The organism is Candidatus Pelagibacter sp. PS_40, assembly GCF_059417765.1.
Genome location: NZ_CM182064.1, coordinates 177672 through 639044 on the forward strand (window position 1 = coordinate 177672; position 461373 = coordinate 639044).

Here is a 461373-nt window from a genome sequence, read left to right on the forward strand (position 1 = left end):
TTCACCATCTGCGATACCTTGCACTTCAACCTCATGTAAATTACAGAACTTTGAAATTTGTTTGAAAGTAAGTGTTGTATTTTCTACTAACCAAACAGCAGTTGCCATTGGCATTAATGGTACGTTTGACATTTAATCTTTCTTTTCTGATCTGAAATTTTGGAATTTTTTATTGAATTTGCTCACACGACCCTTGTCCATCAATTTTTGTTTTCCACCTGTCCAAGCAGCATGAGATTTTGGATCGATTTCTAATTTTAAAACCTCTCCTTCTTTTCCCCAAGTTGATCTTGTCTCAAATTGAGTTCCATCAGTCATTTCTACTTTAATTGTGTGGTAGTCTGGGTGTATGTCTTTTTTCATATCGAGACTTATAGCAAAAGAATTTTATAAAACAATTAAAAGTTCTTTAATTTTTCAAGCATTTTGTCATTAATTGCCATACTAGAAGCTCTTATTTTGATGTTTTTATTTTGTGATAGGTCAATTTCATTAATTAAGCCACCTGCCTCTTTTACCAATATTATGCCAGCAGCTATATCCCACAAATTTAGATCATTTTGAAAATAACCATCGTACCTACCAGCTGCAACATAGGCAATATCAAGTGCTGCACTTCCAGATTTTCTTAAAGGCAAATCAACTTCATTTTTTGAAACACCACCTGTTGCAAACAAGCAGCTATTAAGTTCTCTTTTTTTGGATACTCTAATTCTTTGATTGTTAAAGAACGCTCCACTTTCTTTTTCAGCATAAAACATCTCATCTTTTATTGGGTCATAAATTAACCCCGAAACTATTTCATCACCAGATTTTAAAGCAATTGAAATTGCAAAGTGAGGAACGCCATGTAAAAAATTAGTAGTGCCGTCTATAGGATCTATTATCCATGTATGTTCTTTATCTTTATTAGTTTCAGAACCATCTTCTTCACTAATAATAGAATAGTAGGGTCTTGCTTTTTTTAATTCTTCTATAATTATTTTCTCAGCTTTTAAATCAGCATTTGATACAAAATCAGTAGGGCCTTTGATTGAAACTTGTAGTTTTTCTATTTCTCCAAAATCTCTAATTAAAGCTCTAGACGCTTTTTCTGCAGCCTTTATCATAACATTTAGATTGGCTGATATTGATTGCATATAATTTATATTTTTTTGACATATTCCATAGTTCTCGTATCGACTATGATTTTATCTCCGCTTTCAATAAATGGAGGGACTTGAATATTCACACCATTATCTAAAGTTGCGGGCTTATAAGAAGAAGAAACTGTTTGCCCCTTTAAAGCAACATCAGTTGTATCAACTGTGCATGTTACTTGATTAGGTAATTCAACTGATAAAGGTTTTTCATTATAAAAACTTATACTGACATCTAAGTTTTCAGTTAACATTTTACCTTTTTCTCCAATTGTTTCTTTTTTAATATTTATTTGTTCATAAGATTTTGGGTCCATGAAATAATAATCAGTTTCATCGCTATAAAGATAATTAAATTTTGTTTCATCTAATGAAGCTTTTTCAACAGACTCACTTGATCTAAATCTTTCATTTAATTTTGTATTTTTATTCACACTTTTCATCTCAACTTGGGCAAAAGCACCACCTTTGCCAGGTTTTACATGTTGTGTCTTTAAAACTTGCCAAAGATCATTCTTATATTCAATTAACATTCCAACTCTAATTTCACTTGCGTATAATTTCATTTTAATTTTCTAATAGCTTCTAATGGTTTGTATTTTTTATTATTCCAAATGTAGCCTGAAATAGCCAAAAAGTTAGCTTTATTCAATAAAAGTTTTTTATAATTACTAAGCTTTATACCTCCAATAGCTACAATTGGTAAGGAGGTTATTTTTTTAATAGATTTTAATACAGTTAAACTGGCTCTATATTTAACTGTTTTAGTTTTAGTTGCATAAAATGCACCAAAAGCTAAATAATCAGCACCATCATTAATTGCTTTTTTTGCTAGATTTATAGAATTATGACAGGTCACACCAATAATTTTGTTCTTTAATATTTTTCTAGCTTTTATTAAGTCCATATCTTTTTGACCTAAATGACAACCGTCTGCATTTAGTTTTTTAGCAAGTAGAGGGTCGTCGTTGATTAAAAATTTAACTTTGTACTTATTACAAATTTTCTTAATTTTTTTTCCAATAATTAGTTTATTTAAATTTGTTTCTTTTTTAAGTCTTAGCTGAAAGAAACTTATTTTTTTTGAACTAAATACTAGAGCTAAATCATCGTAAAAATTTATATTAGATATTTTATTTGGAGAAATAAGATAAATAAATTTCTTATTTATTTTATTCTGCTTCAAGTTCTTTTGACCATTTACCTTGAGCTGCAAGTGTACACATATTTGCTCTGTGGTTAAAGATTTTTTGAGTGCCACTAGTATTGTTAATATCTTTTGCCCAAAATTTAAGTGCACTTTGTTGTAAAGCTCTACCATATGAATAAGTCATAATAAAATTTGTGTCATTATACTTATTAATTAGGTTTAAATTTTCTGTTGCTTCTACTTCTGTTTGTCCACCAGATAGAAAAGCAATTCCTGGCACATCAGTTGGTACATTTTCTTTTAAGCATTTTAGGGTAAGCTTTGCAACTTCTTCACTTGATATTTTTTTGTCAGCAGTAGCTCCTGCTAAAATCATATTAGGCTTTAAAATTACTCCACTTAAATCTATTTTATTAATCATTAATTCTTCAAAGCATTTTTTAATAACTTCAGAAGTTTTATTAAAACAAGTTTCGGCAGAATGATCTCCATCCATTAAAACTTCAGGTTCTACAATTGGAACCATTCCACATTCTTGGACTAAAGCTGAATATCTTGCAAGTGCATGAGCATTGGAGTGCACGGATAATTTACTTGGATATTTATCTGAAATATTAAAAACACCTCTCCACTTTGTAAATCTTGCTCCAAGCTTGTAATAATCTTGTAGTCTTTCTCTTAAGCCATCCAAACCTTCTGTAATTTTTTCATCATGAGAGCCTGCTAGAATTTTTGCACCTGTATCAACTTTAATTCCTGGAACTGCCCCAGACTTAGAAATTAATTCTGGAATAGTTTGCTTAGAGCTGGATGTTTGGTTGATGGTTTCATCATATAAAATAACACCACCAATAAAATCTTTCATTCCAGTTGATGAAAAGAGAGTTTCTCTAAATAAAAGTCTATTTTCTGGGCTGGAGGGAACATTAACGGATTCTAATCTTTTAGTCATGGTTCCATTGCTTTCGTCTGCTGCAAGGACTCCCTTGCCATTAGACAATATTTTTAATGCAATTTTGTTAAGTTCTGACATGTTAATTAAGAGCCTTTATACCAGGAAGTTCTTTTCCTTCAAGATATTCTAAAAAAGCACCACCCGCAGTTGAAACAAAATTAAAATTTTTAGTTGCTCCAATACCATTTAAAAGAGAAACGGTATCACCACCACCTGCAACTGAGTAAATTGTATTACTCTTATTTTTTTCAATAATCTTTTTTGCTATTTCAATACTTCCTTTAGCAAAGTTGGGATTTTCAAAATAACCAGCTGGCCCATTCCATAAGATAGTACTACTTTCTTCAATTAATGAATTAATAGCTTTAATTGTCTTGGGACCAATATCTAAAATTAACTCGTCTTTAGAAATATTATTTAGTTCCTTTATTTCAGCTGATCCATCTAAGTTTTTCCCTACAGCAACATCTTCAGGGTAAATTATCTTACAGTTTTCTTTCTTTGATAAAGAAAATATTTCTTCAATAATTTTATCACAATTATCTTCTTGAATAGATTTTCCAATTTCATATCCTTTATATCTAAGTAAATTATTAGCCATCCCACCAACTATTATAATATTATCAAATTTAGCAATTAAATTCTTAATGATATTAATTTTAGAAGATATTTTAGAGCCACCTATGATGCATGTTATAGGTCTTTGAATTTCAGATGTAATTTTAGTTAGTGCATCAATTTCTAAATTTAATTGAAGACCAGCGTATGAAGGAATAAATTTAGTGATTTCAAAAATTGAAGCATGAGCTCTATGCGAACATGAGAAAGCATCATTAACATAAATATCAGCTAGACTTGCTAAATGCTTTGCAAAACTATTGTCATTTTTTTCTTCCTCTTCATAAAACCTAAGATTTTCAAGTATTACAATTTTTTCATCTTGTTCATTAAATAAACCAGTAGAATTAATTTCTTTTATATTTTTTGAAACTAATTTTATATTTTGGTTCAGTTTATTTTTTAGATCTTCACATATTGGTTTAAGGGAGAGTTCGCTTACCACTTTGCCCTTGGGTCTACCCACATGAGATAGTATAATTATCTTTGCTTCACTTTTTAATAAAAAATTAATAGTAGGTAAAATTTTATCTATTCGAGTGGTGTCAGTAATTTTTCCATTATCTAGTGGAACATTTAAATCCAACCTAAGTAATACTTTTTTTTGATTAAGATTAGTCTCGTCTTGAATATTTCTCATTAAGAGATTTGATGAAGATGTTCTGCTATGTCACACATTCTATTTGAAAAGCCCCATTCGTTATCATACCACGCTGAAATTTTTCCCATATTTTTACCAACCACATTAGTTAAAGACAAATCAACAATTGCTGAAGCTGAATTATGATTAAAATCGATTGAAACTAATTTTTCTAAAGTAACTTCTAAAACTTTCTTTGATTGTTCCTTAGAGGCGATAGTAAATGCCTCATTAATTGTCTCTTTGCTCATCTCTTTTTTTGTACAAAAAACTAGCTCTATAAGGGAAACATTAGGAGTTGGCACTCTCATTGCAATGCCTTCAAGTTTTCCTTTTAATGAAGGTATAATCTCACCGATTGCTTTTGAAGCACCCGTAGAAGTTGGTACAATCGATTGACTAGCAGATCTTGCTCTTCTAGGATCTTTATGGGAATTGTCCAAAATTCTTTGGTCACTTGTGAATGCATGAATAGTTGTCATAAACCCTTTTTCAATTTCAAAAGTTTCATTTAAAATGTTAGCCACAGGTGCAAGACAGTTAGTTGTACAAGAGGCTGCAGAAACAATTTGATCATCTTTTGTCAAAATATTTTCATTTACGCCATAGACAATTGTTTTATCTGCATTTTTGCATGGAGCTGAAACTATAACTTTTTTGGCGCCATTTTTTATATGAGCTAATAATTTTTCTTTTGAATTAAATTTTCCAGTACATTCAAAAACATAATCAACATCAAATTTTTTCCAGTTAATATCTTCAATATTAGATTCTTGTGAAAATGTTATTTTATTATTATTAATAATTAAATGTTTTTCATCATAATTTAAATCGGCATTAAATTTACCATGAATAGAATCGTATTTAATTAAAGAACAGCTGGCTTCAGAGTTTGATCGGTTATTGATGTGTTTGATTTCTATGTTTTTGTTTTGGCTTTCTATGATAGCTCTAATTACCATTCTACCAATTCTTCCCATTCCATTGATGCCAACTTTTATTGTCATATTTAACTCTTTATTAGTTTTTTTGCTTTTTGTGAAATATTTTGAACTGTTAATCCAAAATATTTATAAATTTCTTTATAGGGTGCACTTTTGCCGAATGTATCAATTCCAAAAGCTAAACCCTCAGTTCCAATATATTTTTTCCAGCAATCAGTTGAAGCTGCTTCAATAGATATTTTAAATTTTGCTTCATTAAGAATTTTTTTCTTATATGCTTTTGACTGCAAATCAAAAATATCCTGGCATGGTACTGATATAACTTTAGAATATATTTTATCTTTGGCTAATTTATGGCTAGTCTCAATTGCTAAATTAACCTCAGAACCACTAGCAAATATCGTTAAATTAATTTTTTTATTTGTTCTTGAAACCTCATAAGCACCTAAAGAGCATTTGTTCATATTTGAATATTTTTTTCTAATAGGTTCAAGATTTTGTCTAGTTAAAGATAACACACTTGGTGTCTTCGAGTTTTTTAATGCTAGCTCCCAACACTCGATAGTTTCCATTCTGTCTGCTGGTCTAAAAACATTTAAATTAGGAATAGATCTTAATCCAGAGAGTTGTTCTATAGGTTGGTGTGTTGGTCCATCTTCCCCTAAACCAATTGAATCGTGGGTCATCACATAAATAACTCGCTGTTGCATCAAAGCAGATAAACGAATGGAAGGTTTACAATAATCAGAAAATATTAAAAAAGTTCCCCCATATGGAATAAATTTACTATGAAGTGCTAAACCATTCATTATTCCTGCCATGGCGTGCTCCCTAACACCATAGTGAATATAATCACCATTAAAATTAACAGAATTAATAGCGTTATGATATTTGGTTTTAGTGTTATTAGATCCCGCTAAGTCAGCTGAACCACCAATTAACGTATTATTTTCTCTCGTAAGAGCATTAAGAGTTAACTCAGAAGCTTTTCTTGAGGCTAGACTTTTGTTTTCTCTAAGAGAATTTTGTTTTTCACTTTTTAAAGCTTTAGAGAAATTATTTTTAAAGACCTTATCTACTAAATTTTTTTTTCTTTTATAAATTTTATTCCATGCAGAATTAAGTTTTGCACCCTTATTACCAATTTTTCTCCATTCATTCAAAATACTTTTAGGAATTTCAAAAGGTTTGTGTTTCCAATCTAATACTTTTCTAACTAATTTGATTTCATCTAAACCAATTGGACTACCGTGCGAAGAGGCTTTACCAGATTTATTAGGTGAGCCATAACCAATTTTTGTTTTGCATGAAATAACAGTTGGTCTTTTAGCATTTTGAACTTTTTTTAATGCAGAAAAAATTTCTCTTTCGTTATGACCATTGATTAGTATGTAATCCCAACCATAACTTTCAAATCTCTTTTTGAAATTATCTGAAACTGCCAAGCTAGTTGGTCCATCAATTGATATCGAGTTATTGTCAAAAAGCATAACTAGATTTTTTAACTTTAAGTGTCCCGCTAAACTCATTGCTTCATGGCTAATGCCTTCCATTAAACATCCATCTCCAGCTAAAACATAAGTTTTATGGTTTATTATTTCTTTACCAAGTTTTTTCTTCAAAATTTCCTCTGCAATAGCAAAACCAACTGAATTAGCAATTCCTTGTCCAAGAGGACCTGTCGTAGTTTCAATACCAGTACCAGGGTGATATTCAGGATGACCTGCACAAATAGATTTTAATTGTCTAAAATTTTTAACATCATTCAAAGAAATACTTTTGTACCCAGTTAGATGTAATAAAGAGTAAAGAAGCATAGATCCATGACCAGCAGATAAAACAAATCTGTCTCTATTTATCCAGTTAGGATTTTTTGGATTAAATCTAAGAAAATTTTTAAACAAAACTGTTGCTACGTCTGCCATACCCATTGGCATTCCAGGATGACCCGAATTTGCCTTTTGCACAGCATCTATAGATAAAAACCTTATTGCGTTTGATAAATCTTTATGTAATTTGTTCAAAAATATCCTATCTAGACTTAGAAGACTCAATTTAATAATATAAATATATATATATGAAAACAGACAGTGAAAAAGAAAAAAAGCTTAGTTTTGCACTTAATAAATTGAAGAGTTTAAATTTACAAAACCCAACGCTAAAGTCTAATTTAGAAAACTTAAACATTCAAAAAAATCAATTAGAAATTGAAAAAAAACAAATAGAAGAAAAATATCAAAATTTAGAAAGTGAATACAAAGCTCTTAATCAAAAATTAGAAGATATTAACCAGCAAAAAATAGAAGAACAAAAAAAAGAGACAGAATTTTCAGAAAAAATAGATGAATTAAATCAAGAAACAGATACTTTATTAGAAGAAATAGACAAATGGCAAATGTAAATATTAAATTTAATGGCAAAGAGTTTCTACTATCTTGTGATGATGGACAGGAAGAGCACTTAGAAGAATTGTTAACTCATATTAATGAAAAATTTAGCAATTTAAAGAATGACCTTGGAAACATAGGGGAAAATAAACTTCTATTGATTACTTCAGTTCAAATAATGGATGAATATTTTGAAACTAAAAAAAAGGTAGAACAAAAAAAAACTGAATTACAGAATTTATCAAATAAATTTAGAGAATTGAAATCATTAGTTTATGATTACAGAGATAGAAAAGAAGAAGAGATGAAGGAACTTCAACAAGATCATGAAAATTTTAAAAAAGAAATAGAAAAAAATAAAGAAGATTATGAAAAAATAATCGAAGCTGCAGCAGATGAAATTGAAAATTTTGTTGAAAAAGCAAATTTAGAAAATCCAATTCAGTAGATTTGTGTTAAAATCTGAATTAAGAAAAAAAGTTCTTAAAGTAAGAAAAAAATTTAATACAAAAAATATTCAGCTCAACTTCAAGCAAATTATAAAAATTCTTAAAAAAGAAAAAGTAACCAATCAGATTACGATAGGTGGATACTACCCAGTAAACTTTGAGATAGACGACTTGACACTGTTAAGAAAATTTAAAAATAATAAATTTAATATTTCTTTGCCCATAATTAAGAAAAACTTTCAAATGGATTTTTATTCATGGTCATTTTCTGAGCCTTTAAAAATAAATAAATATGGAATACCTGAACCAGAAGCTAAAAATATAGTATTCCCTGACGTTTTATTAATTCCCTTGGTAGCATTTGATAAAAATTTAAACAGACTTGGATATGGTGGTGGATACTACGATAGATTAATTGAAAAATTATCAAAAAAAAAAAATCATAAAGATAGGTTTGGCTTTTTCAATTCAAGAAATTGATAAAGTGCCAACTAATATGTATGATAAAAAATTAGATTATATTGTAACAAATAAAAATATTATAAAATGAAAATACTCTTTTTAGGTGATGTAGTTGGTATTTCAGGACGGTCGATGGTTTTGAATAATTTACTATCAAAAATTAAAGATGAAAAAATCGATTTTGTAGTTGTTAATGGTGAGAATGCAGCTGACTCAGGTGTTGGTCTTACAGAGGAAATATGTAAAGATTTTTTTAACTGTGGTGTAGATGTTATTACAACGGGCAATCATGTGTGGGATCAGAAAGAAACAATGGCTCATATTGAAAAAGAAAATCGACTTCTTAGACCTAAAAATTTATTTGAACCATCTCCAGGAAAAGGCTTTGGAATATTTACTGCTAAAAATGAAATGAGAGTAGGAGTGCTTAATTTAATGGGAAATGTTTTTATGAAGAAATGTGAAGATGTGTTTGAAGCAGCTGAAAAATTTATGAAAAAATATAAGCTTAAAGAAGATTATGATTTTTTATTAGTCGATTTTCATGGTGAAATAACAAGTGAAAAGTCAGCTATGGGACATTTTTTTGATGGTAAAGCAACATTGGTTGTTGGAACTCACACGCATATTCCAACAAATGATACTAGAATATTAAAAGGGGGTACTGCTTATCAAACTGATGCAGGAATGTGTGGCGATTATGACTCAGTTATTGGAATGAATAAAGAAAATTCAATTAATAGATTTTTAAAAAAAAAGTCCACAAAGCACTTTCCAGCAATTGGTGAAGCTAGTTTGTGTGGTGTGATTGTTGAATGTGATGTAGAAACAGGGTTAGCAAAAACTGTAAAAAATTTTATACATGGAGGAGAATTAAAAAATTCTCAATAATTATTATGTCGGGTCATTCAAAATGGGCAAGTATAAAACACTCTAAAGGAAAAGCAGACAAACAAAGATCTAAAGTATTTTCAAAATTATCTAAAGAGATAAGTGTAGCAGCAAAACTAGGTGATAAAGATCCTGCGATGAACCCAAGACTTAGATCTGCAATTCAAGCCGCAAAATCAGCCAACATGCCAAAAGATAATATTGAAAGAGCTATTGCCAAATCTTCGGTTAATTCTGAAACGAATTATGAAAATTTAAGATATGAAGGATTTGGTCCAGATAAAATAGCCGTAATTGTGGAAGCATTAACTGACAATAAAAACAGAACAGCTTCCAATGTTAGATCTATATTTGTAAAAAGTGGTGGCAATTTAGGAACTCAGGGATCTGCTTCACATAATTTTAATCAGTTAGGGATTATTAAAATTGATAAAAAAGAAATCTCAGATGAACAAATTTTTGAACTAGCAATTGAATCTGGTGCAGATGAGTGTATCTCAAATGATGAATTTCATGAAATTCAATGTCCTATGAGTGAAATTTATAATGTAAAAAAAAATTTAGAAAAAACAATTGCAAATTTTATTTCAACGGAGATTGAATGGGTTCCTTTAAATAGTGTAGATGTTGAAAAGGATAAAGTGGAAGCTGCAATAGAATTTTTAGAAACATTAGAAGATGATGATGATGTTCAAAGTGTTTATTCAAATATAAATTTTAAGAATAATTAATGCTTATTATTGGAATAGACCCAGGCATAACAGGTTCTATTTGTTTTTTTCAAGATGGTAAAATAATTGATGTTATTGAAATGCCCAATATGCCTGAAGGAAAAAAAAATAAAAAACAAGTTAATGGTGCTCAAATTTATTACGAAATTTCTTCAAGAATTAAGGATATAAAAAAGGAAGATATCAAAGTTATAATTGAACAAGTATCAGCTATGCCAGGTCAAGGTGTTACTAGTATGTTTAATTTTGGACAATCGTTTGGTATTTTAAAAGGAATTTGTTCTGCAATGCAATTACCAATGTATTTTGTAAGACCGACAAAATGGAAAAAGTATTTTAACCTTATTAATTCAGAAAAAGACGCTAGTAGAACAAAAGCAATAGAGGTATTTCCTTATTTTTCATCAGAGTTATCAAGAAAAAAAGACTCAAATAAAGCTGATGCGATATTGATTGCTAGCTTTTATTACGAAACTTATAAACTAGAAGAATAAATAAAGACTTTAAAAGTCAAATTCATGACACATTTAAGTGTGAAACCTTCAATATGGAAGCTGATATTACATCTCAAGCAGTAGGCCTTGCCTCAAATACTGATTTTTCCTTGTGGAGTTTATTTTTAAGAGCAGATTTTATTGTAAAGTCAGTAATACTTATGTTGATTGGCTGCTCTATATATTCATGGGCCGTTATTATTGAAAAATTTAGACTGTTTAAAAAAATTAATTTAGAGTCTGAGGAATTTGAAGAAAAATTTTGGAAATCAAAATCAGCCGAAACTTTTTACAATAGTTTGCCAGCTGATGTAGAGAACCCTACGGCTTTATTGTTTAAAGATACAATGCAAAGTTTATTAAAAGCCAAAAGTAAAACTAACCTAAATGAAAGAATGGCAAGCATACTTGAGGTTAATATTGAAAAACAAATTTCAAAAATAGACAAAGGTTTTACTTTTTTAGCAACAGTTGGTTCAACTGCACCTTTTATAGGTTTGTTTGGAACTGTATGGGGAATAATGAACTCATTCCAATCTATAGCAATCTCAAGAAATACAAGTTTGGCAATTGTAGCGCCAGGAATAGCTGAAGCTTTATTTGCAACTGCTCTTGGATTATTAGCTGCAATACCTGCGGTTGTTGCATATAATAAATTTAATAACGACTCAAAAAAATATTCACAAAGATTAGAAAATTTTTCTAAAAGATTTTTATCAATAATATAAAATGGCCTTTAATCTCAAACGTTCATCAAAAGAGCCTATGAGTGAAATAAATGTTACTCCATTTGTTGATGTAATGTTGGTGTTATTAATTATATTTATGGTAACTGCACCATTATTAACAGTTGGAATACAAGTTGATCTACCCGAAAGCTCTGCTGACTCATTACCTGAAGAATTAGAACCATTAACATTATCTATAAACTCTAAAGGTGAAATATTTATTCAAGAATCTAAAGTTGAGTATGATAAAATTATTGCAAAGATTTTAGCTGTATCTAAAAACAGAACAGACACTAGAATTTATGTTAGAGGAGACAAATCGATAAACTATGGTAGAGTTTTAGAAATAATGGGAATGCTATCTGGCTCCGGCTTTACTAAAGTAGCATTAATTTCTGAGCCATATAAAGAGAGGTAACTAAAGTGAATAGAAATATTGTTATTTCTTTTGGGCTTCATATATTTCTTGTGGTAATCACAGCTATGAGCTTACCATTCCTTGCTAAAAAACCGATTGATCTTCCTCCGATTATATCGGTTGAGCTGATTCAAATCACAGACAAAACTAATATTCCTTTTGCACCAAAAGCAAAAAAAATAATAGAGAAAGTTAAAGAAAAAGAAAAAAAATTAGTTTCTGAACAGGCACCACCAAAAAAAATAAAAAAACAAAAGCCAGATGCTGTTCCATTGCCAGATGAAAAAATAGAAAAAATAAAGAAAATTAAAGATGAAACACAAAACCCTGAAAAAGAAGAAACAGAAATTAAACAAATTTCAGAGTTTGAAAAAAAAGAACTATTTGACACTAATAGTATTGCTGCATTAATTGATAAATCTAAGACTGAGAGTGCAGAAACAAATAAAAAATCCAATCAAGTTACCCAAGATCAGGATAAAGATATGGATTTTTCTGGATTAACTTTAAGCGAAGAAGATGCTCTAAAAGCTCAAATTTTTGGTTGTTGGAGTATTCCTCTAGGGTTACCGTTTAACGAAGATTTATTAGTTAGAATTAAGTTACAATTAAAGCCAGATGGCTCTATTATAAAAACAGAGATTCTTGATCATGCTAGAATGAATAGGCCTGGACAGGGATTTTATAAAGTATTAGCTGAAAGTGCATTAAGAGCTATAAAGCTTTGCCAACCTCTTAGAGTACCTAGTACAGGTTATGAAAGATGGAAAGATATGCAGCTAAACTTTGATGCTAGAGAAATGTTAGAAGGATAAAAATGTTATTAAGATATTTATTTATATTATTTATTATTATTCCCATTAAAGCTTTTGCTTTAATTGAAGTTGATATTACTAGAGGAAATTTAAATCCTTTGCCAGTTGCTGTATCCCCTTTATCAATAGATAATAAGTCAAAAGAAAATTTTAAAAAAATTTTAAAACAAGAAGATTTAGGATCAGAAATTTCAATAGTTGTTGAGAATAATTTAAGACAATCTGGTCTATTTAATCCACTAGACAAAAATGCATTTCTTCAAGAACCAGATGTGGCTAATTTAAAACCAAGGTTCGAAGATTGGAATTTAATTAAAGCACAAGCTCTAGTGACAGGCAAGGTTACATTTGTAGATGAAAAACTAAGAGTAGAATTTAGATTATGGGATGTTTTAGCTGGAAAAGAAATGATGGCTTTAGCATTTACTACTGTTCCTAGTAACTGGAGAAGAGTAGGTCACATTATTACAGATAAGGTGTATGAACGCTTAACTGGAGAAAAAGGTTATTTTGATACCAGAATAATATACGTTTCTGAAGAAGGCCCTAAAACTAAAAGAATAAAAAAATTAGCAATAATGGACCAAGATGGTTTTAATAATAAATATTTAACACTTGGAAATGAATTAGTTTTAACACCAAGATTTAGCCCAACAAATCAGATGGTCACATATCTTTCTTATTTTAGAAATTTACCTAGAGTATATTTATTAGATATTGAAACTGGAATGCAAGAAGTAGTTGGAGATTTTCCTGGAATGACATTTGCCCCAAGGTTTTCACCAGATGGAAAAAAAATTATAATGAGTTTTGCTAAAGATGGCAATTCTGATATTTATACTATGGATCTTGAAAACAGAATTGTTGAAAGAATTACCAATCATCCATCAATTGATACATCACCCTCTTACTCACCAGATGGAAAACGAATTACTTTTAACTCAGACAGAAGTGGCTACCAACAAATTTATGTAATGGATAGTAATGGAAAAAATGTTAAGAGAATCTCATTTGGGAATGGTTTGTATGGAACTCCAGTTTGGTCTCCAAGAGGTGATTTAATTGCATTTACAAAGCTTCATAAAGGAAAATTTTATATTGGAGTAATGAGAACAGATGGAACTGGTGAAAGACTGCTAACAGAGAACTTTTATCAAGAGGCCCCATCATGGTCACCAAATGGAAGGGTTCTTATCTTTTATAGAGAAACTAAGACTAACTCTGAAGGAGAAGGATTTTCAGCCAAATTATGGTCTATTGATTTAACAGGGTACAATGAAAAGATGGTTGAAACCAAAACTGATGCTTCTGACCCATCTTGGTCGTCTTTATTAAGCAATTAGTCTTAATTTTACTTGATTTTTAACTTGAAAGGTCTAATTAAATATGAAAAATATAAAGTATTACAAAACAAGGATCAAGGAGCAACAATGAACTTAAGCAAGATTTTAAAAAATGGATTTCTAATTATTTTAGCAAGTTTAGTATTAACTGCTTGTGCTACAAAAAAAACAACAACAGGACAAATGCAAGGTGATGTTTATACAGGAACAGATTCTGTAGAATATTTAGCTTCTGGTGTTCCAGATAGAGTTTTCTTTGCAACAAATGAAACTATACTTACAACAGCTTCAAGAGAAACTTTAAGAAAACAAGCTGCATGGTTAAGAAAAAATTCAGATATTAATGTTGTATTGGAAGGTCATGCTGATGAAAGAGGTACAAGAGAGTACAACTTAGCATTAGGTGAAAGAAGAGCTAATTCAGCAAAAGACTATTTAATGACGTATGGAATTTCTTCAGACAGAATTTCTGTATTAAGTTATGGTAAAGAAAGACCAGTAGATTCTGGATCCAACCCTTTAGCATGGTCTAAAAATAGAAGATCAGTTACTGTTAAAGCGAACTAATCAAATTAATAAATTATAAAAGGACCCTATCACATTTGTGAATAGGGTCTTTTTTTTGCCATCATTATAATTACTACTGAATTTATTATGTTTAATTATAAAAAAATAATTCGATTAAAATTAATATTAGTCTTTATATTTTTTCCAAATATTATTTTTGCTGATAATCATAATGTAAATGAAATTTTAGAGTTAATTCAAAAAGATTTAAAAACCCTAGAAAAAGCTGTTTACTCAGGGTCAATTAATTCAAATAGTCAAACAAACACAAACGAAAACTCTGAGGATGTTTTAACAAGACATCTTCTAAAATTGTCTGATGTTGAAAAACAATTTCAAGAACTGACTAATAAGTTTGAAGAAATTAATTTCAAGTTAGATAAATTATCAAATAGGCTTTCTAAGGTTCAAGCAGATAACCAAATTAGATTTCAAGATCTGGAAAATGCTTTATCATCTGGAGAAATTGAAAAAAAATTAACTTCGATACCAAAGGAACAAGTAGACAAAACTTTACCAGGTTCTTCACAACCTCAAGACTTGGGGTCTATTTCATATAAAGATACAGAAAATGTAGAAACTAGTCAGCAAATACAATCAGTAGAAACTACTGCATCAATAGTGACAGAAAACTTTGAATCAGAAAAAAATATACTTCCAAATGCTACTCCAGAAAAACAATATGAATTTGCAACTAGTTTTTTAAAGGTAGGTGATTACAGCACTGCAGAAAGAGCTTTTAGGGAATTTGTGATAAATAATTCAGACCATAAACTAGCAGGCAATGCTCAATATTGGTATGCTGAAACGTTTAGAATAAGACAACTTTATACAGATGCAGCTACTGCTTATCTTGAAGGATATCAAAAATATCCAAAAGGTGAGAAGGCTCCTATAAATTTATTAAAACTTGGTGTATCAATGGTTCAAATAGGAGAAAAAGAGCAAGGTTGTAAGATGATTGTGGGGGTTGAAGAGCAATATCCTAAAGCAAATCAATCTGTGCTTCAAAAAGCAAAATATGAATCAAAAAAGTTTGAGTGTTCAAAACAAAACTCATAAACAAATTCTTAGTTTTTTAAAAGATCAAAAAATTTCAAAAGTTTATAGTGAATTCTCTTCCTCTTTAAATTCTGGGGAAAATTTAGCAGTAGCAGTTTCGGGTGGACCCGATAGTTTGGCACTGGCTTACTTGGCTAAATGTTATTCAATAAAAAATAAAATAAAAGTTAAATTTTTTTTAGTTGATCATAGACTTAGAACTGAGTCGACAAAGGAAGCAACGATAGTAAAAAAAATTTTACAAAAAATTGGTATCACATGCAAAGTATTAATCTGGAAAGGTAAAAAACCTTCTAGAAATATTCAGTCTTTAGCAAGAGAAGCAAGATATTCTTTACTATCAAAAGAATGTAAAAAAAATAATATTAAGCACTTATTATTAGGACATCATTCAAATGATTTAGTTGAAAATTTTTTAATTAGAGTGGTTAGAGGGAGTGGACTAAATGGATTGGTATCTTTTAACAAAAGTGTAAAATATAAAGATGAAGATCTAAATATTTTAAGACCATTACTAAACTTAAAAAAAAATGATTTAATTAATATTTCTAAAATAGTATTTAAATTTTTTATTAAAGATCCATCTAATATTAACGAGATATATAAAAGAACAAGAATTAGAACTTTATTAGAATCTCTTGAAAGAGAGGGATTGGACTTAAAAAAACTAAAATTAACCATTGATAATTTAAGAGACTCAGACAAATCAATTAAGTTTTATGTTAACAAAAATTTGAAGGATAATTCTACACATATTAAAACAAAAGATACTTATATTTTAAGTCATAATTTTTTTGATCAATCGCATGAAGTTGTTTTTAGATCTTTGACATTTGTTATTCAAAAAATAGGAAAAAAATACTATCCTGTTAGAGGAAAAAGTATCAACGAACTGATTAACCGAATTATCCTAAAGACATTTTCAAAAATAACTTTAGGAGGTTGTTTTGTTGAAAGAGTTAATGAGACCATATTAATTTCAAGGGAAAACACTAATAAAGTTAAGGTTTTGTAACAATTTGACACTTGTTTAATTAATAATAATTATTATCTTATAAGTATGAATATGAAGAATTTAGCAATGTGGGCAGTAATTGTTTTTCTAACAATAGGCCTTTATAATATGTTTAAGAACCCTCAAGCTAATGTGGGCAAAGGTAATTCTATTATATTTTCAGAATTTTTATCAGAAGTTGATAATGGTGGAGTTATAAAAGTTGATATTCAAGGAAACAATATTAGAGGAGTATTAGCTAATGGAAATACTTTTTCTACTTATTCACCGAATTATCCAAATTTAATTGAGAAGCTATCTGAAAAAGGTGTGAGTATATCAGCTGCTCCTTTAGAAGATAAGATGCCGTCTTTGTTTGGTGTTTTATTGTCGTGGTTTCCGATGTTGTTACTAATCGCTGTTTGGATTTTCTTTATGAGACAGATGCAGGGTGGCAAAGGTGGAGCCATGGGTTTTGGAAAATCTAAGGCAAAGATGATGAATGAATTAAAAGGTAAAGTTACTTTTGATGATGTCGCTGGAGTAGAAGAGGCTAAAGAAGAAGTAGAAGAAGTTGTTCAATTTTTAAAAGATCCTAAAAAGTTTAGTAGACTTGGTGGAAAAATACCAAGAGGATGTTTATTAGTTGGCCAACCTGGAACAGGTAAAACTTTACTTGCTAGAGCTATAGCTGGGGAAGCAGGAGTTCCGTTCTTTACAATATCAGGATCAGATTTTGTTGAAATGTTTGTGGGTGTTGGAGCCTCAAGAGTTAGAGATATGTTTGAACAAGGTAAAAAAAATTCACCCTGTATTATTTTCATAGATGAGATAGATGCTGTTGGAAGAAGTAGAGGTGCTGGTCTTGGAGGAGGTAACGATGAAAGAGAGCAAACTTTAAACCAGTTATTAGTTGAAATGGACGGTTTTGACACGAATGAAGGTGTAATAATTATTGCCGCTACAAATAGACCTGATGTATTAGACCCAGCATTATTACGACCAGGTAGATTTGATAGACAGGTAGTTGTTGGACTTCCAGATATAATAGGAAGAGAAAAAGTATTAAAAGTTCATGTTAAAAAAATTAAAATGGCACCTGATGTAAATTTAAGAACAGTAGCTAGAGGAACCCCAGGTTTTTCAGGTGCAGATTTAGCAAATATAGTTAATGAAGCGGCATTACTTGCTGCAAGAAAAAATAAAAGACTAGTTACTCTAACTGAGTTTGAAGAAGCAAGAGATAAAGTGATGATGGGATCAGAAAGAAGATCCATGGTCATGACAGAAGAAGAAAAAACATTAACAGCTTACCACGAAGCTGGACATGCAATAGTAACTATTAATGAGGATGCAGCTCATCCAATTCATAAGGCAACAATCATTCCAAGAGGTCGTGCTTTAGGAATGGTTATGCAACTACCTGAGAGAGATCAGCTATCTCAAACAAGAGAACAGCTTCATGCTCAATTAGCTATAGCTATGGGTGGAAGAGTAGCAGAAGAAATCATATTTGGAGAAGATAAAGTTACAACTGGTGCATCTAGTGATATTGAACAAGCAACTCAAAGAGCTAGAGCTATGGTAATGCAAGCAGGCCTTAGTAAAGAGTTGGGACCAGTTTCCTATGGTTCGAATGAAGAAGAGGTATTTCTAGGAAGGTCTGTTGCGAGAACTCAAAATATGTCTGAAGAAACCTCAAAGAAAGTAGACTCAGAAATTAGAAAAATTGTAGATAAAGGTTATGAAAGAGCAAGAACAGTTTTAACTGAAAAAATTGACGATCTACACAAATTAGCTAAAGCTCTCCTAACGTATGAAACACTTACAGGTGAAGAAATAGAAAACCTGATAAATAAAAATATATATCCAAGCAATAAAGAGGATTTAAAAGTTGAAGATGAAGATAAAGGTTCAGCTTTAAGTTCAATGGGTCTTAAGCCGAAAATAGTTCATTAATACTAAATGAAAAAATATTACACAAGAGCGTGTAATTTTGCTTATGGTCAATTTTCAATTGATTTAGTTAGAAAAAAAAAATCTCCCACTAAATGGTAATAAGAAAATTTCTTTTGGACAAATTGAAATTCTTACACGAACTTCTATCAAAAAAATTGATCTTAAAGATATAAAAAAGTTACCCAAACTACTGAAAGAAAAAATTAATAAAGATCTCAAGATAATTGTTAAAAAAAATAAAAATTTTTCAAGTTTAAATTTTAATAAAATACCTAATATAATGGGTATATTAAATTTAACACCGGATAGTTTTTCTGATGGGGGTAAATTTAATAAAAAGAAAAAAGGAATATCTCATGCAAAGAATTTATTTAAATCCGGAGCAGATATTATTGATGTTGGTGGAGAATCAACAAGACCTGGATCTAAACCTGTAAGTAAAAAGGAAGAATGGAATAGAATAAAAGAAATATTAAAAGATGTTAATAAAAAAATTCCACTATCATTAGATACAAGAAAATCAGAAATTATGCTTAAAGGGATTAAGTTAGGAGTTAAACTTATAAATGATGTGTCAGGTCTAAGTTATGACCTTAAAACAGTTAAGGTATTGATAAAAAGCAAAACTCCATTTGTCATTCAACATTCACAAGGAACACCAGAAAAAATGCAAAAAAACCCTAAGTACAAAAATGAATTATTAGATATTTATGATTTTTTTGAACAAAAGATTAAATTTTTAAGATCCAAGGGTATAAAACATAATAATATTGTAATTGATCCAGGAATTGGTTTTGGAAAAAATTTGAAACATAATATGAATTTAATTAGAAGCGTTTCTATTTTTCATACTCTTGGTTTTCCTATATTACTTGGACTTTCTAGGAAAAAATTTATTAAGGATTTATCTGGAAAAAATGATAGCAAGGAAAGATTAGGTGGAACAGTAGCTTCTTCCATGTATGCAATAATGCAAGGAGTTCAAATTCTAAGAATTCATGATGTGAATGAATTAAGACAAAGTATAAAGGTGTTTAAAGAATTAATTAAAAACTAATGGCAAAAAAATATTTTGGAACAGATGGAATAAGAGGTGCCGTTAATAGTAAAAATATTAATGGAGACATGTTTTTTAAATTTGCTCTTGCAACAGGAACTTACTTCAAAACTCAAAAAAAAAAGAAACAAATAGCAATAATTGCTAAAGATACGAGACTCTCAGGGTATAGTTTGGAACCTGCGTTAGTATCAGGACTTACATCGGCTGGTATGCATGTTTATACATTAGGCCCACTTCCAACCAATGGCTTAGCAATGCTCACAAAAAGTATGAAAGCTAATATGGGAATTATGATTACAGCATCTCATAACCCATATCATGACAATGGGTTAAAATTATTTGGACCTGATGGGTTAAAACTGTCAAATAAAATTGAAAAGAAAATTGAAACTTTAATTGATCAAAAGATTGAAAAATCTTTATCAAAACCAAAAAAATTGGGTCGTGTAAAAAGGTTAGAAACTGCAAATAAAGATTATATAAAAATTTTAAAAAGTAATTTACCAAAAGATTTTAATCTAAGAGGTTTAAGAATAGTAATTGATTGCGCAAATGGGGCTGGATATAAGGCAGGACCTGAATTATTAAAATCTTTAGGTGCTAAAGTATTTTCAATTGGAATAAATCCTAATGGTCTTAATATTAATAAAAATTGCGGATCTACTTTTCCAAATAAAATCAGATTGGCAGTAAAGAAATATAAAGCACATTTAGGAATTTCACTTGATGGAGATGCCGACAGAATCATTATGTGTGATGAAAAAGGTATTGTAATTGATGGAGATCAAATAATTGCCGCAATAGCAATGAGATGGAAAAGAAAAAAAATGTTAAAAGGAGGTGTAGTTGGCACGTTAATGTCTAACTATGGATTAGAAAAGTTTTTTAAACTACATAATATAAAATTCTTAAGATCAAATGTAGGAGATCGCTTTGTAAAAGAGAAAATGCAAAAAAATAATTTTAATTTAGGTGGTGAGCAATCTGGGCATATTATTCTAGGCAAATTTGCAACCACTGGAGATGGCTTATTAGTTGCTTTAGAAGTTTTATTTTCATTAAGAAAAGGAAAAAAAGCTAGTAGTTTTTTTAATACCTTTAAGAAAACTCCACAAATATTAGAAAATATTGATGTTAAAGACAAAAATATAATTAAAAATATTGATATTAAAAATTCTATAAAATCAGCAGAAAAATTAATTAAAGGTCAAGGTAGAATATTAGTTAGAAGCTCAGGAACGGAGTCTAAAATCAGAGTAATGGGAGAGAGTGATAATATTAAATTGCTTCAAAAATGTTTGAAAATCATTTTAAGAAAAATTAAATAAATTGAAACCAAAATCTAAAATATTAGTTATTGCTGGATCAGATTCATCTGGTGGTGCTGGCATCCAAGCTGATATTAAAACTATCACAGCTTTAGGTTCGTATGCCATGACAGCAATAACAGCTGTCACAATTCAAAATACAACAGGTGTAAAATCAATAGTACCAATTGATCCAAAGGAAATTTCAAATCAAATAGAATTTACCTCAAAAGACATTAAACCTGATGCCATAAAAATTGGAATGTTGCATTCTACAAAAGTAATAAAATCAGTAATTCATTCATTAAATCTTATTAAAGTTAAAAAAATAATTTTAGATCCTGTTATGGTAGCTAAAGGTGGTGCAAAACTTATTGATGATAAGGCAATTCAGTTATTAAAAAATGAACTAATTAAAAAAGTTAGCCTAATTACTCCAAATATTCCAGAAGCTGAAATATTAACTAAAACTAAAATAAGAACAAAAGAAGATATGATTTTTGCTGCCAGCATACTAATAAAATTAGGAGCAAAAAATGTTTTTATAAAAGGTGGTCATTTAGAGTCTAAAATTGTCCAAGATATTTTTGTAAACAAAAATGAAATTTTCATTATAAAAAATAAAAGAATTACAACCAGGAATACACATGGCACAGGTTGCACCCTTTCTTCTGCTATTTCTACATTCTTTTCATGTGGAAAAACCTTAAAGAGATCTTGTGAGCTTGCAACTAAGTATGTACACAATTCAATAAATTCAAACCTTAAATTCGGTAAAGGTCATGGGCCTATCAACCATTTAAGTTCAGTAACAATAGAAAAAAAATTTAGATAATGAAAAATGTTGTAGTTGTTGGATCTCAATGGGGAGATGAAGGAAAAGGTAAAATAGTCGACTGGTTATCAGACCAAGCAGATGTTGTTATTCGTTTTCAAGGAGGACACAATGCTGGACACACATTAGTAATTGATGGAACAACTTATAAATTAAGATTACTACCTTCTGGAATTGTAAGAAAAAATAAAATTTCTATTATAGGAAATGGAGTTGTTGTTGACCCGTGGGCACTATTAGAGGAAATAGAAGAAATTAAATCTAAGGGTGTTGAGGTTAATGTGGATAATTTTATAATTTCAGAATCTGCAAATCTTATTTTACCATTTCATAGAGAGATGGATGAAATAAGAGAAGATGCTGCTGGAAAAGGAAAAATTGGAACAACAAGAAGAGGAATTGGGCCAGCCTATGAAGATAAAGTGGGAAGAAGATCAATCCGTGTTATGGATCTAAGATCTGAGACTAATCTAGACCATAGATTGGAAACAGTGCTTCTTCATCATAATGCAATTAGAAAAGGGTTAGGTAAAAAAATTTTTGAAAAAGATAATCTTAAAGAAGAACTCTTAAAAATTGCTCCAGAAATATTAAAGTTTTCTCAACCTGTTTGGCTTAGAATTGATGAATTTAAGAAACAAAAAAAAAGAATATTATTTGAAGGTGCACAAGGAATACTACTAGATGTGGATCATGGAACGTACCCTTTTGTAACATCATCCAATACTGTTGCATCTGCGGCTGCAACAGGAACTGGTTGTGGTCCTAATTCTATTCATTATGTTCTTGGAATAACAAAAGCTTACACCACCAGAGTTGGCGAAGGACCTTTTCCAACTGAGTTAACAAATGATATCGGAGAATTGCTTGGTTCAAGAGGAAAAGAATTTGGGACTGTCACTAGTAGAAAAAGAAGGTGTGGTTGGTTTGATGGTGTTTTGGTTAGACAAACAATTAAAATTTCAGGTATAGACGGAATAGCATTAACTAAATTAGATGTTTTAGATGAATTAGATGAAATTAAGATGTGTGTTGAGTATGAGCTTGATGGTAAAAAAATGGATTACTTACCAGCTGCAGTTGAGGATCAGCTAAAAATTAAACCAATTTATAAAACTTTTCCTGGATGGAAAAGTTCCACACAAGGAATAAAAAATATTGAAAATTTACCAGAAAATGCAAAAAATTATATTTACGCATTAGAAGATTTTATTGGAACAAAAGTTTCAAGTATTTCAACAAGCCCTGAACGAGAAGATACTATTCTTTTAGAAAATCCTTTTGAGGTTTAGTTCGCTGGAAGTAGATTTTTAGATTTAGCAGATAATAACATGTGTTTTTGAAGCTTCTCAAATGCTTTATTTTCAATTTGTCTAACTCTTTCTCTACTAATTTTGTATTTTTTACTTAAATCTTCAAGTGTTGTAGGTTCATCATTTAATCTTCTAGAGTATAAAATCTCTTTTTCTCTTTCATTAAGAATTTTTATAGAATCTTTAAGTAAGCTTTGTCTTTGTCCCATTTCTTCTTGATGTGCAAATTTCAGATCATGATCAAGCTCTTTATCTACCAACCAGTCTTGCCACTCATCACCATCTTCTCCAACTTGCGCATTTAAAGAAAATTCTTTGCCAGATAGTCTTCTGTTCATTGAAATTACTTCATCTTTGTTGACATCTAACTTGTTTGCAATTTCAGTTACATGCTCAGGTCTTAAATCACCTTCAGATTGAGGAGCGATTTGATTTTTAATTTTCTTTAAATTGAAAAATAATTTTTTTTGTGCAGTTGTTGTTCCTATTTTTACTAAGCTCCAAGATCTTAGAATATATTCTTGTATAGAAGCTCTAATCCACCACATTGCATAAGTTGCTAATCTAAATCCTTTCTCAGGTTCAAATTTTTTAACAGCTTGCATTAGCCCAACATTTCCTTCTGAAATCATTTCATTTACTGGAAGACCGTATCCCCTGTAACCCATCGCAATTTTTGCAACGAGTCTTAGATGACTAGTAACAAGTTTTTCTGCAGCTTTAACATTCCCTGTTGCCTTCCAATTTTTTGCAAGCATATATTCTTCTTCTGCTGCCAGCATAGGAAATTTTTTAATTTGTTCCAGATAAGCTGATAAACCACCTTCATTAGAAAGTGCAGGAAGATTACTATTCATTGTAGTACTCATAAGTTGTATTTATTTAATTGACTATAGTATTATTTCAAGGTTTTATTTGCCAGTATTTCTAAGCAATACTAAAATATTTTCAAGTTCTTGTGGCAAAATTGAGGTAAAAACCATTTCCTCATTAGTTCTTGGGTGAATAAACCCCAATGTTTGAGCATGCAAAAATTGTCTATCTAATTTATAAATTAAATTTTCTAAATTAGTATCGATATTTTTAAGTTTTTTATATTTTTTTTTATATTTTCCATCACCCATAATACTATTACCCATATGTGTCATGTGAACTCTTATTTGATGCGTTCTTCCAGTTTCCAATCTGCATTCCACTAAGCTTAATGTAGGAGTTTTATCATTTTCAAAAATCTCAATTGTTTTGTAATTAGTGATTGCTCTTTTGCCTTTAGAATTGCTAACTTCCATCATCTGTCTATTTTTTGAGCTTCTAGTTATAAACGTATCAATTTTTCCAGAGGATGGTCTAAGTTTCCCCCAAATTAAAAGCTGATAAACTCTCGTAATTGTGTGCTCACTAAATTGATGTGATAAGTTTTCGTGTGTTTCATTATTTTTAGCAATAACTATTAATCCTGAAGTATCCTTGTCAATCCTATGAACTATGCCAGGCCTTAGTTCATCACCTATTGTGGATAACGAGTCCTTGTTATAATGCATTAAGGCGTTAACAATTGTTTCATCATAATTTCCTGCACCTGGATGCATGATTATACCTGCCGGCTTGTTGATTATTAGCAAATCATCATCTTCATAAACAATTTGTAACTTAAAATTATATGGCTTTAATGATGCTTCTTTAGGTTCTGGAATTTGAAGATTTATCTCATCTCCACTCAGTACTTTTTTTGAGGGACTATTAATAATTTGATCATTTATTTTTAATTTTTCTTTAAGAATTAAATTCTTAATTCTGGATCTGCTAATTAAGTTTTCTCTTTTATTAATGAATACATCAAGCCTGAGATTATTCTCATCTTCACCAACTATTAAATTAATGTTTTTTTCCATAAAATGTAATATTAATACTATATGCGCTTGTAGCTCAACTGGATAGAGCGCCTGACTTCGGATCAGGAGGTTCTGGGTTCGACTCCTAGCAGGCGCACCATAACCAAACAAAATGTCTAATACTTTGATGCCCTCCGCAATCTATCATTTATAGCTTTACCAAGCCCTATATTAGGAATCTTTTCCACAGCAATCGATTTATAACCCTCATTTTTTATTTTTCTTAGACACGAATAAAGGTTTTTTGCTGCTTCATCTAAATTACTTTTCGAAGTTAAATAAAAATAATTTTTGGGTTTAGTTTTCTTTTTCTTAATTAATATGAAAGCTTCGTCATTTTTTGGTTTTGTGACGTTCATTCTTAAAGGAATACCAGGAGAGTAATGTAGCCGTGATTGACCAGGGGCTATTTTTTTCTTAGGATTGGTAGATATATTCATCTTGAAACCTAAAGCTGTTTGAATTTTTGAAATATCTAGACCTCCTAATCTCAGTATAGTTGGTCTAGCTGTAAGATTAACTATTGTAGACTCTATTCCAATAGCGCAAGTACCTCCGTCTAAAATATATTTAATTTTATTACCGAATTCTTCTTTAACATCTTTTGCATTAACAGCACTTACTTTAGTTGTAATATTAGCACTAGGTGCAGCTAATGGATAATCTAGCTGTTTTAGTAAATTTTTAAATATTGTGTGTTTTGGAAATCTTACTGCTAAACTTTTCTTATTATTAGTTACATATTTTGAAATCTTAGAGTTTTTTTTTAATTGTAATACGTATGTTATTGGGCCAGGTGAAAATTTTTTATAAAGTTTAATAAAATTATCATTTATCAAGCAATCTTTTTTAAGAGAATCGATATCGTGATAATGTACGATTAAAGGGTTGTTTTTTGGTCTCTTTTTTAAATTATAAATCTTATTTACTGCTGAATTCTTGTATGCATTCGCGGCTAGACCATAAACGGTTTCAGTAGGTACGCCAATACAGTAATTTTTATCAAGGTATTTTTTTGCTTTTTTGATATTTGATTGATTAGATTTCATGTATTAATAATTATTATTATATGAAAGATAAAAATTTACCACTTGATAATAACACACTGTCTCTTGAGGAGTTAACAAAAGAGGCAAATAATATTATTGAATCTTTAGAGTCGGAGAAAGACTTGCAGAATTCAATTGATTCATATCAGCAATTATTAAAATTAAATAATATTATTGAAAAAAAATTCTATAAAACTTCAAAAATGATCAATGAAGAAACAAAAAAAAAAATTAACAATATAAATTCAAAAAAAAATGCAAAATAAACTTGCTAGAATAGCAAAAGATACAAACTTATTTTTAAAGCGATTTATTAAAGGACAAAAAAGAACAGAATTAATAGCTGCTATGGAATATGGGTTATTTCCAGGTGGAAAAAAAATTAGATCAAAAATTTTAATTGATATAGGAGCTATATTTAAAATTAATTACAAAACACTAATTTCTATTGGTGCTGCAGTTGAATGTATTCATGCTTATTCATTAATACATGATGATTTACCTTGCATGGATGATGATAAAATAAGAAGAGGAAAAATTTCTACACATATTAAATTTGGAGAATCAACAGCGGTACTAGCAGGAAACTCACTTTTAACAATGGCTTTTGAAATCTTGGTTAGTTCGAGCTTAAAGTTAAATGAAAAAATAAAAGTAGATCTAATAAAAAAACTCTCAGAGACTTCTGGACATCTAGGAATAGCTGGTGGTCAATATTTAGATCTTAGTTTTGAAAAAAAAAAAGTTTCTAAAAGTAAAATTATAGACATGGAAATAAAAAAAACAGGCAAGCTCTTTAGCTTTTGTTGCGCTGTCCCAGTTATTATTAAGAGAAAAAGTAATACTCAAATAAAGTTTTTTGAAAATATAGGGTCAAATATTGGACTTTTATTTCAAATTGCTGACGATTTAATAGACTTTAAAGGCTCTACAGTTATTGCTGGTAAGTTAACAGGTAAGGATAAGAAAAAAGGTAAAGCCACTTTAATCAGTTTACTAGGATATCAAAATGCTATTAAATATGCTGATAAAATTAAGTCTGAAATAATTAAAGATTTAAATAAATATAGTTCAAACACTAACAGTTTAAATGAAACTCTAGACTACATTTTAAAAAGAAATAAATAATGCAAAACTATAAATTTCTCAAAGATATTAATTTTCCTTCTGACTTAAGAAAATTATCAGAGAACGATCTTCAAGAAGTTTCTAACGAAGTTAGAAAAGAGATGATTGATGCAGTATCTGAAACAGGAGGACACTTAGGTGCAGGTCTTGGGGTTGTTGAGCTAACCGTAGCTTTACATTACGTATTTGATACTCCAAATGACAGACTAATTTGGGATGTGGGTCATCAAACTTATCCACATAAAATTTTGACTGGAAGAAAATCAAAAATTAAAACATTGAGACAAGGTAATGGATTGTCTGGTTTTACAAAAAGATCTGAAAGTGAGTATGATCCATTTGGTGCTGCACATAGCTCAACATCAATATCATCAGCTCTAGGCATGGCGGAAGCAAATAAGTTATCAAATAAATTAAATAATATAATTGCAGTCATAGGAGATGGTGCAATTAGTGCGGGTATGGCATATGAGGCAATGAATAACGCAGGTGCTTCAAAAACTAAAATGATTGTTATTTTAAATGATAACGATATGTCGATTGCAAAACCAGTAGGTGCTATGAGAACTTATTTAGCTAAACTTCTAACAGGAAAAATTTATTTTAGTTTAAGGGAAACTTTTAAATTAATAGTTTCTGCTTTTTCTAAAAGATTTAGTGTGAAAGCTGGAAAAGCTGAGGATTTTTTAAGATCAGCTGTAACTGGTGGTACTCTTTTTAATTCTTTAGGTTTTTATTATGTTGGTCCAATAGATGGACATGATTTGTCTACACTCATACCGATTTTAAAAAATGCAAGAGACTCAAAGCATCAAGGTCCAATTATGATTCATATAAAAACTCAAAAAGGTAAAGGATATTCTTATGCTGAAAAAGCTAGTGATCATTATCACGGTGTTTCAAAATTTAATGTTGTAACTGGCGAACAGGTAAAAAGTGGAACAAATCTTCCAGCTTATACAAAGGTTTTTGCAAACACTTTAGTGAAACATGCAGAAAGAGACAGTAAAGTTGTAGGAGTTACTGCTGCTATGCCAGGTGGAACGGGTATGGATATTTTTGCCAAAGATTTTCCAAAAAGAATGTTTGATGTTGGAATTGCTGAGCAGCATGCTGTTACTTTTGCAGCAGGGTTAGCCACTGAAGGCTATAAGCCATATGTTGCAATCTATTCGACTTTTTTACAAAGAGCTTATGATCAAGTGGTTCATGATGTGGCTATTCAAAGTTTACCTGTGAGATTTATTATAGATAGAGCAGGTTTAGTAGGTGCTGATGGATCAACTCATGCTGGCTCATTCGATATTACTTATCTTTCTACTCTTCCTAATTTTATAGTAATGGCACCAAGTGATGAAGCAGAATTAGTTAAAATGATAAATACATCGATGACAATCAATAACAAACCTTGTGCTATTAGATACCCAAGAGGAAATGGCATAGGAGTGGAATTACCATCAATAGATGAGAACATAGAGATTGGAAAAGGAAGAGTTATTCAAGAAGGGAAACAGGTTTGTATTTTAAGTATAGGAACTAGATTGGAAGAATGTAAAATTGCAGCAGCAGAATTAAAAAATAAAGGAATTGAGTCAACGATAGTTGACGCTCGTTTTGCTAAACCCTTGGACCAAGAACTTATTTTAAAATGTGCGCGAGAACATGAGGCTATGATTACTGTAGAAGAGGGATCTATTGGAGGTTTTGGCTCTCACGTGGAAAATTTGTTATCAGAAAAAGGTATATTTGATAAAGGTTTAAAATTTAGAACCATGATATTGCCTGATATTTTCATCGAACAAGATAGTCCAAAAAAAATGTATGATGTTGCTGGTCTTAACGCATCTCAAATATCAAAAAAAATACTAGACATCTTATTTACAAAAGAGTCGATAAAAGTAGTTAAAAATTAAATTAAAAAAAATTAGCTACACTGAGCTTTGTTCATTAAGTAATGGTCTAACAAAACACAATTCATCATTGCTTCCCCTACAGGCACTGCACGAATACCAACACAAGGATCATGCCGACCTTTAACTGAAATAGTAGTATTTTTTCCAAACTTATTTATAGTTTTTCTAGTTGTTAAAATCGATGATGTTGGCTTAACAGCAAATGAAACAATAATTTCTTGTCCTGTTGAAATACCACCAAGAATTCCCCCTGCATTATTAGAATCAAATTTTAATTTTTTACCTTTTTGTGAAATTTCATCTGAGTTTTGTTCTCCACTTAATTGTGCAGAATTCATTCCAGAACCAATATTAACACCTTTAACAGCATTAATACTCATCATTGCAGAGGCAATATCCATATCTAATTTAGAATAAATTGGAGCACCTAAACCAACTGGAATTCCTCTGGCTCTTACTTCAATAACTGCTCCACAAGATGATCCAGACTTTCTTATATCTAACAAATATTTTTCCCAAAGTTTCAGCATATTCTTATCAGGACAAAAAAAGGGATTTTTGTTAATTGTTAGATCGTTCCATTTTCTAGTATCACATCCCAATATTCCTAATTGAGTAACAGCCCCTACAACTTTAAATTTTTTACCTAATTTATTCTCTAAAACTTTTTTAGCAATTGCACCCGCAGCAACTCTTGCAGCTGTTTCTCTTGCAGAGGATCTTCCACCGCCACGGTAATCTCTTATTCCATATTTCTTAAAGTACGTAAAATCAGCGTGTCCAGGTCTAAATTTATCTTTGATATCTCCATAATCTTTCGACCTCATATCTTGATTGTAAATAATTAAAGAAATAGGTGTTCCAGTCGTTTTGCCCTCAAATACACCAGATAAAATTTGCACTTTATCATCTTCTTTTCTCTGTGTTGTAAATTTTGATTGTCCTGGTTTTCTTTTATCTAGTTCAACTTGAATATCTTGCTCTTTCAAGTTTATATTTGGTGGACAACCATCAACGACACAGCCTAATGCTGGTCCATGAGATTCTCCCCATGTTGTGAAACGAAATTGCTTTCCAAAAGTATTAAATGACATTATCTATAGTATATAGATTATTTTGTTAAAATTATGAATCAAAAAAACTCATTAGGCCTTAATAAATGCTTTTTAGATAAAATTGATCCAATAGATTTATTTGAAGTTTGGATGAATGAAGCAAAAAAAACAGAGTTAAATGATCCAAATGCACTAGCTTTAGCCACATCAGATCAAAATAATTTTCCATCAATTAGAATGGTCTTATTAAAAGATTTTAACAAAGATGGATTTGTTTTTTATACCAATCTAAATAGTCAAAAGGGAAATGAATTAAAAAAAAATCCAAAAGCATCCATGTGTTTTCATTGGAAAAGCCTTCTAAGACAAGTAAGAATTAATGGAATGGTGCAAAAAGTTTCTAATGAAGTAGCAGATGAATATTATAATAGTAGAGGTTATGAGAGCAGAATTGGAGCATGGGCCTCAAAACAAAGCACTGTATTAAATAATAGAGATGAGCTTTTAAACTCAATAGAGGAATATAAAAAAAAATATAGTAATAAAAATGATGTACCAAGACCAGAGCATTGGTCAGGTTGGAATTTAATACCCATAAGTATAGAATTTTGGTTAGATGGAGATAGCAGAATTCATGAAAGACTTAAATATACTAAAGATACTGAGGGAAACTGGGTTAAATCTTTATTAAGCCCCTAAAAGGTTCTTTGTAGACTAAATGATGTAAGACTTTCTAAAATCTTTTTTTCATCACTATCCTTAAATACAGTTAAAGAATTTGATGCAAGGTTAATAAAATGTTCAGCTTTTTTGTAGCATTCATTGATTATGTTGTACTTCTTAATAAGCTCTAAGGTAAAATTTAAATCTTCATTTGATCTTGTTTCTTGTTTAAAAATATTTTTTAACTTATCTTTTTCTATTGACGATACATTCTGAAATAACAAAATAACAGGTAAAGTAATTTTACCTTCAAGAAAATCTTTACCAATTTTTTTACCAAAAAATTTTAGATCAGAATTGTAATCTAATGTGTCATCAGCAATTTGAAATGTTAAGCCTAAGTTTTTTCCATAAAACTCTAGTGCCTCTTTTTCTTTTATTTCTTTATTAGATAAAATTGCACCAACTTTAGTTGCAGCAGAAAAAAGTTCAGCTGTTTTTGCTGTAATAATCTTAAAATATGTTTCTTCTAACATGTCTACTTCACCTTTGTGTTGTAGTTGTAATACCTCTCCTTGAGCGATCTTTGACGAAGTTGAGGATAAAAGTTTTAAAACTTCTATATTCCCATCATCGACCATCATTTCAAAACATCTACTTAAAAGATAGTCACCAATTAATACAGAAGAGTGATTTCCCCAAATTGAATTTAATGTTTTTTTACCTCTTCTAATATTTCCAAGATCAATGACATCATCATGCATTAAAGTGGCCCCATGTATCATTTCTACACATGCTGCTAAATTAATATCTCGACCTCCTTTAGTGTAGCCACATAACTTAGCTGACCCAAGCGTTAGTAGGGCTCTTAATCTTTTTCCACCAGTGTCGATATGATATTCAGTCATTTTCTTAACCAGATCAACTTCACTCAAGAGTTTTGATTTAATCTTTTCTTCAACTAAAACTAATTTTTCATCAACAGAATCTTTTAGCTGATAATATGAATTATTTATTTGGTTTTTAAGTTGAACTACAGTTCCCATAAAAAATAAGTTAGTATAATTAAGTTATATTTATTACTTATCAATTGACGCACCTTAATCTTCAACTATAAGTAGGCTTTATATTAAATCAAAAATTCTATAAGGATTAACAATGTTCTCTTTTTTTAAAAAGAAAAAAATAATAGCTCATATCAAGCTAAATGGCGTAATTGGCAATGCTGGAAAGTTTAAACAGGGCATAGATTTTGCAGGACAAGAAGAGATTATAGAAAAGGCTTTTTCACTAAAAAAAGCAAAAGCAGTGGCAATTACTATAAATTCACCAGGTGGATCACCAGTCCAATCACATTTAATCTACAAATTTATTAGAGCTCAAGCTAAGAAAAACAAAATAAAAGTAATAGTGTTCGCAGAAGATGTTGCAGCTTCTGGTGGATACCTAATAGCTTGTGCAGGAGATGAGATATATGCAAATTCAAGTTCAATTATTGGATCAATAGGGGTTATTTATTCATCATTTGGATTTACAGAACTAATTAAAAAAATTGGTGTAGAAAGAAGAGTTCATACAGCTGGAAAAAATAAAAGCTCATTAGATCCTTTTCAAGAAGAGAAGTCAGAAGATATTGAGAGACTTAAGAATATTCAATTAGATTTACATAAAGATTTTATTAAAGTTGTAGAAGAAAGTAGAGGATCTAAACTTAAAAAGGATGGGATTGAATTGTTCTCAGGAGAGTTTTGGGCGGGTAGTAAATCAAAAGAACTTGGTCTTATTGATGGATTAGGTAATGCTAATGAAATTTTAAAAGAAAAATTTGGTGAAGATGTGATTATCAAAAAATTTGAAAAATCTAAGGGTTGGTTAAGTAAGAAATTATCTTCCTCTAGCAATCAAATAGATCAACTAGCAAATATTTTAGAGGAAAGATCTATCTGGCAAAGATATGGCTTCTAAGGAAAAAATTATAAAACCTAAATTTCAATCGTTTCAAGATACTATTTTGAATCTTCAAAAATATTGGAGCAAACAGGGATGTATTCTTCTACAGCCATATGACATAGAAGTTGGTGCAGGAACCTTTCATCCTGCTACAACTTTAAGATCATTAGGTCCTAAGCTATGGAAAGCAGCTTATGTTCAGCCATCAAGAAGACCCACTGATGGAAGATATGGAGAAAACCCAAATAGATTACAGCATTATTATCAATTCCAAGTTTTAATAAAACCCTCACCAGATAACATCAAAAAACTTTATTTAAATAGTTTGGCTGTAATCGGTATTAATCATAAAGAACATGATATTAGATTTGTTGAAGATGATTGGGAAAGTCCAACTTTAGGTGCGGCAGGTTTAGGATGGGAAGTTTGGTGTGATGGAATGGAAATTACTCAATTTACATACTTTCAACAAATGGCTGGATTTGAATGCAAACCTGTGTCAGTTGAAATCACGTATGGCCTCGAAAGAATTTGCATGTTTACTCAACAAATGAAAAATGTTTATGATTTACTATGGAATGATGAAGGTGTAAAATATGGGGATGTGTTTCTTCAAGCTGAAAAAGAGTTTTCAGCATATAATTTTGAACATGCCAATACAGAAAATCTATTCAAAATGTTTGATATGTTCGAGCTTGAAGCAAAAGCATTGGTAGATAAAAAAATTTCACTACCTGCATATGATCAATGTCTAAAAGCAAGCCATGCATTTAATATTTTAGATGCAAGAGGAGTTATAAGTGTTGCTCAAAGAGCGGGTTATATAGGGCGTATTAGAGACATTACAAAAGCAGTCGCCGAAAGTTGGTTAAGCAATCAAACAGATTAATGTCAGATTTTTTTATAGAGTTGTTTAGTGAGGAAATACCAGCTGGTTTACAGAGTAACTCACGTAATGTTTTATTAGAAAATTTTCAAAATTTATTTGAGGAAAAAAAAATTCTGTTCAAAAAAAGTTCTTCATTTTCAACACCAAATCGTCTTATAATTTTATTTGAAGGCCTATCTAAAGAAATAATACAAAAAGCTGAAGAAATAAAAGGACCAAATGTTAAAGCTCCAGAAAAAGCTATTGAGGGGTTTTTAAGGTCAAATCAAATAGAAAAAAAAGATCTTCTTAAAAAAACATTGGAAAAAGGAGAATTTTATTTTTTCAAGAAAGCATCAACTAAAATTAATACCATAGATTTACTTCAAGAATATACACCTATAATCCTTGATAAATTACAATGGAAAAAATCTATGACCTGGGGAAACTATAACCTTAGTTGGGCGAGACCATTAAAATCCATCCTAGCAGTTTTTGATGATAAAAGTTTAAATTTTAAATTTCATCATTTAATAGCCTCTAACACAACATTTATTGACAAAGAGTTTGAAGATAAAAAAAAAATATTTAAAAATTTTAAAAGTTACAAAGATTTCTTTAGTCAATCTGGCATAATTATAGATCACGTATTGAGAAAAGAATTTATTGTTAAAGAAATTGAAAAAATATCTAGAAAAAATAATTTCATTATCGAGCCTAATAATAAACTTTTAGATGAAGTTACAGATATAGTTGAGCAACCAAATATTTTGGTATGTAAATTTGATCAGAAATTTTTGAATATTCCAAAAGAAATTTTGATTATCACAATGCAACACCATCAAAAATATTTTCCAACATTTGATAAAAAAGGAAAAATTACTAATGAATTTTTAGTTGTGGCAAATAACAAAGATGAAAAAGGTTATATTAAGATGGGTAATGAAAGGGTTGTAGAAGCAAGATTAAGTGATGCTCAATTTTTTTGGGAAAAAAATAAATCTCAAAATTTAGTTAAACAAGTTTCAAAATTAAAAAATATGAATTATTTTAAAGGTCTTGGATCTTATTTTGACAAGATTCAAAGAATGAGAAAACTTGGAGGAATGATTTCTGATGAATTATTAATTAGTAAAGATCAAGTTGAACTATCAGCATCGATTTGCAAAGTTGATTTGGTTTCTGATATTGTTGGTGAATTTCCTGAGCTTCAAGGAATTATGGGCGGACATTTCGCTGAAGTGCAAGGTTTTGATAAAGAGATAGCGCTAGCAATAAGTGAACATTATCAACCAGTAGGTCTTGATAGCAAAACTCCAAAGAAACCGTTTAGTATTGCTTTAGCTTTAACTGACAAAATTGATACGTTAGTAGGTTTTTTTGGAATTAACCAAAAACCAACTAGCTCAAAAGACCCTTATGCGCTTAGAAGGTCTGCACTTGGTGTAATAAAGCTATTAATTGATAATAATAAAGAGTTTAAAATCAAAGATCTTATTAGTTATTCCACTTCACTACATAAAGACCAAGGGTTTATTTTTTCAAACGATTCATCTCAAAAAGAATTATCCGATTTTTTAATGGACAGATTAAAATACTACATGAAAGAGAAAAAGATTAGACCAGAGGTAATAGAAGCCAGTATGAAAGCACATGGATTAGATCATATGAACAAAATATATAAAAAAGCTTCAACACTTAGTGGGCTAATCAGCAAAGTTATAGGAGAGGACATTATTACAAGCTACAAAAGAGCTTACAGTATACTTGAAAGTGAGTTGAAAAATACAGATCTTGAACTGTCAAATACAACTGACCCTGGTATTTTTAAAAATGACTATGAAAAAAACCTATTTAAAAAAATTAATGAAATAAGAAAATATTTTACAAATATTGGCAAAGATGAAAACTACAGAGAAACACTTGAAATTCTTGCTGGCGCTAAAAAAACAACTTCAGAGTTTTTTGACAATGTTAAGGTCAATGATGATGATAAAAATATTAAAAAAAACAGATTGGAACTTTTACAAATGTTATGTAGAACATTTGATAATTACATAAATTTTTCAAATATAGAAATCAAACAGTGAATAAGCTAATTTTAAATTTTAAATCAAAAAATTCAAAAAAAATTAAAAATCCTAAAAATTTTTTAGGTGGAAAAGGGGCAAACCTTTCTGAAATGGGCAGAATGGGACTGCCAGTTCCTCCTGGATTTACAATTTCAACAAAAGTTTGTGAATTATTCTACAAAGATAAGAAAAAATTAAATTCAAAAATTGTTAATACTATAAAAAAGGAATTAAAAATTATTGAAAAAGAAGTAGGAAAAAAATTTGGTGATTTAAAAAATCCTTTATTATTATCTGTTAGATCTGGTGCAAGAGTTTCAATGCCTGGCATGATGGACACAATTTTGAATTTAGGATTAAACGATAAGACTGTTATTGCACTATCAAAAAAAACTTCTAATAGCAGATTTGCAAAAGATAGTTACCGAAGATTTATTCAGATGTATGGCAATGTTGTTATGGGTGTTGAGGGCTATCACTTTGAAGAATTAATTGAAAATTACAAATTAACCAAAGGTGTTCTTTTAGATACAGATCTTGATGCAGATGATTGGGAGGGATTAATTAATGATTTTAAAAAAGTTATTAAAGATCAAACCAAAAAAGAATTTCCCCAGAACGTATATGATCAATTATTGGGAGCTATTAGTTCGGTATTTCTATCTTGGGAAAGTAACAGAGCAAAAGTTTATAGAAAACTAAACCAAATTCCTGCTGAATGGGGAACTGCAGTTAACGTTCAATCAATGGTATTTGGCAATATGGGTAATGATTGTGCAACTGGTGTTGTTTTTACAAGAAATCCATCAGATGGGGTTAATGAAGTGTATGGTGAATACTTAATTAATGCTCAAGGAGAAGATGTGGTGGCAGGTACAAGAACTCCTCAGTATATAACAAAAAAAGCAAGAAAAGATGCAAAAGCAAAAGAAGCTTCGATGGAAGAAGCTATGCCAAAAGTATTTAAACAATTAGATAAGATTTTAAAAATTTTAGAAAAGCACTACAAAGATATGCAAGACGTCGAATTTACAGTTGAAAATAATAAATTGTGGATGCTACAAACAAGATCGGGAAAAAGAACTTCAAAGTCAGCTGTTAGAATTGCAGTTGATATGGTTAAAGAAAAATTGATTTCTAAAAAAGAAGCAGTAATGAGAATAGATCCAGCTTCTTTAGATACATTGTTACACCCTACATTAGACGAAAAAAGCACACTAAACGTTATAGCAAACGGTTTGCCAGCATCTCCAGGTGCTGCAAGTGGTAAGGTTGTTTTTACATCAGAGGAAGCAGAAAGATTAAACAATGTTATGCAGGATACTATTTTAGTACGTGTAGAAACTTCACCTGAAGATATTCATGGAATGCACGCTGCAAAAGGAATTTTAACAGCAAGGGGTGGGATGACTAGTCATGCTGCAGTGGTTGCAAGAGGAATGGGTAGACCATGTGTTTCTGGCTCTAGTGAGATTGATATTAATTATGAAGCGAAAACCTTTAAAACTTCTTCTATTGAAATTAAAGAGGGAGACATTATTACAATTGATGGTTCAACAGGAAGAATTATCCTAGGAGAAGTGCCAACGGTTAAACCAGAAATTTCAGGAGACTTTTCCAAATTAATGAGCTGGGCAGATAATTTTAGAAAACTAAAAGTAAGAACGAATTCAGAAACACCATTAGATACAAAAACTGCAAGAGACTTTGGAGCAGAAGGTATAGGACTTTGTAGAACCGAACATATGTTTTTTGATGAAGAGAGAATTTTATCTGTTAGAGAAATGATTTTATCAAAAACAGTAGAAGATAGAAACAGGGCGCTAGCAAAACTTTTACCACATCAAAAAAAAGATTTTGTACAAATATTCAAAATTATGAATGGTCTTCCTGTCACAGTGAGACTGTTAGATCCACCATTACATGAGTTTCTTCCAAAAACAGAAAAAGAAATTAATGATGTAGCAAAAGTCGTGGGGTTACCATTAAAAGAAATTGAGTCTCGAATTAACGAGTTACATGAACAAAACCCGATGCTTGGTCATAGAGGGTGTCGATTGGGAATTTCTTTTCCAGAAATTTATGAAATGCAATGTAGAGCAATCTTTGAGGCTTTATCTGAACTTAAGATAAAAAATATTAAGTCGGCATTTCCAGAAATTATGATCCCTTTAGTATCAACTGAAGCTGAGATTAGAATAATGAAAGATTTAGTAGTCAGAGTTGCAAAAGAAGTTCAAAAGGATAAAAAAATTAAAATAGATTATTTAGTTGGTACAATGATTGAATTACCAAGAGCAGCAATTAAAGCTGATGATATAGCTAAACACGCTGAGTTCTTTAGTTTTGGAACTAATGACTTAACTCAAACAACATTCGGTTTAAGTAGAGACGATAGTGGTAAATTTTTAAATGATTACCTTGAGAATAAGATTTTTTCTATAGATCCATTTATCTCTATTGATGACGGAGTAGGTGATTTAATAGAAATTGCAGTTGAAAAAGGAAGAAAAACTAATAAAAAAATTAAACTTGGAATTTGTGGAGAACATGGTGGAGACCCTAAAAGTATTCACTTTTGTGCTAATGCAGGTTTGGATTATGTTTCTTGCTCACCATATAGAGTTCCAGTAGCAAGATTAGCTGCTGCACAAGCTGAACTTTCTAAAAAAAATTAGATTTCAAATTTAAAATCTATAGCTGGTACACTATGAGTGATACTTCCAATTGAAATTCTATCGACACCCGTTGCTGCAATTTTTTTAATAGATTTCAAATTAACGTTCCCAGAAGCTTCTGTTTCATAATGTTTTTTAGCCATTCTAACACCTGCCTTGAGTGTTTTATTGTTCATATTATCAAACAAAACAGTATTAAATTTTAAACCCATTATTTTTTTGAGCTGATTTAAATTATCAACTTCTACTGTAATTTTTCTTCCTTTTTTATTTTTGATTGCAAGAGATACTAAAGTTTTAATATCAGAGCTTGCAATATGATTGTCTTTAATAAGAAATTCATCACTTAAATTAAACCTATGGTTTGTACCACCACCTAACGTAACGGCATATTTTTGTATTACTCTTAAGGTTGGAATTGTTTTTCTAGTACAGCAAATTTTAGTTTTTTTATTAGCTAATTTAACAAATTGATTAGTCTTAGTAGCAATTCCAGAGATATGACTTAAAAAATTTAAAGCAACCCTCTCACCAATTAAAATATTTTCAGCCCTACCTTCAATTGTTGCTACTACGTCGTTCTTTTTGACTATTGAACCTTCTTTTTTTTTAATAATAAATTTAATTTTATTATCAATTAATTTGAAGGTTTGTTTAACAAACTCTAAGCCAGCAATTACAGCTTGTTGGTTTGAAATTAATTTGATTTTTATAACTTTACTATTCTTAACTAAACTTGAAGTAATATCTCCATTTGGATAAAGATCCTCATTTAATGCAAGCTTAACTTTATTCCTGATATAATAGTTGCTTAATTTAATTTTAGGCACATTTATTATCTGCCAATAGCAGTCATTCTTTCAACGGGTATTCTTGCTTTGTTGATAGTTTCATTATCCATAATTATCTCACCAGTTTCATTTTCTAAACAGGCCAAAATTTTTGGTAGAGTAATTCTTTTCATATGAGGACATAGGTTGCATGGTTTAATAAATTCAACATTAGGATTTTCCACTTGAATATTATCACTCATAGAACATTCCGTAACCATCATTACCTTTTTAGGTTGATTGTCCTCTACATATTTGATCATTCCTGAAGTTGAACCAGCAAAGTCACTTGCCTTAATTACATCGGGTGGACATTCAGGATGTGCAATAATTTTTATTCCTGGATTATTTTTTCTTATATCGTGAATTTCTTTTTCATTAAATTGGTCATGAACAATGCAAATTCCTTTCCAAGCAATAATTTCAACATCTGTCTGAGAAGCTACATATTTAGCTAAATAATCATCGGGTAGAAATATAACTTTTTTAACACCAAGAGAATTAACAATCTTAACAGCATTAGCTGATGTGCAACAAATGTCAGTTTCAGCTTTAACATCTGCCGAAGTATTTACATAGGAAACAACAGGTACACCTGGATATTTTTCTTTTAATAATCTTACATCCTTACCTGTAATAGAGGACGACAAGGAACATCCTGCAAGCATATCAGGTAACAAAACTTTTTTTTGTGGACTCATTAATTTTGCTGTCTCTGCCATAAAGTGTACACCAGCCATTACAATAATGTCTGCTGAAGTTTTTGAAGCTTCTACTGCTAGAGCCAAAGAGTCAGCTGCAAAATCTGCTACACCATGATAAATTTCTGGTGTTTGATAATTATGCGCAAGAATAACCGCATTTTTTTCTTTTTTTAATTGATTAATTCTATGAATATAGGGAGCATGAACTGACCATTCAATCTCAGGTAAAACCTTAGAGATTTTTTGATAAATTGGATCGGTTGCTTTTTTTACTTCTTCAGTAAACTCCATATTAAAACCTATCAATTTGATACAATCTTGTCATGCATTTATTCTGACGCACTAATTAATCCAACTAGGAATTTTGATTTTTAACTTAGCGTTTTTGCTTTTAAACTCATTTTCTTGATTAAAATTATCATCCAAATATTTAATTAAAGCAAAAGGATATTTATTACTTATTAAAACTTTTCCTATCTCAAAATCACCATTATAGATTAAATCATCTTGATTTATTTCTCCTTCAATTAAATAAATAGGTAATAATCTTTTTGAAAGTTTATTTTTTAATTTAATTCTTGCAGTATTCTCTTGCCCAACATAACAGCCCTTTTTAAAGTCTATTCCATTCAATTCTTCAAAGTTACATTCAATTCCAAATAGCTTATTCTGTAATTCATTCATGTTTTTTTGAGGAATTCCTAATTGATGACTCAATTTATAATATTCAGCAATTGAGGAATCTTTTAGCTCTAATTTTTTTAAAGACAGATAAAGCTTTTCTAAATTGATGATAAGCCTTGCACCTAAATCTTTATTTCTTGGGTCTAACAAAATAGAATCTTCTCTATATTTAATTGTGTTCCCAGCAATATCTTTTGATCCTTCAAATTCTAAAAATTTTTCTTTATTAAACGCAGCTACAACAAATTCGTTACTAAGATTCATAATTTCAACTTTTGATCTAAGTTTATAGACATTAAGTTGTTTGAAAAGTGCTTCTGTTTGAGATTTTTCACAGTCAATGAAGTAGCCAGACTTGTGTTTTATGATAATAAAAGCAAAAAGAAATTTTCCTTGAGGAGTTAATAGTGATGCAAAACAACTACTGTCTTCACTTACTTTATTAATGTCATTACTAATCATATTCTGTAAAAATTCTTTAGCATCTGCACCGTTTATATACAGAATTCCTCTATCTTCTAAAATGTATACATTTTGATTATTCATAATTGATTGATGTCTTAATATAATATAATTACTTTTTTCATAAATGTTAGATCTAATAATTAAAAACGGTTCTTGCTACATAGATAAAGATCTTAAAGATCAAGATATAGCAATCAAAGATGGTAAAATCATAGAAATTGGTAAAATTGATAGTGAAGCAAAAGAAGTTTTTGATGCCAAGGGATTAACTGTTTTACCAGGATGTATTGATACTCAAACTCATTTTAGGGAACCCGGATCAACTGACACAGAAGATCTTCATTCTGGAAGTAAGGCAGCAATTGTTGGAGGAATAACGAGTGTTTTTGAAATGCCAAATACTAATCCACCAACTTCTAATAAAATTGAATTTCAAAAGAAATTAGATCTTGCAAAAAATAGAATGTATTGCAACTATGCTTTTTATTTTGGCGCAACACCAGACAACGCTGATGAGTTAGCAGACTTAAAAAACTTAGAAGGATGTTGTGGAATTAAGCTTTTTGCTGGTTCTTCGACAGGAAATCTATTGGTTCAATTTGAAGAAGATATTGAGAAAGTATTTAAAAGTAGCTCTAAAGTTGTTTCAGTTCACTCTGAAGATGAAGAAATTTTAAATAGGAATAAAAAATTAATTAAAGATGGAGATGTTCACTCACATCCAATTTGGAGAAGTGAAGAATGTGCAATTTCATCGACTAGAAGAATTGTAAGAATAGCTGAGCGATATAAAAAAAAAGCACACATCCTTCATGTAACAACAAAACAAGAAATTGATTTTTTATCGCAGCACAAAGGTAACATCACATTTGAGATAACACCTCAACATCTAACAATCTACGCCCCAGATTGTTATGATAAACTTGGAACATATGCTCAAATGAACCCACCAATAAGAGATAAGTCTCATTATGACAGGTTATGGTATGGAGTAAAAAATAATCTTAATGACACAATTGGGTCTGATCATGCTCCACATTTAAAAGAAAATAAAGAAAAAAAATATCCCAATTCACCATCTGGAATGCCAGGTGTTCAGACACTTTTACCAGTTATGTTAAACCATGTTAATGATGGAAAATTAAGTTTAGAACAATTAATGAATTCTATATGTGAAAATCCAGTAAAAATTTTTGGCATTCAAGATAAAGGTTTTATTAAAGAAGGATTTGATGCAGACTTTACAATTGTTGATATGAATAAAAAAATTACAATTAAAAATGAAAATATTGAAAGTAAATGTGCTTGGTCACCTTTTGATGGGTATGAATTTAAGGGAACTCCCGTGTCAACAATTATTGCTGGCCAAATCAAAATGAGAGATGGTAAGATATTGGGAGAACCTGACGGTAAGCCTTTAAAATTTTAAATAGTTTTTATAGTAAAGCTATTTACCAGAACAACACCAGTAACAATAAAGAATAACCCTAAAACAGCCTGCCATGATAGTGATTGTTTGAAGAAAATATATCCTAATATTGCAATTGTAAATATACCAAGGCCACTCCATGTTGCATAAACAATAGCGATAGGAAGTTTATCAACCACAAATGTTAAAAGGTAAAATGAAGATAGATACAAAATTGCAAGTGTTGTGGTTGGAATTATTTTGGTAAAATTTTGTGACACGGGTAATAACATTGTTCCACCTACCTCACAAAAAATTGCAATAGTTAAAAATAAATATGTCTTTATCATTATTTAAGAATATTATTTTTCATTAAGTCTTCTTTTATCTCAGTTAAAATTGCAGGATCATCAATAGTTGCTGGCATTTTATAATCTTCCCCATCAGCAATTTTTCTTATTGTTCCTCTTAATATTTTTCCAGATCTTGTTTTTGGCAATCTTTTAATAACAATTACAATCTTAAATGCAGCAACAGGACCAATTTTATCTCTAACCATCTGAATGCACTCTTTTGAAATTGTTGCGTGATCTTTTTCAACACCAGATTTAAGAACGACCAGACCAATTGGCAATTGTCCTTTTAGTTTATCCGCAACGCCTAATACTGCACACTCAGCAACTGATTGGTGTTCTGATAAAACTTCTTCAATTGCTCCAGTTGATAATCTGTGACCTGCAACATTAATAATGTCATCTGTTCTAGACATAATCCAAATGTAACCATCTTCATCTATATGACCCGCATCATAAGTTTCATAGTAACCATCATAGTTGGTCATGTAATTATCTTTGTATCTTTTATCTGCATTCCATAGTGTTGGAAAAGTCCCAGGAGGCAAAGGTAATTTTATAACTATATCTCCCATCTCATTAGGTTTTGCTAAAGTTTGATCTGGCTTCATAACTTGAACGTCATAACCAGGAACAGCCTTACAAGCGGAGCCATACTTTGTTTTCATCATTTCAATTCCTGTACAATTAGAACTAATTGCCCAACTAGTTTCAGTTTGCCACCAATGATCAATTACAGGAACTTTTAATAAATTTTCTGCCCACTTAATGGTATCTGGGTCCGCCCTTTCACCAGCTAAAAACAATGACTCAAATTTACTTAAATCATACTTAGAAAAAAACTTTCCCTCAGGGTCTTCTTTTTTAATAGCCCTAAAAGCAGTTGGTGCAGTAAAAAGTGATTTTACTTTATAATCAGAAATTATTTTCCAAAAAGCACCAGCATCTGGAGTGCCAACAGGTTTTCCTTCAAATAGTACTGTGGTGCAACCTTTAAACAAAGGAGCATAGACTATATAAGAATGACCAACTATCCAGCCAATATCACTTGCTGACCACCAGACATCATCCGCATCAATATTATAAATATTTTTCATAGTCCATTTTAGAGCAACTATATGACCACCAATATCTCTAACTATTCCTTTTGGAACACCCGTAGTTCCTGAGGTATATAAAATATAAGCTAAATCATTTGAATTCATTTCAACACAATCTACTTCTTTTGCATTTGAAAGAGCTTCATCCCAACTGATTTCTTTTGGAGCATTTATATTTGCTTCATTTCCAGATCTTTGAAATAGGATTAATTTTTCTATCTTATGTGATGCCATTTTTATGGCCTCCTCCACTAGAGGTTTGTACTCAACAGTTCTTCCAGGTTCAAAACCACACGAAGCTGTAACTAATATTTTTGCTTTACTATCATCGATTCTGCTTGCTAATTCACTAGATGCAAAACCACCAAATACTACTGAGTGAATTGCTCCAATTCTTCCACAAGCCAACATTGCAATAACTGCCTCTGGGATCATGGGCATATAAATTATAACTCTATCTCCCTTATTAACCCCTTGGTTTTTTAAAGCTCCTGCAAATTTTGAAACTTTTTCTTTTAATTCTTTATAGGTAAACTGCTTTTTGTTGTCAGTTATGGGACTGTCATAGATTAAAGCTAATTTTTCACCTCTACCTTCATCGATATGAAGGTCTAAAGCATTATAACAGGTGTTAGTCACCCCATCTTCAAACCATTTATAAAAAGGAGGATTAGATTTGTTTAGAATTTTTGTTGGTTTTTTAAACCAAAAAATATCGTTAGACACTTCTTGCCAAAAATCTTCAGGTTTTTTTATAGAGTTTTGATAAATTTCACTGAATTTTTTATTCATCACTAATGATTCTTTATTTTGATATTTTAAGACTTATTAAATTAAAAATTGTATTAAAATTCAAAAAGTAAGTAAAATCAATACAAATTAGAGGCAATTAAACCTTCTAAAAACTTAATTATTTTGATAGTTAATCCTCAACATGACTTAAGCATTTGTTTAAGTCTAGTTTATATAAACTAAAAAGTTAAAAACTAACGAAAGAGGGAGTTTTTTATGAAAAAACTAAAATTGTTTGCTCTTACAGCTATAGCCCTAATGGGTGTTTCAGGTGTAGCAAACGCAGAAACTACACTGTTAGCTTCTGATGACTTTGTTGGAATTTCATTCTGGCTTGTGTCAATGGCGTTATTAGCGTCAACGGCATTCTTTTTTATTGAAAGAGCATCGGTTCCAGCTGGCTGGAGAGTTTCAATCACTGTTGCAGGACTAGTTACTGGTATTGCATTTATTCACTACATGTACATGAGAGATGTGTGGGTTATGACTGGTGAGTCACCAACAGTATACAGATATATTGACTGGTTAATTACAGTTCCATTATTGATGTTAGAATTCTATTTTGTTCTTGCAGCAGTAAATAAAGCAAACTCTGGAATTTTCTGGAGATTGATGATTGGTACTTTAGTAATGTTAATCGGTGGATACTTAGGAGAAGCAGGATACATCAACACTACACTTGGTTTTGTAATCGGTATGGCTGGATGGTTCTACATTCTTTATGAAGTATTCTCAGGCGAAGCAGGAAAAAATGCAGCGAAAAGTGGAAACAAGGCTCTTGTTACTGCATTTGGTGCAATGAGAATGATCGTTACAGTTGGTTGGGCTATCTACCCATTAGGTTATGTATTTGGTTACATGACTGGTGGAATGGACGCAAGCTCACTAAACGTGATTTACAACGCAGCTGACTTTTTGAACAAGATCGCTTTTGGTCTAATCATTTGGGCAGCAGCAATGTCTCAACCTGGTAGAGCTAAGTAGTTTTACTCGTTAAATAATTAGAAGAAGGGCAGGTATGTTTTTACATACTTGCCCTTTTTTTTATCTCATTATATTTAGATATATGCCAAAGATTACATACTTAGAAGATAATGGAAAGTCTCATACCATAGAAGTTTCTAACGGGCTGAGTGTAATGGAGGGCGCTGTTCAAAACGACATTCCTGGAATTGATGCTGATTGTGGTGGTGGAATGGCTTGTGCTACTTGTCATGTTTATGTCAAAGAAGAATGGTTTGATAAACTTCCAAAAAAAGAAGACGGAGAAGAAGACATGTTAGATATGGCGTTTGAACCAAAACAAAACAGTAGATTGAGTTGTCAAATATTAGTTTCAGATGAATTAGATGGACTAACAGTTAGCATTCCATCAAAACAAGGTTAAATGATTAAAACAGATGCATTAATAATTGGCGCAGGTCCAACAGGATTATTTTGTGCTCATCAACTAGGTTTAATTGGATTGAATTGTGAGATAGTTGATAATTTAGATAAAATTGGAGGCCAATGTATTGAACTTTATCCAGACAAACCAATTTATGATATTCCAGCAGTTCCAGAATGTACTGGAGAGGAATTAACTAATAATTTAATCAAACAAATAAAGCCTTTTAATATTAAATTTCATCTTAATGAAAGAGTAGAAGAAGTTAATAAAGTTAATAATAAGTGGATTGTAAAAACAAATAAAAATAAAGAGTTTGAAACACCTAATATAATTATTGCTGGTGGTGTGGGATCGTTTGAGCCAAGAAAATTTTCGCCAAAAGAATGTGAAAAATATGAAAATCGATCTTTATTTTACTCAATTAAAGATAAAACAATTTTTCAGGATAAAACAATTTCAATATTTGGAGGAGGAGATTCAGCATTAGATTGGGCAATTGAATTATCAAAAAGCTCATATGTAAACTTAATACACAGAAGAGATGAATTTACAGGAGCTCAATTGAGTATAGATAAAATTAAAGAATTAGAAAAATCTGGAAAACTAAAAATTTATACTAAATACCAATTAAACTCAGTTAAGGGAGAACAAAATATTAAATCAATAGAAATAAAACATGACGACGAAAGTTTAAAAGAGTTAGAAACAAATTATGTTTTGGGCTTTTTTGGACTGATTATGAAGCTTGGTCCTATTGTAGACTGGGGTTTAAACTTAGATAAAAAAACAATTCCCGTTAACACAGAAAATTTTGAAACAAACCTAAATGGTATATTTGCAATCGGAGATATTTGTACCTATCCTGGAAAACTAAAATTAATACTTTCAGGATTTCATGAAGGAGCTTTAGCTGCTAGAGGATGTTTTAAATATGCTAGACCTGATGAAAAGTTAAGATTTGAATTTACTACCACATCAAAGGCAGCCCAAGAAAGACTTGGCGTTAAAAAGTGATAGAATTATTTACAGCAGATACTCCAAACGGAAAAAAAATTACAATAATGTTAGAGGAAATAGGTTGTGATTTTAAAATTACTAAAATTGATCTGTCAAAAGATGAACAATTTAAAACAGATTTTAAAAAGATAAGCCCGTTTGGAAAAATACCAGTAATTATAGATCACGAAAATGGACAGTCATTATTCGAGTCTGGAGCAATACTTATATATTTAGCAGAAAAATATAATAAATTTTATGAAACAAAAGATCGAAATGTTATAAATCAATGGTTGATGGCACAGATGGGAATTATTGGACCAATGATCGGGCAACATCATCAATTTCATCATTATAATCCTGGTAAAAGTGAATTTGGAGAAGAAAGATATTTTAAAATTACAAAAAGAATTTATAGCGAATTGGATGAAAGATTATCTTCATCAAAATACTTAGCAGGAAATGAATATACGATTGCAGATATTGCAACTTGGCCATGGATTGCAAGACATGAATGGCATGATATTGGTCTTAAAAATTATAACAACTTAACTAGATGGTATTTAGATATTGCAAAAAGAGAAGCTGTTATAAAAGGGTATGATCTTTATAAGATCGGTAGTCAAATTCCAAAAATATAAAATTTTATTTTTTTATCTCGATATAAACCTTAAAAAAAGTTTCTTTTGTAGAAGTGCCCCATATTTTTTTATTAATTTTTCCATTAAAATGATAATATTCAGATCGATCTTTACCATCCAAAATATCAAGCTTAATTGATCCATCTAATACCCCATCTTTATTTATTGATATCATGGCTGTTTTTAAAAATTCTTTTGGACCAGTTTTAAGCTTACTTTCTTTTACTAAAAAAAATAATTCTCCATCTTTTACTTCAAGTTTACCATTTCCAATTTTGGTTTTATTTTCTTCTGATGATCTATATAATTTAAATTTATACTTTCCATCAAATAGATTTGATTTTTTTTTAGTTTTTATTTCATTTTTAGAGAAGTGTTCAATTACTTTAGTATTACTTTTTTTATCCATCCAATTAGTGACTGCTTCTTGGAGACTAATATTAAAATAATTTTTTTTATAAGTTTTATCATCCCAAGCTAAGACATGCCCCCAATCTTCAAAACCTGATACTTTTCTTTCCTCAGCTTCAATACTGAATCCAGCGTTATAGAAATCTATATCTTTTTTAATAGCTATTTTAATTGCTTCTTTATCTTTTACACCTTTTGCGTATTTGTCACCTATATTCCAAATTAAAAATACATCATTGATATTATTTTTTTCAAAATTTTCTCGAGAAGGGAAACAAGATACCCAGCTATCATTGCACAACTTCATAGAACTTCTGTATAAAAAACTTCTGTCATGTTTTTTTTCAAAATCTTGATAAAATTTTTTAGTTTCATTATCGAACCAAAAACTATCAACAATTATTCGTACATTTTTAAATTCACTTATTTTTTTTGCATTAAATCCAATTCCAATTGCTCCTGCCGAATAACCTGCAAAAATAATCTCATCAGCTTTTTTTAATTTTGAATAAATCTGATCAATTACGCTCTCAAAAATGACACGACCTTTGAATGGAACTTCTTTATTATTAATCAAATTGATATGATTTCCTTGAAAAAGATCACTTGAGCAATATGGAATAAAAACCATATTGTAATCTCTTTTTTCAAGATCTTTTTCTATTCCTTGATTGAAAATATGGGCTTTTTGTTCTGGCTCTTTCATGTTTTGAGATCGATTAATATATTCATCATTATTTCTGGCCACTCCACCACCAGGTAAAATAATAACCCATTTATTTGAGTTACCTTTTTTAATTGTAAAAGTAGCTCGTTCCCCGTTATTACAAACTGCGTTATGATTGTTAATAAAATTCAACTCGCTTGCTTGTAGGAAATTTAATTTAAAGATTAATACCATTAATATAAAAATTATTTTTTTCATAAGATTAATAATCTCCTTCTTATTTCTTTTACTTTTTCCTTTGAAAAAATATTAATTGGAGACACAAATCCTTCATCTTCATATTGTTTAAGTTGATTTGGTGAAAGATAAGCCATATTATTTTTAAACTTTATATGAACGCAACAATTTCTTCAATAAATTACTGTCCAGTTAAATCTGTTTCATTTCAGATGATTGAAAGTTGTAAAATCAAAAAAAATATTGGAATTATTGGAGACAGAGTATTTGCATTTGCTAAAAATCTTGATTTGGAACAGGCAAAATTATTTGAAAAAAATCCAGATGAAAGAAAAGGTAAATGGAATAAAATTTTAACTCTTAAAAATTCACCTGCCTTGAATAAATATAATTTTTTATTTAAAGATCAAAAGTTAACATTGACATTTAAGGATCAAGAAATTTTAACTATAGACATCAATCAATTAAGTGAGAGAGAAGCACTTTCAAAAAAAATCATAGAATTAGAAAACTTCCTAGAACAACCAATAGTTTTGATGCAAAATAATCAATTTCCTTTTTTTGATACATCAATTTCAAATAAAGTAGATTTTGTTAATTCAATTTCACTTTTAAATGTTCAAAGCATCAATGATTTTGAGAAAAAAACTAATAAAAAGATTGAAGCCTCAATATTTAGGGGAAATATTTGTATTGATGGAATTAAGCCTTGGAAAGAACGTGAATGGATTGGTAAAATAATTAAAATTAATAACGTTTCTTTTAAAGTTGAAAAAAATATACCAAGATGTATAGCAATTAATTTAAAGCCACAAACTGATGATAGTTATTTTAATTTTCTTCAATCGTTAAAAAATTTTTATAATCACTTTGATATGGGGATATATTTAACAGCTTTAAATGATGGTAAGATAGAAGTTGGCAATAAACTAGAGTATTAATAAAAAGAGGTCTTAAGTATTAATTTTGAAGTTTTAGTCGTCAGCGTATACTTTTTCATCTTTTTCATGCTTTTCTTGAGCAGCAATACAAAGATGGGCAACTGGTCTTGCCATCAATCTTTTTAATCCAATTGGCTCAGCAGTTTCTGCACAAAATCCAAAAGTTTTATCTTTTATTCTCATTAAAGCTTGGTCAATTTTAGAAATTAATTTGATTTGTCTATTAATTGCTTTCATTTCTACAGTTTTATCTGTGTAAGAACTTGCTTGATCAACAATATCTGCTGAAACACTATTGTCATCCATTGACCCATTGTACAGAGCTTCATTATTTGCTTTTACCAATTCTTTTTTCCATTCAGTAAGTTTTATCTTAAAAAAAGATAAATGTTTATCGCACATATATTTTTCTGTTTCTTTTGGGATATATGTTTTTGAAATTTTAATTGGTGCCTTTACTTTGATTTCAGGTGTACTATTTTTTTTTATTACTTTAGTAGCTTTTTTGACTACAGCAGCAACTTTTTTTGTTTTAGCTATTGTCTTTTTAGTAGATGGTTTTGAGATTTTAGGCATATGTATAAATTTAGTGGCCGGAGTATATTCAGCAATTAATACGTGTCAAGCAAGCTTAATTCATATAAAATCAATGAAATGTTAATCAATAAAAACAATATAAATAAATTGTTTTATAGTTTTCTTATAATTCATTTAATTTTATGGACATTGATTCCAACATTAACAAATAATAATTTACCACTTGATACAATTGAAGCCTTGGCTTGGGGAAGTAATTTAGATTGGGGATTTAATAAACATCCACCAGGAAGTGCATTTTTTCCAGAAGTTATTTATCAAGCATTTGGTTCACAAGACTGGTTTTATTACTTGTTAAGTCAATTGTTTGTAGTAACTGCATTTATTATTGTTTTTAAATTTGCTGAAGAACTTTTTAAGAATAAAACTTTAAGCTTAATATCGATACTTCTTTTAGAGGGTATTTATTTCTATAATTTTACAACACCTGAATTTAATGTGAATGTTTGCCAATTACCTTTTTGGTCGTTGTGTGTTTATTATTCTTGGAAAATATTTGATAAAAAAGTAATAAACTTTAAACATTGTTTTTTACTTGGAGTTTTTGCAGCTATAGGTTTTTTATCAAAATATCTTTTTGTTTACCTTCTAATATCAATAGTCCTATTATTTTTTTATATAATCTTTGTAAAAAAATATCAAAAATTTGATTTTAAATATCTAATATCTTTAGAGGTCTTTATTGTTTTATTAATTCCTCATTTAATTTGGTTAACTAACAATGATTACATTACGATTACATATGGGCTAGCCAGAACAGGGCTTGAGAATTCAAGTTTATTAGATCATATAACTTACCCTTTAATATTTTTAGGTAAACAAATAGGAATACTAATTCCATTTTTTTTAATGTCGTTTTTTTTAATAAAAAAAATTAAGTTAAAAGTAACTTTAAAAGATAAGAAGCTATTGTTCTTAATATTTATTAATCTAATTCCAATTGGATTAATGTTCTTAACCTCCATGTTAACAGGGTCTAAAATAAGAACAATGTGGATGACCCCATTTTATTTATTTTTTGGTGTATTTATTATCTATATCTTTCAAGCACAAATAAATCTTAAAAAGTTAAATGGGTTTATATCAACATTTTTGATTTTATTTATTTTTTCACCTTTTGCTTATGCCTATATTTCAATTACTGAAACTGACAAAAGAACAGATTATTTAGGTAAAGAAATAGCGATTAAAACTGAATACTTATGGAAGCAAAATTATACATTGCCAATTAATGTTGTCCTTGGCGATGAATGGCATGCTGGAAATTTATCATATCACCTAAATTCTAGACCAGTTTGGGAAGGGCTTATTACAAAAGATAAGCTTAATTCATTGTCAAAATATATTTGCATCGATAATATTTGTGTAGGAAATAGATGAACAAAATAACAATTTTAATACCCATATTTAATGATTGGCAGTCAGTTTTTAAGCTTCTAAAAGATATTAACTTTCAAGTTTCAACATTAAGTGATGAGTTTTCAGTAATAATAATCAACGATGCCTCTATCGAAAATAAACCAGAGTTTCCAACAGATTTAAATAATTTAAAGTCTGTTCAAATTATTAATATGAAAGATAATAAGGGTCACGCTAGATGTATTGCTTCTGGGCTTAAATATATTTATGAAAAAAAAGAATTTGACTATGTGATACCAATGGATGGTGACGGAGAAGATAGACCTGAAGAAATTAAAAATTTTATAGAGCTTACAGATCAATCAAAGGATAAATCAATAGTGGGTGAGAGAATAAAAAGATCAGAAAGTTTATTCTTCAAGATTTGTTATCTATTTCATAAATTCTTAACATTTGCCTTTACTGGTCAGTCTATACGATTTGGTAATTTTACTTGCTTGTCAAAGATAACAGTTGAGAAAATGATCAATGAAAAAGCAACATGGAATAGTTTTTCTGGTTCTTTAAAAAAAGTAGAAAAAGATATGTTATCAATACCTTCAATTAGAGGTACTAGATATTTTGGACCATCAAAGATGAGTTTTTTTAATCTATTAAAACATTCTTTATCAATCATTAGTGTTTTTAGAAAAACTGTTTTAATTCGTTCAGCTTTGTTTATTATTTTTTATATTCTTCTTATAAAAAGCTATGCTTCAGTAATTACCTCTATACCTTTGGTGTTATTATTAATTATGATTTACTCAATTTCAACTCTTGCTTTAAGAGAAAACCTAGACGAATTTGACAAATCCCTAGAAAATATCAACAGTATTGATAAAATTAAATAATTAAAATGAAGAATTTTTTTAGAAAAGTAGCGTTTGGATTAAAACCTGATGAGAAAGCCCCATCAGATCCATTAGGCTGGGCTCAAAAACAAGTAGAAGCAATTTCTGATTTAAATTGGAAGGGAAAACATATTTATTCGGAAAAAGAAATGAGAAAATATTGGATTACCCAAAGAGTTGAAGAAAATACAACTTTAAGAAAAAAATTTAAAAATGATCCACAAGGTTTTGAAAGAGCAGAGAAACAGCTAGAGTATGATACAGGTGGAAAATATTGGCCTAACAATGAAATTTGTATAAGACATGCAGAAGGAGTAAGAAGCAATAACCCTGTACTTGCAAAACTTTGGTATTTTTGGACTAATCATTTCACAATAAGTCAAACACAAAGACTGCATCAATATTCAACTGGGGCTTATCAAAGAGAATTCATAAGAGCTAACATGGACAAAAATTTTGAAACAATGGTTACTGAAGCAACCATTGCTTGGCCAATGATAATGCATTTAGATAATAAAGATAATATTGGTCCCAAATCTGAGAGTGGTAGACAAGAGTGGAGAAGAAAAGAAAAAAAACCAGCGACGCTTAATGAAAATCATGCAAGAGAATTAATGGAGCTTCACACAATATCTCCTAAAGGAGGATACTCACAAGAGGATGTTCAAGAACTTGCAAAGATTATGACTGGGTGGAGGCCTAAATGGACAAAAAAATCTGATCATGGAACAGACATAAAATTTATGTCTGATCGCCATGAACCCGGAAAAAAAAAAGTTTTAGGAAGAGAATATAAAAAAGGAAGAAAAAGTTTAAAGATTGTAATTAAAGACCTAGTAAATCATCCCTCATGTAGAGAATTTATTGCAACAAAGCTTTGTAGATATTTGATTACTGATAATCCAACAAAAGACATGATTGTTCCAATTATAAAAGCATGGGAAAGGTCAGATGGATATTTACCTGAAGTTCATAAAGCTGCAATTAAAGTTGCCTTTGAATATAATGACAAATATCAAAAATTCCAAAATCCTGAAAATTGGTGGTTACAAGTAATTAATATGTCAGGCGCTGGATATGCTTATCCTGTTCCAGAAAAAATGATGGATAAATTTCAATTAGGCTATCCAGTTGCTCAAAATTTAAGAGAATCTGACTGGCGTTTAGAAGATATAGGATGTCATCCATACAGATCGCAACAACCCAACGGATACTCTGATATCTCAACTGATTGGTTGTCTACTGAATTAATAATCAGAAGATTGATGTATGCTAAAGAAGCTTTTTTTAAATATAAAATTAAAGATCAATTAGATGACAAGATTCATGAAAAAATTATACGAACAAATTTTGATAATCCAGATAAAATATTAAAGATAGTATCAAAAGCTAAGAGTAATGAAGAAAAACATATGATTTTGTTCAATCTACCAGAGGTATTAAGAGCATGAAGATATCAAGACGAGATTTTTTAAAAGGTTCTGCTACAACCTTATTTTTAGCAGGATTTAACCTTCCAGCTTTAGCAACTGTATCAAAGAAAAAAAACTTAGTAGTTATTATGTTGCGTGGAGGAATGGATGGTCTTTGTGCAGTTCCGGTAATTGGAGATAAAAATTTTGAAAAGAGAAGAAAAAATATTCTAATTGAAAATACAATTAAACTTAATTCTGATTTTGCATTACATCCACGATTAAAAGGATTTAATGAGTGTTGGAAAGAGAACACAGGGTCAATAGTCCATGCAACCAGTATTCCCTATACACAAAGATCACATTTTGAAGGTCAAAATTTAATGGAGACTGGAGGAAGAGTTGCTTATAAAGAAAAAACAGGATGGGTTGGTAGAGCCATGAAACTTGCAAAACTTCAAGGTGATGGACTAGCACTTTCACTACCAATGCCTTTGTTACTAAGAGGTGTACCAAAAAATAACAATTATTTTCCAGCTAGTGGAAGACTTCCACGAAAAGAAACTTTGGATCTTTTAAGATCAGTTTATGCTGAAAGTTCTGAAGATGAACTTTTAGAAATGATGAATTACATAAAAAAAAGAAAAGATGAGCAAATGATGGGTGGTTCCTCAGGTCATGGAAAAAGAAAAAATAAAAATCTTGCAAAACAAGCTGCGGTATATTTAAGAAAATCAGATGGTCCGAGAGTTGCTGTATTTGAAGTTAATGGCTTTGATACTCATGCTGCACAAGGTGGAGTAGATGGTACCCATACAAAATGTTTAGTTGAAATGGACGATATTATTAAGAATTTAAAAGAAAATCTTAAAGAAGCTTATAATGATACAGTTATTTTAACAGTGACTGAGTTTGGAAGAACAATAAAACAAAATGGTGGAAATGGAACAGAGCACGGTTATGGAACAGCAATATTTATGGCAGGGGGGTTATTAAAGAAAAGCCAAGTACATACTGATTGGCCAGGGCTAAAGAGAAAAGAAATGTATGATGGTAGAGATCTTAATGCAACAATTGATGCTAGATCAGTTTATGCATCAGCAATGTCGACAGTGTTTGACTTAGACTTTAAGCGTATCCAAAAAGATGTGTTTTGGGGTGAAGACTTACAAAATTTATCTGACAAGTTATTTAAAGCTTAATTAACAGTCATCTTTAATTAGCTCTAATCGTTGGTAGTGAATGAAAATCAGCTGTATCTATCTTGGAGGAGTGCTCTCTTTTCATATTCCACTTCTTGTTAACTCCAGCGCTAGCTAAACTCAATGTTGATCGTCCATACTTATAATTTGTGCTATCAATAGATCTCATTAAGCCTTTAATTTTCTCATCTTTTTCAGTGGAAAATAGATTTGTACTGCCACTTGAATTAACTAAACCAGTCAATGTTATTCCTGCTTTTTGATATCTGTATCCATTAATAAAGATTTCATTTAATGCAATCAAAGCAGTTTTAACTATTTCAATACTATTATTGGTAGCTATTGGAAAATCTATAGTTTTAGCATTTGAATAATACACCCCTCTATTTTGAAAAGGGCTTGTTCTAACAGACACAGTTATTGATTTTGCTATTAAAGATTCTGATCTAATTTTTTCTGAAGCATTTAAACAATAACTTGCAACTGCCTCTTCTAACTCTTGAAACTTTTCAACCCTTGTACCAAATGACCTTGACACTACACAACTTTTTCTTTTTGAAGTTTTAGTTTCTAGTGGGATACAAGGAATACCTCTAAGTTCTAAGGCAGTTCTGGAACTTAAAACGTTAGAACTTTTTTTAATCCAAGTATTTGACATATTTTTTAATTGTTTGGCATTATAAATTCCATTTTGATGATAAAATTTTGTCATCTGTTTACCAACTCCCCACACATCGTTGATATCTATTTTTTCTAATAGTGGATCAATATTTTCAATTCCTATCAAGTTTGTAACACCAGATTGTTTTTTCTTTGCTATATGATTTGCAATTTTGCTTAGTGTTTTTGTTTTAGCAATACCAATGCTAGTTGGAATTCCTGTCCATTGTAAAACAATGCTTCTAATTTCTTTCCCCACATCTTCTACTTCATCATCTGGATAATTACTCAAATCTAAAAAAGCCTCATCTACTGAATATATTTCTAATTCAGGATTAAATCTTTTTAAAGTTCTCATCACTCTTCTTGATAAATCTCCATACAAAGAATAATTTGAAGAAAATACATAAACTCTATTTTTAAGTATTATTTCTTTAGCTTTAAAGTAAGGCTCACCCATTTTAATACCAAGAAACTTTGCCTCATTTGATCTTGCAATAATGCAGCCATCATTATTCGACAATACGACAACTGGCTTATTTCTAATCTTAGGATTGAATAATCTTTCACAGGAAACATAAAATGAATTACAATCTACTAATGCTATTTTCTTAGTACGTTGAATGGATGACATAAGTCACAACTCCCCAAATAAACACTTCAGTTTCATCTCCAATAATTATTTTATCTTCAATATTTTTTGAACCTGATGTTAAAAATTGACCATCTTTTGATTTAACAAAACTTTTAACAACTAACTCATCATGAACATTTGCAACCACTGTTGAAAAATTTTTAGGTTTTAAGCTTCTATCAATAACTAATAAGTCACCATCATAAATACCAACATCAGTCATCGATTTTCCCTGAACTCTAATGATAAAAGTTGCAGGAACATTTTTGATTAAGTGAATATTAAGATCTACATCTTCTTCAATGTAATCTGTTGCAGGAGAGGGAAAGCCAGCTCCAGCTTTATGTAAGTAAAAGGGAATAGTTAATTTCATGTTCTTGTTTTGTTCTAATCTATAGACTAGTTATACAGTACACGCAATAGGTTGTATTTTGAGTCTGTAACTGAATCAAAGGTGAATCAAAACGTGAACATTGAAACTACATTTTGTGCTCTTGTGGATAACTTCAACCAGAGATAGTTTAAGCTTCATATTAAAATGAAAAAATTTCTATCAATTGTGTTTCTTGGCTTAATTATAACTTCTAACAGTATGTCATATGAAGAAGCAAACTATGAAGTAGTGAAAAAAAATGAAGTTTATGAAATCAGAAAATATTCTGATCGTTTAGCAATTGAAACAGATATATCAAATGAAGGCAACAGTTTTAGAAAATTATTTAACTACATATCAGGCAACAATGATAAAAATGAAGAGATTAAGATGACAACACCAGTCACCCAAATAGAAAAAAAAGGAAATATGACCATGCAATTTTATTTACCTTCAAAATTTAATAAAGAAAACATACCGAGCCCGTCTAATACAGATGTTAAAATATTAAATATTAAAGGTGGTTATTATGCGGTTATTAGATACTCAGGAAGGGCTTCTGATAAAAATTTTATTAAACATAAAAGCATTTTAGAAAATGAATTAAAAAAAGATAATATGATAATTTTGAGCCCACCTATTAAAGCAACTTACGATGGACCTTTCACACTACCCATGAACAGAAGAAATGAAGCAATGTTTGAAATAAATATAAAAAATAAAGGAGAAATATAAATGAAAAAACTAACATGTCACTGTGGAGAAGTAGAAGCAGAAATAAACGTGCCTGATAACTTAGAAAAAGTTTTAAAATGTAATTGTTCTATTTGTAAAAGAAAAGGAGCAATAATGTCTATGGTTAAGAACGAAGATTTTAAAATAATTAAAGGTGAAGATAAGTTAAAACTTTATCAATTTCATTCAAAAATTGCGAAACACTATTTTTGTTCGAACTGCGGAATTTACACACATCATAATCCAAGGGCCAATCCAGCTATGACAGGATTTAATCTTGGATGCGTAGATGAGATAAATACGTTTGAATTAGAAAATGTTGCAGTCAACGATGGGCAAAATCATCCTCTAGACAATAAGTAATTTTTTATGCAAGCAGTTAATGATTGTTTTAAAAAAGTAAAAAAAGATTGTTTTAAATTTATCTCTTCTCAAGAAACAAAGAAGGATAAATTTAAAAATAAAGATAAGATGATCAAATCTTTTTTAATACCTGTTAGTTTTTGGATAGCAAAAAAAGTTAATAAAAAAAAACCATTAATGATAGGTTTGGCTGGAGGACAAGGGTCAGGCAAAACAACTATCTCATCAATTTTAACTTTAATTTTAAAAAAATATTTTAAGTTAAATGTTTTTAAAGTTTCTATTGATGATTTTTATAAAACAAGAAAAGACAGAATATTATTGTCTAAAAATAAACACCCTTTATTAATGACAAGAGGAGTACCAGGAACTCACGATGTAGATTTAATGTTAAATTTTTTTAAACAGATTAAAGATAAAAACTTTAAAAGTTTACAAATCCCAACATTTAATAAAGCAATAGATGATAGGTGCCAAAAGAGTTTGTGGTATAAAATCAAAACAAAGCCTGATGTGGTCATTTTTGAAGGTTGGTGCGTTGGAGCAAGAGCCCAATCAAGTAGCCAGCTTAAAAAACCAATTAACTCACTTGAAAAAGTTTATGATCAAGGAACTAAATGGAGAACCCATGTTAACAATCAATTAAAAACTAAATACAAAACCTTATTCAAACAATTAGATGGATTACTGTATCTAAAGGCTAAAAACTTTAGCTTATTAAGAGAATGGAGATTAAAACAGGAGAGAAAGCTCTGGGTTCAAACAAAAAACAAGAAAAATCTAAAGATTATGAGCAGTGGAGATGTGATAAACTTTATGCAAACTTATCAAAGAATTACTCAACAAATGTTTAAAGATGCGATAAAAAGCTCATCAGTTATAATGAATTTAAATAGTAATCATCAGATTGAAAAAATAAAATTTAAAAAATAATGAAAAAAATAATATTAATATCTTTAGCTATTATTCTTTTTAATGGAAAAGCTTTTTCAGTACCTTTATCAAAAGCATTGTTACAAGCGTACAATGAAAACCCGGTATTAAATGCAGAACGTGAAAATATTCAAGTTTCTAGAGAAGATGTAAAAATATCAAGAAGTGAATTTTTACCAAGTGTAACACTGTCAGGTTCTAAGAGCCAAGAAAATACAGAAAAACTAACTGATGGAACAGGTGCTAATTCTTCTTTTACTGATGTCGATCCAAAAACTCAATCAATAAATATTGAGCAAAAATTATTCCAAGGATTTGCAGGTATAGCCAGCATGGAAAAAAGTAAAATTGGATTAACTTTAGCTGAGGCAAAACTTTTAAAAACCGAACAGGAGATTTTGTACCAAGCTATTGAAGCTTATTCAGGTTTAGTTTTTTCTGATGAAAAACTTAAGATTAATCAAGATAACGTTAACCTTTTAAAGAGGCAAGTTGAGACCAATCAAGCAAGATTAGAAAGAGGTCAAATTACTATATCTGATTTAGCACAATCTGAGTCTTCACTTGCAGGTGCACAAGCACAATTTTTACAAGCAAAAAATGAAACAATTACAGCTAAGCTAACCTATGAAAAAATTATAGGCCCAATTGTAAATACTAATACTTTGAGCAAGAATTCAGATTTAACTTTTGAATTACCAAAAGATTTAAATGAAGCAATTGAAATTTCAAAAACAACTAATCCAAATTTAATTATTTCAAGGTTAGAGTATGAACAATCTGAACAAGATGTAACTATAGCCAGATCTGATCTATCACCGTCTGCATCTTTATCCTTTAATAGTTCAAAATCAGACAATGTAAGTTCAAGTATTGGAGAGCGTGATAAAGAAATATTAAAAGCAACTATTTCATGGCCAATTTTTAATGGTGGAAAAAATACTGCCTCATTAAATAAAAGTAAAAATTTGAAAAATAGAAAAAAATTATTATTAGATAATACCTTAAAAACAAATGATGCAAATATTGCAAGTGCATGGTCAAGCTTTCAAGTATCAAAAAGTTTATTGAATTCAGTTACTGCGCAAGTTAAAGCTGCAGAAACGGCAAACGAAGGAATAACAGTTGAATATGAAACAGGTCTTGGAAGATCTACACTTGATGTTATTCAGTCAAACTCAATTTTATTAAACTCAAAAATAAGCCTAGCAAATTCTGAAAGAAATTATTTACTTTCACAATTTAAACTTCTTCAAGCCATTGGTTTGTTGAATAGCAATTACTTAAAAATACAGTAATTAAGCCATTTTATTATAAAAAAAATAACTATTGAAAATAAGAACAAAATGTGTACATTTAAAAGACGATTCGAACACTAATTATTTAATAAAAAAGGCATAAAATGACTAAAAACAACCTAAAAGTAGTTAAATCTACAAAAGCGCAACAATCAGAAGGCAACGAAAAAAACAAAGCTTTGGACGCGGCAATGAGCCAAATTATCGATAATTTTGGAAAAGGATCAGTAATGAAACTTGGCCAAAGAAGAGCGATGGACGTCGAGTCTATTTCAACTGGATCATTAAGTTTAGATGTAGCGCTTGGAATAGGTGGTTTACCAAAAGGAAGAGTTATTGAAGTCTATGGACCAGAATCATCTGGTAAAACAACTTTAGCATTGCAAGTATTAGCAGAAGCCCAAAAAGCTGGAGGAATTTGTGCGTTTATAGATGCAGAGCATGCCTTAGATCCAATTTATGCAAAAAAACTTGGTGTAGATACTGAAGAATTATTAATTTCACAACCTGATACTGGCGAACAAGCTCTAGAAATAGCTGATACTTTAGTTAAATCAGGATCGATTTCTGTTATCGTAATTGACTCTGTTGCAGCGCTAACACCTAGAGCTGAAATTGAAGGAGAAATGGGAGATCACCATGTAGGACTTCAATCAAGATTAATGAGTCAGGCTTTAAGAAAACTAACAGGCTCAATCTCAAGCACGAACACAATGATGATTTTTATTAACCAAATTAGAATGAAAATTGGAGTTATGTTTGGAAGTCCAGAGACTACATCTGGTGGAAATGCACTTAAGTTTTATTCATCTGTTAGAATGGATATTAGAAGAATTGGTGCCATTAAAAATGGAGATGAAATTATTGGTAACTCAACAAGAGTTAAAGTGGTTAAAAATAAAGTAGCACCACCATTTAAAGTTGTTGAATTTGACCTAATGTACGGCAAAGGTATTAGTAAAGTGGGTGAATTAGTTGACCTTGGTGCAAAAGCTGACATTGTTGAAAAAGCTGGAGCTTGGTATGCTTATAAAGGTGAAAAAATTGGCCAAGGAAGAGAAAATGCTAAAATTTATTTAGAGCAAAATCCTCAAATTGCTGCAGAAATTGAAATGGCAATTAGAGAAAAGGCTGGAGTGATAGCAAAAAAAATTGAAGGTAATCCACTAGATCCAGAAAAAGCAGCAAAAGATCAAATAGAGGAGCCTAAACTGGAAACAAAGGAAGAAGTAACACCTCCATCTAAAAAGAATTAGTTAAAGTCATCTTTAATTATTAAAAGGCGCTTAATTTAAGCGCCTTTTTTCCCTACACTTATCTAGACATCAAATAAAAAAGCTGTATTTTAATTATATGGCTGACAAAACACTAAATCAAATTAGAACAACTTTTTTAGATTATTTTGAAAAAAATGATCACAAGATTGTTGAATCTAGTAATTTAGTTCCAAATAATGATCCGACATTAATGTTTGCAAATTCAGGAATGGTACAATTTAAAAATGTATTCACTGGATTAGAAAAAAGAGACTATGTAAGAGCAACAACTTCGCAAAAATGTGTAAGGGCAGGTGGTAAGCACAACGACCTTGAAAATGTAGGCTATACACCAAGACACCATACATTTTTTGAAATGCTTGGAAATTTTTCATTTGGAGATTATTTTAAAGAAGAGGCAATTAGTTACGCATGGAATTTAATAACTAAAGAGTTCGGAATTGATAAAAATCGCCTGTATGTAACAGTTTATCATGACGATGAAGAAGCATTTAACTTTTGGAAGAAAATAGCTGGTTTTAGTGATGATAGAATAATCAAGATAGCAACGTCAGATAACTTTTGGTCAATGGGTGATACAGGGCCTTGTGGACCATGTTCTGAAATATTTTATGATCACGGTGATCATCTAGAGGGTGGTTTACCTGGTACTAAAAACGAAGATGGTAATAGGTTTATAGAAATATGGAATTTAGTATTCATGCAATATGAGCAAATTTCAAAAGATAAGAGAATAAATTTACCAAAACCATCTGTGGATACGGGTATGGGTCTTGAGAGAATAGCGGCACTATTACAGGGAACACACGATAACTACGAAACAGATCATTTTAAAAAACTAATACTATCTGCATCTGACACATTAAACGTTAAAGTAACTGATGACAATCAATCAAGCTTTAGAGTAATAGCAGATCATTTACGAGCAAGTTCATTTTTATTAGCAGAAGGAGTTTTACCTTCTAATGAAGGCAGAGGATATGTGCTTAGAAGAATTATGAGACGTGGAATGAGACACTCACATTTACTTGGTTCTAAAAAACCAGTTTTCTATAATATTTTTAAAACGCTTCTAGAAGAAATGTCTAATAATTATCCAGAACTTGAAAGAGCACAATCTTTAATAAAAGAAACATTAAAAACAGAAGAAGAAAAGTTTTTGGTTTTATTAGATAGAGGGATAAAAATATTAAATGAAGAGCTAGAGAAAGTAGAAAAGATATTGCCTGGTGAAGTGGCATTTAAGCTTTATGATACATTTGGTTTTCCATTAGATTTAACTGAAGATATTTTGAAAAATAAATCACTGACGGTAGATGGGGAGAAGTTTGATTTATTAATGAAAGAAAGCAAAGAATTAGCAAAAAAAAATTGGAAAGGATCAGGAGATAGTTCGGTAGACCAAATTTGGTTTGATATAAAAGATCGTTTAGGGGCAACTGATTTTTTAGGATATTCTACAGATAAAGCAGAAGGTGTAGTCACTTTAATTCTTAAAAATAATAAAGAGGTTCAAGATCTACAAAAAAACGATGAAGGCATTATAATAACAAATCAAACACCTTTTTATGGAGAGTCAGGAGGACAAGTTGCAGATACTGGAATAATCTCTAATGAGACTTTTGAATTTGAAGTGTCTGATGTTCAAAAAAAACTAGGGGATTTATTTGTTCATTACGGAAAAGTTAAAAAAGGTTCAGTTAAATTAAAAGACAGTGTTGAATTAAAAATAGATACACAGAGAAGAAATAATATTAGAGCTTACCATTCTGCCACTCATTTATTGCACGAAGCATTAAGAAGAGTTTTGGGTGAGCATGTAACCCAAAAAGGATCTTTAGTTCAATCTGATCGATTAAGATTTGATTTTAGTCATATGAAACCTATTTCAGACGAAGAGATTAGAAAAATTGAACATTATGTAAACTCAATAATTGAAAAAAAGTCAGAGGTGAAAACAAGAATAATGACACCTAAAGAAGCTGTTGAAAATGGCGCCCTAGCATTATTTGGGGAAAAATATGGTGATGAAGTTAGAGTTTTGTCTATGGGAGATGAAGAAGGTAAATTTTTCTCAACTGAATTATGTGGAGGAACTCACGTTGTAAACACAGCTGATATTGGAAAATTTAAGATTATTAGCCAATCTTCTATTGCTGCAGGCGTAAGAAGAGTTGAAGCATTAAGAGACGCACAGTTAATTGATTTTTTAAAGGAAAAAGAAAACCAATCCAATTTGTCGGATCAAAAAAATGAGGCAGTTATAAAAGAATTAGAGACAAAGATTATTAAATTAGGAGGAAAACCTAATCTTCAAAACAAGGATCAAGTAACTTTAATAAAAGACCTTAATAGACAATTTGATCAACTTTCAGTTATCTCAATATTAAAAGATAAAGATAAAAATAAAATCAACGATCAAACTATTAATGGATTTAAAGTTAGATTTCAAAATATTATGGATTTACCATTTAAGGATTTACGTAAGCTAATCGATGAAGGCAAAAAAGAAATTGGTGAAGGGTTAGTTATAATTTATGCAATCAATGATAATAAAGTTGGCTTAGCTGTAGGTGTTACCAAAACATTAGAAGAAAAGTTTGATGCTGTTAAAATTGTTAGAGCTGGTTCAGAAGTTATTGGGGGTAAAGGCGGTGGTGGCAGAGCTGACTTTGCACAAGCTGGAGGAACTTTGCCTGATAAAATTGAAGAGTCTTTTGAAAATATTAAAAAACTAATTAATTAAGCTTTTTCTTAAGCTGACCATCTAATTCATCTAAAAATTGATTAGTCGTTAGATAATTACTTGAGGGCCCAATTAAAATTGCCAAATCTTTTGTCATTGATCCATTTTCAACACAATCAATACAAACTTTTTCTAATGTAGTTGAAAATTTAATCAAATCTTCATTACCATCTAATTTTCCTCTATGTGCCAAACCTCTAGTCCAAGCAAAAATTGAAGCAATTGGATTTGTAGAAGTCTCTTTACCTTCTTGATGCATTCTGTAGTGTCTAGTTACAGTTCCGTGAGCTGCTTCTGCTTCCATAGTTTTTCCATCTGGTGCAAGAAGAACACTTGTCATTAGCCCTAATGATCCATAACCTTGAGCCACAGTATCAGATTGAACATCTCCATCATAATTTTTACAAGCCCAAATATATTTACCACTCCATTTCATAGCACAAGCAACCATGTCATCAATTAGTCTATGCTCATAAGTAATGTTAAGTTTATCAAAATCAGATTTAAACTCTTTATCAAAAATATCTTGGAAGATATCTTTGAACCTACCATCATAAATTTTTAAAATAGTATTTTTAGTAGAAAGATAAACGGGCCATTTTTTAATTATTCCATAGTTAAAGCAAGATCTTGCAAAGTCTTCTATAGATTTATCTAAATTGTACATCGATAAAGCAATTCCTGGTCCAGGAAAGTTAAAGACCTCATATTTAATTTCATCACTGCCATCTTCTGCAGTCCATTTTATTTCCATTTTACCTTTACCGGGTACTTTAAAATCTGTTGCTCTATATTGATCGCCAAAAGCATGTCTTCCAATAATTAAGGGGTCTGTCCAAGTTGGAACAAGTTTTGGAATATTTTTACAAATTATAGGCTCTCTAAAAACTGTGCCTCCAAGAATATTTCGTATCGTTCCGTTTGGAGATCTCCACATTTTTTTTAATTTAAACTCTTCAACTCGTGCTTCATCCGGAGTAATTGTTGCACATTTTATACCAACACTATGTTCTTTAATTGCGTTAGCAGAATCTATTGTTATTTGATCATCGGTATCGTCACGACTTTTCATACCAAGATCGTAGTATTTAATATCCAAATCTAAATAAGGCAAAATCAGTTTACTTTTGATGAATTCCCAAATGACTCTAGTCATCTCATCACCGTCTAGTTCAACAACTGGATTTTTAACCTTTATTTTAGCCATAAATGAATAATATATATTAGTAATTGTAATTTAGTGCTTTATATACATATTAATAAAAAATTATCAAATAGAAGCTTATGTTAGAGAAAATTTTCCCAAAAATTCATTCTGAAGGTTACAAATTTTTAGCGATAGCTATCATTGTAACAATATTTTTATATGTCCTGAGCACTTTTCTAGGATTAATTGGTCTAGTATTATCGATATGGGTTTATTATTTTTTTAGAGATCCAGAGCGAATTTCAATAAATGATGAAAACTATCTAACCAGTCCTGCTGACGGTGAAGTTTTGATGGTCCATGAAGTAGATGGTCCAAAAGAATTAGGTTTAGAAGATAGAAAATTTACTAAGATTAGTATCTTTATGAACGTATTTGATTGTCACGTAAATCGAACTCCTTGTGAAGGTAAAATTTCAGAAATACTTTATAAGCCTGGAAAATTTTTAAATGCATCACTTGATAAAGCAAGTGAAGACAATGAAAGAAACTATTACAAGATAACAAATACTCATGGCGAAGAAATAATAGTTGTTCAAATCGCCGGTTTAATTGCCAGAAGAATTGTTTGCGAATCTTCAAAGGATCAACAATTACAACAAGGTGAAAGAATTGGTATGATTAGATTTGGAAGTAGAGCTGACGTTTATTTTGAGAATTATGAATCGTTAGTTAAAGTTGGACAAAAAACAATTGCTGGTGAAACACTATTAGCTAAAAAGTAGCTTATGGAACAACCAAAAAATAATTTTAAAATAGTATCAGATAAAAAAGCTAGAATGCTTTTGCCTAATGCACTGACATTAATAAATGTGTGTATTGGATTAAGTTCCATTAAATTTGCATTAGATGAAAAGTTTGAATTATCTATTATAGCTATTATTTTTGCCGCAATTTTTGATGCATTAGATGGCAGAGTTGCAAGGATGTTAAAAGGAACTTCTTTAGTTGGAAAAGAATTAGACTCATTGGCGGATTTAATTAGCTTTGGAGTAGCTCCTGCTTTTATAATGTATTTTTGGTCTTTAAATAATTTAGGTAAATTTGGCTGGTTACTCACAATGATTTTTGTAGTTTGTGTTGCTCTTAGACTTGCAAGATTTAATGTAAGTTCAAACTCTGAGCCATCATGGAAAGACAATTACTTTGAGGGTGTGCCGTCACCTGCAGGTGGAATTTTGGTATTGATGCCTTTAATATTAAGTCTAAGCGAGATAAATTTAATCAAAATTAATTACGATATAGTAGTACCAATACTGTTTATTTTGATATCATTTTTATTGATCAGTAAAGTACCTACATTTTCATTTAAAAAAATTTCTATTCCTCGTCACTTGACAATTTTTGCATTGTTTGGTGTTGTTTTATTTTTTGGACTTTTGTTAATATACACATTTAAAGTTTTGGTCATTTGTGGATTAATCTATATTTGCTTAATTCCAGTTGGATATTTTAGTTATCAAAAAATTTATAAACAGAAAATTTTAAATGGTGAAAGTGACACTAAAGAAGACCTTGAAGACATTCTATAGATGAAAAAAAATGTAATTGTATCTCTGGCAGACTCAAATTACTTTGAATTACTTAATGAATTGGTCGATTCTATTAAAAGTTTTGAACAAAGCAAAGATACAGCAATTTGCATTCTAGATGCAGGTTTATCCGAGCAACAAAGAGATATATTATCTAAAAAAGTAGACGAAATTAAATCAGCCGAATGGGATATTGATGTTCCAGCATTTAAAGTTAAAGGAAGAGAATGGTTAAAGAGTCAAGTGTCTAGGGCTTTCTTACCAAAATATTTTCCTAGTTATGAAAAATTCTTATGGATAGATTGTGACGCTTGGGTAGGAGATTGGAATTCAATAGAGCTTTATTTTAAGGCCTGTGAAGATGGAAAATTAGGAATTACTCAAACCTTTACACCAGGATATAAAATAATGTCCAAAGTTAAATGGATATTTGGACAATTAGCAATAATTAAATCTCAAAATTTTAAACATGCAATAAAGTCAAAAATTGGAATAGATAAAGCGCGGAAGCTTGCTTTCGCCCCACATATTAATATTGGTGTTTTTTCTTTAGAAAAAAATTCAGTTGGCTGGACGACTTGGCAAAAAAATTTAGAACAAACACTTAAAGCTGGAAATATTTTTGGTTCAGAACAATTGGCTATTAACATGTCAGTTTACATTGACGATTTAGAAACAGAGTTCCTACCTCATAATTGCAATTGGTTAGTTAGTAATCTTTTACCAAAATTTAATGAAAAAGAAAAAAGCTTTGTGGAGCCTTACTTGCCCAATCATAAACTGGGTATAATACATCTTGCATCTGGGATTTGGGATGGAGATAAAGACATGAGATTACATAGAGAAGTAAAGATAGATATAAAAACTTTAGAGGGTAAAATTTTATCAAAAAGCTTAAGGTTTGGTCATTAATTGAAAAAAAATAGAATTTCTAAAAACTGGATTAATAAACAAAAAAGAGATATTTATGTTAGACAATCTCAGGTAGACGGGTATCGAGCCAGATCAGCATATAAATTAATAGAAATAGATGAAAAATTTAAGATATTTAAAAATGGAATATCTGTAATCGATTTAGGGGCATCACCTGGTAGCTGGTCTCAATATATTTCAAGAACAGTAAAAAGTGGAAGGTTGGTTTCAATCGACTTAAAAGGTATGGAAGAAATTGAGAATACAATCCAAATCAAAGGTGATTTTACTGATTTAGAATCTCAAGAAAAAATAAAAGCTTTATTCAAATCAAAAGTGGATGTTGTTGTCTCTGATATGGCTGTAAATACAACGGGTATAAAAGATATAGATGCAATTTATACTGGTGAACTTGCAATGGAGGCTATGAATTTTTCCAAAGAAATGTTGGTTAAAGAAGGACGATTTGTCTCTAAGATTTTTCTAGGCTCATCATTTAACGAAATTGTTGCTTTGGGCAAAAAATTATTTAAAGAAGTGAAGGTGTTTAAACCCAAGTCTAGCAGAAAAGAATCTAAGGAAAGTTTTATTATTTGTAAAATCTTAAGATAGGGACTTTTTTTTTGAGGGGAATCATATATAAATGATTATGGATCCTATAAAAGAAGCTCTCACTTTTGACGATGTTACAATGGCACCAAAATACTCAGAAGTTTTACCTTCTGAAGTTGATACCAGCACTAAATTATCATCCAATTTAACATTAAAAATACCTTTATTATCCTCTGCAATGGATACAGTTACTGAGAGTAAAATGGCAATAGCAATAGCTAAAGCTGGAGGCATTGGTGTAATTCACAGAAATTTGGATATTAAAAAGCAAGTTGAAGAAATTAAAAAAGTTAAAAAATTAAACTTATTAGTTGGTGCGGCAGTTGGAGCTGGTCCTTTAGAACTTAAAAGAGCAGAAGCAATTTTAAAAGAAAAAGTGGATTTAATTGTTGTGGATACAGCTCATGGACATAGCAAAAAAGTAGCTGAAATTATTAAAGCTATAAAAAAATTAAAAACAAACAAAACAACTCTATGTGCTGGAAATATTGCAACAGCTGAAGCAGCAAAATTTTTAATAAAATTAGGAGTAGATATTATTAAAGTTGGAATAGGGCCAGGATCAATTTGTACAACTAGGCTAGTCGCTGGCATTGGTGTACCACAATTAAGTGCGATCCTTGCAGTTAAAAAAGGTGTTAAAAACAATAAAGTAAAAATAATTTCAGATGGTGGAATTAAATATTCAGGTGATTTAGCTAAAGCATTGTCAGCAGGTGCCGATGCTATAATGATTGGATCTTTGTTTGCAGGAAGCTTAGAAACACCTGGAAAACTAATTAAAAAAAATGGTAAGTTATTTAAAAGTTTTAGAGGAATGGGATCAGTTGGTGCGATGAATAAAGGATCAGCTGATAGATATTTTCAAACCAAACAAAAAGATATATCTAAATATGTTCCAGAAGGAGTAGAAGGTTTTGTGAAATATAAAGGTGATGTGAAAAGTATAATTTATAAATTAATTGGAGGATTAAAATCATCTATGGGATATCTAGGTGCAAAAAAAGTACCAAACCTTAAAAATAAACCAAATTTTGTAAAAATAACTAAGGCTGGTTTTTATGAAAGTATGGTTCATAATGTTGATCAAGTTAAAAATGAGAGCAAGTATTAATGAGAACAATAAATAAATTAATAATTGTCCTATTTATAATTTTAAATTTTGGAAGTTCTTCTTTTGCAGAAAATAACTTTTTTGAAGAAGGAAAAAATAAATACGATGAACAAAAATATGAAGAATCTAAATTTTTATTTCAAAGAAGTATTGTTTTTAACCCTAAGGACAAAGATTCATATTTGTATTTAGCAAAAATTTATAATTTTGAAGAGAACAAAAGAGAAGAACAAAAAAATATAGATACAGTGTTATTACTTGATCCAAAAAATGAAGAAGCAAACTACATGCTTATGGAAATAGAGTTAAAAAGATCTAATTATTCCAAAGTAAAAGAACTAGCAGATAATTTTTCAAAAATTTGCAATAAATTGTGTGATAAGAAAAATTCTATTTTAGAATCCTTAAAGAATTTGGAACCTAAAAATGAGTCTTAGTAATAATTTAAGTAAAATCTTAATAATCGATTTTGGTTCTCAATTTACACAATTAATTGCAAGAAGAGTGAGGGAATTAGGGGTTTTTTCAGAAATTGTAAGTCATAAAAAAATAAAAATAGCTCAAATTACAAGAGATAATATTGCTGGAATAATACTGTCTGGTGGACCTCTTAATGTTTACGAAAATGATAAATTTAAATTTGATAAGAAGATATTAAAACTTGGAATTCCAGTCCTGGGTATATGTTTTGGACATCAGATATTGTCAAAACTATTAGGTGGCAAAGTTAAAAAATCAAAACATAGAGAATTTGGTTTAGCTACTATAAACAAAGTATCCAATAGTATTTTAACTAAGAATTTTTTTAATAAAAATAATAGAAGTGATGTTTGGATGAGCCATGCTGATCAAGTATCAAAAATGCCAAAAAATTTTAAAATTATAGCTTCTACAAAAAACTCTAAATTAACAATTATTGAAAATATTAAAGAAAATTTTTATGGTGTACAATTTCACCCTGAAGTAACACACACTAATAAAGGTAAAATTTTATTAAGAAATTTTGTCTTTCTTATTTGTAAAATTAAAAAAAACTGGTCATCAAAAGATCAAAAATTAAAATTAATTAATGAAATTAAAGAACAAGTAGGTGACAACAAAGTAATTTGTGGATTGTCGGGTGGTGTGGATAGTAGTGTGGTTGCACAATTATTAAGCAAAGCAATTGGAAAAAATTTAACTTGTATTTTTGTTAATAACGGTCTCTTAAGAAAAAATGAAGAAATACAAGTAGTTAATACTTTTAAGAAAAAATTAAAAATTAATTTGATTTATGTTAATGCAGAAAAAGAATTTATTAGAAAATTAACAAATGTATCTGATCCTGAAAAAAAACGAAAAATTATTGGTAATCTATTTATTAAAATATTTGAAAGATATGCTAATAGAATTAAGAATGTTAAATTTCTTGCTCAGGGCACTCTTTATCCAGACTTAATTGAAAGTAAATCTGTGACTGGCAGTCAAACTTCAAAAATAAAATCACATCATAATGTAGGGGGCCTTCCTAAAAGAATGAAATTAAAATTAGTAGAACCTCTTAAATTTTTATTTAAAGATGAAGTTAGAAAATTAGGATTAGAACTTAATTTATCTAATGACATAATCTCTAGACATCCATTTCCCGGTCCTGGTCTAGCTATTAGAATGCCCGGTATTATAACCAATGAAAAAATTAAAATTTTAAAAGAGGCTGATTTCTATTTTATAAAAGCTTTAAGAGAGCATGGGTTATATGATAAAATTTGGCAAGCATATGCTGCACTCCTACCAGTAAAAACTGTTGGTGTTATGGGTGATAATCGAACTTACGAACATATTTGTTTGTTAAGAGCAATTACCTCTGAAGATGGAATGACTGCTGATTTTTTTGATTTTCCTAAAGGTTTTATGCAATCAATCTCTAATCAAATTATTAATAATATTAGAGGTATAAACAGAGTTGTTTATGATGTTACTTCAAAACCACCTAGTACCATTGAATTAGAGTAATACTTTACTATAGAGTACATAATATTATGAAATATTTACACACCATGATCAGAATCTCAGACGTGGAAAAATCATTAGATTTCTACTGTAAGGGATTAGGTTTAATTGAAACTAGAAGAATGGAAAATGAACAAGGCAGATTTACTTTAATTTTTCTAGCAGCACCTGGCGATGAAAAAGCTGAACTAGAGCTAACCTACAATTGGGATGGTGATCAGTTAGGTGATGGATCTCGTAATTTTGGTCACTTAGCATACCGTGTTGAAAATATTTATCAAACTTGTGAGAGACTTCAAGATATGGGATATACAATTAATAGACCACCTAGAGATGGTCATATGGCATTTGTCAGATCTCCAGACAATATTTCTATAGAAATCTTACAAGAGGGTAATTTAGAGATTAAAGAACCTTGGGCCTCAATGAAAAATGAAGGTGTTTGGTAAAAAATGAGTCAAAAAATCTTAAACTTTATTAAAAAAAAAAATAAATCCAAAATTATAAGTCTTACTGCTTACTCTAAAAATATAGCATCAATAATAGATAGACACTGTGACCTTGTATTAGTAGGCGACTCCCTTGGCTCTGTACTTTATAGCTTTTCTTCTACAAAAAAAGTGACACTGGATATGATGATTGAACATTCTAAAAGCGTAAGAATGGGTGTTAAAAAAAGTTTAATGGTAGTAGACATGCCTCATAATACTTACCGTAACTCAAAAGAAGCCTTAAGTAATGCAAAAAAAATAATCTCTAAAACGAAGTGTGATGCAATCAAGCTTGAGGGGGGTAAAAAGGTAGTTCAAATAATTAAAACTTTAATTAAGAATAAAATTCCAGTGATGGGACATCTTGGTGTTCTGCCACAATCTGCAACAAATTTTAAATTTAAAGGAAAAGAAATAGCAGAAAGAAAAATTATTTTAAGAGATTCTAAACTTTTAGAAGATGCTGGTGTATTTTCAATAGTTTTAGAGTGTGTTGAAAGCTCATTAGCAAAAGAAATTACTAAAACTATTAAAGTTCCTACAATTGGAATTGGGGCATCAGTACATTGTGATGGTCAAGTTTTAGTTACTGACGACTTGATAGGTCTGAATAAAATTAAAGCTAGATTTGTGAAAAGGTATTCAAATATTGAAAAACAAATAAATGATGCTGCACTAAAGTTTAAGAAAGATGTAATAAGAAGTAAGTTTCCTACTAAAAAACATTCATACTAAATTAAAAATATTGTTTGAATGTTTCGTTAATTGATAAGACGCCATAATCATTTAAACCACCAATTATTAATTGAAGAGCTACAATTAAAATAAAACCTAACCCTACATAGGCTATCCATAAGTTTTTTTGAATATAATTAGCTAAATAAGTAGCTAATGCTCCAGTTAATACTACAGATAAAACAAGACCAAATATCATGAAGCCAAAATGACCTTTTGCAGCACCAACTACCCCGATAACGTTATCAAAACTTATTGTAATATCTGCAAATAAAACTTTATAAATACTTTTTACAAATGAAGGTTCTGTTGATTTTTTTACTGGTGATTTAATCTTATTCTTCATTTCAACTAAATCTTTCCTTAAATCATTAACAATCCAAATTAGAAGTAGTCCACCTAAAATTTTAATATAATAAAATTCAAATAAGTAAGTAGCAAAAAGAGCAAAAATAATTTTAAAAACTAAAGCTCCAGCTACACCCCAGAGAATTATTTGCTTTCTATTTTTTGGTACAAAGTTAGCAGCAATTAATCCAATAATAATAGCATTATCAGCTGCTAAGATGATATCAATAAAGATGATTTGGGTTAAAATTATGAATTCTTCGATCAAGATTTTTTTATAATATTAAATAATTATTTTAATTCAATGTTTTAATATTAATTCAATGTTTTAATATTTAGACTTCTTTGATCCGTCGATAATTTCTTTTAGTTCCTCATATTCTTCACAATTACAATTTTTTAAAACTTCTAACCTTTCTTTAGCCATATCTATTCGGTTTGTAACTACATAAAGCTCACCAAGGTACTCATTTATTCCATTATGATTGGGCTCAACTTGTAGACCTAGTAGGTAAAATTTCTCACCTTTTTCATAATCTCCGAGTTTTCTAGTTGTGAAACCTAAATAATTTAAAGTATCTGCCTGCAGCGGTTTTATCTCATTAGATTTTAAAAGTAGTTTCTGTGCTTTAGCATATCTTTCTTGTGCTTTGTCAATTTTTCCTTTTTTTTCATATTTTTTAGCAGCATTAATTAAATTTTTTGCTTTTGTGTAGTCTGAAGCTTTAGCAGTAGTATTACTATCACCAGCTGAAAATGAATTATTAGTAAGAGCTATAATTATTAGTAAAGTATAAATAAGTTTTTTCATATTTTAATTAAATTTATCCATTTTATTTAAAGGTTTTAGTTCTAAGCCATTATCAACTAAATTATCTCTGATAGATTTTGCAGTTGCCAATGAGCTTTCATTATCACCATGTATACAAACCGAGTCAATCTCACAAGGTATCTGTTTACCACTGAGACAATTTATTGCCTGATTTTTAACCATGCTCAACACATGTTTCTTTGCTAATTCAGGGTCAGTGATTAAAGCATTTGGTTTACTTCTAGAAATTAAGTTTCCATTATCTTCATAATTTCTGTCTGCAAAAATTTCACAAGCTATTCTCAAATTATTTTTCTTAGCAGCAACTTCCATTTGCGAACCGGTTGGTACAAGATAAATGATATCTTTATTAATCTCTTTTATTGCCACTGCAAGAGTTGTAGCTAATTCCAAGTCTTCACAAGCCATATTATTAAGAGCTCCATGAGGTTTAATATGAGTAACATTTTCATTATATTTTCGAGCAATTTTTTGTAATATTTCATATTGTTCAAAAATTAGTTTTTTTATTTCTAATGAACTTAAATTCATTCTTTTTCTTCCAAAGTTTTCAGGGTCATTAAAAGAAGGATGGGCACCCAAACTAACACCATTTTTTTTTGAAATTTGAATAACCATATCCATTGTTTGTTCATCTCCTGCATGGTAACCACATGCAATGTTGGCAGAATTTACAATATTGAGTAATTCTGGATCATTCTCGATAGAATGAAACTTAGATTTTTCTCCTAAATCACAATTGATATTAATTTCCATACTCTTTGCTCTCTAGTATAACATGGCATGGTTAAAAATATATCAAATCTTGGTGATGCGGCAGTATATTGTGATTTTGGCTCAGAGGTTAATGAAAAAATAAATGCAAATGTCATAGATTATTTTCACCATACATCAAAATTAATAAAAGATAAAAAAATTGAAGGAATAATTAATTTAACACCCTCTTATAATAAATTAATCATTAATTTTGATTTATCTATAACCAACTATAAAAAAATCAAAAATTTTATAGAAGGTTTAACTATTAGTAGAGATATTAAAGATAATAATCAAAAAATTAGAATACCAGTTTGTTGTGATGATGAGTATGGACTAGATTTTTTGAGGCTAACTAAAAAATTGAATATAGATAAAGATAAAATATTAGAACTATATTTTGGTAAAGAATATTTTTGCTACATGACAGGATTTATTGCTGGTATGCCTTTTCTAGGAGATATTAATAAAGGTATCAGATGCGATAGATTGGAAACACCAAGAGTAAAAGTTCCAAAAGGTTCTGTGGCCATAACCGAACAATTTACAAATATTTACACTTTTGAAAGCCCTGGTGGCTGGAATATTATTGGAAACACGCCAAAAAAGGTTTTTGATAAATCAAATTTATTAGATCCAACCTTAATTAAACCAGGTAACAAAGTGATCTTTTATCAAATTTCTAAGGAGGAGTATCTAGACTGGAATGAGTAATTCATATTTTGAAATTATAAGATCAGGAGTTAACACAACCATTCAGGATAGAGGAAGAAATCACATGTATTATGTGGGTATTACTGTAAGTGGGGCAATTGATCAAAGAAATTATAAACTAAGCAATAAGTTAGTTGGTAATAATTTAGATGAAGCTGTTATTGAATTTGCTTATCAGGGTCCACTTCTAAAATTAAAAAATGGGAAAATTAATCTTAGTGTTACTGGGGATGTGCTTTTCAAGATAATTAGAAAAAATTCAAACATTGAAAATGGTGTTTGTTATAAAAACTATATTTTAGAAGACGAAGATCAAATTGATTTAATATCAACAAAAAATACTGCTTATGGATATTTATCAATTAGTGGGGGTTTAGAATTGAACAAAACATGGAATAGTTATTCTATAAATACCAAGGCAAATGTTGGTCCAAATAATGGAAAAAAATATTCTATAAAAGATAAAATTTTTATAAAAAATTCAGATTTTAAAAAAATTGAAGAAACAGAAATTAATTATAAAGAAGTTCCAGATAATATAATTAGAGTTATTAAGGGTACTAATTTTGATTATTTTTCAACAGAGGCTCAAAATAATTTTTTTAACAAAGAATTTTCAGTTACTAAATTAGCAGATAGAATGGGTATTAGACTAAGTGGTCCCAAGTTAGAAAACATTGTTAGCTCTAATATAAAATCTGAAGGTCTTGTAAAAGGAGTAATACAAGTACCTGCTGATGGAAACCCTATTGTTATGTTGTCTGATCACGGAACTATAGGTGGATATCCCAAAATAGGTGTTGTTATTTCAGCAGACTTAGATCGAGTAGGTCAATTAACACCAGGCACTATTATAAATTTTAAGGAAGTAAGTCTTGAAGAAGCTCAGAATATATTTAAAGCATACACAGAAGATACAAATAAATATTTAAATGAATGTAATTAATAAAATTCCAGGTCCTATATTAGTTTTTATGGGAGCTTGCTGCTTAAGCTTTGGAGGCTTAATTGTTAAATCATTTGAAGGATCAACATTATGGCAAATATTATTTTGGAGATCTTTATTTTTTTCGCTTACAGTCTTACTTTTTTTAATAATTACTTATAAAAAAAAATTATTTAAAGCGTTTTACGATTCAGGTTTACCAGGACTTATTGGTGGAGTTATTTTATCATTTGGTTTTTGTGGGTACGTCTTTGCGATGTATAATACAACTGTTGCCAATACTAATTTTATTATTTCGACGCAAATACTCTTTTTAGCAATATTTGGTTATTTATTTTTAAAAGAAACAATTTCATCTATTACTTTAGCTTCAATTATTTTAGCAATTACGGGTGTCCTATTAATGGTAGGTAATTCTTTATCACCAGGAGAGATGTCTGGAAACTTAGCGGCTTTTAGCATGCCAATTACATTTGCAGTCTTAATTATAATTGTTAGAAAATTTCCTACAGTTGACATGGTGCCAGCTCAATTTATAGCTGGTGTGAGTTCATGCTTTATTGGATTTTTATTATCTGAGAAGCTTATGATTTCTTCACATGATATATTTTTAGGTTTTACAGCAGGTTTTTTCCAAGTAGGATTTGGTTTTATATTTATAACTATGGGTGCACGTAGTACACCATCTGCAATGGTTGGTATAATCATGTTATCCGAATCTGTGTTGGGGCCAATGTGGGCCTTTTTATTTGCAGCTGAACGACCTTCTTTATTTACTTTAATCGGAGGAGGAGTAATTCTTTTTGCAGTATTATTGCAATTTTACTCACTACTTTTTTCAAATAAAAAAGAAAAAATTATTAATTGACTCTGTTACATATCTGGTAGATTATTCTTATATACGGGAGAGACTACAAACAATCGTAGCGCCGAAGGAGCAACCACCCAGGAATCTCTCAGGCAAAAGGACCGTAACATATTAACTCTGGAAAGAGATTAAGTTCTCGCCGACGGAATAAAACTCTCAGGCAAACATACAGATGGGTACAGTGAGTTAATATGGAAATTTTAAAAACCGCACTTTACAATTTACATCAAAAGCATGGAGCTAAGTTTGTTCCATTTGCTGGGTATCAAATGCCAATTCAATATTCTAAAGGAATTATTGAGGAACACAAAAGTACAAGAGAAAATGCAGGTATTTTTGATGTGTCCCATATGGGTCAGTTATTCATCAAAGGAGATGATAAGTTGGCAAAAGATCTTGAAAAAATTTTTCCAGCTGAATTGAGTAAGGCTAAATTAAATCAATCCAAATATAGTTTTTTAATGAATGATGAAGCAGGAATTTATGATGATTTAATTATCACAAAAGTTGAAGGTGGTTTTAACATTGTATTAAATGCTGCTTGTAAGAATACAGATTTTAAACTTTTAACTAAATTGTTAGAAGATAAGTATGAAATGATTTTAAGTGAAGAGCTATCGCTTATAGCAATTCAAGGCCCTAAAGCAGTCCAAATACTAAAAAAGATAATCAATGGAGTATCAGATCTAAAATTTATGAATGGTGATACGTTTAATTATCTTAAAGAGGATATTTATATCACAAGATCAGGCTATACCGGTGAAGATGGATTTGAGATATCGATCAAAAATGAGAACGCAGAAGCGTTTGTGCAAAAACTCATAGATGAAGGGGCTAATTTAATTGGATTAGGTGCCAGAGATACCTTGAGACTAGAGGCGGGACTTTGTTTGTATGGTCATGACATGGATATTAATAAAAGCCCAGTAGAAGCAAATTTAAAATGGGCGATATCAAAAAATAGAATTCTTGAGGGTGGGTTTATTGGATGTGAAAAAATTAAATCTCAAATCGAGAAAGGAGTAAGCAAAATCCGCGTAGGTATTAAGCCAGAAGGAAGAATTATAGCCCGTGAAAAAACTTCAATATTTAGTGAGGATGATAAAAATATTGGGGAAATTACAAGTGGAACTTTTGGACCCAGCGTTCAGGCCCCAGTTGCAATGGGTTATGTAGAAAATTCATTTTCTAAAATTGATACTAAGGTTTTTTTAGAAGTGAGAGGAAAAAAATATCCGGCAATTATAAGTAATTTGCCATTTTATAAAAAAAGTTATGTGAAAGGAGCTAGTAAATGAGTGAAGTAAAATATTCTAAAGAACACGAGTGGATAAAGTTAGATGGAGACACTGCTGTTGTAGGAATTACACAACATGCAACCGAAATGCTAGGAGATATAGTTTTCGTAGAGTTACCAGAAATAGGATCTTCTGTAGTTAAAGATGGCAATGCTGGAGTTGTAGAATCTACAAAGGCTGCAAGTGATATTTATACTCCTGTATCTGGAGAAATTATCGAAAATAACCAAGCCATTGTTGACGATCCTGCAAAAGTTAATTCTGATCCAGAAAATGAAGCATGGTTTTTTAAATTAAAAATTACTGATAAGTCTGAAATGGACTCATTAATGAATAAAGAAGAATACGAAAAATTTTCAAAAGAAAGTGGTAGTTAAATGTTAAAAAATGCTCAAAAAGATTTTATACAAAGACATATAGGTCCATCTGTTGATGAACAAAACGTTATGCTTAAAGAGTTAGGCTATCAAAATCTTGATGATTTAATAAAAGATACTGTACCAGAAAAAATTCTTCTTAAAGATGATTTAGATATTGGCGATCCAAATTCTGAATATAAAGCACTTAGAAAATTAAAAGATATTTCTAAAAAAAATAAGATTTATTCTAGTTTTATAGGAATGGGTTATTATGGAACTTATACTCCCTATGTAATACTTAGAAACATTTTAGAAAATCCAGGATGGTATACTTCTTATACCCCTTATCAGCCAGAAGTAGCACAAGGCAGATTGGAAATGTTATTAAATTTTCAACAAATGATAATTGACTTTACTGGAATGGATATCGCTAATGCCTCTCTTTTAGATGAAGGAACAGCTGCAGCGGAAGCTATGGGATTGAGTTATAGAATATCCAAGTCTGAATCTAAAAAAGTTTTTGTTTCAAAAAATTGTCATCCTCAAACAATTGATGTGATTAAAACAAGAGCTGAACCTTTAGGCCTAGAAATAATAGTTGGTGACGAAGATAAAGATATTAAAGAAGATATTATATGCGGTATCATTCAATATCCAGGAACCCTTGGAGATATTAAAGACCCAAGTGAGGCTATTAGTAAAATACATAAATTTAATGGAAAAGCAGTTTTAGCATGTGATTTGTTAGCACTCGCTAAACTAAAAACACCTGCTGAGTTAGGTGCCGATATTGCTGTCGGTAGCTCACAACGTTTCGGAATTCCAATGGGTTATGGTGGTCCCCATGCAGCATTTTTTGCTACAAAAGATGAATATAAAAGATCAATGCCAGGCAGAATAGTAGGTGTATCAGTAGATAGACATGGGAAAAAAGCATATAGACTTGCCCTTCAAACAAGAGAACAACATATAAGAAGAGACAAAGCTACAAGTAATATTTGTACTGCACAGGCATTATTGGCAATAGTTTCTGCAGCTTATGCGGTCTATCATGGTCCACAAGGAATTAAAAAAATTGCAGAAAGTGTCTCTCAATTAACTAAAAATTTTGCAGATAAACTAAAGCAATCTGGTTATGAACTTTATTCAAATGAATTTTTTGATACGGTAACAATAAAAACTCTAGATAAAACAGAGAAGATATACAAAAATGCTTTAGATCAAGGAGTGAACATCAGAAAAGTGAATTCTGAAATGTTAGCAGTATCTTTTGATGAGAGAAAAAATCTTTATAGAGCAAATCAGTTACTAAAAATCTTTAATTGTTCAGAAACAATTAAAGAGTCTATGAATGAAAGTTTATCTAATATTCCAAAAAACCTATTAAGAACTTCAACTTATTTAGATCATCCAGTTTTTAATAGTTATCATTCGGAAACAGAAATGCTTAGATATTTAAAAAAATTAGAAGACTCTGACATTGCTTTAAATAAATCTATGATTGCCTTAGGCTCGTGCACTATGAAACTTAATGCAGTTGCAGAAATGATACCAGTTACCTGGAAAGAATTTTCACAGCCACATCCTTTTTCTCCTGTAGAGCAAATGGATGGTTATAGAGAATTATTTACAGATTTGAAAAACTGGTTGAGATCAATTACTGGATTTTCTGGAGTTTCATTGCAACCAAATGCTGGTGCTCAAGGAGAGTTTGCTGGTCTAATGGTAATACGTAAATTTCATGAAAAAAATGGTGAAACGAATCGTAATGTTTGTTTAATTCCAAGTTCAGCGCATGGCACAAACCCGGCTAGTGCTCAAATGGTTGGTATGAAAGTAGTTGTTGTTAAATGTGATCAATATGGAAACGTAGACTATGAAGATTTAAAAAATAAAGCTGAAGAACATTCAGAAAATTTAGCTGCCCTTATGGTCACTTATCCATCAACACATGGTGTATTTGAAGAGAAAATAACTGACATATGTGAGTTAATTCATAATCATGGTGGGCAAGTTTACATGGATGGAGCTAACTTAAATGCATTAGTAGGTATTGCTAAACCAGGAAATTTTGGACCAGATGTTTGTCATATAAATTTGCATAAAACATTTTGTATACCTCATGGCGGTGGTGGACCTGGTATGGGACCAATAGCGTGTAAAAAACATTTAGAAATATTTTTGCCAAAACATTCTGTGATAAAAGATTGTGGTCCAGTGACTGGAATGGGAGCGGTATCTGCAGCTCCTTGGGGTAGCTCAAGTATCTTATCGATTTCATGGATGTATATAAAGATGATGGGTTCTGAAGGCTTAAGAAAAGCATCACAAGTTGCAATACTAAATGCAAATTATATTGCCCACAAATTAAAAGACTCTTTTCCAATTTTATATAAGGGTAAAAGTGGCAATGTAGCTCATGAATGTATCATTGATATTAGAACGATAAAAAGTGAAACAGGGATCACTGAAGAAGATATTGCAAAGCGATTGATTGATTTTGGCTACCATGCTCCAACAATGTCTTGGCCTGTTGCTGGTACAATGATGATTGAACCTACAGAAAGTGAAAGTTTGAGTGAAATTGATAAATTTTGTTCTACTCTTATAAAAATAAAACAAGAAATAGATAAAATTCAGTCGGGTGAATATGACAAGACTGACAACCCATTGAAGAATGCGCCACATACTCACGTTGAATTAACATCCAATAAGTGGGATCATAAGTATGAAAGAGAAGAGGCCGCTTATCCTTCAGAGTTTTTAAGAACAAATAAATATTGGCCTCCAGTTGGTAGAGTAGATAATGTTTATGGAGATAAAAACTTGTTTTGCACATGTCCATCTATGGAAGAGTACGAAGACACAGCTGCTTAGATATTTACTAAGATGAAAATTGCTGTAGTAGGTGCTGGTATATCAGGATTAAGTGCTGCTTATTACCTATCTAAAAAACATAAAGTTGATTTATTTGAAAAAGAAAATCAATTTGGGGGTCACGCAAATACAATAAAGGTTGCTTACAACCCTAACAAAGAAATTCCAATAGATATTGGATTTATGGTTTTTAATAAGCAAACATATCCAAATTTAATTAATTTTTTTTTAGAAAATAAAATAGAGATTGAAAAAAGTGATATGTCATTTTCTGTTACTGTAGAAAATAGTGGATTAGAATATTGTGGAAAAGGATTAGGTGGAATTTTTTCTAATAAAAAAAATTTATTTAATCCAAAATTCTTAAAAATGTTTTTTGAAATTTTAAGTTTTTATAAAAACTGTGAAAAAATAGAAATTAAAAAAATTAGTTCGATAACATTAGGGGAGTATTTAACAGAAATAAAAATTTCAGAATATTTTATTAATTATCATATTATACCAATGGTATCTGCTATATGGTCGATGCCTCCATATGAAGCAAAACAAATGCCATTATCTTTTTTTCTAAGCTTTTTCAAGAATCATGGACTGTTTAAAATTAAAGATAGACCTCAATGGTTTACGGTTACAAATCGAAGCAAAACTTATGTCGATAAGATAATAGGCCAAGTTAGTGGAGAACATTTTAAGAATTACAATATAAATAAAATCACTAGAAATGATTTAGGTGCTAAAATTTTTTATGGGGAGGAAAATGAGTTCTTTGAATATGATAAAGTTGTAATAGCAACTCATGCAGACGAAGCATTAAAGATAATTGATAATCCAACACTAGACGAGAAGTCAATATTAAGAAAATTTAAATATAGAGCAAACACTGCAGTAATACATTTTGATGAAAGTGTTATGCCTAAAAATAAAAAAGCATGGTGTGCTTGGAATTCTTCAATGGACTCAAATAATAATGAAAAGACAGCTGTAACATATTGGATAAATCAGTTACAAAATTTAAAGATAGATAGAAATATTTTTTTAACAATTAATCCATTTAAAGAAATTCCAAATGATAAGATATTTAAAAAAGTAGCATTTACTCACCCTTATTACGATACAGAAGCATTAACCAATCAAAGTAACCTGCATAAAATTCAAAATAAAAAACATATTTTATTTTGTGGTAGTTATTTTGGTTATGGTTTTCACGAGGATGGAATAAAGTCCTCTATTGATATGCTAAAAACACTTAATGATTAAAAATTCTTATATTTATACAGGAAATGTAATTCATAAAAGATTTAAGCCCAAAATTCATAGTTTTAATTACAATGTATTTTCACTTCTTATAGATTTATCGGAAATAGATTTACTACACAAAACTTTAAAGATATTTTCATACAATAAACTAAATATTATTAGTTTCTTTGATAAAGACCATGGAGCAAGAGATGGGAGCTCTCTTAAGGAATGGGTTTTAGATAATCTTAGAAAAAATAATATTGAAACTAACGATGTTCATATTAAACTTTTATGTTACCCAAGAATATTTGGATATGTATTTAATCCATTAAGTGTTTTTTATGTCTACGACAAAAATTTTGATCTAATATCTATTTTATATGAAGTAAAAAACACATTTGGCGAGCAACATGTTTATGTTTTTAAAACTAAAAAAGACCAAAATCTGATTCAACATATGTGTAAGAAGAAATTTCATGTATCTCCATTTATAGAAATGAATTGTATTTATTTTTTTAGACTATTGAAACCTGGTAATAAAATATCTGTAATAATTGATCTGAATGATCCAGTTGGCAAAGTATTATATGCTTCACAAGATGGTATTAAAAGTGAATTGACCAATAGAAACCTACTTAAATCTTATTTAAAACATCCATTAATGACATTCAAAATCATTATAGCGATACATTATGAGGCATTTAAATTATGGACAAAAGGAATTAAATTTATAAAAAAAAAATTAAATATTAAGAATAATATTACTATCGAAAACTAATGTTAATTTACAAAATTTCAGATTTGATTGTGTTTAGTGCATTAAAAAATATTAAGCATGGTTTTCTTGAAATTAAAAAAGTAAATGGTGAAGTTTTAAAGTTTGGCAACCCTGATGAAAATTTAAAAGTTTTTTTAGAAATTAAAGATGAAAGCCTAAATTATAATTTGATTAAAAGTGGAAGTATTGGTTTGGGAGAGTCTTATATGAAAGATCTTTTTATAACAAATAATCTTTCTGATTTGATTGAGTTAACAGCAAAGAATATAAAAACTATTTATAAATTTTCTGGAATCTTCGATTTGCCTTTTATCAATTTTATTAAAAATAAAATTATAAAAAATACTAAAAATAGAAGTAAAGAAAATATTGCCAAACATTATGATTTAGGAAATGATTTTTTTTCATTATGGCTTGATAAAACTTTAACCTATTCCAGTGCTATATTTGAAAGCCCCAAACAAGAACTTTTTGAAGCTCAGAACAATAAATATCAAAAACTAATTGATCTTATAAGACCCTCAAGTGGTAATAAAATTTTAGAAATTGGTTGTGGTTGGGGTGGTTTTGCTGAGTATTTAGGTACTAATTATGATGTTAAATTAGATTGTATTACTATTTCCAAAAAACAATATGAATTTGCTAAAGAGAGAATTCATCGATGTGGACTTAATGAAAAAGTAAATATTCAAATTAAAGATTATAGAGATTTAAAGGATAAATATGATCATATTGCATCAATAGAAATGATTGAGGCTGTAGGTCAAAACTATTTAGACAGTTATTTTAATACGATTAAAAATAATCTAACACCCTCGGGTACCGTGGGCATTCAAGCCATAACTATCGATGATAGTTTATTTAATAGATATAAAAATAAAAAAGATTTTATACAACAATATATTTTCCCAGGTGGTTTTTTACCCTCAAAAAGTGAACTACAAAATTATGTTGATAAAAATGGATTAAAATTTGGTGAGTATAATTCATATGCCAATCATTACTCCGAGACTTTGATTATTTGGAGAGAAATATTTAATAAAAAATGGGACTTAATTAAAAAACAAGGCTTTGATTTAAAATTTAAAAAAATGTGGGAATTTTACCTTTCATATTGTGAAGCTGGTTTTAAATCAAAAAACATAGACTTAATTCAATTTTCACTACAAAATAAATAACTATAGGAGCTACATGATAAACTTAAAGATAATTAGATTAACAGTATTAATATTTGCTTTATTCTTTACAGCAAGTTGTATAAACAATAACTCTATGAAACCGACAGATTTTAAAAACACTGAACCAACTATGACTATAGAGCAATATTTTAATGGTCCGGTTAAAGCATGGGGTCTACTACAAGACCGTAGTGGTAAAGTTACTAGACAGTTTAAAGCTGATATGACAGGTAGTTTTGAGGGAGATATTTTAACTCTTAAAGAAGATTTTTATTGGACAGACGGAGAAAAACAAAATCGTATATGGAAAATCAAAAAGATTGATCAAAATTATTACGAAGGAACGGCACCCGATGTCGTGGGTACAGCTAAAGGTTATCAATATGGATCAGCTTTTAAATTTGAGTACGATTTAATGGTCCCATTTAAAGGAAAGAATATTAAAGTTTCTTTTGATGATTGGATTTTTAAACAGGATGAAGATGTTGCAATTAATCGAGCTACACTTACAAAGTTTGGATTTAAAGTTGGTGAATTGACAGTTTTCTTTAAAAAAAATTAATAATCAATCTTCTTCATACCTCTAGCAACTAGTTTAAAATATAAACTACTAGGTAGCATTTGAAGGAATTTTAAAAAATAGGTAAAGGCTTTTGGGAAATGTATTTCAAAACTTTTTTTGATTACTAATCCTTTATAAATTTCATCTGCAGCAAATTCTGGAGTTTTGATCATGGGCATTGGAAAATCATTTTGATCAGTCATAGGCGTTTTTATGAAACCAGGGCTGATTAACGAAACACGCACATTCTTCATTCTCATATCAAAGTTTAAGCTTTCAGCAAAGCTAGTAAGTGCAGATTTTGAAGCACAATATGCACCAGCTGCAGGTAATCCTCTATAGCCCGCAACTGAAGAAATTATAGATATTTGGCCATTTTTTTTCTCAGAAAAATAATCATAGATTGAATTAATTGAATTCATGGTTCCAAAATAATTAACTTCCATTATTTCTCTTATCTTGTCTAAATTAAATTTTTTCTCGGATTTTGGATCATGCATGCCAGTACCGAACACACAGATATCAATATTATTAAATTGTTTGATTATGTCTTTTGCGACCAATTTACATGCATCGACTTCAGTAACATCCAAAGGAAAAGGAAATATATTTTGATTAATTTTTTTAAGTTCATTTAATAAATTTTCACGTCTTGCAGATGCAGCAACCATCCACCCATTTTCTGCAAATTTGATTGCAAGAGCCTTACCAATTCCACTACTTGCACCCGTTATCCAAATAACTTTTTTATCATCCATATTCTATTGTATAATAGAAATATGTTAAAAAACAAATTCTTATCTTTTTTATTGTTTGCTCTTGTAACTTTTTCTGCATCTGCAATAGGAGGTTTAGCTACTGTAGGTTTTAAAGAGCCTTGGTATTCTTTAATCATCAAACCTTCATTTAATCCACCAGATTGGATTTTTGCACCAGTTTGGACAACACTCTATTTTTTTATGACAATTGCTATCTGGAAATTTTGGCATAGTAAAAATAGAGACATGAACACTATTTACCTTTATTTCATTCATTTAATTTTTAATACAACTTGGAGTATAGTTTTTTTTGTTTTTCATAAAATAATTTTAGCTATGATTGTATTAGTAATTTTAATCTTATTGATAATTATTCTCATAATTAGATTTAAGCGTGTCAACTTGTATAGTTATTATTTAATGATTCCTTATTTACTTTGGTGTCTCTTTGCTTTACTTCTTAATATAAGTTTAATCATATTAAATTAAAATAAATTATGGATGATGTAGTAATAGTAGGTGGTGGAATAATTGGAACTGCTACAGCTTATTTTTTATCTAAAGAAGGTAGAAAGGTAAAAGTTATAGAAAGAGACCCAACTTATAAAACAGCTTCATTTCCATTATCACTTGGTGGATTTAGAAGACAGTTTTTTCAAAAAGAAAACATATTACTTGGAAAGTTTGCTAGAGAATTTATTTTTCAAATACCAGAATTACTTAAAACTGAAAAAAATCCAAACCCTACAGCAAGCATGGTTACAAATGGCTACTTATTAATGTTTGGTCCTGAGCATGCTGAGGAACAATATGAAGCCTTAAAAAATCATGAAGCTTGTGAAGCTGGAACTAAAAATATCAAAGGTTCTGAACTATCAAAAATATTTCCTTATATAAATAGTGAAGGTATTGAAACAGCAACTTATACTGACAACCAAAGTGAGGGATGGATTGATCCTTTCATGTTTCATAGCGCCTTAAAAAGTAAGGCGATTGAATTAGGTGCTGAATTTATTAAAGGCGAAGTAAAAAATATTTCAGATATCAAAGCTAAAACAATTATATCGGCAGCTGGATGTTGGACTAAAGAATTACTAAAAGATATCCCGGTAGTTCCACAAAAACACACAGTTTTTAGAGTTAAATGCCCTAAATATATTAAAGAAATGCCATTAACAGGAGATTTAACAACGGGCGTTTACTGGAGACCTGAGGGTGGAGAGTATTTAGCAGGTTCACCTAATTCAGTATTTGATGCTACTGATTTAGAACCAGCTTGGAATGATTTTGAAGAATTAGTATGGCCTGCACTAGCACAAAGAATTCCTGCTTTTGAAGAATTAAAATTAACTGGTGGATGGGCTGGTTATTATGATTGCAATAAATTAGATAACAATGCCGTAGTTGGCAAACACCCTAAATATGAAAATGTATATATGGCTTCAGGATTTACCGGTAGAGGATTAATGCAAGCCCCTGGAATAGGAAGAGCATTAACTGAATTAATTTCTACAGGATCTTATCAAACGATTGATATTAGTGATTTTTCTGTTGAAAGAGTTCTTGATAATAATGCTAGACCAGAGCCTTACGTTTTATAAAAAATTAAGTTCCACAAAAAGTTTGATACTTCACATGACCATGTGGAGCAGGAGACATAAATTCTAAATCATCTTTATTAACCTGATATGGATTTTGTAATATTTTTGTTAATTTATTAAACAAGGTTAAATCACCATTATTAGCTAACATTAAAGCTTCTTCAACTTTATGATTACGAGGTATTATCATTGGATTAGATGAATTCATTAATTCCATAGATTTATCATGAGTGTTACCAAACATTACTAATCTTTTCATCCATTTAGTTTTCCACAAATCAAAGTCCGCATTATCATAAACTTCAGAATTTTTAATTGTTTTATCCATCAAAAAAATAAAAGTATTTGTATAATCTGCTTTATTTTCATACATCCAATTTAATAATTCCATAATTAAATTTTTATCTTCTTTATCTTCACCATATAATCCAAGTTTATCTCTCATCATATTTAACCATTTTGTTTCATAATTTTGTTCAAATTTATCTAAAGCTTCTGTAGCTAATTTAATCGCTTCATCTTCGTTTTTACTAATAAGAGGAATGAGACATTCAGCAAACCTTGTTAAATTCCATTTGGTAATTTTTGGTTGATTATCATAAGCATATCTACCTAATTGATCTATTGAACTAAAAACTGTTTTAGGATCATAAGTATCCATAAATGCACAAGGACCATAATCTATTGTTTCACCAGAGATAGACATATTGTCAGTATTCATAACTCCATGAATAAAACCGACACGCATCCAGTCAATTACAAGTTGGGTTTGTTTTTCGATTAAAACATTTAATAAGTCTAATGTTTTATTCTTTGATGATTTTATATTGGGGTAGTACTTTTCAATTGTGTAATTAATCAAAATTTCTAAATCATTAATATTTTGTTTTGCAGCAATGTATTGAAATGTTCCAACTCTTAGATGACCTAAGGCCACCCTTGTAAGAATTGCACCTTGTGAAATTTGTTCCCTAACCACATCTTCACCAGTTTTAACAACCGCTAAACTTCTAGTAGTAGGTATTTTTAAAAAATGCATTGCTTCACTTATTATATATTCTCTCAACATTGGCCCTAAAACAGCCCTACCGTCACCACTTCGTGAGAATGGAGTTCTACCAGAACCTTTGAATTGTATATCAAATCGTTCATTATTTTTGGTCAGGTGTTCGCCGATTAAAACAGCTCTTCCATCACCAAGCATTGTAAAATGACCAAATTGGTGACCAGCATAAGCTTGTGCTATAGAGTTAGATCCTTCAGGTAATATATTTCCTGAAAAAATTTTTGATAAATCATCATCATTAATATTTGAAAAATCTAGATCTAATTTATTTGCCAGATCTTTATTTAATATTAATATTTCTGGTGCATTTACTGCAACAGGGTTGATATTTTCTTTGAATGTTTTTGGTAATCTTGAATAACTATTGTCGAAATGCCAACCAATTGTCATTTTATCGATTAGTTAACTTCTGCTTGATTTTCTTTTGGTTTGATTTCAGTTTTAAATTGGTTTGAGATTTTTTGAACTTCAACTGCTGAAACTTTGTATTCTGCACACATTGTTTCTTCATCTTTACCATGACCGGTTACCATATTGACCATATGTTCTGGAAAATGGAATGTTGTGAATACTATGCCTTCTTTAACTTTATCTGTAACCTCTACTTTTAGAGCAACTTCTCCTCGTCCAGAATAAAGTCTTCCTATGTCACCTGTATTTAACTCTCTTTTGTTAGCATCATTTGGGTGAACTAATAATAAGTCTTCAGAAACTATATTGATGTTACTTGTACGTCTTGTCATCGTCGCAGCATTGTAATGTTGCAGAACTCTACTAGTTGTTAAAATTAATGGATATTCTTTTTTATTAGTTTCAATTTCTGTAGACTCTTTCCAATCAAAGTTTTTAAGACGTCCTTTTCCAAGTTTGAAAGTTTCTTGGTGTAAAATTTGAGTGTCTGTTCCATCTTCTTGAACTGGCCACTGTAATCCCATTTTACCAAGTCTTTCTCTTGTTACACCTTTAAAGAATGGAACAACATCTGCTATTTCTGCTAGAACTTGATCAGCGTCATATTCAGGTTGGTCAAAGCCTAATTTTTGCATCATGTCTGTTACAATTGTTCCATCAGTTTTAGTACCAGGTAATGGAGGAACAGCTCGATTAACTCTTTGAATTCTTCTTTCGGTATTAGTAAAGGTTCCATTTTTTTCTAAGAAAGTTGTTCCAGGTAATACTACTGTTGCAAGTTTTGCTGTTTCACTCATAAAAATTTCTTGAACAACTAATAATTCTAACGAGTTCATTGCCTGAACCACATGTGCACTATTTGGATCTGTTTGAACAATATCTTCTCCAATAATCCAGACTGCTTTAACTTCTTTATTAATAGCACCATCAAACATTTCTGGAATTTTTAATCCTGCTTTGGTTGGGTGAACCACCCCATATTTTTCAGTGTAGAAATTTTGAACTTTTTCATCAGCTACTTCAAAATAACCTGCACCTTGATGAGGTTGACAACCCATGTCAGCTGCACCTTGGACATTATTTTGTCCTCTTAATGGGTTAACTCCAACACCTTTTCTACCAATATTTCCAGTAATCATTGCAAGATCAGCAATTAACATCACCGTCTTAGACCCTTGTTCTTGTTCAGTAACTCCTAAACCATGGAATTCCATAGAGTTTTTAGCTGTCGCATAAGCAATTGCTGCTTCTTTAACTAACTGTTTATCAACACCAGCGACTTTCGCTAGATGATTCATATCTTGTCTCTCAATTTCTTTAATGAAATTCGCAAAACCTTCAGTTCTATCTCTAACAAAATCTTTATCATAAAGGTTTGCTTTTAATATAAAATGTAACATCATATTTAAAACAGCCACATTTGTTCCTGGTCTAAGTTTAATATGATAATCAGCAAGTTTAGCAAGCTCAGTAGTAATTGGATCTAAAACTATTAGTTTTTTTCCTTTCATTACTTGTTGTTTAATTTTTGCTCCGGTAACTGGGTGAGCATTTGTAGGATTTGCTCCTATAACCATAAATAAATCTGCGTGATAAATATCTTCTGTAGAATTAGTTGCAGCACCAGTTCCAAAAGTTTGTTGCATTCCCCAAGCTGTTGGTGAGTGACAAATTCTTGCACAACAATCAATATTATTAGTTCCAATTGCAGCTCTAATCATTTTTTGAAATACATAATTTTCTTCATTAGTACATCTTGCAGAAGAAATTCCAGCTACAGCATCAGGACCACTTTCTTTTGTAATTCTATTTAATTCTTTTTTAATAAAGTCATATGCTTCATCCCATGATGCTTCTTCAAATTTTCCATTTCTTTTAATTAGAGGAGTTTTTAACCTATCTGGATGATCGTAAAATCCAAATGCATATCTTCCTTTAATACAAGTGTGACCTGCATTAACTTCAGATTCTTTAGGCGTAGATATTGCAACAACTTTATTATCTTTAATTGATGCTTCTAAATTACATCCAACACCACAGTAAGAGCAAGTTGTTCTAACTTTTTTATCTACTGCAACAGATTTTGATTGGTAAACATCAGAGATAGCATCTGTTGGACATGTGTGTGCACAAGCACCACAAGATACGCAAGACGAATCTCCAAACAATGCATCGTTGTCAGTTGTGATTTTAGATTCAAATCCTCTACCACTCATTGTTAAAACAAAAGATCCTTGAATTTCGTCACAAGCACGAACACATCTTCCACAGTTAATACAGTTATCTAAATTCATTCTCATATAATCGTGAGATGTATCTTTAGTAATGCCCTTGTGTTGCTTTGGACTGTTATATCTATGATCTGATATGCCTAAATCATTTGCAACATCTTGTAGTTCACAATTATTATTTACTTCACAAGTTCCACATTCCATTGGGTGGTCAGTTAAAACTAGTTCGACAATATTTTTTCTTAAAGCCGTTAAATTTTCATTATTTGTAAAAATGTATTGGTTTTCACCAACTGGTGTATGGCATGATGCTACAACTTTAGTTGGACCATCTTTTACAAGAGCCACCTCTACAGAACAAACTCTACAAGCACCATAAGGGGCTAAATTTGGATCATCACAAAGAGTTGGAACTTTTTTTTCACCCAAATAACTTTTTACAAAATTTAAAACAGACGTATGGTTTGGACCAATTTCATATGGTTTTCCATCTATGTAGGCGATTTTTCTTTTTTCTGAGCTCATTAATTATCTTTCACCATATCATCCTTCATTTCATCACCAAAATATTTTAATATATTCATGATGGGAGTAGGAATTGCTCCACACAAAGCGCATAAACAGCCTTTTTGCATAGTTACAAGCAGCTCATTTAGTAATTTTAATGGAATCTTAGCAGTTTTATTCTTTGCTTGATCAAACATTTCTTTACCCCTGTAAGAACCAAGTCTACCAGGAAAGCATTTTCCACATGACTCTTCGGCAGAAAACTCAAATAAATGATGAATATATTCAATCATAGGAAAGTCTTTTGGAATACTTACTATACTTGCGTGTCCTAACATAAAACCTGCAGCAGTAAATTCTTGAAAATCTAAATTTAATTTTTCAATCTCGGTAATAGGAATTACACCTCCTAATGGACCTCCAATTTGTAATGCTTTAATGGGCTCTTTAAAACCACCACCAATATCATTTAAAACTTTTTTCATTGGTGTTCCCATTTCAACTTCATAAACACCTGGATTATTGAAAAAACTATCAAAGCAAACTAATTTGGTTCCAGCAGATTTTTTATTTCCAATTGCAGAAAACTTATCAGCTCCATTAATAAGTATACCCGTAGCTGCAGCTAATGTTTCAACATTATTTACAACTGTTGGTTTCTTATAAAGACCTTCAGTGACAGGGAAGGGAGGTCTGACATCTACTTCAGCTCTTCTACCTTCAATTGATGCAATTAATGCTGTTTCTTCTCCACAAATATAAGCACCTTGTCCAATACAAATATTTAAATCAAAAGAAAATTTAGTTCCTAAAATATTTTCTCCAAGCAAGCCTGCTTTTTTTAAAGAATTAATTGCTCCATTAATTGCTTCTATAGATTTTGGGTACTCTCCTCTTATATATAAAACACCTTCATCACTACCAATAACATAACCACAAATAACCATTCCAAATAAAACTTTTAATGGTTGATCTTCTAATAAATATCTATCAGAGAAAGCACCTGAGTCACCTTCATCGGCATTACATATAACATATTTTTTTTCAGAAGGAGCTTTTCTACAAAAATCCCATTTCATACCAGTAGGAAAACCAGCACCACCTCTGCCAGTTAAATTAGAGTCTAGAAGGGATTTAGTTATCTCTTGTTTGTCAGTTGCAATAAATTTTTTTAACAGTTCCTTAAATTGATCTAAATTAGAAAGTTTGTCATCCATTAAAAAACTAGTTGAGGCATAACTTTTAGAAAAGAATTTTTCTTGAACTATATCTTCACCTTTAATTATTTGATCAATCTTATTGATATCATTTCCGGCATAATTCTCGCCATCATAATGAAAAGCATTATTTTCATAGCAGTGACCAAGGCAAAACATTTCACCAACTTTATCGTCACCTAATTTTTCTTGTAATTTTTTTTTAAGCGGCTCTTGAGTACCAGCACACATGCAAGCACTTCCATTGCAAACAAAAGCTTTTTTTTCTCTATGAGAGGGTCTTAAAAATTCATAAAAACTTTCTGCACCATGAATAGTTGAGACACCCATGTTATATTCTTTTGCAATTTCCTTAATACCATCAGCATTATTTGATTTTAAAGATCGTTCAGATATTTTTTCAAACAGATTATTCTTTAAACCTATTCTGCCGGATAAATTACTTATATTTTTTGACACTTATTAACCTTTAATTATCACTCTGTCTTCGTTACTATAAATATTAAAACTATCTTCTTTTACAAAACCTATCAATGTAATGTCAAACTTATTAGCTAAATCGATCGCTAGACTTGTTGGCGCACCAACTCCAATTAGAATACCAATATTGGTCATTAAAACCTTTTGAACTAGCTCAAAATTTAGTCTTCCAGAGCACGTTATAAATTGTGATGAGGGGGTTAATAATCCCTTATTTAATGAATAGCCAATTAATTTATCAAGAGCATTATGTCGACCAACATCCTCTTTTATACACACTATTCCACCATCGCTTGTAAATAGACCGCTAGCATGAATGCCACCTGTCTTAGAAAACTCTGATTGATTATCCCTTAGCACAGAAGGAGATTTGATAATTATTTCTTTAGAGATTTTAGGTAAAGATTTTAAGACCTTATCTTTTTTGATAATCTCTAATGAATCTAAAGAGGTTTTACCACAAACACCACAAGATGAATTTGTTAAAAAATTTCTTTTAATCTTATCAATATCAATGTTTTCAGAATTGTTTAATGTGACAACAATTTTATTTTGAAGTTTATATTCACCTACATATTCTCCAACACTCTCAATTTTCTCAATATATTCATTTTTTTCAATAATCTTTTCATTAAAAAGAAAACCTCTAACTAGGTCTTCATCATTACCTGGTGTTCTCATTGTTATAGAGATTATATTTTGTATCCAAGTTTCTTTAGTTTTAAATTTAATTGAAATTTCTAAAGGCTCTTCAATAGAGATTAAATCTTCTACATTATTTAAATTATTAGACTTATATTTTTGTATTTTATATTTTGAATTCATTTAATTAACTTAAGGGGTAGTTCTTTTTTAAAAGAAATTTATTTAAGATTATTCCAAAAATTAAAATTATTAGACAACCAAAAATAATAGGATTTATTAAATATTCAAATGAAACACCTCCAATGATGACCATAATAGGGTTTCCACCTGCTGGTGGATGAACAACATCTAACACAATCATAAAAAAAATACCGAAACCAACTGCTAAGGCAATATTTATAAATATTGGTAAATCAACATAGTTTACAAACAAAATTCCTATTAGTGCAGTTAAGAAATGACCAAAGAATATATTTTTAGGTTGAGCGAATGGGCTTTCAGGAAATCCGTATAGTAATACCATTGAAGAACCAAAAGAGGCTGCCAAAAATAACCCCATTGTAGTTTTATATGTAAGCAGTGTAAGAAACCCAATAGTAATAGTTGATAAAACTCCTGCGATAGATGCTTTTAAAAGTTTTTCTTTAGTAATGTTAATCATGATTAAAACTTCAATGCCTTCGATATTGTTTTAAACGGTAATAAAAGACATTCTTTTCTTGAGATATTATCTTTATTCATAATTTCTTTGAAATCATTCCATTTTTTTTCAATTTTAATATCTGTTTCATTAAACAAACCTTCAATTGAAATAATAAGAGACTTAATATCACTTATATTTTGATCAATAATTTTTTGAGACAGCATACTAACCGATGCCTGACAATACACACATGAACGACACTGGTAACCCATATCCTTAATTTTATCATTTTTCACAATTAATCTGATTTCCATTTCATCACCACACAAGGGGTTTTTATTTTTTGAGTGATGGGTATGATTTTTAACTATTTTGTGATTTGCCGTATTAGATGCAATTTCGAGAATTCTTAGGTCCATTATAATTCTTTAATTAAGAGATTAATGTTTTATATTTTGATTTATGAATGATAACAATATTTTAGCTGTTGTACTAGCAGGTGGAAAATCAAAAAGATTTGGGCAAGATAAAAATTGCGTAAAACTTGGATCCAAAACATTGCTAGAGCATGTTTTGTTCAAAATTAGCAATAAATTTGAAGAAATATTGATTGTCTCAAGTAATCCATTGAAGATAGAACAGCAAAAAAACACCACAGTAATTCCAGATTGTTTTAATGATCTAGGACCTTTAGCAGGGGTGCTAAGTTCCATGAAGTGGGTAAAAGAAAATAAAAAATCATACAAATGGATTGCAACTTTTCCGTCTGATACTCCATTTTTTGATCCAATTATTATTGAAGAATACAAAACAAGAATTGAACAAAGTAAAAGCAGTTTATATTTTGTTAAATCTAACGAAAAAAGACATAATATTTTTGGTTTATGGTCAATTGATTTAATGGAAAAATTAGAAGAAGATTTAATAATAAATAATTATCGAAAAGTTGAGGAATGGGCTAATAAAGTTGGTGTGAGTACAATTGATATTAAAATAAAAAATTACGATCCTTTTTTTAATATAAATACCAAAGAAGACCTTGAAGTTGCTCAAACTATTTTAAATCTTGATAAAAATGATTGATTACAAAAAAGCAAAAAATATTTTAATAAAATCAAAAATAAACATTAAAGATGAAGTTATAAACACATCAAAATCATTAAATAGAATTAATGTTCAAGATATTTATTGTCCTGTGAATTATCCTGCAGGAACTAATGCTGCATTTGACGGTTTTGCCATTAATTCTAAAGACACATCTACGATTAATAAAAAAAATCCTAAAGAATTTAAAATTTTAAAATCAATATCAGCAGGTGATAATCCTAAATTAAATAAGGTAAAAAAATTTCAAGCAGTTGAAGTGATGACGGGTGCTCTAATTCCTAAATATTTTGACACCATTATTCCCATAGAAAAAATTGTGTTTACTAACAATAAAAAGTCTATCGTAATAAATGAAAAGATTAAAACTAATCAACATATAAGACATGCGGGATCTGATTATAAAAAAAAGGAATTAATTATTAATAAAGGAACTATTATTCAGCCATCACATATCTTAGCCTTTAAAACATTGGGTATTAAAAGTATTAAAGTTAAAAAGAAGCTTAATGTTTTATTTTTTTCCACAGGAAATGAAATTTCAAATAATGTAGATATTGCTGATTGGAAGGTTAGAAATTCAAATAGTCATTATATAAAATCTTTATCTAATAATTTTTTGTTTAATTATATAGAAGGTGGAATTTTGAGAGATAAAGATGAACAGTTTTTTAAAAAACAAATTGATAAAAATCTTAGATCAAAAATAGATATCATAATTACCTCAGGTGCTGTTTCAGCAGGTAAACATGATTTTATCCCCTCTGTAGTAAAAAAATTTAATTTATCAAATTTTTTCAAAGGGGTGGCTATTAGACCGGGTAAACCAATTTTATTTGCTAAATTTAAAGGAAGTGAAAAGGTTTTCTTTGGGCTTCCAGGTAATCCTATTTCTTCTTCCGCCTGCTTTAGATTTTTTGTATATCCCTATATTTTAAATATCCTTGGAGTTAAGGAGGAAAAACCTTTTAAAGCTAAGTTAAAAAATTCTTTCTTTAAGAAAAAAAATTTTACTAGATTTATAAAAGCAAGGCTTACTACAACTCATAATGGAAATTTAGAAATCAAGGTACTCAAAGGTCAGGAATCTTTTAGAATAAAATCTTTTGTAGAGTCTAATATTTGGGGCCTATTTAAACATGGTCAGTCAAATTTTAAAAAGAGCGAACTTATTGATTGCTATTCTCCAATTGGTTCAAATATTAATATTTTTAAATAGATCTCATTTTTATTGTAGTGCCAATTAATAAGCATTAAGTATCGAATTATGATTGAGCTAAAAAATGAAAAAATTGCAATTCCAGTAGTTTTATTAGCAGGTCTTATATGGTCCTTTGGACCTTTGGTTGTAAGATACATGGATCAACCCAATTTAGTTCCATGGCAATATATTTTTGCAAGAGGCTTAACAATTTTTTTGATTTTAAATCTTTATCTTTTTTTTGAAGAAGGAAAAGATTTTTATAAGAATTATTTAAAAATTGGAATGTCGGGTGTTATTGGTGGAACTGGACTAGGTATTGCAATGATTACCTTTATTTATTCAATAACAAATACTAGTGCGGCTGTTACTTTACTTTGTTTAGCTGCAATGCCATTTTTTACAGCTTTATTAGGTTTCTTATTTTTAAAAGAAAAAATTTCACTTAATGTTTGGATAGCTATATTTATTGCAACAGTTGGAATAATAATTATAGCCATTGGTAATACTGAAAAAAATTCTTTATTAGGGCTTATTTTTGGGATGACTTCTTCAATTGGGTTTTCTGTTTTTTCAGTGACTTTGAGATGGAAAAAAGAAACACCAAAATTTACAACAGTAGCTTTTGCAGGTTTATTTTGCTTTGTAGTTGCTGCAATAGTTATTTTATCTAATGATATGGTTTTCTTGTCTTCAAGTTATAACGGAGCATTATTTTCTATACATGGAACGTTAGTTTGTATGGGTTTAATTTTATATTCTATTGGATCAAAAGCAATCCCTGCTGCAGAACTTACTTTATTGTCACTAACTGAAGTTATAGGAGGAATTTTTTGGGTATGGATTCCAATTTTAGGAATTAATGAGATCCCATCGACTAATACGATAATAGGTGGCTTCTTTCTTTTTATGTCTATCATTTATTATAGTCTTACAATTAAAACTAATAGACGGTTTATTGCTCTTAATTAATTATAATGGAAAGACCAAATTTTTTTACTCTAAAGAATGGTGAAAAGGCTAAACTACCTTTTACAGATCAAGAATATCAAAGTCGATTAACTAAATTAAGAACCACAATGAGTAAAAATAATCTTGATATGATTATTTTAACTTCAATGCACAACATTGCTTACTATACAGGATTTATTTATTGTTCTTTTGGTAGACCTTATGGCTGTGTAGTAACTGCTAATAAAATTTCAACAATTTCAGCAAACATTGATGCTAGTCAACCTTGGCGTAGATCTCATAGTGATAATGTTATTTATACTGATTGGAAAAGAGATAATTTTTTAAAAGCAATTGTTTCAATTATTGGAAGAGATGAACCTCCTAAGAATATTGGTATTGAAAATGATCATGTAACCTTAGATGTTAAAGAAAAGCTTACGTCTATTTTTACTTTTTCAGTTTTCAGTGATGTTTCAAAAGATTTAATGCAACTTAGAATGATTAAATCTGCCGAAGAAATAGAAATTATTAAAAATGGTGCAAGAATTGCTGATCTTGGGGGCGAAGAGATTGTCAAAAATATTAAGGTTGGAGAAAGCGAACTTGAAATTGCAATAGCCGGTAGAGATAGAATGGAACGTGAAATTGCAAAAACGTATCCGGATGCTGAATATATGGATACCTGGGTTTGGTTTCAGTCAGGACTTAATACGGATGGTGCTCATAACCCAAAAACCAATAGAAAATTAAAATCAGGAGATATTCTTTCTTTAAATACTTTCCCCATGATCTCAGGGTACTACACAGCTTTAGAGAGAACTCTTTTTTTAGATAAAATTGATGATGCATCCTTAAAAGCATGGGAAGCAAATGTTAAAGTTCATAAAAGAGGACTAGAGTTAATTAAACCAGGTGTAAAATGTTCTGATATTTGTCATGAGTTGAATGAACTATTTGCTGAGCTTGGTTATCTTCATTATCGAACATTTGGTTACGGCCATTCATTTGGTGTCTTATCTCATTTCTATGGAAGAGAAGCAGGATTAGAATTACGTGAAGATATAGATACTGTATTAGAGGAAAACATGGTGGTTTCTATGGAACCGATGATCATGATACCAGAGGGTAAACCAGGAGCTGGTGGATATAGAGAGCATGATATCTTGGTTATAGGAAAAGATAATGCTGAAAACATTACTAAGTTCCCTTTTGGTCCAGAACATAATATTATTAAATCATAAATTATGAGTGAAAAAACTGTAGTTAATAGTTGGAATGAATGGGATCCTTTAAAACATGTAATTGTTGGCAAAGCTGATGGCACTTGTATTCCAGCACCAGAACCAGCTTTAGATGCAAAAGTTCCAGAGGACAGTGATATGCGTGGTCAGTTTGGACCAAGAACAAAAGATACAGTTGATAAGGCAAATGAACTTTTAGACAATTTTTCAAACATGCTTGAAAAAAGAGGTATCAAGGTAGATAGACCAGACCCAATAGATTTTAGCCAAAAAACATCTACACCTGACTGGGAAGCGGAAACAATGTTTGGCTGCATGCCACCAAGAGATGTGTTGTTAACTGTGGGTAGTGAAATTTTAGAGGCGACAATGAGTTATAGATGTAGATGGTTCGAGTACCTTTGTTACCGACCATTATTACAGAAATATTATAATGATGACCCTAATATGAGACACGAGTCTGCGCCAAAACCAAGGTTAACTGATGCAGATTATAGGAAAGATTATTTATCAGATAAAATTGGTATTCAAAAAAGATTAGAGTGGACTGAAGACAAGTTCTTTGTAACAACTGAAGAAGAACCATTATTTGATGCAGCAGATGTTTTAAGATTTGGAAAAGATTTAGTAGTTCAGCATGGATTTACTACTAATCTTAAAGGAATTGATTGGCTTAAAAGACATTTTAAAGATCATAGAGTTCATGCTGTTAATTTTCCAGGTGACCCTTATCCAATTCATATCGATGCAACCTTTACTCCTATTAAAGAAGGATTAATCATTAATAATCCTCAAAGAAGATTGCCAAAAGAACAAAGAAAATTATTTGAAAATAATGGATGGGAAATTATTGATAGCGCACAACCCGCACATAATGAGCCACCACCATTATGTTATTCTTCAACTTGGTTATCAATGAACGTCCTAGTATTGGATCCAAAAACTGTTTGTGTTGAAAAAAGTGAGGTATATCAGGCAGAACAATTAGATAAATTAGGAATGGAAGTAATCCCTGTTGAATTAAGAGATGCTTATGCATTTGGTGGAGGTCTTCATTGTTGTACAGCAGATGTTTACCGTGAAGGTGAATTAAAAGATTATTTTCCAAAACAATAAATATGGCAACAGTTAAAACAAAAAGAGAGCGAATAAAATTTGCTTCTGACAATGTAGCGGGTGCTTGTCCTGAGGTATTAGATGCAGTATTGAAAGCTAATGATGGTGACAGCACGCCATACGGTAATGACCAAATATCAGCTGAATTACAAAAGAAGTTTTCAGAACTATTTGAAAAAGATGTAATTGTTTTTCCAACTGCATCAGGAACAGCTGCTAATGCTTTAGCTTTAGCAACAATGACACCGTCATATGGTAATATTTATTGTCATAAACTTTCTCATATTAATACAGATGAATGTGGGGCACCTGAGTTTTATACAGGGGGTGGAAAATTAGTTACTTTAAATGGGATTAATGGAAAAATAACACCCGAAGAATTAGATAAAGCTATTACTGGTAAAGGCATTGTGCATCATACTCAACCTGCTTCAGTAAGCATTACTCAAGTTTGTGAAACAGGAGAAGTATACCAATTAGATGAGATTAAAAAGATTTCTGAAATTACACATAAGCATAACTTAAATATGCATATGGATGGAGCAAGGTTTGCAAACGCTTTAACTGCATTAAATTGTACTCCTGCTGAGATGACTTGGAAATCAGGCATTGATGTTTTATCATTTGGAGCAACCAAAAATGGTTGTCTTGCAGCAGAGGCAATTATTTTTTTTAATAAAGATCTAGTTGGTAATATTGCTTTTTTAATGAAAAGAGCAGGGCATTTATTATCTAAGATGCGTTTTGTATCTGCTCAGCTTGATGCGTATATTTCAAATGATGTCTGGTTAAGGAATGCAAGACATGCTAATAAGATGGGAAAAAAATTAAGTGAAGGATTAGCAAAACATAATAGTATTAAACTAGCATACCCAACAGAAGCGAATGAAGTTTTTGCAAAATTTCCAAGAAATATGATTGAGCATTTAAATTCTGAAGGCTACAAAATGAATGAAGATGAGCTTGATGGACAAGCAGTAAGATTAGTTGCTGCCTGGAATACTCAAGAGAGTGATGTGGATCAATTATTAGAGAACTTAAAAAAATCTAACTAGGATTTTGTTTTAAAAATTCAATATATTTAACAACTTCATCAAATTGTTCGTCAGGTATATCTTTATAAGAGTTCTCAAAGTTCTCTTTGACACATAGAGCAACATGGGCGTAGGGATTTCTTCCTTTAGGATGATTTGGATGGCTTGGTAACTGACCTACCAAATAATCGCCAGCTTCCTGAATAATTTTCCAGAGTTTCTGCGCTTTTTCTGGCGACATAGCTACTCAAATCCTGATTTATCTCTTTTGTTTCGAGTTTGACATCGAGTTTTTTAATTAAATTGATTAGTCTTTAATCAATTATATTAGCTTAATCTACCGTAATCCAAGGGTGATTTTTAACTAACGGCCACCTTGTTTTTTGGGCAACACGAGTAAATTCATTGTCATGTATTTCTTCTATTGTAGGACGTGGAATTAAATTGTTAAGTAAATCTTTTCTTACAAAAAATACATTAAAACCATGTTTGTGACTTCCTACCAAAGTATAACCCTTTTTTTCAGAAAGTTTAACCATCGCTAGCAATGAGGCTGACCTGAATTCTATTTCAATTTCACTTTTGTCCATAGCATAGAAATCATCTTGATAGGGTATTGTGATAGCTAAATTAGAAGGTATGATGTTGTGCGTTTCAAATACGCATATCCTAGGATTAATAACACTAATTGCCTCCCAAATATGATAATCATTACCATCAATATCTAAACTTAAAACATCTACCTCACCCTCAGCACCAGCATCAATTAATATATCGTTAATATTATTTTTTGTGATCCATATTTTTTTAATTGTTGGCTCAAAAAGCAAGCAATCTTTTTGAGATTTAAAAAAAGAAGTCGCCGCATTTATATTTTTTTCGTCTCCATCAAATAAGAAGCCTTTATACCCATGATTTATTATCAAATTTGCAGCCATACATTCGCTACCGGATCCACTGCATATTTCAACAACTGATCGAGTTTTCTTTCCAACACAAGATAATAAATAGAGAATGATACCATCTTCCTCAAATTGACTGTAACATCGAAAACCTGCATCTTGGATTTTGTCAAAAATTTTCACATTATTTTTAATCATGTATAGCCATTGAGACTCAATATTTTTTTGAATTTGCCCCTGTATAGATGCTAAATCAATTTTTTTATTATTGTTGATTAATAGTTCCTTTAAAAAATTAATAAATCTTGATTTTCTGGCTAAAGATTTAAGAAATAATATAAGTGAATTCATTTAATTTAAAAGATACTGTAACTAAATTTATTTAATACACTATAAAAAATTTTTTATAAATAAATTTTTTACTTTATTGTTTAATTATGTTTTCTTTATTCATACTAACCCATTTTCTGTTTTATTTCTTTTGTTTCGAGTTTGACATCGAGTTTTTTAATTAAATTGATGAGTTTTTAAGCGATTTATTTTAAGCTAACTTTTTAGTATCCGCATAAGTACTGTAGTTTAATGTATGATAGTGTGGAAAAGGTTGAACCTCTATTCCCCCAAATAAGGGTTAACTACCATTTTTTTTATTGATATTTCTTTTAAATGTTCTTTAGTTGTTCTGTTGACTTTTAATCTCTGTTTGTTAAAAAAAAATTCTTAGCATTTTGCTAAGCGCCCCGAATAAATTTTATTCACAGAGGCAGTGCTTAAACATTATCTTATCTCACAAATAAGACCCATAAATTTTGGAGTAAATATATGGCGTCAGCTAAGCAAATTCTTTCGAATAAAAAAAATGCAAGAAGGTCTACTGGACCTAAAACGAAGTTAGGTAAAGAAAAAGTATCAATCAATGCAATGAAGCTTGGCATTTATGCAGAACACCATGTGATGGTGGGAGAAGATACCGAGCAACATAAAAACTACATTGATTTTATGCTTAAAACCTTTGAGATTTTTGATGCAATCAGTGGGTCTATAGTTCAACAAATCATCAGCATTGGGTGGAGGCTACAACGAATACCCCAAATAGAATGTGGGGTTTTTGGTATTGAAATGTCTGAACATAGCAGGAGTTATACCAGTCCTAACTTTATTAAGATTAAACATAAAGAATTTCATCAAACCATTAAAAAAAATCTAGATCGTCGAAGTGAATTGATGGCCGTAGCTTATGTTAAAGATTGTAATGGGGGTGATCGGATGATGAAATTAAATACAATGGAGGGAAGATTGTTAAGCAGGCAATCAAACCTAATTAATCAGTATTTAAAGTACAAAAAATCTAAAGGAAAAGAGGTCTAATGGTAAAACGTAATATACCTGATTGGCAAAGATCAGCATTTGATAAAGATAATAATTCTTGTGTCAAAACAAAGCCATTTGGTAAAAGGATAAAAGAGTTGGAAGTGGCTTATGCAAAAGTTGAAGAGACAAAGGCAAAAGTTGAAGATATTGATATGTCTGTTTTTTTACCAAAAAAAGAGCCAATAACAAAAGAGGAGAGCAACAAAGATAATGAGCTTGAAGAATATCTACAAAAAAAAGAACTTGAAAGAGCAGAGGAACTTAAGAGATCAAGAGAGGAAGATCAGACAGTAAAATTTACTTCTGTAAAACCTCCAAGACAAGATCCCAATCGAGGAATGAGATTTGTACGCTGTACTGAGCCTATAAATAAAGGGAAACTTGGTTCTTCTAAATCGTTTATTAAAAAAAAGGATAAGGAATATTATTAGAAATTAGTCTCTAAAGTTTACAAATTCTACGGGAAGACCAATATCAATAGCAGTTATTGCTGACATTGCTTCTTGAAGGTCATCTCTTTTTTTTCCTTCAGCTCGCAATTCTTCTCCTTGAATTTTAATCTGAATTTTAAGTTTTAGTTTTTTTATTTCAGCAATAATTTTTTTTGCATTTTCTTGGCTAATACCTTCTTCTAGTTCACTAACTTGTCTGATTGATGAACCAGCAGCATTTTCTGAGTTTTTAATTGCTAATACTCTTGGATCTACTTTTCGTCGTATAAGATGGACTTGTAATAATTCATTTACTTGTTTTAACTTTAATGCATCGGGTGCTAATGTGGTGATAATCTTATCTTTTCTTTCAATTGAAATATCAAGTCCTTTAAAGTCAAATCGATTACCAATTTCTCTAAGGCAGTTTGCAAGAGCGTTATCAAACTCAGGGTAACTAACTTTACTGATTACATCAAATGAAGGCATAATTTTTTATTATATAATGAATTGACCTTAACAAAAATTTTCATAATTGACTATTTGATTTATTTTGAAACTCTTTTAAGTTGCAATTATATGGAAGATTTAGTTAAAAAATTAGAAGAACAGATCAGCTTTCTTCAAAATGAAATATCGCAAATGAGTGATGAAATGTATTCTCAACAAAAAGAAGTATCAGTTTTAAAAAAACAAGTTTCAAATCTTGAAAAAAGAATTAACGAATTAGAGAGCAGTGATGAAGCGGGTATGGTTATGATTGATAAAAAACCCCCACATTATTAAACTTTATTATTAATCCATGACAGAACAATTTGATGTTATTGTAGTAGGTGCGGGTGCCGCAGGCATGATGAGTGCAATAGAAGCTGGTAAACGTGGACGCAAAGTACTTTTAGTTGATCATGCAAAAAAGATAGGAGAAAAAATTAGAATATCGGGTGGTGGAAGATGTAATTTTACAAACATACACACACACCCTAGTAAGTTTATTTCAAACAATCCAAAATTTGTAATATCAGCTTTAAAACAATACACGCAAAATAACTTCATAGATTTAATAAAGAAACATAATATTAAATTTCATGAAAAAAAATTAGGACAACTCTTTTGTGATGAAAGTGCTCAACAAATTATAGATATGCTACTTTTAGAGTGTGAGATGGCAAAAGTAGTTTTAAAAAAAGATACAACTATTAATGATATAGACAAACAAGATGATAAATATTTTATAGTTGTAGGAAGTGATAAATATTTCTGCCAGTCATTAATTGTTGCAACAGGTGGTCTGTCTATTCCAAAAATTGGAGCAAGTAAATTTGGTTATGATATTGCTCAAAAATTTAATTTAAAAGTTATTGAAACATTACCTGCACTAGTTCCTTTAACTTTTAGTGAAAAAATACTTGCAATTTGTAAGGAGCTTACCGGCTTATCTGTTGAAGCAGTTGTTTCATTTAAAAAAACTTTTTTTGAGGAAGGGATGTTATTTACTCACAGAGGTTTGAGCGGACCTTCTATATTGCAGATCTCTTCTTATTGGAAATTAGGAGATAATATCAAAGTTAATTTATCACCAAAACTTGATGTAGATAAATTTCTAAATGATAGAAAGATCTCTAGTCCTAAACAAGATATAGGCATTATAGTTTCTGAAATTCTCCCTAAACGGTTAGCTCATATAATTTGTAATGAAAATAATGTTAATGGAAATATATGTGAATTATCCAACAAAGTATTAACTAGTTTGAGTAATTCTATAAACGCGTGGGTGATAAATCCAATAGGAACCGAAGGTTATAGAACTGCTGAAGTAACTTTGGGTGGTATTGATACTGAAGAAATTTCTTCTAAAACAATGATGTCCAATAAACACCCTGGATTATTTTTTATCGGAGAAGTTGTAGATGTTACTGGTCATTTAGGTGGTTATAATTTTCAATGGGCTTGGTCTTCTGGATATGTGGCAGGTCAATATGCTTAAAGACTAGTTATTGGTGGAATTATCTCAGTTTTTTTTATATTCAACACCTTTTCTATCCAGTATTTCTTTTACTTTATCAGAATAAGGTTCATCAATATGTTCGGTAGTAGGATTTAATTCGATTCCGGCTGGCGTGATAGTAGATGGCATAGCAACGAACTGAGAATCAGGATTTTCAACTGTTTCTCTAACCCTCATTCTGTAGATACCAAACACACCTATTAAAGCATGAAAGAAAAGTAAAAATACAAAAAAACCATTAGAGCCAACAATATTCATAAATATTGAACAAAGGAATGGACCACTCATAGCACCCAAGCCAAATGTAAATTGTATACCAGCTCCAGCTGCTACAAATTTTTCTTTTGGTATATAGTCATTAGTGTGCGCACAAATCAAAGAGAACATTGGTAAGCTACAAATTGAAAATAAAATTAAAAAAATAAAAAACCATACTTTACTTGTGGCAAGTTCACCAGGTAAGTACATCTGACCTGATGATAGAATAGCAAGTAAAGCAAATAAAGATGCACCAAATGTTGAAATTATTATTACTTTTCTCCTATCATATTTATCAGAAAGTTTTCCAATAGGATATTGAGAGATAGCACCAGAAATTGCTAAAAGAAAAGTCACAAGTGATATTTGAAAAATAGTAAAATTCATTGAGGCCGCATATACTGCTAACAATGTAAATAGTGCAGACTGGATTGTTCCATAAAAAAGAGCACTTACCATTCCAAATGGTGAAGTTTCATAAAGTTCTTTTAAAGGCATACCTTGAATTTTTTTAAATGTAGGTGGTTTTTTTTTAGTTAAGAGAATAGGTATAAGGGCAAGAGACGTAATAATTGAAACCAATATAAAGGGTTGATAATTTTCAGGTCTACTAAAGTTCAATAAAAACATTCCTATACCCATTGATCCATATAAAATAACCATATAAATCGATAAAATACTTCCTCTATTTTTATTGCTTGATCTGTCATTCAACCAACTTTCAGCAACAGTATAAATACAAACCATACTTATTCCTGTTAAAACTCTTAGAATAAACCATACATAAGGATTAATAAATATTGAGTGAACCAAGATAACCAAAGATGCTAAAGACGCAAAAGCTGCAAAAACTCTAATATGACCTACTTTGGAAATAAGATTAGAAATTGTCATTGCACCTATAAAGTACCCAACAAAATAACCTGACATCATAAACCCAGTTGCCGTTAGACTAAATTGTTCTTGAACAGCCCTTACACCTAATAGGGACCCTTGAAATCCATAGGCCATCATTAAGAACCCAATACCTAAAAACAATGCCCAAGAGTTCTTTAAAACTTTATTCATAAAATTGACCGTACATATTTCTCATCTACTTTCAAATCAAGTCTTTATTATGATTAAACTATGAATTCTTTAGCTTAATAAAAGAGTGAATAGCAATTGCTGTGATGATAACTACACCACCTTGGATAGTCTCAAGACTGGGTTGTTCTTTAATAATTAACCATACCCAAACAGGACCAATTATAGTCTCTAGTAAGAAGAATAGGTTTACTTCAGCTGCAGGTATGAACCTTGGAGCTATAGTCACTAGTACAAAAGGTATAGCAACACACATAACACACATTAAAGGAACAATAATTAGATCACTATCAACTAGTGCAAAACTTTCAATGAACAGAAGTGCAAACATTGCTACAATTAATTTTCCAACAACAGCTGCTGGGATTAAGTTTTTGTCCTTTGCGGATCTAATAGTAACTGCTCCAACAGCCAAACCTAAAGCAGTTATTAAGCCCAATATATCTCCAAAAAAGTTACCTAATTGTATTGAATCGTAGAATATATAAATAGCAGCAGTAAAAGTTACAAATATTGTAATCCATGTTTTTCTATCAGGTAATTCTTTTAAAAATATTGCACCAAGCACTGCAGATAACATAGGAGCCATTGCAATCATAACTAATGTGTTTGCAACATTGGTATTTTGTATTGAAACAACAAAGGTAATATTGGTTACAGAGAAAGTACCAATATAAAGTAAGCCATGATAGCCACTTGAAAAAAGCATTTTAAAGAAATTTAATTTATAAATTAATAACATTCCTAAAAATACAGTGATGAAAGGAATAAGGCCTCGATAAAAAACAAGCCCCCAAGTATCAACATTAGAAAGTCTTATAAATAAACTATCGGGAGTAATAAACATTACTGCAACAAATGCGAGTAAAGATCCTTTTTGCTGGTCGGATAATTTGTTCAAGCTTTTAATCCTTTCCAAAATGTTTTTGCAAGATTAATGCTTGTAAGATCATAAAAAGATTTTAATCCTGTAGGAGAGGTTACATTAATATCTCCATTTAATTTTTGGTCGATAAAATCAATACCAGAAAAATAGATGTCATTTTTTTTAAGATCTTTACCAATTATATTTGAAATTTTATTTTCTAATTTTGTTAATTTAGCTGAGATAGGTATCGCTCCTTTACTCATGTTGCTTAAGAAAGATCCTTTTTTTGGAACTCTAGAGATCGCACCACAAACTTTACCATCAATTATAAAAACTCTTTTATCTCCAAACTTAATTTTAGGTAAAAACTTTTGACACATAATATGTCCATGTTTTTTTATGAAATTTTTAATCAATTTCGTATTTATTTTATTTTGAAATAAGTGAATATCATTGCCACTAAAACTATGAATAGGTTTTATAATCATTTTTTTATTTTTAGAAAAAAACTTATTAATTTCATTTATATCTTTTGTGAAAATTGTATCTGGCATATATTTTTGAAAAGATGTTGAGTATAATTTTTCAGAGATATTTCTAATAGAGGTTGGATTATTAATAATTTTAACTTTATTTTTTATTTTATCTAAAATGTAAGTTGTTGAAATATATTCTAAATTGAAAGGAGGATCTTGCCGTATCAAAATATACTTACATTGTGTAAGTTCTAGTTTTTGTTGGTTTAATATTTTAAAAAAACGCTTATTTGAATAATTAAACTCTACGTAAAATCCATTCGCTACGACCTTATTGTTAATTATTGAGAGGTCTTTAGGTTCATAATAAAAAATTTTGTATTTTAACCTTTGTGCTTCAATGGCTAGAAATATACTAGTATCCGTTAGAGGCCTTAGTTTTGAAGGGTGATCACCTTGAATTGCAACTATCTTATTTGTCATATAAATCGTTTAAATTTTCATTCTTAGAAAATTTATCTATCATATGATCTGCGTTTGTTGTCTTATTATCAATCAGTTTATCTAAGTGATTTAAAAACTTAGTCTCATTATCATTAGATTTACTCAAAATGTCTCTGTTTAATAATCCTTTTCTAGAAATCCCAAGGAGTAAGGATGACCAATATAATAGATCTTTTCCCATCAACTCAGTGTTAAACCCTTTTTTAGGTGCCTCTAGGTAGGCATTAATTATTTTATTCTTATCCCACTTAGAAACCAATTCGTAAGCCTCATCTAAATTTCCATATAATATTCCAGTATTAAAAGCAGGTCCAGAACACAAACAGTCCCAACCACAAGTGTCCATTGATCTTAACTCTATATATTTCTTAAGTCTATTTTCTGTAAAAATTGTACTTAGGTGAGTGGTTAAATCGTCTTCAGTTGGAAGTCGGTTGTTAATTTCATTAATTTTTCCATTCATGAAATCTGAAAATGAATAATTGCTTCCTGATAAATATTCTTTTTTGTTTTGAATAAATAATAAAGGAAAGTTTATTGAAAAATCTGCATATTTTTCAAAATCCATATTATCAAAAAAAACTTCAGGTAAACCTCCTCTCGATGTTTCTTGCCAAACTTTAGAACGATAAGAACTGAAACTACTATTTTTTTTTTCAACTATTGAAGAATTTGCAAAAAGGGCAATAGATATTGGTACTATAGAGTTAACTATTTTAAACTTCTTAATAAAATCTTTTTCAGAATCGTAATCCAAGTTAAGTTGTGTACCACAAGTTCTATACATCATATCTAAGCTTAAAGAACCACCATTGGGCATATCCTTAGTCATTACTTTATATCTTTGTTTTGGATTATTAGGAACTTCACTAAGGGTTGAAATTGGATCAAAACCAGCACTAACAATTTTTAAATTTAATTTTTTTGTTACTTGCTGTAACTCAAATAAATAATCATGAGATTCAGCGCAAGCTTCATGGATATTATTTAGTTTATCACCTGATAACTCAATTTGATTTCCAGGCTCAAGAGTAATACTTTTTCCTTGTTTCTGTAATCCAATAATATTTTCTTTTTCCATTATTGGCTTCCAGCCAAATTCACTTAGCAGTGAAAACATTTTTAGGACAGTAGGGTAATCTACTCTTTTGTTTGTTTTTTCATCAAATAAAAATTTTTCATGTTCAATGCCAATTTTAAAATTTTTAACATCTTTAATTCCAGATTCAAAATATTTGATTATATGTTCTTTATGAGTGATCATTGATTTATATATAAGGATTTAAAGTTCATTTTAAAGTCTTTATGTTTAACTCTTCTGTTTGAAAATTTTGTATTGGTTGCTTTAGTTGTTTGAAGCGGTGCTTAGTAATGATAATTGAGTAATTTTATCATCCCCTAATTCATCTATAGGTTTAACAGGATATTCACCTGTAAAATAATGATCTGTTAATTGAGGATAATTATTATCTCTTTTGTTAAAACCCATTGCTCTATAAACACCTTCTAAAGATAAAAAATCTAATGATTTAGCACCAATATATTCACAAATTTCATCATTAGTTTTATTTGCAGCAAGTAACTCTTTTTTAGTAGGAGTATCCACACCATAAAAATCAGGAAACCTAATTTCCGGACAGGCAATTTTTACATGAACTTCTTTGGCTCCTGCATCATATAACATTTTCACAATTTTATGAGAAGTAGTCCCTCTTACAAGCGAGTCATCTATTAAAATAATTATTTTATCTTTAATAGTTGATTGATTTGCATTTAATTTTAATTTCACACCAAGACTTCTAATTTTTTGACTGGGTTCAATAAAGGTTCGACCAACATAATGATTTCTAATTAAACCTAATTCAAAGTTAATTCCTAAATGCTGAGCAAAACCAAGGGCTGCTGCATTACCAGAGTCTGGTACAGGAACTACAATATCTGCTTTGATTTTGTTTTCTTTTGCAAGTTCAATTCCAAATTGCTTTCTATGCTCATAAGCAGATTTACCATTTAGTAAACTGTCTGGTCTTGCAAAATAAATATACTCAAAAACACACGGACGAACTTCTCTAGCGGGGAAGGGTTTAATGCTTCTTAGTTCATTATTTTCTATATAAACAACCTCACCATTTTCTACATCTCGAATATATTTTGCACCAATTATATCTAGCGCACATGTTTCAGAAGCAAAGACATAACTATCTTTGATTTTCCCAATCACTAATGGTCTGATTCCATGAGGATCTCTTACACCAATTAAAGTATTTTGTGTTAGCATGACAAGAGCGTAACCACCTTGTATTTGGAATATGGCATCTATAACTTTATCAATTGTTTTGTTTCTTTTTGATTTAGCAATTAATTGAACAATTGTTTCTGTGTCAGATGTAGTATGAAATATTGCACCATCTTGAACCAATCTATTTCGAAGAGTTATTGAATTAGTTAAATTTCCATTATGAGCTACACCGATACCTCCAGCATTTGTATCTGCAAAAAAAGGCTGTATATTTCTTAAAGTGTTTTCACCAGTTGTACTATATCTGTTATGACCAATAGCATAATCACCAGGCAAACTATTTAACACTTTCTCTTTATTAAAATTATCTCCAACTAAGCCAAATCTTTTTTCAGAGTAATATTTTTTTCCATCAAATGTAACTATTCCACAACCTTCTTGACCTCTATGTTGTAGAGCATGTAATCCTAAAGCGGTTAGTGCGGCTGAATCTTTATTGTTACTTACGCCAAAGACACCACATTCTTCTTTTAATTTGGGATTATAAATCTTGAATTTTTTCTTTGGAATCTTGATAGTTTTTTTCATTTGGAAACTCTTTCAACAAATAATTACTACCTTTTTCAATATATGGGAAGGCGTATGATTTATCAGTATTAATTGGCCATTTACTATAATTATACACAATATCTATAGCTGAAAATAAACAAATACAGATTACATAACTTCGGATAAATCCAAAAAATAACCCAAATAAGGAATCAAGTCTTCCAAGACCAACAAATTTTACCGTCTTACTAATGGCTTTATTTGTAATAAGAATAACAAAGATCACTAAAATAAAGATAGTTATGCCGAGCGCAATATCTAAAACATATTCACTATCAATTATATTTTTAAAATAAGGCTTAGCTTTTGGAAAAAGAAGTAAAGTTACAACATAAGCTAACACCCATTTTGAAGCTGACAATAAACTTAAAACAAAACCTTTACTATAACACTTGATAACTGAAAAAATTGTAATGATTAGAAATATTAGATCTATTAAAGACACCGCTTGATAAAAATCTTTTAAAGCATCAAGCATAATAATATTATTTTCCGAATGGTTTACTTATTAAAATAAGAGAGGGCAGTAAAGTTAATACTGAAATCATTGCAAGTAACATTGCTAAACCAGTAAACACACCAAAATAAATTGTGGGTATAAATTTAGAGAAAACCAAAATTGAAAACCCAAAGACAATGGTTATTGAAGTATTTAGGATTGCAACACCCACTGTTGAATGACAAACTTTTAGTGTTTTGTTATAGTCTTTAATTTTTAAAAACTCTTCTTTAAACCTATAAATGTAGTGAATACTATTGTCTACTGCTATTCCTATTGTGATTGCAGCAATAGTAATAGTCATCATATCAAGGGGTATTCCAAGCAGGCCAATAATTCCTAAAATAAAGAAAGCTGCAATAAAATTAGGAACAACACCAATAAGAGATAGTTTAAAATTTCTAAATAAAATCATAAACATTGCAAAAATTCCAACCATTACTAAACCCAATGTGAGTATTTGAGATTTAAAAAGGCTTTGGAGTAAATTATTAAACAAAATTAAAACACCAGCTAGTTTAAACTCTTCTTTGCTAAGCTTTAATTCATTTTCAAGGTCATAATTTATTTGGTTTATTAAATCATTTCTTCTCAAACCATCCTGTGAGTCAATAATTCTAATGCTTATCCTAGCCTCATTATCTTTTATGGATATATAAGGATCTATAATATCTTTTTTTATAGTTTCTGGAATTTTTGAATAAAGCACTCCCATTTCTAAGGTTCCAAGGGGCTTGTTATTATTTAACTGTGTAGCAACTTCAATAATTGAACTAAATGATAAAACCTTTCCAACTGCAGGAAGATTATCTAAATAATTATGAACATTTTGAATTTTTTCAATTTTGTCTTTTGTAAACCAGTATTTTTCATCATCTTTACTGCCTTCATCATCCCAGCTTTCAAATTCGTCATCTTCGGTAGTCTCTACTATGATATTTTCAGGAAATTTTAATATAACTTCTAAAGGTGTCGTGCCACCTAGTTTTTCATCAATAAGTTTCATACCTTTATAAATCTCAGTATTTTTATTAAAATAATTTATAAAACTATTTTCAACTTCAAGCTTACTTATTCCAACAACACTTAAGACGATAACCAAACCTGTTACTAAAAAAATTATACTTTTATTATTAATAGAAATTTTACCAAAAAAAGAAGTAATTTTAGAATCAGCATCTTCTTTAATTTTTACTGTATTGCTAGATATAAAGCTCAATAGAGTAGGGAGTAAAGTAAATGTGATTATAAAAGAAGTTATTAATCCTAAAGTCATCATCCACCCAAAATCAATAATAGGTTTGATGCCACTAAATACTAAAGATAGAAAAGCACATATAGTTGTAAGAACTGTATAAATAATAGGCCAAAACATCTTACTAGTTGTCATTATAATAATTTTTAAATTATCTAAATTTGGAAAATCTTCTCTTAATTGTAGAAACCGGGTGCTCATATGAATATTCATTGCCATAGTTAGAATTAACATTAAAGCAATAAAGTTTGATGATATAACGGTAACCTTCCAGCCTAAAAGACCAAGCAGACCCGTCATAATTAAAACTGAAAAAAAGCAGCTACTAATTGGAACAATAATCCATATTAGTTTTCTAAATATAAACCACAGAGTAGCAATAATAAATAAAAGAACTCCTAGACCAAAAACAATAATATCACTTTTAATAAATGACATCATGTCATCCGTGATCATTGGAATACCTCCTAAGTATATTTTTCCAACATCTCCATAGGACTTAATAACCTCTCTTATTTGGGTGATATTTTCATGATTTTTCTTTTTTAAAGTATCTTTATATTCTTCAATTTCTTGAGCTGATTTACTTTCAATATCTTTTAGTTCATCTTTTTTTATATAAACAATTATGCCACTTGTTTTACCATCTTCACTTATTACAAAATTTCTAAAAACTGGACTATTTAATATTTCTTTAAACCCTCTTTCAGTATCAACACCTTCATCTTTTAAAGTTTTAAAACTTTCTAGTCTTTCTTGAAGAGGTGCTTCTGAATTATTTAATAAAGGGATATCAAGTAGTGTAATAACGCTGTGAACCCAATCTAGACTTTGAATTTTATATTTTAAACTTAAAAGATTATTAATAGAAGATTCAGTAACCATTCCCTCATTGGGAGAATAAGTTAGGATTAAAAACTCTTTAGAACCATATCTTTCAGTAACTTCTTTTAAGTATTCAAGATCAGGGTCCCCTTCAATTAACAAAGTATCAGATGAGGCATCTAGTCTAAAATCTTTAGAAAAATACCCAAAACTTAAGAGAGTAATTAACAATAATATAAAAATTGATTTAGGATTTTTTAAAACAATATTTTGATAAAATAGAGACAGCATTCACAGCTAATATATTGGATATTAGTTAATTTGAGTATCTTTAAATTTGGTAAACATTGCTTCAAATTCTACCATAACATTACCCGTTGGGCCGTGTCTTTGCTTTCCAATAATAAGCTCTGCTAGATTTGACACTTCATTCATTTTTGCTTGCCATTCAGCATGCTCAACAGTTGCAGGTCTAGGTTCTTTTCTCTCTAAGTAATAGGCCTCTCTATATACAAACATTACAACGTCAGCATCTTGTTCAATTGATCCAGATTCTCTTAAATCTGATAACTGAGGTTTATGATCATCTCTTTGTTCTACCGCTCTTGATAGCTGTGATAGAGCTATCACTGGAAGTTTAAGTTCTTTTGCCATTGCCTTAAGGCCTTGTGTAATTTCAGAAATTTCTTGAACTCTACCATCTCTATTATTCCCTGATCCTCTCATCAATTGAATGTAATCTACAACAATCAAATCTAAACCAAATAATCTTTTAATACGTCTTGCTCTGTTGCTCATAGCAGCGATACTGATAGCTGGTGTTTCATCTATATATAAAGGAAGTTCAGAAATATTCTTTGAGGTCTCAATAAATTTATCAAATTGCTCATCAGAAATTCTTCCCCGTCTTATATCGTTTGATTTAATTCTAGATTGTTCTGCTAAAATTCTAGTTGATAATTGCTCAGAAGACATCTCCAGTGAGAAGAAAGCTACTGCAGATTTTTTTCCACTTTCTTGTAGTTTTTGAGCAGCATTAAAAGCTATATTTGTTGCTAAAGCAGTTTTACCCATTGAAGGTCTACCTGCAATAATAATTAAATCTGAATTATGAAGCCCACCCAGTCTATCATCTAAGTCTCTTAGACCAGTAGGAACACCAACGATCCCTTCATCATTTTGATAAGCAGCTGAAGCCATCTCAATAGTTTGTTTCATCGCTTCATCAAATTTAATAAGTGATGAATTGAAAGAACCTTTTTCAGCAAGATCAAATAATAACCTTTCTGAATTTTCAATTATATTTTGGCCATTAACATCAAGTGCATTTAGTTTTGCAGCATCAATAGTATTTTCAGATATCTTAATTAGTTCACGTCTTACAAACATATCATAAATAATTCTTGAATATTCTATTGCTTGTCTTGGAGGAGTAGAAAATTTTGTAACTTTTACTAAATACTCAGGAACATTTAATTCGTCTTTTTCATTTTCAAAATAATTTTTTAAAGTTATGGGGTTTGCAAGCATCCCTTTGTAAATTAGGCTTTCAATTGCTGAAAAAATACTTTGATGCATCGGGTCATAAAAGTTAACACTTGAAACGATAGTATTTATTTCATCAAACGTTTCATTTTGAACTAGTATTGATCCAATTACAGCCTGTTCTGCTTCAATATTGTTTGGAAGTTCTTTAAAAGTATCTTTAACTAGACTGAGGTTATTTTCCATGAAGAAATCTTATCTTAATTAAGATTTAAAAAAATAAAAAATATATGCTGGGGAAAAAATTGTATAATTATTGAATAGTATCAGCTGTAACTACATTAATAGTAATTTCAGAATCTACTTCAGAGTGTAGAATAATTTTAACCTTAAATTTACCAATTGATTTAATTTCAGTTATTGGTTGTATCATTGAAGGTTTAATATCTAGTTTGTCATTTTCTAATATCAGTTTTGAAATTTCAGTTGGTTTAACTGATCCATACAATTCTTTATTTTCAGTACTTAATTTTTTAATCTCATATTCTTTATTGTTAATTTGTTCAGAAATTTTTTGAGCTTCTTTTTTCTTTTCAGTATCTTTTTTACTTAGCTCAGATTTAATCTTTTCAACTTCTGCAATATTTTCTTTTGAGGCATAAAGAGCTTTTTTATTTGATATTAAGAAGTTTCTAGCAAACCCTCTTTTAACATCTATGATTTCTCCAATAGATCCAATTCTTCTTAAGTTTTCTAAAAGTATAACTTTCATTTAAATTAACGCTAAATTTCTAGCTCTCTTAATAGATAGAGAAAGCTCTCTTTGTTTTTTTTGTGAAACATTTGTAATTCTTGATGGTAAAATTTTACCATTTTCAGACATATATTTTTTTAACAATCTGATGTTTTTATAATCAACTTCTGGAGCACCCTTAGCAGATAAAGGACAAGTTTTCTTAAATTTGTATTTATTAGGTTGAAAAATACTTAGTTTTGCAAAATTACTTTGACTACCTTTTTTTTTATTTCCTGCTCTTTTTTTTGATGGCATAATTAATCTCTATTATATTCTTTTTTATATTCTTTTTTTTCGTATTCATCTTTCTTTGAAAAATATTTAGCCTCTAAATTAAACTTTTTAACTTTAACTGTCATATATCTTAGAAGATTTTTATCAATTGCTTCATTTTTTTCTAATTCATCAATAATTTTTCCAGGACCTTTAATCTTAAAGTGCATATAGATGCCTTTTTTATTCTTTTTAATAATGTAAGCTAAATTTAACAAACCCCAATCTTCAGTTTGTACTATTTCTCCTTCATTTTTTTCAACTATTTTGGAATATTTTTCAGTTAATTGCTTAACTTGCGCCGGGCTAGTATCTTGTCTAGCAACTATTGTATGTTCGTATAAATTCATAATTGTTCTTTAATAAAAAGTGAGGATATACTATTATAATTATTGAATTACAACACTTAAAACCATAATAAACTTTAGATATTTAAATGTTTTCTGTTATTTTTCCAGGTCAAGGCTCACAATTAGTAGGAATGGGTAAAGACCTACATGCCAAATATAGCTTAGTTCAAGATCTATTCAAGGAAGCAGATGATACTCTTGGTTTCTCACTATCAAATCTTATTTTAAATGGTCCTAAGGAAGAATTAGACTTAACTGAAAATACACAGCCAGCAATATTTTTGCTCAGTTATTCAATATTTAAGTTAATCAAAGAAGAGTTTAAAATCGATTTAGATAAAGCAAAATTTTATGCAGGACATTCTTTAGGAGAGTACTCTGCGTTAACCGCTGCTGGGTCATTGTCATTTTCAGATACTTTAAAAATATTAAAAATTAGAGGTAATGCGATGCAAAACTCTGTTCCAAAAGGCGTGGGTGGAATGGTTGCAGTTTTGGGCTCTGAAATTGAAATAATAAAAAAAATTATTGATGAGAATAAAGATGAATACGAATGCTTTATTGCAAATGACAATTCTGTAGGTCAGATCGTTTTAAGTGGAAAAATTGAAGACCTGGAGAAAATTATGGTTGATTTGAAAGCTTCAAATATTAAAAATATTAAATTACCAGTTAGTGCTCCGTTTCATTGTAAATTGATGAATAATGCAACACTTGTGATGAAAGAAGAAATAGCAAAATTAAATTTTAATGAACCTAAAAACATCCTTATTTCAAATGTAACAGGAAAAGAAATATCTAATTCGAATGAACTAAAAGAATTACTAGTTAAGCAAATTGAAAGTAGTGTTCGTTGGCGTGAGAGTGTTTTGTTAATGATTGAGAAGGGTGTTACAGAGTTTATTGAAATAGGACCAGGCAAAGTTTTATCTGGATTAATAAAGAGAATTGACAAAAATGTTAAAGTTAGTGCAATAAATTCAGAAGAGGATATAAAGTTAATTAATATCAATGAGTAGTTTAAAAGATAAAAATATTATAGTCACAGGTGCTTCAGGTGGAATTGGCAATTCAATAGTTGAGAAGTTAAACCAAAATGGTGCAAATATTTTAGCTACTGGTACAAGAATTGAAAAACTAGAAGAGTTAAAAGAAAAATTTAATAATATAAAAATACTTAAATTTGATATTTCTCAACATGATAAAATCGAAGAATTTATAGAAAATGCTACCAAAGAACTAGGTGGATCCTTAGATTGCATTGTTAATAATGCAGGCATTACAAAAGATAATTTAACTATTAGAATGAGCTTAGAAGAGTGGTCAAAAGTTATAAATATTAATTTAACCTCTACATTTCTAATGTGTAAATATTCAATTAAAAAAATGCTTAAAAATAAATCTGGAAAAATTATCAATATAACCTCTGTTGTTGGTCATACTGGTAATGTTGGACAAGCAAACTATACTGCATCTAAGGCAGGTATAGTTGCAATGTCAAAAAGCTTAGCAATTGAATATGCAAAAAAAAATATTAATGTTAATTGCATATCCCCAGGCTTTATTAGTACTGCTATGACAGATCAAATAGATGAAAAATTTAAAGAAACAATAATCGCTAAAATTCCATCTAATAGACTGGGTAAACCTGAAGATATTGCTAATGCAGTTAATTTCTTAAGCTCAGATCAGTCAGACTATATTAATGGAGAAACATTACATGTTAATGGAGGCATGTATTTGGGTTGACAAAACTACTTTTTGAACTAATAACGAAATATAACAAAAAGGAACATTATGTCAGAAGATATTTCAAGCAAAGTTAAAAAAATTGTAGCAGATCACTTAGGTATTGATGAAGCTAAAGTATTAGACGATTCAAGCTTCATAGACGATCTTGGAGCAGATAGTTTAGATACAGTTGAGTTAGTAATGGCTTTTGAAGAGGAATTTGGTTCAGAAATTTCAGATAGTGAAGCTGAAAAAATTCTTACTGTAGGTGACGCTGTTAACTTTATAGCAGGAAAAGCAAACTAGAAATTAAATGTCCATAAAAAAAGATGGGATAATGGTAATTTTATCATCCCCATCTGGGGCAGGTAAAACAACTTTAGTAAAACTGCTCTCTAAGAATAAAAATTTTCATATTTCTATTTCTCATACCACAAGAAAACCTAGACTAAACGAAATTGCAGACAAAGATTATTACTTTGTTGATCATGATAAATTCGAAAATTTAATAAAAAATGAAGAATTTTTAGAGTATGCAAAAGTATTTAATCACCTTTATGGAACAACTAGAACACCAGTAATTGAAAAATTAGAAAAAGGTGAAAATGTAATATTTGACATTGATTGGCAAGGAGCAGATCAAATCAAGAATAAAAAATTAAATTATAAATTAATCACTTTTTTTATTTTACCTCCTAGTAAAGAAATACTATTTGAAAGACTATCAAATAGAGACATGAAAGATAAACTGATAGTAGAAGAACGTATGAAAGAGTTTAGTAGAGATGTTTTGCATTGGATTAATTATGATTACGTAATTATTAATGACAATCTAGAAGAATGTTATTCTAAAATTAGCAGTTTAATTGATGCCGAAATTAACAATGGCTCGAAAGACTACGATAAAGATTTCATTAGAAAACATGTTGAAAAACTAACCTCTTAAGTCTTCATATTCTTTTACAAGTTTAAAATATACTTCTGGCTCAAGGTTTTGAGGTCTAAGATTAAGATCAATACCAAATTTTTCTGCAACTTCTTTTCCGTTATCAAAAACTTGGTTAAAGGGTTTTTTTAACATTTTTCTTCTTTGGCTGAAGAATATTCTAGTAATTTTTTCAAGGTTTTTAGGATCCTTTAATTTAAAAAAATTTTCTTTGGGAGTGAATAAAAGTAAAGAACTATCTATTTTTGGTCTTGGTGAAAAACTTTGTGGTTTAATGTCTAATATTTTTTTTACATTTAATTTCCAGCTAGATAAAATTGATAGTCTGCCATAATTAGAGTTATTAAATTTAGATATAATTCTATCAGCAACTTCTTTTTGGAACATTAAAACCAGACTATCGAACCAAAAATTTGAGCCAATATTAAGAATCCATTTAGATAAGATTTCTGTTGAAATGTTATAAGGTAAATTACCAAAGACAGATAGTTTTTGATCCGAGATAGTACTTTCAGATACTTTTAAGATGTCATCATTGATGATTTTAATTTCCGTATCAAACTTTTCCTTTAGTAATATGGCTAAATCATCATCTTTTTCTACAACATAGAGTTTCTTTGGTTTCTTTTTTAAAATATATGTCGTTAGATTTCCACTACCTGGTCCAATTTCTAAGACTTCCTTGTTAGTAATATCGGTTATAGATACAATTTTTTCAAGCACTTCTCTATCTATTAAGAAGTTTTGCCCAAGGCTTTTTTTTGCTTTTATGAACACCTATTTATCCAAAAACTTTAAAGCCTGAATTAAGCTTTTTGGATCAGATAAATTTTTACCCAGCATTGAATAATTTGGTCCATGATCTGGAGAAATACGAGTAAATGGTAGGCCTAAAGTAATATTAATTGCATCAAAACCAAATAAAGCCTTCATAGGAGAAAGTACTTGATCATGATACATACCAATAATTACATCATATTTCTTTAATAAAAATTTTGTAAAGATAGTATCAGCTGGAAATGGACCATTAATTTTATTATTTTTTAATCGTAATTTCTTAATAGCTGGAATTATAACTTTATCCTCTTCAGAATTTTGAAAATTACTTTCACAGTGGGGATTTAACCCAGTTATTGCAATCCTTGGTAGTTTATTAAATTTTGTTTTATAAAATTTATTAATCAGGTTAACTTGAGTAAATATTTTTTGTTTTGTTATTTTTTTATGAACATCTTTTAAAGCAAGATGGGTTGTAAGAGGACTAACAGATAAATTTTTATTAAATATTAACATTGCAACATCTTTTTTTTTGGTTTTCTTGGCAAGATATTCAGTGATACCTAAAGTTTTACCTTTTAAAAAAGACTTTTTGGAAACAGGACCATTGATAAATTTGGATAAATTATTTTGTTTCATAAAATTTAAAGCAACTTTAAAAGTTTCATCTATGTACTTATTTGACTTACTAGTAATTTTTTCAAAGCATTTTTTAAATTTATAATCAACATTAATTAAATTAATTTTTTTATTAGTTAGTTTGGAGAAATCTTTTAACTCCTTGTCAATATCATTTATTTTGAAATAAAAATCTAATTTTTTCATCTGTTCTTGAAGTAATTTTTTAGAAATAATGATTATTAAGGGTGACTTATAAATATTAGTTTTTAAACTTTTAAAAAAAATTTCTAAAAAAATACTGTTGGGCTCTCCACCCACTATTATTATTGGTTCCTTACCCATTAAAATCTAGATTCTTTTTGATCTTGTTATAATAAATTTTTGAATATTGATTCAACTGTCTGTTACGTTCATAGTTAATTGCTTTTTTTAATTCATTTTCAATATCAATAGTAGTTTCAGAACTTTTTATATTTATTAATTTTAATATTAATATACCGTTTGATAAAATTATAGGTTTTGTAAATTCTCCCACTTTTAAGCTGCTTATATTTTTTCTAATATTATTATTAAGTGAATTTTCATTGATCCAACCAATATCACCACCAATTTTAGCTGAATCAGAAAAACTATATGTTGCAGCACTATTTTCAAAACCTATTTCATTTATGCTTTTAACAACTTCTTTATATTTTTTTTCGATCTCTTCTTTGTTTTTAACTTCAAAGATAATTTCAGATAATTGATATTCTTTTGATTCAATTTTGTTATTTTTTAGAAGCTCTTCTTTTAATACAGCCTCATTAATTACAACTTTAGATGAATATTTTTTTATAATTAGTTCATTCCACAAAGCATCAATAGTAATTTTTTTTTCGATATCACTTATTTTTAAATCATAATCTTTTAAATAAATTTCAAATTCATTTATTGATTTTAGATTTAACCTTGAATAAATATTTTTTAGTAAAAGTTCAGAATAGTCTTCATTTAATTTTATTTCTTTAAAATTTTTTGATATTTCTATTTTTTTTATCTTCTCTCTTATTATTGATTCGTTAGAAATATTTAATATCTTTTCTTGATCTAACTCTTTTAAAGAATTATTTAGAGCCACAAGATATTTAAATTCATTTTTAATATCAATGTTAGTTATAATTTCGTCTTGAATATTATGAATTATTTTTGTTTCAATTGATTGAGCATGCACACACATTATGACAAATAAAAATATTAAAATTTTCTTTTTCATATAATCCTATTTTAAAGCCATTTTATCTGGTGAAAAAGTTCCAAGTGGAACAATAGTTATAGAGAAAAATAATTCTTCAACTGGTTTAATATCAGCATCGTTATAATAATTCTTTTTATATTTTACACCCGCAACCAAACAATCATTTTTATACTCATACACCAAATCATAGTACTCTGTTAAATCAAGCTTTCGATTTCTTCTTGTATTAAATGATATAGAATTTTGATTATCAAAGTTATATTTTGTTGTATTTTGAATTATATTGGTACTGCCAATAGCGCCTCTTTCCTCTAAATAATCAAACTGAGTAATAAAGTTTCCAAATTCCATTTTAGTTATTAAAGAATTGTATTCAAAAGTATTCAAATCATCCGTTAAAGAAAAATTGTAGCCTAACGAAATATTTCTAGTAGGTTTAAAATTCAATTCCCCAAATATATTGGAGTTTTTTTTATTTAAAGTACTACTTGTAGGTATATTCTTTTCTTCATCTAATCTAAAAACTGATGCAAGTTTAAAATCAATATATTCTTCAATTTTATCTATTTTATTATCAACGTTAACTTTTTCTTTTTTGAAGTTTAAGCCCAATGTAATAGACTCACCGGACTCAAATGAGTTTCCTAAACTTAATCGATTAGAAGAAAAAACATTACTAATATCAATTCTTCTAGACTCGTTTTTATTATTTTTCATTTCATGGGGGCTAAACCTTAAAGACAGCTTTGGTTCTAAAGTATCGAATGTTGTGGAATTTTTTTTAATTAGTGGCAATGAAGCATTGTATGTATATGCGCTCATTAATTCTGATTGTGGACTATTTTTATATGTAGGGTTATTTTTACCAACAGTATTGATATTTTTCAAAGCAATTTCAAAATTTGTTTTAATTCCATTATCAAAGAATTTACTTAAAGCAGAGTAAATTAAATCATTTGAAATTGTAGATCCAACAACATTCGTATCATTTAAAGTGTTATTTCCATATGAATTGAGATTAAAACTGCCATCAATATTATTAAAACTAAAATTTTTTGAAAAATTATAACTAGGTAGTACATATTGATATCTATCGCTATTGGAGCCATTTAAAGTTTCGTACATTTCAAATGAGGTTGATAGATCATAGCTTTCATGCTCTAGATCAAATTGAATTTTAGACTCAAGCACACTGTTGTCATCTAGTAGAAGAGGGGATTGTAAATCAAATAGCTTTAAATAGTTATCATTTGATACTTTTTGATAGTTAATTTGAAGCATACTTTTTTTGAAGTTGTCCAACGACAAATCTACTAACGTATTTGTGAAAAGATGAGACCTTGTACCTCCCTTGTCTTGAGAACTAGAGTCATGGCCATTAACAAAGCTAAAATCTGCTATTGTAAGTGAATTCTTTGTTTTTTGTCTATACTCATTTTGTAATAAAAATTTATTATCATCAAAGAGTCTTGGTTTTATTGTTAGGTCTTTATTATCAGATATGGCCAAAAAATACGGCACATAAACTGAGCTACCAAGATTATTTGAGCTACCAAATTCAGGCATTAAAAGACCAGATTGTCTTTTTACTGATGGGTCTGGATGAAAAAATTTAGGAAAGTAAACAACAGGAAAATCATATATTTCTAACCAAGCATTTTTATAATTAATCTGTTTTTTAATTTTATCATGGTGAATTTCATCTGATGTAATTTTCCAGGGGGGACATTTATCTGTTTTTTTACATGATGTAAAAACACCTTTTTTAAAGTAGGTATTAATCTTGTCTCCAAATCCTGAAACTGCACTTATTCTGGGATCATTCTCGTTATCCCCAAATAAATCTTTGTGGAACTTTGCAGTAATATCTTTTCCTAAAAATTCATTTTTTTTTAAGTCAAAAAAACCAGTTTTAAGAAAAAATTCATCACTTTTATTTTCTTTATCACTAGTTATAGCTACTATATTTTCACCCTTAAGAATTTCTTGATTAATAGAGTATTGAAACTGCTCAAGTTTATAAGTATTAGACTCATTATCGGTAATAATTGCATTTTTTTTAGATGATAAAATCATCTTATTTTTAAAAAGAATTAAATCAAAACCTTCAATATCGTATTTATTTGAAATTTTAATTAATGTTTTACCTACTGTGAAAATTTTTTCTTCATTCTTAAGATAAAAAATTTGTTGAGCGTTAATGGTTATGTTGTTATTTAAATCAAAAAGCTGAACATCACCATTTGCTTCCAGTCTATTGATTTCTTTTAAATACTCAAAGTTGTCTGATATTAATTTAAGCTGACTATCAGTTCTAATTGTACCTCTGTTATTGCCTTTATATATATTTCCATTTTCAGTAATTTCTAAATCAGAAATTTCAAAAATAAATTCTTCTCCAAGAACTCGACTAAAATTAGATATAGTAAATAAGATCACAAGAAAGAAAGCTATAAATTTATTTTTCATTTAACTTTATTATAGAGATGAAATTTATTATTGATAATATAATTAAAGGCAAAAAAATTGAAAGTGTTACAGGAATTTTTTCATTTGTGCCCAGGACACTTAAAAAATTATTAATATAGTAAATAATTACAGACAAAAAAATCCCTAATGTAATCTTATAAAAGGTATTTTTTTGGTAGCCAATGTTAAACATAATAATAGCAGAAAAAATTGTAATTAGAGTTAAGTAAACTGGATAAGAGACAATTTTCAATAAGTGAGAATTTATATCAGTTACAGAATAATTTAAAGACATATAACTTTTTCTTAATGTAATTAAATCAATTATACTTAAAGAAGAAAGGTTTGAAAATAAGCTATTTATTTTTTGTAAGTCAAAATTTGAATGTAATATCAATTCATTCAAAGTACTTTGTGAATTACCTTTTAGAGTTATTGGATTAAATATTTTCCATTTTTTTGATGTAATATCAACTCTTTCACTTTGTAATACTTCAACTAAATCAAAATCTTTATTGAACTTTGTTATGGAAACATTGAGTAAAAATTCATTGTTGACCTGGCGGGCATTAATTATGTTTATATTGTCATTTATTTCATCTTTGATCCAAAGACCATTTTCAGTGATAACAGCTAAATACTTATTATCATCTGAATAGTTATTTTTAATTAATAGATATGAGTTTTTTAAAATAGATGATCCGTTATAAAAAAAAATAACCATAATAATGCCAAGAATGAATGAATATAAACCTAAAATTTTTATGATTTTTATATTATTTAAACCAGAGTATTTAAAGACTTGTAGTTCGTTTTTGTCAATAAGATGAATAAAAAATACTTGAGTGCCCAACAAAAAAATAAAAGGAAGTATTTCAAATAAGACCGAAGGTGTATTTAATAGAGACAAAAAGAAAAGATAATAAAAACTTAAATCTATATTTTTAAAAAATTCAATTTGTTCAAGGATATTTGTAATTAAAATGATAATAAAAAAAGTAATAAAAATTTTTAATAATGAGATGTTAAAAAGATTAATTAAAAATTTAATATAGGTTTTCATACTTTATTAACTTTTAATTTTATTACAAAATAGAGATAAATAATTAATGTTAAGATCAATGGAAAAATTGAAAGAAATATGTTCTGCATTAAATTCATACTTATTAATTTTGAAGATGATTCTAAAAAAATAATAAAAAGAAAAGCAAATAAATAAATCTTAAATTTATTAATATTAAATGAATGGTCACTTTTAGATTTTAATATAAATAAAAGTGAAATTGAAATTAGAAAAGTTATATATAGAGGTTTTATCAATCTAACATATAATTCTTGATGAATATTTTTTAAGTTTTTAAGACCACAGTTTCTATCTAAAGAGTCTTCAGGAAAATTTATTTTATTTGTTGATTTGTGAAAAATCAGCACACATTTAATTAAATCTTTAGTTGCAGTTTCTTGATTTTTTTTTGTTAGCATACTTTTTGTAGAAAATTTTGAAATATTATAATCAGTTTTTGAGAATTTGAATTCTGAAATTTTCCCATTTACGACATTGATAGATTTGCCATCATATAATGTTAATACTTTTTTATTATTGTCTATATTTACTATTGCAGTTTTAGCAAAAGTAGTTTGTGAGTTATTAACATCTGTTTTTTCATTTAAGAATATATTTATTAATTCACCATTTTTATTTTTTTCATCAAAGTAGATTGTCAAATTTTCAACAACATCTATAAACTTTTTAGGTTTGAGAACACTTTCAAAAAAATCTAAGTTAGATGATCTTATAAAGGATCTAGCTTTATCTTGAGCAAAAGGAGTTATTACAGCATTTAAAAATAAACTAATAAGTACAAACCAGAGAGAAAATTTTATAAAAAAATTTATAAAATTAATTTTTTTAATTCCAAAATTCCAAAATATAACTAGCTCATTTTTATTCTCATATTTTAATAATATGTATGAAAATGCCAAAAATATAGCAAAGGGAAAAATTCTACTAATTATTTTAGGAAAGCTAAGTAATGTATATTTAAAATATACGAGAAAACCGTGGCCGTCCTCTATAACAAAATCGAGATAATTAACTGCCTGTAATACCCAAATAATTATACTGATGGTAAATACAACTAATAAGAAAAAATTTACACAATCTTTAGATAATTTTTTATAAACAATTTTTTTCATTGAAATACAGTAAATTAGCTCTTATATACCACTCAACTCGCATAGAGTGTATTTAAAATTTATGACTATTCAAATTAATTACAAAAAAATAAGTTCAAAAAAAGACTTAGCCAACCTTGTCTTATTTGTTGATGAAAAATTCAATATTAACAATTTAAAAAAATATCTATCAAATTTAGAATTTTCTTACATATCTGATTTATTAAAAAATAGTGATTTGAAAAAAGATTTACTTTCTTTTAAAATTAATTCAAAAAAGACAGTATTTTTAGTATCCATTAAGAAAGATATAAAAATATCAGATATAGAAAATCTAGGAGCTAAATTTCATAGTTATATTAATAATGATAAGAAAAAAGAATACTTTGTAAATTCAGATACAATTAATAATAAAATTAAAAATTTTGTTGGTTACTTTCTGCATGGACTTAAATTAAAATCATATGAATTTAATATTTATAAATCTAAAAAAAACAAAGAAACTGTTCTCATAAATGTTATAGGAAACAAAAATAAAATATCTACTCAAGATCATTTAAGATTTAAAGCTCTAGAAGAAGGAAGTTTTTTTGCAAGAGACCTTGTGTCTGAACCAGGAAATGTTTTACACCCTGATGAATATGCAAAAAGAATAAATACACTTAAAAAATTTGGATTGAAAATAAATATTTATGATGAAAAAAAATTAAAAAAACTTGGAATGAATGCGTTACTTGGTGTAGGGCAAGGTAGTATTAGAGGATCATATCTTGTAACAATGGAATGGAATGGAGCAAAAAATAATTCTAATCCTTTAGCTTTTGTTGGAAAAGGTGTTTGTTTTGACACTGGAGGTTACTCTTTAAAACCAGCAAAGTTTATGGAAGATATGACTTATGATATGGCAGGCTCAGCTACTGTGGTGGGTTTAATGAAAAATTTAGCAATAAGAAAAGCAAAAATAAATGCTGTTGGTGTTGTAGGGCTTGTTGAGAATATGGTTAGTGGAAACGCTCAAAGACCTGGTGACATTGTAAAATCATATAGTGGTAAAACAATAGAGGTGCTAAACACAGATGCTGAAGGTAGATTAGTTTTGGCTGATGCTTTAACTTTTACTGAGAAAAAATTTAAACCTAAGTTTATGGTTGATCTAGCAACATTAACAGGTGCTATTATAGTTTCATTAGGCTCTGAATATGCAGGTCTATTTTCAAACGATGATAAATTGTCAAAACAATTATTAGAAGCGGGTGATAAAGTTGAAGAAAAATTATGGAGAATGCCGTTGCATAAAAACTTTGACAAACTTATAGACTCAAAAAATGCAGATATGCAAAATATAAATTATGTAGGTGGTGCAGGATCCACAACTGCAGCACAATTTTTACAAAGATTTATTTTAAATAAAACACCTTGGGCTCATTTAGATATAGCTGGTATGGCATTTTCAAAATATGGTGGTGCTTTAAATTCAGGTGGTGCAACTAGCTATGGAGTAAGATTATTAAACCAACTAATAGAGGATAATTATGAGTAATATAGAACAAACACTATCAATCATTAAACCTGATGCTGTTGAAAGAAATTTAGATAATGAAATCAAAGAAATGTTTACTGATAAAGGTTTTAAAATTATTAAAGATAAAAAAATTCAGATAACAAAAGCAGAAGCAGAACAATTTTATAAAGTTCATGAAACTAAACCTTTTTATAATGATTTATGTGCTTATTTGTCTTCAGGCCCAATTGTCGTGATGATACTTGAAAAAGAAAATGCAGTTTTAGGAAACAGAGAATTAATGGGTGCAACTAAACCAGAGGAAGCTGCAGAAGGAACTATAAGAAAAAAATATGGAATTTCTATTGATAAAAACTCTGTACATGGCTCTGATAGTGTTGAAAATGCTAAAATTGAAATTAATTTTTTCTTTAAAGATTAATTAAATAATTTTTTTATAGCCGCTGGATAGAGCTTGTGCTCTTGTTTTAAAACTTTTTTAGCTAAAGAAATAGAATTATCTTTTTTTGAAATTTTAACTTTCTTTTGCAGAATTATTTTTCCTGAATCAAGTTTTGCTGTTACAAAATGAACAGTACAACCAGCTACCTCATCTTTATTTTGTATTGCTTTTAAATGAGTATCAAGCCCCTTATATTTTGGCAGTAAAGAAGGATGTATATTAACTATTTTTCCACTAAATTTTTTAATAAAATCTTTAGATAAAATTTTCATAAAACCTGCAAGGCAAATAAACTTTATATTTTCTTTCTTTAATAAATTTAATATTTTTGCTTCAGCTATTCTATAGTTTTTAAAGCTTGATACATATTTTTTTATATTAAATTGATTTGAAAATTTTAAACCTTTGGCTTTTGAAGTATTTGAAAAAATTAAATCTATGGATATAGGTGAATTTTTTATTTTAGAAAATTTTATTAAATTTTTTAAATTACTTCCAGTTCCAGATATAAATACTGCTGTTTTAATCTTTTTAGGACCAGTCAATTTTACCATTAAGTTTAACTTTATATTTTCCTGCAGTTATTTTTCCAATAATATAGGGTTTAAATTCTTTTGTAAAAAATTTAGTAATTTTATTTAAGTTTTTAGGATTAACTATTAAACAAAAACCAACTCCACAGTTGAATGTTTTTAACATTTCCTCATCATCAATGTTATTTTGCTTCAACCATTTAAAAATTTTTTTAGTTCTAACTTTATTTAAATCTATATCAGCGACTAATTTATCCGGAATAACTCTCTTAATATTATCTGCTAGGCCACCACCAGTAATATTTGCACATCCATTTAAAAGATTGTTATCAATTAAATTTAGAACTTCTTTGACATAAATTTTTGTAGGTCTTAGTAATTCTTTTTTTAAAAATGAATTATTTTTTAAATTAATCTTTTTTTTATTAAGCACATGTCTAACTAAAGAATAACCATTTGAGTGCACACCACTTGATGGTATAGCCAGCACTAAGTCATTTTTTTTTATATTCTTCTTTGATAGTATTTTCTTTTCATCAACCAAACCCACCGCAAAACCTGCTATATCAAATTTACCTTTTTCATAGGTACCTGGCATTTCTGCTGTTTCTCCACCAACCAATTCACAGTTTGAAATTTTACAGCCTTTTACTATTCCTTTAAGGATCGATTTTAATTTATTTAAATTAATTTTATTAATAGAAATATAATCCAAAAATAAAAGTGGTCTTGCTCCTTGAACAATTAGGTCGTTTACGCTCATAGCAACTAAATCAATACCAATTGTGTCATATTTATTGAGTAAATTGGCAATCTCTACTTTTGTACCAACACCATCTGTGCAAGCTACAATTTTAGGATTTTTCAGTTTTTTTGGAATATCAGTTATAGAGCCGAAGCCACCAATATTATTAAACTTTTTTTTGCCTTTTTTGTTTGATGATATTGACGATATAAATTTAACAAAATTATCAGCAGCATTTATGTTTACACCACTTTTTTCATAGGTAAATTTTTCTTTTTTCATTAGTATAATATATGCAAATAATTAATAAATTTTATAAATTACTTAATGTATATATTTATTTTATTTTATTCTCTCTATTAATAGTATTTTTTTCCACAACTTATTCAAATGCAAATGCGTTTAGAGTATCTAACATTGAAATATCCTCTCCATTTGAATTAAATTTTGAAAAAAATAACGTTATTGACAAAGGATTTCAAACTTCCTTTTCTGATTTGATTTCAATGATTACAGCCTCTGGTGATAGAAAAAAGATTAAAAATGTTTCTATAAAAGAAATTAAGGGCATGATTGATTCTTTCACCATTAGTGATGAAAAATTTATAAATAATAAGTATTTTGCAAATTTAGAAACAACATTTAATAAAAAAAAAATTCTTAAATTTTTAGAAAATAAAAATATTTTTCCATCAATACCCCAAAGAAATAAGGTCCTATTATTTCCTATCCTTATAGAAACTAAAAATAACAATATATATCTTTTTAATAACAATATTTTTTACGATAAATGGAATGAACAAAAAAACTCTTATGATTTGTTAGATTATTTATTACCAAGTGAAGATATTGAAGATTGGATAGAGTTACAAAAAATCTCAAAAGATATTGAAACTTATGATTTTTCAAATCTAATTAATAAATATGATATTAAAGATAATATAATTTTAATAATATATAAAGAAAGCAACAGAATAAGAACACTTTCAAAAATTAATTTAAATAACAGCTTGAAAATTCAAAATAAGAACTATCCCAAATTAGATATTTTTAATAATAATGACTTTTCTAATATTGTTGAAAATTTAAAACAGCTTTATGAGGATCAATGGAAAAAAAATAATGAAATTAATACTTCCATAAAACTTCCTATAACAATATCTATTAATTCCAAAAAAACTAAAAAAATTATAGAGTTGGAACAGGTGCTTTATAGTTTAGATCTAGTTTCTGACTTTAGTATTTTGAATTTTAATAGTGAGATTATTCAATATAAAATTACTTATAATGGCACACCCAATATATTTTTAAATGACATGAAAGAAAAGAACCTTGAATTAGAAATGAAGAATAATATGTGGATATTAAAATGAAAAATTTAAATCAATTATTATTAGATTTTAATTATGAACAAAACTTTAAAGATGATGATTTTTATGTTGGAAAGAGTAATTTTTATGCTTTTGAAATGATTAACAAATGGCCAAAGTGGGAAAAAAATTTTTTAAACATTAGTGGTGAAAAATTTTCAGGAAAAAGTCACCTAGTTAATATTTTTTTGAAAAAATTTAATGGCATTAGGATTGATGTTAATTCATTAAATGACGAAAACATTAAATCCATTAAACCTTACCAAAATATTGTTTTAGAGGATTTAAATTTAAATATAAATGAGAAGCTGATTTATTCACTTTTTAATATAATAGATCAAGATAATAAGTTTTTGATAGTCACATCAATGAAACCAATATCTGAGATCAATTTTAAACTTGAAGATCTTCGATCTAGAACAAAGAACTGTCTTTTTGCAAATATTCAAAACCCTGACGATGAGCTAATGTTTGCATTAATATTAAAAAATTTATCAGACAGACAAATTACTTTAGATAAAAAGCTGATTAACTTTATTATTAAAAGAATTGAGAGATCGTATGGCAAAATATTTGAATTCATATATAAAATTGACAAGATTAGTTTAAAAAAAAAGAAATCTATCGATTTTAAAATTATTAATGAAGCTCTTGAGGAATAAGTGAATAAATATAGAACACATACATGTAGTGAGTTAACAATAGATAGTAGCGGTAAAGATGTTGTTTTATCAGGCTGGATAAACAAAAAAAGAGATCATGGAAATTTACTATTCATAGATTTAAGAGACAATTATGGAATGACTCAATGTATCATAGATAAAAGTAACGAAAATTTTAATTCATTAGAAAAAATTCAATTAGAAAGCGTAATTAAGATAAATGGTAAGGTTGTAGAGAGAACAAAAGAAACTATTAACAGAGATCTTCAAACTGGAGAAATTGAGGTTAATATAAATTCATTTGAAGTGTTGGGTACTTGCAAGGAGTTACCAATGCCAGTTTTTAGTGATCAAGAGTATGCTGAAGAAATTAGACTCAAGTATAGATTCTTAGATCTAAGAAGAAAAAAAATTCATGATAATATTATCTTAAGGTCAAAAGTTATCTCTTTCATTAGAGGCGAGATGTCTAAACTTGGGTTTTTGGAATTCCAAACACCAATATTAACATCCTCTAGTCCCGAAGGTGCAAGAGATTTTTTAGTACCAAGTAGATTAAATCCTGGAAAATTTTATGCACTGCCACAAGCGCCACAACAATTTAAACAACTTATAATGGTTTCTGGTTTTGATAAATATTTTCAAATAGCTCCATGCTTTAGAGATGAAGATGCAAGGGCAGATAGAAGTCCAGGTGAATTTTATCAGCTTGATTTAGAAATGTCTTTTGTTGAACAAGAAGATGTCTTTCAAGTTGTTGAAAAACTAATAGTCAATGTTTTTAAAAAATTTTCTGAAAAAAAATTGATGTATGAAAAATTTCCAAGAATACCTTATGAGGAATCTATGCTTAAGTATGGATCAGATAAGCCAGATTTAAGAAACCCATTAATAATTTCAGATTTATCAAACATTTTTACACGTGATGATGTTACGTTTGAGATATTTAAAAAGCTTGTAAAATCTGGTTCTAAAGTGAGATGTATAGTAACAAAAAATACAAAAGATAAACCTAGAAGTTTTTTTGATAATATTGATAAGTGGGCAAAAGAACAAGGGGCATCTGGTCTGGCTTATTTTACAATTGAAAAAGAAGAAAATATTTCAGCAAAAGGACCGGTTGGAAAATTTTTTTCTAAAGAAGCATTAGAGGAAATTATGAAAATCACTGGAGCTGAAATAGGGGATAGTATATTTTTTGCTTGTGGAAAAATAAATGATGTTGAAAAAATAACCTCTTTAGCTAGAGATAAAATTGCTAAAGATTTAAAATTAATTGATGAAAATACTTTTGCATTTTGTTGGGTTGTTGATTATCCAATGTTTGAAAAAAATGAAGTAACTAATAAAATCGAATTTAGTCACAATCCATTTTCAATGCCTCAAGGAGACTTAAAAGACATTGATTTTGATAATCCTCTTAATATTAAAGCCTATCAGTACGATATTGTTTGCAATGGGATAGAGCTATCTTCTGGTGCAATTAGAAATCACGTGCCTGAATTGATGTATAAACTTTTCTCGATTGCTGGATATCAAAAAGAACAAGTTGATGAAAAATTTAGTGGAATGATCAATGCTTTAAGTTATGGAGCCCCACCTCATGGTGGTATAGCACCTGGTATCGATAGAATTGTAATGTTGTTAGCAAATGAAAAGAATATTAGAGAAGTTACAATGTTTCCAATGAATCAGAATGCTCAAGATTTAATGATGAACGCTCCATCAAACGTTAACGAAGAGCAACTTAAAGAGCTTGGTTTAGCTTTAAAACTGAAAAAATAATATTACTTTTTACCTTTTAAGCTTATCTTAACGTCAGATAAATCAACAAGATTTTTTTTGTAGTTATTTCTAACAAAACCTTTGCTAGTAACATCTTTTATAATTTTAAGTAATTGATTTTGATCCTCAGTATTTTCTTCCTCAGGTAAAGATCTATCTGATCCACCAATTGATGGAGTGTGAGCAAGATCTTCTCTATTTTGATATGAAATTGCTAATTCTCTAAAAATATAATCAAGTATTGAAGAAGCACTCATTATTCTGTCATTACCGTGTACTTTTCCAGATGGTTCAAATTTAGTATCAACATAAGCACTGATGAACTCATCTAAAGGAACGCCATATTGAAGACCAAGTGAAATTGCTATTGCAAAATTGTTCATCAAAGCTTTTACCAGTTCACCCTCTTTACTTGTGTCTATGAAAATTTCTCCAATTTTACCATCTTCATATTCACCAGTGTGGAGATAAACTTTATGGTCACCAATTGTCGCTTTTTGGATGTAGCCTTTTCTTCTATCAGGCATACTAAATCTTTTACTGACACCCTCGTTAATTTTTTTAACAAAATTAGTATTATTTTCTTTTGAAATGACCTTAGGTTTGCTTTGTTCAGTAATAATATCTATTTTTTTTGTTTCAGTTACTTTATTATTTGAATCTAAACTTTTTGTTTTTCTTGTATCAAGTTTAACGTCTAAAACTTCAAATTTTCCATCGTCCCGTTTTTCAAGATTTGCCAACTCTATTTCATTAATATCATCTAGATAATGATTAACTTTAAAGCTACAAGTATAATAAGTTTCTACTAAATATTTTGCCATTTTTCCTTTAATTAATTTTTTATTTTGAATCGTAAGATAATTAATTTATATACAAATCCTTACTTTAGTCTAATTTAAATAATACAATTTAGGATTGAAGAATAGAAAAATAATATGTTGACACTTTTAAAAAAAATTTTCATTTGGTGGAACCAAGAAACACTAGGTACAAAATTAAAAACTATTTTTTACGGAAAACTTGCTGGAAAAGATTCTAGTGGCAACAAATATTATGAAAGTAAATCTGGAAAACGATGGGTGATTTACAATGATGAAATTGATGCATCGAAAATCCCTAATGAATGGTACTCTTGGATGCATTTCACTAATAATAGAATTGAAAACAATCATGAATTGAAAAAATATGATTGGCAAAAACCGCATCAATCAAATCAAACGGGTACTGAGAATGCCTATCATCCTAATAAAAATAATGATCCTATTAAAAAAAAATATACAATCTGGAAAAGTTAGTTTCTTATTTCTTTTAATTTATTTTTTTTTAACAAGCATATCATCACCCCTAGTAGCTAATGAAAATAGTGAAGGAAAATTTGTTGAAATAAAGATTTTAGATAAAGTAAGTTCAAAGACTGATCTTTTAAAATTAAAGATAGGAGAGGAGCTAAGATTTAAAAGTTTATTAATAAAAAGTTTCAAATGCAAAAACTCTGAATTTGATGACAACCCAGAAATTACAGCTTATATTCAGGTTAAAGATACGATTAATAAAGATAACAACGAAGTGTTTATATTTAATGGGTGGACTTTTTCATCTAGTCCTGCAGTAAATCCTTTTGATCATCCAGTATATGATATTTGGTTAACAAGATGTTATTAGAATACTTTTTCATTATCTAGCCAGCTAACATTAAAGTCTGACTCAATAAATTTTTTATGATTTAGTAAAATTTTATGAAGAGGAATTGTTGTTGTTATTCCTTCAATGACAAATTCATCTAAAGATCGATTCATTCTTTGTATTGCTTCAGTTCTATTTCTGCCATGAGTGATGACTTTACAAATCATACTATCGTAAAATGGTGTAACTTTATAACCTTGAAAAATTGCACCATCTACTCTTGTTCTAAAACCTGATGGTTGGTGACACATTCCTATAGTTCCAGGTGAAGGTTGAAAATTTTTACTTGCATCCTCTGCATTAATTCTACATTCTATTGCATGCCCCCTAGGATTAATGTCACTTTGTTTTAAAGCTGTTTCACCAGTGTATGCTATCCAAATTTGCTCTTTAATAATATCAATACCAGTTACCATTTCAGTTACAGGATGCTCTACTTGAACTCGGGTATTCATTTCTAGAAAATAAAATTTTCCATCTTCATATATAAATTCAACAGTTCCAGCACCCTCATAACCAATTTTACTAACCATATTTACCGTTCTTTCAAAAAGATCTTTTCTGATCTGATCTGTTAAAACTGGACTAGGAGTTTCTTCTATTAATTTTTGATGTCTTCTTTGAACTGAGCAGTCTCTTTCATGTAAATGTACTGTTCTATTTTTTCCAGATAATACCTGAACTTCAATATGCCTTGGATTTTGGAAAAATTTCTCAATATAAATTTCATCATTGCCAAAATATTTTTGTGCTTCAGACTTTGCTGTTGAAAATAATGTTTCAAATTCTTCTTCTTTACGAACGATTTTCATTCCCTTGCCACCACCACCTGCGGATGCTTTAATCAGAACTGGAAAGCCTATTTTTTTACAAAGTTCTTTGGCTGCCTTTATGTCTGTTATTCCGCCTTCAGAACCTTCAATTACAGGTAGACCATGTTCTTTTGCAATTTTTTTTGCTTGAATTTTATCTCCCATCATCTCTATGAGTTTTGAAGAAGCACCAATAAATTTAATATTATTTTCCTCTAGTACTTTAGCAAAATTTGCATTTTCAGATAAAAAACCATATCCAGGATGAACCGCTTCTGCTTTTGTAAGTTCTATTGCTGACATCAATGCTGGGATATTTAAATAACTATTTGCAGGTTGGTGTGAGCCAATGCATACACTTTCATCCGCCAGTCTTACATGCATACTATCTTTATCAACATCAGAATGAACAGCGACAGTTGCTATACCCCATTCTTTGCAAGCTCTTATAACTCTGACTGCAATTTCCCCTCGGTTTGCAATTAGAATTTTTTTAAACATTACTCTACGATGATAATAGTTTGACCGTATTCAACAGGTTGGCCATCTTCTACACAGATTTCTTTTATAATTCCATCTGCTGTTGATGGAACATGGTTCATAGTTTTCATAGCCTCAACTATCATAACCGTTTCACCTTTTTTAATTTTTTTACCAACTTCTACAAATTTTTTACCACCAGGTTCTGCCGCAAGATAAGCTGTACCAATAATAGGAGATTTAACTTCAGTTCCAGACACAACAGTCGACTTAACCGTATCAAGGGCTGGTGTTGAAGCAGCAACACTTACAGTTTGATTTGAATTAGCTGGATTCGATTTTGATACTTTTATCTTAGTATCTTTATCAGTGTATTCAATTTCAGTTAAATTGAATTCATTTAAGTAGTCAGTTAATTCTTTAATGATATTTTTATCTATTTTCATTTCTGTAACATGTTTTGCATTGCAATTATGGCTAAAATATAACCATTATCACCTAAACCAAAAATTCCACCAGTAGCAATATCGCTGATTAAAGATTTGCGTCTAAATTCTTCCCTTTTATATATATTTGATATGTGAAGTTCAATAATTGGTTTTTTATAAATATCTAAAGCATCCCTGATAGCTACAGATGTATGTGTAAAACCTGCAGCATTAATAATTATACCATCAAATTTACTTTTAGCCTCTTGGATGGTTGTAACTATTTCACCTTCTATATTTGACTGGGAAAATTCTAAATTAATATTTAAATCATTAGCTTTATCTAAACAATTTTCTTTTAACTTATCAAACGTTATTGATCCATATTGCGATTGTTCTCTTTCACCTAATAGATTAAGATTAGGACCATTAATAATTATAATATTATTACTCATCAAACTCTTATACATTATGAAAAAAATAAAAAAAATAAAAATTAAATTAAATGGTAAATTTTCAACAATAAATGAAAATTTAAGCCTCTTAATTTTTTTAAAAGAACTAAAAATACCTCTTAAAAAAGTAGCAATTGAATTAAATCAAGAAATAATAGATAAAAATAATTTAAAAACTATAAAACTAAAAAATAATGACAAAATAGAAATTGTTCATTTTATTGGAGGTGGATAAAATTGGTTAACGATAAATTAATAATTGATAAAAAAAAATTTAATTCCAGATTAATAGTTGGAACTGGAAAATATAAAAGTATGGCAGAATGTGCAAAAGCTATTAAATTATCTGGAGCAGAAATTGTTACTGTTGCTGTGAGAAGAGTAAACATTTCTGATAAAAAAAAACCTTTATTGATGGACTACATTGATCCAAAAAAAATAACTTACTTACCAAACACTGCTGGCTGCTTTAATTCTGAAGAGGCTCTTAGAACATTACGTTTAGCAAGAGAAATTGGCGGATGGAAACTGGTAAAACTTGAGGTTTTAGGAGATAAAAAAAATTTATTTCCAGATATGATTGAAACATTAAAATCTACAGAAGTTTTAACTAGAGAAGGATTTAGAGTAATGGTTTACTGTAATGATGATCCTTTAATGGCTAAAAGATTAGAGAATGTAGGAGCTTGTGCAATTATGCCTCTCGCAGCACCCATAGGATCTGGACTTGGAATTCAAAATACAACAAACATAAAAATAATAAGAAGCCAAACAAAGCTTCCTTTGATAATTGATGCTGGCTTAGGACAAGCGTCAGACGCAGCTATTGCCATGGAGTTAGGTTGTGATGGAGTATTGGCTAATACTGCAATCGCTAAAGCTAAAAAACCATTTCAAATGGCATTGGCATTTAAAAATGGAGTAATTGCAGGAAGACAATCTTATTTAGCAGGTCGTATAGAAAAATCTATATATGGAAGCGCATCTTCTCCAAAAACTGGAATTATCTAGGCTACTGGTTTTTTAAAAAATTTCTTTTTAAAAAAAGGTTTTTTTTTATAAGGCTTTTTTTTAATAGGACTTTCAAAAGATTTAACTTCTTTTTTTTGCTCTTCTAGGTTTTTTAACTTTTCTATATGTTGAACTATTTCTATTGTTTTTTTAGTTTTGTTTTGAAGGTCAATTATGTATTCAGGAATAATAAGACTGTTATCTGCAATTATATCGATCTTAATTAAGTTTTTTTCTTCAAAATACTTTAAATCTTCAATAAAGTTTTCTTTCATAAAGTCCGATATCTTTTCGCAAATCTTAAGTTCTACAAATTTTGCTTTTGTTAAAACAGCTTTAACCTCGACTAATTTAAGAATCTTCATCGCAAAAGACTCATCTGTAAGTGTAACTTTCCATTTTACGGCACTTTCTCTTAATCTCTGTCTGGACATTTCTAAAAGTCCAAATGTACTAATTCTTCCAATTTGAATTCTTGCCCTATCAGTTCTGCATTGTTCTTTAAGTTTTCTCTCAACCAACCTTCTATTTCCAAAACTTAACATGTCAATAAAATCAATAATAATTAGACCAGACAAATCTCTTATTTTTATTTGTCGAGATATTTCTTCTGCTGCCTCAAGATTAGTGTCTAAAGCAGTACTTTCAACATTTTTTTGTTTAATAGAGCTTCCTGAATTTATATCAATTGAAACTAGCGCTTCAGTTGGATTTATAACTAGGTAACCTCCTGATTTTAGTTTTATTTCTGAGTCATAAATTTGATTTAATTTTTCTTCAATGTTCTCTTTAAAAAATAAAGGAACTTTTTCTCTATATTTTTTTATTTTTTTTACATGAGAGGGCATCATTAACTTCATAAAGTTTTGGGCTTTTTTGTAACCTTCATTACCTTCAATGATGATACTATTTGTGCTTTCATCATACATATCTCTCAAAGTTCTTTTTATAATATCACTTTCTTGATGGATTAATGATGGAGCTATAGAGTTTAATGCATTTTCTTTAATTTCATTCCAAGTTTTAATCAAAGTTTGAAGATCATGATCAATATCATTTTTTGTTTTGTTTGATCCTGCAGTTCTTACAATAAGCCCCATTTCTTTTGGAATAACTATATCGTTTAAAATAGTTCTAATTTTTTTTCTTTCTCCTGGGTTAAATATTTTACGAGATATGCCACCACCTTTTGGTGTATTGGGCATTAGTACAATATATTTACCTGCTATAGAAATAAAAGTACTCAACGCAGCACCTTTTTGTCCTCTTTCATCTTTTAAAACTTGTATTAAAATTACTTGGTTAGGTTTTATAACTTCTTGAATCTTATATCTTTTAGATCTAAATCTTGTTTCAGGCTTTCTACCATGTAGTACAGGCGAAGGTTGTTCTTTATCTTCATCTACTTGAGTGGTATCTGTAATTGGAGTATCACTCCCTTCTGTTATCTGATCATTTGTTTCAAATTCAGACTCAAGTTTTACTTCAACTGGATCATTAATATTAAGATTACCCTCGTTAATATTCTTTTGTTCTTCTAGCTCACTTTTTTTTAATAGTTCTTCTCTGGCTTTTTCTTCTTCTTCTTTTATTTTTGCTAAATCACTCTGAGGTATTTGATAATAGTCAGATTGAATATCGTTAAAGGATAGAAAACCGTGTCTATCTCTTCCAAAATCAATAAATGCAGCTTGTAAAGATGGCTCTACTCGGCTTACCTTGCCAAGGTAGATATTATTTTTTATTAAATTGTTTTTTAAGCCTTCGTACTCGTAGTCTTCAATGTTTTCACCTGACTTAAGTACAACTCTTGTTTCATTTGGATGCGAAGCATCAATGTATAAATTTTTTCCCATATATTTTTGATTAATTGTTTCATTTTATATTTAAATAATTTTAAATTTTGTTTGAATTCTGATGCCTTAACTTTAACAAATTCTTATATATATTAAACTAAAATGCATCGAATAATTAAAAATATATTTATAGTAGTTTTAAGTGTTGGTTTGTTATCTGCATTTTCTGTATTAGCTGTTTTGTGGGCTTTTTCTAACAATTTGCCAGATTATAAATTCCTCAAAAATTATAAACCATCAGTTTCTAGTAAAGTTTACTCAGGGAATGGTGAGTTGGTGAATGATTTTTCATCAGAAAAACGAATATTTGTACCCTATAAATCAATACCAGAAAAAGTGATTAATGCTTTCTTATCTGCAGAAGATAAAAATTTCTATTCGCATCCAGGAGTAGATGCCAAAGGAGTGTTAAGAGCAATAATTAATAACATTTCCAATGTGGTTGCATCAAGAAGATTGGAAGGTGCATCAACAATAACTCAACAAGTGGCAAAAAATTTTTTATTAACAAACGAAGTAAGTTTAAATAGAAAAATTAAAGAGGCAATTCTTGCCTTTAGAATAGAAAGAGCTCTTTCAAAAGAAAGAATATTAGAACTATACTTAAATCAAATATATCTAGGTGAAGGTACTTATGGCGTTGCATCTGCTAGCTTAGAATATTTTGACAAATCAATTAGTGAATTGAATTATGAAGAAGCAGCTTTATTAGCAGCTCTGCCAAAGGCTCCAAGTAGATATAACCCGTATAAAAATATAGAACTTGCAAAATTTAGAAGAGATTTAGTTATAAACAATTTGTTTGAAAATAATTATATAAGCAAACAAAATCAAAAAGAGCTTTCGTCGAAAAAAATAATATTAAAAAAAAGAAAAAAAATATTTACAGAAGATACTAGCTACTATGTAGAAGATATTAGAAAAGATGTAGTTGAAAAATTAGGATTTGATAAAGTTTACAAACAAGGATTAAATATAAGTACACCTATTAATATTAGCTTGCAAAAAATTGCAACTGACTCATTGAGACAAGGTCTTATTGAATACGATAAACGAAAAGGGTGGCGTGGTCCATTGACTAATGTTAAAAATTTAGAAAAATGGAATAAAGATTTAGATAAATTTAGATTAGAAAGATCAATTGATTGGGATTTAGCAATAGTTAAAAAGATAGATAAATTTTCAATAGAAATTGAAACGGAATATGAAAAAAAAGGAATTATTAAGTACGAAAACATCTCGTGGATAAAAAAAGATTTTGATGAAATATTGAAAATTGGGGATGTTATTTATACTGAAAAAATAAATAAAAATATATTTGCCTTAAGGCAACTGCCAGAAGTTAATGGAGGGATTGTTGTTATGGACCCTTTTACTGGACGGGTATTAGCTCTAAGCGGAGGATTTAGCTTTAAAAAAAGTGAATTTAATAGAGCCACACAAGCACTAAGGCAGCCAGGTTCTGCTTTCAAACCTTTTGTTTATGCTTTAGCTCTTGAGAATGGATACACACCATCAACTTTAATTCTAGATGCACCACTAGTTTTAGAGCAAGGATCTGATTTAAAAATGTGGAAACCTGAAAACTACGGTAAAAAATTTTATGGACCATCAACACTTAGAATGGGGTTAGAAAAATCTAGAAACTTGATGACTGTCAGAATTGCACAAGATCTTGGAGTTAAAAAAATTGTTAATTTTTCAAAAAAACTCGGTATTTATGAAAATCCTAGTGAGCTTTTATCAATTTCATTAGGCTCTGCAGAGACGACTTTATTGAAACTAACATCTGCATACTCTTCATTTATTAATGGAGGAAAATTAGTTAAACCAATAATGATAGATAGAATTCAAGACAGTGAAGGGATTACAATTTTTAATAATGAAATGAGAGAGTGTATAAATTGTGATCAAATATCTCACTTAAGTAACAATTATCCAAATATAAAGGACAGTTTTGAGCAAATATTTTCCCCAGAAACAGCATATCAAATGACCTCGATATTGGAGGGAACTGTTCAAAATGGGACAGGAAAAAATTTAAAAGATTTAAATTTGGATTTGGCCGGAAAAACAGGCACAACAAATGGAAATACAGATACATGGTTTATAGGATTTACTTCAAAATTAGTAATAGGAGTTTATGTAGGTTCAGATAATCCAAGATCACTTGGAAGGTATGAAACAGGAGCAAAAACAGCATTACCAATTTTTAAAAGTTTTGTAAAAAAAGCTGTAAAAAAAGAAGATGCAAGACCGTTTAAAGTTGCAAAAAATATTTTAATGAAAGTTATTGATCCTGTTACAGGAGAAAAAGCTGAAATTGGTACAAGAAGAACAATTATTGAAGCTTATAAAGAAGTGAAAGTAGAAAATTTATCAAATAAAGATATTAATAATAGATTAAAAAATAATAATATATTAAGGTTCTACTAATGGACAACGAATATTTAAATTACAAATCTGAAATAGAAAAAATCAATCAAAGAGTTAAGGAGTACCTTTGAAAAAAATGATATTCATAAAAAATTAGAAAAGAATAACCAAAAAATATTAGAAGCTAATTTTTGGCAAGATAAAGCAAATTCTCAGAAAGTTATTAAAGAAAAAAAATTATATGAAGAATTAATAAATTCATATGAAAATTCATCTAAATCAATAATTGATCTTGATGAATTGAACGAACTTGCTTTAGAAGAAAAAAATCAATCTGTCATAAACGAAGTTCTTGAGAGTATTAAAAATTTAAAAAAATTAGCTAAAAAAAATGAAACTAAATGTTTTTTGTCAAATGAAACTGACAGTTTAGATTGCTATATAGAAATTCATGCCGGTGCTGGTGGAACAGAGAGCCAGGATTGGGCAGAAATGTTAAGAAGAATGTATTTAAAATGGTCAGATATTAAGAATTTTAAATCAGAATTAATTAGTGAACATAAGGGAGAGGAAGCCGGCATAAAATCATCAACTATTAAAATTGAGGGTGATTATGTTTTCGGATGGTTAAAAGCCGAGTCTGGAATTCATAGGTTGGTTAGAATATCTCCTTTTGATTCTGGAGCTAGACGACATACCAGTTTTGCAAGTATCTGGATTTATCCAGTCGTAGATGAAAATATTGAAATAGAAATTAATGAAAAAGATTTACGTATTGACACCTATCGATCAAGTGGAGCAGGAGGGCAGCATGTGAATACTACAGATAGTGCGGTTAGAATAACTCATCTACCTTCTAAAATAGTAGTTCAATGTCAAAATGAAAGATCACAACATAAAAATAAAGATACCTGTATGAATATGCTTAAGGCAAGACTATATGATTTTGAATTAAAAAAAAAAGAACAAGAAAGCCAAACAGTAGAGTCTTCCAAGTCAGAAATTGGTTGGGGTCATCAAATTAGATCTTATGTACTTCACCCATACAGAATGGTAAAAGATAATAGAACTAACTTTGAAAGCTCAAATCCTGATAAAATCTTAGATGGTGAGATTGATGATTTTTTAGAAAGTTCGTTATATAAAGTGAAATAATGAAAAGAATACTTAAAATTCTTGTAATATTAATAATAACGCTTGCAACAATTGTTATTTACTTGAGCCTCTATGGAGTAAAAACTGACAAGTTTAATAAAGAAATTACAAAGAATGTTTCAAAAATTAATAAAAAAATTAACCTTTCATTAAATGAGGTTAATTATCTATTAAACCCACTGAATTTTAGTATTAATATTTCAACAAAAAACCCTAAAATATTATTGGAAGATAAAAGTCTAGATTTAAAAGACATTACTAGCAATATTTCATTAAAATCTTTTATAAGTAATCAGTTTTCTATTGATGATTTAAAAATTTCAACAAAAGAAATTAAAATCAAAGATTTAATCTCATTAACAAGAGCAGTTGAAGGATCACCACAACTTTTTGTTTTAGATAACATCACTAAAGAGGGATTAATTTCTACAGATATAAATCTTAAATTTGATTTAGATGGAGAAATAAAAAACAATTATCAAATAACCGGGACTGTCAAAAAAGCAAAATTTAATATTTTTAACAAGGTTGAAATTGATGATTTAAACCTTTTATTTAATATAAGCAACAATCAGCTAACATTAAAAATGATAGAAACAAATCTTAATAGTATAAAATTAAAATCGCCCTTAATCAAAATTGAAAAAAAGAAAGATATATTATTTGTTGATGGAGAGGTGGCAAATAAAGAACAAAATTTCGATATAAACAAATTAAAACCTATATTTGGAGACTTACTAAATAATATAGAGATAGAAAAAATTGACTTTAATTCTATAAATATTTTTTCTTTTAATGTTAACAGAAAATTAAAATTAAAAGATTTAAAACTAGAGACCAACTTAAACTTAGAAAATTTTCAAATAGTTAAAAATCCCCTTAATTTAAAAACTTTTTTACCTAATTATACAGAGCAAATTAAATTTAAGGATCATAAAATTAAAATTAAATTAATAAAAGGTATGTTGGATATTAAGGGAGGTGGAGATATCTATATTGGAGACGAGTCTGAACAATTATCTTACAGCGTTATTAAAGATGATAGAAAAATAACATTTGATACAAACCTTAATATTAAAAATAATCCATTAACAATAAATTTTTTAGATTATAAGAAGAAAAAAGGAAACAGTTCAGAAATTTTATTAAAAGGTATTTACAAAAAAAATAAAGAATTGATATTAAAAGATATTTCTATAACAGAAAAAAATAATCAAATTTTAATTAAAGATTTATTATTTAGTAAAAATTTTAAAATTAAAGATTTAAGTTACATTAAACTTAATTATAGAAATAAAAATGATCTTCTTAACAATTTAGAGCTAAAAAAAAATAAATCTAATTTTTCCATAAATGGTAAAAGTTTTGATGCAACACAGTTAATTAACAACAGCATGAGTGATGATGAAAGTACAGCAATTTTTGAAAATTTTAATTCTAAATTTGATATTAAAATAGGCACAGCTTATATAAATAAAAACGATTATACTAAAAACTTAGCTGGATACTTCACTTTTAAAAATAATAAATTAGATAAATTAAATCTAGCATCTACTTTTTCTAACAATAAAAAAATGAACTTATCTATTGAAACTAATAACCAAAATGAAACTATTACAAAATTCTTTTCAAACTATCCAAAACCTTTGATTAAAAGATATGATTTTATTAAAGGATTTGAAGAAGGTTATCTAAATTTTAATTCTATAAAAAAAGATGGTGTTTCTAATTCTGTATTAATTATTGATAACTTTAAAGTTAAAGAGGTACCTGTTTTTGCTAAGCTTTTAAGCCTAGCGTCACTTCAAGGTATTGCAGATCTTTTAACGGGTGAAGGAATAAGATTTACCGATTTTGAAATGAGATATTCAAGTCAAAAAGGTCTTACTAATATTGAAGAAATGTATGCAATTGGACCTGCTATTTCTATATTAATGGATGGTTATATTGAATCAAAGAAATTAGTTAGCTTGAGAGGAACATTGGTTCCTGCAACAACTATAAATAGATCTATAGCTTCAATTCCACTACTGGGTAAAATACTAATAGGAGAAAAAACTGGTGAAGGTGTTTTTGGTGTAAGTTTTAAAATAAAAGGACCTCCAAAAAATTTATCAACAACAGTTAATCCAATTAAAACACTAACACCTAGATTTATAACAAGAACTTTAGAAAAAATTAAAAAGAACTAAATTAACTCAACTTTAATATGTTTTTTCTTACCAAGTGAAAGTTTAATTAAATTACTCTTAAATAAATCCTCAGTAATTAAAAACTTTTCATCAGAAATAGCCTGACCATTTATTTTAATTCCATTCCCTTTAATTAATCTTCGAATTTCACTTTTAGAACTTTCTAATTTTGATAAAATTACCAAATCTAGAATACTTATATTATCATCTAACATTTTTTTATTAATTTGAGTGGTTGGTAGATTATCCCCTAACGAATTTTCAGAAAATGTTTGTTTGGCTGTTTCTTGGCATTTTCTTGCCTCATCTTCTCCATGCAACATAGAAGTAGCTTTGTTGGCAAGTAAAATTTTTAACTCATTAATATTATCATTTTTAATATTTTCAATTTCATCAACATTAATATCTGTAAAAATTTTTAAAAACTTTAAGACATCTCGATCATCAATATTTCTCCAAAATTGCCAGTAGTCATATGATGAAAGAAATTTTTTATCTAGCCAAACAGCTCCAGATTCAGTTTTACCCATTTTTGCACCTGATGCCAATGTAATAAGAGGTGTCGTTAAACCGTAAACATGATTATTTGAATATCTTTTTATAAGATCAACTCCATTAACAATATTACCCCATTGATCAGAGCCACCAATTTGAAGCATACATTTTTCTTTTTTGTTCAATTCTAAAAAATCGTATGCTTGTAAAATCATATAGTTAAATTCCATATAACTTAATGACTGCTCTCTCTCTAATCTAATTTTGACACTATCAAAACTCAACATTTTGTTAATTGTAAAATGTTTTCCAACATCTCTTAGAAAAGAAATATAATTTAAATTTTTAAGCCATGTGTAGTTATTAACAAATATAGGTTTTGTCTCTGGATCTTTATCATCTAAAAAATTTTTTAGAATTTTTTCAATATTATTTATATTTTTTTCTATTTCTTTTTCAGATAAAATTGTCCTAGTTTTATCTTTTCCGGATGGATCACCTATTCTAGTAGTACCCCCTCCTAATAAAACAATTGGTTGGTGGCCATGTTTTTGGAGCAATCTAAGACACATAATTTGAAGTAAGCTACCAACGTGAAGACTTTCAGCTGTACAATCAAAACCAATATAAGCTCTGATTTTTTCTTTATCTAATAATTGAGATAGATTTTCTTCACCTGTACACTGGTAAAAGAAACCACGATCTTTAAATTCTTTTAAAAATTTATTCATAAATATGCTATCTAGAATATACAATATTTACTTTAAAAATAAGAATGGAAAAATTTTATACTTCTTTAGGGTTAATGAGTGGCACATCTATGGATGGGGTTGATGCGTCAATTATTAGATCAGATGGTGAAAGTAACTATGAACCTATATTTGATAAATATTTTGAGTATGATGGAGTAATTTACTCAAACTTACTAAATCTCAGAGATAAAATAAATTCAATAAAAGATATAAAAGCTAATTCTTATCAAATTAACGAGCTCGAGAGAAAAATTACCTTATTTCATGCAAAAATTAGCAAAGAAATTATAAAGAATGCAGGAGTAGATGTAGATATAGTTGGGTTTCACGGTCAAACAATTTTTCACAATGCTCTGGAAAAAGTATCAAAACAAATAGGAGATGGCAATTTACTATCAAGTCTTTTAAAAAAAAATGTAGTTTATAACTTTAGAGAAAATGACATTCATAATGGAGGCCAAGGAGCTCCATTAGCTCCAATCTTTCACAACTTACTTGTAAACAAGAATAAAATAGAGAAGCCTGCTTGTGTGTTAAACATAGGAGGTATCGCAAATATTACTCTTGTTATCTCAAAAAATAATGAAGATTTAAAAAGTTTTGATGTAGGTCCTGGTAATTGTCTTTTAGATGAATGGGTTAGAAGACACACACAAATGAAATATGATGACAATGGAAAAGCATCAAATATAGGAAAAACAAGTGAAGTTATTCTAAATCAAGCGATTGATAATTTTGATAATATAAACAATCAAAAAAAACTTTCATTTGATATAAAAGATTTTGATTTAAGTTTTGTGAAAGGTCTCACATATGAGGATGGCTTATCTACATTAGTAGATTTCACAGCAATAATAATTTATCAATCAATTTTAAAATCAATCAACAGTGAAGAAAATAAAAAGTTATTAATAATAGTTTGTGGTGGTGGAAGAAAAAACCTTTCATTAATGGAGAGCATAAGAAAAAGACTACCAAAAAACATCTCTTTAAAAATAATTGATGATTATAAAATTGATGGTGATTTCATCGAATCACAAGCTTTTGCTTATCTTGCAATTAGGTCTTCACTTAAAAAAGTAATTTCATTCCCTAATACTACAAATGTAAAAAAACCGTCAATAGGTGGAGTTTTAGTTAAAAACTATTAAGATTAAAATAAAGCAGACTCTTTTTTGATATATTTGTCTAAACATTTTACCAATACGTCTTCTGTTTTAGTAAAAAAATGATTAGCATCATTTATAGCCTGAAAGTCAACTTTAATACCTTTTTGTGCACTTAATCTTTTATCTAGATCTGTAATATGTTCTAAGGGAACTAACTCATCCTTTTTTCCATAAATCATTAAACCTGAAGTAGGACATGGAGATAAGAATGAAAAGTCATAAACATTTGGTTGTGGCGAAATTGCAATAAATCTATTTATTTCTGGTCTTCTCATTAACAATTGCATTGCAATTAAAGACCCAAAAGAAAATCCTGAAACCCAACATTGTGAGTTATCAAAATTTTCACGCTCTAACCAATCTAGTGCTGCAGCAGCATCAGCCAGTTCACCTTGACCATTATCAAACTCACCATCACTTTTTCCAACACCTCTAAAATTTACTCTACATACAGAAAATCCATTTTCCATAAAAGTATGAAATGTATCAACTACAACTTTATTATTCATTGTTCCTCCATATTGAGGATGAGGTTGTAATACTAACGCTATTGGTGATGTAATTTTTTCACTTTTGTAATACTTGGCCTCCATTCTTCCAGCAGGCCCAGGTATAAAAACTTCAACTATTTTATTGTCCATAAATGATATTGATTATTATTCTCAAAAAAAAATACACATATCATAACTAAGCGACAATATGTTATCTTTTTTATGTATTGTATACTTGACTAATTTAGTCAGGTTTGTATAAAAAGCCCACTTAAATAAGGATAATATGAAATTAACTTCAAAGGGTAGATACGCAGTAATGGCTTTAGCTGATCTTGCTAAGTTCAATAGTGTTAATCCAGTATCTTTAAGAGATATATCGTTAAGACAAGGTATTTCCTTGGATTTTTTAGAACAAATTTTTTCTAAGTTAAAAAAATATAATATCGTAAAAAGTATTAGGGGTACTAATGGAGGTTATATCTTAAACAAAGAACCAGAAGAAATTAAATTAGCAAACATACTTAGTGCCGTAGATGAAGAAGTTAAAACTGTTCAATGCAAGAAGGAATCTAAAAAAGGATGCAATAGTAAGACTACGAAATGTATCACTCATAATTTATGGGACGAACTTGAAGTTCATATCAATCATTTTTTCGAACAAAAAAATTTAAAAGATCTTATAAGCAATTCTTCAGAAAGTAGAAATTAAAATGGATGCAAGAGAAAAAGAAATAGAAAAATTAAAAGATTATAAATATGGATTTTCAACTGATATTGAAAATACTAGAGCACCCAAGGGTTTAAATGAAGAAGTAATTAAGTTTATTTCAAATATTAAAAAAGAACCACAATGGATGCTTGATTGGAGATTGAAAGCCTTTGAAAGATTAAAGCAATTAAAAGAACCTAATTGGCAAAAACCTAAATATCCGAAAATAGATTATCAAGACCTTTATTATTATTCAGCACCAAAAAGCATGGATGACAAACCAAAAAGTTTAGACGAGTTAGATCCAAAATTATTAGAAACTTATAATAAACTTGGAATACCTCTTCAAGAACAAGCAAGACTTAATGGAATAGCAGTTGATGCTGTATTTGATTCAGTTTCTGTTGCAACAACATTCAAGGGTGAGTTAAATAAAAAAGGAATTATTTTTTGTTCTATGTCTGAAGCTATACAAGATCATCCAGAATTAGTAAAAAAATATTTAGGGTCTGTAATTCCAATATCAGATCATTATTTTGCAACACTTAATTCAGCTGTATTTACTGATGGGTCATTTGTATATATTCCTGAAGGTGTAAGATGCCCGATGGAACTCTCAACTTATTTTAGAATTAATGCTACAGAAACAGGTCAGTTTGAGAGAACTTTAATCATTGCAGATAAAGGAAGTTATGTAAGTTATTTAGAAGGGTGCACAGCACCAATGAGAGATGAAAATCAATTACATGCAGCAAATGTAGAATTAGTTGCACTAGATGATGCTGAAATAAAATATTCGACAGTTCAAAATTGGTATCCAGGAGACAAAGATGGAAAAGGAGGAATTTATAATTTTGTAACTAAAAGAGGTTTGTGCAAAGGAAAAAATTCAAAAATATCTTGGACGCAAGTTGAAACAGGTTCAGCAATTACATGGAAATATCCAAGTTGTATATTGATGGGTGATAATTCTGTAGGAGAATTTTACTCAATAGCAATAACAAATAATCATCAAAAAGCAGACACAGGTACTAAAATGATTCATTTGGGTAAAAATACAAAAAGCAAAATAATATCAAAAGGTATTTCAGCTGGATTTGCAGATAATACTTATAGAGGCTTAGTGGATATTGCAAAAAATGCTGACAATGCAAGGAATTTTACTCAATGCGACTCTCTTTTGATGGGTAACAAGTGCGGAGCGCATACAGTTCCATACATAAAGAATAAAAATTCTAGCTCAAATATTGAGCATGAAGCAACCACATCTAAAATTAGCGATGAACAATTGTTCTATTGTAATCAAAGAGGTTTAAATCAAGAAGAGGCTGTTAGTTTAATTGTTAACGGTTTTTGCAAAGAGGTTCTACAACAATTGCCAATGGAATTTGCTGTTGAAGCTCAAAAATTAGTAGGAATTAGTTTAGAAGGGAGTGTTGGTTAATGTTAACAATTAAAGATCTTAAAGCGAATATTGATAATAAAGAAATTTTAAAAGGTTTAAATTTAGAAATTAAACCAGGAGAGGTACATGCAATCATGGGGCCTAATGGATCTGGAAAAAGCACTCTATCAAATGTTCTTTCAGGGAAAAAAGGATACACTGTAACTGGCGAAGTAAAGTATTTTAATGAAAATCTTTTAGATTTAGAGATTGAAGAAAGAGCTCATAAAGGAATATTTTTAGCATTCCAATATCCATTAGAAATCCCAGGGGTTAACACCAATATATTCTTAAAAACATCTTTAAATGCAATTAAAAAAGCTAAAGGTGAAAAAGAATTAGATGCTATTGAATTCTTAAAGTTAGTTAAACAAAAAGCTGGAGAATTAAAATTTGATGAAAAAATATTAAGTAGACAATTAAATGTAGGTTTTTCTGGTGGAGAAAAGAAAAAAAATGAAATACTTCAAATGTCTATCCTAAATCCTAAGCTGTCTATTTTAGATGAAACTGATTCTGGGCTTGATATTGATGCTTTAAAAATAGTATCTGAGGGTGTGAATGCATTAAGAAGTAAAGATAGTTCTTTTTTAATTATTACCCACTACCAAAGATTACTTGATTATATTAAACCAGATTTTGTTCATGTTCTAATTAATGGTCAAATTGTTAAATCTGGAGGTTCAGAATTAGCAATGGAATTAGAAAGCAAAGGTTACGAAACTCTTAGTTAAATGATTGAACAATTAAAATCAGATTTCAATAAGATGACAGAAAATTTGAAATTTTCTGAAAATAATATCGAGTTTAGAAAAAAAAACTTAACAAATTTTATTGATAAAGGCTTTCCAAATAAAAGAATTGAAGATTGGAAATTTTCAGATTTAAATCAAATAATATCATCTAATATTAAAAATTTAAGTTTTTATAACGATAAAACTTACGAACCTAAAGATCAAGTATCTTTAATTAATAAGTTTGAACATAATAAGATAATTTTTATTAATGGAGCAATTTCAAAAATAGACATCAAATACGAGGATGACACTAAAGTTTTAATTAATAATGATTTAGATTTAAGCAACAATTCGAATGGAATTAATCCATTAGTATCCTTAAACCATGCTCTTGTTAGTGCACATATTGGTATTATCGTTAAAGAGAATTATTCATTAAATAAACCTTTAGTTTTATACAATATTACTACGGAGGACGTTAATTCAACAGCACTCAATTTAAGAACAGATATTAAGTTAGAAAAAAATAGTAGCTTGAAACTAGTTACTATATTCGATGATCAGTCTCAAAATAATTTCATTAATATAAATCAAAATTTTGATATTGCTCAAGATGCAATCCTTAAAAGCTACAAAATTGATCATAAAACCAATTCTAATATTAAATATTTTTATAATAATATTAACCTTGAAAAAAATAGCATCTCTGAAAATTTTATTTTTTCAACAGGATCTAAATTTATCAAAAATGAGGTAAATTGTAATTTAAATGATCAATACAGTTCAGCATTTATTAATGGTGTGATAAATTTAAAAAACTCACAACATCATGAAATTAAAACGAATATAAATCATTTAGCAGAAAATACAAAAAGCTATCAATTAATCAAAACGGTTTTAAATGACAATTCTAAAGGTATTTATCAAGGTAAAATTTTTGTTGATCAAAAAGCACAGAAAACAAATGGGTACCAACTAAGTAAAGCTTTACTTTTAAATGAAAATACAGAATTCGATGGTAAACCTGAACTTGAAATTTACGCCGATGATGTAAAATGCTCGCATGGATCAACTTCAGGTAACTTAGACGAAGACTCGATATTTTATCTAATGTCTCGAGGTATAAGTTATCAGCAATCAAAAGAATTATTGATTAATGGTTTTCTAATGGATGCAGTTGAAAAAATTACTGATTTAGAAATCAAAAATTTAATCAAAGAGATGATGGGAGTTGTAGAGTGAGTATAGAAAATATTAAAAAAGAATTTCCAATATTTAATAATAAAGTTCATAATAATGATCTTGTATATCTTGATAGTGCTAACTCATCTCAAAAACCACAATCTGTAATTGATAGAGTTAATGATTTTTATACAAATGAATTTTCAAACACAGGTAGAAGTGTTCATTACTTAGCGGTAGCTGCAACCAATCTTTATGAAAATACAAGATCTTCTGTTCAAAAATATATTAATGCTAAAGATAAAAATGAAATAGTATTCACTAAAGGTGCGACTGAGGCAATTAACCTTGTAGCTAATACCTATGGTCAAAAATTTTTAAAAGAAGGGGATGAAATACTTATAACAGAACTTGAACATCATTCTAATTACGTGCCCTGGCATTTTTTAAGACAATCTAAAGGTATAAAGATTGAGTTTGCAGAAATTAATGATGATGGAGAGATTACTTTAGAAAACATTGAAAAAAAAATTACATCAAAAACAAAATTAATTGCTATTACACACTTATCAAATGTAACGGGATCAGTTTTGCCAGTTAAAGAAATAACAGAACTTGCTCATTCAAAAGGTATTGCGGTTTTAGTAGATGGATGCCAAGGTGCTCCTCATTTAAAACTTGATATGCAAGACATAGACTGTGATTTTTATGCTATTTCTTGCCATAAAATGTACGGGCCAACAGGTCTTGGTGTTTTATATGCAAAGAAAAAGTGGCTAGAGGAATTACCACCCTATCAAGGTGGCGGTGGAATGATTCGAGATGTAAAAAAAGATAGCATTTCATATGGTGATTTACCCAACAAATATGAAGCCGGAACAATGGCTACAGCACAAGTTATAGCATTTGATCAATCTATAAAATTTTTAGAAAAAATCGGAATTGAAAACATGATTAAACATGAGCAAGAATTAATCGAATATGGTCAAGAAATTTTAAGAAAAAATAATTCAGTTAAATTAATTGGTAACCCAAAACATAGATCAGCAGTTTTGTCTTTTACTATAGAAGGTGTTCATCCACATGACATAGCTACAATATTGGATGAAGATGGCGTTGCAATTAGAGCAGGTCATCATTGTTGTCAAATCCTACATGACAAATTAGGAATACCTGCAAGTGCACGTGCTTCATTAGGTGTTTACAATACAAAAGATGATCTGGATCAACTTAATAATTCCATCAATAACTGTAAGAAAATTTTTAATATCTAATGAATATTAAAGAACTTTATCAAGAAATAATTTTAGAGCATGGTAAAAATCCACGCAACTTAAGAAAAACTGAAAATTTTAATAAAGACGCAATGGGTAAGAATCCATTATGTGGTGATAATGTACATGTATTTTTAAAACTTGATGAGAATAAAAAAGTAGAAGATATTTCATTTGAAGGTAGTGGCTGTGCAATTTCAATGGCCTCAGCATCAATTATGACTGATTTAATTAAAGGCAAAGAAGAAGTGGAAGTTAAAGAAATTGTAAATGACTTTTTAGGTATGATTAAAGAAAACCCTGAGCTAAAATCAAAAAACCTAGAAGAAGATGAAAAAACTAAATTAATGTGCTTGTCTGGAGTAAAACAATATCCAATGAGAGTAAAATGTGCGACTTTATCATGGCATACTTTAATTTCTGCAATTGACAATACTCAAGAAGAAATTAATACTGAAAAATTAGATTAAATTATGGATTTAAGAGAACAAGTAATAGCTGAAATTAGAAAAATTTATGACCCAGAAATACCCGTCAATATTTATGAATTAGGTTTAATTTATGATGTTAAGGTAAACGAGTCTAAAGCTAAAATTATAATGACCTTGACTACACCAAACTGTCCTGTTGCAGAAAGTTTACCTCAGGAAGTTAAGGATAGTGCAATGCAAGTAGAAGGCATTGAAGAGGTTGATCTAGATTTAGTTTTTGAACCACCTTGGGAAAAATCAATGATGTCTGAAGCTGCTAAATTGGAGTTAAATCTATAATGAACCCTATCATTAAATTAAGCAATAATGCAGCAAGTCGTATTAAAGAAATTATGTCTGGGGTTGAGTCGAATTCAATTGGAGTAAGAGTTGCAGTTAAGTCTGGTGGTTGTGCTGGCATGTCTTATGTAATGGAATATGCAAAAGAAATAAATCCTTCAGATGAAATAATTGAAGACAAGGGCGTTAAGGTTTTTGTTGATGCTGCAGCTGTTATGTACTTATTAGGCACTGAAATGGACTATAAAAAAGAAGAATTTTCATCATCATTTGTTTTCAATAACCCCAATGAATCTGAACGTTGTGGTTGTGGCGAGTCATTTAAAGTATAACATTACTTAAACGCATATCAGTATTGCAAATATCACATATCTATGGTATTAATTAGTCATGAATAAATTTGAATTTAAAAATCTTGTTAAATCTTTAGAAAAGTCACTGAAAGAAAGAACTTTTTTTAAGACTCTTAGAAAAGAAGTAAACACTGGTGCTAACGGCACACAGGATTACGTTGTCAAAAAAGGAATTAACAAAGATACAATCGCAACAACTAGACAGTAATTAGTCTTAACTGCTGTAATACATCTCAAACTCTACAGGATGAGGTGCGTGTTCAAATCTATGTATCTCTTCAAATTTTAATGCAATGTAAGCATCAATTTGATCATCAGTAAATACACCACCTTCAGTTAAAAATTCTCTATCTTTATCTAAACTTTCCATTGCTTCTCTTAATGATCCACAAACAGTCGGAATGTTTTTAACTTCTTCTGGAGGTAATTCATAAAGATCTTTATCAAAAGATTCGCCTGGATGTATTTTATTTTTAATTCCGTCTAAACCAGCCATAAGCATAGCAGCAAAAGTTAAATATGGATTTCCTGAAGCATCAGGAAATCTTATTTCACATCTTGCACCATTTTTACTTAATGAAATTGGTATACGACATGAAGCAGATCTATTTCTTGCAGAGTAAGCAAGCAGAACAGGGGCTTCAAAACCTGGAATTAATCTTTTGTAACTATTTGTTGTAGCATTTGAAAAAGCATTAATTGCTTTTGCATGTTTTAAAATTCCACCAATATAGTGAAGTGCTGTTTCAGATAACCCTGCATAAGCATCACCAGAAAAAACTGGTTTGTCGTCTTTCCAAATTGATTGATGAATGTGCATACCTGAACCGTTATCTCCTGCAATCGGCTTTGGCATAAAAGTTGCTGTTTTTCCAAATGAATGTGTAACCATTTGAACTACATATTTATATAATTGAACATTATCAGCTTGATCAACAAGAGTTCCAAAGTACATACCAAGTTCATGTTGACTTGGTGCTACTTCATGGTGATGTTTTTCAACTTTGATACCTACTTCTTTTAAACTTTTTAAGTATTCACCTCTCATATCTTGTTCACTATCAACTGGAGGGACTGGAAAGTAACCACCTTTTACTGGAGGTCTATGACCCATATTTCCATTTGCATACTCTGTTCCAGAATTATAAGGACCTTCTTTACTATCTATTTTAAAACCAGTGTTGTTTGGATCATTATTAATTCTAACATCATCAAAAACAAAAAATTCAGGTTCAGGACCAAAAAAAGCTTTATCACCAATGCCAGATTTTTTTAAATATGCTTCTGCCTTTTTAGCTGTTCCTCTTGGGTCTCTCTCATAAAGAGATCTTTTAACAGCATCTAAAATATCACAAAAAAGGATTAGAGTATTATGAGATGTAAAAGGGTCCATAATCATTCTAGAAGTATCAGGTATTAAAATCATGTCAGACTCGTTAATTGCCTTCCAACCAGCAATAGATGAACCATCAAAAAATACACCTTCATTTAACATTTCTTCATCAACGATAGTGTGATCCATTGTTAAATGTTGAAGTTTTCCTCGAGGGTCAGTAAATCTTAAATCAACAAATTCAACTTCTTTTTCCTTCATGAATTTTAGAACATTGGCAGCAGTCATAGTTTCTCCTTTTTTAAATTTTGTGGTCAATTAATAACAAATGTTTCTTTAATAATATTGCTTGAATAATAAATATCACCTATGCGTTTTTTACATATGAATTACAACATTATTTGTTAAATTATCAATCAATTATTAGTTGAAATATGAGCTTATTAGATAAAGAACCTGTTAAAAGAGCTGAAAAATTTCTTAAAAACTTTGACCAATCCTTAGAGGTAATAGTTTTAGAAAATTCAGCAAGAACAGCACAGGATGCAGCAACAGCTTTAGCTTGTGATGTAGGTGCAATTGTCAAAAGCTTATTATTTAAAGCGGAAAATACTTTTATATTATGCTTAGTAGCAGGCGATAAGAGGTGTTCATTAAATAAACTAAAAAAAGTTAAAGATAAAAAAGATATTTCAATGGCATCACCAGAAGAAGTTAAGACACAAACGGGCTATACAATAGGGGGTGTCTCACCTGTTGGGCATTTAGAGAGAATTGAAATTATAATAGACAATTCTTTAGAAAGGTTTAATGAATTGTTTGCTGCAGCAGGACATCCAAACTGTGTATTTAAAACAAACTATAACGATATTCAAAAGATTACGAATGGAAAAGTTGAAGATATAATTGAATGAGACAACCTAGATTAATTGATTATACATTATTAGTAGTTTTAGCTTTAATATGGGCATCAGCTTTTTTTAATATCAAAATTGCAACAGAATCTTTTGGACCAATTACAATTGCATTCTTGAGAGTTTTTTTTGGATCAATTCCAGTATTATTATTATGCTTTTATAAAAAAATTAAGATTGAAGCATTTTCCAAAGATTGGTATTGGTTTGCTATAATAGGATTTGTCAATTTGGTATTACCTTTTTTCTTAATAGCTTACGGTGTGAAATCTGTACAAAGTAATTTGGCAGCAATCTTAATGTCAACAACACCCTTGAGCTCAACAATATTGGGTCACTTTTATACAAAAAATGAAAAGTTCAATTTAGTTAAAACTTTTGGAATACTAATTGGTTTTTCAGGAATTATTTATTTGTTTTCAGATAATCTATTAATAAATGATAGTAATTTTATTTCTGCGTTATTAATATTACTTGGGTCAACTTGTTATGTTATTGGAGGAGTTTTAACTCTTAAAATTAGTAAGAAAAAGAATGAAAATGTAACAGGCTCTATATTAATTTGGGCTGTCCTAATCTTAATACCATTTGTTTATTTTATTGAAAAACCATGGAACTCGGTTCCAAGCGTTGAATCTACAATATCAGTAGTTTATCTAGGAATGGTTTCAACAGGTGTTGCTTGGTTGCTAAGATTTAAAATTCTAAAAGATAATGGTCTTATATTTCAATCACAAGTCTCTTACTTAATTCCAATATTCGGTACTATATTGAGTTATATTTTTTTAAAAGAAATAATAACACCTAAAATTTTATTATCTTTATTAGCAGTCGTTGTTGGAATTTACTTTGTTAAAAAAGCAGATCAAAAAAAGACTACTTAAACTGAACCATTTCTTTAATATGAGAAGGTCTCGTTTCGCAACATCCACCTAAAATAGTAGCACCAGCATTTTTAAATTTTTTAACAAAATTTGCCATCAATTCAGGTGTTAAATCTTTTCTTTGACCCAAAAATTCATTTGGGTTACCAGTTTTACTGACATTATAACTATTAGTATAACCATCTTTAGGATTAGTTGTCACAAAAGCATTAAGCTTAAATCCAAATGGAACACCTAAATTTTTTACTTCTTCTAAATTTTCATAAAAGTTTTCAGGAGAAACACAGGATAAAATTAATCCTAGTAAATTATTATGATTAATATTGTTAATAATATCTGATATTTTTTCACCACTTGGAAGATTTATTCCCTCAGAAATGTGAGCACCTATTAAGTATGGCTTATTAAATTCTTCAATTGCTTCAATTGCTAATTTAAACTCTTTTACACTAGATAAAACATCTAAGTAAAAAAAATCAATATAAGGATCTAATAATTTTGCTTGATCATAAAAGTTTTGCTTAATTTCATCATCTGGTCTTGTATCTTCTTCGTATGTTAAATATTGAGGTGGAAGACCGCCTGCAATTAACACATTAGGATATTGTTCTTTAGCTTTCTTAGCTATTTCACCAGCTTTTTTGTTTAAGTATTCAAACTTATCTTCAATTTTATTATCACGTAATCTTATTCGTCTTGTAGTAAAGGTTGCTGTAACAATAACTTCAGCACCCGCTTTAATAAAGTCTAAATGTGTGTCTAGTAAGAGTTGATGGTATTCTTCTTTTAAAACAGCATTTGCACTCCACAATGTGCCGTTTGGCTTCATACCACGAGCTAACAATTCTTGTCCCATACCACCATCTAAAATTCGTGTTGTTTTAAAAAAATTAATATCCATTTTTATTCCTTACTTTTTTAGTGCTTTAGCTCTATGCCAGGTGCACAATACAGTTCAACTACCTTTACCAATTATATAATGATTTCCTTTTTAGCAGTTAGTACCTGCAATATGGATCAAATCGGTAGAATATTTATATATCTATTAGACTGATTAGTAAATCACTTCTTGAATAATATTTTAGCATTAAATGAGAAGGATCTTCTCTCACCATCAACGTTAAATGGATAAGCTGTGTGCATTAAATAATTTGGAAAAATCAATAGGTCTCCTAATTTAGGGTTTAAATTATAGATACTTTTACTTAAAAAGTTTTTTTGACCATTAATAAAATCAATAGTTCCATTAGTTTTAATCTTTTTATTCTTAACTAATTTATTTTGATTCATATCTTTTGGGATTTTAAGATAGCCAACACCTGACAGTTTTCCTTCATGATAATGAATTGGGTTATATTCATTTTTTAATTGCCTAACTACCCATAGATTTATTATCTTAATTTCTTTAATTTTTTTAACGCCTGACTTATCAAGGTAAACTTTAATATTTTTTATTAATTCTTTAGACAAACTCTTATTAATTAATGTTTTAGGTATTTTAATTTCATTCTTAATTTGACTTGCAAGTTTAGAGCTATAATCATTTTTTTTAGATAATTGAGACTTATCAATGTGATTATTTAATATAGTAATAATTTTTTTGGATAACTTTGTTTTTCCTATAGTGGGTCCAAATGCTCTAAATGTTTTCATAATCTTTCTATAATAATTTAATACTTCTGTTATGCAAACAACTTCAGTCCCATTCGAATAGCGACAAATATGACAAGTCCTGATGTCACTAGAGCTAATATTCTTGCAGGAAAAATTTTAAGATTTAAATAGTTTCCAAGCTGGCCGCCTATTAAAACAAAAAAAAATAATGGCCAATAATCATAAATTCCATTTATTGTTGATGCCTTTGTAAATTGGCCAGCAAGTCCTGATAAAGAATTAATCAGTATGAATAATGATGCTGCTGTTGCAATGTTTTTTGCTTTATCTACTCTAATTAATAACAATATAGGGCTTAAGAAAATTCCACCACCAATTCCAACTACACCAGACACAAATCCAATAGATGCACCAATTAATATTGATAATATTTTTGGTATCTTTTTATAAACTTCAATTTTTTGATCAAAAGATTGAAATTTCATGAGAAGTAGAACTCCTGCTAGTGCTAAGACTAAAAAAAGTAAAATTTCAAAAATTTCTTTATCTACTGATAAAGATCCTCCTATGAATGCAAGTGGCACAGATGATATCAAATATGGGGTAAGGATCTTAAAATTGATATTTCCAGCTTTAATATAATTTATACAATTTCCTGATACGACAATAATATTACAAAAGAGAGCAATTACAGGAAAGATCAAGTAAGGAATATCCCAAATTAATAGAAGGGCTAGATAGGTAGAGCCACCACCAAAGCCAACACTTGAATATAAAGTTGCTGTTAGAAGAAATAAAAATGATAATATAATCATGAAAATTATTTTAAATTTATGATTGTAAATATAGCACTTTTAACTGTTACGGACACCAGAACTTTTGAGAACGATAAGTCTGGTGCGATCTTAGTAAAAAAAATAGAGGAGGCTAAACATAAATTAATAGATAGAAAAATTTGTAAAGATAACAAAGATGACATTATTAAAATCCTTAAAGATTGGATTAATCAATCTGAAATAGATGTTGTAATTACAACAGGGGGCACTGGGCTTACAGGTCGAGATATTACACCAGAGGCAGTAAACGAGATAGCTGACAAACATATACCAGGTTTTGGAGAGGTGTTTAGAACAATAAGTTTAAAAACAGTTGGTACATCGACCATTCAATCTAGGGCTTGTGCAGTACTAGCTAATGGCAAATATGTATTTGCTTTGCCAGGTTCTTCAGGGGGAGTAACGGATGCCTGGGATGGAATTTTAAAACATCAGTTAGATATAAATCATAAACCTTGTAATTTTGTAGAACTATTTCCAAGACTTAAGGAAAAATAATTATTTTTGATATTTTTCTTTCCACTCAGAATAAGGCATACCATAAACATGCTCACGTGCATCTAAGTCTGAAATTTCAATACCTTTTTTCTCTGCTTCTTCTCGATACCATTTTGATAAACAGTTTCTGCAAAAGCCAGCAAGGTTCATAATATCTATATTTTGAACATCTTTTCGTTTATCTAGATGTTTGAGCAATCTTTCAAATGTAGCAGACTGTAATTCTTTTTTTATATCATTATCCATAACTAAATTATTAGACACATTTCAATTAAGCACAAGATGTAGACTATATTCAATCTTAAGTAGAAAATAATAATATAATTAATGGATCTTCAGATCAATTTTTGTTTAGTTAATTAATGGCTACAAAAAAGAAAAAAACAGCCAAAAAATCTAAAAGTAAGACCAAAAAAAAAATTAAGAAAAACTTGGTCAAGCAATCACCTAAAAATACTAAAAAAGTTAAAAAGAAAAAAGGTGTGGCTAAAGAGAAGTTACTTAAGCCAATAAAAAAAAATAAGCTTAAGAATATTAATAAAAGAGAGAGGGTAAAAATGAGCACAGAAACAGTAAAAGGTGGACGATCTCCATTACTAGATACGTCTCACTTAAAAGTTAAATTTCCATTTAAAGAACAATATGGAAATTTTATAGGTGGCAAATTCGTTAAACCAAAATCAGGAAAATATTTTGATAACGTAAGTCCAATTAATAATGATGTTATATGTTCCGTTCCAAGATCAGATGCAAAAGATGTTGAGGCTGCATTAGATGCAGCACACGCTGCCTTTCCTACTTGGGGAGTTACATCAATAACTGAAAGATCTAACATACTACTTAAAATAGCTGATGTTATTGAAAAAAATCTTGAACTATTAGCTACTGCTGAATGTTTAGATAATGGAAAACCAATTAGAGAGTGTATGGCAGCTGACTTACCATTAGTTGTTGATCATTGGAGATATTTTGCTGGAGTAATCAGAGCAGAAGAAGGTTCGGTTTCAGAGATAAGTAATAGTGAATATTCTTATCATATACCTGAACCACTTGGTGTAGTTGGACAGATTATACCATGGAACTTTCCATTATTAATGGCAACATGGAAACTTGCACCAGCACTTGCTGCAGGTAACTGTGTAGTTTTAAAACCAGCTGAACAAACACCAGCATCAATCTTACTATTAATGGAACTTATTGGAGACTTATTGCCTCCAGGAGTTGTTAATGTTGTAAGCGGTTTTGGTCTTGAAGCAGGTAAACCATTAGCTTCATCTAAAAGAATTAGAAAGATTGCTTTTACAGGTGAGACTACAACTGGACGTTTGATCATGCAATATGCATCACAAAACTTAATTCCAATAACTTTAGAATTAGGTGGAAAATCTCCAAATGTTTTCTTTGAAGATGTTATGGATCAAGACGATGATTTCTTTGATAAATGTCTTGAAGGTTTTGCAATGTTTACCCTTAATCAGGGGGAGGTTTGTACTTGTCCTAGTAGAGTATTAATCCAAGAATCTATCTATGATAAATTTATGGAAAGAGCAGTTGCTAGAACGAAAGCAGTCAAGCAGGACAATCCTCTAAAAATGGAAACTATGATTGGTGCTCAAGTATCATTAGAACAAATGGAAAAAATAAAATCTTACTTAGATTTAGGTAAGAAAGAAGGTGCCAAAGTTCTATGTGGTGGTGAAGTTGCTAACTTAAACAGTGGTTTGGAAAAAGGAAATTATATCCAGCCTACTATTTTTGAAGGTAATAACTCTATGAGAGTTTTCCAAGAAGAAATTTTTGGACCAGTTGTATCTGTTACTAAATTTAAAGATGAAGCTCATGCATTAGAAATAGCTAATGATACTCTTTATGGTTTAGGAGCAGGTGTTTGGACTAGAAATGGGAATATTGCTTATAGAATGGGAAGAGGAATCCAGGCTGGTAGAGTTTGGACTAACTGTTACCATGCTTATCCAGCTCATGCTGCTTTTGGAGGTTATAAACAATCTGGAATCGGTAGAGAAACACATAAAATGATGCTTAATCATTATAGACAGGTGAAAAACTTACACGTGTCGTACAGTGAGAAAAAATTAGGCTTCTTTTAACAGATATATTATAATGGCCTGTATTAAACTACAGGCCATATAACTATGAAAGTTTCCGCAACCCCTTCAGCTTTAGAACTAATTGAAGATCTAAAGAAAGATCATGGTAAAGAATTGCTCTTTCACCAATCTGGTGGATGTTGTGATGGAAGTGCTCCAATGTGTTACCCTGTTAAAGAATTTTTAGTAAGTGATGATGATGTTTTAGTTGGAAAAATTGGTGGTATTCCTTTTTACATAAGTGAAACTCAACATGAAGCATGGAAAAATACAGATTTAATTATTGATTGCATTCAAGGTATGGGTGGAATGTTTTCTTTAGACAATGGAACTGGCAGAAGATTTTTAACAAGATCTGAGATTTGCGTTCCTGAAAAAAAATCAATTAATTAATTAATTAAATTTCATTTTAACTCTTAGTGTAAGTAAAATTACTATAATAATAAGATAAATCAAAGGTTCAACTGTAACTACTTTAACTAACCATAAGTAGTGAATAATTCCTAATAAAGAAATTATATAAACAAGCTTGTGTAGTTTTTTCCATTTATCTCTCAACAACCTTATCATTCGTTTAGATGAAGTAAGAGCAAGTGGCACTAATAAAAGCCAAGCTAAAAATCCAGCAAATATAAATTTCTTTTTTATAATATCATCACCAATACTAGACCAATCAAAACGATAATCTATGCCAACATATGTCATCATGTGTGCTGATGCATAAAAAAAAACAAACAACCCAAACATTCTCCTATAGCTAATCCAAAAATTTAATTTAGTAAATTTTTGTAAAGGAGTCATTGCAAGAGTTATTATGATAAAACGAAGTGTCCACTCACCAGTTACATGTGTTATTTTTTTCACAGGTTCTGGACCTAATTGATTAAAAATAATTTGATAAACAATGATTAATATTGGCAGTAAACAAAAAAAGAAAATTGGTATTTTTATATATTTCTGCATGTTTTATAAAACAAATTTATGTATCTAAAAGTTTTTCTTTAAATCCATACCTGAATATAAATGTGCAACTTCATCACCATACCCATTAAACATTTCAGTCTCAATTCTAGGAGTTAAAATTCCCTCACCTATGACACGTTCTGTGGCTTGTGACCACCTAGGATGTGATACGTTCGGATTAACATTTGAGTAAAACCCATATTCTCTTGGAGACGATCTCATCCAAGATGATGTGGGTATATTTTCAACTAATTTTATTTTAACAATTGCTTTTGCACTTTTAAAACCATACTTCCAAGGAACAAAAATTCTTAATGGAGCTCCATTTTGATTAGGCAATGTTTTTCCATAAACCCCTGTAACAACTGTTGTTATGGGATGCATCGCCTCATCAATTCTTAGACCTTCTCTATATGGCCAATTTAGAACAGGGTATCTTTGACCTTTCATTTGCTCAGGATCATAGACACTTTCAAACTCAACAAACTTTGCTGTATTCTTTATTGATACTTTATTAAGTAACTTACTTAGAGAAAATCCCATCCAAGGAATAACCATTGACCAACCCTCAACACACCTTAGTTTGTAGATTCTTTCTTCCGAAGGAAATAAAGAAATTATTTCTTCAGCTGAAATCGTAACTGGATTTTCTACTTCCCCTTCAATAGTTACACTCCAAGGTTTAGTAATAAATTCTTGTGAATTTCTATAAGGATCACTTTTACTGGTACCAAATTCATAATAATTGTTATACGTCGTAATATCTTCATATGATGTTAGCTTAGTTTTATTTTGTGAATAAGCATTGTTTAAGAATGGTATACTGCTCAAAGATATTGAACCAACACCAAGCCCAATTGATTTAATAAATTTTCTTCTTTTATTGTAAATTAATTCTGGTGTAATTTCTGAATGTTTATATTTTTTCATTTTTAATAGGATTACCTTTTAACCATTCACTTTCATCATTTTTATAATGTTCTTTTTTCCAAATAGGTGATCTTTTTTTGATTTCTTCAATTATAAACCTAGATAATACGTAAGCTTCATCTCTATGTTTGCAGGCAACTGCGATAATTATACTAGTTTCTCCAAGCGCCACATAGCCCTTTATATGCTCTATAAAGACTGCTTTATCTATAATTTTAAGTTTTTCTGTAGTCTCTTTATAAATTTCTTCAAAACTTTTTAGCACTAGTTCGTCATGACTATCATAAGTTATACCAGTAACTTCTTTATTTTCATTAATATTTCTTACATTTCCTGTAAAAATAATTGATGCACCATATGAGCAGGATTTTATAAATGCCTCTGCTTCAGAAGTTTTTATTTTATTTTTTTCAATATCTATAATTTTTGCATGTAACATCAGCCACCACCTATTGGAGGTATAATCCCAATTTTTTGATCTTTTGTAATTTTAAAATTATCATTAACAATATTATTATCTTCAGAGCAAAAAGCAGAGCTTTTAACTATTTTTATAAAATCTTCATTACCTTTAAAATTAATATCCAAGTAATTGATGATTTCTCTTCTTAAATCTTTGATTTCAATTTTTTCTTTAATATTAAATTCTAAGTAATCTTTATTGCTAAAATCTCTACTTGCTCCAAATAACTCAAGTTTAACTTTCATGTTTAAAAAATATCTTTTAAAAACTCTGGTAGTCCATCAGGATTGATCCATAGACCACTTTTTCCACCTTCTTTAATTAATAATTTCACATTATCAATTCTAAGATGTGGGTTTACAATTTTACTAAGATCATAGATTGTAATTAATGCAGCATTAACTCCCATAATAGCTTCCATTTCAACACCAGTTTTTGCAACAGCTGACACAACACAAAAAACCTCTAAAGAGCTATCATCTTCATGCATAATAATTTTTGTTGCAGTATGATCTATTGGAAGTGGGTGACATAATGGAATTAATTCACTAGTTTTTTTAACACCTAAAATTGCTGAAACTTCAGCTAAAGTGATCGGATCACCTTTAGGCATTTCTTTATTTCTAATTAGATTAAAAACTTCTTTTCCTACATAAATTCTCCCAGAAGCTAACGCTCTTCTAAATGTTTCTTTTTTCGACGAAACATCAATCATGTTAAATGAGTTTTTTTTAAAAATTTTCTTAGCCCAATCTTTTAATTTTTCTTCGTTTATCACTTTTAAGTTTGCCATTTATCCTCCAGTACTAGATAAATTTGGAGTAATTCCAGTATCTCCAAGTTCTAAATAATGTGACTCTTTTTTAAGATGCAATTGTTTTATGATAAGATCAACAAGCTCATCTTTTTGAGCATCATCTTGTAATAGATGTCTGATACTAATTCCAGTATTCCCAAATAAACATAATCTTAAATCTCCTCTAGAGGTAATTCTTAATCTATTACATGTTTGGCAAAAATCTTTAGTATAAGGAGCAATTAATCCAAATTTACCCTCATATTCAGGATGTATAAAATTTAAAGAAGGGCCTGCATCTTTCCCATAAGTTTGAGGGATCCAGTTATTTTTCTCTAAATAGTCTTTGAATATTTTTGAAGAAACATGGTTTTTCTTGAAATACTCCAAGTTATCACCAGTTTGCATCAATTCTATAAATCTAAAGTCAATTTTGTTTTTTTTTATAAAGTTTCCAAATTTTTCAAATTCTTCATAGGTATCATTAATACCTTTGAGTAAAACGGCATTAACTTTTATATTTTTAAAATCTAGTTTTTGTAAAATCTTTATGCCTTCTAAAATTTCATTAAGTCTGTCATGTCCTGTTAGTTTTTTAAAAGTTTCTCTATTTAAACTGTCAATACTAATATTTATTCCATCTAAACCAGCTTCAAATAATTGTTCTGCAATTTTGTCCAAACGATAACCATTAGTTGTCATTGTTACTTTGGGTATATTGGAATTTTGCTTCATATCTTTTAAGATATCAAAAAAGTCTTTTCTAACTGTTGGCTCTCCACCAGTTAATCTAATTTTACAAACACCTAATTCAGATAATGCTTTTGTTAATCTGGATATTTCTTCTGCAGACATAAAACTTCTCGTGTCACCAGGTGTCTTTTTATATCCTTGTGGCAAACAATAGGTACAACTGTAATTACATACATCTGTAATTGATAATCTTATGTAGGGGAATTTTCTTCCAAAAGTATCACTTAATGTTTTCATCTTATTTTTATTACATTATATTATAATAACAATATATGAGCAAAATTATTACCAAATCAGAACTGGATCTATTTAAAAAAGACGGAGCTGTCTTAATCAAGGGTAAATTTGATAACGCATGGATTGACAGGTTAAAAACAGGGATTAATAAAGCCAAAGAAAACCCTAGTCCGCGATTTGTAAATCATACTAAAGATCAAAATCAACCTGGATATTATGAGGATTTTTGGACTTGGGATTTACATGAAGAATTTAGAGATTTCGTGTTTAAATCTCCTACTGCAAAAATTGCGGCAGAACTTTTGGAAGCAAAAAAAATTAATTTAGTAATGGATAATTGGTTTTTTAGAGAAGCAGGGTCAAAATCATTACCCCCTTTTCATCACGATATATCATATTTTGATTTTGAAGGATCTATGTGTGTTTTGTGGATACCACTTGAACCAATAAAAAAAGAGGATGGTATAGCTTGGGTTAAAGGTTCTCATTTGTGGGATAAATTATTTCTAAGAACACGGTTTAATGACGGCCATGAAGTTGATGGTGAACCAGGGATTGTTAATGGAAAAAAATATGAATTAACTCCCGATATATTAAAAAATAAAAATGATTATGAGTTTTTGCAGTGGGATCTAGATATTGGGGATTGTATTTATTTCGATATTAGAACATTACATGGAGGATTAGATACTGTTATACCAAATAGAGATATACATCGTTACACATTAAGAATGGCAAAAGAAAATTCGCAGATTATTTATAGGGGAGAATGGGCAAGAGAGGAAAGGTCTATTATGGAAGCTAATGGCTATAAAAATGGTGATAAATTAGAAGGTATAATGTTTCCAAAACTTTGGTCTTTAGGATAAAAGTAGTAAAAATTTATAAATTATGTACGAAAAATTTGGACAATTTATTGATGGTAACTGGTCTCCTTCAGCAAACAAGGGAACTTATGAGGTTATCAATCCAGCAACAGAAGAAATTTTAGGTCATGCTTCTAAAGCAACATCTGTTGATGTTGATAAAGCATTAAAGTCAGCTGAAAAAGGATTACAAATCTGGAAAAAAACAACACCCTGGGACAGATCTTATATTCTTAGACGTATAGCAGATAAACTTCGAGAGAAAAAAGATTTATTAGCTAAATGGATGACTTTAGAAAATGGAAAACCTTTAGCAGAAGGTGTTGGTGAAACAAACGGAGCAGCAGACATTTTTGAATGGAATGCTGAAGAGACAAAAAGAATTTTTGGACAAACTATTGAAAGTAGATTTGAAGACACAAGAGTTCATGTTTATTATCAACCAGTTGGAGTTGTAGCAGCATTATCGCCTTGGAATTTTCCACTTATTTTAGCAGCTAGAAAAATATCTACTGCACTTGCTGCAGGGTGTTCGGTAATTATTAAACCTGATACAATTACACCTGGTGTAGTAATGGAGTTGGTTGATATTTGTAGAGAATGTGGGGTTCCACCAGGAGCAGTTAATCTTTTATCAGGCGATCCACCAAGCATAGCTTCTCAATTAATTCAATCAGATATAGTTAAAAAAATTTCAATTACTGGATCTTTAAGAGTTGGAAAATTAATTTTAAAACAAGCTGCAGATAAAGTTCAAAGAGTAACAATGGAGTTAAGTGGTCATTCTCCTTTTATAGTTTTTGATGATGCCGATGTTAAAAAAGCAGCTGACATGGCTATTGCTGCAAAATTTAGAAATAATGGACAAGTTTGTATTTCTCCTAATAGATTTTATATTCATGAATCAAAAAAAGAAGAATTTATTAATTTATTTATTGAGAGAACTAAAAAGTTAAAAATTGGAAATGGAATGGATCCAGACACTCAATTAGGTCCATTAACAACTCAAAAAAGATTAAATGAAGTCGAGGAATTAGTTGAAAAAACTAAACAAGAAGGTGCTAAAGTTTTATTAGGTGGAAAAAGACCAGCAGGCTTTAACAAAGGTTTTTATTACGAGCCAACAGTTTTTGATGATGTAAAAGATGATTTTACTATTATGAAACAAGAACCATTTGGACCATTAGTTCCAATGTTGTCATTTAAATCTTTTGATGAAGTCATTGAAAGAGCTAACGATAATGACCTTGGTTTATGTAGTTATGTTTGTACTAATTCAATGGAAACAGCTCATCTAGCATCAGAAAAATTAGAAACTGGATCTGTAGCAGTTAATACAGGAGTTGTTGCGGTTGCTGAGGCACCATTTGGTGGGATAAAACAGAGTGGATACGGAAGAGAAGGTGGATCAATGGCTATTAAAGATTATCTAAATGTTAAATATACTCACATGGGCATTAAAAGCTAAGTGAAATGCAGATAGGGTTTGATGTTGGTGCGACAAAGATTGAAAGTGTAGTTTTAGATAAAGAAGGCACTGAACACTTTAGAGAAAGAAGAGACTGTCCAAAAGATTATAACGAAATTATCAAATTAATAAAAAACACGTCTTTAGAATTAGAAAAAAAAATATCACAAACTCTTCAAGTGGGTGTTTGTCATCCAGGTGTTCATTCACCACAAAGTGGTCTTGTTAAAAATGCACCTAATTGTATATGGATTGAAAAAAAACCATTTCAAAAAGATTTACATGAAGCTTTAGGAAGAGAGGTTTTTTGTGAAAATGATGGTAATTGTTTTGCATTATCAGAAGCAATTGATGGTTCGGGAAAAAATTATAAAATTGTTTATGGTATTATTCTAGGATCAGGTGCTGGAGGAGGGCTTGTTATAGATAAACAAATTGTATCTGGACCAAATGGTATTGCAGGAGAATGGGGTCATAATCAACTACCATATATGGCTGCTAAAAAAGAAAACCTTGAAACATCAAACCTAAGAGAGTCTGAGATAGAAAGTTTTATTTCAGGGATAGGTTTAGCAAAAAAATATAATAAAAAATATAAAACAAATTTAAAAACTAAAGACATTTTTCAACTTAACTCTAGACATGATATAGATGCTGAAAAATTTATTGATCAATTTAAAATTAATTTAGCAATGTCATTAGCAACCATTATAAATATAATGGATCCTGATGCATTTGTTTTTGGTGGAGGTGTCTCTAACTCAATTGATTTTTTTCCAGAGGTTCAAAATCTAGTAAAAAAATATGTTATTGGAAGAGAGTACGAAGGAGTTTTTCTTAAACCTAAATATGGTGATGCTAGTGGTGTTAGAGGAGCTGCTAGATTGGGTAGAAAAAGTAATTATTAGTTAATTCTCGTGAAAAGTGATTTTCTGTTTTTTTATAATTAAATATTAACAATTAAATCAATATCAATTATTAAAAAGTGTTAAAACAATTATAAGTTGTGTGTTCAATTAGCACTTACTATTTAAAGGTTTTATTTGTACAAATTCTTATCAAATATTTAATTTATTTAAATTAACCAAAAGGAAAAATATGAAAATGAAAAAAGTATTAATTGCATTATTTGCAATTTCTTTAGTTCCAAATATTTCATTTGCTGGACCTAAAGCTGAAGTGCTTCACTGGTGGACATCTGGTGGAGAAGCAAAAGCATTGAGTGTTTTAAAAGCTGACTTTGCTGCAAAAGGTGGTGTTTGGACTGATATGCCTGTTGCAGGTGGTGGTGGAGATGCTGCTATGCAAACTTTAAAAGCTCGTATTGTTGCTGGTGACTCACCTGCAGCTGCACAAGTTAAAGGACCTGCAATTCAAGAATATGATGATCAAGGTGTTATTAAACCTTACAACATCGACTCTGTTGCAAAAGCTGAGGGTTGGGACAATTTAGTAAGCAAACAAGTTGCACAACATATGAAGTGTAATAATTTTACACAATATTGTGCTGCTCCAGTTAACATTCACAGAATTGATTGGTTTTGGGCTAACAAAAGTGTTTTAGATTCTAATGGAATTAAAATGCCTACTACTTGGAAGCAATTTAATGCTGCAGCAGATAAACTACAAGCTGCAGGTATAATTCCATTTGCTCATGGTGGTCAGCCTTGGCAAGATGCTACTGTTTTTGAGGCTGTTGCTTTAGGAATAGGTGGAAATGATTTCTATAAAAAAGCTTTTATAGATTTAGACCCAAAAGCTTTAAGTGGTTCAACTATGGTTAAGATATTTGACCAAATGAGAAAACTTAAAGGATACACTGATTCAGGTTCACCAGGAAGAGATTGGAACGTTGCAACTGGTATGGTTATGGATGGCAAAGCTGCTTTTCAAATTATGGGTGACTGGGCAAAAGGAGAATTTTCTGCAAAAGGTTTAACACCTGGAAAAGATTATCTTTGTTCACCAACACCATCTAATAATGGATACCTTTATAATGTAGATTCTTTTGTATTCTACAATGTTAAAGGAGCTGATAAATTAGAAGGTCAAAAGTTACTAGCAAGTTTGATCATGGGTAAAAACTTTCAAAAAGTTTTTAACATGTATAAAGGTTCAATACCTGCAAGATTAGACGTTTCAATGGCTGACTTTGATGATTGTGCAAAAAAATCAAATTCAGACTTGAATGCAGCTAGTAAAGCTGGTGGTTTAATGCCTAGTTATGCTCATGGAATGGCTCTAAAAGGAGCTCAGTCTGGTGCAATAACTGATGTTGTAACTGAACACTTTAACTCAAACATGTCTTCAAAAGATGCTGCAATGAAACTAGCAGCAGCTGTTAAAGCGTCTTTGTAATTTTAAAGTTAAAATAATTAAAATCTGTGTCACTAAGTTAGTGGCACAGATTATTTATTTATAATGTATTGGTTAAAAAAAAATTTACCTAAAATTGTAGTTGCACCATCTTTTGCAGTTATACTTTGGTTTGTATATGGTTTTATAGGGTGGACTTTCTATATATCACTTACTAAATCAAAACTATTACCTAATTATGAATTTTGGGGAATTCACCAATATGTTCGGTTATGGCAAATGCCACGTTGGCATATAGCTGTTGAAAATTTATTTATTTTTACAAGTTTGTTTATTATTTTATGTATTTTTATTGGTGTCATTCTTTCAATTTTTTTAGATCAAAAAATTAGATCAGAAGGAGTTATAAAAACTATTTATCTTTATCCAATGGCATTATCTTTTATTGTAACGGGCACTGCATGGAAATGGATTTTAAACCCTACAATGGGGATTGAAAAATTTGCACACCAAATTGGATTTGAAAACTTTCAATTTGATTGGTTGGTTACCCCAGGAATGTCTATTTACACAATTGTAATTGCAGGAGTTTGGCAATCATCAGGATTTATAATGGCTATTTTTTTAGCAGGCTTAAGATCTATAGATGACGAAGTTATAAAAGCTGCAAAAGTTGATGGTGCTAGCACTTTTTCAATTTATATAAAAATTGTTTTACCCATGATGCGACCAGTGTTTATGAGTGCAATTGTAATTTTAGTTCATTTATCAATTAAAAGTTATGACCTGGTAATTGCCTTAACTGCTGGTGGCCCAGGAATTTCTTCAGATATGCCAGCAGTATTTATGACAAAAATGGCTTTTGGAAGAAGTGAGGTTGGACTTGCATCTGCTAGTGCAATTATGATGTTTGCTACAGTTTCAGCAATAATTGTACCGTATCTTTATTCAGAATTAAGAAGGGAGCAAGATGCTAAATAAAAAAAAAGTATCTCGTATTTTTCTTTTTTTAGTTTTAGGAGTATTTGTCTTTTATTATATCACCCCTTTGTATGTAATGATTGTTACTTCATTAAAGACAATGAACGAAATAAGAGAAGGTAACTTATTTAGTTTGCCAAACAGCATTAATTTTGAATCTTGGAAAATTGCATGGGCTGGTAGAGGTGAAGGAACTAGTGATGTTTTTTTAAAACCATATTTTTTTAATTCACTTAAAATAGCTATACCTGCTCTAATAATTTCAACATTTCTAGGAGCTCTAAATGGATATGCTTTAACAAAATGGAAATTTAAAGGTGCAAATTTAATATTTTTACTATTTCTTTTTGGCACTTTTATTCCTTATCAAGCAATACTTCTTCCCATGGCTAGAACTTTGGGTTTTCTTGGAATATCAAATTCACCATTTGGTTTAATACTTGTCCACACTGTGTATGGCTTAGGGTTCACGACTTTATTTTTTAGAAATTACTATGTTTCAATATCAGATGAGATTATTAGAGCTGCTAAAGTTGATGGAGCAGGTTTTTTTAAAATTTTTTTTAAAATATTGTTACCTGTTTCATTACCAATCTTAGTAGTGACAATTATTTTTCAATTTACACAAATTTGGAATGATTTTTTATTTGGTGTGACTTTTTCCTTTGGTGAAAATGCACCGCTTCAAGTAGCGTTAAATAATATGGTATTAACATCGGCCTCTGTAAAATATTATAATGTTGATATGGCAGCAGCAATTATGGCTGCATTACCAACTTTAATAATATATGTCTTGGCAGGTAATTACTTTATTAAAGGACTAACAGCAGGGTCAGTGAAAGGATAACATGGCAACGTTAAATATTAATAATTTAGAAAAAAGATTTAAACAAACAGAGGTTTTAAAGGGAATAAATTTAAACGTTGAAGAAGGTGACTTTCTTGTATTATTGGGCCCATCTGGTTGTGGGAAATCTACGTTGTTAAATACTATTGCTGGTCTTGAAGAATCTAGTGCAGGAGAAATATTAATAGACAACCAAATAGTAAACAAAATGGAGCCTAGTGAGAGAGATATAGCTTTTGTGTTTCAGTCTTATGCTCTTTACCCAGCAATGAGCGTCAAAGATAATATTACATTTGGTTTAAAACAAAGAAAAATTTCCAAAGAAAAAATTAATCAATCATTAAACAAAATAGCAGAATTACTTAAGATTACTGAATTGTTAGATAGAAAACCAGCGCAACTTTCTGGAGGACAAAGGCAAAGAGTAGCCATGGGCAGAGCATTAGTTAGAGAGCCTAAAATCTTTTTGTTTGATGAGCCACTTTCAAATCTAGATGCAAAACTTAGGATCGAGATGCGCAGAGAAATTAAGAAACTACATAAGAATTTAAAAACGACTATGGTTTATGTTACGCATGATCAAACTGAAGCTATGAGCTTGGGAACAAGAATTGCAATAATGAATAATGGTAAAATTGAACAATTTGATACTCCAAAAAATATTTATAATAAACCTAGTAGTGTGTTTGTTGCTGACTTTGTAGGTTCTCCATCAATGAATTTTATTAAAGGTTCTTTGATATCAAATAATAAATTGATTTCATTCTTACCTGATAATGCTAGTGAAAATGAGACTATAAATTTTAATCACAATAAAGAATTACAAAATAATTCTGCAGTTTTATTCGGTATAAGACCAGAACATATTTTTTTAAAAAAAACTCATGCTGCTAGAGTGGCAAAAGATGAAAATTTTGCTGAAATTAAAGTTAAAACTGAATTACATGAATATATTGGTCATGAACAAATAATTACTTTTAGTTATTTGGGGCAGGAACTATTGGGTAAATTTGCATCTTCAATAGATGTTGAGATTGATAAAGAAATGACACTGTTTATTGATCTAAATAATATTTCTATTTTTGATAAAGATACCAAACAGAGAATATAAGTTATATAATCAATAAAATGAAAAGTATTGCGTTTATTGGAATTGGACTCATGGGTTTTCCCATGGCAAAAAACCTTCTTAAATCTGGTTACAATTTAAAAGCCTACAATAGATCTCAAGATAAAGCAGATAGACTAAAAGAATTTGGAGCAGAAATATCTGTATCCATTAAAGACGTTGTCACAAATTCTGACATAATTATCACTATGCTTACGGACGATAATGCTGTTGAAAAAGTAATGGGCAGTGATGAATTTATTTCCAATATAAAAGAAGGAGCTACTGTTATTGATATGAGTTCGGTTAATCCAGTTTTGACCATAAAATATTCAAAAAAACTAAAAGAAAAAAAAATAGATTATTTAGATGCTCCAGTTTCCGGTGGAACTATTGGGGCAGAAGAGGCAACTTTAGCTATAATGGTTGGTGGTGATGAAGAAACTTTTAAAAATTGCTATGAACTGTTAAAAAAAATGGGTAACCCAACATTAGTAGGCCCCGTGTCTTCTGGCCAAATTTCAAAACTAGCAAATCAAATTATTGTAGGTGTTACTATTGGAGCAGTTGCAGAAGCTGTTACATTATGTGAAAAGTCTGGAACCAATCCAAATAAAATGATTGAAGCTTTATCAGGAGGATGGGCTGATAGTAAAATATTACAAACACACGGAAAAAGAATGATTGATAAAGATTTTACACCAAAAGGAAAAACCACAACACAGTTAAAAGATATGACAAATATTATTAAAGCAGGAAAAGCAGTTGAAACTTATCTGCCTATTTCTAGTTTAATTAAAGAAATGTATAAAGATCTAGTAGCGGATGGTCATGGTAATACAGATCATAGCTCTTTATATAATGCGATTGAAAAAATAAATAAAAAATGAAATTTTTAAGAATTGGAAAAGAAGGTCAAGAAATTCCTGTAGTATTAGATAAGGATGGAAAATATAGAAATCTATCATCGATTATTAAAGACTTAAATCCTGAAAGTATTAATTTTGAAAATTTAGAAAAGATTAAAAACATGAATCTTGAGAGCTTGGAAGAAATAAATCAAAATGAAAGAATAGGATCTTGTATTTCTAAACCTGGAAACTTTTTTGCAATTGGTTTAAATTATGTGGAACATGCAAAAGAAACTGGTGCGAAAACACCTGAAAACCCAGTTCTATTTAATAAGTCTGTTCATTCTATAATTGGACCAAACGACAATGTAATCATCCCCAAGACTTCAAAAAAATTAGATCATGAAGTTGAAATTGCTTTTGTGATTGGAAAAAAAGCAAAAAGAGTTTTAGAAAAAGATGCACAAGATTATATTTTTGGATACTGTATTTGTAACGATATTAGCGAGCGTGAATGGCAAAAAGAAAAAGGAGGTCAGTGGGTAAAGGGTAAATCTGGTGATACATTTGGACCTTTAGGTCCATATTTAGTAACTAAAGATGAAATTCAAGACGTTAATAATTTGAATTTAATGCTAGATGTTAATGGTCACAGACGTCAAACAGGTAACACTAATCAGATGATTTTCAATTTTAACTTCTTGGTAGCTCATATTACAAGTTTTATAACGTTAATGCCTGGTGATATAGTTACAACAGGAACTCCCCCTGGAGTTGGTCTTGGCATGAGTCCTCCTGTTTTTTTAAAAGATGGTGATAACATGGAGCTATCAATTGATAATCTTGGAAAACAAAACCTAAAAGTGTTAGCTGAATAATATTTAATGTTAGAATTATTTATTGCATTTGGCGCAGGGTTAATTAGCTTTTTATCCCCATGCGTCTTACCACTAATTCCTGGTTATGTTTCATTTATTACTGGCAGTACATTAAATGAAATTTTAGAAAAAAAGAAAATAGATTTATTGCCGTTGATAGTTTTTTCATTAGGTTTTTCTTTTGTATTCATTGTCTTTGGTGCAACTGCTTCTTTCTTAGGACAAATTCTTTTACAAAATTCTCAAATTTTAAGAACTATTGCTGGAGTTATAATAATAATATTCTCTCTTCAATTAATTGGTGTTTTAAATATTAAATTTCTCAATGTTGAAAAGAAATTTTATACAAAAAAATCAAATAATATTTTCTTTGTATTTATTATTGGAATGGCATTTGGCTTTGGATGGACACCGTGTATTGGCCCTATTTTAGGATCAATTCTTGCTTTAGCTTCTACCGAAGAAACTATTTATAAAGCAATTTTACTGTTAAGTTTTTACTCACTTGGATTAGCGATACCTTTTGTTCTATCAGGTTATTTGATGCAAAAGTTTTTACTATTTTCGAAAAATTTCAAAAGAAATATTAATTTGGTTACAAAAGGCGGGGGTATAATACTTTTAATTACAGGAATTTTAATTTTAACAAACCAATTACAAGTTCTTGGCTATTATATTCTAAATTATTTACCATTTTTACAAAATTTCGGTTAGAAACTACTAAAGATAATTAATTCATGAAAATATATCAAATTGATACCAGTGCTAGAAAAGAAGGTTCTACCTCAAGAGCTTTAGCAAAAAAATTATTGGACAAAATTAAAAAGCCAGAAGATGAGGTTGTTTACCGAGACCTTAATGACGAAATGATCTTTATTTCTAATTTAACTGAGTCAGGAATGAAAATCCCTGATGGTGAGCAAACAGAGCAACATAAGAAAATGTTTGAAATGTCAGATAAACTAGTCATGGAGTTAAAAGAAAGTGACACAATTATAATTTCTGTACCAATTTATAATTTTGGCCCACCAGCAACACTAAAAGCCTGGGCGGATCTAGCAGCAAGAGTTAAAGAGACATTTAAATATAATGAAGACGGAAGCAGGGTAGGTTTGCTTGAAGACAAACAGGTTTATCTCATAATCACTTCTGGTGGCACAAAAATCAATAGTAAGGATGATTTTTTAACACCTTGGCTAACTCATGTTTTAAATTTTTTTGGTATAAAAAAAATAGATATTATTGCTGCAGATCAATTGGCTATAGATTATGAAAAATCAATTAAAGAAGCAGAAAGTCAAATTGAGAACATAATATAATGAGTTTATTAAGTGTGAAAGAGTACAAGCTATATTCGAACTTTTTAAATACTTTAGCAAAGAATTTAAATAAATTTTATTATTCAAAACTTAATAAAACTTTTGTGATATCTAATAAGCTTAAAGGTAAAGGATATGATCCTGTTACCACATCTGACAAAGCATTTGAAAAATTTATTAGGTTAAAAATTAAACAAAAATTTCCAAGTCATCAAGTTATAGGTGAAGAATTTGGCCACAAAAAATCAACTAGTGACTTTACATGGGTGATAGATCCAATTGATGGAACAAGATCATATGTAATAGGCAACCCTACATGGAGTAATTTAATATCTCTTAATTATAAAGGAAACCCTGTTGTAGGTTTAGCAAATTTTCCTGTTTTAAATAAATACTATTTAAATACTAATAATAAAAAAGCTTATGTATTTGAGAATAACAAGAGAAAAAAAATCTCAGTTTCAAAAGATATACTTTTTTCTAACATAAAAGTTTCTGGGGCTTTTCATGGAGCAGTTAGTCTTAAACAACAAATGAAGATCCCAAAAGTTTTAAAATTAATGCAATTTCCAACTGCAGATGCATTAAGTTATTCTCATCTATGTGAAGGAAAAATTGATGTTGTATTTCAGGCTACAAATAAAATTTGGGATATTCATCCACTAATGCCAATTATAAAAGCAGCAGGTGGAGTTGTAACTACTTGGGATAATAGAGATGCAGTTAACGCAGGAAATATTTTAGTATCTGCAAATCAGCTAATACATAATAAAATGCTTAAACTTTTAAAACCAGTTTCTAAATAAATGTCTGTAGTACCTACCAAGGCTCAAGAAATAATTGATTTCTGGTTTAAAGAAACTCCAATTGAAAAAAGATTTAAAAGAGATGAAAAACTTGATGCTTCTATTAAGAAATTTTTTTTAAAAGATTTTGAATTAGCAAGTACAAGTGAATATGATGATTGGCAAGACACTCCATTGGGAAGCTTAGCACTAGTTATTTTGTTTGATCAATTTTCAAGAAACATGTTTAGAGACGACTCAAAAGCTTTTAGTCAAGACCATAAAGCAAGATTAATAGTTAATGATTCTGTTTATGCTGGATTTTTAGATGACATGGATCAGGATCAACGATTATTTATGCTACTACCACTCATTCATAGTGAGGAGATAACTGATCATGATATGGCCTACTATTTACTCGATAAATATTTAAAAGATCATCCAGATTTAGTTTCTATAAAAAAATCTTGGAAATATCACACATTAGCAATTAAAAAATTTCATAGATATCCCCATCGAAACATAGTGTTAGATAGAAAATCTACTCCTGAGGAAATAGAGTTCCTAGGTCAACCAAACTCATCCTGGTAAATCGTTCACTAAGTGAACAGATAAAATAAAATATTCAATATTTACATTCTATTAGTGACAAATAGTCATTTTAATATTGAAATTTACTATCTATAAGGGGCTCATAAAATTAAAAAAAATTAACATTATCTTCTCTCTCTATTAGATAGTTAATATTAACTTCCCTCTTTTGAGGGAAGTTTCTTATTGTCAATATCCCTCCTGAATAATATAAATTTTTAATGAACTTTAAGTTTGTTTATAAAATATGCACCAAATCTGAGTGGCAAGAAGCTAAAAGTAAAGGTCAATTAACTGGTTCTAAAAAAGATTTAGAAGATGGTTACATTCATTTTTCAGGTGATGATCAAGTTGCTGGAACGCTTAAAAAATTTTACCAAAATCAAAAAGATTTAATTTTATTAAAGGTTGATACTTTAAAGTTAGATCATTTAGTTTGGGAACAAGCATCAGATGGAACTATGTTTCCACATTTATATTCGCCACTAGATATTTCTAATGTAGTTGATGAATTTGATATTATTTTAAATGATGATGGCAATCATGTGTTGCCGGATATTTTTTGACCGCTTTTTTAAGGGGGTCACCCTTTCGGTAAACTCCAAAAGAGTTCCCCTGTAAGTGAGCGGTATACGCTAAAATCTATAATAATAGATTCATATTTTATTGGTCTTATCTAGTCTTTGATTATTTAATCACACCAGTTATGTGTCAGGTGGTGATAAATTCATAATCATCCTCCTTTATTGATATTTATAGAGTAACATTTTTGAATATTGTATTCAAAATATTTATTTCACTTTATGTTAAATATATTTATTGAATGCAACCTAGCAAAACTGTAGGATTTCGATAATTTTAGAAACTCTCCAAACTAGCTTTATTTAAATAATTTTATTAATTATTCCCTAAAAGATTTACCATTAGTACACCCACAATAATAAAACATAAACCAACTATCGAATAAAGATTTGGAACTTGATTATATTTGATTATGCCAACACCTACAGTTGAGATAATCGCAAGACCCGCAAATGATGCGTAAGTAATTCCCATTGGAATATTTTTCATCACCATTGATAAGGCATACATGCATAAAACTATAGTAATTGCCGTAATAATACTTGGAACAAGTAGAGTAAAACCTTCAGCGCTTTTTGCAAAACTATTTGAAGCAACACCTAGTACTACTGCTAAAGCTAGAAATAAGTAGGAAGTTGTCATATTCATTAATTAGTTTTTCCCATTGTGTTTAGTAATATAACACCAATAATAATTAAAGATATTCCAAGAACAGCATAAAGGTTTGGTGTTTGATTATATTTTACAACACCAAAGATTGTTACAGCTGTAATAGTGAGCCCCCCGTAAGTAGCGTAAGTAAAGCCAACGGGTATAATGGTCATTGCCTTAGATAAACAAAAGATACATGCAACAATTGTAATAATGCAAAAAATAGTAGGATAAATATTTGTAAAGCCTTCTGTAGCTTTTAAGAAACCATTGGATGAAATACCAAGTATTATTGCTAACACTAGAAATATGTAGCCGCCAGTAAGATTCATCTAATTATCTTAAATGAAATATTGTTAGAGATATATAATTATTTAGATATTACCACCAACCCATTACACGGCCGTTACCAGCAATAATTAATAGGCAAGTTAACACATGAAGCGCTATCCAAAATGTTCTAAAAGCTAATGCTTTTTTAACATCGGTTTGTTTTATAGGTAAAAATTCAGGTTTATCTTTGTCATTAATACCTATTGGCATTCCAACAGTTCTTGCCCAAATTTTTAACCAACGTCTTTGACCAGTCATAATTTTATTTAAATTTAATCAATCCAATTAGGAAAAGGTAATCCTTTTTCTTCAAGAAAAGATTTGTTAAACATTTTAGTAGCGTACTTATCACTTTTATCACAAAGAATTGTTACAATAGTTTTTCCAGGACCAAGCTCTTTACCTAGTCTAATTGCACCAGCAATATTAATTCCACAACTAGTACCAAGGCTTAAACCTTCATTTTGAATTAGATCATAAAGTATTGGTAGTGCTTCATGGTCATCAATTGAATAAGCATCATCAATTTTAGCATTTTCAAAATTCTTTGTTACTCTACTTGAGCCAATTCCTTCAGTAATTGAACCACCTTCAGATTTTAATTCTCCATTTTTTATATAATTGTAAAGAGCAGAGCCTTTTGGATCAGATAAAAATATTTTTATATCTTTATTCTTTTCTTTAAGAGCGTTACTTACTCCTGAAATCGTTCCACCTGTTCCAGATGAACATACAAAGCCATCAACTTTACCTTCGGTTTGTTCCCAAATTTCTTGTCCTGTTCCTTCATAATGACCTTTAGCATTTGCAACATTGTCAAACTGATTAGCCCAAACAACTCCATTATTATTTGAAGGTCTTAATTCATCAGCAAGTTTTGCTGCAACCTTTACAAAATTAGCATCATCTTTATAAGGTTTAGCTGGAACCAGCCTTAAATCAGCACCAATATTTCTAAGAAGATCTTTTTTTTCTTGTGTTTGGTTGTCATTCATTACTATGATTGTTTTATAACCAAGTGAATTACCAAGTAGACATAAGCCAATACCAGTATTACCAGCAGTACCTTCAACAATTGTTCCACCTTTAGAGATTAATTTTTTGTCTTCAGCATCTCTAATTAAAGCAAGTGCTGCTCTGTCTTTTACAGAGCCACCTGGATTCATGAATTCAGCTTTACCATAAATATTACAACCAGTAATCTCTGATGCAGCTCTAAGTTTGATTAAAGGTGTATTACCAATTCCAGAAATAAAGTTGTCTTGAATATTTTTCATTAACTTGAAGTATTTTTATCTACCTCTTCTACCGCATAAGGTTTAAATTCTTCAGTTGCTGTACCAACATTTTTAGCAGGTATTCCAACCATTACTGCATTTTCGGGAACATCTTTTGTAACTACTGCATTAGCTCCAATTTTAGCATTAGCACCAATTATTACAGGGCCTAATATTTGTGCACCAGAACCAACGACAACACAATCAACTAATGTGGGGTGTCTTTTAACTTGTCTCTGTTCGTTTGAATTAATACTTGGTGCGATCCCACCTAATGTTGCCATATGATAAATGGTTACATTATTTCCAATTTCAGAAGTCTCACCGATTACAACACCCATACCATGGTCAATAAATAAATTTTTTCCAATCTTAGCACCTGGGTGAATTTCTATTCCAGTAAAAAACCTAGAGAGTTGAGAAATTATTCTTGCAACTAAATGAAATTTAGCGAGTTGAAAAAAATTAGCAATTCTATGAAAAAAAACTGCTTTAACACCAGGGTAAGTTAAAATTAAACTTAGTTTAGATTTTGCCGCAGGGTCTCTGTCAATTATAGATTGTAAAAAGTCATTCATTTTTTTTGCTAGTGTTGATTATAATTTTATATTGCTTTATATAAGCTTTAAATAAGCAATTTAAAGAGGAAAATCTATGTACAAAAACACCAACTGTTTTCATTTAGCAATACCTTGTGGCGATTTAGAGAAAGCAAAACATTTTTACAATGAAATATTGGGCTGTCGATTAGATAACTCGGCTCAAGAATGGGCAGATGTAGATTTTTGGGGAAATGAATTAACTCTTCATGCAAGCGAGCATAAGCTTGAAAGTGAAAGACACGATGTAGATATGGGTAACGTTTCTGTTCCTCATTTCGGTGTACATTTATCTAGAGAAAATTTTAATTCACTAAAAAAGAGATTAACAGACAACAATACAAAATATTATGATGAGCCTTATTTAAGGTTTAAAGGTACGAAGTATGAACAAGAAACATTCTTTGTTAAAGATCCTAATGAAAATATTTTAGAAATTAAAACACTGACTGCAAATCCAGAATAACATTATTGATAAAAATGAAAATTTTATTAATTCTTTTTTTTTCCTTACTTCTTAATACATCGCTAGTATCAGCAGACGAAAAACCAGGTAGATTTTTTGAAGACCAGCCAGATGTAACAGACGAACACCAAATTCACTTTATATATTTATTACCATCTGATGGTGAAGACAGAGAGCTAGATATAAATGGTAGCATGGAAGGTATTTTAGAAAAAGTAAACAATACAATGTTTGAAGCTACAAAAGCAAATAAGGGTTCAGGTGGGGTAGGTAAAAAATACAGATATGATTACAGAAAAGATGGAAAACTAGATATCACATTTATTAGAACCAGTAAAAACTGGAAAGAATTACAAGATAAAAGTGTTAACACTCAAATGGGTCATTATTTCAATCAAGTTGGTGGTTTTAACAATAAAAAGAAAACATATTTCCTATGGACCGATGTTGATAGAGGAAATCATGGTGGAGATGCTGGTGTTGGAATAGGTGGAATATTTGTTAAAAGTAATGGTAGATCTGGAGATGTAATGAAACATGAAAAAGATTTTTTAAATATTAACCTTCATGAGATTTTGCATACTCAATTAATGGGAATTAAATGTATTAAAGGCATGGGAAAAATTCATTACACAAATCAAAAAGATGATAAAAGTGGTCATCAGTTAAGTTATGGAACAAAGCTTAATAGAAATTTGTACACTCATAATATTGAAGGATGCCCTCAGCTTATAGATAGCGTTTATCTAACACCAACCTCAGAAGATCCATACAATCCTTATGAGATAATGTGTGAAAGAAATCTTGGAAAATACACTCACCCTAAGTTAGTTAAAATAATGCAAAAAGCTAAAAAATCTAACAAGTGGTATAAAAATAGAATTGCACCAACTTGCAATTGGAGAGACTGGACTGGAAAATTTGCAAAGTCTGGAGAAAAGTTTGGTTTCTTTGGTGAGATGAAATAAATCTTGCTTTAGCACACTTAAGATATTAGCTTTAAATCTTAAATGACAATCGACTATAAAAAAATTTCTAAAAATCTAAAATTTGAAGGTAGAGCTTTTATTAACGGTAAATATGTCGATGCCATTGATGGTGAAAAATTTGAAAATATAAACCCTGCAACGGGTGAAACTCTTTGTTCTGTTGCAAAATGTAATCATAAGGATGTAGACCTTGCGGTAAAAGTATCAAGAAAAGCTTTTAATAGTGGTGTTTGGTCTAGAACATCTCCAGAATTTAGAAAAGATGTCTTACTGAAATTTGCGGAACTACTAAGACAAACTGGAGAAGAAAATTCTGTTCTTGAATGTGTAGATACTGGAAAATTAATTGGAGACTGCATTAATGAGGTTGCAAATGATGCTCCAATGCATTTTCAATGGTACGGAGAATTAATAGATAAAGTATTTGGTAAAGTTGGACCAACAGAACCATCATTAACTAGTTTAATTGTTAAAGAACCAATAGGTGTTGTTGCAGGAGTTGTTCCTTGGAACTTTCCACTAATGATGGCAGTTTGGAAAATGGCACCAGCATTAGCCGCAGGATGTTCAGTTATAATTAAACCAGCAGAAGACACGCCTTTAACTGCAATTAGAGTTGCTCAAATTGCTAAAGAAGCTGGAATTCCAGATGGAGTTTTAAATATTGTTCCTGGTTTTGGAGATGTGGGTGAAGCACTTGGTAGACACAATGATGTTGATGCAGTTTCATTTACTGGTTCAACAGAAGTTGGTGGATTGTTTATGAAATATTCTGGTGAAAGTAATTTAAAGACAATAGGTTTGGAGATGGGTGGTAAAAGTCCGTTCATAGTTTTAGAAGATGCAAAGATTACAGATGATTTAATTGATAATGCAATTAATTCTGCATTTTGGAATGGTGGACAAAATTGCTCTGCGAACATGAGGCAAATAATTCACAGTAAAGTTAAAGATGAATTTTTAGATAAAGTTTCAAAAAAAGTTAAAGCTCTTAAAGCTGGAGATCCACTTGATCCAGAAAGTAATATGGGATCAATGATTTCTAAAAAACATCTAGCAACAGTTGATGGATATATTCAAAAAGGAATTGATGAAGGAGCTAAATTATTATTTGGAGGTGTTTCAAGTAGTGATCAAAAAGGATTTTTTGCAAAACCAACTCTTTTTGATGATTTAAAAGAAAATATGACAATTGCTCAAGAAGAAATTTTTGGTCCAGTACTTGGTGTTCTTACAATCAATAGTGATGAAGAAGCTTTAAAAATTGCAAGCAATTCAAAGTATGGATTGCATGCAAGTGTTTTCACTCAAGATATTGATAGAGCTTTTCATATGGCTAAAAGCCTTCCATGTGGAACTGTTTCAGTTAATACTTTTTCTGAAGGTGATATTAAAACACCTTTTGGTGGATATAGACAATCTGGATCTTTAAGTAGAGATCAAGGTACAGAAGCACTAGATCAATACCTTCAAACTAAGACTATTTGGATTAGTCACTCTTAAAACTTAATCATAGCAATCATAATAAGTAGCTAATTTTCTTTGACTTGTTCAAAAGTTATAAGTTATGCTTCGTTTTTAAATTAATCGAGAGGGATATAATGAAAATAATAAAAACTACACTTGTAGCTGGTTTAATTTCTTTATTTGCTACTTTTTCAACATTTGCTGAGAAAGTTAAAATAGGAGATCCAGGTTGGACAGGTGCAACGGCTATTGCAAATTTATTAGCAGCAGTTGTTAATGACAAAATGGGTGGAGAAGCAGAATTAGTTCCAGGAAACAACACTGCAATCTACGGTGCAATTGATAGAAGCAAAGGTGAAATAGAAGTTCACCCTGATATCTGGTTACCTAATCAACAGGCTTATACTAACGATCTAGTTCCTAAAGGAACTCTTAAGTTAAGTTCAAAACCTTACGAAGGAAACCAAGGATATTGTGTGTCTCAACAATTTGCTAAAAAAATGAATATTACAGCAATTGAAGACTTAGCTAGACCAGAAGTTGTGAAAGCAATGGACAGTGATGGAAATGGTAAAGGTGAGTTTTGGATTGGTGCTGATGGATGGGCTTCTGCAAATGTAAACCAAGTAAAACTTAGAGATTATGGTTTATATGATGCGGGTATCGAAGCAATCAGAACTGCTGAAGCTGTAAAAAATGCAAGAGTACTTGACTCAATTAAAAAAGGTGAAGGTTATGCGTTTTATTGTTACAAGCCACATGCAATTTGGGGAATGGCTGACGTAGTTATGTTGACAGAACCAAAACATGATCCAGCTAAATACAAAATGGTTCAGCCTAAAGAAGATGCTGACTGGTACAAAAAATCTTATGTTGCATCAAAAGATGCTCTTAAACAAATCCAAATTGGTTGGGGTACTTCTCTAGAAGCAAAATCTCCAGCTATTGTTGAGTTTTTTAAGAACTTCCAGTTAACAGGAGATGATGTGTCAGCTATGGCGTATGCAATTTCAGTTGAAAAAAAACAACCAGCTGATGTTGCTAGAACATGGATGAAAAACAATAAGTCTAAAGTTGATGGTTGGTTAGGACTTTAAATTAAATTAAATTTTTACCCGGCAACTTTATTTGTTGCCGGGTATTTCTCTTAAAAAAATTATTAAATTTTCGAACGGATCTGATGGACTCAGCTATTGAAATAAAAAATGTTTGGAAGATATTTGGTAATACTTCTGAAGAAGCATTAAATGCCATTCAAAATAATCGTATTTCAAAACAGGAAGCTTTAGAAAAATATAATTCAGTAATTGGTGTATCCGATGTCTCTTTTGACGTTAAAAAGGGTGAAATATTCTGTGTAATGGGGCTTTCAGGAAGTGGTAAATCCACTTTAGTGAGACATATTAATAGATTATTAGAACCTACCTCAGGACAAATTTTAATTAATAACGAAGATGTGATGAAATTTGATCCAAAAAGTTTGCAAGATTTAAGGAATAAAAAGATAGGCATGGTTTTCCAAAACTTTGCTTTAATGCCTCACAGATCAGTCTTAGACAATATAGCAATGCCACTTGAAATAAGAGGTATTAGTAAAAATGATAGATTGGATGTTGCTAATAAAATTCTAGATATCGTAGAGCTTCAGGGTTGGGGAAATAAATTTGCTCATGAACTATCAGGTGGAATGCAACAAAGGGTAGGATTAGCAAGAGCTTTAGCAGCAGATCCTGATGTTTTATTAATGGATGAACCATTTAGTGCATTAGATCCATTAATTAGAAGACAGCTTCAAGCAGAATTTATCAAGCTTTCAAAACAAATGAAAAAAACTACAGTGTTTATAACTCACGATCTAGATGAAGCTGTGAGAGTAGGGCATAGAATTGCTATCATGAGAGATGGAAAAGTTATTCAGATAGGAACACCAGAAGAAATAGTTATGAAGCCTGCAGACGATTATGTAGCTGATTTTGTAAAAGGAATATCTAGATTAAAAATTATTCAAGCAAAATCTATCATGCAGCCTGTTGAGAAATTTGAAAAAGAATTTGGATTAATATCAAAAAATTTAGAAAGCGTTCATGAAAATGATTTACTAAATAAGTTGATAGAAAAATCTTCTATTAAGGATGAGCCGATATTAGTAATTAATAATGAAAACAAAAATATTGGTATAATAACACAGGCAGACTTATTAAAAGCTGTTGTAGAGGGTAGTGATGGATAATAAAGCAAACAGAAACCCATCAAGAGATGAATTAATTACTGACTTTGTAAAAAGTAATCCAGACTATTATATTAAAGAGTTTAAAAAAATTGGTAGCAAGCCTACTTACTCATTTTCATTTAATTTATTTGCATTCATATTTGGACCAATTTGGTTTGGAATGCGTAATATTTGGAATTGGACTTTAGCTTTTTTAATTATTGAAACTTTTTCAGTAGTACAAATAATCAGAGGTTTATTTGGTAATATTACAGCAGAGGCCATTGCTAAAGTTGAACAAGTAAAAAGCACTATAGCCTTTAGAAATAAACAATTAGAAGCTGCGATAGAAAATAATCCAGACAAAATTGATGTCTTTGAAAGAAACATAAAATCCTTAGAGGATGCTATGCAAGGTTATTTAGATGAAATTACGAGAATAGAAGCTTCAGCAATTTGGATAGCAATTTTTGGTTTTATTTTATTGATAGGAGTTAAAATTGTTCAGGGTGTTTTGGCAAATTCAATTTTAGAAAAGAAATATTCTGAATGGTTATCCGATAAATCTATTCATCCAGGAATGCAGATGAAAAATTACATTTTAAGTGGTGTTTTTACCTCTGTTATAATGATTTTTACAGTTATCCATTACAGTTTTCCGGGCTTACTTCAGATAATGGATACGTTCCCAACACATCCTGAAATAAGATTATTTTCAATTAAATGGATAGAAATTGTTTTTGATTATGCCGTTGTTAAAGGAGATTTAATTTTTACAGCTATAACAATTGGTATTAGGTCCGTATTAGATTTCTTAGAATTATTGTTTGTTAAAACTCCTTGGATTGTAATTATAACTGCAATTGTAACTTTAACTGGGTTATCTGCAGGACCCAGGGCTGCAATTTATTCTACAGGATTTTTATGTTACATGGGTTTTTTAGGTTTCTGGGTTAAAGCAATGACTACACTTGCCTTATTAGGAACTGCTGCAGTTTTAAGTATAGCAATTGGAATTCCGCTTGGAATTTTCTGTGCAAGACGACAAAGATTTTATTCATTAATTAGACCGATAATGGATTTCATGCAAACAATGCCAGCTTTTGTATTTATGATTCCAGTAATAGCGTTTTTTGGAACTGGAAAGGTTGCAGCAGTAATTATTACAATGATTTTTGGTGGTACACCTGTTGTAAGACTTACAGTTTTAGGGTTACGTGGAGTGCCAGAAACAATTCGAGAAGCTGCTATCGCATACGGTGCAACTAAATGGTATTTGCTGAGAAAAGTAGATCTGCCACTAGCTACACCTTCAATTTTAGCAGGTGTGAACCAAACAGTAATGTTAAGTTTAGCCATGGTAGTTGTAGCATCCCTAATTGGTGCAAAAGGTTTAGGTCAAGATGTTCTTGAGGCATTGCAATATGCTAATGTTGGACAAGGTATACTTGCGGGTATAGCTATTTTATTTGTTGCATTAATACTTGATAGGGTTGTTCAGGGTAAAAAAAGAGTTTAATAAAACTTAATGGATTATTTAATATTAGGTTTTTTAACTGGGTTAAGTTTAATTCTTGCAATAGGTGCTCAAAATATATTTGTCATAGAACAAGGCTTAAAAAAACAATATATTTTTATTGTATGTTTAATTTGTTCAATTTCAGACTTTTTATTAATTTTTTTAGGAATTTTTTTATTTCAGTATCTGAATTATTTTTTTACTCCAATTATTGAGTTAGTTTTTAATATTTTACTTTTAATATTTTTATTACATTTTATTTGGGGAAAAATTAAAACTAAAGTTTCAGAAACTTCATTTGATGTGGATAGTAAAACTAATAATTTATCTAACATTGTAGTTAAAACTTTAGGTTTTACTTTTCTTAATCCACATGTTTATTCAGACACTGTGTTTTTCCTTGGAAACTTCTCTAAAAGCCTTAGTCAAGTGGATAAGTATTACTTTGGTGCTGGGGCAGCCATTTCTTCATTCCTATTTTTTTTTATAATAGGATATCTTTCAAAATATTTTTCTAAATATCTTAAAAGTGCAACAGTGTGGAAAAGAATAAATTATTTGATTATTCTTTTTATGTCTATTTTGGCTTTAACAGTGCTAATGGAAATTATATAATTTAACTAGAATAACCGTACTTTTTAAGCCTAACGTCGCCTGTTCTTGCATGTGCTTCCATTCCTTCATATCTAGAAATTCTTGCAGCTGCTGCACCAACTAATTCAGTAGATTCTTTTGTCATTCTTTGAAAACTTAAAGTTTTAACAAACTTACCAACGAATAATCCACCCGTATATCTTCCCGCACCTTTAGTTGGTAGTATATGATTAGTTCCTGAACATTTATCTCCATAAGCAACAGTTGTTTCTTCTCCAATAAATAAAGAACCATAGTTTGTAAGTCTTTTGTGAAACCACTCTAAATTTTCTGTCTGAACTTCTAAGTGTTCTGGAGCATACTCATCACTAATAGTTGCCATTTCTTCATCAGTATCACAAAGGATAACTTCACCATAATCTCTCCACGCTGCATCTGCGTTTGTTCTTGGAACTTCTGGTAGTTCAGCAATTAATTCTGGAACTCTTTTCATTACTTTTTCTGCAAGCTCTTTACTCGTTGTGTATAACCAACAAGGTGAATTATAACCATGCTCAGCTTGACCCACTAAATCTACAGCAACTATCTCAGGGTCAGCTTTAGCGTCAGCAATAATTCCAATCTCAGTAGGACCAGCAAACAAGTCAATACCCACTTTTCCAAATAAAATTCTTTTAGCTTCAGCAACAAATTGATTTCCAGGACCAACGATAATGTCTGCAGGAGGGTTATTAAATAAGCCATTAGTCATTGCTGCAATTGCAGGAACACCACCTAAATTTAAAATTACATCAGCACCACAAAGATCTGCGGTATAAATAATTGTTGGATGTGCACCCACTCCTTCTTTTGGAGGACTACAGGCAATAACGTTTTTTACACCAGCAACCTTTGCTGTTGTTACACTCATAACAGCTGATGCAATGTGTGCATAACGACCTCCTGGTACATAACATCCAGCAGTATTTACAGGTATTAATTTTTGACCAGCAAAAAGTCCATCAGAAAGCTCTACTTCAAAATCTTGACCATAATTTTTTAATTGAGCTTCAGCAAATTTTCTAACTCTTTCATATGAAAATTGAACATCATCTTTTGTTTTTTGATCTAATGTTTTTTTAATTTCTTCAATTCTTTCTTTAGAAACGATGATTTCTCCATCGTACTTATCAAATTTTTTTGTAAGATCGATACAACCTTGTTCTTTTGTAGTTTCGATATTTTTTAATAAATCCTGAACAATTCCAGTTGTTTTAGTATCGTCCGTTGAAGATGTTTTAGGTGATTTTTTTAAGTACGTTATAGCCATTGTTTCCCTCTCTAATTTTGAAGCTTTATTTAAAACATTAATGCCATTATTTCAATGAAGAATTAGTCTAAAGCAACAACAGCTGCAGCAATAGAGGCTAATCTAGCTTGTGCTTCATCAGATCTACTAGTAATTACTATTGGAACTTTACCACCTACTACTACACCAGCTGCACAAGCTCCCATAAAATAAATCATCATTTTAACCAAACTATTTCCGGTTTCAACACTTGGAACTAGCAATACATCTGCATTACCAGCTACAATATTTTTAACACCTTTTATAGCGGCAGATTTTTTTGAAATACTATTATCAAATGCCAAGGGACCAAAAACATCAGCATTTAAATTTTCTTCTTTTGCAAGTTTTGTAATTTCATCTGCATCGATAGAGCTTGGTACACTATCTAAAATTTCTTCTGTTGCTGATAGAATTGCAATTTTGGGCCTTTCAATTCCTATACGGTTTGAAAAATCAATTACATTTCTTAAAATATGCATTTTTGTTTTTACATTGGGCAAAACATTTAAAGCACCATCAGTGATTATAAGTGGCTTGTCATCTTTATTATTCGTCATATGCCAGATGTGACTAAGTCTAGTTTTACCAAGCAAATTATAATCTCTTTTTAAAATTTCTTTCATTAAGACATCCGTATGAATATGACCCTTAACAATAATTTTTACTTTACCTTGGCTAGCGAGTTTTGCAGCAATAGCAGCAGTATTATTCTCAACAGGTTCATCAATGATTTCAAATTTTGAAATATCCCATTTTAAATCTTCAGCACATTTAAGAATTTCTTTTTTATTCCCTATAAAGATAGGTGTTATTAAATTTTCATTAACAGCATCTTGAACTGAAAGCATTGGTAAAGGCAATCCTGCATTTACGATTGCAGCATTAACACCTTTTTTCTTATGTGCATGATCCAGAAGGTTATTAGGACAAACAATTTCTTTATTTGAAAGCATGAGGTATATTTAGTCTGAATTTTTAAAAAGTATATACTGTAAATTGATAATGATTAAGCCTTTTAAATTAGATATTCCCGATAAAGTACTTCAAGAAATATACACTAAAGTAAAAAATTACCCATGGCATGAAATGCCAGATGATGGTGGCTGGAAATATGGAAGTAATCTTGATTATATGAAAGAGATCTCAAATTATTGGATTAAAGATTTTGATTGGAGAAAACATGAGGCAGAAATAAATCAATTTCCAAATTTCACAACTATTGTAGATGATATCGAAATACATTTTATTCATGAAAAGGGAAGTGGGTCCAACCCAACACCTTTACTTCTTATGCATGGATGGCCTGGATCGGTAATTGAGTTTTTACATATTATAGAAAGACTTGCACACCCTGAAAAATTTGGTGGAAATATTGAAGATGCTTTTGATGTAGTGGTCCCATCATTACCTGGCTTTGGTTTTTCTGGGAGACCTTCAAGACCCATGGGACCAAGAAAAATAGCCAATACTTTAAATAAACTGATGACAAAAAACCTTGGTTATAAAAACTATTTAGCACAAGGAGGTGATTGGGGAGCAACTATTGCAAACTGGATTGGTTATGATTATTCAAAATCATGTAAGGCAATTCACATTAATTGTTTAACAATGCGCCACCCTGATGGTCCACAAACAAAACAAGAGAAAGAATGGCAACAAAGATTTAATCAAGATCAAATAATGCAAGATGGATATAGAACTCAACAAGCAACTAAACCTCAAACTTTAAGTTATGGAATGATGGACAGTCCTGTTGGAATTGCAGCATGGATTATTGAAAAAATGTACTCATGGTCTGATTTAAAAGATAACAATATTGAAAGTGTTTATTCAAAAGATACACTCTTAGCTAATATTATGGTTTATGTAGTTACAAAAACTTTCAACACAGCTACTTGGATTTATTACGGAAGAAGAGAAGAGGGTGGACGTTTTTTTCCTAAAGATTTTAAAAAAATAGAAATTCCAACAGCTGCAGCAATTTTTCCAGCAGAAATGTCTGAGTGGCCACCAAAATCTTATGTAGATAGAATGTTTAATATTACTCAATGGACAGAGATGCCGAGGGGTGGACATTTTGCAGCCCTTGAGGAACCTGAACTTCTTGTTAATGATCTTGTAAAGTTTTCAAGATCTGTACGATAGTTAGATACTTTGTAAATATTCCAAGTCTTTTAAAACAGCTTTTGAAATATTAATTTCTTTTTTAAGATTACTTTTAAACCTATTAAACTTACTTTGTCCTGGGTAAAGAATTTCTTTAACACCTTTTATCTTGGGAAGTCTTTTTATAGTTTTGATATTGTCTTTTATTCTTTTATTGAAAGAATTTCCGACAAATAAATTAGGCTTTAAAACAAAAAATAGGTGACCAATATTTTGTGGACCACTAAAATCGGTAAATGGATCTTTAACTCTACCTGCATGATTACCACCTGTTAATACACCACTTAAAATATCAACCATCCAAGCTAATCCAGAGCCCCTAAAACCAGCTATTGGTAATTGAACACCCTCTAATGCTTTTTTAGGATCCGTTGTTGGTTTACCAAATTTATCTAAAGCAACTCCTTCAGGAATTTTAGTTCCTTCTCTTGCTGCAACTCTAATTTTTCCTCTATTAATCATTGAGATTGAAGTATCTAAAATAAAAGGAACCTTTGATCCAGTGGGTGTTCCAAAACAAATAGGGTTTGTTCCAAATAAACTTTTTAAAGCTCCATGAGGTGCAACTGCTGGAGGTGCATTAGTAAATATCATTACCATTAAACCTTTTTTAACTGCTTGCTCTGCGTAATAACCAGATAAACCATAATGACCACTATTCTTAACTGCAACTAAGCCAATTCCAGTTTTTTTAGCATTGTTTATAGCAGTTTTAATAGCGGTATCTGCTGCAACAAAGCCAATACTATTGTTACCATCAACATGGGCAATGGATTGAGAAATTTTTTTAACTTTAATTTTAGCTTTTGGATTAATAACTTTTTTAGAAATACGGTCACAGTACATCTTAAGTCTAGATAAACCATGTGATGGAGCACCAACTAATTCTGCATTGATTAAGGCTTCAGCACAAATAGTGGCATGATCTTTGTTTAATTTATACTTAATAAAGATATCTTTAATAATTCTTTTTAATTTCGAAGATTTCATAGTTTAATAAAAGTTTGATTAACCTTTACCATGCCATGGAATTGTTTTGTCAATTATTTTTCTTAAAGCAACATCAAATAATAAACCTAACATACCCATTACAAAAATAGTGATCCAAATAACTTCATATTGGAAGTATTTTTTAGCAACGTTTTCAACAAATCCAATACCTGTAGTACCGGCTAAAAATTCAGCTGCAACCAAAGTTCCCCAACACATTCCAACAGCAACTCTAACCCCTGTTAAAATTTCTGGTAATGAGTTTGGAAATATTACATGTCTTAATATTTGCCATTTAGATGCACCAAGTGAGTGTGAAGCATGAATTTTAGACAACTGCGTACCAGCAGCTCCTGCTCTAGCAGAGATGATCATAATTGAAAATGAAACCATAAATAATAAGAAAACTTTCCCAACATTATCAATTCCAAATACAGTAATAACTAGAGGAGCCCAAGCTAATGGGGGTACCGGTCTATATAGTTCAATTAATGGATCAAAAAATCCTTTAGCAAATCTGTTTAAACCCATAAATAATCCTAGTGGTACACCAAAAATAATTCCAAGTACTAAACCTAGGAGAACTCTTAAAAAAGAATCCCAGATATGACCCATCGGAACTGGTATCTTAAATAATTTAAACTCACCTGTAACAACACTTAAGACTTTACTCTTAAAGTTTGGAGTAACAGTTCCATCAGCATTATGAATTGGATATGCCCCAGGCATAGCATCTGCAATCCAATCAGGTAATATAAAACCAACTATTTTACTTACATCCATCATTTCATACCAAATTAGAGGTACGTTTTTAAATCCAATACTGGGTTTAAGGAGTAGCACAAATTTATTAAAGGTATCAGACGGTTTTGGTAACCATCTTCCAGATCCTTGCTCAGAACAATTTGGTCCACTTGAAACAATTGTACCTGCAGGAAATAAAAAAATATCAACTAGTCTTAAAACACCTTGCTCTTTCTTTTGAACTTCATCAAACTCTATTATTGATTTTTGCATATCATCAAGAGTATTAGGTGGGAAAATACTTGCGTATTCGATTCTTCGAGCAATTTTTAAAACATCTTTTGCTAATGCAGAAGCTACTTCTTGGGTATTATCTAAACTAGATCGATAAGCTTTAATCTCATCCTTAATCTCTTTCATTAACTGTTTATATTTATAGTTATGATTTCTTATTTTGAAAAAGTCATTACTAATAAGAGTTAATTCTTTTGCAGCTGCATCAAATTTTAAACCCATTTTTGTTTCAGGAATAGTTGGTATTTCAACTGTATTTTCTACAGCGGTTGCAGAGGCTCCCCATTTCCCTTGTTTTTTTAAAGCTTCAATTCTTGCGTTCTCTTCTTCAATACTTTTAATTGGTGGATAGCTTATTTTTTGAAAATCTTCTGTTAACCAAGTAATTCTATTTGTTAAATCTCGAATTTGACTTTTTGTTTCTTCTTCTAAAAGGTCAATATTAGTTAACAATGGAATTGATTGTTGAGTTTTTGCAATAAATTTTAAAAGAGTAGTTTTGTCTTGCTCTCTTATATTGGGTGAATTTTTAATTTCATTAGCTAGTTTTTGTATATTTTTGTTTTCACCTTTGATTATTGAAGTACTCTTAAATTCACGTTCTTCAATTGGAAATAAATATTTTAACGAAAGTAAAGAGTCGTTTACTTTTGCAACCTGACAAAGTTCATTTGCAGACTGGGGATAAAATGATTTCGCCATATCCCAAGAATAGTAAAGCCAAGTTAATAGTAAAAAACTACTACCAACAATAACCCAATGAACTCCACCTTTAGCTCTTTCAGGGTTACCAAATACAGCATCTAATTTTTCAGTTTTTGCTAATTTTCTTCCATACAAAATAGATCCAATAACTGCAAAAATTACTACGAATGTTATAATACCTGTTAGCATACTAAATATCTTTACCCATAATTTCTTCTTCCATATTCCAAATCATAGTTAGAATTTCTTCTCTAGTGCTTACAAAGTCAGGTGTTTTTTTTATCTCTCTTAAATCACCATCAATACCCATTGATGCAAAAGGAAGATTATATTCTTTATGGATACGACCTGGTCTTGGTGCCATTACATATAATCTTTCACCTAGTAGTAAAGCTTCTTCAACTGAGTGGGTGATTAAGATAATTGTTTTTCCTGTTTCTTTCCAAATTTTTAAAACTAAAGACTGCATCTTCTCTCTGGTTAATGCATCTAATGCTCCTAACGGTTCATCCATTAAAATTAAATCAGGGTCATTAATTAAACATCTAGCAAGAGCAACTCTTTGCTGCATACCTCCAGATAATTGATAAGTAGGAGTGTTTCCAAAACCTTGTAGGCCTACTATATTTAACCATTCTTCAACTTTTTTTGCAGTTTTAACTGGGTCTTCTTTTTTCATTCTTAAACCAAAGTCAACATTCTCTGCAACCGTTAGCCATTCAAATAAAGCACCTTGTTGAAAAACCATTCCTCGTTCAACACCAGGACCATCTATTTCATTACCATTAAGAGCAATAGCGCCCGAAGTGGGTCTTAGAAAACCAGCGGTAATATTTAGTAGAGTTGTTTTTCCACATCCTGAAGGACCAAGAACAGTTAAAAGTTCACCTTTTTTAAGTGTAAAGTTTACATCTTTTAATGCATGAACTGTTTCTCCTTTAGGAGTTTTAAAGATCATGTTTAAATTCTGAGAAATTAAATCACTCATAAGACAATACTATATTAGAATTTTTTTAAAAAAATAGGCACCAATTTATTAAATTGGCGCCTATTTAAATTTATTTAACTCTCTAAATTAAAGAGGTAAAAAGCTTGTATCAACTGCTCCGTTAGGAGTACCCATTCCTTTTAAAAATCCACTTAGATTTCCAGAAGTCATAGATTTTTCAGTCTCTTCAGGTGTAAGAAATTTAAATCCGCTTAAAGTTTCTTTCATATCACCAAGCTTCATCTCAGCATCTTTAGCGATAACATTTAAATCACTTTTACCTGCTGCATATCTAGCATTTGCTTCATGAGTTACTTCTATGAAAGTTCTCAGCATACCTGGGTTCTCTTTCATAAATTTGTCAGTAACAGATGTAATGTCAATACCTAAGATACCAGCATCACGCGCTTCTTGAACTGTTAGTAATCTACTTCCAACTGCAGTTGCAGCTTTAATAGAATTTCCACCAAATAAACATGCCATTACAACATCACCAGAAACTAGTGCAGCAGCACCTTCTTCAGGATCCATTTGAATAACTGTCATTTTACTTTTATCAGCGCCAACAACTTTCATACTTTCATCAAAAACATACTCAGCCATTGTTCCTAGAGGAACAGCAACTTTTTTACCTTCTAATTCAGAAGCGTTAGCTTTTGTAATTCCAGAAGCATTAGATGTAACACAAGTTGTTCCACCCATTCCGTATTCCATAGCAATATCTACAAGTTTTAGCGGAGCTTTTGATTTAACAGCATTGATAAATGGCACTAAGCCTTGTGAGTAAGAAATATCAATATCTCCAGCTAACATAGCATCAGTCATTGCACCCCCGTTTGAAAAGTTAGTCCATTTAACTGGAACACCTAGAGCTTTATCAAACATCTTTTTAACTTTGTCTTCTTGGTTTGGAGTAGGCCATTCTAAAAAGAATGCAACTCTAACTTCTTTAGCAGCTGCATTTGCAACTGACATAGATAAGTTAAGAGCAACTACCGTTCCAAGAATAAAACTAATTATTTTTTTCATTATTATCCCTCTGTTGTTAATTTAATTAAATTATTAGCATTTAAATTGAAATTACACTGGATGTAAAACAAAAAACGAATATACATCTTCAGGTTGTGTAATTTAAAGTCACAGAAAAAAAAATAGTAAAAAATAAAATAAATCTAGAAAACCTTTTGATTTAGTCTAATAGTTAGAAATAAATTTATAACACCACATATATAGAGAGAGAATATTTATGAGCTCAGAAAATAGAACTTCAGTACCTAATTCATTAAATGAACATTGGATGCCATTTACATCTAATAAAGATTTCAAAGCAAACCCAAGGTTAATCACAGAAGCTAAAGGGGTTTACTTAAAAACTCATCATGGAAAAACACAAATAGATGCGAGCTCAGGTTTATTTTGTAATCCACTAGGTCACGGAAGAAGAGAAATTACAGAAGCTGTTACAAAGCAATTAGAAACTTTAGATTACGCACAACCATTTCAACAAGGTTTTGGTGGTTCATTTGAATTAGCTACAAAAATTTCAAAACACACACCAGGTGATTTAAATAAAATGTTTTTTACAATTTGTGGATCTACAGCTGTAGAAACTGCAATTAAAATTGCTGTTGCTTATCACAGAGCAAAAGGACATGCAGAAAGATTTAGATTTGTTGGACGTGAGCGTGGTTACCATGGAATGAACATTGGCTGTATTTCAGTGGGTGGAATGGTAAATAATGTTAAAACGTTTGCAAGCGTTTTAATGCCAGGTGTCCAACACATTAGACATACACATTTACCAGAACATAAGTTTGTGAGTGGTCAACCAGAAACTGGAGACTATTTAGCAAACGATTTAGAAACTATTTGTCAAAACTTTGGTGGTGAAAATATTGCTGCTTGTATTGTTGAACCGATTGCTGGATCAACAGGAACATTGGTACCACCCAAAGGTTATTTACAAAAATTAAGAGAGATCTGTGACAAGCATGGAATACTTTTAATTTTTGATGAAGTAATTACAGGATGGGGCAGAACAGGATCTAAATTCGCTGCAGATGAATTTGGAGTAACTCCAGACATTATGACAATGGCTAAAGCTACAACCAACGGTGTTGTTCCCATGGGTGTTGTTGCTTGTAGTGATTATATCTATGATGCGGTAATGGATGCTTCACCAACAGGTGCAGTTGAATTGTTTCATGGCTATACTTATTCAGGAATTCCAGTTGCAGTAGCAGCTGCTCTTGCGGTGCAAGACATTTTTGAAAAAGATGATATTTTTAATAGAGCAAAAAATTTAGCTCCTTATTTCCAAAAAGGATTATTCTCTCTTCAAGATCTAGAGTCTGTGGATAATATTAGAGGATATGGAATGATGGGTGGAATAGACATGAAGCTAAACACTAAACCTGGTAAAGCTGGCTATGAATGTTTTAAAGCATGTTATGAAGCTGGTGTTAACTTTAAAGCTACAGGAGATTGTTTAATTATAGCTCCTCAATTCATTTGTGAAGAAAAACACATTGATGAGATTATTGAAAAGTTAAGAACTGGTATTACTAACTATCAAAAAAATCAAAAAAACTAAAAACTTTAATAAAATTTAAAGTACTGAAAAGGGAGAGAGTGTTATGAAGATCGGCGTACCTAAAGAAATCAAACCACAAGAACATCGTATTGGACTAACTCCTGACAGTGTTAAGACTTTAATATCAGAGGGTCATGAGGTTTTAGTTGAGAATAATGGTGGATATGAAGCCGGCTTTGAAAACGAACAATATATAAGCGTTGGTGCTAAAATCATTGATAAAGCTGAAGATATTTTTAATGATGCAGATATTATTGTTAAAGTAAAAGAGCCTCAATCAGTTGAAGTTAAGATGATTAGAGAAAATCAGATCATCTACACTTATTTACACTTAGCGGCAGCTAAAGAGCTAACTGAAGGTTTAATTAAATCTAAAGGTGTTTGTATAGCTTATGAAACAGTAACAGATGACAATGGCAGATTACCATTACTTGCACCAATGAGTGCAGTTGCTGGACGTATGTCTGTTCAAGCAGGAGCACATTGCTTGGAAAAAAATCAAAATGGTAGAGGTCTTTTATTAGGAGGAGCTCCTGGAGTTGAAGGAGGAACAGTTGTTATTTTAGGTGGCGGTGTTGTTGGTGAAAACGCTGCAGTTATTGCAACTGGTATGAGGGCTAAAGTTCATATCGTTGATAAATCTGAAGCAAGATTAAAACAACTGGTTGAAATGTTTGGTGATAAAATTATCCCAGAACAAAGTGATAAAATTGATTTAAATAAATTAGTTGCAGAAGCTGATCTTTTAATTGGCGGTGTTTTAATTCCAGGTGCAGAAGCTCCAAAACTAATTACTAAACCAATGTTGAAATTAATGAAAAGAGGATCAGTAATTGTTGATGTTGCAATTGATCAAGGGGGTTGTGTTGAGACAAGTAAACCAACAACTCACGGTGATCCAACTTATATTATTGATGATGTTATTCATTACTGTGTAGCAAATATGCCAGGGGGAGTTCCAAGAACTTCAACGATTGCATTGAACAACGCAACACTTCCGTATCTAGTTAAAATCGCAAATGATGGTTACGCCAAAGCATTAAGTGATGACAAACATCTACTTGCTGGATTAAACGTTTGCAAAGGTCAAGTAACCTATAAAGCGGTTGCTGATGTTTTTGGACATGATTACGTTGATCCTTTAAGTACTCTATAATTTTTTTAAACTAATGTTATCGGATAAAATTAAAGATTATTTAAACGAATACATTAGTCAGGAAGTTTACGTTCAAGTAGCTGTTGCTAAAGGTAAAAATAAAATCTCAACTAATGCTGCAATTAGCAAATATTTTGAAAGCAATCATTTTACAGGTTTAGCAGAAGGTAAACCCTACAATACTTTTTTAGATGATCTTAAAGATAAGTGTTTAGGAAAATTAGTAAACTCCCCAATGAAAGATAGTAAAACGGAAGATGAAATTATTATTGAACTTCAAAGAAAGCTTAACACTTTAAAAATTGAAGAATTAAATGACACTTACTGGGAAGTAGAGACTGGTGAATATTTAAGTGGAATGGATATCAAAGAAATTGAACTTGAGAGAGATACTTTAATTAAATTTTTAACTTCTAAAGATGAAGCGCACGACACAGTAAGCACTCTTTGTAAAAACTATGAAAAATTATGTAAAGAAAAGTATCCAGAAGCTCCATTACCACTAGAAATATTAGATACTAAACACTAAGTTTCTCTTTAATAATCTAAATTATAGTCTATAAAAATTGTAAGGGGTGTCGTAACTGACTGAGAATAAACCCTAATAACCTGTCCGGTAATTCAGAAAGGGAGAACAATGGATAAAACATACTTTATAAGTCAATCAACATCATTAACACTCGTCATAACTATAAGCTTAATCTTTACAATTGTTGGATTAATTTACTCTAAAAAATATCAAGGAATTAACAATTATCTAACTGCGAATAGAAACATTGGTTTCTTTTCACTAACAACAAGCCTAATTGCATCAGCACTTGGAGCTTGGATTTTATTTGGTCCAGCATCTGCTGCAACATGGGGTGGAATAGGAGCTGTGATTGGTTACGCGTTAGGGACGGCATTTCCTATGATCTTTTTAATTTCACTTGGAAAAAAAATAAGAACTGACTTTCCAAAAGGTTCAACGTTAATTGAATTTTTAAGAAAAAGATTTGGAAAGAGTTTATTTAAACTTATTTTGCTTATGACAGTATTTTATATGTTCGTCTTTTTATGTGCTGAAGTTACTGCAGTTGCAATATTGATAAATTATATTTCAGGAACTGAACTTTGGGTCACCTCTTTAATTATTCTGATCGCAACGCTTGCTTACACCTTATACGGTGGATTAAGAGCTTCAATTTTTACAGATAATATTCAAATGATAGTAATTGTAGCTTTATTATTAATTTCAGTATTTTATCTGACATCATTTACAGGGGATCAGTTTTCTTTCTCATTTATTAAAGAAAGAAGTCCTCACTTACTAAGTGCGAGTTATATTCCAAACTATACTGCAGGATTAACGTTCTTTATCGCTGTTGCTGCAACCAATCTTTTTCACCAAGGAAATTGGCAAAGAGTTTATGCTGCAAAAAACAATGAAGTTTTAAAGAAAAGTTTAATTGTTGCATTTATTGTAATTATTCCAATTGTTTTTTTTATGGGTTTTAGTGGTTTAGTTGCAGTATCAGCTAATCCAAAAGTTATTCCTGATCTTGGTTTCTTTTCTCTATTGTTAAGTGAACAGACGGAATTTTTATCATTAATAATTGTAATTCTTGGTTTATCATTAACAATTAGTACAGTTGATACATTGGTCAATGCAATATCAAGCTTAATAGTAGTTGATGGTAAAGCAACTTTAAATTTAAATAAAAAAACTAATTATTTAACTCTTTCAAAATATTTTATAGTATTGCTTTCAATCATAGCTTTTGCAATCGCTTCCAAAGGATTTAGTGTTTTATACTTATTTTTGCTTGCCGATTTATTTTGTTGTGCGTTTGTACTTACTGTTTTTTATAGTTTCTATAATAAGAAGTTGAATGAAAAAACAGCATACATCTCAATTATTATTGGATTAATTGGAGGGTTTCTTTTATTTCCAGCTCCTGATTTTTCAAAGAGTTTGTTAGTTGGTATAATTTTACCAGCAGATACTTTTCCAGCTTTTGTCTCTCAATCATTGTTGTTTTTATCTTTTATAATCGCAACTTTTTTGCCTGTAATATTTTGGAAAATAAAAGGATCTAAAAAATAGACCTAATAATTTGTAAAAGGTGTATAAGTAACTATATACACCCTTACAAATGTCTGAGATTCAAATATCCATTAACAACTTATCAAAAGTTTATGATAATGGCTTTAAAGCCCTAAATAATGTTAGCCTTAAAGTAAAACAAGGTGAAATTCTTGCAATGCTTGGACCAAATGGTGCGGGCAAAACTAGTTTAATCAGTATTATTTGTGGAATAGTTAAACCTACTTCAGGAACTGTCACAATTGATAATTATGATATTATAAAAGATTATAGAGAGACAAGATCAAGAATAGGGCTTGTTCCTCAAGAATTAAATTTAGAATCTTTTGAGACTGTTTTTGATACCGTATCTTATTCAAGAGGGCTGTATGGAAAAGCACCTAAACCAGAACACATTGAAAAAATTTTAAAAGATTTAAGTTTGTGGGATAAAAAAGATCAAAGATTAAGACAATTATCAGGCGGAATGAAAAGAAGAGTTTTAATTGCAAAAGCTTTATCTCATGAACCTAAAATATTATTTCTTGATGAACCAACAGCCGGAGTTGATGTTGAGCTTAGAAGAGATATGTGGATGGTTGTTGATGACCTCAGAAAAAAAGGGGTTACAATTATTTTAACCACTCATTACATTGAAGAGGCTGAGGCTATAGCGGACCGTGTAGCTGTAATTAATCAAGGTGAAATTATTGTAGTTGAGGATAAAAAAGAATTAATTAAGAAAATGGGACACAAAAAACTAACCATTGAATTGCAAAAAAAAATTACAGAAATTCCAGAAGATTTATCTAAGTATAATCTTGAAATAAGTGAAGAGCAGATGTCATTAATTTATACTTATAATGTTCAGGCTGAAAAAACGGGTATTACTGATTTATTGCAAGATATAAAAGATACTGGCTTAAAGTTAAAAGATTTAAAAACAGAACAAAGTACATTAGAGAAAATATTTGTTGATTTAGTAAAGGAGAATAATGAAATTTAACTATTACGGCTTTAAAGCTATTTATGTTCATGAGATGAATAGATTTATAAGAACTATAGGTCAATCTCTTCTCTCACCTGTAATATCTACATCATTATACTTTGTTGTTTTTGGTTCAGTTATTGGAAATTATATTCAAAAAATTGATGGGGTTAGTTATGGGTCTTACATTGTACCAGGTTTATTAATGTTAACACTCCTTACTCAATCAATTAGTAACACTTCGTTTGGAATCTTTTTTCCAAAATTTAATGGAACTATTAATGAAATTTTAGCAGCACCCATTTCAACACTTGAAACCGTTCTAGCTTTTGTAGGGGCAGGAGCCACTAAAACTTTAGTCGTTGGTGCTGTAATTTATGCAACCGCCTCTTTTTTTGCTGATGTGAGTGTTATGCATCCAATGTTAATGATATTTTTATTAGTATTAGTTTCTTTTACTTTTGCTTTATTTGGATTTTTAATTGGTGTAGTTAGTAAAAACTTTGAGCAGATGTCGATTATTCCATCATTAGTCATTACTCCAATGGTATTCTTAGGGGGCAGTTTATACTCTCTTGATATGCTGCCACCATTTTGGCAAACAATTTCATATTTTAATCCAGTAGTTTATCTAATTGATGGCTTAAGATTTTCTTTCTACGGCGTCTCTGATTTTGATATTTGGATTAGTATTAGTTCGATGGTTTTCTTTTTAATTGTTTGTATTACCCTTGTGTCTATCTTGCTTAAAAAAGGCTATAATATTAAAAGTTAATTCGCTTTCATTTTAAGATTAATAACTACTAAAGTTTTATAATTGTTTGATTTAATTTCATGATATGAAATTCTAATCGAAGCTTAGGAAATTTTTTATTTAATAGTTGTTTTAGTTTTTGATAAGAAGTTTTGTGAATTTCATCTTCATCTAAATCTTTTTTACCTTCGGCAATTTTAATCGCCCCACAGTCTTCATGATTTATAACAATGAGTTTGCTTATTTTGTGAAGCTCAATTGAAGCTGATAAATTATCAATAAATGTTTGATGCCATTTTTTAAATTTATTATGAGTAACCCCGATAGCTCCACCTGCAATAGTAAATGAGCTATACTTTCCAGTTAAGTTCTTTTTTTTAGTAAATTTATAGACTAGGGATTGGAACCTTGGATCCATACAAGAAAGAACCATTGCTTTAAATTTTTTTTGCATAAAAATTAATTAATAAAATTTAAATACAAAATTTTTTTTTATTTGTCATTAATTTGTTTATTTTTTAAATGAATTGACTATTGAGAACAGCCTTAAAGTCAGTTAGAGTGTAATTATTATGCTATCTTATATATTGCCTTTTATTGCTTTAATTGTTGTGGTGGTATTTATCCATGAATATGGACATTATTATTTTGCTAAACGATACGGTGTAGGAGTTACTGATTTTTCAATTGGTTTTGGCAAAGAAATGTTTGGTTGGAATGATAAATCAGGAACTCGTTGGAAGGTTTGTGTCATACCTCTTGGGGGATATGTTAAGTTTTTTGGTGATAGAAATGTTTATAGCCAAGCTGATAATGACAAAATTATAAAAGAATATAGTAAAGAAGATCAGGATAAACTGTTTGTACTAAAGCCTTTATATCAACGAGCTTTAATTGTATTTGGTGGTCCTTTAGCTAACTTTTTATTAGCAATTCTGATATTTTTTTCAGTTTATACCTTTTTTGGAAAAGATTTTACACCAGCTGTAATTAACGAAGTTCAAAAGGATAGTCCTGCAATGGTAGCTGGTCTTAAAGACAATGATATTGTGGTCTCTATTGATGGCAACGAGGTTACAAGCATTATGGATGTTTCAAAATATATTATGATGTCTACTGATGAATTTATCAATTTTACAGTAAATAGATTTGATCAAGATTTAACCTTTAGAGTAAAACCGAATATTGTTGAAGGCGAAGATAATCTTGGAAACAAAATCAGCAAACGTATGGTTGGTATTAAACTTGGTGCTTATAACAATGAGGTAAATCACGTTAAACTCGGTCCTACCAAAGCGCTGTTTTATGCGGTTAATGAAGTTTATTATGTAAGCACTTCTTCTCTTAAATATATTGGAAGCATGCTCACTGGAAATGGTGATACTTCACAGTTGGGTGGGCCAATTCGAATAGCAAAAATTAGCGGACAAGTTGCAGAATTTGGAATTTTACCTTTTATAAGCCTTATGGCTTATATTTCTATTAGTTTAGGGTTAATAAACTTGTTCCCAATTCCAATGTTAGATGGTGGGCACTTAATGTTTTATGGAATTGAAAAGGTATTAGGGCGTCCATTATCACAAAAAACTCAAGAAGGTTTTTTTCGAATCGGAATGTTTTTATTGCTATCATTGATTTTTTTTACAACATTTAATGATCTAAAAGACGTTGGTTTATTTAAGTTTTTTAATAATTATATTTCTTAAATAATCCTTTAAAATCAACATTTATTTAACAAATCACTATATATTGAGGTTTTTATTTTAGTAGACACTAATAAAAAGCTTGATTTATGAGGTTTAATGTCAATTATGTGAAAATAACCAATAAAACCGGAGCTAAATAAATGAACAAAAAACAATTAATAGCACAACTTTCAGGTTCTTTAAACCTAAGTAAAGCTGATGCTGAGCGTACTTTTGATACTATTACAAACACTATTCTAGATGCTTTAAAAGGTGACGATACAGTGAAAATTGCTGGATTTGGAACTTACAAAGTAGCAAAAAGAAAAGCTAGAGTTGGAAGAAATCCTAGAACTGGAGAGCAAATCCAAATCGGTGCTTCTCAAAAAGTTAAGTTCTTACCAGCTAAGGCACTTAAAGAAATATTTAATAAGTAATTAAATAGTAAATTCATTAACAGCCTTTTACAGAAATGTAATAAGGCTGTTACTATATGCAATCACTGCATACCTAAATTTCCCAATCAACATTAGTTTTTAAGTTCATCCATAATATAAGTGAAAACTTAAACATGGAGGTCTTAATGATAAAAATAATAAAAAAAATATCAGTTCCACTTATTAGTTTATTTTTTTTAATAAACATGAGTAGTGCTGGAATAGCAGAAACAACTATTTCTGCTGAAGTAGGGTTTGTATTTAATACACTCCTATTTTTAATTTGTGGTTTTTTAGTAATGTTCATGGCGGCAGGCTTTGCAATGCTTGAGTCAGGAATGGTTACTTCTAAAAGTGTTTCTGTAATTTGTGCAAAAAATATTGGTTTGTATGCAATTTCAGGAATTATGTTTTGGTTAGTTGGTTACAACTTAGCATACGGTATACCAGAAGGCGGATATATAGGTACTTTTACACCTTGGTCAGACTCTAGTTCACTGGAGGCAGGTTACTCTGCTGGATCAGATTGGTTTTTCCAAATGGTATTTTGTGCAACAACAGTTTCAATTTGCTCAGGAGCAATGGCTGAAAGAATTAAGCTATGGCCATTCTTTTTATTTGCAGCAATTTTATCTGGTGTTATTTATCCTATAGTAATGGGATGGCAATGGGGTGGAGGCTGGTTAGCAACTATCGGATTTTCTGATTTTGCTGGATCAACTCTAGTTCACTCAACTGGGGGTGCTGCTGCACTTGCTGGTATTATAATACTTGGTCCAAGATTTGGAAGATTTGATAGCAAAGGTAATCCAAAGGCTATTCAACCATTTGCAGCATCATCAATTCCATTAGTAACTATTGGTGTGTTTGTATTATGGTTAGGTTGGTTTGGATTTAATGGTGGTTCTCAATTAGCATTAGGTTCATTTGCTGATGCAGTAGCTATTTCAACAATCTTTATTAATACTAATTTAGCAGCTTGTGGTGGTGTATTAGCTGCAGCCGTAGTTACAAGATTATTGTTTGGTAAAACTGATGTAATACAAATGTTAAACGGTGCAATTGGTGGGTTAGTTGCAATAACAGCTGAACCATTAGCACCATCTCCATTAGCAGCAATATTAATTGGTGCTGTTGGTGGTGTGATAGTTGTATTTGGAACTAAACTACTATTTTCATTTAAACTTGATGATGTAGTGGGTGCAATTCCAGCTCACATGTTTGCGGGTATTTTTGGAACTTTAATAGTACCGATCACAAATGCAGATGCAACATTCGGAGCACAGTTAATTGGTGTTTTATCAATTAATATTTTTGTTTTTGTAGTGGCTTACATAGTCTGGTCGATTATGAATAGTCTCTTTGGAATTAGATTGAGTAAAGAAGCTCAAGCCAAAGGTACAGATGTTACTGAAACAGGAGTAATTGCTTACGCAATCAGAGACTAATAAAAAACTATCTCTCTTATAGTTAGAAAATAGGCCCCTTAATTGGGGCCTTTTTAATTTATAGAGTTTTTTAGGGTATCAAACACTTCTTTAGCATGATCCTTAACTTTTACATTATCCCAAATTTTTACTATTTTACCATTTGGATCAATTAAGAAAGTTGTTCTCACTATTCCCATAAACTCTCTACCCATAAATTTCTTCTTAGCCCAAACTTTGTATTTTTTTAAAATATTAAGCTCTACATCAGATAAAAGATCAAATTTGATTTTAAATTTTTCTTTAAATTTGTGGTGGCTTTTTAGATCATCCTTAGAAATCCCAAATATTTTACAATTCAGTTTTTTAAATTTAGGTAATAATTTGTTAAAATCATTAGTCTCAATTGTGCATCCTGGAGTGTCATCTTTAGGGTAAAAATAAAGAACTACATATTTGCCAAGTGAATCTTTTAAAGAATAAATCTCACCATCTGTTGAGTTTAATTTAAACAAAGGTGCTTTAGAATTTATTTTAAACATTATTAATATTTATTTTTTTTCCAAACATCAAGCCAATCTACCATTGGTGATAATCCATAAGCAGAATTAACATTTGTCATATGCAGTGATAGAGAGGGTATTGGTGAAAAACATTGTGTTTTTTTATAAAGCAAATGAAGAGGTTTTTCATAAGGATCAAAATTATTTAAAAACATTTTTTCATAAGTCTTCCAATTTTTTTTAAGTATATTATGAGAAATTAAATACGTACAAAGAGATTCGTTTACTCTACGCCAATGTTTTTTATGACCAGCTAAAATATTTGTTTGCTCAAATTTATTGTATAAAAATGGATAATCAGCAGGACACATAATTATATCTTTTTTATAGATAGTTGAGAATTTCTCATAACTAAAAATCATTTCTTCAATAGCATCGTGATGATGCAAATAGTCGTCTTCAACAAAATATATTAAGTCATAATTTGAATTAAGAGCAAATTCTTTTGATTGGTAAATATGTGAATTATGAGCGAGCATTCTTTTATTATTTGAAAATCTCATTTTGTTTTTATATTTATTAATATCAAGATTAGATATTTCAAATAAAATACTGTTTTGAGTTGCAATTTTTTTCTGTAATTTAATTACGCTAGGTTTTGAGTTATCATCTATAATTTTTAAAAAAAATTTAATATTACTCATTTTTTTTTGAGCATTTTTAATATTAATACATATGGAATTTAAAGATCTTAAACTGTATTCTTTTTTTTGCTTTTCAAATAATCTTTTTTTATTTTGACTGAGCAGTGTATTTTCATTGGTAAAAGATCTGAATATAATCAAAAAGCTTTTAACTTTTCTTGTAATTTTAACTTCACCAAGTGGTAGAGTTATATTTCTTTTGTTTATTACACTGATATTATTATTTAAAGATGTATTGCTTGTAGGAATTGTGAAATTATTTTGATCGATAATTTCAAAACCTAGTTTTCTTGTAATTTTAATAAAATTTTTTTTAAAAAAATTAATTTTATTTTTATTTTTAAAATTTTTGATCACTATTTTTGTATTTTTTTATTTATTTATATATATTATTATTATCATATGAATATAAAATCATCTCACACTCTAGTAACTGAAGCCTTAAGAGAAATTAAAACTATAAGTCCTGAGCAGGCTTTAAAACTATCAAACGAGAACAAATGTAACTTAATTGATATTAGGGAAAAGGGTGAACTTGATAAATCAGGACGTGTTGAAAATTCTCACCATATACCAAGAGGAATGTTAGAGTTTTGGCTAGATCCTGAGAGTCCTTATTTTAAAAATGGTAAGCTGGATATGGAAAAAGAAATTGTCTTATTTTGTGCTGGTGGTTTAAGATCTGCACTTGCAGCTAAATCATTAAAAGAAATGGGTTTTGAAAATGTTTCGCACATTGATGGTGGCTTTGCAGCAATTAGCCAAAGTGATTTTAAAATAGTTTAATCTATTTTATTATACTCATCTAAGGCAAATTCCAATCGATCTTGTCCCCAAAATAATTTATTATTAACAATAAATGTGGGCGCTCCAAAAACTTCTTTTTCATGGGCATTTTTTGTGGCATCTTTTAACTTTTCTTTAATAGCAGGATCTTTAATTGTTTCAAAAAAAATATCTTTATCAATCTTACATTGTTCAAGTCGTGGTATTAAAATTTCTTCTTTAGAGATATCCAGATCATCTTTCCAATAAGCGTCAAACATTGTTTTAATATATTGATCTCTATTTAATGAATTAACACTTAAATAACCACGCATTATATTTAGTGAATTAATAGGAAATTTAGAGTTCCACCTAAAATCAAAATTATTTTTTTTTGCAATTAACAAACAATCATTAATCATATGTTTTAATTTAGGTTTAATAAACGCTGGTGCCGTTATACCTTCTAAGTTATGAAGACCACCTAATAAAATTGGTTTATAATTTATTCGAATATCTTTTGGTAACGATTGGATTTTTTTGTAAGCTAAATATGCGTAAGGACTAATAAAATCAAAATAGAAATCTATTTCTTTAATCATATAGATTAATTCTTTTTGCGTAAAAAATTCTTACAATCCAATAAAGAGTAAGTCCAATAGGACCAATAAAGTATGTTATTAATAGTGGAAAAGACATTATTATTTTATTGATACCAAATTTTTGTGAATCTTTAACAATCCATCCACCACAAAATAAATTAATAGATAGAAAATGAGTCCAAAATAAAATTAAGAAGGATTTATCCTTAAACAAATAACTAATTGAGTCTAAGCCTAAATATAGTTCAAAATTTCTAATAAAGTCATAGCCTTCGTTAAACAGCACATATGTTAAGTAACCGTAGGCGAAACTTAAAATAATAAAAGGAAAAATAGATGTAATAAAAACTCTACATATTTGTGATTGCGGAAAGAAGACTAATATTAACCAAAAAGGTAAGACACCTAGATTTAACCAAAGAAAAATCATTTCAATTGTAAAATATGTATAGATTTGATCGATCATTTTTTAGTGTATTATACAACAAGCTATTAAGATTCATATGAGAAATAGAAAAAAAACATTACAAGTGACGGTAGAGGAAATGAGAAATTTCTCATTTGCCTATATCGAAAGATACGCACCATCCAAACAACAGCTTAGAACCTATCTATTAAAGAAGTATCTAAAAGCTAATTTAGAAAATATTAAAAAACAAGATATTACAGATTTAATAGATGTTGTTTTGCAAGATCTTGAAAAAACTAAGTTTATTAATGATAAATTCTATTCTGAAAGTAAATCTAGAAGCTTAATCCAAAGAGGCAGTTCAGTTAATAAAATTAGAAACTATTTAATGACTAAAGGAATTAATGATCGCTACATTAAAGAAACAATAGATAAGATTAAAGAGGATAATTCTGACCAAGATTTTTTTTCTGGAATAAAAATATGTAAAAAAAAGAGAATTGGACCAGCAAGAGTAGAGGATAATAGAGCCCTATTTTATAAAAAGGATATTGCTTTACTAGCAAGAAATGGTTTTGATTTTGAAACCTCTAAAAGGATCATGGATATTGATCAAGCTGACTATATGAAAATAATTAGATTACTTTAATTTTTTTTCTTTTTCTTCCTGTTCAACAAGAGACTGAATTCTATTTCTAATAACATTTTTGACAAATACAAAAACTAATAAACCAAAGATAGAAACTGATACTATAATTATTAAAATTATTCTTAATTGCTCATCCATTATAATATGTTTTTACTTTTTAAAATTAAACTTGGATTTTTAAATTCAGTTTTTCCATAGAGTATTTCATTATAATTAAAGTCAGTCACTTTCCCTCCTGAGTGCTCAAGGATTGCATGACCAGCTGCAATATCCCACTCACAAGCTCTTGGTTCAGCAACATACATATCAAATTCACCTGCTGCAATAACACAAAATTTTAGTGAGCTTTTCATTTTTTGAAAAGAACTTATTTTATATTTTTTATGAATTTCTAAAATTTCAGGTTTAAGATCGTTAGAATAACTTACTGCTGTATGTCCAACATAGTTTTTCTCTTTATTCATTAATGAAATTTCTTGATTATTAATTAACTCATAACTGTGAGACAAACCGTAAGAATAAAAAACTCTTTTTTTTGCTGGAACTGTTATGATCCCAATAGCGGGTTTTTTATTCAATATTAATGCTGCATTTAAAGTAAATTCATCACGGTTATTAATATAATCTCTAGTGCCATCTATTGGATCGATTAACCAAAAAGTATTTAAATCATTATCCATCTTATGGTTTGCACTCTCTTCTGAAACAATAGGGATATTTGGAGTTATTTCTTGAATCTTGCTGGTTAAAATTTTATTAACTTCAATATCTCCGTTACTTACAGGAGTATTGTCTGACTTAATTTCTTTTTTTAAACCAGCCCCTCTTAAATCTAAGGCTACCTGACTTGCTTTATTAAAAGTTTCTATCAGTGAAAGTGTAATTTTCTTTTTTTCTTCAAGGTTCATTTATATAATTTTTCTAATTGAATTATTTTTGAATTAATAACTTTTTTTCCAACATTTTCAAAATTTACAGTAACTTTACCATTAATTATTGATTGAACTTGTCCTGTTCCCCAGTCTTTGTTGTTAGGATTGATAACTTTGTCACCTGGTTCAAAATCTAAAATCATTAATTTACTTATAGTTAATATACTAATAAATATCATTAAATATGACAAAATTGAATTCTATTGGAATAGCTAAAGATCCAAAAGACACCTTAGTTATTGTTGCAATGTCAGGTGGAGTAGATTCTTCAACAGTTGCAGCTATGATGAAAAATGAAGGTTACAATGTCATCGGTATTACTCTTAAACTTTATAATGACAGTAAAGAGACAGCTTCTTCAAAACAATGTTGTGCAGGTCAAGATATTATGGATGCAAAAAGAGTAGCTGATAAATTAAAGATCGAACATAAGATTTTATATTATCAAAATAAATTTAAAGAAGGAGTTATTGATAATTTTATTGATAGCTATTTAAATGGAGAAACACCTATTCCATGTGTGCAATGTAATAAGACAGTTAAATTTACAGATTTATTTGAAGAAGCCAAAAGACTTAACGCTGATGCTTTAGTAACAGGACACTACGTTAAAAGTATTACTGAAAAAGATAATACAGATATGTACAGAGGAATTGATTTAAATAGAGATCAAAGTTATTTTTTATTCAATACCACAAAAGATCAATTAAATTTTTTAAGATTTCCTTTAGGCAATCTTCTTAAAGATGAAACAAGAAATATTGCAAGAGAACTTGATCTTAATGTTGCAGACAAACCTGACAGTCAAGATATTTGTTTTGTTCCAAATGGAGACTATGCTTCAGTTATAGAAAAATTTAGACCAAACTCATTTAGTAAAGGTAATATTAAAAATATGAATGGTGAAGTGATAGGAGTTCATGACGGCATTATTAATTATACAATTGGTCAAAGAAAAGGAATTGGAGTTTCTGATAAGAACCCATTGTATGTAGTAAAGATTATTGCTGATAAAAATGAAATTATTGTTGGAGCCAAGGAACACCTTGTTAAAACAAAAATAAATTTAAAAGATTTGAATATTATTACAAACGATCAAAATGATTTTAAAAATGAATTGTTCGTAAAGGTAAGGTCTACTGGAAGATTAATTAAAGCCAAGATAGATATCAATGATACTAATGCAAACGTTAATTTATTGGAAGAGGAGCACGGTATTGCGCCTGGTCAAGCGTGTGTGTTTTATGCAAAAAACAATAATGGCTATAAGGTTCTTGGTGGTGGTTGGATAAAAAGTTAGGTATTATTGAGATATAAAAGTTAAGAGACTATTTTTTCTTATTTTTTCTTTTAGCTCTTCTTTTTTTAGAGCCCTGTTTTCTTCGACCTCTATGTTTTTTTGGGTAACCCATACTATCCTATTTATAATTTTATTGACGTTATTGGAGGGATATAGCATTCTCCCTTTAACTTATCAAATTTTTTATGACTAAATCATTCAAGACTTTTCTTAAACATACTGCAAAAGATTACCATAATCAGTCAGTTAACCCCCCTGTGGTAAGAGCGTCGACTATTATCTTCAAATCCATGCAAGATATTAGAAAAATGCAGGATAAGAGCAAAAAAGATCCAACAGGTGGACATTTTGATTATGGAAGACAAGGAACATCAACAACTCATGTTTTGTCACAAATACTTAAAGAAATGGAGGAGTGCTATCACGTATTTTTAACACCAACTGGATTTGGATCAGTTTTCTTATCTATATTTAGTATTGTTCGTCCTGGTGATGAGATTATTGTGGCAGATCCAACATATTCACCTACGAGAATTTTAACTCAAGATTTCTTAAAAGAATTTAATGTAAAATCTGTGTTTTATGACCCACATGATTTGAAAACTTTAGAAAAAGCAATTACAAAAAAAACAAAATTAATTTTTGTTGAAAATCCTGGAAGCAATACGTTTGATTTTCAAGATTTAGGTAAAATAGTATCAATTGCAAAAAGGAATAAAATTTTTTCTGTAATTGATAATACATGGGGAACTCCTTATTTTTTAAAACCAATTAAACTTGGTTTTGATATGTCAATTGTATCTGCTACCAAATATTATTCAGGTCACTCAGATGTTATGGGTGGAAGTTTAGCTGTTAATAAAAAAGTTTTTAAACAAGTTGATAAAGCGTATAAGATAACAGGTTTAAGACTTGGTCCTGATGATGCGTATTTAATAACAAGAGGACTTAGAACTTTAGATGTTAGATTAGACAAACATGAAAAAAGCTCAAAACAAGTAGCTGAGTTTTTATCTAATTATAAAAATATAAAACTATTATACCCGCATAAAAAAGATTCCTTTAATTTTAGAATGTGGAAAAAATATTATTCTGGTGCCTCAGGATTGATGGGTCTGAAAATTAAATCAAAAAACAAAAACTCTGTAATTAAATTTGTTAATTCTTTAAAATTATTTGGTTATGGATATAGTTGGGGTGGATTTGAAAGCCTTGCTTTATATCAAGATAAACGTGAACAAGGTAATAGAGAATATCTAAAATTAGCAAAAGATGAACATTTAGTAAGATTACATATTGGTTTAGAGGACCCAAAAGATCTCATTGATGATTTAAAAAAATCTCTTAAATATATAAAATGAGTTCAGAAAAATTTATTCAAAATAAAACAGCTTTAATAACGCTGATCGCAGCTTGTATTGTAGTTTTAATTTCTCTTGGTGTTAGACAAACTTTTGGTTTGTTTTTCATGGATTTTAAAAATGACCTAGATATTTCAATAACTCAATCTGGATTAGCAATAGGCATTCAAATGTTAATGTGGGGTTTAACAGGTCCTATATTTGGAGCCATTGCAGATAAATATGGTGGACACAAAGCAATTTGTTTAGCTTTTGTTTTTTATATTTTGGGAATTTACTTTTTGTATGCTGGTCCAAATACTGGAATTTTTTTTCAAATCGATTTAGGACTTTTAGTTGGAATTGGTTTAGGTGGAACTGCAATTAGTATTCCAATGTCAATTGTTGGAAAGCATTTTCCATTATCAAATAGAACAATAGCAATGAGCATTGTTACAGCTGTTGGTTCTTTGGGCTATTTTATCTCTCCACTTTATACGAGCTATTCATTAATTAAAAATGGATGGGTGGATACACTTTTTGTATTCACAATATTCTTATTTATCGGGCTTATAATAGCTTTTTTTGTAAGATCTCCATCTGCTGCTCAGTCTATTGAAAAACCAAACAACCAAAGCGCCATAGAGGCATTTAAGGAAGCTTTCAAAAACAAAAGTTATATACTTCTAGTCTCTGGATTTTTTGTATGTGGTTTTCATATAACTTTAGTTGGAACACACGTTCCAAAATACGTAATAGATAGAGGCTTAGAAAGCTGGACGGCTGCTGCAATATTGTCATTAATTGGATTATTTAATATATTTGGTTCTTTATTAAGTGGATACTTATCTACGAAAATTAGTAAAAAAATTATCTTAAGCTCTATTTACGCATTAAGAGGAATTTCAATTATCTTATTTATATTTTTACCCGCAAGTAACATTAATGCATTTATCTTTGGTGCAAGTTTTGGTTTTTTATGGCTATCAACAGTGCCTGCTACAAGTGGAATAGTTGCTCATATTTTTGGAACAAAATATCTTGGTATTCTTTATGGAATAGTTTTTTTAAGTCATCAAGTAGGCTCATTTTTTGGAGCATTTCTTGGAGGACTATTTCATGATTTATATGGCTCTTATGATTATGCTTGGTATTTAGCAATTGTTTTATCTATTTTTGCAGCAATAATACATCTACCAATTAAAGAAGAAGCAGTTCTAAGACTAAAAACAGAATAAAAATTGAATAAGAAAAACTACTTACTGGATTTAAATAATTCAAAGAAACCCTTTATAATCTATAAATCAGATAAAGGGTTTGATCTTTATACAGACTTTTCAAAAAAGATTATTTTAAACAATAATAATATTGAAAAATTTATTAACGAAAATAATAGGTTAAAACTTCCTTATAAAGAAACTGATCTGTTTATTGGTTTTTTTGGCTATGAAATATTAAATAATTTAATTGAAGTAAAAATAAAAAAACAAAAAACAATAAATTTCCCTAAAGGCATATTTTATAAACCTGAAACAAAAATAAAACTTCCAAACAACCTTGAGTATAAAAAAACAAGATCATTAAATTCTAATGATTTATTCAAAATAAATATTAATAAAAAATCCTATAAGGTAATATTTGATAAATTTAAAAAGAAAATAAAATCTGGAGAAACATATCAGATTAAAATTTGTACTAAATATAGCAATAAATCAGAAATAGATGCTTTAGATTTTTTTAGTAGACTTGTAAAAAGTAATATGGCGCCTGAAGCCTTTATGATTAAGGATAAAAATTATTCAATAATAAGTTGTTCACCTGAAAATTTGATAACAAAAAAAAATAATTTTATAACAACAAAACCAATTGCGGGCACTTTAAAGAAAACTAAAAAATTAAATAAAAATAAAGCCCTTACTTTTTTTAGAAAAAACTTAAAAGAATCCAAAGAACACAACATGATTGTTGATATGGAAAGAAATGACTTATCTAAAATTTGTAAACCAGGTTCAGTAAAAATTTTAAAAAAGAAGATAGTTGAAGAATATAAAGATCTATATCATTATGTGAGTTTAATTGGAGGACAACTCAAGAATAAAACTACCTCATTAGAGATTATAAAAGCAATGATGCCTGGAGGATCTGTAATAGGATGTCCTAAAATTAGTACATTAAATTTGCTAAACAAACAGGAAAAACAAAGTAGAAATATTTATACAGGTAGTTTTGGCTACTTAAAATTCAATGGAGATATGAGGTTTAATATCATTATTAGATCAATATTAAATTTTAAAGGTAAATCAGAAATTTCTGTGGCCTCTGGTGTTGTAATTGACAGTAATGCAGCTCATGAATTTAATGAAAATTATATTAAAGCCAAGTCATTAATGGATCTTTACAAATGATATACATTATCGATCATCATGACTCTTTTACTCAAAACGTAGTACATCAATTTCAAAATTTTGATGAAGTCGTTTGCACTAATTTTAATAAAATAGATCAAAATAAATTAAAAAAAGCAGATATTATTGTTTTTTCACCAGGTCCAGGTGCTCCAAAAGATTATCCAATTAGTTCTGAGATTTATAAAAAATTTAAAGGTAAAAAAAAAATTATTGGAATTTGTCTCGGGTTTCAACAAATTCTTCATTGTGAAAATGGAAAAATAGTTACACAAAAAAAGATTTACCATGGTTTCCAATCTAAAATAAAAGTAACTAGCAAAAATTCATTGTTTAAAAAAAATAGTCAATTTACTGTAGGCAGATATCACTCTCTAAAATTAAAAGAGCCGTTTGCTGCAAAAAATTTTGAAATTACAATGAGGTGTGTTATTTCAAATACAGCAATGACAATAGAAAATAATAAAGAAAAAATATATGGCTTTCAATTTCACCCTGAATCTTTTTTAACTGAAAATGGTAACTTACTTATTAAAAAAATCTTATCAGCATAAAACTTACAAAGAGATTAATTTTAAAGATCTTTGGGGGGATAATGGTGTATTCACTACGATGTGGATTTTTGGTAAACCTGCTAAAATACTTTTTTTTAAAAAACATATTAAAAATTTAATAAAATCTTTAGAAGTTTATAAATTAAATAATCCTAACCTTGAAAAAAATATTTTTAAATTAATCAAACTGAATATTGATAAAAAAAGATCTTATAATCATCTTCTTAGAGTTGCAGTAAATAAAAAGATGATATCAATTTCTTTGAGAGACAGAAAAACTCCTAAATTAAATTTTAATTTAAAGCTTATCCGTCACAAACGATTTGACCCTAAATTCAAAAATCTTAAATATAACTTTATATTAAAATATTTATCTAAAATGGATAATACCAATTCAGATGTTGGTCTTTGTTACAAGAATACGATTTTAGAAAGTGGAACTTCAAATATACTGTTTATAAAAGATGATAAAGTATACTCTCCAATAAATAATATTTATAAGGGCATTACCTATAAATTTTTTAATAAAAAATTAGGTAAAATTATTAACAAAGATATATTGATAAAAACTTTATCCGAATTTAGTGAAATTCTTCTCATTGGCTCTGGTAAAGGTGTTGCTTCAATAAAAAATATTAATGAAATCAAGTGGAAGAGAAAAAGTTTTAAATTTTATAAAAAACTATCTAATTTTTATAAAAATGAAGTTAATAAATGTTCTATCTATAGATAAAATTATGTTTGACCCAAATAATCCTTGTTTATTCTGTAACTCCAAACAAAGTGGGCTAGCTGCTGAAAATGATTTGGCTTATGCTAGTTATGACACATATCCCGTGTCTAAATTCCATTGTTTAATTATTCCAAAACGGCATGTTATGGATTATTTTGATTTAAATGACGATGAAGTGATTGCTTGCAATAACTTAATCAAACAAATTAAAGAGGAAATATTGTTAAAAGATCCTGTAGTTAAAGGGTTTAATATTGGAACAAATGCTGGAGTTATTGCTGGACAATCAATCTTGCATTGTCATATTCATTTAATTCCTCGTAGAGAAGGCGATGTTGATAACCCACAAGGAGGAGTTCGGTCGGTTATACCAAAGAAACAGCACTACAAGCGTAAGGTGTAAAACCTTATATGATAAAATAACCCATACAAAACGGTTGATCTATTATTTCAACTGTACTAAATAATCACAATCAACATAGATTCTAAATAAAGGTATTACTAATTATGATGTCAATTAACCCTTTTTCAGTTTTAGCTGAAACTATATCTCCTGCAGCCATACAATTTTTTGTTTTAGCTATGATTGCTTTAATTATTATTGGAACAATAGTTCAGATGATCCATCATAAAAATGTAACTTACTTTTTTAATAACGCAAAAAAAGCAAAATTAGCAGCTGAAAGAGAACTAGGAGTTGGAGAAAAAACATCAATTATTTTAAAAACTGTAGCTCATGATATCGCAACTACGGCAGAGCTTGGAGCTGGTAAAAGAAGAGTTGCACACGTTATGGGAATGTATGGAACTATTTTATTTTGGGTTGCATCAGTCGTATTAATTTTTGGTTACACTGGAACAGGAACTACTGCACCAACAATTTGGCCTATGATTTGGCATGTTGGAGCAATTATGACTTGTGTGGGTGGATACTGGTTTTGGTTATTTTTAAGAGTGGATGTGTTAGCCGAAGCTCATCCATGGTATAGAATTATTAAAGCTGACTTATTTGTACTAGCACTCCTTGCATGCGCTACTACTGGACTAGCTTGGTCATACTTTCAATCTTCAGGATCAGCTGGATTAGGATATTTATTTTTAATTTTATTTATTACCTCAAACATTGTTTTATTTGGGGGAGTTTATTGGTCAAAATTTGCACATATGTTTTATAAACCTGGTGCAGCAATCCAAAAAAACTTAGCAGAAGCAGACGGATCAAGAGACAATCTTCCTCCACTTGCAGATGCACCAAAACAATTTGGACTAGGAATTAAAAGAGAACAACCAAAACATTATTAAAAAGAGAGAGGTAAAATAATATGTCAACTTTTGTATACATGACGAGATGTGACGGATGTGGTCACTGTGTGGATATTTGTCCATCAGATATAATGCACATCGATGAAAATATTAGAAGAGCAGTAAATATTGAACCAAATTTTTGTTGGGAATGTTATTCTTGTGTAAAAGCTTGTCCTAATCATGCAATTGACGTTCGTGGTTATGCTGACTTTGCTCCTATGGGTCACAGTGTAAGAGTTAGACGTGAAGAAGAAAAAGGAACTATTTCTTGGAAAATTAAATTTAGAAATGGAACTACAAAAGATTTTGTATCTCCAATTACAACAAAACCTTGGGGAAAATTTATTCCTAAATTAGCAGAAGGTGAAAAACCTAATCAAGGTGAGATCAATTCTCAAATGCTTTACACTGAGCCTAATGGTTTAAATATTGATGGTAAATTACCAGTAGTGCCAAAAGATTCATTTAAAAAAGGGGTTTACTACTAATGGCTAAGCATAAAACACATTTTGAAGATTGCGATGTTCTAGTTGTTGGTGGCGGTATGGCTGGAACTGGTGCTACTTTTGAAGCTAGACACTGGGGAAGAGACATGAAAATTATTTGTGTTGAAAAAGCTAATATCGATAGAAGCGGAGCGGTTGCTCAAGGTTTATACGCTATTAACTGTTACATGGGTATGCAGTGGGGTGAAAACCAACCTGAAGATCACGTAAGATATGCTCGAAATGATCTAATGGGAATGGTTAGAGAAGATTTAGGTTATGACATGGCTCGTCACGTTGATTCAACGGTTCATATGTTTGATGAATGGGGCTTACCAATGATGAAAAATGAAAAAACAGGTCGTTACCTTAGAGAAGGTAAATGGCAGATCATGATTCATGGTGAAAGTTATAAGCCAATCGTTGCAGAGGCTGCAAAAAAATCAGCTGATAAAATTTACAATAGAATAATGATTACTCATCTTTTAATGGATGAGGCTCAAGAAAATAGAGTAGGTGGAGCTGTTGGTTTTAATATGAGAACTGGTGATTTCCATGTATTTAGAGCAAAAACTGTAATCGTTGCAGCAGGTGGAGCATCTCACATTTTCAAACCAAGAGCAGTTGGTGAGGGAATGGGAAGAACTTGGTATGCACCATGGAGTAATGGTTCAGCTTATGCATTACCTATCGCTGTTGGAGCTAAAATGACACAAATGGAAAACAGAATTGTGTTATGTAGATTTAAAGATGGTTATGGTCCAGTTGGAGCATATTTCTTGCACCTTAAAACATATACTCAAAATGCAAATGGAGAGAATTATGAAAAGAAATGGTATGACCAAACTAAAGAATTAGTTGGTGAGTATATTGATCACCATCCAACACCAACATGTTTAAGAAACCATGCATTTATACAAGAAACTATTGCAGGCGGTGGACCTATTCATATGGTGACTACTGAAGCCTTTCAAGATCCACATTTAGAAACAGTTGGTTGGGAAAACTTTTTAGGTATGACCGTTGGTCAAGCTGTTGTTTGGGCATCTCAAAACATAGATCCTAAATACACAAATCCAGAATTAACTACATCTGAGCCATATGTTATGGGTTCTCATGCAACATGCTCTGGAGCTTGGGTTAGTGGACCTGAAGATTTATCTCCACCAGAATATTTCTGGGGTTATAACAGAATGTTAACAATTGATGGTCTTTTTGGTGCAGGTGATACTGTAGGTGGAAGTGCCCATAAGTTTTCTTCTGGATCGTTTACCGAAGGTCGTTTAGCTGCAAAAGCTGCTGTTAAATATATTCAAGATAAAAAAGCAGAAGGTATTAAAGTTACTGATAAACAATGTGAAGACTTTAAAACTGCTGTATTCAAACCTTTAGAGACATACCAAGTAGCTCAAAATGAGATCACAGGTGGAACAGTTTCACCAAGTTATATTTCTCCTATTCAAGGTCTTCAACGTTTACAAAGAATTATGGACGAATATGTTGGTGGTATTGCAACTAACTACATGACAAATGGTAATATGCTTAAAAGAGGCCTAGAATTACTTGCTTGGTTAGAGGAAGATTTAGAAAAAGTAGGAGCTGAAGATTTGCACCAACTTATGAGAGCTTGGGAATTAAAACACAGAGCTTTAACTTCTCAATGTGTAACTGAACACACTATGTTTAGAGAAGAAACACGTTGGCCTGGTTACTATTACAGAGGTGACCATATGAAACTTGATGATGATAATTGGCATTGTTTAACAGTTTCTAGACGTGATCCTGAAACTGGTAAATTCTCTCTTGAGAAAGTGCCGGTTTACCACATAGTTGACGAGAACGAGAAGAAAAAAGCTTCTTAAAACAGTTAAACTTAAATTATGAATCTTTTAGAGAAATCTGATGATGAGATTATAGCAATTGCTAATCCTATTTGGGATAATCTTGTTAAAACTTCTAATATGAAAGATTATGGCGGTTTTACTAAAGATTTTGGAACTCAAATGTTATTTGGAGCAAATGAAGTAGAGCTTGGTAAACAGTGGGCTAATAATAAACTTTTAACAAGCCTAAAAGAAGACTACCAAGCATTTGGTTGTTTAAGACGAGGTCAAAACATCACCGTTCTATTTAAACAAAGAAGTAAAGAGATTGAAGGTGAGTTCTTAGGAAGATTGGTTCTTGGTATCGAGGGTGATGATGTTAAGGTTTTTGGAGCAACAATCTACTAATAAAAAAAATCACTTTATATTAAATATTTATTTGACAAATAATTAACTGGGTGTATTGACGGTTGTAATGTCAATTTCCAACATAAAAATATTAAAAAGAATTTTAGATTTTAAGGCAACTATTATCAAAACAGGTATCTTTGTTAGCTTAGCTGCTTATTGGGGTGTTATTTTAGTTGGAACTTTTATCACATTTAATTAGTTTGTTTTTTAACAACTAATAATTTTTTATGGATGTATTTTTACCAATAGCTCAAGTATTTGTTAACCCGATTGAAATACTTTTATTGAGTGCAATCGTTGGAGTACTTTCTGGTTTATTTGGTGTTGGTGGTGGTTTTTTAATGACGCCATTCTTAATTTTTTTAGGCGTGCCCCCTGCATATGCAGTTGCAAATGAAGCTAACAATATTCTTGCAACATCAGTATCAGGATCAACAACTCATTATTTAAAAAATACTTTAGATTACAAAATGGGTCTTATGATTGTAATTGGTGGATCAATTGGAACAGCTTTAGGTATTTATACTTTTACATATTTTAAAGGTATTGGAAAAATTGATACGGTTATTTCTTTAGCCTACATGTATATACTTGCAATTATTGGTACATTAATGTTGGTTGAAAGTCTTAGAGAAATAGACAGAGCAAAAAGAAATCTTGTAGTTAAAAAAAAATTACATGTTCATTATTGGATACATGGTCTTCCATTAAGAATGAGGTTTCCAAAATCAAAATTATACGAAAGTATTTTTACTCCAATTATAATTGGTTTAGTTGTAGGATTTATTGCCGCTATAATGGGGATAGGAGGTGCTTTTATATTAGTACCCGCAATGATTTATATAATTAAAATGCCAACAAAATTAGTTCCAGGAACTTCTTTGTTTGTGACAATTTTTGTCAGTGTCATAGTTACTTTTTTGCATTCAATTAATTTTGGTTCTATAGATTTAATGTTGGTATTTATGTTAGTTATTGGATCAATTGTAGGGGTTCAAGCGGGACAGAAACTTGGTGAAAAAATTGATAGTTCAGGTTTAAAAGCATTACTGGCAATTTTATTATTGATAGTTGGAATAGCTATTGCCTATGAAACTTTTTTTGCAGAACAAACTGAAAAAGAAATAATACAAGTTTTAAATGCAGATTTGAATTTTTTCTCATTATTTATTTTAGAATTTTCAGAAGACATGCCATTCTTTTATGGATTATTTTCAATTATGTTTGCAATTCTATTGGGTGTAGGTGCTGCTCTTATTAGACGTATTTTCTCTAATTTCAAAAAAAAGATGTTACTGAAGAAGTCTTAGTTTAAAAAGTTAATATAGAATTCTATACTCAAAATACTTACCAAACCTACTGTCGCCATCCCTATAAATCCGACTAAAAAAGGTTTGTAACCCATGCTTTTAAGATCTCTCAGATTTGTAGATAAACCAATAGCAGCCATTGCCATTGTTAAAAATACTTTTGAAGATGATTTGATAATGTCAACTGTCTCTAGCCATAAATTATTATATGAGTTTAAAAAAAATTGATCTCCAATATTTCTTAAAATTATCATTGCCACAAAACCTATTACAAAATAAGGGAAAATAGCCAATATTGAGTAATTTTTTTTAACAACATTGTTTCTATTATAAAGAAATGCAAATAATGGAATCATTATTACTAAAAAAGTATTTCTTATTAATTTTGTGACTGTTGCAATATTTAATGTTTCTGGGCTGTTAAACTGTTGATCGTAAATAAGTCCAGCTGCAGCAACTTGTGATGTTTCATGAATTGATGTACCTAAAAATAAACCAACAAACATTGGTTCAGCATCAAAGTAATAATTAGCAAAATAAGGATATATAAGCATCGATAAAATTCCAAACAAAGTGATGTTAGCAATTGCATATGATACTTCATTTTTTTTTGCACCAATTACTGGAGCAGTTGCCATAATTGCTGTTGTCCCACAAACTGTGCTGCCAATAGATATTAAGTAAGCCATTCTTGTTGGGATTTTAAGTTTTTTAATTAACAGTTTTATAACTATTAGTACTGTTACAATACAAATTATGATTAAAGGTATTGCCACAGCTCCAAATTCTAAAAACTCAAAAGGTTTTAATTGAATTCCTAAACAAATTATTCCAAGTTTGAGAATATATGATTGAGTAAAGTCCAAACCTTTTACAAAGTTGTCTCTCATTTTGAATATATTTCCAAAAAGCATTCCAAGTAAAATAGCAATCATGGCTGTCGATATTGGGCTTTTATCGTAACCTAATAATTCAATACCAATAATGTTATTAAATCCTTGAGATAAACTGTAGAGAACAAATGCTAAAACAATACCTGGTAAAATGACCAGATATTTTTTAAATAACATTACTTTATAGATAAATTTTTAAGCACTTCTGTAAAGTTTAGTCATAACAAACTCTTTATGACCTAAAGCTTCAGCACAAGTTAATCTACCGTTAGCAACTCTAATCATTGATTTGATTAATTCATCACCAGCTTGTGATAAATTCATTTCACGAGATAGAATTTTCGATACATCACAATCAATATGCTCACCCATACCTTTTACAGTTAATGGGTTGGCAGTTAACTTAACAACAGGTTCAATTGGATTACCTACTATATTTCCTTGACCTGTTGGGAATAAGTGAATGTTAAATCCAGCAGCTGCTTGAAGTGTAATACACTCTGCTGCAGCAGATGAAGTATCCATAAAGTATAATCCTTTTCCTTTAGTAGGCTCTTCAGCTGGTTCTAAAACATCAATAAATTTACAATTTCCAATTTTTTGGAAATTTCCAAATGCTTTTTCTTCAATTGTAGTTAATCCACCTGCAATATTTCCCGCAGTTGGTTGACTTTCAGAAAGATCATCTGTTGCTTCTTTTAAAATAAAGTCGTTGTAATCACTCCAAGTTTTCATGAATTTTTCTGAAGCTTCTGGAGTGGCACCACGTGTAGCACAAACTTTTTCAGCACCAGTTAACTCTGAGGTTTCACCAAAACATAAATGAACTCCCAATGGCTCTAATTTATCCATTAAGTTTCCAACTGTTGGGTTAGCAGCAAGACCTGATGTTGTATCAGATTCACCACATTTAACCGAAATCCATAAATCGCTTAAAGGACACTCTTCTCTTTGTTTTTCAGAAGCCCACATTGCAAATTCTTGCGCTTTTTTAGAAGCTTTCATGATTGTTCCAATATCACCAGTTCTTTCAATGTGAAATCCTTCAACAGGTTTTCCAGTTTTAGCAATTTCATCAACAATTCTTTTTGTCCATTTAGGTTCAATTCCAATAACAATTACAGCGGCAACGTTAGGGTTTTTTCCAGTCCCAATCATTGTTCTAAAGTGTAGATCTAAATCAGCACCAAATTGAAGTCTTCCATAAGAGTGAGGAAGGGCAATCGTACCTTTAATATTATTTGCTACAGCTTCAGCACAAGCATTAGAGATATCATCTACAGGTAAGATGATTACGTGATTTCTAGTACCAACTCTGCCATTTTCTCTTTTATAACCTAAAAAACTTTTTGGAATTTCCATATTTTTTACCACTTCTTCGTTTTTACATTGTGAACATGAACATGCTCACCTTTTTTGATTGATTTAACTACTTTTCCAATATCATGACCATATTTCAAAATAGTATCACCTTCATTAAGGTCAACCATTGCAATTTTATGTCCTAATTGAATTTCATCTACTGATTGAATTTGAACTGTTTTATCATTCTCCATAATCCAACATGCGCAATCTTGTTTTGGAATAATTTTATCAATAACAACTACTCCTACGTTGTCTTTTTCGTCGTGTATAATAATATCTGTAGCCATAATTGTGTCGATTTGTTTGTTTGAAATTTTTTAAATCTTATATATTAATCTTAAAAATTAACAAATTATTTATAGATTTTTTTAACAACTTAAGCAGGAAGGCCTAATTATTATGACTAAAATGACAACAGAAGAAGCTTTTGTAAAAGTTTTACAAATGCATGGAATTGAACACGCATTCGGAATTATCGGTTCAGCTTTTATGCCTATTTCAGATATCTTTCCTGACGCTGGAATTACTTTTTGGGATGTTGCTCATGAAACAAACGGTGGATTAATTGCTGATGGTTACACAAGATCTACTGGTAAAATGTCTATGGTTATTGCTCAAAATGGTCCTGGAATTACAGGTCTTGTAACACCAATTAAAACTGCATACTGGAACCACACACCATTGTTATTAGTAACACCGCAAGCTGCTAACAAAACTATGGGTCAAGGTGGTTTCCAAGAAGTAGAACAAATGAATTTATTTAAAGATATGGTTTGCTATCAAGAAGAAGTTAGAGACCCTTCAAGAATGGCAGAAGTATTAAATAGAGTAATTGAAAAAGCGATCAGAGGATCAGCTCCAGCACAAATAAATGTTCCAAGAGATTATTGGACACAAGTAATTGATATAGATCTTCCTCCAATTGTTAGACTTGAAAGGCAAGCAGGTGGAGTTGATGCAATTAAAAAAGCAGCTGACTTATTGTCAAACGCTAAGTTTCCAGTAATACTATCTGGTGCAGGTGTTGTAATTGGTGGAGCAATAGAAGATTGTAAAAAATTAGCTGAGAAATTAGATGCTCCAGTTTGTTCAGGGTATCAACATAATGATAGTTTTCCAGGAAGTCACCCATTAGCAGCTGGACCTTTAGGATATAATGGATCAAAAGCTGGAATGGAATTAATTAAGAAAGCTGATGTTGTTCTTGCACTTGGTACAAGATTAAATCCTTTCTCAACATTACCAGGTTATGGAATGGATTACTGGCCTAAAGATGCAAGTATCATTCAAGTTGATATGAATTCAGATAGAATTGGTTTAACTAAAAAAGTCACAGTTGGTATTTGTGGGGATGCAAAATTAGTATCACAACAAATTTTAGCTCAACTTTCTCCAACAGCAGGAGATACAAATAGAGAAGAGAGAAAAAATACAATTCACCAAACTAAATCTGCTTGGTTACAAGAGTTATCAAGTTTAGATCACGAAGATGATGATGAAGGTACAGTTTGGAATGCAGAAGCTAGAAAAAGAGATGCAGATAGAATGTCTCCTAGAGAAGCATGGAGAGCAATTCAAGCAGGTATGCCTGACGATGTAATTATCTCAAGTGATATTGGTAATAACTGTGCAATTGGAAATGCTTATCCAACATTTGAAAAAGGTAGAAAATATTTAGCACCAGGATTATTTGGTCCTTGTGGTTATGGTTTTCCAGCAATTCTTGGAGCAAAAATTGGATGTCCTGATACACCAGTAATTGGTTTTGCAGGTGACGGTGCATTTGGTATTAGCATGAACGAAATGAGCTCATGTGCTAGACCAGAATGGCCAGCAATTTCAATGGTAATCTTTAGAAATTACCAATGGGGTGCTGAAAAAAGAAATACTACTTTATGGTTTGATGATAACTTCGTTGGAACAGAGCTTGATCCAGAATTAAGTTATGCAAAAGTTGCTGATGCTTGTGGATTAAAAGGTGTCACTGTTAGAACCATGGAAGAGACTACTGCTGCTATCAAGCAATCATGTGAAGATCAAAAGAAAGGGATTACAACATTTATTGAAGTAATTCTTAACCAAGAACTGGGAGAGCCTTTCAGAAGAGATGCTATGAAAAGACCAGTTAAAGTTGCAGGGATCAAAAAAGAAGACATGATCAAGCAACCTTCTTTGGTATCTTAAGATCTTTCAAAAATATCTTATCTGTCATAATCTAACTACATGAAAGTAGTTAATGATACTAGCTGTAGTTGGATTAATGACCTTGATAGAAGATCTAATATAAAATTTTTAGATAAAGAAAAATCCTGTGACTGGCTAATTATAGGTGCTGGTTATACAGGCTTGTCTGCTGCTAGAAAATTATCAGAACTACACCCAAATCAAAAAATTATTATTGTTGATGCTCAATTAGCAGGTGAGGGTGCAAGTGGAAGGAACTCAGGATATTTAGTCGATACTACCCTTAATGATGGTTTCACCTCAAATAAAGAACTTTCTAATTATAAAAAGAAAACTGACATTTATAAATTAGGAATTGATGTTGTGAAAAAGTTTATTAAAGAGCATCAGGTAGATTGTGATTGGAATGAATGTGGGAAATATTTTGCCTCATCAAATGAAAAAGATAGAAAGATACTAGATAATTTTAGCAAAACTTTATTAAAATTAAATTTTGAACATAATATTTTTGATAAAGATAATTTAGGTAAAAGATTAGGCACGAACTTTTATAACTTAGCACTTTATACTAAGGGTGGAATTTTATTACATCCAGGAAAACTTGTTAGAGCTATGATTGATACTTTGCCAGATAATATTGAGCTATTAGAAAATACTCAATTAAATGAATGGTCAAAAAATAAAGATACAATTATTTCTAAATTTAATAATCATAAAATAATTACTAAAAAAATTATTTTTTGCACAAATGGATTTTTAAAATCGCTTGGTATTAAAAATAATTATAATTTCCCCTTAACCTTAACTGCAAGCATGACCAGACCATTAAATGATACAGAGTATAAGTCTATTGGTGAGCCTAGAGAGTGGGGTGTGCTACCTGTTAGACCAATGGGAGCAACTATTAGAATGACAAAAGATAAAAGAATTTTAATTAGAAATACTGCCGAAGTTCATAGCCCTTTTAAAATGTCTAAACCAGAGTTGGATAAAAGATCTTTAAATCAAAAACTTGGTATCAAAAAAAGGTTTCCAAGTTTAGCAGATGATATTATCCAATCTAGTTGGTCTGGGGTTGTATCTAGAACTAGAAATAGTTCACAAATTTTTGAAAAAGTAGAAGATAATGTTTTTGTGGCAGGTTGCTATAATGGTTCTGGTATTGGAGTTGGAACTTTATTTGGTGAACAGATAGCAATTAAAGCAAGTAATGAAAATAGTGATGAAATTAATATAATAGAATCTAGAACTAAACCTACTTGGCTTCCACCTCAGCCCTTTTTAAATATTGGAGTTAAAACAAGATTGATGTTTGAGAGGTTTAGATCTCGATCTGATGTGTAGTTATTGATTTCTTATAAGTGGATAAACTTTAGGGCTTAAATACTTAAAATTAGTAATCATAATTAAGATTAATGTAGCTAGTCCAATTCCAATAGTTACCTGCAAAAATATTATTAAATCAAACTTCCAAGTGATTTGAAAAATATTTTCAATGATAAATTGTGAACCTATGACCGCAAAAAAGAGAGCTATTAGAATTATGGATGTGAATATTATAAAAAACTCAATAATTGAAGAAAGTATAACCTCAACTTTGGAAAAACCTAAAATTTTGAATATTAAATTTTGAAATTCTTTAATTTTACCCTGAACTATAATTGCACTTGAGATGACAATTAAACCAATGACTATAGTTATTGCAGAGATAACGGTTACAGCAATAAACACTTTGTTTAAAAGATCTGTTACTTTCTCCAAGTAATCAGTAATTTTTATAATAGAAAGACTAGGCATTTTATCTAGTAAAGCAGTTTCGTTAAAATTCTCTAAACTTTTAAACTTTGAAGTAGCCAAATATTCGTGAGGTATATTTTTTGCAAATTGAGGATTTAATAACATTGCAAAGTTAATAGTAAAATCTCTGTAGTCTACTAATCTAAAATTTACTATTTCACCTTCAATTTCACGTCCATAAATATTAAGAGTAAAAATATCACCAATTTTAATATCAAAATCTTTAGCAATTTTACTATCAAGTGAAATTTGAAGTTTATCAGGTCTATCTAGATCCCACCATTTGCCTTCTACAATTGGGTTATCTTTTAAAACTTTATCAGCCCAAGAAGACCTTCTGTCATTTCTGATCACCCAGTGGCTATCATTACTTGAATCGATATAAGTATTTGGATCTATTCCATTTATTTTTACAATACCTGTTGAAACCATTGGAACAATTTCAAGGTTAGCTTCTTTATCCATTTTAAAAATCAAATCTTCAAATATTTGTCTTTCATCACTTTGAATACCAATGAAAAAATAATCAGGCGCAAGTTCTGGTATAGATTTAGCAATTTCTCTTTTAAAATTTGAACCTACAAAAGCTAAAGTTAATAGTAAAGTGACCCCTAAACCTAAAGACATAATAGTTATAGGGGTAATACTTTTAGTTTGAGTAATATTTTTAACTGATACTTTAATTGAAATATTTGGATGCTCTTTAAGTCCTTTAAACAATTTAATGATTAAGTTTGATAATAAGTAGAAGACTAATAAACAAACAAAGAAAGCTCCAAAATAACCCAAACTATAAACAGGTCGAGCAGAACCGATGGTAAATAAAGAAATTAAAATTGATAATAGTAACAGACTTAAAAGAATTGATTTTTTTGAATAATAAAATTGAAGGTTTTGAAATACATTTCTAAATAAGTTTGATGCCTTGACTTGATCAATTGCATTAATAGTTGGTATAGAAAATATTATTAATACTAATAAACCTACTGAAAAAACTTTGAAATAATTAAGAATAGAAAAACTACCTTCAATATTTAACCCAAGACCAGCTGATAAATAAACATCTACAATAGGGACTAGAAAGAAACTAAAAGAGTAGGCGGCAGTGGATATTAAGAATAATAGAATGAGTAATTGTAGATAGTAGACTATTTTAATATCTTTTGAGAAAAAGCCTAAAGACTTCTTAACTGCTATAGACATATTATTCTGATTAATGAATGAAAGTAGAGTGTTAGCAATTCCAATTCCTGCAATTAGCATTGCACTAATTGATACAAGAGACAAAAATTGAGAGAAATTATCAATTATTCGCTTTAAAGGACCGTCAGATTTTTCGTGATATCTAAGTCTAACCTTCTTTTCATCTTTGAATAACTGTTCAATTTTTTTAGATAAAGTATTTGGATTATCTCCCTCATTAAATTTTACTTTATACTCATAATTTAAAAAGCTCCCCAGATTATTAAGTTTTAATAATTCTAATGTTTGTTTGCCAGCTAAAGCAAAATCACCAAATACAAAAGCACCCCCAATATCAGGTACTGATTTTACTATACCAATTACAGTAAACAACTGATCTTGAACTTTGATTTTATCATTAATTTTTAAATTGAGATTTTTGAAAATATTTTCATTAACAAGGATTGTATTCTCTATAGTTTGTAATTTTTCAAATGCACCACTTGGCTCATAACCTACCTTGCCAAATAATGGGTAATTTTGATCTACTGTTTTAATTCTAGAAAATATTGATTTATTTTTAAATTGATTGGTAGTTGAGATCATGGTGCTAAACTCAACCATTTGTGAAACAGTAGCAAATTCTTTAACTTGGTTAATTAATTCTAAGTTGCCAACATTACGATTATAGTCAATTTCAATATCTCCACCTAAAAGTGCTCTTGAATTATTATTTAATTCTTTATTCAAACTATCTTCAATGGTGAAAATTGAACTTAGGATAAATAGACTGATAAAAAGTGTTAAAATGATACTAGAAATTTTTTTATAATTTCTACTCAAGTCTCTTAAGGCATATATCAAAGTTAACTTGTACTCTGAAAGCTTAGACAATTTTTCCATCTTTGATTTTAATTTTTCTTTTTGCTTTATTTGCAAGTTTTGGGTCATGGGTGACCATAATTAAAGATGATTTTTCTTCTTTAATATATTTGAATAAAATATCTGCAATCATTTGTGAATTTTCACTATCTAAATTTCCCGTAGGTTCATCTGCCAAAATTAGTTTAGGTTTCATGGCTATAGCTCTAGCAATTGCCACACGTTGCTGTTCACCACCTGAAAGTTGACTGGGTAAATTATTAAATCTATTTTTTAGTCCAAATCGATCCAACAACTCTTTGGCTCGTTCAGTAGGGTTTTTTAAATTATTTAACTCTAAGGTTAGAGCAACATTTTCAACAGCTGTATAATTTGGAATAAGATAGAAAGATTGAAAAACAATACCAATATTTTTTCTTCTAATTTTAGAAACTTCATCTTCACTCATTTTAGATATTTCTTGATCTTCAAAAAATATCTTACCAGAGGTTGCTTTCTCTAGTCCACCAGCAAGCATGATTAAGCTAGTTTTTCCAGATCCACTTTCACCCACTATTGAAATAGACTCATTTTTTTTAGTTTCTAAATTAACATTCTTTAAAACCTTAATAGTATCATTACCAGTTTGGTATTTAAGATTAACGTTTTTTAGCTTAAGAAGACTATCCATGATTAAAAGATTTATTATTAAAATTATTGCCGTCTGTCTAGTGAGCATAAACGTGAATGCTCTAGAAAACGTTATCTTATTTGGTGATAGCTTAATGGCAGGCTATGGTCTTCCACAGGAAAAACATTTAGCCATTGTCCTTCAAAATAATCTTAATGATAGTGGTTATAATCTTGGGATTATTGATGGAAGTGTATCTGGAAGCACATCTGCTGGAGGATTAAATCGAGTTGAATGGTCTTTATCTCAACCGAATATTGACTTAATGATCTTAGGATTGGGTGCTAACGACATGTTAAGAGGAATAAGCCCAATCGAGACTGAAAAAAATTTAGAAAAAATTATTCAAACTGCAAAATTAAAAAATATAGAAATAATTTTAGCAGGAATGATTGCTCCAACAACTCATGGAATTAGTTATAAAAAAAAATTTGATAATATTTATCCAAGTTTAGCTAAAAAATATAAACTAAATTTAATCCCTTTCCTATTAGAGGGTGTTGCTTTAAAACCTGAACTTAATCAAGATGACGGTATGCACCCAAATGAAAAAGGAACTATAATTATAAGTGATACAGTTACAAAAAGTATCATCAATTTTATAAAAAAATAGTATATCGTGATCAAATGTTTTTAAATACTAAACTACAATCCAGAAAAAAACCGATAAAAGTTGCATTCATTGGCTGTGGAAAATTTGTAAGCATGTTTCTTGCTCAATACAATCAATTACAAAAAATTACTATTGATACTATCGTTGATATTAATATTGATAACGCCAAAAAAAACTGTCTTAAGAGCGGTTTAACTACAGAGACAGTTAATAAAATAAATTTTGTAACTACTTTAGATGAGGCAATTGATAGAGATGTTGAAGTTTTTATAGAAGCCACTGGAAATCCAATTATAGGAACAGTTCATGCTGTAAAGATTATTAAAAACAAAAAACACATCATATTAGTAAATGTTGAAGCTGATGTTACTTGTGGGAAATACCTTGCTGATCTTGCAAAAGAAAACAATGTTATTTGTTCAATGGCATATGGTGATCAACCTTCATTAATTATGGAACAGATTGAATGGGCTAAGTTAAACGGTTTTTTTGTAGTTTGTGCAGGAAAAGGAACGAAGTACCACCCAGATTTTGAATATTCAACACCAGACACGGTTTGGGGTCACTACGGTTTAAGTAAAGAACGTGCTGAAATTGAATCTGGTATGAATCCTAAAATGTTTAATAGTTTTTTATGTGGAGATAAATCTGCAATTGAAATGTGTGCAGTCAGTAATGCATCAAATTTAAAATGTCCAAGTAATGGATTAACTTTTCCACCTGTTGGGGTTTATGACATTGCTAAAAAATTAATTCCAAAAGTGGAAGGAGGATTAATTGATTATGAAGGTCAAGTAGAGGTGATATCTAGCATTGATTTAAATCAAAAAGATATTCCAAATGATCTTAGATGGGGTGTTTACATAGTAATTAAAGCTCAAAATCAATATGTCAAAAATTGCTTTAAAGATTATGGAATGGTGACCGATTTGTCTGGCAGTTATTCAGCTATATGGAGGCCATATCATTATATTGGTTTAGAACTTGCTCAATCGATATATGCAATTGCACTTGATCAAAAAGCAACAGGTCAAACTATAAATTATAATGCAGATGTTGCAGCTTATGCTAAAAAAGATTTAAAAATTGGTGAGCGATTAGACGGTGAGGGTGGTTTTTGTGCTAGAGGGAAATTAATTACTTCTAAAAAATCAAAAGATGAAAAAATTTTACCTCTTGGTTTAACTGATGGAGCAATTGTTAAGAAGGATATTAATAAAGATCAATCTATAAGATTAGATGATGTGGAGTTAAGTCTTCCAGAAGATGTTGTTAAAGCTAGACAGTATCAATATGATTTAATTTAAAGAACAACCAAATCCAACTTTTGCTTACCTAATCTCTCATTACCATTCTCGGTTACAAGATAGGTCTCACCTAAATTCATAGCAAGTTTACTATCTGAATCCATTAAGATCATATGCATAAAGAAGACATTACCAGGAGTTATTACATAAGGATTACCTGTGTATAGCATTGGCCAGTCCATCCAATTGGGTGAGAAGGTTGTCCCTAATGAATAGCCACAAGCATTCATTCTTGATTTATTGTACCCAAGATCATCAAAAGTTTTAGCATGTATATCAAATACATCTCCTGCGGTTTTTCCTGGTATTAGAGTTTTTGCACAATTAGTCAAAGCCTCAAGACAAGCCTCATGCATCTTAATATGCTTTGGATCAGCTTTACCAATAGGAATAGTTCTAAACATTGCAGAGTGATAATGTTTATAAGTCCCAGCCCATTCAATAGTTAACTGATCGGTATCTGACAAAATTCTTTTCTCAGATTGATATCTACATAATAATGCATTGTGTCCAGAGCCTATAATATATTCATTTGCTGGATAATCACCGCCACCTTCTAAAACAACTCTTTGCATTTCAGCTAAAATTTTTGCTTCACCAACACCAGCTTTTGCATATTTCCAAGCCTCATCAAGTGCTTGATCTGCAAGTTCTGCAGCTTTTTTTACATAAACAATTTCTTCAGTAGATTTAACAACCCTATGTTTGGTGATTAATTCTGATTGATCTTCTACCTCACAATAACCTTCTAGCGATTTATTAAGTCTTAAAGCATTACGACCTGTCATACCGTAAGCTTCGTATTCAACTCCGATTTTTTTATCTTTTAGATTTAATTCATTTAAAATTATTTTAAGATCATCTGTAGGGTTAGACTGGTCTTTATCTACCCAAATTCTTATGTCTTCAATGTTTGATGTGTTTTGTGCTTGTCTTAAATCTGGAGCCCTTGTTAAAAGAATAATATCTCCTTTATTGTCAAGTATTAATGTTTGAAAGAAAACATAACCAAAGGTATCGTAGCCTGTAAGCCAAAACATAGACTCTTGACGAAACATTAAAAGAGCATCAAGATTATGCTCTTTCATTGATTTTAATGTAGCCAGTTTTCTTTTCTCAAATTCTTGTTTGCTAAAATGAAGTGCCATAATAAAAACTATAACTTTTAAAAATATTAATCACAAGTAGCCATAAATTAAGATTTTTTTTGGTAAAACGAACCCAAATTATTGTTAAATATTAAGGTTTTTTTTATGATAATCTAAAATTAATGAATAATAGCTTTAGCTGAACCTAGTTGATCAACTTTTCCAGTATAAAGACCTTTACCTAGGATTGGAACAACACCAACAGTCGATCCTGTAAATACATAAAAATCTTTATCAAGAGTGACTTTATCTTTTTTTAACTCATTCAAAACAAATCTAAGTGAGTTTAATGGGTTTATATAAACGGTATTTGTATTTCCATTAACGCTTTGTCCAATTTTTTTATTAGCAATATTTGTCTTTAAATTTCCAATATTAATTTTTTTATATTTTTTCTTTTGCCCAATTAAAAACTTAACATTAGCACCAAAGTCACTACATAAATCTCCAAAACTAGTAATGCCTTTTTTCTTTTGCCTGTAACCAATAACCTCAATACAAGCTGCCATGTGAGAAATATGTTTTGTTATATTTTTCGTTGTAATTAATCCCTTTGATGAGAAAAAGTTTTTCTTAATTAGGTAACAAACCTCAAGTTCTATCCCTAAAGTTGATTTATTAATTTTTACTTTTTTTCCACTTTTTATAAAATTCTTTTTAAAGATTGCAGCATAGAAAGGTTTTTTTTCTTTAAGTTTTTTCATGACAGGTATACCTGTCCCTGCAGCTTTAAATCCTATTATTGGATCTTTAACTTTACTCTCACATAATTTTCTTAGCTTTTGAGCTTCACTTAATGTTTTTGTAAATTTTATTGGGAGTGGTGCAATAATTTTATTGTTAACAAATGCATTAACTAATTTATCTGCTGTTTTTTCTAATATGGTTTTTTTCATTATTGAATGTTTAATATAGTTGCAGGATCTAGTCTAGTACCAAACCAATTAAGTCTTACATCAAGATGAGGTCCTGTTGATCTACCAGAGGAACCAACTGTAGCAATGATATCTCCTTTTTTAACATGATCACCTACATTTACAAAAATTTCATCCATATGCATGTAAAGAGTTGAAATACCATGACCATGGTCAAATATTAAAGTTGCTCCAGTATAAAATAAGTCCTTTTCAGCTAGAGTAACAACACCGTTATTCATTGCTTTAACTGGTGTGCCTTTTTTTTGAGCAAAATCTAAACCGTAATGAGGCCATTTGGGTATGCCATTTAAAATTCTTTGACTACCATAAACACCAGTAATTATTGCATCATCAACTGGGATAATAAACTTTTCTTTAAAAAACTGTAAGTCACTTTCAATTTCTCTTGCATCAGCTATTAATTTGTTTTCCTTTTTTATTCTTGCATAAAATTCTTCAGGTGGTGTAACTTTTTTTTTAGGTAAGCCTTCAATTTTTTGAATATTATATTTTCTTTTTTTAATTTTTTTTATAATTTTGTTATTATTTTCAGTAATTGTAATGTCAAATTTTCTATCTTTTTCAATTCCAAATGCAAAATAACCATCTTTTGTGACTTTAACTTTTTTTTTATCTACAAAAATTGATGAACCAGGCTCAGTTTTTCCAATAATGTAATGTCCTTGAATGAATTTTCCCTGAAACTCTACTGCAAAAGATTGAGTTGAAAAAAATAACGCTACTAATGAAAGTAATCTATATATTACTTTGCTGTCCATCCACCGTCTACTAGGATTGATGTGGCTGTAATCATCGATGAAGCGGATGAAGCTAAAAAACAAACGCTTGTTGCAACATCACTTTCTGTTGCTAATTTTCCCATAGGAATATTCCCTAAAGCTAGTTTTTTAAATTCTTTATTTTTAAAAAATCTTTTAACCATCGGTGTTGCTACAAAAGTAGGAGCCACTGTATTTACTCTAATATTGTTTTTTGCAAGCTCAACACCCATACCCTTAGTCAAACCTTCAATACCAAATTTTGTCATATTGTAAACATTTCTACCAGACATTCCAACATGACCAAGTTGAGATGACATATTAATAATAGATCCACCTCTTTTTTTATTCTTTAACATTTTTTTAACAACTAATTGAGCAACATTAAAAGCAGCTTTAAGGTTTAAATCTACTAAGTAGTTCATACTTTCTTGTTTAATTTTTTCAAAAGGTTCTGGAATATTTGTCCCAGCATTATTAACCAAAATATCTATAATCTTAATCTTATCTAGTTTTTCTTTAAGATCTTCGTAATTCATTACATCACAATTAACTTTAATAACTTTTCCTTTTATCTTTTTTATTTCTTTTTCAAGTTTATCAAGATCTGATTGGGTTCTACTTAAAGCAATGATTGTAGCTCCAGCTTCAGCAAGAGCAATTGAGCAGGCTCTTCCTAATCCTTTACCTGCACCAGTAACTAATGCATATTTATTTTTAAGATTTATTTTTTGTAAGTACATTTAAATAAATAACTTTAAATCAGTATAAATTAATTCGATAGCAACAACCAGTATAGCAATTAAACCAATCCAGGCTATCCATTTATATTCATTAATCCATCTTGAAATTACAGTAGCAGCTGTTGCCATAAGAATTATTGATAAAGCTAAACCAAATATTAATAATACATAGTGATCACCAGCAGCACCAGCTACACCTAAAACATTATCCAAACTCATCGTAAAATCAGCAAGTAAAACTGTCCATATAGCTTTCATAAAGCTTGAATTATCTACTTTAATATCTTCTTCACCTGACTGACCTTTAATTACATCTGTGTAGAGTTTGTAGACTATATAAAGAAGAAGCAATCCTCCTATTAATCTTAATCCTGTTATTTGTAATAAATAAGCAGTTAACATGGTTAAGATAATTCTTAAGATTACTGCACCACCTATTCCCCAAAAGATTACTTTTTTTCTTTGTTCGGGTGGAAATTTAGAGGCAACCATTCCAATAATAATGGCATTATCACCAGCTAATACTAAATCGATAAATATAATTTGGCCTAAAATTATAAGTTGTTCAGGCCCGAATAATTCTGCAAACATCAGCTGCTTAGTATCATATCAGCACCTTTTTCTGCAATCATTATTGTGGGTGCGTTAGTGTTTCCAGAGGTGATATTGGGCATGATTGATGCATCTATTACCCTTAAATTTTTAATTCCATGAACTTTTAGCTGATCATCAACAACGGCCATATCATCTTGACCCATTTTACATGTTCCAACAGGATGAAAAATAGTTTGAGCATAATCTGCTGCTGCTTTCAAAATATCCTCATCATCTGTTAAATGAATTCCAGGTCGGTATTCTTCTGGGTTAAATTTTTTAAATGTCTCAGATTCTAAAACAATTTTTCTTGTTAATTTAAGACCAGCTGATGCAATTCTTCTATCTTCATCTGTCGACAAATAATTCATTTTTATTTTTGCGTAAGTTCGTGAATCTTTATCTGTTATACTAATATGACCTCTACTAGTTGGTCTAATTTGTGAAACCGTTGGAGTGAAACCATGAAAATCGTGGTTTTTGGTTGCACCCAATGTATCCATACTCATAGGTTGAACATGCCATTGTAAATCTGGTAACTCTAAAGAGGGGTCACTTTTTGCAAACATACCTAGTTGGCTTGCACCTATAGTCATAGGACCACTTCTATTAAAGACATACTCTAATCCAATTAACAAGTTACCAAATAGGCTGTTAATTTTTTTATTTAAGGATTTGATATTTTGAATTTTATAAATTGGTCTAAACATTAAATGGTCTTGTAAATTTTCACCCACACCTTTTAATTCGTGAATCATATCAATACCAAGATTTTTTAATTTATCTGAATTACCTATTCCTGAAACTTGTAAAAGTTGTGGTGATCCTATTGCACCAGATGATAAAATTATTTCTTTATTCGCACTTACAGTAAATAATTCGTTTTCAATCCAATATTCAACTTCTTTAGCAACTTTATTTTCAAAGTTAATTTTCTTAACATGAGCTTTTATAATTATTTTTAAATTAGGTCTCTTTTTAACAGGGTTTAAATAACCAACAGCAGTGCTACATCTAAATCCATTTTTTTCTGTTACTTGATAATACCCACAACCATGATTATCACCTGTATTAAAATCTTTTGTTTTTGGTATGCCAAATTCTTGAGCAGCATTTTGAAATTCGTTTAATAGTGGAAGACTCATTCTTTGATTTTCTATTGAAAGAGGTCCACCAACACCATGGAATTCATTTTCTCCTCGTTCTTGATTTTCAGCTTTGATGAAATAAGGTAAGACATTCTCCCAGCCCCAACCCTTATTTCCTAATTGCTTCCAAATATCATAATCTCTATGTTGACCTCTTATATAAAGTAATCCATTTATTGATGAGCTACCTCCAAGAGTTTTTCCTCTAGGATACCTTATGGACCTATTGTTCATAGTTTCATCCGGTTCTGTATTATAACACCAATCAACATTGGGGTTATGCATAGTTTTGAAATATCCTACTGGTATATGGATCCATGGGTAATTATCTTTGCCACCAGCTTCAATTAAAAGAACTTTGTTTTTTGGACTTTCAGACAGTCTATTTGCAAGAACACAACCTGCTGATCCAGCCCCTAAAATAATATAATCAAAATTTTCCATCAATTTAGAATGTTTATAATAGTAAAAATTAAAATTCTAGTACTACCAATGCTTATAATTAGTATTTTTCTAATATTAAGACTTGTTTTATTTTTTTATTTTTGAAAAAGTAGTTTTTTTATAAAAAAACACAACACACAACAAGAGGAAATATAAATATGAAAAAAATCATATCTTTGTTTGTTGGATCGCTTCTACTTACTGTAATGACAGTAACGGGTGCATCTGCACAAACTCTTAAGTGTCAAACAGTAATTAGTTCAAAAGCTGATGAAGTGGTAATGTTGAAAGACTTCACTGATACAGTAACAGAATTAACTGGTGGATCGCTTAAGTTCGAAATTATGCCAGCTGGATCTGTAGTAGGTGTAAAAGAAACTTTAGATGCAGTTGATAAAGGATTAATCGATTGTGGTTTTGCTTGGACTCACTATTGGTCAGGCGATCACCCAGCAGCTATGTTATTTGGTTCGCCAGTAGCAGGTGCAGGTGTTGGTATCGATAACATCGCTTTTTTATCTTGGTTCCAATATGGTGGTGGTAAAGAACTTTACGACCAACTATGGTCTGAGATGGGAAGAGACATCAAAGGATTTATGTTACAACCAGTAGGACCTGAAGCTTTAGGTTGGTTCAAAGAGCCAATTAATAGCATGGCCGACTTTAGAAAGTACAAGTTTAGAACTCCTCCGGGAATTCCTGGCCAAACTTATAAAGACATTGGTGTAGCTTCTGTTGCAATGGGTGGTGGAGATATTTTACCAGCACTTGAAGCAGGAACAATTGATGCTGCTGAATGGTGTTGTCCTAAGCCAGACATGACATTCGGTTTCCAGAAAGTTCTAAAACATTACTATCTACAAGGTCTTCACCAAGTAGTAGTAAATGCTGATTTCTACATTACAGGATCTAAGTATAAAAAGATGTCTGCTTTAGAGAAAAAAGCTTTAGAAGTTGCTGCGAATGCATCTCTATCAAAATCTATGAGTTACAGAATATATGAAAACGGAAAAGCTCTTGCTGAGTTGACTGGAAAACACGGTGTGATTTTACATGATACTCCAGCAGATTATTTCCCAGCATATATGGCTGCTGCAAAAGCAAGTCTAGAAAAAAATGCTAATGAGAACAAATTCTTTAAAGAAGTTTGGGACTCTCAAAAAGCGTTTGCTGATATTGCAGTTCCTTTCTGGTCTGGATCTCAAATGTCTAATGCTAAGCTAGGAATGGCTCACGCAGCTACTTTAAAGTAGTATTTAGATAAAAAATAAATATAACTAGAGCGGATTTTACGATCCGCTTTAGTTTTTTTTTAAATATTTATGCCAAGAAACCACAAATCTAAAAAACCTCTTAAATCTATAAAGCCTATGAAACTAGATATTTCAGATGAAATGATTGCTGAAAGAAGAGGTGGTTCAGGTAAAATGCCAAGAAATATGCCTAAGTGGATGGCATTAGCAATTACAAAAATTGATTTATTTAATAAATGGGTTGGCAACACAGTTTGCTGGATTACTATACCGTTAATATTTGCAATGGTTTATGAAGTTTTAGCCAGAAAACTTTTCAATGCACCGACTATGTGGGCTTATGACATGAGTAGATTTATGTATGGAGCCTTATTTATGTTGGGAGCTGGTTATGCACTTTCAAAAGGTGTTCATATTAGAGCAGACTTTTTATACAGAAATTTTAAAACCAAAAATCAAGGAAGAATAGATTTTTGGCTTTACCTAATATTTTATTTTCCAGGACTAAGTGTATTTCTTTACATGTCAACTGGCTTTCTTCAAGAGTCTATCATGAGAGGTGAAAAGGGTATGGACACAGCATGGATGCCTTATATGTGGCCAATTAAAGCTTGTTTGTTTGTCGGAATTATTCTTTTGATTGTTCAAGGGATATCGGAATTATTTAAAAGTTATTGGGCAGCTACTAAAGGTAAGTGGCCTGGAGAGGAGAAATAATGTTAGCTGAATTTATGGATCCTGCTTTATTAGGATTTATTCTTATAGGAGTAATGCTTTTTTCAATTTTTGTAGGTTTTCCAATTTCATTTACCTTAATTTTCTTAGGTTTTGTATTTGGTTATTTGGGATTTGGTAAATTAGTATTCTATTTAATGACCTTGCAGTTTTCTATGGTCATGACAGAGCAAACACTTGCTGCAGTTCCCCTCTTTGTCTTTATGGGAATTATGATGGAGCAAGCTGGATTAATGGAAAGATTATTCTCAGCTTTCCAACTCATGTTAGCTAAAGTAAGAGGCTCACTTTATTATGCTGTGCTTTTCGTTTCTGTAGTTTTTGCTGCAGCAACCGGAATTGTTGGTGCATCCGTTACCATTCTTGGGATCATGGCTGCAAAATCAATGAATAAGTCAGGATATAATGTGAGATTAGCAGCTGGAACTATTACTGCTGGTGGTACACTTGGAATTTTAATCCCACCTAGCATTATGCTTGTTGTGATGGGTCCAATAATGGAAATTCCTGTAACAGATTTGTTCGCTGCAGCAATAATACCAGGTGTATTGCTTGCAACTCTTTATGCGGCATACACAACAATTAGATGTTGGATAGATCCAAGTTTAGGACCCGTATTACCAAAAGAATTAAGAGCAACAAGTATGAAAGAAGTTTGGGTTGAATTTTTCTTAGGATTAGTTCCACCTGCAGCATTAGTATTTGCTGCTCTTGGAAGTATCTTGTTTGGATTTGCAACACCAACAGAGGCTGCAGGGTGTGGAGCTATGGGATCTTTACTTTTAGCTTTAGCTTATAGAAAATTAACTTTCAAAAAATTACAAGACTCTCTTGTTAAAACATTAGAAATAGCAGCATTAATTATGGTTTTAGTTGCTGCATCTAACTTCTTTGGAGCTGTATTTTCAAGACTTGGAACACCCATGCTTCTAACGGAATTTTTACTTGGTCTAGAGATGAACAGATACTTAATTCTTGCAATGATTATGGTTATAATTTTTCTTTTAGGTTGGCCTCTAGAATGGGTACCAATCGTAATGATAATAGTTCCAATCATATTGCCCTTAGTAGAAGCACTTGGTTTTAATTTAACTTGGTTTGCAATACTTGTTGCAGTCAATCTCCAGACAGCCTGGCTCTCACCACCAGTCGCCTTATCAGCATATTTTCTTAAAGGTGTTGTTCCAGAGTGGGATCTTAAAGATATTTACTACGGCATGATGCAATTTATGGTAATTCAAATTATAGGATTGATTTTAATAATAATCTTCCCACAAATAGCTTTATGGTTACCAACCTATCTATATGGACAGTAGAACTTATTAGTTTATTATAGTTTTAGTGAATCAGATCAAATCAAAAAATACTCTAATTAACTGGGAATTAGTTGCAGTTAATCCAAATGATAAAAATTGGAATTGGAAAGATCTGTTTTATTTTTGGGCAAATAATATACAAAGTTTGATTGCTTTTTCTTTAATTGCCTCACTTTATTTAGTTTATGAATTAAATGTTTTTGTAGTTTTAACTGGAAGTTTAATTGCTTCAGTATTTGTTTATTTCTTTGCAAATTTAATTGGTAAACCATCTCAAAAATATGGACTTCCTTTTCCAGTAATTTTAAGAACCTCGATTGGAATAAAAGGAGCTAAATATTTTGCTCTATTAAGAGGATTGGTTGGAATTTTCATGTTTGGAATTCAAACATATTTTTTATCAAAACTTTTTAGCTACTTAATTAGAATAACCTTATATTCTATTGATAGTTCACTTTTAGATCAGGATATTTTTTTAGTATTTGTTTTTGGTTTAAATTTAATTGATTGGATAGCATTTGTTTTTGCAATTTTATTACAAGCTTTTTTATTTAGTAAAAGCCATCAGTTTAATAGACTTATAATAAAAGTTTCTGCGATTACCGTTTATTCAGGAATGCTTATATTTTTTTTAACAGTTTTTCTTTATGATGTTAAGGTTACTTCTGCTGCATTTGTTGATATTTTTTCGATACAAAACATTTTAAATAGTAGCAATGTTGCTCCATTGATTACTGTGGCAGCAACTTTATTTGCTTATTTTTCAGTAGTTATTGTCAACTATGGTGACTTTAGTAGATATGTAAAGAATGAGAGTGAATTAAAAAAAGGAAACTTAAGCTTAATATTAAATTTGATAATTTTTTCTTTCTTTGCAGTTTTTATAGTCATTGGATCGGATATTTTTCTAAACAAAAATTTAGAACTCATGGAAAGAATTTTAACAAATCCTACAGATATCATTGGTAAAATTGACAATTCTCAGTTAACTGTGATTGTCTTATTTTTTATTGTTTTTGCATCTGCATCAACAAATTTAATAGCAAATTATGTTCCAGCTCAAAATTCATTACTGAATTTTTTTCCTCAAACTCTTGATTTAAAAAAATCTGCTATTGTTATTACTGTTATTGGTTTTATTATTGGTATGCTTTGGTTACCATTATTAAGTCAGATTGGAATATTAGCATTTGTAGATACCCTTGGTTCTTTTTTTGGCCCATTATTTGGTGTTATGGTTGTTGATTATTATCTATTAAAAAAAACTAACTTAAATAACAATGAGATTTTTTCTTTAGACGACAAGGGCATGTATTTTTATTCTAATGGCTGGCATTTGAAAGCTATCTACTCTTTAGTTTTAGGTTTTATTTTTGCAGCCTCAACTATCTGGAATGAAAGTTTAATGAGTTTTCACTCTTATTCTTGGATCATTGGAGCATTTGTATCATCTTTGACTTATTATCTTTTAGCTAGTAAATAAACTAATGCATCAGTTTGATTTAAATAATAGAACAGCAATTATCACAGGTGGAGCTCAAGGTTTTGGTCTTGATATAGCAAAAAGATTTTTAAGCTCAGGTGTTAAAACTATTATTTGGGATATAGATGAAAATGAACTTAAAAAAGCTACTCAAGAACTAAACAACCCAAATCTGTCTTATAAAGTTGTTGATGTTTCTAATTATAAAAATGTTAAAGAAACTGTAGATGAAATAACAAAATCTACGAACATTGATATTTTAATTAATAATGCTGGTATTACAGGTTCGACATCCTCTCTATGGGATTATGATGTTGATGAGTGGAATAAAATAGTACAAATTAATTTAATGGGGACTTTTAATTGTTGCAAGTGTGTTGTGCCCAATATGATTAAAAATAATTATGGTAGAATCATCAATGTTGCATCTGTAGCTGGCAAGGATGGTAACGCTAATGCTAGTGCCTACAGTTCAGCTAAAGCAGGAGCTATTGGTTTAACTAAATCACTAGGTAAAGAACTGGCTGATAAAAATATAGCGGTAAACGCTGTTACCCCAGCTGGAGCAAAAACAAGAATTCTTGATCAAATGTCAAAAGAACATGTTGCCAGAATGCTTTCTAAGGTTCCTAGAGGTAGATTTTTAGAGATAGAAGAGTTTACTTCATTAATTTGTTGGCTAGCTTCAGAAGAAAACTCATTTTCAACAGCAGCTGTTTTTGATATTAGTGGTGGTCGCTCTACTTACTAACTAGCACTTTAGAATCAACATTAAGAGACTTACTTTCTTTAGAAATAACTGGTGCCAGTAGAATTATGGACCAATATATTAATAAAACAAATATAGAAATTAATTTCATCCTATTTATATAGTATCCAATATTGATAATTTAATGCTTAAAGTGTGTTCAAATATTGTTTTAAAATTAAATTTAGATATACCCTCAGACTGATGAAATTTTTTTTAATATTATTAGGATATTTATTTTTAATAACAAAACCTTTGTTAGCTGAAAATGTTTACGTTTTCGATTTTACTAACGATGAGCTAAATACATTAAAAGTTAAAAAAGTTAAAGGAGAGACCAGCTGGGCTGTTGGGTCTAACGAAAATGGTAACTTTATAAGAGCAGAGGCTGAAGGTGTTGGGTCAGGCTTGGGAAAAGAAATTAGAATTGATCTTAATAAAACTCCTATTATTAATATTACATGGAAAGTTGAGAAAGATTTATCTGGAATTATTGAAAATAGTAAAAAAGGGCACGATTATGCTGCTAGAGTTTTTGTAATAAAAAAAACAGGTTCTACACCATTATCTAACAGGGCAATTAATTATGTTTTTTCAAGTAATAATGATGTTGGAAAATATTGGCCAAGTCCATATACAAAAAAATCTATTGATTATGTTCTCTCAACTACAAAAAATAACAAAAATACATGGGTTACTGTTAAAGCAAATGTGCAAAAAGATTTTAAGAAACTTCATGAAATTGATGTTACAGAAATTTCAGGTATAGCTATAATGACTGACACTGATAATTCGAAATTAAAAGCTATCTCTTATTATCAAGATATTTATTTTTCAGCTGAATAAGATTATTTAAATATTTTTTTAAGACCAATACTTAAAAAAGATAAAAGTACTGCAACAATTACATCTTCAATGGGTGCAGCATTAGGGACCAAATAATTCCAAGCAATTACACCTAAAAGCCAAATAATATAAACTTTCATTGTTATATTATATCTTAGTTTGATGCTAAAAATATTTATTTTTGATAGTATAAATTCATGCACGAAAATTTTTTTCACAATATAAAGGTTTATTATGAAGACACTGATGCAGGTGGAGTTGTTTATTATGCAAACTATTTGAAGTTTCTTGAAAGAGCAAGAACAGAAGCATTGTTTACAATCGGATTTAATAATAAAAAAATTAAAGAAGATTATGGAGCCTTAATTGTTGTTAAATCTTGTAACATTGAGTACAAAAAACCCTCTTATCTTGAAGACGAGTTAAAAATTAGATCCTTTGTTAAATCTATTACAAAAACTTCTTTTTTTATGTCACAATTTATTTCTAGAGATGACGAATTAATTGTTGAGGCAAAAGTACATTTAGTTTTTGTAGATAAAAATGGAAAACCTATAAAAGTTCCAGAGGACATTTTTAAAGTTTTTAAACCTTATTTTTGCGATAGTATAAAAATTAAATAATTTTCTTAGCCTTCTTTAACAAGCTTACCATTTTTTGTGTATTAATTATTTTTCTATTAACATTTCTTGGACTAGGGTGATAACTAGGAATTAGAATTTTATTATCAGGTAATAAATATTTTACACCGTGAATGAAGATTAATTTTTTATCAAAATGATAATTTTTTTTATAAAATTCTATACAATTATCAAATGAAACTTTACCTAATGCTATAATAACTTTTAAATTTTTTAATAAGGTCAATTCATTTTTAAAAAATGTTGAACAGTTGGATAATTCATTTTTTAAAGGTTTATCTTCTGGAGGGACACATTTAAGAATATTTGTAATATAGGTTTTATTTAATTTTAAACCATCATCAATATGCGTAGAAGTTGATATATTCGATATGTTAGCTTTAAATAAACAGTTAAAAAGAAAATCTCCAGATTTATCTCCAGTGAACGCTCTGCCTGTTCTAGTACCCCCGTGAGCTGCAGGCGCCAGACCTACAATTAATAGTTTAGCTTTAATATCACCAAATCCCGTAACTGGTTTAGCCCAATAAGTATCTTTCATATTTTGTTTTCTTTTTTCTATAGAAATTTTTTTACTAAATGCAATTAACCTAGGACAACTTTTACATTTAACTATTGAATTATTTAATTTTTTGAATTTTATACTCATATATGAAACTTATAAAATTTTTTTTATTAATACTTTTATCTTTCAATATTTCAGTAAAAGCAAATTCAAATGATGAAATACAAAGTTTGTTAAAAGAAGGTAAAAAATTAATATTTATAAGACATGCAATTGCACCAGGTGGAGGTGATCCGTTAGATTTTGATATATTAAAATGTGAAACTCAACGAAATTTAAGTATAGAGGGTATTGAACAATCTAAAAACATTGGGAAGTTTTTTTCAGAAAATAATATTAAAATTGATAAGGTGTTATCAAGTGAGTGGTGTAGATGCAAACAAACAGCTCAACATGCTTTTGATAAATATGAAACAAAAAGTTTTTTAAATTCATTTTTCAGTGCAAAATTTGCAAGTAATAAAAATAAACAAATTTATGATTTAAAAAAATATATTAACGAATGGAACGGTGATAACAATTTAGTGTTAGTTACACATTATGTAACAATTCAAGAAGTACTAAACATTTCACCTTCTTCTGGAGAGATAATCATTTCAGATAAAAATTTTGATGTTCTTGCTCGACAAAATTTTTAAAAAATATAAACTAATAAAATGTCATCTAAAAAAGCCATGAAGTTAGCTCAAAAACAGGCTTATGCTAAACATAGAAGCAATATAACTAATAGTAGATTTGGTTCAAAAAAAATAAATTTTACAAGTAAAGTAAATAAGAAAAGTAAAAAATCTTAACTTTCTTTTACGAAAACTTCCACTTTATCACATGTTGAAATTTTTGAGATACCTTGCTCTCCATTTATGACTGTTTTGATTTTTATTAATGGTTTATTTTTTTCAAAGACTAGTTGGGTATAAAATTGTGGGTAACCAATTTTGTCTGTTAGTATTAAGTTCTCATCTTCATAGATAAATCTTTCAATTAAATTTTCTTGTTTAACACTAAGATCAGTAGATTTATATTTTTTAAAAGTTTTACTGTCATAAATATAATTTCTCTTCATTAAAGACTTTTCTAAATCTAAAATATATTCATTTTTAATAAAACCATCTTTTAAATTCTTACAGCCTGTTAAATACATAATTTCAGATAAAGCAAATGTCTGGAAGCTTACTAATAAGACTGAAAAGCTAACAAAAAAAATTATTTTTTTACTTTTTTTCATGTTTATCAGCGTAAAAAAGTGCAATTAATAAAATTGCTGTCCAAATTATCCCTATAAAAGCTTTGGGTCCAGTTTCTGCACTCCATATATTTAAAACCAATGCTCCAAAGATTAACCCTGCAACATAAATTAATATAGCTAAAGTAGATTTACTCATTATTTAAATTCTTTTTATAAAGTGAAATTCCATTTTCAATCTTATGATCATAAGATTCTTTAAAACTCTCTAATTGCCAGCCACTCAGACGTGTTTGAATGATTGTTAAGTTTGATTTTTTCCATTCTTCTGTAGTTTCTTGCTTTTTCCACATTTTTTTTTCCTCATTATTTCTTGCACATCCATAACAATATCCTGTTTGAGGATCTGTTTTACATATGCTTATACATGGAGAAATAATCATTTTTTTTAAATTACTAGTAAATATAATTGATTATTAATATATTTCATTATTATTGTCATTGGACAAATAGAAACTATCCTATATAAAGCCACAAGAATTGTGGGCGAATGGCGGAATTGGTAGACGCGCTGGTCTTAGGAACCAGTATCGCAAGATGTGAAGGTTCGAGTCCTTTTTCGCCTACCAACAAGCTTAAAAAATTATGAAAGTTACAGTAGAAAATAAAAAAGGTTTAAATAAAGACATTAAAGTTTTCATAGATAAAGAAACTATGAATTCTTATATGGATGAAAAATATGAAGAAATTAAAAAAACTGTTAACTTAAAAGGTTTTAGACCTGGCAAGGTGCCTAAAGAAGTTTTAAAAAGACAATTTGGCCAAGCAATTTTTAGTGAAGTGCTAGATAAAGTTCTTAAAGATACATCAGTTAAAGCTTTAGAAGATAATAAAATTAAGCCAGCTGGACAACCAAAGCTCGATCTTAAAACCTATGGTGAAGATAAAGATTTAGAATATGTAATGTCGATAACAGAACTTCCAAAGGTAGAATTAAAGTCTGTTGAAAATATTAAATTTGATGAATATTCAGTTAAAATTGACACAAACGAAACAGATAAAAGAATTAAAGAAATAGCCAAAAGTCAGAACAATTTTAAAGAAGTTGCAGCAGATGTTAAAGCAGTAGAGGAAAATTTAGTTATTTTTGACTACAAAGCAACTATTGATGGAAAAGATTTTACTGGTGGTGAAGGAAAAAATACTCAATTAATTCTAGGTAAGGACTTATTTATTAAAGGCTTTGATAAGCAGCTTATCGGCGTTAAAAAAAATGATGAAAAATCTGTTGACGTTACTCTGCCTGAAAATTATCCACAAAAAGAATACGCAAATAAGAAAGCTAATTTTATTTGTAAAATTACAGAAGTAAAAAAATCAGAGGAAGTAAAAATAGATGATGTTTTTGCTAAAAACTTAGGTGCAAAAGATCTTGCTGATTTAAAAGTATTAGTTAGTAAACAAATTAATGATGAATATAAAAATTCTCTAGATAAATTGGCAAAAACTCAAATCTTAAAAGAAATTGAAAATTTTAAAGTAGATGAAATTCCAGAAAACTTAATTGAAGAAGAAGTTAAGATTTTATCTCAAGGTATGACTGAAGAAGATTCTAAAAAAAGTAGAAAAAATTTTGAGGAAATCGCTAAAAAAAGAATTAAAGTTGGGTTGATATTAAATGAATTCGGTGAACAAAATAAAATCAAAGTAACCGAACAAGAAGTTCAAGCTGAAGTTCAAAAACAACTTAGAATGATGCCTGGCCAAGAAAAGATGGTTATGGAATTTTATCAAAAAAATCCATCAGCATTAGCTAGCTTAAGAGGAACCGTGTATGAAGAAAAAATTATCGATTTAATTAAAACTAAAGCAAAACCATCTAAAAAAGAAATTAGCAAAGAAGAAGCAGAAAAAATTTTAAAGGAACATCAAAAACAAGATCATAATCATGAACATGACCACAATCATGACCACGATCATCCTGAGGAAAAAAAAGCTTCAAAATCTACTAAAATTGAAAAAAAACCAAAACCCTCAGCATCTAAAAAACCTTCAACAAAAAAAGTTAGTAAAAAGTAATCACAAGTTGTATAAGTAAGAGAATCAACTTATGACAACAAATTTATTAGATCAAATGAATACTCTTGTACCTATGGTTGTTGAACAATCAAATAAAGGTGAGAGAGCTTATGATATTTATTCAAGACTTCTCAAAGAGAGAATTATTTTTTTGGTAGGACCAATAAATGATAACGTAGCATCTTTAGTTACAGCTCAACTTTTGTTTTTAGAGTCTGAGGATCCAAAAAAAGAAATCAATTTATATATCAATAGTCCTGGAGGACTAGTGACAGCAGGTCTTGGAATTTATGATACTATGCAATACATTAAACCAGATGTTTCAACATTATGTATTGGTCAAGCTGCATCAATGGGTTCATTTTTATTAGCTGCAGGTAAAAAAGGTAAAAGATTTTCTTTGCCAAATTCTAGAATTATGGTTCACCAACCTTCTGCTGGTTTTCAAGGACAAGCTACAGATATTGAAATTCATGCTAACGAAGTTTTAGCCTTGAAAAAAAGACTTAATGAGATTTATTCAAAACATACTGGAAAATCTGTTGATGATGTGAAGAAAGCACTAGAACGTGATAACTTTATGACTCCAGATACAGCAAAAGAGTTTGGTTTGATAGATGAAGTAGTTGAAAATAGATCTTAATACACAACATCTTGACACCCCTTTAAACTGATACTTGATTAGTATGAGTCTTCTATATTAAAGTAACTATACTGATTCGTTTATAAATTATATGACAACAAATAATAAAAATATTCTTTACTGTTCTTTTTGTGGAAAGAGCCAACATGAAGTTAGAAAACTTATTGCAGGTCCAACCGTATTTATATGTGATGAATGCGTTGAACTATGCATGGATATCATCAAAGAAGAAAGTAAAGACACATTTGTTAAACATCAAGATGGGTTACCACCGCCTAAAGAAATTTGTGCTGTATTAGATGATTATGTTATTGGGCAGCCTCACGCAAAAAAAGTTTTATCAGTTGCTGTTCATAATCATTATAAGAGACTTAATTATGAGACTAAAACCAGCAAAACAGTTGAACTTTCAAAATCAAATATTCTTTTAGTTGGTCCAACTGGTTGTGGAAAAACTTTATTAGCTCAAACTCTAGCAAGAATCCTTGACGTTCCTTTCACAATGGCAGATGCAACCACTTTAACAGAAGCAGGTTATGTTGGTGAGGATGTTGAAAATATAATTTTAAAATTATTACAAGCTGCTGATTACAACGTTGAAAAAGCACAACGTGGAATTGTATACATCGACGAAGTTGATAAGATTAGCAGAAAGTCAGAAAACCCCTCTATTACTAGAGACGTGTCTGGAGAAGGTGTGCAACAAGCTCTATTAAAAATTATGGAAGGGACAGTGGCCAGCGTTCCACCTCAAGGAGGTAGAAAGCATCCACAACAAGAATTTTTACAAGTAGACACGACAAACATTTTGTTTATTTGTGGTGGAGCATTCGCTGGCTTAGATAAAATAATATCTCAAAGAGATAAGGGTACATCAATAGGATTTGGTGCAAATGTAAAAAAAACAGATGATAAAAAAACAGGTGAGTGGATGAAAACTTTAGAACCTGAAGATCTTTTAAAATATGGCTTAATCCCAGAATTTATTGGAAGACTTCCAATGATAGCTACATTAGAAGATCTTGATGAAAAATCTCTAGTTAAAATACTACAAGAGCCAAAAAACTCACTAATTAAACAATACCAAGAATTATTTAAATTAGATGGAGCTAAGTTAAGTTTTAAAGAAAATGCGATCAAAGAGATTGCACAAAAAGCAATTAATAAGAAAACTGGGGCTAGAGGCCTTAGATCAATCTTAGAAAATATTTTATTAAAAACAATGTACGATCTTCCAAGTCAAGACAATGTGGAGGAAGTTATTGTAGACGCTAGTGCGGCCAAAGGACTATCTCAACCAATCATAGTTCATTCAAAAAATAGTAGCAAAACAAAGACTGACAAAACTTCTGCTGCCTAATTTCACGTTAATAAGTAATAAATAGCTATTGCAATATCATATTTAATATCCATATTTAGATGATGGATGTAAAAATTGAACGACCTTTATTACCGTTAAGAGATATTGTTGTATTTCCAAATATGGTAGTCCCATTATTTGTTGGCAGAGATAAATCTATTGCCGCTTTAAATGAAGTTATGAAAAAGGACAAAAAAATTGTTCTAGTTACTCAAAAAAATTCAGAAATAGATGACCCTAAAAAAACTGATGTTTTCATGTATGGTTGTGAAGGTAATATTCTTCAGTTATTAAAATTACCAGACGGTACAGTAAAAGTTTTAGTAGAAGGAAGTAAAAGAATAAAAATTTTAGATTTTAAAGATAATGAGAAATTTATTATTTGTGAATATGCTCATCACCATGATGTAGTGACTAAAGATGAAGACTTAATACCACTAGCAATGACTGCTGTAAGAAGATTAGAAAAACTAACTTCAATTAATAAAAAAGTATCAAGCGAAACGATTAATAATATTAAAAAATTAACTAATGCATCACACATCGCTGATAATATCGCATCTCACCTAACAGCTACAATTTCAGAGAAGCAACAAATATTTGAAACTATAGATGTTAAGAAAAGACTGAATTCTATAATTAAAATAATGGAGAATGAAACGAGTATTATTGGAGTAGAAAAAAGAATTAGAGGAAGAGTTAAAACTCAAATGGAGAAAACTCAAAGAGAATATTATTTAAATGAACAACTTAAAGCTATTCAAAAGGAATTAGGTGAAATTGAAGATGGAAAAGATGAAACTTCAAGTTTGAATAAATTAATTATTAAAGCAAAAATGCCAAAAGATGTTGAGAAGAAATGCATGGCTGAGCTTAAAAAATTAAAAAATATGAGCCCAATGTCTGCTGAGGCTACTGTTATCAGAAATTATCTTGATTGGATGACAGATCTACCTTGGTATAAAAAAAGCCAAGTTGATATTGATCTAAAAAAAGCACTTGCAGTTCTTGATGCAGATCATTTTGGTTTAGAAAAAGTTAAAGAAAGAATTATTGAATTTTTAGCAGTCCAAAAAAGAATGGAAAAAATTAAAGGTCCAATTTTATGTTTAGTTGGTCCTCCAGGTGTTGGTAAAACATCATTAGGAAAATCAATTGCAAAAGCTACTAATAGAGAATTTGTAAGAGTTTCTGTTGGTGGTATGAGAGATGAAGCGGAAATAAGAGGACACAGAAGAACTTATATAGGCTCTTTACCTGGTAAAATTATTCAAATGATGAAAAAAGCAGGTACAAAAAATCCACTTATTCTTCTTGATGAAATAGATAAAATTGGAAATGACCATAGAGGAGATCCATCTTCTGCTTTGTTAGAAGCATTAGATCCAGAACAAAACACAACATTTAATGATCATTATCTAGAAGTTGATTATGATTTATCTGACGTCATGTTTGTTACTACAGCTAACACTTTGAATATTTTACCACCGTTATTAGATAGAATGGAAGTCATTAGATTAGCTGGTTATACAGAAGATGAAAAAATTAATATTGCAAATAAGTATCTACTACCCAAACAAGTTAAAGATAATGGAGTTAAAGAAAATGAAATGACTTTATCTGAGGATATAATTAAAGAAATTATCCAAAGCTATACAAAAGAGTCTGGTGTAAGAAACCTAGAAAGAGAAATTTCAAAAGTAGCCAGAAAAGTTGTTAAGAAAGTAGTTTCTGGAGAAGAGAAAGAAGTTAAAATTGATTTAAAAAATTTACCAGACTATTTAGGAATTCAAAAATTTAAATTTGGCGAACTAGAAAGTAAAGACAAAATCGGAGTTGTTACTGGTTTAGCTTGGACTGAATACGGTGGGGAAATTCTTAAAATTGAAACTGTTATAATGCCAGGAAAAGGTAGAATGCAAATTACAGGAAAATTAGGTGAGGTTATGCAAGAATCTATCAAAGCTGCAAAATCTTTTATTAGATCAAAAAGTTTAGATTATGGAATCATTCCTCCTTTATTTGAAAAAAAGGATTTTCATATTCATGTTCCAGAAGGAGCTACTCCTAAAGATGGACCCTCAGCAGGTATAGGTATGGTTACTTCAATAGTTTCTGCAATCACAAATAACCCCGTCAGAAGAGATGTTGCAATGACAGGCGAGGTAACATTAACAGGTCAAGTATTGCCAATTGGTGGATTAAAAGAAAAACTATTAGCAGCACACAGAGCTGGGATAAAACAAGTTATAATTCCAAAGGAAAATGAAAAAGATCTTGTTGATATGCCTAAGAAAATTATTGATGATATAAAAATTATTCCTGTTGAACATGCTGACGAAGTATTAAAAATAGCTTTAACAAAAGAATTAAAAAGAGTTGAGTGGGTCGAGGTTGAGAAAATTTCTCAATCTAATGATAAATCTCAAGCCAGTATTCAGTAATTGTTTAATATTTTCTAATTTATTACAGAATTTAATTTTATTAAAAAGTACACTAAACTTTCTTTTACAATAACATTTTAAAACATAATATATTGAGCTAAGGTAAAATTCGAAATTACTTTTTATGTATCAAAATTGCTACTACTTGATAAGTTTTTACAACATCCTTCACTTCATTATTTTTAACAAGTAAAATATTTTTTTCAGTGCAGTATTTAAAAGTATTAGATGGATCATAACAAATTATCCAAAAATTTTTTTCATTTTTATTTTTCATAAATTTAATTTTTTTTTTAGCAATTGTATGAATAAGTAAATTTTCAACAATAGTATTAAAATAAGCATTTTGATGATCCTTAAAACTTGCAATATAATAATTACTTTTATTTATTTTATTTAAATTATTTAAAATTTTTGTAAATTCTGGTTTATCAATTTCTTTTTTTACGTTTTTTAATAATTGATTTGAAAAACTTAAAATTATTAAAAAATAAATAAAAATATATTTAATTTTTGAATTGTTGAACTGGCTTATAGAAAAAGAAATAAATAATATGAAAATTGGGACTGTATATATTATATATTTATCAATCAGAATTGGGGTAAATAAATAACCATATAAAATAGGTATCAAATATGAAAATAAAACTAATAAAATTAAAAAATTTAACATTTTATTAAGCAATTTTCTTTTAATTAAATAAATTATAGAAAATATAAAAAAAACAAAAAATATTAAACCCATTATTTTTGAACCAAAATAAACATTGAAAAAATAATTAAATAAGTAAAAATTGATATCTGGGTTATTAATAGATATTGCTTTAAAGTTTAAAACTTTTTGGTAAAAATCTAGGTTTAAATATAAAGAAATTATAATCGAAAAAAACATCAGGATATTTATTAAATTAAAACTTTTTGTATATCTTCTAAAAAAAAGCTCATAAAAAAAAATTGTTCCTATTATTAAAAAAGAAAATAAAAAAGTGTTAATTATTATGGTTGTAAAGAAAAAAAAACTAGTGATTCAAAAGAAGTAATGGAATTATTTTTGCCAATAATATCTAAATAAATCTTAATATAGATTAAAGATACCATACAGTAGAAAGAATAAACTCTCCCCTCATGTGAATAAGATATTAAAAACCAATTAAGTGAAAATAAAATTAAAGATAAAGAAATAAATTTTTTATCTTTAGAAATTTTAACTATAATTGAAAAAAAAACAATTAATGATATCACGTTAAAGATTATATTTGGTAACCTTAGTAGCTGATAGTTGTATCCAAATAACTTAAAAAAAAACTTAATTAAAAAAAAATATAATGGCGGTGTATTTTCTTCCTTTATTATCCTTTCGTAAGTTTCATGATGACCAAGATTAGGATCTGTGATCGAAAATGTTATCAATTCATCAAACCACAAATCTTCTAGATTAATTTGGTATGTAGAAAAAAAAATTATTAATAAAATTGAAATAATTAATGATGTAGAATAATTTAATGTATTTTTAATAAACATAATGTAATAAATATTGTTAACAGTATGATATATATTTTACTTCCTTGTTACAACGAATTAGAAAATTTAAAAAAAATAATTAAAAAGACAAACGATTTATCTTCTATTGGTTTAAATAAAATTAAAATAATTATTGTTAATGACGGTAGTTTTGATCAAACAAAAAATTATATTATTAAATTAAAAAAAATTTCAAAAAATAAAATTTTATATTTAGAGCATAAAAATAATATGGGTTTAAATGTAGCACTATATACTGGCTTAAATTTTTTTTTAAAGAATGCTCATAAAAAAGATATTTTAGTCAGTTTAGATAGTGATAATACTCACCCAATATCTCTAATACCAAGAATGATTTCTTTAATTAAAAATGATAATTATGATGTTGTGATTGCTTCAAGGTTTCAAAATGGATCTGATATTCAAGGTTTAAGTTATTTTAGAAAAATTTTAAGCGAAGGGGCGAGAATTTTATTTAAATTTTATTTCCCAATAAAAAATGTGGAGGACTACACATGCAATTTTAGAGCTTATAAATACTCAGTTCTTAAAAAAAGTGGTTTAATAAAAAAAAAATTTTTTCAATCAAAAGACTTTTCTATAATTGCAGACTTGTTAATTAATTTAGATAAAAAAGTCAAAACAATTAAAATAAATGAAGTACCTTTAAAACTTAGATATGATTTCAAAATCGGTGATAGTAAACTTAATATCTCCACAAATATTATAAAAACTTTTTTACTTATATTTAGAAATATATTTTATTAAACATATTTTCTAATTATTAATTACAAATCTTCTGCAAGAATATATTGACAGTTAGTAAATTTTTTTTTTAAATATTCATTTTTTAAATTTAAAATAATATGAAATTTGCATTTCTTAAATGCAACATCCGGAGATAGGAAATTTTTAAATTTGTTAGAATCTTTGTTTATTAAATAATAATAAGGATCAGAAATATAAAATTTATTAGTTTTTAATAGATTGATTATTTTTATAGCAGGACTCTCTCTTAAATCAGTTGACCCAGGTTTATAGCCTAAGCCCCATAAACATATATTAATTTTTTTTTTGGCTCTTATTAGTTTTTTTAATTTGGTTGCAATGCTACTTGTTCTCTTGTCATTTAATCTTCTTGACATTAAAATCATATTATCTTTATGAGCCTTAAAGTTTAAAAAATAAGGATCAATTGGTATGCAATGACCTCCAACCCCTATTGATGGATTTAAAAGATTAACTCTAGGATGTAAATTACAAATCTCACTAATTTTTTTAAAATTTAACTTTCTTTTTTTTAGTTCAGAGTCAAGATAGCTTGAAAAAGCTAATTGATTATCTCTAAAGCTATTTTCTATTAATTTTGAAGCTTCAGCTTCTTCTATTTTATAATTATAAATTTTATTTTTTGAAAATTTACTATAAATCCTCCTTACTAAGTTAAATGTTTTTTTGTTTGATCCAATTATTCTATAATTATTCTGCATTTCATTCAAAGTGTTACCAGGAATTGCTTTTTCTGGACTAAAACAAATATTAAAATTATCTTTTAAGTCAGGACGTAATTTACACATTAAAGAAAATAAATATGAGGTTGTTCCTATAGGAACGGTAGATTCAACAACTATTGTGTCATTTATTTTTATAACTTTGCTTATTTGCTTCAAACCATCAATCAAAAATGATAAATCACAATTTAAGCTTTTGTTAATAGGTGTTGGTAAACAAAGTATATAAAATTTAGAATTAAATAGTTTTGTTGAGTAACTTATATTATTCCTTGATAACTTGTATAATTTGTTGATATCTGCTTCTTCAGAGATAAATTTTCCTTTATTTAAAGTTTCTATTTTTTTTTTGTTAACATCAACTCCATTAACGCTAAAACCTTTCTTACTTAGTAATAACGCAAAAGGTAAACCAATATATCCAAGGCCTATTATTGAAATTTTAAATTTCATTTTATATTATTAAATTTACAATTTTGCTTGAAACTCTATTGCCATAAGGATGTTTTGTTAAAATAATTTTTTTTGAAGTAATTTTTTTAATTCTATTTATAACTTTTTTTTCATTTAACATACTTAAAAAATTTGCATCTATTTTTATTGTCTCTGGCCTTTCTGTATTGTTTCTAAATGTAATTAAATGTTTTTTTAATATGCATGCCTCCTCTTGAAGTCCGCCCGAGTCAGAAAAAACAACTGAACAAGATTTTAAGTATGATAAAAATTTATCATAATTCACAGGATTAATCATCTCAATATTTTTACCAATTTTTATTTTATATAATCTAATTTTACTTTGCGTGTTTGGGTGGCATGGAAAAATAACCTTTATATTATACTTATTAGAAATTTTTTTCATTATATTCAGAATTTTTGATAACCTGAATTTATTCATTACATTTTCAAATCTATGTATTGTTAATAGGAAGAATTTTTTTTTAATCGTTACAATTTTTCTGTTTTTTAAATTATCTACGATAGTACTTCCAACTACAAATATTGGCTTTTTAATTCCTTCCTTTAATAAAATTTTTTTTTGTATTTCTGTTGGAGGAAAAAGTAAATCAGATATATGATCAACAGTAATTCTATTTGACTCCTCGGGCATGCTTTTATCGTAACTTCTTAATCCTGCTTCAATATGAATAATTTTTGTTTTTATTTTATTCAAATTTTTGAGGTTTTTAGCGGCTAAGGCTGAAATTAAACATGTATTAGTATCACCTTGAACAATAAGACAATCCGGTTTTTCTTTTAACAATATTTCTTTAAATTTTTTACTAAAAGCTTTTACAAAGTTAGATGAATTATTTTTTAGTCCTAGTTTAAGATCATAATCTATTTTTTTAATATTAAAATATTCTAAAAATATACTGCTCATGTTTTCTGAATAGTGCTGTCCACTGTGAACTAATTTGAAATTAATTCTCTTTTTTTTAAGTATTTGTATAATTGGTGCCAATTTTATAATTTCTGGTCTAGTTCCAAAACTAAGAATTATTTTCTTTTTTTTTTCATTTTTTATTTTAAACTTATAAACTATTAACTTAAAAAATATATTTGAAATCAATTTTAATTACAGGCGGTGCAGGTTTTATAGGTCAAAACCTTGTAAAGTTTTTTCAGAACAAATATAATATAATTATTATAGATAATCTAAGTACAAAAGGTACGTTAAAAAATTTCTTATTTGACAAAGCTAATGTCACTTTTTTTAAAATTGATATTTCAAATTTTTCAAAAATTAAAGAAACATTAAAGGATATAAAAATTGACTATGTAATACACGCCGCCGCTCATTTTGCCAATGAAAATTCAATAATTAATCCCACTAAGGATTTAAAAACAAATATTTTAGGAACATTAAACATCCTAGAACTCTGTAAACAAAAAAAGGTTAAAAAATTTTTATATTTATCATCTTCTTGCGTTTATGGCGAAAGCTCTTTAGCCAAAGAAAACCTTTCTTTAAATCCGAACGAAACTCCATACGCTATTTCTAAATACTCTGCTGAACTTTATGTTCAATTTTATAAAAATTTTTATAAACTAAATTCTACGATTCTAAGAGTATTTAATACTTATGGTCCTGGTGAGGTAAATCATAAGTTTAGAAATGTTATTCCTAGATTTATTGACCATGCTTTAAAAAATAAAGTATTATCTATAACTGGAACAGGACATGAGACAAGAGATTTTACCTTTGTTAATGACCTAGTAAAAATAATCGCAATATTGATTAAATCAAAAAATATGCCAAATTTAATTAACTCATGTACAGGTAATAAAACTACGATTATTTCTCTTGCTAAAATGATAGTCAAATTAACTAATTCAAAATCTAATATAAACTATTCATCATTAAGAAAATGGGACAAAGTTCAAAATAGACTTGGATCTAATGTAAAAATTAAAAAGATCTTTGGTATTAACAAATTTACAAACTTAAGTACCGGTTTAAAAGAAACAATAAAATGGTACAAAAACAAATAATCTTTTCATCACAACATTAATAAAATATCCAGATATTATCCTAATACAAGTCAGGGATAGAATAGGAATAGTGCTTGTTCACAAATGTACCCAATATTGCCTTTCTTAAGTGTTTGCTTTCTCAAATAAGTTGTTATAAAAGGTGCGTATTTTGGTTTTGGGCGGTTAGCTCAGTTGGTAGAGCATCTCGTTTACACCGAGGGGGTCAAAGGTTCGAGTCCTTTACTGCCCACCAAAACAACTAAAGTGGGGGTGTAGCTCAGTTGGTTAGAGCGATCGCCTGTCACGCGATAGGTCGAGGGTTCGAGTCCCTTCACTCCCGCCACTTTTTCCCTATTAATTAACATTTATATTATTAAAAATGTGACGTAAGTACCCTTCAACAAGAGGTAAAAACTGCTATATAGACTCAAATGCTTTCAGAATTTTTAAAAGATTACTTACCAATTATTATATTTTTGATTATTGCACTTGGTCTGAGTTGTGTTTTTGTTGTTGTAAACTTAATATTATCACCAAAACATCCAGATCCAGAAAAATTATCTGCATATGAATGTGGTTTTGAACCCTTTGAAGATTCAAGAATGGAATTTGATGTAAGGTTTTATTTAGTGGCAATTCTATTTATAATCTTTGATTTAGAGATAGCTTTCCTTTTTCCTTGGGCAATATCATTGGGCAATATTGGAGGTCTTGGCTTTACTTCAATGATGATATTTTTATTCATTCTTACGGTTGGATTTATTTATGAATGGAAAAAAGGTGCACTAGACTGGGAATAAAATTTTAGATTATGAACTTAGAAAATAAAAATAAAGAAATTCCTGAAGAATTTAAAAAACTTGCTGAAGACTTTAGTAAAAATGGTTTTATCACAACTTCACTTGATAATTTAATAAACTGGTCAAGAGCTGGTTCATTACACTGGATGACTTTTGGTTTAGCTTGCTGTGCTGTTGAGATGATGCAAACAGCAATGCCAAGATATGATTTAGAAAGATTTGGTGCTGCACCAAGAGGGTCACCAAGACAATCTGATGTTATGATTGTAGCTGGAACTTTAACTAATAAAATGGCACCGGCATTAAGAAAAGTTTATGATCAAATGCCTGAACCGAGATATGTTATTTCGATGGGTAGTTGTGCAAATGGTGGTGGTTATTATCACTACTCTTATTCTGTAGTCCGTGGTTGTGATAAGATAGTACCTGTGGATATTTATGTGCCAGGATGCCCTCCATCAGCTGAAGCATTACTTTATGGAATTTTGCAATTACAAAAAAAAATTAGAAACAAAGGATCTTTTGAAAGGTAATTTATATGCAAAATTTAATAGATCTTGAAAAAAAAATTAACTCGGAACTTACAACTAAAATTAAAAAAACTGAGATTAGACATGAACAGTTATATATTAATATTGATAATGAAGATTTGATAGATGTAACGTTATTTATTAAAAGTAACGAGAATACAAAATTTAGACAGTTAATTGATATTACAGTTGTTGATTACCCTGAAAATGCTCAACGTTTTAAAGTTGTGTATTTGTTTTTAAGTCATGAATTTAATCAAAGAATTATATTAAGTTACCTAATAAGTGAAAATGAAGTTATTCCATCACTAACACCCATTTATCCTGCAGCAAATTGGATGGAGAGAGAAGTTTTTGATATGTATGGAGTTAAGTTTAAAGACCATCCAGATATGAGAAGAATACTTACTGATTATGGCTTTGAAGGACACCCCTTAAGAAAAGATTTTCCTTTAACTGGTCATACTGAAGTTAGATATAGCGAAGATCAAAAGAAAGTTATTAGTGAACCAGTTAAGTTAGAGCAAAATTATAGAAATTTTGATTACGAAAGCCCTTGGGAAGGAACAAAATATATTAAAGATCAAGCTGACCTTGAAAATGACAAAAAAAATTAAAACATTAAATCTAAATTTTGGACCTCAGCACCCTGCAGCTCATGGTGTGTTAAGATTAATTTTAGAATTAGATGGAGAGGTTGTTGAAAAAGCTGATCCACATATTGGTCTTCTACACCGGGGAACAGAAAAGTTAATAGAAAATAAAACGTATATGCAAGCAGTCCCTTATTTTGACAGACTTGATTATGTTGCTCCAATGAATCAGGAACATGCTTTTGCTTTAGCTATAGAAAAAATTTTAAAGATAAATGTTCCAATTAGAGCCCAATTAATCAGAGTAATGTTTTGTGAAATTGGAAGAATATTAAGTCATATATTAAATGTTACAACTCAAGCTCTTGATGTAGGCGCTTTAACTCCATCACTATGGGGTTTTGAAGAACGTGAAACATTAATGACATTTTATGAAAGAGCATCTGGTTCAAGACTACATGCCAATTACTTCAGGGCCGGTGGTGTTCATCAAGATTTACCGATGGGTCTTGAAGAGGATATAGGTAATTTTTGTGAGTCGTTCCCGAAGATAATAGATGATCTAGAAACATTATTGACTGACAACAGAATATTTAAACAGCGAAATGTTGATATAGGAATTGTAACCAAGGAAGATGCGTTAGATTATTCTTTTAGTGGTGTTATGATTAGAGGCTCTGGAGTTCCTTGGGATCTAAGAAAATCTCAACCTTATGACTGTTATGAACAACTAGAATTTAAAATTCCAGTAGGAAAAAATGGAGACTGTTTTGATAGATATTTATGTAGAATTGAAGAAATGAGAGAAAGTGTTTCAATAATCAAACAATGTTTAAGTAAAATGGAAAAAGGACCAATTAAATCATTAGATGGAAAAATTAGTCCTCCACCTAAAAAAGATATTAAACAATCAATGGAAGCTTTAATTCATCACTTTAAATTATTCACTGAAGGTTATCGTGTTGACAAAGATGAAATTTATACTGCTGTTGAAGCACCAAAGGGTGAATTTGGTGTTTATTTAATATCTGATGGAACCAGCAAACCTTACAAATGTAAAATTAGAGCTCCTGGCTTTTCTCACCTACAAGCAATGGATTATTTGATTAAAGGACATATGCTTGCTGATGTACCTGCTGTTTTAGGTTCGTTAGATATTGTTTTTGGAGAGGTTGATAGATAATGAGTTTAAGAAAACCCGCAAAAGAACAACCAGAAAAATTTGAATTCACAGCAGATAGTCTAGCCGCAGCAAAAGAAATGATTTCCAAATATCCAGAAGGAAAACAACAAAGCGCTGTAATGGCATTACTATATATCGCTCAAAAACAAAATGATAACTGGATACCACTTGCAGCAATGAAATATATCGGAAAGTTTTTAGATATGCCTTATATAAAAGTTTATGAGGTGGCCACTTTTTATACAATGTATAACCTATCACCAGTTGGAAAACACTTTATTCAAGTTTGCACAACTACACCATGCATGATCAGAGGAGCTTATAAACTTGTTGAAGCATGCAAAGAAAAAATTTCAGAAAATGAAAATGAATTATCTACTGATAAATCATGCTCATGGATGGAAGTTGAATGTTTGGGTGCATGCGTTAATGCCCCAATGATGCAAATTAATGATGACTATTATGAAGACCTAGATAAAGAAAAAACTTTAAAAATTTTAGATGAGATACTTGACGGTAAGACGCCAAAGCCAGGATCTTATAGAGGAAGAGTTAATAATGAACCTGAAAATAACAGAAAAACACTTTTGGATTTAAAAAATGCTTAACGATAAAGATAGAATATTTCAAAACCTATATAATGATAAAGGTTCAGATGTTGAGTCTTCAAAAAATAGAGGCGACTGGGTAGATACTGCTGAAATAATAAAAAAAGGTAGAGAATGGATTATAGAAGAAGTTAAATCATCGGAATTAAGAGGAAGAGGTGGTGCTGGATTTCCTACGGGTCTTAAATGGTCTTTTGCCCCAAAAGAACTTGGTTCTAGACCTCACTATCTAGTTATAAATGGTGATGAATCTGAACCTGGCACATGTAAGGATCGTGATATTTTAAGGTTTGAACCTCACAAATTAATAGAAGGATGTTTGATTGCTTCTTACGCAGTTCAGGCCCATGTTTGCTATATTTATATACGCGGCGAATATTTTATTGATGGACAAAAACTTCAAAAAGCAATCGATGAAGCTTATGAAAAAAAACTTATAGGAAAAAATGCCTCTGGTACTGGCTGGGACTTAGATATTTATATTCATTATGGAGCAGGCGCTTATATATGTGGTGAAGAAACAGCACTTCTAGAAAGCATCGAAGGTAAAAAAGGTCAGCCAAGATTAAAACCTCCTTTTCCAGCTTTAATAGGATTATACGGATGTCCAACAATAATTAATAATGTGGAAACTATAGCTGTTGTTCCGACGATTTTGAGAAAAGGTGGTAAATGGTTTGCGTCATTAGGAAAAGCGAAAAATACAGGAACTAAAATATTTTGTATATCTGGAAATGTTAATAAACCATGTAACGTTGAAGAGGAAATGAGTATATCTCTTAAAGAGTTAATAGAAGTACATGCTGGCGGAGTAATTGGTGGATGGGATAATCTACAAGCAGTAATACCAGGTGGATCTTCTATGCCTATTATACCAAAAAAAACATGTGAAACTTTAACAATGGATTTTGATTCACTTGTTGCTGAGAAAAGTGGTTTAGGAACCGCAGGTATTGTCGTTATAAATAATGATCAGGATATTATTAAATGTATGGCAAGAATTGCTAGATTTTATAAACATGAAAGTTGTGGACAGTGCACACCATGTAGAGAAGGTTCTGGATGGATGTGGAGAATGTTAGAAAGAATGGCTAAGGGAGAAGCGTCAAAAGATGAAGTAGAAATGCTTGGTGATGTTACAAATCAAATTGCTGGTCATACTATTTGTGCTTTTGGTGAAGGATCTTCATGGCCTGTCCAGGGTTTGTTAAGACATTTTAGAAAAGAAATTGAGAAACGAAACAATTTTGAACCAACAATAAAAAAAAATAATGAAGTTCCTTATTTAGTCGATCAACATTTATTGGATAAAAAAAATGCCTAAATTAAAAGTTAACAATATTGAAGTTGAAGTTGAAGATGGCTTAACAGTCTTACAAGCTTGTGAAAAAGCTGGAGTTGAAATTCCAAGATTTTGTTATCACGAAAAACTTTCAATTGCTGGAAATTGTAGAATGTGCCTAGTTGAAATGGAAAAATCTCCAAAACCAGTTGCATCATGTGCGATGCCTGCTGCTGAAGGTATGAATATTAAAACGAATACTGAATTTGTTGAAAAAGCAAGAAAAGGTGTGATGGAATTTTTACTTGCAAATCACCCATTAGATTGTCCTGTATGTGATCAAGGTGGCGAATGTGATCTTCAAGATCAATCAATGTTTTATGGGGTAGATAAATCTAGATTTAAAGAAAATAAAAGACAAGTTCCTGAAAAAAATATGGGTCCTTTAATTAAAACTCAAATGACAAGGTGCATCCATTGTACTAGATGTGTTAGGTTTGCAACAGAAATTGCTGGTGTACCAGAAATAGGAGCAATAGGACGTGGTGAAGATATGCAAATAACTACTTACCTTGAGCAATCAATGCAATCAGAATTATCTGCTAATGTTGTTGATTTGTGTCCTGTTGGAGCTTTAACATCTAAACCATATGTTTTTGAAGCAAGACCTTGGGAATTAAAAAAGACCGAATCTATTGATGTTATGGATGCTATTGGCTCTAATATAAGAGTTGATACCTATGGCTGGGAAGTTAAGAGAATTTTACCAAGAATAAACGAAGACATTAACGAGGAATGGATTTCTGATAAAACAAGACATGCTTGCGATGGTTTATCAAATCAAAGACTAGATACACCTTATATTAAGTATAATGGAAAATTTGAAAAAGCATCATGGTCTGAAGTTTTTAATATAATTAAATCTAAGTTTAAAAACACTGATAAAGAAAAAATCTGTGGGTTAACTGGTGATTTAGTCAATATGGAAACACTTTATATATTTAAAGAATTTTTTAATAAAACATTAGGTTCTCAAAATATAGAGTCTAGAGATAATTACAGTTATTTAAATCCAGGAAAGCGAGAAAATTATTTATTCAACTCATCAATTAATGGAATTGAAGAAGCTGATTTTATTTTCCTTTTAGGGACTAACCCTAGATTTGAAGCAACAATTTTAAATGCCCGAATTAGAAAATCCTATCTTCAAAACAAAACTAAAATTATTTCGCTAAATGAAGTAGGTGACCTTACATACCCTTACCAGTCTTTAGATGGAAACACTGAAACTGTTAAAAAAATTATCGAAGGTAAACATGAGGTATCTGATTTAATTAAACAAGCAAAGAAACCTATGATTATAATGGGTCAATCTGCACTAAAAAGTAAATCATCTAAATATATTTTTGAATCAATCAAGCAATTTTTAGATGAAAATAATAAACTTTCCAATGATTGGAATGCTTTAAATATAATTTCTGAAAATGCATCCACGGTAGGTGCGTTTGATCTTGGGGTATATAAAACAACTGATGGTGACAATGAAGTTTTGAAAGACTTGGAAGATCACAAGTTTGAAATTGTTTATCTTCTAGGTCTAGACACTATTAATTTTGAAAAAAAAAATGAGTTTATTATTTATCAAGGCTCTCATGGAGATAAAGGAGCGGAAATAGCAGACATTATTTTGCCAGGGGCTGCTTATACAGAACAAAATGGTTATTTTACAAATTTAGAAGGTAAATTACAAAAAGCCTACAAAGCATCATATCCACCAGAACTTGCAAAAGATGATTGGGTAATAATAAATGAACTTGCAGAGTCCATGAATCATAGAAAATTATTTAATGATAAAGATGAGCTGGATAGCAGTTTAATTAATCAAATAAATCTACATATTGAAAAAAATAACTCTTTAACTTCATCAAAAGTTAAGGAATTAATTTTTGAAAATGAATTGATTAAAATAGATAATGATTATTATTATTCAAATGTAATTGCTAGAGCTTCAAAAACTATGTCTGAGTGTAGACATTTAAAAGCAGATTTAAAGTCTACAGGAACAGAAGGTTAATTTATGGAATATCTTAATATTATTTTTTTACAAACTTACAAAATATTATTTTTATTAGTTCCTGTTTTAGTTTCTGTGGCTATGATTGTGTGGCTTGACCGGCGTATTTGGGCCTTTGTACAAAAAAGGCAAGGACCTAATGTTGTTGGACCTTTTGGTTTACTTCAATCATTAGCTGATGCATTAAAATATATTTTTAAAGAAGTTATAATTCCTTCAAGTTCAAATAAAGTAATCTTTATACTAGCACCAATTGTAACTATGACTTTGGCCTTAGTTTCGTGGGCTGTTATTCCATTCAGTGCAACCCAAGTATTGGCTGATATTAATGTAGGTGTCCTTTATCTATTCGCTGTTTCTTCTTTGGGTGTTTATGGAATTATTATGGGTGGTTGGGCTTCAAATTCAAAATATCCTTTTTTAGGTGCTATTAGATCTGCTGCACAAATGGTTTCCTACGAAGTATCAATTGGAGTTATTATTATAAATGTTTTGCTTTGTGTTGGTTCTTTAAATTTGAACGATATAATTATGGCTCAAGAAAATTTATGGTTTATAATTCCATTATTTCCAATGTTTGTGATTTTCTTTATTTCTGCATTAGCGGAGACAAACAGACCGCCATTTGATTTGCCTGAAGCAGAAGCAGAACTTGTTGCGGGTTATCAAACTGAATATTCAGGCATGATGTATGCAATGTTTTGGCTTGGAGAATATGCAAATATTCTTTTGATGTGCGCTATGGGGTCAATACTTTTTTTAGGTGGGTGGCTATCGCCCATTGATCTTTATCCATTTAACTTAATTCCAGGCGCAATTTGGATGATTTTTAAAATATTATTCTTATTTGTTTTGTTTGCCTTGGTTAAAGCTATTGTTCCAAGATATAGATACGATCAATTAATGAGACTAGGATGGAAGATATTTTTACCATTATCATTAACATGGGTAGTTCTAACAGCTAGCTATTTGTTTTACTTCAACTTATTACCGGTTAATTAATTATGAAAATTTCAAGAATATTTAAAACAATTTTTTTATTAGATTTTTTAGGCGGCTTAAATATTGCTATCAAAGAAATATTTAAATCTAAAAAAACAATAAATTACCCTTTTGAAAAAGGAAAAATAAGCCCAAGATTTAGAGGTGAGCATGCTTTAAGAAGATATCCTAACGGTGAAGAAAGATGTATTGCATGTAAGTTATGTGAAGCTGTGTGTCCAGCTCAAGCAATCACAATTGAATCCTCTGAAAGAGCTGATGGTAGCAGAAAAACTACTAGATATGATATTGATATGATGAAATGTATTTATTGTGGTCTTTGTGAAGAGTCTTGTCCAGTTGATGCTATTGTACAGGGGCCTAATTTTGAATTTTCAACTGAAACAAGAGAAGAGCTTTATTATAATAAAGAAAAATTACTCGATAATGGAGATAGATGGGAAAATGTTTTAGCAGCCAATATTAAAGCTGATAACTCTCACAGATAATTATGTTAGCGCACGCAATATTTTTTTATACGTTTTCTTTTATAGCAATTGTTTCTGCTATAATGGTAACAGTATCTAAAAACACTGTTCATTCTGTTTTCTTTTTAATTTTAGATTTCATAAGCATTTCATGCCTATTTATAATGATCGGCGCTGAATTTTTGGGAATGATCATGTTGATTGTTTATGTAGGTGCGGTTGCTGTTTTATTTTTATTTGTAGTTATGATGTTAAATGTAGCTCAACAAAAAAATCAGTGGTTTAGTGCACAGGAAAGTTCAAAACATATACCTATTGGACTAATAGTAAGTGTTATAATATTTTTCGAATTAATAATCGTAATTGGTGGATGGAAATATAAACCTGATCTTGTCTCGGCAATGTCTTTAACAATAGATAAAAATATAACCAATACTCATTCAATTGGTTACGTTCTGTATACAGATTACATTCATGTTTTTCAGTTAAGTGGAATGATTTTATTAGTTGCAATGATAGGTGCTATTGTTCTTACATTTAGACAAAGATCTGGAGTTAAAAGACAAAGTTATTTTAGTCAAATATCTCGTGAAAGATCAGATGGTGTTGAATTAATTGATGTTGAGAACAATAAAGGAGTTAAATCTGATGATTAGTATAGGTTTAGGTCACTATCTTACATTGGCTGCAATAATTTTTACTATCGGCATAGTCGGATTATTTTTAAATAGAAAAAATATTATAGTAATTTTAATGAGTATTGAGCTTATTTTATTAGCTGTAAATATTAATTTAGTTTCATTTTCAATATTTTTAAACGATATTTCTGGTCAAATATTCACTCTTTTTATATTAACTGTTGCAGCGGCAGAGGCGGCAATAGGTTTGGCAATTATTGTTGTCTATTATAGAAACTCATCAACAATTGATGTTGAGAAAATTGACAGTTTAAAAGGATAATATGGAATTAGCTTTAATATTTCTTCCATTATTAGCCTCAATAACTTCAGGTTTTTTTGGTAAATATTTAGGAGATAGGAATTCAGAAATTGTAACTAGTCTTTTTGTGTCAATTTCAGCGTTACTTTCAATTATATTATTCTATCAAGTAATTGTTAACGGATATGAAAGTAATGTAGTTGTAGCAACTTGGATTAACTCTGGAACTTTAGATGTTAATTGGTCTATTAAAGTTGATGCCTTATCATCTGTAATGCTTGTTGTTGTAACTTTAGTTTCAGCTTTAGTGCATATTTACTCAATTGGTTATATGTCTCATGATCCACATAAGCCAAGATTCATGGCTTATTTGTCACTTTTCACTTTTTCAATGCTAACATTGGTTACCTCTGATAATTTTCTTCAGCTATTTTTTGGATGGGAAGGTGTAGGGCTTTGTTCATATTTCTTGATTGGTTTTTGGTTTAAAAAAGAAACAGCAAATGCAGCTGCAATAAAAGCCTTTGTGGTAAATAGAGTAGGTGATTTTGGCTTTGCTTTAGGAATTTTTTTAATCTTTTATTTATTTGGCACTGTAAACTATGTAGAAGTTTTTAATCAAATTCCGCAAATTGTTGAAAAAAAACTTTTATTTTTAGGAATGAATGTTGGAGCAGTTGATTTAATTTGTATTCTTTTATTCATTGGAGCGATGGGTAAATCAGCGCAAATTTTCTTACACACTTGGTTGCCGGATGCCATGGAAGGCCCCACACCAGTTTCAGCTTTAATTCATGCGGCTACCATGGTTACAGCTGGTGTTTTTTTAGTTGTAAGATGTTCTCCAATTTTTGAATACTCACCTCTTACACTAAATATAATTACTGTTGTTGGAATGACTACAGCTTTTTTTGCTGCAACTGTAGCTTTAGTGCAAACTGATATAAAAAAAATAATTGCATACTCAACTTGTAGTCAGCTTGGTTATATGTTTTTTGCGGCAGGAGTAGGTGCTTATAATGTTGCTATGTTTCACTTATTTACTCATGCCTTTTTCAAAGCTTTACTTTTTTTAGGTTCTGGATCTGTAATTCACTCATTTAAAGATGAGCAAGATATTAATCAGATGGGAGGTGTTTATAAAAAACTTCCATACACCTATATATTTATGATTATTGGAACATTAGCTCTTACTGGTTTTCCATTCTTATCTGGTTTTTATTCAAAAGATGCAATTATAGAATTTGCGTATCTTAAAGGAAATACAACAGGATATTATGCGGCAGGTGTAGGGATTTTGACTGCTGTTTTAACATCAATTTATTCTTGGAGATTAATTTTTAAAACGTTTCATGGAGATTATAATAATAAAAAAATTAATATTAACGAAATGCACGAATCCCCATTAGTAATGCTTTTACCTTTATTTATTCTTGCTATTGGAGCTATTTTTGCTGGTTTTTTATTTAAGGATTTGTTCATTGGCAATAGTAGTGGAAATAGTTTTTGGGGAGATTCAATTAAATTTTTAAATCCATTAAGTACAGAACACCCTCCTTTATGGTTTCCTTTAACTACACCAGCACTTGTATTAACCTCCATTCCAATTTCTTATTATTTATTTGTTAAAGATAAAGATATTCCAAATCAAATTGCTCAATCCAATAAACCATTACATAACTTTTTAATAAACAAATGGTATTTCGATGAACTTTATGATGTTTTGTTTATTAAATTTTCAAAAAAATTAGGAATATTTTTTTGGAAGGTGGTTGATGTTAAAATTATTGATAAATTTGGACCAGATGGAGTTTCTTCATTGATTAATAGGCTATCTTTAAAAGCAAGTAAATTTCAAAGTGGATTTATCTATCAATATGCATTTATGATATTATTAGGATTTTCTGCGTTATTAACATTTTTAATTTTGAATTAATGAATTTTCCAATTTTATCATCTTTAATTTTACTTCCTGTAGTGGGTTCTTTGTTTCTATTATTTTCTAAAGATAAGAATTCTAATACAGGTAAATATGTTGCTTTATTTACATCGTTTGTTAACTTTTTAATTTCTTTATATCTTTGGTATCAGTTTGACCCAACCACTTCTGATTTTCAGTTTGTTGAAGATAGAGAATGGTTAAAGGGAATTATTAATTATAAGATAGGTATTGATGGAATATCAATCTTATTTATAGTTTTAACTGCGCTAATAACACCACTTTGTATAATCTCAGTTAACAATACTGTTAAAGACAGACTTAGAGACTTCCTGATTGCTATCTTAGTAATGGAAAGTTTAATGATTGGTGTTTTTTGCTCTCTTGATCTTGTTATATTTTATTTATTTTTTGAAGCTGGATTAATACCTATGTTTTTAATAATTGGAATATGGGGTGGAGCAAGAAGAGTATATTCAGCATTTAAATTTTTCTTATACACATTACTTGGTTCTGTTTTAATGCTAATTGCTATAATTTCGATCTACTGGATATCAGGAACCACAGATATAACTCAGCTTTATGAACTAGGTATAGACACCAAATATCAAAATTTATTATGGTTAGCTTTCTTTAGTTCTTTTGCCGTCAAAACTCCAATGTGGCCTGTACACACTTGGTTGCCAGATGCACACGTTGAAGCACCTACTGCTGGCTCTGTTTTGCTTGCAGCTATATTACTTAAAATGGCTGGTTATGGGTTTATTAGGTTTTCTTTAGGACTTTTCCCAGTAGCTTCTGATTTATTTACGCCTCTTGTTTATGCCTTGAGTTTAATTGCTATTGTATACACATCTCTTGTTGCCCTGATGCAAGAAGACATGAAAAAGTTAATAGCGTATTCTTCAGTTGCACACATGGGATTTGTTACATTAGGTATTTTTACAATTACCCAACAAGGTATTGAAGGAAGTATAGTTCAAATGATAAGTCATGGTTTGGTTTCAGCAGCATTGTTTTTATGTGTTGGGGTTGTTTATGATCGTATGCACTCCAGATTAATAGCAACTTACGGTGGCTTAGTTTCGGTTATGCCTAAATATTCTATATTATTTATGCTTTTTACTTTAGCTGCATTAGGCTTACCTGGTACTAGTGGTTTTATAGGTGAATTTTTAATACTAATGGGGGCATTTAAAGATAATTTCTTAGTAGCAGTTATAGCTAGTTTAGGTGTTATTTTTGGCGCCGCATATATGTTGTGGCTATATAGAAGAGTTGTATTTGGAGAGATTAAAAATAAAGAACTCTTAAAAATGCCTGACCTTAATAATTCAGAAAAATTTATTTTGTGGTGTTTAGCAATACCAGTTTTATTTTTTGGATTTTATCCAGAACCTCTTATTAATACGATTGAAATTTCTGTAAAAGATTTAATAGAGATGTACAATTTTAACTTAAATATGAATATAACAGAGGTACAAAATTAATGGATAATTTAAATTTTATACTACCTGAAATATTTATATCTTTGTCTATAATGTTTTTATTGCTTCTTGGAGTTTATAAAAAGAATAGCTCAAATATTGTTCATAATCTTGCAGTAGGTTCTTTACTTATTACGGGCATTTTAATTTTTAATAATCCGTTAGATCAAAATATTTCACTATTTAATGATGGTTACATTGTGGACAATCTTTCATCATTTATGAAAATACTCACTATTTTAGGAGGTGCATTTGTTTTATCGATTTCAACAAGATATCTCAAAATATTTAAGATTTTTTTAATAGAATATCCAGTTTTAATTCTTTCTTCAATTTTAGGCATGATGGTAATGATCAGTTCAAATGATCTTATGGTTTTTTATATAGGTCTTGAGTTGCAATCTTTAGCTTTATATGTGTTAGCATCATTTAATCGAGATCAATTAAAATCTTCAGAGTCTGGACTAAAATATTTTGTTTTGAGTGCTTTATCATCAGGATTATTGTTGTATGGATGTTCTTTGGTTTATGGGTTTTCTGGATCAACTAATTTTAATGTTATTGGTGATGTAATGAATTCATCTCATTATGGTTTAACATTTGGAATTGTTTTTATACTTGTTGGTTTGGCATTTAAGATATCAGCTGTACCATTTCACATGTGGGCACCAGATGTGTATGAAGGCTCTCCAACTGCTGTCACATTATTCTTTGCAATTGTACCAAAAGTTGCTGCTCTTACGGTATTCATAAGATTTTTATATATACCATTTGTTAATATGATCGATCAATGGCAACCTATATTAATATTTTTATCAATCGCTTCTATGATCTTTGGTGCTATTGCTGCAATTGGTCAAAATAATCTTAAAAGGTTGATTGCATATAGTTCAATTGGTCATATGGGTTATGCTCTAGCTGGTTTGTCCACAGGTTCAAACGAAGGCATTCAAAGCTCCATCGTATATATGTCGATATACTTAGTTATGAATCTTGCCTTTTTTAGTTGCCTATTGATGTTAAAGAGAAATGATGCGTACTATGAAACCATTGATGATTTATCAGGGCTATCAAAAAATCATCCAATTTTATCTTTATCATTACTAGCTATCCTTTTTTCATTAGCAGGTATTCCTCCACTAGCTGGTTTTTTTGCAAAATTTTATATTTTTAAAGCTGTCATAGAGCAGTCAATGTACTTCTTGGCTATTGTAGGTCTTTTATCAACGGTAATAGCTGCATTTTATTATCTCAAAATAATTAAGGTTATTTACTTTGATAAAGAAAAGGAAAGTTATGACACAGATCATAATATTTGGCTAAAAGGATCCCTGACTTTTTCAACATTATTAATTCTCTTATATTTTATTTTTCCAAGCAAATTAGTGGAAATTGTATCTAGAATTAATATTATTTAATGAAATTAAAAAAGTTCAATTTTAAAACTGTAAATAGTACTAACGATCTAGCTATACAAATAATTAAAAAAACCAATAACAAATCTGGAATTATAATTGCTGAAAAGCAAAAAAAGGGAAGGGGTCAATATGGAAAAAAATGGACTTCTTTTAAAGGAAATTTATTTGTTAGTATTTTTTTTAAAATTAACAAAGTCCAATTATCATTGAAAGATTTGACAAAAGTTAACTGTCTTTTAGTTAAAAAATTATTATCAAAATTTTATAATGGTAAAATTATAATTAAAAAACCAAATGATTTATTAATAAATAAAATGAAAATTTCAGGTATTTTACAAGAAATATTAATTAAATCTGGTGAAAAATTTATTGTTGTTGGAGTGGGTATAAATTTGACCAAGAGTCCAATTATAAAAAACTATTTAACTACAAATTTGTTTGACTTAACTGGCATTAAAATTACACCTAATTATGCTGCTTTAAGTTTAAAAAAAATTTATGAAACTTTTATTCCAATGTTTCCTAAATTTAATATAAAAAACTTAGATAGAAATTTAAAATGATTATTGTTGGCGATATAGGAAATACTGAAACTAAAATTTGTTTAGTAAACTCTAAAAACATTATTATTAAACGTGTTTCTTTATTAACAAAAAAAATAAATCACTCCTCACTTAATAAATCTTTACTTGGCCTAAATCTAAAAAATAAATCAATTAACAAATGTTTATTTTGCAGCGTCGTACCAAAAAAATTTAATGCAGTTAAAATCTTTTTTAAAAAAGTTTATAAAATTAAGTGTCACGAACTAAAAAAACTTAATTTAAATAAATTGATTAAGATTAAAGTTAATTATAAACAAATTGGTTCAGATAGATTAGCAAATGCAATTAGCATCATTAATAATAAGGATAATTTTATAATTTTAGACTTTGGAACTGCAACCACATTTGATGTTTTGATTAAAAATACTTATCATGGTGGCGTTATAGCACCTGGTGTTAAACTCTCATTGGATACATTAACCGATAAAGCATCACAAATTCCAAAGATCAATTTAAAAAAAACAAATAGAGTAATTGGTTTAAACACTATTAGTGCTGTTAGAGCAGGTTTTTTTTGGGGATATGAGGGTTTAATTGACAATATTGTTAATTTAATTAAGAAAGAGACTAAGATGTCCTTTAAAATTATTATTACTGGAGGATTTTCTGGTTTATTCAAAAATTCAATAAAAACGAAAGTTACATTAAATAAAGACATAACAATTAAAGGCCTAATCAGAGCCACTACCTTAATTAAATAAATATGAAAGATGAATTATTATTTTGCCCTCTAGGAGGGTCCGGAGAAATTGGTATGAATATGAACCTATTTGCCTATGGTAAACCTGGTGAGCATAAATGGATCATGGTTGATATTGGGGTTACATTTGCTGATGATACTTTACCCGGTATTGATCTTATTTACCCAGATCCTGGATTTATTGTTGATAAAAAAGATGACCTTTTAGGAATTATTTTAACTCATGCACATGAAGATCATATTGGTGCGATCGCACATCTTTGGCCTCAACTTAAATGTAAAATCTTTGCAACTCCATTTACAGCGGTTTTAATAAAAGAAAAATTTAAAGAAAAAAATATAGATGTAACTAAGTTTCTCAAAATAGTTCAATTAAATGGAACAGTAAATTTAGATCCATTTAAAATAGAATATATAACTCTAACTCACTCAATCCTTGAGCCCAATGGTCTTAGAATTGAAACTCCAGCAGGTGTAATATTGCATACTGGTGATTGGAAGATTGATCCTGAGCCACTTATTGGTGAAAAGATCAATTCAGATAGACTTAAAGAAATTGGTAATGAGGGTGTGCTTGCTATGATTTGTGATTCAACAAATGTATTTAGCATGGGTAAAGCTGGTTCAGAGTTAGATGTTAGAAAAAGCTTATTAAATATCATGGGTAGCCTTAAAAAGAGAATTGTAATGGCTTCTTTTGCTTCAAATGTTGCACGTATGGAAACAGCTTTTTATTGTGCAGAAAAAACTGGTAGACAAATATCTTTAGTAGGAAGGTCCATGCATAGAATATTTAAAGCAGCAAGACAATGTGGTTATTTAAAAAATGTTATAGAACCTGTCGATGCGCGTGATGCCAAAAAAATTGCTAGAGAAAAAATAGTTTATCTTTGTACAGGTAGCCAAGGGGAACCTATGGCAGCACTAATGAGAATTTCTAGTAATACTCACCCAGATGTATTCATTGAAAAAGATGATGCTGTTATTTTTTCTTCAAAAATTATTCCAGGTAATGAGAAAAAATTGTATAAATTACAAAATCAACTAGTTAAAGATGGCGTTGAAGTTATTTCAGAAGAAAGCGAATTTGTTCATGTTTCTGGACATCCCAATAGAGATGATCTTAGAGAGATGTACGATTGGGTAAAACCTCAATGTGCAGTTCCTGTTCATGGTGAACACAGACATATGATTGAGCATATGAAGTTTGCTAAAGAAATGAAAGTTCCACATCCTGTTCAAGTTGAAAATGGAGATATTGTAAAATTAGCACCTGGCAAACCACATGTTTTTGATAAAGCACCAAGTGGTAGACTTTATTTGGATGGTAATATGAGTGTAGAAGAAGATGCTCAATCAATTAAAGATAGAAAAAACATTAGTGCAAATGGTTATATGGAGGTTACTATTTTAATTACTGCAAAAGGTAATATCCACAAAAGACCCGTGTTAACTTTTAGAGGACTGCCTGTTTATGATGTCGATGAGTTTATATACGAATTAGAAGAAGCAATCGAAAAAACAACTAGAACTTTTTCTATAAAAAGTAAAAAGCAAGAATTTAATTTAATTGATGCTTTAAAAATAACATGTAGAAAATGTGCTAAAGATTTCACTGGTAAAAGACCATTTATCAATATCAACCTAGTAAGAATTTAAATGAGTGCAACAGGTCTTGCTATAATTTATATAATAATTTGGTGGATAGTTTTTTTTACAATCCTTCCAATTGATGTAAATAGACAAAAATCTATCAAAATTGATGGTGAAGACGCAGGTTCTCCTGAAAATCCTAAGATGCTAAAAAAATTCATTTATTGTACTGGTATAACAACAGTTATTTTCGTGATAATTTATTTATTGATAAAATATGAATATTTAAATTTAAGATATATAATTAATTAAAATGTACATTTCAAAGTCATTCATTCCAATATTAAAAAATAACCCATCAGAAGCAAAAATTAAATCACATCAGTTAATGCTAAGGGTTGGTATGATTAAACAATCCTCAGCAGGTATTTATTCATGGCTACCTTTAGGTTTTAAGGTGATGAAAAAAATTGAACAAATAGTAAGAGAAGAACAAAATAAAATTGGTGCCCAAGAAATACTTATGCCAACTATACAGCCCAGTGATATTTGGAAAGAAAGTGGTCGTTATGACGATTATGGTGATGAAATGCTTCGTATTAAAGACCGTCAAGGTAGAGAAATGCTTTATGGACCAACCAATGAAGAGTTGGTTACAGATATATTTAGATCAAGTGTAAAATCTTATAAGTCACTTCCTCAATTATTATATCATATACAATGGAAATTTAGAGATGAAGTTAGACCAAGATTTGGAATAATGAGAGGTAGGGAGTTTTATATGAAGGATGCATATTCGTTTGACGTTAATGACGAAGATGCAACATTCTCGTATAATAAATTCTTTTTCTCATATTTAAAAACATTTAAAAGATTAGAACTTTCAGCAATACCAATGGCAGCTGATACGGGACCAATTGGTGGAAATTTATCTCATGAATTTATTATTTTAGCAGATACAGGAGAAAGTAAAATTTTTACAGATAAAAGAGTTTTTGATTTAGGTAGTGAAGGAACTGTATTGGATAGACAATCCTTACAAGACTTAAGAAAAAAATATGAACAATATTACGCTGTAGCCGATGAAAAATTTAATAAAAATGAATTTGAAGAAAAGGTGTCAGAAGAAAATAGGTTAATTACAAAAGGTATAGAGGTAGGTCACATTTTTTATTTTGGAGATAAATATTCAAAAGCTTTAAATGCAGCTGTAGATCTCCCAGGTGGCAAAAAAGATTTTGTTAAAATGGGATCTTATGGAATTGGTGTATCAAGGCTAGTTGGAGCAATTATAGAAGCTAAATATGATCAAAAAGATGAAATAATGAAATGGCCATTTTCTGTAGCACCATACGAACTTGCAATAATACCTATGATTAACAAAAATGATACATCGGCATTAGATAAAGCGAATAAACTTTTTAAACATTTTGAAAGTAAAAATATTGATACAATTATTGATGATATGGATGAAAATCTTTCATCTAAAATTAAAAAATTTAATTTGATAGGTGTGCCTTATCAAATAATTTTAGGAAAAAATTCAGAAGATAATTTATTAGAGTTTAAAGAGATTGGAAAGGATCCTAAAAGTTTAACACTAGATCAAATAACTCAAATTTTAACTGAACAAAAATTAAAAAATTGATTTCTGCATTAGAAAAAGAAATTACACTTAGATATTTAAAAACCAGAAAAAAAGACGGTTTTTTAAATATAATATCCATTTTTTCATTTATTGGAATTAGCCTTGGTGTTGCAGTACTTATTATTGTGATGTCTGTTATGAATGGCTTTAGAAGTGAGTTAATTAATAAGATTGTAGGATTTAATGCTCATGTCACTGTTAAGCCATATGAAACTTCTATTAATTTAGAAAAACTAAATAGTGAAAATCTAAAATTAATTTCAAAAGAATTAATACTTAGTAATTCTGGTGAAGCAATTGTTATTAGTAAAAACTACACTAAAGGTTTAATTTTAAGAGGTTATAGTAGAGAAAACTTTCTAAAACTTGATGTTGTAAAAAAAGGAAACTTAATTGGTAAATCAAACCAATTAACAAAGAAATCGATATCAATAGGTAAAGAATTAAGTTTTAATTTAGATCTTAGTGTAGGAGATAAAGTATCAATAATGTCTCCAGTAGGCATTGAAACAATAATAGGAAGTCTACCCCGGCAAGAAACTTTTATTATTAGATCTATCTTTGATAGTGGTTTAGCGGATTTTGATGCAAATATTGCTTTTATAAATTTAGAAACATTGGAAAACTTCTTTAGTTTTAAAAAAGAAGACCGTAACCTAGAAATTTATTTGAACAAACCATCAAATATTGAAGAAGCAAAAAATAAAATTCAAGAAATATTCAAAAATGAATTTGTATATAGTTGGGCTGATATGAATAGCTCATTGTTTTCTGCATTAAAAGTTGAAAGAAATGTAATGTTTATAATCTTATCTTTGATTATTATAGTAGCTGCTTTTAACATTATTTCGGGTCTTACAATTTTAGTTAAAAATAAGACAAGAGATATAGCTATACTCAAGTCGATTGGTGTCATGAACAAGTCTATTGTTAAGATATTTTTCCTTGTTGGTGTTATTATTGGAACTACAGCAACACTTTTTGGAATCTTTTTAGGTGTAATATTTTCTCTATACATTGAAAACCTGAGAGAATTCTTAAGTAATACATTTAATATTAGCTTATTTCCTGAAGAGATTTATTTTTTGAGCACAATGCCCTCTGAAATAAACCCAACTTCAATTTTTATAATTTCTCTTTGTTCAATTTTTATAACTATTATCGTTTCAATTTTTCCAGCAATAAAAGCTTCAAAATTAGACCCTGTTAAAGGACTTAAGTATGAATAATTTGATATCATTAAAGAACATATCTAAATCTTTTTCTAACAATAAAAAAATAAATGTTTTAAAAAAAATTAATTATTCTTTTACAAAAGGTAAGATTTATTCTCTAGTTGGTCCATCTGGATCTGGAAAGTCTACATTATTAAATGTTTTGTCACTAATAGATAAACCTACCACTGGTTCATTGATAATTAATAAAACACCAGTAAACTTTAATGAAAATGCGAAAAATGATAAAATTAGATCAAGTAAAATTGGTATTATCTATCAACAAAATAATTTACTTCCAGATTTTACTGCATTAGAGAATGTTTATTTAGCTGGTTTAGCTTTAACAAATGATAAAAAAAATTCAATTGAAAGAGCAAAAGAAATTATAAAAACAATGGGTCTTTCATCACGTGAAGCTCATTTTCCATCTGAACTATCAGGAGGTGAAATGCAAAGAATTGCAATGGCTAGAGCACTAATTAATGAACCTGAAATTATATTAGCAGACGAGCCTACTGGCAGCTTAGATCATACTACTGCTAAAGAGGTTTTTAATGTTTTATATAAATTAAAAAATAAAAATAGATTAATAATTTATGCAACTCACAATAGATTTTTTGCTAATATGGCTGATTGCAAATTAGAAATGATTGATGGTAATATAAAAGCTATCAATGCCAGAATTAAATAATCAAAATTTTAATCACTTAAAAATTCATACACAGTATTCAATTTGTGAAGGTGCTATCAAAATTGATAACTTAAAAGATTTTTGTAAAGAAAAAAAAATACCTTGCTTAGGTATTTCAGACACATCTAATTTATGTGGTGCATTAGAGTTTGCTGAAAATATTTCTAAGGTTGGTACACAGCCAATTATTGGCACTCAAATCTATTTTAAATTTGAAGATACAACAGGGCTATTACCCCTAATAGCTCTTAACGAAAATGGATATAAGAGAATTATTGAACTTTCCTCAAGGTCTTACCTTGAAAATGATGCATTATCTGACCCTCATTTAGATGTAAAAGATCTTTTAATAGACACTGAGGGTGTGTCCTTACTTTCTGGAACTATTCAAGGGTTATTCGGTAAACTATTTGAAAAAGGTCGTTTAGATGAAATATCAAAACTATATAGAAGCTTATCATCAAAATTTAATGATAATTTTTACTTAGAAATCCAAAGACATGGTGATCAAAACGAAATTGCTTTTGAAAAATTCAATTTAGAACAATCTTCAAAAATTCAAATACCAATTATAGCTACAAATGAAGTTTATTACTTAACACCCGACATGCACGAAGCTCATGATGCTTTAACGTGCATTGGTTCTAAAACTTATGTTAATGAAAAAAATAGAATTAAATATAGCAACCAGCATTATTTTAAATCTAATGAAGAAATGTCAAAGCTATTTTCAGATCTTCCTGAAGCTTTAGAAAATAACTTCAATTTACCATTTAAATGTAATTTTAGACCACAGTTTTCAAAACCTGTACTTCCAAATATTAGTTCTGAAAAAGGAGGTAGTGCTGATGAAATACTTAAAAAAGATTCGCTAGACGGATTAAAAGAAAAATTTCAGAAAGTTTTTAAAATTGAAGAAAACAATTTAAAAACAGATGATAAATTCTTGAAATACAAAGACAGACTAGATCATGAGTTAAAAATCATAATTGAAATGAAATATCCAAGTTATTTTTTGATTGTATCTGATTATATTAAATGGGCTAAAAATAACGATATTCCAGTAGGACCTGGTAGAGGTTCTGGTGCTGGCTCACTGGTTGCTTGGTGTTTATCCATTACGGATGTTGATCCGATTAAATTTAATTTAATATTTGAAAGATTTTTAAACCCTGATCGAGTATCAATGCCTGACTTTGATATAGATTTTTGTGAGGAAAAAAGAGATCTTGTTTTTAAATATTTAACTACAAAATATAAAGATAGTGTTGCTCATATAATTACATTTGGAAAATTAAAAGCAAGAATGGTTATTAGAGATGTTGGTAGAGTATTAGGTCTACCATATGGTTTTGTTGACAGTATTTCAAAAATGATCCCTTTTGATCCTTCTAGACCTCAAAGTCTAACTGAGTGTATTAATAGTGAACCACGACTTCAAAAATTAGTTAATGAAGACCCACGTGTAAAAAAATTAACTGATCTTTCTTTAAAATTAGAAGGTTTAAATAGAAATGTAGCAACACATGCAGCAGGCGTTGTAATAGCTGATAGAAAATTAACAGAAGTTGTACCTTTATACAAAGATGCTGCAGCAGACTTGCTGTTACCATCAACACAATTTGACATGTATTCAGCAGAAAATGCTGGCTTAATCAAGTTTGATTTTTTAGGATTAAAAACTTTAACAGTTATTAATAGAACACAAAAATTGATTAATAAAAAAGTTAAAGATTTCAAAATTGAAGATATTGATTTTGATGATCAAAAAGTTTTTGAACTTTTATCTTCTGGTAACACTGTTGGATTATTTCAAGTTGAAAGTGCTGGTATGCGCGAAGCTTTGTTGCAAATGAAACCCAATCATATTGAAGATATTATTGCTCTTGTTGCTCTTTATCGTCCAGGACCTATGAGCAACATACCAATTTACAATGACTGTAAACACGGAAGACAAACACCTGATTATTTGCATCCATTACTTGAGGGTATTTTAAAACCTACTTATGGAGTTATTATTTATCAAGAACAAGTGATGCAAATAGCACAAAAACTCTCTGGTTTTACCGCTGGTGAGGCAGATATTTTAAGAAGAGCTATGGGTAAAAAAAAAAGAGCCGAATTAGAAAAGCAGAAACAGGGATTTATTGCTGGTGCTTTGAAAAATGGAATTAGCAAAGAAGTTGCAGCTAGTATATTTTTAAAAATTGAACCATTTGCTGAATATGGATTTAACAAAAGTCATGCTGCTGCTTATGCTATAATTTCCTATCAAACTGCTTTTTTAAAAACCTATTATCCTAAAGAATTTTTTGCAGCATCTATGACAATGGATATTTCAAATCAAAATAAATTGGGAGAATTCCATGAAGAACTAAAAAGAATTAATATTAAAGTTATACGACCTGATATTAATAAGTGCTTTGCAGATTTTCAATTCGATGACAATAATTTTTATTATGCTCTTGGTGGAATTAAAAGTGTTGGTTATGAAGCAATATCAAATGTTGTTAAAGAAAGAAATGAAAATGGAGATTTTAAATCTATAAATGATTTTTTAAATAGAGTTAATCCTAAAGATATAAATAAACTTCAATTAGAAGGTTTGGTTAAAGCAGGAGCTTTTGATAATATAGATAACAATCGACAAGCCTTATTTAATTCTATTCCAAATTTTATTTTAAAAACAAAAAATATTTATGAAAACAAAGCAGCAAATCAAATTGATCTTTTTGGCTTAGATGAAGAACAGGATAATGAAATAGTTCTAAATATTGATGATTGGAAGTTTGAGGATCGTTTATCAAGAGAATTTGAAGCTATTGGTTTTTTTATATCTGACCATCCTTTAAATCAATTTAAAGAAATTTTTGATGACTATAAAATTGTCGATTACGCACAATTTAATTTGGATGATACAATAAAAGAGGCAAATATTGCAGCTACACTTTTAAAAATCACTGAAAGAAAAACTGCAAAAGGTAATTCATACGGAGTTATTAAGTTCACTGATTTAACTAGTGTTTTTGAGCTGTTTATTTTTTCAGATATTTTAGAACTTAATAGAGAGGCTTTAGTGGAGGGTAGCTCCTTAATCATAACTTTGATCAAAACCATTTCTAACGATGAAAATAGATTTAAAAGAATAAATGTTCAAAAAATTGCATCTCTCAAGGATCTTTTTAATAAGCCTGTTAACGAAATTTTATTTAATATTAAATCAATTAAAGACATCGATAAAATATCTGATTTAGTGAATGAAGAGGGGACAACTGAGGTAAAAATTAATATAACTGATAAAAACAATGAAATTAGCTTTAAATTGAAAAACAAGCGTCTAATTGACAGGAAATCTATCAATATTATCAGAAATAAAGATATTTCGACAACTATTCATTAAAAAAGACTTGTTTGTTTTATAAATAATTTGTAAATAACTCTTAAATTAAATTAACACTCACACAGTTTGTGGTTTTATACCTCCGGTCCTTAAATGGAAATTACTGTGGTGGCTTAACCGGGAATAAATATGAAAATACCAAGTCTAACTATCCAACAACTATTAGAAGCAGGCGTTCATTTAGGTCATAAGACCTTAAGATGGAACCCAAAGATGAAAAAATACATTTTTGGAAAAAGAGATTCAATTCACATTATTGATTTAACTCAAACATTAGAACTAACCAATGTAGCTTTGGAAAAAGTTTACAATACGATAGCCAATAATGGCAAAATTCTTTTTGTATCTACTAAAAAACAAGCATCAGAAGCTATTGCTGAAGTTGCAAAAGAAACTGGACAATACTTTGTAAACTATAGATGGTTAGGTGGAATGCTAACCAACTGGGGAACAATCTCAGGATCAATTAAAAAGATGAAAAAATATGAGGCTGATCTTGTAGCTGAAAATAGAGGCTTTACAAAAAAAGAACTATTAAAGATGAGTGTTAAAAAAGATAAATTAGAAAGAGCATTAGGTGGAATTGCAGAAATGAAAAAGGTTCCCGATCTAGTTTTTATTATTGATACTAATTATGAATCTCTAGCTATTGCTGAAGCTTCTAAATTAGGTATTCCAATCTGTGCTATTCTTGACAGCAATTCTAATCCTGATGGTATTGATTACCCAATTCCTGGTAACGATGATGCTAGAAGAGCGATTGATTTGTATTGTAATTTAGTAAAAGAAACTATTGAAAATGCAAAAAAAGCTGCTCCATCTAAATCTGTGGAAAAACCAGATGTTGATGAAACAAAAACAAAAGAAACTTCATCAAAAACTATTCAGGAGATTGATAGAGAAAAGTTAGATGCTAAATTTTCAAAAAAAGATAAGGAAAAACTAAATTAACATGAGTGATATAGAAAAAGTAAAACAATTACGTGAAGCAACTGGTGCTGGATTTAAAGATTGTAATTTAGCAATCAAAGAATCTGAAGGTGACTTAGATAAAGCTGTTGAAATTTTAAGAGTAAAAGGAATTTCTAAAGCTTCAAAAAAAATGTCAAGAGATGCTAAAGAAGGTGTTATTGCGACTTCAGGTGATGAAAATAAAATATCAGTTATTGAAATTAATTGTGAAACAGATTTTGTTGCTAAAAATGATGACTTCGTATCCTTTGCAAAAGAATTAAGTGAGCTGAATAATCAAAATTCATCTGATTTAGAGAAACTCAATAAATCAAAAATGGCAAATGGAGAAACAGTTGAAGATAGCCTTGTTGCATTAATTGCAAAAATGGGAGAAAAGATAACACTTGGTAAAGCTAAAACATTTAGCCAACCAGGTTCTAAAAATTTTAATTATTTGCATACTGTAGTTAAAGATAATTTGTCTAAACTATCTGTCATAACTTCACTTGAGACCTCAAACGATAGTGAAGATGTTAAAGCTTTTGGTAAACAACTTTCAATGCATATTGCAGCTTCAAATCCTTTGGCACTAAGTTCAGATTTGATTGATAAAGATCTTCTTCAAAAAGAACAGGATCTTGTTGCAGAAGAGTTAAAAAACTCAGGAAAACCCGAGGAGATTGCACAAAAAATTAGTTTAGGTAAAATGAATAAATTTAAAGAAGAAAATGCTTTATTAACACAAGCCTGGGTTATGGAACCAAAAAAGAAAGTTCAAGATATCATAAAAGAACTAAACATACCCGATTTAAAGATTAACAATTTTCTAAGAATTAAAATAGGTGAATAAATGTTTAATGAAAAAACATATAGCCAGAAGATGGATAAAACCATTGAAGTTTTTCAGAAAGAGTTAACATCATTAAGAACTGGCAGAGCAAATGCCTCGATGTTAGATCTTGTTAAAGTTGATGTTTATGGTCAAGCAATGCCTTTAAATCAAGTATCAAGCATAACAACTCCAGATGCCAGAACAATTAACATCCAAGTTTGGGATCTTAATAATGTGCCACTTGTTGATACTGCAATTAAAAAATCAGAATTAGGTTTAAATCCTCAAATTGATGGTCAATTAATTAGGTTGCCAGTACCAGATTTAAATGAAGAACGAAGAACAGAGATTAAAAAATTAATCAAATCTATGGGTGAAAAGTGTAAAATCTCAATTAGAAATATTAGAAGAGAAGCCAATGATGATTTAAAAAACCTAGTTAAAGAAAAAATAATTAGTGAAGATGAAGAAAAGATTAATGAAAAATTAGTACAATCATTTACGGATGAGCATATTAAAATCATAGATACTAAAGTTGAAGCCAAAGAAAAAGAAATAATGACCATATGAACCCAATTAAACATGTTGCCATCATCATGGATGGAAACGGTAGATGGGGCGTTAAGCATAAACAATCAAGAAATGCAGGTCATAGAGCTGGCTTAAATACAGTTGATCTAATCATTAATCACTGCATCAAACATAAAATTAAGTTTTTAACTCTTTATACTTTCTCTTCTGAAAATTGGAAAAGACCCAAAAATGAAATCGTTTTTTTATTTAATTTATTAGAAAACTTTTTACAAAAAAAGATTAATAAAATTATCGAAAAAAATATTAAGCTTAAGTTCATTGGTGAATTAAATAAATTACCACCAAAACTTAAAAAATTAATTAAATTGTCAGAAAAAAAAACTTTTAATAAAAAAATGTTACAAGTTAATATTGCCTTAAACTACGGTTCGAAAATTGAATTAATTAATACCATAAAAAAGATTAAAAAAAAAAAATAACAATAAATGAAAAAAATATAGATAATAATTTATATACAAAACATCTTCCGAATCCTGATATTTTAATAAGGACAGGCAATACCCATAGACTAAGTAACTTTTTACTATGGCAACTATCTTACACTGAGATATTTTTTGAAAAGAAATTATGGCCTGACTTTACTGGTAAAGATTTTGATAAAATTATGAACAAATTTAAAAATATTAAAAGAAATTATGGATCAATTTAATGAACTTAAATATTAAAAAAAGAATTTTAACCTCAATACTTCTTATTGTCCTTTTAGTTGGAATGTTTTTTTACTCGTATATAATGATAATTTCTTTAATAATTATAGCAATAATTTCATGGATTGAATTTTATGCATTAATATCAAAAATTTTTAAAAAAAATATTTTAAAGGATAAATTTTTTAGATTCTCTTATAAAGCTTTATCTTTAATTTATTTATCAGGATTAGTTTATTTAATTTTTACTATAGAATCAGAGAATTCTAATCTTAAAATCTACCTTTTATATTCTGTTTTAGTTGCAATACTGTCAGACATAGGAGGGCTTGTTTGTGGAAAAATATTTAAAGGAAAAAAACTAACTAAAATTAGCCCCAATAAAACAATTTCTGGATCAATTGGTTCTTTCATGTTCTCTATATTGTTGATCCCCTTTTTTTATAAAGTTCAAATTGATCAATTATTAGTAAATCTTTTTTTAATAACAATCATTATATCCTTAACATCTCAATTAGGAGATCTATTCATTTCACTATTAAAGCGCAAAGCAAAAGTTAAAGATACAAGTGATTTACTACCTGGCCATGGAGGTGTTTTAGATAGAATAGATGGAATAATTTTTGCAATACCACTTGGAATTTTTTTGTTTATAATTATTTAGTATGAAAAAAATTGCAATTTTCGGATCTACAGGCTCTATTGGATCATCATTATTAAAGATTATTAATGATGATCAAAAAAACTTTAAAATTGAATTACTCACAGCAAATAAAGATTATAAGAAATTAATAAAACAAGTTAAATTGTTTAATGTTAAAAATGTAATTGTCACTGATTATAATTCTTTTTTAATTACAACCAAACTTTTGAAAAATGCTAAAGTTAAAGTTTTTAATAACTTTGATTCGTTAAATAAAATTTTTAGTACAAAAAATAAAATTGATTATTCAATGTGTGCAATTTCAGGGTTTGAGGGATTAAAACCAACTTTGGATATTATTAAATTTACTAAAACTATAGCGATAGCAAACAAAGAATCCATCATATGTGGATGGAATTTAATTAAAAAAGATTTAAAAAAATATAAAACATATTTTGTACCAGTTGATTCTGAACATTTTTCTATTTGGTCACTATTAGATAATAATAAAAAAAATAATTTTGAAAAAATTTACATAACAGCTTCTGGTGGCCCATTTAGAAATTTATCATTAAAAAAATTTAGAGATATTTCAGTTAAAGATGCATTAAAACATCCTAATTGGTCGATGGGAAAAAAAATTACAATCGACTCTGCTACAATGATGAATAAAGTTTTTGAAATTATAGAAGCAAAAAAGATCTTTAACCTAAATTATAAACAACTTGAAATATTAATTCATCCAAAGTCATACTTACATGCAATAGTAAAATTTAATAATGGTTTATCAAAACTTTTAGTTCATGATACTAATATGAAAATTCCAATATTCAATTCTATTTATTTTAATACAAACAAAAAACTTAAATCTAAGAATATCGATATTAAAACTTTAAATAATCTAAACCTTAAAAAAATCGAAAATATTAGATTCCCAGTAATTAAAATTCTTAATAATTTGAGTAATGAAGATTCTTTATTTGAGACTATAATTGTGAGTGCAAATGATAAATTAGTGAAACTTTTTTTAAATAATAAGATTAAATTTACCGATATATCAAATACATTGTTAAAAATTTGTAATACTCCTGAATTCAATAAATTTAAGTCAATGAAGCCCAGAAATATTGATGAAATTCAAAATTTAAGTGATTATGTAAGTTTAAAAATTAGCTCTATGAGTGTATAAACTCGCTATGTTTAGATTTTTTATTCAATTAATTTTACTCTCTATTTTTTTGACATTTTCGTCATACTCAAAAAATTATGAAAAAATCATTATTAATGGTAACGAGAGGATTTCAAATGAAACAATATTAGTTTTTTCAGAAATTCAAGATAACATACCTTTAAACGAAAATTCCATAAATGAAATTTTAAAAAAATTATATAAATCTGGTTTTTTTAAAGATGTTACAGTTAAAATTGAAAATAATAATCTAACTATAGATGTATTGGAAAATCCAATAATTCAAACAGTTTTAATAGAGGGAATTAAAAGAAAAAAAACTAAAGAATCTTTGTATGAAATTTTATCTTTAAAAAATAGGTCATCTTATAACTCAACTTTAATTAAAAAAGATGAAGCAGCTATATTAAGTTTTCTTAAAGATGATGGTTATTACTTTTCTAAAGTCACATCCTCCTATCAAGATTTAGGGGATAATAAAATTGATCTCCTTTACCAAATTGAACTTGGTGAAAAATCTAAAATTTCAAAAATTTCATTCATTGGGGATAAAAAATTTAAAGACAGTACATTAAAGAATATAATTATTAGTGAGGAATATAAATTTTGGAAGTTTCTTTCTGGCAAGAAATACTTGAATGAAAATTTAATTAATTATGATAAAAGATTGTTAGATAATTTTTATAAGAATAAAGGTTTTTTTAACGTTGTTATTGAGTCGTCATTTGCTAACTATCTTGGCAATGATGAGTTTGAAATAATTTATAATATTTCATCTGGTAATAAATTTTATTTTAATGAATTCAATCTTAATCTTCCATTAGATTATGATCGTGCTAATTTTCAACAATTAGATAATATTTTTAAAAAGCTTAAAGGAGAAAGTTATTCTCTCAATTCTATTGATAATATTTTAAAAGAAATTGATAAAATTGTTTTAAATGAACAATTTGAGTTTTTAAATTCTACAGTTAATGAAAGTATAAAAGACAATTTAATCAATCTTACATTTGATATAGAAGAGTCAGAAAAATTCTATGTTGATAAAATTAACATACTGGGAAATAATGTTACACGTGAAGAAGTAATTCGAAATAACCTTCTAGTTGATGAGGGGGATGCTTTTAATGAGTTACTTCAAACCAGAACATTAAATAATTTAAGAGGACTTAATTTTTTTAGTAAAGTTGAGTCTGAAATTCTAAATATTGATAATGAAAATAAAAAAATAATTAATATTACAGTCGAAGAAAAACCTACAGGTGAAATTATGGCTGGAGCTGGTGTTGGTACCAATGGTGGAACTGTTTCTTTTGGTGTTTCAGAAAATAATTTTCTTGGTAGAGGTATAGAGTTTGCATCTAATATTTCAGTTAGCGATGAAAGTCTTAAAGGAATTATTTCAATGAATAACCCTAACTATAAGGGCTCTAACAGATCATTAAGCACCTCATTGGAAAGCACGATCACAGATAGACTTAAAAATTTTGGTTATAAGTCAAATAAAACTGGATTTTCTGTTGGAAGTGGTTTCGAGTTTTATGATGACCTTTATTGGAATACAGGTGTTTCTTCGTATGTTGAGAAACTAGAAACCGATAACACAGCTTCTGCTAGTATGAAAAAACAAGAAGGATCATATTTTGATACTTTTTTTAATCAAACTGTTAGTTATGATAAGAGAGACCAAAGATACAAAACTTCAGATGGTTATATTAGTAGGTTTTCGCAAAATATTCCTTTAATAAGTGAAAGTTATACTTTAACTAATACATATGATTATAAAATCTACAATGAATGGCTAGATGAAAATGTTTTTTCGATTGGTTTTTTTGGTAAAACTGCAAATTCTTTAGCTGGTAAAGATATTAAACTTTCTGATAGATTGTTTTTACCGTCAAGCAAACTAAGAGGGTTTGAGTCAGGAAAAGTTGGTCCAAAAGATGGTGCGGATTTTATTGGTGGAAATTATGCAACCTCAATAAATATAGCAACAAGTCTATCTCAAATATTACCAAATTCACAGAATACTAATTTTTCTATTTTTTTTGATGCAGCAAATGTCTGGGGTATAGATTATAGTTCATCATTAAGTGATGAAAGTAAAATTAGATCATCAATAGGAATTGCTTTAGATTACCTCACGCCAATTGGTCCTCTAAGTTTTTCTTTATCTGAACCTATTACCAAAGGTAAAAATGATATAACTGAATCTTTCAGGTTTAATTTGGGTACGACTTTTTAATGAAAAAACTACTCTCATTATTTTTAGTTTTTTTTTTGTTTTATACTAACTCAGTTTATTCTGAACAAAAAATAGCATTCATAGATATGGATAAAGTTATTTCAACATCTAATGCAGGCTCTTCAATTTTAAAACAATTAACAGATCTTAATAAAAAAAATTTGAAATTTTTAAATGAGGAAGAAAAAAAATTCAAAGAAAAAGAAACAAAGTTGATTTCTCAAAAAAATATTATATCTGAAAATGATTTTAAAAATAAGGTTAATGAACTGAAATCTGAGATTAATAACTACAATCAAAATAGAAATAAAATGTTATCTGATTTTAATAAATTAAAAATAGATAATACCAACAATCTTTTAAAATTGATTAATCCGATTTTAGTTAAATTTTCAAATGACAAAGAAATAGCTATTATTTTACAAAAAAAGGATTTAGTTGTTGCTAAAACACAACTAGACATTACAGACGAAGTTATTAAAATTGTTAATTCCGAAGTTAAAGAATTTAAAATTAATGAGTAAATAAAATGCTAGATAAAAAACAAATTGCTAATTTGCTACCTCATAGGGAGCCAATGTTACTAATTGATGAGTTGCACGATATTGAAAAACTATCTTCTGCCACAGCTATTGTTTATGTTAAAAAAGATAGCTTTTTCGTTCAAGGTCATTTCCCTGATAACCCTGTTATGCCAGGCGTTTTAATTGTAGAAGCATTCGGTCAGGCTGCTGCAGCATTAACGGCTCATGGTTTAGATAAAGAAACATATGATAATAAGTTAGTTTTTTTAATGGGTATAGAAAAAGCAAGATTTAGAAATCCTGTAATACCTGATTGTAAACTAGAATTAAAAATTCAAGCGATCAGAACTCATGGTAGGGTTTGGAAATATAAAGGTGATGCCTTTGTTGATGGAAAAAAAATGGCTGATGCTCAATGGTCAGCTACTATTGTTGATAAGAAATAATCAGCAACAAATCTTGATAACACAGCTTAATTAGCTTTGGTAAAAAGGATTTGTGATTAATCCTTTTTTTAAAAATAATGGTCCCCTTAATATATCTGATATTTTACAATTAATAAACCTTGATGACCTTAATATTGATAATGATCAAGAAATTAATGATATTAAAGATCTACTTACATCAAAAAAAAATGACATTACTTTTTTTCATTCTAAAAAATATAAAAATTTTGCAAAAAATACCAAAGCCTCTTTTTGTTTAACAACTGAGATTTTAAAAGACGAATTACCAAAGAGCTGCACACCATTAATTGTTGAGAATGTTTTGGTTTCAACTTCTAAAGTTACATCAAAGTTTTATCCTACTTCAATTAATGATAACTTTGATTATACAGCTAGAAATATAACTGAAACAAAATTTAAAGATAAAGTAAAATGTGGAAATAATGTTTTAATTGGTGACAATGTTACCCTTGGATCTAATTGTTTAATTGGACATAATACTATTATTGAACAGAATGTTTCAATTGGTGATAATTGCTCAATAGGATCAAATGTTATTATAAGAAACACATTAATTGATAATAACGTTACAGTTTTAGATAATTGCGTTATTGGTAAACATGGGTTTGGTTTTTTTCCTGTTACTAAAAAAAATTTAAGATATCCACATATTGGAATTGTAATAATTGGTGAAAATTCTGAAATTGGTTGTGGTTGCACTATTGATAGAGGTTCTATGTCTAATACTGTTATTGGAAAAAATTCATTTTTAGATAATCAAATTCATATTGCTCATAATGTTAAAATTGGAGACAATTCAATTATAGCAGGTCAAGTAGGAATTGCTGGTAGCTCCATCATTGGCAACAACGTTCGAATTGGTGGACAAGCTGGGATTTCTGGTCATTTAACTATTGGCAATAATGTTGAAATAGCAGGTGGTAGTGGAGTGATAAAAAACATCAAGGATAATTCAAAAGTAATGGGATATCCTGCAAAAAATATTAGAGATTTTTTAAAAGAAAGTAAATGATACATAAAACAGCAATTATTGATCCAAAAGCTAAAATTAGTGCCAATGTTAGTATTGGAGCTTACGCTTTAATAGGTCCCAATGTTGAAATAGGAGAAAATTCCATAATACAATCACATGTAAGTATTGTTGGACATACCAAAATTGGAACTAATAATAAGATCTATTCATTTGCATCAATTGGAAATGATCCTCAAGATTTAAAATTTGCAGGTGAAGAAACGAAGCTTGAAATTGGTGACAACAATAAAATTAGAGAATATGTAACCATTAACCCCGGAACTGCTGGCGGTGGTGGAATAACTAAAGTAGGAAATAACTGTTTATTTATGGTTTCTTCACATATAGCACATGATTGTTTAGTCGAAGATAACGTTATTCTAGCTAACAACGTTCCTTTAGGAGGACATGCTCATATAGAAAGTAATGTCATAATAGGAGGTAATTCAGCTGTACAGCAGTTTACTAGAGTTGGAAGGTCAGCAATGATAGGAGGAATGTGTGGTGTTGTAAGAGACGTCATACCCTACGGAATTGCTCATGGTAATCGAAGTGTATTACAAGGATTAAATTTAATAGGTTTAAGAAGAAAGAATATTCCAAATAAAAAAATTTTAAATTTAAGTGATGCCTATAAAGAAATTTTTAAGGATGAGAATTTAACTCAAAATTTAATCAAACTAGATCAAGATTTTAAAAAGAACGAGCTTGTATTAGAGGTAGTGAATTTTTTAGAGAAAGATAAAAAAAGACCTATTTGTACACCATTTTCAAAATAAAATGATTGGACTATTTTTAGGAGATACAGATTTTTCAGAAGCTGTTCTTAAAAATATAAAAAAATTAAATAAAAGATATTTTATTATTGATTTTTCAAAAAATAATAAATTTAAAAACGATATAAACTCTAATCGAATAAGCATTGGTAAGTTTGGTAAAATAATAGATTTAATTAAAGAAAAAAAATCAAAAAAAGTTTTATTTGCAGGTAAAATTGCAAAACCAAAATTTTCAACATTAAGATTGGACCTTAAAGGTATTTATTATATGCCCAGTATCTTAAAAGCAGCAAAATTAGGTGATGCAGCAATTATTAAAGCTATAATAAAAATTTTAGATAATGAAAAAATAGAAGTTCTTAGTTCTGTCTTTTTTAACCCTGAACTAACGGTTAAAAGAGGAAATTATACTAAATTGAAAGCTAATAAGAGTGACATTAACTCTATTAAAAAAGGAATTGCTTACTTTAATAAACTAAAAAGTCTAGACCACGTTCAAGCAATCATTGTTAAAAATAATACTATTCTAGCTATTGAAGACCAGCAGGGAACAAAGAAAATGTTATCAAAATTAAAGAAAAAATCTGAGGGAATATTAATTAAGCTACCTAAAAAAAAACAGGATTTAAGAATGGATTTACCAACTATTGGCCTTCAAACTCTAAAGGATTGTAAAAAATATGGACTAAAAGGAATAGTGTTAAGATCTAAAAAAAATATATTTTTAGATAAAACTAAATGTATAGCATTTGCTAATAAAAATAAGATTTTTGTTAAGATTATATGAAAAAAATTTTTATTTTAACGGGCGAACCCTCTGGTGATAAATTAGCCTCAACAGTTATTTCTAAACTCAAAATTAATAATCCAAATATTGAATATTTGTCAGTAGGTGGAACACATATTAAAAAATTAGGAATTAAATCTATATTTGATCTCAAAGAGATTACATATCTTGGTTTTACTAGTGTGCTGTTTAATATCTTCAAAATTAGAAAAAAAATTAACAAAACTGTTGAGGAAATTATAAAATTTAATCCTGATATCTTATTTAGTGTTGATAGTCCTGATTTCACATTAAGAGTTGCTGAAAAAGTAAAGAATATCAATCACAACATAAAGATAATTCATTATGTTGCTCCTCAGGTATGGGTTTGGAGAAAAAATAGAGTTAAAAAAATTAAAAAATTTATTGATCACATACTTTTATTATTTAATTTTGAAAAAAAATATTTTGATGAAGAAAATATTAAAAATACTTTTGTTGGGCATCCCTTAATTGAAAAAAAAGACAATATAATCACATCATTAGATAATTTAATTTCTAAAGATAAAAAAATTATATCCTTATTCCCAGGTAGTAGAAAATCAGAAACAAGTGTTCTTTTACCAATTTTATTAAATTTTATTAAATTGATGAACAAAAAAAAACTTGATCATTTATTTGTTTTTCATGCAACAGACGAAAATAAAGAATTTATAATCAATAAAGTAAAAAAAACTAATTTAGATAATATAGATATAATTTCAGATGAAGATATTAAAGATCAGGTTTTATCTAATTCAATCTTTGCAGTCTCTAAATCAGGTACAATTTCACTTCAAATTTCTAGTGCAAATATTCCTTCAATAATTATTTATAAATTAGGTTTTATAAATTTTATGATATTTAAATTATTAGTTAATGTTAGATTCGCAAACATCATTAATATTATTAATGACAAGGAGGTGATACCTGAATTATTACAAAAAGAATGTAATGCTGAAGAGATATATAAAACTGTTACATATTTTCTTAAAAACCCAGAGTTAATTGAAAAACAATTAGTTGATTGTAAAAAAACTTTAGAGGGAATTAAGTCAAAATCTTCTTCATCAAGTGAAGCAGCTTTAATCTTAAATAATTATCTTGTTTCCTAATCTTCGTTCCACTTCTTCATTCCCCAAAGAAATAATTATATCATACAGGCCAGGACCAAATTTTGATCCTGTTAAAGCAATTCTTAGGGGCTGACCTACACCTTTAAAATTAGTTTCATATTTTTTTATTAAATCGTTAACTATGGGTTCAAGTGTTTCTTTATTTAATGTATTTATTGAAATTAGTTTTTCCTTAAACTCTTTTATGATACTTTTTGCTTTATCATCAATTAATTCTAAATCTTTATCTTCAAATTTCACATCATCAAAAATTATATATTTAGCATTATTAAATATATCTTCTAATGTTTTTGCTTTATTCTTAAGAAAGATTAATGAAGGTTTAATTTTTGTTTCTTTTTCAGGTTTAATTTTTTCTTTATAAATTTCACAATATTTTACAAGATGATCGTAAAGTTCATTTTCATTAATAGTTTTTATATAATGTTCATTCAATGATAATATTCTGCTCATATCTAGTTTTGATGGAGACTTACCAATTCCTTCTAAATTAAAGAGTTCAATGCTTTCTTTTAGTGTAAATATTTCTTTATCCTGATAAGACCAGCCTAATCTTAACAAGTAATTTCTTAAAGCATCAGGCATTATTCCTATTTTAGAGTAATCGTCCAATGTTGATGCATTGTCTCTTTTTGATAGTTTTTTTCCTTCAATAGTATGGATTAATGGAATATGTGCAAAATTAGGAAGATCCCAACTCATTGCTAAATATATTTGTATTTGTTTAAATGTATTAATTTTATGATCATCACCTCTAATTATATGTGTCATTTTCATTTGATGATCATCCACAGTAGCTGAAAGGTTGTATGTCGGCGTTCCATCATTTCTTAATATTATAAAATCCTCTATTGTAGTATTCTCAATTTCAACATCTCCTTGCACCAAATCTTTTAGTACTGAAGTTCCTTCAATTTTACTTTTAAATCTAATTACTGGTTTGATAATTGTAGGTGCATTAGTCTCTTGAAGATCTCTACATTTTCTATTGTAAACATAAGGAAGTTTTTTTTGTCTTGCTCGTTTTTTTTGCTCTTCTATTTCATCACTTGAACAATAACATTTATAAGCATGTCCATTTTTAAGCAGTTCATTAGCTACATTTACATGATCATTAATTTTAGTTGATTGAATGTATTCATCACCATCATGATCAATGCCAATCCATTTTAAAGACTTGATAATTTGAATTTTGTGTTCATCTTTAGATCTTTCCTTGTCTGTATCTTCAATTCTTAAATGAAAGGTCCCGTTTTTATTTTTAGAATATAGCCAATTGAATAAGGCAGTTCTTACACCACCAATATGAAGAGCTCCAGTAGGAGAGGGAGCAAATCTTGTTGCTACTTTTGACATCAATGATTTTTAGACTATTTTCTTAGAAGTTTCTATATAAAGATACAAGAACACCTTGAACTTTTACTCTATCTGGACCAAATATTTTGGTTTCATAGTTTCTATTAGCACTTTCAAGCGCTACAGTTTTTCCTTTTCTTCTAATTCTTTTCAACATTGCCTCGTGTTCATCTATTAAAGCTACTACAATTTTACCATTATCAGCAGTGTCAGATCTTTTTATGATAACAGTATCACCTTCATTAATACCAGCTTCAATCATTGAATCACCCTGAACTTTTAGACCAAAATATTGACCATTTTTTTCAAGATTGTTTGGCAGAGGTATACGAGAAACTTCATTTTGTATTGCCTCCACAGGTGTTCCTGCTGCTATACTACCTAATACAGGTATTTCCATTTCATTTAAGTTAGTATTTTCTGTATCTAGACCACCCTTGATAACACTAGGTGAAAAGCTATTGTAAATATCATTAGCAGAAGCTGTTTCAGGAAGTTTTATAACTTCTAAAGCTCTAGCTTTATGAGCCAACCTTCTAATAAAACCTCTTTCTTCTAAGGCACTTATTAATCTGTGTATTCCTGACTTAGACTTTAAATTTAAAGAGTCTTTCATTTCTTCGTATGAAGGAGATACACCTGAGGCTCTCAACTTTTTGTTGATGAATAAAAGCAGGTTTTTTTGTTTTTTAGTTAGCATAAGAACAAATAAAGTACAAAATCTGTTCTACAAGTGTTCTTTTAATTCTGCAATAGCTAAAAAATGTTTAAAATAAGGGCTTATTTTACTAAAGAACAGAAAAAATAGAATTTTTATTTAAATTTTTTAAAAGTGATTCACCAATTAAAAAAGTTTTTATTTCTGTTTTGTTCTCTAAAGAAAGAAGTTCTTCCTTTGTTTTAATGCCGCTTTCAGAAATTAAAGGGGAGGAGTGATTACTTAAGACGTTATAGATATCATAAGTTGTATTAAGATCTGTTTTTAAAGTTTTAAGATTTCTATTATTTATTCCAATTAATGCTTCTTTAAAGTTAAGAGCTTTTTCGGCTTCTCCAATTGTATGGACCTCAACAATTATTGACATATTAAGTCTCATTGCTTCTTCATATAATTCATTAGCAAGGTCGTCAGAGACACCAGCTAATATAATTAATATTGCATCCGCACCATAACTTTTTGCAAGAGGTACTTGAAATTTATCAATAAAAAAATCTTTACATAAAACAGGTAAATTTATTTTTTCTTTCACTTTACTAATGTCACTTAGGCTGCCCAAAAAGAAATCTTCTTCAGTAAGAATTGATAAACATGTTGCTTTATTGTTATTGTAGATTTTTGCTATTTCTATAGGGTTATAATCATCAATTATAATACCAGCAGATGGGCTTGCCTTTTTTATTTCTGCAATTAGAGAGATTTTATTATTATCAATGTTGTTTTGAATTTTATCTTTAAAGTTAATAAATGATTTATTTTGATCTATTTGTTCATTTAAAAAATTTAATGAAATTGATTTTTTTAATAAATCAACTTTTTCAATTTTTTTTTTAATAATTTCCTCTAGTACATCTTTAGACATTTTGAATTTCCTTTAAGTCATTGTATGTTTTTCCTGACAATATATGTGTTCTTGCTTCGTTATAAGCTTCAATAAAAATTGTATATTTTTCTGAAACGATAAGACCTGCTGCAGCATTTAAACAAACAGCCTTTGAAAAATCATTATCCTCACCTTTGAATATATCTAACATTTTATTTGCGTTAAATTTTGCATCATCACCAAGTAAATCTTCAAATTTATTTGCACCTATATTTAGTTTTATAGGATCAATTAATATTTCAGAAATTTTACCATCTTTTAATTGAACAACATTAGTTTTTGAATAGGGTGATATTTCATCTAATCCATCTTCACTATTTACAATCCAGGCAAATTTAATATCTAAATTATTCAAAGCATTAGCAAAAATTTTTAATAGTTTTTTATCAAAAACACCAATTACTTGCCTGTTAACTAGTGCAGGACTACTTAAGGGACCAATCATATTAAAAATTGTTCTTTTTCCTATTTTTTTTCGAGTAGGACCAACAAATCTCATTGCACTGTGATAGTTAGGTGCAAACATAAAACCAAAGTTATTTTTTTCAATTTGTTCCTCAATATCTTTAGGCTCTAAATCTATCTTTATATTTAAAGCTTCCAAAACATCTCCTGAACCACATTTAGAGGAAACAGCTTTATTGCCATGTTTTGCAACTTTTATCCCCATACTAGATAGAAGTAGTGCTGAAGCGGTTGAAATATTAAGTGTGTTCATACCGTCTCCACCCGTTCCACATGTATCAATACAGTCATTAACGTTAACTCTTTTAGATTTATCTCTTAAAACAAAAACCCCTCCAGCAATTTCATCTGAGCTCTCACCTTTAGATGAAAGTAGAGTTAAAAAATCAAATATCTCATCATCTGATGCTTTACCATCCATTAGTATTTCAAAAGCATTTTTGCTTTCATTGAACGATAAGTCTTGTTTATCTTTTAATTTATCTATGAAAACTTTCATTTACTTTTGTAATTAATAAAATTTTTTAATATTTTAATTCCAATGGTAGTTTTTATACTTTCAGGGTGAAATTGAACACCGTGAATATTATATTTTTTATGCATTATGCCCATGATAATTCCATCTTCAGTTTCTGCAGTAATTTCAAGATGATCAGATAACGTTTTTTTATCAACTATAAGACTGTGATACCTTGTAGCTTCAAATTTAGAGGGAAGATTTTTAAGTATACCTATTTTTTTTGATTTTATAAAACTAGTTTTCCCATGCATTAACTTTTTTGCTTGAATAATTTTTGAACCGAAAACTTGGCCAATAATTTGATGACCTAAACATACTCCAAGAATTGGTATTTTTCTATAAAGTGCTTTTACTATTTTAATACAATTTCCTGATTGATTTGGATTACCTGGTCCTGGTGATATAATAATTTTGTCATATTTAATTTTTAGTATTTGTGTATGGGTGATTTTATCATTTCTAACCACATCAACTTTAACGCCTAGTGATGATACATAGTGATATAAGTTAAATGTAAAACTATCATAGTTATCTATTAATAAAATTTTCATTATTTTAATGCATTCATTAAAGCTTTGGCTTTATTAACAGTTTCTTCGTATTCTTTAATTGGATTACTGTCAGCTACTATTCCTGCACCAGCTTGGACATAAAATTTTTTATTTTTTACAACAGCAGTTCTTAATGCAATGCATGTGTCAAACTCACCATTCGCAGAAAAATAACCTATACCCCCAGCATATACTTTTCTTTTAGTGGTTTCTAGCTCATCAATAATTTCCATAGCTCTAATTTTAGGTGCACCAGAAACAGTCCCTGCAGGAAATCCAGCAAGTAGTGATTTAAATTTTGAAATTTTATTATTATAAGCACCCATCACATTGGAAACTATATGCATTACATGAGAGTATTTCTCGATCATAAAACTATCTGTAACTTTAACAGTTCCTATTTTAGAAACTTTACCAGCATCATTTCTGCCCAAGTCAAGTAGCATCAAATGTTCAGAAAGTTCTTTTTTATCTTTAAGCAAATCTTTTGCAAAAAAGTTATCCTCTTTTAAATCTTTACCCCTAGGTCTAGTTCCAGCAATTGGTCTAACAGTAATCTTGTTATCTCTTAGTCTTACTAAAATTTCTGGACTAGCGCCTATAATTTGAAAATCATCAAAATTAAAAAAATACATAAATGGAGATGGGTTAGTAATTCTAAGTTTTTTATAAATTTCTAATGGTCTTTTAGACAATTTAGCTTCAAACCTTTGACTTAAGACGACTTGAAAAATATCTCCAATTTTTATGTATTTTTTAGCTTTGTTTACCATCTTTAAAAACTTATTTTTGGTTGTATTAGATTTAATTTTTATATTTTTGACAATGGCTTTATTAAAATCTTTTTTTTGGAGAGAAGCTTGAATTAATAATTCATTTATTTGTTTTTCAATTTCAAGGTATTTATTCTTATAGTTTGTAATTTTTTCATCCTTAAAGATATTAACAATATAAAAAATCTTTTTTTTCAAGTTATCGTGGACAACTAACACCCTTGGTCTTAAAAGCCTTACATCAGGTAGTTTTAAATCATCTCTACATTTGTTTGGAATTTTTTCTATGTATCTAATTGAATCATAAGAAAAATAACCAGAAATTAATGAACTAATAGGAGGAAGCCCTGATGGTATCTTAAATTTAAATTCTTCAATTATCTTTTCTATAATTTTTTCAGGTTTTCCTTTAATTCTTTTTTTAGTTTTGTTTGTAACTAAATATGAATTATTATTATTGAACTCCCAAATTTTATCAGGGTTTTTACCAAAAATAGTGTATCTACCTCTTATTTCCCCCTTTTCTACGGATTCAAAAACAAAACTATTTTTTTCTATAAGAAAATTATCTATTAGATTTAGGATTTCGTCATCATTTCTTATTTTCCTAGTGGTGTAGAGGATTTGATTTTTGTTTCTTTTATGTTGAAACTTAAAATCATTAAAGTTTCTGTTTAACATTATTTAAAATAATTTTTAACTCGCTCAAGTGTTTTTTCATTCACAACAACTTGGTATCTGTTATTTAAAAATAAATCATATGATTTTAAAATATTATTTTTACTTTGAGCTCCCTCTTCAGAAGATATTTTTCCAAAATTAGCAGAATTTTTGTTAATGTTTTTTTCTTCGTATTTTATAGTCTTTGCAATAAACACATCATTTTCATTGTTTGCAATTAATGTAAAAGAATTAATAGGAAGAGAATAGAGTATTTGAATTGAGTTTGTCTCAAATTTTTTAGTATCATTTATAGAATCTAGCTTAATTTCTTTTATATTGTTTTTACCAAACTCATCAAATGACACTTGATTGAATGTTTTTTTATTAATTTTTTCTAAAATATTTTTATTAAATTCTAACTTTTCTTTTTGAAATAGAAGATTTGTAATTTGTTCTTTAATTATAGGATTTTCAAGATCTGGCAATTTAGAGATTGAATTATTTATATTGTAAAAAATATAAGCACCATTATTTTCAAGAATTTCAATTTTATCTTCTCTTGAATTATAGATCATATTTTCTATTATTTTTTTATTATCAAGATTTATGTATGAGTTAACTTCGGTAGGGGAAATATTCAAATTTTTAACTATAGTTTTAAAGTCAATATTTTTTGATATTTGGTTTTCTATATCGTCAATTTTATCAAAAAATGCTTGATTAAAATCATCAATACCTAGTAAGTTTTTTGGGCTAATTTCAACAAAAGAGAAATCAATATAATCTTGTTTTAATTTTTCTGCATTTTCTTCAACGAAAAACTTAATATCGTTATCTGTAAACATTTCCTTTTTTTTATAAAAGGTACTTAGATCGATATATTCGATATCTAATTTTTTGTTATTTTCTTTATAAAATTTATTAATTAAAAATTCTGGTGATTTTGTTCCACCACTTATGTAGGTAAATAATTGTTTTTGAAGTTCATTATTTTTCAAGCGTATTTCAAACATGGCTGCAGAAGAATTATTTGTTAATAAAAATTTTTCATATAATGTTCTTTGAAATAATCCATTTTCATCATGGAAATTTTTATTATTTTTAATTTTTCTAATCAATACGTCTTCTGTGATTGAAAGATTAAGTTCTTCTATTTCAAGATCAAGAAGAGTCGTGGATACTAATGTAGATAAAAGTTCTTCTATAATATTTTTATCGATATTTTCTTTAATTACCTGTTGGCTTAATCCCGTTTCATTTAAATAATCCATAAAATCTTGTGTAGAAATATTAGTATTATTTATCTTAGCTATGTTGTTTTGATTGCCAGTGCTAAATCCTCCACCAAAACCACCAAAACCAAAAGCTACTATAATTACAAAAATTAGTAGTAGACCACCAATTTTCTTTTTAGAAAAATTTTTAAAAGGATTTATCATTACTTCATTAATTTATTGATCTTTAAAATACCAAGCTATAGATTAAATTTTTCATTATGACAAATAAATATATGTATTTTGTAGCTAATTGGAAAATGTATGGGAATTTATCTTCTTTAAATACATTGGATAAAGTTATTAGATTTTCAAAATCTAAAGAAATAAAGGGAGGTAGATTAATTTACTGCCCCCCAAATACTTTAATAAGTTCTTTTGCTAAAAAATTTAATAATTGTCAAATTGGTATTGGTGGACAAAATTGTCATGAAAGCAAAGATTATGGTGCTCACACTGGCCATGTTAATTCCCGTATGTTAAAAAACATTGGTGCGCATTTTGTAATTATTGGTCATTCTGAAAATAGAAAACAAGGTGAGAGTGATAAACTAATTAATCTAAAAATAAAAAGTGCTCTCGAAGCTAAATTAAAAGTTATTTTTTGTATTGGTGAAACTTTAAGTGAAAAAAGAAAAAAAAAGACACGTTCAATTTTATCTAAACAAATTAAAATTGGTCTAAAAAATATTAAAAATAAATCTAATATTTTTATTGCTTATGAGCCTGTTTGGGCTATTGGCAGTGGCATTATACCAAAATCATATGATCTTTTTAAAACTATAGAATTTATTAAAAGTAAATTTAGAGATAAATTGCCAAAAGTTTTATATGGAGGTTCAGTCAACCCTGAAAATATTACAAACTTAAAAAAAATTAATAATATTGATGGTTTTTTGATTGGTGGTGCATCTCAAAGTGCTAAAAAATTTATTGATATAGTCAAAAAAACGTATAGTTAAGCCACATGGAAAATATTTTATTAGTAGTCAACTTAGTGCTAGCAACAATACTTGTACTTTTGATACTTGTACAAAAATCAGAAGGTGGTGCTCTTGGCATAGGTGTCTCTCAGGATAATTTTATGCTTTCCAGATCTGCAGGTAATTTTATGGGGAAGGCTACTGCAGTAGTTGCAACTTTATTTATAATTTGTAGCTTAGCTTTAACAATTATATCTAGAGGTGAGTTAACACCTACTGAATCAGTTTTGGATATCATTGAAGAAAAGTCTAGTGATACACCTTCAATTCCTGAAAATAATTAAAAAATTAAAAAAAAGTTTAAGAAATAAATACTTTTTTCCCTTTAAAACCCCAAACTGGTCACTCAACCTTTATTAGAATATTTCTAATGATTTATAAAGAGTTCGTGTACCAAAAAATTATAAAAATTGTATTAATCTTAAGCCTTAGCTTGTTGGCTTCGTGCGCCAATAGAGGCCCATTGCCATTTTCTTTTGATTTTTTAAAGAAATCTGCTGATGAAGATATTGAAAAAATTTCAAAAATTAGAAAGCAAAATGAAATATTACAAAAAAACTTAGACATTGATTTATATACAGCGATCGCCCTTGCAATCGAAAATAACAAAGATTTAAAAGTAAAATTATTCGAAACCGCATTAGCGGACCGTCAATTGAAAGACGTAAAGTTTGACATGTTACCAACCATGTCAGCTAATGCAGGTTATTCTGGAAGTGACAATTATCAATCATCCACAAGTGCAACTGTTGGAAATAATGATATAGCAGCATCCAAAGGGTCTACATACTCTACATCACGAAATAGAGATGTTGTTGATCAAGATATAGGTTTTGCTTGGAACGCACTTGATTTTGGTTTGTCTTATATCAGAGCAGGGCAAACAAGCGATCGATTTTTAATTGCAAAAGAGATAGAAAAAAAATCAGCTAACAATATTGCAAAAGAAGTTATTCGATCTTATTGGAATGCTCTTTCTGCAGATAAGTTAATTCAAAAATACGATCCTTTAATTAAAAAAGTAAAAATAGCTTTAAGCGACTCTCAAAAAATAGAAGAGATGTTGCTACAAAAACCAATGGATGCACTTTTGTATCAAAAAGAATTGCTAGATATAAAGAGAGCTTTAATTACACAAAGACAAACTTTAATTAATTCTAAAATTGAATTAGGAACCTTAATGGGATTGTTACCCAATCAAAGCTATAAATTGGTAGCAACCAATCAGCCTATCAATATTTTAGACATGGATTTAAAAAACATGGAAAAACATGCTTTGGTTAGCAGAGCAGAGTTATTGGAAAATCGATATCAAGAAAGAATATCCGTTGCTGAAACCAAAGTTGGATTAAGATCATTGTTACCTAATTTTAATATTAACGCAGCTTTCACAAGTTCTTCAAATGATTATCTACAAAATAAATCAAATTTTGAATTTGGTTCTTCAGTTGGCGCAAACTTATTAAACGTCTTTAGAGCACCATCGATCAAGAAAATGAATGAGGCAAATACAGAAATTATTAAAGAACAACGTCTTGCTTTATCTATGGCTATTTTATCACAAGTTCATTTAGCAAATATTGATTTTCAAATGAGCATGGAAGAATATGATACGGCTGAACGTTATTTAAAAGTCTCAACAAAAATTGCCGACCAAGTTCGAAACGCACAAAAAATTGCAAGATTTGGTGAGTTAGAATTAATTAGAGAAGAAGCAGGTACTCTTGTTGCTGAACTAAGAAGAGATATTTCATTTTCTAAAATGCAACATTCAATTGCACAAGTTTATACCTCAGTTGGAATTGATATTACCACCAGAGACACCATAGTAGGGGGTACGGAATTATTTGCATATGAAATTAAGAATAAATTTAGTGGTTTAGGTAAAAAATACATTGCAAAAGTAACAGAACCTATTCAAAAACAAAATCCAGTTGCTAAACAATTTGATGAAAATTATAAAAAATTTGAATTTTCAGATAAAACGTTCAAACTTGAAGGTCAAGGTTCTGTACAATATTCAGCAAGATTAGCAAATGATCAACCATTACCTAGTTGGATAGATTTTTTACCAACGCAAAGAGCGTTTTTAATAGACTCGGTACTAAAAGGTGACATTCATGAAATAGATCTTATTGTTAATGCAAAAAATATCAATTCTACAGTTGATGATCAATTTACTTTGATAGTGGATCCAATTTTAAAGAGCCAAAAAGATTTAGCAAAAATAATAGGTACCACATTAAAAGAAAAAGCTGAAATAGTTAAAGCTTCAAAAATCCAATAAATTAAGGAGATCTAATGAAGAAAATTACAAAGAATATTAAGGTTAAAGTTGCCTCGAATAAAAAAAAAGTTTCAGGAAACATATTGAATGCACCTAAAACACATAAATTACCTCGTGTGGTTAAAGCAAGAGCAGGACAAACTATAACAGGTAAAATTGGAGGTATTAGAAAGACACCCAATAAATCAATTGCAAAACCAGGACAAACAATAACTGGTAAAATTAGACGAAGAACCAATTGACCCAAAAACCTAAAAAGAAACAGAAAATATTTATAGAAGCCCTTGAGCAGAGGATAATGCTCGATGGAGCAGGGGCCTCAACCTTTTTAGATTTAATTGATGAACGCAATCAAGAAGAGATAAAAAAAAACTCTAAAATAATCGATACCACTAAAGACAACAATGAAGTTCCTTTTGCAAACACTGCAAGAGACCAAAACAAAAAAAATGTAGTCTTTATTGATAGTGCTGTCTCTGATTATGAAACTATTATTAATTCATTTAAAGAAAACACTGAGTTTTATTTAATCAACTCCAATGAAGATGGATTTAAAAGAATTAGTGAAATTTTAAATGATCGAAAAGATATTGATGGTTTACACATCATCGGTCACGGTAGTGCTGGAGAAATTTTATTTGGTAATGCTTTTTTAAATAACGATACCATCACTAATTACCAATCAACTTTAGCATCCATCGGTCAATCGTTAACCACAAGTGGAGATATTTTATTTTATGGTTGTAATGTAGCTTCTACTGAACAAGGTGAAATTTTAATTAAAAAAATATCAGAGATTACTAAAGCAGATATTGCAGCATCAGATGACTTGACTGGTAAAGATGGTAACTGGGATTTGGAAAAAGAAGAAGGTTTTATTGATGTTAAAAAACTAAAAGTTAGACACTATGATCATTCTCTGGATACGTTAACCCAATCTGGGATTTTAGCAAATAGTAAAGTTACTGATATTTCAACTACAGTTGATATGCTTTTATCCACTGAAACAAAGATGGGCTTACATAATGATGGTATTTATTCTCACATTTCAGATCCAGATAGTAAATTTGCACTAGCTCTAGAGAATACAAATGTAAGTGTTGCGAGTGGAAAAATAATTTCCGATATAGACATTGATACAACAGATACAAGTTTGTCAGATCAAGGTTCTGGCTCAACGGCTTATATTAGTGGTGATGCAAACCAAACAGCTTCCGAAAATATGACAGTTAATTCATACTTAATGGCATTTGTTGGTAACGCATCAAGACTATCTAGTTCGGAATTTGGTTCTGTAGTTTTTGATGGTGAGATTGTTGGTATTTTCTTTGATCAAGCTGATACAAGAGGGGAAACTATTAATGGTGTTCAATATTATAGTAGCTCATTTTCTTATGATATGAGAAGCAATAATAGTGGTGGCAGCTCGCCGACACATTCAGGTAATTACTCAGATATTGATGGAGGTAGGGTTTTAGAAAATCCAAATTTTTATAACTATAATAAAACATCCGATAGTGTTGACTGGGTGTCTGTTGGAAATTATGGATCAGGTACTAATAATTATTTAAGCTTTGGTGCTGAAAATAATTCTTCAAAAACAGGAGATTATATTCGTGTTATAGTTAAAGTTAATGTGGATCCAAGTGCTGTTGCAGATACTGGATATATTCAAGAAGGCAAAACATTAACTGTTGCTAATAGTGGATCAGCAGTTGCTGGCACGACTACTGGAAGTAATACAGGTGATATAACTGATAATGATACAGATGCCAATAATGACAGTTTAACTGTCACACACATTCAACATAGTGGTGCAGGTTCTTCAACTTCTGTAACAAATGTTACTTATAATCATGGATCAGCAACTTCAGTAAATGGAACTTATGGAACCTTAACCATTGGTTCAGATGGTTCTTATCAATACGTTGCAAGTTCAGATATCAATAATTTAGATGCAGGTGAAGCAAATGTAACCGATGTCTTTACTTATACAGTATCAGATGGAAATGGTGGAACCGATACTGAAACATTAACTATAAATGTTATTCCAAGCCAAGATCTAACTGCAAGAAATGATACAGGTACTGTAAATGAAGATGCAACGTTAACTGTTGTAGATGGTGATAATGCTAACAGTATTACAACTGCTGCAACCTCATATAGTGCAGATGATGCTGAGAGTATTAGTGTTCAAGAAAATAAAGCTGCTGGACTTGCTTTTAGCAAAGATGGTTTAAAAATGTTTCATGCAGGAAATGATAATGATGATATTCATGAATACACTTTAACATCAGCATTTGATGTATCGTCAGCTTCTTATGTAGATTCTTTAGATGTCTCAGCAAGAGATGCCGAAATTTTTGGTATAACTTTTAATAATGATGGAACTAAGTTGTATTTCACTGGTGCTAACACAGCTGATGCAGTTTTTCAATATAGTTTAGGTACAGCTTACGATATTTCATCAGGAACATACGATAACGTTAGTTTATCTGTTGTAGACAATAGACCTTGTGGAATTCGTTTTAATAATGATGGAACAAAATTATTCGTAACTGGATTTGATAGTCAACGAATTGAAGAATATTCTCTATCAACAGCATTTGATATATCTTCATCTTCAGCTACGTATGCAGGTGATAGTGAAAGGTTAAATACATCGTCTTATGAAACTAATCCTAGAGACATTGAATTTAATAGCGACGGAACAAGATTATTTATTACCGGAGGTACGGGTGATGATATTACGGAATATGAATTATCTACTGCTTTTGATGTTTCTACAGCAACATATCATGGCGAATACGATACGTCATCACAAGACGTAGACACTTTTAGTTTAAGGTTTAATAACGATGGATCTAAAATGTTTATGTTGGGTTATAATTCAGATAAAGTTCATGAATATAATTTAGTTAGTCCTTATAATTTAATAGATATTTCAGGTGAACATTCAGGAGATGTCATTAATACAAGTTCAACTGCTAATTATGATACAGACCCTGACAGCGATACGTTAACTATTACAAGTATTATAGCCACAACAGCTGGTGGAAGTGCTCAAACAACTTTCTCAAGTAATACTGAAGCGGTTACAGGTTCTTATGGTATTTTAACGATTAATTCTAATGGTTCATATCAATATGCAGCAACTTTAGATGCAACGGATGCACTAGATGCAGGGGATGTGGTAACAGATGTCTTTACATATATTGTATCTGATGGACAGGGTGAAACGGATACTGCAACTATTACAATTACAGTAATTGGTGTGAATGATGCACCAAGTGCTCAAAATGATGTTGGAGTAATAGTTGAAGGTGGAACCTTAACAGTTGCAAATGGTGCTAATGCCAATTTATCAGGAAGTTATGATGCAACAGGTGAACATTCTGGTGATGTAATTGATACCAGTTCATCATCACATACAGATAGTGATGCCGATGCTAGTGCATCTCTAACAGTCACTGCTATTCGAAAAGGACAAGAAAGTGGAAGTGGTGATTCAGGAACTGTTGGAGCTGCACTCACTGGTACCTATGGTCAATTAACGATAGCTGCAGATGGATCTTATAGTTATGCTGCAAATCAAAGTGCTGCAAATGCTTTAGCAGCAGGTGAAAGTGCTAATGATTATTTTACCTATACGGTCTCAGATAGTACAGCAACAGATACTGCACAAATTACAATAACTGTACTTGGTTCAAATGATGCACCAAGTGCAACAGCAGATACAGGTTATATTCAAGAAGGAAAAACATTAACTGTTGCAGATGGAGCATCTGCTAATGATGCTGACAGTAGTTCAAACAATAATGATGCAACAGGAGATCACACAGGTGATATTCTTGGAAATGATACTGATCCCGATACAAATGATACATTAACTGTTACTACATACACACACACAAGTTCAGCAGGTCAAGGTGGAGCTGCTAGTGGAGCAAATGGAAATAGTGGTACTGCAGGAACGAACAATGTTGCTGGTGATTATGGTACGTTAGACTTAGAAGCAAATGGCTCTTATACTTATACAGCAAACTCAAACATTACTAATTTAGATGTAGATGATGAAACATTCACTGATGTTTTTACTTATACACTTTCAGACGGAACAACCACTACTACTGAAACCATCACCATCACCATTGAAGCATCAGGAGATGTAACAGCACGTAATGATACAGGAACTGTAAATGAAGATGCAACGTTAACTGTTGCTAATAGCGAAAATGCAAATAGTGTTACAGCACTCTCTTTAGTAAGAACAACAAGTATCAATTCTCAAGAATCGTATCCAAGAGATGTTACATTTAATAATGATGGAACAAAGATGTTTACTATTGGTGCTACTGGTGATGATATTGGATATTATACTTTGTCGACGGCATACGACACAAGTACAGCAACTCATCAAGCTGATTATTTAGGAGGTACTTATACTACAGCATGGAGCTTATCATTTAATAATGATGGGACTAAGTTATTTATAGTAAATGGAGACTCTAGTTATCGTATGTATGAATATTCACTTTCAACTGCTTACGATCTATCAACTTTGAGTTTGGAAAGCAATAGAGGACCTTTTAGTTTTAGTTCTTCTTACCCAACAGGACATTCTTTTAATAGTGATGGAACAAAACTATTTTTAGGAAATACAGATGGTGGAATTAGAGAATATTCTCTCTCTGTAGGTTTTGATCTTTCCAGTACTTTTACTCTGGTAGATACTTTAGATGTTTCATCAGACGTTGGTAACAATGTAAAGGGCATAGAATTTAATGATGATGGTACTAAGATGTTTGTAACAAATGAATCATCAAAAAAACTTTTTCAATATGATCTTTCAACTGGTTTTGATCTAACTGGCGCTACTTTAAAAAAAGAGTTACTTCATAATATAAATTATGTAAATGGTTTCGAATTTAAACCAGATGGTTCACAATTATTTTTAGCTAAATCTGCTAATGGAACCATATATACTTATAACGTAGAATCTCCGTATGAGTTAAAAGATGTTAATGATACTCACTCAGGAGATGTCATCGATACAAGCTCAGCATCAAATTCAGACAGTGATGCTGATAGTGATACATTAACTATTACAGCCATTAGAACAGGTTCATCAGAAGGAGGTGGCACAGCAGGATCTGTAGATGGAACAACAGATGGTACTTATGGTACTTTAACAATGAATTCTGATGGTTCTTATAGCTATGTTGCTGACAAAGCAGCAGCTGATGCATTGGATCCAGGTGATGTGGTAACTGACACTTTTAATTATACAGTTTCAGATGGAAATGGTGAAGATGATATTGCAGTTTTAACAATTACAGTTGTTGGTATTAATGATACACCTGTAGCAGACAATGAAACGGGAGCTGTTAATGAAGATGCAACATTAACTGTAACAGATGGAACGTCTGATGTTTTACACGGAGATACAGATGCAGATGATAGTGCATCTTTAACAGTTACAACTTATTCTCATACATTAGCTACAAACCAAAGTGGTGGAAGTGCATCATCTGGAAATGGAAATAGTGGAACTGCAGGATCAAGTGCCGTTGTAGGTTATTATGGTACATTAACTTTAGCAGCGGATGGAACGTATACTTATGCAGCTGATCAAAGTGCTGCTGATGATTTAGACGCTTCAGACACTGCAACAGATGTCTTTACCTATACACTATCAGATGGAACCGCAACGGATACTGCAACAATTACAATAACAGTGACAGGAGTTAATGATGTGCCAACTGCTGCAGATAAAACTGTAACTACAAACGAAGATACTCCTTACGTATTTTCAGCATCAGATTTTGGCTACACAGATGCAGATGACGATGATGCGTTAGTAAGTGTAAAAATTACAGGATTAGAAGATGCAGGTGCTTTACAATATAACAATGGATCAGCTTGGGTAGATGTAACTGAAAACCAAGTGATAACCGCAACAGACATTGCTGCTAATAAATTAAGATTTAACCCAGCTGCAAATGAAAATGGATCTTCTTACACTAGTTTTGATTTTACAGTAAATGATGGCGATGCAGATAGTGCCTCAGCTAATACAATTACAGTCAATGTAACAGCAGTTAACGATGCACCTGTTGCAGATGATGAAACGGGAGCTGTTAATGAAGATGCAACATTAACCGTTACCGATGGATCGTCAGATGTTTTGAGTGGAGACACTGATACTGAAAATGATGCATTAACCGTTACCCAAATTGCAGTAACAGGTGCATCTGCTTCATCAGTTGCAGGAAGTAGTACTTACAATAGTAACGGAACATCAAAAACAGGTACTTATGGCACTTTAGTAATTGGTGCGGATGGTACTTATACTTATACAGCAGATCAATCAGCTGCTGATGACCTTGATGCTGGAGATACCGCAACCGATAGTTTTACTTACACGGTTTCAGATGGAACGGCAACAGACACTGCAACAATAATCATTACAGTAACTGGTATCAATGATGTACCAACAGCTGCAGATAAAACTGTAACTACAAATGAGGATACAGCTTATGTATTTTCAGCGTCAGATTTTGGCTACACGGATGTAGATGATGATGATGCGTTAGTAAGTGTAAAAATTACAGGATTAGAAGATGCAGGTGCTTTACAATATAACAATGGATCAGCTTGGGTAGATGTAACTGAAAATCAAGTGATAACAGCAACGGATATCGGTAATAATAAATTGAGATTTAACCCAGCTGCAAATGAAAATGGATCTTCTTACACTAGTTTTGATTTTACAGTAAATGATGGCGATGCAGACAGTGCCTCAGCTAATACAATTACAGTCAATGTAACAGCAGTTAACGATGCACCTGTTGCAGATAACGAAACTAATTCAGTTAATGAAGATGCAACATTAACCGTTACCGATGGATCGTCAGATGTTTTGAGTGGAGACACTGATACTGAAAATGATGCATTAACCGTTACCCAAATTGCAGTAACAGGTGCATCTGCTTCATCAGTTGCAGGAAGTAGTACTTACAATAGTAACGGAACATCAAAAACAGGTACTTATGGCACTTTAGTAATTGGTGCGGATGGTACTTATACTTATACAGCAGATCAATCAGCTGCTGATGACCTTGATGCTGGAGATACCGCAACCGATAGTTTTACTTACACGGTTTCAGATGGAACGGCAACAGACACTGCAACAATAATCATTACAGTAACTGGTATCAATGATGTACCAACAGCTGCAGATAAAACTGTAACTACAAATGAGGATACAGCTTATGTATTTTCAGCGTCAGATTTTGGCTACACGGATGTAGATGATGATGATGCGTTAGTAAGTGTAAAAATTACAGGATTAGAAGATGCAGGTGCTTTACAATATAACAATGGATCAGCTTGGGTAGATGTAACTGAAAATCAAGTGATAACAGCAACGGATATCGGTAATAATAAATTGAGATTTAACCCAGCTGCAAATGAAAATGGATCTTCTTACACTAGTTTTGATTTTACAGTAAATGATGGCGATGCAGACAGTGCCTCAGCTAATACAATTACAGTCAATGTAACAGCAGTTAACGATGCACCAACTGCAAGAGGTGACACTGGTATTGTAAATGAAGATGTAACGTTAACAGTTTCTAATAGTAGTAATGCAACAACAAGTGTTACTGCAGCTTCATTTGTTAGATCTAAATCTTTAGGGGATGCAGGATATCAAAGTCAGGAAACAAAATTTAGTCCTGATGGAACAAAAATGTTTGTGCTTGATACTTATCAAAATACAAATGAAATTCATCAATATACATTAACAACCGCCTTTGATATTTCTAGTGCTTCATTTGATGGTGCAGATGAAACTTTTGACCTTAGTAATGAGAATTCTTCATCGAGTAATTTCACATTTAATAATGATGGAACCAAATTCTATTCAGCTTATTCGGGTAGATTATATGAATATGACGTATCAACTGCTTATGATATTTCCACAAGTTCTTATAATAATAATTTCTTTGATTTAATACTGGAGTACCCAAATACTCGTAATATGGGTAGTGGTGTAAACGTAGCATTTAATAGCGATGGAACCAAATTATTTGCGCTAGATGCACAACAACGTGAAGTGCATGAATACTCTCTTTCAACTGCCTTTGATGTAACTTCAGCATCTCGTACAAATAATTATGTAAGTGTTGGCACTCAAGAAGCAAGTCCATACGGTTTTGCATTTAGCAATGATGGAAAAAAAATGTTTATATCTGGATTGGGAAAGGATGTTAATGAATATACACTCTCAACTGGTTTTGACTTATCATCTACTTTTGAGTTTGTAGGTAGTTTTGATGTTTCATCTAAAGATTGGTATCCACTCGGTATTACATTTAACAATGATGGTACAAAAATGTTTATGACAGGCTCACAACAAGATAAACTTTTTGAATATTCGCTTACTACTCCTTTCAGCTTAATAGATGTATCAGGTGAACATTCAGGAGATGTCATTAACACAAGTTCAACAGATAATTATGATACAGACCCTGAAAGCGACGCACTAACGGTTACAACTTACTCTCATACATCAGCAACAGATCAAGATGGGGGTAGTATATCTTCAACAAGCAGTACTGGAACAGCTGGAACCAACAATGTTACAGGTTATTATGGAACATTGGATTTAGAAGGTAATGGTTCTTACACTTATACTGCAGATCTAACAGTAACTCAGGCCTTAGATTCAGGAGATACTGTAACAGATATATTTACTTATACTGTAGATGATGGAAATGGTGGAACTGATACAGCAACTATAACAATTACAGTAATTGGTATGAATGATGCTCCAGTTGCACAAAATGATGTTGGAGTTATTGTCGAAGATGGAACTTTAACAGTTTCAAATGGTGCTAATGCCAATGTTTCAGGTTCTTATGATGCAACAGGTGAACATTCTGGTGATGTAATTGATACTAGTTCAAGTTCTCATACAGATAGTGATGCCGATGCTAGTGCATCTCTAACAGTTTCAGCAATTAGAACAGGCTCAAGCGAAGGTTCAGGAACCGCTGGTTCAATTGGTTCAGCTTTAACGGGTACTTATGGTCAATTAACTATTGCAGCAGATGGTTCTTATTCTTATGTAGCTAATCAAGATGCAGCGGTAGGTGACTCAGTCACAGAATCATTTAATTACACATTATCAGATGGAACAGCAACAGACATTGGAGTAATTACAATTACAATTCTTGGAGTTAATGATGCAGGTTTCATTAAAGAAGGTGGAACTTTAACTGTTGCAAATAGTGCAGCCGCTAACTCTGGAGCAAGCACCGGTAATCATACTGGAGATATTACTGATAATGGTAGCAATATTACTAGTATCACTGCAACGACAGCAGGTGGAAATGCACAAACAACTTTTTCAAGTAACTCTGAAACAGTGACAGGTGAGTACGGTACTTTAACAATTAACTCTGATGGTTCTTACTCTTATGTTGCAAACTCAAATATATCAGGCCTTGATGCAGGAGATGCAAATATAAAGGATGTCTTCACTTATATCGTTTCAGATGGCTCCACTACATCTACTGCAACCCTTACAATGAATATTATTGCTAGCCAAGATCTAACTGCACGAGATGATAATGGTACTGTAAATGAAGATGCAACGTTAGAAGTTGATGATGGTGATAATTTAACAACTGTTGCACCAGCATCTTACGATGATAGCGATAGCTTTACTATTGCAGGTTCAAATTCAAATCCTGTTACTACTCAAAGTACTTTTAACGATTTACTTTTTAATCCTGATGGAACAAAAATGTACACATTAGGATCTGCTTCTGGTCTCTCTGGTAGAAGCCTTTTTCAATACACATTATCAATTCCTTTTGACGTATCAACTGCTTCAGTTTCAAGTAATGATAATGCTGATGTTGGAGGCTCATGGACTACAGACAACGAAGCTATGAGATTTAATAATGACGGAACAAAGCTTTTTGTTCTTTTTGATTCTCCTAATCAAAATACTTCAAGTTATATGTATCAATACACTTTAAGCACCCCTTACGATATTACCAGCACTGTAACAGCGGGTAATTCCCTCCGGTTAGGGAATCAGTATAAAAATTATAGAAAATTTCTTTTTAATGACGATGGTTCAGAGATGTTTATTAGTGAAGTTAGTGGTATATACAAATATACTTTAAGTACTTCTTTTGATACTTCAACTGCTTCAAAAACTTCTTCATATTTGTCTGCAAGTGTTACTGGTATGCAATATAATAACGATGGTACAAAGTTATTTACAGTTTATCAAACAACAACAATTGGTTCTACAGCAAAAATATCACAGTGGTCATTGTCAACTGCTTATGATCTTATGACTGCAAGTTCAAATAGCACCTATTTTGATACTGGTGAAGCTACTGGTTCTCTTGGTAATGGAGTCCCTACTCAATTTATCACTTTTAACAATGATGGATCAAAATTCTTTAGTTTTAATGGTAGTAGTGATCCAGCAAAAATTAAAGAATGGAATCTAGCTTCACCTTTTAATGTAGTAAATGTTAGCGGCGAACATTCAGGAGATGTCATTAACACAAGTTCAACTGCTAATTATGATACAGACCCTGATAGCGATACTCTTACAGTTACTGCGATTAGAACAGGATCAAGTGAGGGATCGGGTACCGTAGGATCTGTTGGTTCAGCTTTAACAGGAACATACGGTCAATTAACAATTGCTGCAAATGGATCATATACCTATGTAGCAAATCAAGATGCAGCGGATGCATTGGATCCAGGTGATGTGGTAACTGACACTTTTAATTATACAGTTTCAGATGGACAAGGTGAAACGGATATTGCAGTTTTAACTATTACTGTTAATGGAATTAATGATACACCTGTTGCAGATGCTGAAACAGGTTCAGTTGATACAACTCAAACTTTAACAGTCACTGATGGTACTTCAGATCTTTTACATGGGGATACGGATGCAGATGCTAGTGCTTCATTAAGTGTATCGAGTATTGTTGCAACCACAGCAAGTGGAAGCGCAACTGCTGTTAATCCAGGAACTGCTTATAATTCAGGTTACACATCAGTTACTGGCAGTAAGGGAACTTTGAGAGTTGGTGCAGACGGTACTTATCAATACATTGCAGGTTCAAGTACTGGTACCGATGTTTTTACTTACACATTATCAGATGGAACAGCAACACATACAGCTACTTTAACAATTACAGTTAATAGTAGTAACAATGCTCCTTCAGCTGTTGCAGATACTGATAGTGTTAATGAAGATGCAACAGTTACTCAAAGCTCAGGTTCAGGTTTATTAAATGCAGATGATTCAGATGCTGATGGTGATAGTTTAACGGTTACTCAAATTAAAAAAGATGGTGGAAGTAATTCATCCGTATCTGGAGGAAGCTCATATAATTCAAGCGGAACATCAGTCACAGGAACCTATGGAACATTAACGGTTGGAGCTGATGGAACTTATACATATGTTGCGGATCAAGCTGCAGCTGATGCTTTAGATGCAAGCGACACTGTTACAGATGTATTTACTTATACTATTTCAGACGGCAATGGTGGAACAGATACTGCAAATTTAACTATTACAGTCACAGGTGTTAATGATGCACCTTCAGCTACAAATGACACAGGGTCAGTTAATGAAGATGCAACTTTAACAGTTTCAACAGCATCAAGTGGTGTAACTCAAGATAATGATACAGATGCGGACGCCGATGATAGCGCATCATCATTGGTTATTACTCAAATTAAAAAAGATGGTGGATCAAATAGTTCAGTTAGTGGAGGAACCAATCATAGCAACGGAACTTCGGTTACAGGAACTTATGGGACATTAGTCATTGGTGCTAATGGAACTTATACTTATGTAGCTGATCAAGATGCAGCGGATGCATTAGATGCAAGCGACACTGTTACAGATGTATTTACTTATACAGTTTCAGATGGAAATGGTGGAACAGATACTGCCAATATTACAATTACTGTTACAGGAGTGAACGATGACCCAATTGGAGTTAATGATACAGATAGTGTTAACGAAGATGCAACTATAACTGAAAGCTCAGGATCAGAATTATTAGTTGCTGATGATACAGATGCAGATGATAGTTCATCTTTAACGGTGACACAAATTAAAGTCACAGGTGGATCAAATAGTTCTGTTGCTGGAAGTAGTACTTATAATAGTAATTTTACAACAGTTACTGGAACTTATGGAACATTAAAAGTTGGTGCTGATGGATCTTATACTTATGTTGCAGATCAAGCTGCAGCGGATGCACTAGATGTTGGTGATAATGTGACAGATAGTTTTACTTATACAGTCTCAGATGGAACAGCAACATCTACAGCAACATTAATAATTACAGTAACTGGTATCAATGATGTACCAGTTGCAGTTAATGATACAGATGCTGTAAATGAAGATGCAACTATAACTGAAAGCTCAGGATCAGAATTATTAGTTGCTGATGATACAGATGCAGATGATAGTTCATCTTTAACGGTGACACAAATTAAAGTCACAGGTGGATCAAATAGTTCTGTTGCTGGAAGTAGTACTTATAATAGTAATTTTACAACAGTTACTGGAACTTATGGAACATTAAAAGTTGGAGCTGATGGATCTTATACTTATGTTGCAGATCAAGCAGCAGCTGATGCGCTAGATGCAAGTGATACTGTGACAGATAGTTTTACTTATACCGTATCAGATAATACATGGTTTGATACAGCTACATTAATAATTACAGTAACTGGTATCAATGATGTACCAGAAGCTGCAGATAAAACTGTAACTACAAACGAAGATACTCCTTATGTATTTTCAGCAAATGATTTTGGCTACACAGATGCAGATGACGATGATGCGTTAGTAAGTGTAAAAATTACAGGATTAGAAGATGCAGGTGCTTTACAATATAATAATGGTAGTGCTTGGGTAGATGTAACTTTAAATCAGGTGATAACAGCAACGGATATCGGTAATGATAAATTGAGATTTAACCCAGCTGCAAATGAAAATGGATCTTCATACACTACTTTTAATTTTACAGTAAATGATGGCGATGCAGACAGTGCCTCAGCTAATACAATTACAGTCAATGTAACAGCAGTTAACGATGCACCTGTTGCAGATGATGAAACAGGAGCTGTTAATGAAGATGCAACATTAACTGTTACGGATGGAACCTCAGATGTTTTACACGGAGATACAGACGCAGATAGTGATACTTTAACAGTTACAACTTATTCTCATACATCAGCTACAAATCAAAGTGGTGGAAATGCATCATCTGCAAACGGAAACAGTGGAACAGCAGGAACAAATGCTGTCGTAGGTTATTATGGTACATTAACTTTAGCAGCGGATGGAACTTATACTTATGCAGCTGATCAAAGTGCTGCAGATGATTTAGATGCTTCAGACACTGCAACAGATGTCTTTACCTATACACTATCAGATGGAACCGCAACCGATACTGCAACAATTACAATAACAGTGACAGGAATTAACGATGCTCCAGTTGCAGTCAATGATACTGATGCTGTTAACGAAGATGCAACAGTTACCAGAACTTCAGGTGATAATTTATTAATGGCAGATGATAGTGATGCTGATGATGATGATAGTTTTACCGTTACACAAATTGCAGTAACAGGTGGATCAAATAATGCAGTTACTGCAAGCAGTACTTATAATTCTGGTTCACCAGAAACGGTAACAGGAACTTATGGTACACTTACTGTTGGTGCTAATGGAACATATACTTACGTTGCAGATCAATCAGCGTCTGATGATTTAGATGCTTCAGACACTGCAACAGATAGTTTCACTTATACAATATCGGATGGAACAACAACAGACACTGCAACATTAATCTTTACAGTAACTGGTGTTAATGATGTACCAACTGCTGCAGATAAAACTGTAACTACAAATGAGGATACAGCTTATGTATTTTCAGCATCAGATTTTGGCTACACAGATGCAGATGACGATGATGCGTTAGTAAGTGTAAAAATTACAGGATTAGAAGATGCAGGTGCTTTACAATATAATAATGGTAGTGCTTGGGTAGATGTAACTGAAAATCAAGTGATAACAGCAACTGACATTGCTGCTAATAAATTAAGATTTAACCCAGCTGCAAATGAAAATGGATCTTCTTACACTAGTTTTGATTTTACAGTAAATGATGGCGATGCAGATAGTGCCTCAGCTAATACAATTACAGTCAATGTAACAGCAGTTAACGATGCACCTGTTGCAGATGATGAAACTAATTCAGTCAATGAAGATGCAACATTAACCGTTACCGATGGATCGTCAGATGTTTTACATGGAGATACCGATGTTGATAGTGGCGATACTTTAACAGCTACAACTTATTCTCATACATCAGCTACAAATCAAAGTGGTGGAAATGCATCATCTGCAAACGGAAACAGTGGAACAGCAGGAACAAATGCTGTCGTAGGTTATTATGGTACATTAACTTTAGCAGCGGATGGAACTTATACTTATGCAGCTGATCAAAGTGCTGCAGATGATTTAGATGCTTCAGACACTGCAACAGATGTCTTTACCTATACACTATCAGATGGAACCGCAACGGATACTGCAACAATTACAATAACAGTGACAGGAATTAACGATGCTCCAGTTGCAGTCAACGATACTGATGCAGTTAACGAAGATGCAACAGTTACCAGAACTTCAGGTGATAATTTATTAATGGCAGATGATAGTGATGCTGATGATGATGATAGTTTTACCGTAACTCAAATTGCAGTAACAGGAGCTTCTAATTCTTCAGTTGCAAGCTCAAGTTCTTATAATAGCAATTTTACTTCAATTACTGGAACTTATGGAACATTAAAAGTGGGTGCTGATGGTACTTATACATATGTAGCCGATCAAAGTGCAGCTGATGATTTAGACTTAAATGATACTGCAACAGATAGTTTCACTTATACAGTTTCAGACGGAACAGCTACTGACACTGCAACATTAATCTTTACAGTGACAGGAATTAACGATGCTCCAGTTGCAGTTGATGATACTGATGCTGTTAACGAAGATGCGACAGTTACCAGAAGTTCAGGTTCAAGTTTATTAATGGATGATGATAGTGATGCTGATGATGATGATGCATTTACAGTTACACAAATAGCAGTAACAGGCGGATCAAATAACGCAGTTACTGCAAGCAGCACTTACAATTCTGGTTCACCAGAAACAGTAACAGGAACTTATGGTACACTTACTGTTGGTGCAAATGGAACATACACTTACGTTGCAGATCAATCAGCGTCAGACGATTTAGATGCTTCAGACACTGCAACAGATAGTTTCACATATACAATATCGGATGGAACAGCAACAGACACTGCAACATTAATCTTTACAGTAACCGGAATTAATGATGTGCCAACAGCTTCAGATAAAACAATTTCTACTGCAGAAGATACCCCTTATGTATTTTCAGCATCAGATTTTGGATACACAGATGCAGATGATGATGACGCATTAGTAAGTGTAAAAATTACAACTTTAGAAGATGCTGGTGCATTACAATATAATAATGGATCAAACTGGGTAGATGTAACTTTAAATCAAGTAATAACAGCAACAGACATTGCTGCTAATAAGTTGAGATTAAATCCAGCTACTAATGAAAATGGTTCGCCTTACACTACTTTTAATTTTACAGTAAATGATGGGGATGCAGATAGCGCAACTCCAAATACAATTACGGTAAATGTTACAAATGTAAATAACGCACCTGTTGCAGATAATGAAACTAATTCAGTTAATGAAGATGCAACAGTCACAGTCACAGATGGAACGTCTGATGTTTTACATGGAGATACGGATGCAGATAGTGGTGATACCTTAACAGTAACTCAAATTGCAGTAACAGGTGGATCAAATAGTTCAGTTGCTGGAAGCAGTGCTTATAACAGCAATTTTACTTCAGTTACTGGAACTTATGGAACATTAAAAATAGGTGCTAATGGAACATATACTTATGTAGCTGATCAATCAGCGTCTGATGATTTAGATGCTTCAGACACTGCAACAGATAGTTTCACTTACACAGTTTCAGATGGAACAGCGACAGACACTGCAACATTAATCTTTACAGTAACAGGAATTAACGATGCTCCAGTTGCAGTCAACGATACTGATGCAGTTAACGAAGATGCAACAGTTACCAGAACTTCAGGTGATAATTTATTAATGGCTGATGACAGCGATGCTGATGATGATGATAGTTTCACAGTAACTCAAATAGCAGTTACTGGTAGCTCTGATAACGCAGTTACTGCAAATAGTACTTATAATTCTGGTTCACCAGAAACAGTAACAGGAACTTATGGTACACTTACTGTTGGTGCTAATGGAACATATACATATGTAGCTGATCAAAATGCTGCTGATGATTTAGATTTAAACGACCAAGTAACAGATAGTTTCACATATACAATATCGGATGGAACAGCGACAGACACTGCAACATTAATCTTTACAGTAACAGGAATTAACGATGCTCCAGTTGCACAAAATGATGTAGGAGTTATTGTCGAAGATGGAACTTTAACAGTTTCAAATGGTGCTAATGCCAATTTATCAGGAAGTTATGATGCAACAGGTGAACACTCTGGTGATATTATTGATACTAGTTCAAGTTCTCATACAGATAGTGATGCTGATGATAGTGCATCTCTAACTGTTACTGCAATTAGAGTAGGCTCAAGTGAAGGTTCAGGAACAGCAGGATCCATTGGATCTGCTTTAACGGGAACGTATGGTCAATTAACCATTGCAGCAGATGGTTCTTATTCTTATGTAGCCAATCAAGATGCAGCGGATGCATTAGATGCAGGTGACTCAGTCACAGACTCATTTAATTATACATTATCAGATGGAACAGCAACAGATATTGGAGTAATTACAATTACAATTCTTGGAGCAAACGATGCTCCCGTTGCTAATAACGATACTGGTTCAGTAAATGAAGACGCAACCTTGACAGTTTCCTCAGCTTCAAGTGGAGTTACACAAGATAACGATACAGATGTAGATGGTGATGATACAGTTTCATCTTTAACAGTTACACAAATAGCTGTTACTGGAAGTTCAAACTCAAGTGTTACTTCAAGTACTACTTATTCTAATGGAACTTCTGTAACGGGAACTTATGGTACACTGGTTATTGGCGCAAATGGTACTTATACATATGTAGCCGATCAAAGTGCTGCAGATGATTTAGATTTAAATGATACTGCAACAGATAGTTTCACTTACACAGTTTCAGACGGAACAACAACAGACACTGCAACATTAATCTTTACAGTGACAGGTATCAATGATGCTCCAGTTGCAGTCAATGACACCGATGCATTAAATGAAGATGCAACAGTTACCAGAAGTTCAGGTGATAATTTATTAATGGCAGATGATAGTGATGCTGATGATGATGATAGTTTTACTGTTACACAAATTGCAGTAACAGGTGGATCAAATTCAAGTGTAAACTCAAGCACTACTTATTCTAATGGAACTTCAGTAACTGGAACATACGGTACTCTAGTTGTTGGAGCTGACGGATCATATACATATGAAGCAGATCAAAGTGCTGCTGATGATTTAGATTTAAACGACCAAGTAACAGATAGTTTTACATATACAATATCGGATGGAACGGCAACTGACACAGCAACATTAATCTTTACAGTGACAGGAATTAACGATGCTCCAGTTGCAGTCAACGATACTGATGCATTAAATGAAGATGCCACAGTAACCAGAAGTTCAGGCTCAAGTTTATTAATGGCAGATGATAGTGATGCTGATGATGATGATGCATTTACAGTAACTCAAATTGCAGTAACAGGTGGATCAAACAGTTCAGTTGCTGGAAGTAGTACTTATAACAATAATTTTACCTCAGTTACTGGAACTTATGGAACATTAAAAGTTGGTGCAGATGGAACATATACATATGTAGCCGATCAAAGTGCTGCTGATGATTTAGATGCTTCAGACACTGCAACAGATAGTTTCACTTATACAATATCGGATGGAACAACAACAGACACTGCAACATTAATCTTTACAGTAACTGGTGTTAATGATGTACCAACTGCTGCAGATAAAACTGTAACTACAAATGAGGATACAGCTTATGTATTTTCAGCATCAGATTTTGGCTACACAGATGCAGATGACGATGATGCGTTAGTAAGTGTAAAAATTACAGGATTAGAAGATGCAGGTGCTTTACAATATAATAATGGTAGTGCTTGGGTAGATGTAACTGAAAATCAAGTGATAACAGCAACTGACATTGCTGCTAATAAATTAAGATTTAACCCAGCTGCAAATGAAAATGGATCTTCTTACACTAGTTTTGATTTTACAGTAAATGATGGCGATGCAGATAGTGCCTCAGCTAATACAATTACAGTCAATGTAACAGCAGTTAACGATGCACCTGTTGCAGATGATGAAACTAATTCAGTCAATGAAGATGCAACAGTAACTGTGACTGATGGAACCTCAGATGTTTTACATGGAGATACTGATGTTGATAGTGGTGATACCTTAACAGTAACTCAAATTGCAGTAACAGGTGGATCAAATAGTTCAGTTGCAAGTTCAAGTTCATATAATTCTAATGGTAGATCAGTAACGGGTACATATGGTACTTTAACTATAGGTGCTGATGGAACATACACTTACGTTGCAGATCAAAGTGCTGCTGATGATTTAGATGCTTCAGATACTGCAACAGATAGTTTCACTTATACAGTTTCAGACGGAACAGCTACTGACACTGCAACATTAATCTTTACAGTGACAGGAATTAACGATGCTCCTGTAGCAGTTAACGATAGCGATGTAGTTAATGAGGACGCAACAGTAACACAAACTTCAGGCTCAAGTTTATTAATGGCAGATGATAGTGATGCTGATGATGATGATAGTTTTACTGTTACACAAATTGCACTAACAGGTGGATCAAACAGTTCAGTTGCAAGCTCAAGTTCTTATAATAGCAATTTTACTTCAATTACTGGAACTTATGGAACATTAAAAGTTGGTGCTGATGGTACTTATACTTACGTTGCAGATCAATCAGCGTCAGACGATTTAGATGCAAGTGATACTGCAACAGATAGTTTTACTTATACAGTTTCAGATGGAACAGCTACGGATACAGCTACTTTAATCTTTACAGTGACAGGTATCAATGATGCTCCAGTTGCAGTCAATGATACTGATGCTGTTAATGAAGATGCCACAGTAACCAGAAGTTCAGGCTCAAGTTTATTAATGGCAGATGATAGTGATGCTGATGATGATGATGCATTTACAGTTACACAAATAGCAGTAACAGGTGGATCCAATAGTTCAGTTGCAAGCTCAAGTTCTTATAATTCAAGTGGGACTCAAGTTACAGGTACATACGGTACACTTACTGTTGGTGCTGATGGTACTTATACATATGTAGCCGATCAAAGTGCAGCTGATGATTTAGATGCCTCAGATTCTGTAACAGATAGTTTCACTTACACAATTTCAGATGGTGATACTACTGACACTGCAACATTAATCTTTACAGTAACCGGAATTAATGATGTGCCAACTGCATCTGATAATGCAGTTACTACAAACGAAGATACCCCTTACGTATTTTCAGCATCAGATTTTGGATACACAGATGCAGATGATGATGATGCATTAGTAAGTATAAAAATTACAACTTTAGAAGATGCTGGTGCATTACAATATTATAATGGTAGCGCTTGGGTAGATGTAACTTTAAATCAGGTGATAACAGCAACAGACATTGCTGCTAATAAATTAAGATTAAATCCTACTGCAGATGAGAATGGATCTCCTTACACTACTTTTAATTTTACAGTAAATGATGGGGATGCAAGTAGTTCAACACCTAATACTATTACGGTAAATGTAACAGCAGTTAATGATACTCCAACAGCTACTGATGATACAGCTAGTGTTAATGAAGATGCTACTACAACCATTTCATCTGCATCAAGTGGAGTAATAGATGACAATGATACAGATCCAGATTCATCAGATACTTTAACTTTAACTAACGTTGCTCATACAAATGGAAACACAGAAAGCGTTACATCGAGCACCACTTATTTAAATGGTCAATCAATTACTGGAACTTATGGTGCTTTAACAGTGGGTGCTGATGGAACATATACATATGTAGCAGATCAAAGTGCTGCTGATGATTTAGATGCTTCAGATACTGCAACAGATGTCTTTACCTATACACTATCAGATGGAACAGCAACCGATACTGCAACAATTACAATTACTATTACTGGTGTTAACGATGCTCCCGTTGCAGTCAATGATACTGATGCTGTTAACGAAGATGCAACAGTTACCAGAACTTCAGGTGATAATTTATTAATGGCAGATGATAGTGATGCTGATGATGATGATAGTTTTACCGTAACTCAAATTGCAGTAACAGGAGCTTCTAATTCTTCAGTTGCAAGCTCAAGTTCTTATAATAGCAATTTTACTTCAATTACTGGAACTTATGGAACATTAAAAGTTGGTGCTGATGGAACATACACTTACGTTGCAGATCAAAGTGCTGCTGATGATTTAGATGCTTCAGATACTGCAACAGATAGTTTCACTTATACAGTTTCAGACGGAACAGCTACTGACACTGCAACATTAATCTTTACAGTGACAGGAATTAACGATGCTCCAGTTGCGGATAATGAAACAAATTCAGTAAATGAAGATGCAACACTTACAGTCACAGATGGAACTTCAGATGTTTTACATGGAGATACGGATGCAGATGACAGCGCATCTCTAACAGTTTCAGCAATTAGAACTGGAGCGGAAGGCGGAAGTGGAACTGCAGGCTCAATTGGTTCTGGTTTAACTGGTACTTATGGAACTTTAACTTTAGCAAGTGATGGAACATATACATATGTAGCCGATCAAAGTGCTTCAGATGATTTAGACGCTTCAGACACTGCAACAGATGTATTTACCTATACAGTTTCAGATGGAACCGCAACGGATACAGCAACAATTACAATTACTATTACTGGTGTTAACGATGCTCCAGTTGCAGTCAATGATACTGATGCTGTTAACGAAGATGCGACAGTTACAAGAAGTTCAGGATCAAGTTTATTAATGGATGATGATAGTGATGCTGATGATGATGATGCATTTACAGTTACACAAATAGCAGTAACAGGTAGCTCCAATAATGCAGTTACTGCAAGCAGTACTTATAATTCTGGTTCACCAGAAACGGTAACAGGAACTTATGGTACACTTACTGTTGGAGCTGATGGTACTTATACATATGTAGCTGATCAAAATGCTGCTGATGATTTAGATGCTTCAGACACTGCAACAGATAGTTTCACTTACACAGTTTCAGATGGAACAGCGACAGACACTGCAACATTAATCTTTACAGTAACTGGTGTTAATGATGTGCCAACAGCATCAAACAATACAGTTTCAACAGAAGAGGATACACCATATGTATTTTCAACTTCTGATTTTGGCTATACAGATGCAGATGATGACGATGCATTAGTAAGTGTAAAAATTACAACATTAGAAGACGCTGGTGCATTACAATATTATAATGGTAGCGCTTGGGTAGATGTAACCTTAAATCAAGTAATAACTGCAACCGATATCTCAAATAATTATTTAAGATTAAATCCTACTGAAAATGAAACAGGCTCACCCTATACAACAATTGGTTTTTCTGTAAATGATGGAGATGCGGACAGTTCATCTTCGTATACAATGACCGTTAATGTAATCAATACAAATGATGCTCCAGTAGCTGACAACGAAATTAATTCAGTGAATGAAGATGCAACGGTCACAGTCACCGATGGAACTTCAGATGTTTTACATGGAGATACGGATGCTGATAGTGACACTTTAACAGTAACTCAAATTGCAGTAACAGGTGGATCCAATAGTTCAGTTGCTGGAAGTAGTACTTATAACAATAATTTTACCTCAGTTACTGGAACTTATGGAACATTAAAAATAGGAGCTAACGGAACATACACTTACGTTGCAGATCAATCAGCATCAGACGATTTAGATGCCTCAGACACTGCAACAGATAGTTTCACTTACACAGTTTCAGATAGTAATGCGACAGACACTGCAACATTAATCTTTACAGTAACTGGTGTTAATGATGTGCCAACAGCATCAAACAATACAGTTTCAACAGAAGAGGATACACCATATGTATTTTCAACTTCTGATTTTGGCTATACAGATGCAGATGATGACGATGCATTAGTAAGTGTAAAAATTACAACATTAGAAGACGCTGGTGCGTTGCAGTATTACAATGGATCAAACTGGGTAGATGTAACCTTAAATCAAGTTATTACTGCAACAGATATCTCAAATAGTTATTTAAGATTAAATCCTACTGCAGATGAAAATGGATCTCCTTATACAACAATTGGTTTCTCTGTAAATGATGGCGATGCAGATAGTGCTTCAAGTTACACTATGACAATTAACGTAACCGCAACAAATGATAATCCGGTTGCTGATAATGAAACGAATACCGCAACAGAAGGCACTACTACAACAGTCACAGACGGGACTTCAGATATTCTCTATGGCGACACAGATACAGAGGGAGATACATTAGAAATATCAGGCATAAGAACAGGAACAGAGTCTGGCTCTGGAACATTTGGAGCAATAGCTACACCTTTAACTGGTACTTATGGATCTTTAACAATTAATTCAGATGGAACATATAGTTATACGCCTAATGATGTTTTAGGTAGTGGAGAAACTGGAATAGATTATTTTACATATACAGTTTCAGACGGTAATGGTGGAACAGATACAGGACAACTTACTATAACGGTTACAGGTGCTAATGATGCCCCAGTTGGTGTTAATGATAGTAATACAATTGATATAGCAGCAACTTCAACTTTAACAGTCACAAATGACTCTGAAAAAGATGTGTTAACTAACGATACTGATCCAGATTCAAATGATACATCAATAGTAACCGAGATAAGAACAGGATCAACTGAAGGCTCAGGTACTGCTGGAACATTAGGGGAGGCATTAATTGGAACTTATGGTTCTTTGATAATGAACTCAAATGGTAGTTACACATATATAGTTAATGAAGGTTTAAAAGATACATTGGATCCAGGTGAAATAGTTTATGAATATTTTAATTATACAGTTAGAGATGGTAGTGGTGTTACGGATACAAGTTCAATTGTATTAAAATTACAAAATGGTGGTGGTGTTGTTAAAGAAATTAGAGAAAAGAAAGCTGAAAGAATTATTATAAATCAAGCTAGAATGGAAGCAAGAGTTCAAGTTGAAAATACTTTCACAGAACTAAATCAATCAACAGAATTTGATTTAAATAATTTTGAATTTGAACAAACTGCAAGAAAAACAGATTATTCCCAAGGTCTTAAATTAGTTGATTTAGTTGCCGAAACAGACTCTCTTCAAATTTCTGAAGGAGAACTTTCAAACCTTAAAGTTAAAGACAAACAAGAAGGTTTAAAATTGAAATTTGGTGTCATGAATGAAGCCGACAATGAGATTGTTAAATTTGATGGAAAAATGAGTGATGGTTCTGCATTACCTGAGTGGATTAAAATTAATCCTAAAACAGGTCAAACAACCACAAATATTCCAGAAGGTGTAGATAAAGTTGAAATTATGATTATTGCAACGGATAAAAACAATGAAACTCGAGAAATTGCAGTTGAAATTGATCCTGAAAAAATAAAACAAGATAGAAAAATTATCAAACAAGCAAAAAGAACAAATTCTTCAATTACTGTTAATGAAGACGGTACGGTTAATATTGTAAAACAAAATGAAGATGGATTAGTTGAAAGATCATTTAACAAAACATTAAATTTTAACAATCAAGCAGATATCAATGAAATTATTGAAACGTTTAAACCAGAAACAATTTTTCAACTTAAACCTTTAAATATTGGAAATGATTTAATTATAGATTTACCCAATGAGCTAAAGGGTAATTTTAATAATACTAAACTTGTTCTTAAAGATGGAACCGAAGTACCTGACTGGCTTGAGTATGATCCTGTAACGGGTCAAATTATTGCAGAAAATCCACCTGAAGATGTTTCTCAATTAGAATTAAAACTTATTATTGAGCAGGATGGAAAAATTATTGTAAAAGATTTAGAAATTGATTTACAAGAGCAAAATGTATCCCAAAATTTTGATGGGGGTGAAAATAATAAATTTGTTACTTTAAGCGACCAATTAGATAAAGAATTTAATGATTGGGAAGATTATGGTAATGACCTTATTAATAGACTATAAAATAACTTAGCCTCATGAAACAATTACTATTTATATTATTCATTTATTTATCATCTTTAAACTCTGTTCATTCTGAAGAAAGGGAAGCTCGAGGTTTAGTGAGTGCAACGGAGAAAGTTTCCATTTCCAGTGAAATTGCCGCAAGAGTTCAAAGTATTAATTTTTTATTAGGAGATGCCTTTAAAGAAGGGGATGTGCTGATTAGTTTTGATTGTGAAATTTATAAAGCACAAAAAGATGTAATTAAAGCCGAACATGAGAGTGCAAGAATACAATTAGAAAATGATAAAGAGTTATTAGAACTAAGATCAATTGGTAAACTCCAATACCAATTAACAGTTTCAAATTATGAAAAGGCTAAAGCAGAATTGAGTATTGCAACTTTAAATGTGGATCGATGTGAAATCATTGCTCCTTATGATGGAAAAGTGATGGATGTTTATACAACTATTTTTACCAGTATAGAACAAAGACAACCCTTAATGGACATTGTTGGGGATGGATTATTAGAAGCTGAAATTGTTGCTCCAAGTAATTGGCTTAAATGGTTAAAAAAAGGACATAACGTAAAAATCATTATTGATGAAACTGGAGAAACGTTAGATGCAACCGTTATTAGTTTAGGAGCTACAGTGGATGCAATTAGTCAAACAATAGAATTAAAAGCACAGTTTAATGAAAAATACGATTCATTAATACCTGGAATGAGTGGGATCGTTAAATTTTGAGTGAAGATAAAAACATAAAAGTTGCTCGGTTATTTGGTTTAGAAAAAAAAGCAAGAGAAGCAAGATCTCAAGACGAACTACATTTTGTAATCGCAAATGAGACAAGACAAATTATCGATTATATCAGTGCGTTTTTATTATTAAAAACACCAGCGGATAAATTTAATATTAAAGCAACCTCTGATTTAGCTACAGTTGATAGAACCTCACCTTTACTTACTTTTATAGAAAACTTTGTAAACAACGATAAATCGTTAAGTGATAAAGAAATTCAAAATTTAGAATTAGACAAAATTGCTAAAAATATTAATTCTGAGAAACCAAAAAATTTACCCGAAAACATTTTATTTATTCCAATTATTTCACCTCAAAAAGGCCTACAAGGTTATTTATTATTAGTAAGAAGTGAAAAATTTTCTGAAAACGAAATTGAACTTGCCGGACATTTGTCTTCAACTTATGGTCATGCTTTTAATTCGTTCTTAAAAGATTTTTCAATTAAAAATCATTATAAAAAATATTTAACTGGAAAAAAATCATGGAAAATTTATGCAGCTATTTTTATAATTTTAATTTTACCTATTCGAATAACCAGTACGGCTCCAGTTGAGGTTATAGCAAAAAATCCAAGCTTAGTTACTTCACCATTTGATGGGGTGGTTAAAAATATTGTAGCAAGTAATAACGATAAAATTAAGCAAGGTGATTTATTGGTTTTATTAGAAGATATCGAACTTAAGAATAATTTAAATATTACAAACCAATCCCTTCAAGTAGCTCAAAAAGAACTTCTTCGAAGCAGACAATCATCCTTTACGAATAATGAGGAAAAAGCTCGATTAGCAGAATTAGTGGCACAAGTTGAATTAAAAAAAGTAGAAGTAGCATCAGCACAAGAAAAGCTAAAAAATACAAAATTATTTGCAAAACAAAAAGGAATTGCAATTGTAGATCAAAAAAATGATTGGCAAGGACGACCCGTTGCAGTGGGTGAAAAAATTATGACTGTTGCAAATCCTGATGAAGTTGAGTTTTTGATATGGTTGCCGGTTAAAGACTCGTTAGTGATTAAAGAAAATTCTAAAGTTAAAGTGTTTTTAGACATCAATCCAATTAGCTCGTTAAAAGGAAAACTTTTAAGATCTTCTTACGAACCTTCTTTGTCTCCTGAAGAAATATTATCTTATAAATTAGGAGCTAGTTTTGAGGGAAAAAAACCTCCAAGAATAGGATTGAGAGGAACGGCTAAAGTTTATGGTTCAAGAGTTTTTCTATTCTATTATGTTCTTAGAAAACCAATTACTTTTGTAAGACAATTAATAGGAATATGATCGTTCCTTATCTAAGACAAGATTTAGAAGTTTTTCGTGGTAATAGCCGTGAAGATGGTTCACCCGCATGGCTTTTATATGATGCAATTCGAAATAAATACTTCACACTTGGTTTAACGGCTTTTAAACTTATTAAAAACTGGAGTGGAGGTGAAGATATTAAAAACTTTGAAAAGAAAATTAATTCATCAGGAATTGAAACCAGTGAAGATGAAATAAAAAGTTTTATTAGTTTTCTTCACCAAAATAATTTAATTGTCCAACCTTCCGGTCAAAACGTTAGCTATTTACTACAACAAAAAAATAGCATGAAGAAGAGCTGGTTATTATATTTAATACACAGTTATCTATTTTTTAAAATTCCATTATTTAAACCAGACAATTGGCTTTCTAAAACTTTAAAATATGTAAAATATTTTGGTTCAAAACGATTTAGAAATATTACTTACTTCTTTGGTTTTGTTGGTTTATTTTTAGTCGCTCAACAATTTGAAACCTTTAAAAGCACTTTTCTTTATTTCTTTTCTTTTCAAGGGTTAATGCTTTATTTCTTAACTTTAGTTTTTGTAAAATGTCTTCATGAATTAGGACATGCTTATATTGCAAAACACTATGGCTGCAGAGTATCTGCGATTGGAATAGCTTTTTTAGTTTTTTTTCCATTTTTATATACCGATACAACTGATGCCTGGAGACTTAGAAATCACAAAGAAAGATTATTAATTAACTTTGGTGGTATACTTACAGAATTACATCTAGCGTTATTTGCAACTTTTATTTGGGGAATTTTACCTGAGGGTGGATTTAAAAGTGCAGCCTTTTTCATTGCAACAACATCATGGATTTCATCCTTAACGATTAATGTAAGTCCTTTCATGAGATTTGATGGCTACTATGTTTTTTCCGATTGGTTAAAAGCTGAAAATTTACAACCTCGTTCATTTGCTCTTGCAAGGTGGAAAATAAGGGAAACTTTATTTGGTCTTAATCATAGTCCTCCAGAAGAAATTAACCCCTCAAGAAGATGGACTTTTATCGTTTATGCTTGGGCGACATGGCTGTATCGATTTTTTCTATTTTTAGGTATTGCACTTTTAGTTTATCACCTAGCATTTAAATTTTTAGGAATCATACTGTTTGCGGTTGAAATTTATTGGTTCATTATGTTACCGGTAATTCGTGAAGTGAATAATTGGTACAAATTAAAATCTGAAATAAAATTTAACAAACAAACCAAAAGAACTTTAATCATTATTACTGCTTTATTAATGGTTTTATTCTTACCCTGGAAGTCATCTTTAAAAATACCTGCAGTATATATTTCTGAGCAGTATTTAAAAATTTACGCACCTTATCCTTCAATGATTAAAAGAATATTAGTTGAAAAAGATGATGAAGTTGAAAAAGGACAAAATCTAATTGAACTTTATTCGCCTGATTTAGAGAATCAAATTATTTCATTAAGAAGAAATATAAAACTAATCAAGACAAAGATTAATCGATTAAGTAATTCAGCAGGAAATATGGATCAATACTTAACGTTACAACAAAGATTAATTGCTCTACAAACAGAATTATCTGGTCTTACAAAAGTTCAAAATAAGCTTTTAATTAAAGCACCCATTAAAGGAAAGATAAAAGATTTTTATAATTTATCTGAAGATATGTGGGTTAGTAATTTAGATCAACTTTTAGGTATTGTTCAATTCGGTACTGGAAAGGTAAAAGGATTTATTAAAGAAGAACAAATAGATCGATTTTTAGAAAAAAACCCAGCTGTCTTTATTCCAAACGATGGAATTCATGATAAAGTTTATTTAGTTTCAAAATCACTAGATTTATCTGCTGTTAATAATCTTCCTTACATTTCATTAAGCTCAATTCATAATGGTCCAGTTGCTATAAGAAATTTTACAGGAGGAAAATTTCAATATCGTCCACAAACAGCACATTATATTGCAGACTTCAAACTTGCGAAACGTAGTAAAATTCAATTCGAATTACCTGGTTATGTTCATATTGAAGGGAGTCGATACAGCCCTTTTACAAAATTGTTTAAAAATATTATTGCTATTCTTGTAAGAGAAAGTGGTTTTTAAATATCATTAGTTTATTAAACCTAAAATGGACGTCTTTTGATATAAAAAGATACATCAAATCGATTATAAATTTTAAAAATGAAAGTTATAAATAATAAAAAAGGTTTTACCTTAATTGAATTATTAGTGGTAGTTGCCATCATTGGTATTTTATCATCTGTCGGGGTTGTTGCTTATAATGGGTATACAGCTGGGGCTAAAGAATCAGCTTGCAAAGGTAATTTTAGAACCATAGTTAAAGCTGTTTATGAAAATATAATGTGGTGTGAGCTTAACCCAACAATTAATTTTTTGTGGAGTTCACAACAATCTCGAGAATATGATTGTGGTAATTTGGAGGAAGAAAACTATAACAGAAACTTAAATGCAACTTCAGAAGAAATATTAGCCAAGCTTACTGTAAATCAACTTGGTAATATGGATAGAATTAGAGAGCTTGCCGCTGCAAGAGGGAAAGAGACAAAATTAGATTCAAGATCAACACTTAAAACGATGACTAATCCCTACACTGGTTATACTGTTCTTGATGCTGCTTCACCCAATGCATATTATTATGGAGATAAATATGATCAGAGAGGTAAAGTAACTCTTGGAAAAAAAGATAGTAGTGGAAATGAATTAGGCTTTGCAAATTGGAAGGCGGAGGAAGAGGGACAACTGTTTCTAATAACTAAATGTGGTGATAAAGTGATAGAATACGAATTTGATATCTATTGAAAATTTATATGTTTTCTTAAAATGAAAGTAATAAATAATAAAAAAGGTTTTACCTTAATTGAATTATTAGTGGTAGTTGCCATCATTGGTATTTTATCATCTGTCGGGGTTGTTGCTTATAATGGGTATACAGCTGGGGCTAAAGAATCAGCTTGCAAAGGTAATTTTAGAACCATAGTTAAATCTGTTTATGAAAATATAATGTGGTGTGAGCTTAACCCAACAATTAATTTTTTGTGGAATACCACACAATCTTTGGAATATGATTGTAATAATATGTTCGTTGGCGGCAGGGACACTGTGTATACGGAGTACACGAAAAATGAAAAAATAGCCAGGCTTACTATAGATCAAATTGCTATTCATGATTTATCGCTACCAGGTGACATAGCGCGGGGGAAAAAGACGAAATCAGGCTCAAGATCAACACTTACCTCGATGACTAATCCCTACGCGGGAAAAACTGGTTATGGTGTTTTTAATGCTAGCGGAACCAGGGAACTATATGAAGGAGATGAATATGATCTGAGAGGTCAAGTAACTCTTAGAAAACAAGATAGTAGTGGAAATGAAATAGCTGCGAATAAAGAGGGACAACTGTTTCTAATAACTAAATGTGGTGATAAGGTGATAGAACACGATTTTGATTTCTATTGAAAATTTATATGTTTTCTTCACGTAAATAAGAATGTAAGAATATAATAATATTAATAATTACAATTCTTATAATCTCATACGTATAGAATATATTAAAATCTCATTTGTATAGAATAATACGTTAAGACTACTAAAGTGAGAATAATAATTTTCTCAAATTATTATACGTATAGATAAGATAATGCGAGACTTCCGCCTTTTTTGAGCCCTTTTACAAAATTGTTTAAAAATATTATTGCTATTCTTGTAAGAGAAAGTGGTTTTTAAATATCATTAGTTTATTAAACCTAAAATGGACATCTTTTGATATAAAAAATAAATCAAATCAATTATAATTTTTAAAATGAAAGTAATAAATAATAAAAAAGGTTTTACCTTAATTGAATTATTAGTGGTAGTTGCCATCATTGGTATTTTATCATCTGTCGGGGTTGTTGCTTATAATGGGTATACAGCTGGGGCTAAAGAATCAGCTTGCAAAGGTAATTTTAGAACCATAGTTAAATCTGTTTATGAAAATATAATGTGGTGTGAGCTTAACCCAACAATTAATTTTTTGTGGAATCCTGAACAATCTTGGGAATATGATTGTAATACTATGTTCATTGGCGGCAGGGACGTTGTGTATCAGTATGGGTACACGAAAAATGAAAAATTAGCCAGGCTTACTATAAATGAAATTACTATTACAGATTTATCGAGAAAAGCAGACTCAAATATAGGTTCAAGAACAACACTTAACGGGATGGCCAATCCCTACAATCGTTATGGTGTTTTTCATCCTACCGGAACCAGGGAACTATATGAAGGAGATAAATATGATATGAGAGGTAATGTATCTCTTAGAAAAAGAGATAGTAGTGGAAATGAATTAAGCAATAATTGGCAGTCAGAGGGACAACTGTTTCTAATAACTAAATGTGGTGATAAGGTGATAGAACACGATTTTGATTTCTATTGAAAATTTATATGTTTTCTTAAAATGGATAAATAATTAACATAAAATACTTCTTTCCATTTTCATATTTAATGTCTATAAGATACTACCATGGCGCGATATATCTTTGTCACCGGCGGTGTGGTTTCTTCTCTTGGTAAAGGTCTCTCTTCAGCATCGTTAGCTTATCTATTACAATCAAGAGGTTACAAAGTTAGAATTAGAAAACTAGATCCGTATTTAAATGTGGATCCAGGAACTATGAGCCCATTTCAACATGGTGAAGTTTTTGTGACAAATGATGGTGCTGAAACAGATTTAGATTTGGGTCATTATGAAAGATTTTCAGGAATATCTGCAAAAAAATCTGACAATATCACAACAGGAAAAATTTATAGTGATGTAATTAAAAAAGAACGTAAAGGAGGGTATCTTGGAAAAACTGTTCAAGTTATTCCACATATAACTGACCGTATTAAAGAGTTTATAAAAAATGATACCTCAAAGGAAGATTTTGTAATTTGTGAAATTGGTGGAATAGTAGGAGATATAGAAAGCCTTCCATTTGTAGAAGCTATCAGACAATTTTCAAATGATGTGGGGAAAAAAAATGCTTTATTTGTTCATTTAACTTTAGTTCCTTACCTTAAAGCATCAGATGAAATTAAAACAAAACCTACACAACATTCTGTAAAAGAATTAAGAAGCCTTGGTATACAACCAGATATCATCATTTGTAGATCGGAAAGACCTATTCCATTAGATCATAGAAAAAAAATATCATTATTTTGTAATGTGGATATTAAAAATGTAATTCAAACTGTTGATGTTAAAACTATTTATGAAGCTCCAATTAGTTTCAATAGAGAAAACTTAGATAAACAGGTGCTTGAATATTTTAAAATTAAATCAAGGAAAAAAGTTAATTTAAATCCTTGGAAAAAGATTACAAAAATAGTTTTACAAACAAAAAAATCTATTAATATTGCAATAATTGGTAAATACGTTGACCTTAAGGATGCTTACAAATCCTTAGATGAAGCACTAACTCATGGTGGTATTGATAACAATTTAAAGGTTAACTTAGTCAGAATAGATTCTGAAAATTTAAAAATTTCTGAAATAAAAAATAAATTAAAGGGAGTTTCTGGAATTTTAATACCAGGAGGATTTGGCAAAAGAGGTACAGAGGGTAAAATTGAAGCAATTAAGTTTGCACGAGAAAAAAAGATACCTTTTTTTGGAATTTGTTTTGGAATGCAAATGGCTATTATTGAATTTGCTAGAAATAAGTTAAAAATTAAAAAAGCTACATCAAGTGAGTTTGGAAACACCGGTACTCCAATTATTGGTTTAATTACAGAATGGAATAGAGATGGAAAATTAATAAAAGGAACAGATAAAGATCTAGGTGGTACGATGAGACTTGGTCTTTATGAGGCTAAATTAAAAGAAAATTCATTAATTAAAAAAATCTATAAATCAAGATCAATCCAAGAAAGACACAGACATAGATACGAAGTTAATATAAGCTATAAAGACCAATTTGAAAAAAATGGCTTAATTTTTTCAGGGCTATCTCCAGATAAAAGACTGCCAGAGATTATTGAGTTAAAAAACCATCCTTGGTTTATAGCAGTTCAATTCCATCCTGAATTTAAATCTAGACCTTTAGCACCACATCCTTTATTCTCATCATTTATCAAGGCTGCAAAAAATTATAAATGAAAAATATTAAAGTAAATTGTGGAAATATTGAAATCGCAAATAATAATAAAATTTGCATTATTGCGGGTCCTTGCCAACTTGAAACCGAGCAACATGCCATGGATATGGCGGGTAAAATCAAAGAAATTACTTCAAAATTTAATATGGGTTTTATTTATAAAACCTCATTTGATAAAGCTAATAGAACAAGTTTAAAGGGTCAAAGAGGTGCGGGTCTCGAACAATCTTTACCTATTTTTGATAAGATTAAAAAAGAATTAAATGTTCCGATTTTAACAGACATACATAATGCTGAGCAATGTTCTGTAGTAGCTCCTTATGCTGATGTATTACAAATTCCAGCTTTCTTATGTAGGCAAACAGATTTATTAATTGCTGCTGCTAAAACTGGAAAAATTATAAATGTTAAAAAAGGTCAATTTCTTGCACCATGGGATATGGTTAATGTTACAAAAAAAATTGCTGACTCTGGTAATAATAATATTTTAGTTACCGAAAGAGGTGCTAGTTTTGGATACAATACACTTGTATCTGACATGAGGTCACTTCCTATAATGGCAAAAAATGGATATCCAGTTATCTTTGATGCTACGCACTCAGTGCAACAACCTGGAGGTTTAGGTGAAACAAGTGGTGGTCAAAGAGAGTTTGTAGAATACTTAGCAAGAGCTGCAGTAGCTGTAGGTGTTGCAGGTGTCTTTATTGAAACACACCAAGATCCAGATAATGCTCCATCTGATGGACCTAATATGGTTCCGTTAGATAAATTAGAAAAATTACTATCTCAGCTACACGAAATAGATAATTTGATTAAAAAATAAATGAGTAAAATTTTAAAGATTAGAGCTCGTCAAGTTTTTGATAGCAGAGGAAACCCCACAATTGAAGCTGAAGTTTATTCAAAAAAATTAAGTGCATCTGCCATTTGTCCATCGGGTGCCTCAACGGGAACTTACGAAGCATTTGAAAAGAGAGATAGTGCTAACAAAAAATATTTGGGTAAAAGTGTTTTAAATGCAGTAAAATTAATTAATACTAAAATCTCTAAAAAACTATCAGGTAAAAATATTCATGATCAAACACGTATCGATACAATCTTAATTAATCTTGATGGTACTAGACAAAAAACAAATTTAGGTGCTAATGCGATTTTAGCAGTATCAATGGCTGCTAAAAAACTTTCAGCAAAGATTAAGAATATTCCACTTTATAAAACTTTTTTAGTAAAAAATAATTATAAATTACCATATCCATTAATGAATATTATTAATGGGGGTGCACATGCTAATAACGGATTAAGAATTCAAGAGTTTATGATTAGACCTGATAAAGCTAAAAACTTTTCAGAAGCAATGAGAATATGTTTTGTTGTAATTAATAATTTAAGAGACTTAATTATAAAGAGAGGCTTATCAACCTCTGTTGGTGACGAAGGTGGTTTTGCTCCAATGATCAATAGTAATGAAAAAGCTTTAGATTTAGTTGTTGCAGCAATTAATAAGTCTGGTTTTAAAAATGGCAAAGATGTTTCGATTTGCTTAGACGTTGCAGCAAATGAATTAATCAAAAAAGATAAGTACTCTATTCATTCAAAAAAATTTGTTTCGGTAGATCAATCTATTAAAGAATATAAAAAGATAATAAATAAATACAAAATTAAATCTATTGAAGATCCATTTGGAGAAAATGATTGGATGGCATGGAGTAAATTAATGAAAAATACCAATAATGTGCAAATAGTTGGAGATGATTTGTATGTAACTAATTTAGAAAGACTTAAAAAAGGCTTTTTAAATAATTCTTCAAACTCTATATTAATTAAACTCAATCAAATTGGTACGGTATCTGAAACACTTGAAGTTATAAAGTTTGCACAAATTATTGGATATAAAACAATAATTTCTCATAGATCTGGAGATAGCGAAGACACTTTTATAGCAGACCTGGCTGTAGGTACAAATTCAAATCAAATAAAAACTGGATCTTTAGCTAGATCAGAACGTGTTGCAAAATATAATCAATTATTACGTATAGAAGAAGAGCTTGGAAAAAAAGCATCAATGAGTAAAATTCATTAATGCTGGGGAAATTAAAAAAAAATTATTTTTTATTAATCTCTACTTTTTTAATACTTTATTTTTTCTTTAACCTTCTAGATGGTGAAAGAGGTCTTTTTTCTTATTTTAAAAAAAAAGAAATTTTAGTTAATTTAAAAATTGAAGAAGCTAATTTATCTAATAAAATCAAAGAGCTTGAATTTAAAAACTCTCTATTAAGTACTAAATTAGACCTAGATTATGTTGAAACCTTAATTAGAGAAAAATTTATGTTTGGCAAAGAAGGAGAGACCCTTTATATAATTAAAAAGAATGACAACTAAGCCAAGACATCCAGAAAAAGTTAACAAACCTTTAAATCCAATCAAAAAAAAACCTGATTGGATAAGATCTAAACTTGTTAATAGTAAAGAGTTTTTTCTAACAAAAACAATTGTTAATAATAATAATTTAGTAACGGTATGTCAGGAAGCTAACTGTCCAAATATCACAGAATGTTGGAGCAAAAGACATGCAACATTTATGATAATGGGTGATACTTGCACAAGAGCATGTGCTTTTTGTGATGTAAAAACAGGCAAGCCAGGAAAACTAGACTCATTAGAACCCGTTAAAATAGCTGAAGCCGTAAAAAAATTAAATTTAAAACATGTCGTAATCACTTCCGTTGATAGAGATGATCTCGACGATGGAGGATCAAATCATTTTTTTGAGGTAATTGATCAAACAAGAAAAAAAAATCCTAATACATCAATTGAAGTTTTAACACCTGATTTTCTAAGAAAAGGAGATGCTTATAAAAAAGTACTAGAAGCTAATCCTGATGTTTTTAATCATAACATTGAAACTGTGCCTAGACTTTATTTAAAAGTAAGACCAGGCTCTAGATATTTTTCATCATTAGAACTCTTAAAGAATGCAAAATTAGTTAATAAAAATGTTTTCACAAAATCAGGATTAATGGTTGGATTAGGTGAAAATAAAGAGGAGATCATTCAAGTGATGGATGATCTAAAAGCAGCTGATGTAGATTTTTTAACTGTTGGTCAATACTTACAACCCTCTGTAAGACATCACCCTTTAGATCGTTATTACCATCCAGATGAATTTAAAGAGTTAGAAACTATTGCAAAATCAAAAGGATTTTTATTAGTTTCATCGACACCTTTAACTAGATCTTCATATCATGCAGATGAAGATTTCGCTAAACTTCAACAAAATAGAATTAATAATCATTAATGCCTAAGGCATCAGTTAAAAGAAGTATAAATAAAAAAAAAAATAAACTTATTGAGTTTGTTTTGGATATCGAAAAATATCCAGAATTCATCCCTTTTTGCCTAGACTCAAAAGTCTACGATAGAAAAGATGAAAATAATCAAATTTTAATCATAGCAGATTTAACAATTGGAAAGGGTCCTTTTAGCGATACTTATAAAAGTGACGTTAGATTTAATAAAAAAGATGACACGATTAATGTTACTAATTTAGATGGACCACTAAAACACTTACAAAATAATTGGAAATTTATAGAAAATAATAACATCACTGAGGTTTATTTTGATGTTGATTTTGAAATTAAAAATAAGTTTTTAAATTTGTTAATGGAAAAATCTTTTGAATTTGGTTTAAATAAAATTGCTGATGCTTTTCAAAAAAGAGCTGAAACAGTATAAAAAATTTAAAAAACTGCTCAAATTAAAGAGCTAACAATATCCAAGGCCCTTTTAACTGAAGCTTTTTGAATTGAGCTTCTTGTTTTTTGTTTAAAAATATTTTTTGTTATCACCAATTTATTGGATCTTTTTACTCCTATATAGACTAATCCGATGGGTTTGTTTTTAGTTCCACCATTAGGACCTGCAATTCCAGTGACAGATACATTTATTTGAGCTTTAGATATCTTTGCTAAATTCTTAACCATAGCCTCACAACATTCAGCGCTAACAGCACCATATTTTTCGATAATACTTTTATTTACATTTAAAATATTGATTTTTGCTTGATTAGAATAGGTAATAAGACCTATGTTGAATACTTTAGATGCACCACTAATAGAAGTAATAGATGCAGCTAACATCCCTCCTGTGCAAGACTCAGCAAAAGATATTTTAAGTTTTTTTTTGATTAATTTTTTTACAATATTTTTCATTATAAAATGTAGCTCTTTAAAATCATGAAACACACAAGGGTTAGAACCACATAAAATCCTGCACAAATATCATCCATAATTACACCAAAACTATTCTTAAAGTTTTTATCAAAAAAGTTTACAGGAAATGGCTTCATGATATCAAAATATCTAAAAAGAATAAAAAATAGAGTATAATAAACAATAGCTTCACCCCCATCTTTTGTTGTTCCATGAGATATCTCATAAAGATATATGGGTATCGATTGACCTAAAAATTCATCAATTATTATTTCACCAGGATCCTTATTTTCACTATTTTCTATATAACTTGAAACAGCATAAAATGAGTAAATAAATATTATTATCAATCCAAATAAAATTATATTTGGTGAAATATTTAGAGTGTGGAATAGATGATAAAGAATAATTACAGTCGCTAGTGACCCAAATGTTCCGGGCATATATTTAATTTTACCAAGACCAAACATAGTAACTAATAATGAGTTGAAGGAATTAATCATTTTTAATAACTGAGGCTATAACTTCACAAGCTATAGCTTTTTCTTTACCAATTACACCTAACTTTTCAGTTGTTTTACCTTTTATATTAATTTGAGTGGGAGAGATATTACAAATTTTTGCAATACAGTTTAATATTTGTTTTTTATATTTTTGAATTTTAGGTTTTTGAGTAATGATATTAATATCAAGATTATTTATTAGATAACCTTTTTTTACAGTTTGCTTGATTATTTCACTTAACAGAATTGTAGATCTGATATTTTTAAATTTCTTATTCTTATCAGAGAATTTTTCACCAATATCACCCATAGAGCAAGCTCCAAGTATAGCATCTGTTACAGCGTGTAACACAGGATCTCCATCTGAATGACCTAATGTACCAATAGGTGAGGGTATCTTAATTCCACCTATGTAAAGCTTCTTATTAGGAACCAACCTATGAACATCAAAACCTATTCCAAATTTTATTAAATTATTAAATTTAATATCTGAATTTATTGTAATTTTATTATTAGTAGTTTCGCCCTTTATAATCTTTATTTTTTTACCAGCTCTTACAAATAAGTTAGCATCATCAGTAACTTCCTTACTTTTGTTATTTTGAAGTGAATAAAGTTTTTTATAGTTAAAAGCTTGAGGTGTTTGGATTAAGTAAATATTTTCTCTTTTTAAATTTTTAACATTATTTGATATTTTCTGCTTAACTGTATCTGCAGTTTGAATTGCAGGAATTACACAATCATTTGATTTTAATTCATTCATTAATTTATTTAAAAGTTTTAAAGAAAAATTTGGTCTTGCAGCATCATGAATTATTACATTTTTAAAATTATTTTCTTTAATACTTTTTAAGGCATTATAAGCAGACTCTGCTCTTGTTTTTCCACCTGTGATAATTTTGATGTTTTTAATATTAAGTTTCTTGATAAAATTTTTGTGTTTTTTATTTACTACCAGAACAATTTTATTAAATTTATTAAAAACTTTAGCTTTATCAATTGAATGCAATAATAAAGGTTTACCTTTATAATTTGTGTAGGGTTTTGGAGTATTTGAATTAAATCTTTTACTTTCACCTCCAGCAAGTATTATAAAGCAACTATTCATGATAAAAATATATAACACATTATATTGTTCAAAATGATTGATTTTATTAAAAAAAATATATTCATCATTGTAGTATTTTTAATTACTTTATTCATAGGTTTTATAACTTTTTTAACGTTTATTGATAAAAGTTTTTTAAAATTATCTGATGACAATCTCCAACTATTATTAATTGGAAATATTGCATTGTTAATACTTCTTTTTTTTATGATATTTTCAGAAGTAAGAAATTCTTTAAAGATAGATGTTGATGTAAGTGGCTCTAAAGCCAATAGAAAGTATATAACATTCTTTGCATTATTTACTTTAATTCCTTCGATTTTAATTTCTTTATTTTCATTATTTCTCCTTTCATTTGCTCTTGATAAATATTTAGATAAAAAAATAACAACAGCTGTTAATAATTCTTATGAAATTGCAAAAAGCTATACTGAGGAAGTTAGAACAAAAACACAATCAGAAATAATTTTAATAGCATTTGATTTAAACAAAAGTATCAATTTTTTAAATACAAATATTAATCAATTTAAAAGTTTTCTTAAAACTCAAAAACTAATTAGAGGTATGGATGAAGTTCATATTATTGAAGGTAATGGAAATTTATATTTATCAACTTTAGAAGATACTACTTTATATGCACCTCCTTTAAGTGATGCTTTAGAAATGGTCCAAAACGATAAAAGACCACTTAAAATTATTAATGCTTATAAAAATCAAACAGCATCTATTATAAAGCTTGAAAACTTTGAGGGTAAGTATTTATATATTGTAAAGTATTTAGATAAAAAAATTTCACAATATTTACTAGAATCTCAAGAAGCTCTTAATTTTTACTACACAGTTTTAAACAAACAAACTGGGATTAAGATATCATTTGTATTTATTTATCTAGTTATAGTTTCACTATTATTATTTTTATCCATATCAATAGCTATAAGATTTTCATCAAGATTTTTTAGGTCTATTAATAATTTAATTATTGCATCTTCTAATATTGGAAAAGGGAATCTAGATATTAAAGTACCAGAAATTAAAACAGATAAAGACATGGAGGTTTTAAATCAAAATTTTAATTTAATGATAGATAAATTAAAATCACAACAAGAAAAAATTATAATAAAAGAAAGACACGAAGCTTGGGAAAATTTAGCTAGAAAATTAGCTCATGAAATTAAAAATCCACTCACACCTATTCAATTAACTATCGATAAATTGAAAAATAAATATTCTGAAAAAATAGCAGATCATGAAAAAGAAGATTTTTCCAAAAGTTTATTAATTATTGGAAAACAAATTAAACAAATTGAAAATTTAGTTAATGAATTTTCTGATTTTGCAAGAATGCCAAAACCAATTCTCAAAAATAACAATTTAGTTTCTTTGATAAAAGATAATGTTAAATTAATAAATGAATTAGATAATGAAATCATAATTGATTTTAAATCAAGTAAATCTAAAATTCTTTTAAACTCTGATAGTGAACAATTAAGCAGAGTTTTCTTCAATTTAATTAAAAATTCTATTGAAAGTATACAGGATAAGAAAATTGATAATGTTAATTTTAATGGAAAAATCGATATTTCTATAAATGAGAATGAGGAAATAATTAACTTCATAATTATCGATAATGGATTAGGATTTGGAATATTTAAAAACAATATAAAAGACATTCTAAATCCTTATTTTACAACCAAAAAAAAAGGTACGGGCCTAGGTTTGTCTATTGTTAATAAAATAATAAATGATCATAATGGTAAAATAAATTTTATATCACTTGAAAAGGGTGCAAAAATTGAAATTACATTTACAAAATAATGAGTACTGAAATATTAATTATTGATGATAATGCAGATATTAGAAACATTATTAACGATCTAATAATTGAAGCTGGTTACAAAACAAGATTAGCTGCAAACTATAATCAAGCATTAAATGAGATTGATAAAAAACTCCCAGATGTTGCAATAATAGATGTTAAGTTAGATAAAAGTGACAATGATGGTTTAGAGCTGTTATCACACATCAAAACTAAGGATAAAAATATTCCAGTTATAATAATTACAGGGCATGCGAATGTTGAAATGGCAATCAAAGCTTTAAAAGCTGGTGCTTTTGAATTTATTGAAAAACCCTTTAATCAAGAGAGATTATTAAACTTTGTTAATAGAGCTGTTGAAAACATAAATCTTAAAAATAAGAATAAAGAATTTGAAAGTAAACTTTTTTATTCTTATGAACTAATTGGTGTTAGTGACAATTTTAGAAAAATAAAAGATCAAATAGATAAAATATCAGTTTCTGAAAGTAGAATTTTTATCAATGGACCTACTGGCTCAGGTAAAGAATTGATAGCAAGAAAAATACATAAAGAATCCAAAAGACAGAAGGGTCCTTTTGTTATTTTGAATGGTGCATTACTTGATATTAAAAAATATGAATTAGAATTATTTGGCGAAGAAAAAGATAATGGCTCAATAACTTATGGCGCTTTAGAGAAATCAACAAAGGGTATACTTTTAATAGATGAAATTTCTGAAATCCCACTCGATACTCAATCTAAAATTTTAAGAGTTTTAATTGATCAAAAATTTAGAAGAATTAATGGCAGCCATGATATTAACGTTGATGTAAGAATTATATGTTCTTCTAGTAAAGATATAAAAAAAGAAATAGAAAATGGTAATTTTAGAGAGGACTTATATCATCGACTTAATGTATTTGAAATTAACATCGACCCTTTAAAAGACAGGGTTTCAGATATACCTTTGTTAGTTGAATATTTTTCTGAAAAAATTTCAACAAACTATAATTTAAAAAAACTAAGTATTGATACAAATAATAAATATTTACTCAATTATGATTGGCCAGGAAATGTTAGAGAATTAAGAAACTTAATAGAGAGAATAGCAATACTTTCGCCTGATAATAATGATAAAATTTCAAATATTATTAAAGAATCTTTAAAAACACCTGATATTAGAAATATACCATCAGAAAACTCTTTATCTATACCATTAAAAGAAGCTAGAGAAAATTTTGAAAAAGAGTATTTAACTACACAATTAAAAAAATTTAATGGCAATATATCAAAAACTGCTGATTTTATTGGAATGGAAAGATCTGCCTTACATAGAAAGCTTAAAGGTTTAGGGATCAAGGAATTAAACTAAATGAATATTATAATTTGTGGAGCTGGTAGAGTGGGCTTTACTATAGCAAAAATTTTAAGTGAGCAAGGACACTCAATAACCATAATTGATCAATCCAGTGAAGATATACAAAAGATTGATGACACACTAGATGTAAAGTCTATTGTGGGCAAAGCTACTTATCCATCAATCTTGGAAAAGGCAAACGCAACCGAAGCTGATATGATTATCGCAGTAACTCGTAATGATGAAATTAACATGTTGATATGTCAAATTGCATTTTCAATATTTAATGTTCCAAAAAAAATAGCAAGGATCAGATCACAAGATTATTTAAATCCAAAATTTACAAAAGTTTATAATAAAGAAAATTTACCGATAGATGTTATTATCTCACCTGAGATTGAGATAGCAAAGTCACTTCAAAGAAAACTAGAAGCCCCTGGTTCACTAGATAATGTTCCTTTTGCAAATAATAAAATTAGATTGCTTGAGATTTTGATAGATGAAAATTGTCCAATAAAAGATATCAAACTTAATGAGCTTACAAAAAAATTTCCAAAACTAAATTCTAATATAATGGGTGTAATTAGAGATGAAAAATTTGTTTTATTAAAAAAAACAGACGTAATGCTTAAAGAAGACAAAGCTTATGTTGTAATTAACGCCTCACAAATGAACGAAACTTTAGCAGCCTTCGGTCATACAGAAAAAATTTCTAATAAAATTTTGATTATCGGAGGAGGAAATATAGGATTTAACTTAGCAAAAAATTTAGAAGAAAGTTTTGATTCTGCAAGAGTTAAGATAATAGAAAAAGATAAGGAAAGAGCAGAACTTATTGCAAGTCAATTAAATAACACAATTGTTATAAATGGAGATGCTTTAGATGAAGAAGTTTTATTGGAGGCAAATTTAGAAGAGGTTCAAACTGTTTTGGCTCTGACAAATGACGACGAAGATAATTTAATGATAAGTGTATTGGTTGAAAAATTTGCTAAAGACAATGATGAATTAAGTGACAAAAGAACTATGGCTTTAATTAACAAGCCTAATTATTCTCTTTTACAATCTTCTTTAAAAATTGATGATTTTATTGATCCTAGAATGAATACTGTATCAAGTATCTTAAAACACATTCATAAAGGCACTATTGAAAATGCTTATAGTATTTTGAATGGTGAATATGAGATTATTGAAGCTGAAATTATTGAAACTTCAGAGTTAGTAAATAAAGAGTTAAAAAATTCTAACTTACCAGATGAAATAAGAATAGGTGCAGTTTTAAGAGGTGAAGAAGTAATTATCCCTAGATCAAATTTTGTATTTAAAAAAGAGGATATTGTTGTTCTTTTGGCTAATAAAGATTTCTTACATGTTGTAGAAAACATGTTTCGTATAAGCTCTATTTAATTTAATGAAATACTTTAAACTCATTTATTTGAGTGTTTTTTTTGGAATAGTTTCAATTTTAGCTTTTTTTAATATCACTTACTCTTACTATCTAAACCTCTATCTAAATCTAAATACCTACATAATTACATTTGTAGTCTCTATTCTTTTAACAATATTATTTTATTATTCAAAAAATAATGATGAAAAAAAAATAACTATATATGATAAAATATTAACAATACTTCTTGGTTATTTTTTATTACCACTAGTTATTTCTATACCTTTTTATTTTAGTATTTATAATTTAACTTTTGTTAACGCTTTCTTCGAGTCAATTTCTGGATTCACCTCAACAGGTTTTACTATTTTTGATAATATTAATCATATTGATCAAAGCTTAATATTATGGAGATCTGCATCTCAATGGATAGGGGGTCTTTATTTTTTATTTTCTATAATACTTTTAATTGATATTTTTGATCATAGTTTTAAAAAATCTTTAACTAATTTTTTATCTTTTAATAAATCTGAAACATTCAAACAAGCATTCAAAATTTTTTTATTTTATTCATTAATTACACTTTCAATTTTTATAATTTTAAGTTTATTTGATATTAGGTTATTTAATTCTCTAAATTTAGCAATGACCATAATTTCATCAGGTGGTTTTTTACCATCTAATAATTTGTCTAATTTATTGGTCAATAATTCTCAAGTTATAATTATATCAATTTTATTACTATCTTCCTTTTTTAGTATTTTTTTAATTTACAATTTAATCTTTACAAAAAACCATAATCTTAATTTCTTTAATGAAGATATTCATCTGTTGTTTTATTTCTTATTTTTGTTGATTATTTTTTTTGTATTTTTAAATTTTGAAAATAATTTTAGTGAGTTATTTTTATCCTTAACAAGTAGTATTTCTAATGTAGGTTTTTCTCTTAATAATTCTTCTAGTAATTTATCTTTTGTTTTTCTAATACTTGTTATTATTGGAGGATCTTTTTTTTCGACAAGTTCTGGTATTAGGTTTTTAAAAATCTATTCTTTATTTAAATATTCAATTAACGAAATTCTTTCTTACAGTAGACCTAAAAATATTTACATAAATAAACACTTGTTTTCAAAAGATACATTCAAATTAGATGAAATTTATAAATATTTTTTATCTGTAATAGTTTTTATAATTTCTTTATTAATTTTAACATTTTTATTAACTTTAAGCGGAATTGATTTTGAAAGCTCTTTTAAACTCTCAATATTAACCATAATGAATACAGTAAACTCCTCAATGTTTGGGTTGGCTGATTTTAGTTTTTATGATCTACATTTTATCACTAAGTATTATCTAATTTTATTTATGATTATTGGTAGACTAGAGCTTCTAACTTTATTAATTATTTGTAAAAAATTTCTTTTTAAAAATTAAATTCGTACTATAAATATACTAATATTAATTTGCGCTCTTAGCTCAGCTGGATAGAGCATCGGTTTTCTAAACCGAGGGTCGGTGGTTCGAGTCCACCAGAGCGCACCATCACTATATGTGACACATTGTTCTTAATGTAGCACCACATATTGTTAGAATAATTCTAAAAACAAAATTTTTATTTTGATGCTAGTTATAAAATGTTAAACATCTCACTTAATTCAAATCATTTTGAATTATTTGTTAACAAATAAATAAATAAAACAGAGGAATAAAATATGTTTAAATACGTAAAACAATTAACTTCTCTAGTTGCTATGGTTGCAGTTCTGTTTACTTTTACAACAGAAACAATGGCCGCTAAGAAGTCAAAAACTCTTAAGAACACTCAGAAAAAAGGTTTCGTAAGATGTGGTGTATCTCAAGGTCTACCTGGATTTTCAAATGCTGATGCTGCTGGAAATTGGACTGGTGTTGACGTTGATGTATGTAGAGCGGTTGCTGCTGCAGTATTAGGTGATGCGAACAAAGTTAAGTTCACTCCACTAAGTGCTAAAGAAAGATTCACAGCTCTAACTTCTGGTGAGATTGATATCTTATCAAGAAACACAACTTGGACACTTTCTAGAGATGCTGACATTGGTTTAACATTCGTTGGAGTTAACTTCTACGATGGCCAAGGTTTCATGGTAAGAAAAGACTCAGGAATTACTTCTACGAGCCAATTCAAAAATGGAATTTCAGCATGTACTAACATTGGTACTACAACTGAACTAAACATGAGAGACTTCTTTAATTCAAAAGGAATTTCTTATGAGCCAGTAGCTTTCGAAAAAGCTGATGAAGTTGTTGCAGCTTATGACTCAGGTAGATGTGATACTTACACAACTGACAAATCTGGTCTAGCAGCACAAAGAACAAAAATGACTAACCCTGATGATCACGTAGTGTTACCAGAGACTATTTCTAAAGAGCCTCTAGGACCTGTTGTACGTCAAGGTGATGCAGTTTGGGAAGACATCGTAAGATGGTCTCTAAACGTAATGATCGAAGCTGAAGAGTACGGTATTAACTCTGCAAACGCTGACATGATGAAAACTTCTGAAAACCCACAAATCAAAAGACTTGTTGGTTCTGAAGGTGAATTAGGTGCAGCATTTGGTTTAGATAACGATTGGAGCTTAAGAATTATCAAACAAGTTGGTAATTATGGAGAAAGCTACAAGAGAAATATCGCTGATACTGGTATTTTACCTGACAGAGGTCCAAACCAAATTTGGACTAAAGGTGGACTACTATACGTACCACCAGCAAGATAATTATTATCTAACAAAACATAAAAAGGGCTAGATTTATCTAGCCCTTTTTTTATAATACTCATCACATGAAATTAAAAAAAATCTTACCTCAACTATTAACATTATTATTTATAGTTTTAATATTTGGTTTCTTTACCATGAATGCTCAAGAGAACATGGATACAAGAGGTATTCAGTTTGGTTTTGGTTTTTTAACCCAAGAGGCATCATTTGATATACAATTTTCTTTAATTGATTATGATGGGTCACACTCTTATGCAAGAGCATATCTTGTTGGATTATTAAATACACTCTTAGTAGCTTTCATTGGAATTATTTTAGCTACATTATTGGGTCTTATTGTTGGTGTTGCAAGATTATCCCCAAATTATTTGATTAGAAAAACTGCTTCTTTTTACATAGAATTCTTTAGAAATGTTCCATTATTATTACAGATTTTCTTTTGGTATTTTGCAGCCCTAAGAGCTCTGCCAATGCCTCAAGATGCTACATTATTATTAGGTTCATCTTTTATGACTATAAAGGGACTTTATACACCAGCTCCAATTTGGACAAATTTCGATATTTTTTTTACAACGTTAATTGCTGCAATGATTTTAATTTTCTTTTTTGTCAAATTTGCAAAAAAGAAACAAGAACAAGAGGGAAAACAGTTGCCTGTATTAATTGTCTCATTAGCTATTTTTATAGGTCTACCACTGTTAACATTTTTAGTAGGTGGTGTTGATTTATCTTTTAGCTTTCCAGAATTAAGAAAAATGTCACAATCTTCTTACACATTTGATGGGGGTATGGGTATACCACCTGAACTAATTGCGTTAACTTTAGCCTTAACTCTCTATACGGCAACTTTTATTGCAGAAAATGTAAGAGCAGGTATTCAAGGTATTGGCAAAGGGCAAAAAGAAGCTGCTGCATCAATTGGTTTAACACCAAGCCAAGTTTTGAAATTAGTAATTATGCCTCAAGCGTTAAGAATAATTATACCACCTACTACTAATCAATATTTAAATTTAACCAAAAACTCTTCTTTAGCAGCAGCAATTGCTTATCCAGATCTAGTTTTGGTTTTTGCAGGTACTGCTATGATGCAAACAGGAAAAGCAATTGAAATTGTTGGTATTACAATGGCCACATATTTAACTATTAGTATAGCAATTTCATTACTAATGAATTGGTACAACCAAAGAATAGCGATAAAGGAAAAATAATGAATTCAAAAAATCTTGATTTACCAAAAGCTAAAATTCAAATAAATAGAAATACTTCTCTTATTATTGGAATTTTATTTTTTTTCTTAGGTATTTTTGATTTTTGTTTAAATAATTTCTTTGGTACAAATATTACCTCTTTCTTACCTAGGTTTATTAACTTTTTTACTCCCTTAATCTTTGGGGTAATTGGTCTTCATTTTATTAGAATTGAATTTTCAGGTATTAAAATTTTAGATAGTCTTAATAAAAATATTAACCCAAGTAATTTTAACGCAGCTTTAAGTTTGTGTATTATTTTTCTTATAATATTTTCACTTCCTCCATTATTAAATTGGTTCATTTTTGATGCTAATATTTCTGGTGACACTAAAGAAGCGTGTACAGGTGGTGGTGCTTGTTGGGTTTATATCAAAGTTTGGTTTAATAGATTTATGTATGGAATGTATCCTAATGCAGAACAATGGAGAATTAATATTACATTTATTACTGTATTAGTCTTTATGGCAGCTGGATTTTTTGTACCTGCTAAATTTAGAAATTATCTTTCTCTTTATTACACCCTTATATTACCAATTATTTCTTTTATCTTAATCTACTATTTGATTTCAGGAGGTTCTTTTGGACTAGAGTGGGTTGAAACAGGTGCGTGGGGTGGCTTATCTTTAACTTTTATAGTTTCTTTTTTCTCATTAATTTTTTGTTTTCCAATTGGCATGATGCTGGCTCTTGGTAGGAGATCTGATTTACCCGTTGTTAAATATTCATCTCTTTCATTCATTGAATTTTGGAGAGGTGTTCCTTTAATTACAGTTTTATTTATGTCAGCTGTAATGTTTCCAATGTTTTTACCTGATGGAACATATGTAGATAAACTAATTAGAGTTGTTGTAGCAATTACTTTATTTGAAGCAGCTTATACAGCTGAAGTTATAAGGGGAGGATTACAAGCACTTCCGCGAGGCCAGTATGATGCAGCTAAATCACTTGGTATGGGTTACTGGAAACTTCATATTTTTGTTATTCTTCCACAAGCTTTAAAATTAGTAATTCCAGGAATAGCGAATACGTTCTTAGCACTTGTAAAAGATACACCACTAATTTTTGTAGTAGGTCTTTTAGAGGTAGTTGGTATGTTAAATTTAGCTAAAACTAATCCCGAATGGCTAGGATTTTCGATGGAAGGATATGTATTTGCTGGAATAATATTCTGGATTATTTGTTATAGTATGAGTAAATATAGCCAGAAATTAGAATTAAAATATAAAACAGATAGATAAATTATGTCAGATTCAATTATTCAAATTCAAAATGTAAACAAGTGGTTTGGGGATTTTCAAGTATTAAAAGAAATAAATCTTGAAGTTAAACCTAAAGAAAAAATCGTTGTGTGTGGACCATCTGGATCTGGAAAATCTACACTAATTAGATGTATTAATAGACTAGAAGAGCATCAAAAAGGATCAATTATTGTTGATGGCACTGAAATTTCAGAAGATACAAAAAATATAGAACAAGTTAGAGCTGAAGTTGGAATGGTTTTCCAACAATTTAATTTATTTCCTCATTTATCTATTTTAGACAATTGTACGTTAGCTCCAATTTGGGTAAAGAAAATGCCAAAAAAAGATGCAGAGCAATTAGCTTTAGAACACCTTGAAAAAGTACAAATTTTAGATCAAGCCCAAAAGTTTCCAGGTCAATTATCAGGCGGACAGCAACAAAGAGTTGCCATTGCAAGAGCACTTTGTATGGAACCTAAAATTATGTTATTTGATGAGCCTACATCAGCATTAGATCCTGAAATGATTAAAGAAGTGCTAGATGTTATGGTTAATTTAGCAAAACAAGGTATGACGATGATTGTTGTAACTCATGAGATGGGCTTTGCTAAAGAGGTAGCTGATCAAATGATTTTTATGGATGAGGGAATGATCGTTGAAAAGGCCACAACAAAAGACTTCTTTGCTAATCCCAAAAATGATCGTACTAAACTTTTTTTAAGCCAAATTTTATAAGTCTTTTAAAGGCTCATATATCAACAATTTTATTTATAAATTTTACTTCATAAACTCTTGACACATTTTGTATTTTTGTACCTAATTTTCTAAAATAAAAAAATTTTTGTGTTGCGATAACAGTAAAAAATTAGTTGAATACATATTTAAAAACAAACTTTAAGAGGGGTCTTAATGGAAGATAATTTTAACAAACATTTAGGTAACAAGTTAAAGCTAAGAAGATTAGCTTTAGGTCTCACGCAAACAAAAGTTGCAAAAGCAATTAATGTTACTTTTCAACAAATTCAAAAATATGAAAAAGGAACTAATGGAGTTAGCTCAATAAGACTTCTTCAATTAGCAAATTATTTAAAAGTTCCAGTAAATTATTTTTTTGAAGATTTTTCAGAATATTTAATAAATCTAGAAAGATCTCAAGAAGGTCACATGAATGTAAATTATAATTTTTTAGTTAAATTATATTCTGAACTTAGTAACGATCAAAAACTAAAATTTAGTAAATCTTTACAAATTTCAAATATTGGAGTTTCAAAAGTAGGCTAATATAAATCATAGTTTAAGACCCCAATAAATTTAAATATTTTCATATAAATAAACTAATAATTTTAAGTTCTTTTTTAATAAGATTTATCAATAATAAAGAAAGTAATTTTTTTGGCTCCTCGGGCAGGACTCGAACCTGCGACCAATTGATTAACAGTCAACTGCTCTACCAACTGAGCTACCGAGGAATATTAAAAACACAACTTACTTTTTTTTAAGAGTAAAACAACATTTTTTTTGGAGGCATCGCCCAGAATCGAACTGGGATACAAGGATTTGCAATCCTCTGCGTAACCATTCCGCCACGATGCCTTTTCATCTCAATTTAAAACAAATAGAGAGCCTTTTATATATTAAATATATAAAATTAGTCTACCAAATAAGCTTTCAAAATGATTATTGTTAAATCATATTATTAAATTATAAACTTATTATCACCATGAGTAACGACAAATACATACATACAGATGTTGAAGATAAGATTTATTCTTATTGGGAAAAAAATAATTTATTTAAACCCATTAAAAATAAGAAACAATTTTCAGTGGCTATACCTCCACCCAATGTAACAGGTAGCCTTCATATGGGGCACGCTTTGAATAATTCAATTCAAGATCTTTTGGTTAGATATCACCGTATGAATAATTACGAAACATTATGGCAACCAGGAACAGATCACGCAGGTATTGCTACACAGGCTTTAGTTGAGAAAAAATTAACGAATGAAGGTATTGATAAAAATCAAATTGGAAGGGAAAAATTTATAGAAAAGGTTTGGGAATGGAAAGAAGAACATGGTGATATCATTTTAAATCAACTAAAAAAATTAGGCTGCTCTTGTGATTGGTCGAGAAATGCTTTTACAATGGATGAAAATCTTTCAAAATCAGTTTTAAAAGTTTTTGTAGAGCTTCATAAAAAAGGTTTAATCTATAAGGATAAAAAACTAGTTAATTGGGATACGGTTTTAAAAACTGCAATATCTGACTTAGAAGTTGATCAAAGAGAAGTTAATTCTAAAATTTATTACATTCAATATCCAATTGAAGGTTCTAGTGATTTTATAACTATAGCTACAACTAGACCTGAAACTATGTTGGGTGATACAGCCATTGCTGTAAATCCTAAAGATGATCGATTTAAACATTTAGTTGATAAATTTGTAACAATTCCAATTGTTGGAAGAAAAATAAAAATCATCAAAGATGATTATGCTGATCCAGAGATGGGAACTGGTGCTTTAAAAATAACGCCTGCTCATGATTTTAATGACTATCAAGTTGGACAAAGAAATAATTTAGAAATCATAAATATTTTTACTGAAGGTGGTAAAGTTAATGATAATGCTCCCAAAGAATATATTGGCCTTGATAGATTTGAAGCTAGAAAAAGAATTTTAAAAGAACTTAAAGAAAAAGAATTCTTTGTTAAGGAAGAAAATATAAAAAATAAAGTTCCCTATGGGGATAGATCTAACTCGATAATTGAACCTTTTTTAACAGAACAATGGTTTGTAGATGCAAAAAAATTATCAGTTAAAGCTAAAGATATAGTTAATTCTAAAAAAACTAATTTTTTTCCTGCTAATTGGTCAAAAACCTATTTTCAATGGATGAACAATATTGAGCCATGGTGTATTTCAAGACAGCTTTGGTGGGGACATCAAATACCAGCTTGGTATGGGCCAGATAAAAAAATCTTCGTTGCAATAAATGAAGTTGAAGCAAAAGCTGAAGCCAAAAAATTCTACAATAAAGAAGTAGATTTAATTCGTGATCCAGATGTATTAGATACCTGGTTTTCATCAGGCTTATGGCCCTTTGCTACATTAGGGTGGCCTGATGATAAAGAATATGTTGATAAATTTTACCCTACATCAGTACTTGTTACAGGATTTGATATTATATTTTTCTGGGTAGCTCGAATGATTATGTTTGGAATGGAGTTTCTAGACAAAGAACCTTTTAAAGATGTTTATGTTCACGCCCTTGTTAAAGATGAGAAAGGACAGAAAATGTCTAAATCTAAAGGAAATATAATTAACCCTTTAGATTTGATTGAAAAATATAGTGCAGATGCTTTAAGATTTACTTTACTTTCAATGGCATCACCTGGAACAGATGTAAAACTTTCTGAAGATAGAGTTAAAGGTTATAGAAATTTTTTAAATAAATTATGGAATGCAAATAATTTTTTAATTACCAATAATTGTGATTTTTCTAAAATTGATGAAAAACCAAGTTTATCAACTAATATTAATAAATGGATCTATTCTGAACTTATAGAAACTAAAAATAAAATTGAAAAAAATCTAAAAGATTACAGGTTCGATGAAGCTGCAAAAAATGCTTATCAATTCACTTGGCACTCTTATTGTGATTGGTATTTAGAACTATCTAAAACAATCCTATTTTCAGAAGATGAAAAAGCAAAAGATGAAGTAAGACAGGTATCTGCTTATGTGTTTAGACAAATATTAATAATATTACATCCATTTATTCCGTTCGTGACTGAAGAAATTTGGCTAAATAATAAATTTGATAACTCAGGTAAAGACTTTTTAATGTTAGCTAATTGGCCTTCTGGAGAGCTTGAAAGTGATTCATCTAATAATCAAGTAAAGAAGATTATAAGTATAGTCTCAGAATTAAGATCGTTTAAAAATGAATTAAGTGTAAGCCCTGGGTCATTTATAGATATTTCAATAGAAACTGTTAGTAAAAAAGAGCAATCATTTTTTATTGATAATGAAATTATTCTTAAAAAACTTGGTCGTATTAGAAATTTACATAATAAAGATTTAGATAAACCAGCGGCTACATTGATGGTTTCTGGAGATCTGTTTAAAGTATATTTTGATGAAGATGTTGATTTAAAATTAATTAAAAAAAACTTAACTACAAGACAAGATAAATACCAAGAGGAAATGAATAAGATATCAGAAAGATTAGCTAATAAAAGCTTTGTTGATAGAGCACCAAAAGATATTGTTGATCAGGAAAAAACTAATTATAATAATTTAAAAAATGATGTTGAGAGAATATCAATAACTATAAAGGGTATATAATGGCAAAATTTAATAAAAAGAAATTACCAAGCAGACATACTTCATTAGGTGCTGATAGAGCTCCACATAGATCATTTTACTATGCGATGGGTGAAACGGAAAAAGATGTAGCAAAACCTTTTGTTGGTGTTGTGTCAACTTGGAATGAAGCTGCTCCTTGTAATATTGCTTTAATGAGACAAGCTCAATCAGTTAAAAAAGGTGTTAGAGCTTCAGGTGGAACTCCTAGAGAATTTTGTACAATAACTGTAACTGATGGTATTGCGATGGGTCATGAGGGAATGAAGTCGTCTTTAATTTCTCGTGAAGTAATTGCAGACTCAACTGAACTTACTGTGCGTGGTCATTGTTATGATGCATTAGTTGGTATTGCAGGATGTGATAAATCTTTACCTGCTTTAATGATGGCAATGGTTAGATTAAATGTCCCAAGTGTATTTATTTATGGTGGTTCAATACTTCCAGGTCAATACAAAGGTAAAGATGTAACTGTTGTTGATGTATTTGAAGCGGTTGGAAAACACTCAGCAGGGCAAATGTCCGCTAAAGAATTAAGAAAATTAGAATTGGTTGCATGTCCAAGTGCTGGCGCTTGTGGAGGTCAATTTACTGCAAATACTATGGCCTGCGTTTCTGAAGCTATTGGTTTAGCTTTACCTTATTCAGCTGGAACACCTGCTCCATATGAAGAAAGAGACAAGTATGCTTTATTAAGTGGAAAGACTGTAATGAACTTATTAAAAAAAAATATTCGTCCAAGAGATATTGTTACAAAAAAATCTTTAGAAAATGCTGCAACAATAGTTGCGGCTACTGGTGGATCAACGAATGCTGCTTTACACTTACCAGCTATTGCTAATGAAATTGGAATTAAGTTTGATTTAATGGATGTAGCTAAAATATTTAAAAAAACTCCTTATCTTGCTGACTTAAAACCAGGTGGGAAATATGTAGCAAAAGATATGTGGTTAGCTGGTGGAGTTCCTATGTTATTAAAAACTCTTTTTGATGGTGGTTTTATTCATGGTGATTGCATGACGGTTACTGGAAAAACGATGAAACAAAATTTAAAAAATATTAAATTTAATCCTAAACAAAAAGTTTTAAGAGCTTATGATAATCCCTTATCACCAGATGGAGGAGTTGTTGGCCTTAAAGGTAACTTAGCTCCTGATGGTGGAATTGTTAAAATTGCTGGTTTAAAAAAATTACAATTTACCGGAAAAGCTAGATGTTTTGATAATGAAGAAGCTGCAATGGCTTGTGTGCAAAATAAAAAATATAAAGCAGGTGATGTAATTATCATTCGTTATGAAGGACCAGTCGGGGGACCTGGTATGAGAGAAATGCTTTCAACAACGGGTGCTATTTATGGACAAGGTATGGGTGAGAAGGTTGCCTTAATTACTGATGGAAGGTTTTCAGGTGCCACGAGGGGCTTTTGTGTGGGTCATGTTGGTCCTGAGGCGGCATTAGGCGGCCCTTTAGCTCTTTTACGTAATGGTGATGTAATTGATATAGATGCCAAAAAAGGGACTATTAACGTTAGACTAACTAAATCACAATTAGCTACAAGACGTAAAAAGTGGAAAGCAAAAAAATCAAGTTTTGGATCTGGTACTATTTGGAAGTATGCTCAAACAGTAGGTCCTGCCTATTTAGGTGCACCAACACATCCTGGTAAAAGAAAAGAAGTAAAAGTTTACGCTGATATTTAATGAAAATTAAACCCGTTATTTTATGTGGCGGAGCAGGAACTAGACTTTGGCCTAATTCTAAAAATCATCAAGCTAAACAATTTATTGATTTTGGTAATTGGACTTTATTAGGAAAAACTCTTGATAGAGTTAAATCTTCAACTTTTGATTCACCTATCATAAGTACAAATCTTAAATATTTAAAAGAAGTTAAAAAACATCTTAAGAAACATAAGATAAGTAGATATAAAATTGTTCTAGAGCCTGCAAAAAGAAATACAGCACCAGCAATTCTTGCATCAGCATTAATTAAAGATATTCCAAATGAACAACCCTTAATGTTTTTTGCAGCAGATCATTTAATTGAAAAAGCAAGCATTTTTAATAAAGCTATCAATAAGAATAAAACTAATTTAACAGACAAAAATATATTCATCTTTGGAATTAAACCAACATCACCATCGAGTGAATATGGTTATTTTTTAACAAAAAAAGTTAAAGGAAATATTAATAAAGTAACAAAATTTATTGAAAAACCAAAAGAAGCTAAAGCTAAACAAGTCATTAAACAAAAAGGTTATTGGAATTCTGGTATGTTTTTTTTGAGAAAAGACTCAATAATAAATAACTTTAAAAAATACCAACCAACAATATATAAAGATTGTCTTAATGCTGTTTCAAAAGCTAAACTTAAAGATAATACGTATTACTTAAATAAAGCTTCATTTGAAAAAGCTACAGCAAAATCTTTTGATTATGCAATTTTAGAAAAAACCAAGCAAATTAATGCTATTAAATTAGACATTCCTTGGTCAGATCTTGGCAGCTGGAAAGAGATCTTAAAAATGTATGATAAAAATAAGAACGAATATTATAAGAAAAAAAATGTTTATTACCGGCCTTGGGGTAGGTACGTTAATTTATTTGAAGGTAAAGGTTTTTTAATCAAAGAACTATTTGTTAAACCTAAAGGTATTTTAAGTTTACAAAAACATCATCATCGATCAGAACATTGGTTTGTAACTCAAGGAACGCCTAAAATTACACTTAATAAAGATAGTTTTTTTAGAAAAAAAAATGATCATATATTCATTTCATTAGAAGCAATTCATAGAATTGAAAATAAAGGCACAAAGCCTGTTAAAATTATTGAAGCACAAGTTGGATCGATATTAAAAGAAGGTGATATTGTCAGGTTTCAAGATGTGTATGGTCGTGCTAAATAAAATTAATACAGCTACGTAAAGATATAAGATACAGCTTGTTCAGTTCAATTGATCCTAAAAAATAATTTTATAAATTCCAATTAAAAATAATGGTATCTGTAACCCAAAGTTTGTTAATATAGCCTTATCTTTTGATATAAAACCAGCTATTGTCCAACCAATAACTCCAAGTCCATGGAAGTAGATGTTAATAGGGTAGATATTTAAGTTAGTTAATAATATTCCAGTTAATATTAAAGCAGTGCTGATCCATTTTAGGTATTTTTTTATAAACATAGTCTCCTTTAAATGTAAGATTTGTTAGGAATTTATTACAATTATAGAACAAACAAAAACCTTTATTACTAGGGTATTGACATAAAAAAGTGTTATGTTATAACATAACATAATGAATAATAACGACATAGTTTTTGATATAATTAAGAAATCTAAAAAGCATTTAACGGCTTATGAAATATTAGATAAATTTCAAAAATTTAAAAAGATACAGCCAATGGCTGTTTACAGATCTTTAAAAAAACTAATTGAAGAAGATAAGATACATAAATCTAATCAAAATAAGACCTATGTATTGTGTAGTCATGAGCATGTTAAGCATAATCCATCTATAGCTATTTGTAGAGATTGTGGAGACACAGAAGAGCTTAAATCAGAATTATTTGAAACAATATTTAAAAAAAACCCAATCAAAAAATATGACTTCAGCAATTTTCAGCTTGAAGTCTCAACGATATGTAGGAGATGTAACTAATGGAACATGCACATGAATTACCAGAATTTCTTCATTTTTTAGAAGAACTTATAGAAGAATATGGAATATTAAGAGGATTTGTATTTGGTTTTGTTCATACTTTAATACCATTAATTGGTTTTTATTCAGGTTGGAGCATAAACCGTTTTTTGAAATTAGTTTCTAATGGTGCTATTGCTGGAATAATTGGAATAGTTTTAGCTCATATTATAGCAGACTTTATAGCAGCCTTACTTGATCCAAATTTAAAAAGTGCTGCCTTTGGAATTGTTCTTGGTGGCTTCTTACCTTTATTAGCGGTACCTTTTTTAGAAAAATATGTAACGAAAAGCCAATACCATAATGTTGTTGGTGATCACGAAGATCTAAAAAAAGATTTGAAAAGCAAGCATAAATAATATTTAATATTGGGATGAGTACAGTTCCCTTAACATTAAAAGAAATTTTAGAACTAGCCAAAAAAACACTATTAGCTAATGGTTGTGATGAGGAAAATGCTAGTATTTTAGCAGATACTATTATGAGAGCTGAAAGAGATGGTTCTGTTTCTCATGGTTTGTTTAGATTACCAGCTTATGTAGCAGGCTTAAAAAGTAAAAAAATTAATGGTAAGGCAAGACCCGAATTAAAAAATGTTGCTCCAAGTATTATTAAAGTATTAGGCAACAATGCAGTTGCTCCTATGGTTTTAAGTTTAGGATTACCTGCAGTTATTGATTTAGCAAAAAAAAATGGTGTAGCAATTCTTGCTATAAAAAATTCACATCATATGGCAGCCCTTTGGCCTGAAACTGAAGCTATTGCTGAAGCAGGACTTGTTGGTATTGCTTGCACATCTTATAAGCCAGCTGTTGCACCAGCGGGTGCTACGAAACCTTTATATGGAACAAATCCAATTTCTTTTGCTTGGCCTAGACCTGGTAAAACTCCTGTTGTCTATGATATGGCAACTGCTTCAATGGCAATGGGTGAAGTTCAAATTGCAAAAAGAGAAGGGCACAAAGTTCCCCTTGGAACGGGTTTAACTAAAGAGGGTAAAGAAACAACCGATCCTGGAGAAATAGCTGATGGTGGAGTTATACTTCCTTTTGGAGGCTATAAAGGATCTAGTATTGCAATGATGGTTGAATTATTAGCTGGAGCATTAATAGGTGAAAATTTTAGTTTTGAAACTGCTGCTAAAGATAATAACGATGGTGGTCCTCCAAGTGGTGGTGAATTTATCTTGGCAATCTCACCAGATAAAATTTCTAGTAAAGGTTGGGATAAACACGCAGATGAATTTTTTAGTAAAATGTCAGCTATGGAGGGTGTTAGGCTTCCAGGAGAAAGAAGACATATAAATAGATTAAATAAAGGACCAAGAAATATTAATGAAGAACTCGTTAATAAAATTAAATCTTTAAGCTAATTCAATTTCAATAGGTGTGTGATCAGAAGGTTTTTCTTTTCCTCTCGGATCTTTATTAATATTAACATTCTTTACTATATTTAATAAAGAATTTGATACTAAGAAGTGGTCAATTCTTAATCCATTATTTTTCTGCCAAGCACCTCTCATATAATCCCAATAAGTATAGCCTTCCTTTTCACCATGAATGTGACGGTAGGCATCATGAAAACCCAGATTAATCATTTCTCTAAATTTTTTTCGTATCTCAAGTCTGTATAAAGCATCATCTTCAAACCCTTTAATATTATAAGCATCTTCAGCTGAGGGAAGAATATTAAAATCTCCAGCTAAGATAATATTTTCATTTTTCTTTGAAAGAGTTTTTAATTGTTTAATTAATTTATCTAACCAGTTTTTTTTATAAGTGTATTTATCAGTATCTACAGGATTACCATTTGGAGTATAAATATTAATCAGTTGAATATTTTTTTTCTTATGCTTTAGTTCAGCTGAAATAATCCTAGATTGTTTCAATTTATCTTTAATCAAATCTATTTTAACATTTTCTAGTTTGTATTTGGATATAATAGCAACACCATTATAACTTTTTTGTCCAAATACATGACTCTCATAATCTAATGCTGAAAAATCATCATAGGGAAAAGTCTCATCTTGTGTTTTAATTTCCTGCATCATAACAACATCTGGAGAAAATTTTTGAAGATATTCTTTAATATTTTCAATTCTTGCTCTAACAGAATTTACATTCCAAGATGTAATAATCATTATATAGAGAAAGAAACACCACAACCGCAAGAAGATTTACTTTGTGGGTTAGTGATCTTGAATTGATCGCCAATTAGTTCTGAAACAAAGTCCACTTCTGAACCTTTTAATAAGTCTGCTGAAGTTTTATCTATAAGAATATTTTCATGTTTTAAGTCGTCAGCTTCTAATTTTTTGTCAAAAGTAAACTCATATTGAAAACCTGAACAACCACCGCCTTTAATAGCGATTCTAAAAAATGACCCTGGATCTTTTTGAGACAACAAATTATTAATCTGTTTTATAGCTTTATCTGTAAATTTAATTTCTTTAATCATATAACAACACTGATAATACTAATATAATATCAATTTATTAAATTTAAAGTATGAATAATTACTCAAATTTAGCTTTATCTAAAAGCAAAGGTCGTATTTTTAAAGAAGCTAATTCACTTTACAGAACCCCATTTCAAAGAGACAGAGATAGAATTATTCACAGTGCCTCATTCAGAAGGTTAAAACATAAAACACAAGTTTTTGTTAACACAGAAGGGGATCATTTTAGAACTAGAATTACCCATTCAATTGAGGTTGCGCAAATTGCAAGATCAATAGCTAAACATTTAGGTTTAAATGATGATCTAGCTGAAACCTTAAGTTTGGCTCACGACTTAGGGCATACTCCGTTCGGACATGCTGGAGAAGATGCTCTTAATGAATGTATGGTTAACTTTGGAGGCTTTGACCACAATCTTCAAACCTTAAGAATAGTTATGTTTCTTGAGCATAAATACCTTAAATTTAAAGGCCTGAACTTAACATTAGAAACTTTAGATGGATTATTAAAGCACAATGGCGCAATTGATGATCTCTTCACAGTTAATAGGTTGATTGGATTAAAAAGTTTTAAGAATAAAATAAACTTTACTAACTCTGGTTCATTGGAAGCTCAAATATCAGCAATCTCAGATGACATTGCTTATAATAATCATGACATACAAGATGGAATTAGAGCTAAAATGTTTAATTTAAACGACTTGATTGAAATTAATTTTTTTAAAGATATTTATAAATCACACAAAAATAATATTAAAAACAACAATAAAGATATTTTGATATATCAAATAATACGAGATTCAATTGATTTAATGGTTAGAGATTTAATTAAGAATACTAAAAATAATTTAAAAAATAATAAAGTCAAATCTTTAAAAGATGTTTATAACTTAGATGATCCTATAGTGTGTTTTTCAAGTAAATTTCTTAAAATTGAAAAAGAAGTTAGGTTTTTCCTTAGAAGCAAAATGTATAACAATAAAAAAGTATTATTAAAAAATAATCATGGAAAAAAAATTATTAATAAACTCTTTTATAAAATTAAGAATAAGCCCAAAAAATTTTTAAACGATGATCAATTAAAGAATGACCTAAATAGAGCAATAGCTGATTTTATCTCAGGTATGACAGATAGATATGCAATCAATTTAAATAAAGGTATTTAATGAACATTTTTGATCTCTACTTGGATAAAATAATAATCTTGATTAAAAAGCTTAATAAAGATGGTTCTTTAGAATTACCTGAATCTTTAAATGGAATTAATGTAGATATACCACCATCAAATTTTGACTGCGATATATCAACCAATGTAGCCATGGTGCTCTCTAAGGCTAATAAAAAATCTCCAATTGATATTGCAAATATTTTAATTGAATTAATTAAAAATGAAGATGAAAAAATAGAATCTATTTCTGCAGCAAAACCAGGATTTATTAATATTAAATTTAAGACAATATATTGGAATAATTTTATTAAAAGTATTAATCAAAATCACAAGGATTACGGTGTCAATAATAAAGAAAAAAAACAAAAATATCTTATAGAATTTGTTTCAGCTAATCCCACTGGCCCTCTTCATGTTGGACATTGTAGAGGTGCAATATTGGGAGATGTTATTTCAAATATATTAATTTTTAACAAGCATGATGTTTCAAAAGAATATTATGTTAACGATTATGGTAATCAAATCATAAATTTTACAAAATCTGTTTTTTTTAGAATTAGGGAAATACTTTTTAATGAAAAATTCCCAATTGAAAACTCTGATTTATATCCTGGTGATTACTTAGTTGGTATTGCTAAAAATATTATAAAATCTAATAAAGTTTTAAAATTTGATAAATTTGAAAATGTTTCAAAAGAACTAACTTTATTATCGGTTTCAGAATCTTTAAAATTGATTAAAAATAATTTATCAAATCTTGGAATAGTGCACGATAGATTTACAAGTGAAACTGATATTGTCTTAAATAATGAAGTTCAGAAAGCAATTGATAAATTAAAGGAAAAAAAGCTTGTTTATAGTGGAAAAATTAAGGCTCCCAAAGGTGAAGATGATGAAAACTGGGTAGAAAGGGAGCAACTTTTATTTAAATCAACAGATTTTGGTGACGATAAAGATAGAGCACTTCAAAAGTCTGATAAAGCGTGGACTTACTTTGCTAGTGATGTTGCCTATCATGATAATAAATTAAATAGAAATTACGATACACTTATTAATATATTAGGGGCTGACCATGCTGGCTATATTAAAAGAATAACTTCTGTCGTTGAAGCTCTATCAGGAGATAAAAAAAAATTGATTTGTAAAGTAAGTCAACTCGTCAAATTAATTAAAGATGGAAAACCTTTTAAAATGTCAAAAAGAAAAGGTGACTACATAACAGTTGAAGACTTGATAGCCGAAGTTGGTAAAGATGCTACGAGATTTATTATGCTTAATAGAAGTAGCGATGTAGAGTTAGATTTTGATTTTACAAAAGTTAAAGAAAAATCTAAAGATAACCCACTTTATTATGTCCAATACTGTTATGCTAGAATATCATCTGTCTTTAGACACGTAAATCTTAATATAGAAAATGATTTGAATATAAAAGATTACGAATTTGCATATACGGGTGATGAAATAAAGATATTAAAAAAAATAGCAGAATGGCCTAAGTGTATTGAAGCTGCAAGTCTAAGACTTGAACCCCACAGAATACCAGTTTATCTTTACGAACTATCATCAGAATTTCATTCTTATTGGAATATGGGCAAAGAGGATCAATCAAAAAGGTTTATTAACGAACAAAAGAAAATTTCAAATGATAAATTAGTTTTTTTAAAAGTTATATCTAATGTTATCAAATCTGGAATGGATATTGTTGGAGTAGACACTCCTCAAAAAATGTAATGTTAAAAGAACTTAAATATCTTTTATTTTTGATTGTTATAATTTTATTTTTTTTTCTATCTTTCAAATATTATTTTTCAAATGAAAATAAAAAAAATTCATACCGATCTTTGAAAAATATTGAGGATAAAACTGAAAATTATTCTCGCAATCTTATTATACTTAAAAGTGATACTGTTGACATTGTTGAATATGTTGAAAAAACCATAGATAAAAATAAAAAGAATTACAAGTTTTGGGAACTAATTAATAATGATGGATAATCGTAAAAGTTTCATAGTTGGTTTAAAATCTACTAAATTATTAACTAGTGAAAAAAAATTTCTAATTAAACACAAGCCTTGGGGAATAATACTTTTTTCAAGAAATATTAAAAATATTGAACAATTAAAAAAATTAACAGGTCAAATTAGAAAAATATTCAATGATAAAAAATATCCTATTTTAATTGATCAAGAGGGTGGTAGAGTTAATAGATTAAAAAAATTTTTTAAAGCAGATAAGTTTACTGGAGAATTTTTTGGTAATCTTTATCTTAAAGATAAAAAAAAATTTTATATCGAATATAAAAAGTTTATCAATAAAACTGTCTTATTATTAAAAAATGTAGGAATTAACATAAATACTTTACCAGTCCTTGATGTTAGATCCAAAGGATCAAGTGCAATAATTGGTGACAGAGCCTTTTCAGACAATGCAAAGATTGTTTCAGAAATTGGAGATATTTGTATTAAAGAGTTTCATAATAATAAAATTGCCACTGTGATAAAGCATATACCAGGACATGGTTTAGCAAAGGTCGATAGTCATAAAAAAACTCCTACAATCAATAAGGAATTAAGATATTTAAATAATCATGACTTTTTGGCATTCAAAAATAAAAACAGTTTATTTGCAATGACAGCACATCTTATTTATAAAAAAATTGACAAAGTTAATACCGCAACACATTCGAAGAAAATTATAAAATTAATAAGAAATCTAATTAAATTTAGAAATATTTTGATGTCCGACGATATATCAATGAAAAGTTTAAAAGGCTCTATAGCAATTAATACAAAGAAATCTTTTAGTGCAGGTTGTGATTTAGTTCTTCATTGTAATGGAAATTTAAAAGAAATGAATGATGTAGCCCTATATTCACCAGTTATAAGTAAGTTTATTAAAAAAAAAACATCACAATTTTATAAGATTATAAGCTAATATTTGTCATGTCCGATTCTGATTCTAAAAACTTTAATGTAGATCTTGATAATTATAACGGCCCACTTGATGTGTTATTAGATTTGGCAAAAGCTCAAAAAGTTAATCTTGAGAATATTTCTATAACATTACTGGCTGATCAATTTCACAATTATATTACTAATGAAAAAAATCTAAATCTAGAATCTGCATCAGAATACTTGTTGATGGCTACATGGTTAACTTATCTTAAATCAAAACTTTTGTTGCCAGGAAATCCAGAAGAAGAATTTAAAGTTTTAGAAGTTGCTGAAAAATTAAAATTACAATTAAAAAAATTAGAATTGATTAGATTACTTTCTGACCAAATGTTACAAAGAAAAAGACTTGGTAGAGAAATAAGAACTAGAGGAATTAAAGGAAATATACGATCTATATATAGTACTGAATATAAACTAAATCTTTACGAACTTTTAAAATCTTATTCCTCAATTATTATGACCAAAGATTTTCAAAGGATGAATATTCCTAAACTTCCAGTTTTTACCACTGAAGATGGCATCAAAAGAATAAAAGAATTCTTTGGTAAATTAATTGATTGGAGAAATATTAATGAACTAATACCTTCTTCATTTAAAAGTGGCTCAAAATTTAAAACAACCGGTAAAGCAGGAATTTTTGCTGGTTCCTTAGAGCTGGTTAAAGAGGGCAATCTGACTATAAAGCAAGAAAACTTATTTGATGATATTTATATTAAAGAATTAAAATGACAAAAATAAAAAAAAAACAAATAACAATATAGTTACTTTCCCATCAAAAATGAATGATGGCGAAAGAGAAGTTGAGGCAATAATTTTTGCTGCTGCTGAACCATTAGATATTGACACTATCGAATCTAAAATTTCAAAAAAAATTGATGTTTTAAAATCATTACAGAAATTACAAAAAGAATATTCATCAAGAGGAATTAATCTAGTTTGTATTTCTAATAAATGGTCTTTTAGAACTTCTGAAAATTTATCGAACCTTATGTCTCAAGAAAAAACTGTAGAAAAAAAATTATCAAGAGCTGCAGTTGAAACATTAGCAATAATTGTTTATCACCAACCTGTTACTAGAGCTGAAATAGAAGAAATAAGAGGTGTTGCTTTTGGAACAAACACACTTGAGATTTTAATGGAGCTAAATTGGGTAAAACCACAAGGCCGTAAAGATGTACCCGGTAAACCAATTCAGTATGGAACAACTGATGATTTCTTAAGTCATTTTAGTCTTCAAAAATTGTCTGATTTACCTACAGTTGACGAATTGGGATCTGCCGGTCTTATTGATAGCTCAAATATTGATAATGCAATATTTGGTACTGGTAAATTTTACAAAGAGAAACAAGTTGAAAAAAAAGAGGATATTTATGAAAATATCGATGAGATGTTAGGTGGAACACTAAGTCCAGATGAAGAAAAGTAAAAAGTTACTTTAAAAATAAATTTAAAAGAGGTATAAAATATTATGAGCATTGGAATTTGGCAAATAGCAATCGTAGTTATTCTTGTTGTACTTTTATTTGGTAGAGGCAAGATATCTAGCTTAATGGGCGATGTAGCCAAAGGTATAAAAAGTTTTAAAAAAGGTATGGCTACAGACATTACAGACGAACCTGAGCCTAAAAATGTTTCAGAAAATAATCAAGATAGCAAAGACAAAGAATAGATTAAATGCCCACTATTGGCTGGTTTGAGATTTTAATAGTAGTTGCTGTTGCAATCATTGTTATTGGACCCAAGGATTTCCCCTATATGTTAAAAAAAGTTGGTTCGTGGATTGGAACTACAAAAAGATATATTAGCAATATACAAAATGAGGTAGCTGACCTTGATATCAATTCTAATGAAATACAAAAACCTATAGAAGAAAAAAAAGATAATGACAAAATCTGAAAATGAAGGCGGTTTTGTAAGCCATCTAACTGAACTTAGAAAAAGATTAATTCATTCTTTTATTTTTTTATTCATTTTTTTTATTGGATGTTATTTTTTTTCAGAACATTTATATGGTTTTTTAGTTGAACCTTTTGCTAAAGCAGTAAATGAAAGTGGAACTGATAGAAGGTTAATTTTTACAGCTTTACAGGAAACATTTTTAACATACTTAAAGGTTTCTTTTTTTGCAGCATTCTTTGTTACATGTCCCTATATATTGGTACAAATATGGAAATTTATTGCACCAGGACTCTATAAGCATGAAAAAATTGCAATTGTTCCTTATCTAGTTTTAACGCCTATATTATTTTTTCTAGGAGGCATGCTTGTTTATTATTTAATAATGCCACTAGCTATTAAGTTTTTTCTCTCTTTTGAGAGTACAGGAGCTTCAACAGGATTACCCATTCAATTGGAAGCTAAAGTTAGCGAATATCTTTCTCTGGTTATGAAATTAATTTTTGCATTCGGTATAAGTTTTCAGTTACCAGTTGTCCTTAGCTTATTAGCTAGAGTAGGTATTGTTGATGCTGAATTTCTTAGAAAAAAAAGAAAATATGTCGTTGTAATGATTTTTGCTGCAGCTGCACTATTAACACCACCTGATCCCATAACTCAAATTGGACTAGCAATACCATTATTGATTTTATATGAATTATCTATATTTTCTGTAAACATTATAGATAAGAAAAATAAAAAAAATGCATAATATTAAAGAAATTAGAAATGATGTTGAGGCTTTTAAAAAAGCTTTGAATAAAAGATTTATAGAAATAGATGTGGATAAGATTTTATCGTTGGATGAGAATAATAGAGATTACATCCAACAAAGAGAATTACTTGAAAAAGAAAAAAAAGATATCTCAAAGTCTAAAGATCAATCACTTTTTGAAAAATCAAAAAAGATAACTGTTGAAATAGATAATATTAGTAAATTACAAGCTGGTGTTAAAAATGAATTGGAAACAATTTTGTCATCAATACCAAATATACCTCATCCAGACGTTCCTACAGGTAAAGATGAAAACTCAAATGTAGAAATTTCTAAATCAGGAACAATACCAAATTTTAAATTTAAACCTAAATCACATTATGAATTAGGTGAAAACTTAAACATGCTTGATTTTGATCTAGCAACGAAAACTACTGGTTCAAGATTTGTTTTTGTAAAAGATAAATTGGCCATGCTAGAAAGAGCTTTATCAAATTTTATGCTTGATACACATGTGAATACTAATGGTTATGAAGAAATATCTCCGCCACTAATTGCAACTGATGCTACTATGTATGGTACGGGACAATTACCTAAATTTGATAATGACCAGTTTGAACTTAAATTAGACGACTCTAGTGACAGAAAATTTTTAATTCCAACTGCTGAAGTTATTTTAACCAATATTGTAAAAGACCAAATTATTGATAAAAAAAAACTTCCAATGCGAATGGTTGCCTCAACACCCTGTTTTAGAAAAGAAGCAGGAAGTTATGGTAAAGATACTAAGGGAATGATTAGACAGCACCAATTTTACAAAGTTGAAATGGTGAGTATTGTTGAAATTGATAAGTGCTTACCAGAACTTGATAGAATGACTGATTGTGCAACTAAAATTTTAGATTTACTAAAACTTCCATACCGAAAAATTGTTTTATGTACTGGTGATATGGGTTTTAGTGCTGAAAAAACTTTTGATATTGAGGTGTGGCTTCCATCGGAAGATAAATACAGAGAAATCTCAAGTTGCTCTTCATGTGGATCATTTCAAGCTAGAAGAATGAAAGCCAGATATAAAAACGAAAAAAAAGAAACTGTGCTTGTTGGCACCTTAAACGGCAGTGGTTTAGCAGTTGGTAGAACATTAGTTGCTATATTAGAAAATTATCAACAAGAAGACGGGTCTATTCTAGTGCCAGAAGCTTTAAAGCCTTACATGAATAATATTGAAAAAATCGTTAAGATTTAAAGTTGTTTTAATCAGACAGATGTTGTAAGAATTCATTTTAATTAAGGAGAATTATGGATCAAGGAATAGGCCAATTTATACCACTAATTTTAATTTTTGTTATTTTTTACTTTTTTTTAATAAGACCTCAACAAAAGAAAGTTAAAGAGCATAAAGCCATGGTAGAAAACTTATCAAGAGGAGACAAGGTTGTAACTTCTGCTGGTATTATTGGGACAGTTGAAAGAATTATTGATAATGAAAAAGTTGAAGTGCAAATTGCTGACAACGTTAAAGTAGAAATTATGAAATCTACAGGTATTCAAGGATTACTTAACTCCCCTGAAGTAAAAAAATAACATTTTACTAAAGTGTTATACTTTTCTAAATTAAGAATTACCTTAGTTTCTTTAGTATCAATTTTTTTTATTTTTATTGCTGCATCAAATTTTCAGAACCCTGAAGACAGTTTTATTTCAAAAAAGATAAATCTAGGTTTAGATTTACAAGGCGGATCATATCTTTTGCTTGAAATTGATAATGAACCCGTTGAGATTCAAAAATTACAAAATACAACAACTGTTATTAGAAATTTTTTAAAAGATAAGAAAATATCTTTTAATGATCTAAGAATTAAAGATAAAAAAATAATATTCAGTATACCCAATGATAATATTGAGTCGGTTCAATCTTTTTTTCTTGATAAAGAAAGTGATATTAACCCTTATTATTTTCAATATAAATCACATCAGTTTGATGTAAATATTCAAGATAATGAATTTATACTAACTCTATCAAAATATGGACTTATTGAAATTAAAACATCTTCACAAGATCAAGCTATAGAAATAGTTAGAAGAAGAGTTGATGAAGTTGGTACAAATGAACCCAATATACTGAAAAGAGGTAATAATAGAATTCTAGTTGAGCTTCCTGGTCTTGATGATCCCATGCGTATCAAGTCACTTTTAGGAAAAACTGCAAATTTAACATTTAGATTTGTCACTCAAAATAATAATGACACTTTTGGTACTGAAATGCTTCAATTTGAAGATGGAACTAACGAAGCAATGGTTAGCAAAAGAATAATCTTAAATGGTGAGAATTTATTGGATGCTCAACCACAAATGAATAATCAAACCAACGAAACAGTAGTATCATTTACACTTGATAGAGTGGGGGCAAAAAGATTTGGTAAAGCAACCAGTACAGGAATTGGCAAACAATTAGCAATTGTTCTAGATGGTAAAATTGTTAGTGCTCCAGTAATAAGGGATACTATAGCAAGTGGAAATGGTCAGATCAGTGGAAATTTTACATTTCAGTCTGCAACAGACTTGGCATTACTTCTAAGATCAGGAGCGTTACCAGCGCCGCTTAACATTATAGAAGAAAGAACAGTTGGACCTGACCTTGGTCAAGATTCAATTAATGCAGGAGTTATCGCCCTTATGATTGGTTTCTTATTGGTGATAATTTTTATGTTTGTTAAATATAGAATTTTTGGTCTAATTGCTAACATAACACTATTAATTAACTTATTTTTTTTAGTCGGTATTTTAACTTTATTTGAAGCAACATTAACACTTCCTGGAATAGCAGGTATCATTTTAACGGTTGGTATGGCAGTTGATGCTAACGTGTTAATTTTTGAAAGAATTAAAGAAGAATGCAAGAAAGAAAAAAATAATATTATAGCTTTTGATACAGGTTATGTGAAATCAAAAACTGCAATTATAGACGCAAATATAACCACATTAATTGCAGCTGTAATCTTATTCTTTATGGGCTCTGGACCTGTTAAAGGTTTCTCTGTGACTTTAGCTATAGGAATTTTTACAACACTGTTTTCAGTTTATTTTATTGCAAGAATGCTTACTGGCCTTTATGTCGTAAGAAATAAAGAAAAGACTGAACTAATATAATGATTAATTTTAATAAATTTTATAAACTATTTAATCTAATCTCTTTAAGTTTAGTTGTTGCATCTGTTCTATTATTATTTTTTAAAGGACTTAATTTTGGTGTAGATTTTAAAGGTGGAACTTTAATAGAACTAAGGTCTAACGATAAAAATATTAACGTTACTTCTTTAAGGCAATCTTTTAACAAAATGAAATTAGGAGATTTTAATATTAAAAAATTTGGCAATGAAAATGATTTTTTAATCAAAATAGAAAAAAAAGATACAAGTGCAAATGCTATAGAAGTTATAAAAAAAGATTTAACATCTTCATTGGGGAGTTCTTTTAATTTCAGAAGAGTTGAAAACGTAGGTCCAAAAGTTAGTTCTGAATTATTAAAGTCTGGTATTATTGCAATCGCACTATCTCTAGCTGCAATGTTATTTTACATATGGATAAGATTTGAATGGCAATTTAGCCTAGGTGCAATTTTAGCCTTATTTCATGATGTCATTATAACACTTGGTCTTTTTTCACTATTTAGTTTGGAAATAAATCTATCAATAGTTGCAGCCGTTTTAACTATAGTTGGTTATTCCATGAATGATACCGTTGTCATTTATGACAGAGTTAGAGAAAATTTAAGAAAGTTTTCTGATATCAAGATTTATGAACTTACAAATATCTCAATCAATGAAACACTTTCTAGAACTATAATCACATCAGTCACGACATTGCTTGCTTTAGTTTCAATTTATTTATTTGGTGGAGAAATATTAAAAGGTTTTTCACTAGCTATGATAATGGGTGTTGTATTTGGAACTTATTCTTCAATTTATATAGCTAATCCTATACTTGTGAAACTTAGAGTTTCCCAAAAAACAATCCTAAAAGAAGATACAGAATAGATTTAATAAAGATTTTGAGCTGCTACCATTGAAAGTAACATTGGTAACGATAAAAGAGTATTTGTTCTTGAAAACAACATTGCTGTCCTTGCTGATTTTGTTTTAACATCAGGTTCGCACTCAACAATACCTAGTGCTCTTTTTTGATTTGGCCAAATTATAAACCAAACATTAAAAGCCATGTATAAGCCAAGCCACATTCCAATACCAATAGCTGTACTTTTTCCACCACCACCTAAAGTCATAGCATCGTGTAAATAACCATTTAAATAAGCTAAAATTAATCCAGACAATACTGTTAGTAAAGCTGCCCATCTAAAATAAAACAAAGCTGCTGGCGCAATAACTTTACCTATAGCAGGTTTTTGTTCGTCAGGAATTTTAGGCATGTTTGGAATTTGAACAAAGTTAAAATACCAAAGAAGTCCAATCCACATAATAGCAACAGTTACATGAATAAATCTTGTTAACCAACTCAAAAAAATTGTATCATAATCAAAACCACCATTACCATAAAATAATCCTAGAAAAAGGATAATAGCTAAAACTAATGATGCATGTATTGTCTTTGGAAGCGATGATAGTAAATTACCCATAATTAGAATCACTTATACACTAATTTTTTAAATCTTTAACTTCTTTTTAAATTTTTCTTCCAGCATAGGTTTTAAGAATTCCCCAGTATAACTACCTTTTATTTTTATAATATCCTCAGGTTTGCCTTCTGCGATAATATTTCCTCCTTTGACACCACCCTCAGGACCCATATCAACAATATAATCAGCTGTTTTAATTACATCTAAATTATGCTCAATAACAACAACGGTATTTCCTAGTGCTACAAACGTATGTAGTATTTCTAATAATTTTTTAATATCATGCTGGTGAAGTCCAGTAGTTGGTTCATCTAAAATATACATAGTTCTTCCTGTAGATCTTTTCGATAGTTCCTTGGCTAACTTAATACGCTGAGCTTCTCCACCAGATAATGTTGTAGCCTGTTGTCCAATCTTTATATAACCAAGCCCAACTTTTTTTAATGTTAATAGTTTGGTTTTTATATTTGAAATATTTTCAAAGTATTCACATCCTTCATCAACAGACATATTTAATACATCGGCTATACTTTTATCCTTAAACTTTATTTCAAGAGTTTCTCTATTATATCTAGTTCCCTTACATTCATCACATTGTATATAAACATCAGGTAAGAAATGCATCTCGTATGTAATTACGCCATCGCCTTCACAAGCTTCACATCTTCCACCTTTAACATTAAATGAAAATCTTCCAGGTTTATACCCTCTTGTTTTTGACTCAGGTAGTGCAGTAAACCAATCTCTGATAGGCCCAAAGGCTCCGGTATAGGTTGCTGGATTTGATCTTGGTGTTCTCCCAATTGGTGATTGATCTATATCAATTATCTTATCTATAAGCTCAACACCCTTATAACCTTTAAATGCTTTTGGAACTTTTCTAGCTTTGTTATTTAAGGTTAAATTTAATGCATGATATAATGTTTGCAATATCAATGTAGATTTACCACTGCCAGAAACTCCAGTAACGCAAGTAAAGCTTCCTGTTGGAATTTTAAGATTAACGTTATTCAAATTATTTCCACTAGCTCCATTAATTTCTACAAATCTACCATTCTTAGCAAGTCTTCTAGTTCTCGGAATTTCTATATATTTTTTATGAGATAGGTATTGACCAGTGATACTATTTTTATTTTTAAGTATCTCGTTATAACTTCCTTGTGCAATGATCTCACCACCGTTAGTACCAGCTTCTGGTCCTAAATCTATTATGTGGTCAGCATTTTCCATAGTTTCAGTGTCATGCTCAACAACGATTACTGTGTTTCCAAGATCTCTTAGTCTTTTCAATGCATTAATTAGTTTAACATTATCTTTTTGGTGCAAACCTATAGAAGGTTCGTCAAGAACATATAATACTCCTGTCAATCCTGAACCAATTTGCGAAGCAAGCCTAATTCTTTGTGCTTCTCCACCAGAAAGAGTCCCGGACTCTCTTGATAAAGTTAAATACTCAAGTCCAACATTTAAAAGAAACGTTAACCTCTCATTAATTTCTTTTAGAATATGTTCTGCTATTTTAAATTGTCTTTTATCAAGATTTTGTTCCAACCCCTTAAACCAGTTAGCAGCATCTAAAATAGATTTTTTTGTAACATCGCTTATATTTTGATTATCAATTTTAACACATAAAGCTTCCTCTTTTAGTCTATTACCATTACAACCTTCACATGCAGAATCTGATTGATATTCCGCTATAGCTTCTCTCTTCCACTCACTGTCAGATTCTAGAAATCTTCTTTCAAGATTGTTTATAACACCTTCAAAAGTTTTTTTATGAGAGTATTTTTCATATCCATCATCATAGACAAATTTTATTTCTTCTTCGTCTGATCCAAATAAAACTACATCTTTAAATTTTTTGGGTAATTTTTTCCATTTTTCATCTAAAGAAAATCCATAGTGTTTAGCAATAGAGGCTAATGTTTGAGCATAATATAGTGTGGTCGATTTAGCCCATGGTTCTATAGCACCATCAGCTATACTTTTTTTTTCATCAGGAACTACTAAATTTGGATCTACATTTAATTTAATACCAATACCTTCACATTCAGCACAGGCCCCATATGGACTATTAAAAGAAAAAAGTCTTGGTTCAATTTCTTCGATTGTAAAACCACTTTCTGGACATGCAAATTTTGTCGAGTAAATTAATTTTTCAATTTTTCTAAATTTTTGAGGTAAAGTTTCGTCTTCGTACTCAACAAATACAAGACCATTTGATAAATTTACAGCTGTTTCAATACTTTCTGCTAAACGATTTCCTAGATTTGAGTTCAAAACAATTCTGTCAATTAAAACAGATATATCATGCTTAAGTTTTTTATCTAATTCAGGTGCTTTATCTATGTCATAAAGAACCTCATCAATTTTAATTTTTCTAAAGCCTCTTCTTTTATAGCTTAAAATATCTTTTCTATATTCACCTTTACGGCCACGGACCACTGGCGCATATATATAAATTGTAGATTTTTTGGGAAGTTTTTTTATTAAATCAACAATCTGTGTAATTGTTTGTGAAGTTATTGGCTTTCCAGTAAATGGAGAATAGGGCACACCAGCTCTTGCATAGAGCACTCGCATGTAATCATAAATTTCTGTAACTGTAGCAACAGTTGATCTTGGGTTCTTTGATGTATTTTTTTGTTCAATAGCTATTGCTGGACTCAATCCTTCAATAAGGTCAACGTTAGGTTTTTTCATTTTATCTAAAAATTGACGAGCATAAGCAGATAAACTTTCAACATATCTTCTTTGTCCTTCTGCATAGATAGTGTCAAATGCTAATGAAGATTTTCCAGAACCTGAAAGTCCAGTAATAACAACAAATTGATCTTTGGGTATTTCTACAGAAACATTCTTTAAATTATGCTCCTTTGCACCCTTGATAACTATCTTTTTGATCATAATTTTAGTTGCTTTAAATTAATAAAATTAATATTGAGTTTATATTGTGATATAAAACTAAATAAATAAATAAACACTTATAAAATATTATGGCTGGAAGTTTAAATAAAGTATTATTAATTGGGCGTTTAGGCGCAGACCCTGAAATTAAACAAATGGTAAACGGCAAAAGCGTTGCAAGATTGAGTTTAGCAACTAGTCAATCATGGAAAGACAAGACAACAGGTGAAAAAAAAGAAAAGACTGAGTGGCACCGAATAGTTGTATTCAATGATGGGTTAGTAAATGTTGTTCAGCAATATTTAAAAAAAGGAGCTCAAATTTATGTTGAAGGACAAATAGCTACTAGAAAATGGAAAGATGAACAATCTGGACAAGACAAATATTCTACAGAAATTGTAATTCAAGGATATAACTCTTCACTAACAATGTTAGGTGGAGGAAATACTGGTGGTGGAATCCAAAATGATAACACTCAAGCACCTGCTAATAATTTTGAAGATAGTCTACAAACTTCAAATGATATGGATGACGAAATTCCATTTTAATTTCTATGAAAGACACAGAAATACCTAAAGATAAAAATATTAAACTTATCTCCATGCATGATGAGATGAGTTCATCGTATTTGTCATATGCGATGAGTGTAATTGTGAGTAGGGCTCTTCCTGATGTTAGGGACGGACTTAAACCAGTTCATAGAAGAATATTATTTGCCATGTATAAAGGTGGTTACGATTGGTCAAAACAATTTAGAAAATCTGCAAGAATAGTTGGAGATGTTATTGGTAAATATCACCCACATGGAGATCAATCTGTTTATGATGCTCTAGTTAGAATGGTTCAGGATTTTTCTATGAGTTTACCTCTTGTTCAGGGCCAAGGTAACTTTGGATCTATTGATGGAGATCCAGCTGCGGCTATGAGATATACTGAGACTAGATTGGCTAAAGTTTCGCAATACTTAATAGACGATATTGAAAAGGATACCATCGAATACAAGAGTAACTACGATGAAACAGAAAAAGAACCATCAGTTTTACCCGCTCAATATCCTAATTTATTGGTTAATGGAGCCGGTGGTATAGCAGTTGGAATGGCAACAAGCATACCTCCACATAATTTAGGTGAAATCATTGATGGAACATTAGCCTTAATTGAGAATAAAGATATTAAGATTAAAGAATTAATGAAACACATTCCAGGTCCTGATTTTCCTACAGGTGGTGTCATCATTGGTAAAGAAATTATTAAAGCAGGATATAATGTTGGTCGTGGATCATTTAAAATTAGAGGTGAAATAAGTGTTGAAGCACAAAAAAATGGTAGAGAAAGACTAGTTATTACATCTGTACCTTATCAAGTAAATAAATCAGTTTTAAATGAAAGAATTGCCCAACTGGTTAGAGAAAAAAAAATTGAAGGAATAAAAGATATTAGGGATGAGTCTAATAGAGAAGGGATTAGAGTAGCAATTGATTTAAGAAATGGTGTTGAGCCAGAAACTATTAAGCGATTACTTTATAAAAATACTTCGATAGAAAGTTCTTTTGGTTTTAATACTTTAGCGATCGTTGATGGCAAACCTAAAATATGTAATTTAAAAGAGTTTTTAACAAATTTTTTAACATTTCGTGAAGATGTTGTTATTAAGAAAACTAAATTTGACTTAAAAAAAGCAGAGGACAGAGCTCATATTTTGATTGGGTTATCTGTATCTGTTGAAAATTTAGATAAGATTATAAAAATTATACGGTCTTCAAAAACTCCTGATGATGCTAAAAAGTCATTATTAAACACTAAGTGGAAAATTAATAAATCTTTAAAGTTAATTTCACTTGTCGAAGATAAGAAGGGAAAAAATTTATACTCATTATCTGACCCTCAAGTAATTGCTATTTTAGAACTTAGACTTCAAAAACTTACAGCTCTTGGTATTAATGAAATAGAAGTCGAAATTAAAAAATTAGCTGATTTAATTAAGGGATATAAGAAAATAATTAATTCCAAAAAAGAACTTTTAAACGTAATAAGTGAAGAGCTTAAAACTATTAAAGAAAAATTTGCTGTACCACGAAGAACTAAAATTATAGATGCTATTTTAAACTATGATATTGAAGAAACTATTCAAAAAGAGTCTGTTATTATTACAGTTACACTTCAAGGATATATTAAAAGAGGAGCATTAAGCAGTGTTAAACAACAAAAAAGAGGTGGCAAGGGTAAATCTGGGATTACAACGAGAGATGAAGATTCTGTAGTACAAACTTTATCAGTTAACACACACACTTCTGTTCTTTTCTTTTCGACAGAAGGACTTGTCTACAAAATTAAAGCTTGGAAGATACCTGAGGGATCAACTACATCAAAAGGTAAATCCTTATTTAATATCTTACCTTTAAAAAATCATCAATCAATCAGTTCAATTATGCCATTCCCCGATGAAGAAAGTGATACGAAAAACCTTCAAATTGTTTTTGCAACTGCAAAGGGCAAGGTTAGAAAAAACAGTCTAGAAGACTTTTCTACAATTAATTCAGCTGGAAAAATTGCAATAAAATTAGATCCCAATGATAAAATCGTAGGAGTTGAAATTTGTAAAGATGATCAAGATGTAATGCTAAGTACAAAAAATGGTAAATGCATTAGATTTGAATCAAAGAAACTAAGAATATTTAAGGGTAGATCCTCCAAAGGTATAAAGGGTATAGAGCTATCTCCTAATGATGAGATTGTTTCTCTTTCAATAACAAATAAAGAAAAAATCAAAAACGATAATAAATCCGATGGAAGATTTGTTTTATCAATTACAGAAAATGGATACGGCAAAAAAACTTTAAACAATGAATATAGAGTTACCAATAGAGGTGGTAAAGGCATAATTGGAATTGTTAACTCACCTAGAAATGGTAGTATATGTTCGTCATTTCCTGTTATAGAGGGAGATGATGTGATGATTTCAACAAATAAAGGTAGAGTGATTAGAGTTGCCGTTAAAGAAATCAGAACAGCGGGAAGAAATACTCAAGGTGTAAGAATTATCAAATTATCTGGTGATGAAAAAGTTGTTTCAGCAATAAAAATTGATGATAACTTGGAGTAATGAAAAAAGTTGCCGTATATCCCGGAACATTTGACCCAATTACCTTTGGTCATATTGATGTTATAAATAAAGCTTTAAAATTATTTGATAAAGTTATTATTGCTGCTTCTGATGGTGCTAATAAAAATTATCTTTTCAATTCAATTGAAAGAGTACAATTAATTAAAAAAGCCTTATTTGTTGATTTAAAGTTCGATAAAAAGAAGATTGAAGTTATTTCATTTACATCATTAACAACTGATTTATGCAAAAAATATAAATCTAATATTATTTTAAGAGGTTTAAGAGCAGTATCTGATTTCGAATATGAATTTCAACTAGCTGGAATGAATAGAAAATTGAACAATAATATAGAAACAATTTTTTTAATGTCTGATGTTGAAAATCAAATCATTTCATCAAGATTTGTTAAAGAAATAGTTAGACTAAAAGGCGATATCAAAAAATTTACTACAAAAAGCACAATAAAATCTTTAAAAGAAAAATATGAATAAACTTATAACAAAATTTTTAATTTTATTTTTTATACTAACCAACAACACAATCGCAGAGGAGAATATTATGATTTTAAAGCTTAAAGATGGAGACGTTAAAATAGAACTTTTTGAAGATGTGGCACCTAATCATGTCAAAAGAATTAAGCAATTAGCAAAAGATGGTAAATACGATGGTGTTGTATTTCACAGAGTGATTGATGGCTTTATGGCGCAAACTGGTGATGTTCAGTTTGGTAACTCTTCTAATGATCAATTTGATTTAAGAAGAGCTGGAATGGGTGGCTCTGATTTACCTGATCTTAAAGAGGAATTTAGTGATTTACCTCATGAAAGAGGAACGCTATCTATGGCTAGATCACAAGATCCAAATAGTGCAAACAGCCAATTTTTTATATGTTTTAAAGAAGCGTCTTTTCTAGATAGACAATATACGGTATTTGGTAAAGTTATTGAAGGCATGGATCTTGTTGATAAAATCAAAAGAGGAGATCAAAACAATAACGGTTCTGTTTCTAACCCAGATAAAATCATTAGCTTTAAATAATTTTAGTTCACAAATTTCATGGCGTTAAAGAATTTCAAATTTAATGTCATAGAAAGTGATAAATTTGCTAGAGTTGGAGTAATCGAAACTCATAGAGGTAATATTCAAACACCTGCTTTTATGCCTGTTGGAACACAGGCAACTGTAAAAGCTTGTCTTATTGACGATGTTATTAAAACAGGATCTGAAATAATTTTATCAAATACCTATCACTTAATGATCAGACCAGGTGTTGATAGAATTATTTCTGCTGGTGGTCTACATAAATTTATGAATTGCAAACTTCCCATACTTACAGATTCTGGTGGGTTTCAAGTTATGTCTCTTTCTAAATTAAACAAAGTAGACAGAGAAAAGGGTGCAATATTTAACTCTCATGTAGATGGTAAAAAATTTATATTAAGTCCAGAAGAAAGCATAAGAGTTCAAAAGGGTTTAGACTCTGATATTGTTATGATTATGGATGAGTGTCCTAAGAAAACTACTGACTATAAAGTAATTAATAAATCCATGGAACTATCCATATATTGGGCTGAAAGATCTAAAATAGCTTTTGGATTAAACCCACATAAAGCTTTATTTGGAATTGTCCAGGGTGGTTTATTTAAAGATCTAAGAACAAAATCTCTTAATGAGTTAATTAAAATTGGCTTTGATGGATATGCTATTGGTGGACTTGCTGTAGGAGAAAGTCAAAATGAAATGTTTAGTGTTTTAGATGATTTAAAAAATATTATGCCAGATGACAAACCAAGATATTTAATGGGTGTGGGGACGCCAGCCGATATTCTTGGAGCTGTTAAGAGAGGTGTTGATATGTTTGATTGTGTAATGCCTACTAGATCTGGAAGAACCGGTTTAGCTTTTACTTGGAATGGTCGTGTGAATATCAAAAATAATAAATATAAAAATGACAACGAACCACTTGATCCTGATTGTTCAAATTTAAATCTTAACAAATATTCAAAAAACTATATAAATCATCTCTTCAATACGAATGAAATCTTAGGTTCTACACTTTTAACCTTACATAACATCAACTTTTATCAAGAATTAATGTCTTCTATTAGAGAAAATATTAAAAAAGGTACATTTGATAAATTTCATGATGAATACATTGATAAGTTGTAATTTAAATATTTGCAATTTCCGATGTTATGGAATAAATAATTGTTTTTTGGTAATAAAAATTATTCAAGTTTGATATTTTTTTATTGTTTAAATTTTTAAGTGTAAAGAAATTTAAAAATTTTAAAGAAGACTTCACCAAAAGTTTTTTTTTAAAATTAAATAAAAAAAAACATTAATCTCAACTTTAATAATTTATATGTGGGCCCTTAGCTCAGTTGGTAGAGCAATTCCCTTTTAAGGAATGGGTCGATGGTTCGAGTCCATCAGGGCTCACCACTAAAATAATCTTTTAAATATTAGCTAATTGTAATCGGTGGATAGTCTAAAATGACACTATTTTCCCATTCTGATAAATCTTTTATTCTTTTTGAGGATGATGGGTGGGTGCTCATAAATTGAGGTGGTTCTTTGCCTTTATTTTCTGCCTTCATCCTTTCCCATAACTTTTTAGTTTCCCTTATATCAAAGCCAGATAAAGATGCAAAAATCATTCCCAGGTAATCAGCTTCACTTTCTTGAGTCCTTGAGAAAGGATTCATTATTCCTATTTGCGATAATAGACCTACGGTGTTCATGCCAGTAGCTTGATTGATTTGCCCTAACTTTCCACCTGAAAAAATATCGATTAAAGAAGTTCCAGTTTGTAAAAGTGCACTTCTACTGGCTCTTTCAACCGAATGTTTAGCAACAGCATGTGCAATCTCATGACCCATTACTGAGGCAAGACCGTTTGTATTTTTTGTAACATCAAGTATTCCTGTGTACACAGCTATTTTACCACCTGGCATGCACCAAGCATTTTTTACTTTTTTATTATCTATTAAAATATACTCCCAATCAAAATTAACAGTTGGATCATTTTGGCCTGTTCTATAAAAATACTCAGATATAGCGTCTTCCATTCTTTTTCCAATATCTTTAATTTCATCGAGTGTTTTAGCGTCATCACTCATTTTTTCTTTTTCTTTAACTTTTTCAAAAATTTGAGCTGCCTGAGCATTTAATTTTGATTCAGGTATAATTTTCAATTGTCTTCTGTCTGTTATTGGGGCTGTAGAACAAGCACCGAGCATTAAGCCCGAACATCCACATCCAATATAATTTAAAAATTTTCTTCTATTCATTTTATTAAAATTTTGATAATCATATAAATATATACTTTTATGAATTTAAACAATAAAATCTTGGTTGTGCTTTTTGTTATAGCTGTATCTTTTGTAATTTATTCTAGCTATCATTAAATTTTTATGTCTATTAAGAAGAAAAAATCATTTGCTTTAAGATTAAGAAACTATTTTTTTACAGGTGTAATTGTTTTAATTCCAATTGGTTTTACCCTTTATTTAAGCAAATTTTTAATTAATTTTTCTACTAAATTAGTACCATCAGGTCTAAATCCTAATACTTATCTTCCTTATTCGATACCTGGTATTGAAATAATTTTAACAATTATTTTTATTACAGTTGTTGGTGGTCTTTCTTTAACTTTTATCGGTAAAAAATTTTTACAAATAATTGATGATTTGTTTAAAAGAATGCCAATATTAAGAACAATCTATTCTGCCATTGGACAAATGACAGATTCCTTTCGGGAGCAAGAAGGCAATAAAAAAAGTGTTGTACTAGTTGAGTATCCAAGAAAAGGATCTTGGGCCGTAGGTTTTGCTACGAAAGAAAATACAGGTGAAATTAAAGCAAAAACAAATATTAACTTAGTTAATGTTTTTGTTCCAACAACTCCTAACCCAACAAGTGGTTTTTTATTAATGATACCAAAAGATGATTTGATCTATTTAGATATGACATTTGAAGAAGCATCAAAATTTATAGTCTCGGCTGGAACTTCTAAGCCTAAAAGCTAAACCATATCATTAATTATATCTGCTTGATCATATAACTTGAGTAAAGCTTTATATTTTTTGATATCAGTATTTTCTAATTCTATCTTTTTAATTTGTTTCTCTGCCATTAAAAATAAATCTTCATTTTGAATGGGGTCTGCTAACCTAAAATTTTTAATTCCACTTTGTTTAAAACCAAGTAAATCACCAAAACCTCTTAACTTCATATCTTCTTCTGAAATTTCAAAACCATCATTAGAGTTTTTTAAAATATTAATTCTTTTTTTAGCATTCACACTTAAATTCGACTTAAACATCAATATACAGCTTGCCTGTTTTGTTCCACGTCCAACTCTTCCTCTTAACTGATGTAGCTGAGATAATCCAAATTTGTTAGCATTTTCTATTATGATTACATTAGCATTAGGAAAGTCAATACCAACTTCTATAATTGTTGTCGAAACTAAAATTGAATATTTTTTATTAAGAAATTTATTTAATATTTCTTCCTTCTCTTCATTTGCAATTTTTCCATGTAGTAGTGCAACTTTATTTGGAAAAATTTCATTAAGAAATTTATATTTCGTAACTGATGATTGGTGATCTAATTTTTTTGATTCCTCTATCAAAGGACACACCCAGAAGATTTGGTTTCCTTCTTTTATTTCTTTTTTTACAAAGTTGATAACATCATCTATTTTACTTTCTAATTTGCTATAAGTTTTAACTTCTTTTCTATTGCTTGGTTTTTCTTTAATAATAGAAACATCCATATCACCATAAACTGACATAGTTAGAGTTCTCGGAATTGGTGTCGCTGACATTAAAAGAACATCACAATTATCACCCCCTTTATCTGATAAAAGTTTTCTTTGTCTAACACCGAATTTGTGCTGTTCATCAATTATAATATAACCAAGGTTTGCAAAAATAATTTTTTTTTGAAAAATTGCATGTGTGCCAAATACCATTTGAATTTCATTGTTTTCCAGGTTTTTTATAATTCTCTTTTTTTCACTATTTTCACTCTTACTAGAAAGTAATTCAATTTTGATATCTTTAGGAAATAGTTTTTTTGCTAAAGTATAATGCTGTCTTGCCAATATTTCAGTAGGAGCCATTAATGCAACTTGGAACCCTGAATTAATGACATTCAACGAAGAAATCAATGCAACAATAGTTTTACCACTCCCAACGTCACCTTGCAAAAGTCTAAACATTTTACTTTTAGAATTTAGATCCTTATTAATATCACCCAATGAAATTTTTTGATCATTGGTAAGTGTAAAGTTTAATTTATTAACTATATTTTTATGAGCTTTTTCGCTGAAGTTTTTAGAAATTTTTTTAATTTTCTTAATTTTTTTTCGAATTTCCGAATTAACTAAAAAAGATGCTAATATTTCATCATAAGCAAGTCTTTTATAAAAATCAGATTTATAATTTTCAATATTTTTTGGATCATGTAATTTTATTATAGATTCATTCCAACTTTCATTATTAAAAATTTTTAGAATATCTTTATCGTGCCACTCTGGTAAAATAGGTAAGTTTTTTAAAATTTGATTAATAATTTTATTATAGGTTTTTTCAGTAATACCTTCTGTTAATGAGTATTTATTATCAATATTTTCAATTAAAGAACTGTCTTGTGAAATATATGTGGGATTCGTTATTTGATATCGGCCTTTATAATTGCCTATCTTCCCACTAATTGTCACTTCTTCATTTAGTGGTAAAATTTTTCTTACATATCCTTCATGACTATTAAAGAATATACAATCAATCTTTCCAGTTTCATCAATACAATTAACTCTATTGGGTAAGTTTCTAACTCTTGGAAATTGATATTTTAATGGAACAATTCTGATAGTTTGGATTACTCCTATTTGAAGATCGCAAATTTTACTAACAAGTGTTCTATCTGTATAAGATTTAGGCAGTCTCCACAGCAAGTCAAAAATATTATTTACTTTTTTTTTCTTCAAAATTTCCATGGTTTTTTTACCCACACCATTTAATTTGGTTAGATCAGCTAATAAATAATCATAATTATTCTTATTTTTCATATTAGTTGTAATATATTAAATATTATGACCATTAATATAAAGGATTTAAAAAATAAAATAACTTATAGAGCTAACTATAGAGGCACCAAAGAAATGGATAAATTGTTAGGTTCATTTACTAAAAAATATATTGATCAGTTTAATGAACAAGAGCTAACCCTTTTGTGTGATTTGTTAGACTTAGATGATGAGAATCTTTATAAATTTAATCAAGGTCAAAATCCAACGATTCAAATTGAATTAAACAAAGTTACTGAGATGTTTCAAAACTATAATTATGCAAGTGAATAGTGGCGGAGAGACTGAGATTCGAACTCAGGAAAGAGTTGCCCCTTTGCCGGTTTTCAAGACCGGTGCATTCAACCGCTCTGCCATCTCTCCGTTAGCAACGTTTTATTATTATAAATTTTTAATTCAACAATAAAATTGATAAATTAAACAGATAATCATTTAATAGGTATAAATTTATTACTGTGGAAAAGCAAAAATTCAATACAGGTATAGGATTAACTGCACTAGGTTCTTTTTGGTGGGGTGTTATTGGTGTTATTTACTTCAAATATATTTCATTTGCAGGCTCTATAGAGGTAGTGATCCATCGTTGTGTGTGGACATCTGTAGCTTTAATAATAACTACTTTTTATTTTTCTAAATGGGATATTTTTTTTGAAATTATAAAAAATAAAAGAAATATAATTTATTTATTTTTTTCAAGCTTACTAATTTTTATAAATTGGGCAACCTGGATTTATGCAGTGGGTACTGAAAAAATTATCGATGCAAGCTTTGGTTATTTTATTATGCCAATCTTAAGCGTATTCCTGGGATATATCTTTTATGGTGAAAAAATTAATAAAAGAAGATGTCTTTCCATACTTCTTGTTTTGCTGTCTATATCATTTCTTTTATTTAAAAGTTTTCATTCAATACCATGGGTTGGAATAATTGTAGCTCTAAGTTGGGGTTTTTATAATCTTCTTAGAAAAAAAGTAAATGTTGATACCGATGTTGGACTTTTAATAGAAAGTCTTTTTATATTACCATTTGCGTTATTTGCTTTTTTTTTACTTTTTAAAAATAATTTAAATCTTTTTAGTATTAACGAGCCTTCATTGATGTTTATACTAATGTTAGCTGGACCAATGACTGTTATACCTCTATTTCTATATGTAAGAGGTGTTGAGTTGTGTGGCCTTGGACCCACTGGAATGATTTTCTACATAACCCCAACATTTCAATTTTTATTGGGCTTTTTTTATTATGATGAGGCTTTTTCTTTTGATAAATCATTAAGTTTCATTTTAATATGGATTGCTGTAATTATTTATTTAAAAGATTTATATGAACATAATTAAATATTTTATAATTATATTTTTCACATTTATTCACGGAACACTATATGCCAATGAAAAAGGATTTAAGGAGTGGTTGGTTAATTTCAAAGCCTATGCTTTAGAAAAAAAAATTTCAGAAAAGACATTCAATTTAGCAATGTCTGATGTTGTATTTCTACCTGATGTAATAAAATATGACCGTTTTCAACCTGAGTTTTATGAAGATACTAAAACTTACATATCCAAAAGAACTTCTAAACAAAAAGTAAGTGCGGGCATTAAACTTTACGAATTAAATAAAGATTTCATAAATTCGATAGATAATAAATTTTCTGTTGAGAAAGAGTTGCTTTTAGCATTAATGGGAATAGAGACTAATTTTGGAACTTATGTTGGAAAAATGGATATATTATCATCACTTGCAACTTTAAGTTATGATCAACGTAGATCTGATTTCTTTACTAAAGAATTAATTACTATTCTTCAATTAATAGATGAGGGGAAAATAGACCATAACATTTTATATGGGTCATGGGCAGGTGCCTTTGGTTTTTTTCAATTTATGCCATCTACAATAGACAACTATGCAATAGACTATGATAAAAATAACATTATTGAGCTTAAATCAACTAAAGATTCATTTGCATCTGCAGCTAACTACATAAATAAAATAGGATGGAAAAAAAACCAACCTTGTTTCATTAAAGTCAAATTAAAAGAAAATATACCTAACAATATATTAAATATATCTGCAAAAAAACTTCACAATAAAATTAAATTTAAGCTTTTAAAGAAATATATAATTAATGAAGATAGTTTTAATTCTATTAATGAAAATTTGATTGCATCAATAATAACGCCAGACAAAGATATAATACCAGATGCACAAAACTTAGATCCGGCCTACATAGTTTTTGATAATTATGAAAAAATACTACAATGGAATAGATCTTTAAGATTCAGCCTCGCAGTATGCACATTAAAAGAAAAGTTTGAAAATGCTTTATAAAAAACTATTAACTCTATGCTGTTTAATTTTATTAAATAACTGTACAGCAACTACCTCAACCAAAAATAAAAATCTTAATTCATTGGAAAATCCATTTATAAATAAAGGATTTAGCCTTATTTATAATGATAAGTTTTATTATGATAAGGTTATTTCCAAAAAAATTGATGAAAGAAGCTTAGTTATTTTTCAAAAAAATTTAAAAAAAAATACAATTGTTAAAATTACCAATATTTTAAATAACAAATCAATTATAGGTACTGTTGGTAGTAATGCTGATTATCCTTTATTTAATAATGCAGTATTATCATTGAGAATAGCAGATGAAATTGGTTTGAATGAAAATGAACCTTATGTAGAGATTTTAGAAGTCCTAGAAGATGCAATATTTGTTGCAAAAAGAGCAAAGACGTTTGAAGAAGAAAAAAAAGTTGCTAACAAAGCACCCGTTAACAATATTAATATTAGTGATCTTAACACTAAAGAAACAAATACTAAAAATGAATTAAGTAAAAAATTTTCTTATGAAATAAAAATAGCTGATTTTTATTTTAATGATACAGCATCATTGCTAGTTGATAGAATCGTAAAAGAAACCATGATTAAAAATGTCAAAATCAAAAAAATTAATGAAAAAAAATATAGAGTATATGCAGGTCCTTTTAATAACATTAACTCTCTACAAAAATCATTTAATGATATAAGCATACTTGAATTTGAAAATATTGAGATTATAAAAAATGATTAAATCAAGACTTATAACGATTTTATTGACCCTCTTACTAACAACTAATGCTAATGCAGCATTTGATGTAAATGCTAGAACAGCAATATTACAAGATTATCTTTCTGGTGAAATATTATTTGAAAAAGATGCCGATAAATCAATTTATCCTGCATCAATGACAAAAATTATGACAGCCATTATTGCGTTTGATTTAATTAGAAGTGGTGATCTAAGTTTAGATGAAAAATTTTTAGTATCAGAGAATGCCTGGAGACTTTCATCAGCTGGCTATTCTTCAATGTTTATAATGGTTGGTGATGAAGTTAGTGTGGAAAATTTACTTAAGGGAATAATTATTGCATCTGGTAATGATGCTTGTGTTGCGTTAGCTGAAGGTATTGCTGGAACAGAAGATGAATTTGCAGTGATGATGACGGCTAAAGCTAAAGAAATAGGAATGAATAATACTAATTTTGCTAATTCATCAGGCATTAATGATACTGAAAACCTATCAACTGTAAGAGATATTATGCTTATGTCTAATTATCTTATTAAAGAGTTTCCTGAAGAATATAAGTATTTTGCAGAAAAAGAATTTACTTGGAATAGAACAGGGGGTGACCCCATTACTCAAGGTAATAGAAATCCGTTATTATATAAAAGCCTTGGGGCAGATGGAATTAAAACTGGTTATTTAGCAGTTGAAAAATACTCACTAGCATCATCTGTTGAAAGAAATGGAAGACGACTAATAGCTGTAGGTAGTGGCTTTAATACTAAAAATGATAGATCTCGTGAAAGTGCCAAACTTTTAACATGGGGTTTAACTAATTTTGACCTGGTTGAAATTACAAAAGCAAACACACCAATAGAAGACATTGATGTTTGGTTGGGTAAAAAAGATACTGTTAAAACTTATATAAAAAATGATATCTACAAAACTATTCCTAAAGCAAAAAAAAGACTATTGAAGGTATCATTGAATTATAATGGTCCAATTCAAGCACCTATTAAAAAAGATGATATCTTAGGAAAATTAAAGCTAATCTTTGATGGTGAACTTATCGAAGAATATGATCTACTTGCTTATGAAGATGTTAAGAAATTAAATGTTTTTTCACGGTTAATGAAATCAATTAATTTTTTAATTTGGGGCGATGTCTAAAAAACCAATAATTGTATTTGAAGGTATAGAGGGGACAGGCAAATCTCATCATATTAAAAATGTTGCTAACTACTTAACACGTAAAAAAATTAAATTTATTCAAATTAGAGAACCTGGTGGCAGTGCAAATTCAGAAAAAATAAGAAATCTTATTCTTAATAATAAATCTACATTTAATAAAGAAACTGATTTACTACTTTATCTTTCGGCAAGAAGTGAAAATATGGAAATTATAAGAAAAAATGTTGGTAAAAAAATAATATTAATAGATAGATTTTCAGATTCAACTATTGCCTACCAACATTATGGTATGGGTGTAAACCTCAAGTTTATACAAAATATTAACAATCATCTTTTAAAAAATATTAAAATTGATTTTACTTTTTTAAATACAGTAAATTTATCAAATATGAAAAAAAGGCTTAAACTAAGAAAAAAGCTTAACAGATATGATAAATTTAACAGTAAATTTTATGAAAAAGTACAAAATGGTTTTATAAAGATATTAAAAAAAAATCCTAAAAAATATATTAGAATAAATTCAAATCTAGATATAGATCTTAATGAAAATATAATATTAAATAAAATTAAAGACTTAATTTAGATTTATGAATTTAAAACCATCTGAAAACACTAAAATTTATGGTATGGAAAATTTTTTTCATGAATTAAGTGGACTATATAAGCAAAAAAAATTGCCTAATAAAATTTTACTGTCTGGAAAAAAAGGATTAGGAAAATCAACATTAGCCTATCATTTAATCAACTATATTTTATCCGAAAATGAGGATTATAAATATAATTTAGAAAATTTTTGCATCCATAAGGACAATAAATCTTATAAACTTTTGCAAAATAACTCCCATCCAAATTTCTATTTAATAGATTTATTAACAGAAAAAAAAAGCATTGATGTAGGTCAAATTCGTGAAATGATTAGTTACACAAATAAATCAACATTTAATAATATGGCAAGATTTATTTTAATAGATAATGTTGAAAATCTAAATAAGAATTCTGTCAACGCATTACTTAAAATTATTGAAGAACCAAATGAAAATGTTTTTTTTATCTTAATAAATAATAGTGAAAAAAATATACTACCCACACTAAAATCAAGATGTTTAACTTTCAAGATTAATTTTACATTTAATGAGTCCTTAAGTATTTCAAATTTAATACTGGATAAAAATGTACTTGATTTTATTAATTATGACTTACTAAGTTTTTATAATTCACCTGGTGAAATCATTAGTTTGTTCAATTTTGCAGAAGAAAAATCTATTAATTTAAAGGATCACACTATTTCAAGTTTTATAAGTTCGATAATAGAAAATAATTACTATAAGAAAAATAAACCTGTCAAAATTTTATTAATAAATTTAATCGAGCTATTCTTTTTGAAAAAATATCTGATAACCAATTCAAAGGTTACATTAATTAATTTTTATCAAAAATTTATAAAAAAAATTTATAATACGGAAAAATTTAATCTAGATGAAGAAAGTTTATTTTTAGAATTTAAATCAAAATTGTTATAAATGGATAAAAATTACTATATAACTACACCAATTTATTATCCTTCAGCGAGACCCCATATGGGTCATGCATACTCAAGTATTGTTGCTGATTTTTTTGCAAGATTTAAACGTATAGATGGGTTCAATGTTCATTTTTTAACAGGTACGGATGAGCATGGTTTAAAAATACAACGAGCAGCAGAGAGAGAAAAAATTGATCCTCAAACTTTTTGTGATGAAATTAGTCAAACGTTTAGAGATCTTTCAAAAACATTAAATTTATCTAATACTGATTTCATTAGAACTACTGAAGAAAGACACAAAAAAACAGTTCAACATCTGTGGAATGAACTTGAAAAAAATGACGATATTTATTTATCAAAATATTCTGGTTGGTATTCTGTTTCTGATGAAGCTTATTACAGTGATGAAGAAATTAGTGAAAAAGAAAACGTTAAAATTGCCATTTCATCTGGTTCTCTGGTCGAATGGATAGAGGAAGAGTCTTATTTTTTTAGATTATCTACGTGGCAAGATAAACTTCTAAATTATTATGAAAAAAATCCAGACTTTATTTCACCAAAATCCAGAAAAAATGAAGTAATTAGTTTCGTAAAAGGTGGGTTAAAAGACTTATCCATAAGCCGTAAAGCGTTTTCTTGGGGAATCAAAGTTCCTAATAGTCAAGATCATGTGATTTATGTTTGGCTTGATGCTCTAACAAATTATTTAAGTGCTTTAAACTACCCAGATACAAATGATGAACTGTTTAAAAAATTTTGGCCTGCATCTGTTCATTTAATAGGTAAAGATATATTAAGATTTCATTCTGTATATTGGCCAGCATTTTTAATGGCTGCAAAAATACCTTTACCTAAGAAAGTATATGGTCATGGCTGGATTTTATCTGGTGATGAAAAGATGTCAAAATCAAAAGGAAATATTCTTGATCCATTAGATATTATTGAAATTTATGGACTTGACCCATTAAGATATTATTTGATTAAAGAAGTTTCATTTGGAAATGATGGTAATATTTCTCAAGATAGATTAGAGGATTGTATCAATAGTGATTTGGCTAATAATTATGGCAATCTATGTCAAAGAGTGACTGCATTTGCTGAGAAGAATTGCTCTTCATTAGTACCAGATAATACAAAATTTAATGATGAAGATTTAGTGATGCTAAATAAATTTACTGATAATTTAGATCTAATAAGAACTGAAATTGATAATCAAAATATTAATTATTATATTAATTTCATTGTTAGCGCTTTATTTGAAGCAAATAAGTATTTTAACGATCAAGAGCCTTGGAAAAAAAAAGATGATAAAGATAGATTAAATACCATTGTCTATACATCTTTAGAAATGATTAGAAAAATTTCATTTATGCTTTATCCAATAATTCCAAGCTCAATAGAAAAAGCTTTAAAGATTTTTAATTTAAATATTGATGCAATTAATTTGGAATCTATCGCAAAACATGACTATCTAATATCTGGTAAACCTATCAACAAAATAGATATTTTGTTTAAGAAAATTGAAAAGAAAAATGATTGATTCTCATTGTCATTTAGATCATGAACCTTTACTTGAAAATTTAAATGAAGTTATAAAAAGATCTAAAGAAGCTGGTATCTCAAAATTATTAACCATATGCACTACACCTGAAAGTTTTGATAGGATCAAAAAAATTATTATAACCGACCCAATGATTTTCGGAACTTTTGGTATTCACCCTCACGAGACTGAGAAAAGTCATTTAATTGATAAAAATTATATAACAAGTCAAGTAAATCAAAATGAGCGAATTATTGGTATTGGTGAAACAGGCTTAGATTTTTTTTATAATCATAGCAATAAAGAAAGACAAATCGATAGCTTTAAAGCTCATATAGAGGCTTCTATAGAGCTTAATATACCTATTATCATACATTCTAGAAATGCAGAGAATGAAACATATGAAATTTTAAAATCATATAAATCAGAAAAACTTAAAATTTTGATGCACTGTTTTACTGGTTCGTTAAATTTTGCAAATAAATTAATAGAATTAAATGCTTTTTTTTCAGCAAGTGGAATAATTACTTTTAAAAATAGTTTAGAGCTTCAGAAAACTTTTAAAAGTATTCCCTTAAATAAACTGCTTGTTGAAACAGATAGTCCATTTTTAGCGCCCATACCAATGAGAGGAAAAAAAAATGAACCAAGTTTTATTAAATATACTTTAGAAAAATTATCTATTTTAAAAGAAAAAACTAATCAAGAAATGTCAGATTTAACTACTCAAAATTTTAATAAACTTTTTAATCTATAATGTCTCTTAAATTTGTTATTTTGGGTAGTGGTAGCTCAATGGGTGTACCTAGAGCAGATGGATATTCTGGAGATTGTGATTTAAAAAATAAAAAGAATTTTAGAACAAGGTGTTCTGCTCTAATTAAATTTAATGATCAAAATATTCTAATAGATACATCGCCAGATTTGAGGTCTCAACTTCTAAAAAATAAAATTAAATCTATTAGTAAAGTTTTTTATACACATCTTCATGCTGACCAGACACATGGTATTAATGACTTGCGCCCATTTTTTTTGATAAACAAGAAACAAATTCCAGTCTATGCGGACATTAATACTAAGAAATATTTGCTTTCAACTTTTAAATATTGTTTTAAATCATCTTTTGGTTATCCATCAACTTTAAATATTAATAGCCTTAAAAAAAAACATGAATTTATAATTAAAGATAAAAAAATTAAAATTGAATCAATACCTGTTCAACATGGTAAGATTAAAAGTATTTGCTATTTAATTAACAATAAATTAGCCTATGCAAGTGATATTAGTCTATTCTTTAAAAAAAATTACAAAAAATTAAAAAATTTAGAATATCTAATTATTGATTGTCTGTGGTACCGTAATCATTCAGCTCATTTCAATTTAGATCAAGTTTTAGAAATAGTTAAAATCCTTACTCCTAAAAAAACTATATTAACAAATATGCATAGCGATTTAGATTATGCAAAACTTAAGAAAAAATTACCTAAAAATATTATTCCTGGTTTTGATGGTTTGACTGTTAATTTAAAGAATTAAATCTATTTGTTTTGTTATCTTATCTGACATTGGTGTAATAAAAGAATTGAACGTGTCCTGTATTTTTCCTTCTTTATTAATCAATATTTTATGAAAATTCCACTTAGGAACAGTTGAATTACCATAATTTTTTTTTGCCCATTTATATAAGTCATGGGCATTATTACCTTTAACATCAGTTTTGTCTGTTATTGGAAAAGTAATATTAAAATTAGTTTCACAAAAATCTTTAATTTCTGAATTAGTGCCTGGTTCTTGACCACCAAATTGATTTGATGGAACGCCAATTACATAGAAGCCTCTGTCTTTATACTTTTCATAAAGTTCTTGCAGGCCTGTATATTGCTTAGTAAATCCACACTTACTAGCAACATTTACCAAAAGTATAGTTTTTCCTTTGTATTGATTTAAATCAATAGTTTCATTATTTATATTTTTTATCGAATGATCAAAAAATAGCTTTTCGTATTTAGCATCAACTTTTTCAAAAAATGTAAACATAGATAGGATTAATAGAATTAATAAATTATTTTTATAAAACATGACTTATTTTTTAGAGGCATACAATAATATAAAATATCCAAATACAGTAGACAGTAAAGATCCAGCAAGAACACCAATTTTTACTCCATCAATATACTGAATATTTTCGGCAAAAGCTAAGTTTCCAACAAACAAACTCATAGTAAAACCAACCCCAGTTAAAATTGAAACTCCGTATAAGCTTAACCAGCTAGATTTATCAGGCATTTGAGCTACACCAAATTTAACAGCAATGAAAGAAACAACCATAACCCCAACTTGTTTACCAACAAATAACCCTAAAAGAATACCTAATGGAACAGGTTCTAATAATGAAGTTAATGATAGCCCCTCTAAAGATACGCCAGCATTAGCAAATGCAAATATAGGCATTATTATAAAAGCAACATATGGACTGATTGCATGTTCTAATTTAATTAATAAAGAGAAATCTTTTTCTTTAATTCTGTGAGGTATGGTTGAAGCTAAAAGAACACCTGCTATTGTTGCGTGAATTCCAGACTTATATGTGAAGAACCACATGAAGGCACCAATTATTAAATAGGGAATAAACTTTTTAACACCAAATTTATTTAAAGTAAGTAGTAAAATATATGAAATTAAGATTAAACTTAAATAACTTATGCTTAAGTCACCTGAGTAGAAAAAAGCTATAATTAATATTGCACCAAGATCATCGATTATAGCAAGAGCCGTTAAAAAAACTTTTAAAGAAATTGGAACTCTTGAACCAAGTAAGGACAAAATTCCCAAAGAAAACGCTATGTCTGTAGCAGATGGAATTGCCCAACCATTCAATGTTTCAGAATTACCAAGGTTTATAAAAACATAGACTAGAGCAGGGACCACCATTCCTCCAACTGCTCCTATAATTGGCAACAATGCTTTTTTTAAATTAGAAAGCTCACCTTGAATAAACTCTCGTTTTATTTCTAGTGTTACAAAGAAAAAGAAAATTGCCATTAACAAGTCATTAATCCAGTGATGTACCGAAAGTTTTAAACCGAAATCATTAATACCTATAAATAGGTATTGGTTTAATGTATCAAAATATAAATTACTTAAACTAGAATTGCTTATTACCAGAGCAATAATTGCTGCAATTAACAATACAAGACCACTTGCCGCTTCTAATTGAAAAAACCATTTAAAAGGTTTTGAAAGATTTTTGATCATAATTTTATATTAAATCTCTAATAAATAATGAGATATCTTTAATACTTTCATACAAATTATAAAGTATAAATTCGACATTTGGGACAATTTTCCCAATAGGATATTTAAACGTGTCCACAATAATTATAAAAGCTACGAATGAAATAATTGATACAACAAAAATATTTAATATTTTAAAATTTTTTTGTTTTTTTGGCTGTGTATTTACTTGTGTGCTTTCACCTTTATTTATCTCAATTTTTTCTTTAGTTTTTTCTTCTAAGTTAACTTCTACTTCGTCATTAGATGTGTCTGATACACTTTCTACATCATTGATCGGTGAATTATTTTGTTCAAAAATATTAACATTATCATTACTAATATCTTCATCAGTTGGACTTACTGTGATTTCAGGAGCTACTTTTTTAAAAAACCATTTATGATCACAGCTAGCACACTGTAATAAACGACCCATGTCGGGAATTAAACTTGAGTCTACATCGAATTTTTTATTACAATTATTGCAAGTGATGATCATAAATGATGTATATCTGATTCTTGTAAAAAAGCCTTGTTTTTGATGTTCTTTATTCTTTGAAATTATCAATATCTAATGTATTAGTACCTCAATCGGGGCGTAGCGCAGCCTGGTAGCGCATCTGGTTTGGGACCAGAGGGTCGCAGGTTCAAATCCTGCCGCCCCGACCATTTTATGAAAAAAGCAAAGATTTATATACCCACTAAAAATTCAATGCAGTCTGGTTTAGGTAAATCAGACAAATGGTTAATTGAATTTGAAACTGAAGATACAGGAATTAACCCTTTAATGGGTTGGGAAACTAACTCTAATACTCTTTCAGAATTAAATTTAGAATTTTCCTCTAAAGAATTAGCAATAGAATATGCAAAAAAAAATAAAATTGACTTTGAAATCATTGAACCTCAAAAAAGAAAAACTGTTAAAAAATCTTACGCAGATAATTTTTTAAAATAATAATGTTTAAATTTTTCACTCAAAAAGAATGGCGATTATGGTCATGGGTTGGTTCATTTATTATTCTTTCATCGCTTTGGGTTCAGGTACAAATTGATGTTAAAATAAATGAATGGTTTGGTCAGTTCTATGACATGATACAAAAAGCTCTAGCAGCCCCTAACTCAATCACAATTGGAGAGTACTGGGCAAGCTTATTATCATTTATTACATTAGCAGGTATTTATGTGGCTTTGGCTACGGTTGTAGCTTTCTTTACCTCACATTATTTATTTAGATGGAGAACTGCCATGATTGATTGGTATCACAGTGTCTATGATAAGGCCCGAACTATTGAAGGTGCTTCACAAAGGGTTCAAGAAGACACAATAAAGTTTTCAAGAATTATGGAAGGACTTGGTACAAGTTTTATAGAAGCAATAATGATGCTTGTTGAGTTCACACCTATATTATTTGGTTTAAGTGTTGGAATACCTATTTTATTCTTTGGGGATTGGAATTATGGTTTGGTGACAGGTGCATTTATATGGACTGTAGGTGGAACCCTTTTCTTAATTGTATTAGGTTCAATTTTAAGATTAGTTGGAGTAGAATACGATCTTCAAAAAAATGAAGCCTCTTATAGAAAATTACTTGTTATAGCTGAAGATAATATAACAATAAGACCAAAGAATTTAGATGAATTATTTAACGATGTAAGAAAAATTCATTTTAAATCTTATCTAAGATATTTTTATTTTAATTTGGGTCGTATAACTTATCTTCAAGCGAATGTTCTCTCAGCCTATGTTTTTTTAGCTCCAGCAATAGTAGCAGGCGTTGTGACATTAGGGGTAATGCAGCAAATTATAAGAGCTTTTGGTAGAGTAGAAGGGTCTATGCAATATATCTTTAGATCATGGCCTACTATCATAGAACTCGCCAGTGTTTATAAAAGGTTAAAAGAATTTGAATCCAAGATCAATGCTACTGAATCGATTACTCAAAAAGATTAATGACTATTGATAAAAAATATGTTGATCAAATTTTAAAAGTTTCTGAAAAAGCAGCACTTGCCTCGTCATATTTAGTTGGAAAAAAAGATAAGATTGCAGCAGATCAAGCGGCTGTTGATGCAATGCGATCAGAATTAAATAAAATTGATATGAATGGTGAAGTTGTTATTGGTGAAGGTTCACTTGATGAGGCACCAATGCTTTATACAGGTGAAAAACTAGGAAATAAGAATGGACCTTATTTTGATATTGCTGTTGATCCTTTAGAAGGAACAAATTTTGCAGCAAATAATTTACCTGGAGCAACATCTGTTATTGCAATTGCTGAAAAAGGAAATCTTTTTAATGCACCAGAAACTTATATGGATAAAATTGCAACTGGACCAATTGAAAAAGGATTGGTTGATCTAGATTTTCCGTTAAAGAAAAACCTTACAAATCTTGCAGATTTCTTAAACAAAGACATCTCATCACTGACAGCCTGTATATTGGATAGACCAAGACACAAAAAAATAATTGATGAATTAAAGCAACTAAATATTAATATCAAATTGATTACTGATGGTGATGTTCTTGGCGCATTGTATGTGACAAATCCAAAATATAATGTTGATATATTTTTGGGTATTGGAGGTGGTCCAGAAGGAGTTTTAGCGGCATCAGCCCTTGATGCTTTTGACTGTCATTTTCAAGGGAGATTTATATTTGATAATGACAAAGATATTAAAGATGCAAAAAACATGGGAATAACTGATTTGAACAAAAAATATGAATTAAATGAAATTATAAGAGGAGACTCTATATTTTGCTCTACAGGAGTCACTACAAGTGAGATGTTAGCTAGTGTTAAAATCAATAATAACAAATATACAACCGAAACATTAGTTACACATAAAAGTTTAAAATTTACAAAAATCTTAAAGAGAACAAATCTTATTTCAGAATGATTTCTGTCTCAGGTAAGAATTGGGAACAAAAAAAAATTAATCAAAACATTGTTGATAAATTAAAACAAGAACATGATTTTAGTGAAATTTTATCTAGATTAATTATTTCAAGAAAATTTGATAATGATGAAATAGCAACAATCAATACAGATTTAGATTTAAACAATGTTTTTTTAAATAATAAAGATTTCAGTCAATCTATTAACCTTGTTGTAAATTCTATCAATAATAATCAAAAAATATGCATTTTAGGTGATTATGACGTTGATGGCTCTGCAGCTACATCTTTATTTGTTAAATTTTTTAAAGATATAAATCATCCATTTTTTTACTATATACCTGATAGAGAAAAAGATGGTTATGGAGCTACCAAAAAACTATTCCAAAAACTGATCTTAGAAAAGCCTAAATTAATTATTATGGTGGATTGTGGCTCAACATCTAATGAAGCAATAGATTTTTTAAATGAGAATGAAATAAAATCTTTAATTATTGATCATCACGAAATTAATAAGCCTTTTCCAAATGCAAATTCAATTATAAACCCAAAAAAAGATAATGGTTATAAAGAATATGACTATTTGTGTGCAACTACACTTACATATTTTTTTTTAGATTTACTGATTAAAAAAATCAAAACTAAAATAAATATATCTGATTATTTGATATATGTTTTGTTGGCTACAGTATGTGATGTTATGCCTTTAAGAAAACTTAATAGATTAATTGCATTAAATGCCCTTAAAAATTTTGATATAACAAAAAATTTACCACTAAGTACTTTGTTTGACTTAAATGAAAAAAAAAATAAAATTAATATTAATGATTTAGGCTATTTAATTGGCCCTATATTAAACGCTGGTGGTAGGTTGAGTAAGTCTCAATATGCTACAGAATTATTATCTTCTAATAATGATCTAGTTGTAAATGATAGATCTAAATCCCTAATTAAACTAAATGATAAAAGAAAAGAAATTGAAAATTTAATTTTAGAAGAAATTGACTTTAAAAATATTGAAAAAGAAAATAAGGATGTAATTATTTACTACAATCCAAATATTAACGAAGGTTTAATTGGAATTATTGCAGCAAGATTAAAAGATTATTTTAATAAACCGTCCTTTGTTATTACTGCATCTAATGAATTATTAAAAGGATCTGCAAGATCAATTTATAATTATAATATTGGTCGTGTAATTAAAAATTCACTAGACCAAAAGTTAATTTTAAATGGTGGTGGTCACAATATGGCTGCAGGATTTACCCTAGATAAAGTAAACCTTAAAGATTTTGAAAATTATATACTAAGAGATTTTTTAAAATCTAACATCTCACATGACAATATATTTTTATATGAATCGGAAGTTTCATCGTTAGCACTTAATCAAGACTTTTATGAAGATCTAAAAAAATTAGAACCGTTTGGTACAGGAAACCCAGTACCCACATTTATGTTAAGAGATCTAAGAATAATTAAACCGATAGTATTAAATAACAAACATATATCTGTAATATTAAAATCAAAAACAGGACATTCGATAAAATCGATATCATTTAATTCTATTAATACTAAGATTGGAGAACACTTAATTAATTATAAAGATACCCTTAATATAATAGGTCAGATCAATGAAAATATATGGAATAGCAAAAAAACACTTCAATTAACTATTAGAGACCTAATCCTATAGCTTAATTGCGCTTGATAAATAATGACTTATAAAATAAAAGATCACAACATGGTCCCTTCGTCTATCGGTTAGGACAGCTGGTTTTCATCCTGCAAAGGGGGGTTCGATTCCCCCAGGGACCGCCAAAATAGATTAATTTATGGTTTACTACGTTTATTTAATAAAAACCTTAAATGGATACTTAAATAAATCATACGTAGGGTATACAAATAATTTTAGTAAAAGACTAGATAACCACAATAGAAATAAAGGTGCAAAATCAACAAAAGGTTATAAGTGGGAGCTTGTTTTTAAAAAAAAATTTTTTTCAAAAAATAAAGCTCTTTCATTTGAATATAGGCTTAAAAAAGATAGAAAAGAAAGATCTAAACTATTAAATGAATTCAAAAAAAAATAATCTTAATATAGCTACAATTTTACCTTATAAAGAAAATTATTCTTTAGAAAAAGCTTCAGCAGCATCACTATGGGTCTCAGAATTTTTTAAAAATTCAAAGTTTAAAAAAAAAAATTTCATATATGGAAACACAATATCTAAAAATTATTTAACAAAAAATTATATTAATATAAATTTAAAAAATTTAAAATTAAAATTCAAAAGTACCACGGATGAGTACTGTAAAAAACTGGTTAAAGAAATTAATAATAGAAAATTTAACTTAATTGAAGTTCATAATAGACCCTTAATTTTATTCAATTTGTTAAAAAAAATTGAAAATAGGTTCATTTTTTATTTTCATAATGATCCATTATCCATGAAAGGTTCTAAAACAATAAATGAAAGATTATATCTGTTAAAAAATGTGGATAAAATAATTTTTGTAAGTGAATGGGTGAGAAATAGATTTTTTTTAAATATAGACATAAAACTTGCTGCTAAAACAGAGATAATCTATCCAAGTGTAATTAAAGAAAAAGCTATAAAGAAATACAAATATATTACATTTGTTGGAAGACTTAATCATTCAAAAGGATATGATATTTATAAAAATGCTATACAAAAAATTTTAGATAAATTTCCAGAATGGAAAGCACTATCTATTGGTGATGAGGATCGGAGATCTATCTATATTAATCACAATCAACACAAAGAATTAGGTTTTTTAAATCATAAAGAAACATTAAAAATATTAAATCAATCTGAAATTGCTGTTGTACCATCAAGATGGGAGGAGCCTTTTGGAAGAACTGCATTAGAGGCCTCTTCTAGAGGTTGTGCAACAATTATCTCTAATAAGGGTGGTCTAACAGAAACTACAAATCATGCTATTATACTAAAAAAACTAGATCACATAAATCTCTATAAGGAAATAAAAAATTTAATTTCAAATAATAAAAAAAGAAAACTTCTACAAAAAAATAGCAGAAAAGACATTAAGCATATTGTATCGTCTAATACAAAATTAATTGATCAAATACGTGATAGTATTTATCCCTCATATAAAATTAACATTTCAAACAATAAATTAAAAATTATAAATTTATATAATCGAGGACAAAAACTTAATCATAGATTGTTTAATATCTCTTTGGGTAAAAAATTTTCAAATGGCTTTACTAGAAATGGTCATGATGTTTTAGAAATTAGTGATAGAGATTTTATAAAAAGCAACAAAACATTTAATTTACTTCAAAATAGTAGGGTTAATTTTCAACATTATTTAATTGAAACATGTAAAAACTATAATCCTGATCTTTTATTCTTTGGTCATACTAGAAATATTGATCTGAACACAATTGCTGAATTAAAATCCTTTAATAAAAACCTAATCATTTCTCAATGGAACGAGGATCCAGTGATGCCTAGTCTTAATTATTCAAAACAAAATATTTCCAATATTAAGTTGTATTCAAACTCTGTAGACCATAATTTTATAACTACGGACCCATCAGTTATAAAAAAACAGGTTAATTCTGAAAATTTTCACTTTTTCTTTGTACCTGTAGATAGAAATATTGAACTTTTTAACGTTTTTACAATGAATCCAAAAAAAGATCTTTTTTACGCAATGAGTCATGGCGTAAATAGAGCTATTCTTAAAGAGGGTACTGAGGATAATAGAGTTGAATTTTTAGATAAGCTTGTAAAAAAAATATCAAATATAAAATATGATTTTTATGGTTTTTCAAATAGACAACCAATATGGGGAAATGATTTTAACAACGCTATAACAAATTCAAAAATGGGCCTAAATTTAAGTAGAGGCAATCCAACGAAATATTATTCTAGTAATAGAATAGCTTCTTTTATGGGCAATGGATTGTTAACTTTTGTTGACAGGAAGGTTCAATTGAGAGATTTTTTTAATAATAATGAAATCATATTTTATAATAATGTACACGATTTAGCAGATAAAATAAAATTTTATTCAAAAAATGATTTTATAAGAAAAAAAATTGCTGAAAAAGGCAAGAAAAAATATTTCAAACTTTTCAATGAAAAAAAAATATCAAAATATATTATAGATATTAGCCTAGGGAATAATGCTAAATTAATTTGATATTTGAATGAATCAATATTTAATTTTTAGAACAGATAGAATAGGGGATTTTCTATTATCGATGATTTTAATTAAGAATATTAAAAGAAACGATAAAAAAGCTTTTATTGTCGTTGTTTGTTCTCCTAAAAATTATAATTATATTAAAACTTTTGACTCAATTGATAAAATTTACAAATTAGAGAATGGTTTAAAGAATAAATTCTTAATGATAAAAAAACTGCGCAAATATAAATTTCAATTTAGCATTGTTCATGATGGTAAAAAAAGATCAAATTTTATTAATTTTTTTTTAAAAAAAGAAAAAACTATTACAATCAATAACGATGATCTTGGAACATCCCACTTTTTTAAAATTAAAAAAATTGTTAATTTTTTAAATTTTCAATTTGATCAAACAGATTTAGATATTTTAGCTAATAGAAAATTTAACATTTCTACTTTTGATAAATCAAATTTAATAATTCTTCATTATGATGAAAAATGGTCCAATAAGACTTACATAGAACAATATAAAGATATTGAACCATCAGAACAACAACTTTTTAATTTTATTAAAGATATAATAAAAAAAAAGAACCATGATTTTCTTATTACAACCGGTATTGACACACCTTTAATTTTAAAAAATATTATTTCAAAAATATTTGACAATAAAGTTAGATTAATTGAAAATTTAGATTTTGTAGAATTAGAAAATATTGTTTCAAAATCAAAACTGTTGATATCATGCCATGGTGCAATTTCACATGTAGCATCTGCTCACAATATTAAACAAATTGATATTATTGATGTAAATAAGCATAATCCGTATAGTTTGTGGACAGATCATTTTAGAAATTATTACCCTTTATTTCGAAAAGATTTTTCAATCCTTTCAAAAGAAATTTATGATTTGGTGTAATTTTTTACCATTTTTAAATCTTTATTTTATTCAATGCATTATTTTTGAATAAATTTGCTTCTTTAATGTATCTTCTAACCATTTCTGTTGATTTATGACCTGTCATAGCCATTATACTTCTTTCTTCTGCCCCAGATTCAGCTGCGGATGTTGCAAAACCTGATCTCAAACTATGACCAGAATAGTTTTTACTTTCTATACCTGCTAATTTAAGATATTTTTTTATCAAAAGGGCTACGGTTTGATCGGTTAATCTACTTTCTGTTAATTTTGAACCTTTTGAAAACCTTCTAAACAATGAATCGGATTTAATATTTGATAATTCAATCCATTTTTTAAGAGATAAAACAGGGCAATATTGTGAATTATCAAAGTAGGGAACTCCTTTAACTGTACCTTCTCCAAATTGGTCTGTTTTTGATCTTTTTAAGTTTATTTTTAGACCTTCTGTTACAAAGTCTAAGTCATCATAGTCCAATGAGACTATTTCATTTCTCCTAAATCCACCCGAAAATCCAATTAGTATTATTGATCTGTCTCTAAATTTCTTGATATCTTCATTATTTTCTTTATCTATCACATTAATTATTTGTTTTAAACTGCTGATTAATAGTGGTTTTTTACCTTTTTGTATGCTTCCTTTTCTTCTTTTTATACCCATAAAATTTTCGACTATTGATGGGTGTTTTGTATCTAAATAATGCCCTTTTAGTTTATGAATAACTCCTATTGATACTAATCTTCGTTTTAAAGTGCTCATTTTAACATCTTTTGTAGATAAATGTGTTAAATACAATGAAACTATTTTTGGTTCTGAGGGTAGAGATTTAAATCCATTTTGAGTGCAGAATAATCCAAAATCATTAAAATCTGATTTATAAGCTCTTATAGTATTATTTGCTTTTGAACTTTGTAAATTTAATAGTGTTTCTTCCTGTAATGCTTTTATATCTGTTATTATATTATTCATACTTATTACTATTGATAACCATTAATTATCGTTAGTAATATATTAAGTGATTTCTTATGTCAATAGCTATAATTTAAGACAATGAAAAAAGAATATCTTATTATTTTATCCATACTTTTTGGTTCGATCATTGTCGCTACAGCGCGACATATATGGGAACCACTTATGAATTTAGAGCCAAATTAAAAGTTTGCGAAGAACATTATAAGCCATATATTAAAAAAATTGAAAAATGTAAAAAGGCTGCAAGATTTGGAAATTTGGGTAATTAGTATATAGATATCAACAATTTAAAGTTGTTATTTAAAGCAAATGATTAGAAAATTAGTGAAAAAAGATAAGGAAAATTGGGCTAAATTATACAATAGTTATGCTAATTTTTACAAAGTCCCAATGAATACAGGGATTTTAGACATTTTATGGGGATGGATTCATGATAAAAGTCATGATGTTAATGCTATTTGCTATGAATTAGAGGGTAAAATCGTTGGAATTGCCCATTACAGAACAATGCCAAGACCGATTAAGGGCCAATATATTGGTTTTTTAGATGATTTGTTTGTAGAGCCAGAATTTAGAGGTCAAAAAATAGCTCAAAAACTTATTAGTCACCTAAAATCATTTTCTAAAGCCAATAATTGGGATGGAATTCGTTGGATCACCCACTCTTCCAATGAAAATGCAAAGAAATTATACGATAAAATAGCTAATAACACTGGGTTTGAACTCTATGAACTTAAAGGGAACTGAGTTTCAGCTAAAAGTTTGGAATTACCTAAAGAAAATACCCAAAGGTAAAGTTAAAACCTACTTGGAAGTTGCTAAAGCTATTGGAAAACCTAAGGCATTCAGAGCTGTTGCTAATGCAGTGGGTAAAAACCCCTATCCACCTAAAATACCCTGCCATCGAGTCATCAGATCAGATGGACGTCTCGGTGGATACTCTGGAAAGGGTGGAATTCAACAAAAACGTCGTTTATTGAGATCAGAAAAAGTCTTCATAAAATAGTACTTTTAACCCAAAAAAACATTAAAAACCATTGGTATTAAATACTTTTTAGCTATTTAGCCATATTTTTGTCTAATTACTCTAATGCATCCTTCAGTTGTACTGCAAATGGACTTTTAGCTAAAATAGACCATCCTATGAGCGTTTAAACAGTATATTCTCATACTGCATTGCTCTACTTGTCAACAATAGCAACGATTATAGAGAGAGTAAAAAAGACCATTTTACTAGCTTTTTTAACCCCCTATTCTACTCTATAAACACTCTAATTTTAACAAAAATACCCTATCAATTGAAATAAGTATTTAATATCAATAGTAAATAGCCATTTTAGCCAGCTTAAAAACTATATTTAATTTACTAAAAATTAAAATTACCCAATTCTAGCTTTTTCAAAGTTAGAAAAATAGATTTATGCTACTTTTATTTTATTTTAAGTTAATTTTAGTAACCATAATTTAACTATTTTTAAATATTATTATATTTTATATTTAATTTCTATAAATTAATAATATTATAATTAAATCAATAATTACAGTAGTATATGATATATTATTAATGTATAATATTAGATATTAGTAAACAAATAATACCTAGTTAATAGGATTTGATATTAGATTCTCTTCTAGAGATATAAATTCCACTCATAATAATAATGGATAAGCCTAAGAATGTCCAATTATCAGGAAAGTCACTAAAAAAGTAATAGCCAATAATTATATTAGTAATGATTTCAAAGTAGCTAAATGGAGCCAATTTAGAGGCATCAGCGTATTTAAGTGATAATATAAGAAATAAGTGCCCAATGCAGGCAAATACGCCTATTGAGGCCATCATAGACCATTGAGAAGGAGTTGGATTAACCCATACAAATGGTATTAATCCTGAAACGGCGATTAACCCAACTAATCCAGTTAGTAATAAAGTTAATAAAGGGTTATCTGAAGTGCTCAATTTACGTGTAATTATTAAATAGAACCCATACATTACACCTGTTCCTAATGCAGCTAGACTGGCCAAGTTAATCTCCACAAAACCTGGTCTTATAACCACTAGAGAGCCTATAAATCCTATAATAACAGCAGTCCACCTTCTTATACCCACCTTCTCACCCAAAAATATAGGAGAAAATGCAGTAACAATTAAAGGTGCTACAAAAGCAAGTGTCAGAGCTTTGGCTAGAGAGATAACAGATATTGCGTAGAAAAAACAAATATTAGCAGAAAGTAGTATTAACCCTCTTATTATTTGTAACTTAGGCTTATCTGTCCAAACAAGCTGCTTATTATAAAACAAGAACATTATTGGAAGAGTGAATGCGACTGTAAAAAAATATCTAGCCCACGTGATCTGTAAAACGGGCATATCGGCACTTAAATATTTTGCAAAACCATCCATGATTGGGAGCATTACCCAGGCTAAAAGGTTAAATGTGATGGCTTTCATAAGCCAATAGATACAGTTTAATTAAAGTATTTTAAAGCAAAGAATACGACAACAGGAATAGTAAAAAAAGACATGACTGTTGAAACAACAATTGTACTAGCAACACTATCTACAATCTTTTTCGGTGAATAAATTGATGCCACAAGGTAATTTAAAACAGCGCTGGGCATTGAACATTGAATTAATAGAACACCAGCAGCAAAACCCGAAAGGTTAAAATATTTTATTATTGAAAAACCAATTATTGGGCCAAGTATTACCCTTCCTATTGATGATATAAATGCTTTTTTGAATGAAAAAATCTTAAAACGAGTAAGAGCAATTCCTAAAGACATTAATATTAAAAAAATCGTAGCATACATTAGCAGAAAAGTTGTATTTTCTACGAAGAGAGGAAGTTCTATTCTAAAGTATAGAAAAATTACTGAAATTATAATTGCATAAAAAGGTGGGTTTTTAAGAATTACACTTAAATCAAATTTTCTATCAGCAAGAAATACTCCAAGAGTAAAATGGCATAGCACTATTAAGGCTGAAATTGCAGCAGCGATACCTAAACCTTGAGTGCCATAAGCGAATAAACATATTGGTAAACCCATATTACCAGTATTAGGCATAACAAAAGGGGGTAACTCACGAATAATATCTTTAGTATTTAAAAAAAATAAAAAAACTATACCTACTATTGTAAAAATAAAAATTGCTATCAAATAGTACCAAAAATAATTTTTAAAAATGTCAAAAGACATTCCAGTTGATGTTAAAGAATATATTATCATTGCTGGAGTACCAATATTTGCTGCAAAGGTAGTAATAAAAGATGTATCTAATTTCGGATTATTTTTGCCAAGATAATAACCAATACCAACAACAAAAAAGACAGGAAATAAAACCTCAAACAGTTTTAGATATATTTCCATTAATTATAAATTCTAATCAATGTTGGATATCTTAGAATATTTTTGTCTTTATTAAAAACAGAAAGACAATTCTTAGAATTAAGTTCATTAGTTTTATGAGTAATAATAACAATTGTAGCTTTATTATTTTTTTTGTCAGGAGTTTGGATTAATCTTTTTACTGAAATTTTATACTTAGCTAGTCGGTTTGTGATTGTTGATAAAACACCTGGTTTGTCTTTAACTTCAAATCTCAAATATAGTGAATTCACATAATTATCAACGTTGTAACATTTAATTAATTTACGTTTATTGCCAGGAATACCAAATGGTTTCTTAATATTACCTCTTAAAATTGAAAGTAAATCTGATAATAAAGATGATGACGTTGGACCAGGACCAGCTCCCTCCCCTTGCAATATACTTTCACCAACAGGTTTTCCTTCGAGAATAACAGCATTCATAACACCACCAACGTTACCTATGTACGAATTTTTACTAACTAAGCATGGGTGTACAGTTTCAAAAAGTTGACCATTAATTAGTTCTGAAATGCCTAATAGTTTGATACGTAAATTTAATTGATTGGAAATTTCTATGTCTTTTAATTCAATTTTTTCAATACCTTCCATTAAGCATTTATGTTTTGAAATTTTAGTATTAAAAGCTAGAGCAGATAAAATTCTTACTTTAGCAAATGCATCAAAACCATTTAAATCTAATTTAGGGTTACCTGGTTCAGCGTATCCCAATTTTTGAGCTTTTTTTAATACGTTGGAAAAACTATCATTAGAATTTTCCATTTCTGAAAGAATATAGTTAGAAGTACCATTTAAAATTCCATAAACTTTAGAGATTTTGTTAGTTGCAAGACCCTCTTTTATGGTTCTTAATATTGGAATACCACCAGCAACAGATGCTTCAAATTCTAAATTAACATTATTTTCCTCTGCTAATTTTCCTAAATAATCACCATGTTTAGAGATAAGTGCTTTATTAGGAGTGATTACATGTATTCGATTTTTTAAAGCAGTTTCAACAACTTTTTTTGAAATCCCATCTGACAAACCTATAGCTTCAAATAAAATATCCACTTTGGTCTTATTAAAAATTTCTAATGGGTTTTTAAAAAATATTTTCTTATTTACTTTAAATCTTCTTTTTTTAGAAATGCTTCTTGCTGAAATAGCTACTATGTTAATCTTTTTTCCTGTCTTAAGTTCAATATCTTTTTTTTTAGTATTAAGCTCATTTAACAAATAAATACCAACTTGTCCTAGACCAACTACAGCAATGTTTATTAAATTTTTCATCTATTGGTTAATATCTGGGTATTCTGCATTTTCTGAATAATCTTTAAGAAAGAGGTTAAATTCATCAAAAGTCATAGATTTGTAATCACCTGTTTTTTTTAATATTTGAGAAAGTTTTTTGTCATCATTAGACTTTTTAATAGGATCTTCATTCCAATAAGTAGACTCTTTGTTTAATGAGCACGAAGTTAAAAATACAATTAAAGATAAAAATAAGTATTTCAAATTAATCCTTTTGTTTCATTAAAACCATATTTGATATTCATATTTTGTATTGCTTGACCTGCCCCACCTTTAATCAAATTATCAATAACAGATAAAATAATAACTCTATTTTTATACTTAGTTTTACAAATTACTATAGAGCAATTATTTGTGTTAATTACGTCATTTGTACTTAACAATGAATTTGTTTTTAAAATTTTAACGAATCTGTTTTTTGAATATTGACTCTTTAAAGTGTTTTCTAAATTTTTAATACCTACACCTTTGTTAAGGTCTAAGTAAATAGTACTAAGTATCCCTCTAAACATTGGTGTTAAATGGGGTGTGAATGTAAAAGAAAATTTCTTTTTAGTGTAGTTTTCGATTTCTTGTTGAATTTCAGAGTTATGTCTATGGAAACCCACACCATAAGCGCTTAAAGATTCATAAAGATTTTTATCCTTATATTTTTTATGTACACCTCTTCCAGCACCAGAGTAACCAGATTTTGAATCTATAATAACATTATCTGTTTTTATTAAATTTTTCTTAACTAATGGAATAAGTGGTAAAAGTATTGATGTTGGGTAGCAACCTGGGCATCCAATAATATTAAATTTCTTTAATTTGTCACCATTGATTTCAGGTAATGAATAAATTGATTTTTTAATATTTTTGACAGATCTGTGTTTTTGTTTGTACCATTTTAGATAATTTGATGCTTTATTAAGTCTAAAGTCTGCAGCTAAATCAATTAATATATTGTGTTTTAATAAATCATTTGAAATATCTTGTGCTTCACCATTAGGTAGAGCTGTAAAAACAAGGTCTATGTTTTTTAAAAGTTCTTTATTGTATCTAATAATTTTAGGTAATTTTTTTGAACTTAATGATTTTTCATAACTAGAAATATTTTTTCCAACAGACGTATTACCACAAAGATATTTAATATTAACATTGCTGTGTTTAACTAATAATTTAATTAATTGAACACCAATATAACCAGTTGATCCAGCAACTAAAACATTAAGCTTAGGCATTTTTTTATTATAACAGTTTAGAGTTAAAAAAGAATTATCTTTTCGAGAATTGGAAGCTTCTTCTTGCTTTTCTACGACCTGGTTTTTTTCTTTCAACCGATCTAGAGTCTCTAGTATTAAGCTTTTCTGTCTTAAGTACTGCTCTATTCTCTGAATCAAATAAGATTAATGCTTTAGCAATACCATGAACCATTGCACCAGCTTGACCTGTGTGACCACCACCTGCTACGCTACATCTTACATCATAATCAGTTGCTTGGTTTATAATCTCAAATGGTCTTGTGATTTGCATTTTGTGACTTCCACTAGTGAAATACTCATCCATAGTTCTGCCATTAACGTAAATTTTGCCTGTACCTTTTTTCACCCAAATTTTTGCAATAGATTTTTTTCTTCTACCAGTTGCGTATTTACTATCTTTAAAATCTAATTTAATTTTAGGTTTTTTTGTAGATACTTTATTTGGTGTAGCTGCTGTTACCATATTAATTTCTTATTAAATTTTTACTGTTTAATTTACCTAGGTCTAAAAGTTTTGGGTTTTGTGCTGCATGAGGGTGTTCTTCACCAGCATAAATTTTTACTTTAGTTAACTGTTTTCTTCCTAGAACTCCCCCAGGTAACATTCTTTTAATAGCTAATTTTAATGTCTCGCCAGGTTTATTTTTTTCTAATAATTTTTCAGGAGTAATTTCTTTAATTCCACCTGGGTGACCAGTATGTCTATAATATTTTTTATCTTTAAATTTTTTTCCTGTGAACTTTGCTTGTTCAACATTTTTAACAACAACAAAATCACCATCATCCATATGAGGTGTAAAAGTTGTTTTATTTTTTCCTCTAACAATCATAGCAATAATAGAAGCTAACCTGCCAACTACAGCATTTTTAGCGTCTATCTCAAACCAGTTACTGTTTAAATCACCACTTTTTAGAAATTTTGTCATTGTGCGAGGATTAATACTATTATTAGATATAATGTCAATTTTATATTTCTCTTGCAATATCTTGCTTAAATGATATTTTTATATAGCCGATTTGTTCCTATTGCAGGCTAGTTATTGCTAAAAAGGATTTTTTACCCACATTATCGGTAGGCGCATTTGAACTGTATTGTACGCCTTGCATAAAGCAAAAGTACTAAAAAAGGAGTATTAAGATGAGTACAAAAAGACAAAACCCTGAGACTATAGCTATACATGGTGGTGATTATAGAAGTGATCCAACAACCAAAGCAGTAGCAGTTCCAATTTATAGAACAACATCGTATCAATTTGATAGTACTGAACATGCTGCGAATTTGTTTGCTCTTAAGGAATTTGGAAATATTTATACAAGAATAATGAATCCAACAAATGATGCTCTTGAAAAAAGAGTTGCTTCATTAGAAGGAGGATTAGCCTGTTTAACAGTAGCATCTGGACAAACCGCATCAACTTTTGCAATTTTAAACGTTGCACAAGCCGGAGATAATATAGTCAGCTCTACGGATTTATATGGAGGTACTATTTCGTTATTCACGCATACATTAAGTAAACTTGGTATTGAAGTTAGATATGCAGACCCTTCTGACCCAAAAAACTTTGAAAAAGCTGTTGATGATAAAACTAGAGCTTTTTATGGTGAGACTTTACCAAATCCTTATTTGAGAGTTTTTCCAATTAAAGAAGTTTCTGATATTGGTAAAAAATACAATATACCATTAATAATGGACAACACAGCTGCTCCTGTAATTTGCAAACCTTTAGAACATGGTGCTGCTGTAGTAGTTTATTCATTAACAAAATATATAGGTGGTCACGGTACAGTTGTAGGTGGAGCTTTAGTTGATGGAGGTAATTTTGATTGGACAGCTGATCCCAAAAGACAACCTTTATTTAACGAACCTGACGCAAGTTACGGTGGAGCTATATGGGGAAAAGTGGTTCCAGAATTAACTGGGGCTAATGTTTCTTTTGCAGTAAGAGCGCGGGTTACATTACTAAGAGATCTTGGTTCTGCCCTATCACCTGACAATGCATTTGGAATTATTCAAGGGCTTGAAACAGTTGCTCTCAGAATGAAACAACACTGCTCAAATGCATCAAAAGTTGTTGACTATTTAAAGAAAAATAAAGAAGTAACAAGAGTAATCTATCCAACAGAACATGAAGGTAAAATTGCTGATCGTGCTAAAAAATACCTTAATGAAGGAAATGGTGGTTTAGTTGGTATTGAACTCAAAGGTGGTATTGAAGCAGGTAAGAGATTTATCGAGTCTTTAAAAATGTTTTATCATGTTGCAAATATTGGAGATGCAAGAAGTTTAGCAATTCATCCTGCAACAACAACTCATAGTCAGTTAACAGAAAAAGAATTGTTAGCCTCAGGTGTAACTCCTGGATACGTAAGATTATGTATTGGTATTGAGCATATAGATGACATTATTGAGGATTTAGACCAAGCTTTAAATAAATCTTCTAAAGGAAATTTGAAAGCAGTTAGTTAGAGTTTTTATATAATATCAAAAAATAAGAACTCAAAACTAATATTGAACCTAGCTGGTGTAGTGAAGCGTATGTAATCTCTACACCAGAAATCAAAGTTATAATTCCTAAAAAAATTTGAAACAAGATAGCAACATCAAAAAATAATACATATTTAAAATCATATTGTTTTTTAAAATAGATAAAATTTAAAATGATTATAAAAAATAAAAGCAAATATGCAGTTGATCTATGCAAAAATTGAATAATTGATGGGTTGTTAAATAATTGAGTACTAATTAAATCACCATAACTAACATCATTTGGAAAAAAACTACCATTCATATCAGGCCATGAATTATAGATAAGACCACCATCTAAACCTGATAAAAAAGCACCCAATACAATCTGCAAAACTATCAATTTAAGTATAAATAATAAAAATAAATTTGGAATTTTATTTTTAAATTTCTTAATTTTATGAATATCTAAAATATACCAAAAAATTAAACATAAAATAAATAAAGCCAAAGATAAATGAATGCTAAGTCTAAAGTGACTAACGTCATTATTTTCAATTAATCCGCTAGATACCATATACCAACCGATGAACCCCTGAAAACACACAAGGAAAAAAATCCAATAATATTTATTAGAATAATGCAGAGTTTTTTTAAAATAGAGAGTAAAGAAAAGCAAAGGCACTAAAGTAAACAAACCTACAAATCTTGCTAACAATCTATGAGCATACTCCCAATAAAAAATCACTTTAAATTCATCTAAGGACATGCCGTAGTTAATATTTTTATATTCAGGAATTTTTTTGTATTCTGTGAAATAAAAATTCCACTCATTAATATTCATAGGTGGGAGTATTCCAGTAAAAAGCTCCCAAGCTGTGATTGATAAACCAGAGTCTGTTAGTCTAGTAAGACCACCGACAGCTACCATAAGAACAATTAATGAAAATAAAGTTATTAACCACAATTTTAAATATTTTATATAGTTGTCGCTATTTACAAACATAAATTATACTTATAATAATTATCTTAATAACCAATTGAATAAATGTCGCCTACAAATAAAAAAAAACTAAATCAGATTAGAATTAAGCTTGATAAACTTGATAATGATTTACTTAAATTAATCAAAAAAAGATCTTCATTAGTCAATGAAGTGCTAAAAGTAAAAATCCATAAAAAAGAAATAATTGATCAAAAAAGGATCAATTTTATACTTAAAAAAATTAAAAAAAAATCAATACAAACTAATATTGACCCAAAAATCACTAATAGAATTTGGAAAAATATGATTTGGTCTTTTATTGATTACGAAAAAAGAAATTTTAGAAAAAAATAGTACTATTTACTGTGTGGAGGTAATTTTTTTTCCACAAACATTTCATGTTTTCTTGTAGAAGGGTTATATTTCTTTGCAGACAATTTAACTTTAGCTTTTTCACCACCTGCAGGTTTTTTAACATAATAAAAAAAAGGACTATCAGGTTTAGCCTCTGGTACTAATCTAACTTTAACGTGTGTTTTTTTTGCCATTTTATTTTAAACTTTTTATTTTTTTTATTAAATCGGAAATCTTCTTAAGTTTATTTTTTAAATTATAATCAGCATTTATAGAATTATTTGGTAATTCGTCAAGTTTTAATGATTTATCCGAATTAAGAACTTTTTTAACACCAATAATTGTCATTCCTTGATCTTTGAGTAGATATTTAACTTTTTTTAAAACCTCAATAGTATCATTATTATAATATCTTCTATTGCCATTTAAAATTTTTGGCTTAATTTGCTTAAATTCCTTCTCCCAAAATCGAATAGTATGAGTATTCAAGGTTCCTTTTTTTTTGTTTACAAGGCCAAGAATTTCAGCAACCTCACCTATTGACTTATAAGCATCACTATTTTTATGAATCATTCTTAGAATTTACCAAATCTTTAAATTCCTTAGAAGCTTTAAATAAAACAACATCTCTATTAGATATAGTTGTTTGTTCTTTTGTTTTGGGATTTCGTCCAATTCTATTTTTTTTTGCCCTTATAGAAAAAGTACCAAATTTAGAGAGCTTTAATTTTTTTTCTATTTTTAAATTGTCTACTATTGTAATTAGAAAATCATCAATTAAATTTTCAGATATATTTTTTGAAAAACCAATTTGCATATAAATTGAATTTATAAGATCTTTTTTTGTTAAGTTAGTTCTTTGCATTAACTTATGTTGTTTCTTATCTTTTCTATTAAATTTCCAGTGACAATTCTAGTACAAACACTTAATGAGTTTGAAAAACCTATATAATCTGTTCCACCATGGCTTTTAATAACAGGAGAATCTAAACCTATGAAAATTGCACCATTATAAAGTCTTGGATCTAATCTTTCTTTAAATTTTTTTAAATTTGAAATATTTAGTAAAGATGAAATTTTACCAATAATATTACCTGTCATGGCTTTCTTTAATTCACTGGTAATAAAATTTGCAGTACCTTCGGCTGTCTTCAAAGCAATATTCCCAGTAAATCCATCTGCAACGATAACATTTACATCGCCATTCATTAACTGATTACCTTCAATATAACCCTTAAACTCAAAGTCAGTGTTATTTCTTTGATTTAATTGTTGGTAAGTTTCTTTGATAGTCTCATTACCTTTAATTTCTTCAGACCCTATATTTAATAAAGCAACTTTAGCGGTATCATCAGGATATAGCGATTTAAATAACGAAGATCCCATTATAGAAAAATCAATTAAATTTTTTGGACTACATTCGATGTTAGCTCCTAAATCTAACACTACACTCATATTCTTTTTATTTGGCCATAAAGCAGAAAGAGCTGGTTTATCAATGTTTTCAATCATCTTTAGATTAAGTTTTGAAATAACAAGTAATGCTCCAGTGTTACCGGCAGAAATAACTATGTCAGATTTTTTTTCTTTAACACTTTGAATGGCTAACCACATACTAGAATTTTTTCCTCTTTTAGCTCCTTCTAAAGGACTATCAGTTCCTTTAACCAAATCTTTGGTGTGAATTATTTCAAATGAAGATGTGGGTAATTGATTGATATAATTTTGGATTTTTTCCTTATCACCAAAAATTTGATAAAAAGTATTAGTGTTACTTTTATAATGATGATTAATTCCATCAATAATTTTTTTTGGTGAATTATCTCCACCCATTGCATCAACTGCAATTTTTATTATTTTGCTCATTTAATTTTGGACTTTTATTCCTTAGGATCTAAAACTTGTCTACCTCTATACATGCCTGTTTTTAGATCTAAGTGATGAGGTAATCTGTATTCTCCAGATTTCTTGTCCTCAACAATATTGGTAGATTTGAACTTCATATTCTGAGCTCTTCTCATTCCAGTTCTTGACGGTGATTGTTTTCGTTTAGGTACAGCCATAATAAAATTAGTGCTTAACTACACCTTTTATATAAGAATTTAAAGTATTATTTTTTAAATTTAACCTATAATTTTCAAAATAATTAACCAAATACTCAATATTAGATGAATTATCTAAAAAATTTACCAAAATAGAGTTTCTAGATTCTATATCTAATTCATCCCAACTGTGAATTTTGTCGATCATTCCATAGAATAAGTTTAGATAATCTTTCATTTTTTTATTAATTGATTGATCACCATAACCAATTTCCCTGATGCTTAATTCAACTTGTCTGAAGGTAAAATCATAAATCTCTTGTAGTATTTTTTTATCATTATTTTCCTTATAAACTTTCAAAAAGAAAGCAAAATGAAGTAAAAAGAATATTAATCTATCAGAAAAAGTATCTTGGTTTTTAAAATCTTTATACAAATCTTTATTTCTAGTTAATTGAACTAAATTGTTGTAAATATTTATATAGTTTTTATCCATGAAAAAATTATTTGTATTTATTATAATATCATTATTTATTTCAGCTTGTACTTTAAAAAAAGTTGAAAAACACCACGGTGTTCATTTTTTAAATAAAAAACAAGAAAAACTTACTGTTAATCAGTCAAATAAAAACGATATTTTAAAATTATTAGGTTCACCATCAACTAAAAGTACTTTTGACAATGATTTATGGATTTATATTGAAAGAAAAACAGATAATTCATCTCTTACAAAATTTGGCAGTGAAAGAATTATTGTAAACAATGTTCTATTGTTAGAAATCAACAGTATGGGTCTTCTAAAAACGAAAGAGTTTCTAGATCTCACTAATATGCAAGAATTGAAATTTGCAGAACAAACCACTGAAAATCAATACAAGAAAAACACATTTGTATACGACTTTCTATCCAGTATGAGACAGAAAATTAACGACCCCTTAGGTAAAAGAAAAAGAAATTAATCTTTTCTTAGCCAGCAATTACAGCTAACAATAATAAAGCTACAATATTAGTAATCTTAATCATTGGGTTTACAGCAGGACCAGCAGTATCTTTGTACGGGTCTCCAACAGTGTCACCAGTTACAGCAGCTTTGTGTGCTTCAGAACCTTTTCCACCGTGATTTCCGTCTTCAATATACTTTTTTGCATTATCCCAAGCACCACCACCCGCAGTCATTGATACAGCTACAAATAAACCTGTAATAATTACACCTAACAACATTGCACCTACTGCAGCTAAAGCAGCAACTTGACCACCTATAGCTAGTATTACAAAGTATAAAACAATAGGAGAAAGAACTGGCAATAATGAAGGTATAATCATTTCTCTAATTGCAGCTAAAGTTAATAAATCTACTAATTTAGCATAATCAGGTTTTTGTTTACCCTTCATGATACCTGGATATTTTTTAAATTGTCTTCTTACTTCGACAACCACTGCACCACCTGCTCTACCAACGGCTTGCATACCCATTGATCCAAATAAATATGGAAGCATTCCACCAATTAATAACCCAACTACAACGTAAGGATTCGATAAATCAAAAGTTACAACAATTCCTTCAAGCTTTGAACCTGCTACACCTGAAAAGTGCTTGATATCCTCAACATAAGCTGCAAATAATACTAGAGCACCTAAACCTGCTGAACCTATAGCATAACCTTTAGTAACAGCTTTAGTCGTATTACCTACTGCATCTAATGCATCAGTAGTTTTTCTAACACTATTTGGTAATTTAGCCATTTCAGCAATACCGCCAGCATTATCTGTTACAGGACCATAAGCATCAAGAGCAACAACCATACCTGCTAATGCAAGCATTGTAGTTACTGAAATAGCGATACCATAAAGACCAGCGATTGAATTTGTTGCTAATATACCGGCAACAATAATTAAAGCTGGTACTGCAGTGGCTTCCATAGAAACAGCTAAGCCTTGGATAACGTTTGTTCCATGACCAGTTGTAGAAGATTTAGCAATACTTCTTACTGGTCTGTATTCAGTACCAGTGTAGTATTCAGTAATCCAAATTAATAGTCCAGTAATAACTAAACCAATTATTCCACAATAATACAAACTCATACCAGTAAAACTTTTACCATTAACAGTATATTCGCTTGCAAATCCGATTACATAATCAGTAACAGGGTATAAAATTATTAATGAAGAAACAGCAGAAACTACAAACCCTTTATATAAAGCGTTCATAACATTTTTACTTCTTCCAAGTTTAACAAAGAAAGTTCCTAAGATTGATGTTAAAATACAAGCACCACCAATAGTTAGAGGATAGATCATCATATTTATATCACCATAGAAAAATATCGAAGAAAGAACCATTGTTGCAACAATTGTTACAGCGTAAGTTTCAAATAAGTCTGCTGCCATACCAGCACAATCACCAACGTTATCTCCAACATTGTCAGCAATTACAGCTGGATTTCTAGGATCATCTTCTGGAATACCTGCTTCAACTTTACCGACTAAGTCAGCACCAACATCAGCACCTTTTGTAAAAATTCCACCACCTAATCTTGCAAAAATTGATATTAAAGAAGCACCAAAGCCTAATGCTACTAATGCATTAATAACTTCTCTGTCATCAATGCCTGCTTTTAATAAAAAATAGTAATAAACTGCGATTGCAAGTAAAGCTAATCCAGCAACTAACATTCCAGTTACAGCACCTGATTTAAAAGCAACAGCAAGACCGCTTGCTAAACCTTTTCTTGATGCTTCAGCAGTTCTAACGTTAGCTTGAACAGAAACTAACATTCCAACATAACCGGCTATACCTGATAATGTAGCGCCAATAAAATAACCTAAACCAACTAATGGACTGAACACAAAGAAAATAATGACTAAAACAACAACTCCAACCACGGCAATTGTTTTATATTGTCTTGCTAAATAAGCCTTAGCACCAATTTGAATTGCTGATGCTATTTCTTGCATCTTGGCATTTCCTGCACTTGAGTTAAGAATATTCATTCCTGTAAAAAAACCATAAACGATTGAAAGAGATCCAGCTGCTATGGTAAATAATAATATTGTTTCTATTAGTGAGTTCATTTTGCCTTTGGTTGTTTGGTTGTTAAATTTTATTCTTTAAAGTCCGGACAATACAAAAAAAGCAATAAAAGGCAATATTTAACTTTTCAAAACTTATGAAAATAACCTTTATTTTTAAGGGTAATTTGCCGATTTTCATCATCTACAATGGATGATTTTTTAACATGGCTTTGAATTGTGCCAATTTTAGTTAGCTTAACTCTACAATTAGTAGCTATTTTTCTTATGATTCTCATCTTATTTTTAGAAGCTGTAAATAAGACCTGATAATCATCACCATTAGAAATGTAATTAATCTTAGATAGTTTTTTAAGAGCAAGTATCTTCTTTAGGTTACTTGAAATTGGAATATCTTTTAAAAAAATTTTATAAGATAATTTCTGATTATTAATCATTTTATCAAGGTCCGCTATAAGTCCATCAGATATATCAATTGAGGTATTGGCAAACTTTTTAATTTGATCAATTAATTTTAATTGAATATTTGGCATAAAATATTGATTGGTAAAATATTTTTTTAATCTTGAATTAAGCTTAATTTTATTTTTTAAAACTAATAGCCCTAAATAGCTATCACCTAAATTTCCAGAGACATAAACATCATCATAAAGTTTAGCTTTGTTTCTATAGATAATATTGTCGGCAAAACCTATTGAAGTAATTGTAAAACTTAACTTGTTAGAAAAAACTGTATCTCCACCACTTAAAAATATTTTATATTTATTTTGTTCTTGATTAAGTGATTTGCTGATTTTTGATAAATTTAATTTAGAAAAACTTTTTTTATTACCAGAACCAGAAATAAAATAATATTTTGGTTTAATACCTTTGCATATTAAATCTGAAATTGATGATCTAATTATTTTTTTAATGACAAGTTCAGGCCTTTTAAAGTCTATGAAATGATTGCCTTCTGTATATGTATCAACAGATACTGCTAATTTATTTTTTTTATCAAAAAAAACATCATCATTCAAATTTAAGGCACTTGGTGATTTTTTAGAAAGTTTTTGAAAATAATTTTTTATTAATTCAAATTCATGCATTAGTGGTTCTTATTTTTTTAGCTATTTTGTCTAATATTGCATTTAAATATTTAGTTTGACCATCTTCTAAAAAAAAGTTTGATGCATCAAGATATTCTTTAATAATTATTTTAGAAGAAACTTTAGGTTTGTATAAAAACTCAAATATAGCAGATTTTACTATCACTTGAAAAACCTGGTCTAAATTAGTTAACTCTAAGTCCTCACTTAGATATTTTTTAACCTCTTCTTTAATAACTTCATCTCTTTCAATGGTACCTAAAACAACATCCTTAATGAATTTTTTAAATCTATGTTTGGGAAAAGTTAAGTCTGTGTCATCATTAAAAAAATTTCCATATAATTTTTGGATAATAATTACCCTCGGACTTTGATTGGGATTATATGGAGTTCTCATTGTTATTGAGAAAGAACAGATATTACAGCTTGAGCTGCTTCTCTACCCTTTTTCTTCCTAGCTATAGCTTGACGCATATTAAGACAGGTAATAATTCCATTACCAATGGGTTTTTTGCTATCTACAGAAAGTTTCATTATTGCATCAGTTGAAGAATGAGAAATAAAATCAAAATGAGGTGTTTGGCCTTTAATAACACAACCAAGAGCTAAAAAAGCATCATATTTCTTAATATTCTTTGAAATCGTAACTGGTATTTCAAAAACGCCGGGGACATTGATAATTTTTATTAAACTAGATTTGGGTATTATGCTCTTTGCACTACTAAGTAAACCCTTTGATATATCTTTATAATAATCAGCAATAACTATTAGATATTTTCTTTTCATTAAATAATTTCCTGTTTAGTAATCTTTATATCATAACCTTCCAAACCAATAACTTTTTTAAGAGACTTAGTAATTAATATCATATTTTTAATCTTTAAATCTTTAATTATTTGAGCACCAATACCATAATTTCTTATAAGCTTATCATTTCCTTTTTTATAGAAATTTTTGTTTTTATAATCCTTAAGTGTTTGTGTAACAGATTTTAAATTTGTATCTTTTATAAAAACTAAAACACAGTTATTAAATTTCTTAAAATAATTTAAAGTTTTATCAAATGAATTTGGTAATTGTTGATTAATTAAATAATTTTGAACTACGTTAGAAGAAATTACTCTAACTCTTGGTATTATCCCTTTTTTAATATTTCCTTTAATCAAAGCAAAATGCTCAGATCCATCTAAAAGGTTTTCATAAATTCGAATTTTATATTTTTGATTTTTTACTTTAATATCTGATTGTTTTTTAAGTTTAATTAATTTTTCTTTTTTTAAACGATAAGCAATAAGATCTTCGATTTTACCTATCTTTAAATTATGTTTGTTTGCAAAATCAAATAAATCTTGGCCTTTGGCCATTGTCCCATCTTCATTCATTATTTCACAAATAACTGCAGAGTTATTTTTTTTAGCAAGTTTTGAAATATCAACAGAGGCTTCTGTGTGACCAGCTCTTACTAAAACGCCACCGTCTTTCGCAATAATTGGAAAAACATGTCCAGGTGAAACTATGTCTTTCTTATTTGCATTTTTTTTTGAAGCAATTTTAATTGTCTTTGCTCTATCTTTTGCTGAGATACCTGTTGTTATTCCTTTTTTTGCTTCAATAGAAATTGTAAATGCAGTTTTATTCCTTGATTGATTTATTGGTGACATCAAAGATAAATTTAATCGCTTTGCTTGCACACTATCTAGCGCCAGACAAATTAATCCACGACCATATTTTGCCATAAAATTTATATTTTTAGCGCTTGAGTCAGTGGTTGATATTATTAAATCTCCTTCGTTTTCTCTTTTCTCATCATCAACTAAGATGAACATACCGCCCTTCTTTGCGATATTTATTATACTTTCAATGGATGCATAATTATTTTTTTTCATTAAAATAATTTCTAACGTATTTAGATAAGATATCTATCTCTATATTAACTAGACTGCTTTTTTTTAATGAAGATAAATTGGTTAGCTTAAAAGTGTGTGGAATAACCCAAACTTGAAAACCTTTTTTGGTTACTTTAGAAATTGTTAAAGAAATTCCATTTATACATATGGAAGCTTTATCAATTAAATTTGCTCGTTCTTTTTTAACAATTTCAAAATCAAATAAATATGATTTATCAATTTTTTTAATACTTTCTATTTTGCCTACCGCATCGATGTGGCCTTGGCAAATATGTCCTGATATTTTTTGGCCAAATTTTAAAGGAAGTTCAAGATTGATTTTATCATTTATTTTTAGGAATTTAAATTTTGATCTTTGTATAGTTTCATCAGAAAGATAAAATTCCATTATCTGATTTTTAATGTCGATTAATGTTAAGCAAACACCATCACAAGCAACTGATACGCCCAAATCTTTACGTGTTAATTTTAAATCAGCTTTTACAAAAATATTAATACCTTTTGATCTTTTTTCAAATTTAGTAATTAAACCTTGATTAAAAATTATTCCATTAAACATAATATTATTTGTAAAGTGTAATTACATCTTTGCCTAATTTTTTATTAATTTTCAATTTATTTTTATAATTTTTCTTTAGTTCTTTAAGAAAACCAAACTCTTTATGATTAACTAACTTTGATAAACTTTTACTACATTTGTATAAATAAAATTCATTAAATAATTTTTTTTTAATAATGTGTTTAGAAAGATCATTTCCCCCTTCAACTAATAAATTCCTACAGCCAAGGACATAGAGTTTCATTAAAATTGATTTAATATCAAAGTTATTTTTATTTAATTTACTTTTGATTAAAGTTATACCTTTTTTTTTTAACATTAATTTCACCTTAGCTTTAGCGTTATGATAAAAAATTATAGTATTGTCTTTATTTGCTGTTTTAAAAATATATGAATTCTTTTTAATTTCTAAGTTTCTATCTAAAATTATTCTTTTAGGAGAAAATTTACTCAAACCTTCTAGTCTGCAATTGAGTTTTGGGTCATCTTTATTTAAAGTTTTGGAGGAAATCATTAACGAGTCATTTTTATATCTAAGAAAATGTGTAAATTTATCAGTATGAATATCTGAAATTCTTTTAGTATCTTTGCTATATATCAAATTATTTTTAGAAATTGCAATTTTACCAGTAACATAAGGAAGGTTTTTTTTTCTATTAAAAAAATAAGGTGCATAAAATTTATTAATTTGTTTTTTGAGTAAATCTTTTTTTACTAAAATATTTTTTGACTTAAGAATTTTTAAAGTTTTACCTTTAACTTTTTTATCAATATCTTCAACTCCATAGACAACTTCTTTAATTTTATTTTTAATTATAATATTTGTGCATGGAGGAGTTTTTCCATAATGACTACATGGTTCAAGGGTGACATACATTTTTGAGCCTTCTATATTTTCATGTAAATTTTTAATGGCATTAAATTCTGCATGAGGTGTACCTTTAAAACCTGTTTGACCAATTGAAAGTATTTTATTATTTTTGACAATCACACAACCTACAGAAGGATTAATTCCAGTTAGTCCATGACGAGCTTTTGCCAAATTCAAGGCAAGCTCCATAAAAATTTTATCTTTAATTGAAAATTTATCTTTTTTTGTAGACATCTAATTTGTCCACGAATTGCACAAAGTCTTTTTCTTCTCTAAAATTTCTATAAACAGATGCAAATCTAACGTATGCAACAGGATCAAGATCTTTCAAACCTTCCATAACCATTGTGCCAATTGTATTTGATGAAATTTCACTTTGACCAAGTTCTTCTAAAGCTCTTGAAGTTCGACTAATAAATTTTTCTGCAGTTTCGGTATCAATAGGTCTTTTCTTTAAGGCTATATAAATTGATTTAGAAAGTTTATCTCTATCAAACGATGATTTTCTTCCATTCTTTTTGACTACCATTATTTCTCTAAATTGTACTCTTTCGAAAGTTGTGAATCTAGCTCCACACACACAAAGTCTTCTTCTTCTTATGGCTGTTCCATCTTCTGTAGGTCTAGAATCTACTACTGATGTTTCACCTTTTTTACAAATTGAACAAATCATTATTTTAAATTTTTATATATTGGAAAGTTAGATGTAAGATCTATAACTTCATTTCTAACTTCTTCTTCAATTTTACTGTTATTCTCAGGGTTTTCAGACAAACCTTTTACAACTTTAGTAATTAATTCACCTACTTTCTCAAACTCTTTCAATCCAAAGCCTCTAGTTGTTGCAGCTTGAGTTCCAAGTCTTATCCCAGAAGTAATCATTGGCTTTTCAGAATCAAAAGGTATTCCATTTTTGTTACAGGTAATATTAGCATTTGAAAGACTTTCGGCTGCAGCATTGCCCTTGACATTGAAAGGTCTTAGATCAACTAACATTAAATGAGTATCCGTTCCACCAGAATAAATCTTAAAACCATTATTCTTAAGTGTCTCAGATAAAATTTTTGCATTTGCCAAAACTGATTTGATATAATCTTTAAAATCTGGTCTTAAAGCTTCCAAAAACCCAGCAGCCTTTCCAGCGATAACATGCATCAACGGTCCACCTTGATAACCAGGAAATACTGCAGTATTAAATTTTTTTGCTAGGTCTTCATGATTAGTTAAAATAATTCCACCTCTAGCACTTCTGAAAACTTTATGAGTTGTTGAGGTAACTACGTGTGCGTGTTCACATGGGTTAGGATAACCTTTACCAGCAACTAAACCTGAAAAATGAGCCATATCCACCATCAAATATGCCCCTACTTTATCAGCAATCTCTCTAAATCTTTTAAAGTCGATTACTCTAGAGTAAGCGCTACCACCACAAATTATGAGTTTTGGTTTATGTTCTAATGCAAGTTTTTCAACATTATCATAATCAATAAGTTCGGACTCTTTATCAACGTCATACCCTATGGGATTAAACCATTTACCTGACATTGATATTTTCAACCCATGAGTAATATGTCCACCAGAATTTAAGCTCATCCCCATAAATGTATCACCAGGATTTAATAGCGCTAAAAATACAGCTCCATTTGCTTGAGCCCCAGAATGTGGTTGGGCATTTGCAAATTTACAATCAAAAATTTTTTTTAATCTCTCTATGGCTAAATTTTCAGCAACATCAACATGCTCACATCCATTATAGTATCTTTTTCCAGGATATCCTTCTGCATATTTATTTGTTAATACAGAGCCTTGAGCCTCTAAAACAGCTTGAGAAACTATATTTTCAGAAGCAATTAATTCTATATGTTGTTGTTGTCTTTTTAGCTCATCACTTATGGCTTTATGTAATTCTGGATCAGTTACAGATAAGCTGTCTTCAAAAAAGCTTTTATAATTTTCATTTAAATAGTTTTTTTCACTAGACATAATTAAATCTTTTTAATTCTTTTTGCGTGTCTTCCACCTTCAAACTTTGTATTTAAAAAAACGCTAACACAATTTAAAGCAGTTTTTTTAGTAAGAAGTCTTGATCCTAATGTAATGATATTTGCATCGTTATGCAATCTTGATAATTTAGTTGATTTCAAATTAAAACACTGAGCAGCACGTATATTTTTATGTCTATTTGCAGCAATATTCATTCCCATCCCAGAGCCACATACGAGTATGCCGGCATGATTATTGTTTGTTTTAACTTTTTTAGCAACTTTATGAGCATAGTCTGGATAGTCAACACTTTCACTATTGAATGGACCTAAGTCTGTATAGTTAATTTTCTTTTTATCTAAATGAAGTTTAATTAATTCTTTTAATTTATAACCAGCGTGATCAGAGGATAAAAATATTTTTTTCAATTTAATTAAACTTATAATCTAAAACACAGGCTACCAAGTGAACTCTGTTTTCTTCACCACCATTAAAGGCATTATGGTATTTTACATTATTAGTTACCCACACTGAGCCATCAGCAGGCATATGTTTTGCGACATTATCAATAACCATTAAGCAACCAGGGTTTGTAATTATAGGTATATGCAACCTTGGCTCTGGATCTCTGTGCCAACTCAATGTTGATCTTGGCTCCTTAAGTAAAATTCTAACTCTACCTAATTTGTATTTTGAAGAAAGTGCATCAAAAACTTCCTTGAAATAAGTGTTTTCATAGTCTGGTATAAATTCAGAGTATGCAGCCTCATCTATTGAAACATCTCTAGTAACTTCTTTTCCTGATTTGTCTGGTTTTGTCCAGTAAGAGCCTCTAGCCTTGCTTCCTTTAATAGAATCTGGATCTCCAGGAATTTGTGTTAGACAAATAGCCCCAAAGTGAGCAATACCACCGCCGTCATCAAATTTTCTTGTTTGAACAATTTGGTTATAAGCGTCTTGGAGTTTATTAATATCAAATTTAATATCTTGTTTTTGAAAATCACTAAAATCTAAAACTTTTTGATCTTTTTTTAGATCTAAGTCAATTATGTTTTTGTTGTCTAAGCTCATGCAGTTGTTTTCTACCTTTTTTAATATATATTTGTATAATACATTTGTCGCATTTTAAAAGCAGATTTAAACATGATTACAGGAAATTACCCAAATTTAAGACTTAGACGTAGTCGTAAAAATGATTGGTCTAGAAGATTAGTTCAAGAAAATAGCCTGTCATCTAGCGATTTTATATTACCTATATTTTTGATTGATGGAAAAAATATAAAACAATCCATTAAAACAATGCCTGATGTTTATAGATACACAATAGATAAACTTGGAATTATTGTTGATAAAGCAATCAAAAGCAAAATACCTATGGTTGCATTGTTCCCTTATACAAATAAAACAAAAAAAAATGAAATTGGAACTGAGGCATTGAATGAAGACAATCTAGTTTGTAAGGCCATTCGATATATTAAAAAAAGATATAAAAATGAAATTGGTATTATGTGTGATGTAGCTTTAGATCCTTATACCTCACATGGTCATGATGGTTTAATAAAATCAGGCTACGTGTTAAATGATGAAACTATTGAAGTATTAATAAATCAATCATTGTTACAAGCAGAAATTGGCTGTGATATTCTGGCTCCCTCAGACATGATGGATGGAAGAATAGGCAAAATAAGAAAAGCTTTAGATAAGGAGGGTCATGAAATGGTTCAACTACTTTCTTATGCAGTAAAATATGCTTCAAGTTTTTATGGTCCATTCAGAGATGCAGTTGGTTCTAAAGGTTTGTTAAAGGGTGATAAGAAAAATTATCAAATGGACTTTAGAAATAGCAATGAAGCAATAAGAGAAGTGGCGCTAGATATTAAAGAAGGGGCTGATATGGTTATGGTTAAACCTGGCATGCCTTATCTTGATATAATTAAAACAGTTAAAGATAATTTTAAAATCCCTGTTCTCGCTTACCAGGTATCAGGTGAATACTCACTATTAAGTAATAGTATCAAAAAAGGTCTAATAGATAAAAACTCAGTGTTAGAGAGCTTGATTGCTTTTAAAAGAGCCGGAGCAAACGCTATAGTAAGCTATTACGCAGATAGAATTGACGATTTAATTAAATAACTATTTTAAAAGATTAATAAAATGAGTTCTAGAAGTAGGAAGATTTAAATTATTTGGTTTTAGAATACTTTTTTCAAGGTAATCACTAACAAGCTTGAGTCCTTTAAGTAAATTTTTTAAATTAACATCCATATTATTTTCATCTATTAGAAAATTTGGAATACTTTTTTTTTCAGTTGAGGATTTAACGTAATAATTAACTTCACTATCAACAATTTCTTTTTCAGCCATAGTTTTTAATTCCAAATCATATCCCAATAATTTTAAAAGTTCTAACTCCCAGAAAATATATTTTTGAATCCAATTTTCAGATTTTAATATTTCAAAAAATTTATCAATTAATTTAAAAATTTCTTTATTAGATTGTGCTTCAGCAGTAAGAAGTTTTATAAGGTGCATTGCCGATGTAATGCATGATAGTTTCTGATTTTCATCAAAATAGAGCGGTGTTAAAGCTTTTAAAATCTCTATTTTGAAATAACCAATTCTAGTAACACTTTTTGAATTATAGTTTACATAAATCTTATTACCAATTTGCAAGTAGTTTTTGATTTTCTTTGAAGTTCCACCAAAAATTATCCCTGAGATTTTTCCATGATTTTCTGTAAAGACCTCAGCGATTATTGAATTTTCACTATATTTATTTTTAGAAACTAAATAACCGCTATCGTCCCAATTCATTTTTTAAAAATATCCTCTAAACATAAAGAAGCAGCATTCTGCTCTGCATCTTTTTTAGAAGTTCCTTCTGCTGTAAAAAATTTAGTATTTTTTAATTTAACGGCAACCTTAAAAAGAGGTTTATGTCGGGGCCCTGTATTTGAGATTAGTTTATAAATAGGCAAAACTTTGAAAATTTTAAGTGAGTATTCTTGTAGTTTTGTCTTAGCATCAATTTGAGTTATAACACTTGCTGTAATATGTTCGCTCCATAAATTAAGAATAAATTTTTCAGTAAAATTTAAACCTTTATCGAGATAGATTGCTCCAATTAAAGCCTCCAAACAGTCTGCTACAATTTTATCTTCAATTTCAATTTTTTTATTCTTGGGGTTTAAAACTAAAATATATTTTTCTAGTTCTATTTTTTTTGCAATTTCTAAACATTTTTTTTTATTTACCAATGAAGCAAATTTTTTATCTAACACCCCTTCCTTTTCATCAGGATAAAGTTCTAGTAATTTTTTTGCAATAATAAGACCTAAAACTCTATCCCCTAAGAATTCAATTTTTTCATTGTTGTTTATTGAGTCAAAACTTTTATGCGTTAAACTCTTAATAAAAATTTTTTGATCAGAAAACTTTAACTTTAATTTCTTTTCTAATTTTATGGGGTTAATTTTCATTAAATAATTTTCTTAAAAAACCTGTCGAATCTAATTGTCTTATGCCATTTCCAAAAAGAAAAAATATTTCCAATTCTAAAATCAGATGAAAAAAAAATAAATTGAGCTTTACCGACTAAATTATCTTCATGAACATATCCAACACTAGTCAAATATCTACTATCTTTAGAACAGTCTCTATTATCTCCTAAAAAAAAGTAGTGTTGAGGCGGAACTATAAAGTTATCTGAACTTTCAAAACTATAACTTTTTAAATAAACGCTATTATGTGTTTTGCCATTTGGAAGCTTTTCTTCAAATGTATTAACATCTATTGTTTGATTTCCACAATAAATTTTATCATTTTGAGAAATTCTAGATTTTAATATTTGATTATTATTTACGAATAAATCGCCGTTAATAAATTGAATATTGTCTCCTGGCAGACCAATTAATCTTTTAATATAATCAGTTCTGTTGTCAGCTGGTGTTTTAAAAACAATAATATCTCCAACCTTAGGTTTGTTATAAAATAGTCTTCCATTTATTATTGGTGGACTAAAAGGAAAAGAATGCTTGCTATAACCATAAGAATATTTCGTAACAAACAATCTATCACCAATTAATAACGTTGGTTCCATTGATGAAGAGGGAATATAAAAAGGTTGAATAAAAATAGATCTAATAACAATAGCTATAACTAAAGCATAAAAAATTGTTTTAATATTATCGATTATAATCTTTTTTGATATCATTTTTTTTGTAAAATCACGTAGGCTACAGAATATTTTTTTTCATCTGAAATTGACAGAAAGAAATTAAAGGATGATATTTTAAATTGCTTTTTAACAATTTTTTTTATTTTGTCTGTGACTACAAATGAGGGTTTACCTAACTTATCGTTAATTACAGTTATATCCTTGAAATTCAAATTCTCTCTAAAACCAGTTCCAATTGCTTTAGAAAATGCTTCTTTAGCAGCAAATCTTTTAGAATAATAAGATTTTTTATTAGTTATTTTTTTGGCTAACAATATTTCTGAGCTAGAAAAAACTCTTTTAATAAAATTAACATTTTTTAAAGATTTATGTACTCTAATATTTTCCACTATATCAACACCAATACCAAGAATTTTCATATTTATTTATTGGTTATTTTTTTAAATATTTTAATAGTTTTTTTTAAACCATGAGTAAGTGACTCACCAATTATAAAATGACCAATATTAAATTCTGTAATTTCTTTAATTTTACTTAGTATAGAGGTAGTTTTGTAGTCAAGACCATGACCTGCATGAACCTCAATACCAAGTTTAACTCCCAGTTCTGAACATTTTTTAATTTTTAAATATTCATTTTTATAACTTTTGTTTTCTTTTATTAAATTTGAAATTTTTCCTGTATGTAGCTCAACACAAGTAGCATTTAATTCTTTTGCAATTTTTATATCTTTTAAGTTTGGGTCAATAAATAGACTTGTTCTAATATTCTTCTTATTAAATAATGATATTATAGATGTGATTTTTTTCTTATTTTTAATTAAATTTAATCCACCTTCTGTTGTCACCTCTTTTCTTTTTTCAGGAACTATACAAATGAAATTAGGTCTATTCTTTAATGCTATATTGATTATTTCTTTGTTAAGTGAAATTTCTAAATTAGTAATTATTTTTCTACTTTTGCAAATTTTAACAACATCAGAATCTTTTATGTGTCTTCTGTCTTCTCTTAAATGAATGGTAACTGAGTTTGCTCCACATTTAATAACATGTTTGGCAATAGTAAATGGGTCGGGATGAAAAGATCCTCTTGCATTTCTTACTGTTGCAACATGATCAATATTAACTCCTAGTCTTTTCATTTAATAAATCTACTTCCAGGAACTGTAATTGGAGTATTTTTAAGACTTTCAGGTAATTTATTACTCTTAAATGTTGGAACATCTATCTTCATATGTGAGATAATATTTTTTTTTATTTTTAATGAATTCTTGGTCGATCTGTCAATAATCGACGCAAAACCAATAAGCTTTGCACCAGGTTTTGTTATCAATTTAACACACTCTAAACTCGATTTACCAGTTGTTATAACGTCTTCGATTATTAAAACTTTTGATCCTTTTTTTATATGAAAACCTCGTCTTAAAGCAAATTTACCATTAACTCTTTCACAAAAAATTGTTTCTTTTTTTAAAATTTTACCAATTTCATAACCTATAATAACACCACCCATTGCTGGAGCTAAAATCAAATCTATAGATTTAAATTTTTTTTTAATTTTTTTTGCTAATGAATTACAAATATCTTTTGCTAAATGTGGAAAGCTTAAAAGTTTGGCACATTGAATATATTTAGGTGAATGCAAACCTGATGAAAGAACAAAATGACCTTCTAAAAGAGCATTAGTTTTTTTTAAAATATTTAAAGATTTTTTGTGTGAAAGCATTCCTTTTTTCCTCATGTCTAATGATTTTAAATTTAATATCTTTTTGTTTTAGCTCACTGATAAAATTTGTAAAGTTTTTCAAGTCTCTAATAATAAGGTTAAATCTGAAGTTAATATAATCTTTAGTTTTTTCTTTCATCTCTACACTTGATATATTCAATTTATGAGAGCCTAATGATGTGGTTATTTCACCAAGTTTACCAGGTTGATCTGGGAGAGAAATCCAAAGTGTTGTATTGTATTTTTTTATTCTTTCCTCTTTTTGCTCACCTTTAGAATGCCAGTATCTTCTAATAGCAGCTCTTGCTTTTCCAGTTTTTGTAATTGGTATCCAATGCAATGATGGTGATTTATTTTTAGAGGTTATGATTTCAACTACGTCACCGTTATAAAGTATGTTTTGTAATTCACTGTCATTACCGTTAATTTTACAGGATATTGCATGATCGCCAACTTTTGTATGAACAGCATATGCAAAATCTATTGGTGTTGCATTTTTTGGCAATTTGATAACTAAGCCTTTTGGTGTAAAGCAAAAAACATTTTCTTGAAACATTTGTAGTTTTGTATACTCAAAAAAATGTTCAGGGTTTTCATTTTTACCAATAATTTCCACAAGGTCAGCTAACCAGTCATATTCTTTCCATGTTAATGAATCAAATTTTTCAGATGATTTATATTTCCAATGGGATGCAATACCTCTTTCGGCAAATTCATGCATTGGCATAGTTCTTATTTGAATTTCAATAGGTCTTCTATTTGGACCTATCACAGCTGTATGCAATGACTGATAATTATTTATTTTTGGTGATGATATATAATCTTTAAATTTTCCTGGTATACAATTCCAGTGTTGATGAAAAATTCCTAAAGCTTTATAGCAATCCTCTCCACTATTAAGAATAACTCTAAATCCAATTATGTCTGTAATTTGCTCTAATGATGTTCTTTTTTTTGAACTTTTCTCCATATAGAAAATGGAGTTTTTTCTCTTCCAAAAATTTCAGCATTAATCTTATGTTCGTTTAAAAGCTCGCTTAATTGTAAAGAAATAGAATTAAAACTATTTACTTTGTCTTCTTTAATTTCGTCTAATCTTTTTTTAATAAGTTCACGTGCTTCATTATTCAAAACTTTAAATGATAAGTCTTCAAGTTCATCTCTAATTCTATGCATGCCCATTCTATCTGCTAAAGGAGCATAAATTTCCATTGTCTCTCTCGCTATACGTTCTTTTTTTTCAACTTTAGATATAGCATCAATAGTTCTCATATTATGTAAACGATCTGCCAGCTTTACAAGTAATACTCTTATGTCTTTTGATGTAGCTAAGATTAATTTTCTAAAGTTTTCTGCTTTAGAAGATGATGTTGCTTGATTTTCAAAAACAGAAATTTTGGTTACACCATCTACAAGATTGGCAATCTCTTCACCAAATTCATCTTTAATATTTTCATAAGTTGCGTGAGTATCCTCAATCGTATCATGTAAAAGCCCTGTAACAATAGTAGCACTGTCTAACTCTAGCTCACTAAGTATTGAAGCAACAGCTATAGGGTGATTTGAATAAGGATCACCAGAATCACGTTTTTGGTTTTCGTGAGCTTTAACAGCATAATTATATGCTTTACTTAATTTTTCTGGATTTAAAAATTTATTATAAGTTTTAACTTTATTTATTAACTCTTCTGAATTAATCATTTTTAACTATAACACCAATTTATATTTGTTTAATAGATCTTAAATCTTTAATTGATAAAGAATTAATTAAATTTACTATATTAATCTTAGATTCTGGATGCTTCCAACTTCTGTTTATCTCAAATAATGGTAACAATACAAAATTTCTCTTAGTCATCTCTGGATGAGGTATTATTAACTTGTCATTATTTATATTCAAAATTTTTTTATCATAATCAATTATATCAATATCACATGTTCGTGGAGCATTTTTTTTTAGTCTAACCCTGCCTAATTTTAATTCAATATTGTTACAAATTTTTAATAATTCTAAAGGTGTTAAGATTGTCTCGATTTCTATTACAATATTTATGAAACTTGGCATTAAAGGATTTGGCCAAGATTTTGATAAATAGTGAGATGAAACTTTTTTTATCTTAATTTTATTTTTCTTAAGTTCAGACAAGGCTATATGAATGTTGGTAATTTTATTACCTAAATTTGATCCTATTGCTAAATATGATTGTTTAACTTGATTTTCTAATATGTCTTGCTTTTTCACGATTCCAGTCTCTATTTTTTTTAGTAGCTCTTTTATCAAATTGTTTTTTACCTTTTGCGACTGCTATTTCTATTTTAGCTTTTCCCTTTTTAAAATACATCTTTGTTGGAACAAGTGTAAAGCCATCCCTCTGCATTTTACCAATTAATTTGTTAATTTCCTTTTTGTTTAATAATAATTTTCGTTCATCTGTTGGATTATGATTTGAATAACTGGCTTGCTTAAATGCAGCAATATGAGAGTTAATTAAAACTATTTCACCGTCTTTCTCTACAGCATAAGAGTCTGCAATATTAACTTTTCCATCTCTAATTGATTTAATCTCAGACCCTTTAAGAACTATCCCAGCTTCAATTAAGTCTTCAAAAAAAAAATTAAAACTTGCTTTTCTATTTAAGCAAATAATTTTTAAACCAGGATTGGCTTTCTTGTTCATTAGAGTAGATTTGCTGATACTAAAGCTTCTTTAACAATATCCTTAGTTGGGTCTGTAACTTTAACTAAAGGTAATCTAACCCCATCATCACAAAGACCCAGAAGTTTTGCGGCATATTTAACAGGGCTTGGATTGCTTTCTATAAACATTGAGCTGTGAATGGGTTGTAAAATTTTATCTAATCTGATTGCTTCAAGCTTGCTTTCATTATTTTCTATTTTTGAGGCTTTTTGAAAATCAGAACATAACTTAGGAGCAATGTTAGCAGTTACACTTATAGAGCCTACCCCACCTCTGTTATTAAATTCTAAAGCGTTATCATCATTACCTGTTAGTTGAACAAAATCAGTTCCCATTTTATCTTTTTGTTGATTAACTCTATCTAGATCACCAGTTGCATCTTTAACACCAACAATATTTTTCAATTCAAATAATCTAGCCATTGTATCAACAGACATATCAATTACAGATCTTCCAGGAATATTATAAATTATAATTGGTATCCCACATCTATCGTTTATTGCTTTATAATGTTGATATAAACCCTCTTGAGTTGGTTTGTTGTAATATGGAGTTACTATTAGAGCCGCATCTGCTCCCGCTTTTTCTGCATGAGTTGTTAAAGAAATTGCTTCTTTAGTCGAATTAGAGCCAGTGCCAGCAATAACTATATTTTTTCCATTGCTTTCTTTAACACATAAATCTATTACTTTTTGATGTTCATCATGGCTTAATGTTGGCGACTCACCTGTTGTCCCAGCAGGAACCAAGCCGTTTGTACCGTTTGATATTTGAAAATGAATTAGCTTAATATAAGCCTCAACATCTAGCTCATTATTCTTAAACGGGGTTATTAAAGCAACATTTGATCCTTTGAACATAAATACTTATAACATAGTTTAAAGATTCATTTAGTAAATTTATGCCCAGAAAGATAATTTTTTTTATAAAATCACTATTATTAAGTTTGGTAATTATAGGGAATATATTTGCTGCTGAAATATCAATAATTCCTTTAAAAAAACCTATTTTAGATGAAGAAGTTAAGAAGCAAAAGATATCTCAAGGGATCCTTAAACCTAAACCTAAACCATCACAAAAAAAAGAAGAAGTCAAAATCGTAACAGTCAAAAAAAATAAAAAAAAAATTAATTTTCTCATTCCTAAAAGTAAGCCATTAATAGTTAAAAGTGAAAAATCTGTAGTTCAAAAAAGATCAAAATACTACAGCCAAAAAGACTATGATATTGCAAAAAAATCTATCCAGGCAATGGAAAAAAGTCAATGGACAACTGCATTGAAAAATTCAAAAAATGCTAAAGATAAATCCATATATAATTTTATACAATGGAGACATTTATTAACAACAGGAAACCAAGCTACGTTTTATGACTACATGACTTTTATACAAAACAATAAACACTACCCAAGAATAAGTAGAATAAAATATTTAGCAGAACAAAAACTTTCAACGGATAAAATTTCTCCTAAAAAAATTATTAATTGGTTTGGAGTTGATGAGCCCTTAAGTGGCTATGGTATGCTGGTATTAGGTGAAAGCTTTATACAAACTGGAGATAATGAAAAAGGAATTGCTTTAATTAAGAGAGGCTGGATTACAGCAGAACTTTCTAGAGCTAGCATGAAATCTTTAAGTAAAAAATATAGAAAATATTTAGACTCAAAAGATTATATAAATAGAGCTGATTATTTAGCATGGGAAAATAAATATTGGGATTTAAAAAGAATGCTTCCTTATTTACCTAAAGATTATCAACTACTTTATACAGCTAGACAAATTTTGATGAGTAAATCTTATGGTGTTGACCAGGCAATAAAAAATGTTCCACAAAAATTCAAAAATGATGCTGGTCTCAATCATGATCGACTTAAATGGAGAAGAAAAAGAGGCAGAATTGATAGTTCACTTGAAATATTGTTTTCAATTAAAAATAATAAAGATTATCTAGTGAGACCAGATAAATGGTGGGTTGAGAGAGCAATCATGACACGAGCTCTTATTTATAAAAATAAATATGAGACAGCTTATAAAGTTGCTAGCCAACACTCACTAGATAAAGGATCAGAGTTTGCTGAGGCTGAATGGTTGAGTGGTTGGATTGCATTAAGTTTTTTAAATGACCCTATTTTAGCAGTTGACCATTTCAATAACTTTTATCAAAACGTTAGCTACCCTATAAGTTTGGCAAGAGGCGCTTATTGGCTTGGTAGATCTTATGAAAAAATTGGTGATAAACGACAATCAGAAGATTGGTATCGTGAAGCAACAAAATATCTAACAACTTACTATGGTCAATTAGCCTTTTTAAAAATCAACCCTAGTCAAAATTTTGAACTTGAAGAACAAGCTGATGTTGAAGATGACTATCGAAAATATTTTTACAATAAAGAGCTTGTAAAAATTACACATCTTTTAAATGAATTAAATAAAGATAAATATACCAAAAATATACTGAGACATTTGGCTAATGACAATATTGCAAGTGGAAGTGAGATTTTAGCAGCTGAGCTTGCTACAAATATATCAAGATACGATTTTGCGATCCAAGTATCAAAGTTAGCCTCATATGAAAAAAGATTTCATAATACTTTTAATTATCCAATTATAAGTGTCCCGCAGTATGTTAATGGCAGAAAAATACCTGAAACAGCTTTTATACTTTCTCTTATAAGACAAGAAAGTGAATTTGACATGAGAGCAAACAGTCATGTTGGTGCACAAGGTTTAATGCAAATAATGCCCTATACGGCTAAGCTAGTTGCTAAACAAGCAAAACTTCCATATTCAAAATCAAGGTTAACTTCTGATCCTGAATATAATATTAATCTAGGCTCTCATTATATAGCTGGTTTAATTTTACAATATGATGGTGCCTACCCTTTTGCTACCGCAGCATATAATGCCGGTCCTAAAAGAGTTAAACACTGGAAAAAAATAAACAAAGATCCTCAAAAAAAACAAATTGATTTTGTAGACTGGGTTGAATTAATTCCATTTAAAGAAACTCGTAACTATGTTCAACGTGTTATGGAAAACTACAATGTTTACAGATATATCTTGGAAAAAAAGCCTATTAAAATGAAAGACTTTTTTAAAGATCAGCCTTTATTTTAATGGCGGAAGAGGAGGGATTCGAACCCTCGGTACAAGTTTCCCCGCACGGTCATTTAGCAAACGACTGGTTTCAGCCTCTCACCCACTCTTCCACTGCGACATTGATATAACCGATTGTATTGAATATTCAATATTTATAAAGTAATTCTTGAATAATATTATGAAAAATAAGTATTCAATATTCTCATTAGTCAAAAATGCTTTTTCCTATCATGAAAATTGGCAAAAAGCCTGGAAAGATCCCACTGTAAAAAAAGAATATGATGCAGTTATTATTGGTGGTGGTGGTCATGGTTTGGCAACTGCTTACTATTTAGCAAAAAAACATAATATGACAAATATTGCTGTAGTAGAAAAAGGCTGGATTGGTGGTGGTAATACAGGAAGAAATACTACGATTATAAGATCTAATTATTTATGGGATGCTAGTGCTGGTCTTTATGATCATGCTTTAAAATTGTGGGAAGGTTTATCTCAAGAAATAAATTACAATGTAATGTTTAGTCAAAGAGGTGTGATGAATCTTGCACATAACTTACAGGATGTTAGAGATTTAAAAAGACGAACACATGCTAATAGATTAAATGGCATAGACGCAGTTTACTTAAGCACAGAAGAAGTCAAAAAATTTTGCCCTATTATTAATACCTCACAAGATATTCGATATCCTGTACTGGGTGGAACTTTACAAAGAAGAGCTGGTACCGCAAGGCATGATGCTGTTGCTTGGGGGTATGCTAGAGGTGCAGATGAAATGGGTGTAGATATAATTCAAAATTGTGAAGTTAAAGGAATTAAAAGAAATGGTGATGAAGTAGAAGGTATTGAAACAACCAAAGGTTTTATAAAAACTAAAAAAGTTGGAGTAGTTGCTGCTGGTCATTCAAGTGTGCTAGCAAACATGGCAGGTTTAAGATTACCTTTAGAAAGTAAACCTCTTCAAGCTCTAGTTTCAGAACCAGTTAAACCTATTATTGATACAGTAGTGATGTCTAACGCTGTACATGCATATGTTAGTCAGTCTGACAAAGGTGAGCTAGTAATAGGTGCAGGCACTGATGATTATGTTTCTTATTCACAAAAAGGTAGTCACGATATTGTTGAGGGAACATTAAATGCAATCTTAGAACTTTATCCAATTTTTAGTAGAATGAGAATGCTTCGACAATGGGGTGGAATTGTAGATATCTGCCCAGATGCTAGTCCTATTATTAGTAAAACGACGATAAAAGGTTTGTACTTTAATTGTGGCTGGGGAACTGGTGGATTTAAAGCAACACCTGGATCAGGTGATTTATTTGCTCACACAATCGCAAATGATGAACCACACAAACTAAATGCTGCATTTAATTTAAATAGGTTTATCAGTGGAGACCTTGTTGATGAACATGGTGCAGCGGCGGTAGCTCATTAATGTTTTTAATTACTTGTCCTTTTTGTGGTGAACGAGAACAAAGTGAATTTAAAGCTGGTGGTGAAGCTCACATTGAAAGACCTAAACAACCCACAGAATTAAGTGATGATGAATGGGCAGAATACTTATTTATGAGAAAAAACATTAAAGGAATTCAATTTGAAAGATGGAACCATGCTCACGGATGTAGAAAGTGGTTTAACATGGTGAGGGATACTTCAAATGACCAAATTAAAGCTGTTTATAAAATGGGTGAAAAACCTCCTATAAAATAATTTAATGCTAAAAAATTTAAGAGTTACAACTAGTAAATATATTGATGAAACTTCCAGAGTTTCTTTTAAATTCAATGGAAAATCTTATTTTGGATACAAAGGTGATACCCTTGCCTCAGCTTTGCTAGCTAATGGTATTCATTTAGTAGGAAGAAGTTTTAAATATCATAGGCCACGAGGAATAATGACTTCAGGATCTGAAGAGCCTAATGCAATTGTACAGGTTAATAACAACACAGCACTAACAGAACCCAATGTTAGAGCAACCGAACTAGAAATCTATCATGGGCTTGAGGCAAACAGTCAAAATTGTTGGCCTAGTGTTAACTTTGATATTGGAGGTATAAATAATTTCTTATCCCCACTTCTGCCTGCTGGTTTTTATTATAAAACATTTATGTGGCCTGCTAATTTTTGGGAAAAGTATGAATATGTTATAAGACATTCAGCAGGACTAGGAAAATCTCCAACAGTGCCTGATCCTGACATATATGATCATAAATACATTCACTGTGATGTTTTGGTTATCGGAGCTGGCATTAGTGGAATTATAGCTGCAAAAACTGCAGCAAAAAATAATCTTAAAACATTATTACTTGATGAAAAAAATGAAATCGGAGGATCTACAATTTTCCAAAATTCAGATCATATAAAAATAAACGATCAAAATTCTTCTGTTTGGTTAGAAAATGAAATTAATGAATTAAGAAATATTGAAAACCTAGAAATTAAAACAAGAACTAGTGTTGCTGCTTATCATGGATATAACTATTTATTAGCTAGAGAAAATTTAACTGATCACCTTCCTAAAAATGAAAAAAATAAAAAAGTAAGACAAAGATTATTAAAAATTAGAGCTAAAAAGGTTATTGTTGCTACTGGTTCTTTAGAGCGACCTCTGGTATTTAATAATAACGATAGACCTGGTATTATGCTTTCATCTGCAGTTAAAAAGTATGCAGATTATTATGGTGTTGCAACTGGTCAAAAAAATATATTTCTTACTAATAATGACACAGCTTATGAAAGTGCAATTTCATTACAAAAAAAAGGTATTAAAGTTGAAGCAATCATAGATATTAGAAAGCAATCTAAAACTGCATTTACTAAAGAAGCTGACGATTTAGGGATTAAAGTTTATAGATCACACACAGTTGTAAATACTGAGGGTTATAAAAGAATTAATAAAATTACAATAATGGAATTGTCAGAAGATGGTCAATCTTTTGCAAATCCAGAAAAAATAGAACTTGATTGTGATTGCCTAGCAATTGCAGGTGGATGGACGCCAGCCGTTCATTTGTTTACTCAATCAGGAGGTAAATTAAAATTTAGAGAAAAAGATCAAGTATTTATTCCTGATATATATTCATCAGCTCAAATTAGCATTGGTTCTTGTAATGGTGATTTTGATTTAGATGATGTTATAAAAAATTCTACAAAATCTTTAAAAGAATTTTTAAATATAAATGAAACTGAATTTGACAATTTAGAAATAAATTGTCCTAAAGATAATAAGATTAGAAATATTTGGCTACTTCCATCCGATAAAGTTTTAGGAAAAACAAAACCTTTCGTAGATTATCAAAATGATGCAACTGCAAAAGATATTAAACTTGCTCTAAGAGAAGGTTTTAGATCGATTGAACATGTAAAAAGATATACAACAACTGGAATGGGTACCGATCAAGGAAAGCTTGGTAATATGCATGCCCTTGGTATTATTGCAGAAACTGCTGGTGTTAAGATGGGTGAGCTTGGAACTACAACGTTTAGACCTCCTTACACTCCATTAACATTTGGAACAATTGTTGGACGAAATGTTGGTGAATATTTTGATACATTTAGAAGAACGCCAATGAATGACTGGCACATAGAAAATAAAGCTGAATTTGAAAATGTTGGTCAGTGGAAAAGAGCTTGGTACTATCCAAAAAATAATGAAACAATGCATGAGGCCGTTCAAAGGGAAAGTAAAGCTGCAAGAAATAGCGCTGGTATATTAGATGCTTCAACTCTTGGTAAAATTGATATTCAAGGAACGGATGCTTCAGAATTTTTAAACAGAGTTTATACAAATGCTTGGTCAAAACTTGCCATTGGAAAATGTCGTTATGGTTTAATGCTTAATGAAGATGGTATGGTTTACGATGATGGGGTCACAACTAGACTTGATGAAAATCATTATATTATGACCACAACAACAGGTGGTGCTGCAAACGTATTAGGAAAACTAGAAGATTACCTACAAACTGAATGGCCTGAACTAGATGTGTATTTGTCATCTGTAACGGATCATTATGCAACAGCTAGCATCTGTGGGCCTAATAGTAAAAAAATTCTTAATAAATTAATACCTGATCTTGATCTTTCAGATGAAAGCTTTCCACACATGTCATTCAAAAATACAAAAATTGGCAATATTAAATGTAGAATTATGCGTATTAGTTTTACTGGTGAACATAGTTATGAAATTAATATCCAAGCTAACTATGGTGAAGACTTATGGAAAAAATGCATGGAAGCAGGTAAAGAATTTAACATCACTCCTTATGGCACTGAGACAATGCACTTATTAAGAGCAGAAAAAGGATTTATTATTGTTGGCCAAGATACGGATGCAACGATGACACCTATAGATTTACAGATGGATTGGATTGTTAGTAAAAAAAAATATGACTTTATTGGTAAAAGATCTCTTTATAGATCTGACACCATGAAAGAAGATAGAAAACAATTAGTAGGTTTACTGACAGATAATCCAAGTGAAGTTTTAGAAGAAGGAGCTCAGATAGTTGCTGACACTAGTTTAAAACCAGTTGAAATGCTAGGTCATGTAACTTCAAGTTACTATAGCCCTAATTTAAATAAATCAATTGCCCTAGCAGTAGTTAGAGGTGGAAAAAATATGCTAGGTCAAAAATTATTTATCCCAATGGAAAATAAAAATATTAATGTGACGATTGTTGATCCTGTTTTTTTTGACAAAGAAAATTTGAGGTTAAATGCTTAATTATAAAACTTCTATTAAAGGGGATATAACATATTCTGATTTAGAAATTAAAGAAATCAAACCTATTATGAAATTAATCATAAGAGGTAAAACAAAAGATTTTATTACTGCAGTAGGTAAAAATCTTAATATGGTTTTACCCACTGAGGCTAATACGTCTACATCAGCAGAGAAATTAACTGCATTTTGGTTAAGTCCCGATGAATGGATGTTAATATCAAATGAAACTGTGAGTGAGGAAAGTAACACTTATCAAGTTGAAGATGAATTAATTAAAAATATATCTAAAGTTAAATTGGGCGCTGTAACTGATGTTAGCGACCAATTTGTAATGTTAAATATCAAAGGTGGTAAGGTTTTTGATTTATTTTCTACAGGTTCCCCTTTCAATTTTAATGATTTTAAAACAAAAAAAGGACCAGTTGTTCAAACAATATTATCTCATATTGATGTAATTATTCATCATAAAGAGATTAATGAGGTAAATTTATTTGTTAGAAGGTCTTTTTCTGAGCATTTACACTCTTGGTTGAGTGATAGTGCGTCAAGGTTATAAGCTTATATTTATTAAAATTATTGTTATATAAAGTTTATGAATAAAATACTTCTTGTGGTGCTATTAGCACTTTTACCCTTCTCTCTTAACGCAGAATCAAAACTTGAACAGATTTTATCCTCTGGTGAGTTAAAAGTTGGAACAACAGGCGACTGGGATCCAATGACCATGAAAGATCCTGCTACAAATAAATATAAGGGATTTGATATTGATGTCATGCAAGAATTAGCAAAAGATATGGGTGTGAAAATTACCTTTGTACCAACTGAATGGAAAACAATTGTTTCAGGAATTACCGCAGGAAGATATGATATTTCCACAAGTGTCACTAAAACTCCAAAAAGAGCAGAAGTTGCTGGATTTACAGATTCTTATTACAAGTATGGAACTGTTCCATTGGTACTTAAAAAGAATTTAAAAAAATATTCAACATGGAAATCTTTAAACAATAAAGATGTAACGATTGCTACAACACTTGGGACTTCTCAAGAGGAAAAAGCTAAAGAGTTCTTTCCTTTGTCTAAATTACAATCAGTTGAGTCACCTGCAAGAGACTTTCAAGAAGTATTAGCTGGAAGAGCTGATGGAAACATTACAAGTTCAACAGAGGCTAATAAATTAGTTGTCAAGTACCCTCAATTAGCAATTGTTCCTGATGGAGAAAAAAATCCTGCCTTTTTAGCAATGATGGTTAGTAAAAATGATCAAGTTTGGAATGATTATGTAAATGAGTGGATCAAAAGTAAAAAATCCTCTGGTTTCTTTAATAAACTACTCGCTAAATATAATTTAAAAAGCTTATAAAAAATTAGATATTAATCTCTAATTCATTATAACTTTAAGAGTGAAAAATTTACTTTTTTTACTTTTAATTTTACCCCTTACCTCTTGTAGTGGTCAGGAATTGGGTTGGTTTATTCTATCACCTAACAATGTTGAAGGTTTAACAAACCTAAAATTTTTATTAAGTGGTTTAACTACAACTATTTATATTTCAGTAGTATCTATAATTATATCTGCAATTTTAGGGTTTATCGTTGCAATTCCTTCTTTAGCTAAGAATAAATTTTTAACATACATAAATATTGGATATGTGGAAATTATAAGAGCAATACCGTTACTTGTTTTAATATTATGGATTTATTATGGTTTACCTATAATGACTGGGTTAAGTTTCAGTCCATTTGTGTCTGGAATAATTGCGCTGGCAATAAGTGAAAGTGCTTTTCAAGCAGAAATTTTTAGAGCAGGAATAAACTCAATTAAAAAATCACAATGGGAAGCAGGCTCATCACTGGGTTTAACTTTTTATAAAAGGTTAAGATTAGTAATTCTTCCACAAGCAATTAAAAATATCCTTCCTGCATTAGGCAACCAGTTTGTATATGTATTAAAAATGTCTTCATTGGTATCAATTATAGGTATTGGTGACTTAACAAGAAAAGCAAATGAATTAGTTGTGTCAACCTATAGACCATTAGAAATTTATACATTTTTAATCTTGGAATATTTAATTTTGATATTAATTGTTTCTTTCATAGTGAGAAAATTTGAAAAAAAACTTAAACAAGATGGTAATAATTAATGAGTAATTTAGACTATGATGTTGAACTAAATGATGGTGTTATTACTTTTAAAAACATTAATACTACACTTGGTTTTGTTCGGTATAATGAGACAGCCGAAGTGGAGTATATTTTTGTTAACCCCATGTTTAGACGTCAAGGACTTGCTAAAAAACTATTAAGTATCGTTGAGGAAAAAACTAAAATCAAACCCACACCTCAAGACCCAATCAGTCCTTTAGGTGAAAAGCTCTTTAAAATTAATAAACAAGAGATTAACTAGAATTTTGGAGCACCTGTTAACAGAACTACCCTATTAGCTTTAATTTTTCTTAGATTTTCTGTAATCCCAAGGATAATCAAATTCCATAGACCACATACCTATTTTATTAATTCTTGCATAATCTTCATCAGATACAAATTTTTTTGAATACCTTCTATAGGCAAATGCATAGCCACTTCTAACTAAATAACTTGATAAGCTTTCATTATTAACAAAACATTCGGCCAGTGTTCTTTTGTATTGATCTTTTCCTTCACTAATACATTCAACATTATTGTTTGAAATTTTATCAATAAGGATTTGTTTTGCTGTAATTCCACAAGGATCCTTAGCTCCTTTGTTAAGGCAAGTTTGTTTTAATTCAGGTGTATCTATCCCTATAAATCTAATTTTTTCTCCATTAAGATGAATTGTGTCTCCATCTACAATTTTAATTGTTTGAGATTTGACTTGGTTAATAGTTAAAATAAATATTAGTGCGGAAACACTAATAAGAAAAATGGCTTTTTTTTTGTTTAAAAACATTATTTAAAAAATATCCAATAAAGATGATTACTGCAATACCCATAAACCAATTGGTTGCCATGATGGTATAAAAAATATCCGCATAATCTCCTCCTCTAATATTAATTACATACCATAATGATAAGAACGGAAATGCAGTTAACCTTAGAACGCTTAAGTAAAGACTATAAATTGGTTTTTTAAGTGCCTGAAAGACTGCTGTTGTAATAAAGAATACTGGGTAAATAGGAGCTATTAATGCAGCAACTTTTAAATATATAGCACCATGATAAATAGCTTCTACATTATCTGTAAACTGAGATACAAAAAACTCTGCACCGAAGAATAAAACCACACCTGCTACGGCCATAAACGATGATCCAAAAAATAATGCCTTAGTATAAAGCTCTCTAATACGGTTATAATTTTTAGCACCAAAGTTTTGTCCACCGATAGAAAGTACTGCTGTATTTAAACCAATTACTGGAAGTAAGAAGACTTGTTCAACTCTTAAAGCTGCACCATAACCTGCTGTTGCAAGATCACCAAATTGTCCAATAAAATATAATATGTTAAAAATACCTACTCCAATAAACAACATACTAATCATAATTGGCATTGCTTGTGTGAACAATTCTTTAAGAAGAATAAACTTAGGAATAAAGCATTTAATAGATAAATATTTTCTTAATTTACATGAGTTAATTTTATAGGCTAAATAAATAGTACCAATAGATTGAGCGATAACAGTTGCTATTGCAAGGCCACCTATACCATAAGCTGGAACAATTCCGTATCCCCAGATAAATAATGGGTTTAAAAAAATATTTAAAAAGAAGCTAAAGATAAGAACATTTCTATAACTTTTAGTATCTCCCTGTGCATTTAAAGCTCCATTTAAAGAGATTTGGATCATAACTATAAATGTTCCATAAAAAATTATATCTAAATACTCTCTAGTTAAAGCGATACCAGCAGCATCAGAGCCCATAACGCTCAAGAGAAAATCAGAAGCGTTTAATCCAAATAAAGTAACAACAATAGAAGTGACCAATGAAAAAATTACTGATTGGGCAATAAATAGTGAAGCTTTATTAATTTTTTTAGCACCTAATAAATTGCCAATACATGAGTTCGTTGCAGCACCAATACCAACACCAACAGCAATGATGACAAAGTATATGGGAAATGACTTAGCAATAGCACCTATAGCTTCTGCAGAAATTCTACCCGCAAACCAGGTATCAACTAAATTATAAAATGTTTGAAATAATGAACCAACACTTGCTGGGATGGTTACTTTTCTAAGTAACTCCCAAATTGGATCTTTAGTTAATTTAATGGCTTTGGACAATTATTTTTCCTATTTAAATTCTTTTTGAAATATATGCTTCGATCCACTCTTTTTAGCAAGGTTTATTTGCTTTTGTCTCATTCGAAATCTCTCTTTTTGAGTTTGAGTTAAATTATCATGACAATTTACGCATGAAACACCCTCCTCATATTTTTTAGACTTCTTATCTTTTGGTGAAACTGGTTTTCTACATCCACTACACATTGAGTATGTACCAGTTACTAATCCATGTTTAACACTGATTCTGTTATCAAAGACAAAACATTCCCCATTCCATAAACTTTCTTTTTTTTTAATATTTTTTAAATAATTTAAAATTCCACCTTTTAGCTGATAAACATTTTTAAAACCTTTTTTTTCTAAAAATACCGAAGCTTTCTCACATCTTATTCCACCAGTACAAAACATTGCAATTGGTTTCGTTTTTTTTAGTTTATTTAGGTATTTTGGAAATTCTCTAAAATTAGCAACATCAGGATTAACTGATCTTTTAAAGGTGCCCACATTATATTCAAATGGTTTTCTAGAATCTAGAACTAATGTGTCTTTATCATTAATTAACTTATTCCATTTTTTAGGATCTATATGATTATTTTTCTTATTTTTTGATGACAAAGAAAGACCCATGGGAACTACTTCTTTTTTAATTTTTACTTTTGGCTTATGAAATGGTTGAAATTTACTTTTTGAAATATTTTCACTATCAAACTTTTTAAAATTCAATATCTTTTTAATCTTGTTGATAGTTGACTTTAGATCGTTAGCTTTTCCTGAGATTGTTGCATTTACTCCTTCATTAGCTATAATTATTGTTCCTCGAATATTTTTTTTAATCAAATAATCCTGTAGTAAAATCTTATTTTTTTTTAGAGAAGTGAGTTTTTTAAATTTATAAAAACCAAAAACATCAAACATTATATCACTCTACAAACAGTCATACCGTCACCTAAAGGGACAATGATTTGCTCCACTCTTTTATCGTTTGCAACATAAGTATTAAAATCTCTAATATTTACAGTGAATTTATCTAAATTATCTTCATCAGCGACCTCACCATGCCATAAAACATTGTCTACAATAATCAATCCTCCTTTATCTAATAACTTCAGTGATTTTTCATAATATTCTTTATAATTCATTTTATCGGCATCAATAAAAACCATATCAAATTTACTATTCTTTAATTCATCTAAACTATCTAATGCAGGCTTAACAATTGTTTGAATTTTATTAGTAAGATTAGCTTTTTTAAAAAAACTTACTGCAATCTTGTTGGTTTCTTTGTCTTTATCTAGCGCTATAAGTTTGCCATCATCTGGTAATGCTAAAGCTATTGAAAGTGCACTTAACCCAGTAAAAGTACCAATTTCAAGTACATTTTTAATGTTAGAAGTTTTTATAATTAAATGAAGAAAATGACATTGAGATGTTGCTACTTGCATTCTCTTAACGTCTCCAAGTGTATTATTGTATTCGATTATTTCTTGCTGGATGGGATTTAACTTTAAACTAAAATTATTTATATATTTTTCAAGCTTTTCAGTAATTCTAATTGCTTTACCCATGGTATTTTAAGTCCTTTGTATCTACCTATTTTAAGACTATTGAAGTTTTTTCTTTAATATTTCATTTATTAGTTGTGGATTAGCTTTACCACCTGAAACTTTCATTGCTTGACCTACAAAGAAACCAAATAGCTTTTCTTTACCATTCTTATATTCAATAGCTTTTTCTCTATTAGTATCAATTATTTTATCTATTAACGCTTCTAAAGCTTTAGGGTCACTTTCCTGTTTTAAACCTTTTTCTTCAACAATTATTTGAGGATCTTTGTCTTCATCAATCATCAATTCAAATATTGTTTTAGCTATTTTTCCAGAAATTGTTCCATTCTTAATTAGATTAATTAACTTTGCTAAATTTTTGGCACTTATTGGACTTTGTGTAATTTCTAAATTTTTATTATTTAAAATAGCAAACAATTCACCTGTAATCCAGTTAACTGCTAATTTCATATCTCGGTTCTTGCCCATTTTAGCAACAACTTCTTCAAAATATTTAGCTGTTTCAATATCTGATACTAAAATTGTTGCTTCGTAAGCAGAGACTTTAAACTCATCAATAAATCTTTTTTTCTTATCGTCTGGTAATTCTGGGATATCTTTTTTAAGTTTTTCTATAAATTCATCTGTTACTTCTAATGGTAATAAATCTGGATCTGGAAAATATCTATAATCATGAGCATCTTCTTTAGATCTCATAGATCTTGTTTCATTTTTCTTAGTATCAAATAATCTTGTTTCTTGATCAATTGTTTTACCTTCTTCAATTAAATCAACTTGTCTATTAGCTTCATAATCAATAGCCATTTGCATAAATTTAATTGAGTTAACATTTTTAATCTCACAACGAGTTCCGAGTTTATCAGAGCCTTTAATTCTAACAGAAATATTGACATCAGCTCTCAAAGAGCCTTCCTGCATATTTCCATCACACGTACCAAGGTATCTCATAATAGATCTTAATTTTTTAATATAAGCACTAACTTCATCTGGAGTTCTCATGTCTGGTTTGCTAACAATTTCCATCAAAGCTACACCAGATCTATTTAAGTCAACCAATGTATTTTGTGGGTCCATATCATGAATACTTTTTCCAGCATCTTGTTCTAGGTGCAACCTTTCAATCCCTACTTCTTTTTGGCCATGTGCCATATCAAGAATAACTGTACCCTCTCCTACTATTGGATACTTAAACTGTGAGATCTGATAACCTTGTGGAAGATCTGCATAAAAATAATTTTTTCTATCAAAAACTGATCTTTTATTAATTTGAGCTCTTAAACCTATGCCCGTTTTAATTGCTTGTTTTACACAGTACTCATTAATAACCGGAAGCATTCCTGGAAATGCTGCATCTACTAAACTTACTTGTGTATTAGGTTCAGCACCGAATGTTGTTGATGAAGATGAAAATAATTTTGAATTTGATGTAACCTGAGCATGAACTTCAAGACCAATTACCACTTCGTAAACATTGTCTCGTCTTTCGATTAAGTATTCTGAATTATCTTTAGTCATTTATTTAATCCACCAGTCAGTAATTTTGTTTTTAAACTGGATTTTCTCTTCCATAGCATAAGCAATGTTTAAAATATTTTGTTCATCAAAAGCTTTACCAATAATTTGTAGTCCCAATGGATAACCTTTAACATCTATTCCTGCTGGAATTGAAATTGCTGGTAATCCAGCTAAATTCACTGGAACTGTAAATATATCATTTAAATACATTGAAACTGGGTCATTAGTTTTTTCACCAATTTTAAAAGCAGCACTTGGTGTTGATGGAGTTAAAATTGCATCAACTTTTTTGTAAGCTTCATCAAAATCATTTTTTATTAATTTTCTAACTTTTTGTGCCTTTAGGTAATAAGCATCATAATAACCAGAGGACAAAACATAAGTCCCAATCATTATTCTTCTTTGAACTTCACTACCAAAACCTTCAGATCTTGTCTTTTCATACATATCAATAAGATTTTCACCTTTAGATCTAAAACCATACTTAACGCCATCATATCTTGCTAAGTTTGATGAAGCCTCTGCAGGAGCCACTATATAATAGGTAGGTAAAGCATAGTTTGTATGAGGTAATGAAATTTCTACAATTTCAGCACCACAATCTTTTGCATACTCAATACCCTTAGTCCATAAATCCTCTATTTCTTTTGGCATTCCATCAACTCTATATTCTTTAGGAATTCCAATTTTCTTACCTTTAATATTATTTGTTAATTCTTTACTGTATTCATTTCTTTTAAAATCAATTGATGTTGAGTCTTTTTCATCATAAGTGCTAATTATTTCTTGAAGCAATGCACAATCTTTTACATCTTTAGACATTGGCCCTGCTTGATCTAATGAAGATGCAAAAGCAACAATTCCATATCGTGAACAACTTCCATAAGTAGGCTTTAATCCAACGGTACCTGTAAATGAAGCAGGTTGTCTAATAGAGCCACCTGTATCAGTTCCAATTGTAATAGGCGTTAAATTAGCTGCTAGAGCTGATGCAGAGCCCCCTGAAGAGCCACCTGGTACTAAACCTTTGTCTATTGGACTTTGTACATTTCCAAAAAAACTAGTTTCATTAGATGAGCCCATTGCAAATTCATCACAATTTAACTTACCAAGTAATATCGCACCTTCATTCCAAATATTTTGAGTAACGGTAGACTCGTATGGTGGAATAAAATTATTTAAAATTTTACTACCTGCTGTAGTTTTTACATCTTTGGTACAAAACAAATCTTTAACTGCCATTGGAACACCCGGAAGTTTTAAATCAAAATTTGGTTTTTGATCAAAACTTTTAGCTTTCAAAAGTGCGTTAGAAAAATCTTCTGTTATGTATGTATTTAAATCTCTAGATTTTTCTCCTCTATCAATAAAAGCTTTGGTAGTTTCTTCAGAAGAAATCTTTTTATCTTTAATATTTTTAACTAATTCAGTTAAAGTGAGTGATGTAATATCAGACATTATTCAACAACCCTTGGTACTACAAAAAAATCTTCATTTTCCTCTGGTGAGTTTTTTAATATTTGATCTCTTATATTTTCACTTTTAACCTCGTCGGCTCTTAATTTTAATGTGGTCTCTGCAACAGAAGTTAAAGGCTCAATATTATCAGTATTGAGTTCATTTAATTTTTCAATGAAATCAAATATAGAGTTGAGATCTCCAGCTAATTTATTAGCTTTTGCATCATCAACTGAGATTCTTGATAATTTAGATATATGCTTTATTGTTTTAAGATCAATTGTCATGTGGTAATTAAATATGTCGGCAAACTATCACTTAAGTATAAAATATACAATATGATCACAATTGAAGATTTTAAAATAAAACACACAAATAAGGTGAGATTTATTGGTTTAGATTTAGGGTCTAAAAGAATTGGTGTCTCAATTTGTGATGAAAGACAATCCATAGCCACACCCTTTAAAACCATAAACAAAACCAACACAAACGAACTAATTGATGAACTTAAGATAATAATTAAAGATAATAATATTGGTGGAATAATTGTAGGGAACCCAGTTAATATGGATGGCAGTCTAGGTAGATCAGCTCAATCAGTTAATGATGTTGCATCAAATATATCAAAATCTATAGACCTACCAGTAATTTTGTGGGATGAGAGACTTTCAACAGTTGGAGCATTTAATCTATCGAGTTTATTAGACGTTAACGTTTCAAAAAGAGTTAAAACAATTGATCAAAATGCTGCAGCCTTTATTTTACAAGGGGCAATAGATTTTTTAAATAATTAATACTTGCCATAGTGATGGTTAATAGTTATAGAGTTAATTTTAATGGCAACCAAAATAAATAAAGCTATTAAAATCTCTCAAAAACACCTCCTAGGTATTCAAGATCTATCAATTAATGATGTTAATCTTATTTTAGAAGAAGCTAAAAGTTTCATCAAATTAAATCAAAGTAAAAACAAAAGATTAAATGTCTTGAGTGGTAAAACTCAAATTAATTTGTTTTTTGAGCCTTCTACTAGAACACAGAGTTCATTTGAATTAGCTGGAAAAAGATTAGGTGCAGATGTTATGTCAATGAATATGGCAAATTCAGCTATCAAGAAAGGTGAAACACTAATAGATACCGCAATGACTTTAAATGCAATGCATCCTGATATAATTGTAATTAGACACCAAGATTCAGGAGCGTGTAATCTTTTATCACAAAAAGTAAATTGCGCAGTACTTAATGCTGGAGATGGAAGCCGTGAACACCCTACTCAAGCTTTACTAGATGCTTTAACAATTATAAATCGAAAAAAAAAAATTGAAGGTTTAAGAGTTGCAATTTGTGGTGACATAACTCATTCACGTGTTGCAAGATCAAATATTTATCTTTTAAATATGCTAGGTGCAGAAGTTAACATTATTGCACCATCAAATTTAATGCCAAAAGAAATAGAAAAGTTTGGGGTTAATACTTTTACAGATATGAAAAAAGGTTTGAAAGATTGTGATATTGTAATGATGTTAAGGTTACAAAATGAAAGGATGACTAGTTCTTTCTTGTCTTCTAATAGAGAGTACTATGAATATTATGGACTAACTCCAGATAAACTTGCTCATGCAAAAGATGATGCTTTAATTATGCATCCAGGCCCTATGAATAGAGGGATCGAAATTGACACTAAATTAGCAGATGACATTAACAGAAGCGTAATTAAGGAACAGGTTGAACTAGGTGTTGCAGTAAGAATGGCTTGTTTAAAAATATTTTGTGAATAAATGAAAAAACAATACTTTATAAATGCAAATATAATTGACCCTTATAACTCTATCAATGAGAATGGCGGATTAATTATTGGAGAAGATGGCTTTATTGAAGCTGTTGGTAAAAAAGTAAATACTAATAACATTCCTTCAAGAGAAAAAGTAATAGATTTAAATGGCAAATATATATTCCCAGGTCTAGTTGATATGCGTGTCTTTGCAGGTGAACCTGGTTATGAATATAAAGAAAATTTTAGAACGCTAAGTAATGCAGCTCTTGCAGGAGGTGTTACTTCAGTTGTTACTATGCCTAATACTGACCCAATTATAGATAACGTTTCAATAGTAGATTTTTTAAAAAGACGTGGAAGAGATAAATCTAAAATAAATGTTTTTCCAAGTGCTGCTCTTACCAAAAATATTGAAGGAACTAGCATGACTGAATTTGGTCTACTTCAAAGCAGAGGAATAATTGGATTTACTGATGGAGTTAAAACAATTCAAAATACTAGATTAATGTCACGCATAATGAATTCAGCTAAAGACTTAGGCACACT

Annotated in this window: 462 protein-coding genes, 12 tRNA genes, 3 pseudogenes and 3 riboswitches (2 of these 480 running past the window's edge); of the genes and pseudogenes, 297 read left to right on the forward strand and 180 right to left on the reverse strand. The window is 29.7% G+C overall.

Annotated features, from left to right (window positions below; genetic code table 11):
* The 9 genes in view from AC5SLW_RS00965 to tkt are tightly spaced (at most 35 nt apart) and all read right to left on the reverse strand, a layout consistent with a single transcriptional unit that may run on beyond the window.
* Window positions 1-132, reverse strand: the beginning of a protein-coding gene (locus tag AC5SLW_RS00965) for a DUF1013 domain-containing protein (RefSeq protein WP_271625934.1). The gene continues 456 nt to the left of window position 1, outside the view; the window shows 132 of its 588 coding nt (coding positions 1-132); the start codon lies at window positions 130-132; the stop codon falls past the left edge of the window.
* A complete protein-coding gene (rpmE, locus tag AC5SLW_RS00970) occupies window positions 133-363 on the reverse strand; it encodes a 50S ribosomal protein L31 (RefSeq protein ID WP_006997324.1) in 231 nt (76 codons plus the stop codon). It abuts the gene before it with no gap.
* A 35-nt stretch (window positions 364-398) separates the two neighbouring features.
* Window positions 399-1139: an inositol monophosphatase family protein gene (locus tag AC5SLW_RS00975; RefSeq protein WP_494575338.1), complete on the reverse strand. Its 741-nt coding sequence runs from the start codon at window positions 1137-1139 to the stop codon at window positions 399-401.
* Between the two features lie 5 nt (window positions 1140-1144).
* On the reverse strand, window positions 1145-1705 hold the full coding sequence (gene efp, locus AC5SLW_RS00980) for an elongation factor P (protein ID WP_494575340.1): 561 nt from the start codon (window positions 1703-1705) through the stop codon (window positions 1145-1147).
* Window positions 1702-2325: a thiamine phosphate synthase gene (thiE, locus tag AC5SLW_RS00985; RefSeq protein WP_494575342.1), complete on the reverse strand. Its 624-nt coding sequence runs from the start codon at window positions 2323-2325 to the stop codon at window positions 1702-1704. The genes efp and thiE overlap by 4 nt, the downstream gene beginning before the upstream one ends.
* Window positions 2312-3322, reverse strand: a complete 1011-nt coding sequence (locus tag AC5SLW_RS00990) for a class I fructose-bisphosphate aldolase (RefSeq protein WP_494575344.1) — start codon at window positions 3320-3322, stop codon at window positions 2312-2314. The genes thiE and AC5SLW_RS00990 overlap by 14 nt, the downstream gene beginning before the upstream one ends.
* Before the next feature lies 1 nt (window position 3323).
* Window positions 3324-4502, reverse strand: a complete 1179-nt coding sequence (locus AC5SLW_RS00995) for a phosphoglycerate kinase (RefSeq protein WP_494575346.1) — start codon at window positions 4500-4502, stop codon at window positions 3324-3326.
* Window positions 4502-5509: a type I glyceraldehyde-3-phosphate dehydrogenase gene (gene gap / locus AC5SLW_RS01000; protein WP_494575348.1), complete on the reverse strand. Its 1008-nt coding sequence runs from the start codon at window positions 5507-5509 to the stop codon at window positions 4502-4504. Before gap ends, AC5SLW_RS00995 begins: the two co-directional genes overlap by 1 nt.
* A gap of 2 nt (window positions 5510-5511) precedes the next feature.
* Window positions 5512-7470, reverse strand: a complete 1959-nt coding sequence (gene tkt / locus AC5SLW_RS01005) for a transketolase (RefSeq protein ID WP_494575350.1) — start codon at window positions 7468-7470, stop codon at window positions 5512-5514.
* 53 nt (window positions 7471-7523) lie between these two features.
* Here tkt and AC5SLW_RS01010 point away from each other — a divergent pair, with 53 nt between their 5' ends.
* The 18 genes and pseudogenes from AC5SLW_RS01010 to AC5SLW_RS01095 all read left to right on the forward strand — a co-directional run bounded on the left by AC5SLW_RS01010 (window position 7524) and on the right by AC5SLW_RS01095 (window position 23240).
* Window positions 7524-7847, forward strand: a complete 324-nt coding sequence (locus AC5SLW_RS01010) for a coiled-coil domain-containing protein (RefSeq protein ID WP_006997316.1) — start codon at window positions 7524-7526, stop codon at window positions 7845-7847.
* On the forward strand, window positions 7835-8281 hold the full coding sequence (locus tag AC5SLW_RS01015) for a cell division protein ZapA (protein ID WP_494575352.1): 447 nt from the start codon (window positions 7835-7837) through the stop codon (window positions 8279-8281). Before AC5SLW_RS01010 ends, AC5SLW_RS01015 begins: the two co-directional genes overlap by 13 nt.
* Window positions 8282-8285: 4 nt before the next feature.
* A pseudogene (locus AC5SLW_RS01020) lies at window positions 8286-8832 on the forward strand (5-formyltetrahydrofolate cyclo-ligase).
* Window positions 8829-9635 (forward strand): TIGR00282 family metallophosphoesterase, encoded by an 807-nt coding sequence (locus AC5SLW_RS01025; protein WP_271627236.1) that lies wholly within the window; start codon window positions 8829-8831, stop codon window positions 9633-9635. Before AC5SLW_RS01020 ends, AC5SLW_RS01025 begins: the two are co-directional and overlap by 4 nt.
* Before the next feature lie 5 nt (window positions 9636-9640).
* Window positions 9641-10366, forward strand: coding sequence for a YebC/PmpR family DNA-binding transcriptional regulator (locus tag AC5SLW_RS01030; protein ID WP_020169140.1), 726 nt, complete (start codon window positions 9641-9643; stop codon window positions 10364-10366).
* Window positions 10366-10860 (forward strand): RuvC family protein, encoded by a 495-nt coding sequence (locus AC5SLW_RS01035; RefSeq protein ID WP_271485875.1) that lies wholly within the window; start codon window positions 10366-10368, stop codon window positions 10858-10860. Before AC5SLW_RS01030 ends, AC5SLW_RS01035 begins: the two co-directional genes overlap by 1 nt.
* A gap of 53 nt (window positions 10861-10913) precedes the next feature.
* Window positions 10914-11588 (forward strand): protein TolQ, encoded by a 675-nt coding sequence (tolQ, locus tag AC5SLW_RS01040; protein ID WP_018413880.1) that lies wholly within the window; start codon window positions 10914-10916, stop codon window positions 11586-11588.
* A 1-nt stretch (window position 11589) separates the two neighbouring features.
* On the forward strand, window positions 11590-12006 hold the full coding sequence (gene tolR / locus AC5SLW_RS01045; RefSeq protein WP_006997309.1) for a protein TolR: 417 nt from the start codon (window positions 11590-11592) through the stop codon (window positions 12004-12006).
* Window positions 12007-12011: 5 nt separating this feature from the next.
* The gene (gene tolA / locus AC5SLW_RS01050; protein WP_494575355.1) at window positions 12012-12821 is read left to right on the forward strand and encodes a cell envelope integrity protein TolA; all 810 of its coding nucleotides are present in this window, start codon (window positions 12012-12014) and stop codon (window positions 12819-12821) included.
* Between the two features lie 2 nt (window positions 12822-12823).
* Entirely contained in the window at window positions 12824-14164 is a 1341-nt protein-coding gene (tolB, locus tag AC5SLW_RS01055) for a Tol-Pal system beta propeller repeat protein TolB (RefSeq protein ID WP_494575357.1), read from the forward strand.
* A gap of 24 nt (window positions 14165-14188) precedes the next feature.
* Window positions 14189-14731, forward strand: a complete 543-nt coding sequence (pal, locus tag AC5SLW_RS01060; RefSeq protein WP_494575359.1) for a peptidoglycan-associated lipoprotein Pal — start codon at window positions 14189-14191, stop codon at window positions 14729-14731.
* Between the two features lie 87 nt (window positions 14732-14818).
* Entirely contained in the window at window positions 14819-15793 is a 975-nt protein-coding gene (ybgF, locus tag AC5SLW_RS01065) for a tol-pal system protein YbgF (protein ID WP_494575361.1), read from the forward strand.
* Window positions 15753-16808: a tRNA lysidine(34) synthetase TilS gene (tilS, locus tag AC5SLW_RS01070; protein WP_494575363.1), complete on the forward strand. Its 1056-nt coding sequence runs from the start codon at window positions 15753-15755 to the stop codon at window positions 16806-16808. The genes ybgF and tilS overlap by 41 nt, the downstream gene beginning before the upstream one ends.
* Before the next feature lie 51 nt (window positions 16809-16859).
* Entirely contained in the window at window positions 16860-18746 is a 1887-nt protein-coding gene (gene ftsH, locus AC5SLW_RS01075; protein ID WP_494575365.1) for an ATP-dependent zinc metalloprotease FtsH, read from the forward strand.
* Window positions 18747-19026: 280 nt separating this feature from the next.
* Window positions 19027-19803, forward strand: a complete 777-nt coding sequence (gene folP / locus AC5SLW_RS01080) for a dihydropteroate synthase (RefSeq protein WP_494575367.1) — start codon at window positions 19027-19029, stop codon at window positions 19801-19803.
* Complete coding sequence (gene glmM, locus AC5SLW_RS01085; protein WP_494575369.1) at window positions 19803-21134, forward strand: phosphoglucosamine mutase; 1332 nt, start codon at window positions 19803-19805, stop codon at window positions 21132-21134. The genes folP and glmM overlap by 1 nt, the downstream gene beginning before the upstream one ends.
* Window position 21135: 1 nt before the next feature.
* Window positions 21136-21948 carry a bifunctional hydroxymethylpyrimidine kinase/phosphomethylpyrimidine kinase gene (gene thiD / locus AC5SLW_RS01090; RefSeq protein WP_006997300.1) on the forward strand — a complete coding sequence of 271 codons (813 nt, stop codon included), beginning with the start codon at window positions 21136-21138 and terminating at the stop codon, window positions 21946-21948.
* Complete coding sequence (locus AC5SLW_RS01095; protein ID WP_494575371.1) at window positions 21948-23240, forward strand: adenylosuccinate synthase; 1293 nt, start codon at window positions 21948-21950, stop codon at window positions 23238-23240. The genes thiD and AC5SLW_RS01095 overlap by 1 nt, the downstream gene beginning before the upstream one ends.
* On the opposite strand, the gene rpoH is transcribed toward AC5SLW_RS01095, so the two are convergent.
* Complete coding sequence (gene rpoH / locus AC5SLW_RS01100; RefSeq protein ID WP_018413888.1) at window positions 23237-24118, reverse strand: RNA polymerase sigma factor RpoH; 882 nt, start codon at window positions 24116-24118, stop codon at window positions 23237-23239. The two genes, AC5SLW_RS01095 and rpoH, sit on opposite strands and share 4 nt — an antisense overlap.
* A 54-nt stretch (window positions 24119-24172) precedes the next feature.
* A complete protein-coding gene (locus AC5SLW_RS01105) occupies window positions 24173-25153 on the reverse strand; it encodes an RluA family pseudouridine synthase (protein WP_027306710.1) in 981 nt (326 codons plus the stop codon).
* 23 nt (window positions 25154-25176) lie between these two features.
* Between AC5SLW_RS01105 and AC5SLW_RS01110 the strand changes: the two genes are divergently transcribed.
* Window positions 25177-25253, forward strand: a tRNA-Arg gene (locus AC5SLW_RS01110).
* 16 nt (window positions 25254-25269) lie between these two features.
* Here AC5SLW_RS01110 and AC5SLW_RS01115 read toward each other — a convergent pair.
* Window positions 25270-26202 (reverse strand): L-threonylcarbamoyladenylate synthase, encoded by a 933-nt coding sequence (locus tag AC5SLW_RS01115; RefSeq protein WP_018413889.1) that lies wholly within the window; start codon window positions 26200-26202, stop codon window positions 25270-25272.
* A gap of 20 nt (window positions 26203-26222) precedes the next feature.
* On the opposite strand from AC5SLW_RS01115, the gene AC5SLW_RS01120 reads away from it, so the two are divergent.
* The 3 genes from AC5SLW_RS01120 to dxs are packed head-to-tail and all read left to right on the forward strand — an operon-like array spanning window position 26223 to window position 29243.
* Complete coding sequence (locus AC5SLW_RS01120; protein WP_006997295.1) at window positions 26223-26468, forward strand: hypothetical protein; 246 nt, start codon at window positions 26223-26225, stop codon at window positions 26466-26468.
* Window positions 26458-27330, forward strand: coding sequence for a polyprenyl synthetase family protein (locus AC5SLW_RS01125; RefSeq protein ID WP_027306708.1), 873 nt, complete (start codon window positions 26458-26460; stop codon window positions 27328-27330). The genes AC5SLW_RS01120 and AC5SLW_RS01125 overlap by 11 nt, the downstream gene beginning before the upstream one ends.
* Entirely contained in the window at window positions 27330-29243 is a 1914-nt protein-coding gene (dxs, locus tag AC5SLW_RS01130; protein ID WP_494575375.1) for a 1-deoxy-D-xylulose-5-phosphate synthase, read from the forward strand. The genes AC5SLW_RS01125 and dxs overlap by 1 nt, the downstream gene beginning before the upstream one ends.
* A gap of 11 nt (window positions 29244-29254) precedes the next feature.
* Here dxs and aroC read toward each other — a convergent pair whose 3' ends face one another.
* Window positions 29255-30337: a chorismate synthase gene (aroC, locus tag AC5SLW_RS01135; RefSeq protein WP_018413893.1), complete on the reverse strand. Its 1083-nt coding sequence runs from the start codon at window positions 30335-30337 to the stop codon at window positions 29255-29257.
* Window positions 30338-30370: 33 nt separating this feature from the next.
* Between aroC and pdxH the strand changes: the two genes are divergently transcribed.
* Window positions 30371-30997 carry a pyridoxamine 5'-phosphate oxidase gene (gene pdxH, locus AC5SLW_RS01140; RefSeq protein WP_494575377.1) on the forward strand — a complete coding sequence of 209 codons (627 nt, stop codon included), beginning with the start codon at window positions 30371-30373 and terminating at the stop codon, window positions 30995-30997.
* Here pdxH and AC5SLW_RS01145 read toward each other — a convergent pair.
* The gene (locus tag AC5SLW_RS01145; RefSeq protein WP_027306705.1) at window positions 30994-32007 is read right to left on the reverse strand and encodes a polyprenyl synthetase family protein; all 1014 of its coding nucleotides are present in this window, start codon (window positions 32005-32007) and stop codon (window positions 30994-30996) included. The two genes, pdxH and AC5SLW_RS01145, sit on opposite strands and share 4 nt — an antisense overlap.
* A gap of 112 nt (window positions 32008-32119) precedes the next feature.
* Here AC5SLW_RS01145 and AC5SLW_RS01150 point away from each other — a divergent pair, with 112 nt between their 5' ends.
* Genes AC5SLW_RS01150 through ppdK form a run of 4 tightly spaced genes read left to right on the forward strand, consistent with a single transcriptional unit; the run spans window position 32120 to window position 38529 of the window.
* Entirely contained in the window at window positions 32120-32926 is an 807-nt protein-coding gene (locus tag AC5SLW_RS01150; RefSeq protein WP_006997289.1) for a S49 family peptidase, read from the forward strand.
* A complete protein-coding gene (locus AC5SLW_RS01155) occupies window positions 32916-33800 on the forward strand; it encodes a glycine--tRNA ligase subunit alpha (protein WP_494575380.1) in 885 nt (294 codons plus the stop codon). Before AC5SLW_RS01150 ends, AC5SLW_RS01155 begins: the two co-directional genes overlap by 11 nt.
* Window positions 33800-35869: a glycine--tRNA ligase subunit beta gene (gene glyS / locus AC5SLW_RS01160; protein WP_494575382.1), complete on the forward strand. Its 2070-nt coding sequence runs from the start codon at window positions 33800-33802 to the stop codon at window positions 35867-35869. The genes AC5SLW_RS01155 and glyS overlap by 1 nt, the downstream gene beginning before the upstream one ends.
* Window positions 35866-38529, forward strand: coding sequence for a pyruvate, phosphate dikinase (gene ppdK / locus AC5SLW_RS01165; protein WP_494575384.1), 2664 nt, complete (start codon window positions 35866-35868; stop codon window positions 38527-38529). The genes glyS and ppdK overlap by 4 nt, the downstream gene beginning before the upstream one ends.
* On the opposite strand, the gene nadC is transcribed toward ppdK, so the two are convergent.
* The 3 genes from nadC to ygfZ are packed head-to-tail and all read right to left on the reverse strand — an operon-like array spanning window position 38526 to window position 41293.
* Window positions 38526-39359, reverse strand: coding sequence for a carboxylating nicotinate-nucleotide diphosphorylase (gene nadC, locus AC5SLW_RS01170; RefSeq protein WP_494575386.1), 834 nt, complete (start codon window positions 39357-39359; stop codon window positions 38526-38528). The two genes, ppdK and nadC, sit on opposite strands and share 4 nt — an antisense overlap.
* A gap of 5 nt (window positions 39360-39364) precedes the next feature.
* Window positions 39365-40354: a quinolinate synthase NadA gene (nadA, locus tag AC5SLW_RS01175; RefSeq protein ID WP_006997284.1), complete on the reverse strand. Its 990-nt coding sequence runs from the start codon at window positions 40352-40354 to the stop codon at window positions 39365-39367.
* Between the two features lie 51 nt (window positions 40355-40405).
* Window positions 40406-41293 carry a CAF17-like 4Fe-4S cluster assembly/insertion protein YgfZ gene (gene ygfZ, locus AC5SLW_RS01180; RefSeq protein WP_494575388.1) on the reverse strand — a complete coding sequence of 296 codons (888 nt, stop codon included), beginning with the start codon at window positions 41291-41293 and terminating at the stop codon, window positions 40406-40408.
* A gap of 43 nt (window positions 41294-41336) precedes the next feature.
* Between ygfZ and AC5SLW_RS01185 the strand changes: the two genes are divergently transcribed.
* Window positions 41337-42641 carry a dihydroorotase gene (locus AC5SLW_RS01185; protein ID WP_006997282.1) on the forward strand — a complete coding sequence of 435 codons (1305 nt, stop codon included), beginning with the start codon at window positions 41337-41339 and terminating at the stop codon, window positions 42639-42641.
* Here AC5SLW_RS01185 and AC5SLW_RS01190 read toward each other — a convergent pair.
* Window positions 42638-42970, reverse strand: a complete 333-nt coding sequence (locus AC5SLW_RS01190) for a DMT family transporter (RefSeq protein WP_006997281.1) — start codon at window positions 42968-42970, stop codon at window positions 42638-42640. The genes AC5SLW_RS01185 and AC5SLW_RS01190 overlap by 4 nt on opposite strands.
* Entirely contained in the window at window positions 42970-44865 is a 1896-nt protein-coding gene (locus tag AC5SLW_RS01195; RefSeq protein WP_494575390.1) for a propionyl-CoA synthetase, read from the reverse strand. The genes AC5SLW_RS01190 and AC5SLW_RS01195 overlap by 1 nt, the downstream gene beginning before the upstream one ends.
* A gap of 216 nt (window positions 44866-45081) precedes the next feature.
* On the opposite strand from AC5SLW_RS01195, the gene AC5SLW_RS01200 reads away from it, so the two are divergent.
* The 4 genes from AC5SLW_RS01200 (at window position 45082) to AC5SLW_RS01215 (ending at window position 47892) form a co-directional block, all read left to right on the forward strand.
* Window positions 45082-45849 (forward strand): bacteriorhodopsin-like, encoded by a 768-nt coding sequence (locus AC5SLW_RS01200; RefSeq protein ID WP_494575392.1) that lies wholly within the window; start codon window positions 45082-45084, stop codon window positions 45847-45849.
* Window positions 45850-45931: 82 nt separating this feature from the next.
* Window positions 45932-46252 carry a 2Fe-2S iron-sulfur cluster-binding protein gene (locus tag AC5SLW_RS01205; protein ID WP_011281820.1) on the forward strand — a complete coding sequence of 107 codons (321 nt, stop codon included), beginning with the start codon at window positions 45932-45934 and terminating at the stop codon, window positions 46250-46252.
* Window positions 46253-47269: an NAD(P)/FAD-dependent oxidoreductase gene (locus AC5SLW_RS01210; protein ID WP_006997277.1), complete on the forward strand. Its 1017-nt coding sequence runs from the start codon at window positions 46253-46255 to the stop codon at window positions 47267-47269.
* Window positions 47266-47892, forward strand: a complete 627-nt coding sequence (locus AC5SLW_RS01215; RefSeq protein ID WP_494575394.1) for a glutathione S-transferase family protein — start codon at window positions 47266-47268, stop codon at window positions 47890-47892. The genes AC5SLW_RS01210 and AC5SLW_RS01215 overlap by 4 nt, the downstream gene beginning before the upstream one ends.
* A 4-nt stretch (window positions 47893-47896) precedes the next feature.
* Here the strand turns inward: AC5SLW_RS01215 and AC5SLW_RS01220 are convergent, their stop codons facing one another.
* Window positions 47897-49228 carry a pectin acetylesterase-family hydrolase gene (locus AC5SLW_RS01220; RefSeq protein ID WP_018413905.1) on the reverse strand — a complete coding sequence of 444 codons (1332 nt, stop codon included), beginning with the start codon at window positions 49226-49228 and terminating at the stop codon, window positions 47897-47899.
* Between the two features lie 134 nt (window positions 49229-49362).
* Here AC5SLW_RS01220 and AC5SLW_RS01225 point away from each other — a divergent pair, with 134 nt between their 5' ends.
* A complete protein-coding gene (locus AC5SLW_RS01225; protein WP_494575397.1) occupies window positions 49363-50148 on the forward strand; it encodes an MOSC domain-containing protein in 786 nt (261 codons plus the stop codon).
* Window positions 50149-50181: 33 nt separating this feature from the next.
* Here the strand turns inward: AC5SLW_RS01225 and AC5SLW_RS01230 are convergent, their stop codons facing one another.
* A complete protein-coding gene (locus tag AC5SLW_RS01230) occupies window positions 50182-50724 on the reverse strand; it encodes a TraR/DksA family transcriptional regulator (RefSeq protein WP_494575399.1) in 543 nt (180 codons plus the stop codon).
* A gap of 42 nt (window positions 50725-50766) precedes the next feature.
* On the opposite strand from AC5SLW_RS01230, the gene AC5SLW_RS01235 reads away from it, so the two are divergent.
* Genes AC5SLW_RS01235 through AC5SLW_RS01250 form a run of 4 tightly spaced genes read left to right on the forward strand, consistent with a single transcriptional unit; the run spans window position 50767 to window position 55608 of the window.
* Window positions 50767-52125 carry a glycosyltransferase family 39 protein gene (locus AC5SLW_RS01235; RefSeq protein WP_494575401.1) on the forward strand — a complete coding sequence of 453 codons (1359 nt, stop codon included), beginning with the start codon at window positions 50767-50769 and terminating at the stop codon, window positions 52123-52125.
* Entirely contained in the window at window positions 52122-52994 is an 873-nt protein-coding gene (locus AC5SLW_RS01240; RefSeq protein ID WP_494575403.1) for a glycosyltransferase, read from the forward strand. Before AC5SLW_RS01235 ends, AC5SLW_RS01240 begins: the two co-directional genes overlap by 4 nt.
* 5 nt (window positions 52995-52999) lie before the next feature.
* A complete protein-coding gene (locus AC5SLW_RS01245; RefSeq protein WP_018413910.1) occupies window positions 53000-54445 on the forward strand; it encodes a DUF1800 family protein in 1446 nt (481 codons plus the stop codon).
* Window positions 54442-55608: a DUF1501 domain-containing protein gene (locus AC5SLW_RS01250; protein WP_494574188.1), complete on the forward strand. Its 1167-nt coding sequence runs from the start codon at window positions 54442-54444 to the stop codon at window positions 55606-55608. Before AC5SLW_RS01245 ends, AC5SLW_RS01250 begins: the two co-directional genes overlap by 4 nt.
* Window positions 55609-55621: 13 nt before the next feature.
* On the opposite strand, the gene AC5SLW_RS01255 is transcribed toward AC5SLW_RS01250, so the two are convergent.
* Together AC5SLW_RS01255 and AC5SLW_RS01260 are read right to left on the reverse strand one after the other, a co-directional pair.
* The gene (locus tag AC5SLW_RS01255) at window positions 55622-56902 is read right to left on the reverse strand and encodes a Y-family DNA polymerase (RefSeq protein ID WP_494575405.1); all 1281 of its coding nucleotides are present in this window, start codon (window positions 56900-56902) and stop codon (window positions 55622-55624) included.
* Entirely contained in the window at window positions 56880-57275 is a 396-nt protein-coding gene (locus AC5SLW_RS01260; RefSeq protein ID WP_494575407.1) for a LexA family protein, read from the reverse strand. Before AC5SLW_RS01260 ends, AC5SLW_RS01255 begins: the two co-directional genes overlap by 23 nt.
* Window positions 57276-57440: 165 nt before the next feature.
* Here AC5SLW_RS01260 and AC5SLW_RS01265 point away from each other — a divergent pair, with 165 nt between their 5' ends.
* The 6 genes from AC5SLW_RS01265 to alaS all read left to right on the forward strand — a co-directional run bounded on the left by AC5SLW_RS01265 (window position 57441) and on the right by alaS (window position 64627).
* Window positions 57441-58010, forward strand: coding sequence for an SOUL family heme-binding protein (locus AC5SLW_RS01265; RefSeq protein ID WP_494575409.1), 570 nt, complete (start codon window positions 57441-57443; stop codon window positions 58008-58010).
* Window positions 58011-58373, forward strand: a complete 363-nt coding sequence (locus AC5SLW_RS01270; RefSeq protein ID WP_018413915.1) for a GFA family protein — start codon at window positions 58011-58013, stop codon at window positions 58371-58373.
* Between the two features lie 6 nt (window positions 58374-58379).
* Window positions 58380-59306, forward strand: a complete 927-nt coding sequence (locus AC5SLW_RS01275; RefSeq protein WP_484014169.1) for a uridine kinase — start codon at window positions 58380-58382, stop codon at window positions 59304-59306.
* A complete protein-coding gene (locus tag AC5SLW_RS01280; RefSeq protein WP_018413917.1) occupies window positions 59306-60604 on the forward strand; it encodes a TolC family outer membrane protein in 1299 nt (432 codons plus the stop codon). The genes AC5SLW_RS01275 and AC5SLW_RS01280 overlap by 1 nt, the downstream gene beginning before the upstream one ends.
* A 104-nt stretch (window positions 60605-60708) precedes the next feature.
* Window positions 60709-61860 (forward strand): recombinase RecA, encoded by a 1152-nt coding sequence (recA, locus tag AC5SLW_RS01285; protein ID WP_006997263.1) that lies wholly within the window; start codon window positions 60709-60711, stop codon window positions 61858-61860.
* Between the two features lie 97 nt (window positions 61861-61957).
* Window positions 61958-64627 carry an alanine--tRNA ligase gene (alaS, locus tag AC5SLW_RS01290; RefSeq protein ID WP_018413919.1) on the forward strand — a complete coding sequence of 890 codons (2670 nt, stop codon included), beginning with the start codon at window positions 61958-61960 and terminating at the stop codon, window positions 64625-64627.
* Here alaS and AC5SLW_RS01295 read toward each other — a convergent pair.
* Entirely contained in the window at window positions 64620-65834 is a 1215-nt protein-coding gene (locus AC5SLW_RS01295; protein ID WP_006997261.1) for an NADP-dependent isocitrate dehydrogenase, read from the reverse strand. The genes alaS and AC5SLW_RS01295 overlap by 8 nt on opposite strands.
* Window positions 65835-65911: 77 nt before the next feature.
* Here AC5SLW_RS01295 and AC5SLW_RS01300 point away from each other — a divergent pair, with 77 nt between their 5' ends.
* The 9 genes from AC5SLW_RS01300 to panB are packed head-to-tail and all read left to right on the forward strand — an operon-like array spanning window position 65912 to window position 73219.
* Window positions 65912-66559 carry a phosphatidylserine decarboxylase gene (locus tag AC5SLW_RS01300; protein ID WP_011281835.1) on the forward strand — a complete coding sequence of 216 codons (648 nt, stop codon included), beginning with the start codon at window positions 65912-65914 and terminating at the stop codon, window positions 66557-66559.
* 3 nt (window positions 66560-66562) lie between these two features.
* On the forward strand, window positions 66563-67366 hold the full coding sequence (gene pssA / locus AC5SLW_RS01305) for a CDP-diacylglycerol--serine O-phosphatidyltransferase (RefSeq protein ID WP_494575413.1): 804 nt from the start codon (window positions 66563-66565) through the stop codon (window positions 67364-67366).
* The gene (locus AC5SLW_RS01310; RefSeq protein WP_006997258.1) at window positions 67367-68278 is read left to right on the forward strand and encodes a glycosyltransferase; all 912 of its coding nucleotides are present in this window, start codon (window positions 67367-67369) and stop codon (window positions 68276-68278) included.
* Window positions 68279-68890 (forward strand): RlmE family RNA methyltransferase, encoded by a 612-nt coding sequence (locus AC5SLW_RS01315; protein WP_006997257.1) that lies wholly within the window; start codon window positions 68279-68281, stop codon window positions 68888-68890.
* A 37-nt stretch (window positions 68891-68927) separates the two neighbouring features.
* Complete coding sequence (gene guaB, locus AC5SLW_RS01320) at window positions 68928-70004, forward strand: IMP dehydrogenase (RefSeq protein ID WP_006997256.1); 1077 nt, start codon at window positions 68928-68930, stop codon at window positions 70002-70004.
* Entirely contained in the window at window positions 70004-70441 is a 438-nt protein-coding gene (locus AC5SLW_RS01325) for a tetratricopeptide repeat protein (RefSeq protein WP_006997255.1), read from the forward strand. The genes guaB and AC5SLW_RS01325 overlap by 1 nt, the downstream gene beginning before the upstream one ends.
* Entirely contained in the window at window positions 70431-71996 is a 1566-nt protein-coding gene (guaA, locus tag AC5SLW_RS01330; protein ID WP_494575416.1) for a glutamine-hydrolyzing GMP synthase, read from the forward strand. Before AC5SLW_RS01325 ends, guaA begins: the two co-directional genes overlap by 11 nt.
* A 26-nt stretch (window positions 71997-72022) precedes the next feature.
* Window positions 72023-72442: a VOC family protein gene (locus tag AC5SLW_RS01335; protein WP_018413924.1), complete on the forward strand. Its 420-nt coding sequence runs from the start codon at window positions 72023-72025 to the stop codon at window positions 72440-72442.
* Window positions 72443-72445: 3 nt separating this feature from the next.
* Window positions 72446-73219 (forward strand): 3-methyl-2-oxobutanoate hydroxymethyltransferase, encoded by a 774-nt coding sequence (panB, locus tag AC5SLW_RS01340; protein ID WP_018413925.1) that lies wholly within the window; start codon window positions 72446-72448, stop codon window positions 73217-73219.
* 1 nt (window position 73220) lies between these two features.
* On the opposite strand, the gene AC5SLW_RS01345 is transcribed toward panB, so the two are convergent.
* From AC5SLW_RS01345 to AC5SLW_RS01355, 3 genes are read right to left on the reverse strand one after another with little or no spacing between them, the layout of a single operon-like run.
* Window positions 73221-73835, reverse strand: a complete 615-nt coding sequence (locus tag AC5SLW_RS01345; protein WP_006997251.1) for a YjbE family putative metal transport protein — start codon at window positions 73833-73835, stop codon at window positions 73221-73223.
* A gap of 60 nt (window positions 73836-73895) precedes the next feature.
* Window positions 73896-74378 (reverse strand): hypothetical protein, encoded by a 483-nt coding sequence (locus AC5SLW_RS01350; protein ID WP_018413926.1) that lies wholly within the window; start codon window positions 74376-74378, stop codon window positions 73896-73898.
* Between the two features lie 3 nt (window positions 74379-74381).
* The gene (locus AC5SLW_RS01355; protein WP_494575419.1) at window positions 74382-75155 is read right to left on the reverse strand and encodes a 5-oxoprolinase subunit PxpA; all 774 of its coding nucleotides are present in this window, start codon (window positions 75153-75155) and stop codon (window positions 74382-74384) included.
* 27 nt (window positions 75156-75182) lie between these two features.
* Between AC5SLW_RS01355 and AC5SLW_RS01360 the strand changes: the two genes are divergently transcribed.
* The 10 genes from AC5SLW_RS01360 to AC5SLW_RS01405 all read left to right on the forward strand — a co-directional run bounded on the left by AC5SLW_RS01360 (window position 75183) and on the right by AC5SLW_RS01405 (window position 85974).
* Complete coding sequence (locus tag AC5SLW_RS01360; protein ID WP_494574198.1) at window positions 75183-75869, forward strand: 5-oxoprolinase subunit B family protein; 687 nt, start codon at window positions 75183-75185, stop codon at window positions 75867-75869.
* The gene (locus AC5SLW_RS01365) at window positions 75862-76815 is read left to right on the forward strand and encodes a 5-oxoprolinase subunit C family protein (protein ID WP_271563796.1); all 954 of its coding nucleotides are present in this window, start codon (window positions 75862-75864) and stop codon (window positions 76813-76815) included. The genes AC5SLW_RS01360 and AC5SLW_RS01365 overlap by 8 nt, the downstream gene beginning before the upstream one ends.
* Window positions 76802-77683 (forward strand): DMT family transporter, encoded by an 882-nt coding sequence (locus AC5SLW_RS01370; protein WP_011281851.1) that lies wholly within the window; start codon window positions 76802-76804, stop codon window positions 77681-77683. The genes AC5SLW_RS01365 and AC5SLW_RS01370 overlap by 14 nt, the downstream gene beginning before the upstream one ends.
* Before the next feature lie 24 nt (window positions 77684-77707).
* Window positions 77708-77797: riboswitch (glycine riboswitch) on the forward strand.
* 77 nt (window positions 77798-77874) lie between these two features.
* Window positions 77875-78981 (forward strand): glycine cleavage system aminomethyltransferase GcvT, encoded by a 1107-nt coding sequence (gene gcvT, locus AC5SLW_RS01375; protein WP_494575422.1) that lies wholly within the window; start codon window positions 77875-77877, stop codon window positions 78979-78981.
* Complete coding sequence (gene gcvH, locus AC5SLW_RS01380; RefSeq protein ID WP_006997244.1) at window positions 78978-79358, forward strand: glycine cleavage system protein GcvH; 381 nt, start codon at window positions 78978-78980, stop codon at window positions 79356-79358. The genes gcvT and gcvH overlap by 4 nt, the downstream gene beginning before the upstream one ends.
* A complete protein-coding gene (gcvP, locus tag AC5SLW_RS01385; protein ID WP_494575424.1) occupies window positions 79359-82217 on the forward strand; it encodes an aminomethyl-transferring glycine dehydrogenase in 2859 nt (952 codons plus the stop codon). It begins immediately after the preceding gene.
* 12 nt (window positions 82218-82229) lie between these two features.
* On the forward strand, window positions 82230-83474 hold the full coding sequence (locus AC5SLW_RS01390; RefSeq protein ID WP_271564715.1) for an NAD(P)/FAD-dependent oxidoreductase: 1245 nt from the start codon (window positions 82230-82232) through the stop codon (window positions 83472-83474).
* Complete coding sequence (locus tag AC5SLW_RS01395) at window positions 83467-84234, forward strand: DUF1365 domain-containing protein (protein ID WP_271479803.1); 768 nt, start codon at window positions 83467-83469, stop codon at window positions 84232-84234. Before AC5SLW_RS01390 ends, AC5SLW_RS01395 begins: the two co-directional genes overlap by 8 nt.
* The gene (locus AC5SLW_RS01400) at window positions 84234-85412 is read left to right on the forward strand and encodes an SAM-dependent methyltransferase (RefSeq protein WP_020169185.1); all 1179 of its coding nucleotides are present in this window, start codon (window positions 84234-84236) and stop codon (window positions 85410-85412) included. Before AC5SLW_RS01395 ends, AC5SLW_RS01400 begins: the two co-directional genes overlap by 1 nt.
* A 13-nt stretch (window positions 85413-85425) precedes the next feature.
* Window positions 85426-85974, forward strand: coding sequence for a DUF3833 domain-containing protein (locus AC5SLW_RS01405; protein WP_018413933.1), 549 nt, complete (start codon window positions 85426-85428; stop codon window positions 85972-85974).
* On the opposite strand, the gene AC5SLW_RS01410 is transcribed toward AC5SLW_RS01405, so the two are convergent.
* The gene (locus AC5SLW_RS01410; RefSeq protein ID WP_494575426.1) at window positions 85971-86732 is read right to left on the reverse strand and encodes an SDR family NAD(P)-dependent oxidoreductase; all 762 of its coding nucleotides are present in this window, start codon (window positions 86730-86732) and stop codon (window positions 85971-85973) included. The genes AC5SLW_RS01405 and AC5SLW_RS01410 overlap by 4 nt on opposite strands.
* A 21-nt stretch (window positions 86733-86753) precedes the next feature.
* On the opposite strand from AC5SLW_RS01410, the gene AC5SLW_RS01415 reads away from it, so the two are divergent.
* The gene (locus tag AC5SLW_RS01415) at window positions 86754-87221 is read left to right on the forward strand and encodes a TspO/MBR family protein (protein ID WP_006997236.1); all 468 of its coding nucleotides are present in this window, start codon (window positions 86754-86756) and stop codon (window positions 87219-87221) included.
* An 8-nt stretch (window positions 87222-87229) separates the two neighbouring features.
* Entirely contained in the window at window positions 87230-88333 is a 1104-nt protein-coding gene (locus AC5SLW_RS01420; protein ID WP_011281860.1) for an NAD(P)/FAD-dependent oxidoreductase, read from the forward strand.
* 4 nt (window positions 88334-88337) lie between these two features.
* On the opposite strand, the gene AC5SLW_RS01425 is transcribed toward AC5SLW_RS01420, so the two are convergent.
* Genes AC5SLW_RS01425 through AC5SLW_RS01450 form a run of 6 tightly spaced genes read right to left on the reverse strand, consistent with a single transcriptional unit; the run spans window position 88338 to window position 95952 of the window.
* Window positions 88338-89789, reverse strand: a complete 1452-nt coding sequence (locus AC5SLW_RS01425) for a protein adenylyltransferase SelO (protein ID WP_494575429.1) — start codon at window positions 89787-89789, stop codon at window positions 88338-88340.
* Between the two features lie 8 nt (window positions 89790-89797).
* On the reverse strand, window positions 89798-92566 hold the full coding sequence (gene fdhF, locus AC5SLW_RS01430; RefSeq protein WP_494575431.1) for a formate dehydrogenase subunit alpha: 2769 nt from the start codon (window positions 92564-92566) through the stop codon (window positions 89798-89800).
* The gene (locus tag AC5SLW_RS01435; protein WP_018413938.1) at window positions 92566-94224 is read right to left on the reverse strand and encodes an NADH-ubiquinone oxidoreductase-F iron-sulfur binding region domain-containing protein; all 1659 of its coding nucleotides are present in this window, start codon (window positions 94222-94224) and stop codon (window positions 92566-92568) included. Before AC5SLW_RS01435 ends, fdhF begins: the two co-directional genes overlap by 1 nt.
* Before the next feature lie 3 nt (window positions 94225-94227).
* A complete protein-coding gene (gene fdhD, locus AC5SLW_RS01440) occupies window positions 94228-95070 on the reverse strand; it encodes a formate dehydrogenase accessory sulfurtransferase FdhD (RefSeq protein WP_018413939.1) in 843 nt (280 codons plus the stop codon).
* A 4-nt stretch (window positions 95071-95074) separates the two neighbouring features.
* Entirely contained in the window at window positions 95075-95551 is a 477-nt protein-coding gene (locus tag AC5SLW_RS01445) for an HPP family protein (RefSeq protein ID WP_018413940.1), read from the reverse strand.
* Window positions 95552-95553: 2 nt separating this feature from the next.
* Complete coding sequence (locus tag AC5SLW_RS01450) at window positions 95554-95952, reverse strand: iron-sulfur cluster assembly scaffold protein (RefSeq protein WP_006997229.1); 399 nt, start codon at window positions 95950-95952, stop codon at window positions 95554-95556.
* A 43-nt stretch (window positions 95953-95995) separates the two neighbouring features.
* On the opposite strand from AC5SLW_RS01450, the gene AC5SLW_RS01455 reads away from it, so the two are divergent.
* The 6 genes from AC5SLW_RS01455 to AC5SLW_RS01480 are packed head-to-tail and all read left to right on the forward strand — an operon-like array spanning window position 95996 to window position 102204.
* Complete coding sequence (locus AC5SLW_RS01455) at window positions 95996-96616, forward strand: molybdenum cofactor guanylyltransferase (RefSeq protein WP_018413942.1); 621 nt, start codon at window positions 95996-95998, stop codon at window positions 96614-96616.
* Window positions 96609-97856, forward strand: a complete 1248-nt coding sequence (locus AC5SLW_RS01460; protein WP_494575434.1) for a molybdopterin molybdotransferase MoeA — start codon at window positions 96609-96611, stop codon at window positions 97854-97856. The genes AC5SLW_RS01455 and AC5SLW_RS01460 overlap by 8 nt, the downstream gene beginning before the upstream one ends.
* A 48-nt stretch (window positions 97857-97904) precedes the next feature.
* Window positions 97905-98810, forward strand: coding sequence for a DMT family transporter (locus AC5SLW_RS01465; RefSeq protein ID WP_006997226.1), 906 nt, complete (start codon window positions 97905-97907; stop codon window positions 98808-98810).
* A 5-nt stretch (window positions 98811-98815) separates the two neighbouring features.
* Window positions 98816-100033, forward strand: a complete 1218-nt coding sequence (locus AC5SLW_RS01470; RefSeq protein ID WP_006997225.1) for an aminopeptidase P family protein — start codon at window positions 98816-98818, stop codon at window positions 100031-100033.
* 3 nt (window positions 100034-100036) lie between these two features.
* Window positions 100037-101149, forward strand: coding sequence for a serine/threonine protein kinase (locus tag AC5SLW_RS01475; RefSeq protein WP_006997224.1), 1113 nt, complete (start codon window positions 100037-100039; stop codon window positions 101147-101149).
* 2 nt (window positions 101150-101151) lie between these two features.
* Window positions 101152-102204, forward strand: coding sequence for a threonine aldolase family protein (locus AC5SLW_RS01480; protein ID WP_494575437.1), 1053 nt, complete (start codon window positions 101152-101154; stop codon window positions 102202-102204).
* On the opposite strand, the gene AC5SLW_RS01485 is transcribed toward AC5SLW_RS01480, so the two are convergent.
* The gene (locus AC5SLW_RS01485; protein ID WP_494575439.1) at window positions 102197-102424 is read right to left on the reverse strand and encodes a hypothetical protein; all 228 of its coding nucleotides are present in this window, start codon (window positions 102422-102424) and stop codon (window positions 102197-102199) included. The two genes, AC5SLW_RS01480 and AC5SLW_RS01485, sit on opposite strands and share 8 nt — an antisense overlap.
* Before the next feature lie 91 nt (window positions 102425-102515).
* The gene (locus AC5SLW_RS01490; RefSeq protein WP_494575441.1) at window positions 102516-103436 is read right to left on the reverse strand and encodes a hypothetical protein; all 921 of its coding nucleotides are present in this window, start codon (window positions 103434-103436) and stop codon (window positions 102516-102518) included.
* A gap of 471 nt (window positions 103437-103907) precedes the next feature.
* On the opposite strand from AC5SLW_RS01490, the gene AC5SLW_RS01495 reads away from it, so the two are divergent.
* Window positions 103908-104453 carry a hypothetical protein gene (locus AC5SLW_RS01495; protein WP_494575443.1) on the forward strand — a complete coding sequence of 182 codons (546 nt, stop codon included), beginning with the start codon at window positions 103908-103910 and terminating at the stop codon, window positions 104451-104453.
* On the forward strand, window positions 104453-104887 hold the full coding sequence (locus AC5SLW_RS01500; RefSeq protein ID WP_494575445.1) for a hypothetical protein: 435 nt from the start codon (window positions 104453-104455) through the stop codon (window positions 104885-104887). The genes AC5SLW_RS01495 and AC5SLW_RS01500 overlap by 1 nt, the downstream gene beginning before the upstream one ends.
* Before the next feature lie 3 nt (window positions 104888-104890).
* On the opposite strand, the gene AC5SLW_RS01505 is transcribed toward AC5SLW_RS01500, so the two are convergent.
* Window positions 104891-105376, reverse strand: coding sequence for a YajQ family cyclic di-GMP-binding protein (locus tag AC5SLW_RS01505; RefSeq protein ID WP_018413946.1), 486 nt, complete (start codon window positions 105374-105376; stop codon window positions 104891-104893).
* 90 nt (window positions 105377-105466) lie between these two features.
* On the opposite strand from AC5SLW_RS01505, the gene AC5SLW_RS01510 reads away from it, so the two are divergent.
* Window positions 105467-105673: a SlyX family protein gene (locus tag AC5SLW_RS01510; RefSeq protein WP_027306671.1), complete on the forward strand. Its 207-nt coding sequence runs from the start codon at window positions 105467-105469 to the stop codon at window positions 105671-105673.
* A 16-nt stretch (window positions 105674-105689) separates the two neighbouring features.
* Window positions 105690-106871, forward strand: coding sequence for a BaiN/RdsA family NAD(P)/FAD-dependent oxidoreductase (locus AC5SLW_RS01515; protein ID WP_494575447.1), 1182 nt, complete (start codon window positions 105690-105692; stop codon window positions 106869-106871).
* 24 nt (window positions 106872-106895) lie between these two features.
* Here the strand turns inward: AC5SLW_RS01515 and AC5SLW_RS01520 are convergent, their stop codons facing one another.
* The 11 genes from AC5SLW_RS01520 to rpsF all read right to left on the reverse strand — a co-directional run bounded on the left by AC5SLW_RS01520 (window position 106896) and on the right by rpsF (window position 118415).
* Window positions 106896-108218, reverse strand: a complete 1323-nt coding sequence (locus AC5SLW_RS01520; RefSeq protein WP_011281876.1) for an MFS transporter — start codon at window positions 108216-108218, stop codon at window positions 106896-106898.
* A 58-nt stretch (window positions 108219-108276) separates the two neighbouring features.
* Complete coding sequence (locus AC5SLW_RS01525; protein WP_494575449.1) at window positions 108277-109137, reverse strand: DMT family transporter; 861 nt, start codon at window positions 109135-109137, stop codon at window positions 108277-108279.
* Window positions 109134-110063, reverse strand: coding sequence for a glutathione synthase (gene gshB, locus AC5SLW_RS01530; protein WP_494575451.1), 930 nt, complete (start codon window positions 110061-110063; stop codon window positions 109134-109136). Before gshB ends, AC5SLW_RS01525 begins: the two co-directional genes overlap by 4 nt.
* Entirely contained in the window at window positions 110053-111348 is a 1296-nt protein-coding gene (locus AC5SLW_RS01535) for a glutamate--cysteine ligase (protein WP_494575453.1), read from the reverse strand. The genes gshB and AC5SLW_RS01535 overlap by 11 nt, the downstream gene beginning before the upstream one ends.
* 81 nt (window positions 111349-111429) lie before the next feature.
* On the reverse strand, window positions 111430-112911 hold the full coding sequence (purF, locus tag AC5SLW_RS01540) for an amidophosphoribosyltransferase (RefSeq protein WP_494575455.1): 1482 nt from the start codon (window positions 112909-112911) through the stop codon (window positions 111430-111432).
* A complete protein-coding gene (locus AC5SLW_RS01545; RefSeq protein WP_006997213.1) occupies window positions 112865-113410 on the reverse strand; it encodes a CvpA family protein in 546 nt (181 codons plus the stop codon). Before AC5SLW_RS01545 ends, purF begins: the two co-directional genes overlap by 47 nt.
* Before the next feature lie 7 nt (window positions 113411-113417).
* Complete coding sequence (locus AC5SLW_RS01550) at window positions 113418-115802, reverse strand: efflux RND transporter permease subunit (RefSeq protein WP_494575457.1); 2385 nt, start codon at window positions 115800-115802, stop codon at window positions 113418-113420.
* Between the two features lie 21 nt (window positions 115803-115823).
* Window positions 115824-117242, reverse strand: coding sequence for a replicative DNA helicase (locus AC5SLW_RS01555; RefSeq protein ID WP_006997211.1), 1419 nt, complete (start codon window positions 117240-117242; stop codon window positions 115824-115826).
* Between the two features lie 67 nt (window positions 117243-117309).
* Window positions 117310-117768, reverse strand: coding sequence for a 50S ribosomal protein L9 (rplI, locus tag AC5SLW_RS01560; protein ID WP_006997210.1), 459 nt, complete (start codon window positions 117766-117768; stop codon window positions 117310-117312).
* A complete protein-coding gene (rpsR, locus tag AC5SLW_RS01565) occupies window positions 117769-118047 on the reverse strand; it encodes a 30S ribosomal protein S18 (RefSeq protein ID WP_006997209.1) in 279 nt (92 codons plus the stop codon). It lies immediately after the preceding gene.
* A gap of 2 nt (window positions 118048-118049) precedes the next feature.
* A complete protein-coding gene (gene rpsF / locus AC5SLW_RS01570) occupies window positions 118050-118415 on the reverse strand; it encodes a 30S ribosomal protein S6 (protein WP_006997208.1) in 366 nt (121 codons plus the stop codon).
* 86 nt (window positions 118416-118501) lie between these two features.
* On the opposite strand from rpsF, the gene fabD reads away from it, so the two are divergent.
* The 4 genes from fabD to gmk are packed head-to-tail and all read left to right on the forward strand — an operon-like array spanning window position 118502 to window position 121092.
* Window positions 118502-119434, forward strand: a complete 933-nt coding sequence (gene fabD / locus AC5SLW_RS01575; protein WP_494575460.1) for an ACP S-malonyltransferase — start codon at window positions 118502-118504, stop codon at window positions 119432-119434.
* Window positions 119427-120164, forward strand: a complete 738-nt coding sequence (gene fabG, locus AC5SLW_RS01580) for a 3-oxoacyl-[acyl-carrier-protein] reductase (RefSeq protein WP_011281882.1) — start codon at window positions 119427-119429, stop codon at window positions 120162-120164. Before fabD ends, fabG begins: the two co-directional genes overlap by 8 nt.
* A gap of 48 nt (window positions 120165-120212) precedes the next feature.
* The gene (locus AC5SLW_RS01585; protein WP_006997205.1) at window positions 120213-120452 is read left to right on the forward strand and encodes an acyl carrier protein; all 240 of its coding nucleotides are present in this window, start codon (window positions 120213-120215) and stop codon (window positions 120450-120452) included.
* Window positions 120453-120459: 7 nt separating this feature from the next.
* Window positions 120460-121092, forward strand: a complete 633-nt coding sequence (gene gmk, locus AC5SLW_RS01590; protein WP_271625805.1) for a guanylate kinase — start codon at window positions 120460-120462, stop codon at window positions 121090-121092.
* Here the strand turns inward: gmk and rsmA are convergent.
* Genes rsmA through AC5SLW_RS01620 form a run of 6 tightly spaced genes read right to left on the reverse strand, consistent with a single transcriptional unit; the run spans window position 121081 to window position 128389 of the window.
* Window positions 121081-121869, reverse strand: coding sequence for a 16S rRNA (adenine(1518)-N(6)/adenine(1519)-N(6))-dimethyltransferase RsmA (rsmA, locus tag AC5SLW_RS01595; RefSeq protein ID WP_006997203.1), 789 nt, complete (start codon window positions 121867-121869; stop codon window positions 121081-121083). The two genes, gmk and rsmA, sit on opposite strands and share 12 nt — an antisense overlap.
* Window positions 121870-122832, reverse strand: a complete 963-nt coding sequence (pdxA, locus tag AC5SLW_RS01600) for a 4-hydroxythreonine-4-phosphate dehydrogenase PdxA (RefSeq protein WP_494575463.1) — start codon at window positions 122830-122832, stop codon at window positions 121870-121872. It abuts the gene before it with no gap.
* Entirely contained in the window at window positions 122825-123742 is a 918-nt protein-coding gene (locus tag AC5SLW_RS01605; RefSeq protein WP_018413958.1) for a peptidylprolyl isomerase, read from the reverse strand. Before AC5SLW_RS01605 ends, pdxA begins: the two co-directional genes overlap by 8 nt.
* A 6-nt stretch (window positions 123743-123748) precedes the next feature.
* The gene (locus tag AC5SLW_RS01610) at window positions 123749-126193 is read right to left on the reverse strand and encodes an LPS-assembly protein LptD (protein WP_494575465.1); all 2445 of its coding nucleotides are present in this window, start codon (window positions 126191-126193) and stop codon (window positions 123749-123751) included.
* Window positions 126183-127256, reverse strand: coding sequence for an LptF/LptG family permease (locus tag AC5SLW_RS01615; protein ID WP_494575467.1), 1074 nt, complete (start codon window positions 127254-127256; stop codon window positions 126183-126185). The genes AC5SLW_RS01610 and AC5SLW_RS01615 overlap by 11 nt, the downstream gene beginning before the upstream one ends.
* Complete coding sequence (locus AC5SLW_RS01620; RefSeq protein ID WP_494575469.1) at window positions 127253-128389, reverse strand: LptF/LptG family permease; 1137 nt, start codon at window positions 128387-128389, stop codon at window positions 127253-127255. Before AC5SLW_RS01620 ends, AC5SLW_RS01615 begins: the two co-directional genes overlap by 4 nt.
* A gap of 61 nt (window positions 128390-128450) precedes the next feature.
* Here AC5SLW_RS01620 and AC5SLW_RS01625 point away from each other — a divergent pair, with 61 nt between their 5' ends.
* Both AC5SLW_RS01625 and ndk read left to right on the forward strand, forming a co-directional pair.
* Entirely contained in the window at window positions 128451-129908 is a 1458-nt protein-coding gene (locus tag AC5SLW_RS01625) for a leucyl aminopeptidase (protein ID WP_494575471.1), read from the forward strand.
* On the forward strand, window positions 129901-130311 hold the full coding sequence (gene ndk / locus AC5SLW_RS01630; protein ID WP_020169223.1) for a nucleoside-diphosphate kinase: 411 nt from the start codon (window positions 129901-129903) through the stop codon (window positions 130309-130311). The genes AC5SLW_RS01625 and ndk overlap by 8 nt, the downstream gene beginning before the upstream one ends.
* Here the strand turns inward: ndk and purN are convergent.
* Together purN and purM are read right to left on the reverse strand one after the other, a co-directional pair.
* Entirely contained in the window at window positions 130308-130886 is a 579-nt protein-coding gene (gene purN, locus AC5SLW_RS01635; protein WP_494575473.1) for a phosphoribosylglycinamide formyltransferase, read from the reverse strand. The genes ndk and purN overlap by 4 nt on opposite strands.
* On the reverse strand, window positions 130864-131892 hold the full coding sequence (gene purM, locus AC5SLW_RS01640) for a phosphoribosylformylglycinamidine cyclo-ligase (protein ID WP_494575475.1): 1029 nt from the start codon (window positions 131890-131892) through the stop codon (window positions 130864-130866). Before purM ends, purN begins: the two co-directional genes overlap by 23 nt.
* Window positions 131893-131903: 11 nt before the next feature.
* Between purM and AC5SLW_RS01645 the strand changes: the two genes are divergently transcribed.
* The 3 genes from AC5SLW_RS01645 to aspS are packed head-to-tail and all read left to right on the forward strand — an operon-like array spanning window position 131904 to window position 135427.
* On the forward strand, window positions 131904-132983 hold the full coding sequence (locus tag AC5SLW_RS01645) for a hypothetical protein (RefSeq protein ID WP_494575477.1): 1080 nt from the start codon (window positions 131904-131906) through the stop codon (window positions 132981-132983).
* Window positions 132980-133642, forward strand: a complete 663-nt coding sequence (locus AC5SLW_RS01650; protein ID WP_494575479.1) for a P-loop NTPase family protein — start codon at window positions 132980-132982, stop codon at window positions 133640-133642. The genes AC5SLW_RS01645 and AC5SLW_RS01650 overlap by 4 nt, the downstream gene beginning before the upstream one ends.
* Window positions 133643-135427, forward strand: coding sequence for an aspartate--tRNA ligase (gene aspS, locus AC5SLW_RS01655; RefSeq protein WP_494575481.1), 1785 nt, complete (start codon window positions 133643-133645; stop codon window positions 135425-135427).
* 2 nt (window positions 135428-135429) lie between these two features.
* Here the strand turns inward: aspS and AC5SLW_RS01660 are convergent, their stop codons facing one another.
* Window positions 135430-136251 (reverse strand): TSCPD domain-containing protein, encoded by an 822-nt coding sequence (locus AC5SLW_RS01660; protein ID WP_494575483.1) that lies wholly within the window; start codon window positions 136249-136251, stop codon window positions 135430-135432.
* Window positions 136252-136365: 114 nt separating this feature from the next.
* On the opposite strand from AC5SLW_RS01660, the gene AC5SLW_RS01665 reads away from it, so the two are divergent.
* Together AC5SLW_RS01665 and AC5SLW_RS01670 are read left to right on the forward strand one after the other, a co-directional pair.
* The gene (locus tag AC5SLW_RS01665) at window positions 136366-136725 is read left to right on the forward strand and encodes an NADH-ubiquinone oxidoreductase subunit NDUFA12 family protein (RefSeq protein ID WP_006997189.1); all 360 of its coding nucleotides are present in this window, start codon (window positions 136366-136368) and stop codon (window positions 136723-136725) included.
* Window positions 136685-137092, forward strand: a complete 408-nt coding sequence (locus AC5SLW_RS01670) for a DUF2155 domain-containing protein (protein WP_494575485.1) — start codon at window positions 136685-136687, stop codon at window positions 137090-137092. Before AC5SLW_RS01665 ends, AC5SLW_RS01670 begins: the two co-directional genes overlap by 41 nt.
* Here AC5SLW_RS01670 and accC read toward each other — a convergent pair.
* Genes accC through aroQ form a run of 3 tightly spaced genes read right to left on the reverse strand, consistent with a single transcriptional unit; the run spans window position 137089 to window position 139288 of the window.
* Window positions 137089-138426 carry an acetyl-CoA carboxylase biotin carboxylase subunit gene (gene accC, locus AC5SLW_RS01675; protein WP_271480623.1) on the reverse strand — a complete coding sequence of 446 codons (1338 nt, stop codon included), beginning with the start codon at window positions 138424-138426 and terminating at the stop codon, window positions 137089-137091. The genes AC5SLW_RS01670 and accC overlap by 4 nt on opposite strands.
* The gene (locus AC5SLW_RS01680) at window positions 138426-138851 is read right to left on the reverse strand and encodes an acetyl-CoA carboxylase biotin carboxyl carrier protein (protein ID WP_020169232.1); all 426 of its coding nucleotides are present in this window, start codon (window positions 138849-138851) and stop codon (window positions 138426-138428) included. The genes accC and AC5SLW_RS01680 overlap by 1 nt, the downstream gene beginning before the upstream one ends.
* A complete protein-coding gene (aroQ, locus tag AC5SLW_RS01685; RefSeq protein WP_494575488.1) occupies window positions 138848-139288 on the reverse strand; it encodes a type II 3-dehydroquinate dehydratase in 441 nt (146 codons plus the stop codon). Before aroQ ends, AC5SLW_RS01680 begins: the two co-directional genes overlap by 4 nt.
* Before the next feature lie 16 nt (window positions 139289-139304).
* Between aroQ and thiS the strand changes: the two genes are divergently transcribed.
* Window positions 139305-139523 carry a sulfur carrier protein ThiS gene (gene thiS / locus AC5SLW_RS01690; protein WP_006997184.1) on the forward strand — a complete coding sequence of 73 codons (219 nt, stop codon included), beginning with the start codon at window positions 139305-139307 and terminating at the stop codon, window positions 139521-139523.
* A 2-nt stretch (window positions 139524-139525) separates the two neighbouring features.
* A complete protein-coding gene (locus tag AC5SLW_RS01695; protein WP_006997183.1) occupies window positions 139526-140299 on the forward strand; it encodes a thiazole synthase in 774 nt (257 codons plus the stop codon).
* On the opposite strand, the gene AC5SLW_RS01700 is transcribed toward AC5SLW_RS01695, so the two are convergent.
* A complete protein-coding gene (locus AC5SLW_RS01700; protein WP_494575490.1) occupies window positions 140296-142155 on the reverse strand; it encodes an Rne/Rng family ribonuclease in 1860 nt (619 codons plus the stop codon). The genes AC5SLW_RS01695 and AC5SLW_RS01700 overlap by 4 nt on opposite strands.
* Before the next feature lie 102 nt (window positions 142156-142257).
* Here AC5SLW_RS01700 and AC5SLW_RS01705 point away from each other — a divergent pair, with 102 nt between their 5' ends.
* The 3 genes from AC5SLW_RS01705 to AC5SLW_RS01715 are packed head-to-tail and all read left to right on the forward strand — an operon-like array spanning window position 142258 to window position 147878.
* Window positions 142258-144591 (forward strand): penicillin-binding protein 1A, encoded by a 2334-nt coding sequence (locus tag AC5SLW_RS01705; protein WP_494575492.1) that lies wholly within the window; start codon window positions 142258-142260, stop codon window positions 144589-144591.
* Window positions 144592-144636: 45 nt separating this feature from the next.
* A complete protein-coding gene (prfB, locus tag AC5SLW_RS01710; protein ID WP_080637883.1) occupies window positions 144637-145686 on the forward strand; it encodes a peptide chain release factor 2 in 1050 nt (349 codons plus the stop codon).
* The gene (locus tag AC5SLW_RS01715; protein WP_494575494.1) at window positions 145686-147878 is read left to right on the forward strand and encodes a hypothetical protein; all 2193 of its coding nucleotides are present in this window, start codon (window positions 145686-145688) and stop codon (window positions 147876-147878) included. Before prfB ends, AC5SLW_RS01715 begins: the two co-directional genes overlap by 1 nt.
* Here the strand turns inward: AC5SLW_RS01715 and tyrS are convergent.
* Window positions 147875-149104: a tyrosine--tRNA ligase gene (tyrS, locus tag AC5SLW_RS01720; RefSeq protein ID WP_494575496.1), complete on the reverse strand. Its 1230-nt coding sequence runs from the start codon at window positions 149102-149104 to the stop codon at window positions 147875-147877. The genes AC5SLW_RS01715 and tyrS overlap by 4 nt on opposite strands.
* 44 nt (window positions 149105-149148) lie before the next feature.
* On the opposite strand from tyrS, the gene AC5SLW_RS01725 reads away from it, so the two are divergent.
* Window positions 149149-150276 carry an anhydro-N-acetylmuramic acid kinase gene (locus AC5SLW_RS01725; RefSeq protein ID WP_494575498.1) on the forward strand — a complete coding sequence of 376 codons (1128 nt, stop codon included), beginning with the start codon at window positions 149149-149151 and terminating at the stop codon, window positions 150274-150276.
* A gap of 2 nt (window positions 150277-150278) precedes the next feature.
* Here the strand turns inward: AC5SLW_RS01725 and AC5SLW_RS01730 are convergent, their stop codons facing one another.
* Entirely contained in the window at window positions 150279-150935 is a 657-nt protein-coding gene (locus AC5SLW_RS01730) for an alpha/beta hydrolase (RefSeq protein ID WP_011281905.1), read from the reverse strand.
* A gap of 136 nt (window positions 150936-151071) precedes the next feature.
* Between AC5SLW_RS01730 and AC5SLW_RS01735 the strand changes: the two genes are divergently transcribed.
* From AC5SLW_RS01735 to AC5SLW_RS01775, 9 genes are read left to right on the forward strand one after another with little or no spacing between them, the layout of a single operon-like run.
* Window positions 151072-151497, forward strand: a complete 426-nt coding sequence (locus tag AC5SLW_RS01735) for an RrF2 family transcriptional regulator (protein ID WP_006997175.1) — start codon at window positions 151072-151074, stop codon at window positions 151495-151497.
* Window position 151498: 1 nt separating this feature from the next.
* Window positions 151499-152941, forward strand: a complete 1443-nt coding sequence (sufB, locus tag AC5SLW_RS01740) for a Fe-S cluster assembly protein SufB (protein ID WP_006997174.1) — start codon at window positions 151499-151501, stop codon at window positions 152939-152941.
* Window positions 152941-153675 (forward strand): Fe-S cluster assembly ATPase SufC, encoded by a 735-nt coding sequence (gene sufC / locus AC5SLW_RS01745; protein WP_271625741.1) that lies wholly within the window; start codon window positions 152941-152943, stop codon window positions 153673-153675. Before sufB ends, sufC begins: the two co-directional genes overlap by 1 nt.
* Complete coding sequence (locus AC5SLW_RS01750; protein ID WP_494575501.1) at window positions 153676-154920, forward strand: SufB/SufD family protein; 1245 nt, start codon at window positions 153676-153678, stop codon at window positions 154918-154920.
* A complete protein-coding gene (locus tag AC5SLW_RS01755) occupies window positions 154917-156134 on the forward strand; it encodes an aminotransferase class V-fold PLP-dependent enzyme (protein ID WP_494575503.1) in 1218 nt (405 codons plus the stop codon). Before AC5SLW_RS01750 ends, AC5SLW_RS01755 begins: the two co-directional genes overlap by 4 nt.
* A complete protein-coding gene (gene sufU / locus AC5SLW_RS01760) occupies window positions 156134-156604 on the forward strand; it encodes a Fe-S cluster assembly sulfur transfer protein SufU (protein WP_018413975.1) in 471 nt (156 codons plus the stop codon). Before AC5SLW_RS01755 ends, sufU begins: the two co-directional genes overlap by 1 nt.
* Window positions 156605-156607: 3 nt before the next feature.
* On the forward strand, window positions 156608-156904 hold the full coding sequence (locus tag AC5SLW_RS01765) for an iron-sulfur cluster assembly protein (protein WP_011281910.1): 297 nt from the start codon (window positions 156608-156610) through the stop codon (window positions 156902-156904).
* Window positions 156904-157236, forward strand: a complete 333-nt coding sequence (locus tag AC5SLW_RS01770; protein WP_494575506.1) for a HesB/IscA family protein — start codon at window positions 156904-156906, stop codon at window positions 157234-157236. The genes AC5SLW_RS01765 and AC5SLW_RS01770 overlap by 1 nt, the downstream gene beginning before the upstream one ends.
* 58 nt (window positions 157237-157294) lie before the next feature.
* Window positions 157295-157465: a hypothetical protein gene (locus tag AC5SLW_RS01775; RefSeq protein ID WP_006997167.1), complete on the forward strand. Its 171-nt coding sequence runs from the start codon at window positions 157295-157297 to the stop codon at window positions 157463-157465.
* 6 nt (window positions 157466-157471) lie between these two features.
* Here AC5SLW_RS01775 and glnA read toward each other — a convergent pair whose 3' ends face one another.
* A complete protein-coding gene (gene glnA, locus AC5SLW_RS01780) occupies window positions 157472-158878 on the reverse strand; it encodes a type I glutamate--ammonia ligase (RefSeq protein ID WP_494574384.1) in 1407 nt (468 codons plus the stop codon).
* A 146-nt stretch (window positions 158879-159024) separates the two neighbouring features.
* On the opposite strand from glnA, the gene AC5SLW_RS01785 reads away from it, so the two are divergent.
* Together AC5SLW_RS01785 and AC5SLW_RS01790 are read left to right on the forward strand one after the other, a co-directional pair.
* Entirely contained in the window at window positions 159025-159504 is a 480-nt protein-coding gene (locus AC5SLW_RS01785; protein WP_011281913.1) for a YbaK/EbsC family protein, read from the forward strand.
* Window positions 159501-160388 (forward strand): DMT family transporter, encoded by an 888-nt coding sequence (locus AC5SLW_RS01790; protein WP_006997164.1) that lies wholly within the window; start codon window positions 159501-159503, stop codon window positions 160386-160388. The genes AC5SLW_RS01785 and AC5SLW_RS01790 overlap by 4 nt, the downstream gene beginning before the upstream one ends.
* Here AC5SLW_RS01790 and AC5SLW_RS01795 read toward each other — a convergent pair.
* From AC5SLW_RS01795 to AC5SLW_RS01805, 3 genes are all read right to left on the reverse strand, one after another.
* Entirely contained in the window at window positions 160381-161289 is a 909-nt protein-coding gene (locus AC5SLW_RS01795; RefSeq protein WP_494574235.1) for a homocysteine S-methyltransferase family protein, read from the reverse strand. The two genes, AC5SLW_RS01790 and AC5SLW_RS01795, sit on opposite strands and share 8 nt — an antisense overlap.
* Window positions 161290-161298: 9 nt before the next feature.
* Window positions 161299-161362: riboswitch (SAM riboswitch) on the reverse strand.
* Between the two features lie 88 nt (window positions 161363-161450).
* Window positions 161451-162041 (reverse strand): 2OG-Fe(II) oxygenase family protein, encoded by a 591-nt coding sequence (locus AC5SLW_RS01800; protein WP_020169247.1) that lies wholly within the window; start codon window positions 162039-162041, stop codon window positions 161451-161453.
* Window positions 162042-162070: 29 nt separating this feature from the next.
* Complete coding sequence (locus tag AC5SLW_RS01805; RefSeq protein ID WP_011281917.1) at window positions 162071-162817, reverse strand: sulfite exporter TauE/SafE family protein; 747 nt, start codon at window positions 162815-162817, stop codon at window positions 162071-162073.
* Window positions 162818-162835: 18 nt separating this feature from the next.
* Between AC5SLW_RS01805 and AC5SLW_RS01810 the strand changes: the two genes are divergently transcribed.
* Window positions 162836-163336 (forward strand): molybdenum cofactor synthesis domain-containing protein, encoded by a 501-nt coding sequence (locus AC5SLW_RS01810; protein ID WP_011281918.1) that lies wholly within the window; start codon window positions 162836-162838, stop codon window positions 163334-163336.
* Here AC5SLW_RS01810 and AC5SLW_RS01815 read toward each other — a convergent pair whose 3' ends face one another.
* Window positions 163337-163582 (reverse strand): DUF1244 domain-containing protein, encoded by a 246-nt coding sequence (locus tag AC5SLW_RS01815; protein WP_494575818.1) that lies wholly within the window; start codon window positions 163580-163582, stop codon window positions 163337-163339.
* A 311-nt stretch (window positions 163583-163893) separates the two neighbouring features.
* Between AC5SLW_RS01815 and adh the strand changes: the two genes are divergently transcribed.
* Window positions 163894-165444 (forward strand): aldehyde dehydrogenase, encoded by a 1551-nt coding sequence (gene adh / locus AC5SLW_RS01820; RefSeq protein ID WP_026362714.1) that lies wholly within the window; start codon window positions 163894-163896, stop codon window positions 165442-165444.
* A 45-nt stretch (window positions 165445-165489) separates the two neighbouring features.
* Window positions 165490-165837, forward strand: coding sequence for a DUF779 domain-containing protein (locus AC5SLW_RS01825; protein WP_006997157.1), 348 nt, complete (start codon window positions 165490-165492; stop codon window positions 165835-165837).
* Here AC5SLW_RS01825 and msrQ read toward each other — a convergent pair whose 3' ends face one another.
* Genes msrQ through moaA form a run of 6 tightly spaced genes read right to left on the reverse strand, consistent with a single transcriptional unit; the run spans window position 165838 to window position 169586 of the window.
* Entirely contained in the window at window positions 165838-166407 is a 570-nt protein-coding gene (gene msrQ, locus AC5SLW_RS01830) for a protein-methionine-sulfoxide reductase heme-binding subunit MsrQ (protein ID WP_027306645.1), read from the reverse strand.
* A 24-nt stretch (window positions 166408-166431) separates the two neighbouring features.
* Window positions 166432-167337, reverse strand: coding sequence for a protein-methionine-sulfoxide reductase catalytic subunit MsrP (msrP, locus tag AC5SLW_RS01835; protein ID WP_494575511.1), 906 nt, complete (start codon window positions 167335-167337; stop codon window positions 166432-166434).
* Window positions 167324-167776, reverse strand: coding sequence for a molybdopterin synthase catalytic subunit (locus tag AC5SLW_RS01840; RefSeq protein ID WP_027306643.1), 453 nt, complete (start codon window positions 167774-167776; stop codon window positions 167324-167326). Before AC5SLW_RS01840 ends, msrP begins: the two co-directional genes overlap by 14 nt.
* Window positions 167776-168045 carry a hypothetical protein gene (locus AC5SLW_RS01845; protein ID WP_027306642.1) on the reverse strand — a complete coding sequence of 90 codons (270 nt, stop codon included), beginning with the start codon at window positions 168043-168045 and terminating at the stop codon, window positions 167776-167778. The genes AC5SLW_RS01840 and AC5SLW_RS01845 overlap by 1 nt, the downstream gene beginning before the upstream one ends.
* Window positions 168046-168047: 2 nt before the next feature.
* Window positions 168048-168593, reverse strand: coding sequence for a cyclic pyranopterin monophosphate synthase MoaC (moaC, locus tag AC5SLW_RS01850; RefSeq protein WP_494575514.1), 546 nt, complete (start codon window positions 168591-168593; stop codon window positions 168048-168050).
* A complete protein-coding gene (gene moaA, locus AC5SLW_RS01855; protein WP_494575516.1) occupies window positions 168594-169586 on the reverse strand; it encodes a GTP 3',8-cyclase MoaA in 993 nt (330 codons plus the stop codon).
* A gap of 35 nt (window positions 169587-169621) precedes the next feature.
* Here moaA and AC5SLW_RS01860 point away from each other — a divergent pair, with 35 nt between their 5' ends.
* The 14 genes from AC5SLW_RS01860 (at window position 169622) to AC5SLW_RS01925 (ending at window position 182162) form a co-directional block, all read left to right on the forward strand.
* The gene (locus AC5SLW_RS01860; protein ID WP_020169258.1) at window positions 169622-170455 is read left to right on the forward strand and encodes a phytanoyl-CoA dioxygenase family protein; all 834 of its coding nucleotides are present in this window, start codon (window positions 169622-169624) and stop codon (window positions 170453-170455) included.
* A gap of 22 nt (window positions 170456-170477) precedes the next feature.
* Window positions 170478-171920 carry an NAD-dependent succinate-semialdehyde dehydrogenase gene (locus AC5SLW_RS01865; protein ID WP_494575518.1) on the forward strand — a complete coding sequence of 481 codons (1443 nt, stop codon included), beginning with the start codon at window positions 170478-170480 and terminating at the stop codon, window positions 171918-171920.
* A gap of 5 nt (window positions 171921-171925) precedes the next feature.
* The gene (locus AC5SLW_RS01870) at window positions 171926-172828 is read left to right on the forward strand and encodes an ROK family protein (RefSeq protein ID WP_018413989.1); all 903 of its coding nucleotides are present in this window, start codon (window positions 171926-171928) and stop codon (window positions 172826-172828) included.
* A gap of 190 nt (window positions 172829-173018) precedes the next feature.
* Window positions 173019-174278, forward strand: a complete 1260-nt coding sequence (locus tag AC5SLW_RS01875; protein WP_018413990.1) for an ABC transporter substrate-binding protein — start codon at window positions 173019-173021, stop codon at window positions 174276-174278.
* Between the two features lie 63 nt (window positions 174279-174341).
* A complete protein-coding gene (locus tag AC5SLW_RS01880; protein WP_018413991.1) occupies window positions 174342-175217 on the forward strand; it encodes a carbohydrate ABC transporter permease in 876 nt (291 codons plus the stop codon).
* Window positions 175207-176064, forward strand: coding sequence for a carbohydrate ABC transporter permease (locus tag AC5SLW_RS01885; protein WP_018413992.1), 858 nt, complete (start codon window positions 175207-175209; stop codon window positions 176062-176064). The genes AC5SLW_RS01880 and AC5SLW_RS01885 overlap by 11 nt, the downstream gene beginning before the upstream one ends.
* Window position 176065: 1 nt before the next feature.
* On the forward strand, window positions 176066-177175 hold the full coding sequence (locus AC5SLW_RS01890) for an ABC transporter ATP-binding protein (protein ID WP_494575522.1): 1110 nt from the start codon (window positions 176066-176068) through the stop codon (window positions 177173-177175).
* Window positions 177176-177192: 17 nt separating this feature from the next.
* A complete protein-coding gene (locus AC5SLW_RS01895) occupies window positions 177193-178062 on the forward strand; it encodes an NAD(P)-dependent oxidoreductase (protein WP_494575524.1) in 870 nt (289 codons plus the stop codon).
* Complete coding sequence (locus tag AC5SLW_RS01900; RefSeq protein WP_018413995.1) at window positions 178059-178901, forward strand: fumarylacetoacetate hydrolase family protein; 843 nt, start codon at window positions 178059-178061, stop codon at window positions 178899-178901. The genes AC5SLW_RS01895 and AC5SLW_RS01900 overlap by 4 nt, the downstream gene beginning before the upstream one ends.
* A 6-nt stretch (window positions 178902-178907) precedes the next feature.
* The gene (locus tag AC5SLW_RS01905) at window positions 178908-179615 is read left to right on the forward strand and encodes a cytochrome c biogenesis CcdA family protein (RefSeq protein ID WP_006997135.1); all 708 of its coding nucleotides are present in this window, start codon (window positions 178908-178910) and stop codon (window positions 179613-179615) included.
* A 23-nt stretch (window positions 179616-179638) separates the two neighbouring features.
* Entirely contained in the window at window positions 179639-180220 is a 582-nt protein-coding gene (locus tag AC5SLW_RS01910; protein ID WP_271480668.1) for an FMN-dependent NADH-azoreductase, read from the forward strand.
* A complete protein-coding gene (locus tag AC5SLW_RS01915) occupies window positions 180220-181026 on the forward strand; it encodes an inositol monophosphatase family protein (RefSeq protein ID WP_018413996.1) in 807 nt (268 codons plus the stop codon). The genes AC5SLW_RS01910 and AC5SLW_RS01915 overlap by 1 nt, the downstream gene beginning before the upstream one ends.
* A complete protein-coding gene (locus AC5SLW_RS01920) occupies window positions 181027-181596 on the forward strand; it encodes a DUF924 family protein (RefSeq protein WP_006997132.1) in 570 nt (189 codons plus the stop codon).
* A 221-nt stretch (window positions 181597-181817) separates the two neighbouring features.
* Entirely contained in the window at window positions 181818-182162 is a 345-nt protein-coding gene (locus AC5SLW_RS01925; protein ID WP_494575527.1) for a DUF952 domain-containing protein, read from the forward strand.
* A 331-nt stretch (window positions 182163-182493) separates the two neighbouring features.
* Here the strand turns inward: AC5SLW_RS01925 and AC5SLW_RS01930 are convergent, their stop codons facing one another.
* From AC5SLW_RS01930 to epsC, 5 genes are read right to left on the reverse strand one after another with little or no spacing between them, the layout of a single operon-like run.
* Window positions 182494-182820, reverse strand: coding sequence for a DMT family transporter (locus AC5SLW_RS01930; protein WP_494575529.1), 327 nt, complete (start codon window positions 182818-182820; stop codon window positions 182494-182496).
* Window positions 182821-182825: 5 nt separating this feature from the next.
* The gene (locus AC5SLW_RS01935; RefSeq protein ID WP_006997129.1) at window positions 182826-183161 is read right to left on the reverse strand and encodes a DMT family transporter; all 336 of its coding nucleotides are present in this window, start codon (window positions 183159-183161) and stop codon (window positions 182826-182828) included.
* A gap of 49 nt (window positions 183162-183210) precedes the next feature.
* Entirely contained in the window at window positions 183211-183420 is a 210-nt protein-coding gene (locus AC5SLW_RS01940) for a hypothetical protein (RefSeq protein WP_006997128.1), read from the reverse strand.
* A 14-nt stretch (window positions 183421-183434) separates the two neighbouring features.
* Window positions 183435-184439 carry a cysteine synthase A gene (locus tag AC5SLW_RS01945; protein ID WP_018413998.1) on the reverse strand — a complete coding sequence of 335 codons (1005 nt, stop codon included), beginning with the start codon at window positions 184437-184439 and terminating at the stop codon, window positions 183435-183437.
* Window positions 184439-185017 (reverse strand): serine O-acetyltransferase EpsC, encoded by a 579-nt coding sequence (epsC, locus tag AC5SLW_RS01950; RefSeq protein WP_494575532.1) that lies wholly within the window; start codon window positions 185015-185017, stop codon window positions 184439-184441. The genes AC5SLW_RS01945 and epsC overlap by 1 nt, the downstream gene beginning before the upstream one ends.
* Before the next feature lie 76 nt (window positions 185018-185093).
* On the opposite strand from epsC, the gene AC5SLW_RS01955 reads away from it, so the two are divergent.
* The 7 genes from AC5SLW_RS01955 to AC5SLW_RS01985 all read left to right on the forward strand — a co-directional run bounded on the left by AC5SLW_RS01955 (window position 185094) and on the right by AC5SLW_RS01985 (window position 192303).
* Window positions 185094-185504 (forward strand): VOC family protein, encoded by a 411-nt coding sequence (locus AC5SLW_RS01955; protein WP_494575534.1) that lies wholly within the window; start codon window positions 185094-185096, stop codon window positions 185502-185504.
* 14 nt (window positions 185505-185518) lie between these two features.
* Window positions 185519-186472, forward strand: coding sequence for a hypothetical protein (locus AC5SLW_RS01960; RefSeq protein ID WP_006997124.1), 954 nt, complete (start codon window positions 185519-185521; stop codon window positions 186470-186472).
* A gap of 42 nt (window positions 186473-186514) precedes the next feature.
* A complete protein-coding gene (locus tag AC5SLW_RS01965) occupies window positions 186515-187996 on the forward strand; it encodes an aldehyde dehydrogenase (RefSeq protein WP_006997123.1) in 1482 nt (493 codons plus the stop codon).
* A gap of 98 nt (window positions 187997-188094) precedes the next feature.
* Complete coding sequence (locus AC5SLW_RS01970; protein ID WP_494575537.1) at window positions 188095-189057, forward strand: ABC transporter substrate-binding protein; 963 nt, start codon at window positions 188095-188097, stop codon at window positions 189055-189057.
* Window positions 189058-189140: 83 nt separating this feature from the next.
* Window positions 189141-190190 carry a quaternary amine ABC transporter ATP-binding protein gene (locus tag AC5SLW_RS01975; protein WP_494575539.1) on the forward strand — a complete coding sequence of 350 codons (1050 nt, stop codon included), beginning with the start codon at window positions 189141-189143 and terminating at the stop codon, window positions 190188-190190.
* Entirely contained in the window at window positions 190183-191688 is a 1506-nt protein-coding gene (locus AC5SLW_RS01980; RefSeq protein WP_006997120.1) for an ABC transporter permease, read from the forward strand. The genes AC5SLW_RS01975 and AC5SLW_RS01980 overlap by 8 nt, the downstream gene beginning before the upstream one ends.
* A 9-nt stretch (window positions 191689-191697) precedes the next feature.
* Window positions 191698-192303, forward strand: coding sequence for a LysE/ArgO family amino acid transporter (locus AC5SLW_RS01985; protein WP_018414003.1), 606 nt, complete (start codon window positions 191698-191700; stop codon window positions 192301-192303).
* Between the two features lies 1 nt (window position 192304).
* On the opposite strand, the gene hisD is transcribed toward AC5SLW_RS01985, so the two are convergent.
* On the reverse strand, window positions 192305-193591 hold the full coding sequence (hisD, locus tag AC5SLW_RS01990) for a histidinol dehydrogenase (protein ID WP_011281955.1): 1287 nt from the start codon (window positions 193589-193591) through the stop codon (window positions 192305-192307).
* A gap of 62 nt (window positions 193592-193653) precedes the next feature.
* Complete coding sequence (locus tag AC5SLW_RS01995) at window positions 193654-194565, reverse strand: bifunctional enoyl-CoA hydratase/phosphate acetyltransferase (protein WP_494575542.1); 912 nt, start codon at window positions 194563-194565, stop codon at window positions 193654-193656.
* Between the two features lie 49 nt (window positions 194566-194614).
* On the opposite strand from AC5SLW_RS01995, the gene AC5SLW_RS02000 reads away from it, so the two are divergent.
* The gene (locus AC5SLW_RS02000) at window positions 194615-195757 is read left to right on the forward strand and encodes an epoxide hydrolase family protein (RefSeq protein WP_494575544.1); all 1143 of its coding nucleotides are present in this window, start codon (window positions 194615-194617) and stop codon (window positions 195755-195757) included.
* On the opposite strand, the gene AC5SLW_RS02005 is transcribed toward AC5SLW_RS02000, so the two are convergent.
* From AC5SLW_RS02005 to AC5SLW_RS02020, 4 genes are all read right to left on the reverse strand, one after another.
* Entirely contained in the window at window positions 195758-196768 is a 1011-nt protein-coding gene (locus AC5SLW_RS02005; protein ID WP_020169286.1) for an Ldh family oxidoreductase, read from the reverse strand.
* Between the two features lie 18 nt (window positions 196769-196786).
* Window positions 196787-198700: an ABC transporter permease gene (locus AC5SLW_RS02010; RefSeq protein ID WP_011281959.1), complete on the reverse strand. Its 1914-nt coding sequence runs from the start codon at window positions 198698-198700 to the stop codon at window positions 196787-196789.
* A 1-nt stretch (window position 198701) separates the two neighbouring features.
* Window positions 198702-199499, reverse strand: coding sequence for an ATP-binding cassette domain-containing protein (locus AC5SLW_RS02015; RefSeq protein ID WP_494575547.1), 798 nt, complete (start codon window positions 199497-199499; stop codon window positions 198702-198704).
* An 87-nt stretch (window positions 199500-199586) separates the two neighbouring features.
* Window positions 199587-200528 carry an ABC transporter substrate-binding protein gene (locus tag AC5SLW_RS02020; protein ID WP_011281961.1) on the reverse strand — a complete coding sequence of 314 codons (942 nt, stop codon included), beginning with the start codon at window positions 200526-200528 and terminating at the stop codon, window positions 199587-199589.
* Between the two features lie 217 nt (window positions 200529-200745).
* Between AC5SLW_RS02020 and aptA the strand changes: the two genes are divergently transcribed.
* The 6 genes from aptA (at window position 200746) to AC5SLW_RS02050 (ending at window position 207076) form a co-directional block, all read left to right on the forward strand.
* Window positions 200746-202092, forward strand: coding sequence for an omega-aminotransferase AptA (gene aptA, locus AC5SLW_RS02025; RefSeq protein WP_494575549.1), 1347 nt, complete (start codon window positions 200746-200748; stop codon window positions 202090-202092).
* Window positions 202093-202135: 43 nt separating this feature from the next.
* Window positions 202136-203248, forward strand: coding sequence for an alanine dehydrogenase (gene ald, locus AC5SLW_RS02030; protein ID WP_011281963.1), 1113 nt, complete (start codon window positions 202136-202138; stop codon window positions 203246-203248).
* Between the two features lie 13 nt (window positions 203249-203261).
* Complete coding sequence (locus AC5SLW_RS02035) at window positions 203262-203777, forward strand: hypothetical protein (protein WP_011281964.1); 516 nt, start codon at window positions 203262-203264, stop codon at window positions 203775-203777.
* Between the two features lie 108 nt (window positions 203778-203885).
* On the forward strand, window positions 203886-205334 hold the full coding sequence (locus tag AC5SLW_RS02040) for a sodium:solute symporter family transporter (protein WP_018414010.1): 1449 nt from the start codon (window positions 203886-203888) through the stop codon (window positions 205332-205334).
* Window positions 205335-205383: 49 nt separating this feature from the next.
* Window positions 205384-206319, forward strand: a complete 936-nt coding sequence (locus AC5SLW_RS02045; protein ID WP_006997106.1) for an ABC transporter ATP-binding protein — start codon at window positions 205384-205386, stop codon at window positions 206317-206319.
* A complete protein-coding gene (locus tag AC5SLW_RS02050) occupies window positions 206309-207076 on the forward strand; it encodes an ABC transporter permease (RefSeq protein WP_006997105.1) in 768 nt (255 codons plus the stop codon). The genes AC5SLW_RS02045 and AC5SLW_RS02050 overlap by 11 nt, the downstream gene beginning before the upstream one ends.
* Before the next feature lie 28 nt (window positions 207077-207104).
* On the opposite strand, the gene AC5SLW_RS02055 is transcribed toward AC5SLW_RS02050, so the two are convergent.
* A complete protein-coding gene (locus AC5SLW_RS02055; protein WP_018414011.1) occupies window positions 207105-207509 on the reverse strand; it encodes a carbonic anhydrase in 405 nt (134 codons plus the stop codon).
* Between the two features lie 118 nt (window positions 207510-207627).
* Between AC5SLW_RS02055 and rseP the strand changes: the two genes are divergently transcribed.
* The 3 genes from rseP to AC5SLW_RS02070 all read left to right on the forward strand — a co-directional run bounded on the left by rseP (window position 207628) and on the right by AC5SLW_RS02070 (window position 210625).
* Window positions 207628-208761: an RIP metalloprotease RseP gene (rseP, locus tag AC5SLW_RS02060; RefSeq protein ID WP_494575553.1), complete on the forward strand. Its 1134-nt coding sequence runs from the start codon at window positions 207628-207630 to the stop codon at window positions 208759-208761.
* A 140-nt stretch (window positions 208762-208901) separates the two neighbouring features.
* Complete coding sequence (locus AC5SLW_RS02065) at window positions 208902-209177, forward strand: HU family DNA-binding protein (protein WP_006997102.1); 276 nt, start codon at window positions 208902-208904, stop codon at window positions 209175-209177.
* Window positions 209178-209323: 146 nt separating this feature from the next.
* Window positions 209324-210625, forward strand: a complete 1302-nt coding sequence (locus AC5SLW_RS02070) for an ammonium transporter family protein (protein WP_018414013.1) — start codon at window positions 209324-209326, stop codon at window positions 210623-210625.
* A 53-nt stretch (window positions 210626-210678) separates the two neighbouring features.
* On the opposite strand, the gene bcp is transcribed toward AC5SLW_RS02070, so the two are convergent.
* Both bcp and AC5SLW_RS02080 read right to left on the reverse strand, forming a co-directional pair.
* Window positions 210679-211146 (reverse strand): thioredoxin-dependent thiol peroxidase, encoded by a 468-nt coding sequence (gene bcp / locus AC5SLW_RS02075; RefSeq protein WP_494575556.1) that lies wholly within the window; start codon window positions 211144-211146, stop codon window positions 210679-210681.
* Between the two features lie 2 nt (window positions 211147-211148).
* The gene (locus AC5SLW_RS02080; protein ID WP_027306612.1) at window positions 211149-212168 is read right to left on the reverse strand and encodes a hypothetical protein; all 1020 of its coding nucleotides are present in this window, start codon (window positions 212166-212168) and stop codon (window positions 211149-211151) included.
* A 45-nt stretch (window positions 212169-212213) separates the two neighbouring features.
* On the opposite strand from AC5SLW_RS02080, the gene AC5SLW_RS02085 reads away from it, so the two are divergent.
* Window positions 212214-212597, forward strand: a complete 384-nt coding sequence (locus tag AC5SLW_RS02085; RefSeq protein ID WP_018414016.1) for a rhodanese-like domain-containing protein — start codon at window positions 212214-212216, stop codon at window positions 212595-212597.
* On the opposite strand, the gene AC5SLW_RS02090 is transcribed toward AC5SLW_RS02085, so the two are convergent.
* Together AC5SLW_RS02090 and AC5SLW_RS02095 are read right to left on the reverse strand one after the other, a co-directional pair.
* The gene (locus AC5SLW_RS02090) at window positions 212594-213178 is read right to left on the reverse strand and encodes a 2-hydroxychromene-2-carboxylate isomerase (protein WP_271480717.1); all 585 of its coding nucleotides are present in this window, start codon (window positions 213176-213178) and stop codon (window positions 212594-212596) included. The two genes, AC5SLW_RS02085 and AC5SLW_RS02090, sit on opposite strands and share 4 nt — an antisense overlap.
* On the reverse strand, window positions 213171-213644 hold the full coding sequence (locus AC5SLW_RS02095) for an ABA4-like family protein (RefSeq protein ID WP_020169300.1): 474 nt from the start codon (window positions 213642-213644) through the stop codon (window positions 213171-213173). The genes AC5SLW_RS02090 and AC5SLW_RS02095 overlap by 8 nt, the downstream gene beginning before the upstream one ends.
* Window positions 213645-213681: 37 nt before the next feature.
* On the opposite strand from AC5SLW_RS02095, the gene AC5SLW_RS02100 reads away from it, so the two are divergent.
* Window positions 213682-214236 (forward strand): regulatory protein RecX, encoded by a 555-nt coding sequence (locus AC5SLW_RS02100; RefSeq protein ID WP_006997094.1) that lies wholly within the window; start codon window positions 213682-213684, stop codon window positions 214234-214236.
* Here AC5SLW_RS02100 and AC5SLW_RS02105 read toward each other — a convergent pair.
* The 3 genes from AC5SLW_RS02105 to AC5SLW_RS02115 are packed head-to-tail and all read right to left on the reverse strand — an operon-like array spanning window position 214228 to window position 215347.
* A complete protein-coding gene (locus AC5SLW_RS02105) occupies window positions 214228-214374 on the reverse strand; it encodes a hypothetical protein (protein ID WP_018414019.1) in 147 nt (48 codons plus the stop codon). The two genes, AC5SLW_RS02100 and AC5SLW_RS02105, sit on opposite strands and share 9 nt — an antisense overlap.
* Window positions 214374-215144 (reverse strand): 3'(2'),5'-bisphosphate nucleotidase CysQ family protein, encoded by a 771-nt coding sequence (locus AC5SLW_RS02110; protein ID WP_494575560.1) that lies wholly within the window; start codon window positions 215142-215144, stop codon window positions 214374-214376. Before AC5SLW_RS02110 ends, AC5SLW_RS02105 begins: the two co-directional genes overlap by 1 nt.
* Entirely contained in the window at window positions 215141-215347 is a 207-nt protein-coding gene (locus AC5SLW_RS02115; protein ID WP_006997091.1) for a DUF3553 domain-containing protein, read from the reverse strand. Before AC5SLW_RS02115 ends, AC5SLW_RS02110 begins: the two co-directional genes overlap by 4 nt.
* A gap of 5 nt (window positions 215348-215352) precedes the next feature.
* Here AC5SLW_RS02115 and mnmA point away from each other — a divergent pair, with 5 nt between their 5' ends.
* The 13 genes from mnmA (at window position 215353) to AC5SLW_RS02180 (ending at window position 226834) form a co-directional block, all read left to right on the forward strand.
* On the forward strand, window positions 215353-216468 hold the full coding sequence (gene mnmA / locus AC5SLW_RS02120) for a tRNA 2-thiouridine(34) synthase MnmA (protein WP_006997090.1): 1116 nt from the start codon (window positions 215353-215355) through the stop codon (window positions 216466-216468).
* A 185-nt stretch (window positions 216469-216653) separates the two neighbouring features.
* Complete coding sequence (locus AC5SLW_RS02125; RefSeq protein WP_018414022.1) at window positions 216654-217829, forward strand: trans-sulfuration enzyme family protein; 1176 nt, start codon at window positions 216654-216656, stop codon at window positions 217827-217829.
* Window positions 217826-219046 (forward strand): MFS transporter, encoded by a 1221-nt coding sequence (locus AC5SLW_RS02130; RefSeq protein ID WP_027306604.1) that lies wholly within the window; start codon window positions 217826-217828, stop codon window positions 219044-219046. The genes AC5SLW_RS02125 and AC5SLW_RS02130 overlap by 4 nt, the downstream gene beginning before the upstream one ends.
* Window positions 219047-219049: 3 nt before the next feature.
* Entirely contained in the window at window positions 219050-220213 is a 1164-nt protein-coding gene (locus tag AC5SLW_RS02135) for a chorismate-binding protein (protein ID WP_494575563.1), read from the forward strand.
* Complete coding sequence (locus AC5SLW_RS02140) at window positions 220210-220767, forward strand: aminodeoxychorismate/anthranilate synthase component II (RefSeq protein WP_494575565.1); 558 nt, start codon at window positions 220210-220212, stop codon at window positions 220765-220767. The genes AC5SLW_RS02135 and AC5SLW_RS02140 overlap by 4 nt, the downstream gene beginning before the upstream one ends.
* Window positions 220730-221500 carry an aminotransferase class IV gene (locus AC5SLW_RS02145; RefSeq protein ID WP_494575567.1) on the forward strand — a complete coding sequence of 257 codons (771 nt, stop codon included), beginning with the start codon at window positions 220730-220732 and terminating at the stop codon, window positions 221498-221500. The genes AC5SLW_RS02140 and AC5SLW_RS02145 overlap by 38 nt, the downstream gene beginning before the upstream one ends.
* Window positions 221469-221903, forward strand: coding sequence for an HIT family protein (locus AC5SLW_RS02150; protein WP_494575569.1), 435 nt, complete (start codon window positions 221469-221471; stop codon window positions 221901-221903). The genes AC5SLW_RS02145 and AC5SLW_RS02150 overlap by 32 nt, the downstream gene beginning before the upstream one ends.
* 104 nt (window positions 221904-222007) lie before the next feature.
* Window positions 222008-222802 carry an adenylyl-sulfate reductase gene (locus AC5SLW_RS02155; RefSeq protein ID WP_494575571.1) on the forward strand — a complete coding sequence of 265 codons (795 nt, stop codon included), beginning with the start codon at window positions 222008-222010 and terminating at the stop codon, window positions 222800-222802.
* A 20-nt stretch (window positions 222803-222822) separates the two neighbouring features.
* The gene (gene aprB / locus AC5SLW_RS02160; protein WP_011281984.1) at window positions 222823-223293 is read left to right on the forward strand and encodes an adenylyl-sulfate reductase subunit beta; all 471 of its coding nucleotides are present in this window, start codon (window positions 222823-222825) and stop codon (window positions 223291-223293) included.
* Window positions 223293-225152 (forward strand): adenylyl-sulfate reductase subunit alpha, encoded by a 1860-nt coding sequence (aprA, locus tag AC5SLW_RS02165; RefSeq protein WP_271564760.1) that lies wholly within the window; start codon window positions 223293-223295, stop codon window positions 225150-225152. The genes aprB and aprA overlap by 1 nt, the downstream gene beginning before the upstream one ends.
* An 18-nt stretch (window positions 225153-225170) precedes the next feature.
* The gene (locus tag AC5SLW_RS02170; protein ID WP_006997079.1) at window positions 225171-225521 is read left to right on the forward strand and encodes a hypothetical protein; all 351 of its coding nucleotides are present in this window, start codon (window positions 225171-225173) and stop codon (window positions 225519-225521) included.
* A gap of 67 nt (window positions 225522-225588) precedes the next feature.
* Window positions 225589-225723, forward strand: a complete 135-nt coding sequence (locus AC5SLW_RS02175) for a hypothetical protein (protein ID WP_006997078.1) — start codon at window positions 225589-225591, stop codon at window positions 225721-225723.
* Between the two features lie 28 nt (window positions 225724-225751).
* On the forward strand, window positions 225752-226834 hold the full coding sequence (locus AC5SLW_RS02180) for a sulfite exporter TauE/SafE family protein (RefSeq protein WP_011281987.1): 1083 nt from the start codon (window positions 225752-225754) through the stop codon (window positions 226832-226834).
* Here AC5SLW_RS02180 and AC5SLW_RS02185 read toward each other — a convergent pair.
* The 3 genes from AC5SLW_RS02185 to AC5SLW_RS02195 are packed head-to-tail and all read right to left on the reverse strand — an operon-like array spanning window position 226831 to window position 229379.
* Entirely contained in the window at window positions 226831-227904 is a 1074-nt protein-coding gene (locus AC5SLW_RS02185) for a YeiH family protein (protein ID WP_271564761.1), read from the reverse strand. The two genes, AC5SLW_RS02180 and AC5SLW_RS02185, sit on opposite strands and share 4 nt — an antisense overlap.
* An 18-nt stretch (window positions 227905-227922) precedes the next feature.
* A complete protein-coding gene (locus AC5SLW_RS02190) occupies window positions 227923-229089 on the reverse strand; it encodes a UxaA family hydrolase (RefSeq protein ID WP_006997075.1) in 1167 nt (388 codons plus the stop codon).
* Window positions 229090-229094: 5 nt separating this feature from the next.
* Window positions 229095-229379 carry a UxaA family hydrolase gene (locus AC5SLW_RS02195; RefSeq protein ID WP_494575573.1) on the reverse strand — a complete coding sequence of 95 codons (285 nt, stop codon included), beginning with the start codon at window positions 229377-229379 and terminating at the stop codon, window positions 229095-229097.
* A gap of 112 nt (window positions 229380-229491) precedes the next feature.
* Here AC5SLW_RS02195 and xsc point away from each other — a divergent pair, with 112 nt between their 5' ends.
* Window positions 229492-231276, forward strand: a complete 1785-nt coding sequence (gene xsc, locus AC5SLW_RS02200) for a sulfoacetaldehyde acetyltransferase (protein ID WP_018414029.1) — start codon at window positions 229492-229494, stop codon at window positions 231274-231276.
* Between the two features lie 39 nt (window positions 231277-231315).
* Window positions 231316-232620 carry an NAD(P)/FAD-dependent oxidoreductase gene (locus tag AC5SLW_RS02205; RefSeq protein WP_494575575.1) on the forward strand — a complete coding sequence of 435 codons (1305 nt, stop codon included), beginning with the start codon at window positions 231316-231318 and terminating at the stop codon, window positions 232618-232620.
* Here AC5SLW_RS02205 and AC5SLW_RS02210 read toward each other — a convergent pair whose 3' ends face one another.
* Together AC5SLW_RS02210 and AC5SLW_RS02215 are read right to left on the reverse strand one after the other, a co-directional pair.
* Window positions 232621-235206 (reverse strand): ABC transporter permease, encoded by a 2586-nt coding sequence (locus AC5SLW_RS02210; RefSeq protein ID WP_494575577.1) that lies wholly within the window; start codon window positions 235204-235206, stop codon window positions 232621-232623.
* Window positions 235142-235807, reverse strand: coding sequence for an ABC transporter ATP-binding protein (locus AC5SLW_RS02215; RefSeq protein WP_006997068.1), 666 nt, complete (start codon window positions 235805-235807; stop codon window positions 235142-235144). The genes AC5SLW_RS02210 and AC5SLW_RS02215 overlap by 65 nt, the downstream gene beginning before the upstream one ends.
* On the opposite strand from AC5SLW_RS02215, the gene AC5SLW_RS02220 reads away from it, so the two are divergent.
* Entirely contained in the window at window positions 235806-236420 is a 615-nt protein-coding gene (locus tag AC5SLW_RS02220; protein WP_494575579.1) for an arylesterase, read from the forward strand. The genes AC5SLW_RS02215 and AC5SLW_RS02220 overlap by 2 nt on opposite strands.
* A gap of 14 nt (window positions 236421-236434) precedes the next feature.
* On the forward strand, window positions 236435-237727 hold the full coding sequence (locus AC5SLW_RS02225) for an NAD(P)H-dependent oxidoreductase (RefSeq protein ID WP_494575581.1): 1293 nt from the start codon (window positions 236435-236437) through the stop codon (window positions 237725-237727).
* Here AC5SLW_RS02225 and AC5SLW_RS02230 read toward each other — a convergent pair.
* From AC5SLW_RS02230 to AC5SLW_RS02255, 6 genes are all read right to left on the reverse strand, one after another.
* Entirely contained in the window at window positions 237724-238875 is a 1152-nt protein-coding gene (locus AC5SLW_RS02230; protein ID WP_494575583.1) for a M24 family metallopeptidase, read from the reverse strand. The genes AC5SLW_RS02225 and AC5SLW_RS02230 overlap by 4 nt on opposite strands.
* A gap of 119 nt (window positions 238876-238994) precedes the next feature.
* Window positions 238995-239771 carry a fumarylacetoacetate hydrolase gene (locus AC5SLW_RS02235; protein WP_278387130.1) on the reverse strand — a complete coding sequence of 259 codons (777 nt, stop codon included), beginning with the start codon at window positions 239769-239771 and terminating at the stop codon, window positions 238995-238997.
* Window positions 239771-240571 (reverse strand): M23 family metallopeptidase, encoded by an 801-nt coding sequence (locus tag AC5SLW_RS02240; RefSeq protein ID WP_006997063.1) that lies wholly within the window; start codon window positions 240569-240571, stop codon window positions 239771-239773. The genes AC5SLW_RS02235 and AC5SLW_RS02240 overlap by 1 nt, the downstream gene beginning before the upstream one ends.
* Complete coding sequence (locus AC5SLW_RS02245; protein WP_018414038.1) at window positions 240556-241314, reverse strand: SDR family NAD(P)-dependent oxidoreductase; 759 nt, start codon at window positions 241312-241314, stop codon at window positions 240556-240558. Before AC5SLW_RS02245 ends, AC5SLW_RS02240 begins: the two co-directional genes overlap by 16 nt.
* Window positions 241315-241905, reverse strand: a complete 591-nt coding sequence (locus tag AC5SLW_RS02250; RefSeq protein WP_020169329.1) for a TerC family protein — start codon at window positions 241903-241905, stop codon at window positions 241315-241317.
* Window positions 241905-243500: a GMC family oxidoreductase gene (locus tag AC5SLW_RS02255; RefSeq protein ID WP_494575586.1), complete on the reverse strand. Its 1596-nt coding sequence runs from the start codon at window positions 243498-243500 to the stop codon at window positions 241905-241907. Before AC5SLW_RS02255 ends, AC5SLW_RS02250 begins: the two co-directional genes overlap by 1 nt.
* Before the next feature lie 158 nt (window positions 243501-243658).
* Between AC5SLW_RS02255 and AC5SLW_RS02260 the strand changes: the two genes are divergently transcribed.
* From AC5SLW_RS02260 to AC5SLW_RS02285, 6 genes are all read left to right on the forward strand, one after another.
* Window positions 243659-244753, forward strand: a complete 1095-nt coding sequence (locus AC5SLW_RS02260) for a TRAP transporter substrate-binding protein (RefSeq protein ID WP_018414041.1) — start codon at window positions 243659-243661, stop codon at window positions 244751-244753.
* Window positions 244754-244822: 69 nt separating this feature from the next.
* Window positions 244823-245470 (forward strand): TRAP transporter small permease subunit, encoded by a 648-nt coding sequence (locus AC5SLW_RS02265; RefSeq protein ID WP_034391601.1) that lies wholly within the window; start codon window positions 244823-244825, stop codon window positions 245468-245470.
* Window positions 245470-246804 carry a TRAP transporter large permease gene (locus AC5SLW_RS02270; protein ID WP_018414043.1) on the forward strand — a complete coding sequence of 445 codons (1335 nt, stop codon included), beginning with the start codon at window positions 245470-245472 and terminating at the stop codon, window positions 246802-246804. Before AC5SLW_RS02265 ends, AC5SLW_RS02270 begins: the two co-directional genes overlap by 1 nt.
* A gap of 25 nt (window positions 246805-246829) precedes the next feature.
* Window positions 246830-248287 carry a cytosine permease gene (locus AC5SLW_RS02275; RefSeq protein WP_494575590.1) on the forward strand — a complete coding sequence of 486 codons (1458 nt, stop codon included), beginning with the start codon at window positions 246830-246832 and terminating at the stop codon, window positions 248285-248287.
* Between the two features lie 4 nt (window positions 248288-248291).
* Window positions 248292-249038, forward strand: a complete 747-nt coding sequence (locus AC5SLW_RS02280) for an SDR family NAD(P)-dependent oxidoreductase (protein ID WP_020169333.1) — start codon at window positions 248292-248294, stop codon at window positions 249036-249038.
* 201 nt (window positions 249039-249239) lie between these two features.
* On the forward strand, window positions 249240-249881 hold the full coding sequence (locus AC5SLW_RS02285) for a DUF3047 domain-containing protein (RefSeq protein ID WP_006997048.1): 642 nt from the start codon (window positions 249240-249242) through the stop codon (window positions 249879-249881).
* Window positions 249882-249883: 2 nt separating this feature from the next.
* Here AC5SLW_RS02285 and AC5SLW_RS02290 read toward each other — a convergent pair whose 3' ends face one another.
* Window positions 249884-250021: a hypothetical protein gene (locus AC5SLW_RS02290; RefSeq protein ID WP_018414048.1), complete on the reverse strand. Its 138-nt coding sequence runs from the start codon at window positions 250019-250021 to the stop codon at window positions 249884-249886.
* Window positions 250022-250078: 57 nt separating this feature from the next.
* Here AC5SLW_RS02290 and AC5SLW_RS02295 point away from each other — a divergent pair, with 57 nt between their 5' ends.
* On the forward strand, window positions 250079-250504 hold the full coding sequence (locus tag AC5SLW_RS02295) for a YbgC/FadM family acyl-CoA thioesterase (RefSeq protein ID WP_018414049.1): 426 nt from the start codon (window positions 250079-250081) through the stop codon (window positions 250502-250504).
* Here the strand turns inward: AC5SLW_RS02295 and AC5SLW_RS02300 are convergent.
* A complete protein-coding gene (locus tag AC5SLW_RS02300; RefSeq protein WP_484013828.1) occupies window positions 250497-251171 on the reverse strand; it encodes a uracil-DNA glycosylase in 675 nt (224 codons plus the stop codon). The two genes, AC5SLW_RS02295 and AC5SLW_RS02300, sit on opposite strands and share 8 nt — an antisense overlap.
* 2 nt (window positions 251172-251173) lie before the next feature.
* Between AC5SLW_RS02300 and AC5SLW_RS02305 the strand changes: the two genes are divergently transcribed.
* Window positions 251174-251725 (forward strand): histidine phosphatase family protein, encoded by a 552-nt coding sequence (locus tag AC5SLW_RS02305; protein WP_018414051.1) that lies wholly within the window; start codon window positions 251174-251176, stop codon window positions 251723-251725.
* Window positions 251726-251743: 18 nt separating this feature from the next.
* The gene (locus AC5SLW_RS02310; RefSeq protein WP_018414052.1) at window positions 251744-251881 is read left to right on the forward strand and encodes a hypothetical protein; all 138 of its coding nucleotides are present in this window, start codon (window positions 251744-251746) and stop codon (window positions 251879-251881) included.
* On the opposite strand, the gene AC5SLW_RS02315 is transcribed toward AC5SLW_RS02310, so the two are convergent.
* Genes AC5SLW_RS02315 through AC5SLW_RS02325 form a run of 3 tightly spaced genes read right to left on the reverse strand, consistent with a single transcriptional unit; the run spans window position 251878 to window position 252713 of the window.
* Window positions 251878-252312 carry a hypothetical protein gene (locus AC5SLW_RS02315; protein WP_494575594.1) on the reverse strand — a complete coding sequence of 145 codons (435 nt, stop codon included), beginning with the start codon at window positions 252310-252312 and terminating at the stop codon, window positions 251878-251880. The genes AC5SLW_RS02310 and AC5SLW_RS02315 overlap by 4 nt on opposite strands.
* The gene (locus AC5SLW_RS02320; protein WP_006997042.1) at window positions 252299-252469 is read right to left on the reverse strand and encodes a hypothetical protein; all 171 of its coding nucleotides are present in this window, start codon (window positions 252467-252469) and stop codon (window positions 252299-252301) included. Before AC5SLW_RS02320 ends, AC5SLW_RS02315 begins: the two co-directional genes overlap by 14 nt.
* On the reverse strand, window positions 252462-252713 hold the full coding sequence (locus tag AC5SLW_RS02325; protein ID WP_018414054.1) for a DUF1289 domain-containing protein: 252 nt from the start codon (window positions 252711-252713) through the stop codon (window positions 252462-252464). The genes AC5SLW_RS02320 and AC5SLW_RS02325 overlap by 8 nt, the downstream gene beginning before the upstream one ends.
* A 101-nt stretch (window positions 252714-252814) precedes the next feature.
* On the opposite strand from AC5SLW_RS02325, the gene AC5SLW_RS02330 reads away from it, so the two are divergent.
* The 5 genes from AC5SLW_RS02330 to lon all read left to right on the forward strand — a co-directional run bounded on the left by AC5SLW_RS02330 (window position 252815) and on the right by lon (window position 258796).
* Window positions 252815-252899, forward strand: a tRNA-Leu gene (locus tag AC5SLW_RS02330).
* A 16-nt stretch (window positions 252900-252915) separates the two neighbouring features.
* Entirely contained in the window at window positions 252916-254349 is a 1434-nt protein-coding gene (gene tig / locus AC5SLW_RS02335; RefSeq protein ID WP_018414055.1) for a trigger factor, read from the forward strand.
* A 31-nt stretch (window positions 254350-254380) separates the two neighbouring features.
* A complete protein-coding gene (gene clpP / locus AC5SLW_RS02340; protein ID WP_006997039.1) occupies window positions 254381-254992 on the forward strand; it encodes an ATP-dependent Clp endopeptidase proteolytic subunit ClpP in 612 nt (203 codons plus the stop codon).
* A gap of 91 nt (window positions 254993-255083) precedes the next feature.
* Window positions 255084-256352, forward strand: coding sequence for an ATP-dependent Clp protease ATP-binding subunit ClpX (gene clpX / locus AC5SLW_RS02345; RefSeq protein WP_006997038.1), 1269 nt, complete (start codon window positions 255084-255086; stop codon window positions 256350-256352).
* 59 nt (window positions 256353-256411) lie between these two features.
* On the forward strand, window positions 256412-258796 hold the full coding sequence (gene lon, locus AC5SLW_RS02350; protein WP_494575598.1) for an endopeptidase La: 2385 nt from the start codon (window positions 256412-256414) through the stop codon (window positions 258794-258796).
* A gap of 115 nt (window positions 258797-258911) precedes the next feature.
* Here the strand turns inward: lon and AC5SLW_RS02355 are convergent, their stop codons facing one another.
* Both AC5SLW_RS02355 and AC5SLW_RS02360 read right to left on the reverse strand, forming a co-directional pair.
* The gene (locus AC5SLW_RS02355) at window positions 258912-259469 is read right to left on the reverse strand and encodes a hypothetical protein (protein ID WP_494575600.1); all 558 of its coding nucleotides are present in this window, start codon (window positions 259467-259469) and stop codon (window positions 258912-258914) included.
* 323 nt (window positions 259470-259792) lie between these two features.
* The gene (locus tag AC5SLW_RS02360; RefSeq protein ID WP_494575602.1) at window positions 259793-260317 is read right to left on the reverse strand and encodes a glycosyltransferase family 39 protein; all 525 of its coding nucleotides are present in this window, start codon (window positions 260315-260317) and stop codon (window positions 259793-259795) included.
* Window positions 260318-260341: 24 nt separating this feature from the next.
* Here AC5SLW_RS02360 and AC5SLW_RS02365 point away from each other — a divergent pair, with 24 nt between their 5' ends.
* A complete protein-coding gene (locus tag AC5SLW_RS02365; protein WP_494575604.1) occupies window positions 260342-261085 on the forward strand; it encodes a glycosyltransferase family 2 protein in 744 nt (247 codons plus the stop codon).
* 20 nt (window positions 261086-261105) lie between these two features.
* Here the strand turns inward: AC5SLW_RS02365 and AC5SLW_RS02370 are convergent, their stop codons facing one another.
* Window positions 261106-262281: a nucleotide sugar dehydrogenase gene (locus tag AC5SLW_RS02370; RefSeq protein ID WP_494575606.1), complete on the reverse strand. Its 1176-nt coding sequence runs from the start codon at window positions 262279-262281 to the stop codon at window positions 261106-261108.
* Between the two features lies 1 nt (window position 262282).
* The gene (gene wecB, locus AC5SLW_RS02375) at window positions 262283-263398 is read right to left on the reverse strand and encodes a non-hydrolyzing UDP-N-acetylglucosamine 2-epimerase (protein WP_494575608.1); all 1116 of its coding nucleotides are present in this window, start codon (window positions 263396-263398) and stop codon (window positions 262283-262285) included.
* Here wecB and AC5SLW_RS02380 point away from each other — a divergent pair.
* The 38 genes and pseudogenes from AC5SLW_RS02380 (at window position 263389) to lpxB (ending at window position 300285) form a co-directional block, all read left to right on the forward strand.
* Window positions 263389-264321, forward strand: coding sequence for an NAD-dependent epimerase/dehydratase family protein (locus AC5SLW_RS02380; protein ID WP_494575610.1), 933 nt, complete (start codon window positions 263389-263391; stop codon window positions 264319-264321). The genes wecB and AC5SLW_RS02380 overlap by 10 nt on opposite strands.
* A 159-nt stretch (window positions 264322-264480) precedes the next feature.
* A tRNA-Val gene (locus AC5SLW_RS02385) sits at window positions 264481-264556 on the forward strand.
* A 13-nt stretch (window positions 264557-264569) separates the two neighbouring features.
* A tRNA-Asp gene (locus AC5SLW_RS02390) sits at window positions 264570-264646 on the forward strand.
* Window positions 264647-264734: 88 nt separating this feature from the next.
* Window positions 264735-265103: an NADH-quinone oxidoreductase subunit A gene (locus AC5SLW_RS02395; RefSeq protein WP_494575612.1), complete on the forward strand. Its 369-nt coding sequence runs from the start codon at window positions 264735-264737 to the stop codon at window positions 265101-265103.
* A gap of 11 nt (window positions 265104-265114) precedes the next feature.
* Entirely contained in the window at window positions 265115-265636 is a 522-nt protein-coding gene (locus AC5SLW_RS02400) for a NuoB/complex I 20 kDa subunit family protein (RefSeq protein ID WP_006997035.1), read from the forward strand.
* A gap of 5 nt (window positions 265637-265641) precedes the next feature.
* Window positions 265642-266250 (forward strand): NADH-quinone oxidoreductase subunit C, encoded by a 609-nt coding sequence (locus AC5SLW_RS02405; RefSeq protein WP_494575614.1) that lies wholly within the window; start codon window positions 265642-265644, stop codon window positions 266248-266250.
* Window positions 266234-267409: an NADH-quinone oxidoreductase subunit D gene (locus AC5SLW_RS02410; protein ID WP_006997033.1), complete on the forward strand. Its 1176-nt coding sequence runs from the start codon at window positions 266234-266236 to the stop codon at window positions 267407-267409. The genes AC5SLW_RS02405 and AC5SLW_RS02410 overlap by 17 nt, the downstream gene beginning before the upstream one ends.
* The gene (gene nuoE, locus AC5SLW_RS02415; protein WP_011282014.1) at window positions 267409-268017 is read left to right on the forward strand and encodes an NADH-quinone oxidoreductase subunit NuoE; all 609 of its coding nucleotides are present in this window, start codon (window positions 267409-267411) and stop codon (window positions 268015-268017) included. Before AC5SLW_RS02410 ends, nuoE begins: the two co-directional genes overlap by 1 nt.
* A complete protein-coding gene (gene nuoF / locus AC5SLW_RS02420) occupies window positions 268010-269341 on the forward strand; it encodes an NADH-quinone oxidoreductase subunit NuoF (protein ID WP_018414058.1) in 1332 nt (443 codons plus the stop codon). The genes nuoE and nuoF overlap by 8 nt, the downstream gene beginning before the upstream one ends.
* Window positions 269334-271373, forward strand: coding sequence for an NADH-quinone oxidoreductase subunit NuoG (nuoG, locus tag AC5SLW_RS02425; RefSeq protein WP_271741176.1), 2040 nt, complete (start codon window positions 269334-269336; stop codon window positions 271371-271373). The genes nuoF and nuoG overlap by 8 nt, the downstream gene beginning before the upstream one ends.
* A gap of 3 nt (window positions 271374-271376) precedes the next feature.
* The gene (gene nuoH, locus AC5SLW_RS02430) at window positions 271377-272375 is read left to right on the forward strand and encodes an NADH-quinone oxidoreductase subunit NuoH (RefSeq protein WP_006997029.1); all 999 of its coding nucleotides are present in this window, start codon (window positions 271377-271379) and stop codon (window positions 272373-272375) included.
* A 2-nt stretch (window positions 272376-272377) separates the two neighbouring features.
* Window positions 272378-272863 carry an NADH-quinone oxidoreductase subunit NuoI gene (gene nuoI / locus AC5SLW_RS02435; RefSeq protein ID WP_006997028.1) on the forward strand — a complete coding sequence of 162 codons (486 nt, stop codon included), beginning with the start codon at window positions 272378-272380 and terminating at the stop codon, window positions 272861-272863.
* A 2-nt stretch (window positions 272864-272865) separates the two neighbouring features.
* Window positions 272866-273498 carry an NADH-quinone oxidoreductase subunit J gene (locus AC5SLW_RS02440; RefSeq protein WP_006997027.1) on the forward strand — a complete coding sequence of 211 codons (633 nt, stop codon included), beginning with the start codon at window positions 272866-272868 and terminating at the stop codon, window positions 273496-273498.
* On the forward strand, window positions 273494-273802 hold the full coding sequence (nuoK, locus tag AC5SLW_RS02445) for an NADH-quinone oxidoreductase subunit NuoK (RefSeq protein ID WP_026225064.1): 309 nt from the start codon (window positions 273494-273496) through the stop codon (window positions 273800-273802). Before AC5SLW_RS02440 ends, nuoK begins: the two co-directional genes overlap by 5 nt.
* Before the next feature lies 1 nt (window position 273803).
* The gene (gene nuoL, locus AC5SLW_RS02450; RefSeq protein ID WP_494575617.1) at window positions 273804-275717 is read left to right on the forward strand and encodes an NADH-quinone oxidoreductase subunit L; all 1914 of its coding nucleotides are present in this window, start codon (window positions 273804-273806) and stop codon (window positions 275715-275717) included.
* Window positions 275717-277210, forward strand: coding sequence for an NADH-quinone oxidoreductase subunit M (locus tag AC5SLW_RS02455; protein ID WP_006997024.1), 1494 nt, complete (start codon window positions 275717-275719; stop codon window positions 277208-277210). Before nuoL ends, AC5SLW_RS02455 begins: the two co-directional genes overlap by 1 nt.
* Window positions 277210-278625, forward strand: a complete 1416-nt coding sequence (gene nuoN, locus AC5SLW_RS02460; RefSeq protein ID WP_494575619.1) for an NADH-quinone oxidoreductase subunit NuoN — start codon at window positions 277210-277212, stop codon at window positions 278623-278625. Before AC5SLW_RS02455 ends, nuoN begins: the two co-directional genes overlap by 1 nt.
* A complete protein-coding gene (locus tag AC5SLW_RS02465) occupies window positions 278625-279188 on the forward strand; it encodes a biotin--[acetyl-CoA-carboxylase] ligase (protein ID WP_494575621.1) in 564 nt (187 codons plus the stop codon). The genes nuoN and AC5SLW_RS02465 overlap by 1 nt, the downstream gene beginning before the upstream one ends.
* Window positions 279185-279931 carry a type III pantothenate kinase gene (locus tag AC5SLW_RS02470; RefSeq protein WP_494575623.1) on the forward strand — a complete coding sequence of 249 codons (747 nt, stop codon included), beginning with the start codon at window positions 279185-279187 and terminating at the stop codon, window positions 279929-279931. The genes AC5SLW_RS02465 and AC5SLW_RS02470 overlap by 4 nt, the downstream gene beginning before the upstream one ends.
* Before the next feature lie 2 nt (window positions 279932-279933).
* Window positions 279934-281589 (forward strand): ribonuclease J, encoded by a 1656-nt coding sequence (locus AC5SLW_RS02475; protein ID WP_006997020.1) that lies wholly within the window; start codon window positions 279934-279936, stop codon window positions 281587-281589.
* Window positions 281590-281835, forward strand: a complete 246-nt coding sequence (locus AC5SLW_RS02480) for a DUF1467 family protein (protein WP_011282023.1) — start codon at window positions 281590-281592, stop codon at window positions 281833-281835.
* 1 nt (window position 281836) lies between these two features.
* Window positions 281837-283171, forward strand: a complete 1335-nt coding sequence (proS, locus tag AC5SLW_RS02485; RefSeq protein ID WP_011282024.1) for a proline--tRNA ligase — start codon at window positions 281837-281839, stop codon at window positions 283169-283171.
* The gene (locus tag AC5SLW_RS02490; protein ID WP_494575626.1) at window positions 283168-284400 is read left to right on the forward strand and encodes an FtsX-like permease family protein; all 1233 of its coding nucleotides are present in this window, start codon (window positions 283168-283170) and stop codon (window positions 284398-284400) included. Before proS ends, AC5SLW_RS02490 begins: the two co-directional genes overlap by 4 nt.
* Complete coding sequence (locus tag AC5SLW_RS02495) at window positions 284393-285079, forward strand: ABC transporter ATP-binding protein (RefSeq protein ID WP_011282025.1); 687 nt, start codon at window positions 284393-284395, stop codon at window positions 285077-285079. The genes AC5SLW_RS02490 and AC5SLW_RS02495 overlap by 8 nt, the downstream gene beginning before the upstream one ends.
* Window positions 285063-288479, forward strand: a complete 3417-nt coding sequence (gene dnaE / locus AC5SLW_RS02500) for a DNA polymerase III subunit alpha (RefSeq protein ID WP_494575629.1) — start codon at window positions 285063-285065, stop codon at window positions 288477-288479. The genes AC5SLW_RS02495 and dnaE overlap by 17 nt, the downstream gene beginning before the upstream one ends.
* A 129-nt stretch (window positions 288480-288608) precedes the next feature.
* The gene (gene rpsB / locus AC5SLW_RS02505; RefSeq protein WP_494575631.1) at window positions 288609-289430 is read left to right on the forward strand and encodes a 30S ribosomal protein S2; all 822 of its coding nucleotides are present in this window, start codon (window positions 288609-288611) and stop codon (window positions 289428-289430) included.
* Between the two features lies 1 nt (window position 289431).
* Window positions 289432-290283, forward strand: a complete 852-nt coding sequence (tsf, locus tag AC5SLW_RS02510) for a translation elongation factor Ts (protein ID WP_494575633.1) — start codon at window positions 289432-289434, stop codon at window positions 290281-290283.
* Window positions 290284-290835, forward strand: a complete 552-nt coding sequence (frr, locus tag AC5SLW_RS02515) for a ribosome recycling factor (RefSeq protein WP_006997012.1) — start codon at window positions 290284-290286, stop codon at window positions 290833-290835.
* Window positions 290832-291508 (forward strand): annotated as a pseudogene (uppS, locus tag AC5SLW_RS02520) (polyprenyl diphosphate synthase). Before frr ends, uppS begins: the two are co-directional and overlap by 4 nt.
* Window positions 291508-292170, forward strand: coding sequence for a phosphatidate cytidylyltransferase (locus AC5SLW_RS02525; protein WP_494575635.1), 663 nt, complete (start codon window positions 291508-291510; stop codon window positions 292168-292170). Before uppS ends, AC5SLW_RS02525 begins: the two are co-directional and overlap by 1 nt.
* A 1-nt stretch (window position 292171) precedes the next feature.
* On the forward strand, window positions 292172-293338 hold the full coding sequence (locus AC5SLW_RS02530; protein ID WP_494575637.1) for a 1-deoxy-D-xylulose-5-phosphate reductoisomerase: 1167 nt from the start codon (window positions 292172-292174) through the stop codon (window positions 293336-293338).
* A 7-nt stretch (window positions 293339-293345) separates the two neighbouring features.
* Window positions 293346-295583: an outer membrane protein assembly factor BamA gene (gene bamA, locus AC5SLW_RS02535; protein ID WP_494575639.1), complete on the forward strand. Its 2238-nt coding sequence runs from the start codon at window positions 293346-293348 to the stop codon at window positions 295581-295583.
* Window positions 295583-296107: an OmpH family outer membrane protein gene (locus AC5SLW_RS02540; protein WP_494575641.1), complete on the forward strand. Its 525-nt coding sequence runs from the start codon at window positions 295583-295585 to the stop codon at window positions 296105-296107. Before bamA ends, AC5SLW_RS02540 begins: the two co-directional genes overlap by 1 nt.
* A gap of 5 nt (window positions 296108-296112) precedes the next feature.
* Complete coding sequence (gene fabZ / locus AC5SLW_RS02545) at window positions 296113-296553, forward strand: 3-hydroxyacyl-ACP dehydratase FabZ (RefSeq protein WP_018414078.1); 441 nt, start codon at window positions 296113-296115, stop codon at window positions 296551-296553.
* Between the two features lie 52 nt (window positions 296554-296605).
* Complete coding sequence (lpxD, locus tag AC5SLW_RS02550; RefSeq protein ID WP_494575643.1) at window positions 296606-297586, forward strand: UDP-3-O-(3-hydroxymyristoyl)glucosamine N-acyltransferase; 981 nt, start codon at window positions 296606-296608, stop codon at window positions 297584-297586.
* A complete protein-coding gene (gene lpxA, locus AC5SLW_RS02555) occupies window positions 297583-298365 on the forward strand; it encodes an acyl-ACP--UDP-N-acetylglucosamine O-acyltransferase (RefSeq protein WP_011282036.1) in 783 nt (260 codons plus the stop codon). Before lpxD ends, lpxA begins: the two co-directional genes overlap by 4 nt.
* 1 nt (window position 298366) lies before the next feature.
* Complete coding sequence (lpxI, locus tag AC5SLW_RS02560; protein WP_494575645.1) at window positions 298367-299152, forward strand: UDP-2,3-diacylglucosamine diphosphatase LpxI domain-containing protein; 786 nt, start codon at window positions 298367-298369, stop codon at window positions 299150-299152.
* Window positions 299149-300285: a lipid-A-disaccharide synthase gene (gene lpxB, locus AC5SLW_RS02565; protein WP_494575647.1), complete on the forward strand. Its 1137-nt coding sequence runs from the start codon at window positions 299149-299151 to the stop codon at window positions 300283-300285. The genes lpxI and lpxB overlap by 4 nt, the downstream gene beginning before the upstream one ends.
* Here lpxB and gltX read toward each other — a convergent pair.
* The 7 genes from gltX to AC5SLW_RS02600 form a co-directional block, all read right to left on the reverse strand.
* Entirely contained in the window at window positions 300262-301662 is a 1401-nt protein-coding gene (gene gltX / locus AC5SLW_RS02570) for a glutamate--tRNA ligase (protein ID WP_494575649.1), read from the reverse strand. The genes lpxB and gltX overlap by 24 nt on opposite strands.
* A gap of 22 nt (window positions 301663-301684) precedes the next feature.
* A complete protein-coding gene (lexA, locus tag AC5SLW_RS02575; RefSeq protein WP_020169370.1) occupies window positions 301685-302362 on the reverse strand; it encodes a transcriptional repressor LexA in 678 nt (225 codons plus the stop codon).
* Between the two features lie 88 nt (window positions 302363-302450).
* Window positions 302451-303242, reverse strand: coding sequence for an indole-3-glycerol phosphate synthase TrpC (locus AC5SLW_RS02580; protein WP_006996999.1), 792 nt, complete (start codon window positions 303240-303242; stop codon window positions 302451-302453).
* Window positions 303235-304227 (reverse strand): anthranilate phosphoribosyltransferase, encoded by a 993-nt coding sequence (trpD, locus tag AC5SLW_RS02585; RefSeq protein ID WP_027306563.1) that lies wholly within the window; start codon window positions 304225-304227, stop codon window positions 303235-303237. The genes AC5SLW_RS02580 and trpD overlap by 8 nt, the downstream gene beginning before the upstream one ends.
* Window positions 304224-304799, reverse strand: a complete 576-nt coding sequence (locus AC5SLW_RS02590; protein WP_018414084.1) for an aminodeoxychorismate/anthranilate synthase component II — start codon at window positions 304797-304799, stop codon at window positions 304224-304226. Before AC5SLW_RS02590 ends, trpD begins: the two co-directional genes overlap by 4 nt.
* Window positions 304799-306253 carry an anthranilate synthase component I gene (gene trpE / locus AC5SLW_RS02595; RefSeq protein WP_494575652.1) on the reverse strand — a complete coding sequence of 485 codons (1455 nt, stop codon included), beginning with the start codon at window positions 306251-306253 and terminating at the stop codon, window positions 304799-304801. Before trpE ends, AC5SLW_RS02590 begins: the two co-directional genes overlap by 1 nt.
* Window positions 306253-307674 carry a SurA N-terminal domain-containing protein gene (locus tag AC5SLW_RS02600; protein WP_494575654.1) on the reverse strand — a complete coding sequence of 474 codons (1422 nt, stop codon included), beginning with the start codon at window positions 307672-307674 and terminating at the stop codon, window positions 306253-306255. The genes trpE and AC5SLW_RS02600 overlap by 1 nt, the downstream gene beginning before the upstream one ends.
* A 56-nt stretch (window positions 307675-307730) precedes the next feature.
* Between AC5SLW_RS02600 and AC5SLW_RS02605 the strand changes: the two genes are divergently transcribed.
* From AC5SLW_RS02605 to AC5SLW_RS02685, 17 genes are all read left to right on the forward strand, one after another.
* Window positions 307731-308471, forward strand: a complete 741-nt coding sequence (locus AC5SLW_RS02605; protein ID WP_006996994.1) for a triose-phosphate isomerase — start codon at window positions 307731-307733, stop codon at window positions 308469-308471.
* 5 nt (window positions 308472-308476) lie between these two features.
* A complete protein-coding gene (secG, locus tag AC5SLW_RS02610; RefSeq protein ID WP_006996993.1) occupies window positions 308477-308776 on the forward strand; it encodes a preprotein translocase subunit SecG in 300 nt (99 codons plus the stop codon).
* A gap of 104 nt (window positions 308777-308880) precedes the next feature.
* Window positions 308881-310779 carry a TolC family protein gene (locus AC5SLW_RS02615; protein ID WP_494575656.1) on the forward strand — a complete coding sequence of 633 codons (1899 nt, stop codon included), beginning with the start codon at window positions 308881-308883 and terminating at the stop codon, window positions 310777-310779.
* 14 nt (window positions 310780-310793) lie between these two features.
* Complete coding sequence (locus AC5SLW_RS02620; protein ID WP_011282048.1) at window positions 310794-311021, forward strand: hypothetical protein; 228 nt, start codon at window positions 310794-310796, stop codon at window positions 311019-311021.
* Window positions 311022-311077: 56 nt separating this feature from the next.
* Window positions 311078-335242 carry a cadherin-like domain-containing protein gene (locus AC5SLW_RS02625; protein ID WP_494575658.1) on the forward strand — a complete coding sequence of 8055 codons (24165 nt, stop codon included), beginning with the start codon at window positions 311078-311080 and terminating at the stop codon, window positions 335240-335242.
* Between the two features lie 14 nt (window positions 335243-335256).
* The gene (locus AC5SLW_RS02630; protein ID WP_006996985.1) at window positions 335257-335970 is read left to right on the forward strand and encodes an efflux RND transporter periplasmic adaptor subunit; all 714 of its coding nucleotides are present in this window, start codon (window positions 335257-335259) and stop codon (window positions 335968-335970) included.
* Window positions 335967-337301, forward strand: coding sequence for an efflux RND transporter periplasmic adaptor subunit (locus AC5SLW_RS02635; RefSeq protein ID WP_006996984.1), 1335 nt, complete (start codon window positions 335967-335969; stop codon window positions 337299-337301). The genes AC5SLW_RS02630 and AC5SLW_RS02635 overlap by 4 nt, the downstream gene beginning before the upstream one ends.
* The gene (locus AC5SLW_RS02640; protein WP_494575660.1) at window positions 337298-339400 is read left to right on the forward strand and encodes a site-2 protease family protein; all 2103 of its coding nucleotides are present in this window, start codon (window positions 337298-337300) and stop codon (window positions 339398-339400) included. The genes AC5SLW_RS02635 and AC5SLW_RS02640 overlap by 4 nt, the downstream gene beginning before the upstream one ends.
* A gap of 78 nt (window positions 339401-339478) precedes the next feature.
* Window positions 339479-340117, forward strand: a complete 639-nt coding sequence (locus AC5SLW_RS02645; RefSeq protein WP_494574315.1) for a pilin — start codon at window positions 339479-339481, stop codon at window positions 340115-340117.
* Between the two features lie 21 nt (window positions 340118-340138).
* A complete protein-coding gene (locus tag AC5SLW_RS02650) occupies window positions 340139-340774 on the forward strand; it encodes a type IV pilin protein (RefSeq protein WP_494574316.1) in 636 nt (211 codons plus the stop codon).
* Between the two features lie 343 nt (window positions 340775-341117).
* Entirely contained in the window at window positions 341118-341735 is a 618-nt protein-coding gene (locus tag AC5SLW_RS02655; protein ID WP_494575662.1) for a type IV pilin protein, read from the forward strand.
* A gap of 87 nt (window positions 341736-341822) precedes the next feature.
* Window positions 341823-343439 carry a CTP synthase gene (pyrG, locus tag AC5SLW_RS02660; RefSeq protein WP_018414090.1) on the forward strand — a complete coding sequence of 539 codons (1617 nt, stop codon included), beginning with the start codon at window positions 341823-341825 and terminating at the stop codon, window positions 343437-343439.
* Window positions 343436-344260 (forward strand): 3-deoxy-8-phosphooctulonate synthase, encoded by an 825-nt coding sequence (kdsA, locus tag AC5SLW_RS02665; RefSeq protein WP_018414091.1) that lies wholly within the window; start codon window positions 343436-343438, stop codon window positions 344258-344260. The genes pyrG and kdsA overlap by 4 nt, the downstream gene beginning before the upstream one ends.
* On the forward strand, window positions 344261-345517 hold the full coding sequence (gene eno / locus AC5SLW_RS02670) for a phosphopyruvate hydratase (RefSeq protein WP_018414092.1): 1257 nt from the start codon (window positions 344261-344263) through the stop codon (window positions 345515-345517). It abuts the gene before it with no gap.
* Window positions 345517-345819: an FtsB family cell division protein gene (locus AC5SLW_RS02675; protein WP_006996975.1), complete on the forward strand. Its 303-nt coding sequence runs from the start codon at window positions 345517-345519 to the stop codon at window positions 345817-345819. The genes eno and AC5SLW_RS02675 overlap by 1 nt, the downstream gene beginning before the upstream one ends.
* Window positions 345809-346735 carry a lipoyl synthase gene (gene lipA, locus AC5SLW_RS02680; protein ID WP_018414093.1) on the forward strand — a complete coding sequence of 309 codons (927 nt, stop codon included), beginning with the start codon at window positions 345809-345811 and terminating at the stop codon, window positions 346733-346735. The genes AC5SLW_RS02675 and lipA overlap by 11 nt, the downstream gene beginning before the upstream one ends.
* Entirely contained in the window at window positions 346735-347172 is a 438-nt protein-coding gene (locus AC5SLW_RS02685; protein WP_006996973.1) for a type II toxin-antitoxin system RatA family toxin, read from the forward strand. Before lipA ends, AC5SLW_RS02685 begins: the two co-directional genes overlap by 1 nt.
* Before the next feature lie 17 nt (window positions 347173-347189).
* Here the strand turns inward: AC5SLW_RS02685 and AC5SLW_RS02690 are convergent, their stop codons facing one another.
* From AC5SLW_RS02690 to ispD, 3 genes are read right to left on the reverse strand one after another with little or no spacing between them, the layout of a single operon-like run.
* Entirely contained in the window at window positions 347190-347681 is a 492-nt protein-coding gene (locus tag AC5SLW_RS02690; protein WP_018414094.1) for a CinA family protein, read from the reverse strand.
* The gene (locus AC5SLW_RS02695; RefSeq protein WP_494575665.1) at window positions 347648-348151 is read right to left on the reverse strand and encodes a phosphatidylglycerophosphatase A family protein; all 504 of its coding nucleotides are present in this window, start codon (window positions 348149-348151) and stop codon (window positions 347648-347650) included. The genes AC5SLW_RS02690 and AC5SLW_RS02695 overlap by 34 nt, the downstream gene beginning before the upstream one ends.
* The gene (gene ispD / locus AC5SLW_RS02700) at window positions 348144-349259 is read right to left on the reverse strand and encodes a 2-C-methyl-D-erythritol 4-phosphate cytidylyltransferase (RefSeq protein ID WP_006996970.1); all 1116 of its coding nucleotides are present in this window, start codon (window positions 349257-349259) and stop codon (window positions 348144-348146) included. The genes AC5SLW_RS02695 and ispD overlap by 8 nt, the downstream gene beginning before the upstream one ends.
* Window positions 349260-349292: 33 nt before the next feature.
* Here ispD and AC5SLW_RS02705 point away from each other — a divergent pair, with 33 nt between their 5' ends.
* The 10 genes from AC5SLW_RS02705 (at window position 349293) to AC5SLW_RS02750 (ending at window position 360329) form a co-directional block, all read left to right on the forward strand.
* Window positions 349293-351074 (forward strand): sensor histidine kinase, encoded by a 1782-nt coding sequence (locus tag AC5SLW_RS02705; protein WP_494575668.1) that lies wholly within the window; start codon window positions 349293-349295, stop codon window positions 351072-351074.
* The gene (locus AC5SLW_RS02710) at window positions 351074-352429 is read left to right on the forward strand and encodes a sigma-54-dependent transcriptional regulator (protein ID WP_027306935.1); all 1356 of its coding nucleotides are present in this window, start codon (window positions 351074-351076) and stop codon (window positions 352427-352429) included. The genes AC5SLW_RS02705 and AC5SLW_RS02710 overlap by 1 nt, the downstream gene beginning before the upstream one ends.
* Window positions 352430-353821, forward strand: coding sequence for a Trk system potassium transporter TrkA (gene trkA / locus AC5SLW_RS02715; protein WP_011282062.1), 1392 nt, complete (start codon window positions 352430-352432; stop codon window positions 353819-353821). It begins immediately after the preceding gene.
* Between the two features lie 4 nt (window positions 353822-353825).
* Window positions 353826-355235, forward strand: coding sequence for a TrkH family potassium uptake protein (locus tag AC5SLW_RS02720; RefSeq protein WP_494575670.1), 1410 nt, complete (start codon window positions 353826-353828; stop codon window positions 355233-355235).
* Between the two features lie 31 nt (window positions 355236-355266).
* Window positions 355267-355343: transfer RNA gene (locus tag AC5SLW_RS02725), tRNA-Arg, on the forward strand.
* Between the two features lie 170 nt (window positions 355344-355513).
* The gene (locus tag AC5SLW_RS02730) at window positions 355514-356554 is read left to right on the forward strand and encodes an amino acid ABC transporter substrate-binding protein (protein WP_011282064.1); all 1041 of its coding nucleotides are present in this window, start codon (window positions 355514-355516) and stop codon (window positions 356552-356554) included.
* Between the two features lie 65 nt (window positions 356555-356619).
* Window positions 356620-357765 (forward strand): amino acid ABC transporter permease, encoded by a 1146-nt coding sequence (locus AC5SLW_RS02735; RefSeq protein WP_006996964.1) that lies wholly within the window; start codon window positions 356620-356622, stop codon window positions 357763-357765.
* Window positions 357765-359045, forward strand: a complete 1281-nt coding sequence (locus AC5SLW_RS02740) for an amino acid ABC transporter permease (protein WP_027306937.1) — start codon at window positions 357765-357767, stop codon at window positions 359043-359045. Before AC5SLW_RS02735 ends, AC5SLW_RS02740 begins: the two co-directional genes overlap by 1 nt.
* A gap of 3 nt (window positions 359046-359048) precedes the next feature.
* Complete coding sequence (locus tag AC5SLW_RS02745; protein ID WP_020169391.1) at window positions 359049-359783, forward strand: amino acid ABC transporter ATP-binding protein; 735 nt, start codon at window positions 359049-359051, stop codon at window positions 359781-359783.
* A 174-nt stretch (window positions 359784-359957) separates the two neighbouring features.
* Window positions 359958-360329 carry a helix-turn-helix domain-containing protein gene (locus AC5SLW_RS02750; protein ID WP_018414103.1) on the forward strand — a complete coding sequence of 124 codons (372 nt, stop codon included), beginning with the start codon at window positions 359958-359960 and terminating at the stop codon, window positions 360327-360329.
* A 112-nt stretch (window positions 360330-360441) separates the two neighbouring features.
* On the opposite strand, the gene AC5SLW_RS02755 is transcribed toward AC5SLW_RS02750, so the two are convergent.
* Window positions 360442-360517 (reverse strand) — tRNA-Asn (locus AC5SLW_RS02755).
* A gap of 50 nt (window positions 360518-360567) precedes the next feature.
* A tRNA-Cys gene (locus AC5SLW_RS02760) sits at window positions 360568-360641 on the reverse strand.
* Window positions 360642-360768: 127 nt separating this feature from the next.
* On the opposite strand from AC5SLW_RS02760, the gene AC5SLW_RS02765 reads away from it, so the two are divergent.
* The 3 genes from AC5SLW_RS02765 to AC5SLW_RS02775 are packed head-to-tail and all read left to right on the forward strand — an operon-like array spanning window position 360769 to window position 366319.
* Entirely contained in the window at window positions 360769-363396 is a 2628-nt protein-coding gene (locus AC5SLW_RS02765; RefSeq protein ID WP_494575674.1) for a valine--tRNA ligase, read from the forward strand.
* A complete protein-coding gene (gene ilvD / locus AC5SLW_RS02770; RefSeq protein WP_494575676.1) occupies window positions 363396-365114 on the forward strand; it encodes a dihydroxy-acid dehydratase in 1719 nt (572 codons plus the stop codon). Before AC5SLW_RS02765 ends, ilvD begins: the two co-directional genes overlap by 1 nt.
* Window positions 365114-366319 carry a sugar phosphate nucleotidyltransferase gene (locus AC5SLW_RS02775; protein WP_494575678.1) on the forward strand — a complete coding sequence of 402 codons (1206 nt, stop codon included), beginning with the start codon at window positions 365114-365116 and terminating at the stop codon, window positions 366317-366319. Before ilvD ends, AC5SLW_RS02775 begins: the two co-directional genes overlap by 1 nt.
* A 54-nt stretch (window positions 366320-366373) precedes the next feature.
* On the opposite strand, the gene AC5SLW_RS02780 is transcribed toward AC5SLW_RS02775, so the two are convergent.
* Window positions 366374-366595, reverse strand: a complete 222-nt coding sequence (locus tag AC5SLW_RS02780) for a DUF6552 family protein (protein ID WP_494575680.1) — start codon at window positions 366593-366595, stop codon at window positions 366374-366376.
* A gap of 112 nt (window positions 366596-366707) precedes the next feature.
* Between AC5SLW_RS02780 and AC5SLW_RS02785 the strand changes: the two genes are divergently transcribed.
* The 3 genes from AC5SLW_RS02785 to AC5SLW_RS02795 are packed head-to-tail and all read left to right on the forward strand — an operon-like array spanning window position 366708 to window position 368481.
* Window positions 366708-367070 carry a Fur family transcriptional regulator gene (locus AC5SLW_RS02785; RefSeq protein ID WP_494575682.1) on the forward strand — a complete coding sequence of 121 codons (363 nt, stop codon included), beginning with the start codon at window positions 366708-366710 and terminating at the stop codon, window positions 367068-367070.
* Entirely contained in the window at window positions 367070-367468 is a 399-nt protein-coding gene (locus AC5SLW_RS02790; RefSeq protein WP_006996953.1) for a hypothetical protein, read from the forward strand. The genes AC5SLW_RS02785 and AC5SLW_RS02790 overlap by 1 nt, the downstream gene beginning before the upstream one ends.
* 14 nt (window positions 367469-367482) lie before the next feature.
* Window positions 367483-368481, forward strand: coding sequence for an Ldh family oxidoreductase (locus AC5SLW_RS02795; protein ID WP_494575684.1), 999 nt, complete (start codon window positions 367483-367485; stop codon window positions 368479-368481).
* On the opposite strand, the gene xth is transcribed toward AC5SLW_RS02795, so the two are convergent.
* Entirely contained in the window at window positions 368473-369249 is a 777-nt protein-coding gene (gene xth, locus AC5SLW_RS02800; RefSeq protein ID WP_494575686.1) for an exodeoxyribonuclease III, read from the reverse strand. The two genes, AC5SLW_RS02795 and xth, sit on opposite strands and share 9 nt — an antisense overlap.
* Entirely contained in the window at window positions 369249-369566 is a 318-nt protein-coding gene (locus AC5SLW_RS02805; RefSeq protein ID WP_006996950.1) for a HesB/IscA family protein, read from the reverse strand. The genes xth and AC5SLW_RS02805 overlap by 1 nt, the downstream gene beginning before the upstream one ends.
* A 50-nt stretch (window positions 369567-369616) precedes the next feature.
* Between AC5SLW_RS02805 and AC5SLW_RS02810 the strand changes: the two genes are divergently transcribed.
* From AC5SLW_RS02810 to secF, 13 genes are read left to right on the forward strand one after another with little or no spacing between them, the layout of a single operon-like run.
* Window positions 369617-370732 carry a deoxyguanosinetriphosphate triphosphohydrolase gene (locus tag AC5SLW_RS02810; protein ID WP_494575688.1) on the forward strand — a complete coding sequence of 372 codons (1116 nt, stop codon included), beginning with the start codon at window positions 369617-369619 and terminating at the stop codon, window positions 370730-370732.
* A complete protein-coding gene (gene argS / locus AC5SLW_RS02815) occupies window positions 370732-372465 on the forward strand; it encodes an arginine--tRNA ligase (RefSeq protein ID WP_494575690.1) in 1734 nt (577 codons plus the stop codon). The genes AC5SLW_RS02810 and argS overlap by 1 nt, the downstream gene beginning before the upstream one ends.
* Complete coding sequence (locus AC5SLW_RS02820) at window positions 372465-372728, forward strand: hypothetical protein (protein WP_011282074.1); 264 nt, start codon at window positions 372465-372467, stop codon at window positions 372726-372728. Before argS ends, AC5SLW_RS02820 begins: the two co-directional genes overlap by 1 nt.
* Window positions 372718-373668, forward strand: coding sequence for a glycoside hydrolase family 3 N-terminal domain-containing protein (locus tag AC5SLW_RS02825; protein ID WP_011282075.1), 951 nt, complete (start codon window positions 372718-372720; stop codon window positions 373666-373668). Before AC5SLW_RS02820 ends, AC5SLW_RS02825 begins: the two co-directional genes overlap by 11 nt.
* 8 nt (window positions 373669-373676) lie before the next feature.
* On the forward strand, window positions 373677-374417 hold the full coding sequence (locus AC5SLW_RS02830) for a segregation and condensation protein A (RefSeq protein ID WP_018414110.1): 741 nt from the start codon (window positions 373677-373679) through the stop codon (window positions 374415-374417).
* 49 nt (window positions 374418-374466) lie between these two features.
* The gene (scpB, locus tag AC5SLW_RS02835) at window positions 374467-375114 is read left to right on the forward strand and encodes an SMC-Scp complex subunit ScpB (protein ID WP_494575693.1); all 648 of its coding nucleotides are present in this window, start codon (window positions 374467-374469) and stop codon (window positions 375112-375114) included.
* A gap of 42 nt (window positions 375115-375156) precedes the next feature.
* A complete protein-coding gene (tatA, locus tag AC5SLW_RS02840; protein ID WP_006996943.1) occupies window positions 375157-375357 on the forward strand; it encodes a twin-arginine translocase TatA/TatE family subunit in 201 nt (66 codons plus the stop codon).
* A gap of 5 nt (window positions 375358-375362) precedes the next feature.
* Window positions 375363-375584, forward strand: coding sequence for a Sec-independent protein translocase protein TatB (gene tatB / locus AC5SLW_RS02845; RefSeq protein ID WP_006996942.1), 222 nt, complete (start codon window positions 375363-375365; stop codon window positions 375582-375584).
* Entirely contained in the window at window positions 375571-376335 is a 765-nt protein-coding gene (gene tatC, locus AC5SLW_RS02850) for a twin-arginine translocase subunit TatC (protein WP_006996941.1), read from the forward strand. The genes tatB and tatC overlap by 14 nt, the downstream gene beginning before the upstream one ends.
* A complete protein-coding gene (gene serS / locus AC5SLW_RS02855; protein ID WP_026225067.1) occupies window positions 376328-377587 on the forward strand; it encodes a serine--tRNA ligase in 1260 nt (419 codons plus the stop codon). The genes tatC and serS overlap by 8 nt, the downstream gene beginning before the upstream one ends.
* A gap of 50 nt (window positions 377588-377637) precedes the next feature.
* Complete coding sequence (yajC, locus tag AC5SLW_RS02860; protein WP_494575821.1) at window positions 377638-377925, forward strand: preprotein translocase subunit YajC; 288 nt, start codon at window positions 377638-377640, stop codon at window positions 377923-377925.
* A 12-nt stretch (window positions 377926-377937) separates the two neighbouring features.
* Window positions 377938-379491 (forward strand): protein translocase subunit SecD, encoded by a 1554-nt coding sequence (gene secD / locus AC5SLW_RS02865; protein ID WP_494575697.1) that lies wholly within the window; start codon window positions 377938-377940, stop codon window positions 379489-379491.
* Complete coding sequence (gene secF / locus AC5SLW_RS02870) at window positions 379491-380378, forward strand: protein translocase subunit SecF (protein ID WP_484014221.1); 888 nt, start codon at window positions 379491-379493, stop codon at window positions 380376-380378. The genes secD and secF overlap by 1 nt, the downstream gene beginning before the upstream one ends.
* 2 nt (window positions 380379-380380) lie before the next feature.
* Here secF and AC5SLW_RS02875 read toward each other — a convergent pair whose 3' ends face one another.
* Entirely contained in the window at window positions 380381-380974 is a 594-nt protein-coding gene (locus AC5SLW_RS02875) for a urate hydroxylase PuuD (RefSeq protein ID WP_494575699.1), read from the reverse strand.
* Between the two features lie 27 nt (window positions 380975-381001).
* Window positions 381002-383881 carry an excinuclease ABC subunit UvrA gene (gene uvrA, locus AC5SLW_RS02880; protein ID WP_494575701.1) on the reverse strand — a complete coding sequence of 960 codons (2880 nt, stop codon included), beginning with the start codon at window positions 383879-383881 and terminating at the stop codon, window positions 381002-381004.
* 89 nt (window positions 383882-383970) lie between these two features.
* Between uvrA and ssb the strand changes: the two genes are divergently transcribed.
* The 6 genes from ssb (at window position 383971) to AC5SLW_RS02910 (ending at window position 389432) form a co-directional block, all read left to right on the forward strand.
* The gene (ssb, locus tag AC5SLW_RS02885; protein ID WP_494575703.1) at window positions 383971-384429 is read left to right on the forward strand and encodes a single-stranded DNA-binding protein; all 459 of its coding nucleotides are present in this window, start codon (window positions 383971-383973) and stop codon (window positions 384427-384429) included.
* A gap of 5 nt (window positions 384430-384434) precedes the next feature.
* Window positions 384435-386984, forward strand: coding sequence for a DNA gyrase subunit A (gyrA, locus tag AC5SLW_RS02890; protein WP_494575705.1), 2550 nt, complete (start codon window positions 384435-384437; stop codon window positions 386982-386984).
* Complete coding sequence (coaD, locus tag AC5SLW_RS02895; protein WP_271615819.1) at window positions 386984-387478, forward strand: pantetheine-phosphate adenylyltransferase; 495 nt, start codon at window positions 386984-386986, stop codon at window positions 387476-387478. The genes gyrA and coaD overlap by 1 nt, the downstream gene beginning before the upstream one ends.
* Window positions 387471-388025, forward strand: coding sequence for a peptidylprolyl isomerase (locus AC5SLW_RS02900; RefSeq protein WP_011282086.1), 555 nt, complete (start codon window positions 387471-387473; stop codon window positions 388023-388025). Before coaD ends, AC5SLW_RS02900 begins: the two co-directional genes overlap by 8 nt.
* 18 nt (window positions 388026-388043) lie before the next feature.
* Window positions 388044-389156 carry a tRNA guanosine(34) transglycosylase Tgt gene (tgt, locus tag AC5SLW_RS02905; RefSeq protein WP_494575707.1) on the forward strand — a complete coding sequence of 371 codons (1113 nt, stop codon included), beginning with the start codon at window positions 388044-388046 and terminating at the stop codon, window positions 389154-389156.
* Between the two features lie 200 nt (window positions 389157-389356).
* Window positions 389357-389432 (forward strand) — tRNA-Lys (locus AC5SLW_RS02910).
* A 20-nt stretch (window positions 389433-389452) separates the two neighbouring features.
* Here AC5SLW_RS02910 and AC5SLW_RS02915 read toward each other — a convergent pair.
* Window positions 389453-390280 carry a M48 family metallopeptidase gene (locus AC5SLW_RS02915; RefSeq protein ID WP_494575709.1) on the reverse strand — a complete coding sequence of 276 codons (828 nt, stop codon included), beginning with the start codon at window positions 390278-390280 and terminating at the stop codon, window positions 389453-389455.
* Window positions 390281-390403: 123 nt separating this feature from the next.
* Here AC5SLW_RS02915 and AC5SLW_RS02920 point away from each other — a divergent pair, with 123 nt between their 5' ends.
* Window positions 390404-391018 carry a DUF502 domain-containing protein gene (locus AC5SLW_RS02920; protein WP_494575711.1) on the forward strand — a complete coding sequence of 205 codons (615 nt, stop codon included), beginning with the start codon at window positions 390404-390406 and terminating at the stop codon, window positions 391016-391018.
* Here AC5SLW_RS02920 and AC5SLW_RS02925 read toward each other — a convergent pair.
* On the reverse strand, window positions 391015-393066 hold the full coding sequence (locus AC5SLW_RS02925; protein WP_011282091.1) for an ATP-dependent DNA helicase RecG: 2052 nt from the start codon (window positions 393064-393066) through the stop codon (window positions 391015-391017). The two genes, AC5SLW_RS02920 and AC5SLW_RS02925, sit on opposite strands and share 4 nt — an antisense overlap.
* A gap of 24 nt (window positions 393067-393090) precedes the next feature.
* Here AC5SLW_RS02925 and AC5SLW_RS02930 point away from each other — a divergent pair, with 24 nt between their 5' ends.
* The gene (locus AC5SLW_RS02930; protein WP_271481469.1) at window positions 393091-393357 is read left to right on the forward strand and encodes a succinate dehydrogenase assembly factor 2; all 267 of its coding nucleotides are present in this window, start codon (window positions 393091-393093) and stop codon (window positions 393355-393357) included.
* Here AC5SLW_RS02930 and AC5SLW_RS02935 read toward each other — a convergent pair.
* Window positions 393358-393447 (reverse strand) — tRNA-Ser (locus tag AC5SLW_RS02935).
* Window positions 393448-393539: 92 nt separating this feature from the next.
* Between AC5SLW_RS02935 and rarD the strand changes: the two genes are divergently transcribed.
* Genes rarD through AC5SLW_RS02980 form a run of 9 tightly spaced genes read left to right on the forward strand, consistent with a single transcriptional unit; the run spans window position 393540 to window position 401920 of the window.
* Window positions 393540-394421, forward strand: coding sequence for an EamA family transporter RarD (gene rarD / locus AC5SLW_RS02940; protein ID WP_011282093.1), 882 nt, complete (start codon window positions 393540-393542; stop codon window positions 394419-394421).
* Window positions 394408-395409, forward strand: coding sequence for a lytic murein transglycosylase (locus tag AC5SLW_RS02945; protein ID WP_494575714.1), 1002 nt, complete (start codon window positions 394408-394410; stop codon window positions 395407-395409). Before rarD ends, AC5SLW_RS02945 begins: the two co-directional genes overlap by 14 nt.
* Window positions 395399-396157: a hypothetical protein gene (locus AC5SLW_RS02950; RefSeq protein ID WP_494575716.1), complete on the forward strand. Its 759-nt coding sequence runs from the start codon at window positions 395399-395401 to the stop codon at window positions 396155-396157. The genes AC5SLW_RS02945 and AC5SLW_RS02950 overlap by 11 nt, the downstream gene beginning before the upstream one ends.
* Window positions 396150-397301, forward strand: a complete 1152-nt coding sequence (locus tag AC5SLW_RS02955) for a D-alanyl-D-alanine carboxypeptidase family protein (protein ID WP_494575718.1) — start codon at window positions 396150-396152, stop codon at window positions 397299-397301. Before AC5SLW_RS02950 ends, AC5SLW_RS02955 begins: the two co-directional genes overlap by 8 nt.
* Window positions 397294-397905, forward strand: a complete 612-nt coding sequence (gene tmk, locus AC5SLW_RS02960) for a dTMP kinase (protein WP_018414120.1) — start codon at window positions 397294-397296, stop codon at window positions 397903-397905. The genes AC5SLW_RS02955 and tmk overlap by 8 nt, the downstream gene beginning before the upstream one ends.
* 4 nt (window positions 397906-397909) lie before the next feature.
* Window positions 397910-398842: a DNA polymerase III delta subunit-related protein gene (locus tag AC5SLW_RS02965; protein ID WP_006996920.1), complete on the forward strand. Its 933-nt coding sequence runs from the start codon at window positions 397910-397912 to the stop codon at window positions 398840-398842.
* Entirely contained in the window at window positions 398843-400384 is a 1542-nt protein-coding gene (metG, locus tag AC5SLW_RS02970) for a methionine--tRNA ligase (protein WP_494575721.1), read from the forward strand.
* Window positions 400377-401141: a TatD family hydrolase gene (locus tag AC5SLW_RS02975; RefSeq protein ID WP_494575723.1), complete on the forward strand. Its 765-nt coding sequence runs from the start codon at window positions 400377-400379 to the stop codon at window positions 401139-401141. Before metG ends, AC5SLW_RS02975 begins: the two co-directional genes overlap by 8 nt.
* A complete protein-coding gene (locus AC5SLW_RS02980) occupies window positions 401141-401920 on the forward strand; it encodes an MBL fold metallo-hydrolase (RefSeq protein ID WP_494575725.1) in 780 nt (259 codons plus the stop codon). Before AC5SLW_RS02975 ends, AC5SLW_RS02980 begins: the two co-directional genes overlap by 1 nt.
* Here AC5SLW_RS02980 and AC5SLW_RS02985 read toward each other — a convergent pair.
* Genes AC5SLW_RS02985 through AC5SLW_RS02995 form a run of 3 tightly spaced genes read right to left on the reverse strand, consistent with a single transcriptional unit; the run spans window position 401909 to window position 404225 of the window.
* On the reverse strand, window positions 401909-402421 hold the full coding sequence (locus AC5SLW_RS02985; protein WP_006996916.1) for a glutathione peroxidase: 513 nt from the start codon (window positions 402419-402421) through the stop codon (window positions 401909-401911). The two genes, AC5SLW_RS02980 and AC5SLW_RS02985, sit on opposite strands and share 12 nt — an antisense overlap.
* A 45-nt stretch (window positions 402422-402466) precedes the next feature.
* Complete coding sequence (gene nhaA / locus AC5SLW_RS02990) at window positions 402467-403639, reverse strand: Na+/H+ antiporter NhaA (RefSeq protein ID WP_006996915.1); 1173 nt, start codon at window positions 403637-403639, stop codon at window positions 402467-402469.
* A gap of 4 nt (window positions 403640-403643) precedes the next feature.
* Window positions 403644-404225, reverse strand: coding sequence for a zinc-ribbon domain-containing protein (locus tag AC5SLW_RS02995; RefSeq protein WP_494575728.1), 582 nt, complete (start codon window positions 404223-404225; stop codon window positions 403644-403646).
* A 24-nt stretch (window positions 404226-404249) separates the two neighbouring features.
* Here AC5SLW_RS02995 and AC5SLW_RS03000 point away from each other — a divergent pair.
* The 9 genes from AC5SLW_RS03000 to AC5SLW_RS03040 all read left to right on the forward strand — a co-directional run bounded on the left by AC5SLW_RS03000 (window position 404250) and on the right by AC5SLW_RS03040 (window position 411650).
* Window positions 404250-404326, forward strand: a tRNA-Pro gene (locus AC5SLW_RS03000).
* Window positions 404327-404330: 4 nt separating this feature from the next.
* On the forward strand, window positions 404331-404612 hold the full coding sequence (locus AC5SLW_RS03005; RefSeq protein WP_006996913.1) for an ETC complex I subunit: 282 nt from the start codon (window positions 404331-404333) through the stop codon (window positions 404610-404612).
* 2 nt (window positions 404613-404614) lie between these two features.
* The gene (locus tag AC5SLW_RS03010) at window positions 404615-405607 is read left to right on the forward strand and encodes a putative transporter (protein WP_011282105.1); all 993 of its coding nucleotides are present in this window, start codon (window positions 404615-404617) and stop codon (window positions 405605-405607) included.
* On the forward strand, window positions 405607-406554 hold the full coding sequence (gene glpX, locus AC5SLW_RS03015; protein WP_494575730.1) for a class II fructose-bisphosphatase: 948 nt from the start codon (window positions 405607-405609) through the stop codon (window positions 406552-406554). Before AC5SLW_RS03010 ends, glpX begins: the two co-directional genes overlap by 1 nt.
* A complete protein-coding gene (recJ, locus tag AC5SLW_RS03020) occupies window positions 406551-408245 on the forward strand; it encodes a single-stranded-DNA-specific exonuclease RecJ (RefSeq protein WP_494575732.1) in 1695 nt (564 codons plus the stop codon). The genes glpX and recJ overlap by 4 nt, the downstream gene beginning before the upstream one ends.
* Before the next feature lie 50 nt (window positions 408246-408295).
* Window positions 408296-408370: transfer RNA gene (locus AC5SLW_RS03025), tRNA-Glu, on the forward strand.
* Between the two features lie 14 nt (window positions 408371-408384).
* Entirely contained in the window at window positions 408385-408642 is a 258-nt protein-coding gene (locus tag AC5SLW_RS03030; RefSeq protein WP_494575734.1) for a GIY-YIG nuclease family protein, read from the forward strand.
* The gene (locus AC5SLW_RS03035) at window positions 408623-410746 is read left to right on the forward strand and encodes a glycosyltransferase (protein WP_494575736.1); all 2124 of its coding nucleotides are present in this window, start codon (window positions 408623-408625) and stop codon (window positions 410744-410746) included. The genes AC5SLW_RS03030 and AC5SLW_RS03035 overlap by 20 nt, the downstream gene beginning before the upstream one ends.
* Before the next feature lie 7 nt (window positions 410747-410753).
* Window positions 410754-411650 carry a glycosyltransferase family 9 protein gene (locus AC5SLW_RS03040; RefSeq protein ID WP_494575738.1) on the forward strand — a complete coding sequence of 299 codons (897 nt, stop codon included), beginning with the start codon at window positions 410754-410756 and terminating at the stop codon, window positions 411648-411650.
* Window positions 411651-411663: 13 nt separating this feature from the next.
* Here AC5SLW_RS03040 and AC5SLW_RS03045 read toward each other — a convergent pair whose 3' ends face one another.
* Entirely contained in the window at window positions 411664-412620 is a 957-nt protein-coding gene (locus tag AC5SLW_RS03045) for a site-specific integrase (protein WP_494575740.1), read from the reverse strand.
* Window positions 412621-412932: 312 nt separating this feature from the next.
* On the opposite strand from AC5SLW_RS03045, the gene AC5SLW_RS03050 reads away from it, so the two are divergent.
* Both AC5SLW_RS03050 and AC5SLW_RS03055 read left to right on the forward strand, forming a co-directional pair.
* Window positions 412933-413370 (forward strand): GNAT family N-acetyltransferase, encoded by a 438-nt coding sequence (locus AC5SLW_RS03050; RefSeq protein WP_494575742.1) that lies wholly within the window; start codon window positions 412933-412935, stop codon window positions 413368-413370.
* A complete protein-coding gene (locus AC5SLW_RS03055) occupies window positions 413351-413629 on the forward strand; it encodes a methylated-DNA--[protein]-cysteine S-methyltransferase (RefSeq protein WP_494575744.1) in 279 nt (92 codons plus the stop codon). The genes AC5SLW_RS03050 and AC5SLW_RS03055 overlap by 20 nt, the downstream gene beginning before the upstream one ends.
* Window positions 413630-414226: 597 nt before the next feature.
* Here AC5SLW_RS03055 and AC5SLW_RS03060 read toward each other — a convergent pair.
* From AC5SLW_RS03060 to rplM, 7 genes are read right to left on the reverse strand one after another with little or no spacing between them, the layout of a single operon-like run.
* Window positions 414227-415075 (reverse strand): DMT family transporter, encoded by an 849-nt coding sequence (locus tag AC5SLW_RS03060; RefSeq protein ID WP_494575746.1) that lies wholly within the window; start codon window positions 415073-415075, stop codon window positions 414227-414229.
* Window positions 415076-415092: 17 nt separating this feature from the next.
* A complete protein-coding gene (locus AC5SLW_RS03065; protein WP_020169438.1) occupies window positions 415093-415995 on the reverse strand; it encodes an AEC family transporter in 903 nt (300 codons plus the stop codon).
* Window positions 415995-417287 (reverse strand): homoserine dehydrogenase, encoded by a 1293-nt coding sequence (locus tag AC5SLW_RS03070; RefSeq protein ID WP_494575748.1) that lies wholly within the window; start codon window positions 417285-417287, stop codon window positions 415995-415997. The genes AC5SLW_RS03065 and AC5SLW_RS03070 overlap by 1 nt, the downstream gene beginning before the upstream one ends.
* Window positions 417288-417512, reverse strand: coding sequence for a hypothetical protein (locus AC5SLW_RS03075; protein ID WP_018414144.1), 225 nt, complete (start codon window positions 417510-417512; stop codon window positions 417288-417290). It abuts the gene before it with no gap.
* Window positions 417509-418531: an N-acetyl-gamma-glutamyl-phosphate reductase gene (argC, locus tag AC5SLW_RS03080; protein WP_020169441.1), complete on the reverse strand. Its 1023-nt coding sequence runs from the start codon at window positions 418529-418531 to the stop codon at window positions 417509-417511. Before argC ends, AC5SLW_RS03075 begins: the two co-directional genes overlap by 4 nt.
* A 34-nt stretch (window positions 418532-418565) precedes the next feature.
* Window positions 418566-419015: a 30S ribosomal protein S9 gene (gene rpsI / locus AC5SLW_RS03085; RefSeq protein WP_027306974.1), complete on the reverse strand. Its 450-nt coding sequence runs from the start codon at window positions 419013-419015 to the stop codon at window positions 418566-418568.
* A gap of 1 nt (window position 419016) precedes the next feature.
* The gene (rplM, locus tag AC5SLW_RS03090; RefSeq protein WP_006996896.1) at window positions 419017-419478 is read right to left on the reverse strand and encodes a 50S ribosomal protein L13; all 462 of its coding nucleotides are present in this window, start codon (window positions 419476-419478) and stop codon (window positions 419017-419019) included.
* A gap of 139 nt (window positions 419479-419617) precedes the next feature.
* Window positions 419618-419686: riboswitch (SAM riboswitch) on the forward strand.
* Between the two features lie 4 nt (window positions 419687-419690).
* Between rplM and AC5SLW_RS03095 the strand changes: the two genes are divergently transcribed.
* Window positions 419691-421019, forward strand: a complete 1329-nt coding sequence (locus AC5SLW_RS03095; RefSeq protein WP_006996895.1) for an O-acetylhomoserine aminocarboxypropyltransferase/cysteine synthase family protein — start codon at window positions 419691-419693, stop codon at window positions 421017-421019.
* Here AC5SLW_RS03095 and AC5SLW_RS03100 read toward each other — a convergent pair.
* Window positions 421012-422022, reverse strand: a complete 1011-nt coding sequence (locus AC5SLW_RS03100; protein WP_494575751.1) for a COX15/CtaA family protein — start codon at window positions 422020-422022, stop codon at window positions 421012-421014. The genes AC5SLW_RS03095 and AC5SLW_RS03100 overlap by 8 nt on opposite strands.
* A gap of 42 nt (window positions 422023-422064) precedes the next feature.
* On the opposite strand from AC5SLW_RS03100, the gene AC5SLW_RS03105 reads away from it, so the two are divergent.
* Window positions 422065-422355: a chorismate mutase gene (locus tag AC5SLW_RS03105; protein ID WP_006996893.1), complete on the forward strand. Its 291-nt coding sequence runs from the start codon at window positions 422065-422067 to the stop codon at window positions 422353-422355.
* Window positions 422356-422357: 2 nt separating this feature from the next.
* Here AC5SLW_RS03105 and AC5SLW_RS03110 read toward each other — a convergent pair whose 3' ends face one another.
* Genes AC5SLW_RS03110 through AC5SLW_RS03135 form a run of 6 tightly spaced genes read right to left on the reverse strand, consistent with a single transcriptional unit; the run spans window position 422358 to window position 424893 of the window.
* Window positions 422358-422549, reverse strand: a complete 192-nt coding sequence (locus tag AC5SLW_RS03110) for a 50S ribosomal protein L33 (RefSeq protein ID WP_006996892.1) — start codon at window positions 422547-422549, stop codon at window positions 422358-422360.
* Window position 422550: 1 nt separating this feature from the next.
* Complete coding sequence (locus AC5SLW_RS03115) at window positions 422551-422928, reverse strand: MerR family transcriptional regulator (RefSeq protein WP_494575753.1); 378 nt, start codon at window positions 422926-422928, stop codon at window positions 422551-422553.
* The gene (locus tag AC5SLW_RS03120; protein ID WP_494575755.1) at window positions 422918-423220 is read right to left on the reverse strand and encodes an integration host factor subunit alpha; all 303 of its coding nucleotides are present in this window, start codon (window positions 423218-423220) and stop codon (window positions 422918-422920) included. The genes AC5SLW_RS03115 and AC5SLW_RS03120 overlap by 11 nt, the downstream gene beginning before the upstream one ends.
* The gene (plsX, locus tag AC5SLW_RS03125) at window positions 423220-424221 is read right to left on the reverse strand and encodes a phosphate acyltransferase PlsX (RefSeq protein ID WP_494575757.1); all 1002 of its coding nucleotides are present in this window, start codon (window positions 424219-424221) and stop codon (window positions 423220-423222) included. The genes AC5SLW_RS03120 and plsX overlap by 1 nt, the downstream gene beginning before the upstream one ends.
* A gap of 14 nt (window positions 424222-424235) precedes the next feature.
* On the reverse strand, window positions 424236-424418 hold the full coding sequence (rpmF, locus tag AC5SLW_RS03130) for a 50S ribosomal protein L32 (protein WP_011282128.1): 183 nt from the start codon (window positions 424416-424418) through the stop codon (window positions 424236-424238).
* Window positions 424419-424425: 7 nt separating this feature from the next.
* A complete protein-coding gene (locus AC5SLW_RS03135; RefSeq protein WP_006996887.1) occupies window positions 424426-424893 on the reverse strand; it encodes a ubiquinol-cytochrome C chaperone family protein in 468 nt (155 codons plus the stop codon).
* Here AC5SLW_RS03135 and bamE point away from each other — a divergent pair.
* Complete coding sequence (gene bamE / locus AC5SLW_RS03140) at window positions 424892-425356, forward strand: outer membrane protein assembly factor BamE domain-containing protein (protein ID WP_494575759.1); 465 nt, start codon at window positions 424892-424894, stop codon at window positions 425354-425356. The genes AC5SLW_RS03135 and bamE overlap by 2 nt on opposite strands.
* Window positions 425357-425363: 7 nt before the next feature.
* Here bamE and AC5SLW_RS03145 read toward each other — a convergent pair whose 3' ends face one another.
* The 11 genes from AC5SLW_RS03145 to AC5SLW_RS03195 all read right to left on the reverse strand — a co-directional run bounded on the left by AC5SLW_RS03145 (window position 425364) and on the right by AC5SLW_RS03195 (window position 434906).
* Window positions 425364-427469 carry a sodium-translocating pyrophosphatase gene (locus AC5SLW_RS03145; protein WP_494575761.1) on the reverse strand — a complete coding sequence of 702 codons (2106 nt, stop codon included), beginning with the start codon at window positions 427467-427469 and terminating at the stop codon, window positions 425364-425366.
* Window positions 427470-427555: 86 nt separating this feature from the next.
* Window positions 427556-428515 (reverse strand): thiamine-phosphate kinase, encoded by a 960-nt coding sequence (gene thiL, locus AC5SLW_RS03150; protein ID WP_494575763.1) that lies wholly within the window; start codon window positions 428513-428515, stop codon window positions 427556-427558.
* Window positions 428508-428912: a transcription antitermination factor NusB gene (locus AC5SLW_RS03155; RefSeq protein WP_011282132.1), complete on the reverse strand. Its 405-nt coding sequence runs from the start codon at window positions 428910-428912 to the stop codon at window positions 428508-428510. The genes thiL and AC5SLW_RS03155 overlap by 8 nt, the downstream gene beginning before the upstream one ends.
* Window positions 428913-428914: 2 nt before the next feature.
* Window positions 428915-429301, reverse strand: a complete 387-nt coding sequence (ribH, locus tag AC5SLW_RS03160) for a 6,7-dimethyl-8-ribityllumazine synthase (RefSeq protein WP_271626351.1) — start codon at window positions 429299-429301, stop codon at window positions 428915-428917.
* Window positions 429301-430401 (reverse strand): 3,4-dihydroxy-2-butanone-4-phosphate synthase, encoded by a 1101-nt coding sequence (ribB, locus tag AC5SLW_RS03165; RefSeq protein WP_006996881.1) that lies wholly within the window; start codon window positions 430399-430401, stop codon window positions 429301-429303. Before ribB ends, ribH begins: the two co-directional genes overlap by 1 nt.
* Window positions 430388-430981 (reverse strand): riboflavin synthase, encoded by a 594-nt coding sequence (locus tag AC5SLW_RS03170; RefSeq protein WP_494575765.1) that lies wholly within the window; start codon window positions 430979-430981, stop codon window positions 430388-430390. The genes ribB and AC5SLW_RS03170 overlap by 14 nt, the downstream gene beginning before the upstream one ends.
* Before the next feature lie 4 nt (window positions 430982-430985).
* Window positions 430986-432086 (reverse strand): bifunctional diaminohydroxyphosphoribosylaminopyrimidine deaminase/5-amino-6-(5-phosphoribosylamino)uracil reductase RibD, encoded by a 1101-nt coding sequence (gene ribD, locus AC5SLW_RS03175; RefSeq protein WP_494575767.1) that lies wholly within the window; start codon window positions 432084-432086, stop codon window positions 430986-430988.
* Window positions 432067-432525: a transcriptional regulator NrdR gene (gene nrdR, locus AC5SLW_RS03180; RefSeq protein ID WP_006996878.1), complete on the reverse strand. Its 459-nt coding sequence runs from the start codon at window positions 432523-432525 to the stop codon at window positions 432067-432069. The genes ribD and nrdR overlap by 20 nt, the downstream gene beginning before the upstream one ends.
* On the reverse strand, window positions 432525-433835 hold the full coding sequence (glyA, locus tag AC5SLW_RS03185) for a serine hydroxymethyltransferase (RefSeq protein WP_271564664.1): 1311 nt from the start codon (window positions 433833-433835) through the stop codon (window positions 432525-432527). The genes nrdR and glyA overlap by 1 nt, the downstream gene beginning before the upstream one ends.
* A gap of 2 nt (window positions 433836-433837) precedes the next feature.
* Window positions 433838-434263, reverse strand: a complete 426-nt coding sequence (gene rpiB / locus AC5SLW_RS03190) for a ribose 5-phosphate isomerase B (RefSeq protein WP_020169452.1) — start codon at window positions 434261-434263, stop codon at window positions 433838-433840.
* Between the two features lies 1 nt (window position 434264).
* Window positions 434265-434906 (reverse strand): aspartyl/asparaginyl beta-hydroxylase domain-containing protein, encoded by a 642-nt coding sequence (locus AC5SLW_RS03195; RefSeq protein ID WP_494575770.1) that lies wholly within the window; start codon window positions 434904-434906, stop codon window positions 434265-434267.
* A gap of 72 nt (window positions 434907-434978) precedes the next feature.
* Here AC5SLW_RS03195 and hemB point away from each other — a divergent pair, with 72 nt between their 5' ends.
* On the forward strand, window positions 434979-435968 hold the full coding sequence (gene hemB / locus AC5SLW_RS03200; protein WP_494575772.1) for a porphobilinogen synthase: 990 nt from the start codon (window positions 434979-434981) through the stop codon (window positions 435966-435968).
* Here hemB and recO read toward each other — a convergent pair whose 3' ends face one another.
* From recO to dapA, 10 genes and pseudogenes are all read right to left on the reverse strand, one after another.
* The gene (gene recO, locus AC5SLW_RS03205; protein WP_494575774.1) at window positions 435969-436649 is read right to left on the reverse strand and encodes a DNA repair protein RecO; all 681 of its coding nucleotides are present in this window, start codon (window positions 436647-436649) and stop codon (window positions 435969-435971) included.
* The gene (gene rnc / locus AC5SLW_RS03210) at window positions 436646-437314 is read right to left on the reverse strand and encodes a ribonuclease III (protein ID WP_271480929.1); all 669 of its coding nucleotides are present in this window, start codon (window positions 437312-437314) and stop codon (window positions 436646-436648) included. The genes recO and rnc overlap by 4 nt, the downstream gene beginning before the upstream one ends.
* Complete coding sequence (gene lepB / locus AC5SLW_RS03215) at window positions 437314-438048, reverse strand: signal peptidase I (RefSeq protein WP_494575776.1); 735 nt, start codon at window positions 438046-438048, stop codon at window positions 437314-437316. Before lepB ends, rnc begins: the two co-directional genes overlap by 1 nt.
* Complete coding sequence (gene acpS, locus AC5SLW_RS03220; RefSeq protein ID WP_271626341.1) at window positions 438045-438431, reverse strand: holo-ACP synthase; 387 nt, start codon at window positions 438429-438431, stop codon at window positions 438045-438047. Before acpS ends, lepB begins: the two co-directional genes overlap by 4 nt.
* 2 nt (window positions 438432-438433) lie before the next feature.
* Window positions 438434-439153, reverse strand: coding sequence for a pyridoxine 5'-phosphate synthase (locus AC5SLW_RS03225; protein ID WP_494575778.1), 720 nt, complete (start codon window positions 439151-439153; stop codon window positions 438434-438436).
* Entirely contained in the window at window positions 439150-439737 is a 588-nt protein-coding gene (gene pyrE / locus AC5SLW_RS03230; RefSeq protein ID WP_018414157.1) for an orotate phosphoribosyltransferase, read from the reverse strand. The genes AC5SLW_RS03225 and pyrE overlap by 4 nt, the downstream gene beginning before the upstream one ends.
* Window positions 439694-441438: pseudogene (locus AC5SLW_RS03235) on the reverse strand (bifunctional (p)ppGpp synthetase/guanosine-3',5'-bis(diphosphate) 3'-pyrophosphohydrolase). The gene pyrE and the pseudogene AC5SLW_RS03235 overlap by 44 nt, the downstream one beginning before the upstream one ends.
* A 19-nt stretch (window positions 441439-441457) precedes the next feature.
* Window positions 441458-441979 carry a 2-amino-4-hydroxy-6-hydroxymethyldihydropteridine diphosphokinase gene (gene folK, locus AC5SLW_RS03240; RefSeq protein ID WP_271563469.1) on the reverse strand — a complete coding sequence of 174 codons (522 nt, stop codon included), beginning with the start codon at window positions 441977-441979 and terminating at the stop codon, window positions 441458-441460.
* Entirely contained in the window at window positions 441945-442415 is a 471-nt protein-coding gene (smpB, locus tag AC5SLW_RS03245; RefSeq protein ID WP_006996865.1) for an SsrA-binding protein SmpB, read from the reverse strand. Before smpB ends, folK begins: the two co-directional genes overlap by 35 nt.
* Window positions 442415-443296, reverse strand: a complete 882-nt coding sequence (dapA, locus tag AC5SLW_RS03250) for a 4-hydroxy-tetrahydrodipicolinate synthase (RefSeq protein WP_494575781.1) — start codon at window positions 443294-443296, stop codon at window positions 442415-442417. The genes smpB and dapA overlap by 1 nt, the downstream gene beginning before the upstream one ends.
* Window positions 443297-443337: 41 nt before the next feature.
* Between dapA and AC5SLW_RS03255 the strand changes: the two genes are divergently transcribed.
* The gene (locus AC5SLW_RS03255) at window positions 443338-445551 is read left to right on the forward strand and encodes a lytic transglycosylase domain-containing protein (RefSeq protein WP_006996863.1); all 2214 of its coding nucleotides are present in this window, start codon (window positions 443338-443340) and stop codon (window positions 445549-445551) included.
* Here the strand turns inward: AC5SLW_RS03255 and AC5SLW_RS03260 are convergent.
* Window positions 445552-445643, reverse strand: a tRNA-Ser gene (locus tag AC5SLW_RS03260).
* Window positions 445644-445711: 68 nt separating this feature from the next.
* Here AC5SLW_RS03260 and AC5SLW_RS03265 point away from each other — a divergent pair.
* Genes AC5SLW_RS03265 through AC5SLW_RS03295 form a run of 7 tightly spaced genes read left to right on the forward strand, consistent with a single transcriptional unit; the run spans window position 445712 to window position 452657 of the window.
* On the forward strand, window positions 445712-446965 hold the full coding sequence (locus AC5SLW_RS03265; RefSeq protein ID WP_006996862.1) for a sarcosine oxidase subunit beta family protein: 1254 nt from the start codon (window positions 445712-445714) through the stop codon (window positions 446963-446965).
* Complete coding sequence (locus AC5SLW_RS03270; protein WP_006996861.1) at window positions 446965-447240, forward strand: sarcosine oxidase subunit delta; 276 nt, start codon at window positions 446965-446967, stop codon at window positions 447238-447240. The genes AC5SLW_RS03265 and AC5SLW_RS03270 overlap by 1 nt, the downstream gene beginning before the upstream one ends.
* A 4-nt stretch (window positions 447241-447244) precedes the next feature.
* Window positions 447245-450253: a sarcosine oxidase subunit alpha family protein gene (locus AC5SLW_RS03275; RefSeq protein WP_006996860.1), complete on the forward strand. Its 3009-nt coding sequence runs from the start codon at window positions 447245-447247 to the stop codon at window positions 450251-450253.
* Window positions 450246-450809 carry a sarcosine oxidase subunit gamma gene (locus AC5SLW_RS03280; protein ID WP_494575784.1) on the forward strand — a complete coding sequence of 188 codons (564 nt, stop codon included), beginning with the start codon at window positions 450246-450248 and terminating at the stop codon, window positions 450807-450809. The genes AC5SLW_RS03275 and AC5SLW_RS03280 overlap by 8 nt, the downstream gene beginning before the upstream one ends.
* A gap of 36 nt (window positions 450810-450845) precedes the next feature.
* Entirely contained in the window at window positions 450846-451613 is a 768-nt protein-coding gene (locus tag AC5SLW_RS03285) for a transporter substrate-binding domain-containing protein (RefSeq protein WP_271564651.1), read from the forward strand.
* Window positions 451614-451653: 40 nt separating this feature from the next.
* Window positions 451654-452394 carry an amino acid ABC transporter permease gene (locus AC5SLW_RS03290; RefSeq protein ID WP_494575786.1) on the forward strand — a complete coding sequence of 247 codons (741 nt, stop codon included), beginning with the start codon at window positions 451654-451656 and terminating at the stop codon, window positions 452392-452394.
* Window positions 452394-452657 carry a GNAT family N-acetyltransferase gene (locus tag AC5SLW_RS03295; RefSeq protein ID WP_006996856.1) on the forward strand — a complete coding sequence of 88 codons (264 nt, stop codon included), beginning with the start codon at window positions 452394-452396 and terminating at the stop codon, window positions 452655-452657. Before AC5SLW_RS03290 ends, AC5SLW_RS03295 begins: the two co-directional genes overlap by 1 nt.
* Before the next feature lie 39 nt (window positions 452658-452696).
* On the opposite strand, the gene AC5SLW_RS03300 is transcribed toward AC5SLW_RS03295, so the two are convergent.
* Genes AC5SLW_RS03300 through gatC form a run of 7 tightly spaced genes read right to left on the reverse strand, consistent with a single transcriptional unit; the run spans window position 452697 to window position 459340 of the window.
* Window positions 452697-453182 (reverse strand): thermonuclease family protein, encoded by a 486-nt coding sequence (locus AC5SLW_RS03300; protein ID WP_494575788.1) that lies wholly within the window; start codon window positions 453180-453182, stop codon window positions 452697-452699.
* On the reverse strand, window positions 453145-454515 hold the full coding sequence (locus AC5SLW_RS03305; protein ID WP_020169469.1) for an MATE family efflux transporter: 1371 nt from the start codon (window positions 454513-454515) through the stop codon (window positions 453145-453147). The genes AC5SLW_RS03300 and AC5SLW_RS03305 overlap by 38 nt, the downstream gene beginning before the upstream one ends.
* A 9-nt stretch (window positions 454516-454524) precedes the next feature.
* Window positions 454525-455430, reverse strand: a complete 906-nt coding sequence (gene trhO / locus AC5SLW_RS03310) for an oxygen-dependent tRNA uridine(34) hydroxylase TrhO (RefSeq protein ID WP_020169470.1) — start codon at window positions 455428-455430, stop codon at window positions 454525-454527.
* Window positions 455430-456080 carry an O-methyltransferase gene (locus AC5SLW_RS03315; RefSeq protein WP_020169471.1) on the reverse strand — a complete coding sequence of 217 codons (651 nt, stop codon included), beginning with the start codon at window positions 456078-456080 and terminating at the stop codon, window positions 455430-455432. Before AC5SLW_RS03315 ends, trhO begins: the two co-directional genes overlap by 1 nt.
* A gap of 36 nt (window positions 456081-456116) precedes the next feature.
* Window positions 456117-457595 carry an Asp-tRNA(Asn)/Glu-tRNA(Gln) amidotransferase subunit GatB gene (gene gatB, locus AC5SLW_RS03320; protein WP_494575791.1) on the reverse strand — a complete coding sequence of 493 codons (1479 nt, stop codon included), beginning with the start codon at window positions 457593-457595 and terminating at the stop codon, window positions 456117-456119.
* Window positions 457596-459053, reverse strand: coding sequence for an Asp-tRNA(Asn)/Glu-tRNA(Gln) amidotransferase subunit GatA (gene gatA / locus AC5SLW_RS03325; protein ID WP_494575793.1), 1458 nt, complete (start codon window positions 459051-459053; stop codon window positions 457596-457598). It abuts the gene before it with no gap.
* A complete protein-coding gene (gene gatC / locus AC5SLW_RS03330; protein WP_006996849.1) occupies window positions 459053-459340 on the reverse strand; it encodes an Asp-tRNA(Asn)/Glu-tRNA(Gln) amidotransferase subunit GatC in 288 nt (95 codons plus the stop codon). Before gatC ends, gatA begins: the two co-directional genes overlap by 1 nt.
* Before the next feature lie 51 nt (window positions 459341-459391).
* Between gatC and ruvX the strand changes: the two genes are divergently transcribed.
* The 3 genes in view from ruvX to pyrC are tightly spaced (at most 42 nt apart) and all read left to right on the forward strand, a layout consistent with a single transcriptional unit that may run on beyond the window.
* Window positions 459392-459847 carry a Holliday junction resolvase RuvX gene (ruvX, locus tag AC5SLW_RS03335; RefSeq protein ID WP_006996848.1) on the forward strand — a complete coding sequence of 152 codons (456 nt, stop codon included), beginning with the start codon at window positions 459392-459394 and terminating at the stop codon, window positions 459845-459847.
* Window positions 459848-459889: 42 nt separating this feature from the next.
* Window positions 459890-460831, forward strand: coding sequence for an aspartate carbamoyltransferase catalytic subunit (locus AC5SLW_RS03340; RefSeq protein WP_271480960.1), 942 nt, complete (start codon window positions 459890-459892; stop codon window positions 460829-460831).
* A protein-coding gene (pyrC, locus tag AC5SLW_RS03345; protein ID WP_494575796.1) for a dihydroorotase crosses the window boundary here: on the forward strand, window positions 460832-461373 show its 5' end (the start). 745 nt of this gene lie beyond the right edge of the window; only the first 542 of its 1287 coding nucleotides appear in the window; the start codon lies at window positions 460832-460834; its stop codon lies beyond the right edge, outside the window.

Excerpts from the sequence above, each read along its gene's own strand:
- rpmE (WP_006997324.1), bottom strand. The coding sequence starts at position 363 with ATGAAAAAAGACATACACCCAGACTACCACACAATTAAAGTAGAAATG.
- AC5SLW_RS00975 (WP_494575338.1), bottom strand. The coding sequence starts at position 1,139 with ATGCAATCAATATCAGCCAATCTAAATGTTATGATAAAGGCTGCAGAA.
- efp (WP_494575340.1), bottom strand. The coding sequence starts at position 1,705 with ATGAAATTATACGCAAGTGAAATTAGAGTTGGAATGTTAATTGAATAT.
- AC5SLW_RS00990 (WP_494575344.1), bottom strand. The coding sequence starts at position 3,322 with ATGTCAGAACTTAACAAAATTGCATTAAAAATATTGTCTAATGGCAAG.
- AC5SLW_RS00995 (WP_494575346.1), bottom strand. The coding sequence starts at position 4,502 with ATGAGAAATATTCAAGACGAGACTAATCTTAATCAAAAAAAAGTATTA.
- gap (WP_494575348.1), bottom strand. The coding sequence starts at position 5,509 with ATGACAATAAAAGTTGGCATCAATGGAATGGGAAGAATTGGTAGAATG.
- AC5SLW_RS01010 (WP_006997316.1), top strand. The coding sequence starts at position 7,524 with ATGAAAACAGACAGTGAAAAAGAAAAAAAGCTTAGTTTTGCACTTAAT.
- AC5SLW_RS01015 (WP_494575352.1), top strand. The coding sequence starts at position 7,835 with ATGGCAAATGTAAATATTAAATTTAATGGCAAAGAGTTTCTACTATCT.
- AC5SLW_RS01025 (WP_271627236.1), top strand. The coding sequence starts at position 8,829 with ATGAAAATACTCTTTTTAGGTGATGTAGTTGGTATTTCAGGACGGTCG.
- AC5SLW_RS01030 (WP_020169140.1), top strand. The coding sequence starts at position 9,641 with ATGTCGGGTCATTCAAAATGGGCAAGTATAAAACACTCTAAAGGAAAA.
- AC5SLW_RS01035 (WP_271485875.1), top strand. The coding sequence starts at position 10,366 with ATGCTTATTATTGGAATAGACCCAGGCATAACAGGTTCTATTTGTTTT.
- tolQ (WP_018413880.1), top strand. The coding sequence starts at position 10,914 with ATGGAAGCTGATATTACATCTCAAGCAGTAGGCCTTGCCTCAAATACT.
- tolR (WP_006997309.1), top strand. The coding sequence starts at position 11,590 with ATGGCCTTTAATCTCAAACGTTCATCAAAAGAGCCTATGAGTGAAATA.
- tolB (WP_494575357.1), top strand. The coding sequence starts at position 12,824 with ATGTTATTAAGATATTTATTTATATTATTTATTATTATTCCCATTAAA.
- ybgF (WP_494575361.1), top strand. The coding sequence starts at position 14,819 with ATGTTTAATTATAAAAAAATAATTCGATTAAAATTAATATTAGTCTTT.
- tilS (WP_494575363.1), top strand. The coding sequence starts at position 15,753 with ATGAATCAAAAAAGTTTGAGTGTTCAAAACAAAACTCATAAACAAATT.
- ftsH (WP_494575365.1), top strand. The coding sequence starts at position 16,860 with ATGAAGAATTTAGCAATGTGGGCAGTAATTGTTTTTCTAACAATAGGC.
- folP (WP_494575367.1), top strand. The coding sequence starts at position 19,027 with ATGGGTATATTAAATTTAACACCGGATAGTTTTTCTGATGGGGGTAAA.
- glmM (WP_494575369.1), top strand. The coding sequence starts at position 19,803 with ATGGCAAAAAAATATTTTGGAACAGATGGAATAAGAGGTGCCGTTAAT.
- AC5SLW_RS01095 (WP_494575371.1), top strand. The coding sequence starts at position 21,948 with ATGAAAAATGTTGTAGTTGTTGGATCTCAATGGGGAGATGAAGGAAAA.
- rpoH (WP_018413888.1), bottom strand. The coding sequence starts at position 24,118 with ATGAATAGTAATCTTCCTGCACTTTCTAATGAAGGTGGTTTATCAGCT.
- AC5SLW_RS01105 (WP_027306710.1), bottom strand. The coding sequence starts at position 25,153 with ATGGAAAAAAACATTAATTTAATAGTTGGTGAAGATGAGAATAATCTC.
- AC5SLW_RS01115 (WP_018413889.1), bottom strand. The coding sequence starts at position 26,202 with ATGAAATCTAATCAATCAAATATCAAAAAAGCAAAAAAATACCTTGAT.
- AC5SLW_RS01120 (WP_006997295.1), top strand. The coding sequence starts at position 26,223 with ATGAAAGATAAAAATTTACCACTTGATAATAACACACTGTCTCTTGAG.
- AC5SLW_RS01125 (WP_027306708.1), top strand. The coding sequence starts at position 26,458 with ATGCAAAATAAACTTGCTAGAATAGCAAAAGATACAAACTTATTTTTA.
- dxs (WP_494575375.1), top strand. The coding sequence starts at position 27,330 with ATGCAAAACTATAAATTTCTCAAAGATATTAATTTTCCTTCTGACTTA.
- aroC (WP_018413893.1), bottom strand. The coding sequence starts at position 30,337 with ATGTCATTTAATACTTTTGGAAAGCAATTTCGTTTCACAACATGGGGA.
- pdxH (WP_494575377.1), top strand. The coding sequence starts at position 30,371 with ATGAATCAAAAAAACTCATTAGGCCTTAATAAATGCTTTTTAGATAAA.
- AC5SLW_RS01145 (WP_027306705.1), bottom strand. The coding sequence starts at position 32,007 with ATGGGAACTGTAGTTCAACTTAAAAACCAAATAAATAATTCATATTAT.
- AC5SLW_RS01150 (WP_006997289.1), top strand. The coding sequence starts at position 32,120 with ATGTTCTCTTTTTTTAAAAAGAAAAAAATAATAGCTCATATCAAGCTA.
- AC5SLW_RS01155 (WP_494575380.1), top strand. The coding sequence starts at position 32,916 with ATGGCTTCTAAGGAAAAAATTATAAAACCTAAATTTCAATCGTTTCAA.
- glyS (WP_494575382.1), top strand. The coding sequence starts at position 33,800 with ATGTCAGATTTTTTTATAGAGTTGTTTAGTGAGGAAATACCAGCTGGT.
- nadA (WP_006997284.1), bottom strand. The coding sequence starts at position 40,354 with ATGGAGTTTACTGAAGAAGTAAAAAAAGCAACCGATCCAATTTATCAA.
- ygfZ (WP_494575388.1), bottom strand. The coding sequence starts at position 41,293 with ATGAATAATCAAAATGTATACATTTTAGAAGATAGAGGAATTCTGTAT.
- AC5SLW_RS01185 (WP_006997282.1), top strand. The coding sequence starts at position 41,337 with ATGTTAGATCTAATAATTAAAAACGGTTCTTGCTACATAGATAAAGAT.
- AC5SLW_RS01190 (WP_006997281.1), bottom strand. The coding sequence starts at position 42,970 with ATGATAAAGACATATTTATTTTTAACTATTGCAATTTTTTGTGAGGTA.
- AC5SLW_RS01195 (WP_494575390.1), bottom strand. The coding sequence starts at position 44,865 with ATGAATAAAAAATTCAGTGAAATTTATCAAAACTCTATAAAAAAACCT.
- AC5SLW_RS01200 (WP_494575392.1), top strand. The coding sequence starts at position 45,082 with ATGAAAAAACTAAAATTGTTTGCTCTTACAGCTATAGCCCTAATGGGT.
- AC5SLW_RS01205 (WP_011281820.1), top strand. The coding sequence starts at position 45,932 with ATGCCAAAGATTACATACTTAGAAGATAATGGAAAGTCTCATACCATA.
- AC5SLW_RS01210 (WP_006997277.1), top strand. The coding sequence starts at position 46,253 with ATGATTAAAACAGATGCATTAATAATTGGCGCAGGTCCAACAGGATTA.
- AC5SLW_RS01220 (WP_018413905.1), bottom strand. The coding sequence starts at position 49,228 with ATGAAAAAAATAATTTTTATATTAATGGTATTAATCTTTAAATTAAAT.
- AC5SLW_RS01225 (WP_494575397.1), top strand. The coding sequence starts at position 49,363 with ATGAACGCAACAATTTCTTCAATAAATTACTGTCCAGTTAAATCTGTT.
- AC5SLW_RS01230 (WP_494575399.1), bottom strand. The coding sequence starts at position 50,724 with ATGCCTAAAATCTCAAAACCATCTACTAAAAAGACAATAGCTAAAACA.
- AC5SLW_RS01240 (WP_494575403.1), top strand. The coding sequence starts at position 52,122 with ATGAACAAAATAACAATTTTAATACCCATATTTAATGATTGGCAGTCA.
- AC5SLW_RS01245 (WP_018413910.1), top strand. The coding sequence starts at position 53,000 with ATGAAGAATTTTTTTAGAAAAGTAGCGTTTGGATTAAAACCTGATGAG.
- AC5SLW_RS01250 (WP_494574188.1), top strand. The coding sequence starts at position 54,442 with ATGAAGATATCAAGACGAGATTTTTTAAAAGGTTCTGCTACAACCTTA.
- AC5SLW_RS01255 (WP_494575405.1), bottom strand. The coding sequence starts at position 56,902 with ATGTCATCCATTCAACGTACTAAGAAAATAGCATTAGTAGATTGTAAT.
- AC5SLW_RS01260 (WP_494575407.1), bottom strand. The coding sequence starts at position 57,275 with ATGAAATTAACTATTCCCTTTTACTTACATAAAGCTGGAGCTGGCTTT.
- AC5SLW_RS01265 (WP_494575409.1), top strand. The coding sequence starts at position 57,441 with ATGAAAAAATTTCTATCAATTGTGTTTCTTGGCTTAATTATAACTTCT.
- AC5SLW_RS01270 (WP_018413915.1), top strand. The coding sequence starts at position 58,011 with ATGAAAAAACTAACATGTCACTGTGGAGAAGTAGAAGCAGAAATAAAC.
- AC5SLW_RS01275 (WP_484014169.1), top strand. The coding sequence starts at position 58,380 with ATGCAAGCAGTTAATGATTGTTTTAAAAAAGTAAAAAAAGATTGTTTT.
- AC5SLW_RS01280 (WP_018413917.1), top strand. The coding sequence starts at position 59,306 with ATGAAAAAAATAATATTAATATCTTTAGCTATTATTCTTTTTAATGGA.
- recA (WP_006997263.1), top strand. The coding sequence starts at position 60,709 with ATGACTAAAAACAACCTAAAAGTAGTTAAATCTACAAAAGCGCAACAA.
- alaS (WP_018413919.1), top strand. The coding sequence starts at position 61,958 with ATGGCTGACAAAACACTAAATCAAATTAGAACAACTTTTTTAGATTAT.
- AC5SLW_RS01295 (WP_006997261.1), bottom strand. The coding sequence starts at position 65,834 with ATGGCTAAAATAAAGGTTAAAAATCCAGTTGTTGAACTAGACGGTGAT.
- AC5SLW_RS01300 (WP_011281835.1), top strand. The coding sequence starts at position 65,912 with ATGTTAGAGAAAATTTTCCCAAAAATTCATTCTGAAGGTTACAAATTT.
- pssA (WP_494575413.1), top strand. The coding sequence starts at position 66,563 with ATGGAACAACCAAAAAATAATTTTAAAATAGTATCAGATAAAAAAGCT.
- AC5SLW_RS01310 (WP_006997258.1), top strand. The coding sequence starts at position 67,367 with ATGAAAAAAAATGTAATTGTATCTCTGGCAGACTCAAATTACTTTGAA.
- guaB (WP_006997256.1), top strand. The coding sequence starts at position 68,928 with ATGGATCCTATAAAAGAAGCTCTCACTTTTGACGATGTTACAATGGCA.
- AC5SLW_RS01325 (WP_006997255.1), top strand. The coding sequence starts at position 70,004 with ATGAGAACAATAAATAAATTAATAATTGTCCTATTTATAATTTTAAAT.
- guaA (WP_494575416.1), top strand. The coding sequence starts at position 70,431 with ATGAGTCTTAGTAATAATTTAAGTAAAATCTTAATAATCGATTTTGGT.
- AC5SLW_RS01335 (WP_018413924.1), top strand. The coding sequence starts at position 72,023 with ATGAAATATTTACACACCATGATCAGAATCTCAGACGTGGAAAAATCA.
- panB (WP_018413925.1), top strand. The coding sequence starts at position 72,446 with ATGAGTCAAAAAATCTTAAACTTTATTAAAAAAAAAAATAAATCCAAA.
- AC5SLW_RS01350 (WP_018413926.1), bottom strand. The coding sequence starts at position 74,378 with ATGAAAAAACTTATTTATACTTTACTAATAATTATAGCTCTTACTAAT.
- AC5SLW_RS01355 (WP_494575419.1), bottom strand. The coding sequence starts at position 75,155 with ATGGAAATTAATATCAATTGTGATTTAGGAGAAAAATCTAAGTTTCAT.
- AC5SLW_RS01360 (WP_494574198.1), top strand. The coding sequence starts at position 75,183 with ATGGTTAAAAATATATCAAATCTTGGTGATGCGGCAGTATATTGTGAT.
- AC5SLW_RS01365 (WP_271563796.1), top strand. The coding sequence starts at position 75,862 with ATGAGTAATTCATATTTTGAAATTATAAGATCAGGAGTTAACACAACC.
- AC5SLW_RS01370 (WP_011281851.1), top strand. The coding sequence starts at position 76,802 with ATGAATGTAATTAATAAAATTCCAGGTCCTATATTAGTTTTTATGGGA.
- gcvT (WP_494575422.1), top strand. The coding sequence starts at position 77,875 with ATGGAAATTTTAAAAACCGCACTTTACAATTTACATCAAAAGCATGGA.
- gcvH (WP_006997244.1), top strand. The coding sequence starts at position 78,978 with ATGAGTGAAGTAAAATATTCTAAAGAACACGAGTGGATAAAGTTAGAT.
- gcvP (WP_494575424.1), top strand. The coding sequence starts at position 79,359 with ATGTTAAAAAATGCTCAAAAAGATTTTATACAAAGACATATAGGTCCA.
- AC5SLW_RS01390 (WP_271564715.1), top strand. The coding sequence starts at position 82,230 with ATGAAAATTGCTGTAGTAGGTGCTGGTATATCAGGATTAAGTGCTGCT.
- AC5SLW_RS01395 (WP_271479803.1), top strand. The coding sequence starts at position 83,467 with ATGATTAAAAATTCTTATATTTATACAGGAAATGTAATTCATAAAAGA.
- AC5SLW_RS01400 (WP_020169185.1), top strand. The coding sequence starts at position 84,234 with ATGTTAATTTACAAAATTTCAGATTTGATTGTGTTTAGTGCATTAAAA.
- AC5SLW_RS01405 (WP_018413933.1), top strand. The coding sequence starts at position 85,426 with ATGATAAACTTAAAGATAATTAGATTAACAGTATTAATATTTGCTTTA.
- AC5SLW_RS01410 (WP_494575426.1), bottom strand. The coding sequence starts at position 86,732 with ATGGATGATAAAAAAGTTATTTGGATAACGGGTGCAAGTAGTGGAATT.
- AC5SLW_RS01415 (WP_006997236.1), top strand. The coding sequence starts at position 86,754 with ATGTTAAAAAACAAATTCTTATCTTTTTTATTGTTTGCTCTTGTAACT.
- AC5SLW_RS01420 (WP_011281860.1), top strand. The coding sequence starts at position 87,230 with ATGGATGATGTAGTAATAGTAGGTGGTGGAATAATTGGAACTGCTACA.
- AC5SLW_RS01425 (WP_494575429.1), bottom strand. The coding sequence starts at position 89,789 with ATGACAATTGGTTGGCATTTCGACAATAGTTATTCAAGATTACCAAAA.
- fdhF (WP_494575431.1), bottom strand. The coding sequence starts at position 92,566 with ATGAGCTCAGAAAAAAGAAAAATCGCCTACATAGATGGAAAACCATAT.
- fdhD (WP_018413939.1), bottom strand. The coding sequence starts at position 95,070 with ATGAATTCAAAATATAAAATACAAAAATATAAGTCTAATAATTTAAAT.
- AC5SLW_RS01445 (WP_018413940.1), bottom strand. The coding sequence starts at position 95,551 with ATGATTAACATTACTAAAGAAAAACTTTTAAAAGCATCTATCGCAGGA.
- AC5SLW_RS01450 (WP_006997229.1), bottom strand. The coding sequence starts at position 95,952 with ATGGACCTAAGAATTCTCGAAATTGCATCTAATACGGCAAATCACAAA.
- AC5SLW_RS01455 (WP_018413942.1), top strand. The coding sequence starts at position 95,996 with ATGAATGATAACAATATTTTAGCTGTTGTACTAGCAGGTGGAAAATCA.
- AC5SLW_RS01460 (WP_494575434.1), top strand. The coding sequence starts at position 96,609 with ATGATTGATTACAAAAAAGCAAAAAATATTTTAATAAAATCAAAAATA.
- AC5SLW_RS01465 (WP_006997226.1), top strand. The coding sequence starts at position 97,905 with ATGATTGAGCTAAAAAATGAAAAAATTGCAATTCCAGTAGTTTTATTA.
- AC5SLW_RS01470 (WP_006997225.1), top strand. The coding sequence starts at position 98,816 with ATGGAAAGACCAAATTTTTTTACTCTAAAGAATGGTGAAAAGGCTAAA.
- AC5SLW_RS01475 (WP_006997224.1), top strand. The coding sequence starts at position 100,037 with ATGAGTGAAAAAACTGTAGTTAATAGTTGGAATGAATGGGATCCTTTA.
- AC5SLW_RS01480 (WP_494575437.1), top strand. The coding sequence starts at position 101,152 with ATGGCAACAGTTAAAACAAAAAGAGAGCGAATAAAATTTGCTTCTGAC.
- AC5SLW_RS01485 (WP_494575439.1), bottom strand. The coding sequence starts at position 102,424 with ATGTCGCCAGAAAAAGCGCAGAAACTCTGGAAAATTATTCAGGAAGCT.
- AC5SLW_RS01490 (WP_494575441.1), bottom strand. The coding sequence starts at position 103,436 with ATGAATTCACTTATATTATTTCTTAAATCTTTAGCCAGAAAATCAAGA.
- AC5SLW_RS01495 (WP_494575443.1), top strand. The coding sequence starts at position 103,908 with ATGGCGTCAGCTAAGCAAATTCTTTCGAATAAAAAAAATGCAAGAAGG.
- AC5SLW_RS01500 (WP_494575445.1), top strand. The coding sequence starts at position 104,453 with ATGGTAAAACGTAATATACCTGATTGGCAAAGATCAGCATTTGATAAA.
- AC5SLW_RS01505 (WP_018413946.1), bottom strand. The coding sequence starts at position 105,376 with ATGCCTTCATTTGATGTAATCAGTAAAGTTAGTTACCCTGAGTTTGAT.
- AC5SLW_RS01510 (WP_027306671.1), top strand. The coding sequence starts at position 105,467 with ATGGAAGATTTAGTTAAAAAATTAGAAGAACAGATCAGCTTTCTTCAA.
- AC5SLW_RS01515 (WP_494575447.1), top strand. The coding sequence starts at position 105,690 with ATGACAGAACAATTTGATGTTATTGTAGTAGGTGCGGGTGCCGCAGGC.
- AC5SLW_RS01520 (WP_011281876.1), bottom strand. The coding sequence starts at position 108,218 with ATGAATAAAGTTTTAAAGAACTCTTGGGCATTGTTTTTAGGTATTGGG.
- gshB (WP_494575451.1), bottom strand. The coding sequence starts at position 110,063 with ATGACAAATAAGATAGTTGCAATTCAAGGTGATCACCCTTCAAAACTA.
- AC5SLW_RS01535 (WP_494575453.1), bottom strand. The coding sequence starts at position 111,348 with ATGATCACTCATAAAGAACATATAATCAAATATTTTGAATCTGGAATT.
- purF (WP_494575455.1), bottom strand. The coding sequence starts at position 112,911 with ATGAAAAAAACTATCAAGATTCCAAAGAAAAAATTCAAGATTTATAAT.
- AC5SLW_RS01545 (WP_006997213.1), bottom strand. The coding sequence starts at position 113,410 with ATGCTTGATGCTTTAAAAGATTTTTATCAAGCGGTGTCTTTAATAGAT.
- AC5SLW_RS01550 (WP_494575457.1), bottom strand. The coding sequence starts at position 115,802 with ATGCTGTCTCTATTTTATCAAAATATTGTTTTAAAAAATCCTAAATCA.
- AC5SLW_RS01555 (WP_006997211.1), bottom strand. The coding sequence starts at position 117,242 with ATGGAAAATAACCTCAGTCTAGTTAAAGATACTTTTAAAGAACTTCCA.
- rplI (WP_006997210.1), bottom strand. The coding sequence starts at position 117,768 with ATGAAAGTTATACTTTTAGAAAACTTAAGAAGAATTGGATCTATTGGA.
- rpsR (WP_006997209.1), bottom strand. The coding sequence starts at position 118,047 with ATGCCATCAAAAAAAAGAGCAGGAAATAAAAAAAAAGGTAGTCAAAGT.
- rpsF (WP_006997208.1), bottom strand. The coding sequence starts at position 118,415 with ATGAATTTATACGAACATACAATAGTTGCTAGACAAGATACTAGCCCG.
- fabD (WP_494575460.1), top strand. The coding sequence starts at position 118,502 with ATGTTTTCTGTTATTTTTCCAGGTCAAGGCTCACAATTAGTAGGAATG.
- fabG (WP_011281882.1), top strand. The coding sequence starts at position 119,427 with ATGAGTAGTTTAAAAGATAAAAATATTATAGTCACAGGTGCTTCAGGT.
- AC5SLW_RS01585 (WP_006997205.1), top strand. The coding sequence starts at position 120,213 with ATGTCAGAAGATATTTCAAGCAAAGTTAAAAAAATTGTAGCAGATCAC.
- gmk (WP_271625805.1), top strand. The coding sequence starts at position 120,460 with ATGTCCATAAAAAAAGATGGGATAATGGTAATTTTATCATCCCCATCT.
- pdxA (WP_494575463.1), bottom strand. The coding sequence starts at position 122,832 with ATGGGTAAGGAACCAATAATAATAGTGGGTGGAGAGCCCAACAGTATT.
- AC5SLW_RS01605 (WP_018413958.1), bottom strand. The coding sequence starts at position 123,742 with ATGAAAAAGAAAATTTTAATATTTTTATTTGTCATAATGTGTGTGCAT.
- AC5SLW_RS01610 (WP_494575465.1), bottom strand. The coding sequence starts at position 126,193 with ATGAAAAATAAATTTATAGCTTTCTTTCTTGTGATCTTATTTACTATA.
- AC5SLW_RS01615 (WP_494575467.1), bottom strand. The coding sequence starts at position 127,256 with ATGAAAACCTATATTAAATTTTTAATTAATCTTTTTAACATCTCATTA.
- AC5SLW_RS01620 (WP_494575469.1), bottom strand. The coding sequence starts at position 128,389 with ATGAAAAAAATTGTTTATAAAAAATTATCTAAAGATTGTGTAAATTTT.
- AC5SLW_RS01625 (WP_494575471.1), top strand. The coding sequence starts at position 128,451 with ATGACTATTCAAATTAATTACAAAAAAATAAGTTCAAAAAAAGACTTA.
- ndk (WP_020169223.1), top strand. The coding sequence starts at position 129,901 with ATGAGTAATATAGAACAAACACTATCAATCATTAAACCTGATGCTGTT.
- purN (WP_494575473.1), bottom strand. The coding sequence starts at position 130,886 with ATGGTAAAATTGACTGGTCCTAAAAAGATTAAAACAGCAGTATTTATA.
- purM (WP_494575475.1), bottom strand. The coding sequence starts at position 131,892 with ATGAAAAAAGAAAAATTTACCTATGAAAAAAGTGGTGTAAACATAAAT.
- AC5SLW_RS01645 (WP_494575477.1), top strand. The coding sequence starts at position 131,904 with ATGCAAATAATTAATAAATTTTATAAATTACTTAATGTATATATTTAT.
- AC5SLW_RS01650 (WP_494575479.1), top strand. The coding sequence starts at position 132,980 with ATGAAAAATTTAAATCAATTATTATTAGATTTTAATTATGAACAAAAC.
- AC5SLW_RS01660 (WP_494575483.1), bottom strand. The coding sequence starts at position 136,251 with ATGGCAAAATATTTAGTAGAAACTTATTATACTTGTAGCTTTAAAGTT.
- AC5SLW_RS01665 (WP_006997189.1), top strand. The coding sequence starts at position 136,366 with ATGTTGACACTTTTAAAAAAAATTTTCATTTGGTGGAACCAAGAAACA.
- AC5SLW_RS01670 (WP_494575485.1), top strand. The coding sequence starts at position 136,685 with ATGATCCTATTAAAAAAAAATATACAATCTGGAAAAGTTAGTTTCTTA.
- accC (WP_271480623.1), bottom strand. The coding sequence starts at position 138,426 with ATGTTTAAAAAAATTCTAATTGCAAACCGAGGGGAAATTGCAGTCAGA.
- AC5SLW_RS01680 (WP_020169232.1), bottom strand. The coding sequence starts at position 138,851 with ATGAAAATAGATAAAAATATCATTAAAGAATTAACTGACTACTTAAAT.
- aroQ (WP_494575488.1), bottom strand. The coding sequence starts at position 139,288 with ATGAGTAATAATATTATAATTATTAATGGTCCTAATCTTAATCTATTA.
- thiS (WP_006997184.1), top strand. The coding sequence starts at position 139,305 with ATGAAAAAAATAAAAAAAATAAAAATTAAATTAAATGGTAAATTTTCA.
- AC5SLW_RS01700 (WP_494575490.1), bottom strand. The coding sequence starts at position 142,155 with ATGGGAAAAAATTTATACATTGATGCTTCGCATCCAAATGAAACAAGA.
- AC5SLW_RS01705 (WP_494575492.1), top strand. The coding sequence starts at position 142,258 with ATGCATCGAATAATTAAAAATATATTTATAGTAGTTTTAAGTGTTGGT.
- AC5SLW_RS01715 (WP_494575494.1), top strand. The coding sequence starts at position 145,686 with ATGAAAAGAATACTTAAAATTCTTGTAATATTAATAATAACGCTTGCA.
- tyrS (WP_494575496.1), bottom strand. The coding sequence starts at position 149,104 with ATGAATAAATTTTTAAAAGAATTTAAAGATCGTGGTTTCTTTTACCAG.
- AC5SLW_RS01725 (WP_494575498.1), top strand. The coding sequence starts at position 149,149 with ATGGAAAAATTTTATACTTCTTTAGGGTTAATGAGTGGCACATCTATG.
- AC5SLW_RS01730 (WP_011281905.1), bottom strand. The coding sequence starts at position 150,935 with ATGGACAATAAAATAGTTGAAGTTTTTATACCTGGGCCTGCTGGAAGA.
- AC5SLW_RS01735 (WP_006997175.1), top strand. The coding sequence starts at position 151,072 with ATGAAATTAACTTCAAAGGGTAGATACGCAGTAATGGCTTTAGCTGAT.
- sufB (WP_006997174.1), top strand. The coding sequence starts at position 151,499 with ATGGATGCAAGAGAAAAAGAAATAGAAAAATTAAAAGATTATAAATAT.
- sufC (WP_271625741.1), top strand. The coding sequence starts at position 152,941 with ATGTTAACAATTAAAGATCTTAAAGCGAATATTGATAATAAAGAAATT.
- AC5SLW_RS01750 (WP_494575501.1), top strand. The coding sequence starts at position 153,676 with ATGATTGAACAATTAAAATCAGATTTCAATAAGATGACAGAAAATTTG.
- sufU (WP_018413975.1), top strand. The coding sequence starts at position 156,134 with ATGAATATTAAAGAACTTTATCAAGAAATAATTTTAGAGCATGGTAAA.
- AC5SLW_RS01765 (WP_011281910.1), top strand. The coding sequence starts at position 156,608 with ATGGATTTAAGAGAACAAGTAATAGCTGAAATTAGAAAAATTTATGAC.
- AC5SLW_RS01770 (WP_494575506.1), top strand. The coding sequence starts at position 156,904 with ATGAACCCTATCATTAAATTAAGCAATAATGCAGCAAGTCGTATTAAA.
- AC5SLW_RS01775 (WP_006997167.1), top strand. The coding sequence starts at position 157,295 with ATGAATAAATTTGAATTTAAAAATCTTGTTAAATCTTTAGAAAAGTCA.
- glnA (WP_494574384.1), bottom strand. The coding sequence starts at position 158,878 with ATGACTGCTGCCAATGTTCTAAAATTCATGAAGGAAAAAGAAGTTGAA.
- AC5SLW_RS01785 (WP_011281913.1), top strand. The coding sequence starts at position 159,025 with ATGAGCTTATTAGATAAAGAACCTGTTAAAAGAGCTGAAAAATTTCTT.
- AC5SLW_RS01790 (WP_006997164.1), top strand. The coding sequence starts at position 159,501 with ATGAGACAACCTAGATTAATTGATTATACATTATTAGTAGTTTTAGCT.
- AC5SLW_RS01795 (WP_494574235.1), bottom strand. The coding sequence starts at position 161,289 with ATGGATATTAATTTTTTTAAAACAACACGAATTTTAGATGGTGGTATG.
- AC5SLW_RS01800 (WP_020169247.1), bottom strand. The coding sequence starts at position 162,041 with ATGAAAACATTTAGAGCATTTGGACCCACTATAGGAAAAACAAAGTTA.
- AC5SLW_RS01805 (WP_011281917.1), bottom strand. The coding sequence starts at position 162,817 with ATGATTATATTATCATTTTTATTTCTTCTAACAGCAACTTTATATTCA.
- AC5SLW_RS01810 (WP_011281918.1), top strand. The coding sequence starts at position 162,836 with ATGATTGTAAATATAGCACTTTTAACTGTTACGGACACCAGAACTTTT.
- AC5SLW_RS01815 (WP_494575818.1), bottom strand. The coding sequence starts at position 163,582 with ATGGATAATGATATAAAAAAAGAATTACAGTCTGCTACATTTGAAAGA.
- adh (WP_026362714.1), top strand. The coding sequence starts at position 163,894 with ATGAGCACAGAAACAGTAAAAGGTGGACGATCTCCATTACTAGATACG.
- AC5SLW_RS01825 (WP_006997157.1), top strand. The coding sequence starts at position 165,490 with ATGAAAGTTTCCGCAACCCCTTCAGCTTTAGAACTAATTGAAGATCTA.
- msrQ (WP_027306645.1), bottom strand. The coding sequence starts at position 166,407 with ATGCAGAAATATATAAAAATACCAATTTTCTTTTTTTGTTTACTGCCA.
- msrP (WP_494575511.1), bottom strand. The coding sequence starts at position 167,337 with ATGAAAAAATATAAACATTCAGAAATTACACCAGAATTAATTTACAAT.
- AC5SLW_RS01840 (WP_027306643.1), bottom strand. The coding sequence starts at position 167,776 with ATGTTACATGCAAAAATTATAGATATTGAAAAAAATAAAATAAAAACT.
- AC5SLW_RS01845 (WP_027306642.1), bottom strand. The coding sequence starts at position 168,045 with ATGAAAGTTAAACTTGAGTTATTTGGAGCAAGTAGAGATTTTAGCAAT.
- moaC (WP_494575514.1), bottom strand. The coding sequence starts at position 168,593 with ATGGCAAACTTAAAAGTGATAAACGAAGAAAAATTAAAAGATTGGGCT.
- moaA (WP_494575516.1), bottom strand. The coding sequence starts at position 169,586 with ATGAAAACATTAAGTGATACTTTTGGAAGAAAATTCCCCTACATAAGA.
- AC5SLW_RS01860 (WP_020169258.1), top strand. The coding sequence starts at position 169,622 with ATGAGCAAAATTATTACCAAATCAGAACTGGATCTATTTAAAAAAGAC.
- AC5SLW_RS01865 (WP_494575518.1), top strand. The coding sequence starts at position 170,478 with ATGTACGAAAAATTTGGACAATTTATTGATGGTAACTGGTCTCCTTCA.
- AC5SLW_RS01870 (WP_018413989.1), top strand. The coding sequence starts at position 171,926 with ATGCAGATAGGGTTTGATGTTGGTGCGACAAAGATTGAAAGTGTAGTT.
- AC5SLW_RS01875 (WP_018413990.1), top strand. The coding sequence starts at position 173,019 with ATGAAAATGAAAAAAGTATTAATTGCATTATTTGCAATTTCTTTAGTT.
- AC5SLW_RS01880 (WP_018413991.1), top strand. The coding sequence starts at position 174,342 with ATGTATTGGTTAAAAAAAAATTTACCTAAAATTGTAGTTGCACCATCT.
- AC5SLW_RS01885 (WP_018413992.1), top strand. The coding sequence starts at position 175,207 with ATGCTAAATAAAAAAAAAGTATCTCGTATTTTTCTTTTTTTAGTTTTA.
- AC5SLW_RS01890 (WP_494575522.1), top strand. The coding sequence starts at position 176,066 with ATGGCAACGTTAAATATTAATAATTTAGAAAAAAGATTTAAACAAACA.
- AC5SLW_RS01895 (WP_494575524.1), top strand. The coding sequence starts at position 177,193 with ATGAAAAGTATTGCGTTTATTGGAATTGGACTCATGGGTTTTCCCATG.
- AC5SLW_RS01900 (WP_018413995.1), top strand. The coding sequence starts at position 178,059 with ATGAAATTTTTAAGAATTGGAAAAGAAGGTCAAGAAATTCCTGTAGTA.
- AC5SLW_RS01905 (WP_006997135.1), top strand. The coding sequence starts at position 178,908 with ATGTTAGAATTATTTATTGCATTTGGCGCAGGGTTAATTAGCTTTTTA.
- AC5SLW_RS01910 (WP_271480668.1), top strand. The coding sequence starts at position 179,639 with ATGAAAATATATCAAATTGATACCAGTGCTAGAAAAGAAGGTTCTACC.
- AC5SLW_RS01915 (WP_018413996.1), top strand. The coding sequence starts at position 180,220 with ATGAGTTTATTAAGTGTGAAAGAGTACAAGCTATATTCGAACTTTTTA.
- AC5SLW_RS01920 (WP_006997132.1), top strand. The coding sequence starts at position 181,027 with ATGTCTGTAGTACCTACCAAGGCTCAAGAAATAATTGATTTCTGGTTT.
- AC5SLW_RS01925 (WP_494575527.1), top strand. The coding sequence starts at position 181,818 with ATGAACTTTAAGTTTGTTTATAAAATATGCACCAAATCTGAGTGGCAA.
- AC5SLW_RS01930 (WP_494575529.1), bottom strand. The coding sequence starts at position 182,820 with ATGACAACTTCCTACTTATTTCTAGCTTTAGCAGTAGTACTAGGTGTT.
- AC5SLW_RS01935 (WP_006997129.1), bottom strand. The coding sequence starts at position 183,161 with ATGAATCTTACTGGCGGCTACATATTTCTAGTGTTAGCAATAATACTT.
- AC5SLW_RS01940 (WP_006997128.1), bottom strand. The coding sequence starts at position 183,420 with ATGACTGGTCAAAGACGTTGGTTAAAAATTTGGGCAAGAACTGTTGGA.
- AC5SLW_RS01945 (WP_018413998.1), bottom strand. The coding sequence starts at position 184,439 with ATGAAAAATATTCAAGACAACTTTATTTCTGGAATTGGTAATACACCT.
- epsC (WP_494575532.1), bottom strand. The coding sequence starts at position 185,017 with ATGAATGACTTTTTACAATCTATAATTGACAGAGACCCTGCGGCAAAA.
- AC5SLW_RS01955 (WP_494575534.1), top strand. The coding sequence starts at position 185,094 with ATGTACAAAAACACCAACTGTTTTCATTTAGCAATACCTTGTGGCGAT.
- AC5SLW_RS01960 (WP_006997124.1), top strand. The coding sequence starts at position 185,519 with ATGAAAATTTTATTAATTCTTTTTTTTTCCTTACTTCTTAATACATCG.
- AC5SLW_RS01965 (WP_006997123.1), top strand. The coding sequence starts at position 186,515 with ATGACAATCGACTATAAAAAAATTTCTAAAAATCTAAAATTTGAAGGT.
- AC5SLW_RS01970 (WP_494575537.1), top strand. The coding sequence starts at position 188,095 with ATGAAAATAATAAAAACTACACTTGTAGCTGGTTTAATTTCTTTATTT.
- AC5SLW_RS01975 (WP_494575539.1), top strand. The coding sequence starts at position 189,141 with ATGGACTCAGCTATTGAAATAAAAAATGTTTGGAAGATATTTGGTAAT.
- AC5SLW_RS01980 (WP_006997120.1), top strand. The coding sequence starts at position 190,183 with ATGGATAATAAAGCAAACAGAAACCCATCAAGAGATGAATTAATTACT.
- AC5SLW_RS01985 (WP_018414003.1), top strand. The coding sequence starts at position 191,698 with ATGGATTATTTAATATTAGGTTTTTTAACTGGGTTAAGTTTAATTCTT.
- hisD (WP_011281955.1), bottom strand. The coding sequence starts at position 193,591 with ATGGCTATAACGTACTTAAAAAAATCACCTAAAACATCTTCAACGGAC.
- AC5SLW_RS01995 (WP_494575542.1), bottom strand. The coding sequence starts at position 194,565 with ATGCTTTCAAATAAAGAAATTGTTTGTCCTAATAACCTTCTGGATCAT.
- AC5SLW_RS02000 (WP_494575544.1), top strand. The coding sequence starts at position 194,615 with ATGATTAAGCCTTTTAAATTAGATATTCCCGATAAAGTACTTCAAGAA.
- AC5SLW_RS02005 (WP_020169286.1), bottom strand. The coding sequence starts at position 196,768 with ATGAAATCTTCGAAATTAAAAAGAATTATTAAAGATATCTTTATTAAG.
- AC5SLW_RS02010 (WP_011281959.1), bottom strand. The coding sequence starts at position 198,700 with ATGCTAACAGGTATTATAACATTCGTAGTAATTTTTGCAGTTATTGGA.
- AC5SLW_RS02015 (WP_494575547.1), bottom strand. The coding sequence starts at position 199,499 with ATGAGTGATTTAATTTCTCAGAATTTAAACATGATCTTTAAAACTCCT.
- AC5SLW_RS02020 (WP_011281961.1), bottom strand. The coding sequence starts at position 200,528 with ATGAAAAAAATAATTAGTTTTATTCTTGGAACGGTAGTTGCTCTTAAC.
- aptA (WP_494575549.1), top strand. The coding sequence starts at position 200,746 with ATGAGCTCAGAAAATAGAACTTCAGTACCTAATTCATTAAATGAACAT.
- ald (WP_011281963.1), top strand. The coding sequence starts at position 202,136 with ATGAAGATCGGCGTACCTAAAGAAATCAAACCACAAGAACATCGTATT.
- AC5SLW_RS02035 (WP_011281964.1), top strand. The coding sequence starts at position 203,262 with ATGTTATCGGATAAAATTAAAGATTATTTAAACGAATACATTAGTCAG.
- AC5SLW_RS02040 (WP_018414010.1), top strand. The coding sequence starts at position 203,886 with ATGGATAAAACATACTTTATAAGTCAATCAACATCATTAACACTCGTC.
- AC5SLW_RS02045 (WP_006997106.1), top strand. The coding sequence starts at position 205,384 with ATGTCTGAGATTCAAATATCCATTAACAACTTATCAAAAGTTTATGAT.
- AC5SLW_RS02050 (WP_006997105.1), top strand. The coding sequence starts at position 206,309 with ATGAAATTTAACTATTACGGCTTTAAAGCTATTTATGTTCATGAGATG.
- AC5SLW_RS02055 (WP_018414011.1), bottom strand. The coding sequence starts at position 207,509 with ATGCAAAAAAAATTTAAAGCAATGGTTCTTTCTTGTATGGATCCAAGG.
- rseP (WP_494575553.1), top strand. The coding sequence starts at position 207,628 with ATGCTATCTTATATATTGCCTTTTATTGCTTTAATTGTTGTGGTGGTA.
- AC5SLW_RS02065 (WP_006997102.1), top strand. The coding sequence starts at position 208,902 with ATGAACAAAAAACAATTAATAGCACAACTTTCAGGTTCTTTAAACCTA.
- AC5SLW_RS02070 (WP_018414013.1), top strand. The coding sequence starts at position 209,324 with ATGATAAAAATAATAAAAAAAATATCAGTTCCACTTATTAGTTTATTT.
- bcp (WP_494575556.1), bottom strand. The coding sequence starts at position 211,146 with ATGTTTAAAATAAATTCTAAAGCACCTTTGTTTAAATTAAACTCAACA.
- AC5SLW_RS02085 (WP_018414016.1), top strand. The coding sequence starts at position 212,214 with ATGAATATAAAATCATCTCACACTCTAGTAACTGAAGCCTTAAGAGAA.
- AC5SLW_RS02090 (WP_271480717.1), bottom strand. The coding sequence starts at position 213,178 with ATGATTAAAGAAATAGATTTCTATTTTGATTTTATTAGTCCTTACGCA.
- AC5SLW_RS02095 (WP_020169300.1), bottom strand. The coding sequence starts at position 213,644 with ATGATCGATCAAATCTATACATATTTTACAATTGAAATGATTTTTCTT.
- AC5SLW_RS02100 (WP_006997094.1), top strand. The coding sequence starts at position 213,682 with ATGAGAAATAGAAAAAAAACATTACAAGTGACGGTAGAGGAAATGAGA.
- AC5SLW_RS02105 (WP_018414019.1), bottom strand. The coding sequence starts at position 214,374 with ATGGATGAGCAATTAAGAATAATTTTAATAATTATAGTATCAGTTTCT.
- AC5SLW_RS02110 (WP_494575560.1), bottom strand. The coding sequence starts at position 215,144 with ATGAACCTTGAAGAAAAAAAGAAAATTACACTTTCACTGATAGAAACT.
- AC5SLW_RS02115 (WP_006997091.1), bottom strand. The coding sequence starts at position 215,347 with ATGATATTTATTAGTATATTAACTATAAGTAAATTAATGATTTTAGAT.
- mnmA (WP_006997090.1), top strand. The coding sequence starts at position 215,353 with ATGACAAAATTGAATTCTATTGGAATAGCTAAAGATCCAAAAGACACC.
- AC5SLW_RS02125 (WP_018414022.1), top strand. The coding sequence starts at position 216,654 with ATGACTAAATCATTCAAGACTTTTCTTAAACATACTGCAAAAGATTAC.
- AC5SLW_RS02130 (WP_027306604.1), top strand. The coding sequence starts at position 217,826 with ATGAGTTCAGAAAAATTTATTCAAAATAAAACAGCTTTAATAACGCTG.
- AC5SLW_RS02140 (WP_494575565.1), top strand. The coding sequence starts at position 220,210 with ATGATATACATTATCGATCATCATGACTCTTTTACTCAAAACGTAGTA.
- AC5SLW_RS02145 (WP_494575567.1), top strand. The coding sequence starts at position 220,730 with ATGGTAACTTACTTATTAAAAAAATCTTATCAGCATAAAACTTACAAA.
- AC5SLW_RS02150 (WP_494575569.1), top strand. The coding sequence starts at position 221,469 with ATGAAGTTAATAAATGTTCTATCTATAGATAAAATTATGTTTGACCCA.
- AC5SLW_RS02155 (WP_494575571.1), top strand. The coding sequence starts at position 222,008 with ATGATGTCAATTAACCCTTTTTCAGTTTTAGCTGAAACTATATCTCCT.
- aprB (WP_011281984.1), top strand. The coding sequence starts at position 222,823 with ATGTCAACTTTTGTATACATGACGAGATGTGACGGATGTGGTCACTGT.
- aprA (WP_271564760.1), top strand. The coding sequence starts at position 223,293 with ATGGCTAAGCATAAAACACATTTTGAAGATTGCGATGTTCTAGTTGTT.
- AC5SLW_RS02170 (WP_006997079.1), top strand. The coding sequence starts at position 225,171 with ATGAATCTTTTAGAGAAATCTGATGATGAGATTATAGCAATTGCTAAT.
- AC5SLW_RS02175 (WP_006997078.1), top strand. The coding sequence starts at position 225,589 with ATGTCAATTTCCAACATAAAAATATTAAAAAGAATTTTAGATTTTAAG.
- AC5SLW_RS02180 (WP_011281987.1), top strand. The coding sequence starts at position 225,752 with ATGGATGTATTTTTACCAATAGCTCAAGTATTTGTTAACCCGATTGAA.
- AC5SLW_RS02185 (WP_271564761.1), bottom strand. The coding sequence starts at position 227,904 with ATGTTATTTAAAAAATATCTGGTCATTTTACCAGGTATTGTTTTAGCA.
- AC5SLW_RS02190 (WP_006997075.1), bottom strand. The coding sequence starts at position 229,089 with ATGGAAATTCCAAAAAGTTTTTTAGGTTATAAAAGAGAAAATGGCAGA.
- AC5SLW_RS02195 (WP_494575573.1), bottom strand. The coding sequence starts at position 229,379 with ATGGCTACAGATATTATTATACACGACGAAAAAGACAACGTAGGAGTA.
- xsc (WP_018414029.1), top strand. The coding sequence starts at position 229,492 with ATGACTAAAATGACAACAGAAGAAGCTTTTGTAAAAGTTTTACAAATG.
- AC5SLW_RS02205 (WP_494575575.1), top strand. The coding sequence starts at position 231,316 with ATGAAAGTAGTTAATGATACTAGCTGTAGTTGGATTAATGACCTTGAT.
- AC5SLW_RS02210 (WP_494575577.1), bottom strand. The coding sequence starts at position 235,206 with ATGACCCAAAACTTGCAAATAAAGCAAAAAGAAAAATTAAAATCAAAG.
- AC5SLW_RS02220 (WP_494575579.1), top strand. The coding sequence starts at position 235,806 with ATGATTAAAAGATTTATTATTAAAATTATTGCCGTCTGTCTAGTGAGC.
- AC5SLW_RS02215 (WP_006997068.1), bottom strand. The coding sequence starts at position 235,807 with ATGGATAGTCTTCTTAAGCTAAAAAACGTTAATCTTAAATACCAAACT.
- AC5SLW_RS02225 (WP_494575581.1), top strand. The coding sequence starts at position 236,435 with ATGTTTTTAAATACTAAACTACAATCCAGAAAAAAACCGATAAAAGTT.
- AC5SLW_RS02230 (WP_494575583.1), bottom strand. The coding sequence starts at position 238,875 with ATGGCACTTCATTTTAGCAAACAAGAATTTGAGAAAAGAAAACTGGCT.
- AC5SLW_RS02235 (WP_278387130.1), bottom strand. The coding sequence starts at position 239,771 with ATGAAAAAAACCATATTAGAAAAAACAGCAGATAAATTAGTTAATGCA.
- AC5SLW_RS02240 (WP_006997063.1), bottom strand. The coding sequence starts at position 240,571 with ATGGACAGCAAAGTAATATATAGATTACTTTCATTAGTAGCGTTATTT.
- AC5SLW_RS02245 (WP_018414038.1), bottom strand. The coding sequence starts at position 241,314 with ATGTACTTACAAAAAATAAATCTTAAAAATAAATATGCATTAGTTACT.
- AC5SLW_RS02250 (WP_020169329.1), bottom strand. The coding sequence starts at position 241,905 with ATGTTTGCAGAATTATTCGGGCCTGAACAACTTATAATTTTAGGCCAA.
- AC5SLW_RS02255 (WP_494575586.1), bottom strand. The coding sequence starts at position 243,500 with ATGGAAAATTTTGATTATATTATTTTAGGGGCTGGATCAGCAGGTTGT.
- AC5SLW_RS02260 (WP_018414041.1), top strand. The coding sequence starts at position 243,659 with ATGAAAAAAATCATATCTTTGTTTGTTGGATCGCTTCTACTTACTGTA.
- AC5SLW_RS02265 (WP_034391601.1), top strand. The coding sequence starts at position 244,823 with ATGCCAAGAAACCACAAATCTAAAAAACCTCTTAAATCTATAAAGCCT.
- AC5SLW_RS02270 (WP_018414043.1), top strand. The coding sequence starts at position 245,470 with ATGTTAGCTGAATTTATGGATCCTGCTTTATTAGGATTTATTCTTATA.
- AC5SLW_RS02280 (WP_020169333.1), top strand. The coding sequence starts at position 248,292 with ATGCATCAGTTTGATTTAAATAATAGAACAGCAATTATCACAGGTGGA.
- AC5SLW_RS02285 (WP_006997048.1), top strand. The coding sequence starts at position 249,240 with ATGAAATTTTTTTTAATATTATTAGGATATTTATTTTTAATAACAAAA.
- AC5SLW_RS02290 (WP_018414048.1), bottom strand. The coding sequence starts at position 250,021 with ATGAAAGTTTATATTATTTGGCTTTTAGGTGTAATTGCTTGGAATTAT.
- AC5SLW_RS02295 (WP_018414049.1), top strand. The coding sequence starts at position 250,079 with ATGCACGAAAATTTTTTTCACAATATAAAGGTTTATTATGAAGACACT.
- AC5SLW_RS02300 (WP_484013828.1), bottom strand. The coding sequence starts at position 251,171 with ATGAGTATAAAATTCAAAAAATTAAATAATTCAATAGTTAAATGTAAA.
- AC5SLW_RS02305 (WP_018414051.1), top strand. The coding sequence starts at position 251,174 with ATGAAACTTATAAAATTTTTTTTATTAATACTTTTATCTTTCAATATT.
- AC5SLW_RS02310 (WP_018414052.1), top strand. The coding sequence starts at position 251,744 with ATGTCATCTAAAAAAGCCATGAAGTTAGCTCAAAAACAGGCTTATGCT.
- AC5SLW_RS02315 (WP_494575594.1), bottom strand. The coding sequence starts at position 252,312 with ATGAAAAAAAGTAAAAAAATAATTTTTTTTGTTAGCTTTTCAGTCTTA.
- AC5SLW_RS02320 (WP_006997042.1), bottom strand. The coding sequence starts at position 252,469 with ATGAGTAAATCTACTTTAGCTATATTAATTTATGTTGCAGGGTTAATC.
- AC5SLW_RS02325 (WP_018414054.1), bottom strand. The coding sequence starts at position 252,713 with ATGATTATTTCTCCATGTATAAGCATATGTAAAACAGATCCTCAAACA.
- tig (WP_018414055.1), top strand. The coding sequence starts at position 252,916 with ATGAAAGTTACAGTAGAAAATAAAAAAGGTTTAAATAAAGACATTAAA.
- clpP (WP_006997039.1), top strand. The coding sequence starts at position 254,381 with ATGACAACAAATTTATTAGATCAAATGAATACTCTTGTACCTATGGTT.
- clpX (WP_006997038.1), top strand. The coding sequence starts at position 255,084 with ATGACAACAAATAATAAAAATATTCTTTACTGTTCTTTTTGTGGAAAG.
- lon (WP_494575598.1), top strand. The coding sequence starts at position 256,412 with ATGATGGATGTAAAAATTGAACGACCTTTATTACCGTTAAGAGATATT.
- AC5SLW_RS02355 (WP_494575600.1), bottom strand. The coding sequence starts at position 259,469 with ATGTTAAATTTTTTAATTTTATTAGTTTTATTTTCATATTTGATACCT.
- AC5SLW_RS02360 (WP_494575602.1), bottom strand. The coding sequence starts at position 260,317 with ATGTTTATTAAAAATACATTAAATTATTCTACATCATTAATTATTTCA.
- AC5SLW_RS02365 (WP_494575604.1), top strand. The coding sequence starts at position 260,342 with ATGATATATATTTTACTTCCTTGTTACAACGAATTAGAAAATTTAAAA.
- AC5SLW_RS02370 (WP_494575606.1), bottom strand. The coding sequence starts at position 262,281 with ATGAAATTTAAAATTTCAATAATAGGCCTTGGATATATTGGTTTACCT.
- AC5SLW_RS02395 (WP_494575612.1), top strand. The coding sequence starts at position 264,735 with ATGCTTTCAGAATTTTTAAAAGATTACTTACCAATTATTATATTTTTG.
- AC5SLW_RS02400 (WP_006997035.1), top strand. The coding sequence starts at position 265,115 with ATGAACTTAGAAAATAAAAATAAAGAAATTCCTGAAGAATTTAAAAAA.
- AC5SLW_RS02405 (WP_494575614.1), top strand. The coding sequence starts at position 265,642 with ATGCAAAATTTAATAGATCTTGAAAAAAAAATTAACTCGGAACTTACA.
- AC5SLW_RS02410 (WP_006997033.1), top strand. The coding sequence starts at position 266,234 with ATGACAAAAAAAATTAAAACATTAAATCTAAATTTTGGACCTCAGCAC.
- nuoE (WP_011282014.1), top strand. The coding sequence starts at position 267,409 with ATGAGTTTAAGAAAACCCGCAAAAGAACAACCAGAAAAATTTGAATTC.
- nuoF (WP_018414058.1), top strand. The coding sequence starts at position 268,010 with ATGCTTAACGATAAAGATAGAATATTTCAAAACCTATATAATGATAAA.
- nuoG (WP_271741176.1), top strand. The coding sequence starts at position 269,334 with ATGCCTAAATTAAAAGTTAACAATATTGAAGTTGAAGTTGAAGATGGC.
- nuoH (WP_006997029.1), top strand. The coding sequence starts at position 271,377 with ATGGAATATCTTAATATTATTTTTTTACAAACTTACAAAATATTATTT.
- nuoI (WP_006997028.1), top strand. The coding sequence starts at position 272,378 with ATGAAAATTTCAAGAATATTTAAAACAATTTTTTTATTAGATTTTTTA.
- AC5SLW_RS02440 (WP_006997027.1), top strand. The coding sequence starts at position 272,866 with ATGTTAGCGCACGCAATATTTTTTTATACGTTTTCTTTTATAGCAATT.
- nuoL (WP_494575617.1), top strand. The coding sequence starts at position 273,804 with ATGGAATTAGCTTTAATATTTCTTCCATTATTAGCCTCAATAACTTCA.
- AC5SLW_RS02455 (WP_006997024.1), top strand. The coding sequence starts at position 275,717 with ATGAATTTTCCAATTTTATCATCTTTAATTTTACTTCCTGTAGTGGGT.
- nuoN (WP_494575619.1), top strand. The coding sequence starts at position 277,210 with ATGGATAATTTAAATTTTATACTACCTGAAATATTTATATCTTTGTCT.
- AC5SLW_RS02465 (WP_494575621.1), top strand. The coding sequence starts at position 278,625 with ATGAAATTAAAAAAGTTCAATTTTAAAACTGTAAATAGTACTAACGAT.
- AC5SLW_RS02470 (WP_494575623.1), top strand. The coding sequence starts at position 279,185 with ATGATTATTGTTGGCGATATAGGAAATACTGAAACTAAAATTTGTTTA.
- AC5SLW_RS02475 (WP_006997020.1), top strand. The coding sequence starts at position 279,934 with ATGAAAGATGAATTATTATTTTGCCCTCTAGGAGGGTCCGGAGAAATT.
- AC5SLW_RS02480 (WP_011282023.1), top strand. The coding sequence starts at position 281,590 with ATGAGTGCAACAGGTCTTGCTATAATTTATATAATAATTTGGTGGATA.
- proS (WP_011282024.1), top strand. The coding sequence starts at position 281,837 with ATGTACATTTCAAAGTCATTCATTCCAATATTAAAAAATAACCCATCA.
- AC5SLW_RS02495 (WP_011282025.1), top strand. The coding sequence starts at position 284,393 with ATGAATAATTTGATATCATTAAAGAACATATCTAAATCTTTTTCTAAC.
- dnaE (WP_494575629.1), top strand. The coding sequence starts at position 285,063 with ATGCCAGAATTAAATAATCAAAATTTTAATCACTTAAAAATTCATACA.
- rpsB (WP_494575631.1), top strand. The coding sequence starts at position 288,609 with ATGAAAATACCAAGTCTAACTATCCAACAACTATTAGAAGCAGGCGTT.
- tsf (WP_494575633.1), top strand. The coding sequence starts at position 289,432 with ATGAGTGATATAGAAAAAGTAAAACAATTACGTGAAGCAACTGGTGCT.
- frr (WP_006997012.1), top strand. The coding sequence starts at position 290,284 with ATGTTTAATGAAAAAACATATAGCCAGAAGATGGATAAAACCATTGAA.
- AC5SLW_RS02525 (WP_494575635.1), top strand. The coding sequence starts at position 291,508 with ATGAACTTAAATATTAAAAAAAGAATTTTAACCTCAATACTTCTTATT.
- AC5SLW_RS02530 (WP_494575637.1), top strand. The coding sequence starts at position 292,172 with ATGAAAAAAATTGCAATTTTCGGATCTACAGGCTCTATTGGATCATCA.
- bamA (WP_494575639.1), top strand. The coding sequence starts at position 293,346 with ATGTTTAGATTTTTTATTCAATTAATTTTACTCTCTATTTTTTTGACA.
- AC5SLW_RS02540 (WP_494575641.1), top strand. The coding sequence starts at position 295,583 with ATGAAAAAACTACTCTCATTATTTTTAGTTTTTTTTTTGTTTTATACT.
- fabZ (WP_018414078.1), top strand. The coding sequence starts at position 296,113 with ATGCTAGATAAAAAACAAATTGCTAATTTGCTACCTCATAGGGAGCCA.
- lpxA (WP_011282036.1), top strand. The coding sequence starts at position 297,583 with ATGATACATAAAACAGCAATTATTGATCCAAAAGCTAAAATTAGTGCC.
- lpxI (WP_494575645.1), top strand. The coding sequence starts at position 298,367 with ATGATTGGACTATTTTTAGGAGATACAGATTTTTCAGAAGCTGTTCTT.
- lpxB (WP_494575647.1), top strand. The coding sequence starts at position 299,149 with ATGAAAAAAATTTTTATTTTAACGGGCGAACCCTCTGGTGATAAATTA.
- gltX (WP_494575649.1), bottom strand. The coding sequence starts at position 301,662 with ATGTCAAAAGTAGCAACAAGATTTGCTCCCTCTCCTACTGGAGCTCTT.
- lexA (WP_020169370.1), bottom strand. The coding sequence starts at position 302,362 with ATGCTAACTAAAAAACAAAAAAACCTGCTTTTATTCATCAACAAAAAG.
- AC5SLW_RS02580 (WP_006996999.1), bottom strand. The coding sequence starts at position 303,242 with ATGTCTAAAGATGTACTAGAGGAAATTATTAAAAAAAAAATTGAAAAA.
- trpD (WP_027306563.1), bottom strand. The coding sequence starts at position 304,227 with ATGAAAGTTTTCATAGATAAATTAAAAGATAAACAAGACTTATCGTTC.
- AC5SLW_RS02590 (WP_018414084.1), bottom strand. The coding sequence starts at position 304,799 with ATGAAAATTTTATTAATAGATAACTATGATAGTTTTACATTTAACTTA.
- trpE (WP_494575652.1), bottom strand. The coding sequence starts at position 306,253 with ATGTTAAACAGAAACTTTAATGATTTTAAGTTTCAACATAAAAGAAAC.
- AC5SLW_RS02600 (WP_494575654.1), bottom strand. The coding sequence starts at position 307,674 with ATGATAAATCCTTTTAAAAATTTTTCTAAAAAGAAAATTGGTGGTCTA.
- AC5SLW_RS02605 (WP_006996994.1), top strand. The coding sequence starts at position 307,731 with ATGACAAATAAATATATGTATTTTGTAGCTAATTGGAAAATGTATGGG.
- secG (WP_006996993.1), top strand. The coding sequence starts at position 308,477 with ATGGAAAATATTTTATTAGTAGTCAACTTAGTGCTAGCAACAATACTT.
- AC5SLW_RS02620 (WP_011282048.1), top strand. The coding sequence starts at position 310,794 with ATGAAGAAAATTACAAAGAATATTAAGGTTAAAGTTGCCTCGAATAAA.
- AC5SLW_RS02625 (WP_494575658.1), top strand. The coding sequence starts at position 311,078 with ATGCTCGATGGAGCAGGGGCCTCAACCTTTTTAGATTTAATTGATGAA.
- AC5SLW_RS02630 (WP_006996985.1), top strand. The coding sequence starts at position 335,257 with ATGAAACAATTACTATTTATATTATTCATTTATTTATCATCTTTAAAC.
- AC5SLW_RS02640 (WP_494575660.1), top strand. The coding sequence starts at position 337,298 with ATGATCGTTCCTTATCTAAGACAAGATTTAGAAGTTTTTCGTGGTAAT.
- AC5SLW_RS02645 (WP_494574315.1), top strand. The coding sequence starts at position 339,479 with ATGAAAGTTATAAATAATAAAAAAGGTTTTACCTTAATTGAATTATTA.
- AC5SLW_RS02650 (WP_494574316.1), top strand. The coding sequence starts at position 340,139 with ATGAAAGTAATAAATAATAAAAAAGGTTTTACCTTAATTGAATTATTA.
- AC5SLW_RS02655 (WP_494575662.1), top strand. The coding sequence starts at position 341,118 with ATGAAAGTAATAAATAATAAAAAAGGTTTTACCTTAATTGAATTATTA.
- pyrG (WP_018414090.1), top strand. The coding sequence starts at position 341,823 with ATGGCGCGATATATCTTTGTCACCGGCGGTGTGGTTTCTTCTCTTGGT.
- kdsA (WP_018414091.1), top strand. The coding sequence starts at position 343,436 with ATGAAAAATATTAAAGTAAATTGTGGAAATATTGAAATCGCAAATAAT.
- eno (WP_018414092.1), top strand. The coding sequence starts at position 344,261 with ATGAGTAAAATTTTAAAGATTAGAGCTCGTCAAGTTTTTGATAGCAGA.
- AC5SLW_RS02675 (WP_006996975.1), top strand. The coding sequence starts at position 345,517 with ATGCTGGGGAAATTAAAAAAAAATTATTTTTTATTAATCTCTACTTTT.
- lipA (WP_018414093.1), top strand. The coding sequence starts at position 345,809 with ATGACAACTAAGCCAAGACATCCAGAAAAAGTTAACAAACCTTTAAAT.
- AC5SLW_RS02685 (WP_006996973.1), top strand. The coding sequence starts at position 346,735 with ATGCCTAAGGCATCAGTTAAAAGAAGTATAAATAAAAAAAAAAATAAA.
- AC5SLW_RS02695 (WP_494575665.1), bottom strand. The coding sequence starts at position 348,151 with ATGATTAATTCCTTCAACTCATTATTAGTTACTATGTTTGGTCTTGGT.
- ispD (WP_006996970.1), bottom strand. The coding sequence starts at position 349,259 with ATGAATAGTTGCTTTATAATACTTGCTGGAGGTGAAAGTAAAAGATTT.
- AC5SLW_RS02705 (WP_494575668.1), top strand. The coding sequence starts at position 349,293 with ATGATTGATTTTATTAAAAAAAATATATTCATCATTGTAGTATTTTTA.
- AC5SLW_RS02710 (WP_027306935.1), top strand. The coding sequence starts at position 351,074 with ATGAGTACTGAAATATTAATTATTGATGATAATGCAGATATTAGAAAC.
- trkA (WP_011282062.1), top strand. The coding sequence starts at position 352,430 with ATGAATATTATAATTTGTGGAGCTGGTAGAGTGGGCTTTACTATAGCA.
- AC5SLW_RS02720 (WP_494575670.1), top strand. The coding sequence starts at position 353,826 with ATGAAATACTTTAAACTCATTTATTTGAGTGTTTTTTTTGGAATAGTT.
- AC5SLW_RS02730 (WP_011282064.1), top strand. The coding sequence starts at position 355,514 with ATGTTTAAATACGTAAAACAATTAACTTCTCTAGTTGCTATGGTTGCA.
- AC5SLW_RS02735 (WP_006996964.1), top strand. The coding sequence starts at position 356,620 with ATGAAATTAAAAAAAATCTTACCTCAACTATTAACATTATTATTTATA.
- AC5SLW_RS02740 (WP_027306937.1), top strand. The coding sequence starts at position 357,765 with ATGAATTCAAAAAATCTTGATTTACCAAAAGCTAAAATTCAAATAAAT.
- AC5SLW_RS02745 (WP_020169391.1), top strand. The coding sequence starts at position 359,049 with ATGTCAGATTCAATTATTCAAATTCAAAATGTAAACAAGTGGTTTGGG.
- AC5SLW_RS02750 (WP_018414103.1), top strand. The coding sequence starts at position 359,958 with ATGGAAGATAATTTTAACAAACATTTAGGTAACAAGTTAAAGCTAAGA.
- AC5SLW_RS02765 (WP_494575674.1), top strand. The coding sequence starts at position 360,769 with ATGAGTAACGACAAATACATACATACAGATGTTGAAGATAAGATTTAT.
- ilvD (WP_494575676.1), top strand. The coding sequence starts at position 363,396 with ATGGCAAAATTTAATAAAAAGAAATTACCAAGCAGACATACTTCATTA.
- AC5SLW_RS02775 (WP_494575678.1), top strand. The coding sequence starts at position 365,114 with ATGAAAATTAAACCCGTTATTTTATGTGGCGGAGCAGGAACTAGACTT.
- AC5SLW_RS02780 (WP_494575680.1), bottom strand. The coding sequence starts at position 366,595 with ATGTTTATAAAAAAATACCTAAAATGGATCAGCACTGCTTTAATATTA.
- AC5SLW_RS02785 (WP_494575682.1), top strand. The coding sequence starts at position 366,708 with ATGAATAATAACGACATAGTTTTTGATATAATTAAGAAATCTAAAAAG.
- AC5SLW_RS02790 (WP_006996953.1), top strand. The coding sequence starts at position 367,070 with ATGGAACATGCACATGAATTACCAGAATTTCTTCATTTTTTAGAAGAA.
- AC5SLW_RS02795 (WP_494575684.1), top strand. The coding sequence starts at position 367,483 with ATGAGTACAGTTCCCTTAACATTAAAAGAAATTTTAGAACTAGCCAAA.
- xth (WP_494575686.1), bottom strand. The coding sequence starts at position 369,249 with ATGATTATTACATCTTGGAATGTAAATTCTGTTAGAGCAAGAATTGAA.
- AC5SLW_RS02805 (WP_006996950.1), bottom strand. The coding sequence starts at position 369,566 with ATGATTAAAGAAATTAAATTTACAGATAAAGCTATAAAACAGATTAAT.
- AC5SLW_RS02810 (WP_494575688.1), top strand. The coding sequence starts at position 369,617 with ATGAATAATTACTCAAATTTAGCTTTATCTAAAAGCAAAGGTCGTATT.
- argS (WP_494575690.1), top strand. The coding sequence starts at position 370,732 with ATGAACATTTTTGATCTCTACTTGGATAAAATAATAATCTTGATTAAA.
- AC5SLW_RS02820 (WP_011282074.1), top strand. The coding sequence starts at position 372,465 with ATGTTAAAAGAACTTAAATATCTTTTATTTTTGATTGTTATAATTTTA.
- AC5SLW_RS02825 (WP_011282075.1), top strand. The coding sequence starts at position 372,718 with ATGATGGATAATCGTAAAAGTTTCATAGTTGGTTTAAAATCTACTAAA.
- AC5SLW_RS02830 (WP_018414110.1), top strand. The coding sequence starts at position 373,677 with ATGTCCGATTCTGATTCTAAAAACTTTAATGTAGATCTTGATAATTAT.
- scpB (WP_494575693.1), top strand. The coding sequence starts at position 374,467 with ATGAATGATGGCGAAAGAGAAGTTGAGGCAATAATTTTTGCTGCTGCT.
- tatA (WP_006996943.1), top strand. The coding sequence starts at position 375,157 with ATGAGCATTGGAATTTGGCAAATAGCAATCGTAGTTATTCTTGTTGTA.
- tatB (WP_006996942.1), top strand. The coding sequence starts at position 375,363 with ATGCCCACTATTGGCTGGTTTGAGATTTTAATAGTAGTTGCTGTTGCA.
- tatC (WP_006996941.1), top strand. The coding sequence starts at position 375,571 with ATGACAAAATCTGAAAATGAAGGCGGTTTTGTAAGCCATCTAACTGAA.
- serS (WP_026225067.1), top strand. The coding sequence starts at position 376,328 with ATGCATAATATTAAAGAAATTAGAAATGATGTTGAGGCTTTTAAAAAA.
- secF (WP_484014221.1), top strand. The coding sequence starts at position 379,491 with ATGATTAATTTTAATAAATTTTATAAACTATTTAATCTAATCTCTTTA.
- AC5SLW_RS02875 (WP_494575699.1), bottom strand. The coding sequence starts at position 380,974 with ATGGGTAATTTACTATCATCGCTTCCAAAGACAATACATGCATCATTA.
- uvrA (WP_494575701.1), bottom strand. The coding sequence starts at position 383,881 with ATGATCAAAAAGATAGTTATCAAGGGTGCAAAGGAGCATAATTTAAAG.
- ssb (WP_494575703.1), top strand. The coding sequence starts at position 383,971 with ATGGCTGGAAGTTTAAATAAAGTATTATTAATTGGGCGTTTAGGCGCA.
- gyrA (WP_494575705.1), top strand. The coding sequence starts at position 384,435 with ATGAAAGACACAGAAATACCTAAAGATAAAAATATTAAACTTATCTCC.
- coaD (WP_271615819.1), top strand. The coding sequence starts at position 386,984 with ATGAAAAAAGTTGCCGTATATCCCGGAACATTTGACCCAATTACCTTT.
- AC5SLW_RS02900 (WP_011282086.1), top strand. The coding sequence starts at position 387,471 with ATGAATAAACTTATAACAAAATTTTTAATTTTATTTTTTATACTAACC.
- tgt (WP_494575707.1), top strand. The coding sequence starts at position 388,044 with ATGGCGTTAAAGAATTTCAAATTTAATGTCATAGAAAGTGATAAATTT.
- AC5SLW_RS02915 (WP_494575709.1), bottom strand. The coding sequence starts at position 390,280 with ATGAATAGAAGAAAATTTTTAAATTATATTGGATGTGGATGTTCGGGC.
- AC5SLW_RS02920 (WP_494575711.1), top strand. The coding sequence starts at position 390,404 with ATGTCTATTAAGAAGAAAAAATCATTTGCTTTAAGATTAAGAAACTAT.
- AC5SLW_RS02925 (WP_011282091.1), bottom strand. The coding sequence starts at position 393,066 with ATGAAAAATAAGAATAATTATGATTATTTATTAGCTGATCTAACCAAA.
- AC5SLW_RS02930 (WP_271481469.1), top strand. The coding sequence starts at position 393,091 with ATGACCATTAATATAAAGGATTTAAAAAATAAAATAACTTATAGAGCT.
- AC5SLW_RS02945 (WP_494575714.1), top strand. The coding sequence starts at position 394,408 with ATGAACATAATTAAATATTTTATAATTATATTTTTCACATTTATTCAC.
- AC5SLW_RS02950 (WP_494575716.1), top strand. The coding sequence starts at position 395,399 with ATGCTTTATAAAAAACTATTAACTCTATGCTGTTTAATTTTATTAAAT.
- AC5SLW_RS02955 (WP_494575718.1), top strand. The coding sequence starts at position 396,150 with ATGATTAAATCAAGACTTATAACGATTTTATTGACCCTCTTACTAACA.
- tmk (WP_018414120.1), top strand. The coding sequence starts at position 397,294 with ATGTCTAAAAAACCAATAATTGTATTTGAAGGTATAGAGGGGACAGGC.
- AC5SLW_RS02965 (WP_006996920.1), top strand. The coding sequence starts at position 397,910 with ATGAATTTAAAACCATCTGAAAACACTAAAATTTATGGTATGGAAAAT.
- metG (WP_494575721.1), top strand. The coding sequence starts at position 398,843 with ATGGATAAAAATTACTATATAACTACACCAATTTATTATCCTTCAGCG.
- AC5SLW_RS02975 (WP_494575723.1), top strand. The coding sequence starts at position 400,377 with ATGATTGATTCTCATTGTCATTTAGATCATGAACCTTTACTTGAAAAT.
- AC5SLW_RS02980 (WP_494575725.1), top strand. The coding sequence starts at position 401,141 with ATGTCTCTTAAATTTGTTATTTTGGGTAGTGGTAGCTCAATGGGTGTA.
- AC5SLW_RS02985 (WP_006996916.1), bottom strand. The coding sequence starts at position 402,421 with ATGTTTACATTTTTTGAAAAAGTTGATGCTAAATACGAAAAGCTATTT.
- nhaA (WP_006996915.1), bottom strand. The coding sequence starts at position 403,639 with ATGATCAAAAATCTTTCAAAACCTTTTAAATGGTTTTTTCAATTAGAA.
- AC5SLW_RS03005 (WP_006996913.1), top strand. The coding sequence starts at position 404,331 with ATGAAAAAAGCAAAGATTTATATACCCACTAAAAATTCAATGCAGTCT.
- AC5SLW_RS03010 (WP_011282105.1), top strand. The coding sequence starts at position 404,615 with ATGTTTAAATTTTTCACTCAAAAAGAATGGCGATTATGGTCATGGGTT.
- glpX (WP_494575730.1), top strand. The coding sequence starts at position 405,607 with ATGACTATTGATAAAAAATATGTTGATCAAATTTTAAAAGTTTCTGAA.
- recJ (WP_494575732.1), top strand. The coding sequence starts at position 406,551 with ATGATTTCTGTCTCAGGTAAGAATTGGGAACAAAAAAAAATTAATCAA.
- AC5SLW_RS03030 (WP_494575734.1), top strand. The coding sequence starts at position 408,385 with ATGGTTTACTACGTTTATTTAATAAAAACCTTAAATGGATACTTAAAT.
- AC5SLW_RS03035 (WP_494575736.1), top strand. The coding sequence starts at position 408,623 with ATGAATTCAAAAAAAAATAATCTTAATATAGCTACAATTTTACCTTAT.
- AC5SLW_RS03040 (WP_494575738.1), top strand. The coding sequence starts at position 410,754 with ATGAATCAATATTTAATTTTTAGAACAGATAGAATAGGGGATTTTCTA.
- AC5SLW_RS03045 (WP_494575740.1), bottom strand. The coding sequence starts at position 412,620 with ATGAATAATATAATAACAGATATAAAAGCATTACAGGAAGAAACACTA.
- AC5SLW_RS03050 (WP_494575742.1), top strand. The coding sequence starts at position 412,933 with ATGATTAGAAAATTAGTGAAAAAAGATAAGGAAAATTGGGCTAAATTA.
- AC5SLW_RS03055 (WP_494575744.1), top strand. The coding sequence starts at position 413,351 with ATGAACTTAAAGGGAACTGAGTTTCAGCTAAAAGTTTGGAATTACCTA.
- AC5SLW_RS03060 (WP_494575746.1), bottom strand. The coding sequence starts at position 415,075 with ATGAAAGCCATCACATTTAACCTTTTAGCCTGGGTAATGCTCCCAATC.
- AC5SLW_RS03065 (WP_020169438.1), bottom strand. The coding sequence starts at position 415,995 with ATGGAAATATATCTAAAACTGTTTGAGGTTTTATTTCCTGTCTTTTTT.
- AC5SLW_RS03070 (WP_494575748.1), bottom strand. The coding sequence starts at position 417,287 with ATGAAAAATTTAATAAACATTGCTGTAGTTGGTCTAGGACAAGTTGGT.
- argC (WP_020169441.1), bottom strand. The coding sequence starts at position 418,531 with ATGCCTAAGCTTAATGTTTTAGTTGCTGGATCAACTGGTTATATTGGT.
- rpsI (WP_027306974.1), bottom strand. The coding sequence starts at position 419,015 with ATGGTAACAGCAGCTACACCAAATAAAGTATCTACAAAAAAACCTAAA.
- rplM (WP_006996896.1), bottom strand. The coding sequence starts at position 419,478 with ATGACAAAATTTCTAAAAAGTGGTGATTTAAACAGTAACTGGTTTGAG.
- AC5SLW_RS03095 (WP_006996895.1), top strand. The coding sequence starts at position 419,691 with ATGAGTACAAAAAGACAAAACCCTGAGACTATAGCTATACATGGTGGT.
- AC5SLW_RS03100 (WP_494575751.1), bottom strand. The coding sequence starts at position 422,022 with ATGTTTGTAAATAGCGACAACTATATAAAATATTTAAAATTGTGGTTA.
- AC5SLW_RS03105 (WP_006996893.1), top strand. The coding sequence starts at position 422,065 with ATGTCGCCTACAAATAAAAAAAAACTAAATCAGATTAGAATTAAGCTT.
- AC5SLW_RS03110 (WP_006996892.1), bottom strand. The coding sequence starts at position 422,549 with ATGGCAAAAAAAACACACGTTAAAGTTAGATTAGTACCAGAGGCTAAA.
- AC5SLW_RS03115 (WP_494575753.1), bottom strand. The coding sequence starts at position 422,928 with ATGATTCATAAAAATAGTGATGCTTATAAGTCAATAGGTGAGGTTGCT.
- AC5SLW_RS03120 (WP_494575755.1), bottom strand. The coding sequence starts at position 423,220 with ATGCAAAGAACTAACTTAACAAAAAAAGATCTTATAAATTCAATTTAT.
- plsX (WP_494575757.1), bottom strand. The coding sequence starts at position 424,221 with ATGAGCAAAATAATAAAAATTGCAGTTGATGCAATGGGTGGAGATAAT.
- rpmF (WP_011282128.1), bottom strand. The coding sequence starts at position 424,418 with ATGGCTGTACCTAAACGAAAACAATCACCGTCAAGAACTGGAATGAGA.
- bamE (WP_494575759.1), top strand. The coding sequence starts at position 424,892 with ATGAAAAAATTATTTGTATTTATTATAATATCATTATTTATTTCAGCT.
- AC5SLW_RS03135 (WP_006996887.1), bottom strand. The coding sequence starts at position 424,893 with ATGGATAAAAACTATATAAATATTTACAACAATTTAGTTCAATTAACT.
- AC5SLW_RS03145 (WP_494575761.1), bottom strand. The coding sequence starts at position 427,469 with ATGAACTCACTAATAGAAACAATATTATTATTTACCATAGCAGCTGGA.
- thiL (WP_494575763.1), bottom strand. The coding sequence starts at position 428,515 with ATGCATGAATTTGAATTAATAAAAAATTATTTTCAAAAACTTTCTAAA.
- AC5SLW_RS03155 (WP_011282132.1), bottom strand. The coding sequence starts at position 428,912 with ATGAGAACTCCATATAATCCCAATCAAAGTCCGAGGGTAATTATTATC.
- ribH (WP_271626351.1), bottom strand. The coding sequence starts at position 429,301 with ATGAAAAGAAAATATCTAATAGTTATTGCTGATTATTATAAAGATATA.
- ribB (WP_006996881.1), bottom strand. The coding sequence starts at position 430,401 with ATGAAAAAAAATAATTATGCATCCATTGAAAGTATAATAAATATCGCA.
- AC5SLW_RS03170 (WP_494575765.1), bottom strand. The coding sequence starts at position 430,981 with ATGTTTAATGGAATAATTTTTAATCAAGGTTTAATTACTAAATTTGAA.
- ribD (WP_494575767.1), bottom strand. The coding sequence starts at position 432,086 with ATGTCTACAAAAAAAGATAAATTTTCAATTAAAGATAAAATTTTTATG.
- nrdR (WP_006996878.1), bottom strand. The coding sequence starts at position 432,525 with ATGATTTGTTCAATTTGTAAAAAAGGTGAAACATCAGTAGTAGATTCT.
- glyA (WP_271564664.1), bottom strand. The coding sequence starts at position 433,835 with ATGTCTAGTGAAAAAAACTATTTAAATGAAAATTATAAAAGCTTTTTT.
- AC5SLW_RS03195 (WP_494575770.1), bottom strand. The coding sequence starts at position 434,906 with ATGAGCTTAGACAACAAAAACATAATTGACTTAGATCTAAAAAAAGAT.
- hemB (WP_494575772.1), top strand. The coding sequence starts at position 434,979 with ATGATTACAGGAAATTACCCAAATTTAAGACTTAGACGTAGTCGTAAA.
- recO (WP_494575774.1), bottom strand. The coding sequence starts at position 436,649 with ATGAATTGGGACGATAGCGGTTATTTAGTTTCTAAAAATAAATATAGT.
- rnc (WP_271480929.1), bottom strand. The coding sequence starts at position 437,314 with ATGAAAATTAACCCCATAAAATTAGAAAAGAAATTAAAGTTAAAGTTT.
- lepB (WP_494575776.1), bottom strand. The coding sequence starts at position 438,048 with ATGATATCAAAAAAGATTATAATCGATAATATTAAAACAATTTTTTAT.
- acpS (WP_271626341.1), bottom strand. The coding sequence starts at position 438,431 with ATGAAAATTCTTGGTATTGGTGTTGATATAGTGGAAAATATTAGAGTA.
- AC5SLW_RS03225 (WP_494575778.1), bottom strand. The coding sequence starts at position 439,153 with ATGAAAAGACTAGGAGTTAATATTGATCATGTTGCAACAGTAAGAAAT.
- pyrE (WP_018414157.1), bottom strand. The coding sequence starts at position 439,737 with ATGCTTTCACACAAAAAATCTTTAAATATTTTAAAAAAAACTAATGCT.
- smpB (WP_006996865.1), bottom strand. The coding sequence starts at position 442,415 with ATGAACAAGAAAGCCAATCCTGGTTTAAAAATTATTTGCTTAAATAGA.
- dapA (WP_494575781.1), bottom strand. The coding sequence starts at position 443,296 with ATGTTCAAAGGATCAAATGTTGCTTTAATAACCCCGTTTAAGAATAAT.
- AC5SLW_RS03255 (WP_006996863.1), top strand. The coding sequence starts at position 443,338 with ATGCCCAGAAAGATAATTTTTTTTATAAAATCACTATTATTAAGTTTG.
- AC5SLW_RS03265 (WP_006996862.1), top strand. The coding sequence starts at position 445,712 with ATGAAAAATAAGTATTCAATATTCTCATTAGTCAAAAATGCTTTTTCC.
- AC5SLW_RS03270 (WP_006996861.1), top strand. The coding sequence starts at position 446,965 with ATGTTTTTAATTACTTGTCCTTTTTGTGGTGAACGAGAACAAAGTGAA.
- AC5SLW_RS03275 (WP_006996860.1), top strand. The coding sequence starts at position 447,245 with ATGCTAAAAAATTTAAGAGTTACAACTAGTAAATATATTGATGAAACT.
- AC5SLW_RS03280 (WP_494575784.1), top strand. The coding sequence starts at position 450,246 with ATGCTTAATTATAAAACTTCTATTAAAGGGGATATAACATATTCTGAT.
- AC5SLW_RS03285 (WP_271564651.1), top strand. The coding sequence starts at position 450,846 with ATGAATAAAATACTTCTTGTGGTGCTATTAGCACTTTTACCCTTCTCT.
- AC5SLW_RS03295 (WP_006996856.1), top strand. The coding sequence starts at position 452,394 with ATGAGTAATTTAGACTATGATGTTGAACTAAATGATGGTGTTATTACT.
- AC5SLW_RS03300 (WP_494575788.1), bottom strand. The coding sequence starts at position 453,182 with ATGTTTTTAAACAAAAAAAAAGCCATTTTTCTTATTAGTGTTTCCGCA.
- trhO (WP_020169470.1), bottom strand. The coding sequence starts at position 455,430 with ATGTTTGATGTTTTTGGTTTTTATAAATTTAAAAAACTCACTTCTCTA.
- AC5SLW_RS03315 (WP_020169471.1), bottom strand. The coding sequence starts at position 456,080 with ATGGGTAAAGCAATTAGAATTACTGAAAAGCTTGAAAAATATATAAAT.
- gatB (WP_494575791.1), bottom strand. The coding sequence starts at position 457,595 with ATGACTAAAGATAATTCAGAATACTTAATCGAAAGACGAGACAATGTT.
- gatA (WP_494575793.1), bottom strand. The coding sequence starts at position 459,053 with ATGTCTGATATTACATCACTCACTTTAACTGAATTAGTTAAAAATATT.
- gatC (WP_006996849.1), bottom strand. The coding sequence starts at position 459,340 with ATGACAATTGATCTTAAAACAATAAAGCATATATCTAAATTATCAAGA.
- ruvX (WP_006996848.1), top strand. The coding sequence starts at position 459,392 with ATGATCACAATTGAAGATTTTAAAATAAAACACACAAATAAGGTGAGA.
- AC5SLW_RS03340 (WP_271480960.1), top strand. The coding sequence starts at position 459,890 with ATGGCAACCAAAATAAATAAAGCTATTAAAATCTCTCAAAAACACCTC.